This is a genomic window from Agrobacterium sp. El2ro-1b (assembly GCF_048298475.1).
GTDB classification, from domain to species: domain Bacteria; phylum Pseudomonadota; class Alphaproteobacteria; order Rhizobiales; family Rhizobiaceae; genus Agrobacterium; species Agrobacterium fabrum.
The window spans coordinates 288,357-705,000 of the sequence record NZ_CP103459.1; the positions used below are offsets into that span (position 1 = coordinate 288,357).

Annotated in this window: 369 protein-coding genes, 1 tRNA gene, 2 rRNA genes and 6 pseudogenes (2 of these 378 only partly in view); 171 read left to right on the top strand and 207 right to left on the bottom strand. The window is 59.6% G+C overall.

All coding sequences use genetic code 11. The features are described from left to right. The 3 genes in view from NYR50_RS15610 to NYR50_RS15620 are tightly spaced (at most 9 nt apart) and all read left to right on the top strand, a layout consistent with a single transcriptional unit that may run on beyond the window. On the top strand, positions 1 to 796 hold the 3' portion of the coding sequence (locus tag NYR50_RS15610) for an NAD-dependent epimerase/dehydratase family protein (protein WP_418137518.1). 137 nt of this gene lie to the left of the window's left edge; only the last 796 of its 933 coding nucleotides appear in the window; the start codon falls outside the window, past its left edge; the stop codon is at positions 794 to 796. Positions 797 to 805: 9 nt separating this feature from the next. Continuing rightward, a complete protein-coding gene (locus NYR50_RS15615) occupies positions 806 to 2,089 on the top strand; it encodes an NAD(P)/FAD-dependent oxidoreductase (protein WP_418137519.1) in 1,284 nt (427 codons plus the stop codon). After that, the gene (locus NYR50_RS15620) at positions 2,086 to 2,502 is read left to right on the top strand and encodes a GtrA family protein (RefSeq protein WP_418137520.1); all 417 of its coding nucleotides are present in this window, start codon (positions 2,086 to 2,088) and stop codon (positions 2,500 to 2,502) included. The genes NYR50_RS15615 and NYR50_RS15620 overlap by 4 nt, the downstream gene beginning before the upstream one ends. Positions 2,503 to 2,618: 116 nt before the next feature. Here NYR50_RS15620 and NYR50_RS15625 read toward each other — a convergent pair whose 3' ends face one another. The 3 genes from NYR50_RS15625 to NYR50_RS15635 all read right to left on the bottom strand — a co-directional run bounded on the left by NYR50_RS15625 (position 2,619) and on the right by NYR50_RS15635 (position 5,700). Further along, on the bottom strand, positions 2,619 to 3,278 hold the full coding sequence (locus tag NYR50_RS15625) for a class I SAM-dependent methyltransferase (RefSeq protein WP_418137521.1): 660 nt from the start codon (positions 3,276 to 3,278) through the stop codon (positions 2,619 to 2,621). Between the two features lie 288 nt (positions 3,279 to 3,566). Beyond that, a complete protein-coding gene (locus NYR50_RS15630; RefSeq protein ID WP_418137522.1) occupies positions 3,567 to 4,085 on the bottom strand; it encodes a hypothetical protein in 519 nt (172 codons plus the stop codon). A gap of 25 nt (positions 4,086 to 4,110) precedes the next feature. Next, positions 4,111 to 5,700: a hypothetical protein gene (locus NYR50_RS15635; protein WP_418137523.1), complete on the bottom strand. Its 1,590-nt coding sequence runs from the start codon at positions 5,698 to 5,700 to the stop codon at positions 4,111 to 4,113. Positions 5,701 to 6,332: 632 nt separating this feature from the next. Between NYR50_RS15635 and NYR50_RS15640 the strand changes: the two genes are divergently transcribed. Then, positions 6,333 to 8,096: an ABC transporter ATP-binding protein gene (locus NYR50_RS15640; RefSeq protein ID WP_418138256.1), complete on the top strand. Its 1,764-nt coding sequence runs from the start codon at positions 6,333 to 6,335 to the stop codon at positions 8,094 to 8,096. A gap of 79 nt (positions 8,097 to 8,175) precedes the next feature. Here the strand turns inward: NYR50_RS15640 and NYR50_RS15645 are convergent, their stop codons facing one another. Next, entirely contained in the window at positions 8,176 to 8,946 is a 771-nt protein-coding gene (locus tag NYR50_RS15645; protein ID WP_418137524.1) for an IclR family transcriptional regulator, read from the bottom strand. A gap of 114 nt (positions 8,947 to 9,060) precedes the next feature. After that, complete coding sequence (locus tag NYR50_RS15650) at positions 9,061 to 9,870, bottom strand: ABC transporter ATP-binding protein (RefSeq protein WP_418137525.1); 810 nt, start codon at positions 9,868 to 9,870, stop codon at positions 9,061 to 9,063. A gap of 133 nt (positions 9,871 to 10,003) precedes the next feature. On the opposite strand from NYR50_RS15650, the gene NYR50_RS15655 reads away from it, so the two are divergent. The 6 genes from NYR50_RS15655 to NYR50_RS15680 are packed head-to-tail and all read left to right on the top strand — an operon-like array spanning position 10,004 to position 15,000. Next, the gene (locus NYR50_RS15655) at positions 10,004 to 10,807 is read left to right on the top strand and encodes an ABC transporter permease (protein ID WP_418137526.1); all 804 of its coding nucleotides are present in this window, start codon (positions 10,004 to 10,006) and stop codon (positions 10,805 to 10,807) included. 32 nt (positions 10,808 to 10,839) lie between these two features. Continuing rightward, positions 10,840 to 11,829 (top strand): ABC transporter substrate-binding protein, encoded by a 990-nt coding sequence (locus NYR50_RS15660; RefSeq protein WP_418137527.1) that lies wholly within the window; start codon positions 10,840 to 10,842, stop codon positions 11,827 to 11,829. A 60-nt stretch (positions 11,830 to 11,889) separates the two neighbouring features. Beyond that, positions 11,890 to 12,639, top strand: coding sequence for an SDR family NAD(P)-dependent oxidoreductase (locus tag NYR50_RS15665; RefSeq protein WP_418137528.1), 750 nt, complete (start codon positions 11,890 to 11,892; stop codon positions 12,637 to 12,639). A gap of 8 nt (positions 12,640 to 12,647) precedes the next feature. Further along, on the top strand, positions 12,648 to 13,334 hold the full coding sequence (locus NYR50_RS15670) for a hypothetical protein (protein WP_418137529.1): 687 nt from the start codon (positions 12,648 to 12,650) through the stop codon (positions 13,332 to 13,334). Positions 13,335 to 13,342: 8 nt separating this feature from the next. Further along, entirely contained in the window at positions 13,343 to 14,191 is an 849-nt protein-coding gene (locus NYR50_RS15675; protein ID WP_418137530.1) for a fumarylacetoacetate hydrolase family protein, read from the top strand. Positions 14,192 to 14,214: 23 nt separating this feature from the next. Then, entirely contained in the window at positions 14,215 to 15,000 is a 786-nt protein-coding gene (locus NYR50_RS15680) for a 2-keto-4-pentenoate hydratase (protein ID WP_418138257.1), read from the top strand. A 39-nt stretch (positions 15,001 to 15,039) separates the two neighbouring features. Here NYR50_RS15680 and NYR50_RS15685 read toward each other — a convergent pair whose 3' ends face one another. Further along, positions 15,040 to 15,945, bottom strand: coding sequence for a LysR family transcriptional regulator (locus NYR50_RS15685; RefSeq protein WP_418137531.1), 906 nt, complete (start codon positions 15,943 to 15,945; stop codon positions 15,040 to 15,042). A gap of 159 nt (positions 15,946 to 16,104) precedes the next feature. Here NYR50_RS15685 and NYR50_RS15690 point away from each other — a divergent pair, with 159 nt between their 5' ends. Then, a complete protein-coding gene (locus tag NYR50_RS15690) occupies positions 16,105 to 17,160 on the top strand; it encodes an aldo/keto reductase (protein WP_418137532.1) in 1,056 nt (351 codons plus the stop codon). A 49-nt stretch (positions 17,161 to 17,209) separates the two neighbouring features. On the opposite strand, the gene NYR50_RS15695 is transcribed toward NYR50_RS15690, so the two are convergent. The 4 genes and pseudogenes from NYR50_RS15695 to NYR50_RS15710 form a co-directional block, all read right to left on the bottom strand. Further along, positions 17,210 to 18,160, bottom strand: a complete 951-nt coding sequence (locus tag NYR50_RS15695) for a bile acid:sodium symporter family protein (protein ID WP_418137533.1) — start codon at positions 18,158 to 18,160, stop codon at positions 17,210 to 17,212. A gap of 235 nt (positions 18,161 to 18,395) precedes the next feature. Continuing rightward, positions 18,396 to 20,060 (bottom strand): annotated as a pseudogene (locus tag NYR50_RS15700) (type IV secretory system conjugative DNA transfer family protein). Next, positions 20,057 to 20,365: a mobilization protein gene (locus NYR50_RS15705; protein WP_418137534.1), complete on the bottom strand. Its 309-nt coding sequence runs from the start codon at positions 20,363 to 20,365 to the stop codon at positions 20,057 to 20,059. Before NYR50_RS15705 ends, NYR50_RS15700 begins: the two are co-directional and overlap by 4 nt. A 185-nt stretch (positions 20,366 to 20,550) precedes the next feature. Continuing rightward, the gene (locus tag NYR50_RS15710; RefSeq protein WP_418138258.1) at positions 20,551 to 21,474 is read right to left on the bottom strand and encodes a nucleotidyltransferase and HEPN domain-containing protein; all 924 of its coding nucleotides are present in this window, start codon (positions 21,472 to 21,474) and stop codon (positions 20,551 to 20,553) included. Positions 21,475 to 21,875: 401 nt separating this feature from the next. On the opposite strand from NYR50_RS15710, the gene traA reads away from it, so the two are divergent. The 3 genes from traA (at position 21,876) to fic (ending at position 27,145) form a co-directional block, all read left to right on the top strand. Then, complete coding sequence (gene traA, locus NYR50_RS15715) at positions 21,876 to 25,649, top strand: Ti-type conjugative transfer relaxase TraA (protein WP_418137535.1); 3,774 nt, start codon at positions 21,876 to 21,878, stop codon at positions 25,647 to 25,649. Between the two features lie 92 nt (positions 25,650 to 25,741). After that, positions 25,742 to 26,041, top strand: a complete 300-nt coding sequence (locus NYR50_RS15720; protein WP_418138259.1) for a hypothetical protein — start codon at positions 25,742 to 25,744, stop codon at positions 26,039 to 26,041. A 12-nt stretch (positions 26,042 to 26,053) separates the two neighbouring features. Beyond that, positions 26,054 to 27,145: a protein adenylyltransferase Fic gene (gene fic / locus NYR50_RS15725; RefSeq protein WP_418137536.1), complete on the top strand. Its 1,092-nt coding sequence runs from the start codon at positions 26,054 to 26,056 to the stop codon at positions 27,143 to 27,145. Between the two features lie 235 nt (positions 27,146 to 27,380). Here fic and NYR50_RS15730 read toward each other — a convergent pair whose 3' ends face one another. Beyond that, positions 27,381 to 28,181: a hypothetical protein gene (locus NYR50_RS15730; RefSeq protein ID WP_418137537.1), complete on the bottom strand. Its 801-nt coding sequence runs from the start codon at positions 28,179 to 28,181 to the stop codon at positions 27,381 to 27,383. 139 nt (positions 28,182 to 28,320) lie between these two features. On the opposite strand from NYR50_RS15730, the gene NYR50_RS15735 reads away from it, so the two are divergent. Next, entirely contained in the window at positions 28,321 to 29,388 is a 1,068-nt protein-coding gene (locus tag NYR50_RS15735; RefSeq protein ID WP_418137538.1) for a linear amide C-N hydrolase, read from the top strand. A gap of 93 nt (positions 29,389 to 29,481) precedes the next feature. On the opposite strand, the gene NYR50_RS15740 is transcribed toward NYR50_RS15735, so the two are convergent. Continuing rightward, positions 29,482 to 30,009: a dihydrofolate reductase family protein gene (locus tag NYR50_RS15740; RefSeq protein WP_418137539.1), complete on the bottom strand. Its 528-nt coding sequence runs from the start codon at positions 30,007 to 30,009 to the stop codon at positions 29,482 to 29,484. 46 nt (positions 30,010 to 30,055) lie between these two features. Between NYR50_RS15740 and NYR50_RS15745 the strand changes: the two genes are divergently transcribed. The 4 genes from NYR50_RS15745 (at position 30,056) to NYR50_RS15760 (ending at position 32,402) form a co-directional block, all read left to right on the top strand. Further along, positions 30,056 to 30,625, top strand: a complete 570-nt coding sequence (locus tag NYR50_RS15745) for a TetR/AcrR family transcriptional regulator (protein ID WP_418137540.1) — start codon at positions 30,056 to 30,058, stop codon at positions 30,623 to 30,625. 162 nt (positions 30,626 to 30,787) lie between these two features. Beyond that, complete coding sequence (locus tag NYR50_RS15750; protein ID WP_418137541.1) at positions 30,788 to 31,387, top strand: superoxide dismutase; 600 nt, start codon at positions 30,788 to 30,790, stop codon at positions 31,385 to 31,387. Between the two features lie 104 nt (positions 31,388 to 31,491). Then, on the top strand, positions 31,492 to 31,827 hold the full coding sequence (gene fdxA / locus NYR50_RS15755) for a ferredoxin FdxA (RefSeq protein WP_121651838.1): 336 nt from the start codon (positions 31,492 to 31,494) through the stop codon (positions 31,825 to 31,827). Positions 31,828 to 31,838: 11 nt separating this feature from the next. Then, positions 31,839 to 32,402 (top strand): flavin reductase family protein, encoded by a 564-nt coding sequence (locus tag NYR50_RS15760; RefSeq protein ID WP_418137542.1) that lies wholly within the window; start codon positions 31,839 to 31,841, stop codon positions 32,400 to 32,402. A 188-nt stretch (positions 32,403 to 32,590) separates the two neighbouring features. Here the strand turns inward: NYR50_RS15760 and NYR50_RS15765 are convergent, their stop codons facing one another. The 4 genes from NYR50_RS15765 to NYR50_RS15780 all read right to left on the bottom strand — a co-directional run bounded on the left by NYR50_RS15765 (position 32,591) and on the right by NYR50_RS15780 (position 37,502). Then, positions 32,591 to 33,547: a hypothetical protein gene (locus tag NYR50_RS15765; protein ID WP_418137543.1), complete on the bottom strand. Its 957-nt coding sequence runs from the start codon at positions 33,545 to 33,547 to the stop codon at positions 32,591 to 32,593. A gap of 81 nt (positions 33,548 to 33,628) precedes the next feature. Further along, a complete protein-coding gene (locus NYR50_RS15770; RefSeq protein ID WP_418137544.1) occupies positions 33,629 to 35,314 on the bottom strand; it encodes an ABC transporter permease in 1,686 nt (561 codons plus the stop codon). Continuing rightward, entirely contained in the window at positions 35,311 to 36,396 is a 1,086-nt protein-coding gene (locus NYR50_RS15775; RefSeq protein ID WP_418137545.1) for an ABC transporter ATP-binding protein, read from the bottom strand. Before NYR50_RS15775 ends, NYR50_RS15770 begins: the two co-directional genes overlap by 4 nt. A gap of 113 nt (positions 36,397 to 36,509) precedes the next feature. Further along, entirely contained in the window at positions 36,510 to 37,502 is a 993-nt protein-coding gene (locus tag NYR50_RS15780) for an ABC transporter substrate-binding protein (RefSeq protein WP_418137546.1), read from the bottom strand. Positions 37,503 to 37,785: 283 nt separating this feature from the next. Between NYR50_RS15780 and NYR50_RS15785 the strand changes: the two genes are divergently transcribed. Then, positions 37,786 to 38,919: an ROK family transcriptional regulator gene (locus NYR50_RS15785; protein WP_092733229.1), complete on the top strand. Its 1,134-nt coding sequence runs from the start codon at positions 37,786 to 37,788 to the stop codon at positions 38,917 to 38,919. A gap of 94 nt (positions 38,920 to 39,013) precedes the next feature. Here the strand turns inward: NYR50_RS15785 and NYR50_RS15790 are convergent, their stop codons facing one another. From NYR50_RS15790 to NYR50_RS15815, 6 genes are all read right to left on the bottom strand, one after another. After that, positions 39,014 to 39,805 carry an inositol monophosphatase family protein gene (locus tag NYR50_RS15790; RefSeq protein ID WP_418137547.1) on the bottom strand — a complete coding sequence of 264 codons (792 nt, stop codon included), beginning with the start codon at positions 39,803 to 39,805 and terminating at the stop codon, positions 39,014 to 39,016. Next, positions 39,793 to 40,689 carry a glycerophosphodiester phosphodiesterase family protein gene (locus tag NYR50_RS15795; protein ID WP_418137548.1) on the bottom strand — a complete coding sequence of 299 codons (897 nt, stop codon included), beginning with the start codon at positions 40,687 to 40,689 and terminating at the stop codon, positions 39,793 to 39,795. Before NYR50_RS15795 ends, NYR50_RS15790 begins: the two co-directional genes overlap by 13 nt. A gap of 46 nt (positions 40,690 to 40,735) precedes the next feature. Then, positions 40,736 to 41,602, bottom strand: coding sequence for an ABC transporter permease (locus NYR50_RS15800; protein ID WP_418137549.1), 867 nt, complete (start codon positions 41,600 to 41,602; stop codon positions 40,736 to 40,738). Then, complete coding sequence (locus tag NYR50_RS15805) at positions 41,599 to 42,453, bottom strand: ABC transporter permease (RefSeq protein WP_121651836.1); 855 nt, start codon at positions 42,451 to 42,453, stop codon at positions 41,599 to 41,601. The genes NYR50_RS15800 and NYR50_RS15805 overlap by 4 nt, the downstream gene beginning before the upstream one ends. Continuing rightward, positions 42,453 to 43,493 carry an ABC transporter ATP-binding protein gene (locus tag NYR50_RS15810; protein ID WP_418137550.1) on the bottom strand — a complete coding sequence of 347 codons (1,041 nt, stop codon included), beginning with the start codon at positions 43,491 to 43,493 and terminating at the stop codon, positions 42,453 to 42,455. The genes NYR50_RS15805 and NYR50_RS15810 overlap by 1 nt, the downstream gene beginning before the upstream one ends. A gap of 84 nt (positions 43,494 to 43,577) precedes the next feature. Then, positions 43,578 to 44,807: an extracellular solute-binding protein gene (locus NYR50_RS15815; protein WP_418137551.1), complete on the bottom strand. Its 1,230-nt coding sequence runs from the start codon at positions 44,805 to 44,807 to the stop codon at positions 43,578 to 43,580. 145 nt (positions 44,808 to 44,952) lie between these two features. On the opposite strand from NYR50_RS15815, the gene NYR50_RS15820 reads away from it, so the two are divergent. From NYR50_RS15820 to NYR50_RS15840, 5 genes are all read left to right on the top strand, one after another. Further along, complete coding sequence (locus tag NYR50_RS15820) at positions 44,953 to 46,101, top strand: ROK family protein (RefSeq protein ID WP_418137552.1); 1,149 nt, start codon at positions 44,953 to 44,955, stop codon at positions 46,099 to 46,101. 197 nt (positions 46,102 to 46,298) lie between these two features. After that, the gene (locus tag NYR50_RS15825) at positions 46,299 to 46,805 is read left to right on the top strand and encodes an RNA polymerase sigma factor (protein ID WP_418137553.1); all 507 of its coding nucleotides are present in this window, start codon (positions 46,299 to 46,301) and stop codon (positions 46,803 to 46,805) included. An 83-nt stretch (positions 46,806 to 46,888) separates the two neighbouring features. Further along, entirely contained in the window at positions 46,889 to 47,857 is a 969-nt protein-coding gene (locus tag NYR50_RS15830) for a FecR family protein (RefSeq protein WP_418137554.1), read from the top strand. 110 nt (positions 47,858 to 47,967) lie between these two features. Continuing rightward, a complete protein-coding gene (locus tag NYR50_RS15835; RefSeq protein ID WP_418137555.1) occupies positions 47,968 to 50,397 on the top strand; it encodes a TonB-dependent siderophore receptor in 2,430 nt (809 codons plus the stop codon). Continuing rightward, positions 50,397 to 51,620, top strand: coding sequence for an MFS transporter (locus tag NYR50_RS15840; protein ID WP_418137556.1), 1,224 nt, complete (start codon positions 50,397 to 50,399; stop codon positions 51,618 to 51,620). The genes NYR50_RS15835 and NYR50_RS15840 overlap by 1 nt, the downstream gene beginning before the upstream one ends. A 57-nt stretch (positions 51,621 to 51,677) precedes the next feature. Here NYR50_RS15840 and NYR50_RS15845 read toward each other — a convergent pair whose 3' ends face one another. Continuing rightward, positions 51,678 to 53,660 (bottom strand): phosphatase PAP2 family protein, encoded by a 1,983-nt coding sequence (locus tag NYR50_RS15845; RefSeq protein WP_418137557.1) that lies wholly within the window; start codon positions 53,658 to 53,660, stop codon positions 51,678 to 51,680. A gap of 24 nt (positions 53,661 to 53,684) precedes the next feature. Between NYR50_RS15845 and NYR50_RS15850 the strand changes: the two genes are divergently transcribed. Next, complete coding sequence (locus NYR50_RS15850) at positions 53,685 to 53,849, top strand: hypothetical protein (protein WP_418137558.1); 165 nt, start codon at positions 53,685 to 53,687, stop codon at positions 53,847 to 53,849. 44 nt (positions 53,850 to 53,893) lie between these two features. On the opposite strand, the gene NYR50_RS15855 is transcribed toward NYR50_RS15850, so the two are convergent. Next, positions 53,894 to 55,174, bottom strand: coding sequence for an ABC transporter substrate-binding protein (locus NYR50_RS15855; protein ID WP_418137559.1), 1,281 nt, complete (start codon positions 55,172 to 55,174; stop codon positions 53,894 to 53,896). A 194-nt stretch (positions 55,175 to 55,368) separates the two neighbouring features. Between NYR50_RS15855 and NYR50_RS15860 the strand changes: the two genes are divergently transcribed. The 6 genes from NYR50_RS15860 to NYR50_RS15885 are packed head-to-tail and all read left to right on the top strand — an operon-like array spanning position 55,369 to position 63,509. Then, on the top strand, positions 55,369 to 57,891 hold the full coding sequence (locus tag NYR50_RS15860) for a hypothetical protein (RefSeq protein WP_418137560.1): 2,523 nt from the start codon (positions 55,369 to 55,371) through the stop codon (positions 57,889 to 57,891). A 13-nt stretch (positions 57,892 to 57,904) separates the two neighbouring features. Then, on the top strand, positions 57,905 to 58,999 hold the full coding sequence (locus NYR50_RS15865) for a glycoside hydrolase family 88 protein (protein ID WP_174011978.1): 1,095 nt from the start codon (positions 57,905 to 57,907) through the stop codon (positions 58,997 to 58,999). Positions 59,000 to 59,004: 5 nt separating this feature from the next. Then, positions 59,005 to 60,357: a glycoside hydrolase family 28 protein gene (locus tag NYR50_RS15870; RefSeq protein WP_418137561.1), complete on the top strand. Its 1,353-nt coding sequence runs from the start codon at positions 59,005 to 59,007 to the stop codon at positions 60,355 to 60,357. Beyond that, positions 60,357 to 61,460, top strand: coding sequence for an ABC transporter ATP-binding protein (locus tag NYR50_RS15875; RefSeq protein ID WP_418137562.1), 1,104 nt, complete (start codon positions 60,357 to 60,359; stop codon positions 61,458 to 61,460). The genes NYR50_RS15870 and NYR50_RS15875 overlap by 1 nt, the downstream gene beginning before the upstream one ends. A 1-nt stretch (position 61,461) precedes the next feature. After that, positions 61,462 to 62,457, top strand: a complete 996-nt coding sequence (locus NYR50_RS15880; protein WP_174011972.1) for a carbohydrate ABC transporter permease — start codon at positions 61,462 to 61,464, stop codon at positions 62,455 to 62,457. A gap of 2 nt (positions 62,458 to 62,459) precedes the next feature. Beyond that, positions 62,460 to 63,509 carry a carbohydrate ABC transporter permease gene (locus NYR50_RS15885; protein ID WP_418137563.1) on the top strand — a complete coding sequence of 350 codons (1,050 nt, stop codon included), beginning with the start codon at positions 62,460 to 62,462 and terminating at the stop codon, positions 63,507 to 63,509. A gap of 9 nt (positions 63,510 to 63,518) precedes the next feature. Here NYR50_RS15885 and NYR50_RS15890 read toward each other — a convergent pair whose 3' ends face one another. Next, positions 63,519 to 64,565: a LacI family DNA-binding transcriptional regulator gene (locus NYR50_RS15890; RefSeq protein WP_418137564.1), complete on the bottom strand. Its 1,047-nt coding sequence runs from the start codon at positions 64,563 to 64,565 to the stop codon at positions 63,519 to 63,521. 443 nt (positions 64,566 to 65,008) lie between these two features. On the opposite strand from NYR50_RS15890, the gene NYR50_RS15895 reads away from it, so the two are divergent. Together NYR50_RS15895 and NYR50_RS15900 are read left to right on the top strand one after the other, a co-directional pair. Continuing rightward, entirely contained in the window at positions 65,009 to 66,166 is a 1,158-nt protein-coding gene (locus tag NYR50_RS15895; protein ID WP_418137565.1) for an efflux RND transporter periplasmic adaptor subunit, read from the top strand. Then, positions 66,163 to 69,306, top strand: coding sequence for an efflux RND transporter permease subunit (locus NYR50_RS15900; protein WP_418137566.1), 3,144 nt, complete (start codon positions 66,163 to 66,165; stop codon positions 69,304 to 69,306). Before NYR50_RS15895 ends, NYR50_RS15900 begins: the two co-directional genes overlap by 4 nt. A gap of 42 nt (positions 69,307 to 69,348) precedes the next feature. Here the strand turns inward: NYR50_RS15900 and NYR50_RS15905 are convergent, their stop codons facing one another. The 9 genes from NYR50_RS15905 to NYR50_RS15945 all read right to left on the bottom strand — a co-directional run bounded on the left by NYR50_RS15905 (position 69,349) and on the right by NYR50_RS15945 (position 79,369). Beyond that, entirely contained in the window at positions 69,349 to 69,696 is a 348-nt protein-coding gene (locus NYR50_RS15905) for a cupin domain-containing protein (RefSeq protein ID WP_418137567.1), read from the bottom strand. Between the two features lie 53 nt (positions 69,697 to 69,749). Beyond that, positions 69,750 to 71,075 carry an NAD(P)/FAD-dependent oxidoreductase gene (locus NYR50_RS15910; protein WP_418137568.1) on the bottom strand — a complete coding sequence of 442 codons (1,326 nt, stop codon included), beginning with the start codon at positions 71,073 to 71,075 and terminating at the stop codon, positions 69,750 to 69,752. Between the two features lie 12 nt (positions 71,076 to 71,087). Continuing rightward, positions 71,088 to 71,978 (bottom strand): ABC transporter permease, encoded by an 891-nt coding sequence (locus NYR50_RS15915; RefSeq protein ID WP_418137569.1) that lies wholly within the window; start codon positions 71,976 to 71,978, stop codon positions 71,088 to 71,090. 42 nt (positions 71,979 to 72,020) lie between these two features. Beyond that, complete coding sequence (locus tag NYR50_RS15920) at positions 72,021 to 72,971, bottom strand: ABC transporter permease (protein ID WP_418137570.1); 951 nt, start codon at positions 72,969 to 72,971, stop codon at positions 72,021 to 72,023. 124 nt (positions 72,972 to 73,095) lie between these two features. Continuing rightward, positions 73,096 to 74,757, bottom strand: coding sequence for a peptide ABC transporter substrate-binding protein (locus NYR50_RS15925; RefSeq protein ID WP_418137571.1), 1,662 nt, complete (start codon positions 74,755 to 74,757; stop codon positions 73,096 to 73,098). A 139-nt stretch (positions 74,758 to 74,896) separates the two neighbouring features. After that, positions 74,897 to 76,228: an NAD(P)/FAD-dependent oxidoreductase gene (locus NYR50_RS15930; RefSeq protein ID WP_418137572.1), complete on the bottom strand. Its 1,332-nt coding sequence runs from the start codon at positions 76,226 to 76,228 to the stop codon at positions 74,897 to 74,899. Between the two features lies 1 nt (position 76,229). Next, entirely contained in the window at positions 76,230 to 76,940 is a 711-nt protein-coding gene (locus tag NYR50_RS15935; protein WP_418138260.1) for an SDR family NAD(P)-dependent oxidoreductase, read from the bottom strand. Then, positions 76,940 to 77,425 (bottom strand): MarR family winged helix-turn-helix transcriptional regulator, encoded by a 486-nt coding sequence (locus NYR50_RS15940; protein WP_418137573.1) that lies wholly within the window; start codon positions 77,423 to 77,425, stop codon positions 76,940 to 76,942. The genes NYR50_RS15935 and NYR50_RS15940 overlap by 1 nt, the downstream gene beginning before the upstream one ends. Before the next feature lie 297 nt (positions 77,426 to 77,722). Further along, positions 77,723 to 79,369 (bottom strand): ABC transporter ATP-binding protein, encoded by a 1,647-nt coding sequence (locus NYR50_RS15945; RefSeq protein ID WP_418137574.1) that lies wholly within the window; start codon positions 79,367 to 79,369, stop codon positions 77,723 to 77,725. A 251-nt stretch (positions 79,370 to 79,620) separates the two neighbouring features. Here NYR50_RS15945 and ggt point away from each other — a divergent pair, with 251 nt between their 5' ends. Then, positions 79,621 to 81,378 carry a gamma-glutamyltransferase gene (gene ggt / locus NYR50_RS15950; protein WP_418137575.1) on the top strand — a complete coding sequence of 586 codons (1,758 nt, stop codon included), beginning with the start codon at positions 79,621 to 79,623 and terminating at the stop codon, positions 81,376 to 81,378. 133 nt (positions 81,379 to 81,511) lie between these two features. On the opposite strand, the gene NYR50_RS15955 is transcribed toward ggt, so the two are convergent. The 4 genes from NYR50_RS15955 to NYR50_RS15970 form a co-directional block, all read right to left on the bottom strand. Continuing rightward, positions 81,512 to 82,309 (bottom strand): TIM barrel protein, encoded by a 798-nt coding sequence (locus NYR50_RS15955; protein WP_418137576.1) that lies wholly within the window; start codon positions 82,307 to 82,309, stop codon positions 81,512 to 81,514. 146 nt (positions 82,310 to 82,455) lie between these two features. Then, positions 82,456 to 83,661 (bottom strand): 3-oxoadipyl-CoA thiolase, encoded by a 1,206-nt coding sequence (pcaF, locus tag NYR50_RS15960; RefSeq protein ID WP_418137577.1) that lies wholly within the window; start codon positions 83,659 to 83,661, stop codon positions 82,456 to 82,458. A gap of 10 nt (positions 83,662 to 83,671) precedes the next feature. Next, on the bottom strand, positions 83,672 to 84,367 hold the full coding sequence (locus NYR50_RS15965; RefSeq protein ID WP_418137578.1) for a CoA transferase subunit B: 696 nt from the start codon (positions 84,365 to 84,367) through the stop codon (positions 83,672 to 83,674). Continuing rightward, on the bottom strand, positions 84,364 to 85,071 hold the full coding sequence (locus NYR50_RS15970; protein WP_418137579.1) for a 3-oxoacid CoA-transferase subunit A: 708 nt from the start codon (positions 85,069 to 85,071) through the stop codon (positions 84,364 to 84,366). Before NYR50_RS15970 ends, NYR50_RS15965 begins: the two co-directional genes overlap by 4 nt. 138 nt (positions 85,072 to 85,209) lie before the next feature. Here NYR50_RS15970 and NYR50_RS15975 point away from each other — a divergent pair, with 138 nt between their 5' ends. Next, positions 85,210 to 85,971, top strand: coding sequence for an IclR family transcriptional regulator (locus NYR50_RS15975; RefSeq protein ID WP_418137580.1), 762 nt, complete (start codon positions 85,210 to 85,212; stop codon positions 85,969 to 85,971). Here the strand turns inward: NYR50_RS15975 and NYR50_RS15980 are convergent. Further along, the gene (locus NYR50_RS15980) at positions 85,941 to 86,864 is read right to left on the bottom strand and encodes a helix-turn-helix domain-containing protein (protein ID WP_418137581.1); all 924 of its coding nucleotides are present in this window, start codon (positions 86,862 to 86,864) and stop codon (positions 85,941 to 85,943) included. The two genes, NYR50_RS15975 and NYR50_RS15980, sit on opposite strands and share 31 nt — an antisense overlap. Positions 86,865 to 86,981: 117 nt before the next feature. On the opposite strand from NYR50_RS15980, the gene pobA reads away from it, so the two are divergent. Then, positions 86,982 to 88,154, top strand: coding sequence for a 4-hydroxybenzoate 3-monooxygenase (gene pobA / locus NYR50_RS15985; protein WP_418137582.1), 1,173 nt, complete (start codon positions 86,982 to 86,984; stop codon positions 88,152 to 88,154). On the opposite strand, the gene pcaQ is transcribed toward pobA, so the two are convergent. Next, positions 88,148 to 89,092, bottom strand: coding sequence for a pca operon transcription factor PcaQ (gene pcaQ / locus NYR50_RS15990; RefSeq protein WP_092773138.1), 945 nt, complete (start codon positions 89,090 to 89,092; stop codon positions 88,148 to 88,150). The genes pobA and pcaQ overlap by 7 nt on opposite strands. 95 nt (positions 89,093 to 89,187) lie before the next feature. Here pcaQ and pcaD point away from each other — a divergent pair, with 95 nt between their 5' ends. The 12 genes from pcaD (at position 89,188) to aroQ (ending at position 98,484) form a co-directional block, all read left to right on the top strand. Further along, entirely contained in the window at positions 89,188 to 89,985 is a 798-nt protein-coding gene (pcaD, locus tag NYR50_RS15995; protein ID WP_418137583.1) for a 3-oxoadipate enol-lactonase, read from the top strand. Positions 89,986 to 89,988: 3 nt separating this feature from the next. Beyond that, complete coding sequence (gene pcaC / locus NYR50_RS16000) at positions 89,989 to 90,423, top strand: 4-carboxymuconolactone decarboxylase (RefSeq protein WP_174011945.1); 435 nt, start codon at positions 89,989 to 89,991, stop codon at positions 90,421 to 90,423. Next, positions 90,420 to 91,160 carry a protocatechuate 3,4-dioxygenase subunit beta gene (gene pcaH, locus NYR50_RS16005; RefSeq protein WP_418137584.1) on the top strand — a complete coding sequence of 247 codons (741 nt, stop codon included), beginning with the start codon at positions 90,420 to 90,422 and terminating at the stop codon, positions 91,158 to 91,160. The genes pcaC and pcaH overlap by 4 nt, the downstream gene beginning before the upstream one ends. Positions 91,161 to 91,162: 2 nt before the next feature. Next, entirely contained in the window at positions 91,163 to 91,783 is a 621-nt protein-coding gene (gene pcaG, locus NYR50_RS16010; RefSeq protein WP_418137585.1) for a protocatechuate 3,4-dioxygenase subunit alpha, read from the top strand. A gap of 12 nt (positions 91,784 to 91,795) precedes the next feature. Beyond that, a complete protein-coding gene (locus NYR50_RS16015) occupies positions 91,796 to 92,857 on the top strand; it encodes a 3-carboxy-cis,cis-muconate cycloisomerase (RefSeq protein ID WP_418137586.1) in 1,062 nt (353 codons plus the stop codon). A gap of 368 nt (positions 92,858 to 93,225) precedes the next feature. Continuing rightward, complete coding sequence (locus NYR50_RS16020; RefSeq protein ID WP_006316551.1) at positions 93,226 to 93,894, top strand: amino acid ABC transporter permease; 669 nt, start codon at positions 93,226 to 93,228, stop codon at positions 93,892 to 93,894. Between the two features lie 10 nt (positions 93,895 to 93,904). Next, entirely contained in the window at positions 93,905 to 94,555 is a 651-nt protein-coding gene (locus tag NYR50_RS16025; RefSeq protein WP_418137587.1) for an amino acid ABC transporter permease, read from the top strand. Between the two features lie 43 nt (positions 94,556 to 94,598). After that, complete coding sequence (locus NYR50_RS16030) at positions 94,599 to 95,438, top strand: transporter substrate-binding domain-containing protein (protein WP_418137588.1); 840 nt, start codon at positions 94,599 to 94,601, stop codon at positions 95,436 to 95,438. Between the two features lie 36 nt (positions 95,439 to 95,474). Further along, positions 95,475 to 96,311, top strand: coding sequence for a transporter substrate-binding domain-containing protein (locus tag NYR50_RS16035; RefSeq protein WP_418137589.1), 837 nt, complete (start codon positions 95,475 to 95,477; stop codon positions 96,309 to 96,311). Between the two features lie 30 nt (positions 96,312 to 96,341). Further along, complete coding sequence (locus NYR50_RS16040; protein WP_010973937.1) at positions 96,342 to 97,103, top strand: amino acid ABC transporter ATP-binding protein; 762 nt, start codon at positions 96,342 to 96,344, stop codon at positions 97,101 to 97,103. Positions 97,104 to 97,174: 71 nt separating this feature from the next. Then, a complete protein-coding gene (locus tag NYR50_RS16045; protein ID WP_418137590.1) occupies positions 97,175 to 98,044 on the top strand; it encodes a shikimate dehydrogenase in 870 nt (289 codons plus the stop codon). Continuing rightward, positions 98,041 to 98,484, top strand: coding sequence for a type II 3-dehydroquinate dehydratase (gene aroQ / locus NYR50_RS16050; protein WP_418137591.1), 444 nt, complete (start codon positions 98,041 to 98,043; stop codon positions 98,482 to 98,484). The genes NYR50_RS16045 and aroQ overlap by 4 nt, the downstream gene beginning before the upstream one ends. Here the strand turns inward: aroQ and NYR50_RS16055 are convergent. After that, positions 98,459 to 99,151, bottom strand: coding sequence for a TetR family transcriptional regulator (locus NYR50_RS16055; protein WP_418137592.1), 693 nt, complete (start codon positions 99,149 to 99,151; stop codon positions 98,459 to 98,461). The genes aroQ and NYR50_RS16055 overlap by 26 nt on opposite strands. Positions 99,152 to 99,272: 121 nt before the next feature. Between NYR50_RS16055 and NYR50_RS16060 the strand changes: the two genes are divergently transcribed. Further along, positions 99,273 to 101,174, top strand: coding sequence for a bifunctional sugar phosphate isomerase/epimerase/4-hydroxyphenylpyruvate dioxygenase family protein (locus tag NYR50_RS16060; protein WP_418138261.1), 1,902 nt, complete (start codon positions 99,273 to 99,275; stop codon positions 101,172 to 101,174). Positions 101,175 to 101,235: 61 nt separating this feature from the next. Here the strand turns inward: NYR50_RS16060 and NYR50_RS16065 are convergent, their stop codons facing one another. Then, on the bottom strand, positions 101,236 to 101,538 hold the full coding sequence (locus NYR50_RS16065; RefSeq protein ID WP_418137593.1) for a putative quinol monooxygenase: 303 nt from the start codon (positions 101,536 to 101,538) through the stop codon (positions 101,236 to 101,238). Positions 101,539 to 102,128: 590 nt separating this feature from the next. Between NYR50_RS16065 and NYR50_RS16070 the strand changes: the two genes are divergently transcribed. The 5 genes from NYR50_RS16070 (at position 102,129) to NYR50_RS16090 (ending at position 109,133) form a co-directional block, all read left to right on the top strand. Further along, positions 102,129 to 103,949, top strand: a complete 1,821-nt coding sequence (locus NYR50_RS16070; protein WP_174011929.1) for an ABC transporter ATP-binding protein — start codon at positions 102,129 to 102,131, stop codon at positions 103,947 to 103,949. 41 nt (positions 103,950 to 103,990) lie between these two features. Then, positions 103,991 to 105,526 carry an ABC transporter substrate-binding protein gene (locus tag NYR50_RS16075; RefSeq protein ID WP_418137594.1) on the top strand — a complete coding sequence of 512 codons (1,536 nt, stop codon included), beginning with the start codon at positions 103,991 to 103,993 and terminating at the stop codon, positions 105,524 to 105,526. Positions 105,527 to 105,616: 90 nt separating this feature from the next. Then, positions 105,617 to 106,540, top strand: coding sequence for an ABC transporter permease (locus NYR50_RS16080; RefSeq protein WP_006316568.1), 924 nt, complete (start codon positions 105,617 to 105,619; stop codon positions 106,538 to 106,540). Positions 106,541 to 106,546: 6 nt separating this feature from the next. Beyond that, positions 106,547 to 107,395, top strand: coding sequence for an ABC transporter permease (locus NYR50_RS16085; RefSeq protein WP_127758263.1), 849 nt, complete (start codon positions 106,547 to 106,549; stop codon positions 107,393 to 107,395). 4 nt (positions 107,396 to 107,399) lie between these two features. Continuing rightward, on the top strand, positions 107,400 to 109,133 hold the full coding sequence (locus NYR50_RS16090) for a M14 family metallopeptidase (protein WP_418137595.1): 1,734 nt from the start codon (positions 107,400 to 107,402) through the stop codon (positions 109,131 to 109,133). A 122-nt stretch (positions 109,134 to 109,255) separates the two neighbouring features. Here the strand turns inward: NYR50_RS16090 and NYR50_RS16095 are convergent, their stop codons facing one another. Beyond that, positions 109,256 to 109,630, bottom strand: a complete 375-nt coding sequence (locus NYR50_RS16095) for a hypothetical protein (protein WP_035216873.1) — start codon at positions 109,628 to 109,630, stop codon at positions 109,256 to 109,258. Positions 109,631 to 109,973: 343 nt separating this feature from the next. Between NYR50_RS16095 and NYR50_RS16100 the strand changes: the two genes are divergently transcribed. The 11 genes from NYR50_RS16100 (at position 109,974) to NYR50_RS16150 (ending at position 122,729) form a co-directional block, all read left to right on the top strand. Further along, positions 109,974 to 111,146, top strand: coding sequence for an ABC transporter substrate-binding protein (locus NYR50_RS16100; RefSeq protein WP_418137596.1), 1,173 nt, complete (start codon positions 109,974 to 109,976; stop codon positions 111,144 to 111,146). A gap of 90 nt (positions 111,147 to 111,236) precedes the next feature. Then, positions 111,237 to 112,100 (top strand): branched-chain amino acid ABC transporter permease, encoded by an 864-nt coding sequence (locus tag NYR50_RS16105; RefSeq protein ID WP_418137597.1) that lies wholly within the window; start codon positions 111,237 to 111,239, stop codon positions 112,098 to 112,100. A gap of 1 nt (position 112,101) precedes the next feature. Continuing rightward, the gene (locus tag NYR50_RS16110) at positions 112,102 to 113,109 is read left to right on the top strand and encodes a branched-chain amino acid ABC transporter permease (RefSeq protein ID WP_418137598.1); all 1,008 of its coding nucleotides are present in this window, start codon (positions 112,102 to 112,104) and stop codon (positions 113,107 to 113,109) included. Next, a complete protein-coding gene (locus tag NYR50_RS16115) occupies positions 113,106 to 113,870 on the top strand; it encodes an ABC transporter ATP-binding protein (protein ID WP_418137599.1) in 765 nt (254 codons plus the stop codon). The genes NYR50_RS16110 and NYR50_RS16115 overlap by 4 nt, the downstream gene beginning before the upstream one ends. Next, entirely contained in the window at positions 113,851 to 114,567 is a 717-nt protein-coding gene (locus NYR50_RS16120) for an ABC transporter ATP-binding protein (RefSeq protein ID WP_418137600.1), read from the top strand. Before NYR50_RS16115 ends, NYR50_RS16120 begins: the two co-directional genes overlap by 20 nt. 101 nt (positions 114,568 to 114,668) lie before the next feature. After that, positions 114,669 to 115,484: a MurR/RpiR family transcriptional regulator gene (locus NYR50_RS16125; protein ID WP_010973918.1), complete on the top strand. Its 816-nt coding sequence runs from the start codon at positions 114,669 to 114,671 to the stop codon at positions 115,482 to 115,484. Between the two features lie 205 nt (positions 115,485 to 115,689). Continuing rightward, on the top strand, positions 115,690 to 117,606 hold the full coding sequence (locus tag NYR50_RS16130; RefSeq protein ID WP_418137601.1) for a bifunctional 5-dehydro-2-deoxygluconokinase/5-dehydro-2-deoxyphosphogluconate aldolase: 1,917 nt from the start codon (positions 115,690 to 115,692) through the stop codon (positions 117,604 to 117,606). Then, entirely contained in the window at positions 117,603 to 119,429 is a 1,827-nt protein-coding gene (gene iolD, locus NYR50_RS16135; RefSeq protein ID WP_418137602.1) for a 3D-(3,5/4)-trihydroxycyclohexane-1,2-dione acylhydrolase (decyclizing), read from the top strand. Before NYR50_RS16130 ends, iolD begins: the two co-directional genes overlap by 4 nt. 1 nt (position 119,430) lies before the next feature. Further along, positions 119,431 to 120,339, top strand: coding sequence for a myo-inosose-2 dehydratase (gene iolE, locus NYR50_RS16140; protein WP_418137603.1), 909 nt, complete (start codon positions 119,431 to 119,433; stop codon positions 120,337 to 120,339). A 226-nt stretch (positions 120,340 to 120,565) separates the two neighbouring features. Then, entirely contained in the window at positions 120,566 to 121,378 is an 813-nt protein-coding gene (iolB, locus tag NYR50_RS16145; protein WP_418137604.1) for a 5-deoxy-glucuronate isomerase, read from the top strand. 223 nt (positions 121,379 to 121,601) lie between these two features. Beyond that, positions 121,602 to 122,729: a Gfo/Idh/MocA family protein gene (locus tag NYR50_RS16150; protein ID WP_418137605.1), complete on the top strand. Its 1,128-nt coding sequence runs from the start codon at positions 121,602 to 121,604 to the stop codon at positions 122,727 to 122,729. A gap of 134 nt (positions 122,730 to 122,863) precedes the next feature. Here NYR50_RS16150 and NYR50_RS16155 read toward each other — a convergent pair whose 3' ends face one another. The 3 genes from NYR50_RS16155 to NYR50_RS16165 all read right to left on the bottom strand — a co-directional run bounded on the left by NYR50_RS16155 (position 122,864) and on the right by NYR50_RS16165 (position 125,794). Then, positions 122,864 to 123,826: a 2-hydroxyacid dehydrogenase gene (locus tag NYR50_RS16155; RefSeq protein ID WP_418137606.1), complete on the bottom strand. Its 963-nt coding sequence runs from the start codon at positions 123,824 to 123,826 to the stop codon at positions 122,864 to 122,866. Positions 123,827 to 124,128: 302 nt separating this feature from the next. After that, entirely contained in the window at positions 124,129 to 125,151 is a 1,023-nt protein-coding gene (locus NYR50_RS16160; RefSeq protein ID WP_418137607.1) for a LacI family DNA-binding transcriptional regulator, read from the bottom strand. Between the two features lie 133 nt (positions 125,152 to 125,284). Further along, positions 125,285 to 125,794: a MarR family winged helix-turn-helix transcriptional regulator gene (locus NYR50_RS16165; RefSeq protein WP_121651805.1), complete on the bottom strand. Its 510-nt coding sequence runs from the start codon at positions 125,792 to 125,794 to the stop codon at positions 125,285 to 125,287. Positions 125,795 to 125,873: 79 nt separating this feature from the next. Here NYR50_RS16165 and NYR50_RS16170 point away from each other — a divergent pair, with 79 nt between their 5' ends. The 3 genes from NYR50_RS16170 to NYR50_RS16180 all read left to right on the top strand — a co-directional run bounded on the left by NYR50_RS16170 (position 125,874) and on the right by NYR50_RS16180 (position 129,393). Continuing rightward, entirely contained in the window at positions 125,874 to 126,674 is an 801-nt protein-coding gene (locus tag NYR50_RS16170; RefSeq protein ID WP_418137608.1) for a creatininase family protein, read from the top strand. Positions 126,675 to 126,788: 114 nt separating this feature from the next. Further along, complete coding sequence (locus NYR50_RS16175) at positions 126,789 to 127,916, top strand: CobW family GTP-binding protein (protein ID WP_418137609.1); 1,128 nt, start codon at positions 126,789 to 126,791, stop codon at positions 127,914 to 127,916. A gap of 484 nt (positions 127,917 to 128,400) precedes the next feature. Next, positions 128,401 to 129,393: a WD40 repeat domain-containing protein gene (locus NYR50_RS16180; RefSeq protein ID WP_418137610.1), complete on the top strand. Its 993-nt coding sequence runs from the start codon at positions 128,401 to 128,403 to the stop codon at positions 129,391 to 129,393. Positions 129,394 to 129,465: 72 nt separating this feature from the next. Here the strand turns inward: NYR50_RS16180 and NYR50_RS16185 are convergent, their stop codons facing one another. From NYR50_RS16185 to NYR50_RS16195, 3 genes are all read right to left on the bottom strand, one after another. Then, on the bottom strand, positions 129,466 to 130,647 hold the full coding sequence (locus NYR50_RS16185) for an MFS transporter (RefSeq protein ID WP_418137611.1): 1,182 nt from the start codon (positions 130,645 to 130,647) through the stop codon (positions 129,466 to 129,468). Positions 130,648 to 130,854: 207 nt separating this feature from the next. Further along, the gene (locus tag NYR50_RS16190; protein ID WP_418137612.1) at positions 130,855 to 131,502 is read right to left on the bottom strand and encodes an outer membrane protein; all 648 of its coding nucleotides are present in this window, start codon (positions 131,500 to 131,502) and stop codon (positions 130,855 to 130,857) included. A gap of 538 nt (positions 131,503 to 132,040) precedes the next feature. After that, the gene (locus tag NYR50_RS16195; RefSeq protein ID WP_006316592.1) at positions 132,041 to 132,328 is read right to left on the bottom strand and encodes a hypothetical protein; all 288 of its coding nucleotides are present in this window, start codon (positions 132,326 to 132,328) and stop codon (positions 132,041 to 132,043) included. 270 nt (positions 132,329 to 132,598) lie between these two features. Between NYR50_RS16195 and NYR50_RS16200 the strand changes: the two genes are divergently transcribed. From NYR50_RS16200 to NYR50_RS16210, 3 genes are all read left to right on the top strand, one after another. Beyond that, the gene (locus NYR50_RS16200) at positions 132,599 to 133,777 is read left to right on the top strand and encodes a hypothetical protein (protein ID WP_418137613.1); all 1,179 of its coding nucleotides are present in this window, start codon (positions 132,599 to 132,601) and stop codon (positions 133,775 to 133,777) included. Positions 133,778 to 133,872: 95 nt separating this feature from the next. Next, entirely contained in the window at positions 133,873 to 134,514 is a 642-nt protein-coding gene (locus NYR50_RS16205; RefSeq protein WP_006316594.1) for a DUF1007 family protein, read from the top strand. Next, positions 134,508 to 135,557, top strand: coding sequence for a nickel/cobalt transporter (locus NYR50_RS16210; protein ID WP_418137614.1), 1,050 nt, complete (start codon positions 134,508 to 134,510; stop codon positions 135,555 to 135,557). Before NYR50_RS16205 ends, NYR50_RS16210 begins: the two co-directional genes overlap by 7 nt. 80 nt (positions 135,558 to 135,637) lie before the next feature. On the opposite strand, the gene NYR50_RS16215 is transcribed toward NYR50_RS16210, so the two are convergent. From NYR50_RS16215 to NYR50_RS16230, 4 genes are all read right to left on the bottom strand, one after another. Next, entirely contained in the window at positions 135,638 to 135,883 is a 246-nt protein-coding gene (locus NYR50_RS16215; protein ID WP_418137615.1) for a hypothetical protein, read from the bottom strand. Beyond that, positions 135,870 to 136,562 (bottom strand): GNAT family N-acetyltransferase, encoded by a 693-nt coding sequence (locus NYR50_RS16220; protein ID WP_418137616.1) that lies wholly within the window; start codon positions 136,560 to 136,562, stop codon positions 135,870 to 135,872. Before NYR50_RS16220 ends, NYR50_RS16215 begins: the two co-directional genes overlap by 14 nt. Positions 136,563 to 136,819: 257 nt before the next feature. Next, positions 136,820 to 137,515 carry a tellurite resistance TerB family protein gene (locus tag NYR50_RS16225; protein ID WP_418137617.1) on the bottom strand — a complete coding sequence of 232 codons (696 nt, stop codon included), beginning with the start codon at positions 137,513 to 137,515 and terminating at the stop codon, positions 136,820 to 136,822. Positions 137,516 to 137,637: 122 nt separating this feature from the next. Next, positions 137,638 to 138,276 carry a 2-dehydro-3-deoxy-phosphogluconate aldolase gene (locus NYR50_RS16230; protein WP_006316659.1) on the bottom strand — a complete coding sequence of 213 codons (639 nt, stop codon included), beginning with the start codon at positions 138,274 to 138,276 and terminating at the stop codon, positions 137,638 to 137,640. Between the two features lie 171 nt (positions 138,277 to 138,447). Here NYR50_RS16230 and NYR50_RS16235 point away from each other — a divergent pair, with 171 nt between their 5' ends. The 3 genes from NYR50_RS16235 (at position 138,448) to NYR50_RS16245 (ending at position 140,946) form a co-directional block, all read left to right on the top strand. Further along, entirely contained in the window at positions 138,448 to 138,936 is a 489-nt protein-coding gene (locus NYR50_RS16235) for a CYTH domain-containing protein (RefSeq protein WP_006316661.1), read from the top strand. Next, positions 138,920 to 139,828 carry a CHAD domain-containing protein gene (locus tag NYR50_RS16240; RefSeq protein WP_418137618.1) on the top strand — a complete coding sequence of 303 codons (909 nt, stop codon included), beginning with the start codon at positions 138,920 to 138,922 and terminating at the stop codon, positions 139,826 to 139,828. The genes NYR50_RS16235 and NYR50_RS16240 overlap by 17 nt, the downstream gene beginning before the upstream one ends. Before the next feature lie 173 nt (positions 139,829 to 140,001). Then, positions 140,002 to 140,946 (top strand): rhodanese-related sulfurtransferase, encoded by a 945-nt coding sequence (locus NYR50_RS16245; protein WP_418137619.1) that lies wholly within the window; start codon positions 140,002 to 140,004, stop codon positions 140,944 to 140,946. Positions 140,947 to 141,071: 125 nt separating this feature from the next. Here NYR50_RS16245 and NYR50_RS16250 read toward each other — a convergent pair whose 3' ends face one another. The 12 genes from NYR50_RS16250 to NYR50_RS16305 all read right to left on the bottom strand — a co-directional run bounded on the left by NYR50_RS16250 (position 141,072) and on the right by NYR50_RS16305 (position 157,225). Next, entirely contained in the window at positions 141,072 to 143,315 is a 2,244-nt protein-coding gene (locus NYR50_RS16250) for an EAL domain-containing protein (protein WP_418137620.1), read from the bottom strand. Between the two features lie 196 nt (positions 143,316 to 143,511). Next, entirely contained in the window at positions 143,512 to 144,291 is a 780-nt protein-coding gene (locus tag NYR50_RS16255) for a MetQ/NlpA family ABC transporter substrate-binding protein (RefSeq protein ID WP_006316668.1), read from the bottom strand. A gap of 51 nt (positions 144,292 to 144,342) precedes the next feature. Further along, positions 144,343 to 145,011, bottom strand: coding sequence for a methionine ABC transporter permease (locus tag NYR50_RS16260; RefSeq protein ID WP_418137621.1), 669 nt, complete (start codon positions 145,009 to 145,011; stop codon positions 144,343 to 144,345). After that, positions 145,001 to 146,041: a methionine ABC transporter ATP-binding protein gene (locus NYR50_RS16265; RefSeq protein WP_418137622.1), complete on the bottom strand. Its 1,041-nt coding sequence runs from the start codon at positions 146,039 to 146,041 to the stop codon at positions 145,001 to 145,003. Before NYR50_RS16265 ends, NYR50_RS16260 begins: the two co-directional genes overlap by 11 nt. Before the next feature lie 368 nt (positions 146,042 to 146,409). Next, on the bottom strand, positions 146,410 to 147,039 hold the full coding sequence (locus tag NYR50_RS16270; protein WP_418137623.1) for an NAD(P)H-dependent oxidoreductase: 630 nt from the start codon (positions 147,037 to 147,039) through the stop codon (positions 146,410 to 146,412). Positions 147,040 to 147,206: 167 nt separating this feature from the next. After that, positions 147,207 to 148,598 (bottom strand): GH1 family beta-glucosidase, encoded by a 1,392-nt coding sequence (locus tag NYR50_RS16275; protein WP_418137624.1) that lies wholly within the window; start codon positions 148,596 to 148,598, stop codon positions 147,207 to 147,209. 744 nt (positions 148,599 to 149,342) lie between these two features. Further along, the gene (gene xylA / locus NYR50_RS16280) at positions 149,343 to 150,653 is read right to left on the bottom strand and encodes a xylose isomerase (protein WP_121691808.1); all 1,311 of its coding nucleotides are present in this window, start codon (positions 150,651 to 150,653) and stop codon (positions 149,343 to 149,345) included. A gap of 243 nt (positions 150,654 to 150,896) precedes the next feature. Beyond that, entirely contained in the window at positions 150,897 to 152,351 is a 1,455-nt protein-coding gene (gene xylB / locus NYR50_RS16285; protein WP_418138262.1) for a xylulokinase, read from the bottom strand. A 47-nt stretch (positions 152,352 to 152,398) separates the two neighbouring features. Beyond that, on the bottom strand, positions 152,399 to 153,421 hold the full coding sequence (locus NYR50_RS16290; RefSeq protein WP_418137625.1) for a LacI family DNA-binding transcriptional regulator: 1,023 nt from the start codon (positions 153,419 to 153,421) through the stop codon (positions 152,399 to 152,401). A gap of 94 nt (positions 153,422 to 153,515) precedes the next feature. Next, entirely contained in the window at positions 153,516 to 154,166 is a 651-nt protein-coding gene (locus NYR50_RS16295) for a pyridoxamine 5'-phosphate oxidase family protein (protein ID WP_418137626.1), read from the bottom strand. Between the two features lie 236 nt (positions 154,167 to 154,402). Next, positions 154,403 to 155,986, bottom strand: a complete 1,584-nt coding sequence (locus tag NYR50_RS16300) for a DHA2 family efflux MFS transporter permease subunit (protein WP_418137627.1) — start codon at positions 155,984 to 155,986, stop codon at positions 154,403 to 154,405. 21 nt (positions 155,987 to 156,007) lie between these two features. Beyond that, complete coding sequence (locus tag NYR50_RS16305; RefSeq protein ID WP_418137628.1) at positions 156,008 to 157,225, bottom strand: HlyD family secretion protein; 1,218 nt, start codon at positions 157,223 to 157,225, stop codon at positions 156,008 to 156,010. A 161-nt stretch (positions 157,226 to 157,386) separates the two neighbouring features. Here NYR50_RS16305 and NYR50_RS16310 point away from each other — a divergent pair, with 161 nt between their 5' ends. The 5 genes from NYR50_RS16310 to lysS all read left to right on the top strand — a co-directional run bounded on the left by NYR50_RS16310 (position 157,387) and on the right by lysS (position 164,433). After that, on the top strand, positions 157,387 to 158,073 hold the full coding sequence (locus tag NYR50_RS16310; protein ID WP_006309861.1) for a TetR/AcrR family transcriptional regulator: 687 nt from the start codon (positions 157,387 to 157,389) through the stop codon (positions 158,071 to 158,073). Positions 158,074 to 158,255: 182 nt separating this feature from the next. Then, positions 158,256 to 159,017 carry a TerC family protein gene (locus tag NYR50_RS16315; protein ID WP_006309863.1) on the top strand — a complete coding sequence of 254 codons (762 nt, stop codon included), beginning with the start codon at positions 158,256 to 158,258 and terminating at the stop codon, positions 159,015 to 159,017. A 227-nt stretch (positions 159,018 to 159,244) separates the two neighbouring features. Next, positions 159,245 to 161,017, top strand: coding sequence for an SLC13 family permease (locus NYR50_RS16320; protein ID WP_174011897.1), 1,773 nt, complete (start codon positions 159,245 to 159,247; stop codon positions 161,015 to 161,017). A 211-nt stretch (positions 161,018 to 161,228) separates the two neighbouring features. Next, positions 161,229 to 162,686, top strand: coding sequence for a glutamate--tRNA ligase (gene gltX / locus NYR50_RS16325; RefSeq protein WP_418137629.1), 1,458 nt, complete (start codon positions 161,229 to 161,231; stop codon positions 162,684 to 162,686). Between the two features lie 247 nt (positions 162,687 to 162,933). Next, positions 162,934 to 164,433 (top strand): lysine--tRNA ligase, encoded by a 1,500-nt coding sequence (lysS, locus tag NYR50_RS16330; RefSeq protein ID WP_174011892.1) that lies wholly within the window; start codon positions 162,934 to 162,936, stop codon positions 164,431 to 164,433. Between the two features lie 246 nt (positions 164,434 to 164,679). Here the strand turns inward: lysS and NYR50_RS16335 are convergent, their stop codons facing one another. Beyond that, a complete protein-coding gene (locus tag NYR50_RS16335; RefSeq protein WP_418137630.1) occupies positions 164,680 to 165,597 on the bottom strand; it encodes a hypothetical protein in 918 nt (305 codons plus the stop codon). Positions 165,598 to 165,879: 282 nt separating this feature from the next. On the opposite strand from NYR50_RS16335, the gene NYR50_RS16340 reads away from it, so the two are divergent. From NYR50_RS16340 to NYR50_RS16360, 5 genes are all read left to right on the top strand, one after another. Further along, complete coding sequence (locus tag NYR50_RS16340; protein ID WP_418137631.1) at positions 165,880 to 166,770, top strand: metal ABC transporter substrate-binding protein; 891 nt, start codon at positions 165,880 to 165,882, stop codon at positions 166,768 to 166,770. Further along, entirely contained in the window at positions 166,767 to 167,675 is a 909-nt protein-coding gene (locus NYR50_RS16345) for a manganese/iron ABC transporter ATP-binding protein (protein ID WP_211398704.1), read from the top strand. The genes NYR50_RS16340 and NYR50_RS16345 overlap by 4 nt, the downstream gene beginning before the upstream one ends. After that, a complete protein-coding gene (locus tag NYR50_RS16350; protein WP_010973877.1) occupies positions 167,656 to 168,516 on the top strand; it encodes a metal ABC transporter permease in 861 nt (286 codons plus the stop codon). The genes NYR50_RS16345 and NYR50_RS16350 overlap by 20 nt, the downstream gene beginning before the upstream one ends. Beyond that, a complete protein-coding gene (locus tag NYR50_RS16355) occupies positions 168,513 to 169,367 on the top strand; it encodes a metal ABC transporter permease (RefSeq protein WP_174011887.1) in 855 nt (284 codons plus the stop codon). Before NYR50_RS16350 ends, NYR50_RS16355 begins: the two co-directional genes overlap by 4 nt. A 108-nt stretch (positions 169,368 to 169,475) precedes the next feature. After that, complete coding sequence (locus tag NYR50_RS16360) at positions 169,476 to 169,649, top strand: DUF1328 domain-containing protein (RefSeq protein WP_010973875.1); 174 nt, start codon at positions 169,476 to 169,478, stop codon at positions 169,647 to 169,649. 55 nt (positions 169,650 to 169,704) lie between these two features. Here the strand turns inward: NYR50_RS16360 and NYR50_RS16365 are convergent, their stop codons facing one another. Next, complete coding sequence (locus NYR50_RS16365) at positions 169,705 to 170,436, bottom strand: SDR family oxidoreductase (protein ID WP_003499083.1); 732 nt, start codon at positions 170,434 to 170,436, stop codon at positions 169,705 to 169,707. 197 nt (positions 170,437 to 170,633) lie between these two features. On the opposite strand from NYR50_RS16365, the gene NYR50_RS16370 reads away from it, so the two are divergent. Next, entirely contained in the window at positions 170,634 to 171,401 is a 768-nt protein-coding gene (locus NYR50_RS16370; protein ID WP_174011885.1) for an IclR family transcriptional regulator, read from the top strand. 104 nt (positions 171,402 to 171,505) lie between these two features. Here NYR50_RS16370 and tal read toward each other — a convergent pair whose 3' ends face one another. Continuing rightward, on the bottom strand, positions 171,506 to 172,471 hold the full coding sequence (gene tal / locus NYR50_RS16375; RefSeq protein WP_092733062.1) for a transaldolase: 966 nt from the start codon (positions 172,469 to 172,471) through the stop codon (positions 171,506 to 171,508). A 195-nt stretch (positions 172,472 to 172,666) separates the two neighbouring features. Between tal and NYR50_RS16380 the strand changes: the two genes are divergently transcribed. Further along, entirely contained in the window at positions 172,667 to 173,683 is a 1,017-nt protein-coding gene (locus NYR50_RS16380; protein WP_418138263.1) for a sugar-binding transcriptional regulator, read from the top strand. Positions 173,684 to 173,889: 206 nt separating this feature from the next. On the opposite strand, the gene NYR50_RS16385 is transcribed toward NYR50_RS16380, so the two are convergent. Both NYR50_RS16385 and NYR50_RS16390 read right to left on the bottom strand, forming a co-directional pair. Beyond that, positions 173,890 to 174,762, bottom strand: coding sequence for a methylated-DNA--[protein]-cysteine S-methyltransferase (locus NYR50_RS16385; RefSeq protein WP_418137632.1), 873 nt, complete (start codon positions 174,760 to 174,762; stop codon positions 173,890 to 173,892). A gap of 266 nt (positions 174,763 to 175,028) precedes the next feature. Then, entirely contained in the window at positions 175,029 to 175,511 is a 483-nt protein-coding gene (locus NYR50_RS16390; protein ID WP_174011879.1) for a DUF2244 domain-containing protein, read from the bottom strand. Positions 175,512 to 175,548: 37 nt separating this feature from the next. On the opposite strand from NYR50_RS16390, the gene nth reads away from it, so the two are divergent. Next, positions 175,549 to 176,331, top strand: coding sequence for an endonuclease III (gene nth, locus NYR50_RS16395; RefSeq protein ID WP_174011877.1), 783 nt, complete (start codon positions 175,549 to 175,551; stop codon positions 176,329 to 176,331). Here nth and NYR50_RS16400 read toward each other — a convergent pair. Further along, complete coding sequence (locus NYR50_RS16400; protein WP_174011875.1) at positions 176,293 to 177,030, bottom strand: sulfate transporter family protein; 738 nt, start codon at positions 177,028 to 177,030, stop codon at positions 176,293 to 176,295. The genes nth and NYR50_RS16400 overlap by 39 nt on opposite strands. A gap of 295 nt (positions 177,031 to 177,325) precedes the next feature. On the opposite strand from NYR50_RS16400, the gene NYR50_RS16405 reads away from it, so the two are divergent. Next, on the top strand, positions 177,326 to 178,159 hold the full coding sequence (locus NYR50_RS16405; RefSeq protein ID WP_418137633.1) for a MurR/RpiR family transcriptional regulator: 834 nt from the start codon (positions 177,326 to 177,328) through the stop codon (positions 178,157 to 178,159). A gap of 202 nt (positions 178,160 to 178,361) precedes the next feature. Here NYR50_RS16405 and NYR50_RS16410 read toward each other — a convergent pair whose 3' ends face one another. The 10 genes from NYR50_RS16410 to NYR50_RS16455 all read right to left on the bottom strand — a co-directional run bounded on the left by NYR50_RS16410 (position 178,362) and on the right by NYR50_RS16455 (position 191,000). Next, entirely contained in the window at positions 178,362 to 179,936 is a 1,575-nt protein-coding gene (locus NYR50_RS16410; RefSeq protein WP_418137634.1) for an FGGY-family carbohydrate kinase, read from the bottom strand. A 57-nt stretch (positions 179,937 to 179,993) separates the two neighbouring features. After that, on the bottom strand, positions 179,994 to 180,713 hold the full coding sequence (locus NYR50_RS16415; RefSeq protein WP_418137635.1) for an HAD family hydrolase: 720 nt from the start codon (positions 180,711 to 180,713) through the stop codon (positions 179,994 to 179,996). A 6-nt stretch (positions 180,714 to 180,719) separates the two neighbouring features. Continuing rightward, on the bottom strand, positions 180,720 to 182,204 hold the full coding sequence (locus tag NYR50_RS16420) for a mannitol dehydrogenase family protein (protein ID WP_174011867.1): 1,485 nt from the start codon (positions 182,202 to 182,204) through the stop codon (positions 180,720 to 180,722). Positions 182,205 to 182,329: 125 nt separating this feature from the next. Further along, on the bottom strand, positions 182,330 to 183,328 hold the full coding sequence (locus NYR50_RS16425; RefSeq protein WP_418137636.1) for an ABC transporter ATP-binding protein: 999 nt from the start codon (positions 183,326 to 183,328) through the stop codon (positions 182,330 to 182,332). Between the two features lie 12 nt (positions 183,329 to 183,340). Beyond that, positions 183,341 to 184,165: a carbohydrate ABC transporter permease gene (locus NYR50_RS16430; RefSeq protein WP_121691137.1), complete on the bottom strand. Its 825-nt coding sequence runs from the start codon at positions 184,163 to 184,165 to the stop codon at positions 183,341 to 183,343. 12 nt (positions 184,166 to 184,177) lie between these two features. Further along, entirely contained in the window at positions 184,178 to 185,050 is an 873-nt protein-coding gene (locus NYR50_RS16435) for a carbohydrate ABC transporter permease (RefSeq protein WP_010972813.1), read from the bottom strand. A 172-nt stretch (positions 185,051 to 185,222) separates the two neighbouring features. Next, a complete protein-coding gene (locus NYR50_RS16440; protein ID WP_418137637.1) occupies positions 185,223 to 186,536 on the bottom strand; it encodes an ABC transporter substrate-binding protein in 1,314 nt (437 codons plus the stop codon). Positions 186,537 to 186,679: 143 nt separating this feature from the next. Continuing rightward, positions 186,680 to 187,633, bottom strand: coding sequence for a sugar-binding transcriptional regulator (locus NYR50_RS16445; RefSeq protein ID WP_174011839.1), 954 nt, complete (start codon positions 187,631 to 187,633; stop codon positions 186,680 to 186,682). Positions 187,634 to 187,937: 304 nt separating this feature from the next. After that, positions 187,938 to 189,788, bottom strand: coding sequence for an ABC transporter ATP-binding protein (locus tag NYR50_RS16450; RefSeq protein ID WP_418137638.1), 1,851 nt, complete (start codon positions 189,786 to 189,788; stop codon positions 187,938 to 187,940). A gap of 48 nt (positions 189,789 to 189,836) precedes the next feature. After that, complete coding sequence (locus tag NYR50_RS16455; protein ID WP_418137639.1) at positions 189,837 to 191,000, bottom strand: M20 aminoacylase family protein; 1,164 nt, start codon at positions 190,998 to 191,000, stop codon at positions 189,837 to 189,839. 305 nt (positions 191,001 to 191,305) lie between these two features. On the opposite strand from NYR50_RS16455, the gene NYR50_RS16460 reads away from it, so the two are divergent. The 3 genes from NYR50_RS16460 (at position 191,306) to NYR50_RS16470 (ending at position 195,079) form a co-directional block, all read left to right on the top strand. Continuing rightward, on the top strand, positions 191,306 to 193,015 hold the full coding sequence (locus NYR50_RS16460; RefSeq protein ID WP_418137640.1) for a peptide ABC transporter substrate-binding protein: 1,710 nt from the start codon (positions 191,306 to 191,308) through the stop codon (positions 193,013 to 193,015). A 140-nt stretch (positions 193,016 to 193,155) separates the two neighbouring features. After that, positions 193,156 to 194,166, top strand: a complete 1,011-nt coding sequence (locus NYR50_RS16465) for an ABC transporter permease (RefSeq protein WP_006313236.1) — start codon at positions 193,156 to 193,158, stop codon at positions 194,164 to 194,166. Beyond that, positions 194,159 to 195,079: an ABC transporter permease gene (locus NYR50_RS16470; RefSeq protein ID WP_174011831.1), complete on the top strand. Its 921-nt coding sequence runs from the start codon at positions 194,159 to 194,161 to the stop codon at positions 195,077 to 195,079. The genes NYR50_RS16465 and NYR50_RS16470 overlap by 8 nt, the downstream gene beginning before the upstream one ends. Positions 195,080 to 195,223: 144 nt before the next feature. Here NYR50_RS16470 and NYR50_RS16475 read toward each other — a convergent pair whose 3' ends face one another. The 14 genes from NYR50_RS16475 to NYR50_RS16540 all read right to left on the bottom strand — a co-directional run bounded on the left by NYR50_RS16475 (position 195,224) and on the right by NYR50_RS16540 (position 209,919). After that, positions 195,224 to 195,574 carry a ribbon-helix-helix domain-containing protein gene (locus NYR50_RS16475; RefSeq protein WP_418137641.1) on the bottom strand — a complete coding sequence of 117 codons (351 nt, stop codon included), beginning with the start codon at positions 195,572 to 195,574 and terminating at the stop codon, positions 195,224 to 195,226. 70 nt (positions 195,575 to 195,644) lie between these two features. Beyond that, a complete protein-coding gene (locus NYR50_RS16480) occupies positions 195,645 to 196,211 on the bottom strand; it encodes a DJ-1/PfpI family protein (RefSeq protein WP_418137642.1) in 567 nt (188 codons plus the stop codon). Between the two features lie 96 nt (positions 196,212 to 196,307). Continuing rightward, a complete protein-coding gene (locus NYR50_RS16485; protein WP_418137643.1) occupies positions 196,308 to 197,705 on the bottom strand; it encodes an amidase in 1,398 nt (465 codons plus the stop codon). Positions 197,706 to 197,758: 53 nt separating this feature from the next. Continuing rightward, positions 197,759 to 198,580 (bottom strand): ABC transporter permease, encoded by an 822-nt coding sequence (locus tag NYR50_RS16490; RefSeq protein WP_418137644.1) that lies wholly within the window; start codon positions 198,578 to 198,580, stop codon positions 197,759 to 197,761. Continuing rightward, on the bottom strand, positions 198,577 to 199,527 hold the full coding sequence (locus tag NYR50_RS16495) for an ABC transporter permease (protein ID WP_174011821.1): 951 nt from the start codon (positions 199,525 to 199,527) through the stop codon (positions 198,577 to 198,579). Before NYR50_RS16495 ends, NYR50_RS16490 begins: the two co-directional genes overlap by 4 nt. 229 nt (positions 199,528 to 199,756) lie before the next feature. Next, entirely contained in the window at positions 199,757 to 201,292 is a 1,536-nt protein-coding gene (locus NYR50_RS16500; RefSeq protein WP_418137645.1) for an ABC transporter substrate-binding protein, read from the bottom strand. Between the two features lie 209 nt (positions 201,293 to 201,501). Further along, positions 201,502 to 202,404 (bottom strand): LysR substrate-binding domain-containing protein, encoded by a 903-nt coding sequence (locus NYR50_RS16505; protein WP_418138264.1) that lies wholly within the window; start codon positions 202,402 to 202,404, stop codon positions 201,502 to 201,504. A gap of 261 nt (positions 202,405 to 202,665) precedes the next feature. Then, positions 202,666 to 203,415, bottom strand: coding sequence for an ABC transporter ATP-binding protein (locus NYR50_RS16510; protein ID WP_418137646.1), 750 nt, complete (start codon positions 203,413 to 203,415; stop codon positions 202,666 to 202,668). Continuing rightward, entirely contained in the window at positions 203,412 to 204,248 is an 837-nt protein-coding gene (locus tag NYR50_RS16515; RefSeq protein WP_174011815.1) for an ABC transporter ATP-binding protein, read from the bottom strand. Before NYR50_RS16515 ends, NYR50_RS16510 begins: the two co-directional genes overlap by 4 nt. After that, positions 204,245 to 205,177, bottom strand: a complete 933-nt coding sequence (locus NYR50_RS16520) for an ABC transporter permease (protein WP_418137647.1) — start codon at positions 205,175 to 205,177, stop codon at positions 204,245 to 204,247. The genes NYR50_RS16515 and NYR50_RS16520 overlap by 4 nt, the downstream gene beginning before the upstream one ends. Continuing rightward, positions 205,174 to 206,241 (bottom strand): ABC transporter permease, encoded by a 1,068-nt coding sequence (locus NYR50_RS16525; protein ID WP_080812995.1) that lies wholly within the window; start codon positions 206,239 to 206,241, stop codon positions 205,174 to 205,176. Before NYR50_RS16525 ends, NYR50_RS16520 begins: the two co-directional genes overlap by 4 nt. An 18-nt stretch (positions 206,242 to 206,259) precedes the next feature. Beyond that, complete coding sequence (locus NYR50_RS16530; protein ID WP_174011809.1) at positions 206,260 to 207,900, bottom strand: ABC transporter substrate-binding protein; 1,641 nt, start codon at positions 207,898 to 207,900, stop codon at positions 206,260 to 206,262. 49 nt (positions 207,901 to 207,949) lie between these two features. Then, positions 207,950 to 209,005 carry a dipeptidase gene (locus NYR50_RS16535; protein WP_174011807.1) on the bottom strand — a complete coding sequence of 352 codons (1,056 nt, stop codon included), beginning with the start codon at positions 209,003 to 209,005 and terminating at the stop codon, positions 207,950 to 207,952. Between the two features lie 206 nt (positions 209,006 to 209,211). Next, a complete protein-coding gene (locus tag NYR50_RS16540; RefSeq protein WP_418137648.1) occupies positions 209,212 to 209,919 on the bottom strand; it encodes a phosphoribosyltransferase in 708 nt (235 codons plus the stop codon). Positions 209,920 to 210,131: 212 nt separating this feature from the next. Here NYR50_RS16540 and NYR50_RS16545 point away from each other — a divergent pair, with 212 nt between their 5' ends. Both NYR50_RS16545 and NYR50_RS16550 read left to right on the top strand, forming a co-directional pair. Beyond that, complete coding sequence (locus tag NYR50_RS16545; RefSeq protein WP_174011804.1) at positions 210,132 to 211,304, top strand: M20 aminoacylase family protein; 1,173 nt, start codon at positions 210,132 to 210,134, stop codon at positions 211,302 to 211,304. A gap of 216 nt (positions 211,305 to 211,520) precedes the next feature. After that, on the top strand, positions 211,521 to 212,222 hold the full coding sequence (locus tag NYR50_RS16550) for a DNA helicase (protein WP_174011802.1): 702 nt from the start codon (positions 211,521 to 211,523) through the stop codon (positions 212,220 to 212,222). Between the two features lie 51 nt (positions 212,223 to 212,273). Here the strand turns inward: NYR50_RS16550 and NYR50_RS16555 are convergent, their stop codons facing one another. The 8 genes from NYR50_RS16555 to NYR50_RS16590 form a co-directional block, all read right to left on the bottom strand. Then, positions 212,274 to 214,067, bottom strand: coding sequence for an adenine deaminase (locus tag NYR50_RS16555; protein ID WP_418137649.1), 1,794 nt, complete (start codon positions 214,065 to 214,067; stop codon positions 212,274 to 212,276). Continuing rightward, positions 214,064 to 214,984, bottom strand: coding sequence for a nucleoside hydrolase (locus NYR50_RS16560; RefSeq protein ID WP_174011798.1), 921 nt, complete (start codon positions 214,982 to 214,984; stop codon positions 214,064 to 214,066). Before NYR50_RS16560 ends, NYR50_RS16555 begins: the two co-directional genes overlap by 4 nt. Positions 214,985 to 214,986: 2 nt before the next feature. After that, complete coding sequence (locus NYR50_RS16565) at positions 214,987 to 216,012, bottom strand: ABC transporter ATP-binding protein (protein WP_418137650.1); 1,026 nt, start codon at positions 216,010 to 216,012, stop codon at positions 214,987 to 214,989. After that, positions 216,005 to 216,784, bottom strand: a complete 780-nt coding sequence (locus NYR50_RS16570; RefSeq protein WP_174011794.1) for an ABC transporter permease — start codon at positions 216,782 to 216,784, stop codon at positions 216,005 to 216,007. The genes NYR50_RS16565 and NYR50_RS16570 overlap by 8 nt, the downstream gene beginning before the upstream one ends. Next, entirely contained in the window at positions 216,781 to 217,608 is an 828-nt protein-coding gene (locus NYR50_RS16575; RefSeq protein ID WP_418137651.1) for an ABC transporter permease, read from the bottom strand. Before NYR50_RS16575 ends, NYR50_RS16570 begins: the two co-directional genes overlap by 4 nt. 165 nt (positions 217,609 to 217,773) lie before the next feature. Continuing rightward, on the bottom strand, positions 217,774 to 218,796 hold the full coding sequence (locus NYR50_RS16580) for an ABC transporter substrate-binding protein (RefSeq protein ID WP_174011790.1): 1,023 nt from the start codon (positions 218,794 to 218,796) through the stop codon (positions 217,774 to 217,776). Continuing rightward, positions 218,793 to 219,854: a LacI family DNA-binding transcriptional regulator gene (locus NYR50_RS16585; protein WP_418137652.1), complete on the bottom strand. Its 1,062-nt coding sequence runs from the start codon at positions 219,852 to 219,854 to the stop codon at positions 218,793 to 218,795. The genes NYR50_RS16580 and NYR50_RS16585 overlap by 4 nt, the downstream gene beginning before the upstream one ends. 134 nt (positions 219,855 to 219,988) lie before the next feature. Further along, positions 219,989 to 220,909: a LysR family transcriptional regulator gene (locus tag NYR50_RS16590; protein ID WP_418137653.1), complete on the bottom strand. Its 921-nt coding sequence runs from the start codon at positions 220,907 to 220,909 to the stop codon at positions 219,989 to 219,991. Between the two features lie 96 nt (positions 220,910 to 221,005). Here NYR50_RS16590 and NYR50_RS16595 point away from each other — a divergent pair, with 96 nt between their 5' ends. From NYR50_RS16595 to NYR50_RS16605, 3 genes are all read left to right on the top strand, one after another. Next, the gene (locus NYR50_RS16595) at positions 221,006 to 222,193 is read left to right on the top strand and encodes an acyl-CoA dehydrogenase (RefSeq protein ID WP_418137654.1); all 1,188 of its coding nucleotides are present in this window, start codon (positions 221,006 to 221,008) and stop codon (positions 222,191 to 222,193) included. 192 nt (positions 222,194 to 222,385) lie between these two features. Then, complete coding sequence (locus NYR50_RS16600) at positions 222,386 to 223,102, top strand: 4'-phosphopantetheinyl transferase family protein (protein WP_418137655.1); 717 nt, start codon at positions 222,386 to 222,388, stop codon at positions 223,100 to 223,102. 129 nt (positions 223,103 to 223,231) lie between these two features. Further along, positions 223,232 to 225,145, top strand: a complete 1,914-nt coding sequence (locus NYR50_RS16605; RefSeq protein ID WP_418137656.1) for a PhoX family protein — start codon at positions 223,232 to 223,234, stop codon at positions 225,143 to 225,145. Between the two features lie 108 nt (positions 225,146 to 225,253). Here the strand turns inward: NYR50_RS16605 and NYR50_RS16610 are convergent, their stop codons facing one another. From NYR50_RS16610 to ubiT, 14 genes are all read right to left on the bottom strand, one after another. Then, on the bottom strand, positions 225,254 to 225,949 hold the full coding sequence (locus tag NYR50_RS16610; protein WP_269709029.1) for a cytochrome c3 family protein: 696 nt from the start codon (positions 225,947 to 225,949) through the stop codon (positions 225,254 to 225,256). A 2-nt stretch (positions 225,950 to 225,951) separates the two neighbouring features. Beyond that, positions 225,952 to 226,443, bottom strand: coding sequence for a nitrate reductase cytochrome c-type subunit (locus tag NYR50_RS16615; protein ID WP_010973823.1), 492 nt, complete (start codon positions 226,441 to 226,443; stop codon positions 225,952 to 225,954). Further along, on the bottom strand, positions 226,413 to 228,917 hold the full coding sequence (napA, locus tag NYR50_RS16620; RefSeq protein ID WP_418137657.1) for a periplasmic nitrate reductase subunit alpha: 2,505 nt from the start codon (positions 228,915 to 228,917) through the stop codon (positions 226,413 to 226,415). Before napA ends, NYR50_RS16615 begins: the two co-directional genes overlap by 31 nt. Further along, entirely contained in the window at positions 228,892 to 229,179 is a 288-nt protein-coding gene (locus NYR50_RS16625; RefSeq protein WP_174011772.1) for a chaperone NapD, read from the bottom strand. The genes napA and NYR50_RS16625 overlap by 26 nt, the downstream gene beginning before the upstream one ends. Further along, a complete protein-coding gene (locus tag NYR50_RS16630) occupies positions 229,172 to 229,672 on the bottom strand; it encodes a ferredoxin-type protein NapF (RefSeq protein WP_174011769.1) in 501 nt (166 codons plus the stop codon). Before NYR50_RS16630 ends, NYR50_RS16625 begins: the two co-directional genes overlap by 8 nt. A gap of 7 nt (positions 229,673 to 229,679) precedes the next feature. Continuing rightward, on the bottom strand, positions 229,680 to 229,865 hold the full coding sequence (napE, locus tag NYR50_RS16635; RefSeq protein ID WP_010973819.1) for a periplasmic nitrate reductase, NapE protein: 186 nt from the start codon (positions 229,863 to 229,865) through the stop codon (positions 229,680 to 229,682). Positions 229,866 to 230,074: 209 nt separating this feature from the next. Continuing rightward, positions 230,075 to 231,262, bottom strand: a complete 1,188-nt coding sequence (locus NYR50_RS16640) for an NnrS family protein (RefSeq protein WP_174011766.1) — start codon at positions 231,260 to 231,262, stop codon at positions 230,075 to 230,077. Further along, positions 231,259 to 232,011, bottom strand: a complete 753-nt coding sequence (locus NYR50_RS16645; protein WP_418137658.1) for an ATP-binding cassette domain-containing protein — start codon at positions 232,009 to 232,011, stop codon at positions 231,259 to 231,261. The genes NYR50_RS16640 and NYR50_RS16645 overlap by 4 nt, the downstream gene beginning before the upstream one ends. Then, positions 232,008 to 232,817, bottom strand: a complete 810-nt coding sequence (locus NYR50_RS16650) for an ABC transporter permease (protein WP_174011761.1) — start codon at positions 232,815 to 232,817, stop codon at positions 232,008 to 232,010. Before NYR50_RS16650 ends, NYR50_RS16645 begins: the two co-directional genes overlap by 4 nt. 5 nt (positions 232,818 to 232,822) lie before the next feature. Then, on the bottom strand, positions 232,823 to 233,803 hold the full coding sequence (locus tag NYR50_RS16655; protein ID WP_418137659.1) for an ABC transporter substrate-binding protein: 981 nt from the start codon (positions 233,801 to 233,803) through the stop codon (positions 232,823 to 232,825). A 151-nt stretch (positions 233,804 to 233,954) separates the two neighbouring features. Then, positions 233,955 to 234,332 carry a hypothetical protein gene (locus NYR50_RS16660; protein WP_174011755.1) on the bottom strand — a complete coding sequence of 126 codons (378 nt, stop codon included), beginning with the start codon at positions 234,330 to 234,332 and terminating at the stop codon, positions 233,955 to 233,957. Beyond that, positions 234,329 to 235,267 carry a ubiquinone anaerobic biosynthesis protein UbiV gene (gene ubiV / locus NYR50_RS16665; protein ID WP_236777220.1) on the bottom strand — a complete coding sequence of 313 codons (939 nt, stop codon included), beginning with the start codon at positions 235,265 to 235,267 and terminating at the stop codon, positions 234,329 to 234,331. Before ubiV ends, NYR50_RS16660 begins: the two co-directional genes overlap by 4 nt. A gap of 5 nt (positions 235,268 to 235,272) precedes the next feature. Continuing rightward, positions 235,273 to 236,250 (bottom strand): ubiquinone anaerobic biosynthesis protein UbiU, encoded by a 978-nt coding sequence (gene ubiU / locus NYR50_RS16670; RefSeq protein ID WP_418137660.1) that lies wholly within the window; start codon positions 236,248 to 236,250, stop codon positions 235,273 to 235,275. Next, positions 236,241 to 236,756: a ubiquinone anaerobic biosynthesis accessory factor UbiT gene (gene ubiT / locus NYR50_RS16675; protein ID WP_174011746.1), complete on the bottom strand. Its 516-nt coding sequence runs from the start codon at positions 236,754 to 236,756 to the stop codon at positions 236,241 to 236,243. The genes ubiU and ubiT overlap by 10 nt, the downstream gene beginning before the upstream one ends. Positions 236,757 to 236,905: 149 nt before the next feature. Between ubiT and NYR50_RS16680 the strand changes: the two genes are divergently transcribed. Genes NYR50_RS16680 through NYR50_RS16690 form a run of 3 tightly spaced genes read left to right on the top strand, consistent with a single transcriptional unit; the run spans position 236,906 to position 239,426 of the window. Then, a complete protein-coding gene (locus NYR50_RS16680) occupies positions 236,906 to 237,256 on the top strand; it encodes a DUF488 domain-containing protein (protein WP_174011743.1) in 351 nt (116 codons plus the stop codon). A 56-nt stretch (positions 237,257 to 237,312) separates the two neighbouring features. Then, a complete protein-coding gene (locus tag NYR50_RS16685; RefSeq protein WP_174011740.1) occupies positions 237,313 to 238,839 on the top strand; it encodes a UbiD family decarboxylase in 1,527 nt (508 codons plus the stop codon). Further along, positions 238,836 to 239,426, top strand: a complete 591-nt coding sequence (locus NYR50_RS16690; protein ID WP_174011738.1) for a UbiX family flavin prenyltransferase — start codon at positions 238,836 to 238,838, stop codon at positions 239,424 to 239,426. Before NYR50_RS16685 ends, NYR50_RS16690 begins: the two co-directional genes overlap by 4 nt. 4 nt (positions 239,427 to 239,430) lie before the next feature. Here NYR50_RS16690 and NYR50_RS16695 read toward each other — a convergent pair whose 3' ends face one another. After that, positions 239,431 to 240,108, bottom strand: a complete 678-nt coding sequence (locus tag NYR50_RS16695; protein ID WP_174011736.1) for an NnrU family protein — start codon at positions 240,106 to 240,108, stop codon at positions 239,431 to 239,433. Between the two features lie 12 nt (positions 240,109 to 240,120). Continuing rightward, positions 240,121 to 240,276: a hypothetical protein gene (locus tag NYR50_RS16700; RefSeq protein WP_174011734.1), complete on the bottom strand. Its 156-nt coding sequence runs from the start codon at positions 240,274 to 240,276 to the stop codon at positions 240,121 to 240,123. 137 nt (positions 240,277 to 240,413) lie between these two features. On the opposite strand from NYR50_RS16700, the gene NYR50_RS16705 reads away from it, so the two are divergent. The 8 genes from NYR50_RS16705 to NYR50_RS16740 all read left to right on the top strand — a co-directional run bounded on the left by NYR50_RS16705 (position 240,414) and on the right by NYR50_RS16740 (position 247,140). Further along, entirely contained in the window at positions 240,414 to 240,947 is a 534-nt protein-coding gene (locus tag NYR50_RS16705) for a cytochrome c oxidase subunit 3 (RefSeq protein ID WP_418137661.1), read from the top strand. Positions 240,948 to 240,951: 4 nt separating this feature from the next. Continuing rightward, entirely contained in the window at positions 240,952 to 241,242 is a 291-nt protein-coding gene (locus NYR50_RS16710) for a hypothetical protein (RefSeq protein WP_035257650.1), read from the top strand. Positions 241,243 to 241,408: 166 nt separating this feature from the next. Next, a complete protein-coding gene (locus tag NYR50_RS16715) occupies positions 241,409 to 241,861 on the top strand; it encodes a c-type cytochrome (protein ID WP_010973802.1) in 453 nt (150 codons plus the stop codon). Positions 241,862 to 241,885: 24 nt separating this feature from the next. Further along, positions 241,886 to 243,232, top strand: a complete 1,347-nt coding sequence (locus NYR50_RS16720; RefSeq protein WP_174011727.1) for a nitric-oxide reductase large subunit — start codon at positions 241,886 to 241,888, stop codon at positions 243,230 to 243,232. A gap of 64 nt (positions 243,233 to 243,296) precedes the next feature. Next, on the top strand, positions 243,297 to 244,109 hold the full coding sequence (locus NYR50_RS16725) for a CbbQ/NirQ/NorQ/GpvN family protein (RefSeq protein ID WP_174011724.1): 813 nt from the start codon (positions 243,297 to 243,299) through the stop codon (positions 244,107 to 244,109). Positions 244,110 to 244,180: 71 nt separating this feature from the next. After that, the gene (locus NYR50_RS16730; RefSeq protein ID WP_418137662.1) at positions 244,181 to 246,079 is read left to right on the top strand and encodes a nitric oxide reductase activation protein NorD; all 1,899 of its coding nucleotides are present in this window, start codon (positions 244,181 to 244,183) and stop codon (positions 246,077 to 246,079) included. Positions 246,080 to 246,222: 143 nt separating this feature from the next. Then, on the top strand, positions 246,223 to 246,528 hold the full coding sequence (locus tag NYR50_RS16735; RefSeq protein WP_418137663.1) for a DUF2249 domain-containing protein: 306 nt from the start codon (positions 246,223 to 246,225) through the stop codon (positions 246,526 to 246,528). A gap of 78 nt (positions 246,529 to 246,606) precedes the next feature. Continuing rightward, a complete protein-coding gene (locus tag NYR50_RS16740) occupies positions 246,607 to 247,140 on the top strand; it encodes a DUF2249 domain-containing protein (protein WP_174011715.1) in 534 nt (177 codons plus the stop codon). A gap of 79 nt (positions 247,141 to 247,219) precedes the next feature. Here the strand turns inward: NYR50_RS16740 and NYR50_RS16745 are convergent, their stop codons facing one another. Continuing rightward, complete coding sequence (locus tag NYR50_RS16745) at positions 247,220 to 248,452, bottom strand: NnrS family protein (protein WP_418137664.1); 1,233 nt, start codon at positions 248,450 to 248,452, stop codon at positions 247,220 to 247,222. Positions 248,453 to 248,688: 236 nt separating this feature from the next. Here NYR50_RS16745 and nirK point away from each other — a divergent pair, with 236 nt between their 5' ends. The 5 genes from nirK to NYR50_RS16770 all read left to right on the top strand — a co-directional run bounded on the left by nirK (position 248,689) and on the right by NYR50_RS16770 (position 253,281). Then, positions 248,689 to 249,831: a copper-containing nitrite reductase gene (gene nirK / locus NYR50_RS16750; protein ID WP_121691750.1), complete on the top strand. Its 1,143-nt coding sequence runs from the start codon at positions 248,689 to 248,691 to the stop codon at positions 249,829 to 249,831. 111 nt (positions 249,832 to 249,942) lie between these two features. Next, positions 249,943 to 250,860 carry an SUMF1/EgtB/PvdO family nonheme iron enzyme gene (locus NYR50_RS16755; RefSeq protein WP_174011706.1) on the top strand — a complete coding sequence of 306 codons (918 nt, stop codon included), beginning with the start codon at positions 249,943 to 249,945 and terminating at the stop codon, positions 250,858 to 250,860. A gap of 149 nt (positions 250,861 to 251,009) precedes the next feature. Further along, complete coding sequence (locus tag NYR50_RS16760) at positions 251,010 to 251,711, top strand: Crp/Fnr family transcriptional regulator (RefSeq protein WP_174011703.1); 702 nt, start codon at positions 251,010 to 251,012, stop codon at positions 251,709 to 251,711. A 140-nt stretch (positions 251,712 to 251,851) separates the two neighbouring features. Beyond that, positions 251,852 to 252,247: a cupin domain-containing protein gene (locus NYR50_RS16765; RefSeq protein WP_174011700.1), complete on the top strand. Its 396-nt coding sequence runs from the start codon at positions 251,852 to 251,854 to the stop codon at positions 252,245 to 252,247. A gap of 158 nt (positions 252,248 to 252,405) precedes the next feature. Next, on the top strand, positions 252,406 to 253,281 hold the full coding sequence (locus NYR50_RS16770) for a hypothetical protein (RefSeq protein WP_174011698.1): 876 nt from the start codon (positions 252,406 to 252,408) through the stop codon (positions 253,279 to 253,281). On the opposite strand, the gene NYR50_RS16775 is transcribed toward NYR50_RS16770, so the two are convergent. Beyond that, positions 253,271 to 254,335 carry a LacI family DNA-binding transcriptional regulator gene (locus tag NYR50_RS16775; protein WP_174011695.1) on the bottom strand — a complete coding sequence of 355 codons (1,065 nt, stop codon included), beginning with the start codon at positions 254,333 to 254,335 and terminating at the stop codon, positions 253,271 to 253,273. The genes NYR50_RS16770 and NYR50_RS16775 overlap by 11 nt on opposite strands. A 139-nt stretch (positions 254,336 to 254,474) precedes the next feature. Between NYR50_RS16775 and NYR50_RS16780 the strand changes: the two genes are divergently transcribed. The 6 genes from NYR50_RS16780 (at position 254,475) to NYR50_RS16805 (ending at position 260,641) form a co-directional block, all read left to right on the top strand. Continuing rightward, positions 254,475 to 255,509: a Gfo/Idh/MocA family protein gene (locus NYR50_RS16780; protein ID WP_418137665.1), complete on the top strand. Its 1,035-nt coding sequence runs from the start codon at positions 254,475 to 254,477 to the stop codon at positions 255,507 to 255,509. A 12-nt stretch (positions 255,510 to 255,521) separates the two neighbouring features. Beyond that, positions 255,522 to 256,424, top strand: a complete 903-nt coding sequence (locus NYR50_RS16785) for a sugar phosphate isomerase/epimerase family protein (RefSeq protein WP_418137666.1) — start codon at positions 255,522 to 255,524, stop codon at positions 256,422 to 256,424. Between the two features lie 62 nt (positions 256,425 to 256,486). Continuing rightward, a complete protein-coding gene (locus NYR50_RS16790; protein ID WP_418137667.1) occupies positions 256,487 to 257,719 on the top strand; it encodes an ABC transporter substrate-binding protein in 1,233 nt (410 codons plus the stop codon). 113 nt (positions 257,720 to 257,832) lie between these two features. Then, entirely contained in the window at positions 257,833 to 258,735 is a 903-nt protein-coding gene (locus NYR50_RS16795; RefSeq protein WP_121691732.1) for a carbohydrate ABC transporter permease, read from the top strand. Continuing rightward, on the top strand, positions 258,732 to 259,559 hold the full coding sequence (locus NYR50_RS16800) for a carbohydrate ABC transporter permease (protein ID WP_121691731.1): 828 nt from the start codon (positions 258,732 to 258,734) through the stop codon (positions 259,557 to 259,559). The genes NYR50_RS16795 and NYR50_RS16800 overlap by 4 nt, the downstream gene beginning before the upstream one ends. Next, positions 259,556 to 260,641: an ABC transporter ATP-binding protein gene (locus tag NYR50_RS16805; protein ID WP_174011687.1), complete on the top strand. Its 1,086-nt coding sequence runs from the start codon at positions 259,556 to 259,558 to the stop codon at positions 260,639 to 260,641. The genes NYR50_RS16800 and NYR50_RS16805 overlap by 4 nt, the downstream gene beginning before the upstream one ends. A 73-nt stretch (positions 260,642 to 260,714) precedes the next feature. Here the strand turns inward: NYR50_RS16805 and NYR50_RS16810 are convergent, their stop codons facing one another. Next, complete coding sequence (locus NYR50_RS16810; RefSeq protein WP_174011684.1) at positions 260,715 to 261,380, bottom strand: transglutaminase-like cysteine peptidase; 666 nt, start codon at positions 261,378 to 261,380, stop codon at positions 260,715 to 260,717. A gap of 232 nt (positions 261,381 to 261,612) precedes the next feature. On the opposite strand from NYR50_RS16810, the gene NYR50_RS16815 reads away from it, so the two are divergent. Next, a complete protein-coding gene (locus tag NYR50_RS16815; RefSeq protein WP_418137668.1) occupies positions 261,613 to 262,629 on the top strand; it encodes a DUF1402 family protein in 1,017 nt (338 codons plus the stop codon). A gap of 375 nt (positions 262,630 to 263,004) precedes the next feature. Then, a complete protein-coding gene (locus tag NYR50_RS16820; protein ID WP_174011676.1) occupies positions 263,005 to 264,561 on the top strand; it encodes a TerC family protein in 1,557 nt (518 codons plus the stop codon). A 3-nt stretch (positions 264,562 to 264,564) separates the two neighbouring features. On the opposite strand, the gene NYR50_RS16825 is transcribed toward NYR50_RS16820, so the two are convergent. Beyond that, the gene (locus NYR50_RS16825; protein WP_418137669.1) at positions 264,565 to 266,235 is read right to left on the bottom strand and encodes a metallophosphoesterase family protein; all 1,671 of its coding nucleotides are present in this window, start codon (positions 266,233 to 266,235) and stop codon (positions 264,565 to 264,567) included. 260 nt (positions 266,236 to 266,495) lie between these two features. On the opposite strand from NYR50_RS16825, the gene NYR50_RS16830 reads away from it, so the two are divergent. Continuing rightward, positions 266,496 to 268,481 carry a putative bifunctional diguanylate cyclase/phosphodiesterase gene (locus tag NYR50_RS16830; RefSeq protein WP_418137670.1) on the top strand — a complete coding sequence of 662 codons (1,986 nt, stop codon included), beginning with the start codon at positions 266,496 to 266,498 and terminating at the stop codon, positions 268,479 to 268,481. A 234-nt stretch (positions 268,482 to 268,715) separates the two neighbouring features. On the opposite strand, the gene NYR50_RS16835 is transcribed toward NYR50_RS16830, so the two are convergent. Genes NYR50_RS16835 through NYR50_RS16845 form a run of 3 tightly spaced genes read right to left on the bottom strand, consistent with a single transcriptional unit; the run spans position 268,716 to position 269,777 of the window. Next, positions 268,716 to 269,447, bottom strand: coding sequence for a GAD-like domain-containing protein (locus NYR50_RS16835; RefSeq protein ID WP_174011667.1), 732 nt, complete (start codon positions 269,445 to 269,447; stop codon positions 268,716 to 268,718). Between the two features lie 2 nt (positions 269,448 to 269,449). Next, on the bottom strand, positions 269,450 to 269,656 hold the full coding sequence (locus tag NYR50_RS16840; RefSeq protein WP_418138265.1) for a polymorphic toxin type 15 domain-containing protein: 207 nt from the start codon (positions 269,654 to 269,656) through the stop codon (positions 269,450 to 269,452). Further along, complete coding sequence (locus NYR50_RS16845; RefSeq protein ID WP_174011662.1) at positions 269,652 to 269,777, bottom strand: polymorphic toxin type 15 domain-containing protein; 126 nt, start codon at positions 269,775 to 269,777, stop codon at positions 269,652 to 269,654. Before NYR50_RS16845 ends, NYR50_RS16840 begins: the two co-directional genes overlap by 5 nt. Before the next feature lie 70 nt (positions 269,778 to 269,847). On the opposite strand from NYR50_RS16845, the pseudogene NYR50_RS16850 reads away from it, so the two are divergent. Further along, positions 269,848 to 270,047 (top strand): annotated as a pseudogene (locus NYR50_RS16850) (ATP-binding protein); the annotation flags it as partial. 161 nt (positions 270,048 to 270,208) lie between these two features. On the opposite strand, the gene NYR50_RS16855 reads toward NYR50_RS16850, so the two are convergent. From NYR50_RS16855 to tssH, 8 genes are all read right to left on the bottom strand, one after another. Beyond that, positions 270,209 to 270,664, bottom strand: a complete 456-nt coding sequence (locus tag NYR50_RS16855; protein ID WP_174011659.1) for an ankyrin repeat domain-containing protein — start codon at positions 270,662 to 270,664, stop codon at positions 270,209 to 270,211. Positions 270,665 to 270,678: 14 nt separating this feature from the next. After that, entirely contained in the window at positions 270,679 to 272,229 is a 1,551-nt protein-coding gene (locus NYR50_RS16860) for a PAAR-like domain-containing protein (RefSeq protein ID WP_174011656.1), read from the bottom strand. After that, on the bottom strand, positions 272,229 to 273,284 hold the full coding sequence (locus NYR50_RS16865) for a DUF2169 family type VI secretion system accessory protein (RefSeq protein WP_418137671.1): 1,056 nt from the start codon (positions 273,282 to 273,284) through the stop codon (positions 272,229 to 272,231). The genes NYR50_RS16860 and NYR50_RS16865 overlap by 1 nt, the downstream gene beginning before the upstream one ends. A 6-nt stretch (positions 273,285 to 273,290) precedes the next feature. Beyond that, entirely contained in the window at positions 273,291 to 275,615 is a 2,325-nt protein-coding gene (gene tssI, locus NYR50_RS16870) for a type VI secretion system tip protein TssI/VgrG (RefSeq protein WP_174011650.1), read from the bottom strand. Positions 275,616 to 275,629: 14 nt separating this feature from the next. Then, positions 275,630 to 276,130 (bottom strand): type VI secretion system amidase effector protein Tae4, encoded by a 501-nt coding sequence (locus NYR50_RS16875; RefSeq protein ID WP_418137672.1) that lies wholly within the window; start codon positions 276,128 to 276,130, stop codon positions 275,630 to 275,632. 11 nt (positions 276,131 to 276,141) lie between these two features. Further along, a complete protein-coding gene (locus NYR50_RS16880) occupies positions 276,142 to 276,531 on the bottom strand; it encodes a Rap1a/Tai family immunity protein (protein WP_174011644.1) in 390 nt (129 codons plus the stop codon). Positions 276,532 to 276,638: 107 nt separating this feature from the next. Continuing rightward, positions 276,639 to 277,115: an Hcp family type VI secretion system effector gene (locus NYR50_RS16885; protein WP_003504561.1), complete on the bottom strand. Its 477-nt coding sequence runs from the start codon at positions 277,113 to 277,115 to the stop codon at positions 276,639 to 276,641. Between the two features lie 57 nt (positions 277,116 to 277,172). Beyond that, the gene (gene tssH / locus NYR50_RS16890; RefSeq protein ID WP_174011641.1) at positions 277,173 to 279,851 is read right to left on the bottom strand and encodes a type VI secretion system ATPase TssH; all 2,679 of its coding nucleotides are present in this window, start codon (positions 279,849 to 279,851) and stop codon (positions 277,173 to 277,175) included. Positions 279,852 to 280,071: 220 nt separating this feature from the next. Here tssH and tssA point away from each other — a divergent pair, with 220 nt between their 5' ends. The 14 genes from tssA (at position 280,072) to NYR50_RS16960 (ending at position 298,764) form a co-directional block, all read left to right on the top strand. Continuing rightward, positions 280,072 to 281,127, top strand: a complete 1,056-nt coding sequence (gene tssA / locus NYR50_RS16895; RefSeq protein ID WP_418137673.1) for a type VI secretion system protein TssA — start codon at positions 280,072 to 280,074, stop codon at positions 281,125 to 281,127. Between the two features lie 65 nt (positions 281,128 to 281,192). Then, positions 281,193 to 281,702 carry a type VI secretion system contractile sheath small subunit gene (gene tssB, locus NYR50_RS16900; protein ID WP_010973761.1) on the top strand — a complete coding sequence of 170 codons (510 nt, stop codon included), beginning with the start codon at positions 281,193 to 281,195 and terminating at the stop codon, positions 281,700 to 281,702. A 93-nt stretch (positions 281,703 to 281,795) separates the two neighbouring features. Then, positions 281,796 to 283,277 (top strand): type VI secretion system contractile sheath large subunit, encoded by a 1,482-nt coding sequence (tssC, locus tag NYR50_RS16905; protein ID WP_174011635.1) that lies wholly within the window; start codon positions 281,796 to 281,798, stop codon positions 283,275 to 283,277. 55 nt (positions 283,278 to 283,332) lie between these two features. After that, on the top strand, positions 283,333 to 284,727 hold the full coding sequence (gene tssC, locus NYR50_RS16910; protein WP_174011632.1) for a type VI secretion system contractile sheath large subunit: 1,395 nt from the start codon (positions 283,333 to 283,335) through the stop codon (positions 284,725 to 284,727). Then, entirely contained in the window at positions 284,724 to 285,548 is an 825-nt protein-coding gene (locus NYR50_RS16915; RefSeq protein WP_174011630.1) for a type VI secretion system accessory protein TagJ, read from the top strand. Before tssC (NYR50_RS16910) ends, NYR50_RS16915 begins: the two co-directional genes overlap by 4 nt. Further along, positions 285,541 to 286,050 (top strand): type VI secretion system baseplate subunit TssE, encoded by a 510-nt coding sequence (gene tssE / locus NYR50_RS16920; protein WP_174011627.1) that lies wholly within the window; start codon positions 285,541 to 285,543, stop codon positions 286,048 to 286,050. The genes NYR50_RS16915 and tssE overlap by 8 nt, the downstream gene beginning before the upstream one ends. Continuing rightward, positions 286,043 to 287,824: a type VI secretion system baseplate subunit TssF gene (tssF, locus tag NYR50_RS16925; RefSeq protein WP_418137674.1), complete on the top strand. Its 1,782-nt coding sequence runs from the start codon at positions 286,043 to 286,045 to the stop codon at positions 287,822 to 287,824. The genes tssE and tssF overlap by 8 nt, the downstream gene beginning before the upstream one ends. 9 nt (positions 287,825 to 287,833) lie before the next feature. Next, positions 287,834 to 288,838, top strand: a complete 1,005-nt coding sequence (gene tssG / locus NYR50_RS16930) for a type VI secretion system baseplate subunit TssG (protein ID WP_174011621.1) — start codon at positions 287,834 to 287,836, stop codon at positions 288,836 to 288,838. A 4-nt stretch (positions 288,839 to 288,842) separates the two neighbouring features. Next, positions 288,843 to 290,048, top strand: a complete 1,206-nt coding sequence (locus tag NYR50_RS16935) for a type VI secretion system-associated FHA domain protein (protein WP_418138266.1) — start codon at positions 288,843 to 288,845, stop codon at positions 290,046 to 290,048. Continuing rightward, positions 290,038 to 291,378 (top strand): type VI secretion system baseplate subunit TssK, encoded by a 1,341-nt coding sequence (gene tssK, locus NYR50_RS16940; protein ID WP_174011618.1) that lies wholly within the window; start codon positions 290,038 to 290,040, stop codon positions 291,376 to 291,378. The genes NYR50_RS16935 and tssK overlap by 11 nt, the downstream gene beginning before the upstream one ends. Beyond that, entirely contained in the window at positions 291,375 to 292,880 is a 1,506-nt protein-coding gene (gene tssL / locus NYR50_RS16945; RefSeq protein ID WP_174011601.1) for a type VI secretion system protein TssL, long form, read from the top strand. The genes tssK and tssL overlap by 4 nt, the downstream gene beginning before the upstream one ends. Beyond that, positions 292,877 to 296,380, top strand: a complete 3,504-nt coding sequence (tssM, locus tag NYR50_RS16950) for a type VI secretion system membrane subunit TssM (RefSeq protein ID WP_418137675.1) — start codon at positions 292,877 to 292,879, stop codon at positions 296,378 to 296,380. The genes tssL and tssM overlap by 4 nt, the downstream gene beginning before the upstream one ends. Before the next feature lie 82 nt (positions 296,381 to 296,462). Next, on the top strand, positions 296,463 to 297,872 hold the full coding sequence (gene tagF / locus NYR50_RS16955) for a type VI secretion system-associated protein TagF (RefSeq protein WP_174011581.1): 1,410 nt from the start codon (positions 296,463 to 296,465) through the stop codon (positions 297,870 to 297,872). Next, positions 297,859 to 298,764, top strand: coding sequence for a protein kinase domain-containing protein (locus NYR50_RS16960; protein WP_174011578.1), 906 nt, complete (start codon positions 297,859 to 297,861; stop codon positions 298,762 to 298,764). Before tagF ends, NYR50_RS16960 begins: the two co-directional genes overlap by 14 nt. An 8-nt stretch (positions 298,765 to 298,772) precedes the next feature. Here the strand turns inward: NYR50_RS16960 and NYR50_RS16965 are convergent, their stop codons facing one another. Next, complete coding sequence (locus NYR50_RS16965) at positions 298,773 to 299,909, bottom strand: polysaccharide biosynthesis/export family protein (protein WP_174011575.1); 1,137 nt, start codon at positions 299,907 to 299,909, stop codon at positions 298,773 to 298,775. Positions 299,910 to 300,173: 264 nt separating this feature from the next. Here NYR50_RS16965 and NYR50_RS16970 point away from each other — a divergent pair, with 264 nt between their 5' ends. After that, a complete protein-coding gene (locus NYR50_RS16970) occupies positions 300,174 to 300,470 on the top strand; it encodes a PRC-barrel domain-containing protein (RefSeq protein WP_006315910.1) in 297 nt (98 codons plus the stop codon). 167 nt (positions 300,471 to 300,637) lie between these two features. Then, the gene (gene proP / locus NYR50_RS16975) at positions 300,638 to 302,158 is read left to right on the top strand and encodes a glycine betaine/L-proline transporter ProP (RefSeq protein WP_174011572.1); all 1,521 of its coding nucleotides are present in this window, start codon (positions 300,638 to 300,640) and stop codon (positions 302,156 to 302,158) included. Positions 302,159 to 302,243: 85 nt separating this feature from the next. Here proP and NYR50_RS16980 read toward each other — a convergent pair whose 3' ends face one another. The 13 genes from NYR50_RS16980 to NYR50_RS17040 form a co-directional block, all read right to left on the bottom strand. Further along, positions 302,244 to 302,969 carry an SDR family oxidoreductase gene (locus NYR50_RS16980; protein ID WP_174011569.1) on the bottom strand — a complete coding sequence of 242 codons (726 nt, stop codon included), beginning with the start codon at positions 302,967 to 302,969 and terminating at the stop codon, positions 302,244 to 302,246. A gap of 55 nt (positions 302,970 to 303,024) precedes the next feature. Beyond that, entirely contained in the window at positions 303,025 to 304,635 is a 1,611-nt protein-coding gene (locus tag NYR50_RS16985; protein WP_418137676.1) for an FGGY-family carbohydrate kinase, read from the bottom strand. 88 nt (positions 304,636 to 304,723) lie between these two features. Continuing rightward, on the bottom strand, positions 304,724 to 305,455 hold the full coding sequence (locus NYR50_RS16990; RefSeq protein WP_418137677.1) for an SDR family oxidoreductase: 732 nt from the start codon (positions 305,453 to 305,455) through the stop codon (positions 304,724 to 304,726). A 39-nt stretch (positions 305,456 to 305,494) separates the two neighbouring features. Continuing rightward, entirely contained in the window at positions 305,495 to 306,472 is a 978-nt protein-coding gene (locus NYR50_RS16995) for an ABC transporter permease (RefSeq protein WP_006315915.1), read from the bottom strand. Further along, positions 306,462 to 307,964, bottom strand: coding sequence for a sugar ABC transporter ATP-binding protein (locus tag NYR50_RS17000; RefSeq protein WP_174011557.1), 1,503 nt, complete (start codon positions 307,962 to 307,964; stop codon positions 306,462 to 306,464). Before NYR50_RS17000 ends, NYR50_RS16995 begins: the two co-directional genes overlap by 11 nt. A 69-nt stretch (positions 307,965 to 308,033) precedes the next feature. Next, the gene (locus NYR50_RS17005; protein ID WP_174011554.1) at positions 308,034 to 308,945 is read right to left on the bottom strand and encodes an ABC transporter substrate-binding protein; all 912 of its coding nucleotides are present in this window, start codon (positions 308,943 to 308,945) and stop codon (positions 308,034 to 308,036) included. Between the two features lie 97 nt (positions 308,946 to 309,042). Continuing rightward, positions 309,043 to 309,927, bottom strand: a complete 885-nt coding sequence (locus tag NYR50_RS17010; protein ID WP_174011856.1) for an AraC family transcriptional regulator — start codon at positions 309,925 to 309,927, stop codon at positions 309,043 to 309,045. Between the two features lie 371 nt (positions 309,928 to 310,298). After that, positions 310,299 to 311,351: an NAD(P)-dependent alcohol dehydrogenase gene (locus tag NYR50_RS17015; protein WP_174011551.1), complete on the bottom strand. Its 1,053-nt coding sequence runs from the start codon at positions 311,349 to 311,351 to the stop codon at positions 310,299 to 310,301. 339 nt (positions 311,352 to 311,690) lie between these two features. Then, positions 311,691 to 312,983: an FtsX-like permease family protein gene (locus tag NYR50_RS17020; RefSeq protein ID WP_174011548.1), complete on the bottom strand. Its 1,293-nt coding sequence runs from the start codon at positions 312,981 to 312,983 to the stop codon at positions 311,691 to 311,693. Further along, a complete protein-coding gene (locus NYR50_RS17025; RefSeq protein WP_418137678.1) occupies positions 312,980 to 313,669 on the bottom strand; it encodes an ABC transporter ATP-binding protein in 690 nt (229 codons plus the stop codon). Before NYR50_RS17025 ends, NYR50_RS17020 begins: the two co-directional genes overlap by 4 nt. Before the next feature lie 4 nt (positions 313,670 to 313,673). Then, a complete protein-coding gene (locus tag NYR50_RS17030; RefSeq protein WP_174011542.1) occupies positions 313,674 to 314,138 on the bottom strand; it encodes a hypothetical protein in 465 nt (154 codons plus the stop codon). A gap of 113 nt (positions 314,139 to 314,251) precedes the next feature. Next, positions 314,252 to 316,006 carry an alkaline phosphatase gene (locus NYR50_RS17035; protein ID WP_418137679.1) on the bottom strand — a complete coding sequence of 585 codons (1,755 nt, stop codon included), beginning with the start codon at positions 316,004 to 316,006 and terminating at the stop codon, positions 314,252 to 314,254. 121 nt (positions 316,007 to 316,127) lie between these two features. Continuing rightward, complete coding sequence (locus NYR50_RS17040; RefSeq protein ID WP_174011536.1) at positions 316,128 to 316,721, bottom strand: TetR/AcrR family transcriptional regulator; 594 nt, start codon at positions 316,719 to 316,721, stop codon at positions 316,128 to 316,130. A 122-nt stretch (positions 316,722 to 316,843) separates the two neighbouring features. Here NYR50_RS17040 and NYR50_RS17045 point away from each other — a divergent pair, with 122 nt between their 5' ends. After that, positions 316,844 to 318,073 carry an MFS transporter gene (locus tag NYR50_RS17045; RefSeq protein ID WP_174011533.1) on the top strand — a complete coding sequence of 410 codons (1,230 nt, stop codon included), beginning with the start codon at positions 316,844 to 316,846 and terminating at the stop codon, positions 318,071 to 318,073. 74 nt (positions 318,074 to 318,147) lie between these two features. Here the strand turns inward: NYR50_RS17045 and purU (NYR50_RS17050) are convergent, their stop codons facing one another. The 6 genes from purU (NYR50_RS17050) to NYR50_RS17075 all read right to left on the bottom strand — a co-directional run bounded on the left by purU (NYR50_RS17050) (position 318,148) and on the right by NYR50_RS17075 (position 325,640). Then, positions 318,148 to 319,017, bottom strand: coding sequence for a formyltetrahydrofolate deformylase (gene purU, locus NYR50_RS17050; RefSeq protein WP_418138267.1), 870 nt, complete (start codon positions 319,015 to 319,017; stop codon positions 318,148 to 318,150). Positions 319,018 to 319,158: 141 nt separating this feature from the next. Then, the gene (gene glyA / locus NYR50_RS17055) at positions 319,159 to 320,427 is read right to left on the bottom strand and encodes a serine hydroxymethyltransferase (protein WP_174011527.1); all 1,269 of its coding nucleotides are present in this window, start codon (positions 320,425 to 320,427) and stop codon (positions 319,159 to 319,161) included. A gap of 18 nt (positions 320,428 to 320,445) precedes the next feature. Further along, positions 320,446 to 321,000, bottom strand: coding sequence for a sarcosine oxidase subunit gamma family protein (gene soxG / locus NYR50_RS17060; RefSeq protein WP_174011524.1), 555 nt, complete (start codon positions 320,998 to 321,000; stop codon positions 320,446 to 320,448). Between the two features lie 13 nt (positions 321,001 to 321,013). Continuing rightward, entirely contained in the window at positions 321,014 to 324,004 is a 2,991-nt protein-coding gene (locus NYR50_RS17065; RefSeq protein WP_174011521.1) for a sarcosine oxidase subunit alpha, read from the bottom strand. Beyond that, on the bottom strand, positions 324,001 to 324,321 hold the full coding sequence (locus NYR50_RS17070) for a sarcosine oxidase subunit delta (protein ID WP_174011518.1): 321 nt from the start codon (positions 324,319 to 324,321) through the stop codon (positions 324,001 to 324,003). Before NYR50_RS17070 ends, NYR50_RS17065 begins: the two co-directional genes overlap by 4 nt. A 65-nt stretch (positions 324,322 to 324,386) precedes the next feature. Further along, positions 324,387 to 325,640, bottom strand: a complete 1,254-nt coding sequence (locus NYR50_RS17075; protein ID WP_174011515.1) for a sarcosine oxidase subunit beta family protein — start codon at positions 325,638 to 325,640, stop codon at positions 324,387 to 324,389. A gap of 85 nt (positions 325,641 to 325,725) precedes the next feature. Here NYR50_RS17075 and NYR50_RS17080 point away from each other — a divergent pair, with 85 nt between their 5' ends. Beyond that, positions 325,726 to 326,772, top strand: coding sequence for a GlxA family transcriptional regulator (locus NYR50_RS17080; protein WP_174011512.1), 1,047 nt, complete (start codon positions 325,726 to 325,728; stop codon positions 326,770 to 326,772). Positions 326,773 to 326,795: 23 nt separating this feature from the next. Here the strand turns inward: NYR50_RS17080 and NYR50_RS17085 are convergent, their stop codons facing one another. After that, entirely contained in the window at positions 326,796 to 327,689 is an 894-nt protein-coding gene (locus NYR50_RS17085; RefSeq protein WP_174011509.1) for a helix-turn-helix domain-containing protein, read from the bottom strand. A gap of 139 nt (positions 327,690 to 327,828) precedes the next feature. Between NYR50_RS17085 and NYR50_RS17090 the strand changes: the two genes are divergently transcribed. Together NYR50_RS17090 and aroE are read left to right on the top strand one after the other, a co-directional pair. Next, the gene (locus NYR50_RS17090) at positions 327,829 to 329,412 is read left to right on the top strand and encodes a GMC family oxidoreductase N-terminal domain-containing protein (protein WP_418137680.1); all 1,584 of its coding nucleotides are present in this window, start codon (positions 327,829 to 327,831) and stop codon (positions 329,410 to 329,412) included. Continuing rightward, on the top strand, positions 329,402 to 330,250 hold the full coding sequence (gene aroE / locus NYR50_RS17095; protein ID WP_174011503.1) for a shikimate dehydrogenase: 849 nt from the start codon (positions 329,402 to 329,404) through the stop codon (positions 330,248 to 330,250). Before NYR50_RS17090 ends, aroE begins: the two co-directional genes overlap by 11 nt. 108 nt (positions 330,251 to 330,358) lie before the next feature. Here the strand turns inward: aroE and NYR50_RS17100 are convergent, their stop codons facing one another. Continuing rightward, positions 330,359 to 331,192, bottom strand: a complete 834-nt coding sequence (locus tag NYR50_RS17100; RefSeq protein WP_174011501.1) for an aldo/keto reductase — start codon at positions 331,190 to 331,192, stop codon at positions 330,359 to 330,361. Positions 331,193 to 331,273: 81 nt separating this feature from the next. Next, positions 331,274 to 332,455: an MFS transporter gene (locus tag NYR50_RS17105; protein WP_418137681.1), complete on the bottom strand. Its 1,182-nt coding sequence runs from the start codon at positions 332,453 to 332,455 to the stop codon at positions 331,274 to 331,276. 155 nt (positions 332,456 to 332,610) lie between these two features. On the opposite strand from NYR50_RS17105, the gene NYR50_RS17110 reads away from it, so the two are divergent. Next, complete coding sequence (locus NYR50_RS17110; RefSeq protein WP_174011483.1) at positions 332,611 to 333,519, top strand: LysR substrate-binding domain-containing protein; 909 nt, start codon at positions 332,611 to 332,613, stop codon at positions 333,517 to 333,519. 78 nt (positions 333,520 to 333,597) lie between these two features. Beyond that, a complete protein-coding gene (locus NYR50_RS17115; RefSeq protein ID WP_174011480.1) occupies positions 333,598 to 334,722 on the top strand; it encodes a zinc-dependent alcohol dehydrogenase family protein in 1,125 nt (374 codons plus the stop codon). A 96-nt stretch (positions 334,723 to 334,818) separates the two neighbouring features. On the opposite strand, the gene NYR50_RS17120 is transcribed toward NYR50_RS17115, so the two are convergent. Together NYR50_RS17120 and NYR50_RS17125 are read right to left on the bottom strand one after the other, a co-directional pair. Next, the gene (locus tag NYR50_RS17120; RefSeq protein ID WP_174011477.1) at positions 334,819 to 335,415 is read right to left on the bottom strand and encodes an NUDIX domain-containing protein; all 597 of its coding nucleotides are present in this window, start codon (positions 335,413 to 335,415) and stop codon (positions 334,819 to 334,821) included. 126 nt (positions 335,416 to 335,541) lie between these two features. After that, a complete protein-coding gene (locus tag NYR50_RS17125) occupies positions 335,542 to 336,438 on the bottom strand; it encodes a LysR family transcriptional regulator (protein ID WP_174011474.1) in 897 nt (298 codons plus the stop codon). Positions 336,439 to 336,546: 108 nt separating this feature from the next. Between NYR50_RS17125 and NYR50_RS17130 the strand changes: the two genes are divergently transcribed. From NYR50_RS17130 to NYR50_RS17165, 8 genes are all read left to right on the top strand, one after another. Then, positions 336,547 to 337,629, top strand: coding sequence for a 4-oxalomesaconate tautomerase (locus NYR50_RS17130; RefSeq protein ID WP_174011470.1), 1,083 nt, complete (start codon positions 336,547 to 336,549; stop codon positions 337,627 to 337,629). Positions 337,630 to 337,674: 45 nt separating this feature from the next. After that, positions 337,675 to 338,676, top strand: a complete 1,002-nt coding sequence (locus NYR50_RS17135) for an ABC transporter substrate-binding protein (RefSeq protein ID WP_006315996.1) — start codon at positions 337,675 to 337,677, stop codon at positions 338,674 to 338,676. A 9-nt stretch (positions 338,677 to 338,685) separates the two neighbouring features. Continuing rightward, on the top strand, positions 338,686 to 339,507 hold the full coding sequence (locus NYR50_RS17140; protein ID WP_174011467.1) for an ABC transporter ATP-binding protein: 822 nt from the start codon (positions 338,686 to 338,688) through the stop codon (positions 339,505 to 339,507). Next, the gene (locus NYR50_RS17145) at positions 339,494 to 340,270 is read left to right on the top strand and encodes an ABC transporter permease (RefSeq protein WP_174011464.1); all 777 of its coding nucleotides are present in this window, start codon (positions 339,494 to 339,496) and stop codon (positions 340,268 to 340,270) included. Before NYR50_RS17140 ends, NYR50_RS17145 begins: the two co-directional genes overlap by 14 nt. 255 nt (positions 340,271 to 340,525) lie before the next feature. Beyond that, positions 340,526 to 342,121 (top strand): peptide ABC transporter substrate-binding protein, encoded by a 1,596-nt coding sequence (locus NYR50_RS17150; RefSeq protein WP_174011461.1) that lies wholly within the window; start codon positions 340,526 to 340,528, stop codon positions 342,119 to 342,121. 54 nt (positions 342,122 to 342,175) lie between these two features. Beyond that, positions 342,176 to 343,099: an oligopeptide ABC transporter permease OppB gene (gene oppB / locus NYR50_RS17155; protein WP_006316000.1), complete on the top strand. Its 924-nt coding sequence runs from the start codon at positions 342,176 to 342,178 to the stop codon at positions 343,097 to 343,099. Further along, on the top strand, positions 343,092 to 344,222 hold the full coding sequence (locus NYR50_RS17160) for an ABC transporter permease (protein ID WP_418137682.1): 1,131 nt from the start codon (positions 343,092 to 343,094) through the stop codon (positions 344,220 to 344,222). The genes oppB and NYR50_RS17160 overlap by 8 nt, the downstream gene beginning before the upstream one ends. 1 nt (position 344,223) lies before the next feature. Continuing rightward, complete coding sequence (locus tag NYR50_RS17165) at positions 344,224 to 345,831, top strand: ABC transporter ATP-binding protein (RefSeq protein WP_174011455.1); 1,608 nt, start codon at positions 344,224 to 344,226, stop codon at positions 345,829 to 345,831. 83 nt (positions 345,832 to 345,914) lie between these two features. On the opposite strand, the gene NYR50_RS17170 is transcribed toward NYR50_RS17165, so the two are convergent. From NYR50_RS17170 to NYR50_RS17280, 23 genes are all read right to left on the bottom strand, one after another. Beyond that, positions 345,915 to 347,369: an NAD-dependent succinate-semialdehyde dehydrogenase gene (locus tag NYR50_RS17170; RefSeq protein WP_174011452.1), complete on the bottom strand. Its 1,455-nt coding sequence runs from the start codon at positions 347,367 to 347,369 to the stop codon at positions 345,915 to 345,917. Between the two features lie 12 nt (positions 347,370 to 347,381). Then, positions 347,382 to 348,464, bottom strand: a complete 1,083-nt coding sequence (locus NYR50_RS17175; RefSeq protein WP_174011449.1) for an ABC transporter ATP-binding protein — start codon at positions 348,462 to 348,464, stop codon at positions 347,382 to 347,384. Further along, complete coding sequence (locus tag NYR50_RS17180) at positions 348,461 to 349,261, bottom strand: ABC transporter permease (RefSeq protein ID WP_174011447.1); 801 nt, start codon at positions 349,259 to 349,261, stop codon at positions 348,461 to 348,463. Before NYR50_RS17180 ends, NYR50_RS17175 begins: the two co-directional genes overlap by 4 nt. 1 nt (position 349,262) lies before the next feature. Beyond that, positions 349,263 to 350,138: an ABC transporter permease gene (locus NYR50_RS17185; protein ID WP_174011444.1), complete on the bottom strand. Its 876-nt coding sequence runs from the start codon at positions 350,136 to 350,138 to the stop codon at positions 349,263 to 349,265. Positions 350,139 to 350,197: 59 nt separating this feature from the next. Further along, positions 350,198 to 351,208: an ABC transporter substrate-binding protein gene (locus NYR50_RS17190; protein ID WP_174011441.1), complete on the bottom strand. Its 1,011-nt coding sequence runs from the start codon at positions 351,206 to 351,208 to the stop codon at positions 350,198 to 350,200. Between the two features lie 57 nt (positions 351,209 to 351,265). Beyond that, on the bottom strand, positions 351,266 to 351,580 hold the full coding sequence (locus NYR50_RS17195) for an NIPSNAP family protein (RefSeq protein ID WP_174011438.1): 315 nt from the start codon (positions 351,578 to 351,580) through the stop codon (positions 351,266 to 351,268). Between the two features lie 4 nt (positions 351,581 to 351,584). Next, the gene (locus NYR50_RS17200; RefSeq protein WP_174011434.1) at positions 351,585 to 353,051 is read right to left on the bottom strand and encodes an aldehyde dehydrogenase; all 1,467 of its coding nucleotides are present in this window, start codon (positions 353,049 to 353,051) and stop codon (positions 351,585 to 351,587) included. Positions 353,052 to 353,055: 4 nt separating this feature from the next. Beyond that, entirely contained in the window at positions 353,056 to 354,096 is a 1,041-nt protein-coding gene (locus NYR50_RS17205) for an LLM class flavin-dependent oxidoreductase (RefSeq protein ID WP_121691659.1), read from the bottom strand. Next, on the bottom strand, positions 354,093 to 355,031 hold the full coding sequence (locus NYR50_RS17210) for a flavin reductase family protein (protein WP_418137683.1): 939 nt from the start codon (positions 355,029 to 355,031) through the stop codon (positions 354,093 to 354,095). Before NYR50_RS17210 ends, NYR50_RS17205 begins: the two co-directional genes overlap by 4 nt. Then, positions 355,028 to 355,873, bottom strand: a complete 846-nt coding sequence (locus NYR50_RS17215; RefSeq protein WP_418137684.1) for an alpha/beta fold hydrolase — start codon at positions 355,871 to 355,873, stop codon at positions 355,028 to 355,030. Before NYR50_RS17215 ends, NYR50_RS17210 begins: the two co-directional genes overlap by 4 nt. A gap of 11 nt (positions 355,874 to 355,884) precedes the next feature. Further along, a complete protein-coding gene (locus NYR50_RS17220; protein WP_418137685.1) occupies positions 355,885 to 356,487 on the bottom strand; it encodes an amino acid synthesis family protein in 603 nt (200 codons plus the stop codon). A 117-nt stretch (positions 356,488 to 356,604) separates the two neighbouring features. Further along, entirely contained in the window at positions 356,605 to 357,783 is a 1,179-nt protein-coding gene (locus tag NYR50_RS17225; protein ID WP_174011422.1) for an iron-containing alcohol dehydrogenase, read from the bottom strand. Between the two features lie 80 nt (positions 357,784 to 357,863). Continuing rightward, the gene (locus NYR50_RS17230) at positions 357,864 to 358,595 is read right to left on the bottom strand and encodes an amino acid ABC transporter ATP-binding protein (protein WP_121692108.1); all 732 of its coding nucleotides are present in this window, start codon (positions 358,593 to 358,595) and stop codon (positions 357,864 to 357,866) included. 29 nt (positions 358,596 to 358,624) lie between these two features. Then, positions 358,625 to 359,314, bottom strand: coding sequence for an amino acid ABC transporter permease (locus NYR50_RS17235; protein ID WP_006316017.1), 690 nt, complete (start codon positions 359,312 to 359,314; stop codon positions 358,625 to 358,627). Positions 359,315 to 359,389: 75 nt separating this feature from the next. Next, positions 359,390 to 360,250: an ABC transporter substrate-binding protein gene (locus NYR50_RS17240; RefSeq protein WP_174011419.1), complete on the bottom strand. Its 861-nt coding sequence runs from the start codon at positions 360,248 to 360,250 to the stop codon at positions 359,390 to 359,392. Between the two features lie 183 nt (positions 360,251 to 360,433). Next, on the bottom strand, positions 360,434 to 361,129 hold the full coding sequence (locus tag NYR50_RS17245) for a GntR family transcriptional regulator (protein ID WP_174011416.1): 696 nt from the start codon (positions 361,127 to 361,129) through the stop codon (positions 360,434 to 360,436). Positions 361,130 to 361,284: 155 nt separating this feature from the next. Then, positions 361,285 to 362,169, bottom strand: coding sequence for a formyltetrahydrofolate deformylase (gene purU, locus NYR50_RS17250; RefSeq protein ID WP_418137686.1), 885 nt, complete (start codon positions 362,167 to 362,169; stop codon positions 361,285 to 361,287). Between the two features lie 88 nt (positions 362,170 to 362,257). Further along, a complete protein-coding gene (gene glnT, locus NYR50_RS17255; RefSeq protein WP_010973663.1) occupies positions 362,258 to 363,565 on the bottom strand; it encodes a type III glutamate--ammonia ligase in 1,308 nt (435 codons plus the stop codon). Positions 363,566 to 363,650: 85 nt separating this feature from the next. Next, on the bottom strand, positions 363,651 to 364,979 hold the full coding sequence (locus tag NYR50_RS17260) for an FMN-binding glutamate synthase family protein (protein ID WP_010973662.1): 1,329 nt from the start codon (positions 364,977 to 364,979) through the stop codon (positions 363,651 to 363,653). A 16-nt stretch (positions 364,980 to 364,995) separates the two neighbouring features. After that, the gene (locus NYR50_RS17265) at positions 364,996 to 365,682 is read right to left on the bottom strand and encodes a GXGXG domain-containing protein (RefSeq protein ID WP_174011407.1); all 687 of its coding nucleotides are present in this window, start codon (positions 365,680 to 365,682) and stop codon (positions 364,996 to 364,998) included. 37 nt (positions 365,683 to 365,719) lie between these two features. Next, the gene (locus tag NYR50_RS17270) at positions 365,720 to 366,625 is read right to left on the bottom strand and encodes a class II glutamine amidotransferase (RefSeq protein ID WP_174011404.1); all 906 of its coding nucleotides are present in this window, start codon (positions 366,623 to 366,625) and stop codon (positions 365,720 to 365,722) included. A 96-nt stretch (positions 366,626 to 366,721) separates the two neighbouring features. Then, positions 366,722 to 367,402 carry a helix-turn-helix domain-containing protein gene (locus tag NYR50_RS17275; RefSeq protein WP_174011401.1) on the bottom strand — a complete coding sequence of 227 codons (681 nt, stop codon included), beginning with the start codon at positions 367,400 to 367,402 and terminating at the stop codon, positions 366,722 to 366,724. Positions 367,403 to 367,436: 34 nt separating this feature from the next. Then, on the bottom strand, positions 367,437 to 368,411 hold the full coding sequence (locus NYR50_RS17280) for a GlxA family transcriptional regulator (protein ID WP_174011398.1): 975 nt from the start codon (positions 368,409 to 368,411) through the stop codon (positions 367,437 to 367,439). Between the two features lie 90 nt (positions 368,412 to 368,501). Between NYR50_RS17280 and NYR50_RS17285 the strand changes: the two genes are divergently transcribed. From NYR50_RS17285 to soxG (NYR50_RS17300), 4 genes are read left to right on the top strand one after another with little or no spacing between them, the layout of a single operon-like run. Continuing rightward, positions 368,502 to 369,752 (top strand): sarcosine oxidase subunit beta family protein, encoded by a 1,251-nt coding sequence (locus tag NYR50_RS17285; protein WP_418137687.1) that lies wholly within the window; start codon positions 368,502 to 368,504, stop codon positions 369,750 to 369,752. A 24-nt stretch (positions 369,753 to 369,776) separates the two neighbouring features. Further along, positions 369,777 to 370,052 (top strand): sarcosine oxidase subunit delta, encoded by a 276-nt coding sequence (locus NYR50_RS17290; protein WP_418137688.1) that lies wholly within the window; start codon positions 369,777 to 369,779, stop codon positions 370,050 to 370,052. Further along, a complete protein-coding gene (locus NYR50_RS17295; protein ID WP_174011389.1) occupies positions 370,049 to 373,012 on the top strand; it encodes a sarcosine oxidase subunit alpha in 2,964 nt (987 codons plus the stop codon). The genes NYR50_RS17290 and NYR50_RS17295 overlap by 4 nt, the downstream gene beginning before the upstream one ends. Then, positions 373,005 to 373,565 carry a sarcosine oxidase subunit gamma family protein gene (gene soxG / locus NYR50_RS17300; RefSeq protein WP_174011386.1) on the top strand — a complete coding sequence of 187 codons (561 nt, stop codon included), beginning with the start codon at positions 373,005 to 373,007 and terminating at the stop codon, positions 373,563 to 373,565. The genes NYR50_RS17295 and soxG (NYR50_RS17300) overlap by 8 nt, the downstream gene beginning before the upstream one ends. Positions 373,566 to 373,588: 23 nt before the next feature. On the opposite strand, the gene NYR50_RS17305 is transcribed toward soxG (NYR50_RS17300), so the two are convergent. The 3 genes from NYR50_RS17305 to NYR50_RS17315 all read right to left on the bottom strand — a co-directional run bounded on the left by NYR50_RS17305 (position 373,589) and on the right by NYR50_RS17315 (position 378,713). Then, positions 373,589 to 374,419 (bottom strand): SDR family NAD(P)-dependent oxidoreductase, encoded by an 831-nt coding sequence (locus NYR50_RS17305; RefSeq protein WP_174011854.1) that lies wholly within the window; start codon positions 374,417 to 374,419, stop codon positions 373,589 to 373,591. Positions 374,420 to 374,493: 74 nt separating this feature from the next. After that, complete coding sequence (locus NYR50_RS17310) at positions 374,494 to 377,604, bottom strand: efflux RND transporter permease subunit (protein ID WP_418137689.1); 3,111 nt, start codon at positions 377,602 to 377,604, stop codon at positions 374,494 to 374,496. Beyond that, positions 377,604 to 378,713, bottom strand: coding sequence for an efflux RND transporter periplasmic adaptor subunit (locus NYR50_RS17315; RefSeq protein ID WP_418137690.1), 1,110 nt, complete (start codon positions 378,711 to 378,713; stop codon positions 377,604 to 377,606). Before NYR50_RS17315 ends, NYR50_RS17310 begins: the two co-directional genes overlap by 1 nt. A gap of 97 nt (positions 378,714 to 378,810) precedes the next feature. On the opposite strand from NYR50_RS17315, the gene NYR50_RS17320 reads away from it, so the two are divergent. From NYR50_RS17320 to NYR50_RS17335, 4 genes and pseudogenes are all read left to right on the top strand, one after another. Beyond that, complete coding sequence (locus NYR50_RS17320) at positions 378,811 to 379,398, top strand: TetR/AcrR family transcriptional regulator (RefSeq protein ID WP_010973650.1); 588 nt, start codon at positions 378,811 to 378,813, stop codon at positions 379,396 to 379,398. A 148-nt stretch (positions 379,399 to 379,546) separates the two neighbouring features. Beyond that, positions 379,547 to 380,845, top strand: a complete 1,299-nt coding sequence (gene fabF / locus NYR50_RS17325; RefSeq protein WP_418137691.1) for a beta-ketoacyl-ACP synthase II — start codon at positions 379,547 to 379,549, stop codon at positions 380,843 to 380,845. A 59-nt stretch (positions 380,846 to 380,904) separates the two neighbouring features. Then, positions 380,905 to 381,279 (top strand): annotated as a pseudogene (locus tag NYR50_RS17330) (cell division protein FtsZ); the annotation flags it as partial. A 399-nt stretch (positions 381,280 to 381,678) separates the two neighbouring features. Continuing rightward, positions 381,679 to 381,882, top strand: coding sequence for a cold-shock protein (locus NYR50_RS17335; protein WP_035216621.1), 204 nt, complete (start codon positions 381,679 to 381,681; stop codon positions 381,880 to 381,882). A gap of 107 nt (positions 381,883 to 381,989) precedes the next feature. On the opposite strand, the gene ugpQ is transcribed toward NYR50_RS17335, so the two are convergent. From ugpQ to NYR50_RS17360, 5 genes are all read right to left on the bottom strand, one after another. Further along, positions 381,990 to 382,715, bottom strand: a complete 726-nt coding sequence (ugpQ, locus tag NYR50_RS17340) for a glycerophosphodiester phosphodiesterase (protein WP_418137692.1) — start codon at positions 382,713 to 382,715, stop codon at positions 381,990 to 381,992. A gap of 12 nt (positions 382,716 to 382,727) precedes the next feature. Beyond that, on the bottom strand, positions 382,728 to 383,840 hold the full coding sequence (locus tag NYR50_RS17345) for an ABC transporter ATP-binding protein (protein ID WP_418137693.1): 1,113 nt from the start codon (positions 383,838 to 383,840) through the stop codon (positions 382,728 to 382,730). Between the two features lie 5 nt (positions 383,841 to 383,845). Beyond that, positions 383,846 to 384,904: a carbohydrate ABC transporter permease gene (locus NYR50_RS17350; RefSeq protein ID WP_418137694.1), complete on the bottom strand. Its 1,059-nt coding sequence runs from the start codon at positions 384,902 to 384,904 to the stop codon at positions 383,846 to 383,848. Further along, positions 384,904 to 385,815 carry a carbohydrate ABC transporter permease gene (locus NYR50_RS17355; RefSeq protein WP_418137695.1) on the bottom strand — a complete coding sequence of 304 codons (912 nt, stop codon included), beginning with the start codon at positions 385,813 to 385,815 and terminating at the stop codon, positions 384,904 to 384,906. The genes NYR50_RS17350 and NYR50_RS17355 overlap by 1 nt, the downstream gene beginning before the upstream one ends. Before the next feature lie 66 nt (positions 385,816 to 385,881). Further along, positions 385,882 to 387,255 (bottom strand): ABC transporter substrate-binding protein, encoded by a 1,374-nt coding sequence (locus tag NYR50_RS17360; RefSeq protein ID WP_418137696.1) that lies wholly within the window; start codon positions 387,253 to 387,255, stop codon positions 385,882 to 385,884. 90 nt (positions 387,256 to 387,345) lie between these two features. Here NYR50_RS17360 and NYR50_RS17365 point away from each other — a divergent pair, with 90 nt between their 5' ends. Then, positions 387,346 to 388,494 carry an ROK family protein gene (locus tag NYR50_RS17365; protein ID WP_418137697.1) on the top strand — a complete coding sequence of 383 codons (1,149 nt, stop codon included), beginning with the start codon at positions 387,346 to 387,348 and terminating at the stop codon, positions 388,492 to 388,494. A gap of 152 nt (positions 388,495 to 388,646) precedes the next feature. On the opposite strand, the gene tet(30) is transcribed toward NYR50_RS17365, so the two are convergent. Beyond that, the gene (gene tet(30) / locus NYR50_RS17370) at positions 388,647 to 389,831 is read right to left on the bottom strand and encodes a tetracycline efflux MFS transporter Tet(30) (protein WP_418137698.1); all 1,185 of its coding nucleotides are present in this window, start codon (positions 389,829 to 389,831) and stop codon (positions 388,647 to 388,649) included. 87 nt (positions 389,832 to 389,918) lie between these two features. Between tet(30) and NYR50_RS17375 the strand changes: the two genes are divergently transcribed. Beyond that, a complete protein-coding gene (locus NYR50_RS17375; RefSeq protein ID WP_418137699.1) occupies positions 389,919 to 390,566 on the top strand; it encodes a TetR/AcrR family transcriptional regulator C-terminal domain-containing protein in 648 nt (215 codons plus the stop codon). A gap of 339 nt (positions 390,567 to 390,905) precedes the next feature. On the opposite strand, the gene NYR50_RS17380 is transcribed toward NYR50_RS17375, so the two are convergent. From NYR50_RS17380 to NYR50_RS17405, 6 genes are all read right to left on the bottom strand, one after another. Beyond that, positions 390,906 to 391,772: an aldose 1-epimerase gene (locus NYR50_RS17380; protein WP_418137700.1), complete on the bottom strand. Its 867-nt coding sequence runs from the start codon at positions 391,770 to 391,772 to the stop codon at positions 390,906 to 390,908. Next, positions 391,759 to 392,946 carry a galactarate dehydratase gene (locus NYR50_RS17385; protein ID WP_418137701.1) on the bottom strand — a complete coding sequence of 396 codons (1,188 nt, stop codon included), beginning with the start codon at positions 392,944 to 392,946 and terminating at the stop codon, positions 391,759 to 391,761. The genes NYR50_RS17380 and NYR50_RS17385 overlap by 14 nt, the downstream gene beginning before the upstream one ends. Positions 392,947 to 392,990: 44 nt before the next feature. Further along, entirely contained in the window at positions 392,991 to 394,715 is a 1,725-nt protein-coding gene (locus NYR50_RS17390) for an ABC transporter ATP-binding protein (protein WP_418137702.1), read from the bottom strand. A gap of 10 nt (positions 394,716 to 394,725) precedes the next feature. Continuing rightward, entirely contained in the window at positions 394,726 to 395,850 is a 1,125-nt protein-coding gene (locus NYR50_RS17395; protein WP_418137703.1) for an ABC transporter permease, read from the bottom strand. Between the two features lie 9 nt (positions 395,851 to 395,859). After that, on the bottom strand, positions 395,860 to 396,846 hold the full coding sequence (locus NYR50_RS17400; RefSeq protein WP_010973627.1) for an ABC transporter permease: 987 nt from the start codon (positions 396,844 to 396,846) through the stop codon (positions 395,860 to 395,862). 110 nt (positions 396,847 to 396,956) lie between these two features. Next, complete coding sequence (locus NYR50_RS17405; RefSeq protein WP_418137704.1) at positions 396,957 to 398,906, bottom strand: ABC transporter substrate-binding protein; 1,950 nt, start codon at positions 398,904 to 398,906, stop codon at positions 396,957 to 396,959. Positions 398,907 to 399,209: 303 nt separating this feature from the next. Here NYR50_RS17405 and NYR50_RS17410 point away from each other — a divergent pair, with 303 nt between their 5' ends. The 4 genes from NYR50_RS17410 to NYR50_RS17425 all read left to right on the top strand — a co-directional run bounded on the left by NYR50_RS17410 (position 399,210) and on the right by NYR50_RS17425 (position 402,348). Beyond that, the gene (locus tag NYR50_RS17410) at positions 399,210 to 399,941 is read left to right on the top strand and encodes a FadR/GntR family transcriptional regulator (RefSeq protein ID WP_418137705.1); all 732 of its coding nucleotides are present in this window, start codon (positions 399,210 to 399,212) and stop codon (positions 399,939 to 399,941) included. Between the two features lie 43 nt (positions 399,942 to 399,984). Then, a complete protein-coding gene (locus tag NYR50_RS17415) occupies positions 399,985 to 400,866 on the top strand; it encodes an SMP-30/gluconolactonase/LRE family protein (RefSeq protein WP_418137706.1) in 882 nt (293 codons plus the stop codon). Positions 400,867 to 400,897: 31 nt separating this feature from the next. Beyond that, positions 400,898 to 401,794, top strand: coding sequence for a dihydrodipicolinate synthase family protein (locus NYR50_RS17420; RefSeq protein ID WP_418137707.1), 897 nt, complete (start codon positions 400,898 to 400,900; stop codon positions 401,792 to 401,794). Positions 401,795 to 402,009: 215 nt separating this feature from the next. Then, positions 402,010 to 402,348 carry a response regulator gene (locus NYR50_RS17425; protein WP_272448007.1) on the top strand — a complete coding sequence of 113 codons (339 nt, stop codon included), beginning with the start codon at positions 402,010 to 402,012 and terminating at the stop codon, positions 402,346 to 402,348. A gap of 754 nt (positions 402,349 to 403,102) precedes the next feature. On the opposite strand, the gene NYR50_RS17430 is transcribed toward NYR50_RS17425, so the two are convergent. Both NYR50_RS17430 and NYR50_RS17435 read right to left on the bottom strand, forming a co-directional pair. Then, positions 403,103 to 403,639 (bottom strand): NUDIX hydrolase, encoded by a 537-nt coding sequence (locus tag NYR50_RS17430; RefSeq protein WP_174011314.1) that lies wholly within the window; start codon positions 403,637 to 403,639, stop codon positions 403,103 to 403,105. Between the two features lie 511 nt (positions 403,640 to 404,150). Further along, complete coding sequence (locus NYR50_RS17435; RefSeq protein ID WP_418137708.1) at positions 404,151 to 404,906, bottom strand: hypothetical protein; 756 nt, start codon at positions 404,904 to 404,906, stop codon at positions 404,151 to 404,153. Positions 404,907 to 405,018: 112 nt separating this feature from the next. Between NYR50_RS17435 and istA the strand changes: the two genes are divergently transcribed. The 3 genes and pseudogenes from istA to NYR50_RS17450 form a co-directional block, all read left to right on the top strand. Then, positions 405,019 to 406,545 (top strand): IS21 family transposase, encoded by a 1,527-nt coding sequence (istA, locus tag NYR50_RS17440; RefSeq protein ID WP_418137260.1) that lies wholly within the window; start codon positions 405,019 to 405,021, stop codon positions 406,543 to 406,545. Further along, positions 406,535 to 407,347 carry an IS21-like element helper ATPase IstB gene (istB, locus tag NYR50_RS17445; RefSeq protein WP_418135855.1) on the top strand — a complete coding sequence of 271 codons (813 nt, stop codon included), beginning with the start codon at positions 406,535 to 406,537 and terminating at the stop codon, positions 407,345 to 407,347. The genes istA and istB overlap by 11 nt, the downstream gene beginning before the upstream one ends. A 117-nt stretch (positions 407,348 to 407,464) precedes the next feature. Next, positions 407,465 to 407,952, top strand: a pseudogene (locus NYR50_RS17450) (IS3 family transposase); the annotation flags it as partial. 346 nt (positions 407,953 to 408,298) lie between these two features. On the opposite strand, the pseudogene NYR50_RS17455 reads toward NYR50_RS17450, so the two are convergent. Beyond that, positions 408,299 to 409,192: pseudogene (locus NYR50_RS17455) on the bottom strand (nucleotidyltransferase and HEPN domain-containing protein). A gap of 243 nt (positions 409,193 to 409,435) precedes the next feature. On the opposite strand from NYR50_RS17455, the gene NYR50_RS17460 reads away from it, so the two are divergent. Further along, on the top strand, positions 409,436 to 410,356 hold the full coding sequence (locus NYR50_RS17460) for a LysR family transcriptional regulator (protein WP_418137709.1): 921 nt from the start codon (positions 409,436 to 409,438) through the stop codon (positions 410,354 to 410,356). 1,120 nt (positions 410,357 to 411,476) lie between these two features. Here NYR50_RS17460 and NYR50_RS17465 read toward each other — a convergent pair. The 7 genes and pseudogenes from NYR50_RS17465 to NYR50_RS17495 form a co-directional block, all read right to left on the bottom strand. After that, positions 411,477 to 411,626, bottom strand: coding sequence for a hypothetical protein (locus NYR50_RS17465; RefSeq protein ID WP_236777211.1), 150 nt, complete (start codon positions 411,624 to 411,626; stop codon positions 411,477 to 411,479). Positions 411,627 to 411,775: 149 nt separating this feature from the next. Further along, positions 411,776 to 412,054: a helix-turn-helix transcriptional regulator gene (locus tag NYR50_RS17470; RefSeq protein WP_003517384.1), complete on the bottom strand. Its 279-nt coding sequence runs from the start codon at positions 412,052 to 412,054 to the stop codon at positions 411,776 to 411,778. A gap of 17 nt (positions 412,055 to 412,071) precedes the next feature. After that, positions 412,072 to 413,394 carry a type II toxin-antitoxin system HipA family toxin gene (locus tag NYR50_RS17475; RefSeq protein WP_174011277.1) on the bottom strand — a complete coding sequence of 441 codons (1,323 nt, stop codon included), beginning with the start codon at positions 413,392 to 413,394 and terminating at the stop codon, positions 412,072 to 412,074. A gap of 225 nt (positions 413,395 to 413,619) precedes the next feature. Continuing rightward, a pseudogene (locus tag NYR50_RS17480) lies at positions 413,620 to 414,758 on the bottom strand (IS3 family transposase). Positions 414,759 to 414,927: 169 nt separating this feature from the next. Further along, positions 414,928 to 415,004: transfer RNA gene (locus NYR50_RS17485), tRNA-Met, on the bottom strand. Between the two features lie 243 nt (positions 415,005 to 415,247). Then, positions 415,248 to 415,362: ribosomal RNA gene (rrf, locus tag NYR50_RS17490) — 5S ribosomal RNA — on the bottom strand. 255 nt (positions 415,363 to 415,617) lie between these two features. Next, positions 415,618 to 416,644 (bottom strand): 23S ribosomal RNA (locus tag NYR50_RS17495); it runs 1,773 nt beyond the window's last position.

The following is a 416,644-nucleotide window of genomic DNA, read 5'->3' on the forward strand; positions in this document are numbered from 1 at the left end:
TCCGGAAATCGAAGTGATCAATGCTGATCTTGCTGTCGAAGGCCCGTGGATGGATGCGTTTGCAGACGCGGATTGTGTGCTTCTTAATCAAGCCCAGATCGGTGGTCTGGAAGAGCAGGAATTTATTGACAACAACATCACGGCCACGGAGAAAATTGTCAAGGCGATGCGCCGACACCGCACGCCCTATTTTGTCCACATCTCATCCTCCGTCGTCAATTCGAAGGCCGACGATTTTTATACACGGTCGAAAACCGCGCAGGAGCAATTCATCAACACCGTAAACGACATACCGCATGTAGTATTGCGCCCGACGCTGATGTTTGGCTGGTTTGACCGCAAACATCTCGGCTGGTTGCGCCGTTTCATGGATCGTGTGCCCGTTTTTCCAATCCCAGGCGATGGTAAGTTCATTCGCCAACCGCTTTACGCGGGCGATTTTGCCAAGATCATCATTTCATCGATCAATAATAAAAAGACCGGCACCTACGACATCTCCGGTCTGGAACAGACCGACTACGGCGATGTCATCCGGCTGATCCACCACACGGTAAAACCAAAAGCCCGTATCGTGCACATTCCCTATCGGCTTTTCTGGTGGCTATTGTTCGTTTATGGAAAGCTTTCGAAAAAACCGCCGTTCACCACCAGCCAGCTTGAGGCGCTTGTGATACCCGAGACTTTCGCAGTGATCGACTGGCCGGCAATTTTTAACGTGGAGGCAACGCCACTTAAGACGGCAATTGCGGAAAGCTACCTCGATCCTCGTTACAGCAAGATCGTGCTGGATTTTTAGGAGAAGACTATGAGCCGTGTTGTAATCATCGGCGCCGGCGCCATGGGGCTTGCAGCCGCGCATCGTGCAGCGCAACTAGGGCATGAGGTCGATCTGATCGAGGCTGATTCCGTACCGGGCGGCATGGCGGCGCACTTCGATTTCCGCGGCTTGTCTATCGAACGATTTTATCACTTCGTCTGCAAATCCGACGAGCCGACATTCAAGCTAATGGACGAACTCGGTATTGGCGGGAAGATGCGGTGGCGTCCAACTTCGATGGGTTATTTCATCAAAGGAAAAATCCACCCATGGGGTGATCCGTTTTCCTTGCTGCGCTTCCCGCATCTGAGCCTGATCGCAAAAGTTCGTACCGGTTTGCAGATGTTTTTGACGACCAAGACGAATAATTTTGCCTCCATCGAGCACAAGACGGCGCGCAAGTGGCTGGAGGGCGGCTCAGGCAAGGAAGTCTATAACACGCTTTGGAAGCGGCTTATGGACCTGAAATTCTACGAACTAGCTGACAGCATTTCAGCTTCGTGGATCGCCACCCGCGTGCGCCGCATAGGCAATTCACGCAGATCGATTTTTCAGGAAGAACTGGGCTACATTGACGGAGGCAGTCAGACGCTTGTGGATGCGCTGGTGTCCGCCTATACGGAAAAAGGCGGCCGCATGCATCTGGGGACTGCGGTCAACAAGGTTGAGACAGAAAACGGCAGGGTCACCGGCGTCACCGTCGGCAGCCGCTTCTTCGAGGCCGACGCGGTTATATCCACCGTACCAACGCCTCTGATCTCGAAGATGATACCGGATCTGCCGGAGGCGTCGAAAGCGCAATATGACGCCATTCGTAATATTGGCGTGGTCTGCCTGATCTTTCGTCTGAAAAAGTCGATGAGCAAGCATTTCTGGATCAATATCGTCGACGACAATATCGAAATCCCAGGAGTAATCGAGTTTTCCAATCTCCGCCCAGTCGAAAACACGGTCGTCTATGTACCCTATTATATGCCGGTGACACAGGCAAAATGGCATTGGAGCGACCAACAGTTCATAGACGAAGCTTTCGGTTATATCCGCAGGGTGAACCCGCAGATTGCGCAGAGCGATCTGATTGATGCAAAGGTCGGCCGCCTAAAACATGCGCAACCGGTCTGCGAACCGGATTTTCGCAAAAAGCTGCCGCCAATCGAGACGCCGATCTCCGGCCTGCAGATTGCTGATACTTGCTATTACTACCCAGAAGATCGCGGCATAGCAGAAAGTGTCCGTTGCGGCCGCCTAATGGCGGAAGCGATAAGAAAATGAAAGTGTTGATGGAAAATTATTTTTCGAAACCGTTTATTCGCTTCGCCATTTCCGGCGGTATTGCGGCGGGCGTGAACATCGCGTGTCGAATCTTGCTGTCGGAGATCGCGCCGTATTCCATAGCAGTGACGATCGCTTATCTATTCGGTATGACCACGGCCTATGTTCTAATGAAGGTAATGGTGTTCGAAGCGTCAGGGCAACGCGTTCACCAAGAGTATATTCGCTTCACCGTCGTGAACGCCATAGCATTCTTGCAGGTCTGGCTGGTGAGTATGGGCTTAGCGAAGCATTTATTGCCGATGATCGGCTTTGAAAGCCATGCAGAAACGGTCGGTCATATAATCGGAGTTGTGAGCCCAGTAGCGACTAGCTACTTTATGCATCGGTATTTTACGTTTTCACCGCGTTAAAAAACACTGCGTTCTTGACTGGTCGGGTGTCTAATCGCAGCCGGAGTGTCAACTGTCGCAGGGCAAGCATCGAATTCTCCGAAGGTTTAGAGTCGCGGGCGGCTTTGAGGCGGTGATTACGCATGCATAGGTTCTGTAATCGGGGCTTGTCTCTCTCCTTGAGGAGCTTTTTCGAAAACACAGATACTGTCGTAGATTGTTATCGAACGGGTCGATTTCGTGAATTCAGACACATTTAGGGCGCCTCTGGTGTGCACGGCATTAATCTCGTCAAGTTTTGACTTCGTGAATTCCATGAAGGACTTCGGCTCACTGAGTCCGCCTTGGTATTCCGGCCAATAACATGTGTGGGTGTCTTCCACGAAATAGACGCCCTTCGGCGAAATTCGATCGTACAGAAGGCCAAACGTCGCCAACAGGTGATCCATACGATGGCTTCCATCGTCAATCACGATATCGATCTTCGGATTTTCATTCAGGATGGTTTGAATGACGGTCGTGTCGTCCTGGCTACCAATATAAATCTTGATGCCGTCACCTTCGTGTCCCTTGCATTCTGGATTGATGTCCAGACCGATGATGTTTGCGCCATCGCCAAAATACTCTTGCCACATTGCGAGTGAGCCCCCGCCAAAAACACCTATTTCAAGCACGGTTGGCTTCTTTCCGCGGAAGCGTTCGAAGTGATGTTCGTAGGCATCGAAATAATGCATCCACTTGTGCAACCGTTTATGGCCGTTATTCAAAAAATATCGATGTAAAAAACCGTCGCTCAAGTCTGCCTCCCACGCGCATTAATCCAAAGATTCCAGAGTAAGTCGATTAGCCATCTTGAGGATCTCTAGCAATCAAAAACTTAGCCCCCCGCCGATATCGTAACCTGATCCCAATGACCCACAATCGCACAAGCCCACTGCGGATCCTAAAACTGCCATGCCTTTGTCATTTCCCGTCCTTTTCCGTTAGGAAATTGCGCCGAAGAACTCTAACCCAAAACGGTCCGACTTGAAGGGTTTAGATTAAGAAAAAGCGCGTCGCACGAATTAGGCAAAACGCAACGCACGTTAGTTTTGAATAAGAAGCATATTGATAGTTCGTCGTTGTATTTGATCGCCGACCTGAATATGCGCGATATTACCATATGTGGGATAAGTCCACACCGACATTTGTTCAACGCCAGATTCATACGTGATCGTGTACTTTAAAGGTCCACGACCGTAATTAATGAGCATGCTCGGATTTAAGTTGATCGAAAGATAATCGTTGTCCTGCGAACCTACCAGTTGGCTTTCGCCACTTGAGCAAAGCTCGGCCTGGCAGATCTTTATTTTAAGGCTACCATCCGCTTTGCCACCACCATTCGCAATCTGAATTGCGACTGCGTCCACTCGCATGGTTGCCGGCGCAATTATTGCCCCTACTAAACCCCCACCCTTTTTCAGCGGCAACGGGGCATTGGAGCTATCGTCCAAGGATGCCCTGATTTCCACGACACCGTCGCCTGGAATAGGGCAATTATCAGGATACTGATTGCAACCGACAAGAACGAGGTTTAATGCTACTACCGCCCACTTTTTAGGCATAAGGCCAAACTCCTTTTCGAATACATCAAACACTCATACTTAGCGCATTCACCCTATACGCAATCATTAGTAGATTAATAGATATTTGCGCAACCCCAAGGCACATAGCAGTCCTTTTAGGGAGATTCATGTACATCCACCAAAATGAAATCGCCAAAAGAACCGCGGCTAAAGGTTGCAATCCGTGAAGCGCAGGCAATGCTCTCACGCCAAAGACAGCAATCAACATGCTGCAAGGCAGGGCAGCTAATAAGATGCCTTCCATTGGGGCTCTGCGAACAGCCTGCAACCCGCCGAGCAAAGCTTGCACAACCACGAAGGGGCCAACGGCTCCCACCATTCCGACGATTGCTATTTGCGCCCAAGCGTCCGGATTAGTCCACGAAATCGGCATCGGAAAAAATGCGTCTCGCAAATTTAATAGTCGGGCAACGACAGCATCGTAGAGACTGGCAGCATGTAAATTCTGGCTGACCAAATCCGAAGGAATTTGGAGGTATATCCGAGTCCATATGAACCATGGAATCAAAATTAACGACAAACTTATAGTAAATGGAACAGCACTTTGCTTGGCGAATGAAAAGGACCGACTGCTACAGATCAAGTATAAGAAAAAACAGCAGCAATATACTACAGCATAAGGGTGAGACCAATATGCCGCTCCGGCTAGTATGCCAGCAACGTAGTAGTGATGTCGCTTCAGCAGCATCAATCCACTTAAAATCAAAAAGAATCCTCCGAGGGATTTTGGCCACGCGAACAAAGTCTGCCCCAAGAAATATGGGCTAGTAGCGTACACGACGCAGGAAAGCGTGGCCAATTCAATAGGTACTTTCAGGCGTTGCAGAACCAGCACAAACCCCAGAATCAACGCGGCGTTAAACACCACCGCAAGCCTCAGGAAAGTTCGATAGCTTACGTTATCGCCGAGAATTCCGACGTTAGGCCAACGCGTTCCCACATACCGAAATTTTGGTAACGGCTCAACGCGCGGGGATGGCGGGTATAATGCGGCGTGAATGGGAATGGTCGCCAACGAAAGCAGAATAGGCCTGTTAGAAAGCTCTTGGCCTGGCATTAGCGGACGCTCTTTAGCAAACTGAATGTCACGAAGGAGAAACTCGGCTGCAACAAAAGGGATATAGTTGTCTGCAGGAAAATCCCCGAGGATACGTTGTATCTTAACATGCAAGTTTTCGTTCTTTATTACATAGGCACCGTCGGGAAGCGGATTTGGCATTGTAACAGGAACAAGGCTCGCGCCAAGTGCGAGGCAAGCTACGCTCGCCCAACTACTAAGTCCTAAGAGAGTCCAGCGTCGACATCCAGCCCACAGCCGCGCCAATACGTTTCTTCGCCAGCACTGTAGAACAGAGAAAACCAACACGCCACCCAAGGCGATCCGAGCGTTAATTCCGTACGGCGAGGGCAACGAAACGATCACAGCACCGAGCAGGGCAAAGCAAATTATTCCGAAAGCTACGGAATAGGCAAGTAACGTCAGGCCTTCAACCTGACGTCCCTTGCTCGACAAAGCCAGCACAGCGGAACCCGTCGTCACCAGGAGAAGGATCGCAAACGCAGACACAAAAACATCAAGAATAACAGTAAGCAAACTCTTCCCCCAGCGCGGAACTTGTGTCCGAAACTTTGGCTCAGGCACATTTGACTCGAAGACACAAAACCTCATTATATTATTTGAGAATTTATGCTCCCGTTTGACAGCAGCCCTGCACTGTTTTTAACAGGAATTTTGATAGGCGGGAAAAAACGTCTCGTGGCTTGGTCTGTCTCAACAAGACCGTAAGGACTGTTGATTGCCACTGAGAAGTACCCCGGTACCGGGTCACTTCTCAGTCAAGAACCAACAGCTGACCGACTGAGCGTGTCAAGCCCGGCATTGTACGGCTGGAAAAACCAGCTACCCGCCAAGGGACCTTTTTTTTAAAAGAGGCACTATTCCACCACGATTCCGCTTACCATGGTACCAATGTTGACAGACAAGGAACACAGGACTATTTGCTAGCCACCAATCGAAGCCGACCTAACTCGAAAAGGTGGATGCTATAACACATGTTTTTCGATAGCATGCGGAATTATAGTATTCCTGTATATGTTGTTCCGCACGCTTGTCCGCTTTTGGGCTTTTGCGCATAACCAGACGGTCTGTGCGTGGGGTTGCCTTCGATTAGAGAGTGGCATGGCTATTCATTGGCGTATGACTGTTGAAATAGGATGGATGTTTCCTTGATTGGATCGTTTTTGTCGCCAGACGACAAGAAGTTGCTGACGCGGCTTTTTAAAGAGAACTTCAAAAAACACGTTGGATGGTATTCTGCGGCAATCACTGCCATGTTGGTTGTGGCGGGAACGACATCGCTCAGTGCGTGGATCATGCGCGATATTGTCAATAGCGTCTATTTGAAGCAGGGCTTCGATGTCGTTCTTGAAATAGCGTTTGCTGTCGCCATTATCTTTATTGTGAAAGGCCTCGCCACTTTTGTTCAAAGCTACTATCTTAGTAAGGCGGGCAATAGTATTGTTGCAGAACAGCAACGGAAAATCTATGATCGGCTGTTGAAACAAGGAGTTTCCTTCTTTCAGAACCTCCCGTCATCGGAGTTGCTTGTTCGTGTTACATATAATGCGCAGGCTGCTCGGAGTGTCATAGATACTATCGTTACATCATTTGTACGCGACCTATTTTCCCTGATAGGCTTGATCATCGTGATGTTCGCCCAGAATTTTCTTCTGAGTGCGATTTCCATGATTATCGGCCCTATCGCAATTTTTAGCGTTCGCCTTGTTTTGCGTCGGGTTCGCAAAATAATGGAAGCAGAACTCGCTTCGCTGGGAGAAATTGTCAACGTCGTACAGGAAACCAGTATCGGCGTTCGCGTCATCAAGGCATTCTCTCTCGAAAAGCTGATGCGTCAACGCATGAACAAAGCGGTCTCTGACGTCGAACATCGGGCCAATGGCATTGCAAAACTTGAGGCGGCAACCAGCCCAATCATGGAGACACTCTCCGGTCTGGCTATTGCGGTAGTCATCGCTGTTTCTGGTTATACCGTCCTGGAAAAAGGTGGCTCGCCAGGTGACCTTATGGCATTTATCACCGCGTTGCTCCTTGCTTACGAACCAGCAAAACGTTTGGCCCGCATGCGAGTTCAAATTGAAGGTGGCATGATTGGCGTGCGCATGATGTTCGAAGTGCTGGACGCCCCGTTGACACTTGCCGAGAAAAAGGATGCCCAGCCGCTCCCTAAGGCGAGCGGCAATGTGGAACTTAAGAACGTCAGCTTCGAGTATGTTGCTAACCAGCCTGTTCTGAAGGACGTCAGTGTTCTCTTCGAGGGTGGCAAGATGACTGCGTTGGTCGGACCTTCCGGTAGCGGCAAATCGACGATCATCAACCTTATAATGCGCCTTTATGATCCACAGAGCGGTTCCGTCGAGATCAACGGAATGGATTTGCGCGATGTGTCATTCGCCAGTTTGCGCGAGCATGTTTCATACGTCGGCCAGGAAACCTTCCTCTTCTCGGGAACGGTGAAGCACAACATCTCCGTGGGTCGCGACAACGCCACCGATAAGGAAATTATCGCTGCGGCCAAAGCGGCCAATGCACATGATTTCATCATGAACATGCCTGACGGGTATGACAGCAAGCTTGGCGAAAACGGCTCCGGCCTTTCTGGCGGCCAAAGGCAGCGTGTTGCGATCGCCCGCGCGATGCTGAGAGACGCGGACATATTGATCCTCGACGAAGCGACGAGCGCGCTCGATTCGGAATCCGAAGCCCTTGTTCGGGATGCGCTTGAGCGTTTGACGCTCAACAAGACATCGATTGTCATTGCTCACCGTCTATCTACGATCAACCGCGCCGACAAGATCGTCGTCATGGACAATGGTCAGGTTGTCGAGGAGGGAAGCCGGCGCGAATTGCTGGCAAATGACGGCCTTTATAAACGCCTTCATAGCATCCAATTCGACGCAGACGTCGCCTGACGCTGAAGACGGGCGAACGTTGGCGCCCGAATCTGTTTTCCCGCTGGCTTAAGCTTGAGCGAAAAAGGAGCCGAATAGGCTACCAAGCGATTTCCATGTCTTTCGCAGCCCTCGCCAGAAGCGGCAACATTTCCGCCACACGCTCATCAGTAAGACGAGTGAGAGGTGCTGCGACGCTCATGGTGCCGACGACCTCTTTACCCTGTAGGATGGCCACAGCAATTGCCCCCACTCCCTCCTCGGCCTCGCCAAAAGCGCGGCCGTAACCCAGACCAGCAACGGCATCGAGCTCTCTGTTGAGCGCATCGATCGTATTGATGGCGTTGGCAGCCCGCTGGCCGGGCTGACCGAGCCCCGCGTCGAGCGCAATTCTTAGCGCCCTCTCCCGCTCCAGACTCGCGAGCCATATTTTTCCGTTGGCCGTCGCATAGGGCACGATACCGGCGCTCATATCGGGCTCGAACACCAGGCCTGAGCGGCGCCCTCTGGCGGAGCCGATCCAGACAAGCGAATTGTTCTGCACAGCCGTCAAACGAACGAGCTCGCGCGTGCGTTCGGCAAGTGCATTCAGGATCGGCTGTCGCAGATCTGAGACTTGGAGCCGCGCCAATTGTTTCTGACCCACCAGCGCCATGCGCATGGTCAGCGCGTAGCAATCGCTTTCCGGGCTCTGCCACGCCCATCCGCTTTCGATAAGGGACGTCAGGATACGGTGGCAGGCACTTTTGGGAATATCAAGCTGGTGCGCGACATCGGAAAGCTTCAGCGGCTCCTCGGCCAGGGCGAGAAGCTCCAGCATGGCGATCGTCCGCTCGACGCCGCCGCTTGGTACGTTTATCGTCCTGTCCATCTCATTCTCCGGTCGCAGGGGCACGGCCACTATCCGGAGAAAATCCGGGGCGATGCGCAAATGGGTTGTTACGGCGGCTCTTGCTTCTACCGAAAGACAAGAGACGCCGCCGGTTCAGGCATGGCGCTGCAGAATGCCGCGCGAAAGGAATATCTCGGTGATTTCCTCGGACTTTTCGATAAATTCCGGCTCACGCCGTGCCGCCAGTCCGCGTGGGCGCGGCATGTCGATCTCCAGCACTTTTTCAATCCGGCCCGGCCGCGGCGTCATGACTATCACGCGGTCTGCCAGAAGTACCGCCTCGTCGATGGAATGGGTGATGAACACCACCGTCATGCGATTTTTCAGCCAGAGCGCTTCGAGATCGATACGCATCTGTTCGCGCGTCAGTGCATCCAGAGCACCAAAAGGTTCATCCATCAGCAGAAGCCGCGGCTGAAGCAGCAGCGCGCGCGCAATGGATGCGCGCTGCTTCATCCCGCCGGACAGTTCGTGCGGATATCGGTTGGCAAAGTCTTTAAGGCCAACGGATTCAAGAAGCGCTAACGCGTGGGGTATCAGCTCCTCACGGTTCCTACCGGTCATTTCAGCCGGGAAAAGCACGTTGTCGATAATCGTTCTCCAGGCCAGAAGCACGTGATTCTGGAAAACGATGCTCATGCCGCGCGGCGGGTCCTTTGACACGTCACCAAAGACGGATATCTGGCCTGTACTGGCCTGAGAAAGCCGGGAGATCAGCCGCATCATTGTTGACTTGCCGCAGCCGGAAGGGCCAACAATCGCCACGAACTCCCCGTCCCCGATCGTCAGGTCGAGCTTCTCCAGCGCCACGACCGGCGCATCGGCATGCCCGAAATATTTGCTGACGCCCTCCAGTAACACGCCCGGCTCGTAGGCCTTCCTGTCGTTTTTCTTCTGCAACATGCATTCCTCCCGCTGCATTCCAATTCTCGTGTTCCAGCTGAATTACCACTTGACGAAACATCAGTCCATATGGAACATTGTTCCAATAATGAAAAATTGCTCTCCGCACAGCTGGGCAATTTCGGGAGGACACATGTTTTCGAAAATACTGGGGGCCGTCAAAGGCCAGACCCACACGATTGGCAGCCTCGTGGGCGCTGGGATCGTGTGGGAGATCGCGGTTAGGGCACTCAAGGTGCCAGAATATATTCTGCCAGCTCCAAGCAAAGTGTTTGCGGACCTTTATAACAACGTGCCGGTGGTGTTCACGGCATCGCTTTATACGCTGCAGCCAATGGTACTGGGCTTTCTGGTGGCAGTGGTCATGGGAACGCTTCTTGCGCTTCTGGTGGTCTATTCGCGGGCTTTCGAGGCGATCTTTTATCCGCTGCTGGTGATCCTTCAGATCATCCCGAAGATCGCTATCGCACCGCTCTTCATCATCTGGGTCGGCTTCGGCCTGCCGTCCAAAATCCTGCTCGTCTTCCTGCTTTCGTTTTTCCCGATCGTCGTCAACTCCATCGTGGCCTTCAAATCCATCGAGCCGGATGTCTACGATCTCGCCAAAAGCTATCGGGCGGGACGCCTGAAGATTTTCTGGAAGGTGGAACTACCCGGCGCCCTACCCTCGCTCTTTGCGGGTTTCAAGGTGGCCGCAGCACTGTCTGCAACAGCGGCAGTCGTGGCGGAGTTCGTCGCCTCGGACAATGGGCTTGGCTACCTGCTGCTCAACTACAACGGCAACATGAACACCAGCATGACGTTTGCCGTGATCATCGTTCTCAGCCTGCTTGGGCTGCTTCTCTACGGCATCGTGGAACTGATCGAGCGTTTCGCGATCCCATGGCACGTGTCCCAGCGCCGGGAGGACTTCACGGTTGGGAAAAGCACGACCTGAATTCGGACTTTAATCAAAAACGGGAGGGTAAAATGTTCAATACCATGAGAAAAACACTGACGGGTAGCGTGGTTGCGCTCGCCATTGGTCTTGCGGGCATTCAGTCAGCCGCGGCTGAAGACAAGGTGACGCTCCGTCTCAATTTCCTTTTGAGTGGTGTCCATACTATCTTTTATTACGGCGCTGAAAAAGGCTTCTACAAGGACGCCGGCATCGATCTGCAAATCGGCGAAGGCCAGGGCTCTGCACGCACTGTGCAGTCGGTCGCAACCGGTGGTGATATGTTCGGCATTGCCGATGGCGGGAGCGTGATTGCTGGTGCATCTAAAGGCGCACCTGTCAAATCCGTGCTCGGCCTGCTTAACACCTCTCCTTATGCAATGACGTTTCGCGCAGATTCGGGTGTGAAGTCCATCAAGGATGTAGAAGGCAAGACTGTTGCGGCCAGTGCTGGCGAAGCTTCACTTGCCCTCCTGCCCGCCCTCTGGAAGAAAAACGGCGTCGATGCGTCCAAGGTCAATATTCTGAACGTCGATGGCCCTGGCAAGATCATCGCCATTATGCAGGACCGCGCCGGAGGCATCCTTGGCGGACTTGAAAACCAGGTCGTGGTTCTAAACTCCAAGGGTCTGAAGCAGAACGTGTTTTCCTTTGCAGAGCTCGGTGTCAACACGCAAGGCCTGACAATCATTACCAACGCGAAGCTGATCGACAGCAATCAGGATCTGGTTAAGCGCTTCGTTGCCGCATCGCTGAAATCGATCGAGGCGGCCAAAGCGGATCCGGACGCCGCCGTTGCGGCAGCGGTGAAGGACAAGCCGACAGGGGATCCAAAGCTTCTGAAGGAGCAGCTCGAAATCTCACTCAAGCTTCTTCCATCACCTTCTGCCCCATCTGCACCACTCGGCGAAATGGCCGAGGCAGACTGGCAGCAGACGCTTGATCTGATGAAGGAATATCAGGACATCAAGACCGATATGCCGGCGGACGCCTTCTTTACCAACAGCCTGATCGCGAAATAGGCGCAACGCCAGGAGCCCGGCCAGCTCTGCCGGGCTCACTGCGGAACAATGGTTTCAAACATGTCCACACATTATGATCTCGACGGCCGGGTGGCGGTCGTCAGTGGCGCAACCGGCGGCTTCGGTGTCGCCATCAGTCAACGACTGCGCGACTGCGGGGCAACGGTAATTCACTGGGACCTGCCGGCTGCCGTGAAAGATGGGGCCCTTGGCGATCTCCCACATGCCGGTGTTGATATCAGCGATGCAAAAAGCATCGAAACGGCTGCCATCGATCTGAAGCAGCGGTTCGGCAGGCTGGATATTCTCGTCAACAATGCAGGTATTGTCGGCAATGTCGCTCCTTTGTGGGAAACTCCCATCGAGGAGTTTCGCAGGATCATCGACATCAATCTGTTCGGCTCTTTTCTGGTCTGCCGCGCGCTGGTGCCATTAATGATCGAAACGGCTAGAACGAGCCGTTTCGGCCGCATCGTTAATGTCGCTTCCATTCAGGCCAAGGAAGGCATGCATCAGGCAGCCGCCTATAGCGCCTCCAAGGCAGGGCTTGTGGCCATGACCAAAAGTCTCGGCAAGGAACTGGCGACGGCGGGCATTCTCGTCAACGCCATCACTCCCGCCGCTTCCATGACGGCGATGAGCATCGATGCACCGAAGGAACGGCTGGACGATATTCTGTCCCGCATCCCCATGCGTCGTTTTCTCGAACCTGCCGAGGTCGCCAACATGGTGGCCTGGCTATCTTCTTCCGAATGCAGCTTTTCGACCGGCGCGGTTTTCGACTTGTCCGGCGGTCGTGCAACATATTGAGGTAACCAATGTCTCTCCTGGGAAAAGCCGTCGTCGCCATCTGGAACGACATCCTGCCGGAAGGTCGCGACAATTTCATCGAGTGGCACAATCGCGAACATATTCCCGAGCGGGTGTCCATCCCGGGTTTCCTGCGGGGGCGCCGTTACATCGGCGAGCAGGGAACGCCTGAATATTTCACGCTTTATGAGGCGACAGATGCCCGAGTGCTCGTCGGCCAGCCTTATCTTGAGCGGCTGAACAATCCCACGCCCTGGACGAAGCGTTCAACTGCCGACTTCCGCAACACGACCCGTGGGGTCTGCAGCACCAACTATTCCTATGGATGCGGTGACGGCGGCTTCATCGCCACCTTCCGTTTTGATGCGACGGAGGCCGACCAGGCGACAATCCAGTCCATGCTCATCGACGCACTTGCAAAAGCCGGCAAGCTCAACGGCATCAGCGGCGTGCATCTGTGCATCGCAGACAATGGTGCGAGCAATCTCGAAACGGCCGAGCGGAAGGGTCGACAGGTCGGCGTACCCAACTGGATTGTCATGATTGAGGGCGGCTCTGCCGCGACCGTCTCCGATGCTGCAAAGGGCCTGCAGCAACAGCTGTCTAAAGTCGATCTCACAGGACCGCTGGAACTAGGCCTTTACCGCCTTGAATTTGCGCTCGCCGAGAATGCGCTTCAGCAATCAGCCGCATAGGAAACAACATGAAACTTCTTCGTTACGGCCCCCTTGGGCAGGAAAAACCGGCAGCGCTCGACGCCGAAGGCAACATCCGCGATCTCTCTTCGGTAGTCAGCGACATCGCCGGATACAGCCTCTCACGCAGCTCCCTCGACAAGCTGGCGAAAATCGATCTTTCGTCATTGCCGAGCGTACCATCAGATGTGCGCACTGGCCCCTGCGTCGGTGCCGTGGGCAATTTTGTGGCGGTCGGCCTCAATTACATCGACCATGCGCTGGAAACCAATACGCCTATTCCTGACGAGCCGGTGCTTTTTAACAAACATACCTCGTGCATTTCCGGACCGAATGATCCGATTTGCCTGTTGAAGGATTCGGAAAAGACCGATTGGGAAGTAGAGGTTGCGTTCGTTATCGGTGAACCCGCCTACCATGTGCGGGAAGAAGACGCTCTCTCCGTCATCGCAGGTTTCTGCGTCTGCCACGATGTCTCCGAACGCGCCTTCCAGATAGAACGTGGTGGGCAATGGACGAAGGGCAAAAGCGGCCCAACATTTGGCCCCCTCGGCCCATGGTTGGTGACCCCGGATGAAATCAGCGATGTGCAGAATCTTGACCTTTGGCTCGACGTTAACGGGAAGCGCATGCAGACCGGCTCGACATCCAGAATGATTTTTCCGATAGCGACGCTTGTGTCTTACATCAGTCGTTTCATGCGTCTTATGCCAGGTGACGTGATCACCACAGGCACACCGCCCGGTGTTGGCCTTGGCATGAAACCTCCGGTCTTCCTAAAAGCCGGCGACGTGGTTGAACTCGGCATCGATGGCCTTGGCAGACAGCGGCAAATCGTGACAGCATTTGGCGCATGAGATCATCAGGAGACATGAGCGGAATGACGGCGATCGAAAAACTGGCAGAGCGTTTTGCAAAGGCAAACCGGGAGGGTGCGAGAATTCCTCTGGCGAAGCTGGAGGCGGAGGGCCTCATTCCCGGCACGCTGGCGGAGGCGATGGCGGTGCAGCGGGACTTTGCCGGATATTGGGGAAAACCGGTTGCCGGCTGGAAGCTGGCGATACGCCCGGATGGCGAGGCCGTTGGGGCGCCCATGTTCGATTGCTGCGAAGTCAATGAAGCCAATATCGCTTCCTTTCCGCTTCATGGCACGGAAGGCATCGAAGTCGAGATCTGCTTTACGCTCTCCGCCGATATTCCCGCCGCGGCAGAAGGGCCGCTGACCAGAGCCGATCTGATGCGCTATATCGATGAGGTCCATCTGGGTGTCGAACTTCTCCGCTATAGGCTGGCGGAGAAAAATCAGGTGCCGTTTCCGCTTTTTCTAGCGGATCGCCTTGCCAACCACGGCTTTGCCATCGGCCCGCAGGTGGATAAGAGCATAGTGGAGGTTTTTGCCGGTAATGGCGATGCCCTGCCGCAGCTCATTGTCACAGAGGGATCAGTGGAACTCTTCAATGCCGCGGTGAAACACCCGAATGTCGATCCGCTTGCGCCGCTCTTGGCCTTTGCCAACGGGGCACTCAACACGGGTGGCATGCTGAAGGCAGGCAATGTGGTGACGACGGGCAGCCTCTGCGGAGCGATTCCGGGCACACTTTCCGGCGATACCCACATCAAGCTCGAATCGGTCGGTGCTTTCACCCTGTCAGGTCCGAAAGAATAAGCCTCACGCCTATCGGGTGAACGACCAGTTTGCGATGCGTCATTTCACCCGCCCATGTTCACCGAGAAAATCGAGCAATGCCCGGATGCGTGAGGGCAGCGGTCCCCGCTGGCCGACGTAGACGGCATGAAAGGTCTCAGTTTCGCCGGTATCAAGATGATCGAGAACGGAGACCAGCCGGCCGGCGGCAATATCCTCCCGCACGGTGAAAGCCGCCAGGCGCACTAACCCGACACCGGCAAGCGCCAGACGACGAAGGCCCTCGCCATCGCTGACCTGCACACGTCCCGTCGCGGGAATGACGACGGTCTTGCCACCGTCCTGCAAAGGCCAACCATCGATTGACCGGGCGTAACCCAGTGCAAGGCAATTATGTCCCTCGAGATCGCTGATGGTTTGCGGCGTGCCGCAGCGCTCCAGATAATCCGGGGCGGCAGCGATGACCATGCGTGTCTCCCCGAGCTTCCGGGCGACCAGACTTGAACTTTTTAACGGCCCGGCGCGAACCGCCACATCCATGCGCTCTGCGAGAAGGTCAACCACCAGATCCGTCTGAACGATATCAAGCGTGATATCAGGATAAAGCGCCAGAAACTGTGGCAGGATGGGCGCAAGGATATGTGTTGCGTAAGAAGCGCTGGTGTTGATCCGCACACGGCCGATGGGCCGCTCACCTTCGCCAGCGGCGCGTTCGGCCTCTTCGAGATCGGCGAGAATACGGGTGGCCCTTTCGTAGAAAGCGCAGCCCTCCGGCGTTATCTGAAGCTGCCGGGTGGATCGGTTGAGCAGACGCGCGCCCAGCCGGCTTTCCAGCCGGGCGATGAGCTTGCTCACCGCTGAAGGCGTCATATTCGCCGCGGCCGCCGCGCGTGAAAAGCCGCCGAGTTCGATAACCCGTACGAAGATTTCCATCTCCCCTGCCCGGTTGATTTCCAGTCGCGCCATGATGACTTCATCTCACAAGTGATAGTATTTTCGGCATTCTATTTCATGCAAGCGCGAGCGTCTATCTTCAGGGCCATCGCAACCCACCACGGGATGGACAGACACGACGCGGCCACACGCCCGGCGCGGCACCATCCCGAAGCAAGAAGGCAATGCCCCATGGAATATCGCTATCTCGGCAAATCCGGCCTGAAAGTGCCGGTCTTAAGTTTCGGCACGGGAACCTTTGGAGGCTCCGGCCCGCTTTTCAGCAACTGGGGCACCTCTGATGCCACCGAGGCCCGTCGTCTTGTCGATATCTGCCTCGAAGCCGGCGTCAACCTGTTCGATACGGCCGATGTTTATTCCAACGGCGCGTCGGAAGAGGTGCTGGGCGAAGCCGTCAGGGGACGGCGCGACAGCGTTCTGATCTCGACCAAGACCGGCCTGCCGATGGGTGATGGGCCAAACGACGCCGGCTCATCCCGTTTCCGACTGCTGCGCGCGGTGGACGACGCCCTGCGCCGCCTAAAGACCGAATATATCGACATCCTTCAGCTCCATGCCTTCGATGCCTTCACACCGGTTGAAGAAGTGCTGTCGACGCTCGATAAGCTCGTCCGGTCCGGCAAGGTGCGCTACACCGGTGTGTCGAATTTTTCCGGCTGGCATATCATGAAATCACTTGATGTCGCGGACAGATATGGCTGGCCGCGTTATGTGGTCAACCAGGTGTATTATTCTCTCGTTGGCCGAGACTACGAATGGGATTTGATGCCGCTCGGCGCGGATCAAGGCGTTGGCGCCATGGTCTGGAGCCCGCTGGGCTGGGGGCGCCTAACCGGAAAAATCCGCCGCGACATGCCGCTGCCCGAGGGCAGCCGCCTGCATGAGACCGCCAGCTTCGGACCGCCGGTCGATGATGAACATCTCTACCGCGTGATCGATGCGCTCGATACTGTCGCGGAGGAAACCGGCAGGACAGTGCCGCAGGTCGCCCTCAACTGGCTGCTCAGACGCCCGACTGTTTCCACGGTCATCATCGGCGCGCGCAATGAGGAACAGCTTCGCCAGAACCTCAACGCCGTGGGATGGGAACTGACGTCAGCACAGGTAGCCACGCTGGACGAGGCCAGCGAGACGACTGCTCCCTATCCGCATTTCCCGTATCAGCGCCAGGAGGGCTTCGCCCGGCTTAATCCACCGGCCGTAGCATGTCGGACCATGCCGTTCTAAGGCACGGTCAGGCCGCCTGAACTACAGGCGGCCTGACAAATGCGGAGCTTCAGGCGGTTTTGTTGGCGGAGCCTGCATCCACCCGGCCCGAAAACCAGTTTGCCAGGATTGCACCGGAAATATTGTGCCAGACGCTGAAAATCGCGCTCGGAACGGCAGCGAGAGGCGAAAAATAGGCCGTGGCAAGTGCTGCACCAAGGCCCGAATTCTGCATGCCGACCTCGATCGCAATGGCCTTGCGCTTGGCAAGCGACAGGCCCGTTGCCTTTGCAGCGAGGTAACCGAGCAGATAGCCAAGGCTATTGTGCAGAACCACAACGGCAAAAATCATCAGCCCGGACTGGGCGATGGCCGCCTTGGATCCTCCCACCACCGCCGAAACGATGAGGACGATGCCGATGACGCTTACCAGCGGCAATGCCGGAACTGCGGTCTTGACGAGACCAGGCAGCAGCTTCTGCAGGGCGGCGCCGAGAGCGAGCGGAACCAGAACGACCTTGACGATGCTGAGGAACATGGCCCAGCCGTCAACCGGCAGGAACTGGCTCGCGAACAGCCAGACGAGGAACGGCGTCACCAGCGGCGCGGCAAGCGTGGTGACCGAGGTGCAGGCAACGGACAAGGCGACATCGCCCTTGGAGAGATAGGTCATGACATTGGAAGATGTGCCGCCCGGGCAGCAGCCGACCAGAATGACGCCCGCCGCGACTTCCGGCGGCATGGGAATGATGCGGGTGAGAAGCACCGCCAGAAGCGGCATGATAAGAAACTGGCCGAGCACGCCGATCGTCACATCGAACGGCCTTTTCACGACCTCCTTGAAATCATCGACCGAAAGGGTGAGGCCCATACCGAACATGATGATTGACAGAAGCGTGACGATCCAGGGCGCGATCTGCTTGAACGTATCCGGAAAGAAAAAGCCGAGGACGGCAAACAGGATGACCCAGATGGCAAAAGTCTTGCCCACGAAAGCCGAAACGGCTGCCAGCGTCTTCATTTACATACTCCCAACATGATCATGAAAACCCCTCTAGACTCCTGTGGTGTCCTGTCAAGGTCATTACCGCGTTGCTAGACCTCGCAGTCGAAACGATCCCTCCGCCGCGATGCCGCCGTCGCCACAGGACTGCAATTTGGACGAAGGCTCATCTATCCGCTTCCAGTTGCGCCGACGCGAGCTCGAGGGCCGCGCACACGAGGTCTCAGATGCTGGTATGCCCTTTCGTCGCGCGTTAGACCGCGTCGAACATCTCCCTGAACTCCAGATCGGCAAAGTAGGCAAGCTTTTCAGCAAAAACTGGTCGTTGCCCGGCCAGGAACAGCAATTGTCCTTTCGCCGGCAGATTGCGTACCTCATCAGGGGTGAGTAGCGGCCGACCGGTATGTTGTTGGCTTTATGAGATCCCGGTCCTATCGGAATCGAGGGCTCTCGCCATGGTCTGGAACACGACCGTTTCCTGTCCGAGCAAATCAGAGATAAGGCGGACACTGTCATGATCGTTAACGCCGAAGACCTGCAGCACGCCGGAGTTAGACAGGAAGGTTCCGGCGCGGTGACCGTATGTGGCACGCAACTGATGGATGTCCTGCAGGATGGGCCAAAGCTGGACACCATAACCCGCCATCAGACCCATCGCGCGTTCGACTGGCGCCAGATGCCCAAGGGATGCGAACTCATCGAGCAGATAGAGAACCGGTGTCGCCGGTTTTGGCGGATCGCGGGCCATTTCGAGCAGGCTTTGGGAGACAAGCAGGCGCAGCCAGCGCGAATAGGTCGAAAGGCGATCAGGCGGAAGGACGAGGAACACCGTCATTTTACTGCGCTTGAGATCGGCAAACCGGAAATCCGAGCGGCTGAGCACGGCTGTCATACGCGGTGAATCGAGAAAATGCGTATGGCGCTGGGCTGCGGAGAGAACGCCTGCGGCTTCGCGATCGGATTTTCCGAGGTGGCGGTTTGCGGCGCGCGCGACAAGACCTCTTGCCGCATCACTGTCCTGCATACGTTTCAGCAGCGCTGCAAACTGTTCCGGAGCCAGGGTGAGATACTCGCGAAGTGTTGCAAGGTGCCTGCATCGCAAAGGCTCCGCTGCAACGATCTCGAGCAGCATTCCGGCAATCAGCGCTTTTGCCTCCTCGTTCCAGTGCGCCTCCCCCGCCATCCCCGGTTCATCGAACACGAGAGCGTCGGCAAGGTTACTGGCATCTTCCGCGACATCAAGGCTGTAAGGATCAAGCATGGCCAGCGGATTGAAGGCGGCCGAGGGTCTGTCGGTAACCCCGAACGGATCGAGCACATGAACCGGCCCGAATTTTTGGCGGGCACGGCCAGTGATCCTTGCATTCTCACCTTTTGGATCGACACAGATCACCGAACGGTCGGCGGTCAGCAGGTTCGGGATGATCGTGCCCACGCCCTTGCCGGTACGTGTCGGCGCCATCGTCAGAAGATGGGCCTGGCCATCATAGCGCAGGGGCTTGCCCGTTTTCTTATCACGACCGATCAAGAGGCCGGAACCGGATGAGGTGAGAGCGGCTATCTCTTTGTCTGTCGCAAAGCGGGCGGAACCATGGGTCTCATCGTCATTCTCCCCGAAATGCAAAATCAGCGCACTGGTGATGAACCGGAAGGTGATCGCGGCGAGCGCCAGCAGGGTTAAGGAACCTGGGATGATGTAGACAAGCGAGCCGCGCTCGAAACCCGTTTGCTCGAGGAAATGAACGCCACCCATGCCGATCACGAACGTGACGATGAACAGGATGAACATAAATCCAAGAAGCCGTTTCCAGATCCGGAACGGCATGGCGATCAAAGCCAGAAACGCCCAAAGCGGATCACGTGCGGCGGCTCGCATCATGTTCTTGAATGCGTCCCGGGCAAGTCGCAACCGGTTCATGGAGCGCCCTGCCCGCTGTTATCATTCTCACCTGTGCCCGGAAGTCCTTGTCCGATCAGATCGACAAACAGCGCCTTGTCATTGTCGCGTGTCAGAAAGCCCGGCAGTTCGCGGCGCAGCCATGCACCGAGCTGCTGCTTAAACTCCTGATCATCCGAGGTTTCGAGGTGATGCAGAACGAGCGACCCGATCAGAACCTTGCGGCGCATATCGTTGTTACGCTCGGTTTTGGAGAGACGGGCCTTGAGGGCGGAACGCTGCGCCTCCAGTTCAGCCAGGCGCTGTTTTATGGTTTTACTTGCCACGATTATTCCTTTCGATTGCGGTCGCATCGGAGCTGCCGCTGTTGACCACGGCTTTACTCCTGGAATGCAGACCAGTTTCTACGGGGAGATCGACATAGCGATTGTAGGAGGTGGTTGGACCCTTTGGTTCTTGACGCTGCGGTGGCTGCTGCCTGAGCTCAGGATTGTTGTGCCACCGGTGACGCTCAGTCGCTGGAATTTGCCGCTTGTCCCGCAGCGTGTTTGAGCTTTTCGATGTGCTCGCGGCAAAGCGTCTCAACCAGCTTGTGAAGTTCCGCCGTCCGCTCCTGAAGCCAGGTGAGCGCCTCTTCGGAAACCTCGAAACGCTTCGAATAACGTGCCTTGACGTAGGCCTCATTCAGAATGTTGTACCATGTGGTAAAACGCTGACGGTCGCGCGGCCAGATGTCGATCAAACGGTGATCACGACTTTCGGAAAGTCCACGCAGGAATTTGAGGTTGTGCGACGCTGGCGAGTAATTTGTCAGTGTCAGCAGGTAGCAGTTATAGGCGCTCTCCACTGCCTGATGGAGTTCGAAAACAGCATGCTTGATCCGCTTGTCTTTCAGATACAACGACGTATCGAGAAACGAGCGAGCGGCAGCCATCTCTTCGTGAAAATGCTCTTCGGCTACTCTAAGCGCGTCTGCGGGCCTAAGCGGTTTCGGTTCAGCCAGCGGCCTTTCGTCGAATTCGTAGAGGACAATACCTTCGCGGGCGAGATCAACAAAGAATGGTTGGCCGTCATTTAGAAAATTGCTGATTTCGCGAGCGCCGTGCATGATGAGGCCCACAGGTGTCTCTATCTCCTTGTCCCACATCAGCCGATCGGTCGCCTTGTCCCAGTATTTGGGATCGGCAAGTTCCTTGTTGCTGACGATGACGAGAATGTCGAAATCCGAGCGGTAGCCTTTCGACGTATGCGGTTCATCCACCCAGGTGCCACGCGCGTAAGAACCGAACAGGATGATTTTGAAAATCCGTCCATCCTTCTTGGCGTCAGACTTCGAGCGCTCGATCAGATCAGCAAACTCTTCCTGGATAATTCCGACGACGCGCGCAAGCTCGCGTTGCTTTCGTTCCGGCAAATGTTCAAGGCTGGTCTTCATGTGTGCTCCGTTTCTGGACGGTATCCTGTATGGTCCATTGTAAACTTCTTTGAAACTCCGATTTTTGGCAGCCGCCAATCAAATGCCTGTCTTACGGGACGATCCGCTGCGCGTTACCAGCGCCCTCCTGTTTGTCGAGCCGCGCCTGCAATGTCTTCCTCCGCTCTTCCCTTCTCCCCGATCAGTCGAGCGATCGGTTTGCGAATATCGCCCTCCCCGGATTGATGCGTTTGTGTCCCTATTCAAACACGAGTAATTGCCACTTGGCGACTACTACTTTTAGTAGTCGAAATGCCCGTTCGATGTTGCTAGCCTCGCCACCGGTAAACAGACAAGGGCGCACTTACGACTTGCACCGCAATCGAGCGCTGAATTTCCCCGTTGAGAACCGGAGATCTCGTTTGGCGATTTATCATCTCAGCACCAAACCTGTCTCGCGCTCATCCGGCCGCAGCGCTGTGGCTTCTGCCGCCTACCGTTGCGCGGTTCTGCTCACCAATCATCGCGACGGCCTTGTGCATGATTTTACCCGGAAAGAGGGTGTCGAGCATATCGAGATCGTGCTGCCGAAAGGTGTGTCTGCCGACTGGGCTTTGGATCGTTCGGCTTTGTGGAAAGCTGCCGAGTTTGCAGAAAAGCGAAAAGATGCCCGCGTCGCCCGCGAATTCGAAATCGCGCTTCCACGTGAGCTGTCGCCAGAGGGGCGACTGAAGGCTGCACGCGCCTTCGCCCAGGATCTGGCAAACCGCTATGGCGCGGCCGTGGATTTTGCCATCCATTCGCCAGGCGAGCACGGTGATATCAGGAACTACCATGCGCATGTGCTAATGACGACGCGAGAGGTTCGCCAAGCCGGCCTTGGCGAGAAGACCCGTCTTGAGCACAAGAACGCAAGGCTCTTGGCACATGGCATGGCGACAACCGATATGCAGCTTCGTGATATCAGGCAATCATGGGAAGGCATCGCCAACCGTCAGCTTCAACGCGAAGGTCTGGATGTTCGCATCGATCATCGCTCGCATATTGAGCGTGGCCTTGAGTTGTCGCCGACCGAACATATGGGCGTGCATGCGTCGCAGATGCAGCAGCAAGGAATGGCCGTCGAGCGCGGGCGGCTGGATGACGAGGCAGCACGGCGAAATGCCGAGCTGATCCGCCAAAAGCCGGAACAGGTTTTGTTGCTGATCAGTCATGAAAAGAGCGTGTTCGATCGACATGATATTGCCAAAACCTTGCATCGCTACATCAACGATGACGGGCAGACATTCCGGAACGCTTTTGCGGCTGTGATGGCATCACCAGCGCTCGTGGAGCTTCAGGCTGAGCGCATCGATCCTGACACGGACGAGGTTTCCAACGCGCGCTATTCGACGCGGGACATGATCGATCTGGAACTTGCAATGGCGCGGTCGGCGGTAAGGTTGCATCAGGCGCATTGCCATCGGGTTGATCCCCGCCATGTCGAGCGTGCAATGGAAAGGCAGGATCGCTCTCTTCGGAAAAGCTCCAGCGGACCGTCGGCTGCGAGCGTTCCGTCGGCAGGATTGTCGGACGAACAGCGTCACGCGATCAAACATGTTACGGCCCCTGAAGGCATCGCGGCCGTGGTCGGGTTTGCGGGAGCTGGAAAGTCCACCATGCTGGCAGCCGCGCGCGAGGCCTGGGAGGCTGAAGGTTATCAGGTCCATGGTGCGGCGCTGGCCGGAAAGGCGGCCGAGGGCCTTGAGAAAAGTTCTGGCATTCAAAGCCGCACACTGGCGTCATGGTCATACAGCTGGGACCGTGGCCGGGATATGATCGGTCGCAGTGACGTGTTCGTCATCGACGAGGCCGGCATGGTCGGCAGCCGGCAGCTTGCCCGGTTCATCGGCGAGGCTGAAGAGCGCGGTGCAAAGATCGTTCTTGTTGGCGACCATGAGCAGTTGCAGGCAATCGGAGCCGGTGCCCCGTTCAGGGCGATTGCCGAGCAGATTGGCCATGTCGAACTTTCCGACATTCGCCGCCAGCGCCATGATTGGCAGAGACAGGCATCGGTTGCCTTTGCGACCCACAAGACGGCTGAGGGCCTTGCCGCCTACCGCGATCACGGCGACATCCACTTTGCCGAAAACCGCGACGCAGCGATGGCGCAGATCGTGCGTGATTATGTTTCCGACAGTGAGAAGCGTGCCGATGGCACCCGGGTTGCCATGGCGCATCGCCGTGCCGATGTGCACGCCCTCAATGCCGCCATCCGCTCCGAGCTTCAAAACAGACAAAGGCTGGGGAGCCGTGACGAGCTGAGCGCCGGTGCAGAGCAAGCGGATGGTGAGGCCCGAGGGAAAAGTGAGGAAGTTGGAGAACACGTGTTCCAGACCAATAACGGCAAACGCGCTTTTGCCGCCGGTGACCGGATCATCTTCCTCGAAAACAACCGCGACCTCGGCGTCAAAAACGGCATGCTCGGCACCGTCGAGCATGTCCAACAAGATCAGATCGTTGCCCGGATCGATGGTCGAGGCGGTGAAAGTGTCAGCATTCTGACAGACACCTACCAGGCGTTCGACCACGGCTATGCGACGACGATCCATAAAAACCAGGGAGCGACGGTGGATCGCGCCTTTGTGCTGGCGTCCGGCACCATGGACCGGCATCTGACCTATGTCGCCATGACCAGGCACCGCGACAGCGTGCAGCTCTATGCCGACATCAAGGAGTTCACCAAGGCGGGCCGGCTGGTTGATCACGGCGCTGCGCCCTATGAACACAATCCGCAGTCACGGGGGAGCTACTTTGTGACGCTGGAGAATGACAAGGGCGATCAGCGCACGGTGTGGAGCGTTGATCTCAGGCGGGCCATGCGAGAGGCATCACCAAAGATTGGAGACAGGATTTCCCTTCAGCATGAAGGCGCGACGCCCGTCACGCTTCCGGATGGCACGCAGGCCGAGCGCAATGCATGGCGTGTCGTTACGGGTGACGAACTGGCCTACCAGAAGCTGTCAAACCGCCTGTCGCGCTCCGGCGCCAAGGAAACCACGCTGGATTATATCAGCGATTTTGCCGAGCGGCGCGGGATCGCCAGCGACCGATGGATCGCGCAGGAGTTTGGGCGGAGAAGCGAGATAGAACTTGCTTCCGCCCAAAATGGGCGTCAAGAGGTTTTGTCCCGTGCGGCCCATCTGCAACGGGAGCAGCAGGGCCAGGCATCAGAGCGTCAGCAGGTTTACGAGGAACGTGCCGGCGATCTGGCCGGCCCTGTTCGCCGCGAAGATTCTCGCCATGCGTTCGCCCGAGAGATCGATGACGGACGGCGGGACGATCGGACAGAGGACAATAAAGGATATCGCCGCATCCGTTGGTCCGACCTCATGTCGCAAGGCGGCGCCGTCCCTGTCCCGACAGAAGTCCTCGGCCAGCAATCGTCGCTGGAATCCGATAAGCCCACTCCGCTGGTGCCAGCCATCACCCGATACCAACGCAGCATCGAAAAGGTGGCGCAGATCAGGGCGATGTCCGTTATCGAGCAGAGATTCGATACGGTCGAATCTCTCGTGCGGCACGTGTTCCGTGACCCGGCCGAGGTCGCGGCGAGATTGCGCACCGCGATGACCGAGAAGGAAGGTAATGGCAAGATCATGGCGAAGGCCATGGCAGAGCAACCCGAGCGGTTCGGGGAGCTGCGCGGCAAGTCAGGTCTGTTCGGATACAACAAGGAACGGAAGGAGGCGCTGCAATATGCCAGATCCCTCTCGGCCCATATTGGCTATGTCTCAGAGGCATGGGAGCGCCGGCTTGGCGAAGAACGTCAAAGCGAACAATGGCAGCGGCAACAGCGTGATGTGATCGAGGTGCCCGGCCTCACGCCGCGCAGCGCCGAGATCATTGCCCAGGTGGAGAAGATGCCGGTCGAGAGGCGAAGCAAGTTCGTCACAGAGCTGCGATCGTCAGCTGAGGGCCGAGCCGCGCTTGATGAGGCCAAGCTGGTGGCCGAAGCACTCACGCGGCGGTTTGGTAGTTCTGATCCTCGCAGGTTCGTCGAGGAACTCGAAGCACGCCCCGAACTCGTAACACAGGCCGAACAGATAAGGACAATCGCCCGCATGGTGGATCGGACACGCCATGCCGAGCTCAGCCATGACCACGCACTCAGACGGCAGCTTAACCGGTCACAGGGGCTTGGACTGAGTCGATAGGCCGGGGAATCTACCATCCGCGGGTCCAGAAACTTGGGGCGGTTCAGCGCCGACAGCACGGAGGTCGACTTGGCGATAGCCTGGAACATGATATTGCGGGCGCTTCCAGCGCGGGTATTGCCTCATGCCTTGTCAGGACCGGCATCCTCGCAGAGCACCCCGATGCTGAACTGGATGGAATTGCCGCTGTATATGATTTGCCCCAATTTCCTGATGGATCGGTTCATACTTCAGGGAACAAAAGACCGGGGCCGACAGGGCCACAAACTACTCTCAGGAAGCACAACCTCTTGCAGTGGAAGATATATGTCGATAAAATTACTTTTTATCGACATTACATAGAAATATGTCGATCGCATCGACATATTAAATCCCACATGTCGACCAAATAAGGAAACATCGACATGTCGTTCCGCGCTAACCGTCCCTACAACGATCTCCCGGCACTTCCACCACGCAACGACGTCGAAACCAAAACAGTACTAAAGGCTTGCATCGCTGCGAGAGCCGCACTCGCAGAACTGCGGGTGTCCGGGCAACTCATTCCAAATCAATCAGTCCTGATCAATTCGATCCCACTGCTCGAAGCACAGGCAAGCTCAGAGATCGAAAATATCGTCACCACGACGGACAAACTTTTCCGTTTTGCGAAGGAAGCTGGAAACCAAGCAGATCCGGCGACAAAGGAGGCTCTGCGCTATCGCACAGCTCTCAACGAAGGGTTCCAGTCGCTTAAAGACCGGCCAGTCTCGACATCAACGGCTGTATCCGTGTGTAGAACGATCAAAGGCATCAATCTCGACATTCGATCAACGCCGGGTACCGCGCTGATGAATGAGACAACTGGTACAGTGATTTACACACCGCCGGAAGGACAAGAACTGCTGCGGACAAAACTCGCCAATTGGGAACGCTATATTCATGAGGCGGAGGAAATCGACCCGCTGATCCGGCTTGCGGTAATGCACTACCAATTTGAGGCCATTCATCCCTTCACTGATGGTAATGGCCGCACCGGCCGCATCCTGAATCTGCTCTACCTGGTGGACAAGGGACTGCTCGATATTCCGGTACTTTATCTCAGCCGCTACATTATCGGTAACAAGCGCGCCTATTATGATAGGCTTCTTGCCGTGACGGCTGACAGCGCCTGGGAAGATTGGATCATCTTCATGCTAGAAGCGGTGCGAGACACAGCCCAGTGGTCAACAGCCCGCATCCGTGCCATCCGCGATCTTTTGGATCAGACCGCCGAACGTATACGGCGCGATCTTCCAAAAATCTATTCACGAGAACTCGCCGAGGTGATCTTTGTGAACCCCTATTGCCGCATCGGTGACCTGGTAGAGGCCGGGATTGCCAAGCGACAATCCGCATCTGCGTATCTCAAGGCACTGGCCGAGAACGGTCTGCTCGATGAAATCAAAGCCGGTCGGGAAAATCTCTATATCAATCCGGCATTGTTAGCGCTCCTCAGCGACCGGCCAGCAAGATAATCTGGAATGCATCACCCTTACCGAAAGCAGAGAACTCGTGCCGCGCCTTCGGCAACCTGTCCAGCAGTGTACGGAAACCGTAACACCGGCAAAGGTTTTCTCTTGCATCTCCTGATAATTGGTGCGGATTGCGCACCTGTCCGCACGACGCAGAGGACGACCAAAATTAAGAGGAAGCTAAAATTGCTTCACCAATAGGGGTATGCAAAGGCGATAAGACGACGCGAATCAATAACTAGAACCGGTAAGTCAGCCCGAGCACAGGTCCGCTGAGCCGGGAATCGAAAACATAACCATCGTGCGAATAATCCACGTCGAGCACCTTGTAGCCCGCGGCGACCGACAATGTGTCCGTGAAGATGTAGTTCACCGTCGCGAGCGCCGACCAGGTGAGATCGGATCCCGCTCCGAAACCACCAATATCCACCTGCCCCTGAACGGACAACTTGTCCGTGAGGCTGAAAAAGGCCCGCGCGCCGATGACGGGATCTACCCAGCCGAAACTCTCCCTATGGGTGGCGGAAACGCTGCCGATCAGGGGATGGCTGGCAGTGACCGCGACGTCGTTGGAAATGTGCCAGAAGCGCGCGCCAGCAAGCGCGTCGAGCGAAAATCCGTCTGCATCGATGATACGGTACCCCGCCTGCAGCGTCGCCATGAATTCCTGCGTATCGACATTCGCATCGATAGCGGCACCGGCCGGCAAGGTTGGCAAACCCGGAATTTGCAGCGCGGGCAGCGGACCGGCTGCCTTGCTGTCGGTGGTATCGACATACATCATATCGCCGGAAACGACGAAGCGGTCGTAACGGCCCCAGATATTGAGAAACCCACCGAAATTGAGATCGTCCATGACGTTGGAAAAGGATTTTTCCACGTGAAGGGTGGGCGCACGCTGGAACGGCGATATGTTGCCGTTCAAACCAGTTGCCCACAAATATCCCGTGGCCTGAAATGCCCAGTCGGCCCCATCAACTCCCGCGGGCGTGGCAGCAACTTGATCTGCGCCTGCGGCCGAGGTTGCGGAAAAAGCCATAAGGGCCGCAAAAGCTGAGAATTTTAGCAATAGCTTCTCTCCGGTGGATCCCTGATAGCTAAACCTATTTGACTCCCCTCAACAAGTCCGATTTTCTATCATACGCTGTATCTTACACTGCGAGCACCGGAGGCTTTCCATGCGCCCGAAGACCCTGCCGTTTTTTTCCGCCTGCACTGCTGCGATCTTCTCCATCGCGACGCTCACCACATCGGTTGCCGAGGCCTGCACGCGTTTCGTTTATATGGGTGAGAATAACCAGGTCATGACGGCAAGATCCATGGACTGGAAGACGGATGTGGGAACCAATCTCTGGGTCTTTCCTCGGGGCATGGAAAGGTCCGGCGAAGCCGGGCCCAACTCCGTCAAATGGACATCGAAATATGGCAGCGTCATCGCATCGGGTTATGATGTTTCCACGACCGATGGCATGAACGAGGCGGGTCTTGCGGCCAATGTCCTCTGGCTGGTCGAGTCGAGCTATCCCGATTATGACGGGAAGTCGCCGGGTCTATCCATCGCCGCGTGGGCGCAATATGTGCTCGACAACTTCGCGACGGTGGAAGAAGCCGTCCGCGTCCTTGAGAAAAATCCGTTCACCATCGTGACCGACAGCGTGCCGGGCGAAGAGCGCCTGGCAACCTTGCATCTCTCGCTTTCCGATGCGAGTGGCGATAGCGCGATCGTCGAATATATCGATGGCAAGCAGGTCATCCATCATGGACGTCAGTACCAGGTGATGACCAATTCGCCGACCTTCGACGAGCAGCTGGCGCTGAACGCCTATTGGACCCAGATTGGCGGCACCGTGATGCTGCCGGGGACGAACCGCGCATCGGATCGTTTCGTGCGTGCATCCTTTTACGCAAACGCCATTCCCAAAAGCGAAAATCCGGTCGAAGCCATCGCCAGCGTCTTCAGCGTCATCCGCAATGTTTCGGTTCCCTACGGCATCACCACGCCGGACCAGCCGAATATTTCCTCTACCCGCTGGCGCACGGTCATCGACCACAAACGCAAGCTCTATTTCTTTGAATCCGCACTGACGCCGAATGTCTTCTGGATCGACATGACAAAACTCGACCTTTCGAAAGAGACCGGTGGGGTGAAGAAACTCGACCTGGGGCCCAATCAGATCCACATCTATTCGGGCATGGCGAATGAGAGCCTGAAGGACACCAAGCCTTTCAAGTTTCTCGGGCTTTGATAGCGCAAATCGCGCAGTAAGGCAGGGAGCAGTTGGCGAGGTGTGTATCCGCCATTCCTTGCCTTCCCTCGAACATCATGAACCTGAAGAGCATCACGAGAAGCGGTAGTGCAATCGAACACAGCCCTTTTCGATTGCCGTTGCGCTGACGAGAGTGGGACTGGCTCGATGCCCGGTGAGAGGAAAAAGAGGCTCGCCTGAGCCGAGGATTTCCGGGATGACGTAAATCTCGATTTCATCGAGTGCGCCACGCTCCAGAAAGGCCATCTGCAGCTTTCCGCCGCCCAGCATCCAGACATCGCCGTCATTGAGAGCGCGCAATTCCCTGATCAACGAGCCTACATCGTTGTACATCTCCAGAGGTCCCTTTGGCTCCTCGATCGGCCGCGAGGTGACGACGATGACACGCTGATCGCCATAAGCCCAAGGCGACGGTTCACTGGCGATGAAATCATAGGTCGCCCGCCCCATGACCACGGTTCGAATTCCCTTCAGGAAAAGCCGGTAATCGTGTTCGCCGAGGTCCATATCATCATATTTGAAGAGCCAGTCGAGAGAGCCGTCTCCAGAAACGATCCGCCCGTCCAGGCTCGCCGCGATATATCCGCGAATGAAGGCCATATTATCCCCCTTGATTTATAAATGAATATACGTTTATATATGAGCCATGCCAAGACACAAGTCGATTTCAGATGATCAGGTGCTGGATGCCCTGCTGCCGCTCATGTTGCAGACAGGCCCCGAAGGGCTGACTTTTGCCGCAGCAGCAAAGGCCTGCGGCTTATCGGCGGCAACCCTGGTGCAGCGTTACGGCAAGCGCGAAGACCTTGTCGAAACCGTGCTTCTGCGCGCCTGGGACAGGCTGCAGGCGGAAACGGAAACGGCCGATGAGGAGGAGCCATTGACGCCGCAGGGCGCCATATCCCTCCTCATGCGCCTCATGCCGCCTCAATCCGCAGAGCAGAACGCCAGTGACGGGCTGCTGCTGCTTAGGGAAGACATTCTCAATCCCAAGCTGCGCGCGAGAGGAGCCATCTGGGGACAAACACTCGCCGAGGCGCTTGGCCGCCGCCTTACCCACGACAAGGCTAGCGACGAGCGGCTCGGCTGGCAGATGGCCGCCGTGTGGCAAGGCGCACATACGTGGTGGGCATTCGTCCGCGGGGAAGATGCGGGCTCGGCAATCCGTAGGGCACTCGAAGAATGGGTCGCCGCGGTCAACGTCGACGAGCGGTGAACTGCGCCATTGGGCGGATGTTTTATAAGCCCGCCAGCTCGTGGATTTACCCCGAAAAAACCGCTTGACCTCAACCGTGATTGAGGTCCTAGAAGTACTGTCACCTTGTTTTCGCAAGGCTCTTTCCATGCTCTTGAGCAAACAGTGACAAAGGAATACCCCATGGCTTTCCAGCTTCCCGACCTCCCCTATGCCCATGATGCGCTCGCCTCTTCGGGCATGTCCGAGGAGACGCTGAAGTTCCATCACGATCTCCACCACAAGGCCTATGTCGATAATCTCAACAAGGCGATATCAGGTACGCAATGGGAAAAAAGCAGCCTCGAGGACATCGTCCGCGGCACCTATGAGAAGGGCGCTGTGGCGCAGTCCGGCATCTTCAACAATGCCTCCCAGCACTGGAACCACAATCTCTTCTGGGAGATCATGGGGCCACAAAACCACGCTATCCCTAGCCCGCTGGAAGATGCGTTGACGCAGTCTTTCGGCTCGGTTGCGTTGTTCAAGCAGAATTTTGCGCTTGCCGGCGCCTCACAGTTCGGCTCGGGCTGGGCGTGGCTGGTGGTGGATACCGATGGGACGCTGAAGATCACCCGCACGGAAAACGGCGTCAACCCGCTGTGTTTCGGACAGAAGGCGCTTCTCGGCTGCGATGTGTGGGAACACAGCTATTACATCGATTTCCGCAACAAGCGTCCGGCCTATGTTGAGAACTTCCTCGACAATCTGGTGAACTGGCAGGCAGTGGCCGCCCGCCTCTGATTTGAGCCCTACCGACCCGGCTGGTCCCGCTGCCCTTGGCCGTCGGCCGGGTCGGGCGCAGCCGGACAGCCGCTGTCCGGCTGCCACTCCATTCGAGCAACGCCATGCCCTATGTCGTCACCGAAAACTGCATCGCCTGCAAATACATGGACTGCGTGGAAGTCTGCCCGGTCGAGTGTTTTTATGAAGGCGAGAACATGCTCGTCATTCATCCTGATCAATGCATCGACTGCGGCATCTGCGAGCGCGAATGTCCGGCCGCGGCGATCAGGCCGGATACCGAAGCTGGGCTGCATGTCTGGCTCGACCTCAACCGCCACTATTCAGGCATCTGGCCGCGCGTGCACCAGAAAAGAACGCCGCCTGACAATGCCGATACCATGAACGGTGCTGCGGCCAAGTTTTCCATTTTTTCGAAGAACCCGGGAGCGGGCGGTTAGCCCGGCACTGCATGTCTCATAATCTCAGGCTGATCGATGGCGGTGTGGTCAATCACGCGCATATTCCGCTGAAAACCTCCACCTCTCCGACGATCTCGCCGCGTGAATTCAAAGACGCCATGGCGGGCCTCGCCTTCACGGTGGCCGTGGCAACGGCCTCTCATGCCGGAGAACGCATCGGACGCACGATCACATCCTTCATGCCGCTCAGCGCCGAGCCGCCGCTTCTGATGATCTCCATCGATGCCAGCAGCCGCATGGTCGATCTCATCGCCGCAAGCCGGCGATTTTCCGTCGCGGCGCTTTCCAGAGGGCAGGAGGAGATCGCTGACGTGTTTGCCGGGAAAGGAAACCTGCCGGACCGGTTTGCCGTTGGCCGCTGGGATGTCTGGCCCTCGGGAAGCCCAAGGCTTGCCGCGGCACTGCTCTCCATGGATTGCGAACTCGTCGGCTCCATCGATGCCGCCGACCACATCCTCTTCGTCGGCGCCATCATCGAAGCGACGTCCGATCCGTTGCGCGAAGTCCTGCTCTGGAGTGAACGCAACTATAAAGGCGCAGAGGCAAGTCGTTAGCTCAACTAGAGATTTTCTCTCCGACGATCTCAGATCCGCAGCGTCTTTTTTCGCGTTCAAAGTCGGGGCCGGACATTTCGAATAGCGGCAATAACTGACTACCCGCACTGGCAGTCAGCTAAGATATTTTAGCGACAGTCGCTTCGGAAGACCAGCAGCGCTAAATACCAGTCTGCACGGATATCTCTTCACCGCGCCTTCATGCACACCACGGTCCTGTCATCGCTGAATTCGCTCGATGTTGACCCCTTTACCGATGGATAGTCATTGAGCTTGTGAAAATCCACCCCTTCAACGCGGGCGAATTCGGCTTCCCAGTCAACGACGTCGATCCCGGTGGGCAGTGAGAGATAGCCGTCAGTGAAGATTTCCAGGCTGTTGACCGTGTCCTTGGCGAGCGACAGGTCAACCGTCCCCTCCTCCATCACCATCCCGCCATTGATCGAGGCGTAGCCCAATACATGGCCTTGTCTGTTTGCATAGTGTGGCTGAACGCGAATACCGCCCATCAGAAACTCTTCGACGGCTTCGATCTCGTTTTGAAGGCCACTTGCGGCAGCAGCTGTCATGACCACTTTTTCCGCGTCCGCCCCACTCATGATCCCGGCTTTGACCGCGGCTCGAAGGCCGGAAAATATTGTGGCGCGGGTTTTCGCCTCCGCTGCATCACCGTCTCCAAGTGACGCGAAAAGCTGTTTAAAGACGTGGATGCGCGCCGAGGTGCTGACCCGGTCGATGAGCTTGGAATGTTGCAGGAGCCTGTCTCCATTGATCCGAATACCTGAATCGCCAGCCAGAAGCAGCCGCAAGCTCTCACCCATATCGGCAACGATGGCGAGCGTGGTCGATGGTGGATGGCTGGCATTGATGCGCTCAGCTTCCTTTTTCAGGATATCGCTGATGGTCTGGAACAGCGTGGTTGCCTCGCAATTTTGCAAAATACCTTTGATGCTCATCTCCGCCACTGCATTTGCGGCAGCAAGGGCTGCGATCCGGCCGGAACTAAGCCCGCCGTAGTTTGCCCCGGTCGGGTCGGTCGCACCGTCGAAAACGGCGAGAACCTGTCCCGGAAGAAGAATTGCCACATCGTCCCCCGGCGTTGCGGCATTCTTGTATTTCGATTGCGAAAAACTCGCGATATTCATCGTATTGTTTCCTTGCAGAGGGGAGCATGCGGCGACACGCCGGTCGCCGCTGCTTTAGTCTTTCACGAGGGTTTCAAGTGGTCAGACGAACGAGGCTTCCTTATCTTCCGAAAGGCGGAAGACCACGAAGACGCAGACCCCGGTACTGACCAGAAGCAGGGTGGACAGCGCCGCCGCCGTGCCGAATTCCCCATCGATCACCTGGATATAAATCAGGACCGGCATGGTGATCGTGCGGGCGGTGTAGAGGATCAGCGTCGAGGATAGTTCGTTGATGGCAGTGATGAAGCTCATCAGCGAACCGATGATGAGGCCGGGCAGCATCAGCGGCACAGTTATCGACACGAAGGTCTTTGCCGGCGAAGCACCGAGATTGACCGCGGCCTCCTCAATGGACGGCTTGATCTGCCTGAGGATCGATGTCGTCGAGCGGACCCCATAGGGCAGCCGGCGAATAAACACCAGAAGGATGATGACGAGCGCCGTGCCGGTGATATCAAAGGGCGGATAACGGAACGTCGTGACATAACCGATCGCCATGACGACACCGGGAATGAGATAGGGCACCATCAATAGCAGATCCAGCGAACCGGAGACCGCATTGTCGCGTCGAACGACGATGAAGGACAGCAGGCCGGAGACGATGGCAATAAGCACGACGGCGGCAAGCGCAAACATGAAACTGTTGGCAATCGCTTGCGGTGAATCCCGAAGGATGCGGGCATAACTGTCCAACCCGAAGCCCCCGGTGAAAACCGGGCCACTGGTCGCAAGAAACGAGGTGTAGATCACCGTGAGCGACGGCAGCATGGCGATGAACACCACCAGATAGCAGAACCCGTGGACGATGAACGATTTCAGCGGGCGCATGGACTGCTTGACCGGCCGGTTGGTCAGCGAACTCGCGTAACGGCGCTTGGCAAGAATGTGCCGCTGCAACAGAAGTGCCGCCATGGAGATCGCGATCATCACCATCGAAATCGTCACGGCCATGGTCGGCGTACCGGCCATTTCGGAGGTGTATTGCGCATAGGCGATGGTCGAAAGCGTTCGGATGCCCTTGCCGAGGATCGCCGGCGTTCCGAAGTCGGCGATGGAAAGCACGAAGCAGATGATCGCGCCGGTACTGACGGCCGGAAAGACCAGCGGCAGGGTGATCTTGCGGAAACGCTGGAACGCTGTGCAGCCGAGATTTTCCGCCGCATCCTCATAGGACTTGTTGATAGTGTTCAGCGCATTTTCCGTCATCAGATAAATGTAGGGGAAGAACTTCAGGCTGAAGACCATCACGATGCCAGGGATCCCGTAGATCGTCGGCAGGGAAATGCCGGCGAAGGACAGGAGATTGGTGACAGCACCATTGGCACCGAACAGCATGATCCAGGCATAGGCACCGATGAACGGCGGTGCGCACAGAACCAGCACCGCAAATGTGGCAATGAAAGTACGCCCCTTGATGCGATAGCGGGATGTACAAAAGGCAAGCGGAATGCCGAGAAGGCAGGCGCCCAGCATGCCCAGCACACCGATGACAAGCGTATTCCAGAGTGCGACCGTATAAAACCGCCGTGTGAACACTTCCGCATAGTTGCTGAAACCGAATGCACCGGTTTTGGCGTCGAAGAAACTGATAAAGAACACGCTGAAAATCGGCAGGATCAGAAAGATCGCCAGCAGGATGACGGCGAACACCGTCACGCTCGTCCAGAAACCCGGCAGTCGCAGGCGGAAACCGCTCGTCGTTGCAGTCGCAGCCATATCCGTCATGACAGGCGCTCCCCGGTTACACCGTCACCGAACAATTGGGTATCGCCCGCAAACCAGGAGAACGTCGTTTTCTGGTTTGGCTGAAGCGCGATGATCTCCGGCGATGGCTTGGTGATCGCCTCGATTTCCTCACCCGACGAGAGCACGGCGGCGACGTTCATCTCACGACCAGTGAAGCTGACCTGCCGTATGGTCACGGGCAGTTCGATGCGCTCATCACAATTGCCTATGGAAGGACCAACAGAAATCGCCTCCGGGCGGATCGCAGCGACGATCTTCCGGTCCTTGGAAATCGCATCCGCCTGCGGCAGCGTCACCTTGAGGCTGGATATGGATGTTTGCCCACCCGTGCGGTCGAGCGTCAGGAAATTGTTGGCTCCCACGAAGGACGCAACAAAGCGGTTGGCGGGATTGTTATAGACTTCCCATGGCGGGGCAGCCTGCTGAATGACGCCGCCATACATGACGCAAACCAGATCGGACATGGCAAGCGCCTCCTCCTGGTCATGCGTCACATAAACGGTGGTGATGTTCATCGCCTGCTGGATTTCCCGCAGTTCCCGCCGCAGATCGACACGCAGCTTGGCGTCGAGGTTGGACAGAGGCTCGTCCATCAACAGCACTTTCGGGTTGATGACGAGGGCGCGTGCGAGACCCACACGCTGCTGCTGGCCGCCGGAGAGTTCGTGCGGCATGCGCTTGGCATAGGGAGCGAGCTGCACGACATCAAGAATCTTGCCGACTCGTTCTCGGATCTCGGCTGAAGATGCCTTGCGCTGTTTCAGACCGAAGGCAATGTTGTCGAATACGGAAATATGCGGAAAGACTGCATAATCTTGAAACACCATGCCGACATCGCGCTTGTGGGCAGGCACATGCTCGATTGCCTGTCTTTCGATGCTGATACTGCCGCTGTCCTGCTGGTGAAAACCGGCAATCGTGCGCAGAAGCGTGGTCTTGCCGCAGCCGCTCGGTCCAAGAAGCGTGAAAAACGATCCTGATGGAATGGAGATATTGATGTCGGAGAGAGCAACGACATCCCGGTAACTTTTCTTGATGCTGGTAATTTCTACGGCGGCCATGTGCTGCTCCATGACATATCCTGCGCGGCACGCGACCACGGTGGACGAGACAAAAATGCGATTATGAATGCGGTACCGTGGGGACGGCGGCCTTCGCCGCCGCCCTCAACGTCTTATTGGACGTCGAGCAGGATCTCGTTCCACTTTTCCATCAGGCGGGAGCGGTTGTCCGCAGCCCACTTGAAGTCATATTTCGCATCCGGAACATCGGACAGCGGCACGAGGGCCTCATTGGCCGGAACGTCGGTTCTGACGGAACGACGACCGGCTTTCACGACGACTTCCTGCGCTTCCTTGGAGACGATGAAATCGATGAAGGCCTTGCCGTTTTCAGAATTGGGCCCGCCCTTGACGAGCGCCATGCCGTCAGGCGCGATTGCCGTACCTTCTTTCGGATAAACGATCTCTACCGGGGCGCTGCCCAGCTTGTAGCGCAGCGCCGCGTCTTCGAGCGTAATGCCGACCGCCTGCTCGCCATCATTGACGAAACGTGGAACCGCGCCTGACGACGTGGACAGAACGGAGTTGCCGAGAATGCCGGTATAGACCTCCCAGCCCTTCTCCTCACTGTCGAAATCCTGCAAAACCGTCGCCATCTGGATATAGGCGGAACCGGACTGATCGGCACGGGCCGAGGAAATCAGGCCCTTATATTCAGGCTTGGCAAGATCGGCCCAGGATGTCGGAACCGGCGCGCCCTTCAGTGCTTCCTTGTTGACGATGAAGGCCGTAACAACTGCGGTAAAGGGAACCCAGTTGGTGCTCGGCGAAAAGGCAGGGTTGATCGATGCTGCCTCGACAGGCTTGTAAGGTTCGAAGAGGTCGGCGGAAAAGTCGATGACGGTACCATCAACGCTCCAGATCACGTCGCCCGCCGCTTTGCCGGTTTCCGCCTTGATGCGGTTCATCAGCTCGCCGGACCCGGCTTTGACAAGCTCGACCTTGGTGCCGGTTTTCTTTTCAAACAGCGGCAACAATTCATCCATGAGCTGCTGCGGCGCGGCCGAATAGACCACGACGGTGCCTTCCGCGTGGGCGAAAGCCGCACTGGCAAGGAAGGTTGCGCCGGCAACAAGGCGCGCGAAAATAGTGCATGATTGACGCATAAAGGGTGCTCCGTTTTTTTGTTCCCTGACACACGATGTCCCGCGACTTAATTTTTCGCTGTTTTTTGTCGTCACAGCCCGTTGTCTGCTATTTATTTTCTTTACGTAAATTAATAAGTCAAGCGCGAATTCGTTACAAAAATTAAAATGAACTATTGCCCTGATAAACAAAGGTATTTTGATAAATTTACAGCATCGCCCCTCACCCCAGGCCGGGAAATTTGCTGTACAATTGTGTCGTTTTCGTTATTCAATCCAACGTAACGTCTCGCGGGAGAATGGCTTGATCGACCTCGGCTACAATGAACGGCGTCTGCTCGAGATTTTGCGCGGCAAGGGTGGCATGTCCCGTATCGAGCTGGCGCGCGAGATGGACGTGTCGGCACCGACGCTCACGCGTCTGACATCCAGCCTTCTTGAATCCGGCCTCATCGTCGAAGCTGAGGAAGCACGCAACGACGGCAAGCGCGGTAAACCGTCTACCGCCATCGAGATCAATCCGAACGGCCTTTTCACACTCGGGGTCTACTTCAATCCAGATGACCTGCGGGTCTGCATCGCAGATCTCAATGGCACGATACGGCACGAAGTCAGATCTGACCTGGAAGACTACAGCTTCGAGCACATCATGGAGACGGCGAAGGCCGCCGCACGCCAGGTGCTTGAAAAAGCAAAGGTCAAAAAAAAGGATGTGCTTGGCTGCGGCATCAGCTTTCCGGGCCACTTCAAACGAGACCGTGGCCATGTCTTCCGCATCAGGCAATTCGAGAGCTGGCATGACATCGATGTCGACAAGGACTTCCAGCCCTATTTCGACTTTCCAGTCTTTCACGAAAACGACGGCAATACCGTTATTCTCTCGGAGCTGTATTACGGCGCAGGCCGAAGCATCCGCAATTTTGCGATGATCTGGCTGACTTACGGCATAGGCGGTGCGGTGGTGGTGCAGCGCCATCTCTATCGCGGGACGAACGGCAATGCGGGTGAGTTTGGCGGTCTGTTTCCAAAATCCCATCCGCGTCCTTCGGGACAGGACCTTTGCGACACGCTGGCCGTTCACGGCATGGATATCAGGCGTTTGAAGGATATCGATGAAAGCTATTCGGATCATCCGGCCGTGGTTGCCTGGCTTGAAAGGGCAACGGATCAGCTTCGCTTGCTCGCACTGACCGTTGCCCGAACGATCGACCCCGGTGCTATCATTTTTGGCGGATCGCTACCCGACTGGATTCTTGAACATATCGTGCAGCGCATCGGTTCGCTGGAAATGCTGGGCGAGGATTTTTTCGTCGAGCCCCCGGAAATACGCAAATCGATGATGAGCGACCTACCCCATCTCGGCGCCGCCAGCATACCGATCTACCGCGCCACAACACCGAGCTATTATTCCGGCCGGGCGCTGAAGGGATGGGCTTAGCCATTATACGTCCGGAGCGTTTTCGTCCGATAATCGGTCGACATTGCCGGACGTCCATATGTTGTCTTGCCCGGCAATGGCTTTATCTCGAATTTCACGCAGGTTCCGCCGGCACCTTTTCAACGACTTCCGGCCAGAGCCCTTCCGTCACCGCCATCAGCGCCGACGTTCCCGCAGCAACCCAGGGAATGCCGCTACCGGAGCGGGTTCCGATGCGGACATCAAGACCCGCTTCCCTTGCCAGAACGACGCCACCGGCGATGTCCCACATGGTCGTCAACTTCTGCAGATGGCCGTCAAAAATGCCGCGCGCGGCAAAGGCAAGGCCGATCGATGTCGAGCGGATGGATTCCACCACCCAGCCGGCGTGTCTGAGCCCGACGCCGAGAGCAGCGACTTCCTCCGCATCGGCGGCGGCGCTGTCGCCCAGCGACATGACCTGCACATCCTCGAAGGGTACGCGGGCAAGCGGTTTGCCGTTTAGTGTCAGCCCGGTTCCGTCTGCCGCCGCGTAGATATCCTTAAAGACCGGCATGGCGACGACGCCGAGTTCCGGCCGGCCATTGCGCACGAAGCCGAGCGAGATGCCCCAGAGCGGCGAACCGCGCAGAAAATTGGCGGTGCCGTCGATGGGATCGATGATCCAGTAGGCGTCATCGGCCACACCGCCCATTTCTTCACCCAGCACGGTTTCGCCGGGAAACGTCGCCGCCAGCCGGTCGCGGACCAGCTTTTCGACTGTGGTATCGGCTTCCGAAACGAAATCCTGAAAACCCTTCGTCCGGGTGGCAATGGCGTCGCGCGCCTCGAAGAAACGAAGGGCAAGGCCCATCGCTTCTTCGATGATGGCGACAGCGCGTTCGAGACGCTCGCTCATCGTGTCCATGCTTTGCCCGTCTCGCCGGCGCCCGTCTTCAGCCAACCGGTGAAGGCTTCGACTTCATCCGTCTGGATGGCACCAACGCCAGCCTCAGCAAGAGCGCCCCAGACGGCTTCGGGGTTTGAAAGTGCGCGCGTATCGTTGAAATCGAGGCAGTGGGAGACATCAAGCGAGTTGATCCAGAGGCGGATATTCTGGCGCTCCATCTCGGCCCGGCCTTCGGCCAGATCAGCGATATCTGTGAATTTCACCTCGATCATCGGCGCCTTCAACGCCTCAATGCAGCGCAGATCCTCGGCGAACTTGCCCTTTCTGACCGGGAACATCGGCATATGCGGGATCTTGCCGAACCAGTCGGTATCCAGCACCGCAAAACGGGCAGCTTCAGGATCGATGTCGGTTTTCACCAGCACCTGATCCTCGACGCCGAGCCGCAGCACGGTCTCCATGACCTGCGGCAGATCGCGGGTGAATTTGGTGTCGATATTGACCGTGATCCTGTCACGCGCCTCTTCCAGCAATTCCTCCAGCGTCGGCACGCATTCATCGGTCACGTCAGCACCGTCACCACCCGCACCTGCCTTCAGCTTCGCTGCGCGAACCACCTCGAAGGGCAGCGCGCTCACGGTTCCCTTGCCCGTCGTGGTTCGGTCCAGCGTTTCGTCGTGAATGACGACCAGTCGGCCATCGGCCGTCGCCTGCGTATCGATCTCAATCATCTCGACACCGGCCGCGACCGCGGCGCGGACGGAGGCGAGCGAGTTTTCGGCGGTGGCCGTCCAGAAACCGCGATGGGCGATGGTCAGGATGGCCGGATTGTCGCGCGTGCAGAGCGCGAGAACATTGCAGGCATTGGAGGTCTTTCGGGAGGTAGCAAGTGTCTGGTGCATGGTTTTCACTTTCGGACGTTGCAATTACCGGGTTTGGCTGCCCGGATCAGATTTTCCCCATACCCGCCGCCATCAGATCGTCGCGCAGAATGCGGCCAGCAATGATGAAAACGATGAGTGCGGGAAGAAGCAGGATGAAGGAGACGATCGAGGCGAGCGGCAGCTGCATCGAATAGGGGTCGAGATACATGTAGAGCTTGATCGGCAGCGTCTCCACGACAGGCGCACCGACGATGAAGGACTTGTCGAATTCCTCGAAGCTGCCGATGAAGGACATCAGCCCGCCGGCGAGAAGACCGGGCACCGCCAGCGGCAATATGATGTGGAGGACGATGCCGACAGTTCCGGCTCCCAGCGAACGCGCGGCATGGATGAGATCGTCGGGAATGGTTTCCAGCGCCGCCGTCATCAGCCGGATCATCAGCGGCAGGGTGCCGACGATCTGCACGAGAATGACCCCCGTCACCGAATAGGCAAGGCCGAAAAGCAGAAACACCTGCCCGATGCCGACGGCAACAACCAGCCCCGGAATGATGATCGGCGCCAGAATGAAAATCTCCACCAGCCGTTTCAGCCGGAAGGGAAACCGCGCCATCGCCCAGGCGGTGGGTAACGCGATGGCGGCCGTCAGGAGGGTGACGACGATGGCGATGACAATGCTGTTGATGGCGGCGCGGATGAGGCTAGCATCGCCCAAAATGCCCGCCCAGCGCGCCGTGGTATAATCCTTCGGCACGACGAGCGGCGGCGACCAGCCATCGGCAATGCTCCAGAGAAACATCAACGCCAGCGGCAGAGCAATGGCAAGCGTCAGCGCGCCATAGAGACCGATCGAAACGAAAATCCGGTCCTCCGGCGTGAAGGCGCGGCGGCGGGGAGTGATGGCAGGTTCAATGGTGATAACACTCATCATGCGTCTCCTCGGTTTTGGCCGGGGCCGATGCGGGATGTCAGGGAATAATAAAGAATAAGCACGGTGACGGCGAAGAGGCTCAAAATCATGCCCATGGCATAGACCTGATTAAAACGCCCCTGATTGAACTCCTGGATCATCAGCACCGAAAGCGGCCGGGCAGTCGGCGGGCCGACGATGTCAGGAATGGCGTAAGAACCCATGGAGCCGATGAAGGTGAGAAGAATGGCGGCGGTGATGCCGGGCATGGCGAGCGGCACCTCCACGAAAAAGAAGGTCTTCAGTCGCGAGGCACCAAGCGTGCGCGAAGCGTAACGGATATCCTCGGGTATAGCGGCAAAGGCGCTGGTGATGATCAGCGTCATGAAGGGTATCTGTTTCCAGACGCTGGCGAGAATGACGCCGATGCCCCAATCGTCCCGCACGAGCTTGGGCAGTTCCAGCCCGAGTGGCGCGACCAGCCGGTCGAGGAACCCGCCTCTTTCGAAGACGACGATCACCATCAGGCCGACGATGATGCCCGGCACGGCCATTGGCAGTTTGTAAAGGCCGCTGAACAGTTTTCGCCCGAGAAAGCTCCTGCGGATCAAAAGCGCCAGCGGCACCGAAGCCGCAAGCGAGACGATGACAGGCATGACGCCGTAATAGATGGAGGTTGTGAGACCCCGGATCATTGACGCGCGAGTGAAAATCCGCTGATAGAACATCAGCGTGAAGCTGCCATCTTCCTGCCTGAAGCTACCGATCAGCGCCGACAGCAGCGGCCCGCCGAAGAAGACTAGAAGATAGCCAACACCCGGCAAAAGCAGGAGGAGTAGCTGGGCGCGCCTGTCGCGGAGAAGCCCGGCCATCATGCCGCCTCCCCCGCCATCCTGTCATCAAGAAGATGGACTGAGCCGGGAAAATGCAGCGCGACCCTCTGTCCGGCATCGATCAGCGTTTCCGCGCCGGACTGGCTGACCCGGATCTGGCGGCCGCCGATCTCGACGGTGTAAAGCGCATTCGCACCCATGAAGGAAACGGCGGAAACCGTGCCGTCACCGCCCTGATCGGCGCAGATGTGGATGTTTTCCGGGCGAACGGAAATCTGGACATTGCCGGCAGCAGCCTGATCCAATGTCACGGACTGGCCCCACGACAATTGCGCCTGTGTCCCTTGGGCGGAGACGGGCAGAAGATTGGTCTGACCGAGAAAACCGGCGGTAAAGGCGTGTTTCGGCGCGCGGTAAAGCTCAAGCGGCGTGCCGATCTCGACCACCCGCCCGGCATTCATGACGACGATCCGGTCCGACATCGCCATGGCTTCAGCCTGATCATGCGTCACATAAAGGCTGGTCGCGCCGATGCGGCGGTGAAGCTCGGTCAGCTCATGGCGCAGTGTATCGCGGAGTTTGGCGTCGAGGTTGGAGAGCGGTTCGTCGAACAGCAGCAGGCTCGGCTGCATGACGATGGCGCGCGCCAGCGCCACGCGTTGCTGCTGGCCGCCGGATAATTGCCGCGGCATGCGATCCACCAGACCGGTGAGATTGCAAATTTCCAGCGCATGGGCGATGCGCCTCACCCGCTCGTCCTTCGCGACCTTCTTCATCTTCAGGCCGAAGCCGAGATTTTTGGCGACCGACATATGCGGGAAAAGCGCATAGGACTGGAACACCATCGCGATATCACGCGCTTCCGGCGGCGCCTGATCGATGCGCTTGCCGCCCAGCCGGATTTCGCCGCCCGATGGCTGGCTGATGCCGGTGAGAATGCGCAAAAGCGTCGACTTGCCGCAACCGGAGGGCCCAAGAATGGTGACGAATTCGCCCCGCTCCACGGTGATCGACACGGGATGAAGCGCCCGGCTGGCGCCATAATCCTTGCTGATATTGCTGATCTCGAGTTCACTCATGACGAGCCTCCCTCATATTTTTGACCAAGGCTATCCGGACCGTGCTGGCACTTGCGCCCGCACAGTCCGGTGATCCCGACGGCGTTACTGGTTGAGGACTTTTTCATCGAGCGCTTCGGCAAGCGCTGTCGACATGTCCCAGAAAGCCGGCAGCGACAGGCGCGGATAGACACTCTGCGGCAGGACATGCTCCTGCACGGCCTTCGGCATCAGATCATTGGTGACATCGGCGCGCGGAGAGCGGGAGGCCTTGTTTTCCAGCTTCCAGAGCTGGAACTCCTTGCTCATCGCCATATCGATCAGCAGCAGCGCGGAGGCGACGTTCTTGGCGTTAGCCGGCACGAACATGGCGTCGCCAGAGCCGACCTGGCCTTTTTCCAGAAGTGTAACGCGGAAGCTGTCGGGCAATTGCTTGGTGCCGAGGAAACTCATGACCTGATCTTCCCAGACGGTGCCCATGTGAAGCTGCTGGTTGTTGATGAGGTTGAGCGTATCGGCATTGCCATTGGTCAGTTCAGCCACGGCCAGAAGACGGCGATAATAATCCCAGACAAGCGTGAGGCACTCGGACTCCATAGCCCATTCTTCGGCCTGCTGCAGCGTCTGGTTATAGTCGGTGAGCTTTGCACGGCAGTCGCCGGTGAGGTAGTTGAGCGCGACCGAATAGATGAAGCCGCCGCCCGAGCCGCCCTTGGCCGGCAGGGTAACACCAAGCCGCTTGGGGTTCTTTTCCGCCCAGACGAGAAGATCCTCGAAGCTCTTCGGCACATCCTCGGCTTTCACGAAGGCGGAGTCATAACCGATAGCCGTCTGGTTGAGATGCACCAGCGGGAAGCTGCCGCCATGCGCCTTGCCGAAAACGGTCTCGGCCAGTTCCGGATTGTAATTGGCCATGTTCGGCAGGATCTTCGTCAGCGCAATGTTGCCGACAACACCCTTGGCAGAGAGAAGCGGATAGCTGCCGCCACCGGCGAAATAGGCATCGACGGGCGAATCCTGACCTGCCGCCTGTACAGCGATCAACTGCTGGTTCGCCTGATCGCCCTTCACGTCGCTATAGGCGACCTTGATGCCATATTTGGCTTCGAAGCGGCTGATCAGCTCCTTCCACGTATCGGCGAAGCTGCCCGCGAAATTATACATCGTCACCGTGCCTTCCGCTTTGGCGGCGGGAACGACGATGTCGTAGAAATTGTCGCGCGTGACCTTCGAGAGATCGAAGTCGAGGTTTTTCATATTGCTGTCCGCCGATAGGCACGGCGCTGCCGTCGTCGCCAGCGCAAGCGCGGCGATCGCAAAAAATTTCATGCGCATAGAATGGTTCCTCCTGGGGACCCGTTGTTGACCGGCCTCTTATTAATACACTTTAAGTGTAATATTTGTGCCAGTCCAGTGAAAAATGCTGTCGCAAACCGGTGGCCCGTGTTGCCGCCGCACCGCGCAGCCGTTATCCAAGACCATGAACACAGATCAGACGCCGCACCGGACCTTTGACCGCCAGCCGCTTGCCAGCGAAAACGAGCGTCTCATTCTGGATATCGTGCGCCGTCACGGCCCCATTGCCCGCGCCTCGATCACCGGCCACACCAACCTCACGCAGCAATCCGTGCACCGGCTGATCGAAGGCCTGCTGGAGCGCGGGCTTCTGCAGACCGGCGCGCCGCTCAAGGGCACGCGCGGCCAGCCTAGCCCCACCATCGAGCTGGTGCCGGAGGCAGCCTATTCGCTTGGCATTTCCATCAACACCGACTCCGTCGTCATCTGCATCGCCGATTTCCGCTGCGACGTGATTGTCGAGGAAAAACTTGACATGCTTCCGGAAAACCGGGAGGAGACGCTTGCGGCCTTGTCGCTGGCCCTCGAAAGGCTGCTCTCGCAACACGGCATCCCGCGCGAGCGCCTGCTTGGCCTCGGTTTTTCCATGTCCGGCTTCTTCGTGTCGGAAGACCGCGCCTTCAATGCGCCCGAGCCCCTGCGCGACTGGTCGCTAATGGACCTGAAGCCGATCCTTGAGGAACGGTTCCACCTGCCCGTCTGGCTGGAGAACAACGCCACCACGGGCGCAATTGGTGAAAGCCTTCGCGGTGTCGGCTCCTGGTGCCAGACCTTCGCCTATCTGTCCTTCAACTATGGTTTCGGCGGCGGGCTGATCCTTGGCGGCCAGCCGTTTCACGGCTTTCATGGCAATGCCGGCGAATTCAGCGGCATATACAGCCCGGATGAAGCCCCCAAACGGCCGGCCCTGCAATATCTGATCGCCACGCTGCAGAGAAACGGCGTCGACATCCATTCCATCGAACCGCTCTATCAGCAGTTCGACCCCGCATGGCCGGGCGTCGAGGAATGGCTGACCGAGACCATGCCGCAGGTGGACAGGCTGGTGGCAAGCCTGATCGCGGTGCTCGATCCACAGGCCATCGTCTTTGGCGGGCAATTGCCGCGCCCGCTTGGCCAGATGATGATCGAACGCGCGCACATGCCCTCAGAGCGCGAACATCGTTATGGTGTCGGGCCAAAGGAAGCGAAGCTGGTTCTCAGCGAGACGGTCGGCGATCCCTCCGCCATCGGTGCTGCGCTGCTGCCGCTCAGGGTGCGCTATTTCCTCTAGGTCAGCCCAAGCGGCCTGATGTAATCCCGCAACAATCATCACGGAAACGTGAGCCTGATTTCGCCCCCGGTTTTTTACTGGTTGGCAGCTTGCATCCGAAGGCGATAAATATGATTACAAATATCATGTTTATTCTGACATGAAGCGGTGCCTCCGCCCGCCTTATGCGCCAGACCAATACGCCACCGGGTCGATTGATGAGCAAAGCCCTGTTTGAGGTTCTTGACGCCAAGGAAGAAAACCGCCTGATGCGGTTTTTCCGCCGGCAGCTGCAGAACCGCGAAGACGCCGCCGACGCCATGCAGGAAACCCTGTTGCGGGCGCTGGAAGTCTCGCATGCGACGCTCATCGAAAATCCCCAGGCCTATCTCTTCCAGATCGCCCGGTCCGTCGCCCGCCTGACGGTCATCCGCCAGTCGCGCGAGCGGCCGTTATTCGCCCCTTACGAGGCGGGCTTTGCCGTCGCCTGCGAGGACCCCGGACAGGAACGGATCGTCGCCGGCCGACAGCACCTTATTTTAATGGCGCGGGCCATCGAGGCCCTGCCCAAACGTTGCCAGCAGGTCTTCGTACTCAGCCGTCTGCATGGCCATTCCAATGGCGAGATCGCCGTCCGGCTCGGCATTTCCCGCAACATGGTGGAAAAACACATCATCAAGGCGCTGCTGCACTGCCGTCAGGTCCGCGCGCAAATAAAAATGTAAACCGGCATCAGGTGTTCGCATCCTTTTTCACTCTATAAGGGAAAAGGAATCCACATCAGCACGCAACAACGGCAGATCAGGACATGAACAAGCGCCCGGACGGTCTGAAGGATAACGGTTTGACCGATGACGGTCTGGCCGAAGAGGCCGCGCTGTGGGTGGCGCGCATGCAATCGAGAGATGCGACGGAAGCGGAGCGCGAGGCGTTTCATGTCTGGCTGCGCGCCGATGCCGCCCATGCAAGCGCCTATGAGGACATGCGGAGCCTCTGGGGCGAGCTTGGCGATATCGAGCTTGCGCCAACCGAACAGCGAAAACGGCGCGGACCTCGCCGGGCAATGCTGGCGGGTGTTGCCGGTCTCTGCCTCATCGGGCTTGCGACGCTGTTTGCGGAGAAAAGCGGACTGAAGGACCGCTGGCAGGCAGATTATTACACCGAAATCGGCGAAACACGCATGCTTTCGCTGGAAGACGGCAGCCGCATCAGCCTGAACACCGACACGGCAATTGCGGTTCATTATTCGCAAAAGGAACGGCGCATCACCCTTCTTCGCGGCGAGGCCTATTTCGATGTCGCCAAAAACCCGGAGCGGCCCTTCATCGTCGAAGATGGAGCGCTGACGGCAAAGGCGCTCGGCACCCATTATTCGGTGCGCACCGGCAATGGCGCGCTGCCGCAGGAGGTGCAGGTGGAGGAAGGCCGCGTCGAGGTGACGACAGGCGCCGAGATCGCCGTGCTCACGCCCGGAGAGGCCGTGACCCTTGGCGGCGATGGCAGGCTGGTGCGCGCCCGCAAGGATGTCGCCAACAGCACGGCCTGGCGCGAAGGCAAGCTCGTCTTTTCCGGCCAGCCGCTGCGCGAGGTTCTCGATATTCTCTCGCAATATCGCGGGGGCCGCATCGTCATCCTTGATGAGGCGGCGGCAAGGCAGCACGTCTCCGGCATCTTCGACCTGAAGGACACGGATCAGGCGCTCACCATTCTCGAAGAAAGCCTTCCCGTTTCGGTATCACGGCTCTCCGGAATGCTGGTTTTCGTCCGCTCGCGATAAAATAGCTTTTTTTCGCGAATCCGACGTCAGGAGTCGGCCCGCCTTTTCACACTAGGCAATCAGGACCCGTTTTTACGGGCGGCATGAGATCACGAGTGAGAGGGAATGACATGAATTTGGGCAAGCAGGCACGCGGCTGGTTCTGGCTGACGACGACGGCGATCATCGGGGGCATCGTCGCGGCAGGTCCGGGCGCCACGACCGCCAGAGCGCAGACACCGCCGGCCGCAAGCGGTGCGCCCGCCACCGTCACCGTCTCCATTCCCGCCGGCCCGCTGGAAAACGCCCTGCTCACTTTCGGCCGCCAGGCCAATCTGCGCATGGTCTACCCGTCCGCGATCACTAGGGGCCGCAGCACTGCCGGCGTCAAGGGCACGCTCAGCGTATCGACGGCCGTCAGCGGGCTTCTGGCCGGATCGGGGCTGAACTATGCATTGGCCGGCGGCAACACCGTCCGCATTTTCGACCCCGCCAGCCAGACCGGTGAAAGCGGCGGCGCGGCTGCCGCCGGCAGCACCCTGCTTGCGCCGGTCACCGTGCAGGGCACCGGCCTTGAGGGCGCCAGGGGCATCATCGAGAGCAATGGCTATGTCGGCAAATCCGGCCGCACCGCCACCAAGACCGATACGCCGATTGCCGAAACCGCCCAGTCCATCACCACCGTCAGCCGCAAGCAGCTCGACGACCTGAAACCGCAGAACCTCTCGGAAGCGCTGAACTACACGCCCGGTGCGCGCATCGGCCAATATGGCGCGGAGCCACGCTTCGACGCCTTCAAGGTGCGCGGCACCGATCTCAGCACGACAGGCATTTTCCGCGACGGGCTGCGGCAGGTCAGCAGCCAGAACGGCAGCGCCCGGCTTGAGCCCTATGGCGTGGAAGCGGTTTCCATCCTGCGCGGTCCCGCCGCCTCCATCTATGGCGCCAGCAGCTCCGGCGGCATCGTCGATATCATCTCGAAACGCCCGACCGAAGAGACGCTGCGCGAGGTGGAGCTGCAATATGGTTCCTTCGGCCGCGTGCAGGGCGCTTTCGATCTTTCCGGCGCCGTCGATGACGAGAAGACCATGCTTTACCGCCTGACCGGAGTTGCCCGCGACGGCCGCAACGAAATCAGCGCCATCAAGGACGACCGGCTGTTCATCGCGCCGGCCTTCACCTTCCAGCCGGATGCAGGCACCAAGCTGACGCTGCTCGGCGAATATATGGACAGCACCACCGGCGGCACCTGGGGATACATCAACAAATATGGAGCCAGCGGCACCTCCATCGGTGCGACATCGGTATATGGCGGCGATTCCCGTTTTAATGATTTCGAGCAGAAACAATGGCGTATCGGCTATGAGTTCGAGCACGAAATCAACGACAACGTCACCTTCTACAGCAAGGCGCGTTATTCGGCCCTTTCGGCCGACCAGCAATGGGTTTTCGCCAATTATCCCGGCATCACCATCGAGGATAATGAAGGCGTTTCCGCAGATAATTACCTCAAGACCGAATTCGACACCGGCCCGGCGAAACATACGCTGCTGACCGGCATCGATTTCAGCCACATGTCCTACACATCGAAACAGGGCAGCGGGCCGGACCTGTTCACCGACACCTATACCTATACGCCGGATGTATCGCTGATATTGACCCAGCGGATGAACACGCTCGGCATCTATGCGCAGGATCAGGTCGAAATCGACCGCTGGCGCCTGACGGCCGGCATCCGCCACGACTGGCTGGACACCGAATATCAGGCCCAGACGGTCGGCGCGGCAACGGCTCCCACCTATGACGGCGATGAAACCAAGACGACCGGCCGCGCCAGCCTCGGTTATGTCTTTGACAGCGGCGTGATGCCCTATGTCAGCTACGGCACCTCCTTCGTTGCCAATCCGGGCGTCATCATCACCACGGGAACGGTAACGGGCCAGGCGCAGCCGACGGTCGGCAAGCAATATGAACTCGGCGTCAAATATGCCCTGCCGCAATATAACGCCCTGCTGAGCGCCGCCTTCTTCAATCTCGATCAGGACAATGCCACGGTCTACGAGACCTCCTCCGGCATCAACCTGCTGCGCCAGCTCGACCTGCGCTCGCGCGGTATGGAACTCGAAGCCACGGCCTCGCTCGACAATGGCTGGAGCCTCATCGGCTCCTATTCCTATAACGACGTTGAAATCACCAAACTGACATCGGAAACGGTGGGCAAGCAGCTCAATTCCTCGCCCTATCACACCTTCTCGCTGTGGGCCGATTACGAGTTCCAGGAAGGCGCGCTGGAAGGCCTCGGCATCGGCGCGGGCCTGCGTTATGTCGGATCGAGCTTCGGCGACAACCAGCACACGCCCATTCTCGACAATGAGGCCCGCACCTTCGTCGATGCATCGTTGCGCTACGATCTCGGCAAGGCCCTGCCCTCGCTGGAAGGCGTGAAACTGCAGATCAATGCCACCAACCTTCTCGATGAGGTGAAACAGGTCTGCACCACGGGCTTCTGCTATTATGACGAAGGCCGCAAGGTCGTCGGCAGCATCCGGTATCGCTTCTGATGCTGCAGCAGAACCCTGCCACAACCAAGCCCTCGCCGGCCGCCGTCTTCGTGGCGGTCGGCGGGCTTTATGTCGGCCAGAGCGTGATTGGCGGGCTGACCTTTCTCGGCCTGCCGGCGGTGCTCAGAACCGCCGGGCTGCCGCTGGACCAGATCGGCCTGCTTTACCTCGTCGTTCTGCCCTGGGCGCTGAAATTCCTCTGGTCGCCACATGTGGAGCGTTACCGGCTGCCGCCCGTCGGCAAAAACCGCTCGCGGGTGATCGTCGGCACGGGCATCGCCGCCTGCGCCTGCGGCCTCGCTGTTCTTGCCTTCACCGGCCCGTCGCCGGTTGCCGTCGCAATCGCCATCCTGTCGGTGATCGCACTGGTGACGGCAACCGTCGACATCGCCTGCGACGGCTACGCGGTCGAAACGCTGGCGGAAGAGCATCATGGCTGGGGCAATGCCGCACAGGTGGGCGGCTCCTATCTCGGCTCCGCCATCGGCGCCGGCCTGTTTCTGGTGCTGGTGGAACGCGCCGACTGGATGAGCGCCACGCTGGTCATGGCCGGACTGGTCATCCTGCTCGCGCTCCCCTTCCTGTTCGGCCCGGCGGCAAGAACGGTCACTCAAACACGGGAACACCTGCCATCAATCAAAAACGCGCTCAAGCGGCGGGAAGTCCGCACCGGCCTTCTCGTTGCGGCGGTTTATGTCGCCGCGCAGAAATGGGGTCTCGCCATGCTCGGCCCGTTTCTGGTCGACTATGGCTTCGATCTCGCCACCATCGGCGCGCTGAATGGCGTCGGCAGCATGATCGTCGGTTTCGCCGGCGCGCTGCTCGGCGGCACGCTGGTACGGCTCTACGGGGCGTCACGAATCCTGCTCATCGCCATCTTCATGCAGACGGCGCTGTTGTGCCTTTTCGCCTATTTCAGCGTTCATCGCGATATTTCGCAATGGGTCGTCATGGCGGTTGCGGTGGCAAGCTCGTCGGGCATCATGTCCATTGGCTTCGTCGCACTTTACGCCTGCTTCATGGGCTGGTCCGATCCCCGGCAGGCAGGCGTCGATTTCACCCTGTTCCAGTGCATGGATGGCGTTGTCGGCATGATCGGCGGGCTGGGCGCCGGCGCGATTGCCGAAAAATTCGGCTATCAGGCCTCCTTCATCATCGCCGCCATCGTTTCGGTGCTCGCCGCACCGGTCATCTTCCTGCTGATGCGACGGCAGAACTCCTGAACCGAAGCCTCCGGGCGCGGCGGCTCAAGCCACGCCCGGCAGGCCTCTTGCATCGGCCTATTCGACCACCACCGACAGTGCCGAGCCGGTATAGACCGGCCGCACCTGCACATTGCCCGCATCGATCGCGGTGAAGGTTCCGGTCAGGCCGTTGGCGGAAATCACGTCGAGCCGCGTGCCGGCGGCCGGTACGCCGCCATCAAAAGTGAGCTTCAGCGTTGCGCCCTCCAGCACCACATTGCCATTGACGTGCAGCGGCGCCTTTTGCGGATCAAGCGCCAGCGTGCCGCCCGACTGCTGATAATCACCACCAATAACAACGTCCTTCCCGCCGCCGAGCGAAATCGTGCTGCCGCTCACCAGCACGCCGCCGGTTCCAAGGGCATCGGTGGACGAGGCCACCAGCGTTCCGTCCCTGACGATCGTACCACCGCTGTAGCTGTTATTGCCGCTGAGCGTCAGCACACCACTGCCGGATTTGACGAGACGCCCTGACCCGGCAATATCGTTCGTCCAGATGTCCGCCGCATTAAAGCCGCCGGCTGCGGCATCCATGGTCACCTCGACATCGCCGTTAAACGCGCCATAACCACCGGCGGCGGCAACGAGATTGATCCGGCCCCAGCCGTTGCTGTCGTCAAGTAGCGGATAACCGGCCTCGATGCCGGTGGAAAACAGCACGGCGCGGCGCTGGGCGGCATCGAGATAGGGCAGACGCGTTTCCAGCAGAACCTCGCCCCCCTTCGGCACCACCATCGCCGCGTCACCCGCGGCCTTGTCGCGGCTGAAGGAGAAGGTCATGCGCCGGCGATAATCCGCACCGTTCTTCGCCGCATCGGCAAAGCGGTCGACATCAGGCTTTGCACCATGGGCAAAATCGATGAGGGACTGGCCCTGCGGCAGGCGTTTGGCGAAATAGGCCTGCACGGCATCATGCGCGGCCTTCTTCACCTCGGCATTTTTCGGGTCCTGCAACATGGCGGCAGCCATGGCGGTTGCGGTGATGCGGCCGCCGATCACGTCGAGCGGCGAATGCATGCCGGCGACGATGCGGCTCTCCCCGAGTTCGGAGGCCGCCGTCAGCAATTCGGAAAAGCGCTCCGGCACCGCATAGGCATAGGCGATGGCGGCCAGATAGGCGGCATTGGTGTGCCCGCTCGGAAAACCGCCATCCTTGCCGCGGCCGCGATTTTCGCGGGCATATTTCAGTGCCGGCACGATGACACCAGGGTTGCTGTCGTAGCTTTCGAATGAGCGGTCGCCAATCGTTTCCTTGCCGGTCTCGATGACCTCACCCTTGTCATTCATGCGCCAGGGTCGCGGTGTGGAATAGAAATATTTCGCCGGCGATGTCGTACCCTCAGGGCCGCGGATTACCTTCATGAAGGCGACGAAATCCTTCAGCTCGCTATCCGCCGCACCCGCCTCGGTGCCCTTATCGTCTTCCTTGCGGGTGATGACGTCGTTCGGGTCGAAATCGGCAAGCGTATGATTGATCGTCGTCGTCGCACCCGCCCCTTCGCGATACCAGTCGGCAAGCGGGCCCATGCCGTCGATGACGCTGTAACCCTGCGAGCGGCGGTCGTTCATATAGGCTTCGAAAGCCGCTGCGCGGGTGCGGTTGTCGCCGGTCACGGACAGTACATAACGCATGTTTTCCTGCCAGACGACGGGATCGACGATCTTCACATGGCTGAAATCCGGCGGACCATCGCCGTTGGCGCCGCCATCGGCCCATTTTTCATCGCCAAGTGTCCAGATGTGGTTGAAACCCGAGAGGATTTCGATGATCGGATTGTCCCGGTCGTCATAGGCGCGGACCTCCTCGCCTTTGGCATTCTTGCCGGTCTGGTTGCGGTAATTGTCGGCAAGCGGCAGCGGATAGGACGCGGCCAGCTCCGGCACCGTGATGGCATAACCCTGGCCAGCCGGTCCGTTGCTATCGAATGCCGCAGCGCCTTGAACGAGAACCAGCAATGCGGCGGAGGCAAGCAGGGTCGAGCGTGCGGACGGAAAAGACGACATATTCAGTTTGGCCATGACGAATCCTATGATTTTAAGCGAATGACGCGTGACGAAAACAGGCGACTCGGTTTTCCGCGCGCCTTGTCATCAGGTTTAAACGGCGCTTATTTCAGTTTTTCGATGGGAATGATCGAGGCCGCATATGCGGCAATATCCGCTCGCAAGGAGGGGATGGATATGCCCGAAGAAAGGCTACGGGCATGATCTTCGATGGCTGCATTCTTCCGGCAAGGCCGGATGAGTGCCGATTATTTTTTGACCGCAACCGCCTCGTTGATCTTGGCGACATCGTCTTCCAGAACCTTGTAGGTCTGGTCGAGCGTCAGCTCGCCGACGATCAGCTGGCTCATGCGCTGGACGATCTGCTGATACATGGCGCTGCCGCCCTTGGCGCGCTCGAATTCGCGGGCGGCCTGCGGCACGTTCTTCTTGTTGTCGAGGAAGACCTGCATCGCCGCCTTGGCGTTTTCGCTCTTCAGCTTGTATTGCGGATCGGCGATCTCCGCACCCGTCAAGATGACGTAGTTTTCAGCGATTTCCCGTTGCACCTTCTCGGAGCCGAGGAATTCGATGAAGTGGGCCACGTCTTCAGGATATTTGGTGCGCTTGAAGCCGACGATCGCGGTGCCGCCGGGCATGGCGTAGCAGCCGGCATCGCCGCAGGGCGCATTGATCGCGGTCCACTCGAAGCTATCGCCGATCTTGTTCTGGAACGGATTGACCATCCAGTTGCCGGCCAGATACGTCACGACATTGCCGTTGACGAACTCGTCACCCATGTTCTTGTACTGAGAACCGCCGGCAGCACCCCACATTTCCTTGGGGAAGCTGCCATTCTGCGTCCATGAAAAGAGATCGGCGATATATTTCTTCGCCGCATCATCAGGGAAGCTGAACTTGCCGTCCTTCACATAGGTCGACCCATACGAAAAGGCGCCGCCGGAGAAACGGTGGCCGGAACGGTCCATGGTGAAGGGAATCTGAACGCCCGTCGCCTTGGCGACACGGGCGGATGCGTCGACGATCTCGCCTAATTTCGCGGTCGGGCCAGGCAAGGGTTCACCGGCCTGCTCGAACAGCGTCTTGTTGACGAAGGGCAGGTTCAGCGTCTGCGACGCCATATAGCCATTGATCGACTTCGGATCGTTGACATTGGGCAGGCGCAGCTGGTCGAGGCTTGCACCGTGCAGCTTCGCGAAGGCTTCCGCATCCTTCATATAAGGCCGCATGTCGAGATAATAGGGCGCCAGCTGCCAGTCGGTGATCTTGGCGATGTCAGGGCCCTCGCCCACCGCCAGCTGCACCGGCAGCTGCTTGGAAACCGCATCATAACCCGACGATACAAAATTGATCTTCACATCAGGATTGGCTGCCTCGAACTCCTTGCTGAGCGAGGCCATGCGCTGCACGTAACCCTGGTCGTCATCCGTAAAAAGAAACGTGATCGTGCGGGTCTCAGCCTGGGCAGCCGCCAGACCGGCGACGGAGGCTAATACAAGGGCGCTGACCCCCGAAAACAATTTCATCATGCTCATCCTCCCAATGAAAACATTTTCACAAATCGAATAAAAGCTCCTCTGCCAAATTCGATTTATAATGTTTTGCGGCTTGACAGAATAAACGTCAAGCTGTTTGTTTTGCGTAAATTGCACGGATCGACGCAGATAAGCGAAATTCTGGTCGTGAAAATAATTTCATTATCGATCGACGGGAGGCGATCCATATGACGGATGCAGCATTAGCGGCAAGCGCCTCGCAGCCGACCTATAGTGTCGGCAACGGCGAGACGGTAACGGCATGGATCGTCTCGGATCTGGTGGAGACATCGTTTCCGGGCACCCCGGCACCGGCAGAAGATCGGGTCAATTACCGCTTCATCAACGGTTTCGTTGATGTGGGTGACCTGCCCTGCCGCAAGGCTTTCCAGCAGACCATGATCGGCCGCGACATCAAGCCTGATACGGACTGGCCGGTGTCGCATCTCAACCTGCCGGGTTCCAACCGCCGCGTTGAATTCACCGGCTTCTGGCATGTTCCCACCCATGTGCAGCGCTGGCTGAAAGGCACCTTCCGCAGCGATGCGGCAAGGCAGGCGCATTTGCGGCTTCGCACCTGCGGTGGCGTGCGCATCTGGGTAAACGGCGTCGAACAGCTGCGCTTCGAACCCTTCATCCGCAATGTCGAAAGCAGCCGCGATATCACACTTGATCTGGCGGCCGGCGACAATGAGGTGCTGCTGCTCTGCGAAGATCTTGCGGAGCGCGACATCATCTGGTTCTTCGAGCTTGAGGTCATTGATGCCGTGCCGCTGACCGTCGTGCTGCCGGTCCCTCTCGATCGCGAGGAGACGAAACGTCTGGCCGCGCTGGTGCGTGACGTGCATCCTGCCCGCGACGTATTTTCCGGCAGCGCCCTCGAGCTTGTCTTCGGCGCAGCACCCACGAGCGACCTGCCGGTGCACATCGCAGTCAAAAGCCATGGCCATGAGCGCGCCGCACTTGCGGATGTCGAGACCGTGCTGAAGGCCGGGCAATCCTCGCTGACGATCCCCGAGACGATTGGCATTGCCGACGGGTATCACGGCGTCAGGATCACCCTCGGATCGGGAGCCGGCACCGTCACCCGCGTCATCGACGCTGCCTTCATGCGCGATATCGCGCCGGAAGCATCCCGCGGTGACATCAAGGAGCGGAAAAAGGCGGCCCTCTCCTTCAGCGCCCGTTTCGGCGCCTGGCGCATCGGCCGCGCGCTCGCCATGGTCGCGACCGGCAGCGATGACATCAAGACGATCGGTGGCATCGTTGACGCGACGCTGCACTCCATCGACCGGCGCGAAGACTGCTCCGATTTCATCATGATCCCGCTGCTCTGGCTGGTGCGCGCCTATGGTGATCGGCTGCCGGCGGACATGCGGGCGCGCATCGATGCCTCGATCCTCGACTATCGCTACTGGGTGGACGAGCCGGGCAATGACGTCATGTGGTTCTGGAGCGAAAACCACGTCCTCTGCTTCCATACCAGCCAGTTGCTCGCCGGCGACTATCTGCCGGAGGCCACTTTCACCGCCTCTGGCCGTACCGGACGCGAACAGGCGGCGCTGGCGGCGGACCGGCTGGGGCGCTGGTTCGACAGCGTCGAGGCGCATGGCCTCGCGGAGTGGAATTCGGCCGCCTATTACCCCGTGGATTTCATCGGCCTGCTGGCCATCGAACATTGGGCAGGGCCGGAACTTGCCGCCCGCGCGCGCCACCAGCTTGATCTCATTTTCGAAATGATCGCGCTGCATACACTCGACGGCGTTCCCTCGGGTTCTCAAGGGCGAGCCTATGACAAGGAGTTGCGCGCCGGGCCGCTGACGGAGCTGGCGCCCTTTGCCGAGGTCGCCTTCGGCAAGGGCTGGCTCAACAACGGCGTCGCCTCGCTGCCGATGTTCTGCTGCGGCGATTACCTGCCACCGGCGCATCTTGCCGCCCTTTCCCAGCTGACAAGCGGCCGCATGGTAGAGGCGCGGTATGCGCAGGGGCTGGAGCCCGGCAAGCTCGTGCTGTTCAAGAACGAAGCAGCCCAGCTTTCCACCGTTGTTGACCACAAGACCGGTCGCGGAGGGCACCAGCAGCATGTCATGGACATCAAGCTTGCCGGCCACCCGATGGCGCGGCTCTGGGTCAATCATCCCGGTGAGGACGATCCATGGGGCACGCAGCGCCCTTCCTACTGGGCCGGCAGCGGTATCCTGCCACGCGTGGCGCAGCACCGCGATGTGGCGATGATGATCTTCGATACCGGGGATCACCGCAATGACTGGACCCATGCCTATCTCGGCCGCGACGGGCTGGACGAGGTGGTGATGGACGGTAACTGGCTCATCACCCGTTCGGGCCGCGGGTTTGCCGCCCTATATGCGACAAACGGGCTTGAACCCGTCACCTCTGGCGCCACTGCCAACCGCGAGATCAGATCGCCCGGACGTAGGGCCGGCTGGATCGGCGTCATCGGCTGCGGCGACGGGCAGGCCTTCGCCGGTTTCCGTGAGAAAATTCTCGCCACACAGGTCACCTTCGATGCCGAAAGCCTGTTGCTCAAAGTCACGCCACGCGGCGGGCCAGACCTCACCCTCACCTGGGACGGCAGCTTCACCATCGGCAGACAGGCCATGGCCTTTGACCATGACCAACCGCAACCGAAAATCACCTTCGACAGCGCCGATCCCACCTCGGACGGCGCGGCACGCCCCTTTTACTCCTAAGCGGAATGACCAGATGAACCAGCCAAGCATGGAAAAAGACACTCTCCGGACGACCATCGACAATGTCGCCGCCGCCTTCAGTCGCCTCAAGGGTATACAGGAAGGTCTGGTCAGCGGCGGTTCCGATGGCAAAATCCAGTTCGACGAATGGGACTGGGAAGTGGGTGTGGGCCTTTACGGCTTCCTTCGCCGGGCGCTCGCCGCCAATGACCAGAAGGCATTGGACGATCTCGTGACATGGTACGGCTGGCAGATCGACCGTGGCCTGCCGCCGCGCCAGATCAACAGTTCCGCGCCGATGCTGCCGCTCGTCATCCTGACAGAACATGTCGACCGGCCGGATTTCCGCGCACTGGTGGAAGACTGGGCCGACTGGCTGGTGCATGAATTGCCGAAAACCGAAGATGGCGGTTTCCAGCATGTCGTCAAGGAGCGGCTGAATGAAGGCGAATTATGGGACGACACGCTGTTCATGGCCTGTCTGTTCCTCGCCCGCGCCGGTGTGGTCTGCAAACGTCAGGACTGGATCGACGAGGCCGTCTACCAGTTCCTGATCCATGCGCGGTATCTCTCCGACCCCGTCACCGGGCTGTGGTATCACGGCTGGACCTTCAACGGCCGCCACAATTTCGCGGACGCCTTCTGGGCGCGCGGCAATTCCTGGATCACCGTCGCCATCCCCGAGCTCTTCGAGCTGGTGCCGACACTTGCCGGAAAGGACAAACGTTTCCTCGCCAATGTGCTTTCAAGCCAGGTGCGGTCGCTGAGAAAATATCAGCGCGAAGACGGCATGTTCCATACGCTGCTCGATGACCCCACCTCACCGGTCGAAACATCGGCAACCGCCGGCATTGCCTATGGCATCCTGCGCGGAATCGAGGCCGGCATTCTCGGCGAGGAGAACCGGCCGCATGCGGAGCGCGCACTGAAGGCGGTGCTCGGCAATATCGATGATGAAGGCGTCGTTCACGGTGTCTCCGACGGCACGCCGATGGGACACGACCTCGATTTCTACCGCCGCATCCCCAATCTGCCCACGCCCTATGGGCAAGCGCTGACGATGCTGCTTCTGATCGACGTTTTTCTGAAAAGGCCAAGAGCATCGTGACTATCATGAACACCAGTCAGGACATCACAGTTGCAGCAGGTGGCCTTGATGCCACGGCGGCCATCCAACAGGCTATCGATGCCGTGTCATCAGCAGGCGGCGGGCGCGTGTCTCTCTCGGCCGGGCGTCATGTCAGCGCCGGTCTCCATCTCAAAAGCGGCGTGGAACTGCACCTTGCCGAAGATGCGGTGCTTGCTCCCGTTTCCGATTACGACGCTTACGCGCTCACCCGGGTTTCGGTGATTGCCGAAGACTCCGATCGCGGCATGATCATCGCGAAAGGCGCAAGCAATATTGCCGTTACCGGTCCCGGCCGTATCGAGGCCGGGGGTGAAAACTTCATCATCGGCGATGACGCGGCCATGGGAACCTATGTCCCGGCGAAAAAACGCCCGCGCGTGATGGTGCTGGAAGCCTGCCGCAACGTGCGCCTCGAAAACCTTCATGTCAGCGGCTCACCCATGTGGACGCTGCACATGGTCGATTGCGAGGACCTCCATTTCCGCAACCTGCGCATCGAAAACGACCGCCGCCTGCCCAATACGGACGGCATCGTGCTCGATGCCTGCCGGCGCGCGCTGATCGAGGACTGCTTTATCTCGACCGCCGATGACGGCATCTGCCTCAAAACCAGCGCGGGGCCGGATGGCAAGGCCGTGGGGGTCTGCGCCGATATCACCGTGCGCCGCTGCACCGTTTCCAGCATGAGCTGCGCGCTGAAACTCGGCACGGAGTCCTTCGGTGATTTCACCAATGTGGTGTTCGAGGATTGCAAGGTCGTGCAGTCCAACCGCGGCATGGGTCTTTTCTCCCGCGATGGCGGCGCGATGCGCAACATCCGCTTTTCGCGGATCGAGACCGAGTGCCACGAGACACCGGGCGGCTTCTGGGGTTCGGGTGAAGCGATCACCGTCACCGTCGTCGACCGCCGTCCCGAACGGCAGGCCGGCCGGGTGGAAAACCTCGTGGTGGAAGATCTTGGCGGCTCCATGGAAGGGGCGATCAACCTCGTCTCCACCTCAAAGGCGGGCATTCATTATGTCAGGCTGGAGCGTATCACGCTTGGGCAGCAGCCCGGCAAGCTCGGCACCGGCCTGCAATATGATCTGCGCCCCACCAATGCCGACATAGCGCCAAGTGCCGATGCGGCCGGCCGCGCCAATGCCTGGACACAGGATGCTGAGGGCCGGATTGTCGGCATGGAGGATTATCCCGGCGGCATGCCGGCGATCTATCTTTCCGGCGTTCACGGATTTTCGGCTGATAATGTCGCCATTAAAAGAGCGATGCCCTTGCCCGAGGGCTGGAATATCAAAGAGATCGTCGCGACGACGGGCTCTGATGAAGGGAGCATGTGATGGGAAGTCTGAAACTCGAAAACCTCAACAAGGCGTTCGGCGCCGTTCATGTGCTGCATGATATCGATCTTCAGATCGAAAACGGTGAATTCGTCGTTTTCGTCGGCCCCTCCGGCTGCGGAAAATCGACGTTGCTGCGCATCATCGCGGGGCTTGAGGACGTCTCCTCCGGCACCATCGGCATTGGCGGGCGCGATGTCAGCGCGCTGTCGCCGGCCGAGCGCAAGATCGCCATGGTTTTCCAGTCCTACGCGCTTTATCCACATATGAGCGTGCGCAAGAACCTTGCCTTCGGTCTGGAAAACCTGCGCTTCAAGCGGGCCGAAATCGAAAGCCGCATCAACGAGGCGGCGCGTATGCTCGCCATCGAGCCCTATCTCGACCGCAAGCCGAAACAGCTTTCCGGCGGCCAGCGCCAGCGCGTCGCCATCGGCCGCGCCATCGTGCGCGAGCCTGACATCTTCCTGTTCGACGAACCTCTTTCCAACCTCGATGCGGCGCTGCGCGTGCAGACACGCGCCGAAATCACCCGGCTGCACCGTGATATCAAAACGACGATGATCTATGTCACCCACGATCAGGTGGAAGCCATGACCATGGCCGACAAGATCGTGGTGCTGCGCGCCGGGCGCATCGAGCAGGTGGGCAGCCCGCTTGAGCTTTTCGACAATCCGCGCAATCTCTTCGTCGCCGGTTTCCTCGGCTCGCCGCGCATGAACATGCTGAAGGGCACCATCACCAAGGGCGAAGACGGCGGCATCGCCATCGATGCCGGTTACGGCGTGTCCCTGCCCTGCCTTGTCGATCCGGCGGCTGTCAGTCCCGGGCAGGCGGTTCTTGCGGGCATCCGCCCCTCGCATTTCACCATCGCGGATACCGGCCTGCCGTTCGAGGTTCAGTATCATGAAAGCCTCGGCACCGAGACCTATCTCTACGGCAATATCAAGGGCGAGAAAGAACAGATCATCGTGCACCAGGCAGGCCATTTCTCCCCCGCTTCCGGCTCGTTTCTGAAGATCATGGCAGCGCGGGAAAAAGTGCATGTCTTCGATCCGGCCACCGAACTGGCACTTCCGCGCATCGCGAGCGAAGGGAGAGGTTAGCATGGCCAATCCGACGCTGGCGAGACTGTCCGACCGTGCGCTCGATGCCGTGATGGCGATTGCCGAAGTGCCGCTCAACTTCATCGAGCGGCTGATCGGCAAAAGGCGCATGCCCTATATCTTCCTGATGCCGAACCTCGTCCTGTTCGGCATCTTCACCTTCCTGCCCATTGCGATTGCCGTCGGTTACGCCTTTACCGGCGGCACCGAACTTCTGATCTCCGACCGCCCCTTCGTCGGCTTTGAGAATTTCGGCAAGCTGCTGGATTGCCAGAGCTATATGGACCCCGGAAGCTGCCGGGAATCGCTGTTCTGGACGGCAATCTGGAACACGCTGTGGTTCGTCGCCTTCAATGTCGTCGCCACGCTGCTGGTGGCACTCATCACCGCGCTCATCCTCAACCGGGCGATCGCCGCGCGCGGTTTCTTCCGCGCCATGTTCTTTTACCCCGTGCTGCTGTCGCCCGTCGTCATCGGCCTCATATGGAAATGGTTTCTGGACCGCAACGGCCTGCTCAACGCCTTCTTCCAGATGCTGGGCGTGCCGCCGGAAATCTTCCTGCTGGATGTCGGCTGGTCGCGGTTCTTCGTCGTTGTGGTCTCGGTCTGGTTCCACATGGGCTTTTATACGCTGATCCTGCTCGCCGGCCTTCAGGCAATCCCGAAGGACCTCTATGAAGCCGCCGCCATCGACGCCGCCTCACCCCGGCGCACCCTCCTGCGCATCACCCTCCCGCTTCTCGGCCCCAACCTGCTCGTCGTGCTCATCCTCTTGATGATCCGCTCCGTGCAGATCTTTGATGAAGCATGGGTTCTGACCAATGGCGGCGGACCGGGCACGGCCAATACATTCGTGGTGCAATATATCTACCAGATGGCCTTCGGCAGCGATCTGAGGCTCTTCGGCCTGGCATCCGCCGCATCGGTTCTGATGGGCCTGGTGCTTCTTGCACTCACCCTCGTGCAGTTGCGCCTCGGCAAAAAGATGGAGTCCTGACCATGTCCAACGCCGTCTCTTTCCTCACACGCACCCGCCGCCCCGGCCGGATCGGCCTCACCGATATCCTCTCTTGGGTCTGGCTCATCGGCGGCACGCTTGCCGTCCTCATCCCGGTCGTCTGGGCCGCCATGTCATCGCTGAAACCGGAAGCCGAAATCACAAGGTTTCCGCCGAGCCTTCTGCCGCGCGCCGCCGTGCAGGTGGAAGTCCAGGGTTACGACAAGCCGCTCAGCCTGTGGAAAGCCACCATCAATGACGTGGAGCGGGAAATGGCCATGGTCCGCCGCGTCGGCCTGAAAGCCCAGATGGTCGATCCGGCCAATCCCGGTCCGCCCGTCAGCGTCGATACCCGCGAAATAACGCCGGTTCAGAAACTGACCATCGCAACGGAGAATTTTACCGATCCCCTGACCCAGTTCAGCTTCCTGACCTTCCTCAAGAATTCTGTCTTCGTCACCTTCGTCGCAACGGTCCTGACGCTGATCGTAAACGCCATGGCGGCCTTTGCGCTCTCGAAGTACCGTTTCCGCGGCGAAAAGGCGATCTTCGTGCTGATCATCTCCACCCTGATGATCCCGCTCACCGTCGTCATGGTGCCGGCCTATCTCGTCATCGTCGGTGTCGGCCTCGTTGATAATCTCTGGGGCGTCATCATCCCCACCGTCGCAACACCGACGGGCGTGTTCTTGCTCCGGCAATATATGCTGACCATCCCGGACGAGCTCATCGAGGCGGCGCGTGTGGATGCGGCAAGCGAATTCCGCATCTTCTGGCGCATCATCCTGCCGCTCACGGCACCCGCACTTGCGGTCCTCGCGATCTTCTCTGTGCTGTGGCGCTGGAACGACTTCCTCTGGCCGCTGATCGTTCTCAGCAGCCGCGAAAACTTCACGCTGCAGGTGGGCCTCAACGCCTTCCAGGGCGAGTTCTCGGTGCAATGGCACTATATTCTCGCCATGACCTTCCTCAGCCTCGCACCCGTCACCGTCGTGTTCCTGTTTCTACAGCGTTACATCACGACAGGCATTGCCGGCACGGGGATGAAGTAATCCCGGACATCACCTGGGGGGCGGCGCGATGCTGCCCCTCAACACCAGCCGACAACCAAGTTCCAGCCGATGCGCCGGACGTGTCGGATCGGCTGCCACCAGCCGCTGCTCCAGCAGTGCAAGGGCCGCACCGCCCACCCGGTCGGCCGGCAGCTGGATGGTGCTGAGCGGCGGCGCGCTGAAGGCCGCCGGCATGATATCGTCGAAACCCAGCACCGAGACATCATCCGGCACCCTGATTCCAGCCTCCGTCAGCGCCTTCAGGCAGCCGAGCGCCAGATTGTCGGCGGCACAGAAGATCGCCGTTGCTTTTCGAAGCGGACGCTCCTCGGCCAGCAGCCGGCGAATGGCGGCCTCGCCCCATTGCGGCTCATAGCTTTCCACCTCGACAACCATATTCGAAGGTACGGCAAGGCCCGCCGCGAGATAGGCGTCGCTATAACCGTCATAACGACGCCGGATCGTCGTGCGCCCCTTCCAGGTGATATGCAGGATATTGCGATGCCCGAGTGACAGCAGATGCTCGATGCCGAGCCGCGCGCCAAAACGGTTTTCCGCCGTCACCGTATCGACGATCATGGCCGGGTCTTCGCCATTGATGAGCACCACCGGCCGCCCGAGCGCCGACAGCGCCTGGACCAGTTGCGGCCTGTCATCATTGAGAACCACGACCCCATCGACATTGTCGCCATCCGCTGCCGCCGCCACGGCAACCGGATCAATCCGGCTCGTTGTGCTGACATAGGGAACGATGCGAATGCCGCGCCGCTCGCATTCGCGCCGAAAACCGTTCAGCATCGTCCAGCTGACCATGTTGAGGTCGCTCTGCGGGGCGGCGTCATTGGTCATGGCCAGCAGCACGACACGCAGAGTAGCGATCGTCGCCTTCTGCCGGCGGTTTTCGAGATAACCGAGCGTACGCGCCGCCTGCAGCACCCGTTCGCGAACCTGCGTGGTCAACGGAGCGGTGCCATTGATGGCATGCGAAGCCGTGCTCAGCGAAACATTCGCCTCCCGCGCCACGTCCTTAAGCGTCGTTTTCCGGTCTATTTTCATAAAGGGGAAATCCAACCACTTTTCTTCGGACGGTGCGAACAGAAAGCCTGCCCCACGCAGTCGATCTGAAGAATAGCCGTGCCTGTTTGCTGCGCTCTAGTCGCTGGAAGACTACAGCATCATCCGTAAACGCGGAATTGATTTCTCTGGGTTTTCTGACGCCTACCAAGTTCGCGCCGAGTGAATTTTGTAATCATCCTTCTTTTATAGCCTCAGATGTAACGTCTGCCCGCAGCCGGCAGGGGCGAATAGCCGTCAGAGAATATTTCAATGCTAAATAGCTCGTCTTCGGCGTTGCGAAGGTCAACCGTACACCGCCTCGGCATGGCGGTCCCTAGGTAGACACCTGGCGTCCATCAAACCGTAAGGTTTGAATCAACGGACTCGCCCTGAACCAAAATCGTCGTCGTGCGTTAAATGGCGGTTTTTATGGAGTGGCAAACATGAAGAAGCCGACGTTAGACGTGCTTGCCGCTCCCCGCGGCCTTGTGCTGTTCGGTGTTTCGACAGCGTTCCTTTCGATCGTTCCAGTCGTTGCGTCCGCCGATGAGGTCCGCGCGGTGCCCATCACCGCCGTGACTGTGCACACGGAAACCATCCCACGCGTCATCAACGGCATCGGGACGGTTGCCGCACTGCAGTCCGTGGTCGTGCGGCCCCGTATCGATGGCCAGGTCACCGGGATTTCCTTTGTCGAAGGTCAGGTTGTTAACAAGGGTGACGTGCTGATGACGCTCGACGATCGAGAGTTGACGTCCACACTTGCGTCAGCAAGGGCCAAGAAGGCGCAGGACGAGGCACAGTTGAACAGCGCGCGAACCGACGCGCAACGCTATACAAGCCTTGCCGAAAAAGGAATAGCGTCGGCGGCCACACTCGAACAGAAGACCGCATCAAGCGAACAATACGCCGCAGCCGTTCAATACGACGACGCGATGATCAAGAACGCCGAAACACAACTCGGCTTTGCGACGATCACGGCGCCGCTTTCGGGACGAACCGGGTTCAAACAGGTCGATGTCGGTAGCGTCATCAGCGCAAGTTCGACGGATGGCATCGTCACGATCACGCAGATGGATCCGATCGGGATTTCGTTCGTCGCACCCGGCGACAGGTTCGGTGACATCAGGCAAGCGCTGAGCGAGGGCGTGGCCGAGGTGACGCTCGTGACGACCGACGGGTCTCGCACGCTTGCCAAGGGTCGCTTGACGACGATGGACAACGCGGTCGACGGATCAAACGGGTCTATCCACCTCAAGGCGACTTTTGACAACAAGGAGGGTGCGCTGTGGCCGGGCCTCCCCGTCGCGACTATTTTAACTGTCGAAAAGCGGAGAGGCGTGGTCGTACCGGACAAGGCTTTGGCTCGCGGCCGCGACGGGCTCTACGCCTACGTCGTCGGCCCGGACGGCAAGGTCGCAAAACACGCCGTCAAGACGGCCTTCGTGACGGACGCCAGGGCGCTGGTCACAGAGGGTATCGCCGATGGCGATCAGGTCGTTATGGATGGCCAGTCACGCATCGGCGACGGTGACAAGGTCGAGGTGACGCCATGGATAGGTTCGGCGACCGGCGAGTTAGCCGGGAATGCAACGCCATGAGCGAGGATGTCCGCGCCACAAAACAGTCGTCGGCTTCAGGCTTTTTCGATTTCTTCATCATGCATCCGGTTGCCACCGGGTTGATCATGGCCGGCATCTTTCTGGTCGGGGCGATATGCTATCCGTTCATGCCGGTGTCGGCGCTGCCGCAGATCGATTTTCCAACCGTCCAGATCGCCGCCAGTCTTCCCGGCGCTTCACCCGAAACCATGGCGTCGAGCGTCGCGCAACCGATCGAAGAAGCTCTGTCCCGTGTCAGCGGAATTTCGGAGATGACATCGAACAGCTCGCTCGGCACCACCTCGATTACCGTGCAGTTCGGTCTCGACCAGGATATCCAGACGGCGGCGAGCGACGTGCAGACCGCCATCAGCGAAGCGGCAGGAAAGCTTCCAAAGGACATGACGACGCTTCCGACCGTCAGGAAGGTTAATCCGGCCGATGCGCCGATCATGCAGCTTTCGGCAACCTCCGATACCCTGACGCTTCCGCAGCTTGACGAATATATCGAGCGCAACATCGCCTCCAAGATCGGGCAGGTCTCGGGCGTCGCTTATGTCAACATTGGCGGCAAGCAGAAACCGGCGATCCGCATTGCGGTTGATCCTGGTCGGCTTGCACAGGCAGACGTCACGCTTGAAGATGTCAGGTCGGCCATTGGGGGGCTGAGCCTCAGCGCGCCCAAGGGCAATATAGACGACCCGACCCGAACCTTCCCGATCTATACCAACGACCAGATCGGTAGCAGTGCCGAATGGAACGACGCGGTCATTGCCTATCGCAATGGCGGCCCGGTGCGCATCCGCGATATCGGCCAGGCGGTCGATGGCGCGGAAGACAACAAGATGGCGCACTGGACGAATGGTGAGCGGGGGATCGCGCTCGACGTCTTCCGCCAGCCCGGCGCAAACGTCATCGCGGTCGTCGAAGCGGTAAAGGAGCAGCTTCCGGCCCTTCAGGCGTCACTGCCGAAATCCATCAAGCTCGAACTCGTCACAGACCGGACCACGACGATCCGCGCATCCGTCACCGATGTCCAGTTCACCTTGATGCTGACGATCGGGCTGGTGGTCGTCGTGATCTTTCTCTTCCTGCGAAACCTGCGTGCTACGATCATTCCCGTGGTGACTTTGCCGATCGCGCTCGCCGGTTCGCTTGCACCGATGTGGGTTCTCGGCTTCAGCCTCGATAATCTGTCGCTCATGGCCCTGGTTGTGGCGGTCGGCTTCGTTGTCGATGACGCAATCGTCATGCTGGAAAATATCACCCGTCATATCGAGGATGGTGTCGAGCCGCTGCAGGCGGCGCGCAGCGGAGCCAACGAAATAGGCTTCACGATCATTTCCATAAGCCTTTCGCTGATCGCCGTCCTTATCCCCATCCTCCTCATGGGCGGGATTGTCGGACGAATGTTTCGCGAGTTCGCCGTCACGTTGACCGTCGCGATCATCATTTCCGCCGTCGTCTCCATGACCCTGACCCCGATGCTGGCATCGCGCTTCATCCGCAATGTCGACGAGACCAGCCACGGCCGGTTCTACAAGGCGGGTGAAGTGTTTTTCGAGTTGATCACGAACCTCTATGTTCGCAGTCTGGCGCCCGTGATCCGCTTCAAATATCTAACCCTCGCATTCTTCCTGGGAACGGTCGCAGCAACCGCATATCTCTTTATCGTCATCCCCAAAGGCTTCTTCCCGGAGCAGGATACCGGTTTTATCGGCGGGCTGTCACAGGCGTCGCCGGATATTTCGTTTACGGAAATGGCAAAGCTTCAGGAGCGGGTCAGCGCGATCATCATGAAGGACCCCGCAGTCTACAGCGTCTTCATGGACATTGGCGGCGGAAATGGCGGCAACGCGATGAACCAGGGCCACCTCAATATCACTCTGAAACCGCTTGAAGAACGCGACGTCAGTGCCAAGGAGGTAATCGCAAGGTTGAGTACCGCACTCAACGCCCAGCAAGGCATCAAACTCTTCATGCAGTCGGCACAGGATATAAACATCGGAGCCCGGCCGGCAAAGACACAATACCAGTTCACGCTGCAGGACGCTAACATCCAGGAACTGGGCGACTGGGCGACAAAGATCACCAGCAAGCTGCAAGGCCTGCCTGCGCTGCGGGACGTCGGCAGTGACCAGCAGGCCGAAGCCCCGAACCTGTTCGTCAAGATCGACCGGGCCGCTGCGACGCTCTATGGCGTTCTGCCATCGACAATCGACGACACGCTTTACGACGCCTTCGGCCAGCGCCAGGTAGCCTCTTTTTCGACCCAGACAGATACCTTCCGGGTGATCCTGGAGGTGTTGCCAAACCTGCAGCGCGATCTCTCGACGCTCGACAGGCTTTCGGTGAGGGCGACGAACGGAACTCTGGTGCCATTATCGGTTGTCGCCAAGTGGTCAACGGATGGGGTGGCTCCCGTTTCGATCTCCCATCAGGGCCAATCGCCGGCGGTGACCGTCTCCTTCAACCTTTCGCCATCGGTCGCACTCGGGCAAGCGACCGCAGCAATCGAGAGCGCAGTTGCCGAGATGCATCCGCCAGGCTCCTTGCAGACGAGCTTCTCCGGCAGCGCCAAGGCGTTCAAGGAATCGCTGGCAACGATACCGCTGCTCATCCTTGCTTCTCTGGTCGTCGTCTACATCATTCTCGGCGTCCTCTACGAAAGCCTTGTTCACCCGTTGACCATTCTCTCCACCCTGCCCTCCGCTGGTCTCGGGGCGTTGCTCGCTTTGGAATTTGCCGGCTTCGACTTCGGACTTGTGGCGATGATCGGCGTCATCCTATTGATCGGCATCGTCAAGAAAAACGGCATTATGCTCGTCGATTTCGCGATACAGGCGGAGCGCGAAGAAGGCCTCAGCAGCGAGGATGCTATCATGAAGGCGGCACGGATGCGGTTTCGCCCGATCCTGATGACGACGATGGCCGCTCTTCTCGGAGGCCTTCCGCTCGCCATCGGTCATGGTTCGGGGTCGGAACTGCGCCAGCCTCTCGGCTACGCCATCGTTGGCGGCCTACTGGTCAGCCAGTTGTTGACGCTTTATACGACGCCGGTCATCTATCTGCTACTGGATAAGGTGCGGGGGAAGCGTGGCCAAGCCCGGCAATCCTTTGCTCAAGGTCACGCAAGCTGACGACGTCATGCCATCGCAGTTTTCGGCACTATCCCCCCAGCCTCATGGCTTCGGAATGACGGTTGCGAGCTTGCGAAACGGCGAGAGGATTTCGAGACGGCTTGGCACGCCCTTGGCGATGCTGATGATCGATCCGGGGCCAATCTTCACCGGGTCGGCTTTGGCCTGCGAATACATTGCCTCGCCCTCTACGACGACAAAGGTTTCCTCGAGGTCGCGACCGGGATAGTTGTAGACGCCGGGCTCGGCCTTCCAGACGGCGACGATCGTGCCATTTTCGACCTGATCCTGCCATATCTGGCGACGATAGGACCCGCCGTCACGGCCTTCGGCCGGCATGGCCGGAACAAGATCTACGTCATCGGAAATATTGAAAATCGGCATGGTCATGGGAATTCTCCTTACTCTGTCAATGTTGGCATGGGTCTGATGGCCGTGCTGGTTCAGGCATGGGGTGGCAGGTCCGCCCCAGCCAGTTTCGTGGATATGTTGTCGCGCAGCCGGTAGTAACGCAGCATCATTTTCGGTGCGAAACCCATGTAGAAGGGCGCAGCCTTCAGGGGTTCCAGCTTCAGGCCCAGTTCGTTTTCGGGTAGGCCGAACGCCCACTCCGAAAGAATGGAACCGAGCATCGAGCCGGTTGGCACGCCGCGGCCCGAAAGCCCGGTCAATGCCACAACCCCCGGCGCCAGATCGTAAAAACGGGGAACAGTGCGATATTGCATGTCGAGTTCGCCGAACCAGAAATAGTCCCAACGGATTTCTTCGCGAAGCTGTGGATGCAGCCATTTGAGCCGGTCGCTCATGACCTGTCGAGTATAGGTCATATCGCGGCCACGGCGTCCCATCGGGAACATCGATGCGACGATCCGGCCTTCGGCATTGTATTTATAGACGTAGATATCGCCGCGACCATCATGAATGGTCGTGTTCTGCGGCAGGACGGTCCGGCGTGTCTCTTCGGAGAGGATTTGCGTGGCGGCAACGAATACGCGCTGAATTTTGAAGGTTCGGTCGAGTTTGGGCCAGCCGCCAACCGTATAAGCGCCGGTGGTAAAGATCACTTTCGACGCGATCACCTCTCCGCGATCCGTCGTCACCTTCCAGCCGCCGCTGACGTCGCGCTCGCAACCCGTCACTGTCGTACAGGTGAATATCTTCCCCCGTTCCTGGATCACAGCCCGGCCAAGACCGCGGGCGTAACCCAGCGGATTGAGATGGCCTGCCTCCTCATGCAGCCAGCCACCGTGAAAACGCGGACTGCCGGTGACCGCCGTCACCTCGTCACGGTCGAGCAGCCGGGTTTTTGCGCCTGCCGCATTATAGGTTTCGACCTTGCGCCTGATCTCATCCATCGCGCCCTTATGCGGTGCGCCCATCACATAACCGTTCTGCACCCATTCGCAGTCGATCTGGTAGTCGCGGATCATGCTGGAGACGCGGTCATTCGCCCGCGTTTGCCGCTCGATCAACCGTTCCGCGAAGGGTTCGCCCAGCATGCCGCGCAGCTCGGGCAGGCTATAATGAGTAAAAGTGGGCGTGCAATGCCCGGCATTGCGCCCGGACCCGCCAAAGCCGATTTCCTGTCGCTCCAGAAGCACCACGTTGACGCCGGCTTTCACCAGTTCCAAAGCGGTTGTCAGGCCGGTATAGCCTGCGCCGACGATGCAGACATCGGCCTGCACGCGACCGGATAGAGGCTCCGTATGCGGCGCAGAAGCTGCTGTCGCATACCACAGCGTCACGTCGAAGGGTGAGAACGAGACCATCCGCCCATGCCCTCAGTTCAGGTCGCTGCGCGCATCGAGCGCATCACGAAGCCCGTCGCCGATGAAATTGAAGCTGGTGACGGCAAGGGTGATGGCAACGCCCGGCACGATGGCGAGCCATGGCGCCTTTTCGAGATATTGCTGCGCGCCGTTCAGCATATTACCCCAGCTTGGCAGCGGCGGCTGGATGCCATAACCGAGAAAGCTGATATAAGCTTCCAGAAGGATGGCGCGCGCAACCGTGAGCGTGGCAGCGACGATGATGGGGCCAACGGCGTTCGGCAGCAGTTCCCGGAACATGATCCAGCCATTGGGCAGGCCGAGCATGCGGGCCGCCATGACGAAATCTCGCTCGCGCAGAGACCGTACTTCGGCCTCAACCAGACGGGCAATCTCCATCCAGCTGGTGACGGCGATGATGACCGTGATCATGAAGGGGCTGGGCTTGACGAAAGCGGCAAGGGCCAGAAGCAGGAAGATGCTGGGAAAAGACAGAAACGCATCGACGAAGCGCATCAATATCGCGCCGACACGGCCACCATAATAACCGGCAACCACGCCGATGATGGTGCCGATCAGCGTCGACAGAACCATGGCGAAGAAGCCGACAAGCAGCGAGATGCGGCCGGCATTGAACAGGCGCGCGGCGATGTCACGCCCGAGCGGATCGGTGCCGAAAATATGGGAGCCGGTCATCGGCGGCGCGAAACGGGCGCGCAGATCGATGAACAGCTCATCATAGGGCAGAAGATAGGGCCCGACCACGCAGGCAAAAATCATGACGGTGATCATGACGAGGCCGAGCACGGCCAGCTTGTGACGGGCGAAACGGCGCAGCGTGCGGTTCTGCCACCAGTGGAATCGCGGTGCGGCCGATGAGGGATGAGGTGTTGCAGCGGACATGGTCTTTCCTTCGGTTGGGTGCGGCGTTTCGTCGATCCGGCCCTATCCGAGCCGGATACGGGGATCGACGAGAGCGACCAGGAGGTCGGCGAGCAAGCTTCCCAGCAGCACGAGAATGGCGGAAAACATCAGCAGTCCCATCACGACGGGATAGTCGTGATAACCGAGGCTATCGAGGAACAGGCGGCCCATGCCGGGCCAGGTAAACACCGTCTCCGTGACAAGCGCGCCGCCGAGGATTGTCGGAAGCTGGAGACCGGCAAGGGTGATCATCGGCAATAGCGCATTGCCGACGACGTGTTTCATCAGCACCCGGCGCGGGGTCAGCCCCTTGGCACGGGCGGTGCGAACGAAGTCCTGATTGATGACATCAAGCGTCGCGGTGCGCATATAGCGGCTCCAGACAGCGATGTTGACAAGGGCGAGTACCAGGCTTGGCATGATCAGGTGGATTGCATAGTCATAAAAGGACTGATCGCCGATCGTGTACATGTTTCCGGCTGGCAGCCATTTCAGCCTGAGCGCGAAAACATAGATGGCCACCAGCCCGAACCAGAAGGTGGGAATAGACAGGGCCACCATCGCTCCGACCGTCGCGGTGTAATCGAACAGCGTATACCGTTTGGTCGCCCCTTTGATGCCGAGCCACGTGCCAACAAGGATGGATATGACCGTTGATGAGACCATCAACAGAAGCGTCGCGAACAGATGCCCTGAGATGATGTCGAGAACCGGTCGCTGGTCGCGATAGGATTTCCCCCAGTCGCCTTGCATCAGACGCCAGGCCCATTCGAGATATTGCACCGGCAGGGGTCGGTCGAGGCCCATCTGGTGGGCGATACGGTCGAGCGCCTCCCGCGTCATGCCGGGCGTCAGGGCAAATTGCGACAATGGCCCACCGGGCGCGAGATTGAGGATCGCAAAACCGATGATCGAGACGAGCAGCAGAAGCACAAGGCTCTGCCATATCCGATGGAGAAGAAAGGTCAGCATGATGAGGCTCCAGGTCGCATCGTGGAACTGGCTCAAAACCATCCACGAATAGCCGTCAGAGTGCCGGCTGTTTCAAAGCCGGCACTATCGCGTCGATTGAGCGGAAAACCCTGCGCGGCAGGCTTTATGCCACGCGCCAGGTAGCGACGTTCCACGTATCAATGCGGGTGTTGACGTTTGGCGTCACGTTTTCGACGCCCTGCTTGTGACCACGCACCGTTGCGTATTGGAACAGCGGCAAAAGCGGCAATTCCCTGCGCATGATTTCCTGGATCTTCAGGTAAACGGCCTTGCGTTCCTCCGGCACAAAGAGGCTGCCGCCCTTGGCCAGGAGATCATCGACATCCTTGTTGACGAATTGCCACGTATTCTGGCCCGAGCCGCCTTTTGCACCGCTTGACGTGGAGCGGAAAAAGTCTGAAGTGTCCGGGTCCGGGCCGGTTAGGAAATCGAGTCCGACGATAACCGAATCGAACTTCGACAGCATCCAGTAGTCACCCCACATGACAGCCGGCGGCAGGTTGGAAATGGTCATCTCCACGCCGATATCCTTGAAGGATTGCTGCATGTATTGCTGAACCTGCTCGCGGATATGATTGCCGGCTGTCGTGGAGCAGGTGAAGGCGAGCTTCACACCATCCTTGGCGCGAATGCCATCGGCGCCGGGCGCCCAGCCTGCATCATCCAGCAGCTTTTTCGCTTTCTCGATGGAATATTCATGCTTGGGAAGATCGGGATTGTAATAGAAAGACTGCTGCGGAACGTAGCTTTCGGTGGGTGTCGGCAGACCGTAATAGAGCGCCTCGATAATCGACTGTTTGTCGATCGCCGCATAGAGTGCTTCTCTTACCGCCGCATCCTTGAACTGCGGTCGCTCCATGTTGAATGAGAGCGATTCAATCGTCGAGCCCGGCACGACATTGACCACCTTGCCGGCTAGGTCCTTCGCCTCGTCATAATGGTCGGGCGTGATCCATTGCAGACCCACAACGTCAATGTCGCCGGTCTTGAACTGGGTGTACATGACGTTGAGGTCAGGCACATATTTGTAGACCAGACGCTCGATGTGCGGGCCATCACCGAAATAATCCGTGTTGGCGTCGAGCAGGATGTAGTCGCCTGCAACCCTCTCCTTCCACTTGAACGCGCCGGTTCCGACCGGTGCGTTGTTATAGGCGGCGGTATTACGGTCGGCTTCTGCGCCGAGAAGATGCTTCGGCGTAATGAAGGTGGAGGCAAGGATCGAGGGATAGGGCGCGAAAGGCTTCTCCATCCTCCAGGTGATTTCCGTTGGCGAAACCACCGTCAGATCGCGCACGAATTCATGTCCGGTCTTGCGCCAGGAACGGAAGTTCGGATCGACCAGAAGTTCGAGCGTGAACTTGACGTCTTCGGCGGTGAACGGCTTGCCATCGTGCCACTTTACGCCGTCGCGCAGCATGACCTTCCAGTTAAGACCATCGGCGGAAATGCCGCCATTTTCGACCGTCGGCACTTCAGCCGCAAGAGCCGCGACGAAGGCGCCCTTCTCATCGACATAAAACAGCGGGTCGAAGATGCTGAAATGGATACCTTCATCGACTTCGATATGCGGCATGTGCGGGTTGAAGACGGTTGGCTCCTGCGAGAAGCCGACCGTCAGCTGGCCTTTGGCGTCCTTGCCCTGCGCCATGGCGCGGGAAAAACCCGGAAGACCGGAAAGGACGACGCCGGATGCGCCGAGCGCCAAAAGGCCAAGTGCCTGGCGGCGAGTGGTATTGATAAGCGGCTTGTTCTGGTCGGACATTTTTAGTTCCCCTTGTTCCGATGGTTGAACACGACGATTATTTTTGCTTCCGCCTCTCTGGGCGGTACTACTCCCATCAGCAGTTGCCTGCCTCATGCGTCAAAAGGATCGGCGGCACGAGGCCGCCGGGGTTCTCATTTCAAAAGCCGCTGACCAGCTCGATCTTCGAACCGTCGCTGAAGCGGCTGAAACGGAAATCGTGACGATCGACAATCGGATCACGGCCGGTGACGATATCAGCCATGAGTTTTCCCGCCGCCGGGCCGATGCCAAAGCCATGGCCGGAAAAGCCCGTTGCGACATGGAAACCCGGAATGGCGTCGATATTGTCGATGACCGGAATGGCGTCGGGCGTCACATCGATCATGCCTGCCCAGCGCTGGGAAATTTCGGCCTTTTCGAAGACCGGGAAGGCCTTCTTCAGTTTGGCAAGGGCGCCGTCGGTCATGTCCATGGCCGGAACCGGGTCGAGCACGCGGTTATATTCGAAGGGCGAGGCCTCATCGAGCGCCCAGCGGCGCGGGATGCGCCATTCATCGTAAAAGCGGCCGGTGAGGCGCAGGTCAAGCGAGCGCCATTCATGGCGCAGAGCCGGCAGAAACTTCAGCGCATAACGGAAAGATGCCGGCACGATATCGACGATGTTCTGGAAGCCATTGGCGATCGTATATCCGCCGTCCAGACGTTTGCGGACTGCAAAACCGTTTGACCAGATCGCCTCTTCCGGACCACCCTCCAGCGGTTTGGTGCGCAGCACGGAATTCATGACCTTGAGCTGCGGCAGGTCTAGACCATTATTGCCGAGGAACAGGCTGGACCAGGCCCCACCCGCCATCACTGCCGCCTTACAGGCGATTTCGCCGCGCTCCGTCACGACACCAGACACCTTGCCGCCGGAAAGCTGTAGGCCACGCACGGCACATTCGGTCAGGATGAAGGCACCTCGGTCGCGGGCAGCCTCCGCAATGGCCGGGGCAGCGCGCTGCGGCTCGGCCCGGCAATCGCCGGCGGTATAGAGCGCACCGGCGACATCCATGTTTGAGTCAGGATATTTCGCCTTGAATTCCTTCGCACTGAGCATACGGCTTTCAATCTGGTAACCTTCCAGATTGCGGTTCCAGCGTTCGTGCTCGGAAAATTCCTTTTCGTTGGCACAGGTGAAGACGATGCCGGAACGCTTGAACCCGGTTTCTCGCCCCGTGCGGCGATTGAGATCCGCCCAGATGCGCAGCGATTCCGCCATCAAGGGCACTTCGCGGGGGTCTCGGCGGGAAATACGCACCCAGCCCCAGTTACGGCTGGACTGTTCGTGCCCAATCCCACCCTTTTCGCACAGCGCGACACGCAGTCCCTGATCGACAAGTTCGAGCGCGGTGGAGGTGCCGATAATGCCGCCGCCAATCACGACGACATCAACTTCTTTCGGCAATTCCGCATCGCCATGGACGGGAACGACATAAGGACCGGGCATGTCAGAAAAACTCCTCGAGCTGGCAATTAACGGCGAATTCGGCGACGGAAGCCTCGTTCGGCAGGGAGAGCAGCATGGCAATGATGCGGGCAAGATCGGCGGGCTGGGTCATTTGATCTGCCGGCCGTTCGGACAGGGCTGTCGCCATATCGGTGGCGACGAAACCGGGGCATACGGCGGTGGCGCGCACGCCGCTTTCGAAACCCGCCTGCCGGACAGCATGCGCAAGTGCGACCGCCGCGAATTTGGAAAGCGAATAGCTGCCGGCCGATGCGGACTTTACCCGCTTGCCGGAGAGGGACGCGAGGATGATGACCCGGCCACGGCCACTTTCGCTCAAGGCTTGCCAGGCAGCCTTTACCAGTCGTCGCGGCGCCTTGACGTTGACCGCAAGCATGGCGTCGATGTCGTCGTCATCCGCTTCGATGACTGTCTTCGGTATCATGATGCCGGCATTGGCGACGACCGCATCGATACGCCCGAAATGCTGCAAGGCGTTATCAGCCCAGCGCTTCTCGGAAGTCACGTCAAAGGCGTCATAATGCACAAGATGGACCTGTGCCTCATGACCGACGGCCCATTGCGGCAGCGACGGGCTGCGCATGCCCAACGATACCGACCAGCCTTCGCTGAGAAGAGTAGCGGCAACGTGATCGCCGATACCCCTGTTCGCGCCTGATATGAGAGCCACGCGTCCAGTCGTTTGCGCCATCATGCAAGCCCCACAATATGCCGGTAGGCGCGACGCAGAATATCGATGACCTGTTTTTGCTCGTCCTCCGGAATGAAACTGAAGAAATCGCGCGATTGCTGCGGAACGATCTCGCGGACTTTTGTTGCCAGTGCCGAGCCGGCTTCGGTGATGTAAAGCTCCTGGGCTCGGCTGTCCTCCGGCGACACTTCCCGGCGGATCAGATCGTGCGACACCATCTGGTCGATGATCCTGCCCATTGCCGAACGGTCCCGCATCGTCAGATGGGCGATAACCGAAGGACGGATACCCGGGTAGTCGTCAACGAGCAGCAGGGTCGTGATCTTTCCGGTTCCCTTCGCCACATCCAGTCCGCCCAGCCGGGCATCGAGATCACGCGATACGGCAAGGTTGATCGTGCGGATGTAAAAGCTCAGCGTGTCTTCAAGAACATCAAGATTGATGTCTTTTGGCGATGTCGGCGGATTTTCAGTTTGTTTGGACATGGAGTTTCCGTTCGCATGGTCAAGGATCAGCATGGGCGCACACGCGTTCCCGGCGTGCCGCAATGCAGGTTTTCGGCCATGTCGTATGTCAGTTTCGTGACTGAATGAAAGAATAATTAGTGGACAAACGCAACTAGTTTTTGCCTCAAGAATCAGCTTTTTTTGATTTATATCAGTTACTTAAAGGGAAAGACGTTACGCCGCCGGATATCCAGGATGATCCGGCGGTACAATCGGTCTTTCATGTCGCGCAATGCGAAAGTCTGACAAACCGGTACGGCTCGTCAGACTGTGATCTTAAGTGCCGACGGCGGTTGCCGCAGGCTCCCAGTCCGCGCCCGGGATCGCCGCAACGAGTTTCTGGGTATAAGGGTGGGCCGGCGAGCGGAAGATTTGCGTCGGTGGGCCCTGTTCGACCACCGTTCCCTTGTGCATGACCAGAACATCGTCGCAAATCTGGCTGGCAACGCGCAGGTCATGGGTAATGAAGATCATCGCCACCTTCATTTCCCGTTGAACGCGCGCCAGAAGCTCCAGCACCTGCGCCTGTATGGAAACGTCGAGGGCAGACACGGCTTCATCGGCCACGAGCACGACCGGATCGAACATCAGCGCACGCGCAATGCCGACGCGCTGGCGTTGGCCGCCGGAAAATTCATGCGGATAACGGTCATAGGCCTGCTCATCCAGCCCTACCAGCTTCAGAATTCCAAGCGCCTTGGTTCTCGCCTCATGCACAGCCATTCCATGGGCGACAGGGCCAACCGTCAAAATCCTGCCAATCGTGTGGCGCGGATTAAGCGAGGCAAAGGGATCCTGAAAGATCATCTGGATATAGGGCCGTAGAGATCGAAACGCCGTTTCGTCAATCGCAGCGATATCACGTCCGTCGAAGCGTATCGAACCGCCATCCGCGTCCAGCAATTTGAGCAGGACACGTCCGAGCGACGACTTGCCCGACCCGCTTTCGCCAACGATGCCGAGCGTCTGGCCCTTGCGGAGCTGGAAGCTGACACCGTTGACCGCCTTGACGACGCGGGCCTTGCGGAAAAACGAGCCGGAACTGCGATATTCCTTCTCGAGATTTTCAACCTCGAGAACGATGGGCGCTTCCTCACCGACCGGACGTTCTGCACTGCGCATCCGCGGAACCGCAGCAACCAGTCGCTGGGTGTATGGATGAGAGGGATTCACGAGAACCTTATCCACCCTTCCCTGCTCCACGAGATATCCCTTTTCCATCACCACGACGCGATCCGCAATCTCGGCAACCACACCAAAATCATGGGTGATGAACATGACGCTCATGTTCTTCCGCTTCTGTATCTTGCGGATGAGATCAAGGATCTGCGCCTGCGTGGTCACGTCGAGGGCCGTCGTCGGCTCATCGGCAATGAGAACATCCGGATCGAGCGCCAGCGCCATGGCGATCATGACGCGCTGACGCTGCCCGCCGGACAGGCGGAACGGATATTGCAGCCGCATCAGCGGCGGGTCGGGAAGACCCACCTCTTCAAGCAGTTCCAGCACCTTGGTCTTGCGGGTTTCCGGCGTGCCATAGCCATGCGCCTGCAGTACCTCGGCGATCTGGTCGCCGATTGTCATCAACGGATTGACGGCTGAAAGCGGGTCCTGGAAAATGATCGAGACCGCCTGACCCCGTAGAGGGCGAATTTTATCTTCCCTGGCAGCGAGGATGTCCATTCCCTTGAAATGGATTTCGCCGGAACTGACGGTGATGACGGGAGACAGAAGCCCCATAATCGTGCTGGCGGTGATGGATTTGCCGGACCCGGATTCACCGATGATGCACAGGATTTCACCTGCGTGGAGGTCGAACGAGATATCTTTGACCGCGTGGGTGCGCTCCATTCCCGGTGGAAGATCCACCGTAAGATTGCGAACGGACAGCACCACGTCGGCCGACGTGGTTGGATGCGACATAAGTTCCCCTTGTTTTTTTGTAACTTTGTTCGCTTTCGCCGACGTGTGAGGCGCCGGAGACAATATAGTGGACTATGTCCACTATATTGTCCAGTGAATGTCGAAAGCCTCGCTCAGGCGAATGATTACGCACCCGAAAATATGCCCGACATATCTTGCCTTGATCGATCGAGGTTCCACATGCAAGCTGGATGAACAGTTGGATGCCCTGCTCACATCAGCTCTTTGTGCCTCTCAGGGAGATAAGGCTAATGAAAATGAGATTTCTCAGTGAGGCTTTTCTCGCCTTGATGCTTTCCACCACGATTGCCTCAGCCCAGCAGGCGTCTGACACGGTGGCACCCGAAAAAGCGACAGCTGTTACGACTGCCAGACGTGTCGAGTCCCGGAGCTTCATGGTCGCAGCAGCCAATCCGCTAGCGGCCGAGGCGGGGCGCGACGTGATTGCCGCGGGCGGTAACGCCATCGATGCGATGGTGGCTGTGCAGACGGTGCTCGGCCTCGTTGAACCGCAGAGTTCCGGTCTGGGCGGCGGTGCCTTCCTCGTCTACTACAACGCAAAAAGCGGCAAGCTGACGACGTTGGACGGCCGGGAGACGGCGCCGATGGACGCCACGCCAAAGCTCTTCCTGGATGACAAAGGTCAGCCGCTTAAATTCATGGACGCCGTGGTCGGCGGCCGTTCCGTTGGCACGCCGGGAACGGTGCGACTTCTGGAGGAGGCTCACAAGCGTTATGGAAAGGCGGATTGGGCAAGCCTGCTGAAGCCGGCGGAAACGCTGGCGACCGAGGGTTTCAAAGTGTCGCCGCGCCTTGCCTCCCTCATCGCGTCCGAGGGCGACCGGTTGAAGAAATATCCAGAGGCCCGGTCCTATTTCTTTGACACCTCCGGGGCCGCCCTGCAGACCGGTGCCCTGTTAAAGAACCCGGCCTATGCCGAGACGCTTGCAACGCTTGCCAAAAGCGGCGCAGACGCCTTTTACAAGGGGAGAATTGCCGAGGCGGTCGTCAAGACCGTGCGCGAGGCGACCGACAATCCCGGCGTGCTGTCGCTCTCCGATCTTTCCAACTATCGCGTCATCGAGCGCGAGCCCGTCTGCTTCACCTATCGTGCTCTTGACGTTTGCGGCATGGGGCCGCCATCGTCGGGCGGCATCGCCATCGGCCAGATGCTCGGCATGGCGGAGAATTTTGATCTCAAGTCCCTGGGGCCGAAAAACGTCGAAAGCTGGCGCCTTATCGGCGATGCGCAGCGCCTCGCCTTCGCCGACCGCGAGCGTTATGTCGCTGATACCGATTTTGTGCCGCTACCGATCAAGGGCCTGCTGGACAAGACCTATCTCGGCGAGAGGGCAAAGCTGCTCGATGGCGAAAGGGCGCTGGCGAAAGATGCCGTCAAGGCCGGCGAGCCGGAATGGGACCACGCGCTGCTTTTCGGCCGGGATGCCGCGCTTGAATTGCCCTCTACCAGCCATTTTGTCATCGTCGACAAGGAGGGCAACGTGGTCTCGATGACGACCACGATCGAAAGCGGCTTCGGCTCGCGTCTGATGACGAACGGCTTCCTGCTCAATAACGAGTTGACGGACTTTTCCTTCAAGACCCACGACGGCGGCCTGCCGATCGCCAACCGTGTCGAGCCTGGCAAACGGCCGCGCTCCTCCATGGCGCCGACTATCGTGATGAAGGATGGCAAGCCGCTACTCGCCATTGGCTCGCCCGGCGGCAGCCAGATCATCGGCTACGTGGCGCAGGCGCTGATCGCCTATATTGACTGGGGCATGCCGGTTGAGGCGATCGTCGCCCAGCCGCACCTCATCAACCGCTTCGGCACCTACGACATCGAGGCCGGCACCAGCGCGGAAGATCTGGTCGAGCCGCTCAAGGCACTGGGTTACGAGGTAAAGCCGGGTGAGATGAACTCCGGTTTACAGGCTATCGAGATGACTGCGCAAGGCTTGGCCGGCAGCGCCGATCCAAGGCGTGAGGGAATTGCTATAGGGGACTGAGCGCTATGCCGACAGAAGCCGGAAACCAAGTGGTTGGACAAGCAGTCGTCTCCACTCGACATGAAGGTTGAAATTTAGGCCGCGAAGGCACCGATGAGACCGCTTTTCTCCCATACACACTACCCGGTTCGGCTCAAACCCGCGCATAATGCGTCCGGGAAATGTGATCCTTACTGTCCTTAACGGCAGCGGCGGGATCTTTAAGCTCGTGCACTTCCGTCGCAAAGGGCTCAAAACTGTAAGGCCCCTTGTAACCGGCCGCCTCCAGCGCCCTGATCTGGGCGATATTTTCCAACCGGTCGTTGCCATCCACCAGAACGCGGTGGGCGTCCAGCATGTCGGCGACGGAGACGGCGGGGTCGGTTACGCCGGAAATGTGAACAAGGCCCGTGCGTTCCGGGAAGAACACCGTCTCGCCCGCAAGGTAGTGGTGGAAGGTGTCGTGCACCAGTTTGTAAACGTCGCCGCCACCCGCTGCGTCAATCGCCTTAATAGCTTCAGCCTTGGTGCGCAGCGAGGAGACCGGGAAGCCGAGCGGTTCGACAAGGCCTGTCAGGCCGCGTTCTTCGAGGATCGGCTTCATGGCCTTCAGCGCCGTGACCAGATCGTCGAAAGACACCGCCGTGCCGTCGTTGAGCGGACACATGACCAGCGCTTTCGCGCCGCTCGCCGCGGCATAATCGGCCATGGCAACGGCCCGTGCAGGCAGGTCGCCCGACCAGACGTTGAAGGGATAAAGCGCGTTGATCGAGATGATCGTCACGCCGGCCTTTTCGGCCGCCGCCTTTACCGCGACGGGATCCGTCGTGCCGACGATGTCAGGCAGGTCGTTGCGGATTTCGACTTCGGTGAGACCGAGTTCACGGGCGGTTGCGAAGAACTGCTCGAGGGAAAGCTTCGGGGCGGTAATGTGGTTGATGGCAAAACGCATGGAAACCTCTTGGCACAGGATTTCGCAACCCTATGGCCGATCCCGCTGCCAGTCCAGCACCAGCTTGTCCGCGCACATATGTTCTATGCCCGCGCCAGAACGCGAGCACAGAGAGGATCAAAACGGACCTCAGCTGAAGCGAGATATCACACCCGTTCCAGCGCCACGGCGATGCCCTGCCCGACGCCGATGCACATGGTGGCGAGCGCAAGCCGTTTGCCGCTCAGCGAAAGCTCCAGCGCCGCTGTGCCGGCAATGCGCGCACCCGACATGCCGAGCGGATGGCCGAGCGCGATCGCGCCGCCATTGGCATTCACCCGCGCGTCGTCATCGGCAATGCCAAGCTGGCGCAGTGTGGCAAGGCCCTGGCTGGCGAAGGCCTCGTTCAGCTCGATCACATCGAGCTGTTCCTGCTTCAAGCCGAGCCGTGCCAAAAGCTTGGCCGAGGCCGGCGCCGGGCCGATGCCCATGACGCGCGGCGGCACGCCGGCGGCGGCACCGCCGAGGATGCGGGCGATGGGGGTGAGACCATATTTCTTTGCCGCTTCCGCTGAAGCGATGATGAGGGCGGCCGCGCCATCATTGACGCCCGACGCATTGCCTGCCGTCACCGTCGCGCCATCGCGCTTGTTGACCGGCTTCAGCTTCGCCAGCGCTTCGAGACTGGTCGCCCGCGGATGTTCGTCCTTGGCGACAACAAGCGGATCGCCCTTGCGCTGCGGGATCGTCACCGAAACGATTTCCCTGTCGAGACGGCCATTGGCCTGAGCATCAGCCGCCTTCTGCTGGCTGCGAACGGCGAAAGCATCCTGATCGTCCCGCGAGACCTGATAATCAATTGCGACGTTATCGCCGGTTTCCGGCATGGAATCGACGCCATATTGCGCCTTCATCAGCGGGTTGACGAAACGCCAGCCGATGGTGGTATCGTAGATTTCGGCATTGCGCGAAAAGGCGCTTTCGGCCTTCGGCAGAACGAAGGGCGCACGGCTCATGCTTTCCACGCCGCCGGCGATCATCAGTTCCGACTCGCCCGATTTGACGGCGCGGGCGGCGGCAATGACGGCATCCATGCCCGAACCGCACAGCCGGTTGATCGTCGTTCCGGTCACGGAAACCGGCAGGCCGGCGAGCAGCAAGGACATGCGTGCGACGTTGCGGTTGTCCTCGCCCGCCTGGTTGGCGCAGCCGAAGATCACATCCTCGACGGCCTGCCAATCGACGGAAGGATTGCGCTCTATCAGCGCCTTCAGCGGCACCGCGCCGAGATCGTCGGCGCGGACGGCGGAAAGCGCGCCGCCGAAGCGGCCGATCGGCGTGCGGATATAATCGCAGATATAGGCTTCGGTCATCGATGTTTCCTCAAAGTTCCGGTGCGACGAGATCGGCAACAGCGCCATCCACATGCAGCGGCGCGCCGGTCATGGCCTGCAATTCCTCAAATGTCAGCGCCGGCAGTTTTTCGCGCAGCACGAAACGGCCGTCCACCACGTCGATCACCGCATGGCTGGTATAGATGCGGGTGATGCAGCCGACGCCGGTCAGTGGGAACGCGCATTTCTCAACCAGCTTCGGTTCGCCGTTCTTGGTGACATGTTCGGTGATGACGAAGACCTGTTTTGCGCCATGTACCAGATCCATGGCCCCGCCGACGGCCGGCACGCCCTTGGAGCCGACGCGCCAATTGGCGAGATCGCCGTTCTGCGCCACCTGATAGGCGCCGAGGATCGCCACATCCAGATGCCCGCCGCGCACCATGGCGAAGCTGTCGGCATGGTGGAAGAAGGCGGCACCCGGCTTCAGCGTCACCGCCTTTTTGCCGGCATTGATGAGGTTCCAGTCCTCTTCGCCTTCCGGCGGCGCTTCGCCGAAATTCAAAATACCGTTTTCGGTGTGGAAGATCGCCTGACGGCCGGGCGGCTGGTAACGCGCCACCATTTCCGGAAAGCCGATGCCGAGGTTGACGTAAGCGCCGTCCTCAATGTCCTGCGCCGCGCGCCAGGCGATCTGGGCGTTGGAGAGCTTGATATCGTCGCGGGTGTAGATGGTCTGGGTCATGCGTAGGCTACTCCGGCGCGAATGAGGACTTCTTCCTGTTGCGGATCGGGTATTTCCACGACGCCGTCGACGAAAATACCGGGCGTTACGACGTGCTCCGGGTCGATCTCGCCGGCAGCGACGATTTTCGAAACCTGCGCGATGGTGGTCTTTGCAGCCATGCACATCAGCGGGTTAAAATTGCGCCCTGCCTTGTTGTAGGTCAGGTTGCCATAGGTGTCGCCAAGCTCGGCCTTGACGATGGCGAAATCCGCCTTCAGCCAGCGTTCCTGCACATAGGAGCGGCCATCGAATTCCGCGATCACCTTGCCATTGGCAAGCTCGGTGCCGAAACCGGTTGGGGTGTAGAAGGCGGGAATGCCGGCACCCCCGGCACGGATACGCTCGGCGAGTGTGCCCTGCGGCACAAGCTCCAGCTCGATTTCGCCGGCCAGATACCTGTCAGTGAAGGCGCGCGGATCGGAAGAGCGCGGGAACGAGCAGATCATCTTCCTGACCATGCCGGCATCAATCATGGCGGCGATGCCGATGCGGCCATTGCCGGCATTGTTGTTGATAACAGTCAGGTTCTTCGGCCCCTTGTCGATCAATGCGTGGATCAGCTCGATCGGCGCGCCGGAGCCGCCGAAACCGCCGATCATGACCGTCGCACCATCGCCGACGCCGGCAAGCGCCTCTTTGGCGCTCTTGATTGTCTTGTCCATTCTCAAAACCTCCATCCAGCCGAGCGGATGGACCTGCAAGGCTGCGTGGCGATGAGGTAAAGCCGAAATTGCCTCGACGGCAAGGATTTTGTGCGTTATATGATTTTTGTTCGTATATCGCACAAACGGAGCTAGGACATGGCCGTCAGCGAAAGAGACATGATGGGCGGTCTCGCCAAGGGATTGCGGGTCATCGAGGCTTTCAGCGCCGAGCGGCCACGCCTGTCGATCTCCGACGCCGCCGAGATCGCCGGGCTGGACCGCGCCACAACGCGGCGCTGTCTGCTGACGCTTTCGGAGCTTGGCTATGCGGCCTATGACGGCAAGTTCTTCACTGTGACGCCGAAGGTCCTGCGACTCGGCACCGGCTGTTTGGCCACCATGCCGCTTCCGAAGATCGTCCAGCCGCTCATCGACCGTCTCTCGGAGGAGATCGGCCAGAGCACCTCGGTTTCCATCCTGGACGAGACCGAAATTGTTTATGTCGCCCGCGCCGCCCAGCAGCGAGTGATGTCGATTGCGCTGATGCCGGGGTCACGCCTGCCCGCCTATTGCACCTCGATGGGCCGCGTTCTTCTTTCCGCACAACCGCCTGAGCGGCGGCGCGACATTCTCGAAGCCTCCCGGCGGGTTGCCCGCACGGAAAAGACTACCACCAACATGGACGCCCTGCTCGCCGAAATCGAGGTGACCGCCCATCGCGGATATGCGCTGATCGATCAGGAAGTGGAGATCGGGCTTCGCTCCATCGCCGTGCCGCTGAAAAGCCTGCGCGGCCAGACGGTGGCCGCGCTCAATGTCGGGCTTGCCGCCTCGGTCGCCTCGATGGAGGAACTGGTGGAGCGATATTTGCTGGCACTTCTTGCCGTTCAGCGGGAACTGGCGAGAATGCTGGTCTGAGGCGGTGTCAGCCGCGCGCCGGTATCGCCCATTTTGCGCTGTTCGGCGAGACGCCAGGCGCGCGGCGTCATGCCGGTCTCCCGCCTGAAGAAGCGGTTGAAATAAGCAGGATCGGCAAAACCCAGCCCTTCGGCAATCATCTGCACACTGGAGACCGTGAAGATCAGCTCCTGCTGGGCGATCTCGATCTGACGCTTGGCGGTAAGCCGCTGCAGGCTGAGGCCGGAGACCGAGCGGACGAGCCGGTTAAGATGCGTTTCGGAAATGCCGAGCTTCCCAGCATAAAACCCGGCTTTTTGCGGCTCGCGGATATGGCGGGCAATCAGCGACAGCAACCGTTCGAAACGCTGCTCGGCAAGGCCTTCGCCGCTCGTTTCCAGAAGCGGCCGCGCCGCCCGTGCCAGAAGCGTGACGACGGTGGCGAGCTGGCCTTCGATCATCGCGTCGCGACCGATCTCGCGGGCCTCGTATTCCGCGGATATCCGTTCGAAACCGCTACGCAGGCAGTCTTTCTCGGAAAAATCCCGTAAACGTAGAAGCACCGGCTGCTGGAAATTCCGCAGCAACAACGCCTGCACCGATGCCGGCAGCGCGCCCGGCAGCATCGTGACGATCACTCCACCGATATCGCGTGAAAAGCGGAAGCCGTGTTCGAAACCCGGCGGCACGATGATGGCGGCCGGCGGGCGGATCGGCTCGATGCGGCCATCCAGCAACGCATCGCCCTCGCCACCGAAAATGTACAAGATTTGCAGAAAGGCGGAATGACGGTGCAGGCCGATTTCAAAGCGGTGCAGGCTGCTCCGCGAAAAAAGCGTCTCGCAATGGAAGCGAAATTCTGTGCCCTGCGTGGCTTCCTCGCCGTAAAGCCCTTCATCGGCAGTCACCCGCATCTCACCCCACTCCTCCGTTCTATGGTCGGATTGTGCAATTTACAGACAGGAAAGTCCATTGAGCTTGTGGCCTGCCTTGGTCAATTTCTTGACCGGAGACAAGTTCGGGAGGACATCATGCGTACACAGGTCGTCATCATCGGCTCCGGCCCGTCAGGGCTGCTGCTTGGCCAGCTTCTGGCGAGAGCGGGTGTCGAGACCGTCATTCTCGACCGGGTCAGCAAGGATTATATCCTCGGTCGCGTTCGCGCCGGCGTGCTGGAAGAAGGCACCGTGCAGCTCATGGAAAAGGTCGGCGCGGATAAGCGTCTGCACCGGGAGGGCCTGCCGCATGACGGTTTTTCGCTGACCTTCGATGGCCGCGACCACCGTATCGATCTCTTCGATCTGACCGCCGGCAAACGCGTCATGGTCTATGGCCAGACCGAGCTGACGCATGACCTGATGGATGTGCGCGTGGCGGCGGGCCTCGTCACCCTCTACGACGCCGCCAATGTCGAGCCGCATGATTTCGATGGCGCAAGGCCCTATGTCACCTATCAAAAAGACGGCGTCAGCCATAGGATCGATTGCGATTTCATCGCCGGCTGCGACGGTTTCCACGGGGTGAGCCGCAAATCCGTGCCTAAAGGCGCGGTCAAGGAATTCGAGAAGGTCTACCCTTTCGGCTGGCTCGGCATTCTGGCCGATGTGCCGCCGGTCAATCACGAACTGATCTATGCCAACCATCCGCGCGGTTTTGCCCTTTGCTCCATGCGCTCGAACACCCGTAGCCGCTATTACATCCAATGTTCGCTGGATGATCGACCCGAGGACTGGAGCGACGAACGCTTCTTTGATGAAATCCGCCGCCGCCTGCCGGAAAACCATGCGGATGCTATGGTCACCGGTCCATCCTTCGAAAAATCAATCGCGCCGCTGCGATCCTTCGTCAGCGAGCCGATGCGGTTCGGGCGACTGTTTCTGGCGGGCGATTCCGCACACATCGTGCCACCCACAGGTGCCAAGGGCCTCAACCTCGCCGCCAGCGATGTACATTATCTGAGCGAGGCGCTGATCGAGTTTTATAGTGACAGGTCCGAGGCTGGCATTGATGCCTATTCGCAAAAAGCGCTGTCCCGCGTCTGGAAGGCCGTGCGTTTCTCGTGGTGGATGACGACGATGATGCATCGTTTTCCCGATACGGGAGATTTCGGCCAACGCATCCAGGAAGCGGAACTGGATTACCTCGTGCAATCGCGCGCGGCTTCCATGGCGCTTGCGGAGAATTATGTGGGGCTGCCTTACTGAGGCGCAGCCTCCGCCTTCCCATCCAGCAAATCGCCCGCCGCTTCGCGAATAGCCTGCATCAACAGCGACAGCGGCAGCGAGGGCTGCGTATCGGCGCGGACAGTCAGCCCCACCGGGCCGCTGGTATCGCCGGTCTCGACCGGCAGGATCGCCAGAATGCCATCCGCCACATCTGCCGCCACCACGCCCTCCGAAATGATCCAGATTGCATCGCTGGTCCGCAGGAAGGCGCGGCCGAAGGCATCCGAGACGGTTTCGATGCGGATCGGCAGAGCCGGCACGCCGTTGGCGATCAAAAACTGCTCGACGACGGGGCCGATGACGGATTGCCGCGTCGGCATCAGCACCGGATATTCGTGCAGGTGGTCAAACACCGAGAGACCAGGCGATAAAAGCGGATGGCCGGCACGCACCACGAAGCGCACCTTTTCCGAATAGAGGTGCTCGAAGGAAAAACCCGCCATTTTCTGCGGCGCAGCGAGACGTCCGACGACGAGATCGAGATCACCGACACGCAGCTGCTCCAACAGCACGGCGTTTTCGCCCGTCACGATCTTCACCGGACTACCGGTCTTTTCCGCCAGAAATCCGGCCATCGCCTTCGGCATGATGCGGACCGAAACCGTAGGCAGAGCCCCAACCCGCACCGGTGGGCCGGCGCGCGCCGCTTCCTGCGATACCGAATCGACCGCCTGGCGCAGCGCCGTCATCGTCGCGCCGGCATGGCGCAGGAATACCTCGCCGTAGCGGCTGATGCGGATGCCGCGTCCCTCCCGCTCCAGCAGCGACACGCCGAGGACGTCTTCCAGCTCGCGGATGGTCTTCGTCACCGCCGGCTGGCTGACATGCAGGATTTCCGCGGCGCGGATGACGCTTTTTTGCCGCGCCACCTCCACGAAGGTCTGCAGATGCCGGAACTTGATACGTTGATCGACCATCGCTCATATAATCCAGAGGTTATGATTTCCATCGATAATGTCATTTTACTTAACCGGAACCGGCTTACAATAGTCTTAGCAGGGAGGAGCATGCCATGCATTTTCTGCGCTGCGGCGGGACTGTGATCCATTATCGCGTCAAGGGATTGGACAGCGGCAAGCCAGTCATCGCCTTCATCAATTCGCTCGGCACCGATTTCCGCATCTGGGATGCGGTTATCGAGGCGCTCGGCGATGACTATGCCTATGTGCTGCACGACAAGCGCGGCCACGGCCTTTCCGATGTCGGACGTGCTCCCTATTCCATTGACGATCATGCCGGTGACCTGATTGCGCTTCTCGATCATCTCGAGATCAAAAACGCCGTCATCTGGGGCCTCTCGGTCGGTGGTCTCATTGCGCAGGGGCTTTATACGCGACGGCCCGATCTCGTCCGCGGTTTGGTGCTCAGCAATACCGCTCACAAGATCGGCACGACTGAGATGTGGAACGCCCGGATCGACAAGATCGCCGCCGATGGCCTCGCCTCGCTGGTCGATCCCGTCATGGAGCGCTGGTTCACGCCCGCTTTCCGCCAGCTTGAGAATGCCGCCTATGCCGGCGCGCGAAACATGCTCTCGCAACAGCCGGAAGCGGGTTATAGCGGCACCTGCGCCGCCATTCGTGATGCGGATTTTACCGAACAGGCCGGGCGTATCGCCGTGCCGACGCTCTGTATCGCGGGTGATCAGGACGGCTCCACCCCGCCGGAACTGGTGCAATCGCTGGCGGGTCTCATCCCCAAGAGCCGTTTCGTCACCATCGCCGGCTGTGGCCACATTCCCTGCCTTGAACAGCCGCTGGTCTATGCACAGGCGGCCTCCATTTTTCTGAAGACCTTGCCGGAGCATTGACCGATGGCGGACCATATCGACAAGAACGAACGTTTCGAACAGGGCATGAAAACCCGCCGCGCGGTGCTGGGCGACGCCCATGTCAACCGCGCGCAGACCCTGACGTCCGACTTCGACCAGCCTTTCCAGCGGCTCATCACCGAAGGTGCATGGGGCACGGTCTGGTCCGGCAACCACTTCACGAAGCGCGAACGCTCGATTGTCACCATCGCGCTGCTGGCGGCGCTGGGGCAGGATGAGGAACTGGCCATGCATGTGCGCGCCACCGTCAATACCGGCGCCACGGAAGCGGATATTCGCGAGGCGCTGCTGCATGTGGCGATCTATGCCGGCGTGCCCGCCGCCAACCATGCTTTCAAGATCGCCAAGCTTGCCCTGGTCAGCATGAAGACCGATAGTTCCGCTGATAATTCTGGAAATGGGGAGGAGACGAAATGAGCAACCAACCGCCTGAAACCGGGCCGTTCTTCGCGCGCAACCGCGATATTCACCCGCTGGCCTATGCGCCCGGCTACAAGACGTCGATCCTTCGCTCGCCGCAGCGCGCGCTGATTTCGCTTGAGGGCACCAAGAGCGAGATTACCGGCCCCGTTTTCGGCCATGGCATGCTCAACCCGCTGGATAACGACCTCATACTCAACTATGCCCGCCCCGGCGAAATGCCCGTTGGCCCGCGTATTCTGGTTCATGGCCGGGTGCTGGACGAGCGTGGCCGCGGCGTGGATGGCGCATTGGTGGAGTTCTGGCAGGCCAATGCCGGCGGCCGCTACCGCCACAAGAAGGAAAGTTATCTCGCCGCCATCGATCCGAATTTCGGCGGCGTCGGCCGCACCATTACGGATGAAAACGGCTATTACTGGTTCAAGACCATCCAGCCGGGAGCTTACCCCTGGCCAAACGGCGTCAATGACTGGCGCCCGGCCCATATCCATTTCTCGGTCTTCGGCCATGGCTTTGCCCAGCGGCTCATCACCCAGATGTATTTCGAAGGCGATCCGCTGATCTGGAAATGTCCGATCGTCAAAACCATTCCGGACGAGGACGCGATCAAAAGACTGATCGCGCCGCTGGACATGAATGCGGCGCTGCCCATGGATATGCTGGCCTTTAAGTTCGATATCGTTCTGCGCGGCCGGCGCTCGACCCTTTTCGAAAACCGCATGGAGGGCAACTGACCATGGTTCAGCCGCTCAACTATTTCAAAGAGACCGCCTCGCAGACGGCAGGCCCCTATGTGCATATCGGCTGCACACCGAATTTCGTCGGCATCGAAGGCGTGTTCGAAAAGGATCTCGGTTCCGGTCCGCTTTACAATGACAAGGCCCGTGGCGAACGCATCAGCGTGCGCGGCACGGTCTATGACGGTGCGGGCATGGCGCTGAAAGACGCGCTGATCGAGATCTGGCAGGCCGATACCGACGGTTATTACAACAGCCCCAGCGAAACCCGCGGCAAGGCCGATCCGAATTTCATCGGCTGGGGCCGCTCGCCGGGCGACATGGATACCGGCGAATTCATCTTCGAGACTATCAAGCCCGGCTCGGCGCCGTTCCGCGATGGCCGGCCGATGGCGCCGCACATCACCTTCTGGATTGTCGCCCGCGGCATCAATATCGGCCTGCAGACCCGTATGTATTTCCCGGAAGAACAGGAAGCCAATGCGGCAGACCCGGTTCTTGCCCGTGTCGAGCAGAAAAGCCGCATCGCCACGCTTGTCGCCAAAAAGGAGGAAGGCAACGTCTATCGTTTCGATATCCGCCTTCAAGGCGAAGGCGAAACCGTGTTTTTCGATATCTGAGCGAGACGGAAGATGAGCCTTTCCCCCTTCGAGCACCCGTTCCTGTCAGGCCTTTTCGGCGATAGCGAAATCGTCGAGCTGTTCTCGGCAAGGGCGGATATCGACGCCATGATCCGTTTCGAAACGGCGCTGGCGCAGGCGCAGGTGGGAACAGGCATTATCTCCGAGGACGTGGCGAAGGCAATCGTCTCGGGGCTTTCAGACTTTGCCGCCGATATGACCGCCCTTCGCAATGGCGTCGCGAAAGACGGCGTGGTGGTGCCTGAACTCGTGCGGCAGATGCGGGCAGCCGTCGCCGGCAAGGCGGCGGAAAAGGTGCATTTCGGCGCAACCAGCCAGGATGTCATCGATACCAGCCTGATGCTGCGACTAAAAATGGCGACGGAAATCGTCGCCGCCCGGCTCGGCCGGCTCATCGATGCGCTCGGAGACATCGCCGCCCGCGACGGCCATAACGCGCTCACCGGTTATACCCGCATGCAGGCCGCCATCGGCATCACGGTGGCCGACCGCGCGGCGAGCTGGATCGCGCCACTCGAGCGCCACCTGCTCAGGCTCGAAACTTTCGCGCAGAGCGGTTTTGCCCTGCAATTCGGCGGTGCCGCCGGAACGTTGGAAAAGCTCGGCGACAATGCCGGAGCCGTGCGCGCCGATCTCGCCAGGCGGCTCGGCCTTGCCGACAAACAGCAATGGCAAAGCCAGCGCGACGGCATCCCCGAATTCGGCAATATTCTCTCGCTCGTGACAGGGACGCTCGGCAAGTTCGGGCAGGATATCGCGCTGATGGCCGAGCTCGGTACGGAAATCCGTCTCTCCGGCGGCGGCGGTTCATCAGCCATGCCGCACAAGCAGAATCCGGTCAATGCCGAAACGCTAGTAGCGCTTGCCCGCTTTAATGCCGTGCAGATCTCCGCGCTGCACCAGTCGCTCGTGCATGAACAGGAACGGTCCGGCGCGGGCTGGATGCTGGAATGGCTGTCGCTTCCGCAAATGGTGATGGCAATGGGTGCCTCGCTGCTGATCGCCGAACGGCTGGCAGCGCAGATAGACACGCTCGGTACGAACGGCAACTAGCCGCAGGCGGGTTTGTTTTGATCGCATCAAGGGGTTTCCGGCACTGCCAGACGGCGTGCCGGAGGCGGGTTGGCCGCGCGTGTAAAGCGCTTGCGGTTTCGCGCCTTAGCCATTGATAAAAAACACTTTATTCGAAAATTCAAGAAATGAAAAAACAGCGCGAAAGCTGTTTTTTAACCGGACATAATGCTTGACACAAAAATGAACTAACTGGTACAAACATTATGATTAACACCATGCCGGCGAGGAAGGCTTAAAGCCTGCGGCGGCAGGAGCACATAAAATGGAGGGCTTTGGCGCCGGGAGGTTCCAGAGCAATGCGGACAAGGCAAAACGCCTGTCCGGACCCGAACGGGTTGGGAGGAAGAATGTCTTACAGTCTCGATTTTTCGGCGGTCATAGAGCGCCTGCCCGAGCTGCTTTTGGCCTGTCTTGCGACAATCGGTCTGGCGATTGCCGGCATGTCGCTCGCAACAGTCATCGGCGTTCTGGGTGTTGTTGCCCGCCGTTCACGCTTCAAGCTGCTGCGCGGGCTCGTCATCGGTTTTGTGGAAGCCATCCGCAACACGCCGTTTCTGGTGCAGATATTCTTCATCTTCTTCGCCCTGCCGCAGATCGGCATCAAGCTCAACCCGACCGTGACTGCCATCATCGCGCTCGCTCTCAACGGCGGCGCCTATGCGATTGAAATCATTCGCGGCGGCGTCGATTCCATTCCCAAGGGCCAGGTGGAGGCAGGGCTGGCGCTTGGCCTGCACCGCGCGCAGATTTTCCGCCATATCATCCTGAAGCCGGCGCTGCGGGCAGTTTATCCCTCGCTCACCAGCCAGTTCATCATGCTGACGCTGACCACCTCGGTCTGCACCTCGATTGCGGCTTACGAACTGACATCGGTGGCGCAGAAGATCGAGGCGGATACGTTCCGTTCCTTCGAGGTCTATTTCTCGATCACGCTGCTTTATCTGGTCATTTCCTCGCTGATGATGGGCATTTTCGCGCTTATCTCGCGTGCATCCTTCAGCTATCCGGTCAAGTGAGGAAAAGACAATGGCATCAATCGGTCCCAACGAACTCTTCTTCCTGATGCAAGGCCTGAAATGGACCCTTGCGCTGACCTTGATCGGCTTCATCGGCGGCGGTGTCTTCGGCCTTTGCGTGGCGCTGGCCCGCGTCGCGGACAGCCCGGCAATCCAGCGTGCGAGCATGGCTTTCATCGCCGTTTTCCAGGGCACGCCGCTCCTGATGCAGCTTTTCGTGGTTTATTACGGCGTGGCGCTTGCGGGCCTCAACGTCGATGCCTGGATCGCGGTCGCCATTGCCTTTACCTTGCATGCCAGCGCCTTCCTCGGCGAAATCTGGCGCGGCGGCATCCAGGCGGTGCCGAAGGGCCAGACCGAGGCTGCCAATGCACTCGGCCTGCATTACGTGTCACGCATGAAGGACGTGGTTCTGCCGCAGGCCTTCAAGATTTCGCTGCCGGCCACCATCGGTTTCCTCGTGCAGCTCATCAAGGGCACCTCGCTTGCGGCAATCGTCGGCTTCGTCGAGCTGTCGCGCGCCGGCCAGATCGTCTCCAACCAGACGTTCCGTCCTCTCACCGTCTTCGCCATCGTCGGCATCATCTATTTCCTGATCTGCTGGCCGCTTTCCCTGTGGGGCGCCGGCATTGAAAAGCGGCTGCAGGCCGCATCCCGTTAATCGTCAAAAATCATCTCATCAGCTTTGTAAGGAGGAGCAAAAGATGAAAACCACCAACATGAAATTCTCACGCCGCGCCCTGCTCGCGCTCGCCGCAGCAACCGTCGCCCTGCCCCTTGTCGCGCCGGTCGATGCTTCCGCCGCCACGGTGGAAGAGGCCAAGGCCAAGGGTAAGGTCGTCATCGGCATTCAGGGCGATAATTCGCCATGGGGCTTCGTCAATTCCAGCGGCGTGCAGGATGGTCTCGATGCCGATATCGGCAAGGCCTTTGCCGACTATCTCGGCGTGAAGGTGGAATTCGTGCCGCTCGCCGTGGCCAACCGCATCCCGGCACTTTTGACCGGCAAGGTCGATCTCTTGTTCGCGACCATGGGCATGACCGCCGAGCGCGCCAAGACCATTCAATATTCCAAGCCCTATGCCGGCAACGTGCTCTCCGTTTATGGCCCCAAGGACAAGAAGATCGCCGGTTACGACGATCTGACCGGTATTGCCGTCGGCGTTCCGAAGTCGAGCGCTATGGACACCTCGATCACGGCAGGCGCCGGCTCGAAAGCAAACATTCTGCGCTTCGACGATGATGCCGCCAATATTCAGGCACTCATCTCCGGTCAGGTCGAGGTCGTTGGCGGCAACCAGTTTTATGGTGACCGTCTGAACAAGGCAGCTGAAGGCAAATACGAGCCGAAATTCGATCTGACGACGCTTTATAACGGCGCCGGCACCCGCCCGGGTGAAAAGGACTGGAACGAAACCGTCAACGCCTTCCTCGATAAGATCAAGTCGGACGGCCAGTTGGCCAAGATCTACGACAAGTGGATGAAGCGCGAAGTTCCCGCTTTCCCGGAAAGCCTGCCGGACATTCCTTTCACCGTGAAGTGAAGGATTGGACGATGCTGAGATTGGGAGGAGTAACCAATGGCAATCTTTGAGACAAAGACACGTTGGCGGACGGCCCTCGCAGTCGGATTGGCAGCGCTGCTGCCGATCCTGACACCCGCAGGGGCAGATGCCCGGACGCTGGAAGAGGCAAAATCCAGCGGCAAGATCGTGATCGGCATCCAGGGCGACAACGCGCCCTGGGGCTTCATCAATTCATCCGGCGTGCAGGAAGGCTATGATGCCGACCTGGCCAGGGGGTTTGCGGATTATCTCGGCCTGAAGGTCGAGTTCGTGCCGCTTGCCGTCGCCAACCGCATTCCGTCGCTGCGTACCGGCAAGGTCGACGCCCTGTTCGCGTCGATGGGGATGACACCGGAACGTGCCAAGAACGTGCAATATGCACAGCCTTACGCGCATAACGTCATGTCGGTTTATGCCACCAAGGACAAGAAGATCGCCAATTTCGACGATCTGGCCGGAATGACCGTCGGCGCGCCGAAATCCAGCCCGATGGACACAGCCTTGACCGCCGGTGCGGGTACGAAAGCAAATATCCTTCGTTTCGATGACGACGCCGCCACCATTCAGGCGATCCTGTCGGGCCAGATCGAGGCGATCGGCGGCAACCAGTTTTATGGTGACCGCCTCGCTGCGGCCGGCGGCAAGGATTACGAGGTGAAGTTCGACCTCGTGACCCTCTATAACAGCGCCGCCACGCGCCCGGGAGAAAAGGACTGGAACGAAGCGCTGAACGCCTGGCTCGACAAGGCCAAGGCCAATGGCGACCTCGCAAAAGTCTATGCCAAATGGATGAAGCGCCCGGTTCCGGACTTCCCGGCCTCGCTTCCCGACATTCCTTACACCATCAACTAAACGCTGCTGAAAAGCATGAAGGAAAGTTCCATGTCGCAATCCTCCGCCGCACAGGCTCCGCTGATCGCCCTTGAAGGGGTTGGAAAGTGGTATGGAGCCTTCCATGCGCTTAAAGGCGTCAATATGACGGTTCGCAAAGGCGAGAAGATCGTTCTTTGCGGCCCGTCGGGTTCGGGCAAATCCACCCTCATCCGCTGCATCAACCATCTGGAGGAAATCCAGGAGGGCAAGATCACCGTCGAGGGCACCACGCTGTCGGATTCCAGCCGCGCCATCGATGCGGTTCGCCGCGAAGTGGGCATGGTGTTCCAGAGCTTCAATCTCTTCCCGCACAAGACCATCATGGAAAACTGTACCCTTGCCCCGATGAGGGTGAAGGGGCTTTCCAAGGCTGATGCGGAGGCGACGGCGCGCAAATATCTGGACCGCGTGCGCATCCTCAACCAGGCCGACAAATACCCGGCACAGCTTTCCGGCGGCCAGCAGCAGCGTGCGGCCATCGCCCGGGCGCTGTGCATGGAACCGAAGGCCATGCTATTCGACGAGCCGACCTCGGCGCTCGACCCGGAAATGGTGAAGGAAGTGCTCGACACCATGATCGGCCTTGCCCGCGACGGCATGACGATGATCTGCGTGACCCATGAAATGGGTTTCGCCCGCCAGGTGGCCGACCGCGTGGTCTTCATGTCGGAAGGCGAGATCATCGAGGAAGGCCCGCCGGAAGAATTCTTCCGCGATCCCAAGCACCAGCGTACGCGCACGTTCCTCGGCGAAATTCTCGCCCACCACTGAGGTTCGCGCGCGCTTAAGGCGGGCGGGATTGTCCCGCCTCTCCCACACCGTCCGATGAGCGACACCTGATCATGACAGAAAAAACCGCCTACAAGGTCGGCCTGATAGGCGCCGACATCCAGCTTTCCAAATCGCCCGCGCTGCACATGCGCGAGGGTGCGGCCCATGGCCTCGACTATTCCTACGAGCTTGTGGATGTCACCGCCCGCAAACTGCCGCAGAGTAGCCTTCCCGCTCTTCTCGACGAGCTGGAGGCGCGCGGTTTTGCCGGAGCGAACATCACCCATCCCTTCAAGCAGGCCGTCATTCCGCACCTGCATGAACTCTCCGACGACGCCCGCATGCTGGGCGCGGTCAACACGGTCGTCTTCCGGGACGGACGCCGTATCGGCCACAATACCGACTGGTACGGTTTTTACGAAAGCTTCGTGCGTGGCCTGCCGGATGCAAAGCGCGACCGGGCGCTTCTGGTCGGCGCAGGTGGTGCCGGCGTTGCGGTGGCCCATGCCGCGTTGAAGCTCGATATTATCAGGCTGGATATCTTCGATCGGGATTTTCCACGAGCCGAACGTCTCGCCGACGAACTCAATGCCCGTTTTGGCGAAGGCCGCGCCTTCGCGGTCAAGAACCCGGCCGAATCGCTGCCCTTTGCCGATGGCCTGATCCATGCCACGCCGATGGGCATGCCCGCCCATCCCGGCATGCCGGTTGCAGCCGAGCTGATCGAACAAAAGCACTGGGTCGCCGATATCGTCTATATGCCGCTGGTGACCGAGCTTCTGGCGACCGCGGCCAGCAACGGATGCCGAACCCTGCCCGGCGGCGGCATGACCGTGTTCCAGGCCGTCGGGGCATTTCGCCTCTTTTGCAGCCGCGAGCCGGATGCGAGACGCATGACGGCGCATTTCACCGAACTTTGCATGGCGGAGGGCGTGGCATGAGCCTTTTTACGATCCTGAACGGTCCGAACCTCAACCTGCTCGGCCAGCGCCAGCCGGAGATTTACGGCTACGAGACGCTCGCCGATGTCGAGGCCGATTGCCGTGCCATCGCCGAAGCCGCCGGCCACGAGCTGTTTTTTTCCCAGAGTAACCGGGAATATGAGCTGATCGACTGGATCCACGAAGCCCGCGGCAAGTCCGCGGGCATCGTCATCAATCCGGGCGCATTGACCCATACGTCAGTGGCGATCCTTGATGCGCTGAACGCATTCGAGGCTGATGTCATCGAGGTACATATTTCCAACATCCACAAACGCGAGGTCTTCCGGCACCATTCCTATGTGTCTACCCGTGCCGAAGGCGTGATCGCCGGTCTTGGCATCGAAGGTTACGGGGTGGCGCTACGCCACCTCATCAACCGTTTTTCCCGATCCTCGTAATATGCTCGGGCTTCAGCACATAGCGCAGCAACATCTCCGCCACATGCGCGGACAGCGCTTCCTGGCCGGCCTCACTGAAAAGCGTATCGCCAAAATTGAACGAAAAAGTTTCGGTGTTCGAGACGTTGTAAAAAGACAGTGCACTGATCTGCCAATGCAGTTCAAGAGCGTCCAGTCCCGGCCGGAACAGGCCGGCATCCTGCCCGCGCTTCAATATTCGCCGCATGATCTCGATGGCGGGCCGGTTGACGTTGCGGATCGCCTCCGAAACCCTGATGTGCCTGCCGTGGTGAATGTTTTCCGTCATGACCATGCGGACGAAAGCGGGGTTGCGACGGTGATGCTCGAAGGTGAACCGACAGAGCTTCTCCAGTGCGGCAATAGGCTCCAGATCATCCAGTTCAAGGTTGCCTTCGCCGCCGCGCACCTGCGCATAGGCCGCCTCCAGGACGCGTTTGTAGAGGCCTTCCTTGTCGCCGAAATAATAATAGATCATGCGCTTGGACGTGCGCGTGCGCGCCGCGATCTCATCGATGCGCGCGCCGGAGAGGCCATTCTGCGAAAACTCATCCATGGCGACGGAAAGAATGTCGCGGCGAACCCCTTCCGGATCGCGCTTCGCCTGCCGGCTTTCTCGGGTTGCGTTCGAAGTCGCGCTTTTGGTCATCATCCATTCCATCGGTGCGGCGGCGGCCTGCGGTCACGCCCTGCTTATTAACCAATTAGTACATAAGGCTGAAAAGGAAGGCAATATGGCGAGCTATGACACAGGAAGACACGGCATGCCAATGCGCACATCCATCGCAACCGTGTCCATCAGCGGCGAGTTTCCCGAAAAGCTGGCGGCCATCGCCAAGGCCGGCTTTTCCGGCGTGGAGATTTTCGAGAATGATTTCCTGACCTATGACGCCTCCCCGCGCGAGGTGAAGGCGCTTGCCGCCGATCATGGACTTGATATCACCCTCTTCCAGCCGTTCCGCGATTTCGAGGGCATGCCGGAACCGCACCGCGCCCGCGCTTTCGAGAGGGCTGAGCGGAAATTCGATATCATGGGCGAACTCGGCACCGATCTGATACTGATCTGCTCGAATGTCTCTCCGGTCTCGCTCGGCGGCATCGACCGCGCCGCTGCGGATTTCCATGAGCTCGGTGAACTGGCCGCAAAACATGGCGTGCGCGTCGGTTACGAGGCACTGGCCTGGGGCCGCCATATCAGCGATCACCGTGATGCCTGGGAGGTGGTGCGCCGTGCCGATCACGCCAATGTCGGCATCATTCTCGACAGTTTCCACACGCTATCGCGCAAGATCGATCCCAATTCGATCCGCTCCATTCCCGGTGACAAGATTTTCATCGTGCAACTGGCCGATGCGCCGCTGATCGACATGGACCTGCTCTACTGGAGCCGCCATTTCCGCAACATGCCGGGTGAAGGCGATCTGCCTGTCGTGGACTTCATGCGCGCCGTGGCCGCGACCGGTTATAGCGGGCCGCTATCGCTGGAAATCTTCAACGACCAGTTCCGCGGCGGCTCCGCCCGGCTACTTGCCGAAGATGGCCACCGCTCACTGATCAACCTGATGGACCAGGTGCGCCGTCTCGAACCCGATATCCGCATCGACGTGCCTGCCATGCCGGAACGGGTTGAAACGCAGGGTGTGGAATTCGTCGAGTTCACCACGGCACCGGAGGAAAAGGCCAATCTGGAAGCACTGCTCACCACGCTCGGTTTTGAAAAATCGGCGCAGCACCGCAACCGCGCGGTCGATCTTTATACGCAGGGCGATATCCGCATCGTCATCAATACCAGCGATGACGGCGACAGCTTCGCCGGTGCTTCCTATTCGATCCACGGCACCAATGCCTATGCCTTCGGGCTGAAGGTCGACGATGCCCAGGCGGCGTTGGCACGGGCCAAGGCGCTCGGCGCACCGACCTTCGCAGAACCACGCAAGACAGGCGAAGTCGCCGTTCCCGCCATTCAGGGCGTGGGCAATGGCGTCATCTATTTCCTCGATGCTTCGCCGGCGCTCGCCTCCATCTGGGACAAGGAATTCGTACCGACGCAGTGGCAGAAGGCCGCAGGCAATGCCGGCCTCACGCGCATCGATCATCTTGCGCAAACAACGCATTATGATGAAATGCTGACCTGGCTTCTGTTTTACACCTCGCTGTTTTCCTCCCGCCGCACACCGATGATCGATGTGGTCGATCCCGGCGGGCTGGTGCGCAGCCAGGCGATTGAAAGCGTGCCCTCACCGCATTTTCGCCTGACCATGAACGGCGCGGACAACCGCAAGACCTTTGCCGGCAAATTTCTGGCGGAGGGTTTCGGCACCAGCATCCAGCACATCGCCTTCGCCACCGACGATATTTTCGCTACGGCCAAGGCGATGCAGGCGCGGGGTTTTCACGCCCTGCCGATCTCGCGCAATTATTACGACGATCTGGAAGCCCGCTTCGGGCTGGAGCCGGAATTCTCCGATGCCCTGCGAGAAGCAAGCATTCTTTATGACCGGGACGACAGCGGCGAATATTTCCAGATCTACAGCCGCACCTTCGGTGAGGGTTTCTTCTTTGAGGTCATCGAAAGGCGTGGCGCTTATGGCGGTTATGGCGCCATGAACGCCCCCTTCCGCATCGCCGCGCAACGACGCCTTGCGCCGCCGGTCGGCATGCCCAAGGAATAAGTCCCGGCACAGCAATCCGATCGGGCCGCAGCCGGCAGAATGCCGCTGCGGCCCGTTTCGTTCAAGCCAAGGTCGTTATTTCATAATCGCGCGGAATGGCGGAGGTCGCCTTAAACCAGGCAGATGCCCGCGTCCGCTGTTGATGAAAATCAAAGGCAGGACGATCGGTAAAAAGCTCCTCCACCCGCCAGACCAGCGGATCGTCGGTCTGTGACACCTCGAAAGAAATGCAACCGGGTTCCGCTCTCGTCAGGCGAATATGATTGGGAAGATGCTGCCGCACCAGTTCAACATCATCTTCTGACAAGCACCGTAGAAAACCGCTCAACCTGACCGCGCCTGCCTTGTTGTTCATGCCTGACATCCATTCCTCGTCGCCCACACCTCGGGCAGCGCTCTGCGCGCTCTCCCCGATTGCACTAGAACGTGGATATCGCCACGCTCCTCAGCTTTGCAAACTATAAATTTATCCGTCTGCCTGCGCATAGGAAGACGGCCCTTAACGACAACGATTCTGCGACATAGGCATCTTTACGGAGCATTCGGTGCAAATCCGCGCTCAAAATCGATGCGCTTGCACATTTGTAGAGCATTACACAAAAATTGTTCAACACTCTGGACATGATTGTTCTGTTTTGTTAGCTTTTTCGGCAAAACAAGGGTGGGGGAATAAAGTTTCATGCGCATCGTGGAATCTGCGGCCGACGCAAATTATCCTGATGAGACCTGTGAGGTCATCAGCCGCGCTTCCGTGGCATCGCGGGCTTTGAATTGCCCGGCGGCGTCAAGGGCGCCTTCCACCGGCAAAGCGGCCTGAAACATGCAGTCCCTGGAGACATCCCCGTCCTGTCCGCATGGTGCCGCCCGGCGCATGCCTGCCTGCGACCCTTTCCCCTTTTCCATTTCAGATGACTGCGCCAGAATTGCCGCGCAGGCCATGCCGGAGACGATGATATGACTGCCGCAAACGCAAACGCCCTCCTGTCCGTCGAAGGCCTGAGCGTCGAGTTTGGAGACAGCCGCGTCGTGGACGATATCTCCTTCCGCGTGGAACCCGGCCGCACCGTCGCGGTCGTTGGCGAATCCGGGTCAGGAAAATCTGTCACGTCGCTCTCCACCATGCGCCTTGCGGACATGATGGGCGCAACCTACCCCACCGGCAAAATCCTGTTTGAAGGCAAGGACTTGCTGAAGGCTTCGCAGAAAGAGATGCGCTCGATCCGCGGCAAGGAGATCGCCATGATCTTCCAGGAGCCGATGACCTCGCTCAACCCCGTCTTCACCATTGGCGACCAGATCTGCGAAGTGCTTGTTCTGCATGAGAAGCTGGGCAAGACGGCTGCGATGGAGCAGGCAAAACAACTGCTCGACATGGTGCGCCTGCCCGACGCGGCGGAGCTTCTGCACCGTTATCCGCACCAGCTTTCCGGCGGCATGCGCCAGCGCGTGATGATCGCCATGGCGCTCGCCTGCCGGCCGAAGCTTTTGATCGCCGACGAACCGACGACGGCGCTCGATGTGACCATTCAGGCGCAGATCCTCAACATCATGCGCGACCTGCAGAAGAAGCTCGGCATGGGCATGGTCTTCATCACCCATGATATGGGCGTTGTGGCGGAAATGGCCGATGACGTCGTTGTCATGTGGAAGGGCAAGAAGGTCGAGGAAGGCCCGGTCAAGGATATCTTCGCCAACCCGCAGCACCCTTACACGCGGGCGCTTCTTTCCGCCGTTCCGCGTCTCGGCAGCATGGAGGGCGAAGCGTTTCCGAAGCGGCTGCCACTCACCGTGCTGCAGGATGGCCAGCCGGTGGTGATCGGTGAAGAGCGCGTGCAGGACACCGCCAAATACGATCAGAAACCGCTTCTGTCGGTGGAGGACCTGTTCGTTCGCTTCGATATTCGCAAGAACCTGTTCGGCAAGGCGACGCACCGCCTGAGCGCGGTGCAGAAGGTCAGCTTTGACATCCATGCCGGCGAAACGCTGGCGCTGGTGGGCGAATCCGGTTCCGGCAAATCCACCATCGGCCGCACCATCCAGCAGTTGCAAACGGCCGTATCAGGCGAAATTTCCTTCAACGGCCGCAGCTATTCGCAGATGTCGGCGGCCGAACGCTTCCGCATGCGCCAGGAAGTGCAATATATCTTCCAGGACCCCTTCGCCTCGCTCGATCCGCGCAAGACGGTCGGCTTTTCCATTGCCGAACCGATCAACACCCATGGTTTGATCAATGATCAGAAAGCCGTACGCCGGCGCGTCGATGAGTTGCTGGAACGCGTGGGCCTCAGCTCGGAACATGCCGCGCGTTATCCGCACGAGTTTTCCGGCGGCCAGCGCCAGCGCGTCTGCATCGCCCGTGCACTCGCCTCCGATCCGAAGCTCATCATTGCAGACGAAGCGCTGTCGGCGCTCGATGTCTCCATTCAGGCGCAGATCATCAATCTATTCATGGATTTGCAGGCCGAGCGCGGTCTCGCTTATCTCTTCATCAGCCATGACATGGCTGTCGTGGAAAAGATGAGCCATCGCGTCGCCGTGCTTTATCTCGGCCAGATCATGGAAATGGGCAGCCGCCAGCAGGTGTTCGAAACGCCGACGCATGATTATACCCGCCGCCTGCTTTCGGCCGTGCCGGTCGCCGATCCGACCATCGAGCGCCGCATCGCCATGATCGAGGGCGAAATACCCAATCCCGTGCGCCGTGTCGGTGATGAGCCGGCCATTCTCGCCCATGAGGAAATCAATCCGGGGCACTTCATCGCGAAGAGCGCCTGAATAACAACCAGAACCGCAACCATCTGAAGAGGAACAGGTAGATGACAATAATCAAGAAGGGGATGACGACAACGTTCGTCGCGCTTGCCATGGCCGCCACGGCCTTCACCGCCGCACCGGCTTTCGCCGCCGGCAAGATGACCATTTCCAGCCCGCAGGACCCGGGCAGCTGGGATCCGATCGACACCTTCCTCGTACAATGGGCGGCGGTTGCCACCAACATTTTCGACGGCCTGACCTATCGCGGCCCGGACCTGAAGCTGGCGCCCGGCCTTGCCGAATCCTGGGAAGAACTGGACGAGGGCAAGCGCATCCGCTTCAAGCTGCGCCAGAACGTCAAGTTCCACAATGGTGAGCCCTTCAACGCCGCCGCCGTCAAGTTCACCTTCGAGCGCCTTCTTGGCGAACAGGGTGCCAAGGGCCCGCAGCGCTCCAACTACGTCGCCATCGAAAGCGTCGATGTCATTGATGATTACACCGTCGACATGAAGTTGAAGGCGCCCGATCCGGTGCTGCTCACCAAGCTTGCCGGTTATGGCGGCATGATCGTTCCGCCTGCCTATATCAAGGAAAAGGGCGAGGACAATTTCAACCTCAACCCTGTCGGCACCGGCGCATTCAAATTCGTCTCCTATGCGCCGAAGACCAACATCAAGCTGGAGGCCAACGCCGACTACTGGGGCGGTGCGCCAAAACTTTCCGAACTGGAATACCGCTTCATCTCCGAGCCGGCGACCGCTGTTGCCGAACTTCAGGCCGGCCGCGTCGATCTCGTCATTCCGCCCACCATCCCGATCGGCATGATCCCCGTCATCGAAGGCGATTCCAAGCTGGAGATCGTCAGCGTTCCCGGCCCGACCGTCGATGCGCTGCGTTTCAACACCCGTGACGGCATCACCGCCGACCCGAAGGTGCGCAAGGCGATCATCATGGCCGTCGACCGCGGCACCATCGTCAAGTCGATCCTTGCCGGCCAGGCATCGGAAATCGCCAGCTTCCAGAGCGCGCTGTCCTTCGGTTACGATACCGATCTGAAGCCGCTGCCCTACGATCCTGATGGTGCCAAGAAGCTGCTCGCGGAAGCTGGCGTCAAGCCGGGTGCGGCGTTGCAGATCGATATCCGCGGCAATGACGCGACGATGAACGAAGTGGCGCAGGTCATTTCCAGCTACCTCTCCATGGTCGGCATCACCGCCACCATCAAGCCCTATGAGACCAACGTGCTGCTGAACGACATCATCCCGCAGGGCAAGACCGGCGCGATGTTCCAGCAGAAGTGGGGCGGCTGGACCTTCGATTACGACAACACGGCCTATTCCATGTACCACTCCGGTGAAAAGTGGAACCCTTACGACAAGGACGAAAAGCTGGACAAGCTCCTGGAATCCCAGCGTCCGCTGACCGACCGTGCCGAGCGCGAAAAGATCCTCAAGGAAATCGGCAGCTATACCGCCGAACGCGCGCTGGAAATCCCGCTTTACAACACCAATGCCATTTACGGCATCAACAAGCGGGTCAAGGGTTTCGTCGCACCGCCGGATAACCGCCTGAAGCTGACCGACGTCACCGTCGAATAATCAGGCTCATCTTCCCTAAAAGCGCCTTGCCCGCCATCCCGCGGGCAAGGCCGGGTCTCTCTTCCCGAGTTTCTCTTCAAGGTAAAAAACGTGGCCGGTTTCCTCATCAAGCGATTGCTGCAGGCGATTTTTGTCGTCATCGCCATCACCCTTCTCGTGTCTTTCGCCATCCGCCTCACCGGCGATCCGGCTGTCACCATGTTCCAGGGCGGCGGCAGCATGACGGAAGATGATCTGGCGCGCATCCGTGCGGCGCTCGGCACCGACCGGCCGTTCTTCGTGCAATATTTCAGCTTCCTGAAGGGTCTCGTGACGCTCGATTTCGGCCGCAGCTTCACCGGCAGCACGCCGGTCTCGCGGCTGATTGCCGATGCCCTGCCCGCCACGCTGCTGCTCGCCTTTATCTCGATGGCGGTGTCGATCGCGCTTTCCATTCCGCTCGGCATAAAGGCGGCGACATCACGCGGGAAGACGGCAGATCAGGTGATCCGCATCTTCTCGCTCATCGGCCTGTCCTTCCCGAATTTCTGGCTCGCCACCATGCTGGTGCTCCTGTTCTCCATCACGCTTGGCTGGCTGCCGCCAAGCGGCATGGGCGGCTTCGCCAGCTACATCATGCCATCCGTCACCATGGGTGTTATCCTCACCGCCACCAATGTCCGCCTCGTTCGCACGGCGATGCTGGATACGCTGCGCTCACAATATGTCATGGTGGCGCGCGCCAAGGGCCTCAGCGAAAGCAAGGTTCTCTACAAACATGCGCTGCGCAATTGCGCCATTCCGCTCATCACCTATTTCGGCCTGCAATTTGGCGGGCTGCTCGGCGGCATCGTCGTCATCGAGCGCGTCTTCAACTGGCCGGGTCTCGGCACGCTGGCCTTCGACGCGGTCGGCGCGCGTGACTATCCCGTGCTTCAGGCCGTCATCACCGTGCTGTCGCTGATGATCGTCGGCATCAACCTTCTGGTCGATATCGCCTACGGGCTGGTCGATCCGCGCATTCGCACGGAGTAAGTGACGATGGCTGCCAAAACCTCGCGTCTCGCGCGCTTCACCAATCTGGAATTCGTCCTCGGCGCGTTCCTCACGACAGTCATCTGCCTTGCGGTCGTCTTTTCCGACGTGCTGTTTCCCGGCGGTGCGGACAAGATCGACCTGATGGCGCGCCTTGCCAAACCATTTGCCAACGCCGCTCATCCGCTCGGCACCGACCCGCTCGGGCGCGACGTGCTGGCCCGCGTCGTCGCCGGCGGCAAAATCTCGCTGCTAGTCGGTTTCACCTCGGTCATCGGCGCCGTCATCTTCGGCGTCGCGGTCGGCTTGGTCGCCGGCTATTATCGCGGTTTCTGGGACATGCTGGTCATGCGTTTTGCCGACATCCAGCTCGCCATGCCCTTCATTCTTCTGGCCATCACCTTCATCGCCATAGTCGGTGGCAGCCTCACCAACACCATCATCCTGCTGATCATCTCGCAATGGGTGCAATATGCCCGCCTCGTGCGCGGCTCGGTGCTGACGCTCAGGGAGCGAGAATTCATTCTCTCCGCCCGCGCCATTGGCGTGAAGGACTGGCGCATCATCCTCCAGCATCTGCTGCCGAACCTCATCGGTCCAGTCATCGTGCTGATGACGCTCAATGTCGCCAACAATATCCTGCTGGAAAGCAGCCTGACTTTCCTCGGCCTCGGCGTCGATCCGACCATTCCGAGCTGGGGCGGCATGCTGGCGGATGGCCGCACTTACCTGCAGACGGCATGGTGGGTCAGCGTCTTCCCCGGTCTTGCCATCCTGCTCACCGTGCTTGGCCTCAACCTTCTCGGCGACTGGCTGCGCGACAGCCTCGACCCAACAGGCAGAACCTCGAGGTAATCCAATGAGCCAGATTTTCGATCAGACCTTCGAGCGCACGCTGGATACGCTTCTCGCTCGCGCCGAGCCCGGCCAGTCCTTCGAGGCATGGACCTTCGATGACGCCAAAAGCCGCCGCGAGACCGAAGAAAGGCTGAAGAAAAAAGGCGTCTGCGCCCGCATCCGCAGCGCCTACAAACCGCTTCTCTTCACCTTTCTGGAAGAGATCAATTTCGATGGCGTCGATACCATCGAGGTGCGTTACCCCGTGCACACAAACGCGCCAGCCAACCGTTTCCGGCTGGAAGCCTATCCGCTGGCGGCACTGGTTGGCGATGCGACGATCGATTTCATCGCCCGCGACGACGCCGCCTTCCATTATGACGTGACGCTGAGCCGCAATGGCAAGCAGGAAACCCTGACGGTTTTGGCCCCAAACCGGGTTCATACCGATATCGTCGGCGAAACCAATGTCTCGCCAACCGGCTGGTTCCGGCCTGCCGGCAATGCTGCGGGCGAGCGGCTGGAGACGGATTACGAGCGACTTTTCGAAGCGGCGATCCATGCCGTCGCCGACTATAGCTGGGGCGATGAAGAGCCCTACTTCGAAGAACTGAACATCCGCGTCGCTCATCCTGCCGAGGACATGACCCTGCCCGTCGGCGACGAGGTGCTCAGCCTGCGCGAGGCGCTGCATGAGGATTTCTATTTCTCGCTGCTGGAATTCTTCCAGAAAAAATCCGGCCGCCCGCTGGGTGACCGGGGCCTGAAACCCGGCCAGATTGTCCCGGAAATCGTGAAAAGCGAAGGTGAAATCTCCGTCCACATCGAGACCCGCACGCTCACCACCGCCTTCCTCGATGGCGGCGAGCAGTCGATCGATGAAGCCCGCGAGCCCGTCGCCGCAGGCCAGCTTGTGACGCTGCTTTCGCAGATCGGCGGCGAGGCTTTCGATGCCCGCACGCGCTCCGGCCGCATCCTTGCCGCCCGTTACGTCGCCGGCAGCGATGCCGCCGTGATGGTGAGCGGTGGCCAGCACCCGAACGAGACGACTGGCATCATCGGCGCCATACGCGCCGCCCGCAAACTTGCGGAGCGCAAGGGCGCACATTTCACCATCTCACCGCTGGAAAACCCTGACGGCTACGCCCTGCACCAGCGGCTGCGCATCGACAATCCGCGCCATATGCACCATGCTGCGCGCTACACGGCGCTGGGCGACGACCTCGAATATCGCACGCCGGAAAATTCAGGCGCGCATCTGAACGAGAAGGAAATCCGCTTCAAGGCGCAAGAAATCAGTGGCGCCAGCCTGCATGTGAACTTGCACGGTTATCCCTCGCATGAATGGACCCGGCCTCTATCCGGTTACGTGCCGCGCAATTTTGCCATGTGGACTTTGCCGAAGGGCTTCTTCCTCATCATCCGCCACCATGCAGACTGGGAAAGTCAGGCCGAAGCCCTGCTCGACAAGGTAACCCGCCATCTTGGCGCGATTCCCGGCCTTCTGGATTACAATAACCGCCAGATCGCACTTTATGAAATCCACGCCGGCGAAACCGGTTTTCGCATCATCAACGGCTTCCCATGCCTGTCATCCGTGGACGACCGCCACACCGTGCCGATGACGCTGATTACCGAATATCCCGATGAAACGATCTATGGCGACGATTTCATCACCGGCCATACCGCGCAGATGGAAACAGTGCTTTCCGCCTATGAGGCCTGGCAGGAAATCCTGCCACCGCAGGTCGCCTGATAGAGCCTGGCGGAAACGACGCGGCCTGCATTACTGGCGGCACCGGCCTGCCGGAAACACATGCTCCAACGGGGTGTTGCCGCATGTGTTGAACGGGAACCGCCCAACAGGAGGCGGTTCGCCTATTTTGCCGACGCAGTGGTGGCGAGCTTCTGGTCCCGCTGCTTCTGCAACAGCTTCTTGCCCTTGCTGAGAATATGCAGGTTGGCTGCATCGAGCTTGTTGTAACCCGCCTGAATAATATCGATATCGGCAACGTGGCCGATTGCTGCAAGCTTGTACATGACGTCGCCGACGGCCACGTCGATGCTGGGCGCAGGCGCGGAGACGGCATCCTTCACGGCTGCCTGCAGGTCTTCCGTTGTTCCGCCCATGGCGTGATAGAGCGTCAGCGCCTTGCGCAGGAATGCTTCGCGACGCTCGATCCTGTTGTTGAGCGTATTTTCCCCGACGCGATTGCGCATCAGCTCAACAGCTTTATTCTGATATTCGCCCATCAAGACACCAAATAAAGTTCCAAAATATGCTTGGCGAGACTACGAACAATCCCCTTAGAACTGGTTAAGGCATTGGTTTCGTCTTCGCATCGGCACTATCCCGCGTCGAGTTTGCCCGAAGCTGTTCTCACGACACGCCAGGTCCATCGGCGGCCGTTTTTTAGACTGGCAGTAACGGCGCTTATCCATCGCGGCGGTATGGAGTAGAACGAAATGCTGGCTTATTGATAACCGTCAGGTTATTTATCACCCCCCTTATTTCATTTTACATTGGCCATCACACTCCTCAATCTGCGAGGATCGGCCAGTGGATGGGAGCCACGGGTCACTTGGGAGGAAATCTATGAAATTACGGATCACCGCCGCAATCGTGGCCATCTGCTTCAGTTCCGCTGCTTATGCCGAGACCATCAAAGTCGGCGTGGTCGGTCCGTTCTCTGGCCCGTTTGCGTTGCAGGGCAAGAACTTCAAGGCCGGTATCGACGCCTGGTTTGCCCTTCACGGCAACAAGGTCGGCAATGACACGGTTGAGGTCGTCTATCGCGACGTGCCGCAGGCCGATCCGGCGCAATCCAAGGCGCTGGCGCAGGAACTGGTGGTGAAGGAACGGGTGCAATATCTCGCCGGCTTCTATTTCACCCCTGATGCCATGGCCGTCACGCCGCTTTTGAAGCAGGGCAATGTTCCGATGGTCATCATGAATGCCGCCACCTCGGCCATCGTGACCAAGAGCCCCTATGTGGTGCGCACCTCTTTCACCACCTGGCAGACCTCTACGCCGATAGCCAAGGTGGCCTTTGATGGCGGCGTGAAAAAGGTCATTTCTCTGGTCAGCGATTACGGCCCGGGCGTCGATGCCGAAAACGCTTTCAAGGCGGCCTTTACCGCCGCCGGCGGCGAGGTGGTGGAAACCATCCGCATGCCGCTTTCCACCAATGATTTCAGCCCCATCATGCAGCGGGTGAAAGATTCCGGCGCTCAAGGGGTTTTCGCCTTCCTGCCGTCAGGCCCGACCACGCTCGGTTTCGTCAAGGCCTTCAACGATAACGGCCTGAAATCATCAGGCGTCAAGCTCTTCGCTCCGGGTGACCTCACCCAGGAATCCGACCTGCCGGCGCTTGGCGAGGCCGCACTCGGCATGCAGACGACCTTCCATTACGCCGTCTCGCATGATTCGCCTGAGAACAAGACCTTCGTGGAGGCCGCCGCCAAGGCGATCGGCAATCCGAAGGAACTGTCCTTTCCCGCAGTCAGCGCTTTTGACGGCATGTATGTCATCAGCAAGATGATCGAGGCCACCGGCGGCAGACAGGATGCGGAAAAGGCAGTCGAGGCGGTGAAGGGTCTATCTTGGACAAGCCCGCGCGGCCCTGTTAGCATCGATCCGGAAAGCCGTCACATCACGCAGAACATATATCTGCGCGAAGTGGCCAAAGCGGATGACGGCACCTATTACAACAAGGAAGTCCAGACCTTCGAAAAGCAGGGCGATCCGGGTCTCGCCGCCGCGAAGTAATCGCGGCCCTCTTCAAGCGACCGCACCGCCGATTGGGCGGTTCGGTTCCGGCATGGATGGGCGTTGCAGCATCGGGAGGATGCTTTCAACATGCAGACAGTCTTCAGCATCCTCATCGATGCGCTTGCCTATGGCATGGTCCTGTTCATCATCTCCATCGGCCTTTCCGTCACGATGGGGCTGATGCGGGTGGTCAATCTGGCGCACGGCGCCTTCGCCATGATCGGCGGTTATCTCGCCTCCTATGCCGCCCACGGCCTCGGCCTTGGTTATGCGATGGCGATCCTCGTTGCGATTATCGGCACCATCGTCATCGCCATACCGCTTGAACGTTTCCTCTATCGCCGCATCTACGGCGCGCCAGAGCTGACGCAGGTGCTGATGACCATCGGCATCACCTTCTGCATCATCGGCATCGCAAATTACGTCTTCGGCCCCACATTGAAGACCATTCCGCTGCCGCAGCAGCTCGCCGGCCCCACCGATCTCGGCTTCCGCACCATCGCCACCCATCGCATCTTCGCCATTGCCTGCGGGCTGGCCGTGGCCGGCGCACTGTGGTTCACCTTCGAAAAGACCGCCTTCGGTATCAAGCTGCGGGCGGCAGTGGACAATGCCGCGATGGCCGCCGCGCTGGGCGTGCGCACCGAGGTCATCTATGCCGTCAGCTTCGCCATCGCTGTCGGCCTTGCCGCGATGGGCGGCGTCATCGGCGCGGAACTGCTGCCGGTCGAACCCTATTACGCGCTGCGCTACATGGTCACCTTTCTCGTGGTGGTCTCCGTCGGCGGCGCGGGCTCCATTCCCGGCGCGTTGATCGCCTGCCTGCTGCTCGGCGCCATTGATACGACCGGGCGGTATCTCGCCCCCGAATATGGCGAATTCTTCTTTTATCTGGCGGTCATCGTGATCATCACCTTGTTCCCGCGCGGCCTTCTCGGAAGGGCGAAATGAGATGGCGGTGCTCATGAACAACGTGACTGAAACGGCAGAGATCCCGAAGGCGCGCTCGCCGCTGCGCACGCTCGCGGGGCCGCTCCTCATTATCACCGCCGCCATCATCGGCTACTTCCTGTTTCCGGATAATCTGGCGCTTCTGACCCGCATCATCGCCATTGCGCTTCTCGTGCTGTCGATCGATCTCGTCACCGGTTATTGCGGCGTCGCCACGCTTGGCCATGCCGCACTCTTCGGCGCGGGCGCCTATGCCGCCGGTATTGCCGCTGCCCATTTCGAGATCACCGACCCGCTTCTCATGACCGTAATCGGCGCGGCAGCGGGCGGTGTGGCCGGGCTGCTTTCCGGCACGGTGTTGCTGCGCGCCCACGGCTTGCCGCAGCTGGTGCTTTCCATCGCCGTCATCCATTTGTTCCATGAGGCGGCCAACAAGGCATCGGGCTGGACCGGCGGCAGCGACGGTCTGTCAGGCGTGTCTCCTGACGCCCTGTTGGGCACCTTCGAATTCGACCTTTTCGGCCGCACCGCTTATGTTTACGGCGTCTGTCTGCTGCTCCTCGTTTTCATCGCCCTCAGGGTCGTGGTCAATTCGCCTTTCGGCATGTTGTGCCGTGGTGTCAAGCAGGACAGCATCCGCATTCAGGCCATGGGCGGCTCCGTCAATGGCACGGTTCTGAAGATGTTCGTGATATCAGGCATCGTCGCCGGCATTGGCGGCGCGCTGAACGCCATCTCGACCCAGGTTGTCGGCCTCGATAGCCTCAGCTTCACGCTTTCGGCCGAGGGGCTGGTCATGCTGGTTCTCGGCGGCGCGGGTTCGCTTTACGGCGCGCTGATCGGCACTGTCACTTTCATGTGGTTCGAGGATGTGGTTTCCGCGGCCAATCCGTTCCACTGGCTCACCATTGTCGGCCTGCTGCTGATTGCCGTCGTACTCTTCGCACCACGCGGGCTTTACGGCGCGGGTGAACAGATCATCGCGCGCCAGCGGGGAGATCGCAAATGAGCACCATTTTCGAAGTCGCCAGCCTGCAGAAGAATTTCGGCGGCCTCGTCGTTACCAACAATGTCTCGCTGTCGCTTTCGCCGGGAGACCGCACCGTGCTGATCGGCCCCAATGGCGCCGGCAAAACGACCTTCGTCAATCTCGTCACCGGCAATATCAAACCATCGGCCGGCACGGTGCGCATCGCCGGGGAGGACGTGACAAACCTCAGCGCCAGCCAGCGGGTGCAGCGCGGCCTCGTGCGCTCCTTCCAGGTCACCCGGCTGTTTCAGGACATGACGCCCGAGGAACATGTGGCGCTCGCCATTCTCCAGCGCGAAGGCAAAACGGGCCGGATTTTCGGCCGTTACCGCGCCATGCCCTCGGTCATGAGCGAAACCCGCGACATTCTCGGCACGCTCGGTCTTCTGGCGCTTGCCGAAACAAGGGTGCGCGAAATCGCCTATGGCCAGCAGCGGCTGATCGAGATCGCGCTTGCCATGGCGCTTCGCCCGAAAATTCTACTGCTCGACGAACCGGCCGCAGGCGTGCCTTCCACGGAAACGGCGCGCATCGAACAGGCGCTGGACCGGCTGCCGGCCGATCTCGCGATCCTGATGATCGAGCACGACATGGACCTGGTCTTCCGTTTCGCCAGACGCGTCGTCGTTCTGGCAGCAGGCGCCGTCATCTTCGATGGCTCCCCTGAAGATGTCACCAGCAATGCGGAAGTCCGCCAAGCCTATCTCGGAAGTTACGCCAATGACCGCAGCGCCGCTTGAAATCGCCAACCTCACCGCCGGTTATGGCCCGACAAGGGTCATCGAGGGCCTGTCGCTCTCCGTGCCATCGGGCTCGCGTTTTGCCGTGCTTGGCCGCAACGGCGTCGGCAAAACCAGCCTCTTCGCCACGCTCGCCGGCCAGACGAAACGTTTTGCCGGCGATATCCGCATCGGCGGACAGGACATCGCCGCCCTGCCGAGTGCTGCCCGCGCTAAAGCCGGCCTCGGTTACGTGCCGCAGACGCGCGATGTATTCCCCACCCTCACGGTGGAGGAGAACCTCTTCGTCGGCCTCAAGACCCGGCAGAAATCGGCCCTCGAAGAAGCCTACACCCTGTTTCCGCGCCTGAAGGAGCGCCGCCGCAATCTCGGCTCGCAACTCTCTGGCGGCGAACAGCAGATGCTCTCCACCGCCCGCACCATTCTCGGCCAGCCGCGCGTGCTGTTGCTCGATGAACCGCTCGAAGGCCTCGCCCCCGTCATCTGCGAAGAACTGATGGCCGCCTTCTCCAAACTCGCGCAATCGGGCGAAATGACCATTCTTCTCATCGAACAGCGCATCCAGATGGCCATAGACTTCGCCGACCACGCCATCATCATGGAACGCGGCCGCATCGTCTGGGAAGGGCCGTCGAGCGAGCTTGCGGAGAATCCTGGTATTATCGACACCCATCTCGGGGTTGGCGGGCTGCACTGAACCATCTCACCCTCATTCGTCGGCTTCCAAAAAACCCAATGGAATAAAAATTCCATTGCGGCTAAAGTGCAGATGATTTCAGTCTGCACAAAGGAATGACAATGACGGCAATCGAGGCGCCAGATTCGGTGAAGGCTTTTGAGGAGCGGTTGCTCCAGGTGGCGGAGGGCCTGCCGAAGCGGTTGCGGCAATGTGCCGATTATGTCGCCTCCAACCAGGATCGCATCGCCGTTTCCACCGTCGCCGAAATGGCCGAAGGGGCCGGCGTGCAGCCCTCGGCCTTCATGCGGTTTTGCCAGATCATGGGTTTTTCCGGCTTTTCGGAAATGCAGCGCCTGTTTCGTGAATCCTATGTCGGCGGCTGGCCGGATTATGCCACCCGGCTCGATCACCTGCGTGAAAAGGGCGATGAAAGCGCCTCCGGCCTGCTGGCGGAATTTGTCGAAGCCGGCCGTTCTTCGCTCGAAATGCTTTTGAAATCAGTCGATACGAAGCAGCTGGACGAGGCGGTTTCGGCGCTCTCCAAGGCGCGAACCGTGCATATTATGGGTCTGCGCCGCTCATTCCCCATCGCCAGTTATCTGGCCTACGCCTTCGAGAAGATGAAGGTGCCAGCCGTGCTGCACAGCGCCGTTGGCGGGCTCGGCAATATCAGCGCCATCTCCCGCGACGATGCGCTGATCGCCATCACCTTTTCCCCCTATTCCACTGAGACGCTGGAACTGGCGGAAAACGCCCGCGCCAACGGCATTCCGGTGGTGGCGCTTTCCGATTCCGCGGTCAATCCGCTCCGGAAATCCGGTGCGACGCTCCTGACGGTGACGGAAATCGATTTCGGCGCATTCCGCTCGCTTTCGGCCACGCTCTGTCTCGCCATCACGCTGGCGGTTGCTGTGGGAACCCGCAAAACAGCCTGAATATTTTTATTGAAAATGGAAAAAATAGAATTTATGATCCAAATCCATGAAACGGGCATTCCACGACTGTCCGTCTCGTGACGGGACAAGTGAGCGGAGGAGGCTCACCGGAGCGGGATGGCGATAGCTGGCGGCATGGTTGCCTGATCCGCTCGACACACATGAGGCAGACCGCGCCAGCGCGCGGTGCTAAGGAGGAAACCTTTTGAAAAAACTTGATCTTATCACGATCGGGCGCTCGTCTGTCGACCTTTACGGTTCACAGGTCGGCGGCCGTCTGGAGGACATGGCCTCCTTTGCCAAATATATTGGCGGCTCTCCCACCAATATCGCAGCGGGTGCTGCGCGCCTTGGATTGAACAGCGCTGTCATTACCCGCGTGGGTGATGAGCATATGGGCCGTTTCATCCGCGAACAGCTGGTGCGCGAGGGCGTCGATGTGCGCGGCGTGAAGACAGACCCGGAGCGGCTGACCGCACTGGTTTTGCTCGGCATTCGTGACCAGAACCAGTTCCCGCTGATTTTCTATCGTGAAAACTGTGCCGACATGGCGCTGAGCGAAGACGATATCGACCCGGCCTTCATTGCCGACGCCGGCTGCATCTGCGCCACCGGCACGCATCTGTCGCATCCGAACACGGAAGCTGCCGTACTGAAGGCGATGAAGCTCGCCCGTGAAAACGGTGCAAAGACCGCACTCGATATCGATTACCGACCCAATCTCTGGGGGGTTGCCGGCCATGGCGATGGCGAAAGCCGCTTCGTGGAATCGCAGAAGGTCACCGCCAAGCTGCAATCCACCCTGCATCTCTTCGATCTGATCGTCGGCACGGAAGAGGAATTCCATATTGCCGGCGGTTCCACCGATACGCTGACCGCGCTCAACGCCGTGCGCAAGGTTTCGAATGCGACGCTGGTGTGCAAGCGCGGCCCGATGGGTGCTTCGGTCTTCACCGACAACATTCCCGCAAGCCTCGATGACGGCCAGACGGGCGAAGGTTTCCCGATCGAGGTCTTCAATGTTCTCGGTGCGGGCGATGGTTTCATGGCCGGACTGTTCCGCGGCTGGCTGCGCGGCGAGGACTGGCCGACGACGCTGAAATACGCCAATGCCTGCGGCGCCTTCGCCGTCTCCCGCCATGGCTGCACGCCCGCCTATCCGAGCTGGGAAGAACTGCAATATTTCTTCAAGGCCGGCATTCGCAACAAGGCACTGCGCAAGGACGAGGCGCTAGAGCAGGTTCACTGGTCCACCAACCGCAAGGGCGACTGGGACACGATGCGCGTTTTCGCCTTCGACCATCGCATGCAGCTGGAGGCCATCGCTGACGAGCTTGGCGTAAAACACGAACAGATCGGCGCCTTCAAGAAACTCTGCCTTGAGGCCGCACAGAAAGTTTCCGGTGGTGAGGCGGGTTACGGCATTCTCTGCGACGGCCGTCTTGGCCGTGACGCCCTGTTTGCTGCCAGCGGTTCCGGCCTCTGGATCGGCCGTCCGGTGGAATGGCCGGGCTCGCGCCCGCTGACGCTGGAACCCGATCTCGGCAAGGATTTTGGCGGGCTCTCCGAATGGCCGCTTGAAAATGTCGTCAAGGTTCTGTGTTTTTATCACCCCGATGACACCGATGAGATGCGTGCCGCGCAGGAAGAGACGGTCATGCGTCTGTTCGAGGCGGCTCGGCGCAACCGTCTGGAAATGCTGCTGGAGGTCATTCCCTCCAAGGTCGGCCCGACCGACGATCTCACCGCCGCCCGCATCATCGAGCGTTTTTACGAGATCGGCGTCTACCCCGACTGGTGGAAGCTGGAGCCGATGAAGACGCGCGCCGCATGGAAGAACGCCTGCGACGCCGTGCATCGCAACGATCCTTACGTGCGCGGCATCGTCGTTCTTGGTCTCGACGCACCGCAAAGCGAGCTGGAGGAGAGCTTCCGCCTTGCCGCCGGTTTCGATCTGGTCAAAGGTTTCGCGGTTGGCCGCACGATTTTCGCCGACGCCGCGCGGGGTTGGCTCGGTGGCAAGATCACCGATGAGGAAGCGGTGAAGGACATGGCGCAGCGCTATACCAGCCTGTGCCGCATATGGGATGAGGCGCGCGCCAAAAAGGGAGAGGCAGCGTGAAGACAATCAGATTGACGGCTGCGCAGGCTATGGTTCGTTACCTCGCCGCGCAGATGAATGAGCATGGCGAGACCTATATTGCCGGTGTCTGGGCCATCTTCGGCCATGGTAATGTCGCCGGCATCGGCGAGGCGCTTTATGGCATTCGCGAGGAACTGCCGACCTATCGCGGCCAGAACGAGCAATCCATGGCGCATGCGGCGATTGCCTATTCCAAGCAGCTGCGTCGCCGGCGGGCAATGGCGGTCACCTCCTCCATCGGCCCCGGTGCTGCCAACATGGTAACGGCGGCAGCGCTCGCCCATGTCAACCGCCTGCCGGTTCTGCTGATCCCCGGCGATGTCTTCGCCAATCGTGGTCCCGACCCCGTTCTGCAGCAGCTGGAAGATTTCGGCGACGGCACGATGACGGTGAATGACTGCTTCCGTCCGGTCAGCCGCTATTTCGACCGTATCATGCGCCCGGAACAATTGCTGACGGCCCTGCCCCGCGCCATGCGCACCATGACGGACCCGGCCGATTGCGGCCCGGTAACGCTCGCCTTCTGCCAGGACGTGCAGGCCGAGGCCTATGACTATCCGGTCAGTTTCTTCGAAAAGCGCATCTGGCGCCAGCGCCGCCCGGAACCTGATGTGGTGGAATTCGAAGAAGCGCTTGCGGCGCTGAAGGCCGCAAAGAACCCTGTCATCGTTTCCGGTGGCGGCGTGCATTTTGCCGGTGCGACCGAAACGCTGAAGCTCTTTGCCGAAACCCATTCCATCCCCGTCGTTGAAACACAGGCCGGCAAGTCGGCGCTTGCCTGGGATCACGATCTTAATTTCGGCCCGGTCGGCGTCACAGGTGCGGAAAGCGCCAATATCGTCAGCGAGAAGGCCGATCTGGTCTTTGGCGTCGGCACCCGCTTTCAGGATTTCACCACAGGTTCCTGGGCGCTGTTCAAGAACCCGAACCGCAAGATCCTCGCGCTCAACGTCCAGCCCTATGACAGCGCCAAGCATGACGCCATCAGCCTGACGGCGGATGCGAAGATCGGGCTTGAAAAGCTCTCCGCCGCTCTCGGCAGCCACCGTTACGCGGCGCCGGATGCCGGCCTCAAGGCAGCATGGTTCGCAAAGGCCGATGCCGATACCGCGGCACCGGGCGAGGAGCATGTGAACAGCCTGCCCACCGACATGCAGGTGATCGGCGCCGTGCAGCGCCAGTCGCGTGACAATACCGTCGTCATGTGCGCGGCGGGCACCATGCCGGGCGAGCTTCACCAGCTGTGGAAATCCAAGCTGCCGCTCTCCTATCACATGGAATACGGCTTCTCCTGCATGGGCTATGAGGTTGCCGGCGGCCTCGGCATCAAGATGGCGGAACAGGACCGGGACGTGATCGTCATGGTCGGCGACGGCTCCTACATGATGATGAATTCCGAGCTTGCCACATCGGTTGCCATGGGCGTCAAGATCACCCTCGTCATCACCGACAACAGGGGTTACGGCTGTATCAACCGCCTGCAGATGGAAACAGGCGGCGCGGAGTTCAACAATCTCTACGCCCATACCAACGTCAATCCGATTGCCATTGATTTCGTGGCCCATGCCGGTTCGATGGGCGCGGATGCGCGCAAGGTTTCCACCATAGCCGAGCTGGAAGAGGCGCTCGCCGCTGCCCGCGCTTCCAGCCGCACCACCGTCATCGTCATCGATACCGACCCCTATCCGACCCCGCAGGCCGGTGGTCACTGGTGGGATGTCGCAGTGCCTGAAGTTTCCGACCGTGCCGAAATCGGCCCGGCCCGCGCCCGTTATGAAAACCATGTCAAGGAAAGACAGTAAGATGATCCGTTACGCCACCAACCCGATTGCCTGGTCCAACGACGACGACCGCACGCTCGGCGCGCATATCAGCCTGGAGCAATGCCTCGATGAAACCGCGAAGATCGGTTTCAACGGTATCGAGAAGGGGCACAAATTCCCGACTGACCCGGAAGGCCTGAAGGGCGTGCTTTCACCGCGCGGCCTCTCCTTCGTCTCCGGCTGGCATTCTCTGAACCTTCTGACCGACGACATCGAGTCTGAAAAGAAGGCGATGCAGCCGGCGCTCGATCTCCTGAAGGCCATGGGCTCGAAGGTCATCATCGTCTGCGAAACCTCCAACGCCATCCACGGTGCCGATGACACGGCGCTGGTCGACCGTCCGCGCCTTGCGGCCGAGGACTGGGCGAAGTTCGGCGCAGGTGTCGAGACGCTTGCCGCCTTTGCCGCAGAACAGGGCATTACCCTGGTTTACCACCATCACATGGGAACGGTGGTCGAGAGCGAAGAGGAAATCGACCTCCTGATGAAGCATACCGGGCCGAAGACCCATCTGCTGCTCGATACCGGCCATTGCCTGTTCGGCGGCGGTGATCCCGTCCGCGTCGCGCAGAAATATATGCACCGCGTCGGCCATATCCATGCCAAGAACGTGCGTCCGGTGATAGCCGATCAGGTGCGCAATGAGCGGCTTTCCTTCCTCGAAGGCGTTCGCCGCGGCGTCTTCACCGTTCCCGGCGACAGCGAGGGCGGCGTGAATTTCCCGCCGGTGCTGAAGGTGGCGGCCGAGCATGGTTACAGCGGCTGGCTGGTGATCGAGGCCGAGCAGGACCCTGATGTGCGTAACCCGTTCGAATATCAGAGCCTCGGGCTGAAATCGCTAAAGGCTTTTGCGCGTGAGGCAGGGCTGGACAAGGCTGAGGCTGCTTGAGGCCTTTTACTCCCTCAAGGCAGAGGGGGTTCAAGGTTTCTCCTCCCTCATTCCTGTGCTCGTCAGAGGAATCCAGCCGACGCGCGTCGGCGCGGCGAAAGACTCCTCCCAGCCCAAGGACTTGGGCTGGCTGGATCCCTGTGACAAGCACAGGGATGAAGGAAACGAAACGTCATTGAATAGCCGGAACCCCCATTCGAACGACACACCAAAAAGGAACACCACCATGACCTCACTTCTGCGCAAGCCGGTCGCGACAAGCGGCAAGGTGCACGATATCACGCCCCAAAGCGCGGATTGGGGTTATGTCGGTTTCGGCCTCTACCGCCTGAAGCCGGGCGAGACGGCAGCGGAAAACACCGGCGATACGGAAGTCATCCTCGTGCTTGTCGAAGGCAAGGCGACGATTTCCGCAGGCGGCAAAGATTTCGGTGAACTCGGCGACCGCATGAACGTGTTCGAGCGCAAGCCGCCGCATTGCGTTTACGTTCCCGCAGGTTCCGAATGGTCGCTGACGGCCACGACGGATTGCGCCGTCGGCGTCTGCACCGCACCGGGTGAAAAAGGCAGCCGCGAGGCGCAGCAGATCGGCCCCAATGGCGTGCAGCTGACGGAGCGCGGCAAGGGTGCCAATACACGGTATATCTTCCCCATCGCCATGGAAGAGCGCGATGTGGCAGACAGCCTGCTGGTGACGGAAGTCTTCACACCATCGGGCAACTGGTCGTCCTATCCGCCGCACCGGCATGATGAGGATAACTATCCCGATATGACTTATCTGGAAGAGACCTATTATCACCGCCTCAACCCGGCGCAGGGTTTCGGTTTCCAGCGTGTCTTCACCGAGGATGGCTCGCTGGACGAGACCATGGCCGTGTCTGACGGCGATGTCGTGCTGGTGCCCAAGGGTCATCACCCCTGTGGCGCACCCTATGGCTACGAGATGTATTATCTGAACGTGATGGCGGGGCCGATCCGCAAATGGCGCTTCAAGAACCACCCGGATCATGACTGGATTTTCAGGCGCGACAATCCCTGAGACGCACGAGGTCCCTCATTCCTGTGCTTGTCACAGGAATTCAGCCGGCGCGCGTCTGCGCGGCGGGTAAGGACTCCTCTCAGCCCAAGGACTTGGGCTGGCTGGATCCCTGTGACAAGCACAGGGATAAGGGCCGTGAAGCGTGGGAGCGCCCATTGTAATTCAGAGAAAACAGAAACGCTAAGACATTGATTTTATTCTAATAATTTCGGGAGGAAAGACCATGGCCGCTCTTGGCGTGGGCCTTATTGGCACGGGTTACATGGGCAAATGCCACGCGCTGGCGTGGAACAACGTCACGAGTGTCTTCGGCGATGTGGAACGCCCACGGCTGGTGACGCTTGCGGAGGTCAACCCGGAGCTGGCGGCGAAGAAGGCCGCCGAATTCGGTTTCGCCCGCTCGACAGGTAACTGGCGCGACCTGCTGGCCGATCCCGAGATCGACGTCATCTCGGTCACCACGCCGAACGCCTTTCACCCGGAAATGGCCATTGCCGCCCTTGAGGCCGGCAAACATGTCTGGTGCGAAAAGCCGATGGCGCCTGCCTTTGCCGATGCGGTGAAGATGCGCGATGCCGCCCGCCGTTCCGGCAAGGCGGCGGCGATGGGTTACAACTATATCCAGAACCCCGTCATCCGCCATATCCGCCGCCTGATCGATGAGGGCGCTATCGGCAATGTCTACCATGTCCGCGCCGAAATGGACGAGGACTTCATGGCCGATGCCACCCAGCCCTTCTACTGGAAGAGCGAGGCATCCTCCGGTTACGGCGCGCTGGATGATTTTGCCGTGCACCCGCTGTCACTGCTTTATGCCCTGTTCGGCCACGCGCAAAGCGCCATCACGGACATGGTGAAACCTTACGAGACCCGCCCGCTTGCCGGCGGCGGCGAACGCGCTGTCGAGACCCACGATCTTGCCAGCGTTCTCCTGAAGCTCGAAGGCGGCATTTCCGCCGTGCTCATCGCCAACCGCTCCGCCTGGGGCCGCAAGGGCCGCATCGCCATCCAGATTTACGGCTCCACCGGCTCGATCCTGTTTGATCAGGAGCGGATGAACGAGTTCCAGCTCTACACCACGGACGGACGCCCGGAAGAACAGGGTTTCCGAACCATTCTCACCGCGCCCCACCACAAGCCCTACGACCGCTTCATCCCCGCCCCCGGCCACGGCCTCGGTTTCAACGATCTGAAGGTCATCGAATGCCGTGAGCTGATCGCGGCGATCGAGGGCAACAAGGCCCATATCATCGATTTCGAGGAAGGGCTGAAGATCGAGCGCAGCATTCACGCCATGGCGCGGTCGTTTGCCGAAGGGCGTTGGGTAAGGGCGGAGGAGATTGCGGAATAGGGACAGACAGGAGGTGAGCGCCAAGCTCACCTCTTTCGTCATGCTCGGGCCTGTCCCGAGCATCTGCAACCGATCGATTTAACGCGACGTGGTTGGAACCTCGGGACAAGCCCGAGGATGATGGAGGAAAGGCCTTACCCCTTGACCGGCGTCTCCGGCACCGGTGTCAGCACCTTGCCATCCCTGAACCAGCCGAGAATATTATCCGCCACCAGATCGGCCATGGCGTTGCGCGTCGGAACCGAGGCGGAGGCGACATGCGGCAGCAGGGAGACATTCGGCAGCGCGAGGAAGGCTTCCGGCACCTTCGGCTCAGCGTAAAACACGTCGAGACCGGCAGCACCCAAAGCACCGCTCTGCAACGCCTGCAGCAGCGCATCCTCATCGACGCTGGAGCCACGGCCGACATTGATGAACACGCCCTCACGCCCAAGCGCCGTCAGGATGTCGGCATTGATCGCCTTGTGCGTCTCCGGCGTGCCGGGCACGATGCAGATCAGGATATCGACGGCCTCAGCCATTTCCTTCAGCGAACCGTAATAGGTGTAGGAGAGTTCGTCGCGCTTGCTGCGGGTGTGGTAACCGATTTCCACCTTGAAGGGTTCGAGCCGCTTGGCGATTTCCTGGCCGATGCGGCCCATGCCGAAGAGACCGACCTTGCGGCCGCGCAGCGAAAACGGCGACAGCGCAAACGGTCCTTCGCCAACCCATTTGCCATCACGCAGCCATGTCTCGGCCTGATAAAGACGGCGCACGGTGTTGATCAACAGCGCAATCGTCGTATCCGCCACTTCGTCATTCAGCACATCAGGCGTATTCGTCACCACGATGCCGCGCATGGCGGCATGTTTGGCGTCGACACCATCATAACCCACACCGAAATTGGCGATGATCTCGAGCTTCGGTAGTGCGTCCATCCACTTGGCGTTGACGACGCCGGAAACGGCGATGGCATTGATGCGCTCCGCCGCACCCTCAGGCAGAACCGGCTCGGCACCGGCAGGCACTGCCACGATCTCAACCTTGCCTTCAAGGCGTTCGAGAACGCGCGGGTTTATCTTGCCGGGAACGAGAACGACGGCCTTTTTGTCAGACATGAGCGGATATTCCTCCAGATAGCATTCCGATATCAGGAGCGGGCTTTGGGCGAACCGCTCGCCATCCCACTCCTCTGGGCGACGATCTTTTCAAACAACGGCGGCCGTGAAAAGGCCAATAAGGGGATGTTGTGGGGGCAGACGGAAGTTTCATGCCGATTTTTTGTGGCGTCCGCCACCGGCAAACGGACCGGGTCCACGACTGTCCGGTTTAAATCGAAAAGGCGATGAGGAGGACGGAAACATATAGCTTCCGTCATTCCGGCCCTGAGCCGGAATAACTGATGAAAGCGATATCGAGCTCACATCCGCGGCCGCACCGGCCCCGTCGATTGCCGGATACGCATCTCCGGTTTGATCAGGTGAATACCATCAGGCTCGTGGCTGCCCGCCAGCCTGTCCAGCAGCGCGCGGGCCGCAAGACGCCCGACCTCGGCCTGGCCGTTGGAAACGGTGGTCAGCGCCGGCGTGGCGATAGCGGCTTCCTCAAGATCGTCGTAGCCAGTGACGGAAATATCGACACCCGGCACCAGACCCGCGCGCGAAATGCCGTTCATCAGGCCGATGGCGACGAGATCGTTCCAGCAGACGGCGGCGGTGGGCTTCTGCGGCAGGGAGAGGAAATGCACGGCGGCCTCGAAACCGCCCTGCTTGGAGCGGGGGCCGGGAATGCGCAGGTTCGGATCAACCTCGATGCCCGCCTTGCGCAGCGCATTGACGTAACCCTGATACCGGTCGCGGCCGGTCGATGTCTGGTCGGTGCCACCAACCATGGCGATGGTGCGGTGGCCGAGGCTGATGAGGTGGTTGGTGGCGAGCGAAATGCCGTAGCTGTCATCGCCGCGATAGGTCGGCATATCGACACCGTCCATCGAACGGGCCACGAGGATGGCGGGCATGCCGTTTTCTTCGGCCAGCGTCATGTCCTCGATCGGTGTGCCGATGGCGGGCGACATGATGATGCCATCAGAGCCGAGCTGCAGCAGCGTTTCGATGAAGGTGCGCTGTTTTTCCACCGAATCATAATGGTTGGACAGGATGAACGTCTGGCGGCTGCGGTCCAGCTCGCTTTCGATGGCTTTCAGGATTTCGCCATAGAATGGGTTCATCACATCATGGAACACCACGCCGACAATGCCGGAGCGCGAGGTGCGCAGGCTGGCGGCGCGGCGGTTGTAGATATAACCCAGCGCCCGCGCCTGTTCCTTGATCTTGTCACGCGTATCGGAAGCAACCAGCGGGCTGTCGCGCAATGCCAGCGAAATGGTGGCGGTTGAAAGACCAAGGCTCTCGGCAATCGTCGACAGTTTAACCTTTTGTGCCATGGCATTCCTCCCCAAACGCATGTCAGCGACGGACGTCCCTGTTTAAATCGCAATTAAACAATTTAAACAAAATCCGCAACCTGTTTAAGGAATGCCCATAAAAACAGAGGGCGCGTTTAAAAATTTCAACAAATTATTGAAGATTGGCGTCAATTACCTTGAGAAGTTTAACAACGTTGCGAATATCCTTGGCCGAAAGCCCCTCTATGGCCCTTGCCCCGCAATCGGCTATTGATGTGTTGATGTGGTCGACACTCTTCAGGCCCGCTTCCGTCAGCTTCACCAGTGTCACACGGCCGTCCTCATCGTCACCGCTGCGTTCCACGAATCCCTGGGCTTCCATGCGGCCGATGGTGCGCGTCATGGTTGGCGCCTTGACGCCGAGTTTCTGAGCGATCTGCCCGGGTGTCAGGCTGCCTTCCTGCGCCAGCGCCAGAATAACCCCGTCCTGGCCCGCATAAAGCCCGCTTTCGGAAAGGCTGTGGCTCAGCGCCGTGCGCATGGAGCGGGCCGCCTGGGTGATGGATTGCGCCAGTTCCTCGGGGTTGAAATTCTCATCTCTTTTTTTGACGTCCTTTACCTTTTTGCTGCCCTTTTCCTTCTTGGCGCTTTTGTCCTTATGCCCGGATTTGTCCTTGCTCATATGCGAGTGCCTTTTACCCTGTGGCGGAACCGATATATGTTGCTGGAAATCCTTACCGAATGCACGCGCGGACTGCCAGATGCCAAACTCATACACGCATTATCACGACGAAAACGTAACAGACCCTCATCTTCGCGCAACAGGCGCAATTTCTGTCCTGCCGCTCGGCGCGCACGAACAGCACGGCCCCCACCTGCCCTTCGAGACCGATACGCTGATTGCGGCGGGCATCGTCTCCCGCCTCGCCGCGGTTTTGCCGGCCCATCTGCCGGTCTCCTTCCTGCCAGCGGAGCCGGTCGGTTATTCCATCGAGCACATGGATGTGCCGGGCACGAAGACCCTGCGTTACGACGAGGCCATCGAGCGCTGGCTCGGCATCGCGGAGGCGGAATATGAAAAAGGCGTGCGCAAATTCGTGATGCTGAATGCCCATGGCGGCAATTCACCGCTGATGACCATCGTCGCCACCGAGGCCCGCGCCCGTTTCGGCATGCTGGCGGTCGCCACCAGCTGGACCCGTTTCGGGGTGCCGGCCGATATCGTGAAACCGGAGAACAAGGCGCTCGATATCCATGGCGGCGATATTGAAACATCCGTCATGCTGGCGCTTCATTCCGAACGGGTGGTGATGGAAAAGGCCGCCAATTTCCCCTCGCGCCAGAGCGATTTTTCACAGCGTTTCAGCCATCTGCGCGCCTATGGCCCGCACGCATTCGGCTGGCTGATGAGCGATCTAAACCCGGATGGCGTTGCCGGAAACGCCGCCGCCGCCTCTGCCGAAAAGGGCGAGAGGCTGATTTCCCACGCGGTCAATGGCCTTCTCGAACTGCTTGAAGATGTCCACGCTTTTGACATAACGTTATTTCATAACAAAATTTGAAAAACTCAGCCGAAACCGGCCAAAATCCCTTTGAACTGCCCTGATATCGCGCCTATATGGACGACGACACTTCTCCCTAAGGCCGCAACCGGCCTTGCTCCACACGAGGTTTCCATGACCGAAACAGCACCAGCCAAGCCCATTCCAGTCACCGTCCTGACGGGATATCTCGGCGCCGGCAAGACGACGCTTCTTAACCGCATTCTCTCCGAGAACCACGGCAAGAAATACGCTGTCATCGTCAATGAATTCGGCGAGATCGGCATCGACAACGATCTGATCGTCGAATCCGACGAGGAAATCTACGAAATGAACAATGGCTGCGTGTGCTGCACGGTGCGCGGAGACCTCATCCGCGTCGTGGAAGGACTGATGCGCCGTCCCGGCCGTTTCGACGGCATCATCGTCGAGACGACAGGCCTTGCCGATCCGGTGCCCGTCGCCCAGACCTTCTTCATGGATGACGACGTGCGCGCCAAGACCGAGCTTGATGCCGTCGTTGCCCTCGTTGACGCCAAGCACCTGCCGCTGCGCCTGAAGGACAGCCGCGAGGCTGAAGACCAGATCGCCTTTGCCGATGTCGTCGTCGTCAACAAGACCGACCTCGTGACGCCGGAAGAAGTCGCCCGCATCGAAGATATCGTGCGCGCCATCAATCCTTCCGCCCGCATCTACAAGACCACCCGTTCCGGCGTCGATCTCGCCCGGGTTCTCGATCAGGGCGCCTTCAACCTGGAACGTGCACTCGAAAACGATCCGCATTTCCTCGAGCACGGCCACGAGGATCATGCCTGCGGTCCCGATTGCGATCATCACCATCATGATCATGGGCACGATCACGGCCATGACCACCATCATCACGACCATGACCACGGGCATCACGACCATGCGCACGACCATGGCCACGACCACAAGCATGGCGCGGTCTCGCCGATCCATGATGTCACGGTGCAGTCGGTTTCGCTGCGCGGCGGCGAAATGAACCCCGAGCGGTTCTTCCCATGGATCCAGAAGGTCACCCAGACCGATGGCCCGAACATCCTGCGCCTCAAGGGCATCATCGCCTTCAAGGGCGATGCGGAACGTTACGTGGTGCAGGGCGTGCACATGATCATCGAGGGCGACCACCAGCGCCCGTGGAAGGAAGGCGAAAAGCGCGAAAGCCGCCTCGTCTTCATCGGCCGCGAACTGGATCGCGAGAAGCTGGAAAACAGCTTCAAAGCCTGCCTCGCGACGGCCTGATCGTCTGGCCCCGTTACCCCGGCCTCGAGCCGGGGTGCGGCTGCGTCCGTCATCTGCCTGACGCGCGCTCTTCGACACCCTACACGACAGTTGAAAATCAGCGACACTCCGGCGCTCCGGGTTCACCCCCCTCTGCCCTGCCGGACATCTCCCCCTCAAGGGGGGAGATCGGCAAGACGATCTCTTGTCACCTCATTCTCGACCGTCGAGAGTTGCGAAACCTCGCCACGGAACGATCTCCCCCCTTGAGGGGGAGATGTCCGGCAGGGCAGAGGGGGGTAAGCCCGGAGCGCTGGAGCGTCGATGATTTTCAACTGTCGTGTAGGGTGGTTCCTCGACCGCAGAGCGCTCTATCCCCTTGATTTCACGAATCGTGCAACCGTAAAAGCGGTTCCGCTTTCACCGGAAATGCTCTAGAACCATGCCAGCCAGCGGGAACGACGCTCCCGCCAATTTCGACACAGATATGAAAGACCGATGCCCCATGCCGACTGTTGCCCCGCTTGATATCGAAGGCCACGTGGTCTCGACCCATTTTCTCGGTGACATTCCGCTGTTTGCCACCGCCGCCGGCACCATTCACCGGCTGGATGGCGGCGAAAAGGTGACGCAGGCGCATGACGGGCTTCTGACCTGCATCCGTGATCCCTATAGCGCCACGCTGCTTTCCGGCGGCGAAGACGGGCGGGTGCTGCGCATCGGCCATGATGGCAGCATCAGCGAAATCGCCAATGTACCGCGCAAATGGGTTGGCGTCGTTGCTGGCGGCCCGCAGAAGGCGGTCGCTTATGGTGTCGGCAAGTCCAGCTTCGTGCGTCTGTCGGACGGCACGGTCAAGGAATTCAAGGAAGAGCGCACGGTGGAGGCGATCGCCTTTGCGCCGAAGGGCCTGCGCATTGCCGTTGCCCGTTATAACGGCGTGACGCTGCATTGGGTGGCGACAGCAGGCGATCCTGTCGATCTGGAATGGAAGGGCGCCCATACCGGCGTCACCTTCTCGCCCGACGGCAAGTTCCTCGTCACCACCATGCAGGAAAACGCCCTGCATGGCTGGAAGATGGAAGCCACCAAGGGCGGCATGGAAGCCCGCCACATGCGCATGACGGGTTATCCCGCCAAGGTGAAGTCCATCTCATGGTCGGTGAAGGGCAAGTGGCTCGCCTCATCGGGCGCGCCGGCTGCCATCGTCTGGCCGTTCTCCGGTAAGGACGGCCCGATGGGCAAGGCCCCGGAAGAACTCGGCAGCCGCGCCAACATCATGGCCACCAATGTCGCCTTCCACCCGGTGGAAGACGTGCTCGCCATCGGCTTCATCGACGGCATGATCCTTGGCGTGCGGCTCGCGGATGGCAAGGAAGCCCTGCTGCGCCGCCCCGGCAAGGGCGCCATTACCAGCATGGACTGGAGCGCCACCGGCAATCTGCTCGCATTCGCCTCGGAAGCGGGCGATTGCGGGATTATTGATATTTCGGCTTGAAGTGTGGTTGGCTGCGCAGCGGGCTGATTCCAGTCCGCGAGGCCACGGCCACAGTCAATCCTCGGCAAAACCCTATTCGCTCACCTGCCGTCGCGTCAGGAACAGCAACAGCAGCGCCGCACCCGCGCCAACCGAAGCCAGCCGGATCGACGTGCCGAAGCTCGCATATTGGGACACGAACCCCATTAAGGGCACCGCAAACAGGCCGGCAAGGAAGATGGAGTTCATGTAGAGCGCGGTTGCCCGTGCCGTGCGGCCGCGCGCGAAGCCCTGCACGAAGGTTAGGCAGGTGCCGGCGCACAGCCCGTAATAGGCGCCTTCCATTGCCGCACCGACAAGCATGGCCGGCAAAGTCTGGACCGAAGCGATGATGTTGAAAGCGATGATCGCCATCACCGCCGAGACGCCAAGCAGGATCCGGGCGCTGACCCGGCGCATGATCCTCGGCGCAAGCAGGATCAGCAGAACCTCCATAGCACATTTGACGCTGAGCGACAGGCCCGGCACGTAATCCGGCAGGCCCACTTCGCGCACCAGAAACACAGGCAGGGCCGAGGCGCAGAGCGCGTGGGCAAAAGACATGCAGAAGCTGGCCGCCGCCGCCATCAACAGCGGCAGGTTGCGCCGCGTATCGGCATCACCGTCTGCCCGCCGTTCCATCGGACAGGTCTGGCCGCGCGGCACGATGGCGAGCGCCAGCCCGGCCCAGATGGCTGCCATCATCATGGCATTTATAAAAACCGCTTTCGCCCCGGCAAGATCGAGGATCAGGTAGGCCGCGGCCGGAAGCAGCATCCATGCCAGCGACACCATTGTGCGCAGGAAGGCGTTATATGAAGGCGCATCCAGTGCATTTACCCGGCCATAGTAGCGACCATAACTGAAAATCAGGGTACTGGCGGCATTGGAAAGCCCCATGCCCGTTGCCGTCACCGCCACCAGCAATGCCAGGTGCCCGGAGGTCGCCGCCGCCGCTGCGATAAAAGCACCGAATACAGAGAGCAGCAGCAATGGCCGCACCCGCACGCCGGCATCCACGCGCTCGCCATAGAAACGGCTGGCGATGATCGACGCCACCATTGCCGTCACGCTGTAGAGACCAAGCGTGGCCGGCGGGTGACCGAGCACCTGAATGATATAAAACCCGATAAACGGCACGACAGCCGCATTGGTGCTGCCGGCGATGAAAACCAGCAGCGCGATCAGATAGGCCTGACGATCAAAAGCGCCCGGCGAGGTGTTTTTCTGTAGCATGGGGGAATCGACTGAAGATCGGCAGCGGGAGTGGATTGAGGCCACCATCACATCAAAAGGGTATGCTGTTCAAGCCCGGGCGGAAGGCTATGTGTGTTTCGTTCCCTGCGAAGCACGACACATGACGCGTGTGCTTCCCTTGGCGTTCCCCGGGGTGTCGGGGCGTCGCAATATCTGCGCCGCCCCTTGTCGAAAACGGGATAACCGTCAGAACTTCACGCCAAGGCCAACCTTGACGACATGTTCGCTGACGTCACCTTTCGAAGTGATCGGACCGGTATGGTAGGTCGCCTTGCCGAAGTCGTTGTAACGATATTCGACGCGTCCAAACAGGTTGTTGGTGAAGGCATAGTCGATACCCGCGCCGACAGTCCAGCCGTGCAGTACCTTGCTGTCCTCACCGAAGGGCGCCTTCACTTCGCTGTCCGTCGCGGTGTAACCGGCTGCGGTGTAGATCAGCGCCCGGTCGATCGCATAACCGGCGCGCAGGCGTGCAGAGCCGTTCAGGCCCGCGGAAACCTCGCTGGTGACGATGGTCTTGTCGCCCCAAGCGTAACCGAGATCGCCTTCGACGCCGAGAATGACGGAGGATGCAACTTCGAAATTATAGCCCGCGAAACCGGAAAAACGGCCGCCGTCAAATTCGTGCTTGGTGGTAACACCGAAGGTGGTCGACTTCACGCGGTTCCAGCCATAACCGGCCGAGGCACCGACATAAACACCGTCCCAGGAAAAGGCAGGCGCAACGTCATTGACGGCCGGTGCTGCCGGAATATCGCCGACGGCGTCGGCGGCAACGGAGGCGCCGGAAAGGATGCCGAGCAGGCCGAGGGAGAGAAGAGATTGTTTCAACATGCGATAGCTCCTTGAAAATACCATCCCGCCACCTGCGTGATGCGAGTATTTCGCGACCAGAAACGCAGGTGATGACGGGGTTGACGCACCCCTAGACTGAAGAACATCGTGGTTAAAATCACGGAAACAGCCTATACAAAAAAACTCTTTCCGAACGTATTCCGATTAATATTTTCAATATTTACCAAATATAAATTCGAATTCACTCGAATAATCCCGGGCTGTCCGCCGTAACATATCGTGGCTGCCATCGCGTCACAAAAACCATCATGAGTAGTGGTCATCCCGCTTTTTTGTGTGTGCAGTCATCGGCGGTCACGCCAACAAAAAAAGGGAGCCCAAAGGCCCCCTTGCAGTCATGCGATGCGCCGTTTGTTCTTGCCGGCAGCGCCTTGCGCCATAGATGCGCAAACTCGGGCCTTTGCCGGTCCATGTGCTGCGCGCATCGTCTGTGTCGAAAATCCCTGTCGATTTCCGAACCATTCATTCAGAGCGGGATGGCGAAAGCCGAGGGTTTCGCCATCCCTTTCTTCGTCCCTCAGTGCCGGCGCTTTTTGCCGCCGTCATTCTTGTTGTCGATACCATCGACGGACGTCTTGTTGCCGTTGAGCACGCCGTTCAGGATGCCGGTCTTGTTGCCGTTCAGGATCCCATTATTGGACAGGATACCGCTGACACCGAGATCGATGCTCGGCGAGACAACGACGAGGGCGCCGCCCTTGTTGCTGTTACCGGACAGGATGCCACCCAGAAGACCGCCCGCATTGGCCTGACCAACGGAAGCGACAGTAAGAATAGCGGCGACACAAGCAAATTTAGCAATCATTTCTCTCTCCTCTTATGTTTGATCACGCCATCTGGCGTAACTGAACTGTATATTTAGAGGATTCTAATTCAAGCAAAGGCTAATATTACAATAAACAATTAACTTTAATACTGGTTATTTTAATAGGATTTTACGTACCTATCTTTCATGCGCTTCACCTCTATTACGGCATTGGTGTCCAACAGCGACGTGGCGACAGTAAAATGGCGCGGGAGACTTTATTAACCATCCAAATATAAGATATTGCTTAATTAGAGACCGGAGATGCGAATGCGGCTGGGGGGATATATCGCGCTTGTTCTCGGGCTTGCCTGTGCCTCCGCTGCGCGGGCGGGTGAAAACACCGATGAGCATAATGTCACCTACAAGTCCGGCATCGCGTATGACAGCAATTATTTCGCCGACACCAACCGGCTGAGCGCAATTTCGCTGCGTGCCGGTCTGGGGCTCAATGGCAAGGTCGTGCTTGAGGGTGCGGAGCTGCGTTATTCGCTCGAGCATGAGGAGGTCCGCCTCCCCCGCTACAGCTTCGCCAATGAACACAATACGATCGCCGCGCTGGGGCTGACGAAACGCTTTTCCGACAAGCTGGAATGGGCTGTCGAGCTGCGCGGCACCCGCAGCGATGCCGGCGATATCTTCCTGCATCTGCCGGAAGAAGACATCGGTTACCGGCGGCTGGATCACAAGCTGGAAGCCTCTTCCCAGCTCGGCATCCTCGCACTCGGCGGCAAGAATACGCTGACGGCAAGTTATGCCAGCCTGTTGAAAGGCAAGGCACGGTTCCGCCCGGCCTATTTCATGCCCACCCGGCTGGAAGCCAATGAGGCGCTTTTATCGCTGAAGGCCGAACATGTGCGTCCGCTCGCCGGCGGCGAGGCAGGGTTGACCATCGCCTATGACCGCATTCTCGTGCCGGAAGGGCAGCAGGAAAGATACGAGCGCTTCCCGTCCCAGACGCTGCGCGGCTCGCTGGCCTATGGCTACAAGTTCTCCGAGCGTTTCGCGGTTCTGGCCGAGGCGGGTCTCACCACCATTTCCGGGGACGAGATCAGCGACAAGGTGAAGCGCACCCGGCCTTATCTACGGGCGGAAGCGGAAATGAAAGCCTCCGAGCGCCTCGCCTTCGGTATCGGTTATTCGCAGGATTATGCGCTTTTTGATCCGGACGATTCCATCGCCGAATTTCACCGCCGCTGGCAGCTCGTCATGAAAAGCAGGCTCACCGAAAAAGTGGGGCTCGATCTTGCCCTGCGGCGCGTTCAGAAGGACTGGATCTACTACAATTACGACAGCAGCGAGCGCAGGCTGGTGGCTACGCTGACCTTTGATATCGGCAAGAACAGCAAGCTGGAACTGGAATTTAATCGCCTGCTGCATGGCGAACGCGATACCGACCTCGCTTATGACGGCTCCAGCATCACATCGCGTTTCAGCGGCACCTTCTGACGTCTCCCGGGAGCGGCGCGGGATCAGGTCGAAATTCGGTCCCAATTTCTGCTAGAGTCGGTCCTTCAAGATTCGAAGGCAGGACAGACCGGATAATGAACAGACGACTATTGCTTCTTGCGGCTGGCCTGACCTCCATTCCCATTGCCGCTTCGGCGCATCCGCACATCTTCGCGGAAGCCCGCATGGAAATCGTCGAGGGGCCGAACGGCACCATTCAGGAAGTACGCAACATCTGGCGTTTTGACGAGATGTTCTCGGCAAGCGTGGTGATGGATTACGACAAGAACAGCGACCTGAAGCTGGACAAGGACGAGCTGGCCGAGATCGGCAATACGGTCAAGGAATCGCTTGCCGAATATTCCTATTACACCTTCATCACCGCCAACGGGAAACCGGTGGAATTCGGCAAGCCCGACGCCATTCATGTGGATTACAAGGATCAGCAGATCCTGATGTTCTTTTCCGTGAAGCCGGCCAAACCTCTGGCCATCAAGGGCAAGCTCAGCTTCGGCGCCTGGGATCCGACCATGTATACGGCGATCGATTTTGCCAAGGACGGCGATATCGCCACCGAGGGCAAGGATCTGAATGCCTGCAAGCACCATATCGTGCGTCCCGATCCCGACGAGGTGATCTCGCAGAACCAGAGTTCGCTCACCGATGCCTTCTTCAACGATCCGACGGGCACCGACATGACAAAACTCTTTGCCACCCGGCTGGAGATATCATGCTGAGCCGCAGGGCAAGTCTTGCCGCCATCGCCATCGGCCTCATCGCGGTGGCCGGTGCTGCCCATGCCCAGTCGCCGCTCGGCATCGGTTCGGCGGAGCCGTCCTTTTCCGTCGGCGGGCCCTTTGCGCCGCTGATGCAGTGGATCAACGTGCACCAGCAGATGTTCTACCGCGCGCTGACCGGTGCGCTGAGGGCGATGCGTGAGGATAGCTGGGCGCTCGGTTCGCTGATCGGCCTTTCCTTTGCTTATGGCGTTTTCCATGCCGCCGGCCCCGGTCACGGCAAGGCGGTTATCTCTTCTTATATGATCGCCAATGAAACGCAGCTGAGACGCGGCATCCTGATTTCCTTCGTCTCCGCGCTCATTCAGGGTTTGATGGCCATCGGCCTTGTAGGTGCTGCCTGGCTGGTGCTGCGCGGCACCTCCATCACCATGACCAAGGCGACGCAGGCGATGGAGATCGCCAGCTTTGCCATGGTGGCTTTGTTCGGCGCCTGGCTCTTGGTGCGCAAGCTCTGGTCGCTGCGCATCCGGCGCGAACCGGTTCCCGTCTTCGCCACGGCGGGCGAGGCCCCGGCGGCCAGAACCACCGGCATGGGCACGGGCCTGCGGTTCCAGGGCAAGCCGGTCTTTGCTGACCATGATCACAACGGCACCGGCGATCTCTGCACCGCCTGCGGAAAGTCGCACGCACCCGATCCCATGCTCTTGAAGGGCAAAAATTTCAGCCTGCATGAAGCATGGTCGGCCATTATCGCGGTCGGCCTCAGGCCCTGTTCCGGCGCGATCATCGTCATGAGCTTTGCGCTTTTAAACGGGCTTTATCTCGGCGGCGTGCTTTCCGTGCTCGCCATGTCGCTCGGCACCGCCATCACAGTATCGGCTCTCGCCATCATGGCCGTTTCCGCCAAGGGGCTTGCCGTGCGCTTCGCCGGCCCCGGCAGCCGCAAGGCCGCCGGCATCAGCCACGCGATCGAAATCGCCGGCGCGCTTTTCGTGCTGATCATGGGGCTGCTGCTGCTCGGTGCGTCGCTTCAGTTCTAAAGCATTTCCAGTAAAACTGCGGAGCGGTTTTACGCCCGGAAAATGCGATAAAACGAAGAAATAGAGCCCATTTTAGTGCCCTACCCGTCGCGGCGGCGCTGATACCGCGCCCGCAGCCAGAACAGCAGGAAAAAACACAACACCGCCACGGTGCCGAAGCTGGCGGCGAGCCAGGGCGAATAATCACCCAGCCACAGCATGATCTTCGGCATGACGAAGAAGACCAGCCCGAAGCCGATGATGATGAGGGCGGCGGCGATGGCCGGCGACCAATCCTTCTTGCCGCTGGTCGGCTTTGCAGGCGTTGGTTTCTCAGGCGCTGGCATTGGTCAGCTCCGCGCGGATATCTTCGAGCTTGCGCTTCTGGTTGCCATCAGAGGCGAAATTATCAGGCGCAAGCCAGGCTTCGAAGGCCTTGCCGATCACCGGCCATTCACCGTCGATCATCGAGAACCACGCCGTGTCCCGGTTTTGCCCCTTCGAGACCATATGCTGGCGGAAGACACCCTCGAAGGTGAAACCATACCGTTTCGCAGTGATCTTGGAGGGCTCGTTTTGATTGTGGCATTTCCACTCGTAACGGCGATACCCCAGATCCTCGAACACATGTTTCGCCATCAGATAATGGGCTTCCGTCGCGAGCGGCGAGCGCTTCATCTTCGCGCCATGGGCGACGGAACCGACCTCGACCACACCATTGGCGGGATCAGGCCGCATGTAGCTCGCCATGCCGACGACCTCGCCGGTGGCATTTTCGACAAAGATGAGCGTCACCCAGTTGAGCTTTTCGCCTGCGCCGATGAGCCAGTCACCAAAGGCATCGGCATCGGGAAAGGCGCTTTGCGGGAAATATTTGAGCAGCGCATTCACGCCCTCGCCGCCAAGTGCTGTCCAGAGCTTTTCGAGATGTTTTTCGCGATCGAACGGCTCGGCGGTTACGTAACGGCCCTTCAGCACCACCGGCTTGGGCGCCGGACATCCTTTGAAATCACTCAGATCGCGCATTCTCTTCCCCATTTGCTGGCAGAAGGATTAGGGCAAGCGGGGCAGGATGACAACAGTGGATACGGCATTCTTGGTGGGTGGCGCTCACCCCCCTCTGCCCTGCCGGGCATCTCCCCCTCAAGGCGGGAGATCGACATGAGGCGGCCTCTCGGCCATCCTCAACGTTGCGAGTGAGCGAGCGTTACCTGCTGGCTGATCTCCCCCCTTGAGGGGGAGATGCCCGGTAGGGCAGAGGGGGGTGAACCCCAAACTCCGACTTACACCTTCGCCGCCACCACGGTCGCCTCAATATGATCCACCAGCGCATCCGGCAATCCCAGGCGCCCGGCAAGAAGGTCGAGATACCCCCGCTCCGCCCGCGTATCCGCCTCGATTGCAAGCCGCGAAGCCGTATAAAGCTCCACCTTCTGCTCTTCGGTGCGGGCAGCAGCCACCAGCGCGTCGATGTCGAGAGGATCGGCCAGTTCCTTTTCCAGGAACCGCTCGGCTTCCGTATCGAGGCCGGAGATCTGGACCTTGTCCATGATATTGGCGCGCTCCTGCTCATCGATATGACCATCGGCCTTGGCGGCGGCGATCATCGCCTGGATGAGCTTCAGCGCAAAATCATTGGAAAGGGCTGGCGATTGCGGATGGAAGGCGGAATCAGCCGGCGGGGCGAGAAGCTCCGGCTCGGGTTTCGGCGCGGCTTCTGGGGCCTGGCCGGATTTGTAGTTCTTGTAAGCGAGATAACCGAGGCCGGCGATGGCGGCGACACCGCCGATGGTGGCGACATTGCCGGCGAGCTTGCGGCCGGTCTTGGTTCCGAAAATGGCGGCGGCAAGGGCACCGGCCTTCAGGGGATTGTTCTTGGCGATATCGGCGGCCTGCCCGGCTCTGTCACGGACGCTTCCCGAAAGGCCCGGCACCTGAGAGCCGAGGAATTGTTCAAGAAGCTTCTTGGCGTCGAACATCAAAATCTCCTGTAGAGGTCAAATCTACAGGGGAGATAGGAAGCCGTGGGCCGAATACAAATGTCAAACCCGCTCACGCCTTCGTGAACGGGTTTGACAGAGCTCATATCAGCCGCGCAAAATCAGCCGCGCAGGGCAGCCGCTTCGGCGGCAAGCTTGGTGATGCCCGCCCAGTCGCCGGTCGCCACCAGTTCGCGCGGGGCAACCCAGGAGCCGCCGACGCAGACGACATTCGGCAGCGACAGGTAATCATTGGCATTCTTCAGCGATACGCTGCCGGTCGGGCAGAATACCGTGCCGGCAAGCGGCGAAGACAGCGCCTTAAGGTAAGGCGCACCACCGGCCTGTTCCGCCGGGAAGAACTTCAGCACCTTGTAGCCCTCGTCGCGCAGCGCCATCACTTCGCTGGCCGTGGCGGCGCCGGGGAGCAGCGGCACCTTGGAAGCGCGCGCGGCTTCCAGCACGCTTTTATTGATGCCGGGGCTGACGATGAAGGTGGAGCCCGCTTCGGCCGCCGCTTCGAAATCCTTAGCGTTGAGGATGGTGCCGGCGCCGACATGGGCGCCTTCCACTTCCGCGGCAACCGCACGAATGGCATCGAGTGCCGCCGGAGTGCGCATGGTGATCTCGATTGCCTTCAGGCCGCCTGCAACCAAAGCGCGCGCCAGGGGAACGGCGGAAGCGGCATCATCCACGATCAGCACCGGCACGACCGGCTGCAGTTTGAGGATGGAGAGAAGTTTTTCGGAATCCTGGGCCAAGACGAGCCTCCTTGCGCGATTGAAACGATTGAAATCCCGTTTACCGATTAGCCTGCCCCGGCTTTGATGTCGAGGCATGGCGGGGCCATTTTTCATCCAGATACTTCAATCAATTCGCTTCTTCATGAAGCTCTCTTGCGATAATCTGCCCCCCCAGTTTGCGGAGACAGCATGGCCAAGGAAATCGAACGGAAGTTTCTTGTTGCAGGCGGTGAATGGCGCGATGAGGTGACACATAGCATGGCTTTTCGGCAGGCATATGTCGCCTCGCTGGAAAATCGCTCGGTCCGGGTCAGGATCGTCGACGGGCGTGATGCCACACTGACCATCAAGATCGGCGCAAGCGCGCTTGTCCGCGATGAATATGAATATTCCATTCCCCTCAAAGACGCGGAAGAGCTGATGGCGAGCGCACCGGGCGTGGTGATCGAGAAGACGCGCCACACGGTGGACCATGGCGGCTTCACCTGGGAGGTGGATGTTTTCGAAGGACAATATCGCGGGCTGGTCGTGGCCGAAGTCGAAATGAATGACGAGAACGCCAATCCCGATCTGCCGTCCTGGCTGGGCAGGGAAGTCACCGGAGACAAGCGCTTCTCCAACCAGTCGCTTGCCATGGACTGTCCGAATGGAGACCTGTCGGATGCCCTTCAGAATTGATCCGAAAAAGCCTTTCGGCGATGAAATCCGCCGGGCCGGACTGGAATTGATCGAGGATGCGGTCACCATCCTGCGCGACCAGCCGTCGGGATCGCATGAGGCGGTGCACGATGCCCGCAAGCGCTTCAAGCGGTTGCGGGCGCTCTATCGCCTGATCCGCAAGGTAGCGCCCGATTTCGCCCGCGAGGAAAATACCCGCTTCCGCGATATCGCCCGCTCGCTCGCCTTTGCGCGTGATGCGACGGCGCTGGTGGAAACCGCGGAATATCTCGAGGCTTTTGCGGCTTCCGATACGCAGGGTGAGGCATTGCGGTCGGTTACCATCATGCTACGCGAACGCCGCGACGATGCCCTTGACCACGAAGCCGGTCTCGATGAGGCGATTGCGGCGGCCATTGCCGGCTGCGAAACGGGACGCGAAAGGCTGGAGGGCCTTTCCCTGCCTGATGACCTGAACAAGACCGCAAGACTGGTGAGAACCGGCTGGGCGAAACAGAGGGTCAAAGCGCGCAAGGCGCTCTCCTGTTGTCGCGAGCAGGCGGATGTCGAACATTTCCACGAATTGCGCAAGGCGGGCCAGACCTACTGGATGCATCTTGGCCTGATGCGCCGCCTCTGGCCGTCTGCCATGCGCGCCAAGCGCGCCGACACCAAGCGGCTGGTCGATATTCTCGGCCACGAGCATGATCTCTCCGTCCTTACCGCCGTCGCCGACGGGGAACCGGACCGTTTCGGCAATGGCGAGCGGCTGGCCCTGCTACTTGCTGCAATCATCGAACGGCAGCAGGCGCTGCGTGCCGAAGGCCTTGTACTGGCCGACGAGGTGTTTTCCGAATCCGCCCGCACGGAGAGTCGCATCGTCGGCCTGTTGTGGCGCCAGGCGGCGAAATAGGCTGAAGACTGCGGTGTTGGGATGGGGTGTTGCGCTCTCACCCATCCCGGGTTTGAGGCACGAACCGCCTGCCCTCTTTTGCATCCTTGCATCTGATATTTGACGATTTTCAAAATAGCGCGATCCGCTGATAAATATTGCTTTGCGGCCGCTGTCGCTGTATTTCAGCGCCCATGACCGACACGACCATTCTCCCCCGCCCGGAAGTCTCTGGTGATTTCCTTGTGGCAGCGCTTTATCATTTCGCCCGCCTGCCGCGGTTCGAGAGCCTGCGCGAGCAGCTGTTCGGACTCTGCCAGCAAAATGGCGTCAAGGGCACGCTGCTGCTTGCCGCCGAAGGCATCAACGGCACGATTGCCGGGCCGGATGCGGGCGTTCAGGCCGTGCTTTCCTTCCTGCGCGCCCAGCCGGAATTTGCCGCACTGGAGCACAAGGAAAGCCGTGCCTCGCACATGCCTTTCGTGCGCCTGAAGGTGAAGCTCAAGAAAGAGATCGTCACCATGGGCGTGCCGGATATCGATCCGAACCGCATTGTCGGAACCTACGTCGAGGCGCGAGACTGGAACGCGTTGATTTCCGACCCGAATACCATCGTCATCGACACCCGCAATGATTACGAGACCGCCATCGGCGTCTTCAAGGGCGCGGTCGATCCGCAGACGAAAACCTTCCGCGAGTTTCCCGACTGGGTGAAGAACAATCCCGGCCTGCACAACAAGCCGAAGATCGCCATGTATTGCACCGGTGGCATTCGCTGCGAAAAGGCCACCGCCTTCATGAAGGAACAGGGTTTCGACGAGGTCTATCACCTCAAGGGCGGCATCCTGAAATATCTGGAGGAAGTGCCGGAAGAAGAGAGCCTGTGGGAAGGCGCCTGTTTCGTCTTCGACGAGCGCGTCTCCGTGGTGCACGGCCTTGCCGAAGGCGACCACCAGCTCTGCCACGCCTGCCGCAACCCGATAACGCCGGAAGTTCGACTGTCACCCAAATTCGAGGAAGGTGTATCCTGCCCGAGCTGTTACGACGAGCGCAGCGAAGACGATCGCCAGCGTTTCCGCGACCGGCAGCAGCAGATCGAACTGGCAAAGACCCGCGGCGAACGGCATCTGGGGCGGTAAGCCGGCTCGGCTATCGGACTGCATTTGCATTTGGATCGAGCGGGTGCCGCGTATTTCTTCTCCCCGGCGGGAAGAAGAAATGAACCGCACCTTAGGTGATCAAGAATCGGTGGAGGTAATCAGCCTCACGCCCCCGCCCGAAGCGCAAATAGCGGTGCGTCCTGCCCGTCCAGCATGGTGGTGATATCTTCGGCAGCAACCGGCTTCGAGAACAGGTAGCCCTGCAGTTCATCACAGCCGCACAGATGCAGGATGGCCGCCTGTTCTTCCGTCTCGACGCCTTCGGCCGTCACCGGAATGTCGAGCGATTTCGCCAACGCTACGGTCGCCTGCAGCATTTCCAGCGAGCGGCCGCCCTTATCGAGCGCCATGATCAGCGAGCGGTCGATCTTCATGCGGTCGAAACCGAAGCGGCGCAGATAACCGACACTGGCAAAACCGGCACCGAAATCATCAAGCGCTATGTGCAGGCCGAGCTGCTTCAGCTTGTCGATCGCCGCACTCGCCCGCTCCGGATGCTGGATGAAATAGCCTTCCGTCATTTCCAGCCGCAACCTTTCGGACGGCGTCTGCGTCGCATCGAGAATATCCGCGACATAACCGGAAAAGGCGGGATTGCGGAACTGCACGGGGGAAATATTCACCGACAGCTTGATGGACGGCCATTGCCGTGCCGTCTCGCAGGCCTTGCGCAGCACCAGAAGGCCGAGGCGGTCAATCAGGCCACTGGTCTCGGCGGCGGCAATGAAAATATCCGGCGGCACGAAACCATAACCCGGCCGCTGCCAGCGGGCCAATGCCTCCACACCCGTGATGCAGCGCGTGGCGGCGCTGACAACCGGCTGATAAACCACCTGTATCTCGTCATTCAGGATCGCGGAGCGCAGATCCGCTTCCAGCTGGAGTTTCTCTTCGCGCAGCGCATCCATCTTCAGCTCATAGGAGACGTAACGCCCGCGTCCGTTCTCCTTGGCCTGGTACATGGCCATATCGGCACGGCGCAACAGTTCCTCGCCATTGATATCGCCGGCGCGGGAAACCGACGTGCCGATGCTGCAACCGATGCTCGCCACCCGTTCGCCGATGCTGAAAGGCTCGGTGAAGAGTTCGAGAAGCGCCAGACACAGCTTGCGGCCTTCCGACCAGACATCGTTGCCCTGAATGGCGATGGCGAATTCATCACCGCCGAGCCGCGCCAGCACCGCGCCTTCCGGCACCAGCACCCGCAGCGCCGCCGCCACGCCCTTGATCAGCCGGTCGCCGGCGGCATGGCCATAGGAATCGTTGATTTCCTTGAAGCCGTCGAGATCGAGATAGAGCAGCTTGATATCGGTCTTGTCGTGGCGGGCCTTGCCGACCATGCGGGTGAGGTGAGCAAACAGCCCGGCGCGGTTGTCGAGCCCGCTCAACCGGTCGCGCAGCGCCTCTTCCCGCGCCGCCGCCTCATCCGCCTTCAGCCGGTCGAGCGTGGCCGAGCCGATGATGAGCAGTACCAGGAAAAACGTGCCGGCAATACCGAGCGCGGTAAAGACCACCGGCCGCGCTTCATGGAAGCTGACATCCCCCGGCAGATGCGAACGCCAGACGAGCCGGGCCAGCACCTGCCCCAGCGGATTGACGATATCCACATGATTGGCGGCAGGTCCGTCGCCATATTGAAGTTCCAGCCCCTCAACGACGTAATTGCGGGCAAGCTTGTCCACCGTCGCCTGCTTGAGGTGCCGGGCGAAGATCAGATAACGACGCTCAGTGCTATCCGTGGCCAGCGCGCCGGATTTGAGCCGAACAAGCGCGACACCGGCAGCGGCGACGCCGTCTTCGGTTTTGACGAAACCCGTCACCTGCGAGGTGATGCTTGGGCGCATGGCCTGCACCCGCTCGATCATCTCCTTCAGGCCAGCGGCAAAATAGGTGTCATAAGTCCATTTCACCGGTTTGCCGTCCTGGTAAGCCATTCGGGTCTTGCCGTCTTCATCCAATACCACGGCGGTGTCGAAAAGATCGCTGTTGACCGTCATCTCGCCATAGTTGCTTGCCACCCAGTCGAAACGATCAGGGGCGTAGACATACTCGGCGGCATCGTCCCATGCGGCGTAATCGTTCAGCGTCGCGCCAAGCTGATCGCGGAAGGTGACGAGAGCACCCGCCGTCGTTTCTCGCGAGCGGGCATTGTCGAGCAGGTTGGCTTTTTCCCGGACCTGGCTGAGGGCTGAGAGGACGAGCGCGGTGACGATGAGAAGCACCAGCGCGAAGGTGGACAATACGACGCCGACGGCGGTTCTGCGCCCGACCGGCAAATAGTCCCCAATGTTGCGCGGCGCAATCCGCATAAAATCCCCTTTTAAAGCATCATCTTGCGAAGGAAACATTCAAAAGGCGTTAAACCGCCCCGCAACGCCGCCCCAAAAAACAACGGGTACAAAACGACAGTCCGGGCGAGAAGCTGAAAAATCTTTCCCTGAAATGGCAGGGGTTTTTCACGGAAAACCGGTTATCGCCGTTCCCAAAACAAAAAACCTCCCCCGCGAACGGGAGAGGTAATCAATTCCACCATGCGGCAGTTTCTTACCAGGACGGGATGACCGTGCCGTTGTACTTTTCCAGAATGAAGGCCTTAACTTCCGGGCTGTGGTAGGATTCCACCAGCGTCTTCACCCAGGGCTTGTCCTTGTCCTGCGCACGAACGGCGATGACGTTTGCATAAGGAGACTTTTCGCTTTCGATGGCGATGGCGTCCTTCTTCGGGTTCAGGCCCGCAGCTGTGGCATAGTTGGTGTTGATGACCGAAGCGTCGGTGTCGTCAAGCGAACGCGGCAGCTGGGCGGCGTCAAGTTCGACGATCTGGATGTTCTTCGGGTTTTCGGTGATGTCGGCAGGCGTTACCTTCAGGCCGGCCTCTTCCTTGACCTTCAGCACACCCTTGGAGGCGAGAACCAGAAGCGCACGGCCGCCATTGGTCGGGTCGTTCGGAATGCCGATGGTTGCGCCGTCCTTCAGCTCGTCAAGGTTCTTCACCTTCTTGGAATAAACGCCCATCGGGGTGGTGATGGTGGTGCCGACGCTGACGAGATCGAACTTGCGGTCGGCGATCTGGTTGTCGAGGTAAGGCTGGTGCTGGAAGGAGTTGGCCTGCAACTCGCCATCATTCAGCGCCTGGTTCGGCACGACATAGTCGGAGAATTCGATGATATCGATATCGAGGCCCTTGGCAGCCGCGATCTTCTTCACCTGTTCCATGATCTGCGCGTGTTCGGCGGGGGTAACGCCGATCTTGATGGTTTCCGCCAGCGCCTGCCCGGCGGTGAAGAGAGCAGCGAGCGAAGCCGCGAGTATGAGTTTCTTCATGGGTGTCTCCTTGGGTTTGTTGTTCTTGGGTATCGGTCTTGAACGGTCGGATCAGTTCTTCCGGGTCCGCTTGTCGAAACTGCGCGCCAGCCGGTCGCCGGCGCTCTGCACCAGTTGCACCAGCACGATCAGCACCAGAACCACGGCCAGCATCACATCAGGCATGAAGCGCTGGTAACCGTAGCGGATGCCGAGGTCACCCAGCCCGCCGCCGCCGACCGCGCCGACCATGGCCGAATAACCGATGAGGCTGACCAGCGTCAGCGTCAGCGCCAGCGTGATACCGGGCTTGGCTTCGGCGAGCAGCACCTTGGTGACGATCTGCAACGGCGTCGCGCCCATGGCGCGGGCGGCCTCGATCAGGCCCTTGTCCACCTCGCGGATCGCCGCCTCCACCAGCCTTGCGATGAAGGGTACGGTCGCAACCGTCAGCGGCACGATGGCCGCATTGGTGCCGATCGACGTGCCGGCGACGAGACGGGTGAAAGGAATGATCGCCACGACAAGAATGATGAAGGGCGTGGAGCGCGCCGCATTAACGATGAGGCCGAGGATGCGGTTGGTCATCGGTGCTGGAAACAGTTCGCCCTTGCCGCTGGTGGCGAGGAACACACCCATGGGCACGCCGATCAGCGAACCGACAATGCCGGCCACCGCCACCATGTGCAGCGTCTGCAACAGGCCCTTCAAAAGAAGGTTGAAGATCATATCAGGCGACATAACCGAGCACCTCCGTGTGAAGACCGGTTTCCGCATAAAAGCGGTTGGCGCGGGCGGCGACCTCAGCCGATGCCGGATAGGAGACAACGAGCGAACCGAAGGGCTGGCCGGAAATTTCCTCGATGGTACCGGCGAGAATATTCACGTCTGGGCCGATTTCAGCAACAAGCCGGGCGGTAAGTGGCTGGAAAGCCGTCTCGCCGAAAAAGACCAGGCGCACCAGAACGCGGTCGCCGTCCGTGGCTTCCTGCTTCAGCCCCGAAGTGACCCAGTGCGGCAACTTCACACCGACCGAGGACGACAGCAGGCTGCGCGTCGTCTCATGTTTCGGCGCGGTGAAGATGTCGAAGGTCGTGCCTTCCTCGACGATCAGGCCCCTGTCGATGACGGCCACTTGCGAGGCGATGGTCTTCACCACTTCCATCTCATGGGTGATGAGCAGCACGGTCAGGCCAAGTTCGGCATTGATGCGCTTCAGCAGTTCGAGGATGGACTGCGTCGTTTCCGGATCGAGCGCCGAGGTCGCCTCGTCGGACAAAAGCAGCTTCGGCTGGGTGGCGAGCGCGCGGGCAATGCCAACACGCTGCTTCTGGCCACCCGAGAGTTCCGCCGGATACCGCTTTGCCTTGTCGGAAAGCCCGACGAGATCGAGCAGCGGCGCGACGCGAGCCTCGATTTCCTTCTTGCCCAGGCCGGCGATTTCAAGCGGCAGGGCCACATTATCGAAAGCGGTGCGTGAGGACAAAAGGTTGAAGTGCTGGAAGATCATGCCGACGGACCGGCGCAGCGTGCGCAGGCTCTTTTCATCAAGCGCTGCAACATCGACGCCATCAACGACCACACGGCCGGTCGAGGGCTTTTCAAGGCCGTTGGCGAGGCGGATGAGCGTGGACTTGCCAGCGCCCGAGCGGCCGATGATGCCGGTGATGGAGCCTTTCGGCACGGTATAGTCGATACCGGCAAGGGCTGCGAAGCCGGGCTTGCCGTCGGTACCGCCAAAGGTCTTGGTCACGCCTTCAAACGTGACCATCGGCTCCTTTGCCGCCCCTTCCGGGACCGCCTGTTCTGAACGCGCGGGCGAGGCCGCACTGGATGGAAAATTCATTGTGAACTCTGGGAATGCGTGACGGATCGGGTCTCAAAAAATCCTGTTGCGGTGCTGAACCGCTCTCTTCATGCAGCCTTCGGGCACATTCGATGACAGCTGATTTTCCGGGTCATTTCGTCAGGCTTTCACTCAGAAATGCCGGGGATCGGCAATTCGATGGCGCATACTTGCCCGCACACGCCACCTTTTAACAGGGATGTTTTTTCAATTATCTGAAAAGAGAGAAAAAATCTACCGCAAAGCCGCCTTGGCGGCCCTGCGGCAGTCAAGATTTCGCGACGATATGAAAATCACACGCGGCTGGTGAATTCCTCGAGCGGGCGGCGGACCTTTTTCAGGTTCACCAGCCAGTCGCCATCCGGCTGGCGATAACCGAGCGGCAGGATGGTGACGGAGCGCAGGCCCTTCTCACGCAGGCCGAGAATCTCGTCGAGCTTGGCCGGATCGAAACCTTCCATCGGGGTGGAATCCACACCCTCGAAAGCGGCCTGGGCCACGGCCATGCCGAAGCCGATATAGGCCTGACGCGCAGCATGTTCGAAATTCACCTGCTGGTCGCGCTGCGGATAGGTGGTGAGCAGCATCTGGCGATAGGCTTCCCAGCCTTCATTCTTGATGCCGCGTTCTTCATTGACCAGATCGAACATGTGGTTGATCCGCTCTTCGGTGTAATTGTCCCACGCCGCAAATACCAGCAGATGCGAACCTTCGGTGACCTGCGCCTGGTTCCAGGCGATCTCGCGGATCTTGGCGCGCACTTCCGGGTCGGAGACGACGATCACCTCGAAAGGCTGCAGGCCGCTGGAGGTGGGCGCCAGCCGCGCCGCCTCAACGATACGCTCGACCTTGTCTTCCGCGACTGTCTTGGAAGGATCCATTTTCTTGGTGGCATAACGCCAGTTGAGTTTTTCAATAAGCATGTTCGTTTTCCCTTGGGAGGACCAGCCCGCCCTGCCTCTTTGAGAGGCAGAAACGGACGCTACGCCTTCGTAGCCTGCCTGACATAGGGGACGGGATGACGGGTGCAAGCAGGCACCGCGGAGTAACCAACGAAAAACTCAGCATGACTGATGATTTTGTTTACTTATTATTTTTCCTGCTTCGTATTTTCAGGAGCGTGATTGCCCTTCGGAAATCCCGAAGCCAAAGCACTATACCACTTGCCGCTGTTCTTCAGCGTACGCACCTGCGTGTCGTAATCCACATGCACGAGGCCGAAGCGCATGCGGTAGCCCTCTGCCCATTCGAAATTATCCATCAGGCTCCAGGCGAAATAACCGCGCATCGGGTAACCGTCGCGGATGAGATCGGCGACGATGCCGAGATGTTCGGCATAATAATCAAGCCGCGGCTGGTCATTCACCTCCCCGTTTTCGACGCCGACAGTATAGCAGGCGCCGTTTTCGGTGATGTAGCATTCCGGCAGGTCGTAACGCTTGTAGAGCGTCTCCACCAGCGACTGGAGCGCCGGAGCATAAACTTCCCAACCGATATCGGTCTTCACATCGCTAACGGCGGGAGCCGGTGTGGTGGCGGGGAACTCCGCACCCGGCGTCGCGTCGTTGGCAACGCGCATCGGCGTGTAATAATTCAGGCCCCACCAGTCGAGCTTCTGGCTGATGATGGCGAGGTCTTCCGCCTCCACGACTGGCATGCGATCACCCAGCGCCTCCATCATCTCCGCCGGATATTCGCCCTTGAAGACCGGATCGAAAAACGCGCCATTATGGAACTGGAATGCCCGCTCAGTGGCCTTCAGATCGGCCTCGCTGTCGGAAGCCGGAATGACGGAATGGGCGTTCAGCACCAGCCCCACCGGCACTTTTGGCGCTACATGGCGGGATGCCTCGACGCCGAAACCATGGGCGAGATTGATGTGGTGCATGGCGGCCAAGGCCGCCTCCATGTTGCGTTCGCCCGGCGCGTGAATGCCGTAGAGGTGGCTCAGCCACACCGCGCACCAGGGCTCGTTGAAGGTCGCCACCGCATCCAGCCGGTCGCCCAGACGGGCCATGACGGTCTTGGCGTAACGCTGGAAAGCATAGGCGGTGGAGCGCGAGGCCCAGCCGCCGTCGCCCATCAGGGTCAGCGGCAGATCCCAATGGTAAAGCGTCGCATAGGTCTTGATGCCGCGCGCCTTGCAGCCATCAACGAGACGGTCGTAGAAATCCAGGCCCTTTTCGTTGATCGGTCCGAAACCATCGGGAATGATACGCGGCCAGGCGATGGAGAAACGATAGGCCTCGACCCCCATCTCCTTGATGAGATCGAGGTCCTCTTCCCAGCGATTGTAATGATCGCAGGCGATATCGCCATTGTGACGCCCGAAGACATGGCCTGGCATGTTGCAGAAGGCATCCCAGATGGAGGGTTTGCGGCCATCTGCCTTGGTTGCACCCTCAATCTGGAACGAGGCGGTCGCGACGCCGAACAGGAAATCACCGGGGAAACGGGCTGCAAGCGTTTGGGGATCGGTCATCCGAGAGGCCTTTCTATCCATCGAGCGTGAAAAGATCAGCAGCGGTTTAGACCATGTCGCGTGCGAGGTACAGCCGGGCAGGCAGAATCTACAACGTTTCAGGATGCGCAGTTAACAAGTCCAAAGCGCTTTGTATGCACAAATGCCGCCGCGGCGGTTTAGCCGGCGGCGCAAGGCATCGGTCCGGCGAATGCGGGTGGAATGGGGAAGTGGTAGAAGTTTTTGCATTCGCCGGGCCGCCTTGTCAGGGCCGTGATAACGGCCCGTGGGGGCGGCGATAACGGCCCATCGGTCACGGCCTTTTCACGGCATCTATCCGATCAGCCCTTCCCGCCTCTGGCCCGGCGGGATGCCTTTCAGAAACATGGTTTGCCAGAACCATGCTTGTCGATGCCGGCCTCCGGTTCGCAAAGGGCGCCGCGCGTATCGCCCTTCCGTTCCGGTTGCGGGAAGAATGATGCGGCCAAACGGGCTGATGGGGATGAGTGGGAACGTATTTTTCGGGAAGTAACTGAAAACGAAGGAGGGGTGGTGCGGAATTGTCCTCACCTTGGGGTGCTGATGGCGAACAGGCCCCCTCATCCGGCCCTTCGGGCCACCTTCTCCCCGGCGGGGAGAAGAAATATGCCGCGCCCCTGGCATGTGGCAAGGAGCAGGAAGCTTGTTCTTCTCCCCGCCGGGGAGAAGTGCCGGAGCGGAGCGAGGCGATGTGGGGGTGACGTTGCCGTCACCCCGACAATCACGTCAAACGTAACGATTGACCACGTTTTCGAGATATTCCTGGCGACCGGACTTCGGCTCAGGATTGATATCGTCGCGCTCGACCAGCGCTGCGATCTCTTCGAGCTTCAACTCGCCGCGCAGCATCTTCTGGGCTTCCGGGGAATCCCACTTCGCGTAACGCTCGGAAAGCGGCTTGGACAGCGCGCCGTCCTCGATCATTTTCGCCGCCGCCTTCAGGCCACGGGCGCAGCAATCCATGCCGCCGATATGACCGATCAGCAGATCCTGCGGATCGAGCGACTGGCGACGCAGCTTGGAATCGAAATTGGTGCCGCCATTCTTGAATCCGCCGCCGGCGAGAACATGGTAATAAGCAAGCGCCATTTCCGGCACGTTGTTGGGGAACTGGTCGGTATCCCAGCCGGACTGGTAGTCGTTGCGGTTCATGTCGATGGAGCCGAAAATGCCGAAGGCATTGGCCATGGCCAGCTCATGCTCGAAGGAGTGGCCGGCGAGGATGGCGTGGCCCTGCTCGATATTGACCTTCACTTCTTTTTCGAGACCGTTTTTCTGCAGGAAGGCATAAACGGTTGCGACGTCGTAGTCATACTGGTGCTTGGTCGGCTCCTGCGGCTTCGGCTCGATCAGGATCGTACCTTCGAAACCGATCTTGTATTTGTATTCCACCACCAAATTGAGGAAGCGGCCGAGCTGGTCGAGTTCACGCGACAGATCGGTGTTGAGCAGGGTCTCGTAACCTTCACGACCGCCCCACAGAACATAATTCGCGCCGCCGAGCGTCTTGGTGGCGTCCATGCAGGTCTTCACGGTTGCGGCGGAGAAGGCGAAGACATCCGGGTCCGGATTGGTCGCGGCACCCGACATGAAGCGGCGGTTGGAGAAGAGGTTGGCCGTGCCCCACAGCAGCTTCACGCCGGTATCGGCCTGCTTCTGGGCGAAGTAATCGACGATCTCGTTGAGGTTCTTGGTGTTCTCGGCGAAGTTTTTGCCTTCCGGACGCACATCGGCGTCATGGAAGCAATAGAACGGTGAACCGAGCAGCGAGAAGAACTCGAAGGCCACGTCTGCCTTCAGCTTGGCGGCCTGCATCGTGTCTTCAAACCACGGGCGCTGGAAAGTCTGGCCGCCGAAGGGATCACCGCCCGGCCAGGTGAAGGTGTGCCAGTAGGCAACCGCGAAACGCAGGTGATCTTCCATGCGCTTGCCACCGACGATCTCGTCGGGGTTGTAGTGGCGGAAGGCCAGCGGATTGGTGCTGTCGGGGCCTTCATATTTGATTTTGGCGATATCGCCGAAGAAGCCTGTGCTCATTGGGTGGTTCCTCCTCTTGGGGTGGGTTTGGGTGGTGTTCAAAAATTAAGGTCAGCGTTTGCCGCTTACCCCCCTCTGTACTGCCGGACATCTCCCCCTCAAGGAGGGAGATCGGCAAGACGATAACTTCGGCGCATCCTCAGCAATGTGAGAGATGGCCGGGACGGCGCAGCAATTCGATCTCCCCCCTTGAGGGGGAGATGTCCGGCAGGACAGAGGGGGGTAAACCGCACCCTCGACACCTCACTGCGAAAGCGCCCGAATAGCCGGATAAAGCGCATGATACCGCCGGTAAGCCTCTTCATAAGCATCGCCAAGCGCTGCCACCGGCTCAATCGTCCGCGCCGTCTCCGGCTGCGAGCAGACGGCAACCGGATCGGCCCCAGTCGCGGCAATCAGGCCGAGACGGGCGGCACCAAAGGCCGCACCGAAATCGCCCTCAGCCGGAATATCGACGGGAACGCCAAGCGAGGTGGCGATCGAGGCCAGCCAATAGGCCGAACGAGAGCCGCCGCCGATAGCGGTGACGCGGGAGATGGACGTGCCGGCGGATTTCAGCGCTTCGAGATTGTCGCGGATCGCGAAAGTCACGCCTTCCAGCACGGCCTGGGTCAGCGCCTTGCGGTCGCTTTCATGCGACAGGCCGATGAAGGAACCACGGATGGCAGCGTCATTATGCGGCGTGCGTTCGCCGGAAAGATAGGGCGCGAAAGTGACGCCGGTCGGTGCGAGAAGCGTCTCGCCGAGTTCGCCGGTCAGATCGGCAGCGGATTGCCCGGTGAGGCGCGAATACCAGTTCAGCGCATCCGTGGCGGAGAGGATAACGCCCATCTGGTGCCAGGTGTTGGGCAGCGCATGGCAGAAGGCATGCACGGCGCTTTCCGGCTTCGGCAGATAGGAGGCATTGGCGGCGAAGAGGACGCCTGATGTGCCGAGCGACACGAAGGCGTGGCCCTCCTTCACCGTGCCCATGCCGCAGGCCGACGCCGCATTGTCGCCGGCACCACCGGCGACGACGGCGCGGCCGGAAATACCCCATTCGGAAGCCAGCTCAGTGCGAAGAACGCCCGCCTCATCCGTGCCTTCAACCAGCGACGGCATGTGTTTTTCATCGAGCCCGGTGGCGGCAAGCAGCTCAGGGGACCATTTACGCGCGCCGGTATCGAGCCAGGAGGTGCCGGCGGAATCCGACATTTCCGAGATATATTCGCCGGTCAGCCAAAGGCGGAGATAATCCTTCGGCAGCAATACCTTCGCCACTTTCGCGAAGATGTCGGGTTCGTTCTTCGCCACCCAGGCAAGCTTCGGCGCGGTAAAGCCGGGGAAGACGATATTGCCTGTGATCTTGCGGAAACGCGGATCGGCATCGAGCGCGGCGGCTTCGGCATGGGAGCGCGTGTCGTTCCACAGGATGCAGGGGCGCAGCACCTTGCCTTCGGCATCCACAAGCGTCGCGCCATGCATCTGGCCGGAAAGGCCGATGCCTTTCACGGCGGCAAGCTCTTTCGCAAACTTCTGCTTCAAGCCTGCAACGGCCGTTTTCGTCGCGGCAATCCAGTCCGCCGGGTTCTGCTCGGACCAGCCGTGGTGCGGGCGCGAAACGTCCAGCGAGCCGTTGGTCGAGCCGATGATTTTCTGATCGCCGTCCATCAGCAGGGCTTTGACGCCTGACGTGCCAAGATCGAGACCGAGATACATGTATTTCTCCATTCCGGCGCTCCACGCGCCACTTCCAGCCTGTTTGCTCAGGGCAGATTGTCCCTGAGGAAGATGTCGATACGGATACGTTCCTGCGCGGCGATGACGGGCAGGCCATCGGCGCGCGCCTTCAACACGCGGATGGCGCTGCGCACCTCGTGGCCGGCATCCTGGTTGAGCACGGCATCGAGCAGCCCTTCCCTCAGCGCATTGGCGGTGTTTTCCGTCAGCTCATGGGCGATGACCGAAAGCGCTCTTTCGCCATCTGCGGCCCCAAGCGCGCGGATGAGACCGCGATTACCTGCGCCGAGACTGTAGATGCCTGACAATGCAGCATCGCCGAGCGCCTCGCGCACCAGCGCCTCGACGGTGACCGGATCGTCCCTGCCCTCCAGCACCGGCAGCAGCCGCACCTGCGGAAATTCGGTTTCGAGGACGGCGCGAAATCCTTCCAGACGTTCGCGATGGTCACGCACCAGCATGGAGCCGGCAACAACCGCGACATCGCCGCCATGCCCGGGGAGAAAACGCCCCATCAGGCTCGCCGCCGTGCGCCCGGCCGCGACATTGTCAACGCCGGCATAATGATCTCGCCGCGAGCCGGAAAGGTCGGACACCAGCGTGACCGTAGCGATGCCATCTTCCGCCAGCCGGTCGGCGGCTTCGGCCACATCTTCGGAATCGGTGGCGACGAAGGCGACGCCGGACGGTTTTTCCCGCCGCGCCACCTCGAGAGCTTCTGTGAGCGCTGTGGCATTAAAGGGCGGCACTTCGATCACGCGGATGGCCGTGCGCTCCAGATGCGAGCGGCCGGCCGCAGCCCGCACTTCGGCACGCAAAGTCGCCATGAAGGAATTGTCATTGCCCGGCAGAATGAAGATCATCGAGTAGTTGCGGCCCTTGGCCAGATTGGCGGCGGCGATATCGCGCACATAACCTAGCTCGGCAATGGCCGCTTCCACCCTTGCACGGGTGGCGACATGCACGCCGGGGCGCATGTTCAGCACCCGGTCGATGGTGGCGAGACTGACGCCCGCACGCTCGGCGATATCGTGAACTGTCGGCTTCATGGCTCCTCCCATCGCTTTTGAATATCTAGCTTTGCGGTCGAGGTAAACCGAAAAATGATGTACGTACCTCATATTTCGAGGAATGGGACTGCGGCTAATAGAGAGTACGCCGGTAATCCTGCTCCAGCTGCTCATCCATCTTCTGCATGTCATCCCCATTCGTCGGGGCGCCTGTCGTTTCATCCAGAATGATCTTGATAAGCGAGGGCATTTCCGACCGGGACTGGAAATGCGCCGGATCCCACAGATGGGAGCGCCGGAATGCCTTGGCGCAATGCATGAAAACCTCGCCTACCCTGACGACGATAGCGAGTTTGGGAACGCGATCCGCAACACTCATGAGTTTCAGCACTTGCGGATCCGTGCTTAGCGTCGCACGTCCGTTCACGCGCAATGTGTCATCGAAACCAGGCACGATGAACAGCAGCCCAACATTGGGGTTGGCGAGGATGTTGCTAAGGGTATCCAGACGGTTATTGCCGGGCCGATCGGGGATCGCCAGCGTTCGCGCGTCGAGAACCTTCACAAATCCGGCAGGATCGCCGCGCGGGCTGACATCGGCTTTGCCCTCCAGATTCTGGGTGCCGATGCACAGGAAAGGAGAACGCCTTATGAATTCCTGCGCATGTTCGCCAAGCCTGTCCTGGCACTTCTGTATCGCCAGCGCATGTGTCGGCTCGAACAGCCCGCGAAGCGACTGCTTATCCGCAATAGTGAACTCTGGATTGAGCTCCAAGGCCATCATGATCCCCCTGAACTGCCCGCCGATGCGGTCTGAACCCGGGTCAGCCGTCCTCTCGGCCCCGTTTTCGTCCGCTCAAACGCTAATTGAGGTACGTACCTCAGAAATTGATATACATGGCTTGTCCGTTGTGATCAACAGCCTCACGCGCTCGGACACGCGCTTTTTTTTGCCGAAACAAAAAAGGGGCCGTCATTTCCGACGGCCCCAGCTCTGCGGTGGATGGGAGGGGATTTCGTTCAGTGCGCCGCGTCTGGTGGCGGCGCTGCCTTGGGTTTCTGGATCAGCACGGTCATGAAGATCAGGCTGCCGAACAAAAGCGTCAGCGCGAAGAACACGTCCGCGAAGGCCAATATCCATGCCTGCTGCGAGACGATGCCGACCAGTTTCTTGATCGCGACGGAAGCACCGTCGAGCCCATAGGAATCGTAGTTCGCGCCGACATTGTTCAGCCACTCCAGCGCCTGCGGATTGGAGTAGCTGACATGTTCGGCCAGCCGCACATAGTGATCGTCGGTGCGCTGCGACAGCAGGGTATTGATGACGGCAAGACCAACCGCGCCGCCGAGGTTACGGGTGAGGTTGAACAGACCGGATGCATTGCGGATACGGGCCGGCGGAAGCGTGCCGAGCGCGATGTTGTTGATCGGCACCATGCACATCATCAGCCCGAAACCGCGCAGGATCTGCGGGATCAGCAGCTCGTAGAAATCCCAGTCGGTCGTGACATAGGTCATGATCCACGTACCGCAGCCGAAGCTGATGAAGCCGATGGCCATCATCACCCGCGGATCGAGCTTGGTGGAGACCTTGCCGGCGATCGGCGCGGTGAAGAACATCGCAAGGCCGGAAACGAACATCGTCTCGCCGATCATCAGCGCATCATAGCCGCGCACCCGGCCGAGATAGAGCGGGTAAAGATAGGTCAGCCCATAAAGCCCGATGCCCATGACGAAGGAAAACAGCGAGCCGATGGAGAAGTTTCGGTCCGCGAAGGCACGGATGTCCACCACGGGGAACTCCACCTTGAAGGCACGCCAGAAGAACACCACCGCGCCGATGACCATGGCGATGGATCCGATGACGATGCGTTCATCGTTGAACCAGTCCTTGTTGTTGCCCTCTTCCAGCACATATTCCAGCGAGCCGAGGAAGACCCCCATGGAGATCAGCCCCCACCAGTCGAACTTCTTCCAGAGCGAACGTTCCGGCTTGTCGAAATCGATCAGGCTCCAGGTCAGGATGGTGACGATGATGCCGGGAATGATGTTGACGAGGAACAGCCAGTGCCAGGAAAAGGCATTGGAAAGATACCCGCCGACCGTCGGGCCGATGGTAGGCGCAAGCGTGGCGACCAGACCGATGATCGGTGAGACGACGGAGCGCTTGGACGGTGGGAAAATGGTGAAGGCGGCCGCAAAGACTGACGGGATCATGCCGCCGCCGATAAAGCCCTGAATCGCCCGGTAGACGATCATCTGGTCGATATTGGTGGCTGTGGCGCAGAGCGCGCTCGACAGCGTGAAACCCGCCGCGCAGGTGGCAAACAGCACGCGCGTGGACAGAATGCGCGCCAGCGTGCCCGACAGCGGGATCATGATGACTTCAGCGATCAGGTAGGAGGTCTGCACCCAGGCGATCTCATCCGAGCCCGCGCCTAGGCCGGCCTGGATTTCCGCCAGCGAGGCGGAGACGATCTGAATGTCGAGAATGGACATGAACATGCCGAAGACCATCGCGAAGAACGCGATGAGCCTGCGCCTGTCCATCGGTGGATCGACGGGGATGGACGCCCCGCCTGTGCCGACAACCGTAGCCGCCATGATCTTGCCCTCAACGAAGCCTTACTTGGCCTGCGGGTTAACTTGCGCCGTTCTGGTGTTTTCAGGTGCCGTGCGGGTGTCGACATCAACAACGACACTGAGGCCGGCGCGCAGATTGTGCTTGGCAAGGTCTTCCTTGGAGAAGACGATGCGAACCGGCACGCGCTGGATGACCTTGGTGAAGTTGCCCGTCGCATTTTCCGGCGGCAGCATGGAGAAGACCGAGCCCGAGCCGGGCGAGATCGACTGTACCGTGCCTTCGATGGCCTCGTCGTCGAAGGCATCCACGTGGACGCGGACCTTCGAACCGGGCACAACACGGGCCAGCTGCGTTTCCTTGAAATTGGCGTCGATATAAAGCTCGTTCATCGGCACCAGCGAAGCGAGGCGCTTGCCGACCGAGACGAGATCACCCGTCTGTACCGCCAGATTGCCGATGACGCCGTCATAGGGTGCCTTCAGAACCGTGAAGGAAAGATCACGGGCGGCCTTGTCCTTGGAAAGCTGCAGCGACCGGATGGTGCTTTCGGCTTCCTCACGCTGGGCGCGCAGAAGCTCGACATTGGCTTTCGCAGAAGAAATCGCCGCCTCGCCGGCCACGACATTTGCCCTGGCCTGATCAAGCGCGACCTGCGCGTTATCGGATGCGGCGACCGTGCCGACGTCCTTTGCCTGCAATTCGGTGGCGCGCTTCTGGGTGATTTCGGCGCCGCGAAGGGCGGCATCCAGCGCCCCCTTCTGGGCGACGGCCTGTTCCTGCGCCGCCTCGCCGCCGATGATCTGCGCATCGATGCGCTTCAGCGACAGTTGTTCGGTGCGTATCTGTGCGTCGGCCTGTTCGAGCGCGATGCGGTAGTCGCCATCGTCAAGCGTCACCAGCGGATCGCCCGCCTTGACTTCCTGGTTTTCGACGACGTTCACCTTGGCGACGTAACCCGAGACTTTCGGCGCGATGACGGCGATATCGCCTTCTATGTAGGCGTCGTCCGTCGAGACCAGGAAGCGACCGTCGACCCACCAGTTATAGCCATACCAGCCCGCACCTGCGAGCAGGGCGACGGCAATGATCGGCAGAAGCGGCGAACGCTTCTTCGCCTTCGGCGCAGCAACGGCGGGAGCTGGAGCCGCCTGCGGCGGGGCGTCAGCCGGCTTTGCCGGGGAGGTCTCGGCCTTGGCGGAGATATCCGCCTCTTCCGCATCGTTGACGGCGCGAACCGCGCTATTCTTCTGGGCCGACATGAGATTGTACCGTGATAGATTGAAGAAAGTTTTTTCGAACTGAACCGTTCGGTTCGATTGACATAATCTCTTTCCTGACACATATCAAGTGTTATCGAACTGATTGGTTCGACGTTCGGTTAATTTTTTTTACGTCATTCCGATGCTAAGGGGCATTAGCGATGGCAGGTGAAGACAGGGATATGGAGACGGAAACGGAAACGGTCTGTCCGGGCAACACCGCCGGGCGTTTTGCGGCGGGCGAAGACCCCGCCAAACGCGACCAGATTCTGGCGGGCGCGTGGCGCGTGTTCAAGCTCAAGGGCTTCGACGCCGCCAGCATGAACGACATCACCCGTGAAGCCGGCGTTTCCAAGGGTACGATCTATGTCTATTTCTCCAACAAGGAGGATTTGTTCGCGGCGTTGGTCGACCATCACCGGCAGGAATTTGCCACCTCCATGCGCAATATTCTGGCCGGCACCGAAGAGGTGCGCAAAGGCCTGGAACAGTTCGGCAAGGCTTTTGCCAACAAGATGATCTGCTCGGACATGATCCCCGCCATGCGCTCGGTGATCGGCGTCATCGACCGCATGCCCAAGCTCGCCCAGCGCTTTTTCATCGCCGCACCCAATAACGTCCGCACCGTGCTTCAGGATTTCATCGAGCACCATATCGCGCTTGGCCATCTGAAGGTGGATGACGTGGAACTGGCCGCGCGGCAATATATCGAGCTTTCCACCGGCACGTTCTTCAAGCTGCGCCTGTTCGGCGAGATCGACGGCCCGGTTCCGGAAGAGGAGCTGGACCGGGTGATCGCCAGCGCGATCAAGGTGTTCATGGCAGCCTACGGAACCGACAAGGCCTGAAATCATTCAGCAACGGGCGACCGGACCGGCAACGGCACGGGGCCTGATACGCGGTTTGCGCGAAATTTCGATGAAATCCTGCCCATGACAGGCGGGGCCTCCTTGTTTCTCGCGTATTGCGCTATAAATTCCACGAACCGAATGTTTCGGGTGGCCTTGTTGCTGAAAGGAAAAATTCCCTGATGGAGTCCGTTCTCCCTCTTCTGTCCGACCCCGCTGCCTGGGTGGCGCTGGTCACCCTGATCGTCATGGAGGTCGTGCTTGGCATCGACAACCTGATCTTCATCTCGATCCTCACCAACAAGCTTCCGCCTGAACAGCGCGAAAAAGCCCGCAAGATCGGCATCGGACTTGCGCTCATCATGCGTCTCGGCCTGCTGGGCACTGTCGCCTGGATCGTGCAGCTCACCACGCCGGTCTTCGAAATCTTCGGCCACGCCTTCTCTTGGAAGGACATGATCCTCATCGCCGGCGGTCTCTTCCTGATGTGGAAGGCCACCAAGGAAATCCACCACAATGTCGATCCTGAAGACCACAAGGAAGACATGGTGGGAGGCCCGGTTGCGATGAATTTCGGCGCCGCCATCGGCCAGATCCTGCTGCTCGACCTCGTTTTCTCGGTGGACAGCATCATCACCGCCGTTGGCATGACACCGCATCTGCCGATCATGATCGTGGCCGTGGTCTTTGCCGTTGCGGTGATGCTGCTGGCCGCAACGCCACTCGCCAACTTCATCGAGCGCAACCCCACCATCGTCATGCTGGCACTCGCCTTCCTGATGATGATCGGCACGACGCTGATCGCCGAAGGCATGGGCTTCCATGTGCCCAAGGGCTACGTCTATGCCGCCATGGCGTTTTCGGCGCTGGTGGAACTGCTCAACATGCTGGCGCGCAACGCCAGACAGCGCAAGAAAGCGCAGGCGGCCGGCAAACCGCATTGACGACCTATTGTTTCGGTCATGCTGCGTTCATTCAGCCCAAGTCCTTGGGCTGAACTCTTCCGCCGCGCGTCTGCGCGGCGGCCGGATAACGGCTCAAAAACGATATGACGGAGAAAACGGGAAACCCCAACTCCGACCCGGAACCGCTTCACCCCGCCTTGCGTTCTTCGATATCATCACCGATAGAGTCCTCCCCCGGTGCCTCTCATTCGAAAGCATAAGCAAGCATGACGACAGAACAGATCCTCGCTTTCGTCGTGATCGCCGGCATGATGGTCGCTTTCATCTGGGATAGGTTCCGTTACGATGTCATCGCCTGCAGCGCATTGCTGGTGGCGGTGGCGCTTGGTGTGGTGCCATTTAACAAGGCTTTCTCCGGCTTTTCCGACGATATCGTCATCATCGTCGCCAGCGCGCTGATTGTCAGCTCCGCAGTCGCACGTTCCGGCATCGTCGATATGACGATCAAGAAATATTTCCCCGAGATGCGCTCCAAGAGTCTTCAGCTCGCTTTTCTGATGATCATGGTTGCCGTCATGTCGGCGTTCATCAAGAATATCGGCGCGCTCGCCATCATGATGCCGGTGGCTTTCCAGTTCGCGCGCAAGTCCGGCAGTCCCGTTTCCTATTACCTGATGCCCATGGCTTTTGCCGCGCTGCTGGGCGGCTTGATGACGCAGATCGGCACCTCGCCTAATATTGTCGTGTCGCGGTTGCGCGAAGAGATGACCGGGCAGAGCTTCACAATGTTCGATTTCACCCCCGTGGGCGCTGCACTGACGGTGATCGGCATTATTTTCCTCACCTTCGGCTACCGCCTGCTGCCGGTGCGAAACCGCCAGCAGGCCTCGGTGGAGGACGTCCTCGACCAGTCGGCCTATACGGCGGAGGCAACGCTGCCGCCGGACAATATCTTCGTCGACAGACCGCTGCGCGAGCTTCTCAAGCAGGCCGATGGCGACGTGATCGCCAGCACGATCCTGCGGGGTCCAAGGCGCATTTCGCCTTTTCCGGATGTCAATCTCAAGGCGGGAGATACGGTGCTTCTGGAGGGAAGCCCCGAAGGTCTGGACCGCATCGTTTCTCAGTCAAAACTGCTTTTGTCTGGCAGACCCTTGATGGAGAATGGCCAGAAGACCGTCGATCTCATTTCCATGGAAGCCGTCATCAGCAACGAATCCGTTCTCAACGGCATTTCGGCACGGGAACTCGCGCTGTCCTATACGCGCGGCGTCAATCTTATTGCCGTCAGCCGCCGCGGCCAGCGCGTCAGCCAGAGGCTTTCCGAACTGACGCTCCAGGCCGGTGACGTCATCCTGTTGCAGGGAAGCCGCAAGAACCTGCCGCAGGTATTGCAGGAATTTTCGTTGCTGCCACTCGCCCAGCGCGAAATCCTTCTCGGCGTGCAGCGCCGCGCGCTTTTGCCCGTCATCGTGCTGGCCGCCGCCATGCTGGCCGCCGGCAGCGGACTGGTGCCGGTTTCGGTTGCTTTTTTCGCCGCCGCCTTCCTGATGATCGTTGTCGGCGCCATCCCGCTTACCGAGGTCTATAAATCGATCGACGGGCCGATCCTCGTCATGCTCGCCGCCCTTATTCCCGTCAGCGATTCGCTTCGCACCAGCGGGGCGAGTGAACTGATCGCGGGCTGGCTCGGCCACGCGGCGCAGGGGCTGCCGCCTTTCGCGGCGCTCGGCATGATCCTGCTCACCGCCATGGCTGTGACGCCCTTCCTCAATAATGCCGCCACCGTGCTGGTCATGGCCCCCATCGCCGCCGGTTTTGCCACCACGCTCGGCTTTCGGCCGGAGGCCTTCCTGATGGCGGTGGCAATCGGCGCCGGCTGCGATTTCCTCACCCCCATCGGCCACCAGTGCAACACGCTTGTCATGGGCCCGGGCGGGTATCGTTTCAGCGATTATCCGCGCCTAGGACTGCCGCTGTCGATCATGATCGTCATCGCCAGCATTCCCATGCTGCTTTACGTCTGGCCGGTGAACTGAGGCCGGGTGGCGAGACTGGCCAACCCCTCGGGACTCCATATTTCCTTGACGCCTGCGGCAGAATATGGCCTAAGCCGAAGCCGAACGGGAATATGAAAAAGGCACTTTCTTTTCGCCTTTCGACATGATGTCCTGCCGCATTCAAACGAAAACTCCGTGATATCAGGGTGAACCGTCCCGATGTCACTCCACGTCACGACGAGTGAATTTCATGACCACTTCCGGCGTTCGCGTCCGCATCGCACCTTCCCCCACCGGCGAGCCGCATGTCGGCACCGCCTATATCGCGCTGTTCAACTATCTCTTCGCCAAGAAACACGGTGGCGAGTTCATCCTGCGCATCGAGGATACCGACGCCACCCGCTCGACCCTTGAATATGAGCAGAAGGTGCTGGAAGCGCTGCGCTGGACCGGCCTCACCTGGTCAGAAGGCCCCGATGTCGGCGGCCCTTACGGTCCCTACCGTCAGTCCGAGCGCAAGCCGATGTACTGGCCCTATGCCGAAGAGCTTCTGGAAAAAGGCCATGCCTTCCGCTGTTTCTGCACGCCCGAGCGGCTTGAGCAGATGCGCGAGGCCCAGCGCGCCGCCGGCAAGCCGCCGAAATATGATGGTCTTTGCCTCCACCTGAAGGCTGAAGAAGTGACCACCCGCGTTGCCGCCGGCGAGGCCAATGTCGTGCGTATGAAAATCCCCACCGAGGGTTCGTGCGATTTCCACGACGGCGTTTACGGCGATGTCTCGATCCCCTGGGATTCGGTTGACATGCAGGTGCTGATCAAGGCCGACGGCATGCCGACCTATCACATGGCCAACGTCATCGACGACCATCTCATGAAGATCAGCCACGTGGCGCGCGGCGAAGAATGGCTCGCCTCCGTGCCCAAGCACATCCTGCTTTACCGTTATTTCGGCTGGCAGGAGCCGGTGTTCATGCATCTTTCCCTGATGCGCAACGCCGACAAGTCAAAGCTTTCCAAGCGCAAGAACCCGACCTCGATCTCCTATTATTCGGCGCTCGGTTACCTGCCGGAAGCGCTGATGAACTTCCTCGGCCTGTTCTTCATCCAGATCGCCGAAGGCGAAGAACTTCTGACCATGGAAGAGCTGGCCGCGAAGTTCGACCCGGAAGCACTGTCCAAGGCCGGCGCCATCTTCGACATCCAGAAGCTGGACTGGCTGAACGGCCGCTGGCTGCGCGAAAAGCTTTCGCCGGAAGAATTCATTGCCCGCACGCTGGAATGGGCGATGGAAAATTCCCGCCTGACCGAAGGTCTGAAGCTTTCGCAGAGCCGCATTTCCAAGCTCGGCGAATTGCCGAACCTTGCCGGGTTCCTGGTGTCGAGCGATGTTGGCCTGACGCCGGCTTCGTTTGCCGGGTTGAAGAGCAAACCGGAGGAAATCCACGAAATCCTCACCACGGTTGCCGCCGACCTCGAAAAAATGCCGGACTGGAATGTGGAAGCCATCGAAGCCGAGTTGCGCGACGTGGCCGAACGCACGGGCAAGAAGCTGCGCGTCGTGACGCCGCCGCTCTTCGTCGCCGTCTCCGGTTCATCGCGCTCGCTGCCGCTGTTTGACAGCATGGCGCTGCTCGGTCGCTCTGTGGTGCGCCAGCGCCTGAAAGTGGCGATTGCCGTTGTGGCCACGATGGTTGGCAGCGGAAGCTGATAATTGGTGTTGGCGGTCACGCCGGCATCCTGAAATATACCCCTCTGCTTGGGGTACCCCCCTCTGCCCTGCCGGGCATCTCCCCCTCAAGGGGGGAGATCGACAAGCGGCTGACACTTTGCCCATGGAACGGGCGGGCGCGGCATCTGATCTCCCCCCTTGAGGCGGAGATGTCCGGCAGGACAGAGGGGGTAGCCCCGAGCGCAAAGGGTAACCGCAACGAACAAGCCCGCTTAAGGCAAAAAACATGACCGACACCAAGACCGAAACCACCGCCCTTTCCTCCGACGCGACAGAAGTGCGCCGCCAGAAACTTGCGCTGCTGCGCGAGCAGATCGGCGACGTCTATCCGGCGCATTTCCACCGCACGCTGAGCAATGCCGAGCTTGCGGAAAAATATGCCGATATCGAAGCCGACGTTGAGACCGGCGATACGGTGACGGTGGCGGGTCGCGTTTATTCCTCGCGCAATTCCGGCATGTTCATGGATATCCATGACGCCTCCGGAAAGGTGCAGATCTTCTCCCACAAGGATACGACGCCGGAAGCGGCGCGCAACCTGCTGCCGATGATCGACATTGGCGACATCATCGGCGTCACCGGCAAGGTGCGCCGCACCAAGCGTGGCGAGCTGACGATCAACGCCGAAGAAATCACCATGCTGACGAAGTCGCTGCTGCCGATGCCGGAAAAGTGGCATGGTGTCTCCGACATCGAACTGCGTTACCGTAAGCGCCATCTCGATATTCTTGCGAACGAAGACTCCAAGCTGCGCTTCCTGCAACGCTCGAAAATCCTCTCGGGCATTCGCCGCTTCATGGAGGCCGAAGGCTTCCTGGAAGTGGAAACGCCGATGCTGCAGACCGTTTATGGCGGCGCAACGGCCGATCCGTTCAAGACCTTCCACAACACGCTGAAGATGGACATGTATCTGCGCATCGCGCCGGAACTGTTCCTGAAGCGCACGCTGGTATCGGGCCTTTCCGACAAGGTCTTCGAAATCAACCGCAACTTCCGCAACGAAGGCGTCTCCACAAGGCACAATCCAGAATTCACCATGATGGAGTGCTACTGGGCCTATGCCGACTACGAGGACATCATGGGTCTCGTGGAACGGCTGTTCGAGACGCTGGCGATTGCCCTGCATGGCACGACCGAAGTGGAGTTCCAGGGCCAGACGATTTCCTTCAAGGGCCCGTTCAAGCGCGTGCCAATGCCTGATGCCGTGAAGGAAGCGACCGGCATCGATTTCCTCGCCATCAAGACCGACGAAGAGGCCCGCGCCGCTGCCAAGGGTGCCGGCTTTGCCGTCGAGAAGGACTGGACCTGGGGCGAATGCCTTGCATTCATCTTTGAAGAAAAGGTGGAAGCCACGCTGATCCAGCCGAGCCACGTCACGCATTTCCCGAAGGACATCTCGCCCTTCGCCAAGGAAGTGCCGGGCGAACCGCGCCTCGTCGAGCGTTTTGAGAGCTATTGCAACGCCTGGGAAGTGGGCAACGCCTTCTCGGAACTCAACGATCCCGAAGAACAGCGCCGCCGCATGGTGGAACAGCTGGAACAGGCCCATGCCCGCGGCGAAAAGGACAAGCAGCTGGACGACGAGTTCCTCGACGCCATCGACCAGGGCATGCCGCCCGCCGGTGGCCTGGGTATCGGTGTCGACCGCCTGATCATGCTCTTGACCAACGCCCCGTCGATCCGCGACGTGATCCTCTTCCCGGCCCGCCGCAACAAGGCGGATTGAGAAGAGACGAAGAAAGGGAGCTTCGCGTGAGAAGCTCCCGATAACCTCGTTCGTTATGCCAATGACCGACCGTCCCTCATTCCTGTGCTCTTCACAGGAATCCAGTCTACGCACGTCTGCGTGGCGGGGAAGGACTCCTTTCAGCCCAAGGACTTGGGCTGGCTTGATCCCTGTGAAACGCACAGGGATGAGGAAAGACACCACTACCTTCCGGGATTGTGTGGCCTGCGCCGAATTCCGGCGCCCTTAATGCCCTGCCTTGGCCTTGTCGCCACCCGGTTCACCCGCCTCAGCCTTCTCCTCCGCCGCCTGCGCAGTCGTGGAGCCTTTTCCGAAGATGAGTGATTTCAGATAGGACAGGCTGAAGATGCTGCCGCTATCAGCTTCCGGTGTCGAGGTCAGAAGCTCGTCGGTGACGGGTTCGCCATGGGCTTCGGGAGACGGCGTTTCGCCGTTGGTTTCCGGGCTCGTTTCACCATGTCCGCTCTCAGCCGGGGCAGCGCCGTGTTCGCCACCGGCGGCGCCCTTGTTTTCGCCGTGACCTTTCGGTGCCTTGCCCTCGTGACCTTCAGAGCCACCATCCAGGACCGGGGTGGCGCAATCGGCGGAATCGCTGAGGCTGGCCGCCATGGCTTCGGTATCTTCCAGCGGCAGATCGATGCGCAGACCGTAAAACTGGCCGCTGCCATTGGCGGCGCCATCGTAATAAAAGGCGGAATAACGATGGGCGTTGGCGCCTTCGGGAATTTTTGCCGGATCGGGAATGAAGACCACCTGTGCGGCAATGGCGCGGCCGCGCATTTCCGAGCGCAGCTGCGGTCCGTTTTTGTCCAGCACGGAAACCTGCACCAGATCGGGTTTCTGCTTGTCGTAGACCGCTTTTGCAACACGAAGCGCGGTCTTCAGCCGCTCGGGGCCGTCTCCGCCTCCGGTGCGGATGAATTTGCGCACCCATAAGGCGCCGTTCTTGCGGATGTTGACCGTCTGGACTGCGTCGCAGGAAAGCCCGTTGGTCGAAGCATAGGATGGACCAAGCAGCCGATCGCTGCCGATGAACACGGCAGCAGAACCGGTCGCACCCGCCAAGAGCAGGATCCCGCCTCCGATCATAACGAGCTTGCGCGAAAACCGCATTCGTCCGAATACAGCTTTCACCCGCAACATCCTGACATCAAGTACCCCGCCTTAAGCCCTCACCCCGAAACGTGGCTCGAAGGATGAGGGACACGCGGGATAAGCCACGGACCACGCTGTCCGAGCCCTGAGATAGTGCCGCTTTCTCATTGAAAAAAGTTTAACCGGGCCGCCTCCGTCCGGCCAAAAACGCACCAATTTCGGACATTTCCGAAATCAGTCAAATTGAGAATGATTTGCAATAGCGTTGACATCTTTAATTCCATGACAGATGGTATTGCGAGTTAATCGCAACAGAAATTGGTGACAGACGTGAATCTCCATAAAATCCGCCATGCCCTATTTGCTTTTTCGCTTTTCCTGCCGGGTGTCGCCGTCGCGCAGGAAAAGCCGAAGGTGGTCACCACCTTCACTATCATCGCCGATATGGCGCGCAACGTGGCGGATGATGCGGCGGATGTGGAGAGCATCACCAAGCCGGGTGCGGAAATTCACAATTACCAGCCGACGCCGCGTGATATTCTCAAGGCCCGCAAGGCCGATCTGGTGCTGCGCAATGGCCTCAATCTGGAATTGTGGTTCGAGAAATTCCTGGCCAATCTTTCCGGCGTGCCGGATGTGACGGTGAGCGATGGTGTGCAACCCATGGCGATCAGCGGCGGCGCCTATCAGGGGAAACCCAATCCGCACGCCTGGATGTCGCCCGATAACGCCTTGATCTATGTGGAAAATATCCGCAAAGGCCTTGCCGAAATCGACCCTGCCCATGCCGATGTTTATACCGCCAATGCCAAGGCCTATTCGGACAAGATCAAGGCCACGGTGCAGCCGATCCGCGATGCGCTTTCCGTTCTGCCTGACAACAAGCGCTGGTTGGTAACGAGCGAAGGCGCCTTTTCTTATCTCGCGCGTGATTTCGGCCTGAAGGAACTGTTCCTGTGGCCGGTCAATGCCGATAGCCAGGGCACGCCGCAACAGGTTCGCGGCGTGATCGACGCCATGCGTGAACACAATATCCAGGTCATCTTCAGCGAAAGCACGGTTTCCGCCGATCCCGCAAAGCAGGTGGCCAAGGAAACTGGTGCGGCCTATGGCGGCGTCCTTTATGTGGATTCGCTGAGCGAGGCGGACGGCCCGGTTCCGACCTATCTGGACCTGCTACGCGTGACCAGCGAAACCATCGCCAAGGGACTGTCTTCATGAGAATGGGCAGTAAAAAATCCGGCGGCGGCCTGACGGTTCAAAATGCGACAGTGACCTATCGCAATGGCCACACCGCATTAAGAAACGCCAGCTTTTCCATCCCCCGCGGAACGATCACTGCACTTGTCGGCGTCAATGGCGCCGGCAAGTCCACAATTTTCAAGGCGATCATGGGTTTTGTGCCGCTGGCAGCCGGGTCCGTATCGATTTTCGATCTGCCGGTGAAGGAAGCGCTCAAGAAAAACCTCGTCGCTTATGTGCCGCAGGCCGAGGAGGTGGACTGGAGTTTTCCGGTGCTGGTGGAGGATGTGGTGATGATGGGCCGTTACGGCCACATGAATTTCCTGCGCATCCCGTCGAAACGCGATCACCAGATGGTCGAGGAGGCGCTGAAACGCGTCAACATGCTCGATTATCGCAAGAGGCAGATCGGCGAGCTCTCGGGCGGGCAGAAGAAGCGGGTGTTTCTCGCCCGGGCGCTGGCGCAGGAAGGCCAGGTCATCCTGCTGGACGAGCCTTTCACCGGCGTCGACGTGACGACTGAAGAGCAGATCGTTGCGCTGCTGAAAGCGCTGCGTGACGAAGGCCGGGTCATGCTGGTCTCCACCCATAATCTCGGCAGCGTGCCGGAATTCTGTGACCGCGCCGTGTTCGTCAAGGGCACGGTTCTGGCGTCCGGCAAGACCGCGGATACCTTCAACGAGGAGAACCTGCAAAAGGCCTTTGGCGGCAGCCTGCGCCACTTCGTGCTGGGCGGTGCGGAACTGCATGACGATGCCGATCCGCGCCGCCTGAAGGTGATTACCGATGACGAGCGTCCCTTCGTGATCTACGGCAAGAATGGCCAGAACGGGCATGAGGCAAAACCTCCGAAAGAAAAAACCGATGATAAACAGCCTTCTTGAGCCATTCACCTATGGCTATATGCTGAACGCCATCTGGGTCAGCGCGCTGGTGGGCGGTGTCTGCGGTTTTCTCTCCGCCTATCTGATGCTGAAGGGCTGGTCGCTGATCGGCGATGCGCTTTCCCATGCCATCGTCCCCGGTGTGGCCGGGGCCTATATGCTCGGCCTGCCCTTTTCGCTGGGGGCCTTTCTGTCCGGCGGGCTTGCGGCCGGTTCGATGCTGTTCCTGAACCAGAAGACGCGCCTCAAGGAAGACGCGATCATCGGCCTGATCTTCACCTCGTTTTTCGGGCTTGGCCTGTTCATGGTGTCGCTCTCGCCCACATCGGTGAATATCCAGACCATCGTACTTGGCAATATTCTGGCGATCACGGCGGAAGACACCATCCAGCTGGCGCTGATCGGCGGCATCAGTCTCCTCGTGCTGGCGCTGAAATGGCGCGACTTCATGGTTGTGTTCTTCGATGAGAACCATGCACGCACCGTGGGGCTGAAACCGGAAGTGCTTAAGGTGATCTTCTTCACCCTTCTGGCCGCCTCCACGGTCGCCGCTTTGCAGACGGTCGGGGCCTTCCTCGTTGTCGCCATGGTGGTGACGCCGGGCGCTACCGCCTATCTCCTGACCGACCGTTTCGAACGGCTGATCCTGATGAGCCTGATCATCGGTGCGGCCACCAGCTTTGTTGGCGCCTATCTCAGCTATTTCCTCGATGGCGCCACCGGCGGTGTCATCGTCGTGCTGCAGACCGCAATCTTCCTTGCCGCCTTCGTTTTTGCGCCAAAGCACGGCCTGCTCGCGTCGCGCGCCAAGGCCCGCAAGGCACTGGAGGAAACGCCATGAGCGACACTCTCGAACTCGCCATCCTGCCGTTTCAGCTGCCCTTCATGCAATATGCCTTCGTCATTACACTCATGATCGCGGTGCCTATGGCGATGCTGTCCTGTTTTCTGGTGCTGAAGGGCTGGTCGCTGATGGGGGATGCCGTCTCCCATGCCGTGCTGCCCGGCGTCGTGGTGGCCTATATCGCCGGCATACCGCTCTCCATCGGCGCTTTCATCGCCGGGATGATCTGTGCGCTCGGCACCGGTTTCATCAAGGAAAACAGCCGCATCAAGGAAGATACGGTGCTGGGCATCGTCTTTTCCGGCATGTTCGGGCTGGGGCTGGTGCTTTACGTGAAGGTGCAGAGCGACATGCATCTCGACCATATTCTCTTCGGCGACATGCTGGGCATTGCACCCAAAGACATGCTGGAGACGGGTCTGATCGCGCTTTTTGCCACGCTGTTCCTCGGCATCCTGCGCAAGGACCTCTTGGTCAACGCCTTTGATGCGCAGCATGCCAAAGCCATCGGCCTGCCCGTGCGTGTGCTGCATTATGGTCTGCTGATGGTCCTGTCGCTCACCGTCGTCGGTGCATTGAAGGCGGTGGGCATCATCCTCTCGGTCGCCATGCTGGTGACGCCAGGCGCAATCGCCTTCCTGCTGACCCGGCGGTTTTCCGCCATGATGCTGGTGGCCATTGTGGTGGCGGTTGCCTCATCGCTGGCTGGCATTTGGGTGAGCTTCCTGATCGACAGCGCGCCAGCCCCCACCATCGTGATGTTTATGAGCCTTGCTTTCGTCGTTACCTTCATCCGCACCACCTGGAAGGCCCGGCGAACCTCCTCGGCCACGGAGGCGGGTTTCTAAAACAACGATTTTTGCGGGCGTGTGGAACATTTTCGCCTTTTGCGCGTCATTTTGCTGAGCCTGTCGCGGGGCGGCGGGCTTGGCAAATTATGCAAAAGGGGAAGCGCCATGCTGAAGTGGGCTCTTATTTTCTTCGTTATTTCTTTGATCGCAGGCGTATTCGGCTTTACCGGCATTTCCGCGGCGGCGGCGGGCGTGGCCCGTATCCTGTTCTTCATCGCCGTGGTGATCTTCCTGGTCTTCCTCGTGCTTGCACTGATGGCCGGCAGCGCCATCGTCTGAACGAAAAAGGCGACCGGTTTTCACCGGTCGCCTCTCCTCTTTCCAGTAAAGATAATCAGCCCGTCCAGCCGCCATCGATCACATGGATCTGGCCGGTGGTGAAACCTGCCTCGTCGGAAGCGAGATAGGTGACGAGCGCTGCGATTTCTTCCGGCGTGGCGATGCGGCCCATCGGCTGGCGGGCGATGAAATCTGCGAGCGCCTGTTCGTAATTACCGGTGGCGCGCAGGCGGTCATGCAAGGACGGGCTGTCGACCGTGCCGGGGCAGATGGCGTTGCAGCGAATACCCTTGGTGACGAAATCGGCGGCGATGGCCTTGGTGAGACCCACGACGGCCGCCTTGGAAGCCGTATAGGCGAAACGGTTCGGCACGCCCTTCACGCTTGAAGCAACCGACGACATATTGACGATCGCGCCCTTGCCCTTTTCCAGCATGCCGGGCAGGAAGGCGCGGCAGGTGCGGTACATCGCCTTGGCGTTGAGATCGAAGGAGAAATCCCAGTCCTTCTCTTCACAATCGAGAATGGTGCCGGAATGCACGAAGCCGGCGCAGTTGAACAGCACGTCGGCATGGCCGATATCGGCGGCGAAATCCTTGACGCCATCTCCGTCAAGCACGTTCAGAACCCGGGTTTCCGCACCTTTCAGGGTAGAAAGCGCCTGCTCGTTGATATCGGTGGCGATGACGCGCGCGCCGAGCGATATGAAGCGCTCCGCCGTCGCCCGGCCGATACCCTGACCGGCGGCGGTGATTACCACTGTCCGGCCGTTAAAATCCTGCACCATGAATAGCCTCCCGCTAAAGCCGACCGCCAGCGTGGCCGAGCCGTTGAATTTCAGTGATCTCAAATATGGATCGACAATTCATATCTAAACGCGGTATTCATATGGCGTCAAGCAAACTTGCGCGGATGCGGGGTATCGGGCAACCATATTTTAAGGCACCCCCGCCCGGCACGCATCAGAAACACCATTGAGGCCAGATGACCGACGACGACAGCGAAAGATATCGTGCCCCCGCCCTCGACAAGGGCCTGGACATTCTCGAGCTTCTGGCCCGCACGGATGGCGGGCTGACGCAGATCGAGATCGCCAAGGCGATCGGCAAAAGCCCCAACGAGCTGTACCGCATGCTGGACCGTCTGGTGCGCCGGGGTTATGTGCAGCGGCTCGACGGCGACCGGTTTTCGCTGACGCTGAAAATGTTCGGGCTGGCGCATTTTCATGCACCGATCCGCCGGCTCGTCTCCTTCGCCGCACCTGTCATGCGCGATTTCTCCGCGAGCGCTGAACAGGCCTGTCATCTCGCCGTTTATGATCGCGGCAGCGTCGTTGTCATCGCCCAGCAGGAATCCGCCACCTATTGGGCCATGTCCATGCGGGTCGGCGCGCAAATGAGCCTGTTCCACACCGGCTCCGGCCATGTGCTTCTGGCCTTCCAGACAGAGGCGCAGCGCGAGATCATGATGACCGAACAGGTGCGCGGCAGCGGCGAGACCGTGCCGGCGGACCTAGCCGAGCGGCTGCGGCAGGTGCGCAGCAACGGCTTTGAATCCATGGACAGCCTGCAGACGGCGGGCGTGCGCAACATTTCCGCCCCTGTTCTGACGCTGGATGGCACCGCACTCGCCGTCATCACCTGCCCCTATATTACCACGCTCGGTGGCACGGCCCCGACGCGCGACACTTGCGAACAGCTGATCCGCGACGCGGCAAAACGCATCTCCGAAGTGGTGACGGGAAACGTCTGAAGGGCACAAAAAAACGCGACCGGCAGGGTCCGATCGCGTTTCAATTGACTGGAGATTATGTCTGGTAAACGCGAGGGGAACGCAGATGGTTCCCCCTTTTTTTGTCAGGCGGCAGCGGCCGTCAGTTCCTTGCGGACCATCTCGCGCAGCGTCACCAGATCCTTGGCGAACAGGCGGATGCCTTCGGAAAGCTTCTCGGTTGCCATCGCGTCTTCGTTCATCGCCCAGCGGAACGCCTTTTCATCGAGCGACTGCAGCGGCTCGGCCTTGACATTGTCAGGCGAAAGCTTGCGCTCGAGCTTGCCATTGTCCTTGTCCAGCTCCTCGAGCAGCGCCGGGCTGATCGTCAGGCGGTCACAACCGGCCAGCGCTTCGATTTCGCCGACATTGCGGAAGGAAGCGCCCATGACAACGGTGCCGATGCCATTGGCCTTGTAATAATTGTAGATGCTGCGCACCGAAACAACGCCCGGATCGGTCTCGGCGGTGTAGGTCTCGCCGGTCGACTTCTTGTACCAGTCGAGGATACGGCCGACGAAGGGCGAGATAAGGAAAGCCTTGGCTTCGGCGCAGGCAATGGCCTGTGCCTGGGAGAACAGCAGCGTCAGGTTGCAGTCAATGCCTTCGGACTGCAGAACTTCGGCAGCCTTGATGCCTTCCCATGTGGAGGCAAGCTTGATGAGGATGCGTTCACGCTCGATGCCGCGCTCCTTGTAGGAGGCGATGATGTGGCGTGCCTTGGTGATGGAAGCCTGCGTGTCGAAGGACAGGTCGGCATCGACTTCGGTCGACACACGGCCGGGAACGAGACCGGCAAGGGCTGCACCGACGGAAATCGCCAGACGGTCTGCAACGGCGGCAACGACGGCGTCGGACTGGCCGCCCTGCTTCCTGCCCCATGCAACAGCCTCCTTCACCGCATCGGCAAAGGCCGGTGTGCCGAGTGCTTTGAGAACGATGGTCGGGTTGGTGGTGCAATCCACCGGCTTCAGGCGTGCTACCGCCTCGATGTCGCCGGTATCGGCAACGACCGTGGTGATGGCGCGAAGTTGTTCGAGTTTGGACGTCATGGCGAATGATCCTTCATGATCTCTGGTAAACTTGCTCAGCCGTCTTTTCGTTCCCGCACCAGGGGTGCGCCCAAGGCCGAAATCACGGTTCTGTCCGGCTCCGACTATCGCAAGCGGCTTGGCCGAAAGTCAAGACATTTGCGCATCGCAATTGACATAAGTTTCATGCCTGCGATACTCGACCGCACATTAGGAATGGCGAAAACCGTGGCGAAACTGAGAAGAGAGACCCATACGACCTATTCGGAAGCGGCTTCGCTGAGGCTGCGCGCGGCATGGCTCTATTATAACCAGGGCATGACGCAGAAGGATGTCGCCGAAAGACTGGGGATCAGCCGCTCCACTGTCATCCGCCTGCTCGACGAGGCGATGAAACGCTCCGAAGTGCAAATCTGGATCAATGAGGGTATTGAGGATTTCGTCTCGCTGGCCGGCCAGCTGGAGGCATCCTACGGACTGGACGAAGCCGTCATCATTCCCTCGCCCGGCCCATCTCCCGCCAGCCCATCCACCGCTAGCAAGACAAGCGCGGAAGGCACCGCCAAGGCCGTCGGCCTCGCACTCGGGCAGTTCCTCTCCGAAGTGGTGCCGAACGGCGCCACCATCGGCGTCGGCTGGGGGCGCACCATGACCGCCTCGCTCTCCAGCTTCCGCCCGCCGCGCCGGGAAAACTGCAAGGTCGTCTCACTGCTCGGCGGTATCGTCGCCGTGCACCAGACCAATCCACTCGATTACACCTGGCGGCTGGCAAGCGCGCTCGGGGCGGAATGTTACATGTTCCTCGCGCCGCTTTTGGTGGATTCCGTTGAGACCAAACGGGCGCTGATCGAAAAATGCGGGCTGGCGACGCTTTACGATCTCGCCGAGACGCTCGATCTCGCCATCGTTTCCTGCGGCGATATCGGCCCGCATTCCACCTCGCTGTCGGAAGGTTTCATCTCCAGGGAGACGCTGCGCGAACTCGTCGATGCCGGTTGCGTCTGCGACACCATGTTCAACTTCATCGATGCCGAAGGCCGCTCTGTCGATCATCCGATCAATCAGCGTGCCATGGCGATCGATCTCGACACGCTGCGCAAGGCCAAACACATCGTGCTCGCCTCCGGCGGCGCCCACCGCGCCATCGCCATCCGCGCCACGATCAAGCGCATCGGCTGCAATACGCTGATCACCGACGAGGCCGCGGCGCGGGCTTTGATGGAACTGGTTTAAGCGTCTTCGGCTCATTCGGCGCGGTCCCCACGAGCGTCTCTTGCGTCGGCTCTCCACCCCTCCCTCATTCCTGTGCTTGTCACAGGAATCCAGTCGCCTTGCGTCTGCATGGCGGGAAGAGTTCTTTCAGCCCAAAGACTTGGGCTGGCTGGATCCCTGTGACAAGCACAGGGATGAGGAATAGAGGGGATAGCCGATCCTCAGCATCACGCCTTCCCCGTTTCCCATCCCAGCATCGCCCGCTTGCGCGTCAGGCCCCAGTGATATCCAGTCAACGCACCGCTTTTGCCGACCGCACGGTGGCAGGGAACAACGAACGAGACCGGGTTTGCCCCGACTGCGGCACCCACGGCGCGGGATGCGGTGGGCTGGCCGATGTCGCAGGCAATGTGCGAATAGGTGACGGCGCGGCCCATCGGGATTTTCAGGAGGCTTTCCCAGACCCGCACCTGAAAATCCGTGCCGAGCAAAACCACACGCAGCGGCTTGTCCGCCGTCCACAGGGAAGAATCGAAGATGCGCGCGGCGTAGGGCGCGGTCGCTTCGCGATCCTCGACGTAATCCGCATTTGGCCAGCGGCCGGCCATATCCTCGAAACAGGCTCTTTCCTCGCCCGGATCGGCAAAGGCGCAGCCGGCAAGGCCGCGATCGGTGATCATGACCAGCGCAAGCCCGAAGGGTGAGGCGTGAAAACCGTAACGGATCGTCAGCCCGCCGCCTTTCGCCTTCCATTCGCCGGGCGACATGGCCTCATGGGTAACGAACAGATCATGCAGGCGGCCAGGCCCGGACATGCCAACCTCGATCGATGTTTCTAGCAGCGGCAGGTCCTCTTCGCGCAGCAGCCGCTTGGCATGATCGAGCGTCACGGCCTGCAGGAAGGCCTTCGGCGAAAGACCGGCCCAGCGGGTAAAAGTCTTCTGCAATTGCGTCGGCGACTGGCCGAGCCTGGCGGCGATGGCTTCAAGGGAGGGTTGCTCGCGATAATCCAGCGTCAAAAGCTCGATAACCCCGCGCACCGTATCGTAATCCGAGCCGATGGGGGTGATGTCTTCGTTCAGCATGATATTGGCGTTCATCGCATGTCTCCTAACGGGTAAGAGAAAACCACTAAAGCGCGCCGGTCTCCACCCGTTTCTTGCGCGGCATCACGATACACAAGGAATGTTCGTTAGCCGGAACACCCACTCACCCTCATTGCTGTGCTCGTCACAGGAATCCAGCGGACACGCGCCCGCGTGGCGAAGGACTCTTCTCAGCCCAAAGACTTGGGCTGGCTGGATCCCTGTGACGAGCACAGCGATGGAGGAAGGAGATCACCGCGCCGCGACACTTCCTAACCCACTCACATCCGCCGCCGCACCGTCGCCAGCGCGCCGCCGAAGGCTTTGGCAAAACTTTCGCGATCATCCGGGTTCAGGAACGAGCCGATATCGGTCGCCCGGCCCTCACCCGTCACATGCATGGAAACGATGCCGATCTCGTCATGCCGTCTCACCCGGAAGCGCGCCCAGAACGGATTGAAACGATATTCCACCACGCGCCCGGCGGGTGAGAATTTGCGGATCGACAGGTTGGTGCGCGACACGCTGACCTCTTCCCGCGCTTTCGCCGCCCGGTAATTGGCGCGGAAGGCGATATAAAGCAGCAGGAAATCTAGCCCGAAAAACAGGCCGATAGGCCACGCACCTGTCGCGAGGAAAAAGCCGCCATAGATGAGGCAGGCAAATCCGGTGAGGATGAGAAGCAGCCGGAAACCCCTTCGGCCAAGCGAGCGGTGCGGAACGAGTTCCGCCGCGAAAATCGGCTGGTCGTTGAGCGTATCCACGTTGCTTTCCTTTGGCCGCGCTGGCTATAGATAGTGCATGACAGTCGCCAAGAAACGATCCAGCACCCAAACATTGAAAAAGTCAATTCCGGCGCAGCGGCGCAAAGCAGCGCGGGTGAAAACGGCCTATTCGAAGGACGAACTCACCGAAATCTTCCGCCGTTTTTCCATCCAGCGGCCGGAGCCGAAAGGCGAGCTGGAACACACCAATCCCTTCACCCTGCTGGTCGCCGTGGCGCTTTCCGCGCAGGCGACCGATGTCGGCGTGAACCGGGCGACCCGCGCCCTGTTCAAGGTGGCCGATACGCCGGAAAAAATGCTGGCGCTCGGCGAAGAACAGCTGATCGGCCATATCAAAACCATCGGCCTTTATCGCAACAAGGCAAAAAACGTCATCGCGCTATCGCAGATGCTGATCGACAATTTCGGCGGCGAGGTGCCGAAAACCCGCGAGGAGCTGGTAACCCTGCCCGGTGTTGGCCGCAAGACTGCCAATGTGGTGATGTCGATGGCCTTCGGCGTGCCGACGCTTGCAGTGGACACACATGTGTTCCGTATTGCCAACCGGCTCTGTCTTGCGCCCGGCAAAACCACTGACGAGGTAGAAGACCGGCTGGTCCGCATCATCCCCGAACATTATCTGTTCCATGCGCATCACTGGCTGATCCTGCATGGGCGTTATTGCTGCAAGGCGCGCAAGCCGGAATGCGAGCGCTGCGTGATTGCCGATATCTGCAAATCCCCGGAAAAGACCTTCGATATCCCAGCCCCGCTGGTGGAACTACCCGCGCAGCTGTTCGGTGCCGCCGGCGGCGAATGACGGATCGCGCCGGCTGACGGCCTTGTGCAGATGCACCATCAGCGAGGCGGCGAAAAGCGGCGTCAAAAGGTTGAGGAACGGCACCGCCAGGAATGCCGCAATCACCAACCCGGCCATGAACACCGTGGTGCGGTGTTTCACCCGGAACAACCGGGCGTCAGCAGGCGAGCGGAAACGCATGGCCGCGAACTCGAAAAATTCCCGGCCCAGCAGATAACCGTTCACCAGAAAAAACGCGATGAGATTGACGCCCGGCACCAGCAGCAGCAAAAGTGCTATGAGGTTGCCGGCAATGACGACGCCGAAAAACTTGATCGATGACAGCACGGCTTCGCCGATCGGCATTGCCTTGCCGGGCGGGTCATCCGGGTAGTTCTGTTTTTCCACCACGTCGGCGACATCATCAAGAAACAGGCCGGCGATGACGGCCGTGACCGGCGAAATGAGCAGCGCCAGCGCCAAGGCAAGCCCGATGCCGGCGAAAATGGCGAAAACAAAGCTCAGCCAGCCGGCCCAATCGGGCACGCCGGGGATGAGCGTGTCGATCCAGGGCAAAGCGAAATAGATGAAGATGGAGCGAATGGCGAACCAAAGCGCCGCCAACACCAGCAGCGTCAGCCCCAGCACCTTCCAGAATACCGACCGGGTTTCGGCGGCAAAGAGATTGCCAAATGCCAGCCGCGCCGCATCAAATATCATTCGGAACTCCCTTGACGCCTGTGGCGTTGAAACTCTTTCAACACCGAGATAGGCGCTGGCCGTTCACTCCGCAAGACAGGGCGTGACGCCCGCTGGGGGGAGTTAAACCGCAAATGGAATTTCCCTTGAATAAAAGGTAGCTCTAAAATATAATAAACCATCTACGATAATTCGCATTCCGGTCCGGTGGAGGACATGGCCGGGAAAGCTCGTCCCCACCGTCAAATCGTGGTTCGCACGCTTGCACGGGCGCGCGAATGCATCACCGTTCAATAATTATAAAATAAAAGAGGCGTTGGTGGAAAAGCTGCTGTTGAACCTGACGCGCGCCATGAAGGCAGGCACCCCTTCCGAGCGCAAGATTGCCAAATATCTGATCGAACATCTGGACGAGTTGCCGTTTGAAACGGCACAGACGCTGGCCGCCAAGCTCAGCCTCAGCCCGATGACGGTCGGCCGTTTCCTGCGTTCTCTGGGATACCGGCAATTCAGCGATATCCGTGCCGACCTGCGCCACGCGGAAGAAACCGTCGGCGCAGACCAGCCGGTGACGGCCGAAGGCGGCGAACGGCATTCCAATCCGTTCTCACAGCTTCTGTCGCAGCAGATCCAGGCGATCCAGACCGCCTTCGACATGACCACCCAGACGATCTGGCGTCTTGCCATGAACGAGATCACCTCGGCGGACGATGTCTGTCTGGCGACCTCTCCGGAAGGCCTTGATGCCGGCCGGCATTTTTACGGGCGGCTTTTAGAGTGCCGTGGCCATATTCACTACCTTGGCAGCGACAATGCCGCCTATGTCGCCCTGTGGGATTACGACCCCGCACGCACGTTGCTCGTCATCATGGATTGCGGCGGCAACCTCTTGCCCCTGCAGCGCCTGTCCGCCACGGCTCGCAAGGGCGGTTACAGGACACTTCTGATCACCACCCGTTTTTACGAATGGGGACCGGAAAGCGTCGATCTCTGTCTTGCCATGCCGCAGAGCCAGAATGGCGGCCAGGGCCTGCTGCAACTGGTCTCCCTGCTGGAATTCACCCTTTGCGCGCTGAGCGCCGGGGCGGACGACGCCGGAAAGGCCCGGGTGAAGAACCTAGCAGCCCTGAAGCGCTCACTGCGCAGCTGATTGCGCTTGGTGGGCGATAGGATCGAGCAGCCACCACTTGTTTCTTCTCCCCGCCGGGGAGAAGTCCGCGGCAGCGAGATGAGGGGGCGAGGGTCGAGATATCCTGCAACGTTGCCCCCTCATCCGGCCCTTCGGGCCACCTTCTCCCCCTCGGGGAGAAGAAACGCGCGGCACCCGTAAGCCGAAATTCCACGCTGAAAACTCAAAGACTTTCCAGTTCCTGGCGATGCCGGTACATGGCGAGGAAACGGCGATAATCGCGCTCGTAATGCGCCGTCAGCGCCGGATTTCCCGAGATTTCCGCATTGCCCGGATACATGGCGGCCCCTGCCGCCGCCAGGCTCGCATGCACACCGCCGGCCGTCGCCGCCGTCATCGCGGTGCCGAGCAGCACCGCATCGGCGGTCGCGGGAACAACGATGCGCTTGCCCGTCACATCGGCGTAAAGCTCCATCAACAGCGGGTTCTTCACATGCCCGCCGGTAACATGCAGCGTTTCCACCGCATAACCGAAACGCTCCATGGCATCGAGCACGTGGCGCGCGCCGAGCGCGATCGCGACCGCGGTGCGCCAATAAAGACGGCAGAGACTGTCGAACGAGGTGTCGAGCGTCAGCCCGCTGATGACGCCCACCGCATGCGGATCGGCAAGCGGCGAACGGTTGCCGTGGAAGTCAGGCAGAACATGCAGCCGGTCCGCAAAGGTCTCTCCCTCCAGTTCGCGCAATTCAGTGACGCGCGCAACGATGCGGGCATGCAACGCCGTATCCGGCTCGCCACCCGCCGCATGCATGCGCACGATATGGTCGAGCAGCGCGCCGGTAGCCGATTGCCCACCCTCCACCAGCCAGTGGCCAGGCAGCACCGCCTGCCAGTAGGGTCCCCACAGGCTGCGGCCGGGCATCGGCTGCGCGGACATGGCGACAAGGCAACTCGACGTGCCCGCTATCAGCGCGACATGTTTACCGACATCCTCGGCAAGGCATCCACCCAGAGCCCCGAGCGCACCGGCATAGGCATCGATCATGCCTGCCGCCACCTGGCAGCCGGTATCGAGGCCGAGTTCTGCGGCGGCCTCCGGCGAAAGCGGGCCGATGGCGCCGCCCGGCATGACAGTGGTTTCAGGCAGGCCTGCCCGCTGCTTCAGGTCGGCAAGCCCCGCAAATTCCAGATAATCTGCCTGCCAGCCGGGACGTTCCTGGGCCAGGAAGTTCCATTTTGCCGTCTGCGTGCAATTGGAGCGCTGTGGCGAACCGGTCGCCTTCCAGGTCAGGAAATCCGCGAGATCGAAGGCTAAAGACATGCGCGCCCAGCTTTGCGGCATATGCGCCTTCAGCCACATCAGCTTCGGCATCTGCATTTCCGGCGACACACTGTTACCGGCGAAATCGAGCACCCGATGGCCCGAGGCCGTCAGCCGGTCGGCCTCGCCGATGGCGCGGTGGTCAAGCCAGACGATGGTGTCGAAACGGTCGTCACCGGTCGTGGAAACCGAAACCGGCTCACCCTGTCCATCGCGGATAACTAGCGAGCAGGTGGCGTCGAAACCAATGGCGGCAATGCTTTGCGGCAGCACGCCGGCATCGGCAAGCGCCGCCTTCACGGCAATGCAGACGGCATTCCATATATCGGTGGAATCGTGCTCGGCGTGGTTTTCACGAGGCCGCTGCATGAGGATGGGATGAATGGAACGCGCGAGCAGCCGGCCGGCCGGATCGAAAATCCCGGCCCGGGCGCTCGCCGTACCGACATCGACAGCGACGAGATTTTGACGCATCAAGACTGCAATTCCATCCCTGGCGGAGCGACCCGGCGGCGGCAGGCAAGATCAGCTTCAGCCTGCGTCACGTACCACCTGGCCGTCAAAACCGCCCCTCCCCACATAGCTGCCGACAAGTTGGACCAAATCCGGCATCGCGTCAAACACGGCATCTGCCCTGAGACCAGCGATCTTTTCACGGAAGGCGGGGAAGCGTGCATGCGATCCGCCGGTGAAGGCAAAAACGCCCATGCCGGCCGCTTTTGCGGCGGCAATGCCGGCCGGGCTGTCCTCAATCACGATGCACTGACGCGGCTCGACGCCCATAGAGCGCGCCGCATGCAGGAAGAGATCGGGCGCCGGCTTGCCGTTCTTCACCATGGTGGCGCTGAAGACATGTGGCTCGAATTTATCGATCAGGCCGGTCAGCCCCAGCGAATAACGGATGCGTTCCGGCTGGCTGGATGACGCGACACAGCGCTTCAACGGCAGAAGCCGGTCAAGTGTCTCGGCAATACCGTCGATCGGCTTCAATTCGGTGCGGAAGCGCTCGAACAATGTCGCCCGCATATGGTCTAGAAAATCGATGTCGGTTTCGACACCGTACTCCTCGAACAGGGTCGTCGTCATGCTGGCGACGCTGCGGCCGAGAAAGCGCTCATAAGCCTCTTCCTCCCCCATCGTCACACCGAGATGGGAGAGCATGTCGAGAAGCACTGTAATCGAGACCGGCTCGCTGTCGACAAGAACGCCGTCGCAATCGAAAATCAGCAGAGGTCCGGTCCCGTCTCGCATCTCACGTCACTTTTCAGCCAGCTTGTCATCCAGATAAAGCTGCAAGGTGTTCGCTGTGCCTTCTTGCCACAGCGTCTTCAATGCATGGGCGAAGCGTTTACGGAAAAGCGCCGATTCGGCAACCTCCCCGAAGATGTCGTCGAGGGTAAGGAAGGCCACCGGGTCGTCCTTGGCCTTGATGGCGGCCGCCTGCAGCCGCTCGGCGCTGGCATCGTTGAAGGTGATTTCTTTGCCACTGTCCGACGTGCCGTAGAAATAACGGCACCACAGCGCCGAAACCAGCGACAGCCCGACGATATCCTCGCCGCGCGACAGGCGGTCGGCGGTGGAGGGCAGGATGAATTTCGGCTGGCGGTTGGAGCCGTCCTGCGCGAGGCGCGGAATGGTATCGCCAATCTTCGGGTTGAGGAAACGCCGCTCGATGAGGCCGAAATAATCGTTGAGGTCGGTGTCAGGTACCGGCGGAATGACCGGGATGATCTCGTCCTTTTCGAGCTTGGCCAGAAACGCCCGGATCAGCGGATGCTCCATGGCCTCATGCACGAAATGAATGTCGAGCAACGCTGCCGGATAGGCAATTGCAGCATGGCCGCCATTCAGGATGCGGATCTTCATGTGCTCGTAGGGCGCAACATCCTTGACGAACTGAACGCCCGCTTTTTCGAGCGCCGGACGGCCTGCGGGGAAATTATCCTCCATCACCCATTGCTTGAACTCCTCGCAGAAGACCGGCCAATTATCCTCGATGCCGAAATCGTCACGGGCAATATTGCGTTCACGCTCACCGGTAGCGGGCGTGATGCGGTCAACCATGGAATTCGGAAAGGCGACATTTTCGCCGATCCAGTTGGCGAAGGCCGGGTCGGAGAGCGCCGCCAGCCCGACCACCGCGTTTTTCGTGACTTTGCCATTGTGGGGGATGTTGTCGCAGGACATGACGGTGAAGGGCTGCAGGCCCTTATCGCGCCGCGCCTTCAACCCGGCAACGATGAAGCCGAACACGGTTTTCGGAGCGGACGGGTTCCTGCCATCCTCGGCAATTGCCGGATGCTGCGGATTGAAGGAGCCGGAGGCATCGATGAAATAACCGCCCTCGGTAATCGTCATCGAGACGATACGGATCTTCGGGTCGGCAAGCGTGTCGACGATGGCCTGGGTATCGCCAACCTTCAGAATGTCGATCATCGGCCCGGTGACGCGCGCGCCGGTGCGATTATTGTCCTGCTCCACGACAGTGGTCAGGAAATCCTGTGCGGCAAGTTTTTCGCGCATCGTGGCATCGGAGGGTAGGACGCCGGCGCCGATGATCGCGAAGTCGTGGTCCGCACCGGTGTTGAACAGGTCATCAAGATAAACCGCCTGATGGGCGCGGTGGAAATTGCCAACGCCGAAATGCACGATGCCGGCGGACAGATCGTTCCTGGAATAGGCCGGAACCGCCGCCGTCTTTCTGGCTTCGTCAAGCGTTGCGAGGGAGAGTTTGCATGTCATGTCACGATCCTCGAAGGGGAAACGTTGGTCGTGCAGATCGCCCTCTTGCCGGGCAATCGGCCTGTCGGAGCACCGCCCGGCCCCGTAAGGCAATCAGGCGGCAGAGCTTTCGGAGTTGCCTCCCCCTAGATCGCGATGCCCTTGTCATCGAACCTGTGGATTTTGGTCTCATCGGGCGTGATGAACACGGTATCGCCGTGCCTGCATTCGAACTCGCCATCGGTCCTTGCGGTGATCGGCCCGATGCCTGATACCTCGAGATGCAGGAAGGTATCCGATCCGAGATGTTCGGCAACAGTGACCTTGCCCTGCCACAGCCCGGTTTCCTTCGACAGCACCAGATGCTCCGGCCGCACGCCGGCGGTGGTCGCACCCTTTTGGCGGGCAAAGTCGCCGGTGATGAGGTTCATGCGCGGTGAGCCGATGAAGCCGGCGACGAAGAGGTTGCGCGGTGTCTTGTAAAGCTGCATCGGCGAGCCGACCTGCTCGATATTGCCGCGGTTGAGGACCACGATCTTGTCGGCCATGGTCATGGCTTCCACCTGATCGTGGGTGACGTAGATCATCGTCGTCTTCAGCGTGTTGTGCAGCTCGGAAATTTCCAGCCGCATGGTGCCGCGCAAAGCCGCATCGAGGTTGGAGAGCGGCTCGTCGAACAGGAAGGCTTTCGGTTCGCGCACGATGGCGCGGCCGATGGCAACGCGCTGGCGCTGGCCGCCCGACAGCTGCGAGGGCCGGCGCTCCAGATAATCGGTGAGGTTCAGCACCCGGGCGGCGTCTTCGACCTTCTTGTCGATCACCGCCTTTTCGAGCTTGGCCATCTTCAGCGGGAAGGCGATGTTGTTGCGCACACTCATATGCGGATAAAGCGCATAGGACTGGAACACCATGGCAAGGCCACGCTCGGCCGGGGCCTTTTCGGTGGCGTCATTGCCGTCGATGACGATTTTGCCACCGGAGACGTCTTCCAGCCCGGCAATCAGCCGCAGAAGCGTGGACTTGCCGCAGCCGGAGGGGCCGACGAAGACGACGAATTCGCCATCGTTGATATCGAGATCGATCGACGGGATGACTTTCGCCTCACCGAAGAGCTTGGACACGTTCTGAAGGGAAATGCTGCCCATGTTTGTCGTTCCTTATTTCACGGCGCCGAAGGTCAGGCCACGCACGAGTTGTTTCTGCGAGAACCAGCCGATGACGAGAATGGGGGCGATCGCCATCATCGAGGCGGCCGAGAGTTTTGCCCAGAACAGCCCCTGCGGACTTGAGAAGGAGGCGATGAAGGCCGTCAGCGGCGCTGCATTGGTGGTCGTCAGCCGGATCGTCCAGAAGGATTCGTTCCAGGCGAGGATGACGTTCAGAAGCAGCGTCGAGGCAATGCCCGGCACCGCCATCGGGGTCAGCACATGCACGATCTCGTTCCAGAGCGATGCGCCATCCATGCGGGCTGCCTCGAGTATCTCGCCGGGGATTTCCCGGAAATAGGTATAGAGCATCCACACCACGATCGGCAGGTTGATGAAGGTGAGCATGATGGTGAGCCCAATGCGGCTATCGAGCAGGCCGGCATTGCGGAAGATCAGGTAGATCGGCACCAGGACCGCCACCCCCGGCATCATCTTGGTGGAGAGCATCCACATCAAAATGTCCTTGGTGCGTTTGGTCGGCGAGAACGCCATCGCCCAGGCGGCGGGAATGGCGATGATCAGCGCGATGATCGTCGAGCCGAGCGACAGCACGACCGAGTTCATGAACGGCTTGAAGTAATCGCGCTGGGTCTGGACGGTGATGTAGTTTTCGAGCGTACCCGATGGCAGGAGGCTGAAGCCTGCGATCGCCTCCGGCTCGGTCTTGATCGAGGTGAGGAAGGCATAAAGGATCGGGAAGAACAGCAGGAGCGCCACGGCCCAGGCCGCGATGGAAAAGCCGATCTTTGCGCGAGTGGTTGTCTTGCGGGCCATGATCGGTTCTCCTTAACGGTCCAGATTCTTGCCGACGGCGCGCATCAGGAAGATGGCGACGATATTGGCGAGCACGACGGCGATGATGCCACCGGCCGATGCGCCGCCGACGTCGTAGCCTAAAAGTGCGGTGCGATAGATGAGGAAGGCAAGGTTGGTGGAGGCATAACCCGGTCCGCCATTGGTGGTGACGAGGATTTCCGCGTAGACGCCAAGCAGGAAGATCGTCTGGATCAGGATGACGACGGTGATGGCGCGGGCAAGATGCGGCAGGGTCAGATAGATGAAGCGGTTGACGAAGTTGGCGCCATCCATCTCGGCGGCTTCCTTCTGCTCGCCATCGAGCGATTGCAGGGCGGTGAGCAGGATCAGCGTCGCGAACGGCAGCCATTGCCAGGCGACGATGATGATGATCGACAGCAGCGGAAACTGCGCAAACCAGTCGACCGGTTGCAGGCCGAAGAAACGCGAGAGATCGGCAAGCACGCCGTAACCGGGATGCATGATCATGTTCTTCCACACCAATGCGGCGACAGGCGGCATGACGAAGAAGGGCGAGATGATCATGATGCGCACGATGCCCTGACCGAAAATGTCATTGTCGAGAAGCAGCGCAATGGCGATGCCACCGACGACGGTGATCAGGAGCACGCCGCCGACGATCAAAAGCGTGTTCCAAATCGACTGGAAGAAGGCCGGGTCGGTGTAGAAATACTGGTAATTGAAGAGGCCCGCAAAGCTGACATTGGCGGGGTTGAGGAGATTGTAGTTCTGGAACGAGAACCACAGGGTCATCGCCAAGGGCACGATCATCCACACCAGAAGCAGCAGCACCGAAGGCGCAAGCATCACCCGCGCTAACCCGCTCGTGTTTCGTGTTGCCATTACACTAACCTCCCCTTGGGCGCGGGCGTCATGAGATGCGCCCGGCATATCCGGAAGAACCGGCTCATTCCTGATTTAATTTGAAAGGCTTAAAGGCCGCCGCGCAGCTCGCGGCTTGCGCCCCCAAGGTTCGCTGCCCGGCACATGGGCCGGACAGCGATCTTCGGGAGGATTACTTGATGTAACCGGCGCGGGTCATTTCGCGCGTTGCCGTCGACTGGGCGCTGGCAAGCGCATCATCGACGCTGGACTGACCGGCGACGACCGCCGAGAACAGCTGACCGACCGTGGTGCCGAGCGCCTGGAATTCAGGGATCGCCACGAACTGCCCGCCGGTGTAAGGCACGGGCTTTACGGTCGGCTTGGTAATGTCGGCGGCATCCATGGCGGCAAGCGTGGGCTTGGCGAAGGCGGCAGCCTTTTCATAGTCGGCATTCTTGTAAAGCGAGGTGCGGGTACCCGGAGGCACGTTTGCCCAGCCTTCCTTGGCAGCAACGAGCTGGGTATATTCCTTGCTGGTTGCCCAGGAGATGAACTTTTCAGCCGCTTCCGCCTTCTGAGAGCTCTTCGGGATGGCAAGGTTCCAGGACCACAACCAGTTGCCATGGTTCTTCAACTCGCCATGCGTCGGGAAGAGCGCATAACCGACCTTGTCGGCAACGGTCGAATCCTTCGGGTTTGACACGAAGGAGGCAGCGACCGTGGCATCGATCCACATACCGCATTTGCCCTGCTGGAATAGCGTCAGATTTTCGTTGAAGCCGTTGGAGGAAGCACCGGACGGGCCGGCATCCTTCATCAGATCCACGTAAAACTGCAACGCGCTCTTCCATTCCGGCTGATCGAACTGCGGCTTCCAGTTCTCATCGAACCAGCGGCCACCGAAGGAGTTGGTAAGCGCGCTGATAAACGCCATGTTCTCGCCCCAGCCGGCCTTGCCGCGCAGGCACATGCCGTTAATATCGGCCTTGCGGTCGGTGATCTTGCGGGCCGCATCGCCGATGAATTCCCAGGTCGGGTTTTCAGGCATCTTCAGACCGGCTTTTTCAAACAGATCCTTGCGATACATGATCATGGCGGATTCGCCGTAGAAGGGCGCCGCATAAAGCTTGCCTTCGGCGGAAAGACCGCCGCGGATCGCCGGCAGGATGTCATCCACATCGTATTTGTCGCCGAGCTTTTCGAGCGGCAGCAGCCAGCCCTGCTTGGCCCAGATCGGCACTTCATAGTTGCCGATGGTCATGATGTCGTACTGGCCGCCATTGGTGGCGATATCGGTCGTCACGCGCTCACGCAGGACGTTTTCTTCAAGCGTCACCCATTCGACCTTGATGTCGGGGTTCTTGGTGGTGAAGTCGGAGGTCAGACCCTGCATGCGGATCATGTCGCCGTTATTCACGGTCGCAATGGTCAGCGTTTCGGCAGAAGCAAGGGTCGTAAAGGCGAGTGCCGAGCATGCGCCCAGCAAAATTGTCTTCAATGTCATATCTTCCTCCCAGAAGAAATTTATGAGCATTCGCTTTGCTCTGGGGCATTTACTCACTGACAGCCCAAAAATGTCAAGCAACATCCTGTGCTGCGGCGCACATGGAAAAATCAAGCCATTGATTTTGATCAATTAATTTTTGCTCAATGGGTGAGCAAATATTCACTTGTCGCTTCATCGGTGATGAGGCCGTTCAACAGACCGCCCCTCAGCGCCGCCAGAATCGAGGCGTTCTTGCGCGCCCCCTGCGCCATGCCGATGACGGTGCAGGTCTCTCTCGAAGGAATGGGAACGGAAGCGACGCGCTCATTGACGGAGTGCTCAAGGATGTGGCCATTGGCATCATACATCCAGCCGCAAATCTCGCCGACCGCACCGCTCGCCATCAGCGCCTTCATCTCATCGACCCCGAGGAAACCATCAACGCAGAGCGGCGCGTTTTCGCCGAGTTCACCGACGCCGACGAAGGTGACATTGGCGGCCGCCCCCAGCGCCAGCGTCGAACGCACCATGGATTGATCATGCAGCAGTTCGCGCTCCTCCGCCGAAGAGCACAGGACCGGCAGCGGCATCGGAAAATGCCGCGCCTTGATGGCATCAGCCATACTGAAGATGACGTTGTAATAGGCCGCCGAGCCATCCGGCCCGATATTGCCTGTCAGTGACACGATGCGATGCTGCGGACACTCCATCGGCGGCAGTTGATCCACGGCGGCCTTGAGTGTGCGGCCGGTGCCGATGGCGAGTACGATCGGATCGGCATTTTTCAGCCAGCGCTCGATTTCCGCCGCCCCGGCCTCGGCAATGCCAACTGTGGAGGAACCGCCGGCCGGATCGCTCGGCACCACTTCAATATATTTAAGGCGGAACTTCTCTTTCAGACGTTCGGCCTTTTCGAGACAGGCGGCGATGGGGTGATCAAGCCGAACCTTGATCAGCCGCTCGGCGACGGCCAGCGACACCAGCCGCTGCGCCGACTGCCGGGATATGCCCATGGCAGCGGCGATCTCATCCTGCGTGCGGCCGGCGACATAATAAAGCCAGCCGGCGCGTGCCGCATCGTCCAGCCGTCCATGTGCGTCGTTCCGTCTGGCCATGCCGCCGCCCTCTAAGAATTATGCTCGAGCATTTGCTGGCATTTTTTTGTGTTGGCTGTCAAACGGCGGGATGTGGAAGTGGGCGTTCGGTGGATTAAATCATCCAGCTCGGCGGGGCGGCATATTTCTTTTCTCCACCGGGGAGAAGGTGGCCCGGAGGGTCGGATGAGGGGGCTAGCTCGCGGTTTATTACTGCCCTCGCCCCCTCATCCCGCTGCCGCGGACTTCCCCCCGGCGGGGAGAAGAAACAAGCGGTGACCGCTCGGTCCCTCGAGAGAGCTCAGCCCGAAGCCAGCACCCTCATTCAAGCCGCTTCCTGCACCAGATGCCCGGCGGACACCTCGCGGTAATGACGTTGCGGCGGAACGTAATCCACCGGACGGATCGGGCTCTTGATCTCATCCGTCGCCATGTTGCGCCTGATCTGGCGTCGGGCCGGATCCGGCACCGGAACGGCCGACATGAGCTTTTTCGTATAGGCGTGCTGCGGATTATCGAAGACGGCGGCGCGGGGGCCGATCTCCACGATCTCACCGAGATACATCACCGCGACGCGGTGGCTGACACGCTCCACCACCGCCATATCGTGGGAAATGAACAGGAAGGCAAGGTTGAGGCTCTGTTGCAGGTCGAGCAGCAGGTTACAGACCTGCGCCTTGATAGAGACATCGAGCGCCGAAACCGCCTCGTCGGCCACGATGACCTTGGGGTCGAGCATTAGCGAGCGGGCAATGGCGATGCGCTGGCGCTGACCGCCGGAAAATTCATGCGGGAAGCGCCGCATCATATCCGGGCTGAGGCCAACCTTCTCCATCAGGTCCGCCGCCTTTTCACGGGCCTGTGCCTTCGGTCCAAGCCGGTGCTCGATGAAGGGCTCCATGATCGCCGTGCCAATGCTCATACGCGGATCGAGGCTGGCGAAGGGGTCCTGAAAGATCATCTGCACGCTGCGGCGCATGGTACGCAACGTCGTCTTGTCGAGTTTCATCACCTCGTAACCGTCGAGAGTGACATTGCCGGAGGTCGGCTCGATCAGCCGGGTGATCGACCGCCCGGTGGTGGACTTGCCGCAGCCCGATTCACCAACCAGCGATAACGTCTCGCCTTCAGCCAGATCGAAGGAGACTTTCTCTACCGCATGCACAGCACCGGACTTGCGACCGAGAAGACCGGAGCGGATATCGAAGCGGGTCGTCAGGTCCTGCACCGAAAGAATCGGCGTGCGACCACCGGAAACCGTGTTCCTGACCTCTTCGACCGGCTGGCTTTCGCCGGTCTTGATATCGATGATCGGGAAACGCGCGGGCAGCACCCGCTCCTTCATCGAACCGAGTTTCGGCACAGCCGACAGCAGAGCGCGGGTGTAAGGATGCTGGCCGCGATGAAATATGTCATCCGTCGTGCCGGTTTCAACCACATCGCCGCGGAACATGACGATGGTGCGATCCGCCACCTCCGCCACCACGCCCATATCATGGGTGATGAAAAGGACCGACATGCCCTCCTCCTCCTGCAATTGCTTGATGAGGTCGAGAATCTGGCCCTGAATGGTGACGTCGAGCGCCGTCGTCGGCTCGTCCGCAATCAGGAGCTTGGGCTTGGAGGCAAGCGCCATGGCAATCATCACGCGCTGGCGCATGCCGCCGGAAAACTGGTGCGGATAGTCATCGAAACGGCTCGCCGCATTGGGAATGCGGACTTTTTCCAGAAGACGGATGACCTCGGCCTTTGCGGCGGATGACGAGATACCCTGGTGCACTGTCAGCGCTTCAGCAATCTGCTTGCCGATCGGAAAGATCGGGTTAAGACTGGTCATCGGTTCCTGGAAGATCATCGAAATGTCCTTGCCGCGAACCTTGCGCATCTCCTCTTCCGGAAGGGCCAGCAGATCGCGCCCGCCGAGCATGACCTTGCCCTCAATGCGGCTCGTTTTCTTATCGAGAAGCCGCACGATGGACAGCGACGTCACGCTTTTGCCCGAGCCGCTTTCACCGACAATCGCGACCGTCTCGCGCGGCGCAATGTCGAAACTCATATTGCGGACCACCGATTTCCAGCCGCCATCAACGCGGAAGGACGTGGTGAGATTTTGAACCGAAAGAATCGGGCTTACCGAACCGCCGGTCTGTTCCATGGACGTTGCCGCCAAAAGCATGCCGATCTCCTGAAAAGCGAAAGGCGGCCATCAAGGCCGCCGGATGTCTTACGCAGCAAGCGCGGTTTCGGCCATCGAAACCCAGTAGCTGATACCGTAAGGCAGAGCCTCGTCGTTGAAGTCGTAGGCGGCATTGTGCAGCCCGGCCGTGTCGCCGTTACCGATGAAGATGAAGGCGCCGGGGCGGGCTTCCAGCATATAGGAAAAATCCTCCGCCCCCATATGCGGGTTGGGATTGGTGTTGACGGCATTGGCACCGGCCACGCCCATCGCTACACCGGTCGCAAATTCGGTTTCGTCTGCATGGTTGAAGGTGACGGGATAACCGCGATGGTATTTCACCTCCACGGTCGCACCATGTGCCATGGCGGTGGCGGCCGCCACTTCCTTCAGGCGCTTTTCGGCGAAATCACGGGTTTCCGGCAAAAGAGTGCGCACCGTGCCTGTCAGCGTCACCGAACCCGGAATGACATTGACCGCCGTGCCGCCATGAGTGGTAGCAACGGTGACGACGAGCGATTTCAACGGATCCGTTTCCCGCGAGACGATGGATTGCAGGGCGATAATAATATGCGCCGACGTCAGTACCGGGTCGATGGAAAGATGCGGTGCGGCTGCATGGCTGCCCTTGCCGGTGACGACGATTTCAAAGCTGTCGGCCGCCGCCATGGTGGAACCCTTGCGAATTGCGAATTGGCCGACCGGAATGCCCGGCTCGTTATGCATGCCATAGACCTGCGAAATGCGGAATTTTTCCATCATGCCGTCGTTCAACATGGCAAGAGCGCCAGCACCGCCCTCTTCGGCCGGCTGGAAAATGACCGCGACGGAACCCTTGAAATTGCGGGTCTCTGCCAGATATTGCGCCGCGCCCAGAAGCATGGCGGTGTGCCCGTCATGGCCGCAGGAATGGGCCTTGCCCGGCGTCTTAGATGCCCATGGCTTGCCGCTGGTCTCGAGGATCGGCAGCGCGTCCATGTCGGAGCGGAAACCAATGGTCGGGCCATCCCCGTGACGGCCCCTGATGATGCCGACCACACCGGTCTTGCCGATGCCGGTCTCGACCACATCGCAGCCAAAGGATTTCAGTTTTTCGGCCACGAATTTCGATGTTTCGAAGACATCATAAAGCAGTTCCGGGTGCTCATGCAGGTGGCGCCTCCAGCCAGCCACGTCTTCCTGCATTTGAGCCACACGGTTCAATATCGGCATTCTCTTTTTCCCTTTTTTTGTTCCCCGCCGGGTTGTCGGAAAACATATTGCATTTGGAATTTCCTCTTTTGCAAGCGTGAAATTCGCAATATGCGCGAAAAATAGGCCCAAACTTCAATGGCTTATTTTTTGTTCAACACCAAGACATTAGGACTTGATTTTAAAAAAAACTAACAATAGCATCACCACGAATGGGGATTATTTCCTAGCAAAGTCAAATACTTAAGAAAACAGACTTTGCTCTCGACGTCGGGAAAAGCGTCAAACATTCAAATAGATAAAATCCAAAAAAGGGGAAAACCACGATGAAGAAGCGCAATGTTCTCTTTGCCAGTACGGTGGCGGCGATGGCCTTGGCAGGCTCTGCCGCCCATGCCGAGCGCGGCAGTGACGGCGAACTAAAAATCCTGTTTTGGCAGGCCGTATCGACGCTCAATCCCTATCTTTCGGGTGGCACGAAAGAGATTTACAGCTCATCCATCATCATCGAGCCGCTGGCGCGTTACAACGAAAAAGGCGAGCTGGTGCCGACGCTGGTGAGCGAGATCCCGACAGTCGACAATGGCGGCGTCGCGAAAGATCTGCTTAGCATGACCTGGAAGCTGAAGGGCGACGTCAAATGGTCCGATGGCACCGCTTTTACCGCCGATGACGTGGTATTTACCTGGAAATATTGCACGGCCCCAGATGGCGGCTGCGCGCAGGCGGCACAATATGAAGGCGTCAAAAACGTAGAAGCTATCGATGCCCACACCGTGAAGGTCAGCTTCACCGAGCCGAAACCCTACCCCTACTCCGCCTTCGTCGGCGCGCAATCGCCCGTGATCCAGAAAAAGCAGTTCGAAAACTGCGTTGGCGCGGCAGCTCCCGGCTGCACCGCGGCCAATTTCGGTCCGATCGGTACGGGGCCTTTCGTGGTCAAGGATTTCAAGCCGAACGACGTCATCAGCTATGTCGCCAACCCCAATTATCGTGATGCGGCCAAACCCGCATTCGCCACGGTTACGCTGAAGGGTGGCGGGGATGCGGCATCCGCTGCACGTGCGGTGCTTGAAACGGGCGAATTCGACTATGCCTGGAACATGCAGGTGGAGCCGGAAATTCTGGCGACCATGGTGGCCGCCGGCAAGGGCAAGCTGGAAACTGCCTTCGGCACGCAGGTCGAACGTATCAATCTCAACTGGTACAATGCCGATCCCGCTTTGGGAGACAAGCGCTCCACCAAGGAAGGCGGCCCGCACCCGGCCCTTTCCGATCCGGCCGTGCGCCGCGCGCTATCGCTCGCCATCGACCGTGATATCATCGACGAGGCCGGTTATGGCGAAGCAGGAAAGCCGACCTGCAATATCGTACCCGCACCGGAAGCGGTCGCATCTACGAAGAACGATAGCTGGTGCCTGAAGCAGGATATTGAAGGCGCCAACAAGCTGCTCGACGATGCCGGCTGGGCGAAGGGTGCAGATGGCATCCGTGCCAAGAATGGCGTGAAGCTTTCCTTCCTCTACCAGACCTCCACCAACTCTGTTCGCCAGGCGGCGCAGGAACTGGTGAAAGACATGTGGTCACAGATCGGCGTTGCGGCTGAACTGCGCAATGTCAGCGCGTCGGTCTTCTTCGGCGGCGATCCGGCAAGCCCCGACACCTTCCAGAAGTTTTATGCCGACGTCGAGATGTACACCAACAACTTCGACGGCACCGACCCCGAAAAATATCTGGCGGAATGGCTTTGCGACAAGATTCCTGCCCCCTCAAACGGCTGGCAGGGGCAGAATGTTCCGCGATATTGCAACCCGGAATTCGACAAGCTGGTAGGCGTCCTGTCCAAGACGACCGACTTTGCCAAACGTGCAGAAATCGCCAAGCAGTTAAACGACATGCTGACGGAAGAGGGTGCACATATTCCACTCATCCATCGCGGCAACGTCTCCTCGCATTCGCTGACGCTGGAAGGCGTTCGGATGAATGGCTGGGACTCCGAACTCTGGAACGTCGCGGACTGGTCTCGCAAGAAATAACACGCAGATGTGCCGGCCTCTTTGCAAGGGGCCGGCCTTTTGCATGCCCGTGGACCATGATCTGAAGACTTAGTTGCAGCGTCGTTGCGAAAAGGCTCTCGATTTTCGTCTCGCCGCGCTCTGGGCCTGGAAAGTTTCAGATGTTTACCTTTACCCTCCGGCGGCTTGCCTTTGCCGTACCGACCCTTCTCGTCATCAGCTTCGTGATCTTTGCGCTGCTTGATCTCGCGCCCAACGACCCGACCGGCGACCTGCCGCTCACCATTCCGCCAGAGGTGCGTGAGCAGATCCGCGCTTCGCTCGGCCTCGACCAGCCCTTTTTCATCCGTTACCTGATGTGGCTGCAGCAGTTCTTCATCAACGAACCGCTCAACCTCTTCGAAAAGCTGACCGGTTGGCAGATCGGCGATGGCAGCCGCATGCGGGTCCTGTCCTGGGCAACGCGCAGCCCGGTGGTCGATCTCGTCATACAGCGCATGCCGCAGACGCTCTGGGTGGTTGGCCTCGCCTATCTTTTCGGCGCCCTCTTGGCGATCCCGATCGGCGTCATTTCCGCCTATAAGCAATATTCGATCTTCGACCAGATCGGCACGTTCGTCTCGATGGTCGGTTATTCGGTTCCCACCTTTTTCACCGGCGTGCTGCTGGTCGTGATCTTCAGCTCCTATCTGCAATGGTTCCCATCCGTCTACGACACCAACCTGCAGGTCAGGGACTGGACGAGTTTCGTGGCGCAGGTGAAACAGATGTTCCTGCCGGTGCTGGTGCTGACACTCTACAATGTCTCGCAGATCAGCCGCTTCGTGCGCGCCTCCATGCTCGATAACCTGCATCAGGACTATGTGCGCACCGCACGTGCCAAGGGCGTGAAGGAGAAGTCCGTCCTCCTCGTTCACGTTCTGCGCAACAGCCTGATCCCGGTCGTCACCGTCATCGCACTCGGCGTGCCGACGATCTTTTCCGGCGCCATCATCACCGAGCAGATTTTCCGGGTAAACGGGCTTGGCCAATTGCTGATCGTTGCCGTTCAGGGTGCGGATATTCCGCTGGTGCAGACACTGACCTTCATTTTCGCGGTGCTGATCGTGCTCTTCAACCTGATTGCCGACGTGCTGTACGGCATTCTCGACCCGAGGATCCGCTATGACTGATGCCACAATTGCAGCACCAACGGTTGCAGCGACGCCCGTCAAATCCGCCCTCGCCGATATCTGGAAACAGTTCCGCGTCCACAAGGGCGGCGTGGCGGGGCTCTTCGTCTTCACCTTCATCCTTCTTGCGGTCTATGTCGGCCCTTACATCCATACCGTCGCGCCCAATGCCATCAACGTGAAGGTACGCAACCAGTGGCCGTCGCTGGCCCATCCTTTCGGCACCGACAATCTCGGCAAGGACATGCTTGCTCAGGTGCTGGCCGGCGGGCGCATCTCGCTTGCCGTCGGCATCACCGCCATGTTGCTGGCACTACTTCTCGGCACGCTGGTCGGTGTTCTCTCGGGCTATTTCCGCAGGCTGGACGGGCCGCTGATGCGGCTCACCGACCTGTTCCTGGCCCTGCCGCTTTTGCCGCTGCTCCTCGTTATCCTGATGTTGTTCCGCGATACGCTGCGTTCGGCATTCGGGCCGGAAACGGGCATCTTCATTCTTATCGTTTTCGTGATCGGGATCACCAGCTGGATGCACACCGCCCGCATCGTGCGCGGCGATGTGCTGACCATCAAGAGCCAGGAATTCATCGTGGCGGCGAAATCGAGCGGCATGCGTGAATATCGCATCATTATCAGGCACATTCTGCCGAATGTGCTGAGTTCAATCATGGTATCCGCCACGCTCGGCATCGCCTCCGCCATCATCACGGAATCGGCGCTGTCTTTCCTCGGCCTCGGTTTCCCATCGGATTTCCCAACCTGGGGACGGCTGCTGTTCGACGGTGCGAACTTCCTGCAACTGACGCCGTCGCGCGTGTTATGGCCGGGGCTGGCGATTTCGCTGACTGTTCTGAGCGTTAATTACATCGGCGACGCGGTGCGCGATGCGCTCGATCCGCGGGCGTTGAAGAACTGAGAAGATATGCGAAAGAGGGGAACCCTCGAATCACTCCCACGTCATCCTCGGGCTTGACCCGAGGATCTAATCACGTCGAAAAAAACGATACGTCGGCAGATCCTCGGGACAACCCCGAGGATGACGTCGAGTATACTGGACCACCTAGTGATAATTCACCTTTTCAGCATCCAGAATGCTGTCCGCATCCAGCGCCGCAATCGGAATATCTGTCCGTACCGGGATATCACCGGAAAGCTGAAGCGCGAGATAACGCCCGCAGCAGACCCGCAAAAACGAGGTGAAGTTGCCGAGGTCATGCCCGGCGTCGATCGATTCATTGTAGAGCTTGGCGATGAGCTGCACGCTGTTCATGCCGTCGCGCCGCGCGATCTCGTCCAGTGTTGTCCAGAAGAAATTTTCAAGTCGCACACTGGTCACCATGCCATCGATCCTGAGCGACCGGGTATGGCTTTCCCAAAGTGTCGGGTCTGCCTTGATGAAAAGCTTGCACATGGTTTCCTCCCTCACCACCCTTCGACGATAAGCGGAAAACGGGGCCTGCAAAAGCCCCGTTTCGCGGGTCTTATTTGCCGAGCACCGTCATGAATTGCGAAAGCCATGCCGGATGCGCCGGCCAGGCGGGCGCCGTTACCAGTTTGCCGTCGGTGACGGCGGCATCGATGGCGATATCGGCATAGGTGCCGCCCGCCTGTTCCACCTCGGGTCGGCAGGCGGGATAGGCCGAGCAGGTGCGGCCCTTCAGCACGCCGGCGGCGGCCAGCAATTGCACACCGTGGCAGACGGCCGCCACCGGCTTGTCGGCCTCGAAGAAATGTTTCACCGCCGCCAGCACATCCGCATTGAGCCTCAGATATTCCGGCGCACGGCCGCCCGGAATGACCAGCGCATCGTAATCCGCTACCTTGATATCGGCGAAGGTGGCGTTGAGCGCAAAATTATGGCCGCGTTTTTCCGAATAGGTCTGGTCGCCCTCGAAATCATGGATGGCCGTGGCGATGGTCTGGCCCGCCTTCTTGCCGGGGCAAACCGCGTGGACGGTATGGCCGACCGCAGCCAAGGTCTGGAACGGCACCATGGTCTCGTAATCCTCGGCGAAATCACCGGTGATCATCAAAATCTTCTTCGGCATGTCTGCTCCTCCCGTTTTTGAATGCCTTTCAGCACCCTAACAGGCCCGGCGGAGATGCGGGTATTATGGCAATACTACACGTCCGGAAAGACGCGATCAGCGACGCTTTGGCGGCTCCGGCCAGCGTCGCACACCACCGCCCCAGTTTTCGAAGGCTTTCGAAAGCCGGAGCACCAACAGGTCCTCATAACGCGGGCCGACGATCTGCAACCCGATGGGCATGCCCGATTTTGAGAAACCACAATTGATCGAGGACGCCGGCTGTTCAGACATGTTCCACGGCACGGTGAAGGCAATATGTTCGAAGGGCCGCGCTGGGTCGTTGGTGGGCGAGGCCCGGTCTGCCGGATAGGAGACAATGGGATTGACGGGCGAAATCACCACATCAACCGACTGCATCAAGCGCCCGCAGGCCTTGCGCATTTCCATGGTCTGGTTGAAACCGAAAACGGCACGCGCACCGGAAACGTCAGCGCCCTTTTCCGCCCATTCGAGAATATAGGGAAGGATCGTGGCACGGCGTTCCTTACTCAGCGCCGCCATGTCGCCCCAGAATTTAGCCCGCCAGAAATCGTCAAGCCCATCCAGCATCTCCCGTGTCAGCACCGGCTCGACCGGAATGACGATAGCGCCCGCCTGTTCGAACAGTTTCGCTGCCGCCACCACCGCCTCGCGCACCTCTTCATCGAGCGGCAGGCCGCAGCCCGCATCCAGCATCAGCCCGATTTTCAGGCCCTTCACATCGATATCGAGATCCATCCAGTCAATGGCGTTCGGTGGCAACGATGTGCCGTCGCGCCAGTCCGGGCGGGACAAGGTCGCCATGGCGTAGGCGGCATCGGTGACGGTGCGGGTCATCGGCCCGGCGCAGCGGCCGGTATAATAGGGATCGACGGGTATGCGACCCTGGCTCGGCTTGAAACCGAACAGCCCGGTCCACCCGGCCGGTAGCCGCACCGATCCACCAATATCCGTGCCGACATGCAGCGTGCCATAACCCGCGGCACCCGCCGAGGCCGCACCTGCACTGGAGCCGCCGGGATTCTGTGTCGGATCCCAAGGGTTGCGGCTGAGCTTGTGGAAGCTGGACAGGCCGGAGGAGAGCATGCCGTAATCCGGGCAGGTTGTCTTGGCATAGAGGATAGCACCATCCTCGCGGCAGCGGGCGGCCACCGGCGCGTCTTCCAGCGCCGGCACCAGTTCCACCGCCTTTGTGCCGAGCGGCACGGGATGGCCTTTCGTGGCGATGAGTTCCTTCAGCGAGACCGGAAGCCCATCGAGCCGGCCGAGTGTTTCGCCGCTCTGCCAGCGCTGCGTCGAGGCTGCGGCCTGCCTGCGGGCATCTTCCGGGTCATAGGCATAAAGCGCGTTCACGACAGGCTCGAAAGCCTCGATGCGCGCTTCCACGCCCTGCCAGTATTCCGAGGGCGAGAGCTTCTTTTCCCGGTAAAGCGCCAGAATTTCGAGCGTGTTGAGGTCTATGAGATCGGTCATGGCATCGTCTCGTCATAAAAACAGGAAATAGCGGCGATATCGGCTGGAAGCGCTCAGCTGGTATCGCGCGGATCGAGCAGATCACGCAGGCCATCGCCGAGAAGGTTGAGGCCGAAGACGGCGAGCGCAATTGCAAGGCCGGGCATGATGGCAAGCCAGGGGGCTGCGCCGAGATAGGTCTGGGCATCGGCGAGCATCCGCCCCCAGGTGGCGGCGGGTGGCGGCATGCCAAGACCGAGGAAAGAAAGGCCAGCCTCGGTCAATATCGCAAGACCGAGCTGGATCGTCACCTGCACGATGATCTGGTTGGAAATATTCGGCACGACATGGAAAAGCGTGATCTTGGCGCGGTTCTGGCCGATACTTGTGGCAGCGGTGATATATTCCCGCGCCCATATCTGCAGCGCGGCACCCAGCGTCAGCCGGGCAAAGACCGGCACCATGAAGGTGGCGATGGCGATGATGGCGGTGAAACGCCCCGTGCCGATGAAGGCGCCGAGCATCATCGCCGAGAGGATCGGCGGCACGGCGAAGATGATGTCGCAGATGCGCATGACCACCGTTTCGGTAAAGCCGCGCAGAGCCGCGACCGTAACGCCGATTGCCGTGCCGATAAGGGCACCGATGGCGACGGCGGCGATGGCGGTGGAGAGAGAGTTCCACGCACCGGCCATCAGCATGGAGAGCACATCACGGCCGAAATGATCCGTCCCGAGACCGCCATAAACCAAGGGCGATTTCAGCTTCTGGACGATCTGTATCTTGGTCGGCGAAAGCGGCGTCCAGACCAGCGACAGCACGGCGACGGCAACGAGAAAGCTGGTGACGGCGATGCCGATGACGAAGGCCGGGCGGCGGCGGATCAATCGCATCATCGCGCACCTGCCCGCAATCTCGGATCGATGAAGAGATAGGCGATATCCACCACGAAATTCATGATGATCACCAGCGCTGAGAAAAACAGCACGACCGACTGCATCACCACGATATCCCGCTGCGTCAGCGCCTGATAGGCAAGCCGCCCGAGACCCGGCAGGTTGAAGACATTTTCCACCAGCACCGCACCGGCGATGAGGAAGGTGAATTGCAGGCCGATCATGGTAACGACGGGGATCATCGCGTTCGGCACCGCATGCCGCCACAGCGCCACCCGCTCGCTCAGGCCCTTGGCGCGGGCGGTGCGCACGAAATCCTCATTCATCACTTCCAGCACGGCGGAGCGGCAGACGCGGGTGAGAACGCCGGCCTGCGACAGCGCGAGCGCGATTGCCGGCAGCACCAGCGCCACAAGCCCTGCCGAAAAGCTCGGGCTCCAGCCGGGAAACCCGCCTGATGGCATCCAGCCGAGCGTGGTGGAAAACACGATTATCAGCAGCAGGCCAACCCAGAAGCCCGGCACGGCGATGCCCACATGGGAAAACAGCCCGGCCGCAAAATCCAGCGCCCCATTGCGGTTCTTCGCCGCCGCCACGCCAAGCGGAATGGCAATAGTGACGGACAGGCAGATGGCAAGCAGGGCGAGCGGCAGGGTGACGGCCAGCCGCTCGATGATCAGCCCAGCCACCGGCACGCCATAGGTATAGGATTGCCCGAGATCACCCCGGAAAACACCGGCCAGCCAGTGGAGGTAGCGCAGCGGCAGCGGCTGGTCGAGACCCATCTGCTTCTGCAGGGCGGCGAGCGTATCGGGGCTCGCCGAGGTTCCGAGCATGATGGCGGCGGGATCACCCGGCAGCAGGCCCATGACGACATAAATGATGAGGGAAACGGCAAATAGCGTGATGATGAGGCTTACGAGACGCCGGATGAGGACGGCTAACATCTGGCATCTGCTCCTTGCGTGGTTTTGCGGCCGGATATGGCAAATGGGTCTATCGCCATACCCGCGCATTCCTCCCTCATCCCTGTGCCTGTCACAGGGATCCAGCCGACGCGCGTCTGCGCGGCGAGAGAGTCTTTTCCAGCCCAAGGACTTGGGCTGGCTGGATTCCTGTGACGAGCACAGGAATGAGGTGGCGGGGGGAACTGCGCCCCACCATCCACGTCAAACCCTACTCTTCCCAATGCACGTCCGTCAGCACATTCGAAGGAATAGGCTCGTTTTCCCACAACCCCTTCACCTTCCTGTCCCAGACACCAAGCTTCGGCATCACGAACAGGAACAGCGCCGGCACATCTTCGGCCAGGATTTTCTGGGCGTCGCCGTAAAGCGCTTCCTGCTCGCCCGCATTCGCCGTCTTTTCGACATTGGCGATGACCTCGTTGAATACCGGGTTCTTGTAGTTGAAATAATAGGGGTCGCGGGCATAGATATCGATATCCATCGGCTCGGCATGGGCAACGATGGTCATGTCGTAATCCGCCCCCTTCAAAACATCCGCCACCCATTTGGCCGGAAATTCGGTGGTTTCGATGGTCATCGTCACGCCGATTTCGGCCAGCATCGCCTGCAGGATTTGCGAGGTGCGCTGGGCATAGGCCATTTGTGGAGCCTTGATGGTGAAGCTGAATCCGTCAGGATAACCCGCCTCCGCAAGCAGCGCCCTGGCCTTGTCGACATCATAGGAATGAACGCCAGTCGTATCGATGTACCCGCGATCATTCGGCGTATAGTGACTGCCGATGGCCGTGCCGTAACCGGACCAGGCGCCTTCGATGACAGTGCCACGATCCACCGCCATCATCAGCGCCTGGCGCACGCGCTTGTCGTCGAAGGGCTTGCGGGCATTGTTCATGCCGGCCACAACCTTCAACTCGGTGTTGCCGACGAAGGTGCCGAGGCGCTTATCGCCGTCAAAGGAGGTCATCAGTTCCGGTGCACCGAATTCCGGGAAGGCATCGATATCGCCTGACTTAAGCGCGGCGGCCTGGGCCTGCGGATCGGCGACGAAACGGAAGGTCGCCTTATCGAGCTTCACCGCCACTGCCTTGTCCCAATAGGCGGCATTTTTCTCAAGCTCCACCTTGTCGCCCTTGGCCCAGCTGACGAATTTGAATGGCCCGGTGCCGACGGGCGTTGTGCGATTATTGTCAGCACTCTTCGGCGCGACCATGACGGAGGCCGGCCAGCCGAGCCAGTAGATGAGGCTGCCTGCGGGCTGGTTCAGTTTCAGCACCAGCGTGTCCGCGTCCGGCGTCTCGATTCTATCGATTGCCGCAAAGAAGCGCTTCTGCGGGTTGACGGAAGCTTCTCCGCGCGCCCGGTCCAGTGAAAACTTCGCGACCGAGGAATCGAACGCCTCGCCATCATGGAAGGTGACACCCTTGCGCAGCTTGAAGGTATAGCTCTTGCCATCAGGCGAAATCTCCCAGCTTTCGGCAAGCTGCGGCCTCACCTTGCCTTTGCTGTCGATGGTGACGAGACCTTCGAAAATATTCTGCCAGGTGACCTGGCCGATCGCGACGGGAGCGGCAATGGTCGGATCGAGACCGGTCGGCTCCACCGTCATGCCAAGCGTCAGGGCGGTTTTCGGCGCGGCTTCGGCGTTAACAACCGAAAGCGGCAGCCAGAGCGCCGTGCCCAATGCAAGCGTCAGCGCGGTACGGCGCGAAAGCTTTGCCGCCTGCGAAAGATAAGTGCGTGGCATCCTTAGTCCCCTGTCTGGCGGCCGGGGCATTTTTGCCCTTCCAAAGACCACCCGTTGCAAAAAGAGTGTCATGTTGCAGGCGCACACACAATCTCCGTTTTTGTGTGCTCTGTGTAGCTGAAATGGCTACACGGAATTGCCGGTGGAAATCAACCTTGATGGGTAATTTCCCAAGCTGGCCTATTCCTCTCCCCGGCGGACAGAAGAAACTAGCCCGCTGTTGCCTCGCGCATGAAACGCTCGATGAAATCGGCAAGTTTGGAGGCGGCGAAAGACAATTGCCGGTCGGGCGCAACACAGAGGTCGATCTGCGTATGAATGCCCTTCTTGCCGGAAAGCGGAACGGCGACCATCTGGCCGCTGCGAATTTCGCGCGCCACTGAAAGCGCGGGCAACAGCGTGGCGGCGGCGTGACCCAGCACCAGCTCCTTCAGCATTTCCAGCGAGCTGGTGATGAAGACGGGATCAAGCTCGATGCCGGCATCCGCAAACAGCGCATCGAAGGCCTGACGCGCGGCAAAACTCTTGTCCGGCAGGGCAAGCGGCATGCCGGCCAGTTCCTTCAGCGAGACCTCCGGCTGGGCGGCGAGCGCGTGGCCGGTGGGGAAGATGACATCGTAGCTGATGCGGGTACGCGAGCGCACCTTCACGCCCGAAAGCTTCGGCGCAAACAGGCTGACGACGAGGTCCGCTTCCGCCGCACCCAGCGCCTCCATCGCCTGCCGGGCGCTGGTAATATGCACCTCGAAGCGCAGCTTCGGATATTTCAGACTGAACTGCGCCAGCACGGGCGCCAGCAGGTTCGCCACCGTAGCACCGTTGGCATAGACCGTGACCCGGCCGCGTTGCAGGCCTTTGAGATCGTCGATCAGCTGGTGCACATGGTCGAGTTCGCGCAATGTCTTGCCCGCGCGGGCAGCGAGCAACTCACCCGCCGCCGTCAGCTTCACGCCGCGGCTGGAGCGCTCCACCAGCGGCGAGCCGAAATAATATTCGAGGTTCTCGATCTGCCGGCTCACGGCCGTCGGCGCGACATTCAGGTTTTCCGCCGCGGCGCGCATGGAATTGGTGCGGACGAGTTCGTCGAAATACATCAAGGCGCGCAATTGCATGGGGTGGAGACCTTGTTCGGGTGGGCCGGTGTTGGCGGCCAGCATATCACCGCGGCGCGATGAGAGAATACTTCCCACAGGAAGATCTCTGTGGAGCAAAAGCCCGCCGCTTGTTTCTTCTCCCCGCCGGGGAGAAGGTGGCGCGTAGCGCCGGATGAGGGGGCGACGGCAGAGAGATGCGGAGAGCTGGCCCCCTCATCTGCCCCGTTCGGGGCATCTTCTCCCCGGCGGGGAGAAGAAAGGGAGGCAACGCCTCGCCAATCAAGCGCGCTTGAAACCCTCGCTCGCCACCAGTAGCTGCCTTGTATAATCGGCACTGAACTCGCGGCTTTCCAGCGCCTCAGCCTCCAGCATTTCCACCACCTTGCCGCTTTTCATCACCGCCAGCCGATCGCACATATGGCTGATGACGCCGAGATCGTGGCTGACCATGACAAAGGTGAGGTTGCGGTCCTTGCGGGCCTGTTCGAGCAGGTTGAGGATTTCCGCCTGAATGGAGGCGTCGAGCGCCGAGGTCGGCTCGTCCAGTAGCAGGATTTTCGGCTCCACAATCAGCGCGCGGGCAATGGCGATGCGCTGGCGCTGGCCGCCGGAAAGCTGGTGCGAATAACGGAAACGGAAACCGGTGCCGAGACCCACCTCGTCCAGCGCGCGGGCAATGCGCTGCTCGCGATTGTCGAGACCGTGAATGACGAGCGGTTCCAGCAGCAGTGCATCCACCGTCTGGCGCGGGTGAAGCGAACCATAGGGGTCCTGAAACACCATCTGGACATCGCTGTAAAAACTCTTGTCGCGGTGCTTGCTGGAATAGGAGCGCCCCGCCACCATCAGCGAGCCTTCATCGAAATGGTTGAGGCCGGCAATGGCGCGCAGCAGGGTCGATTTGCCGGAACCGGACTCGCCGACAATGCCGAAGGATTCACCCTCGGCGACATCGACGCTGACGCTGTCGAGCGCGATGTAACCGTCGAAATCCACCACCACGTCGCGGATGGAAAGAACTGTGCTCATGCGCGCCACTCCGGCTTGCGTTCCAGAACCGGCAACGGATGGCGATGGCCGCCAATTTCCGGCAGGCAGTTCAACAGACCCTGCGTATAGGGATGTTTCGCTTCCTTCAGATTGGCGGAAGAAAGCTCCTCCACCACCTTGCCGGCATACATGACCAGAACCCGGTCGCAGAAGGAGGAGACAAGCCGAAGATCGTGGCTGACGAAGATCAGCCCCATGCCGCGGTCGCGCACCAGCTTGTCGAGAATATCGAGCACTTCCAGCTGCACCGTCACATCGAGCGCCGAAGTCGGTTCATCGGCGATCAGCAGCTCCGGGCCGCAAACCAGCATCATCGCGATCATGACACGCTGGCCCATACCGCCGGAAACCTCGTGCGGATAAAGATCGAAGACGCGCTCGGGGTCGCGGATCTGCACGGCTTCGAGCATGGCAAGCGTGCGCTGACGCGCCTCGCCGCTGCCGATCTTTTCATGGGTCCGCAGGGTTTCCATGATCTGGCGGCCGATGGTCATGACCGGGTTCAGCGAATATTTCGGGTCCTGCAGGATCATGGCTATGCGCTTGCCGCGCATGATCCGCCGCTCTTTCGCGGACGCCTTGAGCAGATCGATATCACCGAAACGCAGTGTATCAGCTTCGATGCGCGCGCTTTTCGGCGTCAGCCCCATGATGGCGCGGCCGGTCTGCGACTTGCCGGAGCCGGATTCCCCGACGATGCCAAGACGCTCGCGGCCGAGCGTGAAGGACACGCCGCGCACCGCCTCCACCAGCCCGGTGCGGGTGGGGAAGGAAACGCGCAGGTTCTCGACAGTCAGAAGCGGCGCGCTCATTGGTTCGCCTCCTTGGGATCAAGCGCGTCACGCAGACCATCGCCCAGAAGGTTGAAACCGAGGCTGACGATGAGGATCGCGATACCCGGCATGGCCGCCACCCACCATTGATCGAGAATGAAACGGCGTCCGGAAGCAATCATCGCGCCCCATTCCGGCAGCGGCGGCTGGGCACCAAGGCCGAGGAAGCCGAGACCGGCAGCGGTGAGGATGATGCCCGCCATATCAAGCGTGACACGCACGATGAGCGACGACATGCAAAGCGGCATGACGTGCTTCAGGACGATGCGAAACGGCGATGCCCCCATGAGCTTCACGGCCGCGATGAAATCGGAATTGCGGAACGTCATGGTTTCAGCGCGGGCGATGCGCGCATAGGGTGGCCATGAGGTGACCGCAATGGCCAGTACCGCATTTTCGATGCCCGGTCCAAGTGCGGCCACCAGCGCCAGCGCCAGAACGAGCTTTGGGAAGGCAAGAAAAATATCGGTGATGCGCATCAGAATGGCATCGACCCAGCCACCGGCATAACCCGAGACGGTGCCGACGATCAGCCCGATGGGCGCGGCGATAATCGCCACCAGCAGCACCACGAACAAAGTGAGCCGCGAACCGTGTATGAGGCGCGAGAGAATGTCGCGGCCCTGATCGTCGGTTCCGAGCAGATACCCCGCGGTGCCGGGCGGCAGAAGCCGGGCATTGCGCAGATCGCCCTGCACCGGATCGTGCGGGGCAAGCACATTGGCAAACAGCGCCACGAACAGCAGCGCGATGATGATGCCAAGCCCGAGCAGCGCCAGCCGGTTTTCCGAAAACCGCCGCCAGATGACATAGGCCCGGCCAAGGCGGGCCTGCTTGCGGGAAGTCGGCCGGTCGGAGAGCAGCCATTCGCGGCTATAGGGTTTGAGTGTATCTGTCAAAATCGTCATCGGCTGCGCGTCCTTGGGTCGAGCGTCCGGTAAAGCAGATCGGAGAAGAGATTGATGCCGACGAAGATGGCACCGATCACGATCGTGCCGCCGAGAACGGCATTCATATCCGCATTCTGCAGGGAATTGGTGATGTAGAGGCCGAGCCCCGGCCAGGCAAAGATGGTTTCGGTCAACACCGACCCTTCCAGCAGGCCAGCGTAAGACAGCGCAATCACTGTCACCAGCGGCACGGCGGCGTTGCGCAGCGCGTGGAACCAGATGATGCGGGTTTCCGAAAGCCCCTTGGCGCGGGCCGCAACAATATATTCCTGGGCAAGCTCGTTCAGCATGAAGGAACGTGTCATGCGACTGATATAGGCCAGCGAAAAATAGCCGAGCAGCGAGGCGGGCAGGATGATGTGGCGGAACAGATCCCACAACACGTCCCATTGCCGTTGCCAGATCGCGTCGATCAGGAAGAAGCCCGTGACCGGCGTGAAGGTGAATTCGTAGACGATATCCATGCGGCCGGGATAGGCCACCCATTGCAACCGAGCGTAAAACACCAGCAGCGCCAGGAGGCCGAGCCAGAAGATCGGCACGGAATAACCGATAAGGCCGATGACGCGCACGACCTGGTCGGCAAAGCTGCCGCGCTTGACCGCAGCGAGGACGCCGAGCGGAATGCCGAAGACGGCACCGATGATGGTGCCGATCGTGGCAAGCTCGATCGTGGCCGGAAACACCCGCTTGATATCCTCCATGACAGGATTGGTGGTGAGGACGGAAATGCCGAAATCACCCGAAAGCGCCTGTTTCAGATAAAGGAAGAACTGCTGCCAGAGCGGCAGGTTGAGGCCGAGCTGCTCGCGCACCCGCTCGACCACATGCGCAGGCGCACGGTCGCCGACGATCGCCAGTGCGGGATCGATCGGCACGACACGGCCAATGAAAAATGTGACCGCCATCAACCCCAGAAAGGTGGTGATGACGGTAAGGGCGAAGCCGATAATGGCCTTAGCACGGGCGTTGGCACGGCGTTTGCCCTGCCTCGCCCTGCTGTTTGCTTCAACGATGCTCAAGAGACCGATCCTTCCGGATCATTCCTTGGAGATCGTATAGACGTAGTTGGTGTCAAAGCTCGGACCGAGTTTCAGGCCCTTGAGCTTGGCGGAATAACCGGCAACTTCCGTCTGCTGGAAGATGATGACGAAGGGACCCTTCGCCAGAACTTCCTTCTGCAGGTTCTGATAGATGGCGGCACGCTTGGCAGTGTCCTTTTCCAGCAGCGCCGACTGGGTTTCCTTGGTCAGATCAGGAACATCCCAGGCATTGCGCCAGGCGAGCGTCTTGTTCTTGCCTTCATCGGAATTGTCGTAGTTGATGGTGAAGGTTTCGGCATTCGAGTTAGGGTCGAAATAGTCCGAGCCCCACTGGCCGATATAAATATCATGCGTGCGGGCGCGATATTTGGTCAGGGTCTGCTTGCCGTCGCCGGGAATGATTTCCAGCTTGATGCCGGCCTGCGCCAGCGTCTGCTGCACGCTTTCGGCAATGCCGGTCACCGGCTGCGTGTTGCGCACATCCATAGTCACGGTGAAACCGTCCTTCAGGCCGGCCTTGGCGAGAAGTTCCTTGGCCTTGGCAACGTCGAGCTTGTAGGGGTTCTCGTCGAGCGCGCCGAGCTGGCCCTTCGGCAGGAAGGTCTGGTGAACTTCACCGATGCCTTTGATGATCGTCGCGCCGATCGCGTCATAGTCGACCAGATATTTCAGAGCTTCGACGACTTCCGGCTTCTTCAGGTTCTCGTTCTTCTGGTTGAGGCTGAAGTAATAGACGGTGCCCTTGGGCGCAGAGGTGACGGCAAGGCCTTCCTTCTTGGAAACCGCTTCCATGTCGCCGGGCTCGAGGTTACGGGCAACGTCGATATCGCCGTTCTCAAGCGCCAGGCGCTGGCCGGAGCTTTCCTTCATGTGGCGATAAACGACACGCTTCAGCTTCGGCTTCTCGCCGTAATAATTCGGGTTGGCCTCGAGGATCACCGCTTCGTTGGCCTTCCAGCCAAGGATCTTGTAGGGGCCGGAACCGGCATAACCGGTCTTCAGGAATTCATTGCCGAAATCCGTGTCGTATTTGTAATCGGCGCTCGGCGTAACCGACTTCGCCTTTTCGGTGATGAGCTTCTTGTCCACCACGGCGGCGACCGTTGCCGTCAGCACGTTCAGCACGAAGCTCGGCGCGTAAGGCTTGTCGACCGTCAGCACGAAGGTGTTTGCATCCGCAGCCTTGGCTTTTTCATTGACGTTGTCGCCCTTGAGGCCGAACTGCGTCAGCAGGAATGCCGGCGACTTGTCGAGCTTGACGGCGCGTTCGAACGAGAATGCGACATCGTCTGCGGTGATCGGGTTACCGGAGGCGAATTTCAGGCCGGATTTCAGCTTGAAGGTGTAGGTGAGGCCGTCCTCGGAGGTGGTCCAGCTTTCGGCGAGATCGCCGATGACTTTGGACGTGTCGTTGAGATCGATGGAGACGAGCTTGCTGTAGGTGTTGCCGGTGACTTCGGCGGCGGACAGTTCGAACGCTTCACCCGGGTCGAGCGTGATGATGTCGTCGATGGCGAAACCTTCGACCAGCGTGTCGGCCGGCGTGGCTGCGAAAGCGTGCGGCGCCGACAGCATCATCAGCGACAAAGCGGCGCTGGTGCTAAGGACCCGCATGGATTTGTTGAGCGATTTGATCATAGGATCTCCCCTTTTGTTATAAGATTGATTTGGTTCGCTTAAACTGTTCTCAGGCCGCTTCGTGCCAGGCCTGAGACAAAACACGCAGCCAGTTTTCCCGGCAGATTTTAGCAAGCTCTCCATCACCGTAGCCTGCCGATTTCAGGGCCGCAACCAGATTGTGGTTGCCGCTGGCATCGGCCACGCCGATGGGTACCGTCGCGCCGTCGAAATCCGATCCGAGCGCCACGCAGTCGATGCCCATGCGTTCCACCATGTAGTCGATATGGCGCACCATGTCGGAGAGCGGCGTATCGGCAATGTCACGCCCATCGGGCCTGAGCATGGTGACGGCATAGTTGAGACCGACGAGCCCACCGCTCTCCCTTATGGCATCCATCTGCCGGTCGGTGAGATTGCGGGCGACGGGGGTGAGCGCATGCGCGTTGGAGTGGCTGGCGATCAGCGGCTGGCTGGTGGTCTTGGCCACATCCCAGAAGCCCTTTTCGGTAATATGGGCGAGATCGATGAGAATGCCGAGCCGGTTGCATTCCTTCACCAGCGCAAAACCGGCATCGGTAAGACCGGGCGCGGTATCGGGCGACATGGGATAAGAGAAGGGAACGCCATGGCCGAAAATATTGTGCCGGCTCCAGACTGGGCCGAGCGAGCGCAGGCCGGCGGCATAAAACACCTCCAGCGCGTCAAGATCAGGCCCGATCGCCTCGCAGCCTTCCATGTGCAGAACGGCGGCGAAAATATCCTCGGAAAAAGCCTTGCGAATATCGGCCGTGGAGCGGCAGAGCCGCCAGGCACCGGCGCGGTCGAGCCTCAGCGCAATCGCCGCTTTCTCCATGGCGACATCAAGGGAAGGCAGGCGCTCCAGCGGCGCGGCGAGCGGCGTGTCGTAATGGCCCTGTTCGTCCGGCTCCTGCAGGACCAGATCGCCTGATGGGATATAGATGGCGCAGATGCCGCCGCCGAGACCGCCTGCCCTGGCGCGCGGACCATCGATATGGCCTTCGCGCGTGCCGTTCTTGAATTCAGCCACCGGATCGCCACCGGCCTTGCTGTTGCGCCACAACCGAAGCAGCACATCATTATGACCGTCGAACACTGCATGCATGTCAAGAAATTCCAGTAAGCGGGCAAAACCAAAGGGGGCGGGCAGACGCCGGAATGACACCGCGCGAGAGCAAACCGGCGCATTTTTCGCCGACTGCTATAATCTGTCGGAAGTGATCTTAGGACGATCTCTCGCGGCTCCGCAAGACACAAATTAGGCAGCGGTGAAATTATCACCACTTGCCTTTTGCCGGAAATTGCGCAACGTCAAGCCTGCCAGCCGCCTTCGGCTTTTGTCAGCAGCGGCGTGGCGAAAACGCCCCTCACCCGCTCTGGCCATTCCGACCCGAAAGCGGCGATTTTTTCCCGCCAGCGATCCGATTGCAGCATGGCAGCGCCGATCACCACCGGCTTGATGCCGGACGAGGCGAGAAGCGAAAGACCTGCAATAATGGAGCTACCGCTGGAGATGACATCATCCACCAGCGCCACCTGTTTGCCCTCGATGAGCGGCAGCATGCGCGGATCGATATAAAGCCGCTTTTCCTGCTTGGTGGTGATGGAAGACATCGGCACCGACAGTTCCTCCAGATACCAGAACTTGCGCGAAGTGCCGAGCGGCACGTAACGCGAATGGCCGAGGTGGCGCGCAACGGCAGCGGCAAGCGTGAGGCCCAGCGTCGGCAGACCGATCACGACGTCAGGACTGAACGGCGCGATCTTGGCGGCAAGATCGGCCGCCAGCGCCTCCAGCACCTCGAATGAGGCCTGATTGACGATGAGCGAGGCGAGCGCATGTTCGCCATCCGCAAGCGGCCTTATCGGCAGACAGATCTGCCTGTTGTCATCCAGTTCCGCCGGAAAGAAGCTGGAATGCGGGCCTGCCGTCGCAAAGGTGCCGGGCGGAAGAATGTCCTGCCAGAACTCGTGCGGCGCAGCGGGAGACTGGGCGGCGGGCGATGCGGATGACGGCATCGATATTTCCTTTCAGGATCAGGATCGCGCAAGGCGGATACGGTCTCTCCCGCCAAGCCAATCCCGTTTGGCATATTCGGCATTTCAGCAACCGCAAACATGCGGCGGGTTCATTTCATCGGCTTTTTCAGCTAGAAGGGAACAAAGCAACAGGCATTCGGACGAACCCACCTATGACGCGGGTTTTCCCCATATTCAAGGACAAGCTTCCCATGAGACTGCTGGACCGGATCGGCGAGGACCTGCCATTCCTGACGGAGCTTCGCCATGATCTGCACGCCCATCCGGAACTGGGTTTCGAAGAGGAAAGAACCAGCGCCATCGTCGCCGATCTGCTCGAGCGCGCCGGGCTGAAGGTGCATCGCGGTCTCGGCGGCACCGGTGTTGTCGGCACGTTGCAGGTGGGTAACGGCACCCGCAGCATTGGTCTTCGCGCCGACATGGATGCGCTCGCCATGCCTGAGGTGCCGGACCGGCCCTATAAATCGAAATTTCCCGGCAAGATGCATGCCTGCGGCCATGATGGCCACACCGCCATGCTGCTGGGTGCCGCGCGTTACCTCGCCAAGACCCGAGACTTTTCCGGCACCGTGCATTTCATCTTCCAACCCGCCGAAGAAGGCCGGGGTGGCGCGAAAAAAATGGTGGAAGACGGGCTGTTCGACCTGTTTCCCTGCGATGCGGTCTATGGCCTGCACAATATGCCGGGGCTTGGGCTTGACGAAATGGCCGTGGTGGAAGGCCCCCAGCTTGCCTCTTCCGATAGCTGGCGCGTCACCTTCGAGGGCATCGGCACCCATGGCGCCAAGCCACATCTCGGCCGTGACCCCATAACGGCGGCGGGCACCTTCCTCGCCTCGCTGCAGACCATCGTCGGCCGAGTCATCGACCCGCTGCAACCGGCCGTCGTCAGCGCCTGTTCGGTGCAGGCGGGCGACCCGAAGGCGCTCAACGTCATTCCCGATCTCGTCGAAATCGGCGGCACGGCGCGTGCCTATGCGGCAGATGTGCGCGACCAGCTGGAGGCGGAAATCGGCCGGCTGGCAAAGGGCACGGCAGCGATGTTCGGCATCGAGGCGCAGTACGACTTCATCCGCCGCATTCCCCCCGTCATTAACGAGGCGGATGCGACGAAACGAGCGCTACGCGCCGCAAAAACAGTGTTCGGCACCAAGGCCCGCACCGCCTTCCCGCCCTCGACCGCCGGTGACGACTTCGCTTTCTTCGCCGGCGAAGCCCCCGGCTGCTACGTCTGGCTCGGCAACGGCCCGGCGGTGGACGGCGCGCTGCATCACAACACCTCCTACGACTTCAACGATGCGGCCATCGTGCCCGGCGTAGCGTTCTGGGCGACATTGGTGGAGCAGGAACTGGCGGCGGAGTAGCCCCATTTTGCTGCCTGCCGTTTTTCGACCGGCAATACCTCGGACGCTTGTGGCGAATCATCGGGCGCGGTAATTTCTGCGCACAGGCGCAACCCACGCCTCCCCCCTCCTTTCGGGGAAGCATTCGACATGCGGGGTAATATCATCATCGAACCGTCTGTTCGGGCATTCGCATAAGGAGGGATTGCGTTTCAGACTCGAAATAGAGGTCTTTTGATGAAACTTTCTACTCCGATTTTTCAATTAAAACGGCGGGCCAAACTCATGGTCCGAAACAGTGCCATTCCCCTGCACGAGGCGCTGGACCAGATCGCGCGCGAGGAAGGATTTGCACGGTGGAGCCTGCTGTCCGCTCACGCTGCGGCGGGCTCCTTATCCGAAGACCTGTTCTCCCGCATCGTGCATGGCGACATGCTTCTGCTTGCCGGCCGCCCAGGCCAGGGCAAGACAGCGCTTGGTTTTGAACTTTTGCACGCGGCAGCCGAGGACGGACGGCAGTCTGTTCTGTTCACGCTCGAAATGACGGAGCAGCAGGCGCGAAAGCGTATCGAAAAACATGCGGCCGGAAAAAGAGAAACCGAGGTCGCGACATCGGACGAGATATGCGCGGATTACATCATCCGCCATTTGTCACCGGCCAGACCCGGCACCTTCGCCGTGATCGATTATCTGCAGATACTCGACCAGCAGCGGCACAAGCCGGACCTGTCGCAACAGGTAACCGCCCTTGGGGAATTCGCACAAAAGAACGGCGTCATTTTCGCATTCATCTCGCAGGTTGACCGCTCGTTTGATCATGAATACAAGCGACTTCCCGATATGCGCGATATCCGCCTGTCCAACCTGCTGGATTTGGGCCTCTTCACCAAAGCCTGCTTTTTGCATAATGGCGAAGCGCAGCTTCACAATGTGAACTGACAGGCCCCGACTGCCGCGACGACGACCGCGCGGCAGCCGGTCCTGACGTTATTATCCCAAAACCTCGATGAGGGGGCTTTCCATCACCTTCCCCGTCAACACATCGGCAATGCCCATATCCGTCTGGTGCGGGCCGATATTGCAGGCGAGCGTGGCGCCGAAGCAGGCCTTGAAGACGAGATAGGGCGGCTGCCAGTCCACAACCTTGCCGACGGCTTCGCGCAAGTCCTCGAAAGCCCGCGCCACCTCTTCGAGCGGCGCATCGGATACGAGGCCGGAGAGCGGCAGAGGGAGGATCGCGGTGACCTTGCCTTCGGAGGCAACGGCCATACCGCCGCCGGCGCCGATCACCGCATTGGCGGCGAGCGCCATATCCTCTGCGTTGCCACCGAAAACGGTGAGGTTGTGGCTGTCATGCGCGACGGTGGTGGCGAAAGCGCCGTTCCAGCGCCCCCAGCCGGTAAGGAAGCCGGTTTTTGTGGTGGGCTCGGCCATACCGTGGCGGTGGGTGACGGAGATCATCGTTGCACCTTCGGGTGGAATGACAAAACCGTCCTTTACGTCGGCCCCCGTTTCACCCCATTGCGTGAAACGGGGGCGGTCGATGGTGGCGAGGCGCACCTTCGCGCCCTCGGATTTTACCCTGACATCATCGGCCATGCGTGGTGGAAGCTTCATCGAGCCTTCGAGTGCGGTCGTATCGCAGGCGGGAATGTCGACCAGCATGCGGCCATCTTCCGCAACGGCCCTGCCGCTTACGAGCACATGACGGGCGGTAAAACCGCTTAAATCCTCGAAAACGACGATATCAGCGCGGCGGCCGGCGGCTATGAGGCCGAGATCGGAACGGCCAAGCCTTTGCGCGGCGTTCAGCGTGGCGGCGCGCAGCGCCCATTCGGGCTTGAGGCCATAACGCACAAGACGGCGCACCACATCATCCAGCCCGCCGCCGTGCAACAGGTCGTCCGGGAAAACATCGTCGGTACAGAGCGTTACCGTCTGCGGCAGGTGGCCGAGCGTATTCAGCGCGTCCACGAATTCCGGCAGCAGGTGATCGTGCGAGCCGCGCAGCTCGATCGTCAGCCCTGCCCTGAGCTTTGCCATCAGGTCTTCGCCCGAGACAAGCTCGTGATCGGAAGAAACGCCCGCCGCCATGAAGGCATTGAGATCGGCGCCACCAAGACCGCGCGCATGGCCGCAGACCAGCTTTTCCGAGGCGAGCCCGGCCTGCACGATGCCGCTCATGCGCGGATCGCGCTCGATGACGCCGCGCATGTTCATGATTTCTGCAACGCCGCCGATTTCCGGCCAGGAGAGGAGATCGGCCAGAATGGCAGCATCGAAATCCGCACCGCTGCGCTCCAGCCCCGGTGCTGACGGCACGCAGGAGGGGGCGAGCAGAATGGCGCGCAATGGCAGGTTTTCGATCGCCTTCGCCGCCCAGCGCACGCCTTCCACACCATGCACATTGCCGAATTCATGCGGGTCCCAGACGATGGTGGTGACGCCGCGGGCAACCACCGCTGCCGCATAAGCGGCCGGCGTGATCATCGAGCTTTCGATGTGCATATGCGTGTCGATCAGCCCCGGCGAGACATAGGCCCCTCCCGCGTCGATCACCTGCGCGGCACCCCTGCGGCTTGCAGGTTCGTGAACACTGGCGATCAGCGCGCCGACAATGCCGATATCGGCAGGGCGAAGCTCGCCCGTCACCACATCCACCAATGTTCCGCCGGTGATGAGAACATCAAAACGCTGATCACCACGCGCTGCGGCAACCGCACGGGCGCGCAGGGTGCCATCGTTGAGATCGGCAGGCTCCGCCAGGCGGATTTGCGCGCTCATCGCGCCGCCTCCCCGCGCAATGCTTCCAATATGGCGGCCTTTGCGGCTCCAGCATCAACGGTCACGGCAAACTGGGCATTAAAATCCGTCACCTTCTCCGCGCGTGTCTCGACCACGGTTCTTCCCCGTGTCAGCGAGGCATGGAGTTCGACATCGATGCGCGCCTGCTGCCAGCCCAGATGATCGGACGTAAAGCCGACTGCGGCGACGGGATCGTAAAGCGCCATGGCAACCCTACCGCGGCTGGTGGCAATGCCGATGAAGCCCTCCAGCAGATCGGCAATCAGGCCGGCTTTCCTGCCGCCGGCGGTGCGGATCGGCAGCACATCGGCGGGCGAGGCAGTAACCTTGCGGCAGGCATCAAGATCGACCATGCGCAGCGGCAGGCCGTGGGCGAGCACGATGGCCAGCGCCTCGGGATCGGCGAAGGCGTTGAATTCGGCCGATGCCGTGTGGTTGCCGCTGGTAAGCCCGCCCCCCATCCAGGTGAGGTCGGAAATTTTGGCGGCAAGATCGGGCCGAGCGAGACAAAGTGCGGCGATATTGGTGAGCGGGCCGAGCGCGAGAATGCGTTTTTGGCCTTCACCCTCCAGCCAGTTGCAGAGTGGGGCAAAGGCATCGCTTTTTGGCAGAGCCGGCGCATCAGGCAGGCTTTGGCCGGCGGTCGGAATGCCGCTTTCACCGAGGATCGACTGCGCGGTTTCGAGCGCGCCGAGGACGGGCATGGCGCGGCCCTGATGGATCGGCATCGACCAGCCGAAGCTTGCTGCGGCGCCTGCGGCATTGCGGCAGACCGCATCCAGCGTGGCATTGCCGAAGACCAGCGAAATGCCATCGATGGCAAGGCCTGCCGATTGCACCACCATGATAGCGGCGATATCGTCAAAGCCCATATCGGTATCGATCCACACGCCCATGATCAGCCAAACACCTTCAGGCTTGCCGCCTTTTCGACCGGCAGGTCGAAGGCGAGCGTATCACCGATGGCGTGCGCAGCAAGGACGGCATCGGTTTCCGCCTTGATGGGGCCAAGCGGCGTATCGAGCAGATATTCGCGGCTGTTGCCTGCAAAGGATGTGCCGCGCACGGTTCCCTGGAAAGGACCTGAACCAAGGGTTACCATGCGCGGCCGCCAGGCCAGTCCAGATGCTGAAGGGACTGGTCCGGTAAGTGATGTCTTGCCGTTTGCGGTTTTCAACGCGCCGCCATCAAGCGCGAAGATGTTTTCGAAGCCGACGAAGTCAGCCACGAAGGATGAAACCGGCGCGTTATAAATTTCCTCGGGCGTGCCGATCTGCTCAATCTTGCCGCCCTTCATGACGACAATACGGTCGGCCAGCGCCAAAGCCTCAATCTGGTCATGGGTGACGAAGATCATCGTCACGCCGGTTTCCTTCTGCACGCGCTGCAATTCGGTGCGCATTTCAAGGCGCAGACGGGCATCGAGGTTGGAGAGCGGCTCGTCGAGCAAGAGCACCTTCGGTTCCATGACCATGGAGCGGGCCAGCGCCACGCGCTGCTGCTGGCCGCCGGAAAGTTCCGCCGGCTTGCGGGAGGCGAAATTGGACAAGCCCACCGATTTCAGGCCGGAGGCCACCTTATCATCAAGCGTCTTGCCGCTCATGCCCTTGAGTTTCAGGCCGAAGGCGACGTTTTCGTAAACAGTCAGATGCGGGAATAGCGCATAGGACTGGAACACCAGCCCGACGGCGCGTTTATTGGCCGCGACCCGGGTAATATCGGCGCCATCGAGATCGATACGCCCGCTTGCCACCGGCATCAGCCCGGCAATGGCGCGCATCGTCGTTGTCTTGCCGCAGCCGGAAGGACCGAGAAGCGCGAGAAGCTCGCCCTTGCGGATACCGAGATCGAGATCCTTGACGGCGACATTGCCGCCATAAGCGAGGGAGACTTTGTTGAGCGAAAGATAATTTGCTTCAGACATATCGGGAGAACCCCAGGAAACGTTCGGCCATGAAAACGATGCCGATGGAAAGGAAGGCGAGCAGCGAGGAAAGGGCTGCAACGGAAGGGTCAAAGACGATTTCCATGTAACCCAGCATGTCGATGGGCAGCGTGCGCACGCCGGGACCGGACAGGAACAGCGATACCGGCACCTGATTGAAACTCGTCACGAAACCGAGGATGAAAGCCGACAGGATGCCGCCGCGGATATTCGGCAGCACCACCCGGAAAAATGCGCCGAGCCGCGACGAGCCGAGCAGCACCGCCGCCTCCTCAATATCCGAGCGCAGATTGTTGAGGCTGGCCGATACCACCCGCACCGCATAGGGCAGGATGAGCGCTGTGTGGGCGAGAAACAGGGCAAGCGTGATGCCGATGCCGAAGGGCACGACGAAATAACGCAGCAGCGCCAGACCAACGATGATACCGGGCACGATGATCGGCGCGGAAACGATGGTGCGCACGGTTTCGGCAAAAGGCAGCTTGTAACGCGACATGGCATAGGAAGCGGGAATGCCGAGGATGAGCGCCGTGAAGGTGCCGCCGATGGCGAGGAACATCGACATGGCAAAGCTCTCGCGGAAACTTTCCACGGTGAAGACTTTGGCGATCCATTTCAGCGAAAAGCCCTGCGGCGGAAAGGCAAGTGTATCGCCGGCAGAAAAAGACGCCGCAACGATGATGAGGAACGGTCCGATGAGGAACCCGACGACAAGAAGGAGCGTGAGCGGAATGAAGAACTGCCGGGTCATTTCTTGTTCCTTGCGGTGGCGATGCGCTTCAGCAGGATATTGGCGGCAAAGCTCATGACGATCAGGATAAAGGCGATGACACTGGCGGCGACGAAATTATTGGAGACCGTGACCTGCTGGTAAAGCAGGGTTTCCAGCATCAGCACCTTGGAGCCGCCGAGAATGGCAGGCGTGATATAGGCCGTCAGCGAACCGGTGAAGACCAGCGTGCCGCCGACGACCAGCCCTTCCTTGGTAAGCGGCAGGATGACCTTCCAGAACACCTGAAACCAGTTGGCGCCGAGCACGCGGGCAGCGGCGATCGTATCCTTCGGCATATTCTCCAGCGCGCTGATGAGCGAGATGATCATCAGCGGCAGAAACAGTTGCAGAAGGCCAATGAAAACGGCCGTTTCGGAAAACAGGATGCGGATCGGCGCGTCGCTCAGGCCGACGGCCTGCAGCGCCTGATTGACGATGCCGGTTCTGCCGAGAATGACGATCCAGGCATAGGTACGGGCAACCGGCGAGATCATCAGCGGCAGCACGACGAGATTGACCACATGGCCCTTTGTGCCCGGCGAAAGGTTGACGATGGCGAAAGCCGCCGCATATCCCACCACCGCCGAAACGACGGTAACAAGCGCGCCGAGTTTGAGCGTACGCAGGAAAACCGTCTGGTTCAGCGGATCGGAAAAGAAGGCGGCATAGGCCGACAATGTCCAGCCGTCCGCGGTGCGAAAGCCCTCCGACAGAAGCATGAAGACCGGCACAAAAAAGACCGCCGCCGCGAAAATTGCGGCGGGCAAGGCAAGCGCCAGTGCTTCGGCCCGGTTCTGAAACATGGGTTTATTCCCTGAACGGCCTCAAAGCCGGTTGTTATGCCAGCCGGAAGGACCGGCCTGCGAAAAAAGGGTGGAAAAGCGGTCAGGGGACGACCGAACCGCTTTTCCCGGAATGGAGCCGCCCTCGCGGACGTTTCGATGCCCCATTCCAAACGGTGAAAGGCCTTACTGGCCGACCTTGGAATTCCACTCAGACAGCCACTTGTCGCGGTTATCGAGCGTCACGTCGGACGGAATGAGCTGCAGGCTGCGGGCCGTTTCGTCACCATAGGTGATGTTGTTCGCCACCTCTTCGGACACCTTAACCTCCTTGTTGGTCGGGCTGTCCACCAGCTTTTCCGCCAGCGCCTTCTGAACGTCGGTCGACAGCCAGAAATCCATGAACTGCAGCGCAAGCTCCTCGTTCTTTCCGCCCTTGGGCACGACGAGCACGTTCATGCCGCCGGTCTGGCCTTCCTTGGGCGTTGCCCAGGCAAGCGGCAGATCGAGCTTGGTGAAAGGCGCCCAGGAGAAACGACCGATGGGCGCTGCCCAGATTTCTTCCTGCTGCATCAACTGCACCAGCTGCGAGGACTTGACGTAGAAGGTGACGATATCGTCCTTCTTCTCGCCCACGGCTTCGATCGCGCCGGCAAGATCAGGCGTATCCTTACCGATGGCTTTGCCGAGCATATAAAGCGCCGGCGGGCCCTGATTGGTGGTGACATTCGGGAAGGCGACGTGATCGACAATACCGTCCTTCAAAAGATCGGCCCAGCTGTCGATCTTCATCTTGTCGGTGCGGTAGACGATGGAGGTCGCGTAGAAATTGACGCCGACGCTCATGCCGTCGCCATTCGGATCCTTGGCGATGTCATAGAGCTTTTCGATATTCGGAACCTTGGACGCATCGATCTTCTGGATCAGGTCCTTGCGGGTGGCGGATAGCGCATCGGCCATGGAGACGATGGCGAGATCGACCACCGGATTGGCCTTGTTGGCTTCCATCTTGGCAAGACGCTCGACGCTGTTGCCAGTTTCGACCACGAGCTTGCAACCACATTTGGCTTCAAACGGCGTATAGACCAGTTCCTTGAATTCATCCTGCGCAAAGGCGTAGACGGAAATCGTCAGCGTCTTGTCCTCAGCCTGCGCCGCTCCCATCGTCAGCATCAGGGCGGTGCCCGATGCAAGAATGATTTTTTTCATGGTGTGAGTTCTCCTGCTGTCGTTTTTTTGGCTTCAATCGCATCATGCTTTGTCTTGCCGGTGGAGCCGCGCATGATCAGCGCCATCGGTACTTTCGAGATTTCCGCCGTCACATCGGTGGCGATGCCATTGTCACCGGCGCTGTCGATGGCGCGCAGCAGCGCCCCGACGGCCAGATCAGCGATGCGGCCCATATCCATGCGCATGGTCGTGAGCGGCGGAGTGACCACCGCGGAAAAGATGAGATCGTCAAAACCGGTGACGCTTGCCTCTTCCGGCACCTCGATGCCCTCGCGCTGCAATTCGGTGAGCGCCCGCAGCGCATGCAGGTCGGAAATGGCGGCAAAGGCGGTGAAACCATCCGCCACCAGATCGGCAAGCCCAAGCCGGCAACCGGCACCATCAGCCTCTTCGATGCTGTCGATCCAGAGCGTCCGGGTCACACAGGCCTTGCCGAGACCATCGCGAATGCCGCCGAGACGGTCGTTCTGCACGTTGGAATCGCGGTTCTTGCCCACCAGCACCACCTTGCGGTGGCCGAGGCTTGCCAGATAGTCACCCACCTGCCGGCCGCCATCCCAATGGTCGGCGGCGACGGTGTTTCCGGGCGTAGAAGGGCTGTCGATGATGGCGACAGGGCAATCGACGCCGGAGATGCGCGTGCCGCGGCGAGGAACGATGACCATGCCGTCCACCCCGCGCTCGATCAGCCGGTTGATGGCGTCCGTCTGCATGGCGATCTCACCGCGCGCATCGGCAATCAGCACGCCATAACCGGCGGAGACGGCGGCTTTTTCAATGGCCTGTGCGATCTGTGGGAAAAGAGGGTTGGCGATATCGGGCAGGACGAGCCCCAGAACCCCTGATCTGCCGGTGCGCAACGCCCTGCCCGCTGAACTCGGCACATAACCCAGTTCACTCGCCGTCTTGCGAATGCGCTCCACCAGATCGGGTGAAACACGCCCCTTGCCGGAGAGCGCATTCGACACCGTTGCCACCGACACGCCGAGTGCCGCTGCTATCGCGCTCAGATTGGTGGCAGGCCGTGACGACGCCATGGATTGTCCGGAGAAGCTGATTAAACGTTTAATCAGGATAAGCGAGGCGCGCGCCGCTGTCGAGTCCTTCGCCGGCGAAATGCGGCGAAAAGCTGGGCACAAGGGTTAAATGCCCGAAAAAAGAGCGATTATTTTTACAAGGCCTGGGTGCCGGCCGCGCGATAAGCCTCCACCTGCCGCACCAGCCAATCCCGAAACAGCACAACAGGGGCGTGATTGGCACGCGAAAGCGGCGCCACCGCATAATAGGAACTGGGGCTTCTCGCCTGATGATCGAAGGCTTTCACCAGTTGCTTCGATTTCAGCTCGTTATCGATCAGAAACAGCGGCATCAGCGCCACGCCAAGCCCGGCAATGCAGGCCTGCGCCACGCTGGAGAACTGCTCGAACCGCATGCCCTGCGGCAGCGCGAGTGACAGACCAAGGCTTTCGAACCAGTGGCCCCAGGCTCCCGGCCGCGAGGCCATATGCAGCAATGGCAGGGCGGCGATATCCTCGCCCTTTTCCACCGGGTGGGTGCTGAGGAATTGCGGGCTGCAAACCGGCGCGACCATTTCATGCATGAGAAAGGTGCTTTCCGCCCCCGGCCAGTCGGCCTGGCCGATATGGATCGCCATATCCAGCTGCTCGCGCTCGAAATCGAACTGGCCGATGCGGGTGGCGAAATTGATGGTGATTTCCGGGTGGTTTGTCACAAAATCCGGGATGCGCGGCAGAAGCCAGCGGGTGCCAAAGGTGGGCAGCATGGCAAGATTCAGCGTATTGCCATGCGTTTTGGTCATGATCTGCAACGAGGCGGAGCGTATTTCGCCAAGCGCTGCGGCGATCGATTTTGCGTAAGCACTACCCTCGGTCGTCAGCGACACGCCGCGCGCGCCGCGCTCGAACAGGCGCACGCCAAGCTGCTCTTCCAGTGACATAACCTGCCGGCTGATCGCTCCTTGCGTCAAGGCTAGCTCATCGGCGGCCGCCGAAAAACTGCCAAGCCGGGCAACGGAATCAAAGGCGGCAAGCGCACTGGTGGAGGGCAGGAGTTTACGGCTGAGAGACGTCATGACCTATTACTATAGGTAATGCAAAAATGAGTAAACATGGCTTGTGCGCGACGGTTGGGATAAGAATAATCCGGCCAGCGAATCCGGAGGCATACAGTGAGCGAACGCGCAGCATTTCATTGGCAGGACCCTTTTCTGCTCGAAGACCAACTGACCGATGATGAGCGGATGATCCGCGACAGCGCCGAGGCCTTCGGCAAATCCGAGCTGCTGCCGCGCATTTCGGAAGCCTATCTTTCCGAAACCACCGAACCGGAACTCTTCCGTCTGATGGGACGCACCGGCCTGCTCGGCGTCACCCTGCCGGAAGAATATGGCGCGGCCAATGCCAGCTACGTGGCCTATGGCCTGGTCGCCCGCGAGGTGGAGCGGATCGACAGCGGTTACCGCTCGATGATGAGTGTGCAGTCCTCGCTCGTCATTCACCCCATCTTCGCTTACGGCTCGGACGAACAGAAGAAGAAATACCTGCCCGGCCTCGTTTCCGGTGAACTGATCGGCTGTTTCGGCCTCACCGAGCCGGATGCTGGCTCCGATCCCGGCGGCATGAAGACCCGCGCCGAGAAGATCGCCGGCGGTTATCGCCTGCGCGGCTCGAAAATGTGGATTTCCAACGCGCCGATCGCCGATGTTTTCGTGGTCTGGGCGAAATCCGAAGCCCATGACAATGAGATCCGCGGTTTCGTGCTGGAAAAGGGCATGAAGGGTCTTTCCGCCCCCAAGATCGGTGGCAAGCTGTCGCTGCGCGCCTCCATCACCGGCGAGATCGTCATGGATGGCGTGGAAGTGGGCGAAGGCGCTCTGCTGCCTGACGTTTCCGGCCTGAAAGGCCCGTTCGGCTGCCTTAACCGCGCCCGCTACGGCATTTCCTGGGGCGTGATGGGGGCTGCGGAAGATTGCTGGTTCCGTTCCCGCCAATATGGCCTCGACCGCAAGCAGTTCGGCAAGCCGCTCGCCGGCACGCAGCTTTACCAGAAGAAGCTCGCCGACATGCAGACCGAGATCGCGCTCGGCCTACAGGCATCGCTGCGCGTCGGCCGGCTAATGGACGAGCATAAGATGGCGCCGGAAATGATCTCCATCGTCAAGCGCAACAATTGCGGCAAGGCGCTGGATATCGCCCGACAGGCCCGCGACATGCATGGCGGCAACGGCATCCAGATCGAATATCACGTCATGCGCCACGCCCAGAATCTCGAAACGGTCAACACCTATGAGGGCACGCATGACGTCCACGCGCTGATCCTTGGCCGGGCGCAGACGGGCATTCAGGCGTTTTTCTGAGGTTTTATCCGCATTCCCTACACCAGGAAAAGGCCGCCGAAGATCGCTTCGAAGGCCTTTTGTTTTTTGAGTTCGCATGCCGACATATTGCAGGACCGGATGATATGGCCGATAGGATGCCGTTTCTCTCCGGTCCTGATTGACGAGGCGATATCTGCGGCCCGACCCGACCGGAAAAACAAGGGGAAGATCATGGCGATCGTGCCGGCATCTCATCACGACACCTTTCCCGACGCTGCACCGGCGGCCGTCTGGCCCTGGCCGGATAACAGCGGCGAATGCCATTGCCTCACCCTTCGCTATAGCGCTGACGAAGAACCCACCGCCGATATGGCCGCTTCCCTGCCGCCGCAGCTTCTGCGGGCAGTGCCCAAACGCAAGGCGGAGTTTCTGGCGGGACGCCGATGCGCAGCGGAAGCCATACGACGCCTCACCGGGCAGGCAATATTTCCCGGAATGGGGGAAGACCGCGCGCCGATTTGGCCCGAAGGCGTGGTCGGCGCGATTTCCCACAGCGGTGACCGAGCGATCGCCCTTGCCGGCGCCGGCAGCAGGTTTTGCGGCATCGGCATCGATATCGAGAAGCTTTTGAGCGAAGAGGAAGCCGCTGATATCGCAACGCAGGCCCTGACAAATCAGGAGCTTCACAGCCTCTGCAACGTCATCGATCCATTCATGACCGGACTGATTTTTTCGGCCAAGGAGAGCCTGTTCAAGGCGCTTTACCCAACTGTCAGACGGCTTTTCTTTTTCGAGGCGGCAGAATTATCCGCCTACGATGAAAATGGTTCGGGAGCCCTGCGGTTGACCGCAGATCTGGACGGCGGATGGCGCAAAGGAATGGAGGTTCCCTTCCGCTTTGGCCGTTTCGAAGGCCTTCTTCTGACCCGCGTCCTTCTCCCGCAGTGAGAGAAAATTGTGCGATTCTGTTCTGCAAAGTTCATATTTTAAGTCATTCTTCCCGTCATCCGAGTGAAACACTCAGACGATACGCAGCCTGTTGGAATGATTCCAAACATTGAACTGTGGAGAAACGACATGACCGACATCGATACGAGCAAGCTATCCTGGGACGAGTGGGACGAACTGCAAAATCCGCCGCCGGCCGAAACCGATTTCGACCGTGTGGTTGAAAGCGCGATTTCCCGGCGCGGCTTTCTCGGTGGCGTGCTTGTCTTCGGTTCGGCCGCGGCCGCCATGGGCACGCTCGGCAACCTGATGAGCAGCACCTCGGCCGAAGCGGCGCAGGCAGCGACCTCGCGCTTCCAGTTCAAGCCGGTGGCGGCTGCGACCGACCACACCATTCACGTCCCGGAAGGCTATAGCTGGAAGCCGGTTGCCAAATGGGGCCAGCCGCTGTTCTCCAACGTTCCCGATCTCGACCCCGCCAAGGGCATCAGCGTCGAAAACTCCGACAAGGTCTTCGGCGAGAACACCGACGGCATGGAACTGTTCATGGTCGGCGCCCACCAGCTGATCGCCGTCAACCACGAATATGTGAACCCCGAAATCAACCTGCCGCATGCCGAAAAAGGCAATCCGAAGACGGCCGACGACGTGAAGATCCTGCAGAACATGCAGGGCGTCACCGTCATGGAAGTTGCAGAAGGCAAGGATGGCTGGCAGATCGTTCTCGACAGCCCGTTCAACCGCCGTATTCACCATAACACGCCGATGAAGCTTTCCGGCCCGGCCGCCGGTTCCGACCTCGTTAAGACCGCCGCCGATCCAAAGGGTGTCGACTGTCTTGGCACCTTCAACAATTGCGGCGCCGGCCGCACGCCCTGGGGCACCTACCTCACCTGCGAGGAAAACTTCAACGGCTATTTCGGCACCACCGACGCCGCCTTCACGCTGCCTGACGATTACAAGCGTTATGGCATCGTTGCCGAGACGCGTTATGCCTATGAGAAGTTCGATGCGCGTTTCGACGTCGCCAAGAACCCGAACGAACCGCGCCGCGCCGGTTACGTGGTCGAGATCGATCCTTCGGACGCCAAGTCCACCCCGATCAAGCGCACAGCGCTTGGACGCATCAAGCACGAAAACGCCGCCGTGGTCATTGCCCGTGACGGCCGCGTCGTCGTTTATATGGGTGACGACGAGCGTGGCGAGTTCCTCTATAAATTCGTCTCCAACGGAATCTATGTGCCGGGCGGCGATACCTCCAGGCTCCTTGACGAAGGCACGCTCCATGTCGCCAAGTTCGCCGATGACGGCGCTGGCGAGTGGGTCGCCCTCACGCCGGAAACGACTGGCATGAAGATCGACGAAATCTGCGTCTTCACCCGTCAGGCTGCTTCCAAGGTCGGTGCCACGACCATGGACCGCCCGGAATGGGTCGCCATCAACCCTGTCGCCATTGAGGGCTATTGCGCGCTGACCAATAACAGCCGCCGCGGCGAAATGAAGGACGGCAAGCTGCGCGCCAATGCCGGCGGCGACGCCATGACCATCAATGCCGCCAACCCGCGCGAAAAGAACGAATACGGCCAGATCGTGCGCTGGTATCCGGAAAATGACGACCATGCGGACGCCAAGTTCAAGTGGGACCTGTTCTGCATGGCCGGCAATCCCACCGTTCACAAGGACGCCTATGCCGGCTCGGCAAACATCAACGAAGGCAACATGTTCAACTCGCCTGACGGCATGATGTTCGATTCGACCGGTCTGCTCTGGATCCAGACCGACGGCGAAGACAGCAATGAAGGCAACTTCGCCGGCCAGGGCAACAACCAGATGCTGGCGGGCGACCCGGCGACGGGCCGTATCGAACGCTTCCTGACCGCGCCGAAGGGTTCCGAAGTCACCGGCCAGACCTGGTCCGGCGACAAGCGCACCCACTTCGTCGGCATCCAGCACCCCGACGCTCCCTTCCCGGACGGCGAAGGCAAACTGCCGCGCTCGGCGGTCATCGCCATCAAGCGCGACGACAACGCGAAGATCGGCTGAGGCATAAATCTGATGCAAACCCGGCCGCGTGCAACTCGCGGTCTGGTTCAGAACATAGAAACGCCGTGCATCCGAAAGCCTGCACGGCGTTTTGTTTTGCCCGACCGATCAGAACACGTTCCGGTGCACATCGCTCATCGCCCGGCGCAGATCATCGACCGCGGACGCCGTCTGTCCCGGTTCATCGTTAAGCGCTGGCGGCATTTTCCAGCCGGGGTCGATGCCTTCCATGTTCGGCAGCTCATGCGCTATGCCCTTGTGGCAATCGATGCAGGTGGCCTTGCCCGTCAGCAGATATTTCGAATGAATATCGGCGGCGCGCTGTGTCTGTTTGGTAAAGTCCATGGCGACAGAGGAGTGGCAATTGCGGCATTCCAGGCTGTCATTGGCCTTCAGGCGCGACCATTCGTGCTGGGCAAGCTCCAGCCGTTTGTCGAGGAATTTCTTGCGGGTGTCGATGGTGCCGAAAATCTTGCCCCAGACTTCCTTGGAAGCCTGCATCTTGCGGGCGATCTTGTCGGTCCATTCGTGCGGCACATGGCAATCCGGACAGGAAGCACGCACACCGGAACGGTTGGAGAAATGCACCGTCCGCGTCAGTTCCTCATAAACATTGGCGCGCATCTCGTGGCAGGAAATGCAGAAGGCTTCCTTGTTGGTCATTTCCAGCGCGGTGTTGAAGGCGCCCCAGAACATCACCCCGCCAACGAAACCGCCAAGCGTCAGGAAAGCGAGGCTGAGCGTACCCGCCGGCGTGGTCAGAACCGCCCAGAGCCAGATGAAGAGTTTTTTGATACGGGCAATCATCATTCGCTACCCGCCGGTTTCACGCCCATTGTGCTCATGTCCTCAAACGTGTTGGGCACGAGCGGCCGCGTATCGGCCTGCGGCACATGGCAGGCGGTGCAGAAATAACGCCGTGGCGAAACATCCGCCAGCATCTGGCCTTCCCGCGTCATGTAATGGGTGACGCTGATCATCGGCGCGCCGGAATCCTGCGTGAATTCGCGCTTGTGACAGGACAGACAGCGATTGGCATTGACCGACAGCTGATAACCGTCGATCGAATGCGGGATGACCGGCGGTTGTTCGGGATAGGCACGCATGCGCCGGAAGTCGTCGATCACCCATTTCGGCAGCGGTTTGGCCGGCTCGGTTTTCATGGCATCGCCGCGCGGGCCGGAAAGTTCCGGTACCATCTGCGCAACGGCTCCCGTCGCAAGAGCCACGACCAGAAGCGTGGCGGCGATCCATCCATGTTTCCTGATCATGCGACTGGCTCTATCTTGACTGCGCATTTCTTGAAATCCGTCTGCTTGGAGATGGGATCGGTTGCGTCGAGCGTCACCTTGTTGATCAGCTGGCTGGCATCGAACCACGGAACGAAGATGACGCCGGGCGGCATGCGGTTGCGGCCGCGCGTTTCCACGCGCGAGCGGATTTCGCCACGGCGCGAGACGATGCGGATTTCCGCGCCCTGATTGAGCCCACGCTTGCGCGCATCATCGGCATTCATGAAACAGCGGGCGCCGGGAAACGCCTTGTAGAGTTCCGGCACGCGCATGGTCATGGAACCGGAATGCCAGTGCTCCAGCACCCGGCCCGTCACCAGCCAGGTATCGAATTCCTGGTCGGGAGATTCCGCCGGCGGCTCGTAAGGCACGGCGATGATGACTGCCCTGCCGTCCTTGTTGCCGTAGAACTTCACACCCTCGCCGGGTTTGACATAGGGGTCGTAACCTTCGCGGTAACGCCACAACGTTTCCTTGCCATCGACAACAGGCCAGCGCATGCCGCGCACCTCGTGATAGGCATCGTAAGGCGCCAGATCGTGGCCGTGGCCGCGCCCGAAGGCGGCATATTCCTCAAACAGGCCCTTCTGCAGATAGAAGCCGAAATCACTGGATTCCTGGTTCTTGTAATCGGCGTTGATCTCGCTCAGCGGGAACTTGCCGACATCGCTGTCCTTGTAGAGCACCTCGTAAAGCGTCTTGCCGCGATAGGCGGGATTGGCGTCGAGTATCTCCGCCGGCCACACCTCGTCGGTGGTGAAGCGCTTGGAGAATTCCACCAGCTGCCACAGATCGGAACGCGCCTCGCCCGAGGCCTCCACCAGCTGGTGCCAGACATGGGTGCGCCGCTCGGCATTGCCATAGGCCCCCTCCTTTTCCACCCACATGGCGGCGGGCAGGATGACGTCGGCGCTCATAGCGGTGATGGTCGGATAGGCATCCGAAACCACGATGAAGTTTTCCGGGTTGCGATAACCCAGATAGGTCTCGTTCTTGGTGTTGGGGCCGGCCTGGACGTTGTTGTTGACCTGCACCCAGTAGAAATTCAGCTTGCCGTCATGCAGCATGCGGTCCTGCTGCACGGCGTGGTAACCCGGCTTTTCCGGGATGATGCCATGCGGGATGCGCCAGATTTCCTCGGCATGTTTGCGGTGTTCCGGGTTGGTCACCGTCATGTCGGCCGGCAGGCGGTGGGCGAAGGTCCCCACTTCACGCGCCGTGCCGCAGGCCGAGGGCTGGCCTGTCAGCGAGAACGGACTGTTGCCGGGCTCGGAAATCTTTCCGGTCAAAAGATGGATGTTATAGACCATCTGGTTGGCCCAGACGCCGCGGACATGCTGGTTGAAACCCATGGTCCAGAGCGACATGACCTTGCGTTTGGGATCGGCGTAAAGCTCGGCCAGTTCCTCCAGGAAGCCGGCTTCCACCCCGGTCATGGCGGCGGTTTTTTCCAGCGTGTATTCGGAGACAAATTCCTTGAAGGTCTCGAAATCGATCGCTTCCGTCTTGGTCGGATCGGCGGAATTGGCTGCATTCACCTCAACCGGATCTTCGGGCCGCAGGCCATAACCAATATCGGTGACGCCTCGCACGAACTTCGTGTGGTTCCTCACGAAGTCCTCGTTGACGCGGCCGGTCTTGATGATGTGGTTGGCTATGTAATTGAGGATGACGAGATCCGTGCCCGGCTTGAATACCATGGGGATATCGGCGAGATCCATGCTGCGATGGGTGAACGTCGAAAGCACCGCTACCCTCACATGGTCGAAACCCAGACGCCGATCGGCGATTCGGGTCCACAAAATGGGGTGCATCTCCGCCATGTTCGAACCCCAGAGCACGAAGGCATCGGCATGTTCGAAATCGTCGTAGCAGCCCATCGGCTCGTCCATGCCGAAGGTGCGCATGAAGGCATAGGCGGCCGACGCCATGCAGTGGCGGGCATTGGGATCAAGATTGTTGGAACGGAAACCGGCGCGCATCAGCTTGGTCGCGGCATAACCTTCGAAGATCGTCCATTGGCCGGAACCGAACATGCCGACGGCCGTCGGTCCCTTTTCCTTCAGCACGCGCTTGCACTGCTGCGCCATCACGTCGAAGGCCTCGTCCCAGCTCACCGGCTCGAACTCGCCGTCCTTGGCGTAGACGCCGTTTCTCTTGCGCAGAAGCGGCGTCTGCAGCCGGTCCTTGCCGTACATGATCTTGGACAGGAAATAGCCCTTGATGCAGTTGAGGCCACGATTGACCTCCGCCTGCATGTCGCCATGGGTGGCAACGACCTTCCCTTCCTTGACGCCGACCATGACGCCGCAGCCCGTGCCGCAGAAACGACAGGGCGCCTTGGACCATCTGATCTGCAATGCGGAAACACCGCCCGGCACCGGCTGGGCGGCGGCCGGCAGCGCAATGCCCGCCGTTGCCGCAGCGATGCCGGCGGCATGCGCCTTCAATAGATTACGCCGCGTCAGTTCGCTGCTCATCGCCGCCTGTCTCCTCTGTATCGACGTGTTCGAAAACCATGTTGGCGGCAATCACACCGTCGAGTGTCGAAATATAAGTGAGCGTATCGCCCAGCATGCCGGTGCTCGTGCCGTCTATGACGATGACGATCTTGCCGTTGCCCTCGCCATGAACCTCGACATTGTCGAGCGTCAGAAGCGTTGCAAACACGGCGTCCCGCATCTGGGGCATCACCGAAACCACAGCGCTTGAGACATGATATCGGCCTGTATTCTCAGGCATATTGCGTCTCCCTGGCTGTTTCCTTGATCTTGATCACACCGGCCGGGCAGATGGACACGCAGGCCCCGCAGCCGGTGCAGGCATCCTCGACAAGCGCGGGCACGAAGGGGCCGCCGCGGCGGGGGCGAAACCGGATGGCCTCGGTCGGGCAGGCATCGCGGCAGGCCTGGCAATCGACATTGCCAAAAGCGAGACACCCCTCGCCGATCGCCATGACGTGATCGAAGCTTTGTGCGTCAGGCGTCGCAAAAACCGGCTCGGGACAGGCTTGCGCGCACTTGCCGCAGAAGGTGCACTCCCCGGCAGAGAAATTCACCGAAGGCAGACCACCTACCATGGTGATGATGTCGGTGGGACAGGCTTCAACGCATTTTGCGCAACCGCTGCAGGCAGCGAGGTCGCTCAAAGCGACCCCGGGGGGACAGATACGCATTTCCCGTTTCTGTCCGCCGCGCAAAAAATCGCGCCGGCTGAGTGAGACTTCCAACGTCATTTCGCCCTCAATGGCCGGGCGGTCCCGGCGGCCCGTAAATGATCTGGAACATCCAGACGATGAAGCCAAAGGCTCCGACAAATCCGACCGCCAGCACAGGCCAGATTCCAAAGGCCAGAACGGCGAAGGTAATAAGCTCCTTCGTCCGGCTCGGCTTTCCATCCGCGTGTAGAGGCGCGACTATTTTAGGCATATTCGCGTTTCCCTGTTCGGTTCACACCATCATCGGCCAAAAGGAGAAAATATTCAACCATTTGATTTTATTGATTATTTATCAAAACTAACATTCATCAAGACCGCCCGTCTAAGTCACTGATTTCATGTTGTGCTTTTGCCGAAAAAATAAACAGAGAGTGCAAGGAGGGCAAAAATGGATGCCGAGACGCCGGGCAATCTGCGCTCTCAACCGCACGCGCCGGCCTCGTCGGTGCCAGGCGCGCGCATGAAGGGCAGGAAGCCCTGAAGCCAGATGCCGAAACTCGCAGCCCACAGGATAGCACTGAGGCCGTGATGATAGGGTGACAGGACTGCTGCGACATCGAATTCGGGCAGGATACGGGTGAGCCCTGCCATCACCATCAGGGCAGCCGCTGCATGCGCCTGCCAGGGCAGATGTTTCAGATAGCGTCCCGTGTGCCGAAGCCCGGCAATGATGAAGACGGCCATGATGGCGCAGCCAAGCGCGCCAACCGACAGCAGGTGCAGCCCTGCGGCAGACGTAACGGAAAAACCGAGCCGCGTCGCCCCGAGCGCCAGAAATCCCGCCCCGGCAAAGGCATTGCCGAGCGCCAGCAACAGGACCTCGGTTCTGAAGACGGCGCGGCCGATGAACCATTCGGCCAGCCGGTCGAAAAACGCGGCACCGGCCGCAAGCGCCAGCCAGGCGCAGATATCGCTTTCCGGAAACAGAAGTTTTGCTGCCATGTACAGCGTCACCATGGCACCCGCCATATGTTGGCGTCCGGGATGTGGCCGGTAAGGCGTGGTCTCGCCGCTTGGATCGAGCGCCAGATTGATGACGACGACGTTGATGCGCGCGGCCGAGAGCGAAAAAAGCACGATGAAGATGCACAGCGCCGCCTCCAGACAGCGGGCCGCCAATTCCAGATCGCCAGCCCACCAGGCACAATGCACACCCGCTTCCGCCGCCACAAACAGCATGAGCCAGACGAGTAAGGACAGATGTTTCGTCGTTCGCCGCGCCAGCATCGCCCTGCCGATGAGGGCGGACAGCGCGAGCAGAAATGCCAGATCGAAAAAGCCCGCCGGAAGGCTCCACGCATCGCCCCCCACAAAACCGATCAGGCGACCCGGCAGCCAGAGGCCGGCGAGAGCAAGCAACGTGCGGCCCGAAGCCGCTTTCGTATCGGTCCACTCAGGGACTGCCGAGCCAAGAAACCCGGCCAGCGCCATGCCATAGGTGCCAAAAATCATTTCGTGGGCATGCCATTGCGACGGCGGAACAGCGTCGGCGAAAGGCAGACCGTAACCGCCGATGACGATCCACAAAAATGGCCAGACAGCGCCGTGCAGGGCCGCCAGTGGGAAAAACAGCCGCAGAGCTTCCGAAAGGATGGGGGGCTGTCTCATCTCATCCGCTCCTTTGCCGAAAACAATTCGGAGAAGGCCGGGCTTTCGGCCAGCAATTCCGCCTCATCGAAAACCGCGCGCGCCATGCGCCGACCCGGTGACCCGCCAGGCCTATGCGCGGCGATGACACGGCCGTCGACGCCGGAGAGCACGATCAGCCGGTCTGCCACCAGCAGCGCCTCGTGAAGATCATGGGTGACGAGTAGGGTGGAAAAGCCGCGTTTGCGGGCAGCCATCACCAGCAGTTCCTGCAAATGGCGGCGCAGGCCCACATCGACGGCGCTGAACGGTTCGTCCAGAAACAGCATGTCCGGTTCCACGGCAAGCGCCCGCGCCACACCGGCGCGCTGGCGCATGCCGCCGGAAAGCTCGACCGGATATTTACGAAAATCCGTTTCTTCCAGACCGACTTCCAGCGCAAACTGCGCCGCGATCTCCCGCCGCAGCCGTTTCGGTATGCCGACTGCCGCAAGCCCGTAAGCGATATTGTCGATCAATGTCATCCATGGCAGCAGCCGCGGTTCCTGAAACACCAGCCCCTGACGGCGGTAATTGCGTCGTACCCGGCCGCGAACGGGATCGATGATACCTGCCGCGATCTGCAAAATCGTGGTCTTGCCGCTGCCGGAAGGGCCGAGCAGCGCCACGGTTTCTCCTGGCGCGATGCTCAGATCGAAATTCTCAAACAGGCTGCGGCCGAGAAAGGCGTGGCCGACCTGTTCGAAACTGAGGGCAAAATGGTCGCTCATCGTTTGACACCCCATGGCAGCCCGGCGGCGCGCCAGCGTTCCAGCGCTTCGCGTAGCAGATGCAGCAGGCCGTAATCGGTCAGCAAGGCAAGGCCGACAGTGATGCTGAGCCAAGCGCTGACCTGGGCGATATCGAACAGCGCCCTCGCGGTTGCCAGTTCGCCGCCAATGCCGCCGGAATTTGACAGAAGCTCGGCCATGACGGTCACTTTCCAGGCACTGCCGGCCGTCGTTGTCCAGGCCGGGAAGAGATAGGAGAGAACGTGGGGCATGGTGACCGTGCGCAGGCGGTAGAACCATGAAGCGCCGAAAGCCTGCGCCATCACCTCCAGTTGCCGGTCCCGCTTGGCGACACCTTCCAGCGCGCCGGCGAAAGAAACCGGGGCGGAGGCGATGACCACGGTCATGATGGCCGTGCCACCCGACGAGCCGAACCAGATGAGCGCCAGCACGATCCAGCCGATGGGCGGCACGCCGAGGAGGACGGTGACGACAGGCTTCATCAGCCGCATGGCCGCGAAGGAATAACCGGCTAGCACGCCCGCCACCGTGCCGATGCCGGCGGCGATGGCAAAACCGGTCAGAGCCCTGACGGCGCTCTGCGACACGATCGCGAAAAAATCCGGCCGCGCCGCCAGAAGCCCGATCGCCGCGAAAGTCTCACCCGGCGATGGCACGATGAAGGAGCCATAAATCTCATGGCCGGCCTGCCAGGCGGCGAGAAAACAGAAAATGCCTGATAGTCCGGCCCAGCCCGCCCAGAGATAGCGACCCGTCCAGCCAAGGCTTTCAAGAATGCGGTTCATGCCTGCTACACCAGATAAAAGCCGTCATCCGGCCGCCGACCGCCGATGATAGCCGGGTCCGCCTTGGCGAGTTCATCGTAAAATGCCTCGAGATCGGCGCGTGCAGCGCTCGCCTTCAAAGCCGACAAATGGCTCGTCGGAAAGGAGGCCGCGATGATCTCCGCCGGGAAACCGAGGGCATCGGCGGCGGCCGCCGCCCTTTGCGGATCGGCTAGAGCGCTGGCAAGCGCCGCTTCCACGCCCGCCTGCAAGGCCCCAATGCCAGCCTTGCCGAGCTTTTCCTGAACCTGCGAGGTCAGGGCGAGCCCCGCCTGCGGGATTTCGGGCTTGCCTGCCACCTTCGCCCAGTCCTGCTGGATATCCATGGTGCGATGAACGGTCATGAAAAACGACTTTGCCTTGATCAGCACCGCGGTTGCGGCCGGTTCGCTCAGCAGCGCAGCATCCACCCTGCCCGTCAGCAGCAGCTGCACGGCCTCCGGTGGCGAGGCGGCATATTCCAGCTTGATATCGCCGGGCTTCAAGCATTTTTCAGCGACCAGCCGGCGCAAGACGAAATCGGGCATGTCGTTCTTGAACGGCAGAGCGAGCGTCTTGCCGCAAAGGCTTTCCAGCGACGTCAGCGTTTGGTCCTTCGAGACCACATAGAGCAGACCGGTGGTCAGCACATTCAAAAGCCCAAGGCCGAGGCCGCGATTATGGAGATTGGCGGCACCGTAGCTCGGCATCACCACCGCACCCATCGAGCCGGAGGCAACGGCGGCGCGCATCTCGTCCGGGGTTTTCCAGGCCTTGAAGACGGCCTCAGGCGCAATATCCTTCAGGAACCCGCCTTTTACCGCATGCGCCAGCACGGCCGAAGGCGCGGCAGGAGGGCCATAGAAGGTGAGCGGCATTTCCGCCTTCAGAATATGCGGCGCGGCAAGTGTCGCCACCGTCAATCCAGAAAAGGCAGAAAGCGCCTGACGACGGGTGAGATAAGCCATGATCCTGATCCTTGTTCGCGCCGAACGCGCCATGATGCGTATGACGCCCACTCGGGTCGATCTTCCCGCGACAGGCGCGTCACCTACCTGGAAATGACATTTTGCAAGCGGTCACTCTTTGCGCAGGATCAAACAGCGCCGGAAACCGGACCTATTCGCCTGTCCGGAGAGACAGGGCGTCACGCAGAATTCGCGAGCCTTCCTGCGCGGCGGCGGCGATATCCAGAAACATCAGGCTCGCAATTTCGACGACACCTTGATCGACCGTATCGTCCTCGGCGAAATCGGCGAGCATCTCGGTCAGAAGTCCGATCTTGCGCCGCTCCTCACGGGCGGCGGCCAGAAGCTTGACGATGTTGCGCTGGCGCTCGAAATCCTCGAGCTCTCGCAGGGCCTCGTGCACCTTGTCGCGGCAGCCGCAATCGAGCGCGCTCTGCAAGACAACGTCGCGCACCAGATGGATCGCCGCCGCGATATCCGCGCCGCCCGGTGCTGGGAGTGCCTGCTGTTCCTGTCCGCTCATCGTCATAGATTGGCTCCATGCGCCGTGTTGCGGGCGCGGGCGACCCAGGCTGCCCCTTCCTGCCCGTGGTGAAAACCGTTGGAAAAGGGCACGTCCGGATAGGCTTGTTGTAGAAGGACGAGACCTTCCTCCGCATCACGCCTTCCGGCCAGAACATCATCATGGACCCGTGCCACCGCCACCATGTCGCAATCCTGTGGCGACAGGCGAAAACGCGCTATGCCGGCATCGGCCAGATCCTGCAACTCGCCAAGCAGCGACTGGCAGGTGTGCGACACCGTCTGCACGCCGTTCAGCGCCAGAAAAGACTGCCGGTCAAGCGTGCGCACCGGCAATCCATCCGGGTCGTCACCGCAGACGAACTGGCAATTATCCTTGATATTGCCCCTGGCGCGGGCATGGGCGCAGCGCGCCGAAATGGCGAGCGGCAGGCGGCCGAAGGCGAAGATTTCGAAGTCCACGTCAGGTGTTTCCGCCACGATGCGCTCCACCGAGGCGACCGGCAGTTCCGGCGGCAGGCAGATGGCGCTTGCACCACGCGAGGCGAGCAGCCGCGCGGTTGCGGCATTATAGACATTCACCATCGGCCCGACGACATGCGGCGTGCCGTGCAGCATACCGAGTGCTGAAAGGTCGTTCGCCTCGACGGGATAGGGGCTGTCGGCGATCAGGCCGCGCAGCTGGCGGCTTTCCCGCTCCAGCGTCACCAGGGAAAGCGTCGAGAGGACCACCTGTTTTCCGGCACCCTCCAGTCGCTCGATCACCTCTGCCAGATGCGGTTCGGTGAAATGAAACCGTTTTGAACAGACGGTCTCGCCAATATAGACATGGCTGACCGGCGCTTCATCGGCGATGCGAAAATAGAAATCGCGCCATTTTTCGCCCTGCCAGAGATAAAGGACGGGGCCGAGCGCCAATGTGGCCTTTGCGGTTTTTGCCATCGCCATCATCTCCAGCGTTTCTCGTAAGCACCGACAGTGGTGCGCTGGCCTTCGCTTAAAAGCCGCAGGCGGGAGAGCAGCCGTCCCCGCTCCTCGGCGCTGGCGGCCAGCGCCCGGTGCAGGGTGGAAACCACTTCCGCCACATAGGCCTTGCCACGCTGGCGACCCTCGATCTTCAGCGCGCAGACGCCCGCTTCGCGCAGGGCATCGATCTGGTCCATCACATCAAGCGATACCGGGTCCTCGAAGGCATAGGACTTGTCGTCGGCAATCTCGAAACGGCCCTTGCACAGCGTCGGGTAACCCGCCGCCTCTCCTTGCGGAAAGCGGTTGATGGTGTAGTCGCCGAGTTCCGACACCAGCTCCCGCCCGTCCTGCCGGTAACGCACATGGCTTGCCGGCGAGCAGACGCCGTTCATGTTGGGTGACTTGCCCGTGGCGTAAGACGAAAGCGAGCAGCGCCCCTCCGCCATGACACAGAGGCCGCCGAATACGAAGATCTCGATCTCGCAGCGGATTTGCCGCGCCAGCCGGGCGATGTCGGGGATCGTCAGGGTGCGTGGCAGCACCACACGTTTTGCGCCGAAGGCATCAACGAGGAAATTCACCGCGTCCGCATTGGATGCTGAGGCCTGCACGGAGACGTGGATGCGCTGTTGCGGATGTTTTTCCGCAACATGCGCCATCAGACCGAAATCGGCAAGGATAAGCGCATCCGCCCCCGCCTTCACGGCATCGGCCGCACCGCGATACCAGATATCCTCATTGCCCGCACGCATGAAGGTGTTGAGCGCGACGAAGGTCTGCACGCCGCGCTTCTTCGCATAGGCGATGGCTTCCGCAAGTTCTTCGCGGGAAAAATTGAGGCCGGGAAAATTGCGGGCATTGGTTTCATCGCGAAACCCGCAATAAACGGCATCCGCGCCGGCATCCACGGCCTCGCGGAAGGCTGCGGGCGTTCCCGCAGGGCAGATCAGCTCCATGCCGCACCTCCACGCGTTTCGGATAGAACATGGCCGCGCAGGCGGTTCGCAAGGCCCGTTACCATTGGCGCAAAAGGCCCGGCAAAGGCACGGAGATCGCGCGGCAGGTCGATGCCGCTATCGTCAAGCGCATTGCGCAGCGCCAGCATCGCCTCCATGTCGCCGGTGACACTGAGATCGCGCGAGAAGAACAGCGCATCGGCATCCTGCCGCCCCTCCATCAGCGCCAGCAGCATGAAAAGCGGCCCTTCGACCGCCGCATCCACCTTCGGCAGGCGGCCCTTTCGGCTGACGGTGATGGCGGGGCGCGCCGGTTCGACCATGAAGGCGAAAGGCAGATCGACAGGCAGAAAGCCATAACGCTTGTGGCTATGTTCACCGAGCCGGCCGAACATAGCCGGGTGCCGTTTCATGATCTGCGCCAGCATCGCCGCCGTCGCTCGCTGCACCACGGCAAGGGGCAGAAAATTCATCGGGGTGGCGATGGCGGCGGGAAAAGGTCTCATGAAGGGTCCTGTCAGGTCAGTTGCGGGCCGGACCCTAACCGCAGCGCGTCGGCGCCGGTTTGAGCGAACGCAAAGACAGGGAGATTTTCTGATGCGTCTTCACAAAAGCCGCTATAAATCATTCACTTGCCGAGCGAAGGAGGCCCTCCATGTCCGATATAAGGATCAAACGGATTTACGATGCCGCCAGCGATGAAGACGGCGCGCGCGTTCTGGTGGACCGGCTGTGGCCGCGCGGCATGCGCAAGGAAGACGCAAAGCTCTCGCTGTGGATGAAGGAGATCGCGCCCAGCAACGAACTGCGCAAGCAATTCTCCCATATGCCGTCACGTTTTGCCGACTTCACCGGGCATTACCATCAGGAACTTTCGGCCAATCCCGATGCCGTGGCGCACATGAAGGAACTGATGGCGAAGGGCCGGGTCACGCTGCTTTATGCCGCCCATGATACCGAACATAACCACGCCCTCGTCCTCGCCGACTATCTTCACTCGCACTGAAGCCGCATTTGCGGCAGCGCAAGGACATGCCGCATAACCGCCTGCAAACAGGCGGCATGACAGACGAACCGACAGATATAAAGACAGAAGCAAAACCCACCCGCACAAGCGATCTGCGCGGTTTCATTCGGCTGCTGGAAGAACGCGGGCAGCTGCGGCGAATCCGCCAGCCGGTTTTGTTGGTGCACGAGATCACCGAAATCCACCGCCGCGTGCTCACCGATGGCGGGCCGGCGCTGCTGTTCGAGCAACCCGTCGATCATGAGGGCAAGGTACGGGAGGTGCCTCTGCTCGCCAATCTGTTCGGCACACGGCAGCGCATCGAATGGGGGCTGGGACTAGAGACCGGCGGCCTGCCAGCACTTGGACAAAAGCTCGCCGAATTGCGCGAGCCGCGGCCGCCGAAATCCATGGCCGAGGCATGGGGTAAACTGCCTTTGCTGAGAGCCGCACTTTCCATGCGGCCACGCCATGTCTCACGCGCGCCGGTGCAGGAAAGGGTGCTTACGCGTGACGCGGTCGATCTTGCCCGCCTGCCGATGCAATGGTGTTGGCCGGGAGAACCGGCCCCGCTCATTACCTGGCCGCTGGTCATCACCCGTTCGCCTGATGATCCCGACGATATCAATGTCGGCATCTACCGCATGCAGGTATTGGGGCCGGACAGGGTGATCATGCGCTGGCTGGCGCATCGCGGCGGCGCGCATCACCACCGGCTGTGGCAGGCGCGCGGGCTGGATATGCCCGTCACCGTCGCCATCGGGGCCGACCCCGCCACTATTCTCGCCGCCGTGATGCCGCTTCCCGACCATATCAACGAGCTTGGCTTTTCCGGCCTGCTGCGCGGATCGAAAAGCCGCATCGCGAAAGCTTTGACGGTGCCGATGCCGGTGCCAGCCAATGCCGAGATCGTGCTGGAAGGTACTGTTTCGGCAACGGAAACGGCAATGGAAGGCCCCTATGGCGACCACACTGGCTATTACAATTCCGTCGAAGCCTTCCCGGTCATGACACTGTCGGCCATCACCATGCGCCGCGATCCGATCTATCTTTCCACCTATACTGGACGCCCGCCGGACGAACCCTCGGTTCTCGGCGAAGCCATGCTCGAGATTTTCCTGCCGCTCGTGAAACGGCAGTTTGTGGAAATCGTCGATCTGTGGATGCCGCCGGAAGCCTGTTCCTATCGCGTCATGGTCGTCTCCATCGACAAGCGTTATCCGGGACAGGCAAAGCGGGTGATGATGGGCCTTTGGTCGATGCTGCCGCAGTTCAGCTATGTGAAGCTCATCATTCTGGTCGATCCCGATATTGATGTCCGCAGCTGGGCGGATGTCGTCTGGGCGCTCTCCACCCGTTTCGACGCCTCGCGCGATACGACGATCATTAACGATACGCCGATCGATTATCTCGACTTCGCCTCTCCGAAAGCCGGCCTCGGCGGCAAGATGGGACTGGACGCCACCCGCAAGCTGCCGCCGGAGGCGGAGCGTGAATGGGGCCGCGTGCTGTCCATGACGCCGGACGTCATCGCAAAGGTGGATCTGATGTGGCATGACCTTGGCCTTGGAGAACGGCCATGACCCCATGCCGCGTCGTGCTCGGTGTTACCGGCGCATCTGGTGCCGGTATTGCGCTGCGCATCATCGAGCGCCTTGCCGCGATGAAATGCGTCGAAATCCATCTCGTCCTGTCGCCATCCGCCAGACGCACCGTGCTGCATGAGGAAGGTGCCGAAGCCATGGGGCGGATGCTCTCGCTCGCCAGCGTCAATCATGCCGTCGATGATATTGGCGCGGCGATCGCCAGCGGCTCTTTCCCAACGGCCGGCATGATCGTCGCCCCCTGCTCCATGCGCACGCTCGCCGCCCTCGCAACCGGACTTTCGGACAATCTCATCACCCGCGCCGCCGATGTGCACCTGAAGGAACGGCGGAAACTGGTTCTGATGACCCGCGAAACGCCGCTGCATCTCATCCATCTGCGCAATATGTGCGCTGTCACGGAGGCAGGTGCCATCGTCATGCCGCCGGTGCCGGCCTTTTATAACAGGCCGCAGAGCGTCTTCGATATTGTCGACCAGCTCGCCGCCCGCGCGATCGATCAGCTCGGTATCGCGCCCGCGCCGCAGGCACCGATATGGCAGCCGCATGTGGTGAAGACGCCGTGAGTGGTCAGAAATAGGCCATGGGGTCCGCGCCGAAGAGCATGGCATGGCTGCCGGCCAGCAGCCACCACACGGTCAAGCCTGTCAGCACTGCTGCGAGCAGCATCGGCCCATCCACAGCGATACGGGTTTTGCCGGAAAGGATTGCCGTGAAGGGAACCGTGGCGCTGCCGGCGGCCGTCGCGTTCCAGTCAATGCCCAGTCTTTTGCGGGCGCGTTTTTCCGTCATCGCCATTCCGCCGAGCGAAAACAGGGCAAAACCGCCGAACAGGATGACGGAGCGCAGGTCACCATTTGGCACGACATGGCCGAGCGACCAGAACAGGAAACCGACAAGCACGGGATGGCGGGTGATGCGCACGATGGCGCCGGGCTCCTGCCCCTGCCGCACGGAAATGGAGAGCGGATTGACGCTGAGAAGGCCGGCCAGCACGAAAAACAGGCCGATCGGCGCTGCCAGAAACGTGACATGTGCCTGCCAGGGCGCGACATCCCAAAGCGGAATATAATCAACCGACAGCGCGGCATAAAACACCCAGCCCAGCGTCAGAAGCGAGACCACGGAATAAGCCCCGAAATAGGTGGGTCGGCCGACGGCCGCGATCAGCCGTCCGCGCACGGCAGGCACGACGGGGATGGAATGCAGCGCCAAGAAGAGCGAAAGAGCGGCGACGAGTTCAAGCATCCGACTGTCTTCTCACTGGTTCAGGAACAGCACCGAAGCAATGGCCACGGAGGCAAGCACGGCGGAAACCGCGCCCAGGCGCTGCAGCACTCCCATACGGTACAACAGCACCGCAAAGCCAATGATAATAGGGGTTGCGACAATCAGCCCGACCTGCGCGTCGTTCATGGGAAGCTCCATTTTCCAGAGTTGCGCTTTGTCATGACAATAGGGCTTTGCGCGCTCCCTTCTTTGACCGACCGCAAAGAAGCAGGGTTTGAGGACGCCTAAGCGTGGCTTGCTGTTTTACAATTACGGACAAGGCCATGGCGATAAATACGGAAGAGGAAAGCGGAAACCTGCTGCTTTGGATTCTGGTCTGGAGCGAGCTTGCCGCCTTCGGCGCGCTGACCGGCGCCTTCATCATCGCTTTCGCGCTTAATCCCGAGGCATTTACCGCCGCGCGCCAGCATCTGCAGCCGCAGCTTGCCGGCCTCAACACGCTGATATTGCTGGCAAGCGGTTGGCAGGCGGCGGTGGCGGCCAGCCGCCACACCACGCTGCCGGGTAAAAGGCGGGCGCTTGTCCTTGCCGGCATTTTGGGTTTCGCTTTCGTCGGTGTGAAGCTCCATGAATATTCCACCGAAATCGCCCTCGCCTCCGATCCCGCCTATGGCGCGTTCTTCGAGCTTTATTTCCTGCTCACCGGCTTCCACCTGCTGCATGTCGTCTTCGTGGCGATCCTGCTGTTCATCGTCGCAGTCTTCCCGAAAAACGAGAACGTCACACTGGTGACGACGCTGTGGCATGTCATCGATCTGGTCTGGATCGTCATTTTTCCCGTTATTTATCTGGTTTGACATCATGATCCATCGCACCTCCCACCAGCTTGCAAGAAGTTTCGCAGTGCTCGCCATTCTCGTTCTCGCCGGTACGGCCGTCGTCACCTCATGGAAGGCGGCGCTTCTGCCGCCGGTTGCTGCCGCCTGCCTGATGCTGCTGTTCGCCCTCATGAAATCCAGGCGTGTCATCGACGATTTTCTCGGCTTTCGCGAAGAGCGCGGCCTGCTGCGCACAGCACTTCTGGCATGGCCCGCCATCTTCGCCGCGGCCGCGCTTTTGCGGGCGTTCCTGCAGGGCATTCTGTCGCTTTGAAAAGGCGAGCGGCGGCACCTCTCCCGTTGTTTGCCAAATGGCAAAGAACGCCGACGGCCAGCGGCTAGAAAGGGGCGAGACCCAAAGCCTGCCGGCAAATCCCGGCGCGAGGGTTCGATCAAGCCAGTCCGCATAAGCGGTCTTCCGGATGGAAAGGACCATTGGCATGGCAGAACGCCTGACCAAAACAGGAGCGCGAAACGTCTTTTACGGCGGCTCCATCTTCTTCTTCGCCATATTCGTCGGGCTGACCGCCCATAGCCATTATTACATGCGCACCACCTCGACGGATGAAAGCACGCTGACCGAAAGCGTCGCGCGCGGCAAACATGTGTGGGAGAAAAACTCCTGCATCAACTGTCACACGCTGCTCGGCGAAGGCGCCTATTTCGCGCCCGAACTCGGCAATGTCTGGAAGCGCTATGGCGGCGTGGAAGACAAGGAGACGGCGCGCGATTCCATCAAGGCATGGATGGCCGCACAGCCCACCGGCATCGAAGGCCGGCGCCAGATGCCGCAGTTCAATCTCACCGAACAGGAACTCGATGATCTCGTCGATTTCCTCGAATGGACGAGCCGGATCAAGACGCAGAACTGGCCGCCGAACGAGGCGGGTTGAGGTGTACGGCAAGGAGATGACGAGATGAAATACCAGACGCAAAAAGTCGCCATGCTGTATTTTTACGGCGCAATCGGGCTGTTCGTGGCGCAGATCCTGTTCGGCGTCGTCGCCGCGACGATCTACGTGCTGCCCAATACGCTTTCCGAGCTTCTGCCCTTCAACATCGTGCGCATGATCCACACCAATGCCCTTGTGGTATGGCTGCTGATGGGCTTCATGGGCTCGAGCTTCTATCTTCTGCCGGAAGAGACGGAAACGGAGCTTTACAGCCCAAAACTCGCCATCGCGCAGTTCTGGATCTTCCTGGTGGCCGCCGCGGTTGCCGTGGTCGGTTATATGTTCCGCATCCATGAGGGTCGCGAATTCCTCGAACAGCCGTTCTTCATCAAGGTCGGCATCGTGCTCGTGGTGCTGATGTTCCTGTTCAACATCACCATGACGGCGCTGAAGGGCCGCAAGACCACGGTCATCAACATCCTGCTCTTCGGCCTATGGGGTCTGGCGATCTTCTTCCTCTTCGCCTTCTACAACCCCATCAACCTCGCACTCGACAAGATGTACTGGTGGTACGTCATCCATCTGTGGGTGGAAGGCGTTTGGGAACTGATCATGGCGTCGATCCTCGCCTTCCTGATGATCAAGCTCAACGGCATCGACCGCGAAGTGGTGGAAAAATGGCTTTACGTCATCGTCGGCCTGGCGCTCTTCTCGGGCATCCTCGGCACCGGCCACCATTATTACTGGATCGGCGCGCCGGGTTACTGGCAGTGGATCGGTTCGCTGTTCTCGACGCTGGAAGTGGCCCCTTTCTTCACCATGGTCATCTTCACCTTCGTCATGACCTGGAAGGCCGGCCGCAAGCATGAGAACCGCGCCGCGCTGCTCTGGTCGATCGGCTGCTCGGTCATGGCCTTCTTCGGCGCCGGCGTCTGGGGCTTCCTGCACACGCTGTCTTCGGTGAACTACTACACCCACGGCACGCAGCTGACCGCCGCCCACGGCCACCTCGCCTTCTTCGGCGCTTATGTGATGCTGAACCTTGCGATGATGGCCTATGCCATACCGGAAATGAAGAAACGCGCGCCCTACAATCAGTGGCTTTCGATGACGAGCTTCTGGGTCATGTGCACGGCCATGTCGGTCATGACCTTCGCGCTGACCTTCGCCGGCGTGGTGCAGATCCAGCTCCAACGCGTCATGGGCGAAAGCTTCATGGATGTGCAGGATCAGCTGGCGATCTTCTACTGGATCCGCCTTGGCTCCGGTTTCGCAGTTCTCATTTCGGCAATCATGTTCATCTGGGCAGTCCTGGTGCCGGGCAAGCAGAAACAGGGTGACGTCGCCCGCCTCGTACAGCCCGCCGAATGAGAAACGGACCGGCTCTTCTTTTCCCCCGGAGAGCCGGCCCTTACCATCAACCATGGAGATGACCATGAATACGATTTTCCGCCCCGCACCGCAGCCTTTGCCGGACGCACCGTTCTACACCCCGCTCGGCAATGAATGCACACTGTTCGAAAGCGCCTGGGTGCGGCAATTGCCGCTGCTGCTGAAAGGCCCGACCGGTTGCGGCAAGACCCGTTTCGTCAGCCATATGGCAGCGAAACTCGGCCTGCCGCTCTCCACCATTTCATGCCACGACGATCTTGCCGCCGCCGATCTGACCGGCCGTTACCTGCTGAAAGGCGGCGAAACCGTGTGGATGGACGGCCCTTTGACACGGTCGGTGCGCCAGGGCGGCATATGTTACCTCGATGAGATCGTCGAGGCGCGGAAAGATGTGGCTGTCGTGCTGCATCCGCTCACCGACGACCGCCGCATCCTGCCGCTGGAGCGCACCGGTGAGGTGCTTGAAGCACCCTCCGGCTTCATGCTCGTCGTGTCCTATAATCCCGGATACCAGAACCTTCTGAAAAGCCTGAAACCCAGCACCCGCCAGCGCTTCGTTGCCATCGAATTCGATTTTCTACCCAAGGAGCAGGAAATCGCCGTCGTTTCGCATGAAAGCGGGCTGGATGCGCGCGATGTCGAACCGCTCGTCGATCTCGCCCACCGGCTGCGGGGCCTGAAAGGCCATGACCTTGAGGAAGGCGTCTCCACCCGCCTGCTCGTTTATTGCGCCAGCCTCATCGATACCGGCCTTCCCGCCCGCCAGGCCGTGCGCGCAACCATGATCGAACCGCTGACCGACGAGCCTGATGTGAAGGCCGCGCTGCATGAAGTCGCGGATGCGATCATCCGATAGCGCGCTTTGATATCCACACCGGGTTGCGCGGTTGCCCCGCGCATTCCGGTCCGATGCCATGAGGATAAACCATGCTGGACTTTCTGGAACTGGAAGAAACCGTCGGCCGCGCCTGGCACAGGCTGATCGGCGAAACCGGCACATCGCTGCGCTTCCCGGATCATGCCGTGAAGCTGGAGGATATGCAGGCGGTGCTGGCCATCTGTTTCCGCGGTTTTGGCGGTGAACATGCGGTGCAGATCGCCCCGGCCCGCGCCCGCACTTCCAGCCACCGGCTGAGGCTTCGCCAGCGCATGGGCCTTGGCGAAGAAAAGCTCGCCCAGCCCGGCCGCGATCACGCGACGCTGATGTTGCCGCCGGTGCTCGATCTGTTTCCCGACCGCCGCCTCAACCGCGATCTTTATCTCTGGCTCGCCGCCGCCATGGCGCTGATGCCGCTTGAACCGGTCGCGGCGGCTGACCCGCTGCGCAACGATCTCGCCCGAGTCGACCGCGCCGCAGAACTGGCAGAAACCGTGACCCGTACTTTTCCCGGCATGAAAACCCGTTATCGCCGGCTGTGCGCCGCCATGCTCGCGGTGCGGCAGACGCGGCCTTTACCCCAGGCAGAACAGCGGGTGGAACAACGGGTGTTATTCATGTTGGCCGCGGCGGCAGGGATCGAGGGCTATGCGCCGCCTGCGAGCCCTCCGGAAAAAGCGCCGCCGCGCTACCTGCCGATGCTGCCTGTTCCACTCTGGCCGGACACGCTGCTGCGGGAGACATCCGAGGCCCGGCAGGGCGAGGACCAGCCGGCAGCGGCGGCAGCGCCGCAGGGGGCGGAAGCCGCCCGCCATATCGCCGTGCGTGAAAAGGCAGAGAACCGGCAGACGGAACGCAGCCCCTTCATCCTCAACCGCTTCGAAAAAATCCTCGCCATGGCGGAGATGGTCAATGTCGACCGGCCGGGTGACGACAGCGACGATGCCGACGGCAGTGCGGCGGACGAGCTTGACGACATGACGCTGGGTGAAAGAAAGGGACGGCCTTCCGCCCGCTTCCGTTTCGATCTCGACCTGCCGCCTGAAGCACTGAACCATACCGCGCTGACGGCGGAGCTGACCTATCCCGAATGGGATTATCGCAGCGGCACTTATCTCGCCGACCATTGCCGGGTCATTTCAGGACCGGCGAAGGACGCCGAGACGGCACCGGAACCCAGCCCGGACACCAAAAGCCTTATCCGCCGCGTCAGGCGGCAATTCGAGGTTCTGAGGCCGCGCCACGAACTGCTGCGCGCCCAGCTTGACGGCAACGATCTCGATCTTGATGCCGTGGTTCGCGCCAGAAGCGATATCGCCGCTGGTGGACAGGGCAGCGACCGCATTCATATGGCAAGCCGCCCGCAGGCGCATGATCTCGCCGTAACGATCCTCGTCGACGTGTCGCTATCGACCGATGCCTGGTTTGACAATCGCCGGGTTCTGGACGTGGAAAAGGAAGCCTCGCTGGTGCTTGCCCACGGGCTTTCCGCCTGCGGTGACAGTCACTCCATCCTGACCTTCACCTCCCGCCGCCGTTCGTGGGTGCGGGTGGAGACGATGAAAGATTTCGATGAGCCGATGGGCCACACTATCGAGCGTCGCATCGCGGCGCTGAAGCCCGGCTTCTACACCCGCATCGGCCCCGCCATCCGCCACGCCAGCGCCAAGCTGCATGAAAGACCGGAGCGCCGCAAGCTGCTGCTACTGCTGACGGATGGCAAGCCGAACGATGTCGATCACTACGAGGGCCGCTTCGCCATCGAGGATAGCCGCCGTGCTGTTTCCGAGGCGCGGCGCTCGGGCGTAAGTGTCTTCGGCGTAACGGTCGACAGCAAGGCGCAATCCTATATTCCGGCCATGTTCGGCCAGAACGGTTATGCGATCGTCAGCAGGATAGCGAAGCTGCCATCGGCACTGCCGGCAATCTATCGCAGCCTTGCCGGCTGATGCTTGTCACAACGAACCTGACGAATCTCAGGTTTGTTTGCGCGGCGACAATGTCTCCCAGCGGCACGGCGGATAGGTTTTTCCTGTCCGCCGGCCGGCCGCACCGCCGGACATCATTCCATCCGCGGCCGTGGAGCCAGCCTATGTCCGAAGCCCAAACCGCAACCAATATAGATGTGCGCATCATTCCGCATCCCGAACGTCATCCGCGCATTTTTGGTGCGCTTGGCGCGTTGACCGAGAGGCAATCGCTGCAGATCACCAGCGATCACGATCCCCGCCCCCTGCTCTACCAGCTCGCCACCAATTTTCCCGGCCAGTTCGGCTGGGAATATCTCGAACAGGGCCCGGAAGTCTGGCGTCTCGATATCGGCCGACTGGAAGAACAGGCCGAAGGTTCCGATGACGATATGTCCGGCTGCGAATGCTGCTGCGGTTCCGAGCATTGACCCCAGCGCCTGCGGCATGGTGAAAAGACCTCTGGCGGCCGGCCCTTGCCGCCGCCAGCCGACAGATGAGGTGATGCAATGACGGAAATGATCAGGGAACTTGATGTCCGGCCGCTTTTGCAGAGCGGCGGCGAGCCCTTTCCGGCCATCATGGAAGCCGTGGCCGGGCTCGCCCCCGGTGAGGCACTGCGATTATACGCCACCTTCCGGCCGGTTCCGCTGTTCAAGGTGATGGCTGAGCGCGGTTTCGACCATCAGGTGAGGGAAATCGGCGGCGGCGACTGGGAAGTATTATTCACGCCGCAATCCAGTGAAACCGAGCAGATATCTGTTTCGCCAGCGCTTGCGGGCAATGCCGAGGAGCCGCAGATATGGCCGGACCCGATCATCTATCTCGATCTCAGCGGCGAGACGGCCGAAGGCCAGACGCGCCGCACGCTTACAGCGCTCGACCGTCTTCCGCCGGGCGCCGTGATCTTCGTGCTGATGCCGCAGGAGCCGACCTTTCTTTACCCGGAGCTTCTGGCCCGGGGTCATCAATGGGCCGGCAATTTCGATGACGCTCGCACCGCGTTTCGCATCTTCATCCGCGCCGGCGCCGGCGCACATTAAAACCATCGGCTACGGTTGATAACGAAACGCCCCGGAAATCACTTCCGGGGCGTTTCGTTTTGACGGCATCGCAAGCAATCTAGGCTTTCAGCGGTTTGCGCTCGCGCATCAGGATCGCCCCGTAGTCAACGCAGAAGAGACCGAAACCCACGATCCAGAGAAGCGCCGAGCAGGCATAAAGGTGCATCATCACGCCGGGAAAGAACTCGGCTACGGGTCTCAGCAGTGCGCAAGCGATCAGCGCCACATAAGCGGCGATGGTGACCCTGCTGGCCGCGAGCTTGCGCCCGGTATGGCCAAGGCTCGCTCTCGTCATCACCGCAAGCATCATGCAGCCGATAACGCCGACGTTGAAGACGTGGAGCACAGAGCGCATGTCCATGACGTCAAGAGCCGCCAGAGCGATGGCAATGAAACCAATGGGAATGAAGGCATAGGCCACATGCAACACCACCAGCACCTGCTCCGGCCAGGTCGTCCAGCCGCGCCAGCGGATGAGACGCACGGCGTGCATGAACGCGGCCAGAAGCGCCGTGGGCACGGCCACGATGCTCGCGGGCTCTATTGTCCAGACGGCAAGCGCCACGATGCCGGTGAGGATGGCGGCGGTATCGAAGCCGTTATAGGGCACCGGGAAATCCGTGCGGCCAAAACGGTTCAGCCAGTTGCGGGTGAAACTCGGCACGATGCGGCCGCCGACGATGATGACGAGCACGGTATAGGCCGAGACGGCAAGGCGGGTTGCCATCTGGCTGTGATCGCCGCCAATCACCGCGACATGGAAAACGATATTGGCGACGGAAAGCGCCAGCAGCCCGCCTAGCACCTTCAGGTCCTTCCATTTGCGTCCGGCAATAACCTCGCGCGCGCAGATCGCCAGAAGCGCCGGCAGGAACAGCCCGTCGACGGCTGCGGCGATGACTACGCCCACCAGATCCGGCGCAAGCAGGAAAAGCCGGCCGGCGCACCAGAGCGCAAACAGCCAGACCAGCGGTTTGCCCGACACCGGCAGTCGCCCCGTCCAGTTCGGCACAGCAGTCAGGAGAAAGCCGGCCAGCACCGCCGAAGCGAAACCGAACAGCATCTCATGGGCATGCCAGTTCGGCGCGCCATAGTCTCCGCCAATATCGATGAAGCCGGAAAGGGCTGCTATCCACAACACCATCGCCACGATGGCCCAGAGGGCGCCGCCGAAGAAAAACGGCCGGAAGCCGTAAGAAAAAATAACCGGGCCGGTGCGCGCCAGCCCTCTTGGAATGCCGCCCTTTGGCCGGCTGCGCCCTTGGGGGAGAACGGTTTCGCTGCCACTCATTATAATGCTCCTTGCTTGGTCTTGACATATGTCTAGACGCAAGCCCGCCCGGCTTCTTTGCGAACAGGCAAAGAGGAGGTGCGACGCTTCCTCACCAGCCTTCAGCCGCCTGCCAAAATGTCGCAGGGCGCCGAAAGCGAAGTTTGTTCCATCTCAAATTGTATTTCCGCTCCTCCGCTACAAATGCTGTGACAGAGCGAAACATGCTCTGCCCTAAGAGGGACAGGAGAAACATGATGACGGAAACCTTCCACATCACACGGCGGAATATTCTCGCAGGCGCAGCATTTGCAGGGGCTATAGCCCCCATGATCATCCCCTCGGCGGCGGGCGCGGCAGAGGAAAAGAAGGCCGCAGCCAAGCCATTGACGAGCGCGGAGATTGCAGCGCTACCTCGCGTAAAGGTTGATCTCGTCAAGCCGCCCTTCGTGCACGCCCACACGCAGAAAGCCGAAGGCGGACCGAAGATCGTTGAGTTCACGCTCACGATCAAGGAACAGAAGATGATCCTCGACGACAAGGGCACCGAAGTTCACGCCATGACTTTCAATGGCTCGGTTCCCGGCCCCTTGATGGTGGTGCATCAGGACGATTACGTCGAGCTGACCCTCATCAACCCCGATACCAACGAGCTGCAGCACAACATCGATTTCCACTCGGCCACCGGCGCGCTCGGCGGCGGCGGGCTCACCATCGTCAACCCCGGTGAAAAGGCGATCCTGCGCTTCAAGGCCACCAAGGCCGGCGTCTTCGTTTATCACTGCGCACCTCCCGGCATGGTGCCGTGGCATGTCACCTCGGGCATGAACGGCGCGATCATGGTGCTGCCGCGTGAGGGCCTGACGGACGGCCACGGCAAAGAGCTTGTTTATGACAAGGTCTATTATGTCGGCGAGCAGGACTTCTACATCCCGCGTGACGAAAACGGCAATTTCAAGAAATATGAAAGCGCCGGCGACGCCATGGCCGACACGCTGGAAGTCATGCGCAAGCTGACGCCAAGCCACATCGTCTTCAACGGCGCAGTCGGTGCCCTGACAGGCGAGCATGCCCTTCAGGCCGCCGTTGGTGAAAAGGTGCTGATCGTTCATTCGCAGGCGAACCGCGACACCCGCCCGCACCTCATCGGCGGCCATGGCGACTACGTCTGGGCGACGGGCAAATTCCGCAACCCGCCGGATCTCGACCAGGAAACCTGGTTCATCCCCGGCGGCACGGCGGGCGCGGCCTTCTACACCTTCGAGCAGCCCGGCATCTACGCCTATGTCAACCACAACCTCATCGAAGCCTTCGAACTGGGTGCAGCAGCCCACTTCAAGGTCACGGGTGAATGGAACAACACCCTGATGCAGGCGGTGCTTGCCCCATCGAGCATCTGACGCAAACGGGAGCGCGCCACCGCCGACAGCCATGGCGCGCTCCCCCTTCTGCTCTCTGCGGCCTGAAAGCAGGCCCGAACTTTGGCGTCTCCACGACGCAGGCAGGCTCCCATGGGCATTTCCGGCAATAGCCATTTCCCAAATGCCGTCTCGCTTCTTTTGCCGCTCTCGCTTGCAACAGTGCTGGCAACGGTGATCGGTTTCCAGTCCGGGATCATCCGCAGCGGCGCGGATGCCCGCGCGGCCATGACGGCTCCGCAGGTCGTTACGGTGCCTGCGGGACGTTTCACCTACCGGGCGGAGGGTGAATATTTCCGCAATGGGTATGCCGTCGATGGCCCGATGGTTGACGTGACGATGCGGCAAAATCTGACGATCATGAAATATCAGGTGTCGAGCGCGGATTATGCACGCTGCGTGGCAGACGGCGGCTGCCAGCAGCCTGAACCCGGTTTTGCCGCCCCCGTCGGTGGCGGGATACCGGCAACCGGCATTAGCCAGGATGACGCCCACGCCTACGCAAAATGGCTGAGCGAGCGGACCGGCGCTGTCTGGCGCCTGCCAAGCGACGCTGAACTTGCCTTTGCCGCCGGATCGCTTTTTCCTGATGAGACACTTGGCGTGGCTGCGGATAGCGAAAATCCCGCTTTGCGCTGGCTGGCGGATTACGAGCGGCAGACCAGCCGCAAGGCGGCGGGCAACCCCGTTCCGCAATCCTATGGCAGCTTTGGCGAAAACGAATATGGCCTTGCCGATTTCGGCGGCAATATCTGGGAATGGACCGCGAGTTGCAGCCACCGCGTGACGCTCGGCAAGGACGGCGAAGTGGTCGATACCGCCGCCGCCTGCGGCATTCCCGTCGCATCGGGAAAACACCGGGCGGCGATGAGCGCCTTCGTCAAAAACCCGAAAAGCGGCGGCTGTGCCGTCGGCGTGCCGCCTGACAATCTCGGTTTCCGGCTGGTGAAGGATACGCGGTGGTATGCGCCGCTTGCCGAAAAGCTTCGCACAGTCCGTCTGATTTCTTGATAATCGTCAATTAAAACAATCAGTTGATTCATATCATTTGATCTTCTTCAGCCGGTGATAGTGCTGTATTGTGAGGATACAGAAAAGGCCGACACCCGGTTGCCCATGGCGGGAACCAAGGCGGCGGCCAATCACCGGAGAGGGTGCAAGTGAAGATTGACCGAAGCGTCATCCGGTCGCTGGCCTTGTTTGCCAAGATGGCCGACGATGAGCTGGACGGGCTGCTGACCCACGCCACATCACGGCTGGTACCGCCGGGCGAAGCCATTTTCGAGCAGGGCCAGTCGGCAACGCATTTCTTCCTGCTCATTCACGGTCGCCTGAAGGTGACGCAGGTGACCCATGACGGCCAGCAGATCATCGTCCGGATGGTGCATCCCGGCGATCTCTTCGGTTTCGCCCGGGCGCTGCAACGGTCGGATTATCCCGGCACCGCCACGACGGCGACCGAAAGCGTGATTCTATCCTGGCAGACGGACCTCTGGCCGCAATTCGTCGAACAGAACCCACATCTTGCCGTCTCCGCCATGCAGACGATCGGCCAGCGCCTCGAGGAAGCCCACACACGCATCCGCGAAATGTCGACGCAGGAAGTGGAGCGCCGGGTGGCCCATGCCGTGCTGCGCCTTTCGCAACAGGCGGGACGCAAGGAGCTGGATGGCATCCGTATCGACTTCCCGATTTCGCGTCAGGATATAGCCGAAATGACCGGCACGACGCTGCACACTGTTTCGCGCATCCTTTCCAGCTGGGAGAGCAAGGGTCTGGTGCAGGGCGGGCGGCAGAAGCTTCTGGTCTGCAATCTGCCGGGCCTTGCCCAGCTGGCGCAGGGAGAAATCAGCCAGGTTTAGGGTGGCGACACCTGCCTCCATACGGCTGGCCTTCGCCAAGGCCACGCCACGACCGGGCAGCCTCGGCTTTTCATTCCCCTGTGGACAAGAGGGGATTTCCCGCATCAAATCACCGCTTGAGACTCGTCAGGAGAATGATCATGGAAATATTGCGCGCGGGAACACGGGCATCGACCAAAGGCCCAGACGGCTGGTTCACCGGTACGGTCCGCATCGATCCGCTCTTCAACCCCTTCGATGCAGAGCGGGTGCAGGGTGCACAGGTCACCTTTGAACCCGGCGCCCGCACCGCCTGGCACACCCATCCCCTTGGCCAGACTCTGATCGTGGTTTCCGGCCTCGGCCGCGCCCAGCGTGAGGGCGGCCCGGTGGAGGAGATTCGCCCCGGCGATATCATCTGGTTCGCACCGGGCGAAAAACACTGGCACGGCGCCGCACCCAATATCGCCATGACCCATATTGCTCTTCAGGAGGTGAAAGACGGCAAGGTGGTGGACTGGATGGAACATGTGACGGATGGGCAATATGGCATTTGATGAAGTAGCTGCAATTGGCTCAACGCCGTTTCGCCCCGCCCGCTTGCGACAAGTTTTTTAAACGATCATGCCAAAGATCGCGAAGGCCATATGGCTTGAATCATCCATGCCTGTATAAAACGCTACCGTCCTGTTGATAGAAACCCCGGGGATATCGGATGAATTCAGGGCGTCGTGGAGTTCTCGCATTTCTGGGCGGCCTCTTGCTGGCAAGGCCGTCGCTCAGCGCAGCTTCGAGCAAGCCGGCAGCCGTTGCCGCCTCCCGTTCCAGTTACCAGCCGCGACATATCCTCTGTTTTCTCGGCCCTGAAAATGGGCTGGAGGTTCTCCGGAAGAGCGCCCGCGCCGCGGTTGATGATTTTGCGCCCGATTTCAGCCTCGACGAGGATTATTCGCAGGATGAGCCGGACGACCGGATGGACCGTTCCTTCAATGTCTGCTGGGACCGCGTCGACCCCGATGCCTACCAGCTGACCGATGAGGAGGCCGTCGCCGGGCACGGCTCGGTTCTTTATGTGCTTGGCCCGTCCATGGATGCCGAAACAGCCGTGAATACATCCAAAAATGCGCTTAGATTCGTACAGCATATGCTCGATAACGGCGCTATCGCCGTGAAGGGAGAAAGTGCCGGCGTTGCCCATGGGGCAAGGCGCTGGAAGCAGCTCTTCGAGCAATCGCGCGGCGAAGCTGCTGCCGATGACGGAATGGCGCTTGCCAGAACCTGCCGTCTGGCTTTCGCACGCCGCCCCATAGGCGGTGATGCCGACGGGATGATGAGCGTCGGGTTTCACCTGATTGGATTGCCAGATGTGCAGGTGCGCTTTACCAAAAACGGCGATCAGCCGTCCACGAACACGGAACAGCTAAAGATCGCCGCGCTGATAGACGATATCGCCGATCAAATGGCGCGGGACGGTGTCGAAGCGGCCGTCAAGGATCGTCGCGCCACCCTTGCCGACGATACACGCTATGAGGAAGACGAATATAAATTCAATCCTTTCGGCGTCGTGAGCATTAACGACGTCAGGCTTTGATGCCCCCGGGCGCCGCTGCCTGTGCGGCAGGCGCGGGGTCGCTCTCGCCTGGCACCAGAACCATGGGCCAGACGCAATGTCGGGCCTGATCGGGATAGAACGGTGCATAGGCCGGCATGGTCGATAATAACGTCTGAGCCACCGTCACGCCGAGATCATGCAGGGACATGCGGAAACTGGTGAGACGCGGCTCCAGAAACTGGCCGCGCGGACCATCGCGGAAGCCGATGACGGCGAGATCCCGCCCCGGTTTCTGGCCAGCTTCCGCAAGACGGCGATAAAGACCGACCGCCATCAGCTCGTAGATCAGCACGATCGCCGTTGGCCGGGGCCGCATCTGCAGCCATTCGCTGGCGGCGTGATAACCGCCCTGCTCACTCGATTTCGCGCGGATGACCAGCGAGGAATCGTAGGCGATGCCATTATCTTCCAGCGCGCGCCGGTATCCTTCCAGAAAAACGTAACCGAGATTGATATCGTTATCCGGCACGGCCACCGCGATCGAACGATGTCCGGCAGCAACAAGGCGGTCGACGGCATTTTTCGCCACACCGTCGAAATCGAGGTCGATCCAGGCGTGTGTGCTGCTGGAGGCGGTCCGGCCGAGCGCCACGAAAGGCAGGCGGGTCTGCTTCAGGAAATCCACGCGTTTGTCGGTGCGCCGGGTGGCGGAAATGATCATTGCATCCACCATGCGCCGCGCCACCATGCGTTTCAGATATTCATCCGGGTCCTCTTCCCCCGGGCAGGGCAGAACGATGAGGTCGAGATTATGGCCGGAAAACACGCTTTGCAGGCCATCCGTCACGCCCAAGAAGAAGTTGTCCGAGTTTTCAACGGTCTGCGCGTCGCTGCCGGTCATCAGGCCGATGACATTGGTGGTTCCCTGCCGGAGGCTGCGGCCGGACTGGTTGGCGACGTAACCGAGCTTTTCCGCCGCTTCGAGAACACGGCGCCGCGTCTCTTCGTTCACATCGGGCTTGCCGTTCAGGGCACGGGAAACGGTGCCAATCGATATCTCAAGATAATCGGCAAGCTGCCGGATTCCTTTCATGCATTCCCCTCCCAGGCCCGACGCGTAATCAACGCATCCCTTAACGGTCTTGACATATCTAACACCATCGTCATAGTCTCGTAAACGTTTACGACGCTCTGCGCAAAGAGGAGTTTGCAAAAGAGCCCGGGGAGATGAGATGACATTTAATGCCGTTTTATGCGGATGCGGAGCCATGGCCAAAGGCTGGTTGCGCGCCATTCAATCCACGCCGGAGATTTCCGGCGCGATCAGGATCGCCGGCCTGGTGGATCTGAACGAGAACACGGCCCGTGCGCTTGCCGAAGAATTCGCCCTCACCGACGCGGTCATCGGCACCGATCTTCGCGCCGTTCTTGCCGAAACGAAAGCCGACATCCTTTTTGATATTGTCATCCCGCAGGCACGCTTCGCCGTGGTTGAAGCCGGTCTCGATGCCGGGTGCTACGTGCTGAGCGAAAAGCCGCTTGCCGCCTCGATGGAAGAAGCCGCCACGCTGGTGGAGCTGGCGAAAAAAGCCGGCAAAATTCATGCTGTGGTGCAAAACCGGCGGTTTATTGCCGGTATCCGGCGACTGCGCCGCGCACTGGAAGACGGCGTCATTGGTGACCTGACGGCCATCCATTGCGATTTCTTCCTCGGCCCGCATTTCGGCGGCTTTCGTGAGGAGATGAAGAACGTCCTGCTTCTCGACATGGCGATCCACACCTTCGATGCCGCCCGTTTCGTTGCCAACGAAAAGCCCCTCTCCGTCTTTTGCGTGGAGAAGAACCCGGCGGGCTCCTGGTATGCCCACGGGGCGAGCGCCAACGCCATTTTCGAGTTCTCCAATGATGTCGTCTTCACCTATCGCGGTTCATGGTGCGCCGAAGGCGAGCGGACCAGCTGGGAGGCGCGCTGGCGGCTGATCGGCTCGAAGGGAATGATCCTCTGGGACGGCGAAGACAATTTCTCCGCCTCCGTGGCCGGTGACGACCAGGGACTTTTGCGTGGATTTAAGACCGTAAACGTTTCCGATGCCGTTTCCGAGAAGGATACGCGCGGCCATGCCAGCGTCATTCTGTCGTTCCTCGACTCCATCCGCACGGGTGAGATGCCGGAAACGGCCTCCTTCGACAACATCAACAGCCTTGCCATGGTGATCGGCGCGATTGAAAGCGCCCGCCTCGGCCAGCGTGTTTCCATTGCAGCATAAGGACTGAAAGACGTGAGCAATCCGGCAACATCCATCCGCATCGGCACCATGGTCAGCGCCAGCAAAGGCCAGGCGGCCGAACGCATCGGGCAGATCGCCGATCTCGGCTTCGAAAGCTTCGAGCCGTTCTTCTGGCAGACGACCAACGGTCAGGACCTTGCCGATCTGGGCAAGCGCTGCCTTGAGGCGATCGGCGACCGCGACATCACCATCGGCACACTCGGCATGTTCGGCAATCCGCTTGAAGAAACCGAGATCGACCTTGAGACCTTGCAGGGCTGGAAAGACTGCATCGACAATGCCCATCATTTCGGCGCGACCTGCGTTGCGGGGTTCACCGGCCGGCTGCGCGGCAAACCGCTGCCGGAAAGCCTGCCCAGATATAAGGAAATCTGGAGCGAGCTTGCCAAGCGCGCCGCCGACAAGGGCGTGAAGATCGCCTTTGAAAACTGCGCCATGGACGGCAACTGGCAGACAGGCGACTGGAACATCGCGCACAATCCCGACGCCTGGGAATTGATGTTCAACGAAACGCCGGATGACAATATCGGCATCGAATGGGAACCCTGCCACCAGATGGTGTATCTCATCGATCCGCTGCCTCAGATCCGCAAATGGGCGGACAAGATTTTCCATGTGCACGGGAAGGATGCGACCATTCGCTGGGATGTCATTCGCGAGCACGGCATTTTCGGCAAGGAGAAATTCGTCTTCATGCGCACGCCGGGCTTCGGCGACAGCAACTGGACGGATATCATTTCCGAACTGCGCCTCGCCGGCTGGTCCGGCTCGATCGACATCGAAGGCTGGCATGACCCCGTCTACCGCGACGTGCTGGAAATGACGGGCCAGGTGCATGGTCTGAACTATCTGAAAAAATGCCGTGGCGGCGATTTCGTCGTCGACCCGACATAAGGAAGCCTTTCGGGAGAAGGTTTCCAGATAATGCAGCGACGATAACCAAAGAGGAGGAGATTATGGGTATCGCGAAATACATGATGGCCGGCGCGCTTGTTCTGACAAGCGTATCCGCCGGTGCGATGACAGCGCATGCGGAAGATGTGACCTTGACCTTGTGGTCGCTGGACAGAGACACCCAGCCGGCCCCGAACCTCATCAAAGAGTTCAACGCGCTCAATAACGGCATCAAGATCGAATATCGCTACCTGCAATTCGATGATGTGGTGAGTGAATCCATGCGCGCCTATTCGACCGGCAATGCGCCTGACATCATCGCCATCGACAACCCCAACCACGCCATGTTCGCCTCACGCGGCGCCTTTCTTGACGTGACGGACATGATTGCGAAGTCGGATGTCATCAAGACGGAAAACTACTTTCCGGGTCCGCTGAAATCGGTGACGTGGGACGGCAAATACTTCGGCGTTCCGAAAGCGACGAACACGATTGCGCTTTATTACAACAAGGACCTGTTCAAGGCCGCCGGTCTCGATGCGGCAAAACCGCCGCAGACCTGGGACGAGCTGGTGGAAGCGGCCCGCAAGCTCACCAACCCCGCCAAGAATGTCTACGGCATCAGCTTCAGCGCCAAGGCCAACGAGGAAGGCACTTTCCAGTTCCTGCCCTGGGCGCAGATGGCGGGCGCCACCTACAAACACATCAATACCGATGGCGCGGTGAAGGCGCTTGCGACGTGGAAGACCCTGCTTGACGAGAAGCTGGCTTCCCCGGACACGCTGACGCGCAGCCAGTGGGACTCCACCGCCACCTTCAACGCCGGCAACGCGGCCATGGCGATCTCCGGCCCCTGGGAAATCGACCGCATGCTTAAGGACGCCAAGTTCGACTGGGGCGTGACACTGCTGCCGGTTCCGACACCGGACGCGCCGCGGTCTTCGGCCATGGGCGACTATAACTGGGCGATCTTCTCCAAGACCAAACATCCAGCCGAAGCCTTCAAGGCGATCGAGTACTTCGCCTCAAAGGACAAGGACATGTTCAAGAACTTCGGCCAGTTGCCGGCGCGTTCCGATCTTCCGGTTCCGCCCACCGGCAATGCGCTGAAGGACGAAGCGCTCAAGACCTTCGTCGAGCAGCTGAAATATGCCCAGCCGCGCGGTCCATCACCGGAATGGCCGAAGATTTCCAAGGCCATCCAGGATGCCATCCAGGGTGCGCTTTCGGGTCAGATGACGCCGAAGGCGGCACTTGATCAGGCCGCTGAAAAGATAAAGCTGGTCGACGGCTGATCCATATGGGTAGGCGGCCGGGTTCATCCGGCCCCATCCACGGGTTCCTCCCGGTGGGGCTGCCTGCTGCGACATGCAGCGGCGGCCCCGATCGGAGCTTGTGAGGATGTTTCATGAAAAAACTGTTTTCCAGCGTCAGCGACGGTCGCGGGTTCGACATCGTCCTTGTCGCCTTGCCTTTGGGCTTCCTGTTCGTCATGGCGGGGCTGCCGCTCATCTACAACATCGTCATGAGCTTTCAGGAAGTTGACATGTTCAGCCTGGGCACCTTCGTGCGCCCGTTCGTCGGCTTCAAGAATTACGTCGATCTGTTCCGGCAGCCTGAAACCCTGCCGATCCTGATGAACACCGTCACCTTCGTCGTCGCCTCTATTGCCGGGCAATTCGCCATCGGCTTCGGCCTGGCGCTGTTCTTCTGGGTGAATTTTCCCGGCGCCACCTGGCTGCGCGGCCTGTTCCTCGTATCCTGGGTCATGCCCGGCCTCGTTGTCGGCGCCATCTGGAACTGGATCCTGTCGGGCGATTTCGGCGTCCTGAATTTCTTCCTGCGGGAAAGCGGCCTCATCTCAGGCAATATCTTCTGGCGTTCGGATGCGAATTTTTCGCTCTGGGCCGTCGTCATCGCCAATGTCTGGCTCGGCACTTCCTTCAACATGATCCTGCTTTCGGTGGGCCTCGCCTCCATTCCCGGCGATCTTTATGAGGCGGCGGAACTGGATGGCGCCAGCGCCTGGCAGCGTTTCTACACCATCACCCTGCCGATGATGCGGTCCACCATCGGTGCGATCGTGTCGCTGGGCCTTATCTTCACGCTGCAACAGTTCGATCTTTTCGCCGCCATTACCGATGGCGGGCCGAACAACAGCTCCAACGTGGCGCAATATTGGGCCTGGGATCTTTCCTTCCGGCAATATGATTTCGCCAAGGGCGCGACGATATCCGTCATCATGATCGTCTTCGTCATGCTGGCTTCCATCGTCTATGTGCGCTCGACACGACATGAGGTGCGCGGATGAGCATCACGACACGCAACCGGCTGATGCTGGCCATCGCCATCATTCTCGCGATCATCTATCTCTTTCCGCTGTACTGGATGTATCTGACCTCGCTTAAAAGCGGCTCGGAAATGTTCGCCAGTCCGCCCGCCTTCTGGCCCAGCGACCCGCAATGGCAGACCTATGCCTATGTCTGGGAAAGCCGCAACATGGGGCGTTACCTGTGGAATTCGGTGCTGATCGCCTCCAGCGCGGTGCTGCTGATCACCATTCTCGGTGTCGGCTGCGCCTATGTTCTGGCCCGGTATCGCAATGTCTGGGTGGACATAGGCCTGTTCCTGATCCTCATGCTGCAGGTCCTGCCGGCATCGCTGATGATCACGCCGATCTTCGTCGGTTTCTCGCAATTCGGGCTTCTGGATTATCCGCGCCTGTCGGTCATCCTCGCCATTGCGGCCAAAAGCATGCCCTTCTTTGTCGTGCTGGTGCGCGCCACCTTTATGGCCGTGCCGCAGGAACTGGAAGAGGCGGCGCTGGTGGACGGCAATTCGCGGGTCGGCGCCTTTTTCCACATCGTGCTGCCGCTTGCCAGAAACGGCATTCTCGTCAGCGCCATTCTCATCTTCATGCAGGCCTTCGGGGAATTCGTTTATTCGAAATCGATGATCCAGGCGGCGGAATTGCAGCCCGCCAGCGTTGGCCTCAATTCCTTCATGGGCCCCAATACCAGCGAATGGAACAACATCATGGCCTATGCGACCATGTATGTGACGCCCATTCTCGCCCTCTTCATTCTCTTGCAGCGCCGCATCGTTTCCGGCCTGACATCAGGAGCGCTCAAATGACCCTTCAGATCGAACTATCAGGCGTCAACAAATATTACGGCGCCTTTCACGCCCTGAAAAACATCGACCTTTCAATCAAGAAAGGCACGTTCGTCGCCCTTGTCGGCCCATCCGGTTGCGGAAAATCCACCTTGCTGCGTTCGCTGGCGGGGCTGGAAACCATATCGAGCGGCGACATGCGCATTGCAGGCACGCTGATGAACGGTGTGCCGCCCCGCAAGCGCGATGTGGCGATGGTGTTCCAGTCCTATGCGCTCTACCCGCATATGACAGTGGAGGAAAACCTCACCTATTCGCTGCGCATGCGCGGCGTCGCCAAGGCGGAAGCCCGCAAGGCCGCAGAGGAAGTTGCCGCCACGACGGGGCTGTCAAAGCTGATGAAGCGTTACCCGCGCGAACTCTCCGGCGGCCAGCGCCAGCGTGTGGCCATGAGCCGGGCGATCATCCGTAATCCGCAGGCTTTCCTGTTCGATGAACCGCTTTCCAATCTCGATGCGGCGCTGCGCGTCCATATGCGCAAGGAAATCCGCGCACTGCATGATCGCCTGCACGCAACCTCGGTCTACGTCACCCATGACCAGATCGAGGCGATGACCATGGCCGATCATGTCGTCGTCATGCGCGATGGCGTGATCGAACAACAGGGCACGCCGCTCGAACTCTACGACCGCCCTGTCAATCGTTTCGTTGCAGGTTTCATCGGCTCGCCGGCCATGAACTTCCTTCCGGCCGTGGTCAGCCCGGATGGCGCTTCGCTTCTGCTGCAGTTTGGCGAAGGTGAACCGCAGCAATCGATCAGGGCTCCGGCTCCCTTGCCACCCGGCAAGCGCGTCATCGTTGGTATCAGGCCGGAACATATCCGGCCGGGAACAGGAACAGGTGCGGCGCTGACGTTACCTGTTTCGGCTGTGGAAACTACTGGTTCGGCCACTTTCCTCACCCTCGGCACAACGACCGAAGTGGTCATCGCGATACAGGGGCGCAGTGAGGTCAGGAGCGGCGAAGTCGTCGGCCTCGACATCAACCCGACCGACCTGCATTTGTTCGACGAAGAAACCGGAGCCGGTCTCGGAGGCCGGTGAAGCGAAACATGGCGTATATTGAGACCGGACAGCCCCTTGGGGCTCTCCGCGCGCTTCATGAGAGGCGAAAGCTTCAGCGTCCCATGATGATGTCGACGATGTTCCGGCGCGCGGTGGCGGAGGTGGCGGTGGCGCGGCCAACCTCGCGGGCGGCGATGGCGGGCGAACCGGAGCCTTCAATATCCACCCACCGACCGGCATGCTCGGTGGATTGACGCTTGAGATAGGTATAGGGCGTTTCGTCCCAGCGAAAAATCTTCGGCTTCATATTGTCGAGAATGAAATCTCCGCGGTCCGTTCTGACGGTCAGGATGGCGTGGCCATCGCCTTTTTCGTCGCGGACGACGGTGATCAGCAGGTCGGAAACCGGCAGACCGGCGTCCATCAGCCGCTTCCGTTTCTCCAGCGCAAGGTCCTCGCAGTCTCCCGCGCCGTTATAGGGATATTCCCAATAATCCTCATAACCCCACACCTCCATGTCGGTCCGCTGGTCGATCTCGGTATTGACGGCATTGTTGACCGAAACAAGTGTAGCCCAGACATCAGGGGTAAGACTGACCGGCGGCATGGACTTCACCGGCTGGCACTCAGCCGAATGCCGCTGGCAGAAGTCGTAATGTCCGAAGGGCTGCGAGGTGATCCTGCCCGTCTGCATCGAAGGAGACGCCTGCGCCGGCGCGGCCAACCCCACGACAGCCAGAATGAAACATGCTTGCAGCGATTTGATGAGATGGGTCATGTTCGTCTCCTGACGACATGAGCTACCCGTGGCGACTTGAGGTCACATGAAACAAAATGCTCGACTTTTAACGACCCCGAAAATTCCCGGCCGGATGCTTGCACAATGAGGTGCGACAGCATTCCTGGCGGCAACAACGGTAAAGTGAGCGGCGGCAACTTGCCACGCGCAGGCGGCCTGCCCTAAGAAGGAGCCCTCACCGCAACACGATCCCCATCATAGAGACCGCTGTATGAGCCTGTTTGCGAAGTCCACCCGCGCCGCCGCCGTCCTTCTGGCGCTGGCCTTCCTGCCTTCTTATGCCGCAGCCCAGCAGATGGTCGCTGTGCCCTCGGGCAACCGCTCGGCCGAACAGCCCGAAATACCGCAGGCCTCTGCCATCAGGACCAAGGCGTTCTCCACGACCTACGAGGAAAAATTCCGCAAGACGGTTGATCTCCTGAACAGCGAACCTGGCCTGCTTGGCAAGATCAGGAAGGCAGGCGCGGCCTATGGCATCGACCCGATCCACATCGTTGGCGCCATCGTTGGGGAACATACCTTCAACGTCTCGGCCGTGGATCGCATGCAGACCTATTATATCAAGGCCATCTCCTACGCCGAACTCGATATCAAGTTCAGCTATAAGGGCGTGGCCCTGAAGACATTTCTCCAGCGGCCGGAATTCCGCTCCTGCGAGGCCCTTGCCACCACGTCTGAACAGTGGAGCTGCCGCGATACCGTCTGGGACCAGAGCTTCCGTGGCAAGGTGGTGGATGGCGCAAGCTATGAGGCGATCTCCTTCCAGCGCGCCTTCTTCCAACCCTTTTACGCGGGACAGACATTCGGGCTCGGCCAGATCAGCCCGCTGACGGCGCTGCAGGTCACCGATCTCGTGAACAAAACGAGCGGCCTGCCGAGACTCTCGGCGGACAGGCCGAAGGATATCTACCGCGACGTCATGGATCCCGACCGCAGCATCCTCTATATCGCCGCCATCATCAGGGATTCCATCGACGCCTACAGGGAAAAGGGCTTCGACATTTCCGGCAACCCCGGCATCACCGCCACGCTCTACAATGTCGGCCAGCCAAGACGCCGCGCCGAGCGCCTGCGGACCGCCGTGGATGCCGGCGCAAAAAAACTGCTGCCGGTGGAAAACTACTATGGATGGTTGATCAACGACCGCCTCAATATCCTGAAAACCATTCTCGATGGCAAGGCCATCGACCGACGCACCACCTCCGATATTGGCGGGCAGAAGCAATAGGGGCTTTCTGCCGGGTAACGGGTGCCAATCGCTGAGATTGCATAGCGTCCAACTCTTCGAGCAATTATGGCATATTTTCGCGCCAAGATTGCCAAACCGCACCGTTTTGGCATCAAAAAATCGAAACCCGCTTTTCCAACCGTCGAAAATTTGCTAATTGGACCGGCACAAGAATTGACTGATAGTGGGATAAATCCGCCCTATGCCTGACGAAGGCGACAGTACCGACAGTAGTCGACACCGAACGAGGCTGGCTCGCAGAACGCGACGCCAGCCTCGGATGTTCTTGTTTTTTTCAAAGCAGCGGCTTTCAGCCTCGGATGGTCGGTCCGGGGCTTTGCGCGTTTGCACCCATTCCCATAAAGGCTCCTGAACATGGAATTCCTCGCAGATCCGAATATATGGATCGGCCTCGTCACCCTTATCGTTCTCGAAGTCGTGCTCGGCATCGACAATCTCGTCTTCATCGCGATCCTTGCCGACAAGCTGCCGCCGCACCAGCGCCAAAAGGCGCGAATGATCGGCCTGTCGCTTGCGCTCATCATGCGCCTGCTGCTGCTGTTTTCGATCTCGTGGATCGTCACGCTGACGCGGCCGCTTTTCACCATTTCGGATTTCTCCTTTTCCGGTCGCGATCTCATCCTCATCCTCGGCGGTGCCTTCCTGCTCGCCAAGGGCACGATGGAACTGCACGAACGGCTGGAGGGTGACCAGAAGCCGAAACAGGGCAAGGTGGTGCATGCGGTCTTCTGGCAGGTCATCGTGCAGATCGTCGTGCTCGACGCCGTCTTCTCGCTCGACAGCGTCATCACTGCCGTTGGCATGGTCAATAATCTCTGGGTGATGATTACCGCCGTCTGCGTGGCCATGGCCGTGATGATGGCGGCATCGCGGCCGCTGATGGCCTTCGTGTCGAAACACCCGACCGTGGTCATTCTCTGCCTTGGCTTTCTTTTGATGATCGGCTTCAGCCTCATCGTCGAGGGTTTCGGTTTCCATCTGCCGAAGGGTTATCTTTATGCGGCCATCGGCTTTTCCGTTCTCATCGAGGCGGCAAACCAGATCGGCCGGCGCAACCGCGAAAGGCGCATCACCGCCGGCGATATGCGCGAACGCACCTCCGATGCCATTCTGCGGCTTCTCGGTGGCCGGGTCGGCGAACAGCAGTCGCTCGGCGAGACGGCCGACGTTATCGCCGCGCAGGCTGCGCAAGGCGACCTTTTCAAATCCGAGGAAAAGGACATGATCCGCGGGGTGCTGACGCTTGCCGAGCGCCCGGTCGTATCGATCATGACACCGCGCACCGAAATCGACTGGCTCGATATCGATGCCGATCACGACACATTACGAAGCCGGCTGCTGGAACTCGACCATTCCCGGCTGATGCTGGCGCAGGGCAAGCTGGACGCCTTCCTGGGCGTGGCCGCCACCAGAGACCTGCTGCGCGATCTGCTGCATGACGGAAAACTGAATCTTGAGCGTTCGCTGCGTGAGCCTCTCGTCGTGCATGAAAGCGCCACGGCCTTGCAGGTGATGGAACAATTGCGCACATCGCCGCTGCAGATGGCCGTCATCATCGACGAATACGGCACGCTTCAGGGTATTGCCACCCCGACGGATATTCTGGAGGCGATTGCGGGTGAGTTCCCCGACGAGGGTGAGGAAGCGCAGATTTCCGGCCTCGAGCAAGACGGCTCCTGGCTGATCGACGGCACCGTCGATATCAGACGCGTCTCCTATCTCCTGGATATCGATCTGGTGGATGATGCCGACCGTTACTCCACGATCGCCGGTTACATTCTCTGGCGCCTCAGCCGCCTTCCCGAAATCGGCGAGCGGATTTCCGGCGACGGGTTCGAATTCGAGATCATTTCCTGCTCGGACAGAAACATCGAAAAAATCCGGGCGTGGAATACCAGCCTTGCTACCTGATAGTTACACGGAAACGGGCTCCTGTTTCCGTGCAAGCCGAAGCTCCACACGCCGAGGACTCACCTCGGCGCGTTCTAGAAACAGGCCGAGTGCAGCAAAGAAGATTTCGAGAAAACCTTCAATGGATCCATCATGGCGATCAGCCTTGCGGCCAAGGCGATCAGCCAGCATCCGGTAAAGGGAAAGCCGCTGCGGCGCGATATGCGGCAGGGCCAGACCAACGCCCTGGCGCAGGCAATACCAGTCGGTGATCAGCTCGATCATCGGCATATCCGCCTGTTCGGAGACAATGCTCTTCTCTCCGAGCAGACCGACCACATTCCGCACCGTTTTACCGACCATTGCCGCAACGATTTCCGCCGGCCACTCGCGGGGGAAATAACGATGCGTGATCAGTGCCCGCTGGTGGTCCCGCAGAAAGCCGCCGTAATCGCGCGCCACAAAGGCCGCATCCTGCTCTTCGCCGGCAAACGCCATTTCCTGCGCATACCCCCGGCAGATGCGACCATTCACCGGCAGATGGGCCATCTCAACCGTTTCCACCGCTATTTCCTGACGCGACGGATGGACAACCTTGAAGGCCGGCGGGAAAGTAACCAGCGACGGGACGGCGATATTGGTAAGTGACCTCTCCCCTTCCCCGCGCCGCGTCACCCCTTCCACATGCAGATGCCCGCTGAAATGCACGGCAAGTCCGGCTTTTATCAGCGCATCCTCCACCGCCTGATGCGGCATACGCCGCACGGCGGTCGTTTTGCCAAACAGGGCGCTTTCCACGCTGATCGCACCATCGAAGGGATCGAGTGCCGGATAGTGGGAAAAGCCGAGCAAAGTCTTGCCGAGCGCCTCTGCCCTGGCGTGCACATCGGCAATCCAGTCGAGAATGAACGGTTTGCAGCGCAGAAGCGCATTCCAGCCAGCGCCGGTGCTGTCGATGAAAGCAGCCTCTTCCCCTCGTTTAAAGCTGCCGTCGCGTGGTTCGAAAATATTGGCGTCGATCATCATGAGCCAGAGGCCCGGCTCAGGCTCGACCAGATAGGAGGCATCCATCAACGTGTAGACGTTGCGGCCGTCGGGTGAGCGCACCTCGTAGAGCCGGTCCTGCGGCGCATCGGAGAGGCCGAAGGGTGTTTCCCAATGTAGGTAGTCCGGCTGGCGGAAATAGCCAAAGGCCGCCATGGGGCCAAGACCTTCCGGATAACCTTCGCAATACATGCGCTCGCTGATAACGACCCGTTCCCCGGCCCGCTTTGCATCGCTCGAGACGGAGAGGCGTTCACCGTTCTCCACCAGGAACTCCTTGGTTTGATGCCGGCCGCACGGCCCGAAAATATCGTGGTTTCCGGGCAGCGCATAAAAGGCCGTGCCATGGGCATCGCGATGACGCTCAAGAATACCCTTCAGCGTTTGTGTCGTCTCCCGCTGCCCGTCATCGGTATAATCGCCCAGCAGCACCACATGGCGAATGCCGCGCTGCCGCACCTCTTCCAGCGCCGCGTGCAGCGCATCGGCGCTCTCATTAAAAACCCGGGTGGAGTCGCGCGTTTCCGACCAGCTGCGCATGGTGATGCGCTGGCCATCGATCTCGATACCGGGAAATCCGAAATCCGCCGCCATGTCATGAAAATGCGCGTCAGCAATGACGGCAACGGAAGGAAGCAAAGGTGTCAGCATGATAAAGCAGTCTTTCTGACGAGGCAGTTCAAGAGAATTGTCGGAACGGCGCGTTTATGTTTTCAAGTTTGCCTAACCTAACCACATTGTCATCCAGTTTTTGCCGGAACAGCATCTAACGGCAAAAATGGCGGCATGTTGCGAAGATATGCAGCTGCATCTTGCGGTTGATACAGTTGTCTCCCGGTTAACCCTGTGTATTTCCAATGACGTAACTGGGAGGATGCTACTGATATCGTCCTGTATTTGATGAGTCATAAATGAAAATACTGATCGCCATACAAAAACTGCTCGACTTCATGTCCGTTCGGTCTGACAATCCCGACCTTCTGAAAGCGCAGTACAGAGCCTTCACCCGGCAGATGCCGATGATGTATTTCATTTTGCTCTCAAGCACATGGGCGCTTGCCATTACGCATATGCAATTGGCACCATTTTGGCTCACCGTTGGGGTTCCCGCCGTTTTTACCATCGGCTGCACACTTCGGGTCGCATTCTGGTGGAGGACGCGCGGCATCGATCCCAGGCCGGAGGTGGCACTCGCCGCCCTTCGCCGCACGAACCGCCTGGCTGCCGGCATCGCCCTGGCCTTCACGCTCTGGTCTTTTTTGCTGGTGCCGCATGGAGATGCTTATACGCGATCGCATGTCGCCTTCTACATGGCGATCACCGTCATTTCCTGCATCTTCTGCCTGATGTATGTGCGGTCCGCCGCCTTCATGGTGACGGTCATCGTCAATGGCGCGTTCATCGCCTTCTTTGTGGCGTCACGGCAGCCGACATTCGTTGCCATCGCCATCAATGTTCTACTCGTTTGCGCCGGCATGATGTCCATCCTGCTGACCAATTACCGCAACTTCGAGCGCATGGTCATTTCGCAGCAGCGCACGGAGGCGCTCAGCAATGAAAACCTGCTGCTTGCCAATATAGACAGCCTGACGGGACTGCCGAACCGCCGCGCCTTTTTCGCGCATCTTGAGGTCGAACTCGAGAATGCCAGAGAAAAGGGAACCCGGCTGGCGCTGGGGGTCATCGATCTCGACGGTTTCAAGCCGGTCAACGATCTCTACGGACACTCGGTGGGAGACCGGCTGCTAATCAATGTCAGCAAGCGTCTCACCGCCAATCTGAAAGCCAGCAAGGCCTTCCGACTGGGCGGTGACGAATTCGCCATCGTCGCCCCGATCATACCGGATGATGCGCAACTCGTTGCAAACGCCAATGCGATTTCCGAAGAGTTGAGGGCGCCTTACCATATGCCGGAAGGAACGGTGCATGTTTCCGCATCCATGGGGATAGCGGTCTTCCCCCACCTTGCCTCCACGCTGGAGCAGCTTTTCGACAGGGCGGACTATGCCCTCTACCACGCCAAGAAAACCCGGCGTGGCGATGCCGTTCTCTTCGATGCGGAACACGAAAAGCAGATCAATATCGAAGCCCCCATCGAGCATCTGCTCAAGCAGAGCGATCTGAGAAGCGAACTTTCGGTGATGTTTCAGCCGATCGTGGATATACGCGACGGAAAAACGGCAGGGTTTGAAGCGCTGGCGCGCTGGCATAGCCCGGTTCTCGGGCACGTGCCGCCCGAACAATTTTTCGCCATCGCGGAACGGGCTGGTATCGTCAGTTCGCTGACGCGGCCGCTTCTGAAGATGGCACTGGCCTCGGCATCGACATGGGACCCTTCCCTGCGTCTCTCGTTCAATCTCTCCGCCCAGGACCTCAACTGTCATGAAAGCGTGCTGTCCCTGATCGGCATCATCGAAAACAGCTGTTTCGACACCCGCCGTCTCGATCTTGAAATCACCGAGACAGCCTTTGCCCATGATTTCGAGCAGGTGAGACAATCCGTCGACATGCTGCGCCGTCTCGGCTGCGGCATTTCACTTGACGATTTCGGCACCGGTTATTCCAGCCTCACCCGGCTGCACGCCTTGCCGCTGACCAAGATCAAGATCGACCGCAGCTTCGTCACCGATCTGCACGAAAAACCGGCCAGCTACAAAATCGTGAAATCGCTTCTTGCCCTCAGCCGGGACATGGAACTGGAATGCGTGGTCGAAGGGGTGGAAACATCAGCAGAACTCGCCACACTCGAAGGCCTCGGCGCCACGCTGGTGCAGGGCTATATTTATGCGCCGCCGCTTCGAGAAGAGGATGTCGATAGGTTTCTTTCAGGCCAGGCGAGTCCCAAACATCGCACCAAATCCATAGCTCTCAAAAATCCAAATAAGGCTTGGTGGTAAGCTCCGATGCCTCTCCAAGTAACATTTCCCGAACGCCCGAATAGGCATCACAGATGGCCTACCTGAGTCAGGGATACATCAGGCACCAAAGAGACTACATGTGCCTCATCAAGGTCATGCAGCCCTATTGCAGCGTCCCGGTGGCCCATGTGTCTCGTATTCACTTTCACTGAATGCAGCGCAGAACGTATTCTTGCCGAGCGCACGAGCGGAAGTGAGCCGTACGCGCATGCCTTACCTCGCCGAACCGATTTTCCTGCGTGGAGTGACTGCGCCCAAGCTGCCGTCCCCGTCGCTTGGCGGTGAATAATCGTAAAGCGTGGGCGAATCGAGTGAAGCCAGCAAAAGTAAATGTTCCGCTACTTTCACCTTTTGCAGATGTTCGACATTATTCCGGCCACCAATACTGAGTGCAGGGGCGAAACCATAAATCTCACCGGATTCAAGTTGCCCAATCCTTTCAAGAGCCAAGGGCATCATGTTTTGGTATTTTTCGTCTTCCCATGGAGCCACATATGGAGAGACGTTGAATGACAATTTAAGACCAATCATCACTTCGTCGGTCCATTGGCGCTTTTTAACTTCGTCGTACCCGCGGGGCTCCACTCGGACCATGCCATTCGGCAGATTTAACCGTATCGTCGCATCGCCGTACCAAATATCGACGTTACCGAACGCATTGTATCCGAAGGCAACCATGCGCGTTGGATCAAGCTCGGGATCTCCGAGAAACACATAGTCGATAACCGGCTGAAATATAGAAGGATCGCATATCCAATACTGGCCTTTTGACCAACTGCACCAACCTTTTTCGATCCAGAATTTTACCAGAATTTCAGGCAATTGATCTTTGTAGCGCTCTACTATTTGCGCACCAGGCTTCACTATGTGGTCGATTTCGTATGCATTAAGGAGTTCCTCAATCCACTTGGTTTCAAATACGTTGTAGTTCGGCTGCTCTACCATTGTTATGTTCCTGTTAATGGCTCACCGGGGCGACTGGGGTTGCTGGGGCAAAGTCGAAGATCGACTTGCACACTGGGGCAGTTGTTCGCCGCTTGTCTCTTAGCATGCTCCGTTAGTCGGCTGGCGCGAGTATGTCCGTTTCGATTTGGATTGATCCATTGACTTCCCATAGAACTATCTTCGGAAAGGCCGCCTACCCGATATTCAATTGGCTACGGAATTATATTTCCCACCCGCGATCATGTCTGGATTATGCAATGCCGCCGCCGAATCCAGATATTCTCCCAATTTTACCGGACCTTGGACTGGACCGTACTGATCGACGTACATTCTCCTACCAGTAGTTTCCGACCATAAATCACTGAAAATTCCGCTCCTTCACCTTCAACGTATCGATATGAAGGCTAGGGCCCGCGCCGCCCGACTTCGCCACGACGCCCAGATCGAGAACGCCGACTTCCGCGCTGCACGTGACCTCGATCGCAATCTGTTCATGAAGCTTTCCACCTGCGACTGGAACAGACAGCGTCACAGCTTGCTCATGATTGGGCCAGCCGGAGTCGGCAAAGCTGGTTGGCCCGTGCCCTCGGCCACAAGGCCAGCCCAACTATCACCGACAATGTTCAGCTCAGACCCAGGGACGCTCAAACCGTCCGGCTTCGCCTCGGAACTGCGTCCGGTATAACGTTGGAACAACCGTCCGCTTAAATCTCGCAATCCCTGTTCGGTCTCATTGGAATACGCAATTTCAAATTAGATCATTACTGTTCGCCAAAAATATCGAGCATCGCTTTATTGTTTTTTGTGCGCGCCATATCGAGAGAAGATCGCCCCGCCAAATTTTTTCTAGTTGGATTGGCACCAAGCTCGACAAGGGTCTTTATCAATTTTATGTTGGGACGAGGATTCAAAACCGATGTCCAAAGAGCGTCATTTCCATACTTGTCAATTAAATTAATTGAGGGTCCTTTGTTAAGAAGATCCTCGGCAAATTCAAACATGGATCTGGAAATCATATATTGTAAGGCAGTCTGACCATTATCATCTTGGTGGTCTATATTCTTGCTTTTTGATATGAAGTACGGAACAAACTCCGGTCTATGCACTATAGATTCTTGCAAATAGCTATGATTGTCTTCGCTTATTAACTCCAAGTCTTCGATATTATTCGGATCGAAATCTTTGTCATTTCTGAGCTCTGCGAAGTAATTTGGCATATTAGTCGTCCTGCTTACTGTTGCTCGTATCTATGGCTGCGGTTACCGTTGATTGATTCAGGCTGATAATTATTGGGGTCCCTGTATTTCTGCAAGAATTCATCTTTTGAAATTCGACCGTCCATATAGTCACGATGGAGAGTCCTATACTCATGGCCCGGCTTGTGCCCCATATCCCATTGGCCGGCTCTTGACTTAGATTGGTCCCAAGTCAACTTTTCACCCGTATTGGGATCGTAAACATCACCATTTTCATCTTTTGCTCTTTCCCATACATCATCGACTTGTCCATCAGCATATTTAGGGCGGCTTTTAGGATCGGAGTAAGGTTTTTCGTTTTGCGTACTTCTTGTGCCGCCATCTCCGTTTTCGGTCGTTTTGGCGACCTCTTCCTTGGCCTTTTTTGCCTCCTTAGCTTTTCTTGCTGCCTCCTCAGCCTCTTTCAGTCGATGCTCTGCCTTGGCAACATCTTCAAGCGCTTCGGCAACTTCCCCGGCGGCCTTCGCTTTTTTGAAAGGATTTACGACACCAACAGCGACAGCTGCTAAATGCCCTCCCGCTTGCGCGACGCCTCCTTCATCATAAGCGTTTGTCACGCCCGTCCAAAGACCTTTAAGCGCATCGCCGGTCCAAGTCGCCACATTTTCCGCGGACTGCCCCGGATTGTTCCACACATAGTCGGCGGTATTAGCAACTCCTTGTCCAACATTTTTTCCGAAGTTGGCAACGTCATTTATGGACGGTCGAGCATCCCAAGCCGACTGTAAATCAGAGCCGATCCGCGACGGGTCATTCCAATATTCTTCGCCCTTTTTGAGCGCCCCGCCCGCCAACTGGGCTTCATCAGAATTATTGTAAAACCCGTCCCAAGCCTTCTCAAAGCCGCTCCGGTTGTGTTCGTCTTTTCCATCCGGTGGGGAATGAATTTCTGTCGATTTCACATGAATGTATTCGCCGGGGCAATTTCCATTATTCAGCGTGCATTTGTCAGCATGGCGCTGAACCGGAATGCCATTCGCACGTACTATGGATGATGACGTAACCGGCTCGACGACATCCTCCACCGTGCCGGACTTTACTCCCTTCCCAACCCCCGGCTCGTCGCCATAGCAGCGAAAAAACTTCGAGTCATGCCGCTTGATGACTAAGCCGTTCGACCGAACGTTAGGAGAATAGTTGGTTTTGTCGTCTGCCTTGCCCCACGCTATATACGGAATTGGCTTCTCAGGGGAGCGGCAAACATCTGGCGAAGTGGCAACTGCCAGAGTTTCACCATCATCAGGGACAAGTTCAGGAGGATGGGGATCGGCGGTTGTTGGTGGTGGCTGCTTGGATTTTAATTCATCCTCTTCGCGGACCTTCTTTTCGAGTTCAGCGTCATGGAACTCTACGACAGAATCGTAATTGGAAGGATCTTTGAACTGATAGAAATAGTTGCCGCCTCGGTTCCATATGACAGGCTGGTCTGCAACAAGACCGTTGCGTTGAATGGCTCCGGTGCTGAAAGCTTGCTGTGTCACATTTTGATGGGTGCGAGACGTTGCTCTGACGGTGATTTCATCCATCAGACCTCCTCCACACGATTTATGAATGAAAGGAGCGGCAAACCTCTCCTATGGGGCCAAGGAAAAGCCGTTCGCCAAGTCAAAAAGACCCGCCCAACGCCGGGTCTCATATCAAAATGCACGCCATCAACAACGGAATGAGCAATGTGAGTTATATTACCTTGGTCAATTTCGACCTTCAAAGCAACATTTGGTAAATAACCTGAGAGATTTTCGAGTTGTGGCAATAAGCGATGAAGCTTGAATGGTTCATCGCCGTTAAGCCACGGGTCTACGATCTGATCTCTTGGCGCTGCCTGCCAGAACGCATAATCAAAGTCCGGTGGAAGCAATGGGTGCCGGTTCTCCAACCACTTATCGTCATATGTCCCGGCAAGATCGGCACGATCTTTCCAGAAGGGAGAGATCGGGGCAAAACCAGCAGGCTTTGGCCGATCTTGTACTGAAAGAATTGGGTTGGTTTCCTCTTCGATTTGCGGCGCCGCCCATTCATGCTGTTCTTTGAACCGGGCCTCATCAACAAGACCGATGCCTACCGGATTCGTTTCCACGGTCTCGTTTTCAAGACGTCCACCGAAGGCCAACCGCCAATCCAACGGCACGTACGGTACTGGCTGGCCCTCTGTTAGCTCCCAGCCGTCCATAGCATCTTCGTGTTCGCGGTCTATCAACCCGCGCCAAGTCTTCCGCGTTTTAGCGCGCCACACACGTGGTCCATGAACACGAAGCCGCTTTCCCATGGAGCCGACTTGGAAACCGCATGTCCATGAAGATGACGGCACCCCGTTAGGAGCAAAGGTGGCCCCAAGAAACGTAACATCTGTGCCGGGTTTAAAGGGAGCTAGGTCCGTACAGGCCATCTGTGGCGTTTGATGCGGATCACCGTCATACACATCAGACATAACAAGTGGTAATTGCTTGTCAGCGAGTTGAAGCGGTCCACCATTCGTCAGCTTGAACGTGCCCCTGGCAACGACGACACCCATGAGGTCGCCGACCATATTGAACTGACGGAACGCAAGTGCGGGAAACGGTGTGCGGTTATCAACGGACATAGCCCATTAACCCTTAACCGATGAATCCGCTGATGTCGGTCCTGCCTCGGAAAATCCTCCACCCGGCTTATTCAGGTCGACTACGACGCCGTTGATTTGGGTGGGGCCGGAAGCGGTAAAGTTGAAATTCGTCCCGAGGATAATGACGGTACCGTCTTTTCTCATGATGAATTTCGAAGCGCCGCACTCGATGACAAACTCCTCGCCAACGATTGTTTTTTTGAATTTCCCAACGTTTTCCAACGAGGTCTGCCCGATATTGGTAACTTTACTAACCCCGACCTGCTCAGCCTTCGCCACTCCAACGGATGTGGACTGAAACGCCCCGACGATCGTGTTCATGATACCCGGCAGCGGAAAGAGGCCCGAGGCATCTGAACCGACACCCGTTCCAGAACCCGCAAGAGCCGTACCCGCATCCGCCCGCGGGCTTGAGCCCGAGACGACCCCCTCACGCGAGGAAAGTCCGCCCGCACCAAGAAATCCGAGTGCGGATGAAGCGAGCGTGGTGGCAAAGGCCGCGACGCCAGGACCACCACCGCCGGCGATCTGGGCGGCCTGCGAAAGGAGGCCCGCCGTCTGCCCGGAGAGTGCCTGCACACCCGCCATGGCCATCATCGCCATCGGTCCCGTGCCGCCGACAACGGTGTTCACCGAACCACCGATCTCGTGTTTCTGGTTGCCGGAAACCTCGACGGCCCGGTTGCCGCCGACCGAGGCGACCTCGTGCCGGTCGATGCGCTTGGTCCGGTCGTTCAAGACCCGCGTCGTCTGGTCCTTCTGGGCGTGGAAGAACTGGTTTTCCTTGCCGGCTTCATCTTCGAAGGTGATTTCGTTGAAACCGTCACCCTTGTGACTATTGGAGCGCAGCACCATGCGCGTCTTGTTGGCGGGCAGGTCGTAAGGCACGGAATTGGCCGGATTGTTGACCACGCCGATGACCAACGGCTTGTCCGGGTCGCCATCGACAAAGGCGACCATCACTTCCATGCCGATGCGCGGAATGACCTGCGCACCCCATGTGCCGCCGCCCCATGCCTGGCTGACCCGCACCCAGCACGTATCCGTGCCATCCTTCTTCGCCTTGCGGTCCCACGGGAACCAAAGCTTGATGCGGCCATATTGATCCGGATGGATTTCCTCGCCTTCAGGGCCGGCGACGATCGCCACCTGCGTGCCCTCGATGCGCGGTCGTTTGGTTGACCGGTGCGGCGTCAGCGGCACGCGGGCCGGAATTGCCTCGAAGTGATTGCGGTACTCCGGCTCATTGCTGTTTGTCTCATAGGAGAGATCCACGATGCTGTGGCTTGCCCTCACGATCACATGCTCTTCATAGGCATGCTCGGGATGGGCAACTTCGAAAGGCGTAAAGCGACGGCCCGCCTCCAGAATACGCGTGGTCGACGAGCCGAACACCCGGTCATGATCGGCCTCAATTGCCTGCGTGCGCAGTTTCTGTGCCCGCTCCGCCTCTTCCACCGTCTTGATACGGGCTGGATATTCGTAAAGCTCGCGCTTCGTCGCATCCGGCATCTGCACCAGCGATGGCGTCATCGTGCCCGGCACCATGCCCGGTGTCTCGAAATTCCAGTCCGCACCCGCCCGCTGGCCGGAGACATAGGAAAAGCGCCGCGCCCAGTCGTTGATGTGGTTACGGTCCGACGAGCCCTGCGCCAGACGCACCGTTCCCTCGCCCTGTGCGGCCGGAGATGGTCCGAGCCAGCCGCTGGCGCTATCGGCCACATGCAGCTTGTGGGACCCGTCCTCGTGGCTGAACCAGTAAAACAGGCCGTCCTCTTCGAAACGGCGAGTGAGATAATCGAGATCCGTCTCGTTAAACTGCACGCTGTAATGCTGCGCAGGCGGCGGCGAGATGATGCCCGATGTATCGGGGGCGGGAATGCCGTGTTCGGAAAACAGCGTCTCGACGATCTCGACCGCCGTCTTGTCCATCCAGATGCGGCAATCGGAGCGGCGCGACAGCAGCCACATCTGCGGGCGGATGGTCAGCGCATAGGAGCGCATGCCACGGGTAATCGGCGGGCCTTCATGCAATTCCGTCACCAGGCCGTTGAAGGGCCGGCGGATGCCGCCGCCATCACCATCGCCCTGGCTTATCTCGATCGAGACATCGACCAGCCGTCCGATCAGTTCCTCGGGCTTCACCGCTTCCTTCTTGGCCCGCACCGTCAGGCGGATGTCGAAAAGCTGCGACACGCCCTCCTCGACCGTCAGGCGCTCCGGCAGAAGCTGGTCCTCGCCCAAAGGCGAAGACACTTTCAGAACACGGCTCGCCTGAACGAAATCAGAAACCGAAGGCTGGTCGTTCATGGGACACTCCTAAATCAGGACCCGCGGCTGGCCTGCAGCGGCCAGAACCAGATCGTTTCCGAATTGTAGTAGCAGGCCGACGCGCATTGGGTGGCTTCCGACCCGCCGCGCACGAGATCGATATGACCGCCACCGGTGTAGCCGGGGATATTGTTGAAGGCCACGACGCCGTTGCGCGCGCCGATGCCGTTGCGGGCGGTGGCGGGCGTGTAAGGATCGGGCTCGCCAAGATAGCTCGTCCGCTTCATCAGGGTGGCAAGCCGGCGCATGTTCACCTCGATGCCTTTTCCGGCATAGGGGCCCTTCTGGATGCGGTGCGAAGAAGGCACGATGTTGATGCCCGACTTCACGAAAGCGATGCTGACGCGGATGGCGCAGGTATTATGATAGTTCGGATTGCCGATGAAGCTCTCCCAGCCAATTTCCGTGAACAGATCACGCTGGCTGAGATAATTCTGATGCGACGGATCGCTGCTAGGATAATTGCTATAGAGAGTGTCAAAGTTAACACGCATGGCTCGTCCCACTAGTTACTTTTCTGCTCACAGGGAAAGGAGACCTTGAGCGCCTCCCGCACGAGAGTTGCTGCCTGTTCATCCAGTTTTTCCGCAGGCATATCGCCGAGATAGGTGTAGATCCGGTCGATGAGTTCATGGGGCGCCACGGCACCCGCACCACACCAGTCCGATCCGCTTGTCAGATCGGCCACACCGGCGATGTAGGCGCTCGATTTTGCGACCGAAACCAGCCGCCGCATTTCCGGATCGGATACTTCCGGAGCGAACTTCCCATCGATGGCCTGCTTGAGTTCGGCACCGGAGAAGATCCATGTCCGTTCCGCCGCACCGGCCGGTGAGAGACCGGACAGGGCCAGAACAAACGGCACGGAGACAAAAACCGCATATAGGGAGCGCATGAAAAACCCGCCTCGTCCAACGTGGATGAGAAACATCACGACGTGAGCTGCAAACTGCAATGAAAACGTTCCGGTGCCGGCAATGCCGGCACCGGGTCGCGTGGCTATCAAGCGGCCTTGGTCGTTGCCAGATCGTAGGACGCGATCATCGGAGACTGCGGCGAGTTGTTGTCGTCGAACGGCGTGTACTTCACTTCCATTTTCGTGAAGTTGAGCTTGATGGTCTCCACCGGACGATCCCCGCTGGAATCCACCGAGTAGCTGGCGATGAGCGTGTTCGTCAGCAGGTATTCGATGTAGGTGTTGCCAGGATTGCCGGTCGTCACCAGATGGATCGTTGCAAGCTTGCCGGTGCGGCCGGCACAGGCCTCCTGGAAAAGCTTCGTGGAAGAGGAGTCGCTAACCTTTGTCAGAATGACTTCCGAAATGGTCGGTTCGGACGCTTCACGGTTTGCAGCAGAACCAGCCGACGTGTTCATGTTACGGGCCACGTTCCAGTGAATGGCTTCAATATCCATCCACTTGCGATGTTCTTCATGGGTGGCGTCGCCCTGGATACCGTCAATCTGCAGATAAATTGGCATGCTCTAAGCTCCTGTAGCTGAAATGACCTCTTGCTCCGAGGCCGAGTTACCCTTCGTTTAATGCCGCATGCGTCGGGTAGCCCCATCCGACGCGGCAACTTTATCCACCCCAACCTCTTCGGTTACGGCGAATTCATCTGCTTCCCCAGCCGCTTCGGCACGAATGCCGAACCCGTTTTCACCAAAATCGACAACGATCTTCCCGACGCGTTCTCCCGCGATGACCTTCTCGAGGAAAAAGCTGGAAAGAGGCGGCAGAAGATCCTTGCCAATCATGATTTCGATGGCGCGTGCGCCGATTTCACTTGCACCGGCGCGCGCCACCAAGGCATCGCGCGCCGCATCGGACAGTCTCAGGTCGGTGCCATATGTTGCGAGCACACGGTCCCTGATCTTGCCAATCTGCATGTCCACGATCCTTGCAAGCTCCTCCGTGCCGAGCGGCATGAAGGGCAGGATGATCGTGCGCCCGAGGAATGCGGGCTTGAACTGTTTGGTAAGCTCCGGCATCAGAAGCGCTTCCAGCGCCTCACCTTCCGGCATCGTGTCGGGATCGGCGGAAAGCGCCGACAGCAATTCCGAACCGGTATTGGCCGTCATGAAGATCGTGGTGTTCTTGAAATCGACGTCGCGGCCTTCGCCATCGCGAAGCACGCCCTTGTCGAACACCTGATAGAAAATATCCTGCACACCCGGATGGGCCTTGTCGATCTCATCGAGAAGCAGAACGCCGAACGGCCGGCGGCGCACCGCTTCCGTCAGCACTCCACCTTCGCCGAAACCGACATAGCCGGGCGGTGAGCCGAGAAGCAGCGAAACCTTATGCTCCTCCTTGAACTCCGACATGTTGATCGTCGTCAGATGGCTGTTGCCGCCATAGAGCATATCGGCCAGCGACAGCGCCGTTTCGGTCTTGCCCGTTCCGGACATGCCGACAAGGAAAAACACCGCCGGCGGGCGGCGCGGATCGGACAATCCGGCACGGGCGGTGCGCATAGCATCGGCAATCCGGGTAATTGCGGCATCCTGCCCCACCACCCGCTGCCGCATGCGTACATCCAGCGTGCGGGCGCTTTCGATCTGGTCCGCCAGAAGTTTGCCGAGCGGAATCCCGGTCCACCGCGAAACGACGGCGGCGATCGCTTCACGATCAACCACTGTCGGAACAAGTCTTTCGGCATTTGCGGGCCGCATCTCCGCGGCAGGCCGCAGGTGCGACACATTCGACGCGCCGGTTTCGGCCGGCTGCTCGTCACTGAGCGCCGCCAGTTCGGCCATTTCCGCGTCATAACGGCTGCGCAGATCATCGATCCCGCCCTCGAGCCGTTCAAGCTCGTCGCGTATCGACTGGATGCGGTTTTGCATATCCTCATCCTGCGGTTCACGCAGAAGCCAGTTCAACTCGTCCGACAGCAGACGCCGCTCGCTTTCCATGGCGCGCAGCCGCTCTGGCAGGGTCTGGCGCGCCAGCGAAACGGCCGCAGCGGCAGTATCGAGCAGGCTGACCGCCTTGTCCGGCAATTGCCGCGCCGGCATGTAGCGCGCAGATAATTGCACGGCAGCCACGATCGCCTCGTCACGAACGGTGACGTTGTGATGGCTGACGAAAGTATCCGCCACACCGCGCAACATCCGTATCGCGGTCGCCTCATCCGGCTCGCGCACATGCACGGGCTGGAAACGACGCGTGAGCGCCGCATCCTTCTCGAAATATTTCTTGTACTCGCTCCACGTCGTTGCCGCGACGGTCCGCACCTCGCCTCGTGCGAGTGCGGGTTTAAGAATATTCGCCGCATCACCCTGGCCCGCGGCACCACCCGCGCCGACAAGGCCATGGGCTTCATCGATGAACAGGATGACCGGTTCGGCCGAACGCTTGACCGCATCGATCACACCGTGCAGGCGCCGCTCGAACTCACCTTTCACGCCGGCACCGGCCTGCAACAGCGAAATATCGAGGTTCAACAGGCGGACATTGCGCAGTTTTTCCGGAACGTTGCCGGAGGCGATTTCCAGCGCCAGCGCTTCGGCGACCGCCGTCTTGCCGACACCGGCCTCGCCCACCAGAATGGGATTGTTCTGTCGGCGGCGGGTCAGAATATCAACGAGCTGGCGCAACTCATCATCGCGGCCGATAACGGGATCGACCTTGCCGTTGCGGGCATCGGCGGTCATGTCGTGGGTGTAAAGGCGCAAGAAATCATTCTGGCCGGCGGCCTGTCCCGAGCCTGCCTCTCCTGAACTTGTCAGCGCGGAAGGAACATCCGCGCCTGCGCCGCTCTCTGCCGAGCTGCGAAGACGCTCAAGCGCCGCGCGATCCATCGTCTTGAGAGACGGAAATGCCGAGCGGACGAAGGAGCGAAGTGAGGTTTCCTCATCCATCGCCAACAGGAGATCGCAAAGCGTCACGCGGTCACGGCCAGCCTCCAGCGATGCGAGAATCCACGCCTCCCGGGCTGCCGTGAGGATGTTCTGGGAGAGCGACAAGGCCTCCCCGTCGCCGATAATGGCCTCCTCCAGACTGCGACCGATTTCGGCCTTCAATACCGGAAGTGGAATTTTTAATTCGTCGAATGTTTCCGCATAGATACCGGCATCCACAACCGCCAGCAGCCAATGCGGGATATCCACGTACCTGTGCCCCATACGCACCGCAACGGAAGCCGCAGCTTCGAGGGTAACGCGCAGGTCTGGCTCAAGCGCTCCAACGAGGCGATTGAGATCGATATGCGACATGCAATGAGCCTCCTGTCCGGGTTCATTCCACAACGTGACGTGGAATAACTATGATGATGAAACCGGGTTGTCCACCCCGAAGTTTATTTTTTATCGGATTAGATTAGGGAGTAGACGCCACAATTTAGACACATTTTGAATAAGTCTGTCTGATCAATAGCCTCACGTAAGGGAAGTAAATACAAAAAATCCATTACTATTTTCTGGGGATAGACTGCTCTTGAATACACAGCATGTTAAAAGAGATATAGAGTTTTTGGCGAATTGCGGAGATAATATCCGCAACGATCCAAGAACGCGTGAAATATACTATAGAATTAAGGACGAAAGAAACCAGGCGCGCGCAGAAGAGCGGGCCACCTCCCCTCAGGATAACCTGAAGATTTCCAGTAGCTGGGACAGTGTCAGCAATCTTGGATTGCAGATTATATATTCCGAAAGCAAGGATGTTGAAATATTGGCATGGCTCGCGGAAGCAAGCCTGCGGCTGCGCGGCTTCCATGGGCTGCGCGAAATCTACGAGCTTTGTGGCGATCTTTTTTACAACCACTGGGACTCATTGCGCTCAATCAGCAACGATAATGACGAGGAAAAATTTGCACCTTTTGCGGGATTGAATGGCATTGGCAGCGAGGGAACACTTGTTCAGCCGCTCCGGCTGGCATCGTTGATCCCCGGTGGAAAATTCGGAGAACACAGTCTTTGGGATTTCCAGCTGGCGCAGCGACCGAACGAGAGCAAACGCCGCGAAGAACTGTACCGGATAGCCTCCGAAGCCGGTGTTGCCGCCATGTCTTCCCATCTGGCGGCGGTGAATGCCTGTCTCTCCTCGTTTGACGCCATTACGGCCGTTCTTTCCGAACGTTGCGGCCAGGCCGCCCCCCCGAGCTCCAACATCCGCAACACGCTTATCGAAGCAGCCGCGGCAATTCGCACGCTGGGCGGGCGCGACCAGGAAGCGGCATCGGTGGAACAGGCACCGGCCATTGCTGCGGACACCGATGAAAGCGGGCAGCCGGCCGTGCGGCCATCCCCGGCATCCCCGGAAGGCATATCTTCGCGCGATGAGGCATTTGAAACTCTTCTTTCGGTTGCGCGTTACTTTCGTCGAACCGAACCGCATTCACCGATCTCGCTCTCCATCGAAACGCTGGTTCGCAGAGGGCGCATGGATTTCTCGGAACTGCTGGCCGAGCTTCTGCCGGAAACGCAGGCCCGAAACGCTGTTCTGACGGCCGCCGGCATCAAACCCGGCGGAGACAATAACGGGAAATAAGCAACGCGGGACGAGACGCCGTCCCGCAACAGTCATCTATGCCAAGGGGCATCAAGGAGGTTGAAATGGCAAGTGTACATGAAAAGCTGGAGCGGGTTCGCAAGCCACGCGTTCACATCAAATACGAAGTCGAAACCGAAGGCGCGATGGTGGTCAAGGAACTGCCTTTCGTGGTCGGCGTGCTCGGTGATTTCTCCGGCAATCCCACCCAGCCGCTCAAGCCGTTCGGTGAACGCAAATTCGTTCAGATCGACCGCGACAATTTCGACGAAGTCATGCGCCGCATGACGCCGGGCCTCAACATTTCCGTTGCCAACACGCTGCAGAAAGACGGCACGGACATGCAGGTCAACCTGAAGTTCGAAAGCATGGACGATTTCGAACCCGGCGCCGTCGTGCAGCAGGTTCCGGCGCTCAAGGCGCTTCTGGATGCCCGCAACGAGTTGCGCGATCTGCTTTCCAAGGCCGACCGTTCGGAAGATCTGGAGCGGATGCTGGAAGATATTCTGCAGAACAAGACCGACCTCGCAACGCTGGTTTCCGAACTGAAGGAAAAGAACGGCGCGAGCGAATAATCGCCTGTGCGGAGGAGAACCTCCCCGAACGGCCCCGTGGGGCTTCAACTGTTCAAGCGGCATTTTCAAAGCCGCATGTGGAAGGACTGAAACATGAGCGCTGAAAGCCTGCTGAAAAGCGAAGCACAGGCAACGACCGCCGAAGATCAGGGACTGCTGTCCAAGGTGGTTTCCGCAACCCGCCAGACCGAACCAGACCGGGCGCAAAATCTGCTGCGCACGTTGACCGATCAGGCCCTGAAGGGAACGGTCAAATATGACCGCAACCTCACCGTCACCCTCAACCATGCGATCGCCGAACTGGACCGGACCATTTCCGAACAGCTCGCAGCCATCATGCAGGCGCCGGAATTCGCCAAGCTGGAAGGCACCTGGCGCGGGCTCAACTACCTCGTCAAGAATTCCGAGACGAGCGTCAACCTCAAGATCCGTGTCATGAACGCCGGCAAGCGTGAACTGGCGCGCGATCTGGAAAAGGCCGTCGAATTCGATCAGTCCCGCCTCTTCAAGGCGATCTACGAAGACGAATTCGGCACCCCGGGCGGCGAGCCGCTCGGCGCCATCATCGGTGATTATGAATTCGGCAATTCCTTCGATGACGTACAGCTGCTGCAGGGCGTCTCATCGATCGCGGCGGCGGCTTTCGCGCCGTTCATCTCGGCGGCAAGCCCGCACATGTTCGGCTTCGAGGATTATCGCGACCTCGCCCGTCCGCGCGATCTGGAAAAGATTTTCGACACGGTGGAATATGCCAAATGGCGCAGCTTCCGCGAAAGCGACGATTCCCGTTTCGTCACGCTGGCCTTGCCGCGTGTTCTGGCCCGCATGCCCTATGGTCCGAAGACCAACCCCGTCGATGATTTCGCCTATGACGAAACCAGGGGCGCGGTGAATGGCGACCTGCAGCATAACGAATATTGCTGGATGAACGCCGCTTACGTCATGGGCACCAAGCTGACCGAGGCTTTTGCAAAGAGCGGCTGGTGCACGGCGATCCGCGGCGCGGAAAATGGCGGCCGGGTGGAAAACCTGCCCATGCATGTCTTCTCCAGCGATGACGGCGATCTGGACCTGAAATGCCCGACCGAAGTCGGCATTACCGACCGCCGCGATGCGGAACTCGGCAAGCTCGGCTTCCTGCCGCTCTGCCACTACAAGAACACGGATTATGCGGTGTTCTTCGGTGCCCAGACCGCACACAAACCGAAGCTTTACGACAAGCCGGAAGCCACGGCCAATGCCGCCGTTTCGGCCCGCCTGCCCTATATCATGGCGACCTCGCGCTTCGCGCATTATCTCAAGGTCATGGGCCGCGACAAGATCGGCTCCTTCATGGAAGCGTCCGACTGCGAAGTCTGGCTCAACCGCTGGATCGCCAACTACGTCAACGCCAATGACGAAGCGGGCGAAGAAAGCCGGGCGAAATATCCACTGCGCGATGCCAAGGTGACCGTGCAGGAAGTGCCCGGCAAACCCGGTGCCTACAACGCGGTCGCATGGATGCGGCCCTGGTTGCAGATGGAAGAACTGACGACCTCGCTGCGCATGGTCGCCCGTATTCCGTCCAAGAACTGAACCCGGACCGGGGTGATCAGCCACCCCGGCCCCGTTCATCACCCGGAGCCCGCTCATGGCGCATCAGTCCTTTCCGGACGCCCGTCTTTTCGCCGACCAGCTCATCGCTCTCATCGACGATGCGCTGACCGGCCAGGTGAACGCCATTCTCCACCATCCTGATTTTCAGGCGATGGAGGCGAGATGGCGCGGGCTCGCCATGGTCGTGCGCGAGGCGGGCCGCAGCACCGACGTGAAGGTGAAGCTGCTGAACGCCAGCTGGCGCGACCTTGCCCGGAACACGGAACGCGCCACAGACTTCGACCAGAGCCATCTTTTCGAAGTCGTCTATAACCGCGAATTCGGCATGCCCGGCGGCGAACCGGTGGGCCTGATGATCGGTGACTACGCCTTTTCTCCCGATGATCTTCAGGGCGCAGATTCCATCACCACGCTGTCGCAGATCGGCATGGTGGCTGCGGCGGCCTTCTGCCCCTTCGTGGCGGCGGCGGCACCTTCCGCCGTCGGCCTGCAGGATTTTTCCGAACTCAGCCGGGTTCATGACTTTTCCTCGCTGAAGCAGGAGAAATCTCGGCTTCGCTGGAATGCGCTTCGCGCCCGCGATGATTCCCGCTTCGTCGGCCTTGTCGCGCCGCGCGTTTTGCTGCGCTCTCCCTACAGGCCTTATGCGCGTGGACGGGATGATGGATTTCCGTTCCGCGAACATGTGGCGGAAAGTGGCGAGACACTGCTCTGGGGTAATGCCGCCTTCGCCTTTGCAACCGTGGTCGTGCGCAACTTCGTCGATTCCGGCTGGTTTGCAGATCTGCGCGGTGTGACACAGGACGCCGTGGATGGCGGCATGCTCTCTGCCCGGCAATTGCCGCCGTTCGATCTCGGCATCGAGAGCAACGGCCTTTCCGCCCAGCCGCCCGTCGAGGTGCAACTGACGACGGGACAGGAACAGCAGTTTTCTGATCTCGGCATCGTGCCCGTCTCCACCACCTATCTTTCCGGCATGGCGATCTTCAACGCCAACCAGTCTCTGCACGCTCCCGGCCATTATTCCACCGAAGCGGCGAGGCAGAACGCCCGCCTTGCCGCCATGCTGCAATATGTGCTGTGCGCTTCCCGGTTCTCGCACTACCTCAAGGTCATCATGCGTGATGACATCGGCCAGCTCAGCGATGCCACGACGATTGAGCGCAAGCTGGAAAGCTGGCTATCCTCCTACACGCTCGGCAATGACGATGCGGAGGCGGCGCTGCGCACGCGCTATCCGCTGCGCTCTGCCGGGATCAATGTCTTCGAGGTTCCCGGCAAGCCCGGAACATTCTCCTGCACCGTGCGCCTCCAGCCGCATTTCCAGCTCGATGACGTCTCCACGAGCTTCCACCTTATTGCCGAAACCGTGATGCCGGCCACCGCCGCATCCCGGTCTTCGGCCGAGCCGCAAAGGATATCCGCATGACGTTGCGCGACGATATTTCCCGCCTCCTCGACGATAACCAGCTGCAAGACGCAATAGAGCTCGCACGGGACCATGTGAGAGCCAAGCCGACCGACAAGGACGGCCGCCATTTCTACATCGACCTGCTGGTCCTCGCCGGCGACTATGAAAAGGCCGATGCGCAATGCAATCTGGCTGCAACATTCTCGCCGCAGGACAGCGTCGGTTTTTCCCTCTTTCGCCACCAGCTGCGCGCCATGGCCGCACGCAATGCGTGGTTCGAAACCGGCGCGGTGCCGGATTTTCCCGGCGGTCCCTCCGAGCTCGATCAGCTGGCCATCCGGGCGAATATTGCCGCACGCAGCGGCGACGCGGATACCGCCAGAACCGCACTGGCTGAACTCGACGAAAAACGCGGCAATGTGCCGATCGGTCACGATGGCAGGAGCGCAGGCGACATCCGCGATCTGGACGACCGGATTCCGCATGCGCTGGAGGTCCTGACCAATGGCGGCCGCTATCTCTGGATCGATTACGGGCGCATCGACAGCCTCAGCATCGATCCCATGAGCCGCCCGCGTGATCTCGCCTTTCGAGGCGCCGAACTGACGTTGCGCGACGGCGCGATCGCATCCGTGCTGCTTCCGGCGATCTATCATGGCGCGGGAGATGATGTCGGTCTCCTTCTCGGTCGTGAAACCCGCTGGAGTGAAGACGACCAACCGCTGGCGACGGGCTTCGGGCAGCGCTGCCTGCTGATTGGCGACGATGTGGTGCCGTTCCACGAGATCGACGCTCTTTCCGCCCTGTCCGACGAAGAAAGGCAGATCGCCCGTGGTTGATCCGCTGGAGCAATATCGCGCACGGCAAAGGACGCTGTCGCGCTCCGTTCTAGACCGGCTGCTCGATGACGCACCGGATGCGGAAACGGATATGCTCGTCAGCCTGAAGGATCAGGCCAGCGAGATGCGCGAGGTGATCCGCCGCGATCTCGAGGCATTGCTCAATACCCGCCGCAACCCCGCCGGCCCGCCGGCAATGCTGAAGGAATTGGCAGATGCGCTGGTGAGCTATGGCGTGGATGGCATTCTTTCGGCCAATCTGGTGACGGATGCCTCGAAGGCGCAGCTCGCACGCAGCATCGAGCGGCGGATTTCCCTGTTCGAAACCCGCCTTGCCGATGTGCATGTGACGATCCTGAAAAACCGCACAGATGGCGACCGGGCGCTTCGCATGCGCATACAGGCGAGCTTCCGTCTTCAGGAAGGAATGCCGCCGATCAGCTTTGAATCCCGCATCGATCCGTCCACGCAACGTTTCCTGGTGGAGGCGACGAATGGCTGACGGCTTCCTCGAAAAATACAATGACGAGCTTTTTGCGCTCCGAAAACGCGCATCGCGCTTTGCGGCGGCGTTTCCGAAGATCGCCGGCAGGCTGCGCATGACCGGCGATGTCGCCGACGATCCGCATGTAGAGCGGCTGATCCAGAGCTTTGCCTATTCGGCCGCCCGCGTGCGCCAGAAGCTGGATGATGAATTTCCGGAACTGTCGGACAGCCTGCTGGAAACGCTCTATCCGCATTATCTTGCACCGATCCCTTCGATGAGCGTCGTGCAATTCGCTCCGAGCTCGGCGCTGGCAACCGTACAGACGCTTGCCCGTCACAGCGAAATCCTCGCCGAACCGGTGGGCGGCGAAAGCTGCCGTTTTCGCACCACGCAGGAGGTGGAAATCGCTCCGCTGCAGATCGCGGCAGCCACGCTTGCCGGCCAGCCGATCGATGCGCCTTTTTCGGCATCCTTTGCCGGCACTGCCAGCTGCCTGCGGCTTTCGCTGCGCAGCACGGCGCCGCGCGGCGGCACATTTCCGGAAATGGGACTGACGAAACTCCAGGTCTTCCTGTCCGCCGCATGGCAGCAGGCAACGGCGCTTTACGAGCTTTTGACCAACCATTGCATCGGCATGGCGCTTGCCCGTCATTCCGAGGACAAGGAAGCCATCTTCCTGCCGGCCGGGAATCTCAGACCTTCCGGGTTCACCCGCGATCAGGCCATGTTGCCCTATCCGGCCAACAGCTTTGACGGATACAGGCTTCTCACCGAATTCTTCGCTTTGCCGCAGAAGTTTCTCTTTCTCGATATTGACGGGCTGCACAGATGGAGCGGCGGTGATTGCGAGCTTTATATCTATCTGGATGCCGCCGATACGCAGCTTGAGCGCATGGTGTCGGTCAAGGATTTCGTGCTGAACGCCTCCCCGGTCATCAACCTCTTCAAGCAAAGCTGTGAACCGCTCAGCCTGGATGGAACCCGGACCGAATACCGCCTGCTACCGGATGCACGCCGCCAGCGGACCCGCGAGATATACGCGGTCGAAAACGTCCAGCTGACCAGCCGTTCCGGGCAGAGCGAGAAAACCTCTCCCTTCTTCGGCCGCACCCAGCGCAACAATGGTGCGAATGTGTTCTGGCAGATCCAGCGCCGGTTCGACGATGATGGCTCCTCCGATACCGACATCGCCTTCGTGGATGAAAAGCGCGGACCGCTGGGGCCGCTCGACGTGGTAGCGAGCATCGACACGCTCTGCATCAACCGTGAGCTGCCGAGTCAGCTTCCGTTTGGTGGTGGGCATCCATTCCTGCAGCTTTCGACCGGCAATGAAGCGGTAAAATCGGTCCATGCGCTGATGCCGCCGACGGCGGCGATCCGCGTCAACGAACGCTCGGCGCGCGAGTGGCGGCTGATATCGCATCTTCTCCTCAACCATCTTTCCCTCACCGATAGCGGCGGCGCTCCGCTGAAAGATATTCTGTCGCTTTACTCCTTCAGAGACAGCCCGGAAACCCGGCAGCTCGTGGAGGCGATCAGCAAGGTCGAAGCACAGAATTCCCACGCCCGCATCGGCGCGACGATGGTGCCCGGCACCGACATAACCGTGGAGTTCGATCCCGCGCTGATCGCACGGCCTGCGGCTTTTGTATTCGCCGGCGTCCTCAACCATTTCTTCGGGCTTTACACCTCGATCAACAGCTTCACGCGGCTGACGGCGACGATGCGTGGCCATTCCAAACCGATTGCCCGCTGGCCGGCCCGCGCCGCTGACCGGCCGTTGCTCTAGGAGATCGGGATGGACCAGCAAATGCCAACCATGAAAGACCGGCAGGCCGCGCTTCTCAGTGACGATCCCGGCCGTTTCGAACCCACCACCGCGTTTCGCGTCGCCCAATTCGTCGCGGAGGATGACGGGGTCGTCATCGGAGCTCATGGCGGCGCACAGCCGACGCCGCTTGCGATCAGTGGTTTTAATCAAAAGCGCGGCCATGTTGAACTGAAATCCGCTTTCGCCCCGATCGTCGGTCCACTCGGCTCACTGCCGCCGGCCTATGGCGAATTGCTGCAACGGGAAGAACGCAATCGTTCCGGGGCGCTCGCAAGCTTCTTCAATCTGTTCGCAGCAAGGTTCAGCGAGCTTTTCGTCTCCGCAACGGAGAAATATCGGCTCGCAAGGGGCCTGCGCTGGTCGGCCAGGCAACAGGACAATGGTTTCCGCAAAACCCTGCTGGCGCTGACGGGGTTCAGGACGACGGGACTGGCACAGAAAGCCGGCGTTGCCGAAGACACACTTTTGCGTTTCAGCGGGCTGTTGGCCAGCCGCAACCGCAATGTCAGCGCGCTCACCTCCATGCTGTGCGAGTTCACCGCGCTTCCGGTTACGGTCGAACAGTTTCGGCGGCGCTGGGTGGCTTTGCCGCTTCACGAACAAAGCCAGCTCGGGCAGGCCTCCGGACTGAGGTTGGGGCAAAACACGACGGCAGGAAGCGCTGTCGAAGATATGAGCGGCGGCTTCCGGGTGGTGATCGGCCCCGTCGGCTATGCCGATTATCTGGCCCTGACGCCGGGATCGAAGCGGCTTGCGGAAATATTCGCGCTGACGCGCCTGTTCGTTGGAAGCGCGCTGCACTTCGATGTGCAGGTGATCCTGAAAAAGGAGGACATTCCCTTTTGCCGCCTCGGCCAGTCCGATGCGCCCGCCCGTCTCGGCTGGAATAGCTGGGCTCGCGTGGCACCCGCAGAAAAAGACAGCGCCGACGCTGTTGTGACCGAGCGCGAAGGCTCGGCGATGTCCGCGTGAGGGCCTGGACATGAAGCTTACACTCAAAGACACACGGAACATCGGGACGGGAAAAGCCGGACAGTGGAGCTTCGAGCGAGGCCGCCGCGCAATTGGCAGGTCTCGTGATTGCGACTGGCAGATCGACGACAATGAGCGGCGCGTTTCCAAGCTACATTGCACGCTGGGCCGCGACGGCGAAGGTTTCACTATCCTCGACCAAAGCGCGAATGGCACGCTGGTCGATGGCCGCCTGTTGCTCGAAGGCGAAAGCGCGCGTCTTCGGGACGGTTCGCAAATCAATATCGGCGGGCAGATTTTCGAGGTTGTCATCAGCGGCAATGCGGAGCTCGATTTTTCCGATCCCGACGCCTCGCTGAAGATGAGTGACGAGACGCTGACCATTTCGGCGATCCTTGCCGATATCGCCCCGAACGGCCGTTCGGCCGGCGGCTTGCTGGGCAACACCGCGGCCGCCGATGACTGGCTGGAAAAACGGCACGAAAGCGCGGGCCGGAAGGCGAAGTCCATTTCGCGCAACGTCGAGATCGGCTGGAGCGAACCGCCCTCGGCGCAGGGAATCGGCACTGTTCTGCCTGATGACTGGGATACGGAGCCGGCTGCAAGCAGCGAACACGAACATACCGATGCGCTGAATACGCCGGTCATGATCTCACGTCCGGTCTCGGCTTCGCATGACCGGGATTTTGACAGCGTTTTCCCGGATACAGACGAAGACCCGATCCGGCAGGACAGATTGCCTGCGAACATGGCCACCGCACAGGAGATCGGCGATCTTCTGACGGCACTGGAAAGGGAAAATGCCGTTTGCCTGGCCATACTCGGCATTGAGAGCGATCATGCCGACCATCACCCGGCACCATCCCTCAGCGAGCGAATGGAAACCCTCATTGGCCAGCAGCGCCGTCTTGCCGCCTCGCTCGAAACCCTGATGCATAGCTGCACGCACAAACTCGAGCCCCGGCTTCTTGAGGCCGCTGTCGATGCCGGCAACGATTTTCGCGCGAAGATCGGGCGCAGGGACTGGCAGGGGCTGGTCATGAAGACCGACTACTGGTCGGCTTACAAAAAACAATTCGAGGAAAACGGCCGTCCATTGCCGGTCAGGCAGTTCCTGCAGCGGGCAGCGCGTGGTGAAGCCGCGCCCGCACGGGAGACTGACGCGGCCACGGCCGATGCCAAGGGGGTAAACAACCACGATGAGACATGAGAACCGTGTTGCCTGGAGCGAGGGCATGTTTCTTCGCGTTCAGCATTTTCAGCAATCCGACCGCTGGACCGAACGCCTGGTGCGCAACACCACGCGCAACCTTTCGCCCTACCCCTGGGGCATCGCCGAGATCGGGGTCGATCGCAGCGCATTGTCGATAGGACAATTCGCGCTGTCCAACCTGCGCGGCGTGCTTCCCGACGGCACACCCTTCGAGGCACCTGAGGATTCCGACCTGCCGCCGCCGCTCGAACTCGATGAAAGCGTCAAGAACGCCATCATCTATCTTGCCCTGCCGGCCCGGCAGCCGGGCAAGGCGGATATGTCCACCAGCGGCCGCAATGACACGAACAATGTGCGTTTCACCGCCTCGAGCTATGAAGTCACCGACACCAATATCGAAACGGATTTCGTGGCCCCGATCGACGTCGGCCGCCTCAGCCTGAAATTCCTCAAAACCGGTGACGATCTTTCCGGTTACGATCTCATCGGGCTGGCGCGGGTGATCGAAGTCCGCTCCGACCGTGCGGTCATTCTCGATCCGGATTTCATTCCTCCAAGCCTCAGCTGTGCAGCAGCGCCCCGACTCAATGAATTGCTGACGGAGCTTCTGGGGATCGTCCGCCACCGCGCCCAGGCGATCGCCGAACGCATCGGCGACCCGACGATCCGGGGAACGGCGGAAGTGGGCGATTATTTCCTGCTGCAGATCCTCAACCGGGCCGATCCGCTGCTCGCGCATCGCGGTGCCAACGCCACACGTTTTCACCCCATCCGCTTTTATGAAGACTGTATTCAGCTTGCCGGAGAGCTTGCCACCTTCACCACGGACGGGAAGCGGGCGACGGATTTCCCGCCCTATCGGCACGACGATCTGAAGGCCACCTTCGGTGCTGTCTTTGATGATCTGCGCACGTCTCTGTCGGCAGTTCTGGAGCAAGCAGCCGTGGCAATCGAACTGGTGGAACGCCGCCATGGCGTCCGTGTCGGCACCATCCACGACCGCACGCTTCTGCGCGATGCCGGTTTCGTGCTGGCCGTGCGCGCGGATATGGCCGCCGAGGATATTCGCCGCCGCCTGCCGGCACAGATCAAGGTCGGGCCGGTGGAACGGATTTCCGAACTGGTCAATGTGGCGCTGCCGGGCATCCCCGTGCGGTCCCTGCCGGTCCTGCCGCGGCAACTGCCCTATCGATCCGGCACCGTCTATTTCGAGATCGACACGCAGTCGCCACTCTGGAAACAGCTTGATACCTCAGGTGCCATTGCCCTGCATCTGGCGGGCGAGTTCCCCGGGCTTGAAATGGAAATGTGGGCGTTACGCGAATGAGCACGGAAAACCCCTCTTCCTGGCAGGATTTGCCAACGGTGGTCGAGATCACCGAGGAAAGCCGCCGGCGCAACCAGAACGCCCGCAACATGGCGGCGATCCTCGAAGACATCGTCGAGACCGACGAGCAGGCCCGCCCCGCCAGGGGGAAAACCGCCACCCTGCCGGTCGACCAGCTGCTGACTGGTTTCCACTTCCGCGGAGAGGAGGTGCCGACACTTGTGCAATCGGCAGCTCCCCTTCTCAACCTCGCACATCTGCTGCGCTTCAGCGATGCCGAGCCGGACCCCGACCAGCTTCGCCGCGCCTGCGTTGAGGCCATCACCCGTTATGAGCGCGATCTCGCTTCCGCCCGCATCAGCCCCGAGCGGGCAAGAGCGGCGCATTACGTCGTCTGCGCGACCGTGGATGATGTCGTTCTCAGCAAGCCCTGGGGTGTGCGTGCAGGCTGGGCGCGCTCCGGCCTCGTTTCCACCTTCCACAATGACGTGACCGGTGGCGACCGGGTTTTCGACATTCTCGACCATTTCCACCAGTCGCCCGGCGCCAACAAGGATCTGCTGCTGCTGATCTATCTGTGCCTGTCGCTGGCTTTCGAAGGACGCACCCGCGTTTCATCGAAAGGGGCACTGGAGCTTTCACGCATCCGCGACAGTCTCTACAAGACGCTGATCGGCCAATATGGCACCTTCGAGCGGGAGCTTTCTCCACATTGGAAAGGCGTCGACGCCCGGCATACGCCACTGCGGACGATGACCGCGCTCTGGACCCTGCTGTCGTTGATGGCACTTGCCTTCGCGCTGGGTTATCTCTTCTTCACGCTATCGCTCAACAACGCATCCGATGTCACTTTCGAAAGGCTTGCCCATCTGCCGCCGACCGAGACGCCGAGCGTGCTGATCGCGCCCCCCCCGCCGCAGCCACCGGCGCAAGTCGAAATTCCCAGGGTTGTCGAGCCCCCGAAGACGGTGGCGCCGAAGCAACCATCCCGGCTTGAAAAGCTGATGGCCTTCCTGCAGCCGGAAGTCGACAAGAAGCTTGTGACCCTTGCGGATGTGAACGGACGGCTGCGGGTTCGCATCAACAATTCGGGCCTGTTCACGACAGGCAGCGCCGATGTCAGCCCGCAGTTCCGCGATCTCATCCAGCGTATCGGCGGTGCGCTTGCGGCTGAAAAATTCCGCGCTGTCGTCATCGGCTATACCGACACCGTGCCGATCAAGACGGTGGAGTTTCCATCGAACTGGCACCTTTCCGAGGCGCGCGCCAAGGCAGTTGGGGACATTCTTTCGCAATTCACCGGCTCCGACGCGATCCTGACCGAAGGCCGGGCCGACAGCGACCCGATCGCCGACAACAAAACGGAAGAAGGCCGCCAGATAAACCGCAGAACAGAAATCATGGTCCTGACCAATCCCGATGAAAAACTGAGCGACGCCGGCATTCTCTCGCCGACCATAGAGAACAGTTCGGGACAGCAGCCGGGAGAGGCCCAGCCATGAATCCATTGAGCTATTTTTATACGATCCGCTCCTATGTCGAGAGCTATGCGGCCCTCGTCGGCCGGCGTTTCCTCTCGCTTTTATGGGTGATCGCGCTCTGCGTCGTCATCTGGTTCTACGGCTATCTGATCGCGCTCGGCGATTTCAAACCGCTTGGAACGGTGCAGGCGCGGCTCATCGCCATCGGCATCATCGTCGCCGTCTGGCTGGTCTACATCATCGTCACGATCTACCGCGGCCGCAAACAGGACAAGGAACTCGTCGACAGTATCGAGCGCGAGGCGCTGGCCAATCGGCAGGCGGAAATCGGCGAAATCCAGACCCGCCTGAAAGAAGCGCTCGCGCTCTTGCGACGGGTCACGAAAAAGCGCTTCGGTTACATTTACGACTTGCCCTGGTACGTGATCTTCGGCGCACCCGGCTCCGGCAAGACGACGGCGCTGACCAATTCCGGCCTGCAATTTCCGCTTGGCGATGCGCTCGGTGAAAATGCGGTGAAGGGTATCGGCGGTACGCGCAACTGTAACTGGTGGTTCGCGGACGAGGCGATCCTGATCGACACTGCCGGTCGCTATACCACCCAGGATGACCTCGACGGTTCCTCGAAGGCCGGCTGGGAAGGCTTTCTTGGCCTTTTGAGGCGATATCGCCGTTCGCAGCCGATCAATGGCGCATTGGTCACGCTGTCCATTCCCGATCTGCTCAACCGCGATCCCGAAGAACAGCGGCAGGAGCTGCGCTCCATCCGCCAGCGTCTTTCGGAACTTGACGAATATCTGCATGCCCGCGTTCCGGTCTATATCGTCCTGACGAAAGCCGACCTGCTGCATGGTTTCGTGGAATTTTTCGATGGATTCAACAAGACCGACCGCCAGCAGGTGTGGGGCACCACCTTCAAGCTGGATGAGAGCTACTCCGCCGAAAACCTGCCGCAGCGCCTGACGGAAGAATTCGAACTGCTGCAACAGCGGGTCGATGCCATGCTGATCGAGCGCCTGCAGCAGGAGCAGAATGCGGAGATACGCGGGCGCATCTTCCGTTTCCCGGCCGAACTTGCGCGGCTGAAAGACCGCCTGCACGAGGCCCTTGCCGAACTTTGCGCAAGTTCGCCTCTCATCGAGGCGCCGCTTCTGCGCGGCGTTTATTTCGCGTCGGGAACGCAGCCGGAAACGGAGAAATCTCCCGCAGCATCCAGAACCCGCCGCAGCTATTTCCTGTCGCGACTGTTCAAGGACGTCATCTTCCCTGAAGCCGCCCTGGTGACGCGTGACAAGCGCCTTTCCCGGCGGCAATTGCTGGTGCGGCGCATTGCTTATGCCGTATCCGCCACGGCGGTCGCCATCGTCTTCACCGGCTGGATTTTCACCTATTTCGCCAATACGCAGGCGCTGGCCGAAGCGGATCGCAAACTTGGCGCTTATGAGCAGCTCGTTCAGGGAATTCCCGTGCGCGAGGTCGCGGACGCCGATTTCCTGCGGATCCTCCCCGCGCTCGACAATCTGCGCGATGTCAATTCCGGCTTTGCCCGAGAACGGGTGTGGAATGTCAGCTTCGGTCTCGATCAGGAAGACAAGATTACCGGCCGGCAGCGTGATGCCTATCAGCGCGCACTCAACGCCCTTCTGCTGCCGCGCATGATCGTGCAGCTGCAAAAGCAGCTGAAGGATGAAAAGGACGTCACCCGCACGTTCAATTCGCTGAAACTCTACGGAATGCTGGGCGGGATGGGTGCTTTGGACCGCGATTTCCTGACCACGCAGACGCATCAGATGTTCGCATCCCTTTATCCCGGTGACGGAAGGGCGGCGGCGAGAGAGGCGCTTGACCAGCATGCAAAGGCGCTCGCCGACGGCGTGCTCGCCCCGATTGAGCTCGATGCGCGGCTCATCGCCACCGCCCGCGAAACCATCCGCGATCAGGCGATCGGCACTCGCGCCTATGATATTCTCGCCGGCCTTCCGCAAGTGCGGGAATTGATGGAATGGACGCCCGCGACGGCTTTCGGCCCGCTGGGGGAGCGTGCTTTCGAGCGTCGCAGCAAAGCCCCGATGGCGGAGGGGATAGAGGGCCTCTTCACCGCGGATGGATATCGCCGCGTCGTCATTCCGCAGGTCGCGCATGCGGCCCGCATTGCGCTTTCCGAAGGCTGGGTGCGCGGTTCTGACGATGCCATCAAGGGTGCCACTGTCGAGCAGGTGGCACAGGCCGCGCTGCAGATCCATTTCGACCGGTTCGAGAAAATATGGGCCGACACACTGTCAGATCTGCGCGTCAAACCATCCCAGAGTCTCGGCGACGCGGTGGAGACGACCCGTGCCCTTGCCAATGAGCGCAACATTCTCGCGGAAGCCGCCAAATCGATAGCGGAAGCAACCGATCTGCGCCTCGCCACGGGATCAAATCCGGCCAGCCTCGCCTCCGCCGCCGCCACTACCACCACCACCGAAAGTGATGCAACGGCGGCCGTTCTTGCCGCCACCGTGACTGCGGCAGATCCCTATGCGAGACTGCGCGACATGCTGGCGGCAAAAGGCCCGGCGGCGGCCGGCGAACAGGCCAATGGCGGCAAGGCCGGAGGCGCACCGAGCGAACAGCTGCTCGCAGATTTCAAGATGCTGAACGAACAGCTCGCCCGCTCGGCAACAACCTCCGATGAAGTTGCCAAGGTGTTCGACGTGGACAGCCAGCTCACCAAGGCCAATCAGGATCTGTTGCAGCAGGCACGCGAATTGCCGGCACCGCTTGACGTCTGGGTGGCAGGCGTGGCGGCGGATGTCGGCTCGCTCGCGGTCAAGTCCGCACGCAGCCGCATCGCCGAACTCTGGACGGCCGATTCAGCCTCCCTGTGCTCCTCGGTCGTGACCGGTCGTTATCCTTTCGACCGGTCCGCGTCCCGCGATGTCGCCATTGCGGATTTCACCCGTCTCTTCGGGCCGGCGGGGGTTTTCCAGAGCTTCTTCAAACAGCGCATGGAACCGTTTGTCGACAAGACGACGACCCCATGGAGCTGGAAAGGCACCTTCGGCGCGGCCGGTATTCCCAGCAGCGCCGTCGCCCAGTTCGAAAATGCCGACAAGATTTCACGCGCCTTTTTCCCGAATGGCAGCGAAACACCGACGGTTTCGATCAATGTCAAACCCGTCTCGCTCACCAATGCCTCCAGCGCGGTGATGCTGGAAATCGAAGGCGAGCGGGTGGTTTATTATCATGGCCCGATCCAGGCGAAATCAATCACCTGGCCCTCGCGCGAAAACACGGCGAGCCTGTCACGCATCGCCTTCCAGCCGGGCGGCTGGCAGCAGGCGAAGACCGAAAATGGCGACTGGTCGCCCTTCCGGCTGTTTGACGGTGCCAATATCGAAAATCAGTCGGGTGAGCTGTTGCGGGTGCGGTTTGAGAATGGCGGCCAGGCTGCCGAGTTCGATATTCAGTTCGGCTCGGTTCTCAATCCATTCAAGCTGGATGCGATTGCCAGCTTCGCCTGCCCTGCGCAGTTCTAGTGACGGAACGACGCGGTGGTGTTTCAAAAGAGGGGATTATGATGAAGGCAAGGACGAAAAACACCCTGGGCAATCGCAGCTGATGGCCGATCAGGCATCAAGGTCCACGCAAACAGCGGCGGAAAGCGATCGCATCGGTTTCTTCGGCAAGGTCCCCAGCCATGGCGATTTCATTTCCGATGGGCTCGAGCGGGAATTGATCGCTACCTTCGACGACTGGATGCGATCCGGCATGCACGCCTGTGCGGATATGTTTGCAGGCCGATGGCCCGAAATATTCGCGTCGTCGCCGCCCATACGCTTCATCGTCGAAAGCGGCATATGGGGAAACTGCGCCTATGCCGGCGTGCTGGTGCCGAGCGCCGACCGGGTGGGCCGTAAATATCCGCTTGCCATCATTGCCCAGCTCAACGGCTTCCGCAGACATCCGCGAACAATCTATCTCGACGATACCTGGTTCATGGCCGCAGAGGCGCTGGCGGAGACATCGATGACCGGCGATTTCGACATGTCCCGGTTTAATGCCTCGATCAAGAAATTGCGGCTGCCGAAACCGCGGGACGAGGATGACGCGCCGGAAATGGTGCGCGGCCGCGCGCCGACAAGCCTCTGGTGGCACATCGATCCCGTCAGCCGCCGTGCCCGCGGCCTCAAATTCGACGGCAAGCCGAAAGCATCCGATTTCCTGCGCCTCTTCAGCGACATGACAGGCAAAGGCGACGAAGACGGTTCAGCGCCGGCGCCGGCAACGGTGCAGGACAAGACAAAACAGCAAATACCGCCCGTGGCACCCGCGCCAGCCCCCCCAGCGGAACAGCCGTCATCTGTCATCTACAGCTATGCCACACATCCGGGAACGCGGCTTTCCCTGAATGCGGATGCACTGTTCGTTTCCCAGACACCTTCCCTTTTCGCCATAGCGGATGGACAGGGCGATACGCATAGCGCCGCAGAGGCCGCGCGCCTCGCTACGAATATTCTTGCTGAAACGCCAGATGCCGAAAACCCGGAGATGATGACGCAGCAGATCAGGGGAAAACTCGGCACCGTCAACAGCCTGCTCCTTTCCCGCCAGGCGACCGGTGCGGATGGCAGGCCGATGGCCAGCGTCGTCATAGCCTCGATCATCGCCCGCAGGCTGAGCGTCCTGTGGTCCGGTGATGCGCGCGCCTATCTCCTGAAAAACGGCACCATGCACCAGCTGTCGCGCGATCACGTCGTTGTTGGCATGAAAAAACAGCTCTCGCAATGTGTCGGGCTTTCCCAGCAATTCCGGCCGGATATCGTCTTTGATGAGTGGGGTTTGCAGGACAGGCTGCTGCTGTGCAGCTACCCGCTGGTGCAAATCCTCCGAGAACGCGCCATTGCCGAGATTGTCTTCAACACCCCGGTCAAGGATTGCGCCAATGCCCTGGTCCAGGAAGCGCTGATCGAAAACACCCGTGAGAATGTCAGCGCCATCGTGATTGGAAACCGGCGTGAGCAAGGCTAGACATCCACTTGATGAGCCTGCCTATCCGGAGGTAGCCGCCCGTTTTTCCGACCTATGGCGAAGCATTCGCCATGACGGCACGCGGGAAAGAAGCGATCAGGAGCAAAAAGACCTGATCGACCGCATCCGAAATGCGCTTGATCGAAAAACACCTGACGTTTCCGGCGAAAAACCGGACTGGATCGCGAACAGCTTTGCCATGAATTGCACAGCTTACCAGAGCGAGACGACACTTCTGCTGCAATTGCGCCACCGCGATCTCGGCTCGTTGCACGCGCTGAAAACCGTGCCACCGGGCAGTCGCGACGACGCTGTTCTGCTGCAACGCTTGCGGGACGAGGCTGAGATCGGGCTCGCGCTGCGCCATCCCTGCCTTGCGGAAACATCAGCGCTTCTGAGATTGCCCGATGGCCGGCCGGGCCTTTTGCAGCCATGGTTCGCGCACTCGCTGGCATCGATCCTATCTACACAACCGATTGCCGCCTCGCAGGCGATCTCGATCCTTCGCCGCGTGCTGGAGGGGCTAAGTGCCATGCATGCACTTGGATATGTGCACTGCGACGTCACGCCAGCCAATATTCTGCTGGCGGATGGTAATTTCGAAACGGCGAGACTGGGTGATTTCGGCATCGCCCTGCGGATTGGCCGGAAACACGCGGAACAAGGCATGCGCTTTGCCGGCTCGCCTGAATTCGCGGCACCGGAACAGATGCAAGGCGAATTCGCAAAGCCGGATCAGGACATATACGCCGTGGGACGGCTCGCCCGGCGGTTGATCGCGACGGATGAGGCACAGTCACCGCAAGGGCTCGCAGATTTTGCGGAGGCCTGTTGCCACGACGATCCTGCCCTACGTCCGCAAACGGCGGCGGAAGCGCTACAGCTTCTGTAGCGCCGGCGTCAGTTACCGCTGCCGGGAAGCGGGGCGGCCGCCGTCGGGACACTCTTCTGGAACACGGTCAGCAGCTTGGCCGAATCCACCAGCGGTGCATTGCTGGCATACAGCACGTCGCCCTTCTGCATCTGGAAGAGCTGCATGAGCGCAATGCTCGAAGCATCGCGCATGTTGACGTGATAGATCACCGGTCGCATGCTGGTGGCCGTCGCTACCGGGCCTTTCGCGCCCGATGCCCTTGCAACGGGAACCTGAATGATCTCGTTGCGGAATACATAGACATTGCGCGCATCGGCACGGTCATCCAGCAAGCCACCGGCGCGGCCGACAGCCTGCGCCAGGGTTAGCTTTCCAGCTTCAAACTGGAATTCACCGGCGCTCTTGAAGGCACCAAGCGCCGTGTAGCTTGCCGCATCGCCATCGATCATGATCTGATCATCCGGTGAAAGGCGAATGTTCTGACGGTCTTCCCGCATAACACGGTCAAGCGGCGCGCTGGCTCTCTGCGAGCCGCGAACGACCGTAACGTTGGCCGCACCCGGAGCGACGGTCGGACCGCCAGCCTGATTGATCGCATCAAGCACACGCTCCTGACGGGCGGTGAGTACGATCTTTCCGGGTGTCTTCACCGCACCGCTGAGCATGACGGCGCTCGTCGGCTTGTCGACGACGGTAACCACGGCCTGCGGGTTCACGGCAGAGCCCTTGAGCCCGGCGACGACCTGCGATTGCAGCCCTTCAGGCGTGGAATCGATAACCCTCTGCTTGCCGACGAAAGGAATATTGACCGAACCGCTCTGATCCACGGTAAAGCGGCCGAGATTGAGCGTCTTGCTCTGTGTCGGGGAGAAAAGACCGTCTTCACCCGTATCCAGCACGGTGATGTCGATCACGTCGCCGCGTCGCAGTCTCTGGGCGTTGTAACCGGTGTTGCGAAGCGCTGTGAGGCCGGGACCGGAAGCGCTTTGAAGGCCGCCGGCAGAGACCGTGGCCGCCGGTGCATTGGCCAGCTCGATGACGGGGATTTTTTCGTTGGTTCGAGGGAAGGTCGCAGACCGGATATTGCCCGCCGTCGGCCCGTCAGATGGCTTTGCACAGGCGCTCAAAAGAGCCATCAGCAAAACCGTACCCAACTTTTTCATCCCTCATCCCCTCGATGATTCAACCTGACGCAGAGATAACATCCCAACACGTCATCGCAACAACTTTAGCGGTTGCAATTTAGCGAAAACTTGTCTTCCAAAGAAAAGGTGTGACCATTCCGCAACCTTTTCCGAAGGGTTATCTTACGAACCCCAACAATGCACCGATGAGAAATAACCCGCCTCCACCGACTGCAATATTGGATGGAACGGTTTTGCAGTGCGGGAGTTTGTCTCGTGCAACCCAAGACAGGAGGAAGAACAATGGACCATACCAATCACGTACGCCTCGTTGAAACGGAACTCACCCCCTCGGTGCTCGAAGGGGCAACCGTCTATGGCGCAGACGATCACAAGGTCGGCAAGGTTGACCATGTCCATGGTGTTGGAGCCGCCACCACCGCCATCATCGATGTCGGCGGTTTTCTCGGCATCGGCGCGAAGCCGGTCGCAGTCCCGCTCAGCGACCTTGACTTCATGCGCGACGAAGACGGCGACGTCCACGCGGTGACCTCTTGGACGAAGGATCAGCTGAAAGAGATGCCCGAGCATCGTCACTGAACCCATACTACCAGACTTCATCAACGCCCGGCCATGTGCCGGGCGTTCGTTTATACGGGTCGCTCCCCGCCCCCCAACTCCGCTTCCGCCGCCCAATGGAACGCTTGCGCCTGTCAGGCATTTTCATGGCGCAATAATTGGTTGTGCGGCATTCAAGGGGACAACAATTGAACAGCCAGATTCAGGCCAGCCCGCTGAGCATTGATGACGTGACCGTTATCGATGACGACAAGGTCAAAAAAGCCGTGACGGCAGCCGCCCTCGGCAACGCCATGGAGTGGTTCGACTTCGGCGTTTACGGTTTTGTTGCTTATGCCGTCGGCAAGGTCTTTTTCCCGGATGCGGCCCCCGCCGTGCAGACAGTCGCGGCACTTGCGACATTTTCGGTGCCGTTTCTCATCCGTCCACTGGGCGGCATTTTCTTCGGTGCGATGGGCGACAAGTTCGGGCGGCAGAAAGTCCTCTCGCTCACCATCGTCATCATGGCGGCCAGCACCTTCTGCATCGGGCTCATTCCGGGTTATGCGACCATCGGCATCTGGGCTCCCATCCTGCTGCTGCTCTGCAAGCTCGTTCAGGGCTTTTCCGTGGGCGGCGAATATACCGGTGCGGCCATCTTCGTGGCGGAATATGCGCCGGACCGAAAACGCGGTTATCTCGGAAGCTGGCTCGATTTCGGTTCGATCGCCGGCTTTGTGCTCGGCGCGGGGCTTGTCGTTCTGCTCAGCACTGCCATGGGGGAAGCGAAATTCCTCGACTGGGGCTGGCGCATTCCGTTCTTTCTGGCCGCGCCGCTCGGGCTCATCGGCCTTTATCTCCGCCACGCCGCGGAAGAAACTCCGGCCTTCACCGAACGCCTGCAGCGCGCCGAGGAAGAAGATCGGCAATCGCTGAAAGAGCGGCCGATGGTGCCGATAGCGGAAATCGCCAGGGAGCATTTCCGCTCCCTGGCAATCTGTATCGGCATGGTTCTCGTCACCAACGTGACCTACTACATGCTTCTCACCTACATGCCGACCTATCTGTCTAAGACGCTGAATTACAGCGAGGACCACGGCGTTCTCATCATCATCGCCGTGATGGTTGGCATGCTGTTCGTCCAGCCGGCTATCGGGCTTCTGAGCGACCGGATCGGCCGCAAGCCGTTTCTCGCCGCTGGCAGCACGGCAATCCTTTTTCTGTCGCTACCGGCTTTTCATCTCATTGCCAGCGGACAAGTCGTCCAAATATTCTTCGGCCTGCTTATTCTCGCAGTCGCGCTCAATTGCCTGATCGGCATCATGGCCTCGACCTTGCCGGCGCTCTTTCCGGCCCGCATCCGCTACAGCGCGCTGGCAATCGCCTTTAATATCTCGATCATCGTCGCCGGTCTGACGCCAACCATAACCGCCTGGCTGGTGGAGGCGACCGATAACATCTACATGCCGGCCTATTACCTCATGGTCGCAGCCGTTTTTGGCATCGTCACGACCTTCTTCCTGAAGGAAACGGCCAACCGGCCGCTTTATGGCGATACGCCAAATGCCTCCAGCCGCAAGGAAGCGAAATCGCTTCTGGCGGAGCAATATCAACATATCGAAAAAAGCGTCGAAGAGATTGACGAAGAGCTCGCTAAACTGGAGGAGCAGAAGAAGATTCTGCAAACCAAACGCGAAGGACTCGTCGGGCGTCATCCGGACCTGACCTGACAACGCTGCATCCTAAAATGAAATGCGCGGCGGTGCATCTTGCACCCCGCGCATTCGTTTTAGTGGATTTTAGCAATCAGCGTTCTCAAACGGCGAGGAAACCGCCATCAACAGGCAATACGGCGCCGGAAATCATCTTGCTGTCGTCGGAGAGCAGGAGCGCTATGCTCTGCGCCACCTCTTCTGCTTCCGCAAAGCGGTTAAGCGGATGACGAACCATCATCGGCTGGCTCTTTTCTGGATCGTTCCAGGCTTCGGCGGCGAGTTCAGTTAGCGTAATGGTGGGCGCAACGGCGTTGACGCGGATACCGTGGGGGCCGAGCTCCTTGGCAAGAACGCGGGTTGCACCTTCCAGCCCAGCCTTCGACGCCGCATAGCACAAATGATCCTGAAAACCGCGATGGCCGGCAATCGAGGTGATGTTGACGATGGCACCACCGCCGCCATTTGCGACGCGGGCGCGGGCGAACTCCTGGCAGGTGACGAGCGCAGCGCGCAGGTTGATACCCAGCACGGCTTCATAACCCGCATCGCTCATGTCCAGCACGCTTTCCAGCACGTTGATGCCGGCGCTGTTGATAAGGAAATCGCAGGGGCCAGCTTCCGCCATGGCCGCGCGGGTGGCGGCGACGTCGGCAAGATCGACACGGATCGACCGTCCGCCGATTTCACTTTTCAGGCTGTCGAGATCGGACTGGGTGCGGCTGATCGCAACCACTTCCGCACCGCGCGCGGCCATCAGCTGCGCGCAGGCGCGGCCGATGCCTTTGCCTGCCCCGGTGATGATGACGGATTTTCCGGAAAACTGCATAAAATCCTCGTTATTTGCGGCCGATGAGGCCGGATGATCTAAGTTTTGACAGCGCTTAGGAATGGCTGGCGGAACGAATGGCGCGCGCCGCATTCTGCAGCGCCAGAAACGCGTCGTAACGCGCCTGGTGAATCTTCTGAAAATCGGGATCGGGCATTGCACTGCTGTCGATACGCGACATCGCCGGCATGGCGGCCATCAGGTCCGGATAGTTTCCGGCAGCGACAGCACCAAGCATCGCAGATCCAAGAAGCACCGGCTCCTCGCACTCGATCAGTTCGACCGGGAGGCCGGTCGCGTCCGCCAGCAACTGCCGGGCAAGCGGATGAGCGCCTGCCCCACCGCTGACGCTGATGGTTTCCACCGGCGCGCCGTTGCGGGCCTGTGTTTCGATGATCTGGCGAAGCCCGTAACCAAGGCCGAGAAGCCCCGCCACATACAGCGCGACGAGGGAATCCACGCCCGTCTCCATGCCATAACCGGCAATGACCGCGCGGGCATGCGGATCGGCAAAGGGCGCGCGATTCCCGAGAAACTCCGGCACCACATGAAAATCTTCGGCAATATCAGCTGCGGCGGAAGCGGACGCGGCGAGGCTGAGAGCACGGTCGGCGAGCCAGACCGGCAGGGCTTTTCCATCCTTCCCGGCAAGAGCCTTCGCCTCGGTAAACGCCGGGTGCAATTGCACAAGATAATCGATGGCTGCACCGGCGGCAGACTGGCCGCCTTCATTGAGCCATGCGCCAGGAACCATAGCCGAATAATAGGGACCCCAGACACCCGGCACAAAGGCGGGCTCAGTGGTGGTCGTCATGGTGCAGGACGAGGTGCCGAAGACATAACCGAGGCATCGTGACGCATCACCGCCCGCAGCCACCGTACCGACACCCCCGGCATGGGCGTCGATCAGGCCCGCCGCAACCGCGGTGCCTGCAACCAGACCCATGGCCTTTGCCGCATCTTCGGTCAGGCCGTTACCCAGCGCCGTACCGGGATGAACAACGCTCTCACCAATGCGGCGAAAGCCCTGCTCCGCCAGATCGCCAAGGCCGATCTTGGTGAAATATTCCGCGTCCCAGCGGTTTTCGTGGGCGAGATAGGTCCATTTGCAGGTGACCGTGCAGGCAGAGCGATCGAGCGCGCCGGACGCCTTCCAGGTCAGAAAATCTGTCAGGTCGAAGAAATGCTCGGCACGGGCATAGATATCCGGCCGGTTTTCGCTGAGCCACAGCAGCTTGGGCGTCTGCATTTCCGGTGAAATGCGCCCGCCGACATATTTGAGAACCGAATGTTCGCCGGCATTGATGCGTTCAGCCTGCTCGACAGCACGGTGGTCCATCCAGACGATGATATCGCGCTCGGGATGATCGGCAGCGCCGACCGGCAGGGTCTCTTCACCGGGTCCGCGCACGACAAGCGAACAGGTGGCGTCGAAACCGATGCCGGCGACCTCGGCCGGATCGATACCGGCGCTCGAAACGCTTTCGCGGACGCTGTCGCAGACTGCCTGCCACACCTCTGCGCTCGATTGCTCGGCAATGCCGCCATCCTCGCGATGCATGCTGATCGGGCGCTTGGCGGTGGCGAGAAGCTTGCCCGCGACATCGAAGACACCGGCCCGCGCCGAGCCGGTCCCGACATCGACGCCAACAAGATAGGAAGCCATTTGCGATACTCCTCGGAGCGGATCATCCGGTGCTTGAACAGGTTGAAGCGGCGGGACCGGTTCCGATTTCCCCGCCGCTCCTGAAGTCTTAAACGAGGTCGAAGTTGGTCGGCAAGACCAGCATGTCGCGGATGGTGACGGTGCGCTTGCGCGTCAGCATATAAACGACGGCATCAGCCACTTCGCTCGCATCAATGAGGCTGCCTGATTCCTTGGCCTTGCGGAGGTTTTCCTCCGGCCAATCGGCCAGAAGTGCCGAGACGACCGGGCCGGGAGAGACCTGCGCGACGCGTACGCCGTGCGGGATCATCTGGCGGCGCATGCCCTGCACGAAGCTGGTGATCGCCCATTTCGAGCCCGAATAGACCGGCTCCCAATAGGTCGGGAAATGGCCGGCGATCGAGCAGGTGACGATGATATCACCCGTCTTGCGATCCGACATGTGCGGCACGACGGCCTGCACATTCTTCATCACGGCATTGACGTTGAGGTTCAGCATCTTGTCGATGGCTTCAGGCGTCGTTTCGGTCAGCTCGCCGCCGATATAGGTGCCGGCATTGCAATAGAGAATGTCGATATGATCGACTTTCCCCAGGATTTCCGGGATCATGGCGTTGCAGCTGTCGGCATCCAAGAGGTTGGTGACCTGCGGAATGGCGCGTTCGCCGAGCTTGGTGGCCAGATCATTCAAGGCTTTCTCGTTCCAGTCGACCATGACCACGGTTGCGCCCTGTTCCAGCAGCGCTTCTGTGGTTGCAAGCCCGATGCCGGATGCGGCGCCGGTGATGACCGCGATCTTGCCTTGCAGCGATTCAGACATTTAGTTCTCCTGCGTTTATGAAGGTGTTTCCGGGCCGGCTCAGCGCCATTCGCGCCCGATATAGATGGCCAGCAGAATGATGCCGCCCTTGATGACATCCTGCAGATAGGGGTTAATGCCCATCAGGTTGAGGCCGTTATTGAGGATGCCAAGCAGCACCGCGCCGATGAGCGTGCCGAGAATAAGCCCCCTGCCGCCGGCAATCGCCGTGCCGCCCAGAACGACCGCCGCAATAGCGTCCAGTTCGAAGCCAACACCGGCATTGGGCTGGCCGCTCATCAGGCGACCGGTCAGAATGAGAGCGGCGAAAGCTGCCGTGACACCCGAGATGCCATAGACGGCAAGCTTGACGCGCCGGGTCTTCACCCCCGAAAGACGGGCGGCAAGTTCGTTACCACCGAGCGCATAGACGTGGCGGCCGAAGGCCGTGCGCTGCAACAGCACCCAGGCCACCGCATAAATAACCACCATGATGATGACCGGCACCGGAACGATGCCGACGCGGCCGACGCCGAACCAGGAAATCCAGCTCGGAATGCCGCTGACCGGGTAACCGCCGGAATAGATGAGGCCGAGGCCACGGGCCATGCCCATGGTGGCAAGCGTGACGATGATGGCCGGCATCCTGCCCCAGGCGACAAGCGCCCCGTTGAAGATGCCGATGCCGAGCCCGATGAAGAGGCCAGCCGGCAGGGCGATCGCGGGAGACAGGCCGGTATTCACCATCAGGCCGGCCGACAGTGTGCCGACCAGCGCCATGACCGCACCGACCGAAAGATCGATGCCGCCGGTGAGAATGACGAAGGTCATGCCGACAGCAAGAATGCCAACGACGGAAACCTGCCGCAGCACGTTCATGATGTTGTTGACGCTGAAGAAATTGTCGCTCGCAAGCCCCATGAGGATGGATACGACAATCAGGCCCGCCAGCGGCAGGGCGAGCGGCGAGCGCAGCATGGCACTGAAACTGAAACCGCCCGTTTTCGCGGCAACGCCGGTGTTTGCATCAAGCGACATGTTCAACTCTCCCGGTGGTGGCGTTTGTCATTATTGTTTCTGAATTGATGTCTTCGCCTTCGACCGTGGCGACGATGCCGCCGGAGCGGAAGACGCAGACCCGGTCGGACATGCCGATCACTTCCGGCAGTTCCGAGGAGATCATGATGATCGAATGACCCCTGGCGGCAAATTCGCGCATCAGCGAATAGATTTCCGCCTTCGCGCCAACGTCGATGCCGCGTGTCGGCTCGTCGAAGATCAGCACGCGCATGTCATGGTTCAGCCAGCGGGCGATAACGATCTTCTGCTGGTTGCCGCCCGATAGCGTGTCGACGCGGGCATAAGGCCCCTGCGCCTTGACCTGCACCTGCGCCATGGCCTTTGTCGTGTGCTCCAGTTCCTTTTTGAGATCGAGGAACCAGTGGGCCTTGCGGTATTTGCGATAATTGTTCAGCGAAATATTCTGCAGGATGGAGAAGCTGGTGATCAGCCCTTCCTCCTTGCGGCTTTCCGGCAGCAGGCCGATGCCGCGCATCAGCGCATCGTCGGGCCCGGATAAACGCGTATCCACACCATCAAGCTTGATCTTGCGGCGCGAAGCGGAATGCGCACCGAGCATGGCCAGCACCGTTTCCGTGCGGCCCGAGCCGACGAGCCCGGCAAAGCCGAGGATTTCACCCTTGCGCAGCGAAAAGCGTGAGACAGGGCCGCCCTTCTTCAATTGCAGTTCTTCGACTTCGATCACCTTTGCGGCGGAAGGATCGAGCTGCGGCTTGGGCGGGAAGCTGGCTTCGATGCGCCGGCCGACCATCATCTCCACCAGACGGTCATTGTCGACCTCCGACGTCAAGCAGGAGCCAATCAACTCGCCATCGCGAAGAACGGTGATGCGGTCGCAGATCTCGAATATTTCCTCGAGGTGATGCGAAATGAAAATGATCGCCACGCCCTGACGGCGCAGCTCGCGCATGACATTGAACAGGTGTTCTGTCTCGGAGGGCGTGAGTGTGGCGGTCGGCTCATCGAGCACGAGGATGCGGGCATCCAGCGACAATGCCTTGGCGATTTCGACAAATTGCTGCTGGGCAACCGACAGTCGGTGCACCGGCACGTCGAGCGGCACATCCACGGCCAGCCGGCCCATGATTTCGGCCGCGCGCTTGCGCATCGCGCCCTTGTTCAGAAGGCGCAGCGGCCCGCGAATTTCGCGGGCAAGGAACATGTTTTCAACGGCATTGAGATAGGGGATCAGGCTGAATTCCTGAAACACGATGCCGACGCCAGCGGCAATCGCCTCATCATAATTGGCGAAGCGGCGATCCTTGCCGTCAATGCGGATCGTTCCCTCCGAGGGCTGCAAAATGCCGCACAGGATCTTCATCAAAGTCGACTTGCCGGCACCATTTTCGCCCAGAAGCGCATGCACCTCGCCGGCGCGCGCCTCAAGGTCGACGCCGCGCAGGACTTCGATCTTGCCAAAGCTTTTTCTTATTCCATTCAGTTCCAGCATTTCACCCTCCTCAATGGCCGGGACTGCCCCGCCCCCGCATGAAGCGGGGACGGGACGTGGGAGGCGTTCTTACCAGCTGAACTCGCCGGCGTTCTTGCTGTCGACGACCATAACGTCGATCGGGACTTCCTTCGGCACGACGCGTGCGCCCCACTTCTGGGCAAGCGCCATGGCAAGGCCGACACGCACCTGGTCACGCGGGAACTGCGCGGTGGTTTCGATGAAAGGGCCACCGTCGGCAATTGCCTTCACAGCTTCCGGAGCGCCATCCACCGAGGTGAGCTTGATGTCCTTGCCAGAACCCTGGATCGCAGCAAGCGCACCCATCGCGCCGCCGTCATTCACCGAGAAGATGCCGGCGAGGTTCGGACGCGACTGGATCATGTTTTCAACGACGCCGAGCGCAACCGAGCGGTCCTGACGGCCGTTCTGCGTATCAACCAGCTTGATGTCGGCGAATTCGGCGAGAGCCGCCTTGCAGCCTTCAACGCGCTGAAGGATCGGCACGACCGGGATACCGTCGAGGATTGCGACTTCACCCTTGCCGCCGAGCGCGTCACCGAGATGTTTGCACGACTTGTAGCCCGCGTCACGGTTCTTCGAACCGACGAATGTGTCGACCGGGCCGTTAGCGTTAGCATCGACAGCAACAACAATCACGCCGGCAGCCTTGGCAGCGTGCACGGCAGCTTCGATGCCGGCGGTGTCGGTCGGGTTCAGGAGCAGAATGTCAATCTTCTGCTGAAGCATGTCTTCAACGTCGGAAATCTGCTTTGCGACATCGTGGCCGGCATCGGTCACGACGACCTCAGCACCGATGCTTGCGGCGGCTTCCTTCAGCGCTTCCTGCATCGACACGAAATAAGGGTTGTTGAGTTCCTGGAAGGTCATGCCGATCTTCAGCTTTTCCTGCGCCAGCGCCGGAGCGGCCATCATTGCAATTGCGGCTGTCGCCATCAGAAACTTGGATTTCATTTTCATCTCACTCTTCCTCCCGTTTGGAAAGTTGGGGCAGCAGGTGCCCGTTTCCGGACAGACCTCTGCCCGAATTGGTAAAAATCGGCGATGTGTCGCTGGTTTACTCCGCCATGACCGCTGCCTTCTGGGCTGCGAAAATGGTCCGGAACCTCGACGGCGACATTCCCTTCAGTTTCAGGAAATGCCGGTTGAAATTCGAAAGGTTGGAAAAGCCCACATCGTAGCAGACCTCCGCCACCTTCACCTCCTGATCCGCCAAAAGCATCTGGCAGGCGAGATCGATCCGCAACTGATTACGATACCGCACCAGCGTCGTGCCCGTGTGGCGCTTGAAGGCGCGGGAAAAGGCGCTTGGGCTCTGGCCCACCATGTCGGCCAGATCGATTTCCTCGACCTGCTCGGTCAGGTGCTGGCGCAGATGCGACAGGGCGCGGTTGATGCCGCTATCGCCAATGCCGGTCAGGTCCAACTCGTAGCTCAGGCTCGCCAGCACTTCTGAAGACGGCGCATTGACCAGCAGATCGAGAATTTCCCAGAAAAGCGCCAGACGCGTCAGCCCCTGCGCCTCGATCAGACGAAGCACCAGCGGGCGAACCCGGTCGCTCGTTTCCTCGTCGAACAGAATACCGCGGCGGCTGCGATCCAGCAGTGCCCGCACCACATCCATCTCGGCCATGGAGGCGCAGGCATCTTCGATAAAGCTCTCCGGAAACTGGATCACGAGAGAGCGTGTCGGCACGATTTCGTCCGGCTCGATCTCGCTGATCCAGTTCTGGGGGAGATTGGGACCGGTCATGATGAGCTGACCGGGGCCGAAGCGACCGACGAAATCACCGATATAAAACGTGCCTGAGGTGGCGACGACCAGATGAATTTCATATTCGGGATGGTAATGCCAGCGCACGGTGCGGAACGGATAGCCATGCCGCCAGGCAGCGAAGGATTCGCCCTTGCGGATGTGCACCAGTTCCAGATCGGGCTGCATCATGGTTCCTCCCATCAGTCGCGTCCGCCGCATTTGCGGAGAAAGCCATTTCCTCTAATGGCTCGTCCAAGGCGTTGATGAGGAGCATATGGCGTGCGGCATCCCTGCATCCACATCACGCCGAAGAAATTGCCGATACTTTTTTGACTCTTTTTTGTCAGGAATTGAAGAGTCGCCCGATAGGACTGACTATAAACGCGGCGACGGCGCCGATTTTTCCGCTCAATTTGGCGTGATGCGCTGAAACAATGCGCAACCGGAGTCGATATCTGGTGAAATCTTGACGTGTAGCCTGCCGGATGGCGGCAGGCCACACTCATACTTTTCCGCACCATATCTGCCGCTCAATCATCAGCGGCCGACTTCGTCTTTTATTGCGGCATGACGATCTGCAACTTCACATCCGTTTCCCGCGCTTCCACCGCACGGTCGAAACCGGCGATACTGTCTTCGAAGGGAATGGTGGCCGAAATCAACGGCTTGAGATCGACCTTGCCGGAGGCGATGAGGGCTACCGCGCGGTCATAGACATTGGCATAACGGAATACCGTTTCCACCCGCAGCTCCTTGGCTTGCAGTCCAACGATATCGACCGGCACCGGATCGACCGGCATGCCAACGAGCACGATGGCACCGCCCGGCCGCGCCAGTTTCGCCATGCCGAGTACGGCGGGTGCCGCACCTGAGCATTCGAAGACGATATCGCAACCCCAGCCATCCGTGGCGACCGAAACCGCTTCGGCGAGGTTGCGCTCGCGGATGTTGACGGTCTCGATGCCGTCGTAAGCGGCGATGATATCAAGCTTCGGCTGAGCGAGATCGGCAACGATGACCTTGGCGCAACCGCCGGCAAGCGCTGCCAGCGCCACCATCATGCCGATCGGACCGGCACCGGTGACGACGGCGATATCGCCGGGCTGGATGCGCGCCCGAAGTGCCGCCTGCATGCCGATGGCGAAGGGTTCGACCATCGCCCCTTCGGCAAAGGACACATTGTCAGGCAGTTTGTAGGTGAAGGCCGCGGGGTGGATGACCTCAGGCGTCAGGCAGCCATGGATCGGCGGTGTCGCCCAGAAGCGGACAGCGGGATCGACGTTGTAGATGCCGAGTTTCGAGGCTCGCGATGTGGCATCGGGGATACCAGGCTCCATGCAGACACGGTCACCGGCCTTCAGATGGGTGACGTCGGAACCGGTTTCGATCACCGTACCGGAGGCTTCATGGCCGAGCACCATGGGCGCGTTGACGACAAAGTGGCCGATCTTGCCATGGGTATAATAATGAACGTCCGAGCCGCAGATGCCGACCGTATGGGTGCGAATGCGCACATCCTTCGGTCCGAGTTCACCGGACCCGGCGCCTCCGGGAATGTCAAAATCCCTGAGCGAGAGTTTGCCTTTTTCTTCCAGCACCAGTGCCTTCATCTCATCCTCCGTGGTTTGCGATACGCCTAGCAGCGAATTCAGTAAGCGTGATGGCGTGCAACTTCGGCAAAAGTAAATAGAAATCCGCTGGATCGGCAGGTTTTTCTTCGCGACGGAAAAACTGTATCGAGACGCCTGCGATTTCTCATCACTGGCGTGATGTCATGGCCTTTCTGGAGCGGGACAGAGAGCATGATTCGTCCGCCGGCACCGGGTTGTAGTGCCTGTTCGTGGCTGCAATTGTCCACGCAATACGCGCGAGGGTAAAACGCGCCAGTCATCCAGCCGGCACGCCGTGCAAACTGACGAAAAGCGTGGCTGTTTAGCTTATCCTTTGTCTCACGAACGCAGGGCGGCAGCGGGCGACTGGCGATAGGCGAGCAGCGCCGGTATCGCCGCAAGAATGGCGGCAAAGCCCATGAGGAAGAGCGCAAGACGCAGATCCTCTCCGGTGAAGCCAACAGGCAGGATCACGCCACTTTTTGCGGTGAAGAGCTGCGCACCAATATGGGCTGCCCCCAATCCCAGCAGAAAACCGATGCCGACGCCAAGCGCCACCAGAAAAAATAGCTCCAGCCAGACGATGGCGAAGACCGAGGCACGGGGCGCGCCGAATGCCCGCAACGCGCCGATCTGCCGACGCCGTTGCCCGACATGAATGACCGTGACAAGCATCAGCGCCGCCGCCACCAGCCCTTGCGAACCGGCGGCAACTGCGCTCAGCACCGTCTTGGCGTCGCCAAGCGTCGCATATAGGCCGGTCAGCACCTCGCCCGGAAATACGCCGAGCGTATTGCCGCTGCGATATTCCTGCCGCAGGCGATAGGCATCAGCGATTGTTTTCGGCTTGACGAGAATGGCCGGCAGGCCGGGCAGGCCGTCGCCAAAGCTTTCGACGATCGGCGCATCAGGATCGATACCGCCGTGATGCTCACCGTCTTCATGGGCGTGATCGTGACCGTCCGCATGCTGATGTTCGCCGGCATGTGCATCCGCATCGCCCTCACCATGGCCTTCCTCATGATCCGCGCCGAGACCATGAACGTGCCAGACGGCCTGGATCGGCACCAGAATGGCGCGATCCCACGGCGTACCGGTCGGCTGCAATCTGCCGACAACCGTGTAGGCGATCTCGGTATGGGTGTGGCCACCGGTCTCGGCGCTGCCATGCATCGGCTTGATCTCGGCGCCGACGGAGAGATTGACGGCGGCCCCAAGCACGGCCTCACCTTCCAGCGCAAACATTTTGCCCTCGGCAAAACCCGGCGTCGTATTGCTGACGAGGTTCGTCGTCGTGCCGACAATCGGGTAACCGGCGAAGGAATCACCAAACCCGACCGGCGCGGCCCAGGCAACACGTGGATCGGCGGCAAGTCTGGTGAGAACAGCGCCATCCACGAGCGGCAGGGGCGCTGCCTGCAGGAAGATGGATGACAGGATCAACTGGGTTTCGCTGCCGGCCGCGCCGATGACGAGATCGAATTTATCGGCGGCGCGGGCACTGCCGAGACGCAGTGACCGTTCCTGCAGCGTGACCGCCACGCCAAGCGCCGTGGCCAGCGCAACGAGCAGAACCACAACGGCCCCACCCAGCCACAGGCGACGCAGGTCGGCGAGGATGAAGCCGATCATGCCGCGATCTCCTTGCGCTCGCTATCGGCGACGATACGGCCGCCGCTGAGGGTCAGACGCCGGTCGAGACGACCGATCAGATACTGGTCGTGGCTGGCGACAATCAGCGTGCTGCCGGTGCTGTCGGCGACCGATAGAAGCAGGTCGCCGACAGCCTCGCCGCTTTCGAGATCGAGGCTTGCGGTCGGCTCGTCGGCGATGATGACGCCGGGGCTGCGCAGCAACGCCCGTGCAATGGCGACACGCTGCATTTCACCGCGGGACATGGTTTCGACGTGCTGCCCGGGGCGCTTGAGGCCGACGGTCGCAAACAGGGATTCGGCACGTTTCATCAGGTCCGCATCCGCCACACGCGACAGGCGGGCGGGCAGCAGAATATTATCCAGCGCGGACAGGCTGGGAAACAGATGAAACTCCTGCATGACGAGGCCGATATTGGCGGCCCGCCAGCGGTCCCGACGCCCTTCCGACACGTCAGCGATATCCTGCTCGCCCCAGACGACGCTGCCGGCCTGCACGCGCTCGAGACCGGCGATGATGTTGATAAGGGTGCTCTTGCCCGAGCCGGAGCCACCCGTCAGCGCAACGCGGCTGCCGGCAGCGATGTGCAGATGGTCGACAACGAGGACGGGCGCCGCAAGCCCCGGAAAGGAAACCGCAAGACGATCGATTTTCAGAGAAAGCATGGTCTCAAACCGTCGCGTATTCCGCCTGGCGGATGCGCAGCAGGCTGACGAAACCGGTCTCGGGATCGGTCCACGAACCCATTTCCAGCGTGCCGCGCACTTCGATCGTCTGGCCGGGCTGGGTAAAGGTCTGTTTCTCGCCGAGATAAACAACGACGATATTGTCCGGCCAGTCGGCATCCGTGGAGCAGAACGGGCAGATAGACATGGGTATTTCGGTCAGCACGAAAAACTGCGCTTCGGCCTTCAGAGGCGGCGCCATGAAACCGCGCATGGCGATTTCCTTGCCGTTCAGCTGCTTGACCTTTTCGGAAAACTCCAGCCCGAGGACGCTGACCTTGCCATAAAGCTCGTCAAAGGTGAGGTCGCTTGTCGCCTGCGCGCGCGTACCGGCGGCCAGCAGCGGCAGCCCGGCAATGAGACCCAATGTCTGACGGCGGTTGAACCGCGCCTGATCAGGCTTGCCCATGACCATTCTCCTGTTTGAAAGGTCTTTCTTCACCAGCCGCCTTGGACGGGCAATGCAAGACCGGAAATTACAGCAAGAGCACGCCATGGCGGCGCGCCCTTGCCCGGTTCATATCAGTTGGTCTGCTTCGCGCCGAGTGCGAAAGCTTCGGCAAGACCCTTGTAGACGTCGCTCTGTTCCATATAACCACGGAAGCCTTCGGCACCGGGGCCTTCGGCCTGCAGCACGACGTCGTCAACCGCGTGGACACCGCTGTCCGAGCTCTTCGGGATGATGCCGGTAACGAGCACGGCACCGGGAACATCCTTGTACTGCTCGTTGGCGACATATTCCTTCTTTTCGTTCTGGACGGCCGGCGTGAACGGTCCATCGAGCTTCGGACGGAAGGTTTCGTAGTGGTCCGGACCGTTATTGGCGTTCAGGAACAGGCGACGGGAAACGTCGACCTTATCCGGATAACCGTCGCCGTCCTTGTCTTCGTAGTTCGGGAAACCCGCTTCGGCATAGGTGCCGACCTTCTCGCGCATTTCGGTGCCGGGCTTGTTGTCATCGACGGTGCCGATGATGGAAACGCCGTGCGTGTGGTCGCCAGTGACGATGATCAGCGTATCGGGGTTTTTCGCCGCAAATTCGCGGGCGATGCCGATGGTCTTGTCGAATTCAATCGTTTCGAAGATGGCGCGGTCCCAGTCGAGCGGGTGTGACATCTTGTCGATGCTGGCCGCTTCAACCATCAGGAAGAAACCTTCCGGGTTCTTCGAAAGGTTGTCGAGTGCCACTTTGGTCATGTCGACGAGACCGGGCTGGTCCGGAAATTTGGCCGTGGTGCCCTTCTTCAGGAACTCGCGATCGAGCACAGCGTCCATGTTACCAGTGTGGAACAGGCCGAGGATCTTGCCGGTATTGGTGCCGGCAGCCGTTGCGAGTTCCGCCTTGCTGGTCGCCAGCGAGTAGCCGGCTTCCTTGAACAGGGCGATATAGTCCTTGTCGTCCTTGCGCTTGGAGCCGGCCGTGGCCTGCGGCAGGAAATAAGCGGAGCCGCCACCAAGAAGAACATCCGGCTTCACGTCGAACAGCATGCCATTGATTTCGGCCTTGTCGCCACGCTTGCGGGTGTGGGCGACGACGGCGGCCGGCGTCGCATCCTGCACTTCGGCGGTGGTGACAATGCCGATCGACTTCTTGGTCTGGCGGCGCAGCGCTTCGGCCAGCGTTTCCACCTTCGGATCGTCGAGCGAGGCCGGCGTACGGTCGGCATAAACACCGATGGCGTTCACGGCGGTCTTGTGACCGGTCATGTAGGCCGACATGGTGTTGGCGCTGTCGGTGGCGACGGCGTCGGTGGCGGAGGTGCCGATGAAGGCGACCGGCGGCACGTCGTCCATGTTGAGACGGCCATTGGCCTTACCCTCGGTCATGCCCTTGGACATGATGCGGGCGGCGGTGCGGTGGGCGACCGACAGGCCATCCCCGAGCAGGAAGATGACGTTTTTGGCCTTCGCCTGGGCAGGCGTGCCATAAACAGTCCAGGTGACGTGCTTCGTTTCTGCACCGGCGGAAACTTCGACCTTGTAGTCACCGGCATTGGCGAGCGAGACGCCGCGCAGGATGACGGCCGAACCGAGCACCTTGTCCTTGTTCTTTTCCTCGGCGACGAATTCCGCGTCCTTGCCGAGAGCAGCTTTGTAATCCTGGCCATTGACGGTGACCTTGACGTCTTCCGGCTTCACGACGGAAGCGAACTCGACTTTGAAATCGAATGGCGAACCGGTCAGGATCGTAGCACGATCAAGCGGATAAACCTCGGCAGCCTGAACGGCGCCGGCAAGAACGGTCGTGGCGACCAGAGCAGCAACGATTTTGCGCATATTCCCCTCTCAAGACGTGTGAAAACCACGTCCTGTCCTAGACCCGCCACATGACAGTTGCATGACTTGCAGCCAGCCTTATTGTGCGTTGCGGGAATTCAGGGATTTCACAGCGCCCGTATCAGCCTTTCCTGATCCGCAGCCCCTCCAGAAAAGTGCGGAAACTCGCGACTGCGCGTTTCGAGGTCGTTTCGGGGTCGTCGGAATTTGCGATCCATTGGGCGGCACTGCTGCTCGCCGCATTGATGAAGCGGGCGCATGCCTCCGGATCGATGTCGCCAACGGTGCCCTCCTCCTTCAGCGCGCTGAGGCTGCGCGCAACGGCTGAGATGCAGCCATTGGCATTGGGCCATCGGGATGGATCACCGAGCACCGCCGGCCCGTCGCGAAACATGATCCGCTGGATTTCCGGTTCGAGCGCCATGCGCACATAACCGACATTCTCTTCGACAAAACCCTCCCACCGGGTCTCGGCACTTGAGGAGATATCACAGAGCCTCTTTGTCATCTCCGCGTCGATCTCGGCCACAACAGCCATCAGCAGGCCCTTTTTATCGCCAAAATGGTGATAGAGCGCGCCGCGGGTGAGACCTGCCCCCGCGGTGAAATCATCCATCGAGGCTTCCGCATAACCGATACTGCCAAAGGCCTTGCGGCCGGCAGCCAGAAGCTTCGCCCGCGTCTCGGCAATCATTTCACTGCGAGGTTTGCGCACTCTTTTCTCCAATCTTCACATACGAAGCGTATATTAGTTGACATACGCCCCGTATGCAATTATCTCATTCACATACGCCACGTATGTATGTGGTGGACACCCGTTGAACAAGGTGCATCCCGATGTCTAATCCATACAGAGAAATTTTCCGCGCTCCAGGTGCAAAAGGCTTTTCCGCTGCCGGTTTCTTCGCCCGTCTTCCCATTGCCATGGCCCCGATCGGTATCGTCGCCATGCTGTCGCAAACCCATGGCGAATATTGGCTGGCCGGTGCGGTTTCGGCGACCTTTGTCCTGACCAATGCGGCGGCTGCACCCCAAATCTCCCGGCTGGTGGATCGCATGGGGCAGAGCCGCGTCCTCATCCCCGCCACCATCATCTCGGTCATCGCCTTCGCCGCATTGATCATCGCGACAAAACAGAGATGGCCGGCCTGGACATTGTTCCTGTCCGCCTTTCTCGCCGCCGCCATGCCGAGCATTCCAGCCATGATGCGCGCCCGCTGGACGGAAATCTTCCGCGACCGGCCGGAACTCAATACGGCTTTCGCCTTTGAATCCGCCGCCGACGAGCTTGTTTATATCGCCGGTGCATCGCTTTCCGTCGGCCTTGCGGTTTCCCTGTTTCCGGAAGCCGGCATGATGATCAGCACCACTTTCCTGGCGCTCGGCACCTTCGCCTTCCTGCTGCAACGCTCAACCGAACCGAAAGTGCGGCCGGTGGAAAGCGGACACAGGCAGCGTTCGGCCATCTTCCTGCGCCCGGTCCAGATCATCACGCTCGCCCTGATTTTTGTCGGCTCGACTTTCGCCACGGCCGAGGTGAGCGCCGTCGCGATCACCAAGGAGCTTGGCCAACCTGGAGCCGCCAGCCTCGTCATCGGTGTTTATGCCATCGGCTCTTTCGTGGTCGGCCTCACTCTCGGCGCGATCAATCCGAAAATGTCGTTGCAGCGACAATTGCTGATCGCCGTCAGCGTGCTGGCGCTCACCGCGCTGCCACTCCTCGTCGCCAATAGCAGCGTTGCCCTGCTGGCCTTTGCCGTCTTCTTAAGCGGCGTGGCAATCTCTCCCGTCTTCATCACCTCATTCGGCCTGATCGAGCGCCGCGTGCCGGAATCGATGCTGACGGAGGGTGTCACCTGGGTCATGACCGGCATTGGCATAGGCATGGCGTTCGGTGCCTTCATCTCCGGTTGGGTGATCGACAATTTCGGCCCGGATAACGGTTTCTGGGTATCGGTTGCCGCAAGCCTGACCACAGTCGCCATCATCAGCCTTGGTCAGCGCAGCCTGTCGGGAGAAACACGGGATTCGTGCTCGGCATCTGCGGTGCAGCAGCCCGCCGAATAAGAGGAGACGACAGACGTCTTCCGCTGCGAAACCTCGCTAGACAAACCGCAACTGTATGGGCTGAGACTGCGGGATCAGCCCATTCGCTCGGACACGTGTTCCCCGGGTGATGCCGGGAAGACCACCGTCCTGTTGCCGTTCAGGAAGACCCGCTGATGAATATGGGCATGGATGGCGCGCGCCAGAACCTGGCTTTCCACATCCCGTCCCAGGCTCACATAATCCATTCCGCTCTGGGCATGGGTCACGCGGATCGTATCCTGCTCGATGATCGGCCCTTCATCGAGATCGGCGGTGACATAATGGGCGGTCGCGCCAATAAGTCTCACCCCGCGTTCATAGGCCTGCTTATAAGGGTTGGCGCCCTTGAAGGACGGCAGGAAGGAGTGATGGATATTGATGATGCGGCCAGACATTTCCTGACACAGCTGGTCCGACAGAACCTGCATGTAGCGCGCCAGCACCACGAGTTCGGCGCTGGTATCGCGCACTACCTGCAGTATCGCCCCTTCCGCTTCGGGTTTCGTTTCCGGCGTGACGCGGATGTGATGGAAAGTAATATCCTCGTTCACCACCTGTTTCTGGTAATCGAGGTGATTGGAGATCACCGCGACAATCTCTACCGGCAGCGCGCCGATGCGGGAGCGATAAAGCAGATCGTTCAGGCAATGGCCAAAGCGCGAGACCATGATCACGATCTTCTTTTTTTGCGAAAGATCGTGAATGTCATAGTCCATATCGAAATCAGCCGCGACGGGACCGAAGCCATCAAGCAGCGCTTCCCGTCCCGATCCCTGCTCGGAAATGAAGCTCAGCCGCATGAAAAACCGGCCGGTCTCCTGATCGGTGAATTGCGAACTGTCGTTGATGTTGCAGCCGGACCTGGCGAGATAACCGGAAACGGCGGCGACGATGCCGCTGCGGGCCGGGCATGAGACTTTCATGATATAGGTGTTCAAATCCTCCTCCCTGACTGATGCACGCACGGACAGATCGCCCGCGCCGCGGCGCAGATCGTCCATAAACGGCGCTGCGGCCATAAACTGGATGCCGGTCCCGACTATATTCAGGACCGACACAGTGATCTACGAGACGTAGATCGGGAACGCCTCACAGAGTGCGGCAACTTCTCCCCGCACCTCCGCCTCGACCGCGCTGTCGCCCTCGGCATTGATTGCCAGCGCATCGATGACGCGCAGGATCAGCGCACCGATCTTTTCGAACTCGGGCACGCCGAAACCGCGGGTGGTGCCGGCCGAACTGCCGAGCCGGATGCCCGAGGTGACGAATGGCTTTTCCGGGTCATTGGGAATGGAGTTCTTGTTGCAGGTAAGTCCCGCCCGTTCGAGCGCGATTTCGGCAATCTTGCCGGTGACGCCCTTCGGGCGCAAATCGACCAGCACCATATGGCTGTCGGTTCCGCCCGAGACGATGCCGAGACCACCTTGCGTCAGCACCTTGGCCAGCGCCTGTGCATTGGCGATCACCTGACCGGCGTAATCGGAAAATTCCGGGCGCAGTGCCTCGCCGAAAGCCACGGCCTTGGCGGCGATGACATGCATCAGCGGGCCGCCCTGATTGCCGGGGAAGACCGCCGAGTTCAGCTTCTTGGCAAGCTCGGCATCATTGGTCAGGATTACGCCGCCGCGCGGGCCGCGCAGGGTCTTGTGTGTGGTCGAGGTGGTCACATGGGCATGCGGCACCGGGTTCGGATATTTGCCGCCGGCGATCAGGCCGGCATAATGGGCCATGTCGACCATCAGATATGCGCCGACTTCATCGGCAATCTCACGGAAGCCGGCAAAATCGATCTGGCGCGGATAGGCCGATGCGCCGGCGACGATCAGCTTCGGCTTCGTTTCCAACGCTTTCTCGCGCACCTTGTCCATGTCGATGAGGTGGGTTTCGGGGTCGACCTCGTAGGAGACGACATCGAACCACTTGCCGGACATCGTCACCGGCGAACCGTGGGTCAGGTGGCCGCCATGGGCGAGCGAAAGCCCCATGATGCGGTCGCCCGGCTGCAGCAGCGCCAGGAACACGGCTTGGTTGGCCTGCGCGCCGGAATGCGGCTGCACATTGGCGAATTCAGCGCCGAAGAGTTGCTTCAACCGATCGATCGCAATCTGTTCGACCTTATCCACGAATTCGCAACCGCCGTAATAGCGCTTGCCGGGATAACCCTCGGCATATTTGTTGGTCAGCACCGACCCTTGAGCGGCCAGAACATCGGCGGAAACGATGTTTTCCGAGGCGATCAGCTCGATCTGCGTCTTCTGGCGGTCGAGTTCCTCGGCGATGGCGTCGGCGATAACCGTGTCCGAAACGGTATTGTGTGACAGGCGGTTCAGCATGGTTTTCTCCTCCCAGAATCAGGCGATATCAGCTGCAAGTTCCCTGCAGCCGGTTTCAAGCAAATGGCCAAGATGCGACACGAAGCTGTTCCAGACATCCATGCGGAAACGGTTCTCCGCATCGCGCCACAGCACCACGGTCACGCCGTCGAAAATCGTCCGACGTCCCTCGCCGACGCCAATCGTCTCGATATCGCGGGCGCAGCCCAGCGTCAGCAGTTCGGCGGCCTGCGGACCCTCGATCAGCAGCGTCACCTCGCGTCCGGAAAGATCGACGAGACTGTGCGGATGGCTGGCATAAACGCCTGCGCAGGCAGCAACCAGCCGGTCGGCTTCGGTCATCGGTGTCAGGATGGTCCATTCATCCGGACCAAGGCGCAGAACCTCGGTTTCGCCTGAAGCGGCGCGGGCGCCGATCTGCTCGGGCAAGGTCAAGCCAAGGGCGGCGTTAAGCGGGGCCAGATCGCCGCGCGCCCGCAGAGACAACCGCGCCTGCGCGGCCAAGACGCTGACCCGGGCAGCTTTGCTCTCGGCAAGCACACCTGGAACGGGGGAGGAAACGCGCATGTTCATTGTCATCTCCGGGTCAGATTTTCAGGCGGGTGTTTTCGGGATCGACAAAGACCATCCCGGTGATTTTCGCGGCAATGGTGCGCTCCAGCATCGGAATATAGACGGTCTCGCCCATTCGCTCATGTCCGCCTTCCACCAGCGCCAGCGCGATCGGCTGGCCGGCCGCATCCGAATGATAGGAGGAGGTCACATGCCCCACCATTTTCATCGGAATCGTCTGTTTGGGATCGAAGACGATCTGCGCGCCCTCCTCCAGCTTGGAGCGGTCTTCCGTCAGAAGACCGACGAGATGGCGGCGGCCCTTGGCGACGAGATCGGGACGGGCAAGGCCGCGCTTGCCGACGAAATCGGGCTTTGATTTGCCGACCGCCCATCCCATCGCTGCGTCATAGGGCGTCACCGTGCCGTCGGTATCCTGTCCGACGATGATGTAGCCCTTTTCGGCGCGCAGCACATGCATGGTTTCGGTGCCGTAAGGTGTGATGCCATATTGCCGGCCGGCCTCCCACAGGATTTCCCAGAGCTTGCGGCCGAGAGGTGCCGGCACATTGATCTCGAAGCCGATCTCGCCGGTAAAGCTGACGCGGAACAGCCGCGCCGGCATGCCGGCCACGGTGCATTCCAGGCAGGACATATGCGGGAAGGCCTCTTCCGTCAGCTCGACGCCTTCCAAAAGCGGCGCAAGCAGCTTGGCAGCATTCGGGCCGTTGAGCGCGATGGTCGACCATTGTTCGGTGGTCGAGGTCAGCCAGACATTGAGATCGGGCCATTCCGTCTGGAGGTAATCCTCCATCATGTTCAGCACGCGGGCTGCACCGCCCGTCGTGGTGGTGACATGGAAACGGTCCTCGGTCATGCGGCCGATGACGCCGTCATCACGGATAAAGCCGTCATCACCGAGCAGCAGGCCATAACGGCAGCGGCCGGGAGCGAGCTTCGTCCAGGGGTTGGTATACATGCGGTTCATGAACTCGACAGCATCGGGACCGACCACTTCGATCTTGCCGAGCGTCGAGGCATCAAAAATGCCCACGCTCTGGCGCACCGCCCGGCATTCACGGCTGACCGCCGCATCAATGTCTTCACCCGGCTTCGGGAAATACCAGGCGCGACGCCATTGCCCGACCGGCTCATAGACTGCGCCATGCTCCTCAGCCCAGCTGTCAATCTGCGTCTTGCGCGTCACCTCGAAATGCTCGCCGCGATGATAACCGGCAAAGACTCCGAAGGTTGTCGGCGTGTAAGGCGGGCGGAAGGTCGTCAGTCCCACCTGCGGCTGGGGTTTGCCAAGTGCTTCCGCCGCGATGTTGAGGCCGTTGATATTGGACATCTTGCCCTGATCGGTGGCCATGCCGTTGGTCGTATAACGCTTGACGTGTTCGATGGAGCGCATGCCCTCGCGCACGGCGAGCCGCAGGTCCTTCGCGGTCACGTCATTCTGGTAATCGACGAAGGCCTTGGCCTTGCCGGCGTCGCGGTCACTCGGCAGTTCGGTGTGGGAAACGCCGCTGCCTGTACGATCATATTCCACCGCATGGCTGGAAGCGGTAGCCGTCTTGCCAAGTGCCGCGGCGACTTCGCGGCCCCGTTCCGCGCCGTCCTTCAGCGCGGCCTCGATGCCCCAGAGCCCGCGCCCGGCGCCTGCAATCAAGCAATCCTCATTGGTGAGGGCCGGCAGGAAGGTCGTCCGCTCATCGTCCCAGGCAAGCTTGCCCTGCGTATGGGAGAAGAGATGCAGCGACGGCGTCCAGCCGCCCGACATCAGAACCGCGTCGCAGGTAATCTCCTGTCCCGCAGCGACTGTCGAACCATTTACCGGATTGACGCGAACCGACTTGACGCGCAGCCGTCCCGACGTCGCCGTGACCGTATGCGACAGCTTGACCGGAATGCCGAGCGCACGCGCCTCGTTCACCAGTTCCTCGCGCACCTTGGCACGGGTATCGACAATGGCCTGAACGCGCGCGCCGGCACCATGAAGATCGAAAGCGGCATACCAGGCACTGTCATGGCTCGTCACCACCACCGGGCGGTTGCCGACCTTGACGCCATAGCGGTTGAGATAGGTCTGGGCAGCGCCTGCGAGCATCACGCCCGGCCGGTCATTGCCGTGGAAGACCAGCGGCTTTTCCAGTGCACCCTGCGCCAGCACCACCTGACGCGCCCGAACGCGCCACAGGCGTTCGCGCGGCGTATCCTTCGGCACGGTTTCGAGATGGTCGGTCAGCTTTTCGCAAAGGCCGATCATGTTCTGGTGGTAATAGGCAATCGCCGTCGTTCGCGTCATCACCTTGACGCCCCGATCCTTCAGGGCCTTCAATTCATCCGCCAGCCAAGTCCATGCGGGCTTGCCGTCAATCTTCGCCTGGGGTTCGGACAGCAGCGTGCCGCCGGCTTCGGCATTTTCATCGACCAGCACGACCTTCAGGCCATCGACCGCCGCCGCGCGCGCGCCTGCAAGGCCCGCGGGACCGGCACCGACGATCAGCACATCGCAATGCAGGTTGCGCGAGGCGTAGGTATCGGGGTCTTCCTCCTTGGGTGAAACGCCAAGACCTGCGGCCGCGCGGATGAAGGGCTCATAGACCTTGTTCCAGAAGCTCTTCGGCCACATGAAGGTCTTGTAGTAGAAGCCGGCCGAAAACAGCATATAGGCCATGTCGTTGACGGCGCCGATATCGAATTTCAGGCTCGGAAATTTGTTCTGCGAGGTGGTTTCCAGCCCGTTCCAGATTTCCTGCACAGTGGCGCGGGTATTCGGCTCAAACTGACCGGCGCCACGGCGGGTGCCGATCAGCGCATTCGGCTCCTCGGAACCCGCCGCCACCGGGCCGCGCGGGCGGTGGTATTTGAACGAGCGGCCCATCAGATGCACGCCATTGGCGAGAAGCGCCGAAGCAACGGTATCGCCCTTGACGCCGCGGTAGCTCTTGCCGTCGAAGGTGAAGCTCACGGAACGGGCAGCATCCACCCGGCCACGGCCGGAAACGCGATAGGAGTTCATTTCGACACCTCGGAGCTTGCTGGTGACCGTGTCAGGGAAGACAGTTCAGGGCGCGGCTCGCCGGCGCGATAGGTTGTCAGGAACCGGTCGCTCACCGTGTCGCGCACGGCGTTGAAGAAGCGGCCGCAACCATGCAGGTGCCGCCAGCGCTCGAAATGCGGCCCTTTGACGTTTTCGCGGATGAACAGGAATTCCTCCCATTGTTCATCGCTCTGCGACGAGGGGTCGGCGGCGCGGACGATATGGGCCTGTCCGGCATAGGTGAATTCGGCTTCGGGCAGCGTTTCGTTGCAATAGGGGCAGCGGATCAGCAGCATGGTGTTATCCTCGGAGCATTTCCAGTAAAAGTTCGGGGTGGTTTTACGTCCGGAAAATGCGTGAATTAATGCGCCACGGCGGCGGCGGCGGCCTCGTCGATCAGGCGGCCGGAGCGGAAGCGTTCCAGCGTGAACGGCGCGTTGATCGGGTGCGGTTCGTTTTTGGCAATGGTCCAGGCGAAGGTATGGGCAGCGCCCGGCGTGGCCTTGAAACCGCCCGTACCCCAGCCGCAATTGACGTAGAGACCGTCAACCGGCGTCTTGCCGAGAATGGCCGAACGATCCGGCGTGACATCGACGATGCCGCCCCATTTGCGCAGCATCCGCATGCGGTTGAAGATCGGGAAGATTTCGACGATGGCCGCGATTGTATGCTCGATCAGTGGCAGGCCGCCGCGCTGCGAATAGGAGGTGTATTGGTCCGTGCCCGAACCGATCACCAGCTCGCCCTTGTCGGACTGACTGATATAGGCATGGACCGCATTCGACATGACGACGCAGGGGAAGATCGGTTTGATCGGCTCCGACACCAGCGCCTGCAGCGGATAGCTTTCGAGCGGCAGACGCACGCCTGCCGTATCCATGACAACAGATGTGTGGCCCGCAGCCGAGACCGCGACCTTCTTCGCCTTGATGAAGCCTCTTGCCGTTTCCACCCCGGCAACGGAACCATCGGCATTACGACGAATGGCGGTAACCGGGCAGTTCTGGATGATATCGACACCACGGGCGGCGGCACCGCGCGCATAACCCCAGGCGACCGCATCGTGGCGCGCCGTGCCCGCCCGTTCCTGCAATGCGCCGCCCATGACAGGGTAACGGGCATTAGGCGCAAGGCTCAAGGGCGGGCAATATTCCTTGCATTCTTCCGCGCTGAGCCAGCGATTATCGACGCCGTTCAAGCGGTTGGAATGGATATGACGCTTGAAGCTCTGAACGTCGTGCACATTATGCGCCAGCATCAGCACACCGCGCCGGGAATACATGACGTTGTAATTGAGTTCCTGGCTGAGATTTTCCCACAGATCGACGGCATGGTCATAAAGACGGGCGCTCTCATCATAGAGATAGTTGGAGCGGATGATCGTCGTGTTGCGGCCGGTATTGCCGCCGCCGAGCCAGCCCTTGTCGATGACGGCGACATTGGTGATGCCGTGCTGGCTGGCCAGATAATAGGCCGCCCCCAGGCCATGGCCGCCGGCGCCGACGATGACCACGTCATATTCGGCTTTCGGCTGACTGTCAGGCCATTGCTCGTCCCAGTTCTTGTGGCCGGTCAGGGCGTTCTTCAAAAGATTGAAAGCATTAAAACGCGTCATGAGCGGACCCGATGGTTGGAAAATCTCGTGTCATAAAAGCTAGGAGCATTTGCCGCGCCACGGCTGGACAATCGCGTCTGTTTGCATGAATATTTGCGCCATGACCTCACATCGAACCAAAAAGCGGCTCAGCGTCGCCTTCCTGCTTGCCGATCGCTTCACGCTGTCGGCCTTCGCGAATTTCGTCGATGTGCTGCGCCTTGCCGCCGACGAGGCCGACCGCTCCCGGCCGATCCTGTGTGAATGGTCGGTGCTCTCGGCAACACTCGCCAACGTGCAGTCGAGCTGCGGCGTGAAGGTGCAACCGGATACGCGGCTGATCGATGCCGGACACTATGATTATATCGTCGTTGTCGGCGGGCTGATCAGCGACCACAGCGCCCTGCCGCCAGAAGCGCTACGCTTCCTGAAAGATCGGGCGGCAGCGGGCATTCCGATTGTCGGGCTCTGCACCGGCGTCTTCATCCTGCACGAAGCGGGCCTTCTCGATGGCTATCGCTGCTGCGTGAGCTGGTTCCACCGCCAGGATTTTCTGGACCGTTTCGACACGGTGCAAATGGTCTCCGACCAAATTTTCGTCATCGATCGCGGCCGGCTGACGTGTTCCGGCGGCCATGGCGCCGCGCATCTGGCGGCCTTTCTCGTCGAGCGCCATGTCGGCCAGTCCGCCGCCATCAAAAGCCTCAACATCATGATGATCGACAGCGCGCTGAGCGGCGAAAAGCCCCAGCCCGGCCAGCAGAGCGCGCGCAAGGCCCATGACCCCCTGGTCAAGAAGGCGATCCTGCGGATGCAGCAGAATATCGAGGTTCCGAGAACGGTGCTGGAACTGGCCCACGATCTCGGCCTTGGCCGCCGCAGCCTCGAACGGCGTTTTCTCAATGACCTGAAGGCGACACCGTCAAAGGTCTATCTCGAGCTCCGGCTGGATCGCGCCCTGTCACTTCTGCGCACGACGCATGACCCGATCACCCAGATCGCGCTTGCCACCGGCTTCTGCGACGCGCCGCATCTTTCCCGCAAGCTCAGGACCGAGCGCGGCTTTACCCCCAGCGAATATCGCAAAACACAGGCAGGCCACACGGCAACCGACGAGGAATTCGCCGTCGGCGTGCTGCTTCCCCAGTCCTGACCCCGTCAGGGCAGGCAGCAGGACTAGTCGTTGGTAACCGTTGGCGATTGCCAGCGCTGCGTCTGGTCGAATTGCCGCCGATAATCACCCGGCGTCATGCCTCTAGCCGCGCGGAACTGGCGCGAAAAATGCGCGGCATCGGAAAAGCCGGTCTCCTCAGCGATCCGAGCGAGAGACAGATCCGTCTGCGCGAGCAGACGGCATGCACCACCAACACGCAACTGGCCGACATATTGACTGATCGTCATGCGGGTCGAGCGCTTGAAAAGCCGTTGCAACTGGCTGTCGCTGAGATGCGCTATCTCGCTCAGGGGCTTGATATTGATGTTTCCGGTATAATGGGCGTGAATATGATTGAGAACCCGCTGCATGCGCGCCCGATCACGCGGCGCGGTGCTGGCGGTCACCTCTCCGGCCGAAAGCGGCCTGCGGTCAGATACGCGCGCGAGATCGACGAGAACGCCAAGCAGCGTCAATATCTGTTGTTCCGGCGCGATTTTATGCAGTGTCGCCAGACGCTCACGCACTTTCGCCAGCGCCCCCTCGCCGAACCAGATGCCGTGGCCGCTTTCAACGAGCAGCGACTTGATGGCAGTCAGTTCCGGTGTCAGCGCGATCAAGCCCTCGATCCAGTCACGGGTAAACCAGCAGACCACCGCGCGATGAACACCCGGCGCGTCTATCAAGCCATGCGACTGCCAGGCATGCGGCAGGTTCGGGCCGAGAAGAACAAGATCGCCATCGCCGTAGCTTTCCACCGAATCCCCGACAAAGCGCATGCCGACGCTATTGAGTGTCAGGGTCAGCTCGAATTCGGGATGGTAATGCCAGTTGAAGGGAAATTCCGGCAGACGACGATCGAACAGCAGCCACGAACGGTCGGCCGGAACACTGACGGCCTCGAACCATGGCTCCATCTCTTTCGACCTTTCTCGCAAATCACGGCAGCAGGACGCGGCAATCATACAAGAAAACGCCGCGAGCGGGAATGGTCGATCCAGCCGCGATGATTATCCTCCGTTAAAAAGCAGTCCATGAGGAGGACGAGGAGGAAACATGTCTTTCAGCTCACAGGGAGACCCCGGCAGCAAACCGGATATCGTCATCATCGGCTCGGGCGTCGGCGGAAGCGCGGTCGCGCTGAAACTTGCCGCAACGGGTGCGAAGATACTGATCATCGAGCGGGGAGAAAAACTGCCGAACGAACCCGAAAATGCCGATGCGGAAGCCGTTTTCGTTCAAAACCGTTATCGCACCACCGATCTCTACCGCGACGAAACCGGGCGCACCTATCGTCCCGGACAATATTACTACGTCGGCGGCCATACCAAGTTCTACGGAACCGCCATGTTCCGTTTTCGCGACCGCGACTTCCGCGAAGTCGAGCATGAGGATGGGGTTTCGCCGGCATGGCCTGTTTCCTACTCGGAACTGGAGCCATTTTACGCCGAGGCCGAACGGCTTTTCGGCGTCAGGGGCCAGGCCGGAGACGATCCGACCGAGCCGCCGCGCTCGGCACCCTACATGCATGCGCCGATCCCCCACGAGCCCGTCATCGGCCGTGTAGCGAAGGGCTTCGAGCGGCTCGGCCTGCGCCCCTTTCACATGCCCTCGGCAATCGACTATGGCCCCGGCGACCTCTGTCGACGCTGCGGCACCTGCGATGCCTTCGTGTGCCGTTTCGATGCCAAGGGCGATGCCGAGACCCGGCTTCTGCGCCCGACATTAAAACACCCCAACGTCTCGCTCCTGACCGGCGCGCGGGTGCGCCGGCTGATTGCCGATGAGGATGGCAAACATATCGTGGCGGTGGAAATCGAACGGGCGGGCGAAATCAAGACAATCGAAGCGCCGCTTTTTGTTCTCTCAGCGGGTGCCATCAACTCCGCCCTCATTCTGCTTCGCTCGGCAACCGAGAAGCACCCCAACGGCCTTGCCAACTCCTCCGGTGTCGTCGGCCGTTACCTGATGAACCACCATCTGAGCGGGCTGATGGGCTTGTTGCCCTTCGCCATCAACGACACCCATTTCCCGAAAACGATGTCGCTCAACGACTTTTATGACGGCATGCCGGGCGATGAGGCCGCCCGCGGCAATGTCCAGATGCTGGGCAACATTCAAGGCCCGATGATCCGCGCCGCCTATCCCTGGATGCCAAGACCTCTTGCCAATCTCCTTGCCCGCCACAGTGTCGATTTCCTCGTCATGTCGGAGGACACGCCGAAATATGACAGCCGGATAAAGCCGTGGGGGGAAAATGGGGCGGAGGCGATCTACCGTCCCGGCGATCGGGAAGCCCATCAGCGATTTGTGCGGCACATGCGTTCATTGTTGAGAAAAAATGGTTTTCCCATCGTTCTCGGCCATTCCTTCGGCATCGAGGCGCCGTCGCATCAATGCGGCACCGTGCGCATGGGTGACGACCCGAAAGAGGCGGCGCTAAACGCCCTGTGCCAGACCTATGATCACCCTAATCTCTATGTCGTCGACGCCGGGTTCTTTCCGTCTTCGGCAGCACTCAATCCCGCGCTCACCGTTGCGGCACAGGCGCTGCGCGTCGGCGATCATATTCGTCAAAGCCGGTTTTCAAGCCTTCGCGCCCATGACATTTCATCCACGGAGAACAACCATGCCCCATGACTTTCTCGCCGAGATAACCGGCTCCTTCGCCATGCCGGCCGGGGAGAACCCGACGGTCGCCATGATCGAGGCTGCCTATCAGCATCACGGTCTGAACTGGCGTTATATCAATCTGGAGGTCAGCCCCGAAAACCTGAAGGATGCCGTGGCGGGCGCGCGCGCTATGGGCTGGGCCGGGTTCAACTGTTCCATTCCCCACAAGGTCGCGGTCATCCAGCATCTCGACGGTCTGGGGGAATCCGCCGAGATCATCGGCGCCGTCAACACCATCGTCCGGCGGGGCGACAGGCTGATCGGCGAAAACACCGATGGCAAGGGTTTCGTCAAGGCGCTTCGCGACGTCATCGACCCGAAGGACAAAAAGGTCGTGCTGTTCGGCGCCGGCGGGGCAGCGCGCGCGGTGGGTGTCGAGGTGGCACTCGCCGGTGCCGCGCATATCACCGTCGTCAACCGCAACCGGGAACGTGGTGAAACCGTAGCGCGGCTGATCGACGAAAAGACGCCCGCCACCGCCGCCTTCGCCGCATGGGAAGGCACATTCGCCATTCCGGAAGAGACGGATATCGTCATTCACGCCACCTCGGTCGGCCTTTATCCTGATATAGACGGCTTGCCCGACATCGATCTGAAGACGCTGCGCCCCTCCATGGTCGTTGCCGACGGCATCCATAATCCGCCGCGCACGCGGCTGATCCGCGCCGCAGAGGCCGCGGGCTGCAAGACCGCCGATGGTCTCGGCATGCTGGTCAATCAGGGCGTCATCGGCATCAAATATTGGACCAGAGTCGATGTTGACGCCTATGTGATGCGGCAGGCCCTCATCGATCTCAATCTCTAAGGGCATTAATAGACGAAGAGAACGCTCCTCCTGTTGAATGCACGTTTCATCCAGGACGGGCATTGGAAAAAATGAAGGGAGAGGCGAAACACCCCTCCCCTCGCGTTATCAGGCAGCCTTGTCCCAGACCGGCGCAAGGCCATCCGGCGACACGATGCGGCTGCCGGGAGCAGCCAGAGCATGGATGGCGGCCATGTCATCGACCGAGAGTGCGAAGTCGAAAATCGCGAAGTTCTCGGCAACGCGAGCATCGCCGACCGTCTTGGACAACGCAATGACGCCTTCCTGCTGAACGAGCCAGCGCAACACCACCTGCGCGACCGACTTGCCGTGCCGGGCACCGATATCCTTAAGGACCGGATCGTTAAAGACCTTGCCATCGGCCATGCCGAAATAGCCGGTGACCGACATGCCGGCCTTTCTTGCTGCGGCGATGACCACATCCTGATTAAGATAAGGATGGTACTCGATCTGGTTGGTGACGATCGGTGCCTTCGAGAGCTTGACCGATTCAGCCATCAACTCCGTATTGAAGTTGGAAACACCGATGTGGCGAACCTTGCCGACTTCCTTCACCTCGTTCAGCGCACCGATCTGCTCGGCAAGCGAAACCGCTTCGTTCGGCCAATGCAGCAGAAGCAGATCGACATAATCGGTCTTAAGCTTCTTCAGGCTCTCGTCGACAGATTTGATGAAGGCATCGTGGCCGTAGTTCTCGACCCAGACCTTGGTGGTCAGGAAGATATCGCCGCGGGCGACGCCGGAATTGGCGATGGCTTCACCGACCTCCGCTTCATTGCCATAAATCTGCGCGGTGTCCACATGGCGGAAGCCAACCTTCAGCGCATGCGGAACGATCCTGAGAACATCGGGACCGGGGATGCGGAAGGTGCCGAAGCCGAGGGCCGGAATGGTGGCTCCGTTGGCGGTTACAGTGTGCATTGGTTTCTCCTTGGTTTTTAGTAGCAGTTTTTACAGGGTGGGCATGGCGGGCATTCAGCCGTCACACCAAACTTGCCAACATCAGGCGGCCTTCAGCACGGGCGCCGTACGGCGGTCGAGTACGCCGCTCCAGATGGTCAGCAACAGGGCGATGGCGACCAGGATCGCACCAACCCAGGGGGTCGCGCCGAGACCCATCGGCGATTCCACCACGACGCCTCCGAGCCATGCACCAAGTGCGATGCCGAGATTGAAGGCCGCGATATTAAGCGCCGAGGCGACATCGACGGCACCGGGGCGGTGCTCCTTGGCAAGCTGCACGACATAAAGCTGCAGGCCGGGAACATTGGCGAACGACAGGAAGCCGAGGGCCGCGAGCGTGATCAGGGTCAGGACCGGCGAAACCGCGGTGAAGGAAAAGATCACCAGAACGATTGCCTGCAGGGCGAAGAGGCCGATCAACGCCTTGACCGGGTTGTGGTTGGCGATCTTGCCGCCGCCGATATTGCCGGCGGCAATGGCGATGCCGTAAAGCACGAGGATCAGGCTGACACTGGATTCCGAAAAGCCGGTGACATCCTGCAAGATCGGCGCCAGGAAGGTGAAGGCGACGAAGGTGCCGCCGTAGCCGAGTGCGGTCATGGCAAAAACGATCAGCAGGCGGCCCGAACCAAGTACACGGATCTGATCGAGAATGCTTGCCGGCGGAGCCTTTTTCAGCGTGTTCGGCAACAGGGCAGCAATCGCAGCGAAGGCAACGATACCAAGCGCACCAACGGCCCAGAATGTCGCACGCCAGCCGAATATCTGACCGATATAGGTGCCAATCGGCACGCCGGTGACAATGGCGACGGTCAGCCCCATGAACATCATGGCGATCGCCGAGGCGCGGCGATTTTCCGGCACGAGATCGGCAGCAATGGTCGCGCCGACAGAGAAAAAGACACCGTGGGCAAAGGCGGCGATCACGCGCGCGACAAGCAACATCTCATAGCTGGGCGAAAGAGCCGCTGCCGTGTTGCCGACGATGAACAGGGCCATCAGGCCAAGCAGAAGCGGCTTTCTTTCAATCCCGCCGGTGAGCGCCGTCAGGATGGGGGCGCCGAAGGTGACGCCGAGCGCGTAGACGCTGACGATGAGGCCGGCAAGCGGCAGGGTGATGTGGAGATCGTTCGCCACCGTCGGCAGAAGGCCGACAATGACGAACTCCGTTGTTCCGATCGCATAGGCAGCGATCGTCAAAGCGAAGATAGCTAGGGGCATGACAGGTTCCTCTCCGCTCACCGCCCGGGTGAGGGTTGCAGGGACAGCGTTGCTGTCGGTTGGAATTGCTGTGATGCAATATGGTCGAACAGGGCTTGTGTGATAATCGACACTATTGGATAAATAGCTTTGAATTGAATTCACAGGACGGACACATGGACAATCGCACCGGCGAAATGGAAGTGTTTGTAAGCGCTGCGGAATTGCAGAGTTTTTCGGCAGCGGGACGACGCCTGAAACTCTCGCCATCGGCCGTCAGCAAGCTCGTCACCCGCATTGAGGACCGCCTCGGCACCCGCCTGCTTGTCCGTTCCACCCGGATGATGACGCTGACGCCGGAGGGGGAAATCTACCTGGCACGGGCTCGGCGAATTCTGGCCGATATTGCCGAGACGGAGCAGATCGTGGCGGCGGGCGGAAAACTGGTGCCGAGGGGATTGTTACGGGTGAATGCTTCCGTTGGCTTCGGCGAAAGGTTTCTCCTTCCGCTCATACCGGCCTTTCTCGAACTCTATCCCGAAGTCCAGCTCGATATCTCCTTGACCGATGGCATCATCGGCCTGATCGAGGAGCGGACGGATATCGCCATCCGCTCCGGGGCCATGGATGACTCATCCCTGAAAGCCAGAAAACTGCTCGAGAGCAGGCGGGTTATTATCGCGTCGCCCTCCTACATCAAACGGCATAGCATGCCGAAAACACCGGCCGATCTCGCCGCCCATAATTGCTTCAGTTTCAATTTCCGGCGCAGCCTCAATGAATGGCCGTTTCGTGATCCGGGATCGACGGACATCTACCGCCTGCCGGTCTCCGGCAACAGTTCCGTCAATAGCGGCATGATCATGCGCCGGCTCTGTCTTGCCGGCACCGGTCTCGGCCGGGTGGGCCGGTTCCATGTCCAGCCCGATATCGATGCCGGGACGCTCGTGCCCGTGCTGGAGGACTATAATCCCGACGATATCGAAGAAATCCATGCCGTCTTCGCCGGACATGAGCACCTTGCGACACGCATCCGCGCATTCATAGACTTCCTGGCTGAACACGTCGGCAAGGACCGGGCATAGCCGTTGATGGAATTGCGCATGTTATCAATGCCGTGGAAAGATGGCATGGATGAACGACTTTAAGTGGAGGGAGAAAGAATGCAGGTCAAAGCCGCGATATTGCGAGAGATGAATATGTCTCGCCCTTACGCCACCAGCAGGCCGCTTGCGATCGAAGAGATCGAGCTTGCCCCGCCCGGCCCCGGCGAAGTCCTCGTCCGCATCCGTGCCGCAGGCCTTTGCCACTCCGATCTTTCCGTCATCAACGGCGACAGGCCCCGCCCGATGCCGATGGCGCTCGGGCACGAAGCGGCGGGCGTCGTCGAGGCATTGGGCGAAGGCGTGCGCGATCTTGAGCCCGGCGATCATGTGGTAATGGTCTTCATGCCCAGTTGCGGACATTGCCTGCCCTGTGCGGAAGGCAGACCCGCTCTATGCGAGCCGGGCGCCGCCGCCAATGCAGCAGGCAGGCTGCTGGGTGGCGCCACCCGCCTGAACTATCATGGCGAGGCCGTCCATCATCACCTTGGTGTGTCGGCCTTTGCAGAATATGCCGTGGTGTCGCGCAATTCGCTGGTCAAGATCGACCACGATCTTCCATTTGTCGAGGCGGCGCTCTTCGGCTGCGCGGTTCTGACCGGCGTCGGCGCCGTCGTGAATACGGCAAGGGTCAGGGCCGGCTCGACTGCGGTCGTCATCGGGCTTGGCGGTGTGGGTCTTGCCGCGGTTCTCGGAGCCCGGGCGGCTGGCGCCAGCAAGATCGTCGCCGTCGACCTTTCGCAGGAAAAGCTTGCGCTTGCCCGCGAACTGGGCGCGACCGCCATCGTGAACGGGCGCGATGAGGATGCTGTCGAGCAGGTCCGCGAGATCACTTCCGGCGGCGCCGATTATGCCTTCGAGATGGCCGGGTCTATTCGCGCCCTCGAAAACGCTTTCAGGATGACCCGCCGCGGCGGCACCACCGTTACCGCCGGTCTGCCACCGCCGGGTGCGGCCCTGCCCGTCAACGTCGTGCAGCTCGTCGGCGAGGAGCGGACACTCAAGGGCAGCTACATCGGCACCTGTGTGCCTCTCCGGGATATTCCGCGCTTCATCGCCCTTTATCGCGACGGCCGGTTGCCGGTGAACCGTCTTCTGAGCGGAAGGCTGAAGCTGGAAGATATCAATGAAGGGTTTGACCGCCTGCACGACGGAAGCGCCGTTCGGCAAGTCATCGAATTCTGAAACCGACGATCGGGGCAGAAAGTAAACCGTCCGCTCGCCAACAGGGGGAAACTCCCCCTGAACCGCTTACGAACGACCAGGTTTCCCCGACCTCGATCAGAGCGACCCGTGCTTTTCCTGTAAAAGCCGGATAGCAAGATGCTGGAGCAGAATGATCGTCTTGGCGTCGCGAATATCGCCGCGGTCGATCATTCGCATCGCCTCCGGCAGGGGAATTTCGAGCACATCGATATCTTCCCCCTCGTCAGCGGAGCCGCCGCCCTCGCCCACTTTGTGGGTGTCGGCATATTCGCCGTGGAAAAAGGCGAGATATTCGGTGACCGAGCCGGGGCTCATATAGATATCGAACAGGTGTGTGAGTTCGGAAACCTCGTAACCGGTCTCCTCCATCAGTTCCGCACGCATTCGCGTCGCCGGTTCTGCGCCTTCGAGCAGTCCCGCCGGTGTCTCGATCAGCGATTCCAGACCGCCATTCAAGAGAACCGGCAATCGGAACTGGCGGGTTAGGAGAACATGACCGTTTGCCGGATTGTACAACAGGCAAGTCGCCCCGTTGCCGCGATCATATGCCTCCCGGGTCTGCTTCTGCCAGCTTCCGTCCCGCAGCCGGAGTTCATATTCATACTTGGTCAGCCGGCCCCAATCATCCGCCAACACGCGTTCGGAAATTGGCCGGTAAACACTGTCATTCATCAAGTCACCTCATTTTCATCTGTCTTTCAAAGGCCGAACAATCGGCCTTCGACGTGCATGTACACCGGCATCCTCACGGGTGAGATAAACGGCCGTAATGATCGCCTGCAAGCACAACGCACCCATTCAGGGTGTTTTCCAGGTCTTCAACAGCATTTGCACGAATTTTTCCGCTGCCGGAGACAGCGCGCTGCTGCGCCTTTGCACAATACCAATCGTTCGGGAGACCACGGGATTGACGATCGGTCGCGTGACCAGGAAAGGGTGGTCATCCTGCGGGGTGGCCAATCGCGGCAGCACGGAAATTCCTAGCCCGGCTTCGACGAGGCCGAGTGACGTGTTGAGGTGAGTCACCTCGTAAAACCAGTTCAGCTTTAGATTGTGCCGCGCCAGCGCGCCATCGAGAAGCGTCCGGTTGCCGCTGGAGCGATCGACAACCACCAGCGGGTGTGGCTCCAGTTGATCCCACTGGATCGTTTCGAAAGCCGCCAGAGGATGGTCTTTCCTCATCGCCAGCACAAACGGGTCATCGATCAGCGGCTCGAACGCCAGATCGGGATCGGAATTACCCATCAGGTTAATCCCGAATTCCACCTCGCCACGGGCAACCGCCTGCAAGCCCTCGTTTGCCGTCAGGTCTCTGATACGCAGCCGGATATGCGGATATTGCTGGCTAAAGGTTTTGATGACGGTGGGTAGAAAGTAGAATGCCGCCGTCGGAACGCATGCCATGGTAATAAGGCCGCGCCGCTGCGCACCGTCCTTCATTGCAAAAAGCGATCCGTCAAATTCTTCCAGCATGCGCCGGACAAGCGGCATCACCTCCTGGCCCATCGCCGTTGGAGCGACATGGCGTGTGGTTCTTTCAAGAAGCGGCGCGCCGATGGCCTGCTCCAGTTTCTGGATACGCCGGGTGAGCGCCGGTTGCGAAATATGCAGCGCATCAGCCGCTCGGTGAAAGCTCTCCAATTCAACCACTGCTTGAAAAGCCCGTAAATCAAGAATTTCGCAATTGATGCTCATATCGCAATAAAACCTCCGAACATTGCATTTAACAGATTACACTTCTTTCCTCATATTGCAACAACGCGGCGCATTGATCCGCCAAATGCAAGATTGAGGCTTCTTTCCATGAACGATCTACTCAAGATACCCTGTGTGCTGATGCGCGGCGGAACATCGCGTGGACCGTTCTTTCTCGCTTCCGATCTCCCCCACGATCAGGCCGAACGGGACGCGGCCCTCCTCTCCATCATGGGCTCAGGCCATCCCTTGCAGATCGATGGCATTGGTGGCGGCAATCCGGTCACGTCGAAAGTGGCGATCATCGGCCCTTCCACGGTCAAGGGTGCCGATATCGACTATCTTTTCGCGCAAGTCCGCACCGACAGGCAATATGTCGACTATTCGCCCAATTGCGGAAATATGCTGGCTGCCGTCGGCCCCTTCGCGATCGAGGCCGGGCTTGTCGAGGCCCATGGCAACGACACGATTGTGCGCATTCACAACGTCAATACCAGCAAGCTGATCGAGGCGAAGGTTCCGACCCGCGGCCGCGAGGTTATCTATCTCGGCGACGCATCGATCGATGGTGTGCCGGGCCTCGCAGCGCCGATCGCCTTGACGTTCATGGATGCTGCGGGCGCAAAAACCGGCAGGTTGCTGCCGACAGGCAAAGCCGTAGACATGATCGACGGCGTGGAGGTGACGGCCATAGATTGCGCCATTCCGATGGTGCTGATGCGCGCGGCCGATCTCGGCCTGACCGGTTATGAGGACCCGCAGGCGCTCACCGCCAACAGCGATCTCATCGAGCGCATGACCCGCATCCGCATTCAGGCCGGCAAGCTGATGGGCATGGGTGATGTCACCGACATGGTCATTCCAAAGCCAGTGCTCGTCGCGCCCGCCCGCAGGGGCGGCACTCTTTCGGTGCGGTACTTCATGCCGAATGAATGTCATCCCGCACTGGCGACGACCGGCGCCGTTGGCATCGCGACCGCGGCCGTGAGCGAAGGCTCGGTTGCCTACGATTTGGCAGGCCGCCTTTCCGTGCCGACCCAGATCCGCATCGAACATCCTGCCGGCCGCCTCGACGTGCAGCTGGAAATGCGGGAGGGAGCAATAACCGCCGGGCTTGTGAGAACGGCGCGCAGACTTTTCGAAGGCTTCGCCTTCGCCAAACCGACCGCTGCAATTGAAGACGCAGCTTAAATACAGCCATATTGACACAAAACATGAAACAGGGAGGAGACCCTCATGCGTAAATACCTGCTTGCAACAGCAGCGCTCTGTGCGTTGGCAGCATCCGCGAATGCCGAATCCGTCAGGATGAGCGTAGGCTCGTACAACCTCAACAATCTGCCCTTCCCCGTGGCCGCCAGCCTCGGTTTCTATAAGGACGAGGGGCTTGACGTCACCACCGAGAACTTTGCCCAGGGCGGATCGAAGGTGCTCCAGGCACTCGTTGCCGGCTCCACCGACGTCGCCGTCGGTTTCTACGATCACACGATCCAGATGCAGTCGCAGAACAAGCACGTCGTGGGCTTCGTTCAGCTCGCCCGCAACTCGGGTCTGGTGCTGGCCGGCACGAACGATACCGACTTCGATCCGGCCAAGCCCGAAACGATCAAGGGCAAGAAGGTCGGCATCACCTCGCCCGGTTCTTCTTCGGACTTCTTCATTCGCTACTATATGAAGCAGCACAATCTGAGCGACAACGACATCTCCATCATCGGTGTCGGTTCGGGTGCTGCGGCCGTGGCCGCCCTGCAGCAGGGCAAGATCGATCTGCTCGTCAACTACGATCCCGCCGCGACAATCGTCGTCGAGCGTGGGCTGGGCAAGATTCTCATCGACGCCCGCAGCGATCAGGGCGCCAAGGATGTCTATGGCGGCATCTATCCGACCTCGGTCCTTTATGCGACGCAGGACTACATCAATGCCAATCCCGAAGTGATCCAGAAAGTGACCAACGCCACGGTTCGGGCGCTGCACTGGATGAAGCAGCATTCGGCGGAAGAAATCGTCGCAAAACTTCCCGATGATTTCGTGTCCGGCGACAAGCAGACCTACATCAAGGCCGTCGAAGCCGCCAAGGCGATCTTCTCCGAAGACGGCAAGTTCGAGCCTGCCGACCTTGAAACGCCGCTGGCCGTTCTGAAGAGCTTCAACGATGCGGTCGCAAAGGCGACCATCGATCTCAACACCACCTATACCAACAAGTTCGTCGAGGCCGCGGCTTCGAAGGGCGGAAACTGAGGATATGCCATGTCTTCGCCAGTGAGAAAGCTAGAGCCCGTGACGGAACTCAAACCCCAGCCGATGGTGGCAATCGATGACGTGACCATGGCATTTGGTTCGTTCGTTGCCGTTCAAAACGTCAACCTTAGGGTTGGCGATGGAGAGTTTCTCTCCATCGTCGGCCCCACCGGTTGCGGAAAATCCACCATCCTCAACGCCATCGCAGGGCTGCTGAAGCCTGCGCAAGGCAAGGTGTCAATCGATGGTACGGCCGTTCAGGGCGTACAGAACACCATCGGATATCTGTTCCAGCAGGATGCGCTTCTTCCCTGGAAGACGGCGTATCAGAATGTGGAACTCGGCCTGATGTTCCGTGGCGTCGCCGAGGATGAACGGCGCGCCAAGGTTATGGCCTGGCTCGAAAAGGTCGGCCTGAAAGGTTTTGGCGACCGTTTCCCGCACCAGCTCTCGGGTGGGCAGCGCAAACGCGTGCAGATGGCGCAGGCGCTCATCACCGAGCCGAAGGTCATCCTGATGGACGAACCCTTCTCCGCGCTGGATATCCATACCCGCCACCTGATGCAGAATGAATTGCTGCGCCTGTGGCAGGAGGACCGCCGCGCGGTGGTCATGATCACCCATGATCTTGAAGAGGCAATCGCGCTCGGAGACCGCGTCGTCGTTCTCGCGGCAGGCCCGAAAAGCCGCGTCATCGAAAGCTTCCCCGTTGATCTCGAACGGCCCCGCAACGTCGCCGAAATCAAACTCGATCCAAAATTCATGACGCTCTATCGCGATATATGGGCGTCCCTGCGTGGCGAAGTGGAGAAAAGCTATGCAAGCCGTTAATGTTCGTATCATCCAGGTCGCTCTTCTGGTCGTGCTCCTCGGCGGCTGGCAGCTTGGCGTTTCCTCGGGCGCCATCGACCGCTTCTTCTTCCCGGCCCCCTATGACATCGTCAAACAGGTCATTGCCTGGGTTGCCGATGCCGGGTTCTATAAACATGTCGGCATCACGCTCAGCGAAACCGTGCTTGGCTACGTCATCGGCACTGGTCTCGGCGTCGGCGCTGGTGTCTGGCTTGGCCTCAGCCCCTTCGTCGCCCGCGTGCTGGATCCCTTCATCAAGGCGGTCAACGCCATTCCACGTGTCGTTCTGGCGCCGATCTTCGTTCTCTGGCTTGGACTTGGCCTCTGGTCCAAGGTCGCTCTTGCGGTCACGCTCGTTTTCTTCGTCACCTTCTTCAACGCCATGCAGGGTGTGCGTGAAGTGAACCCGGTCGTGCTGTCCAATACCCGCATTCTCGGCGCCAAACGCTCTGACCTGCTGCGTCACGTCTACTTCCCGGCTGCAGCGAGCTGGATCCTGTCGTCGCTGCGCACCTCTGTCGGCTTTGCCGTGGTCGGCGCGATCATCGGCGAATATCTGGGAGCTTCCGCGGGTCTCGGTTACCTGATTGCCCGCTCCGAAGGCAACTTCGATGCGGTCGGCGTCTTCGCAGGCATCATCATCCTTGCGGTTTTCGTCCTCATCATCGATCTCATTCTCGATGTTGCAGAGAAAAAGCTGATCACCTGGCGGCCGAATAACGGTGAAGAACGACCTGCATAGGACTTCCTTCCACCTGTCTCAAATCAAACGGGGCGGCCAGTAGGTCGCCCCATTTCTATTGCTGCCACAGGCCGGAGCCTGCGCAACCGCCTGCTTGGATTTCCTGCGAAGGGGAGCGGACGGCGTAATCGATGCAAAGCATGCCAGGCCCACCAAAGCTGTGGGTTCCCCGCCAACTCACAATTTATTGTGGTTGCACTTCTGAGAAATTTGGCCTTGTTTGTGGGCTCAAAATACTCATGGGGAAAGAAAACAATGTCCATAACAACAACAGTTCGCACTACTCTGCTGCTCGGATCGCTTCTGTTCGGCGCCAGTTCCGCACTCGCGGAAACAGTTCTGCATCGTGGCAATTCTGGGGAACCGCAGACGCTCGATCAGGCGCAGACGTCGATCAATATCGAAGCCTTCATCCTGAAAGACCTTTATGAAGGTCTCACCATCTACGATGCTGCAGGCAAGATCGTTCCCGGTACGGCGGAAAGCTGGACGCTGTCTGACGATGGCACCGTCTACACGTTCAAACTGCATGCGGATGCAAAATGGTCGGATGGCACGCCGGTAACGGCTGGCGACTTTGTATTCTCCTACCAGCGCGTCGAAGACCCGAAGACTGCCGCGAAATATGCGAATATTCTTTACCCGATCAAGAACGCCGAAAAGATCAACAAGGGTGAAATCCCGGTTGATCAGCTTGGCGTGAAAGCGGTGGATGACAAGACGCTTGAGATCACGCTTGAGCGCGCAACACCGTTCTTCCTTGAGCTTCTTGCTCACCAGACGGCCCTGCCGATTTCCAAAGCAGCCTACGAAAAGAACGGCGCTGACTTCGTAAAGCCGGGCGTCATGGTTTCGAACGGTGCTTACAAACTCGAAGCACATGTTCCCAACGACAGCCTGACGGTCGTCAAGAACGCCGACTTCTGGGATGCGTCGAACACCAAGATCGACAAGGTCATCTTCTACCCGATTGACGACCAGGCCGCCTCCGTTCGTCGTTTCGAAGCCAAGGAAATGGACCTCGCATACAATTTTTCTGCGGACCAGATCGACCGCCTGCGCAAGTCCTATGGCGAACAGGTTCACGTTTCGCCGACGCTTGCGACCTACTATTACACCTTCGACACCCGCGAAGCCCCGTATGACGACGTGCGTGTGCGCCAGGCCCTTTCCATGGCCGTGGACCGCGATTTCCTCGCCAAGGAAATCTACAGCGGTTCCCAGGTTCCGGCCTACTCCATGGTTCCCCCGGGCATGGATTCCTACGGCGAGCCGGCAAAGGCCGATTTTGCCACGCTTTCCCAGCTCGACCGGGAAGACGAGGCACTCAAGCTCATGAAGGACGCCGGTTACGGTGAGGGCGGCAAGCCGCTTGCAATCGAAATTCGCTACAACACCAACCCCAATCATGAGCGCGTCGCGACGGCTATCGCGGATATGTGGAAGAACACGTTCGGCGCGAAGGTGTCGCTGGTGAACCTCGACGTTGCCTCGCACTACGGCTACCTTCAGGAGGGCGGCAAGTTCAACGTGGCGCGTGCCGGTTGGGTTGCCGACTATGCGGATGCGGAAAACTTCCTCGCTCTTTCGGTATCCTCCAACAAGACCTTCAACTATTCGAAGTTCAACAACGCCGAATACGACTCGCTGATGCAGAAGTCCTACAACGAGAAGGACCCTGCCGCTCGCTCCAAGCTGCTGCATGAGGCAGAAACCATCCTCATGAAGGAACAGCCGGTCGCTCCGCTTCTGACGCAGGCCGATCTCTGGCTGGTGTCCAACCGGGTCAAGGGTTGGGTCGACAATGCTGCCAACGAACACCTCAGCCGCTTCCTGAGCGTTTCCGAATAAGCAGCACTGGCACGGTGGCTGACACCACCGTGCCATGCCGGAGCCCGAAAAACCATGATCTCGTTTATCCTGCGCCGTTTGGCGAGCGCCGTGCCGACTTTGTTTATCGTCGTCACGATTTCGTTTTTCCTGATGCGTTTCGCGCCGGGTGGTCCGTTCAATCTTGAACGTCCCCTGCCGCCGCAGACGATGGAAAACCTGATGAGAACCTATCATCTGGATGAGCCATTATGGCGCCAGTATCTCATCTACCTCCGCAATGCCGTCACCGGCGATTTCGGTCCGAGCTACATCTACAAGGACAATACCGTCGCCCAGCTGATCGGCAAAGGTCTGCCGTATTCGCTGGAACTCGGCAGTTATGCGCTGTTGCTGGCGCTGGTGGGCGGTGTTCTTGCCGGCACCCTGGCCGCGCTCCGGCAGAACAGTGCCTTCGATTTCTCGCTCATGTCGATTTCAACTGTTGGCATCACCGTGCCGAACTTCGTTGTTGCGCCCGTACTCACGCTCGTCTTCGCCGTGATACTCGGACTTCTGCCCGCAGGCAGCTGGGGTGATGGATCGCTCAGATATCTCATTCTTCCGATGATCGCGCTCGCCTTGCCGCAGCTTGCGGTTATCGCGCGCCTGACACGCGGCGCCATGATCGAAGCCCTGCGGATGGACCATATCCGCACCGCCAAGGCTTATGGTCTTCCCGCGCGCAGCGTGGTCGTGCTGCACGCCATGCGCGCTGCGATGCTGCCCGTCGTTTCTTATCTCGCGCCCTGTGCCGCCGCTCTCCTCACGGGTTCGGCGGTCATCGAGACGATCTTCACGATCCCCGGTGTCGGGCGCTACTTCGTTCTTGGCGCCATCAATCGAGACTATACGCTAGTGATGGGAACCGTTGTTCTCGTCGCCATTTTCGTCATCGTTTTCAATCTCCTGGTCGATATTCTCTACGGCCTGCTTGATCCGAGGGTCAGACATGACTGATATCCCCGGCACTGTTGCCCATCAACCGATGGTGAAAAGCCGAAGCCTGTTCCAGCTCGCGGCCCTGCGTTTCAGACGAAACAAGGCGGCCATGGCGGGTTCGATCATGCTCCTGCTGATCACGCTTTTCTCCTTCATCGGTCCGAACTTCCTCACCCACACCTATGATCAGGTGTTTTCGTCCTATGTCTCCGTGGCGCCCAGCCTTGAGCCGCGCCCTGACGTAAACAACCTTCAGGGTGTGATGGAGGGCGTTGCCGGCCGGGCGCGCGTGGAGCTGAAGGAATTTTCCGTTGAAGGGCAGACCTTCACGGCGACCATCACCTCCAGCAGCGCAATCGACCCGCGCGCGACCCGCTATTTCGACCGCGCCAATGAATTTGAGAACACCAAGGTCGTGGCCACCGAAGACGAGGGTCAAACGCTGAAGCTGGAAGGCGACGTCAACCGCGAATACTTCTTCTTCGGCACGGATTCGAACGGTCGCGACATGCTGGCCCGGGTGATGCTGGGTGGGCAGATCTCGATCGCCGTCGGCATTCTGGCCAGCCTTGTTTCGCTGGGGATCGGCGTCCTTTACGGCGCAACGGCTGGATATATCGGCGGGCGTGTCGACAATGTGATGATGCGTTTCGTCGAAATCCTCTATTCGCTGCCCTTCGTCTTTCTGGTTGTCGTTCTCGTGGTGTTCCTCGGCCGCAGCTTCATCCTGATCTTCCTGGTCATCGGTGCGGTGGAATGGCTTGATATGGCGCGTATCGTCCGTGGCCAGACGCTTGCCCTGAAGCGACGGGAATTTGTGGGCGCCGCCCAGGCGTTGGGTTTGAGCGACTGGCAGATCATCCGCCGTCACATCATTCCCAATACGATCGGGCCCGTTGTCGTGTTCGTCACGGTCGTCGTCCCCAAAGTCATTCTTCTGGAAAGCTTCCTCTCCTTCCTCGGCCTTGGCGTGCAAGCGCCGCTGACGAGCTGGGGGGCGCTGATTTCCGAAGGTGCCAACAATATCCAGTCGGCCCCGTGGCTCCTGATATTTCCGGCGATCTTCTTCGTGCTGACCCTGTTCTCACTCAATTTTGTGGGCGACGGGTTGCGTGATGCACTCGATCCCAAGGATCGTTGACATGAATACGACATCTGAAACCATCCTCACCGTCCGCGACATCAAGGTTGAATTCACCACGCCCGATGGCACCGTGAATGCCGTCAAGGGCATCGATCTTGACGTCAAACAGGGCGAAACGCTTGCCGTCGTCGGCGAATCCGGTTCCGGCAAAAGCCAGACCATGATGGGCATCATGGGACTGCTGGCATCAAACGGCATAATTCAGGGCTCGGCAAAATATCGTGGACGCGAGCTGATCGGTCTGCCGGTCAACGAACTGAACGATATCCGCGGTGCGAAAATCACCATGATTTTCCAGGAACCGATGACCTCGCTCGATCCTCTTTACCGGATCGGCGCGCAAATCGCCGAACCGATCATCCACCACAGGGGTGGCAGCAAAAGGCAAGCGCGTGCACGCGTTCTCGAACTCCTGAAGCTCGTTGGAATTCCTGAGCCGGAACGGCGTATAGACAGCTACCCGCATGAGCTTTCCGGCGGTCAGCGCCAGCGCGTGATGATCGCCATGGCGCTCGCGAACGAGCCGGACATTCTGATTGCCGATGAACCGACCACTGCGCTCGACGTGACTATACAGGCGCAGATCCTCGACCTTCTGAAGTCGTTGCAACAACGCTTCGGTATGGCCGTCGTCCTGATCACACACGATCTCGGCGTGGTCCGTCATTTCGCCAATCGCGTTGCTGTCATGCGCCGCGGCGAAATCGTTGAGACCGGCACGACGGAAGATATCTTCGAGCGCCCGCAGGCGGACTACACCAAGATGCTTCTCGATGCAGAACCCAGCGGGCACAAGCCAGCAGTCGGCAGCGAGGCACCCGTCGTTCTCTCCGGCAAGAATGTGACGATCGATTATAAAATTCCGGGTGGCTTCCTGTCGAAGTCCAGCAAATTCCGGGCCGTCGACAGCGTCAATGTCAACCTTCACCAGGGACAGACCATCGGCATTGTCGGTGAATCCGGATCCGGCAAGTCCACGCTCGGTCGTGCGCTTCTGCGTCTCATCGTTTCGGAAGGCCGCATTTTCTTCGGCGAAACGGAGATCACCGGCCTTGACCGAAAGGCCATGCGGCCGTTGCGGCGGCATTTGCAGCTTGTGTTTCAGGATCCCTATGGCTCGCTTTCGCCCAGGCAGACGGTGGGTGAGATCATCACCGAAGGCCTGTTCGTGCATGAGCAACAGCTCAGCCGGGCGGAGCGGGACAAGCGGGCAATCGAAGCGCTGAAAGAAGTCGGTCTCGATCCCGCTGCCCGCAATCGCTACCCTCACGAGTTTTCAGGCGGACAACGTCAGCGTATCGCCATTGCCCGCGCGATCATCCTCAAGCCCGAGGTCGTCATCCTCGATGAACCGACATCGGCGCTGGACCGGTCCGTTCAAGGACAGGTTATCGATCTTCTGCGCGAGCTGCAGAAGACGCACGGCCTTTCCTACATCTTCATCAGCCACGACCTTTCGGTTATCAAGGCGATTTCGGATTACGTCATCGTCATGAGAAACGGAAAAATCGTGGAGGAGGGAGAGACGGACGCCATATTCAACAGGCCGACGGCTGACTATACCAAAACACTCATCAAATCCGCGTTTTCGGCGGAAGTGGCGTAATAGATTGTCGCCCGATCTTACCGGGCGGCCTCATTCTTCAGCGACGGCGGGGAATTTCCATACGCGCGTAGCCCCGCCGCCGCCTAGAGAATGTTGCCGATGCAGACATATTTGAGTTCGGTATATTCCTCGATACCGTGGCGGGAACCTTCGCGCCCCAGACCTGACATCTTGACGCCGCCAAAGGGGGCCTCGGCGGTGGAGATAGCCCCCGTATTGACGCCGACCATGCCATATTCAAGCGCCTCGGCGACCCTGAATACACGGGAAAGATCACGCGCATAAAAATAGGATGCGAGACCGAAATCGGTATTGTTGGCCTGCGCGATCACATCCTCTTCGTCTTCGAAACGGAAAAGCGGGGCGAGCGGCCCGAATGTCTCCTCACGCGCGACCTGCATGTCGGCGGTCACGTTGCGCAGGATCGTCGGCTCGAAAAAATTGCCGCCGAGCGCATGCCTGCTGCCGCCCGAGGCAATTTGCGCGCCTTTTGAGAGCGCATCGGCGATATGGGCCTCGACTTTGGCAACGGCGTTACCATCGATGAGCGGGCCCAGAATGCTTCCCTCTTCCAACCCGTTACCGACCTTCAGCCCCGATACCGCCCGCGCAAATTTTTCAGCAAAGGCATCATAAACACCGCTCTGCACATAAAGTCGGTTGGCGCAGACGCAGGTCTGGCCGTTGTTGCGGAACTTGGCAATCAGCGCCCCTTCGACAGCCGCGTCGAGATCGGCATCATCAAATACGATGAAGGGCGCATTGCCGCCGAGTTCCAGTCCGAGTTTCTTGATCGTCGGCGCGCATTGCCGGTAAAGATGTTCTCCCGTGCGTGTCGAGCCGGTGAAGGTCAGAAGACGAATATCCGGGCTTGAGGTCAGCACGCCGCCGATTTCTGCGGCAGGCCCCGTCACGATGCTGAAAAGTTCGGGCGGCAGGCCCGCGCGCTCGGCGAGAATGGCGAGGGCGATGGCCGAAAACGGCGTCTGCGGTGCGGGTTTCAGCACCACCGCGCAGCCGGCAGCGAGCGCCGGGCCGATCTTGCGGGTAATCATGGCATTGGGGAAATTCCACGGCGTGATGGCCGCGACGACGCCGACCGGCTGGCGCAGAACGAGGATGCGCTTGTCGGCCTGATGACCGGGGACCGTCTCACCATTGATACGGCGCGCCTCTTCGGCAAACCACTCGATGAAGCTTGCCCCATAGGCGATTTCGCCTTTGGCTTCCGCGAGCGGTTTTCCCTGTTCCAGCGTCAGGATCAAGCCGAGATCGTCACGGTTTTCCATGACGAGCCGGTGCCACGCCTTCAGGATCGTCGCACGCTCGCCGGCTGTGCGGCGCGCCCATGCTTTCTGGGCAAGCACGGCAGCAGTGATAGCCGCCTGCGTTTCCGTTGCGCCAAGTTCGGGAACTTGTCCGACGATTTCCCCCGTCGCGGGATTGCGGATCGTCGCCGTCCCGCGGCTATCGCAACCGATCCAGCGGCCGGCCACGGGCACTTTCTCACAGAAGAGCGTAGGGTCATTCAGATGCATGGAGCTGATCTTTCAACAGAAAACCTGGGCTGACGCCGGGTCGAAGGCCAGATGAACGAGGTCGCCCCGGTTGAGACCGGAAATCGCTTCGTGGCCGAAGGGCAGTCGCACGGCAAGCGGTTCGCCCGAGCCGGTACGGGCCACCACATGGACATTGTTGCCAAGGAAGGTGATGTCGCTGACCGTGGCCTGAAAACCGGCGGAAGCAACCGGTCTGCTGCGGCTGAGCTGCAGGCGTTCCGGACGCAGCATCAGTGCCGCTTTCTTGCCCGGTGCGGCCTCACCATGCATGGGAATATGATCAAAGACGATATCGCGGCCCAGCGACACCGTGGCCTTGCCGCCGGATGCCGCGAGGAGATCGCAGGCGATGAAATCGCTGTCACCGATGAATTCAGCCACAAAACGGGTGGTCGGGTGGGCGTAAAGTTCCGGCCCCGTGCCGATCTGATCGATAACCCCTTTCGAAAATACAGCGATCCGGTCAGAAAGACGCAAGGCTTCTTCCTGATCATGGGTGACGTAGAGGATCGTCACTTCCGTCTGCTGGTGGATGCGGCGGATTTCGAACTGGATTTCTTCGCGCAGCTTCTTGTCGAGCGCCGACAGCGGCTCATCCATCAGAAGCACCGGCGGATCATAAGCAAGCGCACGCGCCAGCGCCACGCGCTGCTGCTGGCCACCGGACATTTGTGCAGGCTTTCTGTCCTCGAAACCTTCGAGGCGGACGAGACGTAGCATCTCCTTCACCTTGGCATCGATGTCCGCCTTGCTCTTGCGGCGAACCTTCAGCGGGAAGGCGATATTCTCGCCGACCGACAGATGCGGAAACAGGGTGTAACGCTGGAAGACCATGCCGATATTGCGCTTGTGCGATGGCGTCGACAGCAGGCTCTCGCCGTTCAGCAGGATATCCCCCGCCGTCGGCTGCTCGAAGCCGGCAAGGATGTATAGCGTGGTGCTCTTGCCCGAACCGGATGGACCGAGAAAGGTCATGAACTCGCCCGGCTGAACGTCGAGATTGACATCCTGAACGGCGACGACCGGTCCGTATTGCTTGCGGATTCCGCGAATTTGCAGGAGCGGTTTAGTCATGTTTTCAGTCCTTTTCGCACAGCCGCAACAAGCAGCATGAGAATGATGGTCACCGCGATGAGAAGCGTGGAGGCGGCGGCGATGACGGGCGTCAGATCCTGACGCAGCGTCGCCCAGATTTTCACCGGCAGCGTCTGCAATGTCGGGCTTGCCATGAAGATAGCCAGCACCACCTCATCCCAGGAGGTGAGGAAGGAAAAGATGGCCGCCGAAAACAGCCCGTGGCTGATGGCGGGAAGCGTGATGCGGATTTTTGCCTGCAACGGGCTCGCGCCGCACAGCACTGCCGCATCCTCGATCGACTTGTCGAAACCCTCGAGCGCGCCGGTCAGCGCCAGAATGGAGAAAGGCAGTGCGACGACGAGATGGGCGATGACAAAGCCGGTCGTGGTGCCGGCAAGGCCGAGCTTCAGGAAAAAGGCGTATAGCGCCACCGCAAGCACCACGACGGGCAGGATCATCGGCGTCATGAACAGCGCGCGCAACGTGCCGCGCCCGAGGAAACGTCCGCGTACCAGCCCGAAGGAAGCCACGAGACCGATCAGCACGGAGAGTACCGTGACCATCAACGCAATGCGCAGGCTCGTCCAGGCGGCCTCCAGCCATCTGGGATCGGCGAAGAAATCCACATACCATTTCAGCGTCCAGCCGGGCGGCGGAAAGATCAGCCATTGCGACGAGCCGAAGGACAAAGCGGCGATGAAAACGATCGGGAGGATCAGAAATGCCGACGTCAGCACGGTGATAAGAAGGAGCAGCCATTTCCACAGGCCGAGACTGTTATAGTTCAAAAGCATCTCAGCGCCCCCCTGCCCCGGCTGCGCCGAAAAATTTCAGCTGCACCGCATAAAGAGCCAGAGTGACCACCAGAAGGACGAAGGCGGCGGCCCCGCCCATGCCCCAATTTACCAGTGACTGCACGAATTGGGCGATGAGTTCGGCCAGCATCATGTTCGCCGTGCCGCCGAGCAACGCCGGGGTGACGAAATAACCGAGCGACATCACGAAGACCATCAGCGCACCGGCCATCATGCCGGGTGCGGCAAGCGGAATGAGAACGCGCGTCAGTGCCTGCCAGCGGCTGGCGCCGCACAGAGACGCTGCCTGCAGAATGGCCGGGTCGATCTTGCGGATCACGCCATAGAGCGGAATGATGATGAAAGGCAGCATGATATAGGTCATGCCGATCGTCACGCCGGTGAGATTGTTGACCAGTGCCAGCGGCTTATCAATGATGCCAAGGCCCATCAGCGTCTTGTTGACCACGCCTGTTCGCTGCAACAGCACCATCCAGGCATAGGTGCGGGCCAGAAGATTGGTCCACATCGACAGAAGCAGGATGGCAAAAACGATGGAGGCAAGCCGCGAGGGCATGATGGCAAGCGCCCAGGCGACCGGGAAACCGATTGCCAGCGACACGACCGTCACCAGTGCCGACACCGCGAAAGTATTGAAGAAAATCTTCAGATAGGTGGAGCTGCCCAGGAGTTCGGCATAGTTGCCGAGGCCGAGGACGGGTTCGGTCACGCTACGCGACAGCAGGATGAGGACAGGAACGACAAAGAACAGGATGAGGAGACCAAGCGCCGGCAAGGTGGCGGCAAAATTACCGGCCCGGAAGGGCATGCCCACCTTCGGCCTGGGTCTGACTGTTTCATCGGTAAGCGAGACCATGTCCAAACCTCCCGGACGTGAAAATTGCGCGGGCGCCCGTGGCAGCCCGCGCCGTTATCTTATTTCGCCTGCCAGGCGTACCAGCGCTCGCCGATTTCATCGCGATGCTGTGCCCAGTAGTTCATGTCGGCATTGACCTGGCTTTCCGTCTGCTGGTCCGGCAGAGATTTGGCGATTTTCGCATCCATCAGCTTGGCGGATTCGATATTAACAGGCGCATAACCCGTCGCTGTCGCCATATCTGCCTGCGCCTGTGCGGACGTCGCCAAGGCGATGAACTTCATCGCCGCATCCTTGTTCTTCGTTCCCTTCGGGACAACGAGCGAATCCGCCGCAGTGATATTCTGCGCCCAGGATGTCTCCACCTTGACGCCGCTCTGCTCGAGAGCGGTCATGCGGCCGTTCCAGACGCTGCCGAAGGGTGCTTCGGCGGACGCAATCAACTGCTGCGACTGCGCGCCGCCGGACCACCAGATGATATCGGATTTGATCGTGTCGAGCTTCTTGAAAGCACGGTCGAGATCAAGCGGATAAAGCTTGTCGGCCGTAACGCCGTCGGCCAGAAGCGCTGCCTCGATCACGCCCGGCGCCGACCACTTGTAAAAGGTACGCTTGCCCGGAAATTTAGCCGTATCGAAGAGATCGGCCCAGCTCTTGGGGCAGGCAGCAACTGAATCGACATTGCAGCCGATGACGAAGGAATAATAGAAGCTGCCGACAGAATAATCCGTCACGAAACGAGGGTCGAGCTTCGTTTTGTCGATGACGCTGAAATCCAGCTTTTCAAGCAGACCCTTGGGGCCGGCCTGCGCGGCATAGTCGCCTTCGACATCGACCACATCCCATGTCACGCCGTTGGCCTCGACCATGGCTTTCAGCTTGCCATAGTCGGTCGGACCGTCCTGCAAAACGTTGATGCCGGTCTCCACCATGAATTTCTCAGCCCAGGCCGCTTTCTGGGCGTCCTGCGTGGTTCCCCCCCAGCTGGAAAAGACCAGGTCATTCGCCTGAGCGGCTGTGCCGAGGGCGAAAAGTGCTGCGCATGTCGACAATACCAGTTTCGATCTCATGTTCCCTTACTCCGTTTAGAGTTTGTTGTTGGCATGCACGTCTTTGCCGGTACTTTTTCACATCAACGGTGAAAACCGCGCCGGCTTCATGATCTTGTTTTCCGCGACTTCGATGAGATCACGGATTTTCGGCAGGAAGGATAACCAGCGCGGATCGGCCATCAGCCGCGCGCGCCGTTCATCGCGGTCGTCAAGACTTGAAAACGCCCAGATATGGACGATCTCGTTGATGGGGCCGATCTCGGAAAAGAAGTAACCCACCAACTCGCCGAGATGGCTCTTCTGGATTTCGATGCCCTCGTCCTCGACGACCTTGAGATAGGCCGGGATGGCGCCGTTCTTCAGCCGATAGGTGCGGATCTCGTAAAACATCGGCTCACCGCATCACGAAAGGATCGGGGATCGGATCGTCGGATGTTCTGAGCCAGATGGTCTTGGTGCGCGTGTAATCGAGCGCTGCCGCAAGCCCGCCCTCACGGCCGTCTCCCGAAAGGCCGAAGCCGCCAAAGGGCGCAATCGGCGAAACCGCGCGATAGGTATTCACCCAGACGATGCCCGCGCGGATTGCCTTCATCAGACGATGGGCCCGTGTCAGGTTCTGCGTGAAGACGCCGGAGGCAAGGCCATAGACGGTGTCATTGGCAAGCGAAATGGCTTCCGCTTCGGTTTCGAAGGAAACAACCGAAAGGACCGGGCCGAAAAACTCCTTTTCCATCGAGGGGGATCGAATGCCGTCACAATCGAGAATGGTCGGCCGATAGAAATAACCTTCACTCTCCACAGGCGCGCCGCCCGTCACCACCTTCGCGCCGGCATCTACCGAGGCAGAAACCAGCGAGATGATGTGCTTCCTCTGACGCTCCGTTGCAAGCGGCCCCACTTCCGTCGCCATATCCAAAGGCGAACCGATGCGGATCGCCTCGGCCTTTGCCGCCAGAATCTGGAGAAAACGGTCCTTGACGGTTTTTTCGATTATCAACCGCGAACCGGCAACGCAGCTTTGGCCGGTCGCTGCGAAGATACCTGCCACCTGGGCGTTTGCCGCACTTTCGAGATCGGCATCGGCAAAAACGAGGATCGGCGATTTGCCGCCGAGTTCCAGCGATGTGGAGGCAAGATTTTCGGCCGAGTTGCGGACGATATGACGCGCCGTTTCCGGGCCGCCGGTGAAGGCGATATGGGCGACCTTCGGATGCGTGGTGAGGGCGTTGCCGCATGAGGCGCCGAAACCGGTAACAACGTTGATGACACCGGCGGGAAAACCAGCCTCATGCACCAGCCGGGCAAATTCCAGAAGCGGTGCCGGGCCATCTTCCGATGCCTTGACGACGATAGTGCAGCCGGCGGCCAGCGCCGGACCGATCTTCACGGCGGCAAGGAAAAGCTGGCTGTTCCACGGCACGATTGCCGCGACAACGCCGACCGGTTCGCGCCGCAGCCAGACATCCATGTCCGGCTTGTCGATCGGCAGGTAGGCGCCTTCGATCTTGTCGGCCAGACCCGCATAATAGCGATAATAGTCGGCGACATAGGCAATCTGCGCCGACGTTTCGCGGATGATCTTGCCGGTATCGCGGGTTTCGAGTTCGGCGAGCGTCTTCGCATTTTCCGCAACCAGATCGGCCAGCCGGTAAAGCAGCTTGCCGCGCTGCGTCACCGTCAGTTTCGACCAGGCGGCATCCTCGTAAAGCGCCCGGTGCGCGGCCGCGACCGCCCGGCCGATATCCGCCTCACGGCTTTCCGGCATTTCGGCCCACGGCTGGCCGGTTGCTGGATCGAGGCTGGAAAAGCTGGCCTCACCATCCTCGAAACATCCGTCGATATAGCACTGAAAACGGCGCATCATCTTACTCCGCAAAAGCCGGCATGACATCGGACAGGAAACGCTCCAGCGACGCTTTCTTGCGCTCGAAGCTCATGCCCGTATCGATCCAGAAGGAATATTCGTCATAACCCATGGCCTCGTAGGCCTTGAGCCGGGCAATGACCTCATCGGCATCGCCGACGACATTGTTCTTGCGCATGACATCGCCGGAAAGCATGGCGTTTCCGGCGATATCCTCTGGCGCAATACGCTCGATCAGACCCTGATGGACCGGCTTCTCGTTTTTGAACCAGGCGAAGAAGTAATTGTAATAAACGCTCATCTCATGGGCGGCCTGCGCAATATCGGCTTCGTCGGAACCGACATAGGTATGGCGCAGCAGCATGATTTTCGGGCGCTGTTTTTCCGGGTTCTTGGCGCAGGCATCGTTGAAGCGACCCATCAGGGTTTCCACCTCGTCGTCGCCCTGCCACAGCGGCGTCACCTGCACATTGCAATCATTGGCGACGGCGAATTCGTGGGAATTCGGATCGCGCGCCGCCACCCAGATCGGCGGAAAGGGTTGCTGCAACGGCTTGGGGGCGGAAGTCGTGGCCGGAAATTTGAAGAACTCGCCGTCATGGGCGTAATCGCCCGCCCACACGCCCTTGATGGCGGGGATCAATTCGCGCATGCGTTGGCCGGCGCCCCAGGCATCGAGGCCGGGAAGCAGCCGCTCATACTCGAACGAATAAGCACCGCGGGCAATGCCGATATCGAGACGGCCATCACAGATGAGATCCGTCATCGCCGCTTCGCCGGCAAGCTTGATCGGATGCCAGAAAGGCGCGATGACAGTGCCGGTGCCGAGACGCGCCGTTTTCGTGCGGCGCGCGAGATCGGCTATCGTCACGAAGGGGTTGGGCGCAATGGTGAAATCCATGCCGTGATGCTCGCCGGTCCAGATGGCATGCATGCCGCCGCGATCGGCGATTTCGCAAAGGGTGACGAATTCCTCATAGAGGGTCTTGTGATCCTGCGAGGCGTCCAGCCGCTCCATATGAACGAAGAGGGAAAATTTCATGGGTTTACCGCCTTCATGGAAATGGGATGGACCTTGCCGGCGATCTCGTTACCGACATAGACGCCGAAATTGCCGATGGAGCTTTCCAGCGCGAATCGATTGACGATATCCGCCGTTGCGCCGGAGTCGAATTTTACGGAACCGAGCGCGCCGGGCGACAGGAAGCGGCCCTGACGCGGTGCATCATCGCCCTCGGCAAGTGCGTGGTAAACGATATGCTGGCGTCCATCCGCCTTGTTTTCATAAACGGAGTAGAGAAAACCCGTCCTGACGGAGAGGCCCGTCAGTTCCTCAAGCCGCGACGTCAGCGCAGCAACCGGATCGCCACCCGCGACGACGCAGCCGGGCAGCGACAGAACATCATCCCCGACAAGGTAAATCTCGCCACGCCGTTCGAGAACCGCGCCGACGACAATTTCACCCTCAGCCGCTGCTGACACCGCCTTGGCGGCCAGCATCGGCGTGAAATATCCGCCGCGCGCATAACCGAGACCATTCAGGCCGCTATTGTCGAAAGCATCGATACGGCCGAGCAGGATGACATGGTCACCCGCCTCGATAACCTCCTGCATGGTGCATTCGAACCAGGCTGCGACTTCAGCAAAGACGGGCGAACCCTGCGGCGCATCCGACCATTCGGCGGCAGCAAAACGATCCTCCACCGGGCGCGCGAAGGTATTGGACAGGTCCTTCTGGCTTTCCGACAAAACGTTGACGGCGAAGTTCTTCGCACCGGTCATCGTCGCGAAATTGCGCGAGGTGCGTGCGAGGCAGATCAAGAGCAGCGGCGGATCGAGCGATACCGAAGTGAAGGAATTTGCGGTGAAGCCCACGGGCTTTCCCGCATCATCCCGCGTGGTCACGATCGTTACTCCCGTCACGAAAGCGCCAAAGGCGTCGCGCAGGGCGCGCGGGTCAAGCGTTGCAACAGTCATTGCGGCTCCTCCTCAATAGCCAGCCATTCGGCCATCAATGCATTGACAGTTTCAGGTGCGGTCAGATTGACCATATGCCGGTGCGCCTCGACGATACGAGCGTAACCGCGCGGCGTGATCGCCGCCATCTGCTGGGCCATCAGCGGCGTCGAATTCGGATCGTCAGAGCCGGTCAGAAACAGCGCCGGGCAGGTGACCGACGGCCAGCGATCGGCATAAGTCTCGTCACCACCAGCAAAGGCCGTATAGGCAACCGCGTAACCTTCCGGATCGACCATTTCCAGCCAGCCGCGTGTCAGTTCCCGCGCATGCTGGCTCTTGGCGTCATCGCCGAACCAGCGCAGCAGTGGGCCTTGCTTGTCGACGCCTTCGGTGCGGATGGCCGCAGCCCGCGCAAGCACCGCCGCCTTCGCCGCGGGATCACGGCGATAGACACCATTCAGGTAACCGACGCGCGCGACACGATCACCAAAGCTCGCAGCGGCACCGCCGGAAATCAGCGCTCCCATGGAATGGCCGGCGACATTGGTGCGGGTGATCCGCATATCGTCCAGAAAACGGCCGAACCAGCCGACAAAATCCGTAAGCGTGCTGCCCGCAGGCAACCGTTCGCTGCCGCCATGACCAGGCATATCGACCGCGATGACACGGTGCGTGCGGGAAAAGACGTCGATCTGCGGCTCCCAGGCTTCAAGCCGCATGCCGACGCCGTGGATGAGGATCAGCTCTTCGCCGGCACCGGCTTCGAAATAGGCCGCCCCACCCTCGGTCATCTTGCGAGGGAGCGCGGCAGCACCTGCCTTTGCAACATTGACCCTTGAGGTGGTGGCAGCCTCGTGCATTGATGTCACCCTCAAACGCCGGCCGGGTTGGCAACGTCCTGACCGAGATCCTGCAGATCCTGGTAACGGTCGCCAATACGGTGATGGGGCCGGCCGCCAACGGAAGCACCGAGCGCCACGACGATCTCGTCTGCGGCCGGGGCATCGGGAATGGCGGTCTGGATGGTCAGATAATGCGAGCGGCGGCCCTCGTCGTTCTTGTCCATCAGCGGGATCATGATCGGTGCATTGCCCGGACCACGGGTGTTGCAGAAGGCGAGGTAAGACTTGGCGCCCACCGCCTGACGATAGTGATTACCGAAGCGCAGCGTGTGAATGAGCGCGGAGGCATGTTCGATTTCGCCGTCCAGCCCGACAACCGCCGCCTTGCCATAGGCCTCCACGGCCTCGCCAGAGCCAACGGCATCAAGGATCATCTTCGTAAGCAGCTCCCCGAGCACCGGCGCACCGGCATGGATTTCCGGCTTCAGGTTTTCCACGAAACCTTTTCCCGCCCAGGGATTTTTCACCACCGCAATCGCGCTGAACAGCTTCAGAGGCGTTGCGGCAACCTTGCCTCCCTCAATCAACGTCGTTTCGACCTGCAGCAGGGTCTTGCGGATCTGGATGGACATGGGCGTTTTCTCCGTAAATATGATGTCTTATGGTATGCCATAATATATAGCTGTCAAGTACCGCATGACTTTTCGTCAAAAAGTCGAAAATCATCAAATTTAACAGCGATTTATGGCTTAGAATTCCGCGATGCTTCCGTCATAGGCCAGCTCATATAGCCTCGTCATTTCGGCAACTGTGGGCTCTCGCGGGTTGTTGGCCGGCGTGCCGGAAGCGAGGCCCTGCCGCACCATTTCCGGCACAAGTTCGAGATAGCGGCTCCTGTCGATACCGAACTCTTGTGGGGTCGGCACCTTCAGCCGCCTGTTCAGGCTGAGGAATGCCTCCACCAGCTTCGCACCGGAGACCTGATCACTATCTGTCGCGGCGGCACAGCCGAGCGCCCGCGCGGCCGCAGCATAATGCGGAAGAGCGGAATTCAGCGAAAACTGCGTGACGAGCGGCAGCACCATCGCATTCGACATGCCGTGCGGCACATGGAAAAACGCGCCGACGGGACGGCTGAGGCCATGGATCAGTGCGGTCGACGTATTGGAGACGGCAAGCCCGGCATGGGTCGCGCCCAGCATCATCGCTTCACGCGCATCCCGGTCATCAGGGTTATCAGCCACTTTTTCAAGATTGGCGCCGATCAGCTTCAGGGCGGAAAGCGCCAGCGCCTCGGAATGGGCGTTACCATTGCGGTTGACCAGCGCCTCCAGCGCATGGGTCAGCGCATCGATGCCGGTATCGACCGTGACACGGTAAGGACATGTCAGCGTCAGCTCATAATCGATGATGGCCGCGACCGGCAAAGCGGCGGTGCCGAGGATCAGCATTTTTTCGCTGGCGGCCGTGTCGGTGACGACGGCGGCGCGGGTCACTTCCGAACCGGTGCCGGCCGTCGTCGGAATGGCAATCACCGGCATGACGGCGAAATCCACGATCCGCGGCACCTTCAGGGCCCGCAAATCCTCCCCGCTCGTTGCAACGATGGCGCCCGCCTTGGCCGTATCCATGGCGCTGCCGCCACCGAGTGCGACGAGACTGTCATGGCCGCCATCGGCAATACGTTTCACCAGGGTGGCGATGGATATATCCGTCGGGTCTTCAACGACGTCCGAGAACACGCCCGCTTCGATGCCTTCCTCGGCCAGCGCCTGCAAAAGCGCATCGGCATGGCCGAGCTTCTGCATCACGGGATCGCAGACGAGCAGCGGGCGATGGACGCCAAGCGATTTTACCACGGCGGGTAATCGAAATCGGCTGCCGCCGCCGATAAGCATTTCGCGAGGCATCAGGACACGGTTTATCATTGCGGTTCTCCGCCACTATCATTCTGCGTTGTTCGGAATGGCCGAAGCAGAGTCATGAACCTGCTCCGGCATGCATGGGCCTAGTGGGCCAGAATTTTCGAAAGGAACGAGCGGGCTCTTTCCGTCTTCGGATCGGTGAAGAAACTGTCGCCCTCACCGATCTCGACGATCTCGCCGCCATCCATGAAGACGATGCGGTCCGCCACCTTGCGGGCAAAACCCATTTCATGCGTCACCACCATCATCGTCATGCCCTCCTGGGCGAGCGAGACCATGACGTCGAGGACCTCGTTGATCATTTCAGGATCGAGCGCCGATGTCGGCTCATCGAACAGCATGGCGACCGGGTCCATCGCCAGCGCGCGGGCAATGGCGACGCGCTGCTGCTGCCCGCCCGACAATTGGCCGGGATATTTTCTGGCATGCGCCGTCAGCCCCACCCTCTCCAGCAGCGCATTAGCCTTGGCCAGCGCTTCCGCCGGTGAGCGGCCCAGAACCTTCTCCTGCCCGATGCAGAGATTTTCGAGGATCGTCATATGCGGAAAAAGCTCGAAATGCTGGAACACCATGCCCACCCTGGAGCGCAGTTTCGGCATATCGGTCTTCGGGTTGGTCACTTCCACCCCATTGACCGTGATGACGCCGTTGCCGATCGTCTCAAGCGCATTGACGCATTTGATCAGCGTCGACTTGCCTGAGCCGGACGGCCCGCAAATGACGACGACTTCGCCCTTGGCGACATTGAGGCTGCAATTGGTCAGAACCTGAAAATGCGGCCCATACCATTTATTGACGGATTGCAGTTCGATCATGCTGGTTGTTTGCGACATCGGACCGCTCCTTAATGTATGTCAGTCGACATGGGGCCATAGGCCTTGCCGAAGCGCTTCTCGATCCGGCGCTGAATGAGTTCCCACGCGGTCGTCATGGCGAGGTAATAAAGCGCCGCGACCGTGAACAACTCCAGCACGAGGAACTTTTCCTGAATAAGCACCTGCGTGCGGCGCAGAAGCTCCTCCATGGAAATGATCGAAGCGATCGAGGTCGTTTTCAAAACGCCATTCACAGAGTTGCCAAGCGGCGGAATGATGATGCGGAAGGCCTGCGGGGCGACGATGTAGCGCATCACCTGCGCCTCCGTCATGCCGATGGCGCGGGCCGCATTGATCTGGCCTTTCGGAACGGCGGCAATGCCCGCCCGGACGATTTCAGAAAGATAGGCAGCCTCACAGAGCGACAGGCCGATCAGGGTGGATTGCAGAACGGTGAGCTTGATGCCCATCTGCGGCAGGCCGGTATAGATGATGATGAGCTGCACCAGAAGCGGCGTGCCGCGAAAGATCCAGGTGTAGAAATAGGCCGGACCGGACAGGAATCGGTATTTCGACATGCGCATGACAGCAATGACGAAGCCCAAAGCAAGACCCGCCGTCATGGCGAAGACCGTGAGGCCGAGCGTCACCAGCGCGCCCTCGAACAGATAATAATTCGTCAGATATTCGAAGAAACCTTCCCAGTTCCAACCCTTCACGTCTTTCTCCAATTCATGCGGGAACGGTCGCGGCGGGAGCTTTCCCGCCACGATGACAGTTCAGAGGGATGAAACTCAGCCTTCCGGGCCGAGAACGGCGAGGTCGCCGGGCGCCATGCTGACGCCGTAACCGCCCATCAGCTTTTCGAGAGAACCATCGGCCCTCATCTCTTTCAGGGCGGCGGAAACGGCGTCGGCCACGTCCTTGCTGCCGAAGGAGAGCGAACCGGGCGTGGGATACATGCCCGAAAGCGCGTGGGTGAATTCGCCGCGATCCTGATATTGCTTGGCAACGGGATCGATGGAGACGGCCGCCTGCACCTGGCCGGCGCGCAGCGCCTGATAGACGGTCGCATAATTGTCGAACAGGTTGATCGTCATCGGCGCGAGACCGCGCTTCTTGAAGTCCTCGTTCAGTTCCTTGATCTTGCGCTCGGCATAACCGCCGATGTCGGTGCTGACAGCCTTACCGGCGAGATCATCGACCTTGGTGATGGGATCGGAAGCCCCGACAGCTGTTGAAATGCTGATGGCGAGATTTTCATAGGGTATCATGAACAGGATCTTGCGCCGTTCCGCCGTGACGAACAGGCCGGCATTGATCATGTCCCAGCGGCCGCCCTGCAGGCCCGGCACCATGGTGGCATATTCCGTGCTGATATATTCCGGCTTCAGGCACAGACGCTTGGCAATCTCATAACCGAGTTCAATACGAAGACCCTTCAGGACACCCTGCTGATCGGCATAGGCCATGGGCGGCAGGGTCGGGCTGGTGGCCATGACGAGATGACCGGGCTTGATGAGATGGTCGTCGGATATTTTCGGCGTGCAATCCTGCGCGACTGCGGCACCGGCGAAAAGAGTGACTGCGGCACCGGCCAAGAGGGTTTTGGCGCGCACGGCTATGCATTTCCGGGAAATCGGATTCCAGTTCATATTAAGCTCCGCTCTTTATATTATTGATTATGGCATACCATCACACCAAACGGTTTACCCTGTCAAGAAGCGGCTAATTATTTTTCTAAATTATTGAAAAACAACGATAAAGCAAATAAGCACACCTATGCGGCTCCCGGCAGGGGAGCCACGAGGATGGATCGATTTCAGCCGAAAAATCCGTCAGTCGGCGGTTTTTTGCGCCGTCAGGACGGCTTCGGCAATGGCACAGGCGCTGGTCACATGATCGAGTGCGGCCTTGTAGGCGGCGTCACCGTCACCCTTTCGGATAGCCTCAACGATCTTTTCCATCTGCGCCGGACCGTCGGTATCGCGGCTTTTCGTCTTGATCGTCATGGAGCGCAGATGGTTGATCCGCACCGTCAGCAAATTGACGACGCCCCAGGCGACATGCCGGTCGATCTTGCTGAACAGCGTCTGGTAAAAGGACGAGGTATGCGTGAGCACGCCCGGCATATCCTTGGCGACATAACTTTCGCGGATGTGCCTGAGCGAAACCTCGAGCGCCTCGACAATGGCGGGGTCGCGGCGTTCGGCGCAAAGGCGCGCCGCCATTCCTTCCAGCGCACCACGGATTTCGTAGATCTGCTTGGCCTCGTCGAGATCGAGCAGCGCAACCATCGGGCCTTTGTTCGGCAGGTTCGCCACCAGCCCTTCGGATTCCAGATGCCGCAGGACTTCCCGCACGATGGTGCGGGAAACACCAAGCTGGGCGCAGAGATCGCGCTCCACCAGACGGTCGCCCGGGCGGAAATAACCATTCACGATCGCATCCCGCACCTTGTCGAGCGCGAGTTCCCTCAGCGTCTTCGTCGGACGCTCAACGCGAATGGCAGTTCCCTGCAAAGCACCGGTCATGGTATCACCTCGTTTGGCACATTCCGCTTCGGCTCGCCGCACGCCGAAGCAGGTTCTGGCTCTTTATATTATGGCGTACCAACTTATTTAGCCGCGCATCATCTTCATGGCAACAGCCAAGGCGCGACGGGCAACCTGTCCTTCTCCGAAACGCCTCATCCCATCCTTTCCGATGCATAGGAGCCGGGACTGGGCGGAAACACCACCGTTCGGCTGCCGTTCAAAAAGACGCGCCGATGAATATGGGCGTGGATGGCACGCGCCAGCACCTGCGCCTCCACGTCACGACCAAGCGAGACATAATCCTCGGCCGATTGTGCATGGGTGATGCGCACGATATCCTGCTCGATGATCGGCCCTTCATCCAGATCGGCCGTCACATAATGCGCTGTCGCGCCGATCAGCTTCACACCGCGTTGATAGGCCTGCTTGTAGGGGTTGGCGCCCTTGAAGGACGGCAGGAAGGAGTGGTGGATATTGATGATCTTGCCCGACATCGCCTCGCACATCCTGTCGGAAAGCACCTGCATATAGCGCGCGAGAACGACGAGTTCCGTGCCGGTGCTTTCAGCGATCTCCATGATACGGGCTTCGGCCTGCGGTTTGTTCTCCTTCGTTACCGGAATGTGGTGAAAGGGAATATCGTGATTGACGACGACCTTCTGGTAATCGAAATGGTTGGAGACGACGCCGACGATGTCGATCGGCAAGGCACCGATACGCCAACGGTAAAGCAGGTCATTAAGGCAATGGCCGAAACGCGAGACCATCAGCAGAACCTTCATCCGCTCGGACTGATCATGCAGCGCCACCTCCATGCCGAATGTCTTCGAGATTGGCGCGAGCCCCGCCATCAGCTCATCCCGCGTCGCACCTTCCTCGGAGATGAAACCAACCCGCATGAAAAAGCGACCGGTGCCGAGATCATCGAACTGCGAACTGTCGACGATGTTGCAGCCTTTTTCCGCCAGAAGGCCTGAAAGAGCTGCGACGATGCCACGGGTGGATTTGCATGTTACGGTGAGGACGAAATTCGTCATCTGGCGCCTCTCTGTCATCGATATGGGAAAAACCCGCGCGGTTTGACGCGCGCGGGAAAAGCCGCAAGGGCGGCGGGGAAAACCGGGCTCAGACGTCGAGCGTGGTCTGATGCTCCCAGGCGGTGAACTGCGCGCAATAGCTGTTCCACTCCCCCTGCTTGAGCTTCAGATAGGCCTTCGAGAATTCCATGCCGAGCGCCTGCTGCAACTCCGCATCCTTCTCATATTCGCGCAGCGCATCGAGAAGATTGAGCGGCAGCTTCGGCGCATCGGTGACGGTATGGCCTTCACGATACATGTCGATATCGTAGTGCGGGCCGGGATCGGCCTTGGAGCGAACGCCGGAGAGACCGGCGGCGATGATGATGGCCTGCAGCAGATAGGGGTTCACCGCACCATCCGGCAGGCGCAGTTCGAAACGCCCCGGACCCGGCACGCGCACCATATGGGTGCGGTTATTGCCGGTCCATGTCACCGTATTCGGCGCCCAGGTGGCGCCGGAAATGGTGCGCGGCGCGTTGATGCGCTTGTAGGAATTGACTGTCGGATTGGTGACCGCCGCGAGCGCTGAAGCGTGTTTCATGATGCCACCCAAAAAGGTCTTGCCTTTAGCCGAGAGGCCGAAGGGCATTTCCTTGTCGGCGAAGGCGTTGACCTTGCCGTCCATATCCCAGACCGAGATATGGGCATGGCAGCCGTTGCCGGTCAGCCCCTTGAACGGCTTCGGCATGAAGGTGGCGCGCAGCCCGTGTTTTTCGGCAACCGACTTGACCATGAATTTGAAGAAGGAATGTTTGTCGGCAGTCTGGAGCGCGTCATCATATTCCCAGTTCATCTCGAACTGGCCATTCGCGTCCTCATGGTCGTTCTGGTAGGGCTTCCAGCCAAGCTCCAGCATGTAATCGCAAATCTCGGCGATGACGTCATAACGGCGCATGACGGCCTGCTGGTCGTAGCAGGGCTTTTCCGCCGTGTCGTATTCGTCGGAGATTTTCGCACCATCAGGCGAAATCAGGAAAAATTCCGGCTCGACGCCTGTCTTGACCCTGAGCCCCTCGCCCGCCGCTTCCGCGATGAGTTTTTTCAGCATCACGCGCGGTGCCTGCTCCACCGGCTGGTCTTCCATGACGCAATCGGCAGCGACCCAGGCGACGTCCTTTTTCCAAGGAAGCTGGATGACCGAGGAGGCGTCCGGCACGGCGAAAAGATCGGGATGGGCAGGCGTCAGATCAAACCATGTGGCGAAACCGGCAAAACCCGCGCCGCCCTTCTGCATATCGGCGATCGCTTCCGCCGGCACCAGCTTGGCGCGCTGGCCGCCGAAGAGATCGGTATAGCTGATCATGAAATATTTGATGCCCTTTTCGGCAGCAAATTTGGAGAGGTCCAGTGTCACGTCATTCCCCTTTTTTTGGTATCAGACACTTCTTTGAAAAAAGACGGGCACATCCTCCCAAATGCGCCCGTCCGTTCTTTGTGGCTTAAAAGCTGCCTTTCCCCGGGAACCAGTTCGTTCCCGCCAGCGGAACCTGCGCCATGGCAGCCGCCTCCATGGTCAGCGCCACCAGATCTTCCGGCTCCAGATTATGGAGATGGTTCTTGCCACAGGCGCGCGCGATGGTCTGCGCTTCCAGCGTCATCACCTTCAGGTAATTGGCAAGGCGGCGACCGGCGGCGACGGGATCGAGACGGGCGGCCAGTTCGGGATCCTGCGTAGTGATGCCAGCGGGGTCTTTGCCCTCGTGCCAGTCATCATAAGCGCCGGCCGTGGTGCCGAGTTTCTGATATTCCTCTTCCCAGTGCGGATCGTTATCGCCCAGCGCCACCAGCGCCGCCGTGCCGATGGCGACAGCATCGGCGCCGAGCGCCAGCGCCTTGGCAACATCGGCACCGGACCGGATGCCACCGGAGACGATCAGCTGCACCTTGCGGTGCATGCCGAGATCCTGAAGCGCCTGCACGGCGGGGCGAATGCAGGCGAGTGTGGGCATGCCGACATTTTCGATGAAGACATCCTGCGTCGCCGCCGTGCCGCCCTGCATTCCGTCAAGCACCACCACATCGGCACCGGCCTTCACCGCCAAGGCTGTGTCGTAATAGGGCCGTGCGCCGCCGACCTTGATATAGATCGGCTTTTCCCAGTCGGTGATTTCGCGCAATTCGAGGATCTTGATTTCCAGATCGTCCGGGCCAGTCCAATCAGGGTGACGGCAGGCGGAGCGCTGATCGATGCCCTTTGGCAGGTTGCGCATATTGGCGACGCGATCGGAAATCTTCTGGCCGAGCAGCATGCCGCCGCCGCCCGGCTTCGCGCCCTGGCCGACCACGACCTCGATGGCGTCGGCACGGCGCAGATCCTTCGGGTTCATGCCGTAACGCGAGGGCAGATACTGGTAAACCAGCGTCTGGCTATGACCGCGCTCCTCATCCGTCATGCCGCCATCGCCCGTCGTCGTAGAGGTGCCAGCAATCGTCGCGCCCCGGCCGAGCGCTTCCTTGGCATTACCCGACAGGGCACCAAAACTCATGCCGGCAATGGTGATGGGCGTTTTCAGCGTGATCGGCTTCTTTGCGAAGCGCGTGCCGAGCGTCACGGTCGTATCGCATTTCTCGCGGTAACCTTCGAGCGGATAACGCGAGATGGAGGCGCCGAGAAACAGCAGGTCGTCGAAATGCGGCACCTTGCGCTTGGTGCCGGCGCCGCGAATGTCATAGATACCGGTCGCCGCCGCGCGGCGGATTTCCGCCAGCGTGTGGTCGTCGAAGGTCGCGGATTTACGCGGCGGGGTGAAGGGGTTGTGATAGCTCATCGGAATATCCCTCGCCTCAATACGCGTCGGCGTTGTCGATGTTGAAATTATAGAGCGTGCGGGCAGAGCCGTAGCGTTTGAAATCTTCCGGCCGAACATCCGAGACACCGGCCTTTTCGAGGAGTTCTGCGAGCTTTTCGAGATGTTCGGGGCGCATCTCTTTTTCGATGCAGTCGGCACCCAGGCTTTTGACCGAGCCGCGCACGAAAAGCTTCGCCTCATAAAGGGAATCGCCGAGCGCATCGCCAGCATCGCCACAAACGACGAGATGGCCGGACTGGCCCATGAAGGCAGACATATGGCCGATATTGCCCTTCACGACGATATCGATGCCCTTCATGGAAATGCCGCAGCGGGAAGCCGCATTGCCCTTGATGACCAGCAGCCCGCCGCGACCGGTGGCACCTGCATATTGCGAGGCATCGCCCTCGATGACGACGGTGCCGGACATCATGTTCTCAGCGACACCAGGCCCGGCCGAGCCATGAACGGTAACTGTGCCGCCATCATTCATGCCGGCGCAATAATAACCGACCGAACCGTGCACATCGACGGTGACGGGGCTGTCGATGCCGACAGCGACGGCATGGTGGCCGCGCGGATTGACGACTTCGAATTCGGTATCGTTGACACCGGAGGAGAGGCCATGGAGTGCGCTATTCAATTCACGCAAGGGCGTGTGGGAGAGATCAAAAACTGGCATGGATTATGACTTTCAAAACAGGCGCCGATGACGGGTCTCAGGCAGCCTTTTCATGGTCCCAGAAATAGACGGTCGCCGGTTCCGGCTCCCACACCCGGGCATTTTCGATACCGGGCAGGTTGACCAGAGCGCGATATTCCGAACCGAAAGCGACATATTGATCGGTCTCGGCCATCACTGCCGGCTTACAGGCGATGGGGTCGCGCACCACGCCGAAACCGGATTTGGTGCCGACGACGAAGGTGAAGAAACCATCGAGATCATCGAGCGCACTTGTCAGTGCTTCGCCCAGATTCTTGCCCTTGGCCATTTCGGCCGTGAGATAGGCGGCGGCGACTTCCGAGTCGTTCTGGGTCTCGAACGTCATGCCTTCGCGCACCAGTTCGCGGCGCAGATTGTTGTGGTTGGAAAGCGAACCATTATGCACCAGGCACTGGTCGGCGCCGGTGGAGAAGGGATGCGCGCCAAGCGTCGTCACCGCCGATTCCGTCGCCATGCGGGTGTGGCCGATGCCGTGGCTGCCGGCCATGGAGCGGACGTCAAAACGGGTGACGACATCCTTCGGCAGGCCGGTTTCCTTGTAGATTTCCACACTGTCGCCGGAACCCATCACCCGCACATCCGGACGGATGGCGGCGAGGACCGCACGAATTCCGTCAAGCTTCTGCGATGGAATATCCAGCACCGCATGGGTGCTTTTCACCGTGACCGAGGCTTCAACGCCGTTTTCCTTCAGCGCTTCGGCAAGGCCGGAAAAATCGGTGGTGGGATCGGCCGACTGGATCGTCACTTTCGCACGACCATCGGCCGCACCTCCATAGATCGCGATGCCGGCCGAATCCGGCCCACGATCGGTCATGGTGACAAGCATGTCCGAAAGCAGCTGACCCAGCTGCGGTTCAAGGCTTTTGTCTTTCAGGAATAGTCCAACAATGCCGCACATCGACAGGCACCTCCATTCGTTTCTGAATGAAGGGCTAACATATGGAATTCCATTCCGTCAACTATCAGGAATATTTTTTTCTTCTAAGGCAAAATATCAGTCACTGGTCATCCGCCGTTGCGGATAGGAAATGATCGATAGATAACGCGCGGGAAGCTTCACCAATTCTTCCGGCCCGTGCGGCGCATCGGCGTCGAAAAACAGGCTGTCGCCGGCCTGCATGGTGAAAAGCTGCTCGCCGTGGCGATAGACCACCTCGCCTTCCAGCATATAGAGAAACTCCATGCCTTCATGCTGGAAGGTCGGGAACACATCCGAATCCGTGGTGAGCGTGATGAGATAGGGCTCGACGGTGACGCCGCTGGTATTGTTGTCGATATGGCCGAGCAGGCTGTATTGATGGCCGGCGCGGGTGCCGCGGCGCTCGATATTCACCCCCTGCCCCGCCTTGACGAAGGTTGCGCTGCGCGGCTCCTCGAAACCGCGGAAGAAAGCCGTGATCGGCACGCCGAGCGCCTTGGAGAGCGTTTGCAGCGTGGTGAGCGACGGGGAGATATTGCCGTTCTCGATCTTCGAGAGCATGCCGACGGAGACACCTGTGGCCGATGCAAGATCGGTGACGGTAATGCCGAGCTTCTTGCGATAGGCGCGGACCTCGTGGCCGATCGCCATTTCCAGATTGTTGACCCTCGGCTCGCGAACGGCATGCGGGTCCTGCGACAGAAACTGCGCAGCGTCGCTCTGGGTGGCATCCTTGGCCATGGTGTCCTCCGGCATTGTCGTGTTTTCCCTTCCTTACAGGAAAACTATTTTAATTCAGAGGAAATCTTTGCCGCATGGCATTCGGCGTCTGGCCGAAGCGGGTCTTGAAGCTCCCTGAAAAATGACCTGCACTGGAAAAGCCGGTGGCGAAGGCCACTTCCGCGATGGAGAGCGGGCTTTGCTCCAGCAATCGCCGGGCGTGATCAAGTCGGATTGCGCGGTATGTCTCCAGAAAACTCGACTTCAGATGGGTCGCGAAAAGCCGGTCGAGGTGGCGCGCACTTGTACCCGCCAGTTTTGCCATCGTCTGTCGGTCGAGCGGGCTTTCAATTGTCGTTTCCATTTTTTCCAGCACGGTCAGCAAGGCCGGATGGTTGGTGCCATGACGTTCGGCCGAGGAACCGCGCTGCGGTGCGCCGGGTTCGGCGACGGCCGTGTGCAGATACCAGTCGCTGACACGCCTTGCGAAATGCGCACCCATTCTCTGCGAAATCATCGCATGCATCATGTCTAGGGGGGCAACGCCGCCGGCGCAGGTGATGCGGTCGCCATCGAAAACAAACCGCGCCTGCCGGGGCGTGAGATGGCCAAAGGCCTCTTTCAGTACCGGCGCATGCTCCCAATGGATGGTGAAATCGCGGTTTTCCAGCAATCCCGCCGCTGCAAGCACATAAGCGCCACTGGAAATGCCCCCGATCCTGACACCCTGCCGCGCCAGCCGCCGCAACGTCCCGTAAGAATTTTCCGCAACGGTCCAGTCCTGCGGCCCGCCGCCCGCACAGACGAAAATCGTGTGGCATTTCTCGCCGGCAGCGGCAAGCGCCTCACAGTCGACAATGATGCCGGACGAACTTCTGACGGCCTCGCCATCAAAAGACAGGGGAACCGCATCGTACAGATCGGTTCCAGCGATCAGATTGGCGGCGCGCAACGGCTCCGCCGCCGAGGCATAGGACATGAGCGCAAAGTTCGGAACGAGGATGAAACCAATGCGCTGGACATTCTTCTGTTCGATGATCGTCATGTCTTTTTTTTAAATCATAATGTCCCTTATCTGCAATCCCCATCCGAACGACATCGCTAAGCTTGCTCGATATGGTTCGAGGTACGCCAGATGCGCTATTCTGCTTTTTCGATTTTCAAGAACGGCCTTTTCGGAAACAAGGCGTGGAAACCCGCATGGCGGGAGGTGTCGCCGAAACCGCATTATGACGTCATCATCGTTGGCGGCGGCGGGCACGGGCTGGCGACGGCCTACTATCTCGCCAAAGAATTCGGCATCACCAACGTCGCGGTGCTGGAGAAAAACTACATCGGCTCCGGCAATGTCGGCCGCAATACCACGATCATCCGCTCCAATTACCTGCTTCCGGGCAATAACCCGTTCTACGAGCTTTCGATGAAGTTGTGGGAAGGGTTGGAACAGGATTTCAATTTCAACGCAATGGTTTCGCAGCGCGGTGTGCTCAATCTCTTCCATTCGGATGCGCAGCGCGATGCCTATACAAGGCGCGGCAATGCCATGCGGCTGCACGGCGTCGATGCCGACTTGTTGGACCGCGCCTCTGTCAAGGCGATGTTGCCGTTTCTCGATTTCGACAGTGCCCGCTTCCCCATTCAGGGTGGATTGCTGCAAAAGCGCGGCGGCACCGTCCGTCACGATGCCGTCGCCTGGGGTTATGCGCGCGGTGCAGACAGCCGGGGCGTCGAGATCATCCAGGGCTGTGAGGTGACAGGCATTCGCCGCGAAAACGGCGCGGTCGTGGGTGTCGAGACGAGCCGCGGCTTCATCGGTTGCGGCAAGCTGGCTTTGGCAGCGGCGGGTAATTCCTCGCAGGTCGCCGCCATGGCCGGGCTGAAACTGCCGATCGAAAGCCATGTCTTGCAGGCTTTCGTGTCCGAAGGGCTGAAACCCTTTATCGATGGCGTCGTCACTTTCGGGGCCGGCCATTTTTACGTCTCGCAATCCGATAAGGGCGGCCTCGTTTTCGGTGGGGATATAGACGGCTACAATTCCTATGCCCAGCGCGGCAATCTGGCGACGGTCGAACATGTGGCGGAAGCCGGCAAGGCGATGATACCGGCGCTTTCCCGCGTCCGGGTGCTACGCTCCTGGGGCGGCATCATGGATATGTCGATGGACGGCTCGCCGATCATCGACCAAACCCCCATCGACAATCTCTATCTGAATGCCGGCTGGTGTTACGGTGGCTTCAAGGCGACACCCGCTTCCGGTTTCTGTTTTGCCCATCTTCTCGCACGCGGCACACCGCAGGAAACGGCAACGGCCTTCCGGCTGGATCGTTTCCGGCGTGGTTATCTCATCGATGAAAAAGGCCAGGGCGCCCAGCCCAACCTTCATTAATCCAGCGGATCAAGGACGTTCGATATGGCAAGTCTCGTACCCTGCCCGCATTGCGGGCCAAGACCCAAGGAAGAATTCATCATCAAGGGTGCAGTCCTCCAAAGGCCCTCCGCCGATGCTGGCACCGATGAGTGGTGTGACTATGTCTATCTGCGCGACAATCCGCGCGGCTCTTATGAGGAATATTGGCACCACACCTCCGGTTGCCGCCGCTGGCTGGTCGTGGCCCGCGATACCGTGACCCACGAAATATCCGCCTGCCGCGACGCTGCCGAAAAGACGAAAGTGACAAGCGCATGAGTTCCAACCGCCTCAAGACCGGCGGTCTGATCGACCGCTCCAAACCGCTTTCCTTCACCTTCGACGGCAAGACGATGTCAGGCTTTGCGGGTGACAGCCTCGCCTCCGCCCTGCTCGCCAATGGACAGCAACTCGTCGGCCGCAGCTTCAAATATCACCGCCCGCGCGGCATATTGACCGCGGGCGCCGCCGAGCCGAATGCGCTGATGACCATTGGCAGCGGTGGCCGCACCGAGCCGAATACACGCGCCACCATGCAGGAGCTTTATGCCGGGCTGGAAGCGAAAAGCCAGAACCGCTGGCCCTCGCTGGATTTCGATATCGGCGCATTGACCGGCCTGCTGTCGCCCTTCCTCGGCGCGGGGTTCTATTACAAGACCTTTATGTGGCCCGCCGCCTTCTGGGAAAAAATCTACGAGCCCTTCATCCGCAAGGCGGCCGGCCTCGGCAAGGCGAGCTACGAGGCGGACCCGGATGCCTATGACAAATGCTGGGCGCATTGCGACCTGCTGGTGATCGGCGCGGGCGCTACAGGACTTGCGGCAGCCCTTGCCGCCGGCCGCGCCGGAGCGCGCGTCATCATCGTCGATGAACATTCCGCGGCGGGTGGCGGGCTTCTTTCCGAAACCGCGACCGTCGGCGGAAGAAGCGCTGCGGATTTCGCCGCAAACTGCGTCGCCGAACTCGAAGCCCTGCCTGATGTGACGGTGCTGACGCGAACCACGGCTTTCGGCTGGTATGACGGCAATGTCTTCGGTGCGGTGGAGCGGCTGCAGAAACACCTGGCCAACCCGAAAGTGCATGTGCCCGTGGAGCGTCTGTGGCGCATTGTGGCCAAGCGCGCGCTGCTCGCCACCGGCGCAGAAGAGCGGCCGCTGGTGTTTGGCGGCAACGACATTCCCGGCGTGATGATGGCCGGCGCGATGCGCAGCTATCTCAACCGCTATGCCGTCAGCCCCGGCAAAACGGCGGCAATTTTCACCACCAATGACAGTGGTTACGCGCTCGCCCGCGATCTGGAGGCACGGGGCATTCCTCTTGCCGCCATCGTCGATAGCCGCGAGCAGGGTCATCCGGGCTATGACGGCAAGGCGCGTGTCATCAAGGGTGGCGTCGTCTCGAATGCGAAGGGTGGCAAGGCGCTTTCCGCCATCGAGATTTATGTAAACGGCCGTACGGAAAGCCTTGATGTGGATGCGCTGGCGATGTCTGGCGGTTTCAGCCCCGTCATCCATCTCGCCTGCCATCGCGGCGGCAAACCGGTCTGGTCGGAAGACCATGCCGCTTTCCTGGCACCCGGCAACCTCAAAGGTTTGGACCTCGCCGGCGCGGTTTCCGCAACGAACGGTATCGCAGCCTGCCTTGAGGACGGCGCGCGAAAGGGCGCGGCACTGGCGCAAGACCTCGGTTTTGCATCAACCATACCGGCATTCGGCATGGTGGAAAACGATATCGTGGCTCCGCCCGCAAAGGCGCTCTGGTCCATCCCCGGCATCAAAGCGAAAGCCTTTGTCGATTACCAGAACGATGTTCATCGCAAGGATCTGGGCCTCGCCATCCGTGAAGGTTATGGCCATGTCGAGCTGGCCAAGCGTTATACGACAAACGGCATGGCGACCGATCAGGGCAAGCTTTCCAATGTCAACGCCATCGGGCTGCTGGCCGAAGCGCGTGGGGTTTCCCCGGCGGAGGTCGGCACCACCACCTTCCGGCCCTTTTATACGCCCGTCTCCTTCGGCGCCCTGACAGGAGCCTATCACGGCCATCATTTCCAGCCGGTGCGCAAATCGCCGCTGCATGGCTGGGCCGAGAAAAACGGCGCGGTCTTCGTTGAAACTGGTCTGTGGTATCGTTCCTCCTGGTTTCCCCGCAAAGGCGAAAACGGCTGGCGGGAAAGCGTCGACCGCGAGGTATTGAACGTCCGCAAAAATGCCGGGCTCTGCGATGTATCGATGCTCGGCAAGATAGAAATCTGTGGCAAGGACGCCGCCGAATTTCTCAACCGGGTTTATTGCAACGCCTTTCTCAAGCTCGCGGTCGGCAAGGCGCGTTATGGCCTGATGCTGCGCGAAGACGGCATGATTTATGACGACGGCACCACCAGCCGGCTGGAGGAAAACCGCTTCTTCATGACCACCACCACGGCTTATGCGGCTGGTGTCATGAACCATCTGGAATTCTGCGCCCAGGCGCTCTGGCCGGATCTCGACGTGCGGCTTGCCTCCGTCACCGACCAATGGGCGCAGATGGCGATTGCCGGGCCAAAGGCACGGGGCATTCTTCAAAGGATCGTCGATGAGGATATTTCGGATGAGGCCTTCCCCTTTCTGGCCGCCAAAGAAGTCTCCCTGTTTGGTGGGCAATTGCACGGGCGACTGTTCCGTATTTCCTTCTCCGGCGAGCTGGCCTACGAGCTTGCCGTGCCGGCTGGTTACGGCGAGAGCGTTGCCGATGCGCTGATGGAAGCGGGCGCGCCCGAAGGCATCATGCCCTATGGCGTCGAGGCGCTCGGCGTGCTGCGCATCGAAAAAGGCCATGTTACCCATAATGAGATCAACGGTACGGTGGTGCCGGCTGATCTCGGTTTCGGCAAAATGGTCTCCACCACCAAGGCCGATTTCATCGGCCGGCGGATGCTGGAGCGCGAGGGCCTTTCGGCGGCGGACCGTCCAGGCCTCGTTGGTGTCATGCCGCTTGATCCCGACCACTCCTTCCGCAGCGGCTCGCATATTCTCGCCAGGGATGCTGCGGCAACGCTGGAAAATGATCAAGGTTATGTGACCTCAAGCGCCTTTTCACCACATCTCGGCTCGACCATCGGCCTCGCCCTCGTCAAGAACGGTGCTGCCCGCCATGGCGAGGAGGTCATGGTCTGGAACGGTCTGCGCAACGAGTTCACCACCGCCCGCCTCTGCAATCCGGTTTTCTTCGACCCTGAGAATGAGAAGCTCCATGTCTGATCGCAAGACCGACTACAAATCCGGTTTCACATCTGATTTCCGACCGGCCCTCCGCCCGGTGCTTGGCGCGAAGGCAGCGATTGCCTCCGCCGCCATCAAGCTCTCGCCGCTGCCGGAAGGCATGATCGTCCATGTGCTGGCCTCACCCGACGTATCGGATATGGAGGCCCGCCTGCGCGGCCTGGACAAAGGCGATGTGCGCGCCGTCTCTCCCGGTCAATGGTTCATCGTCGGTGAACAGCCGCTGTCTGGCGTGGATATGAAGACGCTTCTCGCCGCGCTCGAGCCGCAGGCAGCGGGTGTGGACCAGAGCCAGGGGCGCGTGCGCATCCGCATCGAAGGCAAGATGGCCGAGCGGGTGCTGACAAAGGGAACGGCGGTCGACCTTTCTATCGCAGCTTTTCCGGCCGGACGCTCCGCCACGACGCTGATCGGCCATATCGCCGCTCATGTCACCCGTGTCGATATTTCCGCTTTTGAAATTATCGTGCTGCGCGGTTTCGCGGAGAGCCTGTGGGACGATCTCGTTCGCATGAGCCTGGAGTTCAATTAAACCCCGTACCGCATTCTCCAGTTCTACGGCACCATTACTTTGCGCATGGAAGCGCGCTGCATGGAACGCGGGGTCAGACGAGTTGAAAACGCAACCACCTTATTCATGAAACCGGCGATAACGGACGCCTTGCCTTTGGCGAGCGCTTCAAGTCCGGCTTCTGCAACGGGACGGGGTTTCATGGTGAGCAGGCGCAACATCGGCGAGACCTGAGCGCCGGCAGCGGCATCAAATCCTGTTTCAGTGTGCCCCGGGCAAAGGCTGGTGACGACCACGCCTTGGGTGCGAAATTCGTCGTGCAAAGCCTCACCAAATGACAGCACGTAAGATTTCGTGGCCGCATATGCGGCATAGGTAGGGACAGGCTGGAAAGCCAATAGACTGGCTATCAGAAGAATCTCTCCCGATCCCCTGGCGGCCATGTCCCGGCCGAAAACATAGCTGAGTTCAGTCAGCGCCGTGATGTTGAGCTGAATCATATCGGTGGTGCGCTCGATCGGGGTTTTCAGAAACTCACCCTGCAGCCCGTATCCGGCATTGTTCACCAGGATGTCGATCTGTATCGCCCTTTCGTTCAGGCTGTCTTTCAGGCGCGCTGCGGCTCCGGGTGCGGCAAGGTCGATAGGCTCAACAAGAATGTCGACGCCATGTCTTAGGCGAAGGTCCTCGGCAAGTTTTTCCATCGGCTTCTTTCGACGGGCTGCGAGCACGAGGTTGATCTTCTGCGCTGCCAAAAGCTCGGCAAATTCGATCCCAAGGCCACTCGATGCGCCCGTGATGAGAGCTCGTCTTCCCGATGGAGCCTCCGGCTTTTGTACACCGGCGATGTCTCTCGTATCGTCTGTATGCTGCATCTGTTTTTCCTTCACATTCATTGGATCAGGCTCACGCAACAGCATAGGTGGTGCGTGACCGGTTGATTTGCGCGCTACTCGGCAGCTAGCGAATGCTGATATTCTTCGACTGTCGCTGCCACTGACGGTGCCTCGCTACGGGGCGGCTTGATGCGGAACCAGGCCGCATAAAGTGCGGGAAGAAACAGCAGGATCATGACGGTCCCGACGGCGGTGCCGCCGATCAGCGTATAGGCCATTGATCCCCAGAAAACCGAATGCGTCAGCGGGATGAAGGCGAGGACGGCGGCGAGCGCGGTCAGGATAACCGGCCTTGTTCTCTGCACGGTGGCTTCGATGACGGCATGGTAGTCATCCAGACCCGCAGCCTGATTTTCCTTGATCTGCTCCGTCAGGATCAAGGTGTTGCGCATGAGAATACCCGCCAGGCCGATAAGCCCGAGGATGGCGTTGAAACCGAAGGGTTGATTGAAGATGAGCAACATCGGAACCGCGCCGGCAAGGCCGAGCGGGCCCGTCAGCATTACCATGGTCATCGTCGACAGGCTGCGGACCTGAAGGACGATGACGATAAGCATGGCGGCAACCATGAGCGGGAAAATCTTCACAAGCGCTGTATTCGCCTTGAGAGATTCCTCGATATTACCGCCCATTTCGATGCGGTAGCCGGCGGGAAGCGAGGCGATCAACGGCTGCAGAGCCTTGAATACCTGCTGCGACACTTCCGGCGGCTGGGTTGCCTCGTTTATGTCAGAACGGATCGTGATGACCGGCGTGCGGTCACGGCGCTTCATGATGGGCTCCTCGAAACGGATCTCGGAGTGGCCGATCTGATCGAGCGGAACCGGGCGGCCGCTCCTGCTCATCAGAGAAAAATCCGAAAGCCGTGAAGGATCGAGCCGGTTTTCGCCGGCGCTACGCGCAACCACCGGAACGTTGCGGATGTTTTCCCGGACCTGTGTGATCGGCACGCCGCTCAGCAGCAATTGCATCTGCTGCGCAGCCTCGGCAGGCGAGAGGCCGATAAGGTTGAGACGATCCTGATCGGGGATAAAGCGCAGGACTGGCGTGCGGTTGCCCCAGTCGCGGTTGGGCTGGCGCACATCCGGCACACTCCGCATGATCGCAAGGGCCTCGTCGGAAATCTTGTACAACTGGTCCGGGTCGGGACCCGTGATACGGAACTCCACCGGGAACGGCGTATAGGGACCGAAGACGAGCTGCGTAACGCGCACGTTGGCTTCTGGAGCAAGGCCGCTTGCAATCGCTTCCCGAAGGCGATGTTTGAGTTCCTCACGCGCATGGGCGTCGGGCGTCAGTGCGACGATCTTGACGAAAGCCGGATTCGGCAGTTCAGGCGCCATGGCGAAGAAGAAGCGCGGAGCGCCCTGACCGATATAGCTGGTGGCGATCTTCGTTTCGGGCTGCTCTTTCAGCCAGCCCTCGAGTTTTTTGACGGTTGCCGTCGTGGTCTCGATACTGGCGCCTTCGGGCATGCGCACTTCCACCAGCACTTCGGGACGATCCGACGTTGGGAAGAACTGCTGCTTGACGGAACCCATGCCGACGACAGAGACGGCCATGATAACGCCGACGAGACCGCAGGTCAGGAACTTGTGACGAACCGCGAACTCGATGAGGCTGCGAAGCCGCCGGTAATTCGGCGTATTGTAGATCGCATGATGACCACCCTCCACCGGTTTTATCTCAGGCAGCATCTTCACGCCGAGATAAGGTGTGAATGTGACCGCCACGATCCAGGAAACGATCAGGGCGAAGCCCACGACCCAAAAGATGTTCCCGGCATATTCACCCGCAGTCGAGCGGGCAAAACCCACAGGCATCAGTCCGATGATTGTGACCAGCGTGCCGGACAGCATCGGCGCCGCCGTATGGCTCCAGGCATATGCGGCCGCCTTGATGCGGTCCATGCCCTCTTCCATCTTCACGACCATGACTTCGATGGCGATGATGGCGTCGTCAACCAGAAGGCCGAGCGCAAGGATCAGCGCGCCGAGCGTGATGCGGTCAAAGAACCGACCCGTTTCGAGCATGATCAGGAACACAACGGCAAGGGTGAGCGGAACGGCAAGCGCCACAACGATGCCGACACGCCAGCCCAGTGCGATGAGGCTGACGAACAATACGACACCGAGCGCCATGGCGAACTTCAGCATGAACTCGCCGACGGCCTCTTCGATGTTGACCGCCTGATCGCTGACTTTCGCGAGTGTCACGCCGAGCGGCAGGGTTTGCGCAATTGTCGAAGACCGTTCTTCCAGCGCCTTGCCCAGTTCCAGCCCGTTCCAGCCCTGCTGCATCACCACGCCAAGCATGATGGCTGGCTCGCCGTCATGGCGAATGAGATAGGTGGCGGGATCCTGATATCCGCGGCGCACCTCGGCGAAATCCGAAAGCTTGAGGACGCGTCCGGCTGCGACGATGGGCGTATCGGCAATCGACTCGACGCTGTCATAGGCGCCATCGAACCGGATGAAGACTTGCGGCCCCTGCGTATCGATCGAACCCGCCGGGGTGACGGTATTGCGCCGTTGCAGGGCGGAAGCAATGTCTTGCGCCGAGATCCCCAGGGTCGCCAGCTTGGAATAGGAAAACTCTACGAAAATCTGCTCCGGCTGCTCGCCGAGAATGTTGATCTTCTTCACACCGGGAACGTGAAGCATGTCCTGACGGATCGTCTCGGCCTGACGCACGAGGTCACGCATCGCCATGCCTTTGGCTTTCAGGGCATAAAGCGCGAAGCTGACGTCGGAATATTCGTCATTGACGAAGGGACCGATCACCCCCGGAGGAAGATTGCGGGCTTCGTCTCCAAGTTTCTTGCGCGCCTGGTAAAATTCCCCTTCGACGGCCGATGCCGGCGTATCATCCCGGAGCGTCACGGTCAGGAAGGCGTAACCGGGGCGCGTGGTCGTTTCCACGCGATCGTACCAGGTTAATTCCTGAATGCGCTTTTCAAGCGGTTCGGCGACAAGGTCCTGCATCTCACGCGCGGTCGCGCCGGGCCAGACGGATGTGACAGTCAGGGTCTTGATGGTGAATGAGGGATCTTCGGCGCGGCCAAGTTTGATGAATGCATAAGCGCCGGCGGCGGCCAGCAGGACGATGAGGAACAGGGTGATTGCCCGCTCACGAACAGCGAGCGCGGATAGGTTGAAGCTCATCAGTTTGCCGCCTCTGCTTTTTCCACGCCGATGCGAACGCTCGCACCATCCTGAAGCAGATGCGCTCCGAGCGCGACGACTGTCTCCCCTGCCCTCAGGCTCGAAACAATGGCCTTCTCCTCGCCAATCCGCTCCACTTTCACTGCCTGGAAATGAACGCTTGAGGATTGCTCGTCGACGATCCACACGCCCGTGCGATTGCCGTCATCCAGCAGGGCGCCAACGGGGACTTCGGCGTGGCTCAGCGCGTCCTTGTTCTCGACGCTGATCGTAACCGTCGCCCCCAATGGCGCGGTCGCGGTAGCGCCCTGCAACACCCAGCGCGTTTCATAGGTCCGTGTCTGGGGATCCGCAGCATCGGATATCTGGCGGAGCGCCGCTTTTTCTTGCATGTTACGACCATAGACAGCGGCCTGCGCCACAGCGCCAATCTCGGGCCGCAGATTTTCCGGCAGCCAGACCAGCGCTTCGCGCGGTCCTGCCTTCGCCAGCCGGATGACCGGCTGCCCCGCCGAGACCACCTGGCCCGGTTCGGCGAGTGTTTCGACGATCGTGCCATCCGCGTCTGCGACAAGCAGAGCATAGGCCGCCTCGTTTTCAGCCACTGTCGCATCAGCCCTGGCGGCGGCGAGTTGAGCTGTCGCCGTATCCAGTGTGGCCTTTGACCTTTCATACTGCTGGGTGGACGCGGCGTTGGATTTGACGAGGACCGCAAAGCGCTTCTCGTCTGCTTGCGCTTGGACAAAGGCTGCCTGCACCGCTTCCACCGCATTCCGTTTGGCCGTCAGGGCCAGTCGAAGATCTGTCTCGTCGATCCGCATCAGGGGCTGCCCGGCCTTTACTTCCTCACCAAGGCCCACCAACCGTTCGACGATCTTTCCGGGGACCCGAAAGCCGAGATCGCTTTGGACCCGGGCGGCCACCGTGCCGGTGAAGCTTCGGCTTGCCGTGTCCGGGGTCTTGACCTTCGTCACGCTGACGAGCGGAGCGAGGCTGCGGGGATCCGCGGCCTCCGCATCCTTGCTCGTCGATGGGAGTAGGAAAATGGCAGCTCCGACCCCGAAGAGAGCAGCCACAGCCACAGTTGACAGGAGGATTTTTCGTTTCATGGGACTGGCCTTCTCGACAGCGATAGCGTAATTCTTAGATTTCATCCTAAATCTAAATCATATATAGACGTCAAGTGCAATCTAATTGGAGGTCCACATGAGAGTGAGCCGCGCACAGGCCGAGGAAAATCGAGAGAGGGTCATCACCGTTGCAAGCCGGCTGTTTCGAGAGCATGGGTTCGACGGGATAGGGCTGAAGGATCTGATGAAGGGCGCTGGCCTTACGCAGGGGGGATTCTACAAACAATTCGCCTCGAAGGACGACCTTGCCGCCCTTGCATCCCGGCGCGCGCTCGAAAGCGCCACAAGAAGATGGTCAGACGCGGCCGCAGACACCTCAGATCCGCTGGAAGCAATTATGGCGTTCTATCTTTCCAAGGATCACAGAGGAGAGAAAGCCGAAGGTTGCCCTCTTGTCGCTTTGGGGTCGGATGCCGCCCGGCAGAGCGCGGAAGTCCGACGTCCGTTCGAGGACGGTATCCGTGGCCATTTTGAGGTGCTGGATGAACTCATGGGTCACGCCGACAGTTCCGGCCCCAGCGAAAAGGCGATGGCGATCCTGTCGATGATGGTGGGGGCCGTCACGCTTTCCCGCATCATCGAAGACGAACGCCTGTCGGAAAGCGTCCTCGATGCGGCCGCTGGCGAAGTCAAGCGTATCGCGCGCAGTGATGGTGATGACTGAAGGCGACGGCCCGGTCCGACCACCCTGGGAGGTGAGAGCGTCCTAGGCTCTGCTTAAACTGCATGTCTGGAGAAATGATCCTGACCCTGTTGTCGGTTGGGACGCCGAAGGCATGCCTATTTTTATCCTGAAGACAGGTGGAAAACAGATGCGTCGTATCGTTGTAACAGGAATGGGAGCCGTCAGCCCCCTTGGTGCAAATGTGGATATCTCATGGTCACGCCTCCTTGCTGGCCAAAGCGGGATTAGGCGACTGACCGACGATGTCGTCGGAGATCTTCCTTCGAAAGTGGGAGGCGTTGTCCCTTCTCTCGCCGAAGACCCAGAAGGAGGATTCGATCCGGACAGGATCATTGCGCCAAAGGATCAGCGCAAGGTCGACCGCTTCATCATCTTCGCGCTGGCGGCGGCGGAAGAAGCGCTGGCGCAGGCAAACTGGAAGCCGGTCTCGAATGAAGACAGGTTGCGAACTGCGACAATCATCGCATCCGGCATCGGCGGTTTCCCTGCGATCACCGAAGCCGTGCGAACCGTTGATCAACGCGGTGTACGCCGCCTCTCTCCCTTCACGATACCGTCTTTCCTCGTCAATCTCGCAGCCGGGCAAGTCTCGATCCGCCATGGTTTCAAAGGTCCGCTGGGAGCACCCGTAACGGCATGTGCCGCCGGCGTTCAGGCGATCGGCGACGCCGCACGGCTTATCCGGTCCAATGAAGCCGACATTGCGGTTTGCGGTGGAACGGAAGCTTGCATGAACATCGTCAGCCTCGGCGGCTTCGCGGCGGCAAGGTCGCTTTCGACCGGTTTCAACGAGACGCCGACCAAGGCGTCGCGTCCCTTCGATACCGCGCGTGACGGCTTCGTCATGGGTGAAGGCGCGGGCGTACTCGTCATCGAGGCACTCAGCCACGCTCTCGCCCGCGGCGCCACCCCGATTGCCGAACTCGTTGGATACGGCACGACAGCCGACGCCCACCATATCACCTCAGGCCCTGAGGACGGCAGCGGCGCGCGCAGGGCGATGGAGATCGCCATCGCGCAAGCGGGCATCGCCCCTCATGAGATTGGTCATCTGAACGCGCATGCGACATCAACGCCAGTCGGGGACCTCGGAGAAATCAGGGCCATCAAGAGTGTGTTTGGGCAACGAAAGTCGGTTGCCGTCAGTGGAACCAAGTCGGCGACGGGGCACCTGCTTGGCGCGGCCGGCGGGCTGGAAGCCATCTTCACGATTCTGGCGCTCAAAAATCGGATTGCCCCTCCGACCCTGAACCTGAACGCGCCGGATCCGGAATCGGACGGGATCGATTTTGTTGCCAACCAGGCACGATCCCTGGATGCCGAATATGCCATATCCAACGGCTTCGGTTTTGGCGGCGTCAATGCCAGCGTTCTTTTCCGGCGCTGGCCAAAGGCAAGCAATAGCGGGGTATCCTCCGTGCGCTAACGCTCGTCACCACGTTCACAACCACATGAAATCATGCCTTTGCCAGGAGATCGGCTTCCATGAAACCAACAATGGTCACAGCGCCGCCCGGCATAACGCTCCTCAAGCCCAGAATTGCCGTCATCGGCATCGGCGGTGGCGGCGGTAAGGCGGTCAACAACATGATCATGCAGGATCTGGAGGGCGCGGAGTTTATCGTTGCGAATACCTATGCCCAGGCATTGTCGATGTCAAAAGCGCCACGGCTTGTCCAGCTTGGCCCAACGGTCACGGAGGGGCTTGGTGCCGGGTCATTGGCTGATATTGGACAGGCGGCAGCCGAAGAATCGATTGACGAGATCATGGACCACCTCGACGGAATGCATATGTGTTTCGTGACGACGGGCATGGGGGGCGGAACAGGCACAGGGGCGGCACCCGTTATTGCCCGTGCTGGATCACCACTTTCCGGTAATCGAAATGGTTGGTTTACGGCTCTTATTTTTGAGAACGCGGAGCCGACATGAGCGAGAAAACGTTCTATTCCTATGGTGCTGGATATCGAGGCAGAACATCCCTCACGGCGGGCTGCTGTTTCATCAGTTACGGCACAGATCGGCTGCTCTCCTGCCACGTTACGTGAAGAATAACGAGGTGGAACGTGGCGAATGAGCAGGTTTTCCACGTAACTCGGCCGAGAATATGAACGATCTTTATCATTAAAAATTGTTGCAAAACATATAGTTAGATAGAATTCATCCGAACCGATGGATTTGCTTGTCACCGAAATCCTTGCCGTACCGATCAATGATCGGTATTGCGTTGAGGTGCACTCAGCAATCAACGAGGACAAGATGGCAACTGGCACTGTAAAATTCTTCGCTCAGGACAAGGGCTTTGGCTTCATTACCCCTGACAATGGCGGTCCTGACGTATTCGTTCACATCTCGGCGGTCGGTTTCGGCGGCTCTCTTCAGGATGGCCAGAAGGTGAGCTACGAGTTGGGACAAGACCGCAAGACCGGCAAATCGAAGGCCGAGAACGTTACTCTCCTTTGATGGCAGCGCCGCGGCCCAACGCACGATAGCGCTTGGGCCGCCACCGCCGTCATACGAACCAAAAGACCAAGTGAGGGTATCCTTGTTCGATGGACGGGGGAGTTGCTCTAAGCAGGCAATAGTTCCTCCATCCCGCTGCGGACAGCGGCGAACAGGTCCGGGCGGTCGAGGTTGATGTAGTCTACATCGCTCGCTGCGATTTCGCGATGAACGGCCATGTCATCGCCACCGTAATAGACCATGATTTCCAGACCGGCTTTGCGGCTCGCCTCGATGATGCCGGGACGGCGCATCTGCGCGGGGGTTATCTCGATGATCGACGCATGATGCACGGCCCCGACAAGCGATGGGGATTTCGCGATGTCGAGTGTCATCATCATGCGGAACTCGGGTGCGATCGACTGCAAACCCTGACGCATCTCTTCGGAGAAGGAAAAATAAAACGTATCGCGCACCATGCCGAGATGGCGCACAAGGGCCGTAACCTTGGCGGGGTCGCAATATTTCAGTTCGATATAAACACCGGCACGACCACGCAGATGTTCGAGATAAGCATCGAGCCGCGGCACGATGGTGCCCTTGAACCTGTCGTCGAACCAGCCGCCGGCATCAAGCGTGTCGATCTCGCTCGACAGCATATGCCCGACCGGACCGGTGCCGTTGGTCGTGCGATCCAGCGTGTCGTCATGAATGACGTAAAGCACGCCGTCCGCGCTTTCGCGCACGTCGAGTTCGATATAGTCGGCACCCTGCTGAAGTGCGAGATCGGCTGCAGCAAAGGTGTTCTCCGGCGCAAATCTGTTGGCGCCGCGATGGGATACGATCTTGGTCACTGCAAATTCCTGTCAGTTTGCCGGTTGGAGTGTTCTGGCACGCGCCTCTGCGTCATGCGAGAGATCGGCATGAAGGCCGATGATGCGATCGCCGGCCTTGTCGAAGACCAGAGTGAAATCCGGTTTGCAGGCGATGCCGACCTGCGCTCCCGGCGCGTACCGCACGCTTTCACCATATTCGAGCGCATGAACCGGGCCAGCCGGCGTGACGATCGTGTAAAATACTTCACGCCCCATCGGCTCGACGCTGGCGACCTTTCCTTTGAGGGCGGCGCGCTCGAGAGACACAAGCGTGATATCCTCGGGCCGCAGGCCGAAGGTAACCTCGCCGGTATGGTCTGACGTCAAATCAAAAGACGCTTCGGCGATCTCCAGCCGACCACCTTTGGCATGGCCTTTCATACGGTTCATGGGCGGTGTGCCGATGAAACCTGCGACGAACAGATTGTTGGGACGGCGATAGAGATCATCCGGTGTGCCGATCTGGGCGATTTCGCCATTGTTCATGCAGATGATCCGGTCCGCCATGGTGATCGCTTCGATCTGGTCGTGGGTGACGATCAATGTAGTAAAGCCGAGGCGTTTCTGGATGCTCTTGAGCTCCGCCCGCATGGTGATGCGCAGCGTGGCGTCGAGATTGGACAGCGGTTCGTCGAGCAGGAGAATATTCGGCTCCTTCACCAGCGCGCGGGCAAGCGCCACACGCTGCTGCTGCCCGCCGGAAAGCTGCGAGGGACGACGATCGAGAAGGGAGCTTATCTGCACGAGCGCTGCGGCCTCGTCCACGCGTCTGGCGACTTCCTCTTTTCCCATGCTTTTGAAACGTAAGGGGAAGGCAATGTTTTCGCGGACCGTCAGGTTTGGATAAAGCGCGTAGGACTGGAAAACGACGCCGACATTGCGATCGCGGGCATCGATGCGATTGACGTTGTGGCCATCGAAGGCGATCTCGCCGCCGGTCGGCGCATAAAGCCCGGCGAGCAGAAACAGCGTCGTCGATTTGCCGCAGCCGGAAGGACCGAGAATGGCCACGAACTCGCCGTTCTCGATGGTGAGGTTCATCGGCTTCAGAACCTGGGTCTCGCCCCAGTTTTTGGTGACTTTATTGAGGGTGATCTTGGCCATGACGATTATCCCTTGATCCCGCCGAAACTCATCTGCGTGATGTATTTTTGCGTGAAGGTGTAGAGGATCAGCACAGGCAGGAGATAGACGACACCGACGGCGGCGATCATGCCGTAATCAGCTCCCATATTGTCCTGTGCGACAAAGAAGAGGTAGAGGCTCATCGTCATGTGGCTCTTGTCGATGAGCAGCGTCTGGACGAAGACATATTCCTCCCAGCCTCTGAGGAAGGTAAAGGTGGCGACGGCAATCAGGCCGCCGCGAACCTGTGGCAACACCACCATACGAAACGCCTGCGACCGTGTTGCCCCATCGGTCACCGCGCTCATTTCGATGTCCCAGGGCACATTGTCGAAAAAACCCTTGAGGACAAATATCGCGAAAGGCAGTTCCAGCGCGCTCATGACAAGCACGACGCCCGTAAGGCTGTTGAGCAGGCCCATATAGTGAAGCTGGATGAAAATCGCGACAGTGAGCGCGAGAGCCGGGAAAGCGTGCAGGAGCAGCAGACCACGCAGGAAATTTTCACGCCCAGCAAAAGCAAAACGCGACAAAGCGTAGGCTGCGGGCGTTGCTACCAGCGTCACGATCAATGTCTGGGAAATCGCAAAGACAAGCGAACTGCCCAGCGCTGTCCAGATCGACGGCAACAGATCCATGCGCGTCGTGCCGGTTCCGGCGATATCGCGGTTCCAGAGGAAACGGTAATTCTCGAATGTCAGATGCGGGAAGAGGCCGATGCCGCCGAGTATGACGACCACAAGACCCAGTGCGGCCCAGGCAAATACTGGTCTGCGCAACCGGTCCGCCAGTATCGCGATGACGATCGCACCCAGATAGGCGACGCCGGCAATCCCGGTGCTGCGCCAGAGAACGAGACGGCTGACGGCATCATCCGACGACGTCAACGACTTCACTGCCAGCCAGAGATAGGGCAGCAGTACCGGAACGGACACGACCGTCAAGAAAAGGATGATGGCGGAGAGAAAGCCGGCACGATTGGCAAGGCCACGGCTTTCGAGGCGTTTCCAGTCAGCGGATGATGCGGGAGGGGAAAGCGACATCACAGCACCTCGATCCTGGGAGCGGCAAAGGTGGAGCGCATATTGGTAACGCGCCATTGAACCAAGGTTGCGGCGACGCCGATCACCATCAGGCCGAGCGCCAGTGCTGCGCCATAGGCATAGGCGCCATTTTCGAAAGCACGGCGATAGATATAGAGCGCATAGGGCGTGGAATCGTAAACCGGACCACCACCGGTGATCAGCAGGATATATTCATAGGTCGTCATCAGTGAAAGTGCCTGATAGATGGTGATGAAGCGGATCGGCTGCGACAGGGCCGGCGCCACCACATGGCGCAGCACGCCCCATTCGCTGGCGCCATCAACCCGCGCGGCATTGGCAAGATGGGATGGGATGGAGCGGATCGCCGAGGTGAGGATCACCATGGCGAAGGATGCGCCGACGATACCATTCGCCAGAATGACCAGGAACAGCGGGAAATCGTTGCGAAGGTTGATCGGTGCAAGGCCAAGAGTGGCGGTAATCTGGTTGAGCAGGCCCGAGGGTGACGGATCGGCGATCCATATCCACAGGATGCCATAGAGGACAGCGGGCGACATGCGCGGCAAAAGCCACAGTCCCCGGAAGAAATTGCCGAGCCTGTCCGGGATCGCCGTCGAGGTCATCGCCAGAAGCGCGCCGAGGCCGACGTTGAAGATGAAGAGGGTGGCGGTGACATAGATCAGCGTCGTCAGCAACACCATCGGAATGCGCGCGTCACGCTGCACGATCCGCTCAAAATTCCGCATGGTAAACTCGCCGACCCGAAGGCTGGCCCCCATGTCGGTAAAAGCGATTACCGCATTGACGGCGATCGGCGCCAAGAAGAACACGACGAGAAGGGCGATGGCCGGAGCGAGATAAAACAGCGGCCGGGCCGGCCGGTGAGGCCTGATCTGGAAATTCGACATTGCAAAGTACCGGTGGGAAAGGTGATGCCGCCCGGGGCAAAGCCGGGCGGCACGGGGTGATCAGGCTCAGTTGCTGGCGGCGTCGCGGATTTCCACCTCGCCGCCGAACTGCAGTTCAAGCTCGTCGGCGATGAAATCCACCGCCTGAGCAGCCGTCATCTTGCCGGTTTCGACAGCCTGCAGGCCACTGAACAGAACCTTGTTATAGCTGCCGAACTTGGTGTGGTTCGGCACGAACTGCGCGTGTTTCATCATCGGCGATGCGGCAGAGAGAACCCAGTTGTCAGCGTATTTTGGCATCGCGGTCTGCGCGTGGCTGATTGCCGTGTGGTAGGAGGTGACGGCGTGTTCATTGTTGAAATAGGGCAGCGACGCGAGCGCCACGAGATCGGCGGCGATGTCGGCATTTTTGCTCTTGGCATTGACCGTGTAGAGAAGCGGATGCGACAGGTTTGCGGGCTTGCCGCCCTTTTCTGCCGCCGGCGCCGGAATCCAGCCTATCTTGTGGAAATAACCATCCTTGTCGGTCGGCCAGGTTGCACCGTTCTTTTCACCGACCTGCCAGGCAACGGCCCAGACGCCCTGATGGAAGACAAAGGCCTTTTCCTGCTTGAAGGCCCCCTGGATCGCATCCCAGCTCATGGCTGTATTGTCGACGGGGGTCACGCCCTGCTTGGCGTTGCGCTCATACCAGCCAAGCGCCTTGGCCATCTCGGCCTTCGGGAAGATCAGTTTGCCGGTCTTTTCGTCCATGAATTTTACGCCGTAGGACTGAAAAACCATCAGATAGTCGATACCGACGTTCGGGCGGTGCAGCATGCCGTATTCGGCGGCCTTGCCGTCAACGACTTCCTTGGAAAGCGCCGTCAGGTCGTCAAGCGTGAATTCGCCCGCTTCGACCTTGGCCGGCAGGCCTTCGATGAAGGCTTCATCTTTGCCGATCTTGCGCAGCATGTCCTTGTTGTAGAAAAACATGCGGATTTCCGCATCCTGCGGCACGCCGTAAATCTTGCCATCGGTCGCCTTGGCGGAATTCCAAAGCACGGGCAGGATATCGCCATAAACCCAGGGTGCAGCGGCAATCCTGTCGTCCATCTGCAGGGCATAACCCTCCTGAGCGAACTGGCCGATCCACTCATGCGGCAGCACGTAGATATCCGGCCCCTGACCGACCGAGAGCGCCTTCAGCGTTTCGAGCGCCAGATCGTCCCAGCCTTTGACGGCGCTATTATTGGCCTCGATGACAATGCGCTTGTCTACGCCCGCAGCCTTGAATTGCTGGTTCATGATCTCGGCGGCACCTTCGATATTGGTGACGCGGCCCGGTGCACTGCGCTCGGCAAGGGTGGAAATCTTGATCTCGATGTCTTCTGCATGCGCCAACCCGGCGGAAAGGGCAGAAATCGCCACCGAGGCGAGGAAAGCAAGCGATTTGGTCATGGCAACTGATCCGGTTGATGGTTTTTATTTAATTAAGTTGCTTAAGTAACAAAGTCATGACATCGCATAGGTGATGGGGGAAAAATTTCGATGAGACATGCGCCTTTTGATGGAATTGGAACGACGCAGGCCACGGTGCTGCGATATCTGCGTCGCCGAGGATCAGCCTCCCGTGTCGAGATCGCCGAACTGTGTGGCGTCACCGCCGCCGCCATCAGCATGATGACGCGCGACCTTCTTGAACGCGGGGTGATACTTGAAGGGGAAAGGCGCCAGGCCGGACGTGGAGCCCCCCATATCAATCTCAAGCTGAACCCTTCGGTTGGTTATGCCTTGGGGGTTCACTGCAACCGCTTCTCTGTCGCGTTGACCCTGCTCGATTTTTGCGGGGACGTATTGGGTGAATTACACTGCCCCGGGCGCTACGACACGTTTGAGGACGTTCGGGAAGAGATTATCGAGGGCAAGGCCAGGTTGCTGCAACAGGCTGGCCTGGAGGACGAAGTACCGGTCGGCGCGGGGGTCGCGATGCCCACTCGCTTTCGTCAGGGCGCGTCTTTTCTCGATCTCGCGCAGGAAGTCGTATCATGGTCCGGACCAGACCTCGCTGCTTCCCTTCAACAGGGTTTGGGCTGTGCGGTCAGGATCGAAAACGATGCCAACGCTGCCGTGATGGGCGAACTGACGCTGGGCAACGCCGCTGACCACGAAAACTTCGTTTACCTGTATCTGTCCGAGGGTATTGGCGGCGGTATCATCATTGGGAAACAACTTTACCGCGGCAACTTCGGTAACGCCGGAGAAATAGGCGCATTGCGAGCACGGGGCCTGACGCGCCCCTCCTTCGAAGATTTGGCGGAATTTTGCGCGGGTCATTCCGGCAATGTACCGTCAGACCGGTCGCCAGACGCCTGGAACGCCTATCTGAACAGCAATCAAGAGCTTGTAGAGACGTGGATAAATCGGGCCGGGCCAGAAACTGCCAGACTGGGATTTTCCCTCAGCGCTGTGCTGGCCCCCGAGGCAATATATGTTGGAGGCTCCCTGCCCCGCATGATCCGGGAACAATTATGCCCCTGGCTCGATTTTTCATTTTCCGATCCTTTCCAGGGAGCGAAAGTTCTTCAGCCGGCAATTCTTTTGCCGGAAGTCTCTGCTGCGGATACAGTGGCTTTCGGCGCGGCCGCCATGATCCTTCATGACCTTCCAGCCATTGCCAATATGCGCTCGCAATCGTGATCGGCCGAAAAGCGTCGCGTGGAAATCTCGTTGAACTGGCGTTCTGATTTCCCGTTCAACGCTCGTGCCTGTCTGTTTCGAAGCGATGACCAGCGCTGCTGGCATCAAATCGGCGGCGAAGATAAACATGAGGCGCATGACGTCCGGAGTCTTCAAGCCGCCACAGCCTTCGGGGTTTTCACCGTCGCGAACAGCGGCAAGGCGAGAAGATAAAGTGCGGCCCCCACCAGCCAGATCGTCCCGATCCAGATGCTTTTGGTGGAAAAGAACACCGCAGTGGTCAGGACCGGCCCTATTATACCCGCCAGGCTCATGAGGCTGGCGAGCACGCCCTGCAACTGGCCCTGCTGATCATCGTTCACGCGGCTGGTTACCAAAGATTGCAGCGCCGGCATGGCAACGCCGCCCAACGCAAACAGAGGCGCTACCGCGTAGCCCATCCAACTCTGGTTGGCGAAGGCCATCAGCATATAAGCCAGCATGTCAAAACCGACACCGATCATCAACGTGCCGAGATCACCAAAACGGCGCGAGAGCGGCCCGACGAGAAAGGCCTGCGCCAGAGCGCCACTGATGCCGAAAACCGATAGCGACAGGCCCATATGCACCGAATCCCATCCGAACCGCTCGGCGCCATAGAGCACCCAGATCGTTCCCGGTATGGCGGCCACCAGACCGAATACGACAGAGACGGTTACAAGTGGCAGGAGCGGCTTGAAATTCCAAAGCCACACCAATGGCGCCAACGGGTTAAGTTCCTTGAACGCAAACCTGCCCGGACCGGCCTTTCGGCTTTCCGGCAGAACAAACAGCGCAACGAGCAGGTTGAGACCATTGAAAAGGGCTGCCACAAGAAATGGTGCCCGAAGCCACCAGGCGCCCATGACGCCGCCGATGACGGGACCGATGATAAAGCCCAGGCTCATCACGGCGCCAACCGTGCCAAACCGCTGCGCCCGCTGCTCGGCTGGGGTGATGTCGGTGATGTAGGCGCTTGCCACCGCCATATTGGCGCTGGTGATCCCCGCCATGGCCCGCCCGACCACGAGCACCCAGCCGAGTGGGGAAAATGCCATGACGAGGTAGTCGAGCAAGGTGCCAGCCAAAGAGAGCAGCAAGACCGGGCGCCGGCCGAACCGGTCGCTGAGCGCACCAAGGATCGGCGAGAACACAAATTGCATGATGGCGAATACCGCCAGCATGACCCCATAGAGAAACCCGATGTCGCCGCCGCCAGTCACCTCGACCAAGAGGTCCGGCAGGATCGGGAAGATCAGGCCTGCGCCAATGGCGTCGAGGGCAACGGTTGAGAGAATAACGATAAGGGCCTTGTTCATGGTGTGGCATCCCTATAAGCTTTATCAGTGATAAATTTATCGGTGATAAGCTCCCTTATCAATGATAAGTCAAGAGGGATTCTATCCATGGCTATCGGACGTGATCGCATTGTCGATGAGGCGCTGCTGCTCTTGAACGAGGTTGGCATCGACAAGCTGTCCACCCGCAAGCTCGCGGAACGGCTGGGCGTCCAGCAGCCGGCGCTCTACTGGCACTTCCGCAACAAGTCGGAATTGCTCGACGCCATCAATTCCGAAATGCTGCTGCGTTATCACTGTGATCGCCTGCCAAAACCCGGTCAGGATTGGATTGCGTTCACGCTGGCCAATGCCCGCAGCATTCGTAAGACCTTGCTCACCGTGCGCGATGGCGCGCGGCTGACCGCAGGTACACGGCCTTCCGTCGCCGAATTTGCCGATGTGGAAAGCGTCTTGCAGCTCTATGTCGAGACGGGATTTTCCGCAGAGGAGGCATTTGGCATCGCCATTTGCATCACGCGCTATGTGGTCGGTTATGTTCTCGAAGAACAGGGAGAGCGCGAACGGGATCGGATGGATCAAAACTCGCCCAATACCGACCTCATGGCAGAACTCGCTCCGTTCCCCCTGCTTGCAAAAGCTCTTGAAAGCTTGCCCACGGTTGGAACGGTCAACACCGAAGCCGTGTTCGAGAGTGGGCTAAGTTACCTGCTGGCCGGCATGAAGGAGAAGCTGCGGGCGAAACAGTCTGGATAGGCGAAGAACTCTGGCGCGGACGTGCAATCGGTTTCCGGTACACAACATGTCTTTTCAAACCTGAACATGCCACTGTCGCTGGCATCACTCTCTTCCGTGGGGATCAGGATGTCGCGAATTATTATATTCGACATTTTTGAATCCGCGTTTGTTGACGGACTCTACCAAAATCTGGAGAAAATTCTCAAGCAATTGCTTGCCCATCTATCGCTCAGAACCGCAATCTGCAATTCTCCATTCATGCAGCGGCGATCGAGACATAACCACTTACCCTGAACATATTTTGCTAAATGGAGCCCCTATTTTCGCTCGCCCTCGGCACTGATAGTCGGCTTTCCCTCAGCCGCGAATGGACAAAGAAATGCAACCCGAAAGCCGGCCTTCGGGCGGAATGGTTCTCACCCCCCGGCTTTCCCGTTCTGTTTCCGGTAAACCCAAAGCACCGGCTGCCATGGAAACAGGCTCAAGGCAGAGATACTTTTCCATTCGATGAACAGCTAGATATTCAAATATTGGATCAGCCTCAAGCAGCAACGTTCCCTTGTCGAGCTCTACCGTGGCCGTTGACCAGTTGCGGAAATGCAAGGTGTAGCCGGTGGCGGCCGGAATGGAGCGACTGGAGCGCAGGTGCTCTTCGTCCCCGGTCGGCACGTTCAGCGCGTCAAGAGGATACTCCAGTCTAGCGTCCGTTTCCGCATGACACGAAAGAGGCACGGCGAGATACGGGTGCCATCCGAGGCTCAAGGGCGCTGAAACATCGGATGAGTTGATTATCGACAGTTCAACGATCAAGCGATCGGGTTCAAGCCGAAAATGTTGTTCTGCGAGGAATGAGAAAGGCCATTCGTCATCCGCTTGGTAGTTCAACTGCAGCGTCACGCGATCTTCGGCAACACTTGCCACATGCCAGGGACGGCGGTGGGCCGGCCCGTGCATCGCATCAGGTGTCAGGGCGGGATGTGGAAGAAGGCGATGCGTCTTGCCACTCTCAACAACTGAAGCGCCGTAGACGCGATTATGATAGGGCACCAGAGGGTACGCGCCAGCGCGCGGCCAGTTATATGGCTCGAAAACATCCGTTTGCGTGGGTGCAAGTATGTCACCCATGTCTGCATGCACGAGGTGGGTCATGCGTCCGCCCCAGTCCGGGCGAAAGCGGGCCAAGAGCGGTCCGCTTTCGATGGAGATCATGTCAGGCAAACGCATAGGAACCATCTGGCCGCTTGGGTACCCGGCGTTGCCAGTGAACGTAGCCGTCTTCCTGCATGGCTTTTTCGTCTATCTCGACGCCCCAGCCGGGACGATCCGGCCGCAGTTCGAGATAACCGTCCTTTGGCAGATAGGGATCGACGACGTAACGCGTGACGTCCTCTTCCGTCACCAGATCGTTGCCGCCGTAAGCATAGACCTGACCCTTTGGCAGCCTGTATTCCAGAATGCGGAAGTTCTGTTGGACGGCGCAGAAGTGAACATTGACCGCCGTTGCCAGCGGCCCCATAGGATTATGCGGCGCAATGCTGACAAAGTGGGCTTCAGCCAGAGTTGCGATGCGACGCATTTCCGATATACCGCCGACCACGCAGATATCCGGCTGGATGATGTCGGCGCCCTTCACCTGAAGAAGTCGGAGAAACTCATTGCGATTGTAGAGGCTTTCGCCCGTTGCAAGGGTACAATTCAAGCCCTGCTTGAGATCACCGTACATCTCGATGTTCTCAGGACGAAGAGGCTCCTCGTAGAAAAGCGGGTCGTAAGGCGCAAGCGCATTGCCAAGCTGCCGCGCGGCAGAGGGCTCGAAAATCTTGGCGTGGGCATCAAACGCGATGTCATAATCGGCGCGGACGGTTTCGCGCAACGTACGGAAATATTCCGCGGAACTGCGCACCACTTCGCCCCAGCGATGCGCATGAATATCGACACGCCACGGGCTGAGCTTGAAGGCGGAAAAGCCCCAGCCTTCATTGAGACGGTCGAATTCATCTCTGGCGGCGGGTGCATCCGGAGCGGTATAGACGCCCGCATAGACCTTGATCCGATCCCTCACCTCACCGCCGAGCAGCTTGTAAACCGGCACCCCGACAGCCTTGGCGGCCAAATCCCACAGGCAATGATCCAGCGCTGAAATAGCCGACAGGCCGAGTGCGCCGGGCGGGAAACGGTTCTGCTGCAACATCAGATTATAGAGAAACTCTACCCGCGTCGGATCCTGCCCCGCGAGGAAGTTGTAGAGGTAATCCAGAATGGGCGGCAAGGCGAGATCGGGTCCATGATTGTAGCACTCACCCCAGCCGGTCAGTCCGTCATCGGTGTCCAAGGCGACGATGACGCGGGGACGGTCCTTGTCGCGAGTGACGAACACCCGCATGCGATCGATTTTCATGCCTCAGTCTTCCTCATCAATTCAAGGAGATGGAAAATGGTGGGTCATTGGGCCGCAGCGCCATTTTTGATTGGTGCCGGCTCGACATAACGGAACCGCCTCGTCCGGTCGCGATCCCGCGGATCCGGCCTTGGGATGGCGGAAAGCAATGCCTGGGTGTAGGGATGATCCGGTGCGTTGCAGACCTTGTCGGCCTCCCCCACCTCGACCAGCTTGCCGCGATACATGACGCCCACCCGGTCGCACATGTAGCGGATGACGCCAATATCATGACTGATGAAGATGTAGGCGAGACCCAACTCGTCCTGCAACCTCATAAGCAGATCCAGCACCTGAAACCGGACTGAAACGTCTAGAGCCGATGTGGCCTCATCTGCAACGATGATGCGGGGCTTGAGCGTGATGGCTCGCGCAATCCCGATGCGCTGACGCTGACCACCGGAAAAGGCGTGCGGATAGCGTTCACGCCCACTGGGATCCAGACCCACTTGCTCCATCAGGGAGCAGACACGCTCTTCAAGTTCCTTACCCTTGGCAATACCGTTGACAAGCAGCGGCTCTCCAATCACCTGCGCGACGGTCATGCGTGGATTGAGCGACCCGAAAGGATCCTGAAACACCATGCGCAACTCCCTGCGCGCCGCCTTCAGTTCCTTTCCCTCTATCTTCGACAAATCGACAACCGAGCCGTCGGCTTTTCTATAAAGCATCTCGCCAGCCGTCGGATCATAGAGGCGCATGATGGAGCGGCCCATGGTCGTCTTACCCGACCCGCTTTCACCGACGATGCCGAGCGTCTCGCCGGGCAGAAGCTTGATCGAAACACCGTCCAGCGCCTTCATCTCACCGAAGTGCATCGACAGGTCCTTGACCTCCAGTATCGGCGCTGCGGTGTGATCAAGCGGCGGACGGGCAAGGCGGATTTCGGCCTTCTGCTCCAGCTTGAGGACCGAGCCGATCAGCATCCGCGTATAGGGATCCTGCGGCTTGTGGAAGATTTGCTCGACTGTCCCGTACTCCTTCACAACGCCATGGTGCATGACAAGCACATCATCAGCGATTTGAGCGACGACGCCCATATCGTGCGTGATGAACAGAACGGCCATACCGTGAGCCTTTTGCAGCCGCGATATCAGATCGAGAATTTCCGCCTGCGTGGTGACGTCGAGCGCTGTCGTCGGCTCGTCGGCAATGAGGAGCTGTGGTTTGCAGGCAAGCGCCATCGCGATCATGGCGCGCTGGCGCATGCCGCCCGAATATTGGAAAGCGTATCGGTCCAACGCCTTTTCAGGGTTTGGAATTTCAACCTGCCGCAGCAGCTCGATTGCCTCTGCCCTCGCCTGCGCCTTGCTCATTTTCAGGTGAAGCCGCAAAACTTCGGTAATCTGGTCTCCGACCGTATGAACCGGAGAAAGCGACGACATCGGCTCCTGGAAAATCATCGCGATATCGGCACCGCGAACAGCCCGGATGGCATGCCCGCGTGGGTCCAGTTTCGCCAGATCAACTGACGAACCGTCAGCCTTGTTCAGGATGATCGAGCCGGAGGCGATATAGCCGGGGCTATCGATGATCTGGAGGATGGAGCGGGCCGTGACTGACTTGCCCGAGCCGCTTTCTCCCACCACGCAGAGCGTCTTGCCAGGCTCTATCGAGAAAGAAATATCGTTGACGGCGCGAAAAACGCCGGTGCGCAACGGAAATTCGGTAACGAGATTGCGAACTTCAAGAAGGGGCTTTGCAGGCTTCATCGAGACGACTTCACTCATATAAAGGCCCTCACTTGTTATAGGGGTCGGCTGCATCGCGCAGACCATCGCCGAGGAGGTTCAGCGCCATGACGGCAACAACAACGGCAACACCAGGCAGGAAGAGCCACGGAGCCGTCGCAATCGAACGGATGTTCTGGGCCTCGCGCAGCAGCACGCCCCAAGAAATCGTTGGCGGCTGAAGGCCGAGACCGAGGAAGGACAGCGACGTTTCCGCGAGGATCATTGCGGGTACAGCCAGCGTGACGGATGCGATGATGTGGCTGGAGAAGCTGGGCAGCATGTGACGGAAGATGATGCGCCCTTCGGGTACACCGTCCAATCTGGCAGCAGCTACAAACTCTTCCGTTCTGAGCGACAGGAACCTGCCACGCACGACGCGGGCAAGCTGCGCCCAGCCGGTCAGGGACAGGATGATGGTAATCATCATATATTGAAGCGTCGCGGGCCAGCCCTGCGGCAGCGCCGCCGCCATGGCCAGCCATATGGGGATGGTGGGCAGCGACAGGACGAAATCGATGACCCGCTGCATGACGAAATCGATACGCCCGCCGTAATACCCGGAAATACCACCCAAGACGACGCCGAGCAGCAACGAAAAGAACACGCCGACAAGACCAATGGACAGGGAAATCTGCGAACCCTGCACGACACGGCTGAAGACATCGCGGCCAAGCCGGTCAGCCCCGAAAAGAAACAACGGTCGCGTCTTATCGGTGGAGGCCAGAAGATGGATGTTGGTGTTAAACAGTCCGAGCACGGAATATTCGTAGCCGCGACCAAAAAGCTGGATCGGTATTTTCTTGCCCGTGTCTTCAACGAAGACGGCGGCCAGCGTTTCTGGGTTACGCGTCAGCTTGAGAGGGTAATAATGCAGCCCGACGGAGAAACCATCCGTTGTGTCGATCAAATGAACCCGTTGCGGCGGATAAAACGTCGCGCGGGCATTTTGCAGCACCGGATCATTGATCGCAAAGAAGCCGGGCACGAGAGCCACGACATACATGGCAATGGTCACCACGAGAGCGGCCATGGCCAGACGGTGGCGCTTGAACGCCCACCAGATGAGTTGCCATTGCGATGCGACGGCGGCGCGGTCGGGGCGAATGGTGGTGGCTACAGCAATATCGGCCATGACGCCCTCCTATTCGAGACGGATTCGGGGATCGACCAGCGCCAGCAGAATGTCGCTGATCAGCGATCCGATCAGCGTCAACGCGCAGATCAGGAGCACGAAGGCCCCGGCGAGATACATGTCCTGCGCCATCAGCGACTGCAAAAGAAGCGGCGCTGCTGTGGGCAGGTTGAGCACGATGGCAACGACGACCGAGCCCGAGATGAGGTTGGGTAACAGCCATGCAATCGTGGAAATGAAGGGGTTGAGGGCAATTCTCAGAGGATATTTCGTCAACAGGCGAAACTCCGACAGGCCCTTGGCACGCGCCGTGGTCACATAGGGTTTCGGCAATTCGTCCAGCATATTGGCGCGCATGACGCGGATGAGGCTGGCCGTGGAGGAAATGGCAAGGATGGCGACCGGCAACCAGATATGCGCCATCAGGTCGATCATCTTTGCGATGCTCCACGGCGCAGTTTCGAACTGGGCCGAGAACAGGCCACCGACATCCGCACCGAATTCGACCGCCGCGACATACATCAGAACCAGCGCAAGCAGGAATGACGGGATGGAAAGTCCGAAGAAGGAGAAGGCGGTAAACATGTAGTCGCCGATGGAATATTTCCGCACGGCGGAGAAGACGCCGATTGGCAGCGCGATGGCCCATGTGGCCAGCAGACTTGCAATTGCCAGCACAAGCGTCAGCGCCATGCGCTCCCAGATCAGGCCCGATACCGGCTGCTGCCACTCAAAGGATATGCCGAAATCACCCCGGCTGATGATGCCCCATATCCATTTCAGGTACTGGATGATCATGGGATCGCCGAGGCCGAAACGTTCACGCAGCTGCGCGGCGGTATTCTGGTCGATGACTTCGTTCGAAGCGGCAAGCGTCGCGATATAGGTCGTCACATAGTCGCCTGGCGGCAACTGAATAAGGACGAAGGCAAGGAAGCTGACGGCAAACAGCGATGGGATCATCCACAGCAGCCGTTTCACAATGAAAACCAACATGTCGTTCTCACAATCACGTTTTGCAGCATATCCGCCTGGCGAACGCCGATATCTGCCACTCGACCCAATCGAAAAGTGTCGCCGCGCAAACGGCGACACGCATCAGTCGTTTAGCTTGTGAAGGTGAACTGCTGCGGCAGCGCTGGACCGGGGTTCGGCCAGGACCAGCTGTCTGGTTCCTTTTCCGGAACATTGTGAAGATTGTTCCTGATGATGCCGAAACCGCCAACAGCCAGGCAGACACCAATCGTTTCGAATTCTTCCGCAGCGATATCGAAAATCTGCTTCATGAATTCGCCACGCTTGGCAATATCGGCAGTCGAGCGCGCTTCATCGAAAAGCTTGAACCGCTTCTTCTGGCTTTCCGGCGGCTCCTCGCCCTTCTGGCCGTTGGACGTATACCAGAGCGCCCACGGAATGGCGTAGCGCGACCCTTGTGGATGGAAGGCGAAGAAGTCGCGCGGATCGAGCATCGGGTCCAGCCCACCCGGACCTGGCCAGACAGCCGCATCGTGGGCATTGTCGTCACCGCGCGTGTAATACAGAGCGCGTTCGATGGTGTTGACCTTGATATCGACGCCGATCTGCGCCCACTGCGCCTTCACCAGTTCCAGCGTGTCGACGAGATCGGGATAAAGCGTCGGAATGACATCGATTGAGAAGAAGATCGGTTGACCATCGGGACGCAGGCGAATTCCATTGTCGTTCTTCTTGTCGTATCCAGCCTTGTCGAGAAGCTCGTTGGCCTTGTCCGCGTCGAACTCGGTGCTCTGTCGCGCAAGTTTCTCATGATACCATGGATGCGTCGGGCGCGGGCCGGTCTGATAGGCTTCGCTCTGGCCGAAATACACGATCTCGATGATCTCCTGGCGATTAAGCCCCAATGACAGGGCCTGCCGGAAGGATTTGTCCGCAAACATCTTGCGCATGGCAGGATCTTTATGGGTGATGTTGAGATAAATCTGGCATTGCTGGGCAGCCGACGGAACCAGCGTCATCAGCCGGTAATTGCCCTTCTCCATGTTCTGGGAAAGCGTCGGCTTGTTGGCGAGCACGCTGATGTGGCGTTCCTGAATATCGATCTTGCCCGAAATCACGTTGAGCATCAGGGATTCGACATCCTGAGAGATACCGAAATTGATCTCGTTGATATAGGGCAACTGGTTGCCATCCGTATCAACCTGCCAGAAGTACGGGTTGCGGGTCATGACAACACGCGTCGCACCGCCGGAATAAGGCTCCTTGACGACCCACGGATCGAGCGTCGGCTTATCGACATTTGACCAACGGGACGGGATTTCGATATCGCCGCATTTGGCACGGAAAAGTTCGGTCCAACTGGAAACACCGGCCGCCTTGACCTCTGCATCGAGAGCCGCGTTATATTTGGGCAGGAACTTGCTGCAATAATGCTTGGGGAACAGCGTGGGGTGCTGGCCAAGCGGGGTCGCAAGATTTTCGAGATACAGCGCGTTCGGTGCCGCAAACTTGAACTTCACAGTGAAATCATCGACCTTTACTACGTCGACGGCCTTACCTGCCACGGACAACTGCGCCGGAGTGGCGCTGTAAAGCTCCTTGTTCTTGATGCAGTCTTCGATCGCGAAGACCACGTCATCGGCAGTGAACGGATGACCGTCAGACCACTTCGCGCCCTCAATCAGATGGAAGGTGAACTCGGACGCATCAGGACTGACTTCCCACTTCTCCGCAAGGTTCGGCAAGACCTCGGTGAAATCCATGTTCCAGCGAACGAGGCTCTGGTTGCCGACCATGCGCAGGATGCCGTTATGGTCCGACGACCCGCGAAGACCACGGCGCAGGGTACCGCCATAAGTGCCGACCTTCTCGAACGGCGTCACCACCATCGGGTTCTTCGGCAGGCGATCGGCCAAAGGTGGTAACTTTCCATCCTTGACCAGGGCAGCCAATTCAGGCGCTTCCTTGCCGGCGGCAGCTTGTGCCGAAGTGCCGACGAGAGACAGCGCAGCAACGCCTCCAAGCCCGGCAATAAAGGTACGGCGCGTTACGCCGTGCGAGATTTCATCCCCATCGCGCATCGATCGATTTCCTCCCAAAAAATCGCAGGTCGCAGCGAGGTGCAGAACCTCGTTACTTCAGCCCTCCTGGCCGACCCACGTGCCGATCCTCCATCGGCAGGGTGACCATATGGGTGTTTTCAGATGATTACAAGTATTGACAGATTTTTACATATTTTTTATTCATGGATGGAATTTTCGCAATCAGATGCCCCGTTCGCTGTTGGGAGTTGATCAGCTTCCAACGCGCCTGTAGAGACGCAGTTGATACGATGTGAAATGAAATGCTGAAAAGATTCAGCGATTTGCGACGAGAGGGCGCAGATGGATAATCTGACAACATCCGCTCCCTCCAGGGGCGAGACGCGGCTGAGCGACATCGTGTACGAGAAGATCGTCGGCATGATCAGCGATGGCCGTTTTCCGCTGAACGAGCGGCTGCCATCCGAACAAAGCCTGGCGTCGATGCTGGGCGCATCGCGTCCGGTCGTGCGCGAGGCGCTGGAGAGACTGCGCAACGATGGCCTTATCGTGTCTCAAAAAGGTTCCGGCTCCTATGTTCGCCAGCGGCCTGATTCCTCTGTTCTGCAACAAGTACCTGTCGGTTCGCTCGCCGACGTGCAGCGCTTCTTCGAATTCAGGTCTGGCCTCGAATCCTCTGCCGCAGAACTGGCCGCACGCAACTGGCAGCCCGCGGACAGGTCGCGAATAGAGCAGGCGCTCGCAGCGCTGGAACTCTGCCTGGAGCGGGGTGATCTCGGCGCAGAGGAGGACTTTGCCCTGCACGATGCCATCGCCAGAGCCAGCCACAACCAGTTTCACATCACGGTTCGCACCTGGTTCAAGCCCCACTTTGCAATCGGACAATCCGTAACACGCAGCCTCAGCCTCAAACGCACGCCTCAACATGTTCGTGACGTGCAGAATGAGCATACCGCAATTGTCGAGGCCGTATTCGAGCGACGGGAGCAGGCCGCTCATGACGCGATGAAGGACCACATCCTGAAAGCGCGTGCCCGAATGTTCAAAGGCGTGGGCGGTGAAGGGGGAACCTGAACTTCTGACCGATCGACGCCACACGGATGATGGAGGAGAATTCGTGAGCCAGCCGCGCATTATAGAGCCTGCAATTCGCACACTTATCGACATACCGCTGCGGGTGGGCGAGTCTCCGACGTGGGACGAGCGAACCGGCGACCTGTGGTTCGTGGACATTCTGGCGCCTGCAATTTTTTGCCTTTCAGCAAGCGGAAAACTCCAGCGTTTCGACATGCCGGCACAGATCGGCTGCCTTGGCCTCTGCCAAAGTAATCTGATCGTCGCGGCATTGAAGACAGGCGTTCATTTGCTCAATCCGCAGAATGGTGAACTCGAGCTTCTCTGCGATCCCGATGAAGGGAGAGCCGACAGCCGCTTGAATGATGGAAAGGTTGGCCCGGATGGTCACTTCTGGGTGGGCACAAGAGATGAGGCAGACGTTCCCACCGGCAATGCTCGCCTCTATCGCGTTTCTTCCAGCGGTCACGTCGAGCGCTTCATAGACGGTGATATGCTGACGTCCAACGGTCTCGCCTGGAGCCCGGACGGGACACGGATGTACCATTCAGATAGCAGCGGGCTGCTGCTTCAGGTTTTCGACTTCGATGTTCAAACGGGCAAGCTTGGGCCCGCCAAACGCCTCCATGATTTTCAGCCGGACGAAGGCAGGCCGGATGGGGCCGCGACAGATAGCGAAGGCTGTTACTGGAGTGCCGGTGTGCAGGCGGGCAGATTGAACCGCTTCACTCCCGATGGCGAATTGTTTGAAATCTACAAGATGCCGTTCAAGGGTCCGACCATGCCCTGCTTCGGCGGTCCCGAACTCAAGACACTCTACGTTACCAGCCTTGTGACAGACACAAACGGCGTCGCGACATCAGGAACATTGGTGGCTTTCGACGCCCCTGTTGCTGGCGCCCCGATTCACAAATTCCCCCTCTGACGATAGATTTCACTCCACGGGAGACCGATTAATGACGACATTTGATATTCGCCAGGCGCTGCACGGCATCTCCGGCGTTCCCGTTACGGCATATGACGCCGATGGAGAAATCAGTTTCGACATCACCGCCGAGGCCTACGCCCGTGTGGCCAGGGCCGGGATTCACAACATCGTCGCGGCTGGCAATACAGGCGAGTTTTACGCGTTGACGCCCGCTGAAATCCTGACGGTTTACGAGGCCGCAATCAAAGGCGTGGATGGCATTGCTCCCGTCACCGCAGCCATTGGACGCTCGCAGCGCGAAGCAATTGCGATGGCGCGGACCGCAAAGGAACTCGGCGCATCCGCAGTGATGTCTCACCAACCGGTCGATCCGTTCGCCGCCCCTCAATCTCAAATCGACTATTTCTTGGGGCTGGCTGAAAACAGCGCGCTTCCTCTTGTCGCCTATGTGCGGGCCGATGGATTTGCGGTGGACGATATGGTGAGGCTCTCCAGCCATCCAAATGTCGCGGGCATCAAATTCGCCACGACAGATATCATGCTGCTGTCGCGCGCCATCGCCGCCTCCGACCCGGACGGAGCATTGTATATTTGCGGCCTTGCAGAAAGCTGGGCGCCAGCCTTTACCGCAGTCGGCGCGCGTGGCTTCACCTCCGGTCTCGTTAATGTCGCGCCGCATTTTTCAATGCAGGTACACGAGGCTCTCGTGGCAGGCGATTTCGACAGCGCCCGAAAGATCGTTGAGAAGATAGAATTGTTCGAGCGGCTGCGCACGCGCTACCGAAACGGCGCCAATGTGACTGTGGTGAAAGAAGCTATGGAAATCATGGGGCTTGCCGTCGGTCCGGTGCGCGCACCCGGCCTCGTACGTTTGGATGCGCCGGACCGTGCCTTGCTCGAAGAACTGCTGGCCAGTTGGAAATAACCTCCCAAGGGCGGGATGCTCCAACGCCTCAGGCGTTGAGAGCATCATACGCCTATGCTGTTGGTTTTCGTGAGAGTTTGATCCATTTTCCGTTTTGCCGTGATCCATTTGCGAAGGATAGAATTGTTGTCGGACAATCCACTACACCGGATCTGGTGAACTCATGCGAATGAAAAATGGATTAAATCCTGACGAGACTCAGCACGCATGTCCTTATCGTTGAGGATGAGCCGCGTATCCTGATGTCGACGGTCGACATGGTAGAGAAGCTTGGTCACACGGTGCATGAGGCTAACTCAGCGGAAGATGCCCTCAGCGTCCTTGAAACCAACGGGATCGACATGTTGCTGACAGATGTCTTGCTGCCAGGCATGTCCGGGATCGAACTTGCAAGACATGTAAGGGAACGCTGGCCAAACGTGAGGATCGTTTTCGCAAGCGGTGACGACAACGCCAAGACAGCCTCGGGTATTTCCGATGCGCAGCAATTATCCAAGCCTTTCAGTATCGATGGGCTGCGACAGGTGTTGGGTAAGGCCGATCGGACCTTGTGACCGCAATCTGGCTGGCATGGCTCGCGGATGTTTATAACGACGTTTGCCATCGCGCTGTTTGGCGATGGCGGCTGGCCACTTGCGCAAGTTTGAGTATCCAGTCCCACCTGCGCTGTTGACCGCCGGGTCATCACGATTGTGGGACTGGATCTGTGGAGATACCTCGATGCCCCTGGGCGAGCGAGTCCACGGCACTCTTCGCCGGTTAATGCGCCGTTCGGTTTTTATCCAAAGTCGACGCCCCCGCAGCATAAGGCATAGCTCGACCGACAAGAACCGCGCGGTATAGAACACCATCAGCTCGATCCGGATCAGCCGTACGGCGCGGGGCACGAGATCGCTAGAGGCTGACGCCCTCCAGTTTCGCGATCAGCGTGTTGCGATCCTCAACCGATTTCAATCGCACCGTTAGAGCTTCGCTCTTAACCGGCACCTGGGGCGGCAGAGAGACGGCAATACCGGGAATATTTTCGGCAGCCCACCGCCTGAAACGAGGCAACTTGTTGGGGCCGCTGATAGGAAGGGTGTGAATATATCTGAAAGTCATGACTGCTTCTTTCCGAATACGGGCAATGCCATGGCACAGGCGGCCAGATTTGCTCCGCGGTTTTCGTGTGGGGTTGCGAGAAACCTGACGCCAATGTCGCGGTCGCAACTATTGGCGCCAGGCAATCAGCGTCCGGCACTAACCCTTCGGATAGGAAAGACGTAACGCATCGTGAGCGCGAAACCCGTAAGGTCCATCGTCGGCATGTTAGACACCAGACCTTTGCCGCTCGCTCAACCCCAGGATCAGGCGGCCAGAGTGACGGCGGGCATGCCAACACCCCGGCTCGGCATCAAGCTTCCGTACAAAATCGACAAGCGCGATATCACCCAGCCTGTCCGCCGCCGCTTGTGGAGAAAACCATCGTCTTTTTCGGTGCGCTTTTTCGCGCCAGTGGGTCAAAGTGCCACGCACGTTCATACCGAATATCGTGACACAGCAGACAAGCTGAGGCCCATCGTTGAGGGTTTTGATATATCTGTATGTCAATACCGGAGCCGGGGACATGTCGCCAATAATTCCTGCCACCTTGAACGCATGTTGCGAGGCCATGACGAGGGGCGGACATGCTTTCACGAGCGGGCCACTGGGCACGATCCAGCGCTCGCGCTCACGGTCCGTGACAAGCAGCACCTTGCGCTCGCCGTCGCGCCCGATCCGCCAGGGAAGTACTCCGACCTGCTGCAACTCACCTCTGTCATCAGGTGACGAGACGATCCGGCTTGCTGTCGTAGCGCGTGTCATTGTCCTGCGGTCTCCGCAAGCCAGCGAAAGGGCGACCGGAACTCGTTGCGCTTGCAACTATGAGGCTTACGTGCGGCTCTCAGTGGAACAGAGGTTTCACACCAAGGGCACCTGGCGGCGGCACCCGGCAGTTGACGGTTGCAGGCAGGGCAGACTGGAAGGGGGCGAGGGTGGGACATTAAAACGCTCCATGGCTACGTCGCGCGAGCGACGCATACGAACCGCACTTTCAATTGCGGGGTTCCCGGAGCGGCTGGGTCTATGGCGGCGTTAAAGGTTCAGTGCTGCCAGCTCCGGGTTAGGGAACGTGCCTGATCAATAAGCCTGAAAAATACGGATTTCATGGTCGTTTTCATGATGCTTATCTGGGCAAGGATCGCGTTGACTGCAAGGTGACCTTTTGCCGCACGATAGGAATGATGTCGGACCATTCGCGCCAAATCGTACGTGAACGAACCTCGTGACATCCATTCAGCGGCAACAAGCTCTGCGTCACTTTATGGCCTTACTGTCAGACCCAGAGCTTTTGCTTGAACGCGCGGACGACGATCGAGACATTGATGGAGGTTTTGCAGACGTAGCTGTTATCGAACAACAGACCTGACCGGTCGTTGCACAGCACTAACGATTCGAGCGCCTGCTCAGCTAGGTTGCGCCCCCACTCGTTGTGGAAGAACGTGCTTCCATCGGTAAAGCCAAGCCCGTTGCTCTGGTATGTCGGTCGACCTTGTAGCGATCTTAAGGCGGCAAGATAAGCGGCATCATAGTCCGAACTGCGTCCAGCGATCAATGCTTTTCCCGGAGATTTCCGATCGATGCTGGGACGCCTCCAAATAATGAAGCGGTTCTCAACCAGATCAATGTACTCATCGAGACCGGCAACGGGGATCGAGTGGACGGCGACAGGTTGATAGAACATGAATGGATCGCTCTCTTCGGCAGCCGCAATCGCCCGGAAACACATAACGGCTTCGAGCGATGCCACTATCTCCGGCCAGGTTTTAAGGACGGAGGACATCACCTGAGGGGCGACTCCAGCCTTCCGCCAGAGTGCATGTATTAAAGCCAGAGCAATCCTCCGTGGCTCGCCTGTCGGCTCGTTAGCCGCGTTAGCAATCGGTGCAAGGCAGGCCTCGTCCTCACATAGGATAGCGGCTACGTCAGCCAGAGTGGCATGATCAAGTCCAAAATTGGGCTTGGCAAGCAGGGCAGGAAACAAGGTGGTACCTCTGAAAAACGCCTTGTTCTCAACAAAGAGAACAAACACTGTTGATTTCCACTGAGAGCTGACCCGGCGCAGCCCGATATTTCCATTGAGAATTGACCCATGTTTCAACCGTCCCTCGCATGTTTTCAGTGGGGGCTCTGGAGTGATCGACATGGCGTTACTGAGCGTGATCCGACGCTGGCATTTTCGAGACCATCTCTCAATCCGGGAGATTTGCCGCAGGACTGGCTTGTCCCGGAATACCATCCGCAAATACCTGCGCGCCAACGGCGTGGAGCCGAAGTTCAACGTCCCGGAGCGGCCGAGCAAGCTTGATCCGTTTGCGGATCGACTGTCGGCCTGGCTGAAGACAGAATCCAAGAAAGGCCGCAAGCAGAAGCGGACGATGAAGCAGTTGCATGCCGATCTTATGAGCATCGGCTATGAGGGCTCCTATAACCGCGTTGCGGCATTCGCTCGGGAATGGCGTGATGATCGGCAGAGAGAATTGCAAACGACGGGCCGTGGGACATTTGTGCCGCTGGCATTCGAGCCCGGAGAGGCTTTCCAGTTCGACTGGTCGGAAGACTGGGCGATCATCGGCAATGAGCGCACCAAGTTGCAGATCGCCCATACGAAGCTGAGCTACAGCCGCGCCTTCATCGTCCGGGCCTATCTGCTGCAGACGCATGAGATGTTGTTCGATGCCCATAATCACGCGTTCCGCGTCTTCGGTGGCATCCCTGGCCGCGGCATCTACGACAACATGCGCACAGCGATCGACAAGGTCGGCCGTGGCAAAGAGCGAGACGTCAACGTGCGCTTCATGGCAATGGCCAGTCACTACGTGTTCGAGCCCGAGTTCTGCAATCCAGCGTCCGGATGGGAAAAGGGACAGGTCGAGAAGAACGTTCAGGATGCCCGTCATCGCTTCTTTCAACCGATCCCTCGCTTTCCATCATTGGAAGCCCTGAATGATTGGCTTGAGCTTCGGTGCAAGGAGTTCTGGGACAAGACGCCACATGGCCAGATGCGTGGCACTATCGCCGACATCTGGGCTGAGGAAGTTCCAGCCCTCATGCCCGTTTCCAGGCCGTTCGACGGGTTTGTCGAATACACGAAGCGGGTCACACCTACCTGCCTCGTGCATCTGGAGCGTAACCGCTACAGCGTTCCGGCATCCTTTGCTAATCGACCGGTGAGCCTGCGGGTCTATCCGGATCGTGTTGTTGTTGCCGCGGAAGGCCAAATCGTTTGTGAGCACCGTCGCATCATTGATCGCTCGCATGATCGACCGGGCCAAACCATTTATGACTGGCGGCATTATCTGGCGGTGGTGCAGCGAAAGCCAGGGGCGCTTCGCAACGGCGCTCCATTCGTCGAGCTTCCCGATGCATTCCGGACCTTGCAACAATATCTGCTCAAGAAGCCAGGTGGCGACCGCGAGATGGTCGATATCCTGGCACTCGTTCTTCAGCACGACGAGCAGGCAGTGCTCTCGGCCGTCGACATGGCGCTAAAGTCCGGTGTTCCGACGAAGACGCATGTCCTGAACCTGCTGCATCGCCTCGTCGACGGAAAAACCTTCACGCCGCCGACCCTCGACGCACCTCAGGCCCTGACGCTCACCAACGAGCCCAAGGCCAATGTCGAACGATACGATACCTTGAGAAAGACGGAGGTTCGCCATGCGTCATAACCCGGCAAGCGGCGCGATCGTCATCATGCTGCGGCAACTGAAGATGCACGGAATGGCCCACGCCGTCGGTGATCTGACCGAACAGGGATCGCCGGCGTTCGAGGCTGCCATTCCAATCCTGTCCCAGCTTCTCAAGGCGGAAACGGCCGAACGAGAGGTCCGATCGACGGCATATCAGCTCAAGACGGCACGCTTCCCCGCTTACCGTGATCTGAATGGCTTCGACTTTGCCAGCAGCGAGATCAACGAGGCGCTCGTGCAACAGCTTCATCGCTGCGACTTCCTCGATGACGCAAACAACATCGTTCTGGTCGGTGGTCCCGGCACGGGCAAGACGCATATCGCAACCGCGATCGGCGTCCAGGCCATCGAGCATCATCACAAACGGGTCCGGTTCTTCTCCACCGTCGAGTTGGTCAATGCGCTGGAGCAGGAGAAGGCCCAAGGTCGTTCGGGACAGATCGCCAATCGCCTCGTCCATTCCGATCTCGTCATCCTCGACGAGCTGGGATACCTGCCGTTCAGCGCCTCAGGTGGTGCACTGCTCTTCCATCTGCTGAGCAAGCTTTACGAGCGCACCAGCGTTATCATCACGACCAACCTCAGCTTCAGCGAATGGGCCAGCGTCTTCGGTGATGCGAAGATGACCACCGCGCTGCTCGATCGCCTTACTCATCATTGCCACATCCTCGAGACCGGAAACGACAGCTTCCGCTTCAAGAACAGTTCGGCTCATGAACCCAAACCGACGAAGGAGAAACGCAGGACCTTGACCACTACGACCACCACAAACGATACCTAAAGGCGGGTCACTTCTCGGTGGAAACGCCGGGTCAGCTCTCAGTGGAAATCAACAAACAGCGAGGATAAGTGGAATTTCTGCCTGAGATCGGCTTAGATGCCGGGAACAGGAGATATCATGACAAGACGACCGCGCCGGAACCACAGCCCGGCTTTCAAGGCAAAGGTGGCGCTCGCGGCCATCCGGGGCGAGCAGACACTGGTGGAGTTGTCCCAGCAGTTCGACGTGCACGCCGACCAGATCAAACAGTGGAAAGACCAGCTCCTTGAGCGGGCGACAGGCGTTTTCGGCGATGAGGTCAAGGCCGAACCGGCAGGGCCGACCGTCGATGTCAAAACACTTCACGCCAAGATCGGCGAACTGACACTGGAGAACGATTTTTTATCCGGTGCGCTCGGCAAGGCCGGATTGCTGGGCGGAAAGAAATGATTGATCGCAAGCACAAACTGTCGGTCGCACGCCAAGCGAAGCTCCTCGGCTTCAGCCGTGGTCGCGTCTATTATTCGCCGCGTCCTGTGCCAGACAGCGATCTTGCCCTGATGCGGCGGATCGACGAACTGCATCTCGAATACACCCCGGCAGTACCCGCTTCGATAGAGGCTTTAGGCCAAGAAGCTGCGAGGAGCAGCAGTAGTCAGCGAGCTTCAGGCAATCCGCGTCAGTGACGTCTTCACCATCTGGGTGGGCCTTCAGGATGACAAATGCCTGGGGGCGGGCAAAGAGGTGTCAAGCTTCCTGCATCAACCGCAGCCCCAGCTCTTAACCACGGTATACCGGTTCTACCCAAAGCTTCTCCTGCAGTATGACTTGATCGATCATACCGAAGTCAATGTGTGGCAGTTGCTTCTTAGTCAACGCCCTCCGCTTGCGCATGATGCCGTAGGCTTGCAGGCAGTGCTGGCTCCTCTCATCGCATATACCGAAGTCCGCCATTTCGGGGGACGAAACAGCCTAGCCTCGACTACCATTTTTCACGGTCTGGTGCAGCCTTTCGATATGCTCGCGGCAGAGCGCCTCGATCAGGGCGTGAAGTTCTGCGGTTCGCTCCTGAAGCCAGGCGAGGGCTTCTTCGTTCATCTCGAAATGTTTCGAATAGCGTGCCTTGACGTAGGCCTCGTTGAGAATGTTGTACCATGCGCTAAACCGCTGGTGGTCGCGCGGCCAGATATCGACCAAACGGCGGTCGCGATCCTCCGAAAGTCCGCGCAGAAATTTGAGATTGTGCGAAGCGGGGGTGTAGTTGGTGAGCGTCAACAGATAACAGGAGGAGGCAGTTTCCATCGCCTGGTGAAGTATGAAAGCCGCGTGATTTGGTTGATCATCCGCTATTGCGTACCGTGCTAACTGAAGGAAGTAGCTCGCACTGCTGAATTGCTTTCCAAAATGCTCCTCCGCCACTCTGAGAGCATCGGCAGGCCTCAGCGGTTTGGGCTCGGCAAGCGGCCTGTCGTCGAACTCGTAGAGGACGATGCCTTCTCGGGCGAGATCAACGAAGAAGGCTTGGCCATCATGCAGAAAATTGCTGATCTCGCGGGCACCATGCATGATGAGGCCGACGGGTGTCTCGATCTCCTTGTCCCACATCAGCCGGGTCGGCCAGTTCCTTTTTGCTAACGATGACGAGTATATCTAAATCCGATCTATAACCTTTTGACGTGTGTGGTTCGTCCACCATGTTCCACGGGCGTAGGAACCAAACAGGATAACTTTATAAATCCGTCCGTCTTTTTTGGCATCAGACTTCGAGCGCTCGACAATGCCGGCGAACTCTTCGTGGATGATCCGGACGACCCTTTCCAGTTGGCGCTGCTTTGTCTGCGGAAGATGTCCGATATCCGATTTCATTGCCTCACCATCGATTCTTCTTGGTAGACATTCTAGCCGCTTCCGACAGGCGACTGCTACTCCACATTGTTGTGGTCCCAATCCGCCTGCATCCACATTATGCGAGGCTCAACCGAGCTCAGCAATCATTAATCACCTCTTCCTATCAATGTTGCATCTGGACCAACGCGACGGACCACTTTATCCTCTCAGCATTAGATCCCTGTCTCGACGTTGATCTGGTCTCCGGCGGAAGGAACTGAAATGGATCTGCGCCAAATGAGCACATTCGTTGCCGTCGCGGAAGAACTGCATTTCGGGCGCGCCTCCATCCGGCTCAACCTTGCGCAGCCTGCCGTCACTGCCCAGGTCCAGGCGATCGAGAAGGAACTGGGCGTTCCCCTTCTCATTCGTTCCACCCGCCGTGTTCAGCTCACTCCCGCAGGATCGGTTTTTTACGAGCGTTGCGTTCAACTGCTTCGCGACGTCGACGAAACTTGTGCGATCACACAGGCGGTGGCGGGCAAGGCTGCCAGCAAGATCACCATTGGTACAATTCACCCGGCAACCTTCGGTGTTCTGCCCGATTTTCTTGCCCGAATTGGCCGACGTTATCCGGATATCCGCATTCATATCCGCAACGGCACAACCGAATCCATCGTACGGGACATTGAGCGCGGACAGGTCAATATCGGGTTTGTCCGGCCTTTGCACAACAACGGCGCATTGCGATGGCAGGCGATAACAGAAGAGCGGTATTTGCTCGCCGTCTCAAAGGAAAACGCTTTGGCTGAGTCCGAGACCGTCACGCTGGAAGACCTGCGCCGCCAGAAGATCATTTCCTTCTCGCGTTCAAACCTGTCCTACACGGAGCGGTATTTTCTCGATACATTCCGCGAGCATGAACTCTCCGATCGGATCGTCTATACCTGCGACGACACACTTTCACTAATCGCGCTCGTCTCCGCAGGCGTCGGTGTCGGCTTCGTTCCGGAATGGGCGGCAAACCTGCCGAACAGAAACTTTCGTTTGAAGGCAGTGGAGGAGATTGATCTGCGTATCGGCCTTGGGCTCGCCTGGAGCAACCAGGACCCGACCGCCAATCGTGATGACATCATCGAGATCGGCCGCCAGCTCGCATCCAATATGGCGAAAGGACCGGCTCGTAAACAGCACCGCAATTGAACATCCGAAGTAGCATGCGGCAGGCCGGGGTTTTTAGTTTACTGAACAGTCGTGAACGCACTGCTACGTGCGGACCTTATTCTCGCGCAACGCAGCAAACACGAAGTCTGTCGTCATAAATCACCGCGTGACATCTCGGGGATCGGTGACCTTCAGATCGGCGTCATCGAATATGTTTGTGACGCGGGCGTTGACCGTCAAGCCCCGCGCAACCGCGGTGGCAGCGATGTTACTACCCACCGGCCTTCCTTTGCGCACTTGCTGTCTCGTTTGCCCGGCCATGAACTGGACAGAGGTCTGCCAAGCGTTGGGGGCCTAAGGAGGCACCCGTTCTGAAGAATCAGCAGGAACTCTCTTTCCAAGTTATCCTGATAAATTCTATCCCGCCCGCCGCACGGTTTAGCCGCGAGGTACGCCGATCGTATCGATGCCCCTCATATGAGGGAGCGCCGTTGTGGGTATTTCCCATCATCCGGACCAACTGCATGTTCTCCTCCATACCACCGTTGGTCGTCGCTTATGTTTTATGTTGGGCAAAGCGGAGGGAAGACACTTCTAAGGAATGATAAATGGGGTATCAAAATGTCTCAGAGGCCTTCATTGAGCTAGAAGCTGCACTCACCGTAGCGAAGAAAATCTGCACGCAGAGCCGAGATATCTGCTTGTCGATCACCGACAGGTGCAACGGCAGGCAACTGAATTTCGAAAATGGGTGTGCCCATCATCACAGTCGTTGACGATGGTCTCATTGTAAGGGTCTCCGCCGGAGACCTGCTCACGTTCTACGGCATTCAAAAGGTGATCGAGGGTCGCTTGTGGGAGATAGCACCCAGCGCCGCAAGATCAATGACATGGCTACCAGCACAAGAGTCCCGCTCCGGGCAATTCACTAGAACCGCGACAACGGACATGAGAGAATGACGGTCTCTAGCTCCATTGGATCAATGCGAAAAATTTCCAGGTCGTAGCTGTCGAACCACCGTTTGTACCAGCGCCATGCAATATGTGCCTAGGCACCTCCGTGCGCTGCTGCGGGCTGCCCCAATCACTCTCGAGCAGACCGCGGAACCTCTCAAAGTCGAGGGGTGGGGCTGGGTGCAACCCTCCCTCGATGCCTCGGTCATGTATGTACGAGGATCTTTATCTTCCATTTCGCTTCCAAGACGATCAGCGGCTTGCCGTCGTTACCCAGCAACAAAAAATCGATGAATCCCTGCGCGCTTTTCTCAAAGTCCGCACCGAGACTTTCGATGTGCTCAGGCTTCAGCATGACGTTCGGCTTAAGAACGACATTCGCGGGACCGCTCTCTTGTCATCGAAGAAGCGCCAGCCAGCGGCCTCCAGCAGCCGATTGATTTTGATCCTCGCCGTCGCTTCCTTGCGTAGTACCAACGCCCATCCCCCGAGAAAATTCAGTCATCACTGCGCCTTCGGAATAAACCCCACAGTAAATCCGAACAATCGGCCAATCTTCCCTAAAGTTTCGAGCGTTGGGTTCGCCGTCCCGGCTTCGATCTCAGCAACTTGGCGCCTGGTGAGCGATAGCGTCTTGGCGAATTCGTCCTGCGTCAAACCAAGCCCTCTTCGGATTTCAACAACAGCCTCAGGTAACCTCAAGTCGCCAGTCCGAGCGCGTTCCGCCAGTGTTCGCCGGTTCTCAAGAATTTCTTCTTTCGTTGGCTTTCTCCATCGAGCCATTTAGCTGTCCTCCGGCATCAATGGCACGCCGCCAGAACGCTCTCCGCGATTTCAATGCAACGGCCCATTGCACGCTCCAGAATTTCCGGAGACCCACCCATATCTTTCGCCATAGCCGGTGTTTGCCGGAGGTATTCGGCAAACACGGAAAGCTCAGCTGCGAGCGCATTCTGCTCATCAGGATCAGGGATCAGTTCAGCGCAAATGCGTTTCCAATCGGGCAGGTGATCGCGACCACCGTCCCGCATCATGGCCCAGCGGGTGGAACGAACGATCCCCTCTTTGGCAAGCCGCATTGGCGCGAAATCAAAGAGCGGAGACAGGCGGATCGTGCCGTCCTGGTGCTTACTCAGTGCAGAATTTCGGCCGTGATTATCGGGATTGCCGAGCGCCAAATTGGCGATGTCCCGCTTCAGGTATTCGACAATGTCCGCGAAGGGATTAGCAGAATATTCGCGCAAAACGTCGATGTAGGCCTCATGCGAGCCGACATGACCGAAATCAGCAACACCGATCGCGGATACCAGGCTTTCTTGGCCCAGCCTAACGGTTCCCCCACCTTCTTTTTTCTTCCGGTCGAACCGAGGAATGATCAGGACACTTTCGGCATAGGTCGAAGGTTCGTCCACGTTCAGGCCGATCTCTTGAGCGATCCGCGAATAGAGGGCTTCGCCTTCGAGTATAAGCCGGTCCACTGGCTCGTTGCTGCGGACCAGCTTGACAATGACGTGGCGCACGGCCTCATCATCAGTCACGAAGCTGTCGGGATAATAGAGACCGTCATTCGCTTGGGTCATCGAGACCTTAGGCCATTCGCCTTGCAGGCCGCTTGAGCCGGAGGCGAGCATTCCGAAGCGATCGGCGACTTCCATGAAACGATCCGAGCGCTCAAGGATTTCCGCTTCTGTAACCCCTTGGCGCTCAACACCGCGCAGCCGTTCCGTCTCGGCCTCTGCCGCTTCTTTGATCCGGATATTGCCTATGCCGCCCGTCGCCGATCGCAGAAGCAGCGGGAGATCAGAAGCGCGCGAGCCTTCAGCAAGACTGAGATGCTCGGCAAGCTTTCGCCTTGCATGCCCCTGGGGCATGAGATCCAAGAGGAAGGGCGGCCAGCTGCGGCTATATCGATTTTCGAGATCAACGGGATATCGGACAGATAACGCGCGATGGTCGCGAACCGTTTTTCCACCCGCGAACTCCGCAGATGCAACTGTGACGAAATAGTCGAGATCGTAATCGACGATGGACGCGCCCTGGTAGCCGGCCGCGTCGTCCTTAAGTTCTAGCGTCGCGGCGTGATGCCACTGGCCATAAAAATGGGTTTGGAGCATTAGGCGCATTAATTGACCCTTTCAATGGTTCAAATAATGCATTTTTTCAATTTATTCAACCCATCAAAGTGGGTTAGATAACTGACATTAGAACTCCCAGCTACAGGCGCGGTCATTAACGCTCCTGAGCCGGCTGACCATCTTCCGGCCACGCAACGCATTGCCGCAAGCGAACAGAGGTGGCTCGGTTTGTCTGAAGCTTCAGGCGTTTCGCTAAGTGGATTTCCGCCTCGATTATGCCGCCACCATCATCTGTGCCAGCGCGTTGAAGTAAGCCTGATCCGGCGTCTGCCGGTCAAGGGATGAATGTGGGCGTCGGCTATTGTAAAAGGTCAGATATCGGCCAATGCCGACGCGTGCCTCAGACACGGTCTTGTAGGCGTGGAGGTAGACTTCCTCGTATTTGATCGAACGCCAGAGCCGTTCAACAAACACGTTGTCCCGCCACGCACCCTTGCCATCCATCGAGATGGCGATTTCCACCTTCTTCAGCACCGCCGTGAAGTCGATGGATGTGAAATGCGATCCCTGATCGGTGTTGAATATTTCCGGCTTTCCATAGCGAGCCAGCGCTTCCTCGACCGCTTCGATACAGAAGTCCGCCTCCATCGTAATAGATAATCGCCACGACAGAACCCGACGGCTGAACCAGTCCACGACGGCGCAGAGGTAGACAAAACCACGCGCCATGGGGATATAGGTCAGGTCCATCGCCCAGACCTGGTTGGGCCGGGTGACCGCCAGCTTTCGCAGGAGGTACGGATAGATTTTATGCCCAGGCGCTGGTTTGGAGGTGTTCGGGCGACGATAGATCGCCCCGATACCGATCTTCTTCATCAGCGTGGCGACGTGCAGCCGCCCAGTTTACAGGCCTTCTCCCTTCAAAAGCCCTTGCAACATCCGACTTCCCGCGAACGGATATTCGAGATGCAGTTCGTCGATCCGGCGCATCAGGGCAAGATCGCCATCGGATACCGGACGCGGCGAATAGTATACGCTGCCACGGCTAAAGGCGAGGAGCCTGGCCTGCCTCACGACCGACAGCTTGTGCTCGCGGTCGATCATTTCTTTCCGCCCAGCAATCCCGCCTTGCCGAGCGCACCGGACAAAAAATCGTTCTCCAAGGTCAGTTCGCCGATCTTTGCGTGAAGCGTTTTCACATCTGCGGTCGGACCCACCGGTTCCGGTTTCGCTTCATCACCGAAAACGCCCGTCGCTCCCTCAAGGAGCTGGCCTTTCCACTGCTTGATCTGGTTGGCGTGCACGTCGAACTGCTGGGATAATTCCACCAGCGTCTGCTCGCCCCTGATGGCGGCAAATGCCACCTTCGCCTTGAAAGCCGGGCTGTGGTTCCGGCGCGGTCGTCTCGTCATGGTGTCTCCTGTTCCCGGCATCTAAGCCGATCTCAGGCAGAAATTCCACTTATCCTAGCTGTGCAAATTTCTCGAGCCACCTCTAACCGCCCCTGAGGTACAGAGGCGGTGGGTGGGTTTGCGGTTAAGCCGCTGTTATATCGGTACAATCAGGGATTTATGTAAGATTTGGTTGCGGGGGCAGGATTTGAACCTGCGGCCTTCAGGTTATGAGCCTGACGAGCTACCGGGCTGCTCCACCCCGCGTTACCAGCGTAAATCCCTATGGGATTTATCGCGACTGCATAACAGCTTCCCTGTGATGCACACTGCCGGAGTAAATTGCTGAGCAATTTATCTCCTGTGATGGGCGCACCTGATTTGGCGCGCCGTTTTATTGCCTTTAGAGCTCTGTCTTAAACGACGAAAGGCCGCTTTAGGCGGCCCTTTTTGTCGGCTGGGCCGAAGTGTGTGATGAGAAGATATTGATTGTTGAGTTGCGTTTTGCAGACCTGGCAGCGACCTACTCTCCCGCGTCTTGAGACGAAGTACCATTGGCGCTGGGGCGTTTCACGGCCGTGTTCGGAATGGGAACGGGTGCAGCCGCCCCGCGATAACCACCAGGTCGGCAAAACGCAACATTGTTCATGTTTTAACATGGACTGTTGTTTTCGAGAAGCTGGGTGGCGATGCCACTTTTTATCTTAATTACACGTCTTACTTGACCTGTCCGTATTCTACCTTTGCTCAACAGTGAGCATGGCAGCCATACAGACCAGAGGTCGTCGCGCCCTGTGGCGCGGCCCGTCCGGAGCCCATCGGGCGTCAGGACAGAAGAATGATGTCATCGAACTTTGTTCGATGAACATAATCAATGGGAACGAAGAAGTCGATCGAGCTATTAGTAACGGTAAGCTTCACACATTGCTGTGCTTCCACACCCGTCCTATCAACGTGGTCGTCTTCCACGGCTCTGATAGGGAACACTCGTTTTCAGGTTGGTTTCCCGCTTAGATGCCTTCAGCGGTTATCCATTCCGTATATAGCTACTCTGCTATGCCCTTGGCAGGACAACAGATCCACCAGAGATACGTCCATCCCGGTCCTCTCGTACTAGGGACAGATCCTGTCAATATTCCTACACCCACGGCAGATAGGGACCGAACTGTCTCACGACGTTCTGAACCCAACTCACGTACCGCTTTAAATGGCGAACAGCCATACCCTTGGGACCTGCTCCAGCCCCAGGATGCGATGAGTCGACATCGAGGTGCCAAACAACCCCGTCGATATGGACTCTTGGGGGTCATCAGCCTGTTATCCCCGGCGTACCTTTTATCCGTTGAGCGATGGCCCTTCCACACGGGACCACCGGATCACTATGACCGACTTTCGTCTCTGCTCGACTTGTCAGTCTCGCAGTCAGGCGGGCTTATGCCATTGCACTCGACGACCGATTTCCGACCGGTCTGAGCCCACCATCGCGCGCCTCCGTTACTCTTTCGGAGGCGACCGCCCCAGTCAAACTACCCACCATACACTGTCCCGGATCCGGATAACGGACCGCGGTTAGACATCCACGAAGATAAGGGTGGTATTTCAAGGATGGCTCCACACGAACTGGCGTCCATGCTTCAAAGCCTACCACCTATCCTACACATGCCTTGGCGAATGCCAGTGTAAAGCTATAGTAAAGGTGCACGGGGTCTTTCCGTCTGACCGCAGGAACCCCGCATCTTCACGGGGAATTCAATTTCACTGAGTCTATGTTGGAGACAGCGGGGAAGTCGTTACGCCATTCGTGCAGGTCGGAACTTACCCGACAAGGAATTTCGCTACCTTAGGACCGTTATAGTTACGGCCGCCGTTTACTGGGGCTTCAGTTCAGAGCTTGCACCCCTCCCTTT

What these genes read in the sequence shown, in the direction of transcription:
- NYR50_RS16070 (WP_174011929.1), top strand. Translation starts at nt 102,129, where the DNA reads ATGACTGCCGCAAACGCAAACGCCCTCCTGTCCGTCGAAGGCCTGAGC.
- NYR50_RS16520 (WP_418137647.1), bottom strand. Translation starts at nt 205,177, where the DNA reads ATGACGATTTTGACAGATACACTCAAACCCTATAGCCGCGAATGGCTG.
- NYR50_RS16880 (WP_174011644.1), bottom strand. Translation starts at nt 276,531, where the DNA reads ATGCGCTCCCTATATGCGGTTTTTGTCTCCGTGCCGTTTGTTCTGGCC.
- tssB (WP_010973761.1), top strand. Translation starts at nt 281,193, where the DNA reads ATGGCAAGTGTACATGAAAAGCTGGAGCGGGTTCGCAAGCCACGCGTT.
- NYR50_RS15930 (WP_418137572.1), bottom strand. Translation starts at nt 76,228, where the DNA reads ATGCCCGGTCCTTATGTCGTTCCCGTCCATGGCGATGCGGAATTGCCG.
- NYR50_RS17065 (WP_174011521.1), bottom strand. Translation starts at nt 324,004, where the DNA reads ATGAACTCCTATCGCGTTTCCGGCCGTGGCCGGGTGGATGCTGCCCGT.
- NYR50_RS17305 (WP_174011854.1), bottom strand. Translation starts at nt 374,419, where the DNA reads ATGCAGCATACAGACGATACGAGAGACATCGCCGGTGTACAAAAGCCG.
- NYR50_RS16745 (WP_418137664.1), bottom strand. Translation starts at nt 248,452, where the DNA reads ATGAGTGGCAGCGAAACCGTTCTCCCCCAAGGGCGCAGCCGGCCAAAG.
- NYR50_RS15935 (WP_418138260.1), bottom strand. Translation starts at nt 76,940, where the DNA reads ATGGCGCAAACGACTGGACGCGTGGCTCTCATATCAGGCGCGAACAGG.
- NYR50_RS17360 (WP_418137696.1), bottom strand. Translation starts at nt 387,255, where the DNA reads ATGACCAAATCGCTTGCTTTCCTCGCCTCGGTGGCGATTTCTGCCCTT.
- NYR50_RS16605 (WP_418137656.1), top strand. Translation starts at nt 223,232, where the DNA reads ATGACCGACATCGATACGAGCAAGCTATCCTGGGACGAGTGGGACGAA.
- NYR50_RS16845 (WP_174011662.1), bottom strand. Translation starts at nt 269,777, where the DNA reads ATGTACGTCGATCAGTACGGTCCAGTCCAAGGTCCGGTAAAATTGGGA.
- NYR50_RS16215 (WP_418137615.1), bottom strand. Translation starts at nt 135,883, where the DNA reads ATGCCAGCGCCTGAGAAACCAACGCCTGCAAAGCCGACCAGCGGCAAG.
- NYR50_RS15890 (WP_418137564.1), bottom strand. Translation starts at nt 64,565, where the DNA reads ATGAAAATAGACCGGAAAACGACGCTTAAGGACGTGGCGCGGGAGGCG.
- NYR50_RS15850 (WP_418137558.1), top strand. Translation starts at nt 53,685, where the DNA reads ATGACGCGTGACGAAAACAGGCGACTCGGTTTTCCGCGCGCCTTGTCA.
- NYR50_RS15835 (WP_418137555.1), top strand. Translation starts at nt 47,968, where the DNA reads ATGAATTTGGGCAAGCAGGCACGCGGCTGGTTCTGGCTGACGACGACG.
- fdxA (WP_121651838.1), top strand. Translation starts at nt 31,492, where the DNA reads ATGCCCTATGTCGTCACCGAAAACTGCATCGCCTGCAAATACATGGAC.
- NYR50_RS17430 (WP_174011314.1), bottom strand. Translation starts at nt 403,639, where the DNA reads ATGACACGCGCTACGACAGCAAGCCGGATCGTCTCGTCACCTGATGAC.
- NYR50_RS16310 (WP_006309861.1), top strand. Translation starts at nt 157,387, where the DNA reads ATGGCAGGTGAAGACAGGGATATGGAGACGGAAACGGAAACGGTCTGT.
- NYR50_RS17320 (WP_010973650.1), top strand. Translation starts at nt 378,811, where the DNA reads ATGAGAGTGAGCCGCGCACAGGCCGAGGAAAATCGAGAGAGGGTCATC.
- NYR50_RS16225 (WP_418137617.1), bottom strand. Translation starts at nt 137,515, where the DNA reads ATGTTCGACGCCAAGAAGCTTCTTGAACAATTCCTCGGCTCTCAGGTG.
- NYR50_RS16220 (WP_418137616.1), bottom strand. Translation starts at nt 136,562, where the DNA reads ATGCGCGATCTGAGTGATTTCAAAGGATGTCCGGCGCCCAAGCCGGTG.
- pcaF (WP_418137577.1), bottom strand. Translation starts at nt 83,661, where the DNA reads ATGACCGAAGCCTATATCTGCGATTATATCCGCACGCCGATCGGCCGC.
- NYR50_RS16510 (WP_418137646.1), bottom strand. Translation starts at nt 203,415, where the DNA reads ATGAGCACAGTTCTTTCCATCCGCGACGTGGTGGTGGATTTCGACGGT.
- NYR50_RS17205 (WP_121691659.1), bottom strand. Translation starts at nt 354,096, where the DNA reads ATGAAATTTTCCCTCTTCGTTCATATGGAGCGGCTGGACGCCTCGCAG.
- NYR50_RS16990 (WP_418137677.1), bottom strand. Translation starts at nt 305,455, where the DNA reads ATGTCTGAATCGCTGCAAGGCAAGATCGCGGTCATCACCGGCGCCGCA.
- NYR50_RS16165 (WP_121651805.1), bottom strand. Translation starts at nt 125,794, where the DNA reads ATGAGCAAGGACAAATCCGGGCATAAGGACAAAAGCGCCAAGAAGGAA.
- NYR50_RS15775 (WP_418137545.1), bottom strand. Translation starts at nt 36,396, where the DNA reads ATGGCCGCCGTAGAAATTACCAGCATCAAGAAAAGTTACCGGGATGTC.
- NYR50_RS16575 (WP_418137651.1), bottom strand. Translation starts at nt 217,608, where the DNA reads ATGTTTCAGAACCGGGCCGAAGCACTGGCGCTTGCCTTGCCCGCCGCA.
- NYR50_RS17175 (WP_174011449.1), bottom strand. Translation starts at nt 348,464, where the DNA reads ATGACTAAACCGCTCCTGCAAATTCGCGGAATCCGCAAGCAATACGGA.
- NYR50_RS15870 (WP_418137561.1), top strand. Translation starts at nt 59,005, where the DNA reads ATGAACACCAGTCAGGACATCACAGTTGCAGCAGGTGGCCTTGATGCC.
- NYR50_RS17295 (WP_174011389.1), top strand. Translation starts at nt 370,049, where the DNA reads ATGAGTTCCAACCGCCTCAAGACCGGCGGTCTGATCGACCGCTCCAAA.
- tssG (WP_174011621.1), top strand. Translation starts at nt 287,834, where the DNA reads ATGGACCAGCAAATGCCAACCATGAAAGACCGGCAGGCCGCGCTTCTC.
- NYR50_RS16155 (WP_418137606.1), bottom strand. Translation starts at nt 123,826, where the DNA reads ATGTCTGACAAAAAGGCCGTCGTTCTCGTTCCCGGCAAGATAAACCCG.
- NYR50_RS16835 (WP_174011667.1), bottom strand. Translation starts at nt 269,447, where the DNA reads ATGGTAGAGCAGCCGAACTACAACGTATTTGAAACCAAGTGGATTGAG.
- pobA (WP_418137582.1), top strand. Translation starts at nt 86,982, where the DNA reads ATGCGTACACAGGTCGTCATCATCGGCTCCGGCCCGTCAGGGCTGCTG.
- NYR50_RS16380 (WP_418138263.1), top strand. Translation starts at nt 172,667, where the DNA reads ATGGCGAAAACCGTGGCGAAACTGAGAAGAGAGACCCATACGACCTAT.
- NYR50_RS16060 (WP_418138261.1), top strand. Translation starts at nt 99,273, where the DNA reads ATGCGCACATCCATCGCAACCGTGTCCATCAGCGGCGAGTTTCCCGAA.
- NYR50_RS16200 (WP_418137613.1), top strand. Translation starts at nt 132,599, where the DNA reads ATGCGGCTGGGGGGATATATCGCGCTTGTTCTCGGGCTTGCCTGTGCC.
- NYR50_RS16500 (WP_418137645.1), bottom strand. Translation starts at nt 201,292, where the DNA reads ATGCCACGCACTTATCTTTCGCAGGCGGCAAAGCTTTCGCGCCGTACC.
- NYR50_RS16490 (WP_418137644.1), bottom strand. Translation starts at nt 198,580, where the DNA reads ATGATGCGATTGATCCGCCGCCGCCCGGCCTTCGTCATCGGCATCGCC.
- NYR50_RS15675 (WP_418137530.1), top strand. Translation starts at nt 13,343, where the DNA reads ATGAAACTTCTTCGTTACGGCCCCCTTGGGCAGGAAAAACCGGCAGCG.
- NYR50_RS16175 (WP_418137609.1), top strand. Translation starts at nt 126,789, where the DNA reads ATGACCGAAACAGCACCAGCCAAGCCCATTCCAGTCACCGTCCTGACG.
- NYR50_RS16775 (WP_174011695.1), bottom strand. Translation starts at nt 254,335, where the DNA reads ATGAAAGGAATCCGGCAGCTTGCCGATTATCTTGAGATATCGATTGGC.
- NYR50_RS15770 (WP_418137544.1), bottom strand. Translation starts at nt 35,314, where the DNA reads ATGACGGATATGGCTGCGACTGCAACGACGAGCGGTTTCCGCCTGCGA.
- NYR50_RS15615 (WP_418137519.1), top strand. Translation starts at nt 806, where the DNA reads ATGAGCCGTGTTGTAATCATCGGCGCCGGCGCCATGGGGCTTGCAGCC.
- NYR50_RS16875 (WP_418137672.1), bottom strand. Translation starts at nt 276,130, where the DNA reads ATGCGTGTTAACTTTGACACTCTCTATAGCAATTATCCTAGCAGCGAT.
- NYR50_RS16640 (WP_174011766.1), bottom strand. Translation starts at nt 231,262, where the DNA reads ATGAGACAGCCCCCCATCCTTTCGGAAGCTCTGCGGCTGTTTTTCCCA.
- NYR50_RS16300 (WP_418137627.1), bottom strand. Translation starts at nt 155,986, where the DNA reads ATGGCGGCTACGGTTGTCGGCACAGGCGGGGCGTCCATCCCCGTCGAT.
- NYR50_RS16270 (WP_418137623.1), bottom strand. Translation starts at nt 147,039, where the DNA reads ATGCTTATTGAAAAACTCAACTGGCGTTATGCCACCAAGAAAATGGAT.
- NYR50_RS16365 (WP_003499083.1), bottom strand. Translation starts at nt 170,436, where the DNA reads ATGGTGCAGGATTTTAACGGCCGGACAGTGGTAATCACCGCCGCCGGT.
- glyA (WP_174011527.1), bottom strand. Translation starts at nt 320,427, where the DNA reads ATGCTGAACCGCCTGTCACACAATACCGTTTCGGACACGGTTATCGCC.
- xylB (WP_418138262.1), bottom strand. Translation starts at nt 152,351, where the DNA reads ATGTATCTCGGTCTCGATCTTGGCACGTCAGGCGTCAAAGCCCTGCTG.
- NYR50_RS16565 (WP_418137650.1), bottom strand. Translation starts at nt 216,012, where the DNA reads ATGTCTGAAGCAAATTATCTTTCGCTCAACAAAGTCTCCCTCGCTTAT.
- NYR50_RS17290 (WP_418137688.1), top strand. Translation starts at nt 369,777, where the DNA reads ATGGCAAGTCTCGTACCCTGCCCGCATTGCGGGCCAAGACCCAAGGAA.
- NYR50_RS16425 (WP_418137636.1), bottom strand. Translation starts at nt 183,328, where the DNA reads ATGGGCAGCATTTCCCTTCAGAACGTGTCCAAGCTCTTCGGTGAGGCG.
- NYR50_RS16295 (WP_418137626.1), bottom strand. Translation starts at nt 154,166, where the DNA reads ATGATGGCCTTGGAGCTCAATCCAGAGTTCACTATTGCGGATAAGCAG.
- NYR50_RS15885 (WP_418137563.1), top strand. Translation starts at nt 62,460, where the DNA reads ATGTCCAACGCCGTCTCTTTCCTCACACGCACCCGCCGCCCCGGCCGG.
- xylA (WP_121691808.1), bottom strand. Translation starts at nt 150,653, where the DNA reads ATGAGCACAGGCTTCTTCGGCGATATCGCCAAAATCAAATATGAAGGC.
- NYR50_RS17460 (WP_418137709.1), top strand. Translation starts at nt 409,436, where the DNA reads ATGGATCTGCGCCAAATGAGCACATTCGTTGCCGTCGCGGAAGAACTG.
- NYR50_RS16185 (WP_418137611.1), bottom strand. Translation starts at nt 130,647, where the DNA reads ATGCTACAGAAAAACACCTCGCCGGGCGCTTTTGATCGTCAGGCCTAT.
- NYR50_RS17240 (WP_174011419.1), bottom strand. Translation starts at nt 360,250, where the DNA reads ATGAACTGGAATCCGATTTCCCGGAAATGCATAGCCGTGCGCGCCAAA.
- ggt (WP_418137575.1), top strand. Translation starts at nt 79,621, where the DNA reads ATGAAAATGAGATTTCTCAGTGAGGCTTTTCTCGCCTTGATGCTTTCC.
- NYR50_RS16740 (WP_174011715.1), top strand. Translation starts at nt 246,607, where the DNA reads ATGACGGAAATGATCAGGGAACTTGATGTCCGGCCGCTTTTGCAGAGC.
- NYR50_RS16355 (WP_174011887.1), top strand. Translation starts at nt 168,513, where the DNA reads ATGAGCGACACTCTCGAACTCGCCATCCTGCCGTTTCAGCTGCCCTTC.
- NYR50_RS17130 (WP_174011470.1), top strand. Translation starts at nt 336,547, where the DNA reads ATGAACGATCTACTCAAGATACCCTGTGTGCTGATGCGCGGCGGAACA.
- NYR50_RS15690 (WP_418137532.1), top strand. Translation starts at nt 16,105, where the DNA reads ATGGAATATCGCTATCTCGGCAAATCCGGCCTGAAAGTGCCGGTCTTA.
- NYR50_RS17045 (WP_174011533.1), top strand. Translation starts at nt 316,844, where the DNA reads ATGTCTAATCCATACAGAGAAATTTTCCGCGCTCCAGGTGCAAAAGGC.
- NYR50_RS17200 (WP_174011434.1), bottom strand. Translation starts at nt 353,051, where the DNA reads ATGCGCCGTTTTCAGTGCTATATCGACGGATGTTTCGAGGATGGTGAG.
- NYR50_RS15765 (WP_418137543.1), bottom strand. Translation starts at nt 33,547, where the DNA reads ATGAATATCGCGAGTTTTTCGCAATCGAAATACAAGAATGCCGCAACG.
- NYR50_RS17390 (WP_418137702.1), bottom strand. Translation starts at nt 394,715, where the DNA reads ATGAGTGAAGTCGTCTCGATGAAGCCTGCAAAGCCCCTTCTTGAAGTT.
- istA (WP_418137260.1), top strand. Translation starts at nt 405,019, where the DNA reads ATGGCGTTACTGAGCGTGATCCGACGCTGGCATTTTCGAGACCATCTC.
- NYR50_RS17115 (WP_174011480.1), top strand. Translation starts at nt 333,598, where the DNA reads ATGCAGGTCAAAGCCGCGATATTGCGAGAGATGAATATGTCTCGCCCT.
- NYR50_RS15760 (WP_418137542.1), top strand. Translation starts at nt 31,839, where the DNA reads ATGTCTCATAATCTCAGGCTGATCGATGGCGGTGTGGTCAATCACGCG.
- NYR50_RS17260 (WP_010973662.1), bottom strand. Translation starts at nt 364,979, where the DNA reads ATGAGCTATCACAACCCCTTCACCCCGCCGCGTAAATCCGCGACCTTC.
- NYR50_RS16865 (WP_418137671.1), bottom strand. Translation starts at nt 273,284, where the DNA reads ATGTCCGTTGATAACCGCACACCGTTTCCCGCACTTGCGTTCCGTCAG.
- NYR50_RS16655 (WP_418137659.1), bottom strand. Translation starts at nt 233,803, where the DNA reads ATGGCTTATCTCACCCGTCGTCAGGCGCTTTCTGCCTTTTCTGGATTG.
- NYR50_RS17335 (WP_035216621.1), top strand. Translation starts at nt 381,679, where the DNA reads ATGGCAACTGGCACTGTAAAATTCTTCGCTCAGGACAAGGGCTTTGGC.
- NYR50_RS17125 (WP_174011474.1), bottom strand. Translation starts at nt 336,438, where the DNA reads ATGAGCATCAATTGCGAAATTCTTGATTTACGGGCTTTTCAAGCAGTG.
- NYR50_RS17280 (WP_174011398.1), bottom strand. Translation starts at nt 368,411, where the DNA reads ATGACGATCATCGAACAGAAGAATGTCCAGCGCATTGGTTTCATCCTC.
- NYR50_RS16980 (WP_174011569.1), bottom strand. Translation starts at nt 302,969, where the DNA reads ATGCAGTTTTCCGGAAAATCCGTCATCATCACCGGGGCAGGCAAAGGC.
- NYR50_RS17225 (WP_174011422.1), bottom strand. Translation starts at nt 357,783, where the DNA reads ATGATAAACCGTGTCCTGATGCCTCGCGAAATGCTTATCGGCGGCGGC.
- NYR50_RS16150 (WP_418137605.1), top strand. Translation starts at nt 121,602, where the DNA reads ATGGCCGCTCTTGGCGTGGGCCTTATTGGCACGGGTTACATGGGCAAA.
- NYR50_RS16455 (WP_418137639.1), bottom strand. Translation starts at nt 191,000, where the DNA reads ATGCCGATATTGAACCGTGTGGCTCAAATGCAGGAAGACGTGGCTGGC.
- NYR50_RS16645 (WP_418137658.1), bottom strand. Translation starts at nt 232,011, where the DNA reads ATGAGCGACCATTTTGCCCTCAGTTTCGAACAGGTCGGCCACGCCTTT.
- NYR50_RS17190 (WP_174011441.1), bottom strand. Translation starts at nt 351,208, where the DNA reads ATGAGATCGAAACTGGTATTGTCGACATGCGCAGCACTTTTCGCCCTC.
- NYR50_RS15780 (WP_418137546.1), bottom strand. Translation starts at nt 37,502, where the DNA reads ATGCGTCAATCATGCACTATTTTCGCGCGCCTTGTTGCCGGCGCAACC.
- NYR50_RS15660 (WP_418137527.1), top strand. Translation starts at nt 10,840, where the DNA reads ATGTTCAATACCATGAGAAAAACACTGACGGGTAGCGTGGTTGCGCTC.
- NYR50_RS16600 (WP_418137655.1), top strand. Translation starts at nt 222,386, where the DNA reads ATGGCGATCGTGCCGGCATCTCATCACGACACCTTTCCCGACGCTGCA.
- NYR50_RS16320 (WP_174011897.1), top strand. Translation starts at nt 159,245, where the DNA reads ATGACGACAGAACAGATCCTCGCTTTCGTCGTGATCGCCGGCATGATG.
- tssF (WP_418137674.1), top strand. Translation starts at nt 286,043, where the DNA reads ATGGCTGACGGCTTCCTCGAAAAATACAATGACGAGCTTTTTGCGCTC.
- NYR50_RS17090 (WP_418137680.1), top strand. Translation starts at nt 327,829, where the DNA reads ATGTCTTTCAGCTCACAGGGAGACCCCGGCAGCAAACCGGATATCGTC.
- NYR50_RS16630 (WP_174011769.1), bottom strand. Translation starts at nt 229,672, where the DNA reads ATGACGTTGGAAGTCTCACTCAGCCGGCGCGATTTTTTGCGCGGCGGA.
- NYR50_RS16705 (WP_418137661.1), top strand. Translation starts at nt 240,414, where the DNA reads ATGGCGATAAATACGGAAGAGGAAAGCGGAAACCTGCTGCTTTGGATT.
- NYR50_RS15940 (WP_418137573.1), bottom strand. Translation starts at nt 77,425, where the DNA reads ATGTCCAAACAAACTGAAAATCCGCCGACATCGCCAAAAGACATCAAT.
- NYR50_RS16440 (WP_418137637.1), bottom strand. Translation starts at nt 186,536, where the DNA reads ATGACATTGAAGACAATTTTGCTGGGCGCATGCTCGGCACTCGCCTTT.
- NYR50_RS16735 (WP_418137663.1), top strand. Translation starts at nt 246,223, where the DNA reads ATGTCCGAAGCCCAAACCGCAACCAATATAGATGTGCGCATCATTCCG.
- NYR50_RS15880 (WP_174011972.1), top strand. Translation starts at nt 61,462, where the DNA reads ATGGCCAATCCGACGCTGGCGAGACTGTCCGACCGTGCGCTCGATGCC.
- NYR50_RS17035 (WP_418137679.1), bottom strand. Translation starts at nt 316,006, where the DNA reads ATGCGCAAAATCGTTGCTGCTCTGGTCGCCACGACCGTTCTTGCCGGC.
- NYR50_RS15735 (WP_418137538.1), top strand. Translation starts at nt 28,321, where the DNA reads ATGCGCCCGAAGACCCTGCCGTTTTTTTCCGCCTGCACTGCTGCGATC.
- NYR50_RS16625 (WP_174011772.1), bottom strand. Translation starts at nt 229,179, where the DNA reads ATGCCTGAGAATACAGGCCGATATCATGTCTCAAGCGCTGTGGTTTCG.
- NYR50_RS15970 (WP_418137579.1), bottom strand. Translation starts at nt 85,071, where the DNA reads ATGGACAAGACAATCAAGAGCGCCAAAGAGGCGCTTGCCGGCGTCGGC.
- NYR50_RS17110 (WP_174011483.1), top strand. Translation starts at nt 332,611, where the DNA reads ATGGACAATCGCACCGGCGAAATGGAAGTGTTTGTAAGCGCTGCGGAA.
- NYR50_RS15965 (WP_418137578.1), bottom strand. Translation starts at nt 84,367, where the DNA reads ATGACCCAGACCATCTACACCCGCGACGATATCAAGCTCTCCAACGCC.
- NYR50_RS15745 (WP_418137540.1), top strand. Translation starts at nt 30,056, where the DNA reads ATGCCAAGACACAAGTCGATTTCAGATGATCAGGTGCTGGATGCCCTG.
- NYR50_RS16985 (WP_418137676.1), bottom strand. Translation starts at nt 304,635, where the DNA reads ATGGCTTCCTATCTTGTTGGCGTCGATGTCGGGACCGGCTCGGCGCGG.
- NYR50_RS16420 (WP_174011867.1), bottom strand. Translation starts at nt 182,204, where the DNA reads ATGACATGCAAACTCTCCCTCGCAACGCTTGACGAAGCCAGAAAGACG.
- NYR50_RS16965 (WP_174011575.1), bottom strand. Translation starts at nt 299,909, where the DNA reads ATGAAAAAGTTGGGTACGGTTTTGCTGATGGCTCTTTTGAGCGCCTGT.
- NYR50_RS15795 (WP_418137548.1), bottom strand. Translation starts at nt 40,689, where the DNA reads ATGCACCAGACACTTGCTACCTCCCGAAAGACCTCCAATGCCTGCAAT.
- NYR50_RS17465 (WP_236777211.1), bottom strand. Translation starts at nt 411,626, where the DNA reads ATGCTGAAGCCTGAGCACATCGAAAGTCTCGGTGCGGACTTTGAGAAA.
- NYR50_RS15975 (WP_418137580.1), top strand. Translation starts at nt 85,210, where the DNA reads ATGGCCGTCAGCGAAAGAGACATGATGGGCGGTCTCGCCAAGGGATTG.
- NYR50_RS17015 (WP_174011551.1), bottom strand. Translation starts at nt 311,351, where the DNA reads ATGAAGGCACTGGTGCTGGAAGAAAAAGGCAAACTCTCGCTCAGGGAT.
- NYR50_RS16970 (WP_006315910.1), top strand. Translation starts at nt 300,174, where the DNA reads ATGGACCATACCAATCACGTACGCCTCGTTGAAACGGAACTCACCCCC.
- NYR50_RS17210 (WP_418137683.1), bottom strand. Translation starts at nt 355,031, where the DNA reads ATGACTGTTGCAACGCTTGACCCGCGCGCCCTGCGCGACGCCTTTGGC.
- NYR50_RS15810 (WP_418137550.1), bottom strand. Translation starts at nt 43,493, where the DNA reads ATGAGTGAACTCGAGATCAGCAATATCAGCAAGGATTATGGCGCCAGC.
- NYR50_RS15805 (WP_121651836.1), bottom strand. Translation starts at nt 42,453, where the DNA reads ATGGCCGGGCTTCTCCGCGACAGGCGCGCCCAGCTACTCCTCCTGCTT.
- NYR50_RS16515 (WP_174011815.1), bottom strand. Translation starts at nt 204,248, where the DNA reads ATGAGCGCGCCGCTTCTGACTGTCGAGAACCTGCGCGTTTCCTTCCCC.
- NYR50_RS15895 (WP_418137565.1), top strand. Translation starts at nt 65,009, where the DNA reads ATGAAGAAGCCGACGTTAGACGTGCTTGCCGCTCCCCGCGGCCTTGTG.
- NYR50_RS17395 (WP_418137703.1), bottom strand. Translation starts at nt 395,850, where the DNA reads ATGGCCGATATTGCTGTAGCCACCACCATTCGCCCCGACCGCGCCGCC.
- NYR50_RS15620 (WP_418137520.1), top strand. Translation starts at nt 2,086, where the DNA reads ATGAAAGTGTTGATGGAAAATTATTTTTCGAAACCGTTTATTCGCTTC.
- NYR50_RS17355 (WP_418137695.1), bottom strand. Translation starts at nt 385,815, where the DNA reads ATGTCGAATTTCCAGATCAGGCCTCACCGGCCGGCCCGGCCGCTGTTT.
- NYR50_RS15860 (WP_418137560.1), top strand. Translation starts at nt 55,369, where the DNA reads ATGACGGATGCAGCATTAGCGGCAAGCGCCTCGCAGCCGACCTATAGT.
- NYR50_RS15980 (WP_418137581.1), bottom strand. Translation starts at nt 86,864, where the DNA reads ATGCGGGTGACTGCCGATGAAGGGCTTTACGGCGAGGAAGCCACGCAG.
- NYR50_RS17365 (WP_418137697.1), top strand. Translation starts at nt 387,346, where the DNA reads ATGAGACATGCGCCTTTTGATGGAATTGGAACGACGCAGGCCACGGTG.
- NYR50_RS16540 (WP_418137648.1), bottom strand. Translation starts at nt 209,919, where the DNA reads ATGCCGTCATCCGCATCGCCCGCCGCCCAGTCTCCCGCTGCGCCGCAC.
- NYR50_RS15910 (WP_418137568.1), bottom strand. Translation starts at nt 71,075, where the DNA reads ATGGTCTCGTTCTCACCCTTCGACGTGACGCTGTGGTATGCGACAGCA.
- NYR50_RS16335 (WP_418137630.1), bottom strand. Translation starts at nt 165,597, where the DNA reads ATGTTGCGGGTGAAAGCTGTATTCGGACGAATGCGGTTTTCGCGCAAG.
- NYR50_RS15905 (WP_418137567.1), bottom strand. Translation starts at nt 69,696, where the DNA reads ATGACCATGCCGATTTTCAATATTTCCGATGACGTAGATCTTGTTCCG.
- NYR50_RS16240 (WP_418137618.1), top strand. Translation starts at nt 138,920, where the DNA reads ATGCCCTTCAGAATTGATCCGAAAAAGCCTTTCGGCGATGAAATCCGC.
- NYR50_RS15630 (WP_418137522.1), bottom strand. Translation starts at nt 4,085, where the DNA reads ATGCCTAAAAAGTGGGCGGTAGTAGCATTAAACCTCGTTCTTGTCGGT.
- NYR50_RS16790 (WP_418137667.1), top strand. Translation starts at nt 256,487, where the DNA reads ATGGGTATCGCGAAATACATGATGGCCGGCGCGCTTGTTCTGACAAGC.
- tssK (WP_174011618.1), top strand. Translation starts at nt 290,038, where the DNA reads ATGAGACATGAGAACCGTGTTGCCTGGAGCGAGGGCATGTTTCTTCGC.
- NYR50_RS16585 (WP_418137652.1), bottom strand. Translation starts at nt 219,854, where the DNA reads ATGGCGTCGTCACGGCCTGCCACCAATCTGAGCGCGATAGCAGCGGCA.
- NYR50_RS16350 (WP_010973877.1), top strand. Translation starts at nt 167,656, where the DNA reads ATGATAAACAGCCTTCTTGAGCCATTCACCTATGGCTATATGCTGAAC.
- NYR50_RS15955 (WP_418137576.1), bottom strand. Translation starts at nt 82,309, where the DNA reads ATGCGTTTTGCCATCAACCACATTACCGCCCCGAAGCTTTCCCTCGAG.
- NYR50_RS17285 (WP_418137687.1), top strand. Translation starts at nt 368,502, where the DNA reads ATGCGCTATTCTGCTTTTTCGATTTTCAAGAACGGCCTTTTCGGAAAC.
- istB (WP_418135855.1), top strand. Translation starts at nt 406,535, where the DNA reads ATGCGTCATAACCCGGCAAGCGGCGCGATCGTCATCATGCTGCGGCAA.
- NYR50_RS16685 (WP_174011740.1), top strand. Translation starts at nt 237,313, where the DNA reads ATGACAGACGAACCGACAGATATAAAGACAGAAGCAAAACCCACCCGC.
- NYR50_RS17345 (WP_418137693.1), bottom strand. Translation starts at nt 383,840, where the DNA reads ATGGCCAAGATCACCCTCAATAAAGTCACCAAAAACTGGGGCGAGACC.
- NYR50_RS17350 (WP_418137694.1), bottom strand. Translation starts at nt 384,904, where the DNA reads ATGTCGCTTTCCCCTCCCGCATCATCCGCTGACTGGAAACGCCTCGAA.
- oppB (WP_006316000.1), top strand. Translation starts at nt 342,176, where the DNA reads ATGATCTCGTTTATCCTGCGCCGTTTGGCGAGCGCCGTGCCGACTTTG.
- NYR50_RS16800 (WP_121691731.1), top strand. Translation starts at nt 258,732, where the DNA reads ATGAGCATCACGACACGCAACCGGCTGATGCTGGCCATCGCCATCATT.
- NYR50_RS16190 (WP_418137612.1), bottom strand. Translation starts at nt 131,502, where the DNA reads ATGTTGAAACAATCTCTTCTCTCCCTCGGCCTGCTCGGCATCCTTTCC.
- NYR50_RS16680 (WP_174011743.1), top strand. Translation starts at nt 236,906, where the DNA reads ATGTCCGATATAAGGATCAAACGGATTTACGATGCCGCCAGCGATGAA.
- nth (WP_174011877.1), top strand. Translation starts at nt 175,549, where the DNA reads ATGACAGTCGCCAAGAAACGATCCAGCACCCAAACATTGAAAAAGTCA.
- NYR50_RS15655 (WP_418137526.1), top strand. Translation starts at nt 10,004, where the DNA reads ATGTTTTCGAAAATACTGGGGGCCGTCAAAGGCCAGACCCACACGATT.
- NYR50_RS16460 (WP_418137640.1), top strand. Translation starts at nt 191,306, where the DNA reads ATGAAGAAGCGCAATGTTCTCTTTGCCAGTACGGTGGCGGCGATGGCC.
- NYR50_RS17170 (WP_174011452.1), bottom strand. Translation starts at nt 347,369, where the DNA reads ATGCATCTGAATGACCCTACGCTCTTCTGTGAGAAAGTGCCCGTGGCC.
- NYR50_RS16505 (WP_418138264.1), bottom strand. Translation starts at nt 202,404, where the DNA reads ATGCAATTGCGCGCCTTGATGTATTTCGACGAACTCGTCCGCACCAAT.
- nirK (WP_121691750.1), top strand. Translation starts at nt 248,689, where the DNA reads ATGACGGAAACCTTCCACATCACACGGCGGAATATTCTCGCAGGCGCA.
- NYR50_RS16035 (WP_418137589.1), top strand. Translation starts at nt 95,475, where the DNA reads ATGGCAATCTTTGAGACAAAGACACGTTGGCGGACGGCCCTCGCAGTC.
- NYR50_RS16260 (WP_418137621.1), bottom strand. Translation starts at nt 145,011, where the DNA reads ATGTCGCCTGATATGATCTTCAACCTTCTTTTGAAGGGCCTGTTGCAG.
- NYR50_RS17160 (WP_418137682.1), top strand. Translation starts at nt 343,092, where the DNA reads ATGACTGATATCCCCGGCACTGTTGCCCATCAACCGATGGTGAAAAGC.
- NYR50_RS17245 (WP_174011416.1), bottom strand. Translation starts at nt 361,129, where the DNA reads ATGACCGGTGCTTTGCAGGGAACTGCCATTCGCGTTGAGCGTCCGACG.
- iolB (WP_418137604.1), top strand. Translation starts at nt 120,566, where the DNA reads ATGACCTCACTTCTGCGCAAGCCGGTCGCGACAAGCGGCAAGGTGCAC.
- NYR50_RS17385 (WP_418137701.1), bottom strand. Translation starts at nt 392,946, where the DNA reads ATGAAAATCGATCGCATGCGGGTGTTCGTCACTCGCGACAAGGACCGT.
- pcaG (WP_418137585.1), top strand. Translation starts at nt 91,163, where the DNA reads ATGGTTCAGCCGCTCAACTATTTCAAAGAGACCGCCTCGCAGACGGCA.
- NYR50_RS17140 (WP_174011467.1), top strand. Translation starts at nt 338,686, where the DNA reads ATGTCTTCGCCAGTGAGAAAGCTAGAGCCCGTGACGGAACTCAAACCC.
- NYR50_RS17215 (WP_418137684.1), bottom strand. Translation starts at nt 355,873, where the DNA reads ATGCACGAGGCTGCCACCACCTCAAGGGTCAATGTTGCAAAGGCAGGT.
- tagF (WP_174011581.1), top strand. Translation starts at nt 296,463, where the DNA reads ATGGCCGATCAGGCATCAAGGTCCACGCAAACAGCGGCGGAAAGCGAT.
- NYR50_RS16360 (WP_010973875.1), top strand. Translation starts at nt 169,476, where the DNA reads ATGCTGAAGTGGGCTCTTATTTTCTTCGTTATTTCTTTGATCGCAGGC.
- NYR50_RS17420 (WP_418137707.1), top strand. Translation starts at nt 400,898, where the DNA reads ATGACGACATTTGATATTCGCCAGGCGCTGCACGGCATCTCCGGCGTT.
- aroE (WP_174011503.1), top strand. Translation starts at nt 329,402, where the DNA reads ATGCCCCATGACTTTCTCGCCGAGATAACCGGCTCCTTCGCCATGCCG.
- NYR50_RS16495 (WP_174011821.1), bottom strand. Translation starts at nt 199,527, where the DNA reads ATGTTAGCCGTCCTCATCCGGCGTCTCGTAAGCCTCATCATCACGCTA.
- NYR50_RS16235 (WP_006316661.1), top strand. Translation starts at nt 138,448, where the DNA reads ATGGCCAAGGAAATCGAACGGAAGTTTCTTGTTGCAGGCGGTGAATGG.
- NYR50_RS16710 (WP_035257650.1), top strand. Translation starts at nt 240,952, where the DNA reads ATGATCCATCGCACCTCCCACCAGCTTGCAAGAAGTTTCGCAGTGCTC.
- NYR50_RS15665 (WP_418137528.1), top strand. Translation starts at nt 11,890, where the DNA reads ATGTCCACACATTATGATCTCGACGGCCGGGTGGCGGTCGTCAGTGGC.
- NYR50_RS17180 (WP_174011447.1), bottom strand. Translation starts at nt 349,261, where the DNA reads ATGCTTTTGAACTATAACAGTCTCGGCCTGTGGAAATGGCTGCTCCTT.
- NYR50_RS15875 (WP_418137562.1), top strand. Translation starts at nt 60,357, where the DNA reads ATGGGAAGTCTGAAACTCGAAAACCTCAACAAGGCGTTCGGCGCCGTT.
- NYR50_RS15820 (WP_418137552.1), top strand. Translation starts at nt 44,953, where the DNA reads ATGAACACAGATCAGACGCCGCACCGGACCTTTGACCGCCAGCCGCTT.
- NYR50_RS17030 (WP_174011542.1), bottom strand. Translation starts at nt 314,138, where the DNA reads ATGGGCAAGCCTGATCAGGCGCGGTTCAACCGCCGTCAGACATTGGGT.
- NYR50_RS17000 (WP_174011557.1), bottom strand. Translation starts at nt 307,964, where the DNA reads ATGCTGGAACTGAATGGAATAAGAAAAAGCTTTGGCAAGATCGAAGTC.
- NYR50_RS15650 (WP_418137525.1), bottom strand. Translation starts at nt 9,870, where the DNA reads ATGTTGCAGAAGAAAAACGACAGGAAGGCCTACGAGCCGGGCGTGTTA.
- NYR50_RS16095 (WP_035216873.1), bottom strand. Translation starts at nt 109,630, where the DNA reads ATGGGCGAATATCAGAATAAAGCTGTTGAGCTGATGCGCAATCGCGTC.
- NYR50_RS16560 (WP_174011798.1), bottom strand. Translation starts at nt 214,984, where the DNA reads ATGGGCGTGTGGATCGATACCGATATGGGCTTTGACGATATCGCCGCT.
- NYR50_RS16290 (WP_418137625.1), bottom strand. Translation starts at nt 153,421, where the DNA reads ATGAAGCCGACAGTTCACGATATCGCCGAGCGTGCGGGCGTCAGTCTC.
- soxG (WP_174011386.1), top strand. Translation starts at nt 373,005, where the DNA reads ATGTCTGATCGCAAGACCGACTACAAATCCGGTTTCACATCTGATTTC.
- NYR50_RS16770 (WP_174011698.1), top strand. Translation starts at nt 252,406, where the DNA reads ATGAATTCAGGGCGTCGTGGAGTTCTCGCATTTCTGGGCGGCCTCTTG.
- NYR50_RS15730 (WP_418137537.1), bottom strand. Translation starts at nt 28,181, where the DNA reads ATGGCTTTTTCCGCAACCTCGGCCGCAGGCGCAGATCAAGTTGCTGCC.
- NYR50_RS16535 (WP_174011807.1), bottom strand. Translation starts at nt 209,005, where the DNA reads ATGCATGCAGTGTTCGACGGTCATAATGATGTGCTGCTTCGGTTGTGG.
- pcaD (WP_418137583.1), top strand. Translation starts at nt 89,188, where the DNA reads ATGCATTTTCTGCGCTGCGGCGGGACTGTGATCCATTATCGCGTCAAG.
- NYR50_RS16430 (WP_121691137.1), bottom strand. Translation starts at nt 184,165, where the DNA reads ATGGCCCGCAAGACAACCACTCGCGCAAAGATCGGCTTTTCCATCGCG.
- NYR50_RS16590 (WP_418137653.1), bottom strand. Translation starts at nt 220,909, where the DNA reads ATGACGTCTCTCAGCCGTAAACTCCTGCCCTCCACCAGTGCGCTTGCC.
- NYR50_RS15815 (WP_418137551.1), bottom strand. Translation starts at nt 44,807, where the DNA reads ATGCGCATGAAATTTTTTGCGATCGCCGCGCTTGCGCTGGCGACGACG.
- NYR50_RS16650 (WP_174011761.1), bottom strand. Translation starts at nt 232,817, where the DNA reads ATGAACCGCATTCTTGAAAGCCTTGGCTGGACGGGTCGCTATCTCTGG.
- NYR50_RS17275 (WP_174011401.1), bottom strand. Translation starts at nt 367,402, where the DNA reads ATGCCGGAGGACACCATGGCCAAGGATGCCACCCAGAGCGACGCTGCG.
- NYR50_RS16085 (WP_127758263.1), top strand. Translation starts at nt 106,547, where the DNA reads ATGGCTGCCAAAACCTCGCGTCTCGCGCGCTTCACCAATCTGGAATTC.
- NYR50_RS16465 (WP_006313236.1), top strand. Translation starts at nt 193,156, where the DNA reads ATGTTTACCTTTACCCTCCGGCGGCTTGCCTTTGCCGTACCGACCCTT.
- NYR50_RS16695 (WP_174011736.1), bottom strand. Translation starts at nt 240,108, where the DNA reads ATGCTTGAACTCGTCGCCGCTCTTTCGCTCTTCTTGGCGCTGCATTCC.
- NYR50_RS16075 (WP_418137594.1), top strand. Translation starts at nt 103,991, where the DNA reads ATGACAATAATCAAGAAGGGGATGACGACAACGTTCGTCGCGCTTGCC.
- purU (WP_418138267.1), bottom strand. Translation starts at nt 319,017, where the DNA reads ATGAAAGTCTCATGCCCGGCCCGCAGCGGCATCGTCGCCGCCGTTTCC.
- NYR50_RS16410 (WP_418137634.1), bottom strand. Translation starts at nt 179,936, where the DNA reads ATGCGTCAAAATCTCGTCGCTGTCGATGTCGGTACGGCGAGCGCCCGG.
- NYR50_RS17400 (WP_010973627.1), bottom strand. Translation starts at nt 396,846, where the DNA reads ATGTTGGTTTTCATTGTGAAACGGCTGCTGTGGATGATCCCATCGCTG.
- NYR50_RS16720 (WP_174011727.1), top strand. Translation starts at nt 241,886, where the DNA reads ATGAAATACCAGACGCAAAAAGTCGCCATGCTGTATTTTTACGGCGCA.
- NYR50_RS17010 (WP_174011856.1), bottom strand. Translation starts at nt 309,927, where the DNA reads ATGCAGCCCGATCTGGAACTGGTGCACATCCGCAAGGGCGAATCCTTC.
- NYR50_RS17005 (WP_174011554.1), bottom strand. Translation starts at nt 308,945, where the DNA reads ATGAAAATGAAATCCAAGTTTCTGATGGCGACAGCCGCAATTGCAATG.
- NYR50_RS16795 (WP_121691732.1), top strand. Translation starts at nt 257,833, where the DNA reads ATGAAAAAACTGTTTTCCAGCGTCAGCGACGGTCGCGGGTTCGACATC.
- NYR50_RS16415 (WP_418137635.1), bottom strand. Translation starts at nt 180,713, where the DNA reads ATGCGAGACGGGACCGGACCTCTGCTGATTTTCGATTGCGACGGCGTT.
- NYR50_RS16125 (WP_010973918.1), top strand. Translation starts at nt 114,669, where the DNA reads ATGACGGCAATCGAGGCGCCAGATTCGGTGAAGGCTTTTGAGGAGCGG.
- NYR50_RS17315 (WP_418137690.1), bottom strand. Translation starts at nt 378,713, where the DNA reads ATGAAACGAAAAATCCTCCTGTCAACTGTGGCTGTGGCTGCTCTCTTC.
- NYR50_RS16045 (WP_418137590.1), top strand. Translation starts at nt 97,175, where the DNA reads ATGACAGAAAAAACCGCCTACAAGGTCGGCCTGATAGGCGCCGACATC.
- NYR50_RS15865 (WP_174011978.1), top strand. Translation starts at nt 57,905, where the DNA reads ATGAACCAGCCAAGCATGGAAAAAGACACTCTCCGGACGACCATCGAC.
- NYR50_RS16090 (WP_418137595.1), top strand. Translation starts at nt 107,400, where the DNA reads ATGAGCCAGATTTTCGATCAGACCTTCGAGCGCACGCTGGATACGCTT.
- NYR50_RS16755 (WP_174011706.1), top strand. Translation starts at nt 249,943, where the DNA reads ATGGGCATTTCCGGCAATAGCCATTTCCCAAATGCCGTCTCGCTTCTT.
- NYR50_RS16995 (WP_006315915.1), bottom strand. Translation starts at nt 306,472, where the DNA reads ATGTCGCTTGATGCAAACACCGGCGTTGCCGCGAAAACGGGCGGTTTC.
- NYR50_RS15685 (WP_418137531.1), bottom strand. Translation starts at nt 15,945, where the DNA reads ATGGCGCGACTGGAAATCAACCGGGCAGGGGAGATGGAAATCTTCGTA.
- tssH (WP_174011641.1), bottom strand. Translation starts at nt 279,851, where the DNA reads ATGTCGCATATCGATCTCAATCGCCTCGTTGGAGCGCTTGAGCCAGAC.
- NYR50_RS15920 (WP_418137570.1), bottom strand. Translation starts at nt 72,971, where the DNA reads ATGCTGACCTTTCTTCTCCATCGGATATGGCAGAGCCTTGTGCTTCTG.
- NYR50_RS15845 (WP_418137557.1), bottom strand. Translation starts at nt 53,660, where the DNA reads ATGGCCAAACTGAATATGTCGTCTTTTCCGTCCGCACGCTCGACCCTG.
- NYR50_RS16210 (WP_418137614.1), top strand. Translation starts at nt 134,508, where the DNA reads ATGCTGAGCCGCAGGGCAAGTCTTGCCGCCATCGCCATCGGCCTCATC.
- NYR50_RS16780 (WP_418137665.1), top strand. Translation starts at nt 254,475, where the DNA reads ATGACATTTAATGCCGTTTTATGCGGATGCGGAGCCATGGCCAAAGGC.
- NYR50_RS16765 (WP_174011700.1), top strand. Translation starts at nt 251,852, where the DNA reads ATGGAAATATTGCGCGCGGGAACACGGGCATCGACCAAAGGCCCAGAC.
- NYR50_RS17105 (WP_418137681.1), bottom strand. Translation starts at nt 332,455, where the DNA reads ATGCCCCTAGCTATCTTCGCTTTGACGATCGCTGCCTATGCGATCGGA.
- NYR50_RS17270 (WP_174011404.1), bottom strand. Translation starts at nt 366,625, where the DNA reads ATGTGCGGCATTGTTGGACTATTCCTGAAAGACAAAAGCCTTGAACCG.
- tssI (WP_174011650.1), bottom strand. Translation starts at nt 275,615, where the DNA reads ATGAACGACCAGCCTTCGGTTTCTGATTTCGTTCAGGCGAGCCGTGTT.
- NYR50_RS15750 (WP_418137541.1), top strand. Translation starts at nt 30,788, where the DNA reads ATGGCTTTCCAGCTTCCCGACCTCCCCTATGCCCATGATGCGCTCGCC.
- NYR50_RS17265 (WP_174011407.1), bottom strand. Translation starts at nt 365,682, where the DNA reads ATGCCAGTTTTTGATCTCTCCCACACGCCCTTGCGTGAATTGAATAGC.
- pcaQ (WP_092773138.1), bottom strand. Translation starts at nt 89,092, where the DNA reads ATGGTCGATCAACGTATCAAGTTCCGGCATCTGCAGACCTTCGTGGAG.
- NYR50_RS17085 (WP_174011509.1), bottom strand. Translation starts at nt 327,689, where the DNA reads ATGGAGCCATGGTTCGAGGCCGTCAGTGTTCCGGCCGACCGTTCGTGG.
- NYR50_RS17150 (WP_174011461.1), top strand. Translation starts at nt 340,526, where the DNA reads ATGTCCATAACAACAACAGTTCGCACTACTCTGCTGCTCGGATCGCTT.
- NYR50_RS16160 (WP_418137607.1), bottom strand. Translation starts at nt 125,151, where the DNA reads ATGGCACAAAAGGTTAAACTGTCGACGATTGCCGAGAGCCTTGGTCTT.
- NYR50_RS15790 (WP_418137547.1), bottom strand. Translation starts at nt 39,805, where the DNA reads ATGGACACGATGAGCGAGCGTCTCGAACGCGCTGTCGCCATCATCGAA.
- fic (WP_418137536.1), top strand. Translation starts at nt 26,054, where the DNA reads ATGTCGTTCCGCGCTAACCGTCCCTACAACGATCTCCCGGCACTTCCA.
- NYR50_RS17185 (WP_174011444.1), bottom strand. Translation starts at nt 350,138, where the DNA reads ATGGTCTCGCTTACCGATGAAACAGTCAGACCCAGGCCGAAGGTGGGC.
- NYR50_RS16660 (WP_174011755.1), bottom strand. Translation starts at nt 234,332, where the DNA reads ATGACGATGAGCGGACAGGAACAGCAGGCACTCCCAGCACCGGGCGGC.
- NYR50_RS15740 (WP_418137539.1), bottom strand. Translation starts at nt 30,009, where the DNA reads ATGGCCTTCATTCGCGGATATATCGCGGCGAGCCTGGACGGGCGGATC.
- NYR50_RS16700 (WP_174011734.1), bottom strand. Translation starts at nt 240,276, where the DNA reads ATGAACGACGCGCAGGTCGGGCTGATTGTCGCAACCCCTATTATCATT.
- NYR50_RS15800 (WP_418137549.1), bottom strand. Translation starts at nt 41,602, where the DNA reads ATGATGAGTGTTATCACCATTGAACCTGCCATCACTCCCCGCCGCCGC.
- ubiV (WP_236777220.1), bottom strand. Translation starts at nt 235,267, where the DNA reads ATGGCAAAAACCGCAAAGGCCACATTGGCGCTCGGCCCCGTCCTTTAT.
- NYR50_RS15825 (WP_418137553.1), top strand. Translation starts at nt 46,299, where the DNA reads ATGAGCAAAGCCCTGTTTGAGGTTCTTGACGCCAAGGAAGAAAACCGC.
- NYR50_RS16315 (WP_006309863.1), top strand. Translation starts at nt 158,256, where the DNA reads ATGGAGTCCGTTCTCCCTCTTCTGTCCGACCCCGCTGCCTGGGTGGCG.
- NYR50_RS15925 (WP_418137571.1), bottom strand. Translation starts at nt 74,757, where the DNA reads ATGTCCGACCAGAACAAGCCGCTTATCAATACCACTCGCCGCCAGGCA.
- NYR50_RS16245 (WP_418137619.1), top strand. Translation starts at nt 140,002, where the DNA reads ATGACCGACACGACCATTCTCCCCCGCCCGGAAGTCTCTGGTGATTTC.
- NYR50_RS17380 (WP_418137700.1), bottom strand. Translation starts at nt 391,772, where the DNA reads ATGCGTTTGCCTGACATGATCTCCATCGAAAGCGGACCGCTCTTGGCC.
- NYR50_RS16530 (WP_174011809.1), bottom strand. Translation starts at nt 207,900, where the DNA reads ATGATCAAATCGCTCAACAAATCCATGCGGGTCCTTAGCACCAGCGCC.
- NYR50_RS17195 (WP_174011438.1), bottom strand. Translation starts at nt 351,580, where the DNA reads ATGTTTTACGAGATCCGCACCTATCGGCTGAAGAACGGCGCCATCCCG.
- NYR50_RS16805 (WP_174011687.1), top strand. Translation starts at nt 259,556, where the DNA reads ATGACCCTTCAGATCGAACTATCAGGCGTCAACAAATATTACGGCGCC.
- NYR50_RS17375 (WP_418137699.1), top strand. Translation starts at nt 389,919, where the DNA reads ATGGCTATCGGACGTGATCGCATTGTCGATGAGGCGCTGCTGCTCTTG.
- NYR50_RS17475 (WP_174011277.1), bottom strand. Translation starts at nt 413,394, where the DNA reads ATGCGCCTAATGCTCCAAACCCATTTTTATGGCCAGTGGCATCACGCC.
- NYR50_RS16450 (WP_418137638.1), bottom strand. Translation starts at nt 189,788, where the DNA reads ATGCTTTTGGCGGCAACGTCCATGGAACAGACCGGCGGTTCGGTAAGC.
- NYR50_RS16825 (WP_418137669.1), bottom strand. Translation starts at nt 266,235, where the DNA reads ATGCTGACACCTTTGCTTCCTTCCGTTGCCGTCATTGCTGACGCGCAT.
- NYR50_RS17025 (WP_418137678.1), bottom strand. Translation starts at nt 313,669, where the DNA reads ATGCTTTCTCTGAAAATCGATCGTCTTGCGGTTTCCTTTCCGGGGCTT.
- NYR50_RS16860 (WP_174011656.1), bottom strand. Translation starts at nt 272,229, where the DNA reads ATGGATGAAATCACCGTCAGAGCAACGTCTCGCACCCATCAAAATGTG.
- NYR50_RS16055 (WP_418137592.1), bottom strand. Translation starts at nt 99,151, where the DNA reads ATGACCAAAAGCGCGACTTCGAACGCAACCCGAGAAAGCCGGCAGGCG.
- NYR50_RS16915 (WP_174011630.1), top strand. Translation starts at nt 284,724, where the DNA reads ATGACGTTGCGCGACGATATTTCCCGCCTCCTCGACGATAACCAGCTG.
- NYR50_RS16065 (WP_418137593.1), bottom strand. Translation starts at nt 101,538, where the DNA reads ATGTCAGGCATGAACAACAAGGCAGGCGCGGTCAGGTTGAGCGGTTTT.
- NYR50_RS16855 (WP_174011659.1), bottom strand. Translation starts at nt 270,664, where the DNA reads ATGCCAAATTACTTCGCAGAGCTCAGAAATGACAAAGATTTCGATCCG.
- NYR50_RS16435 (WP_010972813.1), bottom strand. Translation starts at nt 185,050, where the DNA reads ATGGCAACACGAAACACGAGCGGGTTAGCGCGGGTGATGCTTGCGCCT.
- gltX (WP_418137629.1), top strand. Translation starts at nt 161,229, where the DNA reads ATGACCACTTCCGGCGTTCGCGTCCGCATCGCACCTTCCCCCACCGGC.
- NYR50_RS15710 (WP_418138258.1), bottom strand. Translation starts at nt 21,474, where the DNA reads ATGAAGACCAGCCTTGAACATTTGCCGGAACGAAAGCAACGCGAGCTT.
- NYR50_RS16445 (WP_174011839.1), bottom strand. Translation starts at nt 187,633, where the DNA reads ATGGCCAGACGGAACGACGCACATGGACGGCTGGACGATGCGGCACGC.
- NYR50_RS16385 (WP_418137632.1), bottom strand. Translation starts at nt 174,762, where the DNA reads ATGAACGCCAATATCATGCTGAACGAAGACATCACCCCCATCGGCTCG.
- NYR50_RS17100 (WP_174011501.1), bottom strand. Translation starts at nt 331,192, where the DNA reads ATGCACACTGTAACCGCCAACGGAGCCACCATTCCGGCCCTCGGCTTC.
- NYR50_RS15645 (WP_418137524.1), bottom strand. Translation starts at nt 8,946, where the DNA reads ATGGACAGGACGATAAACGTACCAAGCGGCGGCGTCGAGCGGACGATC.
- pcaC (WP_174011945.1), top strand. Translation starts at nt 89,989, where the DNA reads ATGGCGGACCATATCGACAAGAACGAACGTTTCGAACAGGGCATGAAA.
- NYR50_RS15670 (WP_418137529.1), top strand. Translation starts at nt 12,648, where the DNA reads ATGTCTCTCCTGGGAAAAGCCGTCGTCGCCATCTGGAACGACATCCTG.
- NYR50_RS16470 (WP_174011831.1), top strand. Translation starts at nt 194,159, where the DNA reads ATGACTGATGCCACAATTGCAGCACCAACGGTTGCAGCGACGCCCGTC.
- tssC (WP_174011632.1), top strand. Translation starts at nt 283,333, where the DNA reads ATGGCGCATCAGTCCTTTCCGGACGCCCGTCTTTTCGCCGACCAGCTC.
- ubiU (WP_418137660.1), bottom strand. Translation starts at nt 236,250, where the DNA reads ATGGAGCTGATCTGCCCTGCGGGAACGCCCGCAGCCTTCCGCGAGGCC.
- NYR50_RS16810 (WP_174011684.1), bottom strand. Translation starts at nt 261,380, where the DNA reads ATGACCCATCTCATCAAATCGCTGCAAGCATGTTTCATTCTGGCTGTC.
- NYR50_RS15855 (WP_418137559.1), bottom strand. Translation starts at nt 55,174, where the DNA reads ATGATGAAATTGTTTTCGGGGGTCAGCGCCCTTGTATTAGCCTCCGTC.
- NYR50_RS16205 (WP_006316594.1), top strand. Translation starts at nt 133,873, where the DNA reads ATGAACAGACGACTATTGCTTCTTGCGGCTGGCCTGACCTCCATTCCC.
- NYR50_RS16250 (WP_418137620.1), bottom strand. Translation starts at nt 143,315, where the DNA reads ATGTTTCCTTCGCAAGATGATGCTTTAAAAGGGGATTTTATGCGGATT.
- NYR50_RS16400 (WP_174011875.1), bottom strand. Translation starts at nt 177,030, where the DNA reads ATGATATTTGATGCGGCGCGGCTGGCATTTGGCAATCTCTTTGCCGCC.
- NYR50_RS16100 (WP_418137596.1), top strand. Translation starts at nt 109,974, where the DNA reads ATGAAATTACGGATCACCGCCGCAATCGTGGCCATCTGCTTCAGTTCC.
- NYR50_RS17470 (WP_003517384.1), bottom strand. Translation starts at nt 412,054, where the DNA reads ATGGCTCGATGGAGAAAGCCAACGAAAGAAGAAATTCTTGAGAACCGG.
- NYR50_RS17410 (WP_418137705.1), top strand. Translation starts at nt 399,210, where the DNA reads ATGGATAATCTGACAACATCCGCTCCCTCCAGGGGCGAGACGCGGCTG.
- fabF (WP_418137691.1), top strand. Translation starts at nt 379,547, where the DNA reads ATGCGTCGTATCGTTGTAACAGGAATGGGAGCCGTCAGCCCCCTTGGT.
- lysS (WP_174011892.1), top strand. Translation starts at nt 162,934, where the DNA reads ATGACCGACACCAAGACCGAAACCACCGCCCTTTCCTCCGACGCGACA.
- NYR50_RS16555 (WP_418137649.1), bottom strand. Translation starts at nt 214,067, where the DNA reads ATGAGCGCGCAAATCCGCCTGGCGGAGCCTGCCGATCTCAACGATGGC.
- pcaH (WP_418137584.1), top strand. Translation starts at nt 90,420, where the DNA reads ATGAGCAACCAACCGCCTGAAACCGGGCCGTTCTTCGCGCGCAACCGC.
- NYR50_RS17020 (WP_174011548.1), bottom strand. Translation starts at nt 312,983, where the DNA reads ATGATCGGCTTCATCCTCGCCGACCTGCGTCGCCTGTGGCTGGGTGGG.
- NYR50_RS16305 (WP_418137628.1), bottom strand. Translation starts at nt 157,225, where the DNA reads ATGTCGGCCCAGAAGAATAGCGCGGTTCGCGCCGTCAACGATGCGGAA.
- NYR50_RS17405 (WP_418137704.1), bottom strand. Translation starts at nt 398,906, where the DNA reads ATGCGCGATGGGGATGAAATCTCGCACGGCGTAACGCGCCGTACCTTT.
- NYR50_RS17230 (WP_121692108.1), bottom strand. Translation starts at nt 358,595, where the DNA reads ATGATCGAACTGCAATCCGTCAATAAATGGTATGGGCCGCATTTTCAG.
- NYR50_RS16180 (WP_418137610.1), top strand. Translation starts at nt 128,401, where the DNA reads ATGCCGACTGTTGCCCCGCTTGATATCGAAGGCCACGTGGTCTCGACC.
- NYR50_RS15840 (WP_418137556.1), top strand. Translation starts at nt 50,397, where the DNA reads ATGCTGCAGCAGAACCCTGCCACAACCAAGCCCTCGCCGGCCGCCGTC.
- aroQ (WP_418137591.1), top strand. Translation starts at nt 98,041, where the DNA reads ATGAGCCTTTTTACGATCCTGAACGGTCCGAACCTCAACCTGCTCGGC.
- NYR50_RS16115 (WP_418137599.1), top strand. Translation starts at nt 113,106, where the DNA reads ATGAGCACCATTTTCGAAGTCGCCAGCCTGCAGAAGAATTTCGGCGGC.
- NYR50_RS16580 (WP_174011790.1), bottom strand. Translation starts at nt 218,796, where the DNA reads ATGAAAAAAATCATTCTTGCATCGGGCACCGCCCTGATGCTGACGATG.
- tal (WP_092733062.1), bottom strand. Translation starts at nt 172,471, where the DNA reads ATGACGTCCAAACTCGAACAACTTCGCGCCATCACCACGGTCGTTGCC.
- NYR50_RS17120 (WP_174011477.1), bottom strand. Translation starts at nt 335,415, where the DNA reads ATGAATGACAGTGTTTACCGGCCAATTTCCGAACGCGTGTTGGCGGAT.
- tssC (WP_174011635.1), top strand. Translation starts at nt 281,796, where the DNA reads ATGAGCGCTGAAAGCCTGCTGAAAAGCGAAGCACAGGCAACGACCGCC.
- NYR50_RS16480 (WP_418137642.1), bottom strand. Translation starts at nt 196,211, where the DNA reads ATGCCGAAGAAGATTTTGATGATCACCGGTGATTTCGCCGAGGATTAC.
- soxG (WP_174011524.1), bottom strand. Translation starts at nt 321,000, where the DNA reads ATGAACATGCGCGTTTCCTCCCCCGTTCCAGGTGTGCTTGCCGAGAGC.
- NYR50_RS16550 (WP_174011802.1), top strand. Translation starts at nt 211,521, where the DNA reads ATGAAACTTTCTACTCCGATTTTTCAATTAAAACGGCGGGCCAAACTC.
- NYR50_RS15915 (WP_418137569.1), bottom strand. Translation starts at nt 71,978, where the DNA reads ATGTCCGCTGCAACACCTCATCCCTCATCGGCCGCACCGCGATTCCAC.
- NYR50_RS16105 (WP_418137597.1), top strand. Translation starts at nt 111,237, where the DNA reads ATGCAGACAGTCTTCAGCATCCTCATCGATGCGCTTGCCTATGGCATG.
- NYR50_RS15695 (WP_418137533.1), bottom strand. Translation starts at nt 18,160, where the DNA reads ATGAAGACGCTGGCAGCCGTTTCGGCTTTCGTGGGCAAGACTTTTGCC.
- NYR50_RS16370 (WP_174011885.1), top strand. Translation starts at nt 170,634, where the DNA reads ATGACCGACGACGACAGCGAAAGATATCGTGCCCCCGCCCTCGACAAG.
- NYR50_RS16820 (WP_174011676.1), top strand. Translation starts at nt 263,005, where the DNA reads ATGGAATTCCTCGCAGATCCGAATATATGGATCGGCCTCGTCACCCTT.
- NYR50_RS16275 (WP_418137624.1), bottom strand. Translation starts at nt 148,598, where the DNA reads ATGACCGATCCCCAAACGCTTGCAGCCCGTTTCCCCGGTGATTTCCTG.
- NYR50_RS17310 (WP_418137689.1), bottom strand. Translation starts at nt 377,604, where the DNA reads ATGAGCTTCAACCTATCCGCGCTCGCTGTTCGTGAGCGGGCAATCACC.
- NYR50_RS16025 (WP_418137587.1), top strand. Translation starts at nt 93,905, where the DNA reads ATGGCATCAATCGGTCCCAACGAACTCTTCTTCCTGATGCAAGGCCTG.
- NYR50_RS15830 (WP_418137554.1), top strand. Translation starts at nt 46,889, where the DNA reads ATGAACAAGCGCCCGGACGGTCTGAAGGATAACGGTTTGACCGATGAC.
- NYR50_RS16120 (WP_418137600.1), top strand. Translation starts at nt 113,851, where the DNA reads ATGACCGCAGCGCCGCTTGAAATCGCCAACCTCACCGCCGGTTATGGC.
- iolE (WP_418137603.1), top strand. Translation starts at nt 119,431, where the DNA reads ATGATCCGTTACGCCACCAACCCGATTGCCTGGTCCAACGACGACGAC.
- NYR50_RS16265 (WP_418137622.1), bottom strand. Translation starts at nt 146,041, where the DNA reads ATGGTCACGTTTGAAGGCGTGACCAAGACCTTTGGCGGTACCGACGGC.
- NYR50_RS16815 (WP_418137668.1), top strand. Translation starts at nt 261,613, where the DNA reads ATGAGCCTGTTTGCGAAGTCCACCCGCGCCGCCGCCGTCCTTCTGGCG.
- ubiT (WP_174011746.1), bottom strand. Translation starts at nt 236,756, where the DNA reads ATGAGACCTTTTCCCGCCGCCATCGCCACCCCGATGAATTTTCTGCCC.
- NYR50_RS17165 (WP_174011455.1), top strand. Translation starts at nt 344,224, where the DNA reads ATGAATACGACATCTGAAACCATCCTCACCGTCCGCGACATCAAGGTT.
- NYR50_RS16020 (WP_006316551.1), top strand. Translation starts at nt 93,226, where the DNA reads ATGTCTTACAGTCTCGATTTTTCGGCGGTCATAGAGCGCCTGCCCGAG.
- tssL (WP_174011601.1), top strand. Translation starts at nt 291,375, where the DNA reads ATGAGCACGGAAAACCCCTCTTCCTGGCAGGATTTGCCAACGGTGGTC.
- NYR50_RS17080 (WP_174011512.1), top strand. Translation starts at nt 325,726, where the DNA reads ATGAATATTTGCGCCATGACCTCACATCGAACCAAAAAGCGGCTCAGC.
- NYR50_RS15680 (WP_418138257.1), top strand. Translation starts at nt 14,215, where the DNA reads ATGACGGCGATCGAAAAACTGGCAGAGCGTTTTGCAAAGGCAAACCGG.
- NYR50_RS16485 (WP_418137643.1), bottom strand. Translation starts at nt 197,705, where the DNA reads ATGACCGATCTCATAGACCTCAACACGCTCGAAATTCTGGCGCTTTAC.
- NYR50_RS17070 (WP_174011518.1), bottom strand. Translation starts at nt 324,321, where the DNA reads ATGCTGCTGATCCGCTGCCCCTATTGCAACGAAACGCTGCCCGAAGCC.
- NYR50_RS17220 (WP_418137685.1), bottom strand. Translation starts at nt 356,487, where the DNA reads ATGTCCATCCAGATCCGCAAGACCCTGCTGCAGGTCGAAACGACGTTG.
- napA (WP_418137657.1), bottom strand. Translation starts at nt 228,917, where the DNA reads ATGAGCAGCGAACTGACGCGGCGTAATCTATTGAAGGCGCATGCCGCC.
- NYR50_RS16730 (WP_418137662.1), top strand. Translation starts at nt 244,181, where the DNA reads ATGCTGGACTTTCTGGAACTGGAAGAAACCGTCGGCCGCGCCTGGCAC.
- NYR50_RS16715 (WP_010973802.1), top strand. Translation starts at nt 241,409, where the DNA reads ATGGCAGAACGCCTGACCAAAACAGGAGCGCGAAACGTCTTTTACGGC.
- NYR50_RS16830 (WP_418137670.1), top strand. Translation starts at nt 266,496, where the DNA reads ATGAAAATACTGATCGCCATACAAAAACTGCTCGACTTCATGTCCGTT.
- tssM (WP_418137675.1), top strand. Translation starts at nt 292,877, where the DNA reads ATGAATCCATTGAGCTATTTTTATACGATCCGCTCCTATGTCGAGAGC.
- NYR50_RS16725 (WP_174011724.1), top strand. Translation starts at nt 243,297, where the DNA reads ATGAATACGATTTTCCGCCCCGCACCGCAGCCTTTGCCGGACGCACCG.
- NYR50_RS16110 (WP_418137598.1), top strand. Translation starts at nt 112,102, where the DNA reads ATGGCGGTGCTCATGAACAACGTGACTGAAACGGCAGAGATCCCGAAG.
- napE (WP_010973819.1), bottom strand. Translation starts at nt 229,865, where the DNA reads ATGCCTAAAATAGTCGCGCCTCTACACGCGGATGGAAAGCCGAGCCGG.
- NYR50_RS17145 (WP_174011464.1), top strand. Translation starts at nt 339,494, where the DNA reads ATGCAAGCCGTTAATGTTCGTATCATCCAGGTCGCTCTTCTGGTCGTG.
- NYR50_RS15945 (WP_418137574.1), bottom strand. Translation starts at nt 79,369, where the DNA reads ATGTCGCATCCAACCACGTCGGCCGACGTGGTGCTGTCCGTTCGCAAT.
- NYR50_RS16170 (WP_418137608.1), top strand. Translation starts at nt 125,874, where the DNA reads ATGCCAAACTCATACACGCATTATCACGACGAAAACGTAACAGACCCT.
- NYR50_RS16255 (WP_006316668.1), bottom strand. Translation starts at nt 144,291, where the DNA reads ATGAAGAAACTCATACTCGCGGCTTCGCTCGCTGCTCTCTTCACCGCC.
- NYR50_RS16030 (WP_418137588.1), top strand. Translation starts at nt 94,599, where the DNA reads ATGAAAACCACCAACATGAAATTCTCACGCCGCGCCCTGCTCGCGCTC.
- purU (WP_418137686.1), bottom strand. Translation starts at nt 362,169, where the DNA reads ATGACGAATTTCGTCCTCACCGTAACATGCAAATCCACCCGTGGCATC.
- NYR50_RS16615 (WP_010973823.1), bottom strand. Translation starts at nt 226,443, where the DNA reads ATGCGCAGTCAAGATAGAGCCAGTCGCATGATCAGGAAACATGGATGG.
- NYR50_RS16885 (WP_003504561.1), bottom strand. Translation starts at nt 277,115, where the DNA reads ATGCCAATTTATCTGCAGATTGACGGTATCCAGGGCGACGCCACCCAT.
- NYR50_RS16345 (WP_211398704.1), top strand. Translation starts at nt 166,767, where the DNA reads ATGAGAATGGGCAGTAAAAAATCCGGCGGCGGCCTGACGGTTCAAAAT.
- NYR50_RS16545 (WP_174011804.1), top strand. Translation starts at nt 210,132, where the DNA reads ATGAGACTGCTGGACCGGATCGGCGAGGACCTGCCATTCCTGACGGAG.
- NYR50_RS16475 (WP_418137641.1), bottom strand. Translation starts at nt 195,574, where the DNA reads ATGTGCAAGCTTTTCATCAAGGCAGACCCGACACTTTGGGAAAGCCAT.
- NYR50_RS17135 (WP_006315996.1), top strand. Translation starts at nt 337,675, where the DNA reads ATGCGTAAATACCTGCTTGCAACAGCAGCGCTCTGTGCGTTGGCAGCA.
- NYR50_RS15900 (WP_418137566.1), top strand. Translation starts at nt 66,163, where the DNA reads ATGAGCGAGGATGTCCGCGCCACAAAACAGTCGTCGGCTTCAGGCTTT.
- NYR50_RS17075 (WP_174011515.1), bottom strand. Translation starts at nt 325,640, where the DNA reads ATGACGCGTTTTAATGCTTTCAATCTTTTGAAGAACGCCCTGACCGGC.
- NYR50_RS16570 (WP_174011794.1), bottom strand. Translation starts at nt 216,784, where the DNA reads ATGACCCGGCAGTTCTTCATTCCGCTCACGCTCCTTCTTGTCGTCGGG.
- NYR50_RS16195 (WP_006316592.1), bottom strand. Translation starts at nt 132,328, where the DNA reads ATGATTGCTAAATTTGCTTGTGTCGCCGCTATTCTTACTGTCGCTTCC.
- NYR50_RS16015 (WP_418137586.1), top strand. Translation starts at nt 91,796, where the DNA reads ATGAGCCTTTCCCCCTTCGAGCACCCGTTCCTGTCAGGCCTTTTCGGC.
- NYR50_RS16690 (WP_174011738.1), top strand. Translation starts at nt 238,836, where the DNA reads ATGACCCCATGCCGCGTCGTGCTCGGTGTTACCGGCGCATCTGGTGCC.
- NYR50_RS16040 (WP_010973937.1), top strand. Translation starts at nt 96,342, where the DNA reads ATGTCGCAATCCTCCGCCGCACAGGCTCCGCTGATCGCCCTTGAAGGG.